A 450,516-nucleotide genomic window follows, 5' to 3' on the forward strand; every position below is an offset into this window, starting at 1 on the left:
TGAAATTAGGGGTTTGTTGATCCGCAAACGCTTTCGCTTTTTCACCCACTTTCTGGACTTTGTCAGACAAGCTCATTTCGCTTAATGACAGACTGTCTACACCGGTTTGAAGCAGAAAACGGCTCAACAAATTTTGTTGGAACTCTTGTTGCTCGCTCCAGCTCGATAGGCGATTTTCTAACTGTGAAAGACTAAGGGTTCTTTCGTCCATTTTACGGCGGGCGACCGTGGTTTCATTGCGCAGTTTCATTACCTGCTGTTCAAGCGCACGCAATTCGTTAGCCAGCGCTACCCGCTCTTTGCTAATTTTGTTTTCTGTGCGATCCAGACGCGCTTTCGCGTCTTTAATATTGGCCAGCATACTATCTTCAGGCGCTGCAACTGCCGGTACACAAACCACAGCTGCACACAAAGCAACACATGCTGCGATGAGAGAGGATTTCAACATTAGATTAAATGGTGTGAGAACGTGAGATAAGCATTTCATTCGCCTTCTCCTTTAGCCAGTGTAAGTGGTAAAGAAACAAAATCAGGTTCATGCTTTTTCTCAAAAATAGCGACGGCAAGCGCTACCGCTTCACTATCGACATTGTCACTAAATTGCCACTGCCACTGCCCATTTTGAACGCGGCCCACTCCCTGATATTGACCATCGGCGTTGGTAAACCACGCATAGCTGCTGCCAACAAAGAACTGCTTAACTAATACATCTTTGTCATCGGGAGCACGCATTACGGTTTCGTTAACCAGAAGCTTGCTATTAAATTGTTGAAGGGATGAAAGTTTTGCAAGGGTAACCTGAAGCTTATTTGACGTGTCGGCGTCAGCCGCTAATTCGGCTTGCTCTTTATCCCACGTCTGGCGAATAATTTCAGGCAGCGACGAGTAAAGGCTGTCTACTTGCCCTATTACTCCAGTCAATGCACGCTCTACCCCACCCTGTTGTGCTTCAAGCTCACTTTGCTCAGAAAGCAGTGCTTCTCGCTGGGCTTCTACGTCGGTGGTTGCAGCCTTACTTTCGCCAATCATACTCTGCAGCTGAGTACGTTCAGCTTTAAGCAGTTGAATACGCTGACGCAATGCAGGCTCTGATTCACGCCACTCGTTTTCTAGCTTTTGCGTCTGGCGCTCAATGTTTATCCACTTTTCAGTGAGTCCATCAATATCGCTGGCTTTTGTTGCTGCCATCACAATACCTGATGAAGGCACTACAAGTGATACCAATACAAAAGAAAACGCTACGCTTCTTTTAACTTTCATTCAAATCCCTTACATCTCTTAGCTGAATTAATGAGATTGCCGGCACGTCGATATCGCTATCGAGGCCGGCATTTTCAATGTCGTGTTACTGCTTGCTAAGTATTAGAACTGGTAAGTAGCAGACAACAAGAAGCTTCTCTCTGGTTCATTAAAGGTATTCGCTCCTGCGCTAGATGCTTGTGTACCTTCGCGCTTAATGCTTTCCATAAACAGGTTCTTGACTGACACGTTGAAGCTTAAGTTTTCGTCAAACGCGTAAATGGCGTTGAAATTTGTGATGGTATAGGCTTCGCGATCATCAGCTTCGATAACGGCGCCCGAATTTACGCTAGCCGTTGGGCTTTCTGTTTTACCGTAATGCTGAGCACTAATTACAAGTTCAAGCGCATCAGTGGCTTGCCAGCTTATTAGCGAGTTTACTGTGTAGTCGGGAACGATTGATAATGGCTGGCCAGTAGATTTATCTTCTGATTCAAGCATCACGGTAAAGTTGGTCGACCACTCAATAGCGCTGGTTATAGGGAACAACAAGTTACCTTCAAGGCCAGAAATAACCGCTTCAGGAACGTTAAACCACTGGAATACCTGAACGTTTGCCTCGCCACCTTCCTCGCCAGGTAACACATACTCTGGCGGTACATTACCGGTACCAATTTTGTCTTTGTAGTCGTTGTGGAAGTAAGTAATACCTGCGTTCAAGCCCTCTTCGTTGGTGTAGTTAACACCAATTTCTTTATTTACTGAGGTTTCGTGCTCTAGGTCAGGATTTCCTAAAATGTGACATCCACCGCCCAGGTTAGAGAAGTCAACCGGGCATCCATTACCGCGGGTGTAGTACACGTAGTTAGGGTTTAATTGATAAAGGTTTGGCGCTTTAAAGGCACGACTAATACCACCTTGAACCACAATGTTAGGCGATGCCTGCCATGACGCGTTCAAGCTCGGGCTAAGGTTTGTACCCGCTTTGCTGTGATCATCAAAACGTAGCCCAGGCGTTAACGTAATTGAATCAGTTAGCATGATATTATCTTCAACATACACACCTACAAGCGTGGCGTCGGTTTCAGATGGACGATTTGCCGGGTCAGTCTCTACGCCCGGAATAGTGCCATCACTAACCACGTTCAGAGAGAGCTGGTTGCTCACTGAATCGTCTAGGGTTTCTTTGCGGTACTCCGCACCAAACGTTGCGGTTTGATTGAACCCACCTAATGTTAACGGCACATTCCACTCGGTCTTTGCCGTAATGTTCTCTAATTTAATGGTGGTCATTTCAAGGCTATTTATGCGTCCTTCGCCGCCACCTGCAGAGCCTTCACCTAAACGGCTGTTAGACGTACTTTCGTATTGGATGTAGCTAAACGAATCACCGAAGTCATAGTCACCATTGTGTGTTACACCAAGCGTACGACGGTGCATCACCAGTGTTTCTTCACCTATCAGGTTTTGGGCGTCAGTATCATCCAGCGCATCGTAATCAATGTCGACAAGATTTCCTTCGTCATCAACTGGAAAACTTACACCTTGAAAGGCATTGTCACCAGCGTAGCGGTTACCTTGGCGACTATAGGCCGCTTCAAAATCCCACCGATGAACATCATCTTGGTCAAATCTAACCAATGTTCGCACATCAATGTTTTCAACGCCTTCTCGGCCAGCGCCAACCGCGTAAGCAGTGCCGCGGCTATTTAGTCCGGAATCATCTAAGTTGATTTGCGGATCGTCAGCGTCTTGTTCGTTATAGTTAACAATAGTGCGGTGAGAGAAACGCTCAGATAAAGGCGCACTTGTTACTAGGTTAAAACGACGATTATCTCCTTCGTATTTATTTGAAGAAAGCTCAGTCTGAGCAGTGATAGAAGTAGAAGCTTCATCTGGAGATTTAGTTATGATATTGATGACACCACCAGATGCACCTGAGCCGTATCGAGCAGCGGCAGGACCACGAATAACTTCAATACTCTCAATCGCTTCTGCTGGTACCCAGTTGCTGTCGCCACGAGTGTTTCTCTCGCCTGAGCGGCCCATTTTTACAGAGTTGCGCGACAACACCGGCTTACCGTCAATTAAAATAAGCGTATTTTCTGGACCCATTCCGCGAATGTCTATTTGACGTTTGTTGCCGTACTGTCCGGAGCTTGAGTTACCTGTAAGGTTGATACCCGGCATGGTTCTTACAATTTCAGCGATATCGTTAGTGACAGGACGACGTTTGAAATCTTCTTCAGTGATGATAGACACGCCTTGGGCTTGCTTCAGCTCTTCAGACGCAGATTGCACCACGGTGGTGTCAAGCGTTTCTATCTCTTCGCTTTGCGCCAGCACACCCGCTGACAACATGGGAAACAGAGTTCCTAACAAAATAATGCGCTTACCATTTACAGGCATTTAATAATCCTTAATAAGTTGAGTGTTGGCCAGCCAGTGGCTCGCCATGTCAAAATGTTGTGTCTTGTTGCGCGCGGCTTATCTTAATGACTGGCGATTACGCCAAGCATGAGCAAACCACTTGAAATTTGAGCTAGGACACTTGGTGTGGTTATTGTTATTCCAAAAAAGAATGCCCAAAAGAGAGGTTATCCTTAGAAACGTGCATTCCCTGTCTGTCATCGAGAGTTTTCATTACACTATTTCTATTCTTTTAGCGAGAAGTGACTAACCATGCTCAAACCTTGCAATATACTAATGACAATGATTATCATTAGCAACTTAATTAATATTTAAAGGCTTTTTAATTTCTTTACATAAAACCGACAAATATGCTCAAAACACTGCTAAATAAAATTTTAGAAAACCTCCCAGCACCGCCCTACTACAAGAATCTGGCTTGGGACGACTAACTTCAGAAATCTTGGCTTGTATAGCTTTAAAGCTTGTTAATAAGAATTAGATAGTTGGATTTGTTTAGTTATAAGAGCAAGCTCATATGGCATTCTTTGTCGTTGAATAAAGGTGGCTTGTAGACTCTGAATCGTGGTAATTTTAGCGCGCATACATAGCGTTATGCGCGCTAAGCTGATTAAATAGCAGAGAGAAAAAAGGATTTCATCGACCTGTAAGTGGTCTCCGACTCTGGGGTTTTATAAAAAATCAAATATTCGGCGTGGGATAGCCCTTCAAAGATTTCTATCTGCGCAACACCTCCGCTATCGCGTATTGCACGACTGACTCGTGCGGTGTCGCTTAAAAACATGTCTCGCGTCCCTGTCACCAGTAGAGTTGGTGGGAATGCTTCAAATGATCCGTAAAGTGGCGATATTGCAGGGTCTGTTAGTGCTCTTTTGCCAGCATATAGTTTGGCGGCTGCTTCAAGTGTCCCATCGTAGGTCACCAACACACCGTCTATACTCTCATTTGTAGAAAGGCTGTCGCTGGTTTTGGTAAGGTCGGCCCAAGGCGTGCCTGCATACACCGCTTTGGGTAGAGGGCTTTTGCTGCTGATGAGAGACTGGACTAGTGAAAGCACTAGACCACCTCCTGCCGATGTCCCTCCCACAAATACCCTTCCCTCCCCTACTTGGTCGAGTAAAGCATTGTAAACTGCAACTACGTCATTCAGTGCAGCGGGAAAAGGAAACGTTGGCGGCATCCTATAGTCAACGCTATATACTACAATACCTAACCTTTCAGCAACGAGCAGCCCTTCTTCGATACTCGGCAAACCGCCAAAAAGCACAAACGCCCCACCATGAATATCAAGATAAACCTTGTCTTTAAATTCAGGAGTAATCGTTCTAGGTGTCAGCTTGCGCACTACCACATCATTTAATTTAATAAGCTCAACATCCACGTTAAGCTCTTTCTTCATTTTTTTTAATCTTTTTCTTTTGCTCGCTATTTCTAGCGTGAACATAGTCTCTCCACGCTTCAATGGTACGAGGCGTACTCGCTATTACTTCTTCTTTGGTGAAGTGGGGAAATGCTGAAATGCTTTCTATCAGCGCCTCACTGGTTGCTTGGGGTAATGGTGGCTTATTATTTTGCATAGGGCTTGTAGTAGCTAATGTAGTAGGAGTAAATAACAACGCAAGTACGTACATCAATAGGTATGTAAATTTCATAATGAATAAACGCCTTACGTAAATGTGTAGCTTTCTATAAGAGTTAAGGTACGTGAACAAAGCTGTAATACCAATCCGCGTAAATGTAAAGCTTAGTCTGATTTGCGGCTTCAATTGTTAGCATTCGCCTAAATATAGATGGGTCTTTGCTAGGTAGTTTGAAAAAATAGCTCTAAGTACAGGTTATATCTAGATTGCATTTTGCTACGCTAGCTTATAATTTACTCACTACCGTTAAAATGATTACGAATTTTTTAAAAGCGAAGGGATACTAAATCGCACGCTTTAGCTAATAATAAGTACATATATTAGGGATGAAGATGAAAAGCTTTTCTATACACAAACTACTGTTCTCACTAGGACTCGCTGTATCTACAGTAACAACCGCTATTGCCAACGATGATAGCCAAACGTCAGTTTGGAAAGTATCAAATGGGGAAGATGCCGTATATGTAGGTGGCACTATCCATATTTTACCTATCTCTGAATTCCCTCTGCCAAGTGAATTTACCGACGTCTATGAGCAAGCAGACACACTAGTATTCGAAGTCAAAATGCCGGACCCCACAGACATTGAAGGCCAACAGAAAATGATGGCAGGGCTCGCGTATGCAGAAGGCAAGTCGCTTAAAGATGATGTGTCAGAAGAAACCTATCAAGCCCTTAATGCTTATTTAGCTAAATTCGGCGCTACTGCCGATCAGTTAGCTCAATTTAAGCCGGGTATGGTTGCATCAATGCTAGTTGCTATGGAAGCACAGCGCTCTCAGATGGCCGGGCAAGGGGTAGATGCCTATTTTATGCAGTTGGCGGCACGTGACGGTAAAACAAGTGAATACTTAGAATCACTCGATTTTCAAATCAATATGCTTGCGAACATGGGCGCGGGTGAAGAAGATCGCCTTATTTCTGAAACGTTAGAAACCTTACCAGAGCTAAAAGACATGCTAAAAAGCACTATTAAAGCATGGAGAAACGGTGACACTGATCAAATTGATGAGTTGGTGGTAGACACATTCAAACGTGAATCTCCTACCTCTTATGATGATGTGTTTACCAAGCGTAATCAAAACTGGCTACCTCAAATCGAAGCTATGTTCGGCGATGAAGACCAAGAGTTTGTTTTAGTTGGTGCAGGACATTTAGTGGGTGATGACAGCGTGATTGCCCTATTGGAAGCTAAAGGTTACAAGATAGAACAAATGTAATTCGCCTTTGGCACAGGGTTAACAAAGCTAAAGCTAGGCAAATGCCTAGCTTTTTTATGCTGATTGAGTAGGGAGTGAGTGTATGCCCTCTGAAACCCTACACCGCAGGGATGCGGTGTCGGAGCCCCCATGGATGGGTTTACGGCGTGTTTCTTCCTCTCCGCACAGTCTAAATAGATGTAAAGGGGGAGCTTGTTCAATCTAGAACTCTCAGCTGCATGGAAGCAGCTGCGAAGCCCCCATGGATGGGTTCACGGCGTGTTCTAGATTGAACAAGCGCCGCCTGATGTTTAGGCATAAAAAAAGCGCACCTAAGTGCGCTTTTTTTTGGCTTGTGTTGCTAAGTCTAGATTAGTCTAGGATCTTAGATACAACACCAGCACCTACTGTACGACCACCTTCACGGATTGCGAAACGAAGACCTTCTTCCATCGCGATCGGAGCAATTAGCTCAACTTTGAATTTAAGGTTGTCACCAGGCATTACCATTTCTACGCCTTCTGGAAGCTCTACAGCACCAGTTACGTCAGTTGTACGGAAGTAGAACTGTGGACGGTAGCCTTTGAAGAATGGAGTATGACGGCCACCTTCATCTTTAGACAGTACGTATACTTCTGCTTCGAAGTTAACGTGTGGAGTGATTGAACCAGGCTTAGCTAGTACTTGACCACGTTCAACTTCATCACGCTTAGTACCACGTAGAAGAACACCAACGTTCTCACCTGCACGGCCTTCGTCAAGAAGCTTACGGAACATCTCAACACCAGTACAAGTAGTCTTAGTAGTGTCTTTGATACCTACGATTTCTACTTCTTCACCAACCTTGATGATACCTTGCTCAACACGACCTGTTACAACAGTACCACGGCCTGAGATTGAGAATACGTCTTCGATTGGAAGGATGAACGGCTTGTCGATTGCACGCTCTGGCTCTGGGATGTATGAATCAAGCGCTTCACCAAGCTCGATGATTTTCTTTTCCCACTCTGCGTCGCCTTCAAGCGCTTTAAGAGCTGAACCTTGGATAACTGGTAGGTCATCACCTGGGAATTCGTATTCGTTAAGAAGTTCACGAACTTCCATTTCTACTAGCTCTAGAAGCTCTTCATCATCAACCATGTCACACTTGTTCATGAATACGATGATGTAAGGGATACCAACCTGACGACCAAGTAGGATGTGCTCACGAGTCTGAGGCATAGGGCCATCAGTCGCAGCTACTACTAGGATACCACCGTCCATCTGAGCAGCACCAGTGATCATGTTTTTAACGTAATCAGCGTGTCCTGGGCAGTCTACGTGTGCGTAGTGACGAGTAGGAGTGTCATACTCTACGTGTGAAGTAGAGATGGTGATACCACGAGCTTTCTCTTCAGGCGCGTTATCGATTTGATCGAAAGCCTGAGCAGAACCACCGTAAGTCTTTGAAAGAACTGTAGTGATAGCTGCAGTAAGGGTAGTTTTACCGTGGTCAACGTGGCCGATTGTACCCACGTTTACGTGGGGTTTCGTACGTTCAAACTTTTCTTTTGCCATTTTTCTCGTTTCCTAAGTTAAAAGTCCGACCCACCAATAGACCGGACCGAACCTTCATTTAGATTAAATTCTAGATTCAATAATAGCCTGCGCCACATTGTTAGGCGCCTCAGAATAATTGAAGAACTCCATTGAGTATGAAGCACGACCTTGTGTTTGTGAACGCAAATCAGTTGCGTAGCCAAACATTTCTGAAAGCGGCACTTTTGCACGTATTATTTTAACACCTGCTACGCCATCTTCCATACCTTCGATCATGCCGCGGCGACGGTTAATGTCACCAACTACATCACCCATCCAGTCTTCTGGAGTAGTCACTTCAACTTTCATTGTGGGTTCAAGCAACACCGGATTTGCTTCTGCGGCGCCTTTTTTGAAACCCATAGAGCCGGCGATCTTAAACGCCATTTCAGAAGAGTCAACATCGTGGTAAGAACCATCAAACAAAGTAACCTTTACATCTAGTACCGGAAACCCTGCAAGAACACCACTTCGCATCTGCTCCTGAATTCCTTTATCGACCGCTGGAATGAACTCTTTTGGTACAACACCACCGACGATTTCGTTCACAAATTCGTAGCCTGAACCTTCTTCCTGAGGCTCAATGCGTAACCATACATGACCAAACTGGCCACGACCGCCTGACTGACGAACGAACTTCCCTTCCACTTCAACAGATTTACGAAGGGTTTCGCGATAAGCAACCTGTGGGTTACCTACGTTACATTCAACTTTAAATTCGCGCTTCATGCGGTCGACAATGATGTCAAGGTGAAGTTCACCCATACCTGAGATAATTGTCTGACCCGTCTCGTCATCAGTTTTAACTTTAAACGATGGATCTTCTGCCGCAAGTTTGCCTAAGGCAATACCCATTTTTTCTTGGTCTGCCTGAGATTTAGGCTCTACTGCTATTGAAATAACAGGGTCTGGGAACTCCATACGCTCTAACGTGATAACGTTATTAGGATCGCAAAGCGTATCACCAGTGGTAACATCTTTAAGGCCGATAGCGGCGGCAATGTCACCTGCGCGTACTTCTTTAAGCTCTTCGCGGTCTTTTGCGTGCATTTGCACGATACGCCCGAAGCGCTCACGTTTACCTTTTACTGGGTTATACACAGTATCGCCCGTGTTAACTACACCTGAGTAACAGCGGAAAAAGGTCAACGTACCCACAAATGGGTCTGTTGCTATTTTAAATGCTAGCGCTGAGAAAGGCTCATCGTCGCTTGAATGACGCTCTGCTTCAGTCTCGTCTTTATCGTCAAGCACACCTGTAATGGCTTTAACTTCAGTTGGAGACGGTAGATAGTGAATTACAGAGTCTAGTACTGCCTGAACACCTTTGTTTTTGAAGGCACTGCCACAAGTGGCAAGAACAATTTCGTTGTTCAGTGTACGCGTACGAAGGCCTAAACGGATTTCTTCTTCAGTCAGCTCTTCGCCTTCTAAATACTTATCCATCAGTTCATCAGACGCTTCTGCAGCCGCTTCGATCATCTCGGTACGGTACTGCTCAGCGGTATCAAGATATTCAGCCGGAATGTCTTCATAGGTAAATGTCATACCCATGTCGTCTTCATTCCAGTTGATGGCTTTCATCTTCACAAGGTCGATGACGCCATGGAAATTCTCTTCAGCGCCCATGTTGATTTGAATCGGAACACAGTTTGCGCCTAAACGCTTGCGGATTTGCCCCACAACGCGCTCAAAATCAGCGCCAGCCCGGTCCATTTTATTAACGAACACTAGGCGTGGCACTTCATATTTGTCAGCCTGTCGCCAGACTGTCTCTGATTGAGGTTCTACCCCAGAAGACCCACAGAAAACAACTACTGCACCGTCTAGTACACGTAATGAACGCTCTACTTCAATAGTAAAGTCTACGTGTCCAGGGGTGTCGATGATGTTAATTCTGTGCTGATCGAACTGTTGCTCCATACCAGACCAGAAACAAGTCGTTGCAGCAGACGTGATAGTAATACCACGCTCCTGCTCTTGCTCCATCCAGTCCATGGTAGCAGCACCATCGTGCACTTCACCGATTTTGTGAGACAGCCCTGTATAAAACAGGACTCGCTCTGTGGTCGTGGTTTTACCCGCGTCCACGTGAGCCACAATACCAATATTGCGATAACGCTCAATCGAGGTCTTACGAGGCATAAATCTCTCTCAGTTAAATAACGTTGATTACCAACGGTAGTGAGCAAACGCTTTGTTTGCTTCGGCCATACGGTGAACGTCTTCACGTTTCTTAACCGCTGAACCTTTATTATCTGCTGCGTCTAGCATTTCAGCCGCTAGGCGTTGTGCCATAGACTTTTCGCCACGTTTACGTGCAGCTTCTACCATCCAACGCATACCTAGCGCGTTACGACGAACTGGACGTACTTCAACTGGAACCTGATAAGTTGAACCACCAACACGACGAGACTTAACCTCTACTGTTGGGCGGATGTTATCAAGCGCTTCCTCGAAGATATCTAGGTGTGCTTTGCCGGTTTTTTCAGCAACAATATCAAGCGCACCGTAAACGATTCTTTCAGCGACTGACTTTTTGCCGTCGAGCATTACGACATTCATGAATTTCGCAAGCAGTTGTGAACCAAATTTTGGCTCTGGTAGGATTTTACGTTGACCTACGACTCTTCTTCTTGGCATTTTCTATTCTCCGTATGAATTCAGGGAAAACCCAAAACTCTTAAACTTCAGTTTGGCCTTACTAACGGAGAACCGTTAAGACTTAGGCTTCTTCGCGCCGTACTTAGAACGGGCTTGTCTACGATCGTTTACACCTGCGCAGTCAAGAGTACCGCGAACTGTGTGATAACGAACACCTGGTAGATCTTTAACACGACCACCACGGATAAGTACTACACTGTGCTCTTGTAGGTTGTGACCTTCACCACCGATGTATGAAGAAACTTCAAAACCGTTAGTTAGACGTACACGACATACTTTACGTAGTGCAGAGTTTGGTTTCTTAGGCGTAGTAGTATATACACGAGTACATACACCACGTCTTTGTGGACAAGCTTGTAGAGCAGCTACGTTGCTTTTTTCAACGGGCTTTCTACGCGGCTTGCGCACTAACTGGTTAACTGTTGCCATTAACTAGCTCCTGATTAAAAACTACGAAAACCCAATCACTGCGATTGGGTCCATATTAATGCGATTAATCTATTAATCGCGCTTGTTTGTGAACATTGTGCTCGTCAATATTCACTGAGCGCTGATACGAAAAACCGCGACCGTTTATCGAGCCATTTGATGGCTATCCAAAATCGGGTCGCGGAATATTAAAGATCATCGCTCTGACTGTCAAGGTGTACAAAGCTTAAGCAGTTAATTTATCTGCAATCTGTACAACTTCACTGCCAAATTGTTAGGAGTACGTTAACGTACTCCTATGATCTTGCCTTATTCGGCAGTATCTTCGTCTGCACCTGCATTAAGCGCTTCGGTTAGTGCCTGTTCTGCTTCAGCAGCAGAAACTGACATTTCTTCGATTTGCTCTTTGCGACGTTGTGCACGGCGTTCGTGGTAAGCGAAACCGGTACCCGCTGGAATAAGTCGACCAACGATTACGTTTTCTTTCAGACCGCGTAGGTCATCTTCTTTACCTTGAACCGCAGCTTCAGTTAGAACACGTGTTGTTTCTTGGAACGATGCCGCCGAGATAAATGACTCAGTAGACAGTGACGCTTTAGTGATACCAAGCAGCTGTGTTTCGTACTGCGCAGGGATCTTGCCGTGTTTTTCAATTTCACGGTTAGCCACTTTAACGTTCGATACTTCAACCTGTTCGCCTTCAAGGAACTGCGTATCGCCTGGGTGAGTGATAATACACTTACGTAGCATCTGACGAATAACTACTTCGATGTGCTTATCGTTAATCTTAACACCCTGTAGACGGTATACTTCCTGAACTTCGTTCACGATGTAGTTTGCTACTGCTGAGATACCACGTAGACGTAGGATATCGTGTGGAGACTCTGGACCATCGGCGATAACTTCACCTTTTTCCACTTTCTCACCTTCGAACACGTTAAGCTGACGCCACTTAGGAATCATCTCTTCGTATGCGTCACCTTCAGCAGGTGTGATTACAAGACGCTTCTTACCTTTGGTCTCTTTACCGAAGCCGATAGTACCTGAGATTTCTGCAAGGATTGCAGGCTCTTTAGGCTTACGTGCTTCAAATAGGTCCGCAACGCGCGGTAGACCACCGGTGATATCACGAGTCTTCGAGCTTTCTTGAGGAATACGTGCTAGCACGTCACCTTCGTTAGCCACTTTGCCTTCTGACGCTTCAATCGTGGTAAAGCTTGGAAGACGAATTTCCTGAAGACCGAACTCATCGCTCTCAAGAATTAGCTTAGGCTCTTTAGCGTTAACTTTCGCAAGGTCTTTAACAACGATACGGGTTAGACCAGTAAGCTCGTCTTGCTGCATTTCGGTGTTAGAGTCATCAATGTCTGCAAAGCTAATCTTAGCTGCACGTTCAGTGATGATTGGGTGACTATGCGGATCCCAGTTAGCAACAACGTCGCCAGCTGCAATAGATGCACCGTCATCCACGCTAAGTACAGCACCGTAAGGTACTTTATAGCGCTCTTTCTCACGGCCTTGCTCGTCGATAACAGTAAGCTCTGTTGAACGCGAAACAATAACCACTTTACCTTCAGAGTTACGTACGAACTTCGCGTTGTGTAGCTTAAGGCTACCCGCTGTCTTAACTTGTACGCTGTTCTCAGCAGATGCTCTTGATGCCGCACCACCGATGTGGAACGTACGCATGGTAAGCTGCGTACCTGGTTCACCGATTGACTGTGCTGCAATAACACCAACCGATTCACCGCTACCCACCATGTGACCACGTGCAAGGTCACGACCGTAACACTTAGCACAAACACCGAAGTCGTTGTCACAAGTGATTACCGAGCGAACCATGATTTGGTCAACTGAGTTAGCTTCAAGCATGTCTACTAACGCTTCGTCTAGAAGAACATTACGCTCAACTAGTACTTCGTCAGTACCAGGCTTAAGTACGTCTTCTGCTACCACACGACCTAGTACACGCTCGCGTAGCGGCTCAACAACGTCACCACCTTCGATTAGTGGTGTCATTTGAACACCTTCGAATGTGCCACAGTCGTCGTTTGTAATTACCAAGTCTTGTGCAACGTCTACTAGACGACGTGTCAGGTAACCCGAGTTAGCTGTCTTAAGTGCGGTATCCGCTAGACCCTTACGAGCACCGTGAGTTGAGATGAAGTACTGTAGTACGTTCAGACCTTCACGGAAGTTCGCCGTAATTGGGGTTTCGATGATTGAGCCATCTGGCTTAGCCATCAAACCACGCATACCTGCAAGCTGACGAATCTGAGCGGCACTACCACGAGCACCCGAGTCGGCCATCATGTAAACAGAGTTAAATGATGATTGCTCTTCTTCTTCGCCATCGCGGTTAATTACGATGTCAGTCTTAAGGTTATCCATCATGGCCTTAGCAACTTTTTCGTTTGCATTTGACCAGATATCGATAACTTTGTTGTAACGCTCACCCGCGGTAACAAGACCGTTTTGGAACTGTTCCTGAATTTCAATAACTTCTGCTTCCGCCGCGTCGATAATTTCTTTCTTAGCAGCAGGGATAACCATATCGTCGATACCAACAGACGCACCCGCGATCATCGCGTAGTGGAAACCGGTATACATGATTTGGTCAGCAGCAATTACTGTGTCTTTCAGACCTAGCGTACGGTAACAAGCATTCAATAGTTTTGAAATTTGCTTCTTGCCCATCGCTTGGTTGATGATTTCAAATGGCAGACCCTTTGGAAGGATCAATGAGAAAATCGCACGACCAACAGTAGTGTCAGTTAGGGTTACTTTCTCAGTTTTGTTGCCATCTTCATCGATGTCATATTCAGTAATACGTACTTTAACGCGAGAGTGAAGCTCAGCATTACCTGTACGGTACGCTTTTTCTGCTTCATTCGGGCTGGTGAATACCATGCCTTCGCCTAAGCCGTTTACTTTGTCACGCGTTAGGTAATAAAGACCTAATACAACGTCCTGTGAAGGTACGATGATTGGCTCACCGTTCGCTGGTGACAGGATGTTGTTCGTTGACATCATAAGTGCACGTGCTTCTAGCTGTGCTTCGATTGTCAACGGTACGTGTACCGCCATTTGGTCACCATCGAAGTCGGCGTTGTACGCCGCACACACTAGCGGGTGAAGCTGAATCGCTTTACCTTCGATTAGTGTAGGTTCGAATGCTTGGATACCCAAACGGTGAAGTGTAGGTGCACGGTTAAGTAGTACCGGGTGTTCGCGGATAACGTCGTCTAGTACGTCCCAAACCTCTGGTGCTTCGCGCTCTACTAGCTTCTTAGCTGCTTTGATTGTTGTCGCAAGACCACGACCTTCAAGCTTACCGTAGATAAACGGCTTGAATAGCTCAAGTGCCATCTTCTTAGGAAGACCACACTGGTGAAGACGTAGCGTAGGACCAACGGTAATTACAGAACGGCCTGAGTAGTCAACACGCTTACCAAGAAGGTTTTGACGGAAACGACCTTGCTTACCTTTGATCATGTCTGCAAGCGACTTAAGTGGACGCTTGTTAGAACCGGTTATCGCACGACCACGACGTCCGTTATCTAGAAGCGCATCTACAGACTCTTGAAGCATACGCTTTTCGTTGCGTACGATAATGTCTGGAGCAGCTAGGTCTAGAAGACGCTTAAGACGGTTGTTACGGTTGATTACACGACGGTATAGGTCGTTAAGGTCAGACGTTGCAAAACGGCCGCCATCTAGTGGTACTAGAGGACGTAAATCTGGTGGAAGTACCGGAAGAACCGTCATGATCATCCACTCTGGTTTGTTGCCAGATTGTTGGAATGACTCAAGCAGTTTAAGACGCTTAGTAATCTTCTTACGCTTGGTTTCAGAGTTGATTGAAGGCAGCTCTTCACGCATAGCCGCAACATCCGCGTCTACATCAAGTACTGTTAAAAGATCGAATACTGCTTCAGCACCCATCTTCGCTTCAAACTCGTCACCGTGCTCTTCAAGTGCATCCAAGTACTCTTCTTCGTTAAGAAGTTGGCTGCGCTCAAGTGTAGTCATACCTGGCTCTGTAACCACGTATGATTCAAAGTAAAGTACACGTTCAATATCACGAAGTGTCATATCAAGCATAAGGCCGATACGAGACGGTAGTGATTTAAGGAACCAAATGTGTGCAACCGGGCTAGCTAGCTCGATGTGACCCATACGCTCACGACGTACTTTAGTCAGTGTAACTTCAACGCCACACTTCTCACAGATTACACCACGGTGCTTGAGGCGCTTGTACTTACCGCAAAGACACTCATAGTCTTTAACCGGACCAAAGATACGCGCACAGAACAGACCGTCACGCTCAGGCTTGAACGTACGGTAGTTAATTGTTTCAGGCTTTTTAACTTCACCGAATGACCATGAACGAATCATGTCAGGTGAAGACAGACCGATTCGAATATTATCGAATTCTTCGGTCTTGTTTTGTTGCTTTAGAAACTTTAATAAGTCTTTCACATTACTCTCCCAGCGGAGTCAGTCTCTAGAACCCGGCGCAAGCGCCGGGCCATCTCATAACATTACGCGGCGATTGCCGTATTACTTTTCTTCAAGCTCGATGTTGATACCCAACGAGCGAATTTCTTTAAGTAGTACGTTGAATGATTCTGGCATGCCAGGTTCCATTCTGTGGTCGCCATCGACGATGTTCTTGTACATCTTGGTACGGCCGTTAACGTCATCTGACTTAACAGTAAGCATTTCCTGAAGGGTATATGCTGCACCGTATGCTTCAAGTGCCCACACTTCCATCTCACCGAAGCGCTGACCACCAAACTGTGCTTTACCACCAAGAGGCTGCTGTGTAACAAGGCTGTAAGAACCAGTAGAACGCGCGTGCATCTTGTCGTCTACTAAGTGGTTCAGTTTCAGCATGTACATGTAACCAACCGTAACTGGACGCTCAAATTCGCGACCGGTACGACCGTCGAACAATGAAATCTGACCGCTTTCTGGAATATCAGCAAGCTTCAGCATTTCTTTAATTTCCGATTCACGAGCACCGTCGAATACAGGCGTTGCAATCGGAACACCCTTACGAAGGTTTTCTGCTAAGCGACGTACTTCGTGGTCTGTGAAGTTATCGATGTCAACTTCTTGGTGATTTTCACCAAGCTCGTACACCTTCTTCAAGAACTCACGCATTTCAGCCAGCTCACGCTGCTCTTTAATCATGCGGTCAATCTTCACACCAAGACCGTGTGCAGCCATACCCAAGTGAGTTTCTAGGATCTGACCGATGTTCATACGAGACGGTACACCTAGTGGGTTAAGAACGATATCTACCGGCGTACCGTTAGCATCGTATGGCATGTCTTCTACAGGCTGGATAGTCGAGATAACACCTTTGTTACCGTGACGTCCGGCCATCTTGTCACCCGGTTGGATGTGACGCTTAACTGCAAGGTAAACCTTAACAATCTTAAGTACGCCAGGCGCTAGGTCATCACCTTGTGTGATCTTACGACGCTTAGTTTCAAACTTCTTATCGAAGTCAGCTTTAATTTCAGCGTGTTGATCAGCGATTTGGTCTAGCTCTAGCTGTGCATCTTCGCTGTTAAGTGCAATTTCAAACCACTTTTCACGCGGTAGGCTGTCAAGCTTAGCTTGGTCAACACCAGCACGTAGAAGCGCAGTTTGCGCACGGGCAAAGATACCGTCAGCAAGAATTTCGAACTCATCAGTAAGGTCTTTCTTAACCTGACGTAACTGCATGTCTTCGATTTCTAGCGCGCGCTTGTCTTTCTCTACACCATCACGGGTAAATACTTGAACGTCAATTACCGTACCGTGAACAGAGTTAGGTACACGTAGCGACGTATCTTTAACGTCAGACGCTTTTTCACCGAAGATTGCACGTAGTAGTTTCTCTTCTGGCGTAAGCTGCGTTTCACCTTTAGGCGTTACTTTACCTACAAGGATGTCACCGCCTTTTACTTCCGCACCAATGTAAACAACACCTGATTCATCAAGCTTGCTTAGTGCAGATTCACCCACGTTCGGGATATCAGAAGAAATCTCTTCTGGCCCAAGCTTAGTATCACGAGCGATACAGCTAAGCTCTTGAATGTGGATTGTAGTGAAACGGTCTTCCTGTGCTACACGCTCAGAAATAAGGATCGAATCCTCAAAGTTGTAACCATTCCACGGCATGAACGCGATACGCATGTTCTGACCAAGTGCAAGGTCACCTAAGTCTGTTGAAGGACCGTCAGCTAGCACGTCACCAGCAACAATCGGGTCACCAACACTACAGGTAGGCTTCTGATTGATACAAGTATTCTGGTTAGAACGCGTGTATTTAGTCAGGTTGTAGATATCGATACCCGCTTCACCTGGAAGCATTTCATCTTCGTCTACTTTAATTACGATACGGCTGGCATCAACATAATCAACCACACCACCGCGCTTAGCAACTACAGTAACACCTGAGTCAACCGCGATAGTTCTTTCCATACCGGTACCAACTAGCGGCTTATCAGCGCGCAATGTAGGTACTGCCTGACGTTGCATGTTCGCCCCCATAAGTGCACGGTTTGCGTCATCGTGCTCTAGGAATGGAATAATGCTCGCAGCAATTGAAACGATTTGCTGTGGTGAAACGTCCATGTATTTGATGTCTTCAGTTGGCATCAAAGTAGTTTCACCGCGGTGACGACATGGAATTAGGTCGTCTACCAACTCGCCATTCTCAGTCAGCGCAATGTTAGCCTGAGCGATTGCGAATTGACCTTCTTCAATTGCAGATAAGTAATCGATTTCGTCTGTTACCACACCGTCAACAATGCGACGGAAAGGTGTTTCAAGGAAACCGAAGTCATTGGTGCGCGCGAAGCTCGCCAATGAGTTGATAAGACCGATGTTCGGGCCTTCCGGCGTTTCGATTGGACATAGACGACCATAGTGAGTCGGGTGTACGTCTCGAACCTCGAAGCCTGCACGTTCACGTGTAAGACCACCCGGGCCTAATGCAGAAATACGACGCTTGTGCGTTACTTCTGATAGCGGGTTGTTTTGGTCCATGAACTGAGAAAGCTGAGATGAACCGAAGAACTCTTTAACCGCAGCCGAGATAGGCTTAGCATTAATTAGGTCCTGTGGCATTACGTTGTCTAGATCGCCTAAGCTTAGGCGCTCTTTAACTGCACGTTCTACACGTACAAGACCAACGCGGAATTGGTTCTCTGCCATTTCACCAACAGAACGGATACGACGGTTACCTAGGTGATCGATATCATCTACTTCATCTTTACCGTCACGAATCATTATTAGCTGCTTCATTACAGAAATAATGTCTTCTTTATCTAGCGTGCCTGAACCAATAAGTTCTTCACGACCTAGACGGCGGTTGAACTTCATGCGGCCAACAGAAGATAGGTCGTAACGTTCGTCAGAGAAGAACAAGTTATCGAACAAGGTTTCAGCTGCGTCTTTTGTTGGTGGCTCACCAGGGCGCATCATACGGTAAATTTCAACGAGCGCTTCTAGGCGGTTAGTTGAAGAGTCGATACGAAGTGTATCTGAAATATATGAACCGTGGTCAAGTTCGTTGATGTAAAGCGTTTCGAACTCTTTGATACCCGCTTGGCTTAGCGCCGCTAGGTTCTCAAGGGTAAGTTCTTCGTTCGCGCTTACAATAACTTCGCCAGTATCTTCATTTACATAAGTAGCAGCGTATACGCGGCCAATTAGGTAATCAGCTGGAACTTCTAGCTCAGTAAGACCTGCTTTCTCTAGTGCACGAGTATGACGTGCTGAGATACGACGACCCGTTTCAACAACAACGTTGCCTTCACCGTCAATGATGTCAAATGCAGCAGTTTCACCACGAAGGCGATCTGGAACCACTTCCATCATCAACTTGTCTTTGTTGATACGTATGCCAACTTTGTCGAAGAAAGTATCAAGGATTTCTTCAGACGTCATTTCAAGTGCGCGCAAGATAATGGTTGCAGGCAATTTACGACGACGGTCTATACGTACAAATAGGTTATCTTTCGGGTCAAACTCGAAGTCTAACCACGAACCACGGTAAGGAATTACACGTGCGTTATAAAGCACTTTACCTGACGAGTGGGTTTTACCTTTGTCGTGATCAAAGAATACACCAGGTGAACGGTGTAGCTGTGACACGATAACACGCTCAGTACCATTGATAACGAACGTACCGTTCTCAGTCATCAATGGGATCTCGCCCATGTACACTTCTTGTTCTTTAATATCTTTTACGGTACCTGGGGCAGCGTCTTTATCGAACAACACTAACCGTAGTTTTACTCTTAACGGAGCAGAGAAAGTTACGCCACGAATTTGACATTCTTTAACGTCGAAAACTGGCTCTCCCAGGCGGTAGCTTACATATTGAAGCTCTGAACTACCTGAGTAGCTTTTAATTGGAAAAACGGAACGAAATGCTGCTTCCAAACCGTATTGAGCTTCCGGATCGGTCTCAATAAACTTTTTGAAAGAATCAAGCTGAATTGAAAGAAGGTATGGAATTTCCAGTACCTGTGGGCGTTTGCCAAAATCCTTACGGATACGTTTCTTTTCGCTATAAGAGTAAACCATGGGTTCCTCAGCCTGCTGATTTATGACCCAACCTGCTGCAAAATGCTTTAAAACGCGTGCTATGGGCTAAAAGCTGCGTTTCAAATGGCGCACTAAGCAACAAACTTCCACAACCCTTTTTCGGGCAGATACACCAGCATACAACAAAATTTAACCAATTATTAGTTAACTTGTTGGATTTTTATGCTTTTTATGGGTATTTCCGAATGGCGCTTTAAGTAGTGTAACCAAGGGTTAGTTTCTACACACTATACAGCGCAAAAAGGCTGGTGGTTCAAAAAACCACCAGCCTTGCCGTCTCAGGCAATAATCTGACTAGGTCAGATTACTTGATTTCTACTTCTGCACCAGCTTCTTCAAGCTCTTTCTTAAGTGCTTCAGCTTCATCTTTGCTTACGCCTTCTTTGATAGCTTTAGGAGCAGACTCAACTACTTCTTTAGCTTCTTTAAGACCTAGGCCAGTCGCGCCGCGAACTGCTTTGATAACTGCAACTTTGTTGCCACCGAATGAAGTCATTACAACGTCGAATTCAGTCTTTTCTTCTGCAGCAGCAGCGTCGCCGCCAGCAGCTGGACCAGCAACAGCAACAGCAGCTGCAGCAGATACGTTGAATTTCTCTTCAGCCGCTTCAATTAGTTCTACCAGTTCCATTACCGGCATTTCAGCGATTGCGTTTAAGATATCTTCTTTAGTTAGAGCCATGTTCTCTAAACTCCTGGGTATAAAATGTTAAAAAAATCAATATGCCAAAAACGCCAATTACTTGGTGTCTTTGACCGCCGCCAATACGCGCACAAACTTGCCAGGAACTTCGTTGATTGTTTGAACGAATTTCCCAACTGGTGCTTTGAAGGTTGCAAGTAGTTTTGCAAGCGCTTCGTCGCGGGTAGGTAGTGCTGCAACTGCGTCCAATTTCTCTGGACCAAGAAGACCGCTACCAATAGATAGTGCTGTAACTTTAAGCTTATCGTTAGTCTTACCGAAGTCTTTGAAAAGACGTGCCGCACCGCCTGGTGCGTCGATAGAGAAACCATAGATAAGCGGGCCAGTTAGGGCGCTGTCTAAGTCTGCAAATTGACTGTCTGCTAGAGCACGCTTTGCAAGAGTGTTACGTACAACCTTTAGGTATACGCCTTGCTCACGAGCTTTAACACGTAGGTCAGTCAGTTCTGCAACTTCCATCCCACGGTATTCAGCAACGGCTACGGATAGAGCGCGAGACGCAACTTCAGAAACTTCTGCTACGATCTCTTTTTTTGCTGCTAAACCTAGTGCCACTGAGTTCACCTCTTTGTATCTGACTTTGTTTGCGGTTACCCGCTTACGCCGTCAGGGTTCACAGATTGATACCAACCCTCATGGTTGATACCGCTCTACGGTGTTTGTTACCCCAGAGAGTCTGAGTCAAACCACCGTCTGCGCAGGTTGTTGTATTAAGCAGTGTGTTGACTGTGAAAGTTCTCTTACCTCTTTCACCACACCGCACCTGCGGTCTAGGACGGGAGCTGCTTATTAGCACTGCTAATTGTCACAGCTCCAACCCATAACCTTTAAGAGATTTCGATGAGCCTAAGCTCAGCGAAATTAAAGACCTACAGAAGCCTTATCAAGAGCAACACCAGCACCCATTGTAGTGCTTAGGCTGATCTTCTTGATATATGTACCTTTAGCAGAAGAAGGCTTAGCTTTCTTCAGTGCTTCAAGTAGCGCTTCAAGGTTTTCTTGAATTTGGTTCGCTTCGAACGCAATCTTACCGATGCTAGCGTGGATGATACCGTTCTTATCGTTACGGTAGCGTACCTGACCAGCTTTAGCGTTCTTAACTGCCGTTGCAACGTCAGGCGTTACAGTGCCAGTTTTTGGGTTAGGCATAAGGCCGCGTGGACCTAAGATTTGACCTAGTTGACCAACAACACGCATCGCGTCTGGGCTAGCAACTACTACGTCAAAGTTCATTTCGCCTTTCTTAACTTGCTCAGCTAAGTCATCCATACCAACGATGTCTGCACCAGCTTCTTTCGCTGCTTCAGCATTTGCACCTTGAGTGAATACTGCAACGCGAACGTCTTTACCAGTACCGTTAGGTAGTACAGTTGCACCACGAACGTTTTGGTCAGATTTCTTCGCATCGATACCAAGGTTAACAGATACGTCTACGCTTTCTGCGAACTTAGCTGTTGCTAGTTCTTTAAGAAGCGCTACTGCTTCGTTGATTTCGTACTCTTTAGTAGAGTCAACTTTGTCGCGGATTACGCGAGCGCGTTTAGTTAATTTAGCCATTCGATTAGTCCTCTACGTTCAAGCCCATTGAGCGAGCAGAACCCGCGATAGTGCGTACCGCTGCATCTAGATCAGCTGCAGTAAGGTCTGGCTCTTTAGTTTTAGCAATCTCTTCCAACTGAGCGCGAGTAACTTTACCCACTTTTTCAGTATTAGGACGGCCAGAACCACTCTTGATGCCCGCTGCTTTCTTAAGCAGGTAAGACGCAGGAGGAGTCTTTGTTTCGAATGTGAAAGAGCGATCTTCGTATACAGTAATTTCTACTGGTACTGGAGCGCCTTTCTCAAGACTTTCAGTTTTCGCGTTGAAAGCCTTACAGAATTCCATGATGTTAACACCGTGCTGACCTAGTGCAGGACCAACCGGTGGACTTGGGTTAGCAGCGCCAGCTGCAACCTGAAGCTTGATAATACCGCTTACTTTTTTAGCCATTTTACATGCTCTCTTGTTTGGGTCTAACGCCTCGCAAATACAGAGATTATTTGCTCAATCGGCTTCCCGTTTCCGTTTAAAAGGGCGCGCATTATATAAGGTGATTAATTACTATGCAAGGGCTAATTAGAATAAAAAACCATCGAAAGGACAGTATTTTTAAGCCTACGCCGTTTAACCAGTTATCACCTACAAAAAAGCCCCGTTGAACGGGGCTTTTTTAAATGTGCTTAGCAGAGAAGGCTTAACCTTTTTCTACTTGACCAAATTCTAGGTCTACCGGTGTAGAACGACCGAAGATAAGTACCGATACTTTTACGCGGCTCTTTTCGTAGTCGACTTCTTCTACCACACCGTTGAAGTCTGCAAATGGACCGTCGGTAACACGAATAACTTCGCCTGGCTCGAACAAGGTCTTTGGTCTTGGCTTATCAACGTTTTCTTCAAGACGATTTAAGATAGCATCAGCTTCTTTTTGCGTGATAGGCATAGGACGGTCAGATGTACCACCGATGAAACCAAGTACGCGAGGAACGCTTTTCACCAAGTGCCATGACTCTTCGGTCATCGCCATTTCTACCAATACATAACCCGGGTAGAACTTACGCTCAGATTTACGCTTCTGACCCGCACGCATCTCAACAACTTCTTCTGTTGGTACTAGTACCTGACCGAAGTAGTCTTCCATGTTGTGCATTTTGATGTATTCAAGCAGGGTCTTCTTTACACGAGACTCATATTGCGAATAGGCTTGTACTACGTACCATCTTTTCTTTACTGCTTCTTCTTCAGACATACGTTTATGCTCCTATTCCAGTAATAAAGCCAACTACACGAACGATGATGCCGTCTAGTCCCCATAAAATTAGTGCCATGATTAACGTCGCTGCAAGCACGATAAGGGTAGTCTGGTTCGCCTCTTGGCGAGTAGGCCACACAACCTTGCGAACTTCTGTGCGAGACTCTTTAGCAAAGCTCAAGAAGGTGCTACCTTTTTCGGTAGTTGCCGCGATAAAACCAGCTATACCAACTACTACAACAATAGCGATAGCACGGTATAGTACCGAGATCTCACCGTACATTGTATTAGCGGTTACTAAACCGGCAAGTAGTGCAAAAACCACTACCCATTTAAACATGTCCAATGCATTGGACTGATTTTCCGTCTTTTCGCTCATGTTACGATCCTAGCACTACAGCGTCGTTGTTTTACGCACTCATTTAATGCGCAATTTAAAAATTCTTAGTTTAAGTAAATTTGGCAGGGGTGGAGGGACTCGAACCCCCAACCATCGGTTTTGGAGACCGCTGTTCTACCAATTCGAACTACACCCCTGTGGTGTCTAAAAGACAAAATTTACTTACACTGCCCTTGTGAGTTGTGCGTCTTTTCTAAGGAAAGTGCGGTATCGCAAGGGAGGGACGCGTATTATACTTAACCACTTTCAAGATACAAGCGGTTTATCCATCCCTTCTGCGATTGAACACTATTTCGCGAGTTTCCTATTCAACACCAATAAATCCGCCGGTTTGGTGAGCCCAAAGCTTCGCATAAATACCATTTTGAGCGATAAGCTCAGCATGTGTGCCCTGCTCTACAATGTTACCTTTATCCAAAACAAGCAACCTGTCCATTTGTGCAATGGTAGATAGGCGATGTGCAATGGCTAGCACGGTTTTACCTTCCATCACTTTATCCAGACAGGCTTGAATGGCCGCTTCAACTTCTGAATCTAGTGCCGATGTCGCCTCGTCCAGTACCAGTACAGGTGCGTCTTTTAGCAATACACGGGCGATAGCGATACGCTGACGCTGCCCTCCTGAAAGCTTCACACCGCGCTCACCTACATGCGCGTCGTAGCCTGTTCTACCGTAACTATCGGTAAGTGTAAGGATAAAATCGTGAGCTTCGGCTTGCTTAGCTGCTCGCACCATATCCTCTTCTGTCGCGTCCGTACGCCCGTATAAAATATTGTCGCGTACAGAGCGATGCATCAACGAGGTATCCTGCGTTACCATACTGATTTTAGCTCGTAGGGTTTCCTGCCCCACTTGGGTAATATCTTGCCCATCAATGATAATTCGGCCACTTTGGGTATCGTAAAAGCGCATTAATAGGTTCACTAAAGTTGATTTACCTGCACCAGAGCGCCCCACTAACCCTACTTTTTCACCAGGCTTGATGTCTAAATCCAAATTTTTAAACACATCAATAGGTTTTTCATCGGCCCCAGCATAAGAAAAGTTCACGTTGTCGAAGTTAATCCCGCCGCCATTTACTTTAAGTGCATTAGCCTTAGGTTTATCTTTTACTGAAATTGGCTGCGCTAGCGTATTCATGCCGTCTTGCACAGTACCTAAGTTCTCAAACAAGCCTGATACTTCCCACATTACCCAGTGCGACATACCGTTTAGTCGCAAACACAGACTAATAGCAATGGCGATATCACCGGGGCTCGCAATGTTTTCCATCCACAAATACACAGACAGCGCGCCAATGGTAAAAATAAGAATGGCATTAGCCATTTCCACACAAAATTCCAATACGGTAACCAAACGCATTTGCGGGTAAACCGTTTTAAGAAAACCATCCATGCTTTCTTTTGCGTAATCAGCTTCACGGCGACTATGCGAAAACAGCTTCACTGTGGTGATATTGGTGTAACTATCCACAATACGCCCTGTCATTAATGAGCGCGCGTCGGCTTGCTTTTGAGAGACTTCTTTTAGTTTTGGTACTAGCACCTTCAAGATACCGATATACACAAAAAACCACACGATAAGCGGCATGGCTAAGCGCCAGTCAGTACTGAAGATAAGCACAACCATGGAGATAAAGTAAACGCTGATGTACACCAGCAAATCGAGCACTTTAGTTACCGTTTCTCGCACAGATAATGCGGTTTGCATTACCTTGGTGGCCACACGTCCGGCAAATTCATCGTGGAAAAAGGTTAAACTTTGCCCAAGTAAGTAGCGGTGTGCCTGCCATCTAATGCGCATGGGGTAATTACCCATCAAGGACTGGCGAGAAAACAGCGAGCGCAACAAAATAAACAAAGGAATGAAAACAAGAACCGTTAAACCCATGCCAATAAGCGTGAATTTTTGGTCCTCTAAAAAGGTTTCTCGGCTTTGCTCTGAGAACCAGTCAACCAACTGGCCTAGAAATCCAAACAGCGCTACTTCTAACATGGCCACAATCGCACTAAGCACCGAAACTGTAAGGATGACGCCCCACATGCCTTTGGTGTAGTACTTACAAAATGCAATGATACCTGTTGGCGGTTGAGTAGGCGGTGTATCGGGGAAAGGCTGGGTCAGCTTTTCAAAAAATGAAAACATGTAGAACTCGTTAATTATTCGGTGACAGAGCACGTTTACGTATGCCCAAAATGCTTAGGTCACAATTCTACACGATAACTGAAAGTGTGTTGAACTTTGCGGTACTTTTTTACCGCAAAGCTCACTTAACATTAGTTAATATTTGGACAAGCTAATTGCTTAATGAAGGGCTTAGTGAATAGCTCATCGAACACCTGTCAAAATATGGCTCATTTTCTGCAGAGCTTTACTCTGCAAAGCCTAATTTAGCGAGTATGCTTTCTACTTTTTCAGCGTGTTCAGCCTGCCACTGTTCTAACGACATAGAACCGTCTTTTTGTGCGCGCTTTTGGGCAATGTCATAGGCTGCTAGCGCCTCATCCTTTGGAATTACTGCAATGCCCTCCTCGTCCGCCACAATGATGTCTCCCGCGTGAACAGTTACACCAGCACATGTGATAGGCTCATTTAACGGCGATATGCACTTTTTCGCTCCAGGCTTGGGTATAACGCCTCTGGCAAACACTGGAAACTTGTTGTCACGGGTTTCAGCAATATCTCGGATAACACCATCAATTACGAAGCCTTTAATCCCTCGAGATTGGGCGATTGCGCAGACGTTACCGCCCGCAACGGCAAAGTTATCGTCAGCTTCAACCACAATGATATCACCGGGGCTTGCACGATATATCGCCGCATGCACCATAAGATGGTCACCCGGCTCACACTTAACGGTGAATGCTGGACCCGCAATACGAGGCATACCGTACCACAATGGTTTAATCCCGTAGTGCATGAACTGCTCTCTTGGCAGGGCGTCTGCGTACTCGCACGGTGATACGCTTTCAAAAGGAGTTTTATGTAAGTCCATTGCCGTTCCTTGAATATTGTGATGAGGTCAATACAGAACACTATAGCGAACTTAGTCTGCCAAGTTGTTACAAGCTGTGTATTTTCACTATAAACACTTTTTCTATCCCTACCATCATGCTAAAACGTTAGAAAAACCGTGCGTGTTGCGCCCCGATATTCTTGTGGATGCAAAGGTCATTCTTTTGGATGTAAAGGGCCTAACAACGCGCTAAAAACTATAAGCGGCAAGTCCAAACATTGCCCAGTCAGAATGAAAAGGAAAACTCTAAATGTTACGTAGCGTTTTAAGCTTAAGCGTGGCACTGGCCTTAACGGCCTGTAGCCCACAAAATTCATCGACAGAACAACAAAACCAAAGCGCTGCCACTGAAGAAGCTCAGCAGCAGCTTTCTTCAGGCGTCATTAAAGAGAATATGGACCTGTCTGTAGACCCCGGTGATGACTTCTTCCGCTACGTAAACGGTAAGTGGTTTGATAATTTTGAAATACCAGCTGATAAGTCTAGTTACGGTTCTTTCGTTATTCTACGTGATGAAGCGCAAGACCACGTAATGGATATTATTAAGTCTTCTGCCGAAGGTGATTTTAAAGCGGGCAGTGACGAACAAAAAGTGGGTGATTTTTACCGTGCCTATATGGATATGGAAACCCGCAACGAACTTGGTACGACGCCGCTAAAGCCTGAGTTAACTAAGATTGAAGCCATTGAAGACTACACTGACCTTGCTGAGTATTTTGCTTATGCTGCTCGCTATGGCTACGGTACGCCATTCAGCCTAACTCAGTACCCAGATCTTAAGTCGCCGAAAGAATATCTGATGTACACGTGGCAAGCCGGCCTTGGACTTCCTGAGCGCGAGTACTATTTTAAAGACGACGAAACATCACAAACCATTCGTGACGCATACGTTAAGCATATTCAAACTATGTTTGAACTTGCGGGTTTCGAAGCACCAAAAGAAAGTGCCGATATGCTTTTCGAGCTTGAGACTAAAATTGCTCAACTGCACATGAAGAAAGAGCAAGCCCGTAACTTTGCCGCAAACTATAACAAGCTTTCGATTGAAGAACTTAAAGCATTGATGCCTAAGTTTAACTGGGATGCTTACCTTGCCGAAGCTGATATTAGCGACATTCCTTCGCTAGGTATTCTGCAAAAAGACTACATGCAAAACATTGATGGCGTCATAGCCGAAACCTCGCTAGAAGACTGGAAAACGTTTCTTAAATGGGGCGTGTTAAATGCTTCAGCTAGTCAATTAAATGCTGAGCTTGATGAAGCAAACTTCAATTTCTACAGCAAGGTGCTTCGCGGTGTAGAAGAACAGCAGCCTCAATGGCGTCGTGCAGTGAGTCTTTCAAACGCTCATGTTGGCGAGCTTATCGGAAAGGTTTATGTAAAACAGCATTTCCCGCCTGAAGCGAAAGACCGCATGATGGAAATGGTTAACAACCTACTGCTGGCTTACAAAGAAAGTATTGAAAACCTAGACTGGATGACAGATGAAACCCGCGCGCAAGCGCTGGACAAACTGTCTAAATTTACCGTGAAAATTGGTTACCCAGATCAGTGGAGAGACTATTCAGCACTGACGGTTAATGCCGGAGACTTATTTGGAAACCTAAAGCGTTCTTCGGACGTGCTGTACGAAGAAATGCTTAAGAAACAAGGCGGCCCAGTGTGGACTCACGAGTGGGGTATGACACCTCAAACCGTTAACGCTTACTACAATCCACCGCTTAACGAAATTGTATTCCCTGCAGCTATCCTACAGCCTCCGTTTTTTGATATGAACGCAGAGGACGCGGTTAACTACGGCGGCATTGGCGCGGTAATTGGTCACGAAATTGGTCATGGCTTTGATGATTCAGGGTCAACCTTCGACGGTGATGGCGTGCTTAGAAACTGGTGGACCGATGAAGATCGCAGCGAGTTTGAAGCACGTACGGCAAACTTGATTGAGCAATACAATCAATTCGAGGTCTTACCTGATTTGCACGTAAACGGTGAATATACCTTAGGTGAAAACATCGGCGACCTTGGCGGCATCAGCATCGCTCTTAAAGCTTACCACCTGTCTCTTGATGGTGAAAAAGCCCCAGCGCTAGATGGCTTTACTGGCGACCAGCGCGTATTCATCGGTTATGGTCAGGTATGGGCCAGCAAATACCGTGAAGAAGCCTTGCGCAGTCAGGTACAGACAGACACCCACTCCCCTACTAAATTCCGTACCAACGGCGCTGTGCGCAACGTACCAGAATTCTACGAAGCGTTTAACGTTACCGAAGAAGATGCGTTGTATTTACCACCAGAAGAACGCGTGAAAATTTGGTAATTTGCGTACTCTAAACACAGTACATAGAAAGTAGCGTACACAAAATTCGATAGCTAAAGCCCCATGTTTACTTCACCAAACTGGGGCTTTTTTTGTCGTGTTGAAGTGTATGACTGAGCAGGCTCAAAAAGGCTAAATATGAATGTGAGAACAACTATTGTCTTTAGCAGCTTAGCGTTGCTTTACTTGGCGACGCTGCCGCTTACCCCCTATATGGCTCAATTCTTACCCAAAGCTCTACCTATTGGGGTACTGGCAGTTTTCGCCTATATAAAACTTAGCGCCATGCCGCGATATATGGTGTTGATGGCGCTACTTTTTAGTTTTGCTGGAGATATTAGTCTGGCCTTGCCCTTTGCAGAAAGTTTTATATCAGGCCTGTCTTGCTTTTTTCTCGCGCACTTATCTTATACCGCGTGTTTTGCCAATCTAAATCGCCACAAACTCAAAGCGCTCTCAAGCGATATTATTTCACACAATGTGAAATGGCTAATTAGCCTTACCATTGTTAGTTTTACGGCAGTGATGGCCGGTCATATTCTGCCTGCATCAGGTTCGTTGTTTTACCCTGTAGTGGCATACATTAGCGTAATCACGCTGATGGGCTTAACCGCGGTGTGGTTAGCTCAAACCAAGCTAATCGTAACCGGTGCGTTACTGTTTGTGGCATCAGATGCCATTCTCGCCCAGTCGGTTTTCAAAACCCCGCTTCCACTGTCTACCTTTTGGGTAATGACAACTTACTATGGAGCACAATATTGCTTAACCATGGGGCTGGTTAATACGTTCTCGGGAAAAGAAAAAAAGCAGGAAGAGAATGGGAGGGCCTAGTGAGACAGCGAAGTTAAAACTTCTATCGCCAAGTCGACTTTTTCAGCTGGCACAAAAATGTGGTCGTGATAATAAGCGGCCACCACGTTGGCGCTAATTCCTGCCTTACCCAACGCGGTGGACATAGCTGCCGTCATGCCTACCGCTTCCAAACTAGAATGCACTTCACAGGTTATACAGCGGTAATAACCCTCAAATTGCAGGTTAGCTTTCTCGGCTGCGGCAACTGGAAGAATAAGCGTAGTGCCCTCGCGTTCCTGAAACATGCCCTTAGCTGCTGAAACCAATGTGCTTGTTAACCCGTCAGCAGGCAAAGTTGTGAAAACGTAATTTTCGCTACTTGCCACAGGATTCAGATTTTTCAGTAACACGCTCAAGTCAGTTTCAGCGACCACACTCAACCTTCCTTTGTATAACGTCAATACTTATTTATTGAAGCTCTTATTAAAGTTTTTATTAAAGCTTTCGGGCTCTAATACGTTTTCCTTTGATCTTTCCTTCTCTAAAGTGCGCCATGGCTTTTTTGACGCTTCGCGTTTTCACTGCGACAAAACTCATGCTGTTTTGCACTTTAATTTTGCCTAAGTCGTCGCCAGGAATGCCCGCATCTTTGGTAAGTGCACCTACCAAGTCACCAGGGCGAAGCTTTTCCTTTTTACCCGCGCTTAGTGAAATACAGGTAAAGTCAGGCTGGGTAATTTTATTTTTATGAAAACGTAAGCTTTGCGCACCTTTAAGCGGAATATCACTTTCTTGCAATACTTCGATCTTTCGTAAAAAGTGTTCTTCTTCCTCGCTTACTAGCGTTATCGCCATACCTTGAGCGCCCGCACGTGCCGTTCTGCCAATGCGGTGAATGTGGGTTTCCGGCTCTTCGCTTACTGTGTAGTTAATAACACAGGCAATATCATCGATGTCTAATCCGCGGGCAGCAACGTCGGTAGCAACAAGCACTTGTAGCGCGTCGCTTGCAAACTGCATAAGCACTGAAGTTCTTTGGTGCTGTTCCATATCTCCCTGAAGCCCTTTAGCGCTGAATCCATCTTCTATAAGCTCTTCAACAACTTCATTTACCTGCGTTTTACGGTTACAGAAAACAATGGCATTTTTAGGCTGATATTCGGTTAATACGGCTTTTAGCGCCTGCGTTCTGGTATGAGGCAACACGTTATAGCCTAACTGAGTAATTGCCGGCTTGCTCTCTTGCGCTTCTACTTTACAGGTTACTGGGTCATGCAAGTACTGCTTCGCCACACGCTCAATTTGCTCGGTGAAAGTTGCGGAAAACAATAGTGTTTGCACTTGCGTTGGCGTCTGTCCGAAGATAATGCGTAGATCATCTTCAAATCCCATGTCCAACATACGGTCGGCTTCATCAAGCACACGCAGCTTTACATTACTCAAATCAATACGGCGCTTTTCCACATGATCCATCACACGACCAGGCGTACCTACAATAATGTGCGGACTGTGCTTTAACGACTGAATTTGCGGCCCCATAGGCTGCCCGCCACATAAGGTGGTTACTTTAATATTACCGATATTTTTAGCCGCACTACGGCACTGCTGCGCTACTTGGTCGGCAAGCTCACGGGTTGGGCAAAGCATAATGGCTTGTGTAGTAAAATCGTTAACTTCAATGTGCTGCAAGGCTGGGATCACGAAGCATAAGGTTTTACCGCTACCTGTTTGCGCCTGACCAATCACATCTTTTCCCTGAAGCGCTTCGGGAAGCGACTGCGCCTGGATTGGAGAAAGTTGGTGAATGCCTTGAGAGTCTAGTGCTTTAACGATAGCAGGGTTTATATCTAAATGCTTAACTGTTTCAACGGTCATTAATTTGGGTTCCAAAAGTTAACTACACCATGTTCTATATGATGAGCTACGCCATATTCTTGGTTCATCATGCCACCTTTCGAAGAAAGTGAGATGATGGAAAAGTGTAAGTAAAATCGTTTGAATGGGTGTAGAAGAGCGTTTGTGCCCTTAAGGAAACGTTCCTCAGGGCACGCGTACAAACTGTATAGAATAAGCTTACGCTTGAAATGCTTTTTCTAATTTCCACTGTAGTGTTTGCCCCGCAAAAAATGGAACCATGTCGGTACCATCAGCTAGGGTTACCTGTTCTGGCACCGTCCAAGACTCTTTCACTAACGTCATTGTAGTTGTATTTCGCGGTAAACCATAAAAGTCTGCACCGTAATGGCTAGCAAAACCTTCAAGCTTGTCTATTGCACCTAGCTGCTCGAACACTTCTGCATAAAGCTCTATTGCAGACCATGCGCTGTAACAGCCTGCACACCCACAAGCATTCTCTTTTTTATGCTTAGCATGAGGTGCAGAATCAGTACCTAAAAAGAACTTCTTATTACCACTTGCCACCATATCGCGTAAGGCTTTTTGATGGGTATTTCGCTTAAGCACCGGCAGGCAATAGTTGTGAGGGCGTACACCACCAACTAGTAAATCGTTGCGATTAAGCAATAAGTGCTGAGGCGTGATAGTTGCGCCCACAAATTCGCTCGCGCCCGCTACGAAGCTAGCAGCATCTGCTGTGGTAATGTGTTCAAACACCACTTTCAGCTTAGGAAATGCTTCAACAATGGGACCTAAATGTGTGTCTATGAACACTTTTTCACGGTCAAAAATATCAATGTGATGCTCGGTAACTTCACCATGAATTAGCAAAAGCAAACCTTGCTCTTGCATGGCTTGGAATACCGGATATAAAGCCTGAATACCTTTTACCGCCGCGTCTGAATTAGTCGTCGCGCCTGCTGGATAAAGCTTACATGCGGTTACGCCTGCTTGCTTTGCATCGATAATATCCTGCGGCGTAGTTTGGTTGGTAAGAAATAAAGTCATTAACGGCTCAAAGTTACTGCCTTCAGGTCGCGCAGCCTCAATTCGCCCTTTATATGCCATCGCCATTTCAGCATTAACTACGGGTGGTACTAGGTTCGGCATAACGATAGCGCGTTGGAAACAACGCGCAGTTGCAGGCACTGTTTCAGCCAGCATTTCGTTGTCGCGAAAATGAAGATGCCAATCGTCTGGCGTAGTAATGTTGAGCGTTTGCATGCCTTGTCTCTCTTAATACTTATTCAAACAGAGGGGAATTGCGCGCAATAATAGCACAATTCCCAATTTGCGCGCAGAACAACTCGCTTGATAGCAGCTATGATTTCACTTGGCCGTGCTCTACCCAAATAAGCTTACTAACATCGTACCCAGCCGCGGTCGCTTTTTCTAATAAACGCATGCGAACTTCGTCTGAAATTGAAGGTGTCCGCGCTAATATCCAAAGGTAATCTTTATCCGGGCCTGTTATCAGTGCATATTGATAACCTTCTTTGTCTAGTTCCATAATGACATAGCTCGCGTAAAACGGGCCAAAGAAGGACACCTTTAAATGTCCTGTGGTTTCGTTCTCTACAAAATACGCTTTGCCTTCGGCTTCATCCCACTTACCTTCTTCTTTTGAATAGCCGCGATTAATCACTTTCACGCCACCATCATCGCGCATACTGTAAGTTGCTGTAACTTCAGTTAACCCTTCTTCGAAGCTATGATCAAAGCGCGCGATCTCGTACCACTCCCCTAAATACCTAGGAAGTTCGAAACCTTTAACTGGCTTTACGTTTTCCGGTACTCCGGTGCAGCCAGCTAACCCAACAAGTAGTGCAATTGCCAATAAAAACCATTTTTTCAACATAAACCCTCTTCTCTTGTGATGAGTTTGTAGCGATGAATATTCACTACGATATTAAAACGCCTACACCAGCAGTTGTGATCTTTATTGCTAATTCACACCATAAATATCCTAAGCGTTAACTGTCGCTAGTTAAAAGACACTCGACTAATCAAGCTTTTATTATTCAACACGTCATACTAGAGTACAGCCCAGTTGATAATAAGAATAAGCGCCAAAGCTTCTATGAGTGCAAAGGCAATTTTGTTCACTCACACCTTTAAAGGGAGAAAACTATATGAATGCACACTTTCCACATGCAAGCCGCCTAATTTATGGATGTATGGGCTTAGGTGGTGGTTGGAATAATGACCCCGTCACTAAAGCCGATGTTACCCAAGCAAGATCAATCATCGACGCTGTACTAGACTTAGATATTAACGTTTTTGACCATGCCGATATTTACACATTCGGTAAAGCAGAAACTGCCTTTGGTGAAGCCCTGAAGCAAGCGCCAGAGCTTAAAGATCAAATGATTATTCAATCTAAATGTGCAATACGCTTTGAGGACGATTTAGGACCAAAGCGCTATGATTTCTCGGCAAATCATATTCACACCTCGGTCGAAGGTATACTTTCTCGTTTAGGTATCGAGCAACTCGATATACTGTTGCTCCACCGCCCCGACCCGCTTATGGAGCTAGAAGAAGTGGCTGGCACCTTACTACTGCTGCAGCAACAGGGAAAGATTAAGCACGTAGGTGTGTCTAATATGCATGGGCACCAAATAAACTACCTTCAATCAGCACTGTCGACACCTATTGTAGCTAACCAACTTGAAATGAGTCTTGGCTTTAGAGACTGGTTAGAAGACGGAATAACCAGCAACAGCGCGGCTAATCGCAATATAGGTTATGCCCCCGGCACGCTTGAATACTGCATGATGAATAATGTTCAGCTTCAGGCTTGGGGAAGCTTGGCTCAAGGAAAATATACAGGGGCGAAAACCGAGACTAGTGCAGATGCAGCTACCGCAGATTTAGTGGCACAGCTTGCAAGCGAATATCAAACAACGCCTGAAGCCATTGTTCTAGCATGGTTAATGCGACACCCTGCCAATATCGCGCCGGTGTTAGGCAGCACTAATATTGAACGAATCAAATCTAGCCAGAAAGCGATGGACGTTCATCTTTCTCGCGAACACTGGTACAAGTTGTTTGAAGTCGCTCGTGGCCAAGAAATGCCATAAGCACTAGTAAGGAAATAGCATGCTAAAAGGCTTTCACCATGTTGCTATTATTTGTAGTGACTATCCCCGTTCAAAAGCGTTTTATACCGAGGTGTTAGGGTTCTCCATCATTGACGAAAATTACAGAGAAGCCAGGGACTCATATAAATGCGACCTTGGCCTGCCTGACGGTAGTCAAATTGAGTTATTTTCGTTTCCAGGGGCACCGCAAAGACCTTCGCGCCCGGAAGCACAAGGGCTTAGACATTTGGCATTTAAAGTAGACAACCTTGATGAAATGATTGATCACTTAACTAACAAGCGTGTGGAATGTGAGCCGGTTAGGACCGACGAATATACCGGTAAGCGCTTTACGTTTTTTCAAGACCCTGACGGGTTACCGCTAGAACTTTACGAATTATAAAAAAATGCCGAACGGCTGAGTGGCTGTTCGGCATTTATCTAACAATAGGTCTGCTAAAATAACCTTATCCTAGTCCAGCATTCTGACTTCTCGTTGCGGGAATGGAATATCAATATTGTGCTGTTGAAGCGCGTTAAAAACGGCTTGATTAAGCGCATAGCGCACTTCGAAATGCCTTGTCGCAGGAGCCCAAACTCGAACTCCAAAATTAATACTGCTGTCACCAAAATTATCGACACCAATAGCAGGTGCTTTTTCTGCACTAACACCGTCAACAGATGCAACCGCATGCCGAATCACTTCAATGACATTATCTACATTACTGGAGTAAGCAACGCCTATCTCGAGTTCTATAAGCATGTTTTCAGCAGAGTTATGCAAGATTTCCCCAACAATTAGCTTATTGGGAATCTGTATGTGCACGTTATCTTCATCAATAAGAATGGTATAAGGCAGCATAACCTGATCAACAACGCCAGCTACGCCACGAACGCGAATAGTATCCCCAACGACAAACGGGCGGGTAATGATTATCGTAAAACCTGCGGCGTAATTTGCCAGCATGCCCTGAATAGCAAGACCGGCACCTAGCCCCACTGCACCAAGTGCCGCTATTAACGGGGTAACGCTTATCCCCACGTTACCAAGCGCGATAATGATGACTATACCAAGTACCACCAGCTTGCATATACCGCCGGTAAATCGGCTAAGCGTGATATCAATCTTCTTGCTCACCATGAGGTTTTCAACTACATGGCCTATTTTATTTGCCACCCACCAGCCAAGTAAGAAAATGATAATGGCACCTACAATTTGGAAACTGTAGGTCACAGCAAATTCAACCAGCGTGTCGTAAAGGGCTTGGGCTTGTTTTAATTCATCCATGGGACGTTATTACAGATTGATAAATGAGGGAATATTGGGAAGCTTAAACAACAACGCTACGAAAAACCAGTGCCGAACATAAGTCCGGCACGTTTAGGTTAACTAACACCGCGAGCGACTAGCCTCGCGGTTATTTTAACTTAGTTAGCGTACTCACTCGCTTCAATTTCTGCTAAACGCTCTTTGGTGGGGTTCTTAACGAAGTTAAATACTAAGCCGATAAACAGCAACGCGGCAAAACCCGTGGCGACCATGAAGCCGTATTTTGCATCACCGCCGTTAGCGTCACTTACAAGCCCCATGATAAAAGGGCCAGCCGCTGCGCCAGCAGCAGTAAAGAACAATATAACTCCTGCCACACTACCGTGTTGATGTTTAGGGAAGCAGCTTATTCCCTTTGAATTGAACGTAGGGTAAATGACCGACATGAAAATACCTGTGAGTGGGAACAAATAAAGCGCGAGCTGCTTTCCACCCCATAACCCCAAGCCGAAGCACAGTACTATAGCGCCTGTAAACAACATCAACACCAACGCCCAGTTGAAGCGAGACATCATCCAAATTCCCAAGAAACGGCCTGCGGCACGCAAAATAAAAAATGCGGTTACCGAATAAATAGCCAAAGTTTGAGAAAACCCCTCACTGTAACAGTCGTAGGTCGCTTTAAGCGTAGTTGCGTCGCATACTAGGTAACTAGGCATCCACACGTAGATAGCACTCTCTGCCGCAACATATAAAAATGCGCCAATTGAAAAGCCTAACGCGTAAGGGTTTTTTACCAGTTTTAAGCTTTGCGCAATGGATACTTTATTTTCACCAGAAGACGTGTCACGAGAATAAGCCGGGTATTTGACCAGCAGCGCACCGACAATAAGAACAGTACAAACGCCGCCCGCAATAACGTAAAGCCATTGCCATGCTACTCCTTGATGGATAAGGTAGGCTACAATTAAAGGGCCTATAATCGCGCCAACACCAAAGAAAGCTTCTGCACCGTTCATCGTTGCAGTATGTTGTTTTGTTGAAGTTGAAATGTCACCAATAAGGGCCAGCGCACCTGTTTTGAAAATACCAACGGCCACCCCTGACAAGCTCATCAAACTAACAATCAACATAAAGTCATTAGCAATAAGGAAGCTGTAACAAGCTAACCCAAACAATGCTAACCCTATAATAATGGTTGGCTTACGACCTAACTTATCGGCTAGAAACCCCAAGAACAAACCAGAAAGGGCGATACCCAGCATAGGCAGAGAATGCATTAAACTTGCTTGCGCATTCGTGACGGAAAACGCCACCTTCACTTCTTTGATAATCTCGCCTACTGAATCTGATGTCATCGCAAACATCATAAACATTAGGTAGGTTAACCACCGGATAATTCTGCTACTACGGTCTTGGTTAGGCATAGTCAGTCTCACAACAGCGGCATGACGAAAATTTATATCCGTATGCACGTATAAAAAAACATGTCAGTTTTGACAAACAATAGATGTTTGAAGCACTGACTTATTTCACATATTTAGTAATCAAAAACGACGATGTAATAAATTTGATAACAAATTTAACATCTCATTTGGAAAAATTAACTTAATCGTTTAAGATGAAAGTTAACAGAATTTAAAAAGCCTGTAAACCTGTTAATTAGAATAGGTTCGCTAGCCCTTCAACCGCGTCATACTATGGAGTTTTCTATGAGCTACGCTGCCGATAGCAGTATGTGTTTAGAGCGCATCTTGGCATCTACCGATTTATCTGGACTTACCAAGAAAGATGCAACGACGTTTACCCAGCGATTAAAAGCGCATTTCCCTCGACTTTTTAAACATTATACCTGCGTCTATGGACATCAGTATGACTGCTATTTTCATTTACAAAAACTCATTGAAATATTAAGAGATGGGTTAAAAAGTCGAAAGCCAGCGCTTAAAAAGCTTGATAATGAAAGGCTAAAAGCTCCCTTGTGGTATCGCGACGAGCGACAGGTAGGCATGGCCTGCTATGTAGATTTAATGGGGCCAACGCTAAAAGACTTACACGATAAAATTCCTTATTTTAAAGCGCTAGGTGTAACCTATGTACATTTAATGCCGCTATATGACGCGCCGCAAGGTGACAGTGACGGCGGCTATGCTGTTTCGGACTACCGCAAGGTAAATCCCTCTTTAGGTACTGTGAAAGATTTGGAAAAGCTTTCGTCGGCCCTGCAAAAGGAAGGAATTAACCTGGTGCTAGATTTTGTGTTTAATCACACCTCTGATGAACATGCGTGGGCAAAAGCGGCATTAAATGGCGACAAGCAATATCAAAATTACTACTACTTATTTGATGACAGAACTATTCCCGATCAATATGAACAAACGTTAAGAGAGATTTTTCCTCAAGTTAGAAGAGGCAGCTTTACTTTTAACGAACAGATTGAAAAATGGGTTTGGACGACCTTCAACAGCTTTCAGTGGGATTTAAACTACAGCAACCCTGAAGTTTTTAATGCCATTACCTCTGAAATGCTATTTCTAGCTAACATTGGTAGCGCAGCGTTACGTTTAGACGCACTTGCGTTTATTTGGAAAGAAGTGGGGACCGACTGCGAAAATCAGGAGAAAGCACACGTACTGATTCAAGCGTTCAACTGCTGTTTGCAAATTGTTGCGCCAGCGGTGGTATTTAAGTCAGAAGCTATTGTTCATCCAGATGAGGTGCTGAAGTATATCGATAAAGATGAATGCCAGCTTTCTTATAACCCGTTATTAATGGCATTACTGTGGAACTCTTTAGCTACACGTAAAACACGCCTGCTCACACACTCTATGAAAAAGAGCTTCGCTATTTCAAACGAGTGTACTTGGGTTAACTACGTACGCTGTCACGACGACATAGGCTGGACGTTCGATGATGCTGTCGCTAATCAATTGGGTATAAACCCCTTCGATCATCGCTATTTCCTCAACCAATTTTACACTGGTCGCTTTGAAGGAAGTTTTGCTAACGGCGTGCCATTTGCAGAAAACCCAAGTAATGGCGATTGCCGTGTATGTGGTTCACTGGCATCGTTATGCGGCTTAGAAGGGGCACTTAAAAACGATGATGCACAAGGTATCGACGAAGCCGTGAAACGCATGCTGTTATTATACGGAATAACCTTCAGTATAGGCGGTATTCCATTGCTTTATTCAAGCGACGAAATTGGAAAGCTAAACGACTACAGCTACCGTCAAGACGAAAGTAAAAAACATGACGACAGATGGGTTAATCGCATCGCAGTCAATGAAGAAGATACCGCATTGGCTCTAGGCCAGACAGCACCTTCTGGTAAAGCGGAAGTCGCGAGCCTTCGCGTATTTAAAGGCTTGCAAAAAATGATCGAAACGAGAAAACAGTATTCGGTTTTTGGCCAAGCTCAAACACATATATTAGATTCTGACAATCAACACTGTTTTGTTTTTATGCGCGAGAATGATGCAGGTGAAAAGCTCCTTGTTATCTGTAATTTCAGTGAACATGAGCAACAGCTTCAGCGTTCTCTATTGGCGACAGTCAACTGTACATCGACCACAGACCTGCTGTCAGGTGAAACTGTGACTATGGAAGCTGCACCTTTATTACTCGCCCCCTATCAGCAGCTATGGCTTTTAGCCAACTAACGCGACCTTTCATACATTGTGACCCACTCGTTGTACCCATCGCGGCGGGTGGGTTACCGCCAATAAAATTAATTAGCTTCGAAGCCAACGACTTACGAAATAACCTTAAATTACACAGGCAGTAAAAGAATTACGGACTATACTTTAGTCGTGGATAAGGGTTATCCAAAATCTTTGTGAGATAATCCCGCAAGGCGGCTATTCAGCTTATTTACAGGCTAGTTAACGCGAAAGTAGCGCTTAACCGATGTGTGTGGTTTGTATCTTGCAGATTTTTAGCTTTTCTCTTTTAAAAGCTAAAACGTCGAGGTAATACAAATTACTTTTTCACACACTGGTTTTCGACTTACGTCATATGGATATGTAAAACATGGTAACGGATAAAGCTATGCAAAGTGTTAAAGCATTGGAATACATGTGCCCCTATTGCGGCGCAATTAATGATTTTCAACTAAACGCATCTCGAGACATGTACCTCGAACAACATGAGTCTTGTGGTTGTTGTAACAAAGTACTCAGTCTTATTCCCGCCGATGGTATTGGTGGCCGAATTAATCTTGTTGTTGACGCTTTAGATAGCGAACACCTTTTCAAGTAAGAAATCATGCTAGGTATCTACGAAAAAGCCGCTTTAAAAAGCGGCTTTTCTAGTTTATCAGTGAAGCCTTTCCCGACTTGCTTAACGGAAAAACTCTCGTTTCAATTCGCTGTCTGTTAAGAAACGGCCACCTAACGCTGACGTCTTCGTGTAGGAATTAGTATCTCGAATTCCTCTCGCTTTTACGCAATAGTGCGTAGCGTTGATACTTACAGCAACATCTTCTGTATTCGTCAAGGTTTGCAGTGCAACTAACACCTGCTGCGTTAAACGCTCTTGTACCTGAGGACGTTGAGCAAAGAAGCCTACAAGACGGTTTATTTTTGAAAGACCTATCACCGTATCTTTAGGTATGTAAGATACTGTGGCTGTGCCATCAATGGTTACAAAGTGATGCTCACAGGTACTTGTTAAGCTAATGTCAGATACTTGAACAGGCTGGTCTATCTGCATTTTGTTTTCAATAGCAGTAATCTTAGGGAACTTGCGGTAATCCAAGCCTCCAAAAATCTCATTGACGTACATTTTGGCAATACGGCTAGGCGTGTCGCACAAGCTGTCATCAGTAAGGTCAAGTCCAAGCGTGTCCATTACGTCACGCATAGCACTTTCAATTCGTTGGCGCTTTTGTTCGTCAGAAAGACCATTAGCCACCATAGGCGTTTCTAAACCCTTGGATTCTAATGCTTCACGTACACGTTGTGCCGGCTCTGATATAGAGGGGTCTAGTGCATCACGCACAATTACCGCTTCTTTTGCTAACATTGCTTTATCCGTTGTTACTGCTTTTTTTGAACTGATACGCCTTTCAACTCGTAAAAGTTCGGTTATACGACAACATGACTTTTATTTAATGTTGTTGCTACCACACGTGCATTTAGCACGGAATAATAAAACTGTTACCTCTTAGAAAAGAAGGACACTATCTTGAACTCACCTGTACTGATAACAGGCGCCAGCCAACGATTGGGCTTAGCGATGGCCGAAAGTTTACTCGAACAAGGTCATCGCGTTGTTGTGACTTATCGAACGCATCGCTCAAGTATTGCAATGCTTGAAGAAAAAGGTGCAACAGTCTTACAGGCGGATTTTAGCACTGAGGCGGCTATTGATCGAGCAATTGATGAGATTAAGGCAATCAGTAAAACCTATCGAGGGATCATTCACAATGCATCAGATTGGGCTCAAGAGAAAGATAATGGTAATAAGCAACACTTAATTGAACGCATGATGATGATTCATGCGGTTGTTCCCTATCGCATTAATTTAGCATTAGAAGAAGCGCTGTGCGGTTGTGAAGAACAAGCTGACATTATTCACATGACTGATTATGTGCAAGATACCGGCAGTGAAAAGCATATGGCTTACGCGGCGAGTAAAGCTGCGTTGCATAATCTCACTTTGTCTTTTGCAAAAAAGCTGGCCCCAAAGGTGAAAGTGAATAGTATTGCACCGGCTCTACTCATGTTTAATGAAGGTGACGATGAAGCTTATAAACAAAAAGCAGTGAAGAAGTCGCTACTCGAAATAGTACCGGGTGCCCAAGAGGCTGTTAAAGCCATGCGTTATCTATTTGACAGCGACTACGTGACAGGCCAAACACTTCACCTTAATGGTGGGCGACATTTAAAGTGAAATTATAGCCTTTAAGCTAGGCTTACGTTTTAGGTGGTTTAAATTAATCGTCACCGCCAATTAATTTCATCGCCATTAGCCTTGGTCTGGTACTGCGGCATGGCTATAATCCACTCCCTATTTTAAAGCGACTTGGATTTCTACTATGAACGGCAACCGTATTATGGCGCCTGAATGGCACGACATTGATGCTGTTATGTTGGCATGGCCACATGCACAAACCGATTGGGCTCCATGGTTGGAAGAAGCAAGAGCAACCTACCTGAATGTGATTGCAGCAGTGAACCGCAATAACGCGGGTGTCATTTTATTATGCGCGCCAAGTGACGTTGCTGATCTTAAGCCCCGTTTACCCGAAAATGCCCGAGTGCTTATTGTTCCTGCATCCTTTAATGATACTTGGATGCGCGACTACAGCTTTATCACGTGTAAAGACAGTGAAGGTAACGGCTCGCCCGTAGAATTTCGTTTCAACGGTTGGGGTAACAAGTTCAACGCTTCAGAAGATAACCTTGTCAATCAGCGTTACCTCGCCGCCATGTGCAATTCTGCGCTGCGCAGCAGCCCTATTGTGGCAGAAGGCGGTGCGTTAGAGATTGATGAAAACGGGCACCTATTAAGTACTGCTCAGTGCCTACTAAACCCTGAACGCAACGGAGATATGTCGCTAAGCGCTTACGAAGATACCTTTAAAGATATGCTGGGCTGCAGTAAGGTCACCATATTGCAGCATGGGCATTTAGAAGGCGATGATACAGATGGCCATATTGACACCCTAGTGCGCTTTACCCCGAATAAAGGCTTAGTAGTTCAGGCGTGTAACAACCGCCCTAATGATAATCACTTCGAAGGTTTGAAGGCGTTATGTGACGAGTGCGCCCTTGAATTGCCTGAACATAAACAATTTCATTTACCGCTGCCTCATATAGTAAACGATGAAGGAGATCGCTTGCCGGCATCGTACGCAAATTACTTGATTTGTAATAACGCGATTTTGTTGCCTGTGTATGGTGAAAAAGAAGATGCTGAAGCCATCGAGACTGTGCAAAAAGCACACCCCAATCATATTGTTGAACCAATTGATTGTAGTGTACTCGTAAGACAATACGGCAGCTTGCATTGTATTTCTATGCAAGTACCCACAGATACGTTAAAAGATTCGATTATCACCACCTTAAAGAAAGGAGTGTCATTACATGCGCCCAGCTAAGCTAAAAGTGGGTCTGGTACAACAGGCCGTTGCCGATAACGATAAAGCAACGAACTGGAATAAAAGTGCCGAGCAAATTGCGAAATTAGCGGCTGAGGGCTGCGAGTGTATTCTGCTACAAGAACTGCACAGTACCCTGTATTTTTGCCAACAAGAAGATACTGACGCCTTTGATTTGGCTGAACCAATACCAGGTCCAGCGACAGACTTTTTTGGTGAGCTAGCCGAAAAACACAATATCGTTTTAGTGACGTCGCTTTTTGAAAAACGCGGCTCAGGTTTGTATCACAACACCGCAGTCGTGTTTGACCGCAGTAAAGAAATTGCGGGCAAATACCGTAAAATGCATATTCCTGACGACCCTGGTTTTTACGAAAAGTTTTACTTTACGCCGGGCGATATGGGCTTCACACCAATTGAGACCAGTGTAGGCAAACTTGGCGTCTTGGTATGTTGGGATCAATGGTACCCAGAAGCAGCTCGCCTGATGGCAATGGCAGGTGCAGACTTGCTGTTCTACCCAACGGCTATCGGCTGGGATTTAACTGACACAGCAGAAGAGCGTAGCCGCCAACACGGTGCATGGGAAACCATTCAGCGTTCTCACGCTGTGGCAAACTCGGTACCGGTTATCGTGGCAAACCGTACTGGCTTTGAAGCGTCACCTGTTGAAGGTGACCCAGGCATTCAGTTTTGGGGACAAAGCTTTGTAGCAGGCCCGCAAGGTGAGATTTTGGCAAAAGCCGAAGCTGATGGTGAAACTACGCTAACAGTAGAGCTTGATATGGAACGTACCGAACAAGTTAAGCGCATTTGGCCTTATTTCCGCGACCGCCGCATAGACGCCTACGACGAACTAACCAAGCGCTGGCGCGACTAACCCAAACAAAGGGGTCAGAGTCAGCTCTCTGACCCCCTCACTGTTTACTTCGGCTTTTATAAGAAAGGCCAAAGTCCAAATGTCCTGCTGACTCTGACCCCATTTTTACACCATTTCTTTTTCACCGCCGTTTTTCGCTGAGCGATAAATAGCGTTTAGTAGCGCAATCGATCTACGCCCTTCAAATCCATCCACAAGCGGCTTGGTGCCGTTATCAAGGGCATTTAATACATCTTCGAAGTTTCTCTGATGCCACACGAAATCGATAGCGGATGGATCAGCCGCTCCAGCTCCCGCTTCATTTTCAGAAAGCCCATACTTGCATCTGATCTCTTCGTCTTCCTCACTTTCATCAGCAAACTCCCAGACTCGAAATTTGTCGTCACTCATAAAAACAGAGCCCTGAGAGCCAGTGATTTGTATCTCTGCCGGATGACCGCTTTTAGACCAGCAAGCTGTTGAACCTTGAATAACGCCTAATGCTCCGTTTTCAAACTCTAGCATCGCAATTCCAACATCCTCCACTTCTATACCATCATGGGCCACCAGCCTGGTTTCTGCTCGCACAGACTTTACATCACCCATTACATAAAGGAGTAAATCAATTGTATGAATTGACTGGTTCATCAACGCGCCACCGCCATCAAGCTTCCAAGTACCACGCCAGGCACCGCTTTCATAATACTCTTGGGTTCGCCACCATTTAATATAGGCATCTGCCATGGCAATGTTGCCGAAGCGCCCTGTTTCTAAAGCTTGCTTAAGTAACTGTGATGATGCATTAAACCGACGAGGGAAAATGCCCGCAAGCATCACTTCGTTTTCAGCACACACCGCAATCATTTCATCGACTCTGTCAGCTGTAACTTCCAGCGGCTTTTCACAAATGATGTGCTTGCCCGCTTTTGCGGCGGCGGATATAGGCTCTAAATGAAAGCCTGATGGCGTGCATATAGTAATGATGTCAATATCAGGAGACGTTATAAACGACGTATAGTCGTCGTAAGGTTTACAGCTATGCTTTTTAGAGAACGCATTCGCTTTATCAATTGAACGTGAATAAATCCCTGTTAGTTCTGCATTGGGAATAGTGTGGATGGCCTTAGCGTGAAAATCCGCAATCATGCCTGCGCCGACAATTCCGAATCGATACATTTTCTTGTTCCTTTTTTGTTCAGTTGAAAAAGTATATGGGAACTCAGCGCACTAAACTAGGCTTAAAAAATGAGGGGGTCAGAGTCAGGACTCTGACCCCCTCACTGTTTACTTCGGCTTTTATAAGAGAGGTCAAAGTCCAAATGCCCCGCTGACTCTGACCCCATTTTTGGTGTGCTATATTTTGAAGATAATGCCGTCACAGAGCATGAAAACATGACGGGTAGTCTTGGGAAGAAGCGTTAGCATTACGTCTTCGTCTATGTCTAATCCGCCGGTGAACTGCCCGAAGGCTGGCATCACAAATACGTTTTCGTTGTTAGTAAAGCACTTGCCTGAGTATCGGCGTCGAGAAATAGTCGTGCGCTTTTTAGGGTGATAGTGACCGATAACTTGCGCTCGCTTTTCGTTTAATTCCGGCTCATGCCTGAATACCATATTATCTAGCACTACTTCAAAACATGGCGTGCCTGGAATGCCTTCAGGTAAATCTGGGTCATGGTTGCCTTCAACCCACATCCACTCTTTCACTTTATCGACAAGCCTGCATAAGTGCTGACGGTCATCATTGGTCATTCGGGACATGCTATGCTTGTCGTGAAAGCTATCCCCTAGGCTGATTACTCGTTTAGGCTGGTAATCATCAATAATGCTTTTTAAGCGTTTAAGTGTGGCGGTGGAGTCTAAGCTAGGTATGGGGTTCGCATAGCTGCGTAAATAGCTGCCTTTTTCTAAGTGAAGATCAGACACAATCAGCCAGTCGCATGCGGGTAAATATGCCACACCACGTGCGTCTAATAACCACAAGTAGTCTGCATATTTCGTAATAGTGATATGGCGCTGACTGACTTTTTCAGTCAGCCACGCGTCGGTTATTGCCAAATTATCCTCTTGCTCTTTTCATTTGTGAGTTTTAGTACCTCGGTAACGCTGCACGTTTATTTAGCGAAATACTATTAAGCTTTCCTATTCAACGGACTTACCGCAAATGTTTGTTAAGTAAAGCATCTGGCGTGAGGTATATCATTAATATAAAAAAGCGAAGTTTGAATATTCTGTTTAACCCCACCCTATTCAATGCTAGTCCCTGAGAGTAGTGCGCGTACTTCATCTAACATAGTTTCAGCTTCGGCGTATAAGTTAGCTTGCTCGATAATGGCCTGTGCGCCAGCGCCTTTTACTTGTTCACTACGCACATCAAGCACTATAGGAATAGCCATGGGCGACGGTTTTTCAAGGTTCACTAATGTCGCTGAATCTACATACCGAATAAGTAAGTTAGCGAGTCGCCGTAAGTCGAGAAGCTCACGCTCAGCATCAGCCCGAGCTACTTTAAGTAATATGTGGTCACGGTCGTGCTCACGCAATGTATCGTAAATAAGGTCGGTAGAAAACGTTACTTGCTTCATGGTTTTTTGACTGGCGTGATAACGCTGTTCGGTCAACCCGCTAACTACCGCTACTTGCCTGAACGAACGCTTTAGCATAGGCGCTTGTAGCATCCAATCTTCTAGCTCGTCGCCTAGAATATCAGGCTGAAACAGCTGTTGTAACTGCCCTTGTGTGATGGCGTTCACTGATGCTACCGATAACCCGTAATCAGTCACACTAAAGCTCAGTGGCTTTATGCCCATTTTTTCCATTCGCCGCGTTAACAACATACCTAAGGTTTGGTTCGCTTTGCGACCGTCGAATGTGTAGTACAAGGTGTAGTGCGCCTGCCTAAATGGAAACTGCTCCACCAACACCTTTTCAGGGCTAGGTAACTGAGAAAACGCCTGCTGAAGCTTGAGCCATTCTTGTACCTGTGCGGGCAGTGCTTTCCATGATTTCTGAGTAGCCAGAATTGCTCGAACGCCTTCCGCCAAATAAGTAGATAGCGGCATTTGCCCACCCGCGTAGCTGGGTATTTTAGGCTCTTTTGCTTTTGCTGGCTTGGCGTGAAGCTGCATGTCGCGGATTGCTTCAAAGCGCAGTACTTCTCCGCCAAAATAAAAGGTATCTCCGGGCGTTAACTGCTGGGCGAAATATTCTTCTACTTCACCGATAATTTTGCCCTGATTCCCTCTTCTAATGCGCTTTACTTTGAGTCGTCCTGCCTCAACAATTGTGCCTATGTTTTGCCTGTGTCTTTGTATAACTCGCCGATTTGCAGGCGCAAAAGTGCCATCGTCATTTCGTGTTAAACGCTGGTATCGTTCATAAGCATTAAGGGCACTGCCTCCGTCTTGGGTAAAGCGCCACAGCTTATCGAAATCGTCTCTATCTAACCCTTGATAAGGCGTGGCGGTAAGTATCTCTTGATACAAGGCATCTGGGCTATCAGCTTTGCTACATAAACAGTTCAAGATGAACTGTGGAATGATATCTAGGGCGCCCGGCAGAGGGCTTTCGCCATCAAGCTCACCTTTTTCTATAGCAGTAATGGCCGCTTGGCATTCCAGCGCTTCAAAACGATTTGCCGGAACAAGCAGCGCTTCGCTAGGTTCATCTAACCTGTGGTTCGCTCGCCCTATACGCTGCAGCAATCGGCTCACACCTTTCGGTGCGCCAACTTGAATAACCTTATCCACGTCACCCCAGTCGATACCTAACTCTAACGCAGAAGTACACACAATGGCTCTTAGCATGCCGCTTGCCATCATGGCTTCGGTTTTGCGCCTTTGCTCTTTGCTCAAACTGCCGTGATAAAGCGCTATGGGAAGCGCAGCTTTATTTGCTTCCCACAACATTTGAAATAGAAGCTCGGACTGGGCTCGTGTATTGACAAAAACCAGCGTGGTCTGTGCATTTTCTATGGCCTCATAGATATCATCAATGGCGTAACGGGCCATAAAACCGCCAAAAGGCATACGCGCTTTAGAATGCAGCATCTCAACTTTTGGCTTCTCCCCCGCTTTTACTTTAATGATATTGGCAAAGCTGTCACTGCCTGCCAGCCACGCGCCCAAAGTTTCAGGAAATGCCACGGTCGCTGACAGGCCTATGCGTTTGCAGCTTGGAGAAAGAACGCTTAATCGCGCTAAGGCAAGAGATAAAAAGTCGCCGCGTTTATTAGCCATTAAGCTGTGGGTTTCATCGATTATCACGCGTTTTAGCTTGCCGAAAAGCTTATCGGCATCGGCGTAGCTCAACATCAGCATAAGGGATTCGGGGGTAGTAAGTAGAATATTAGGCGGCTTTTTACGCTGCCGCTGACGCTTATGAGAGGGTGTATCGCCGGTGCGGGTTTCCGCGGTGATAGGCAACGACATTTCTTCAATAGGCTGTAACAGATTGCGATGAATATCTTGGGTTAACGCTTTAAGTGGTGAAATGTACAGGGTATGCAAACCATTAAACCCACTCTGATTACCCTTGTTTTCAGCTGATTCATTTAACTCACTAAGCTCTACCAAACTTGGCAGAAAACCTGACAAGGTTTTACCCGCCCCTGTCGGTGCTATCAGTAACGTACAGTCATGTTTATCTTTTTCCACCAACATGGTCTGTTGATAATCACGTAGTTGCCAGCCTTTTTGCTTAAACCACTTAGAGAAAGCGCAGGGAAGTAATGTCATTTACAGTATCTGTTATGCCTTTTCCGCTTTATACGCCAATTCTTTAGTTAAGTTTATATACGCCAACACCTTACTATTACCTTTGCAATAATCGTCAAAGCTCAACGCCAAAACTCAGCGCCAAAACTCAGCGCAATATGGCTTTCTTGAAAAAATAAGTACCTCCTGTACTTTTTATTTATTAGTGGATTAAGGTTATTAGCAATAGTTAATATTCGGATACACTTTAATTATCGACACTTCGAAAACGAGTACACTACACTCGTTAAACTACAAAATATGATTACAGGGAACGTAAATGCGAATTCAATCCATAGATGCCATTAGAGGTTTAGCAATCCTTGGCATTTTGTTTTTAAACATTGCATACCATCAAAACTTTCACACCGGCTACGCGTTTTTTGAAGAGCCACTTTTATCAGATGAGATTATCTCGACACTTAGCGCGCTTTTCTTAGATGGCAGATTTCGCACCTTATTTTGCCTGTTGTTTGGAGCAGGTTTAGCTATTCAATTCGACGCTTGCCAAAAGCGTGGGCACAACTTTTTAGACTTTTCTAAATCTCGGCTTAAATGGCTATTTTTATTTGGGTTAATACATGGTGTGTTCGTATTTGGCGGAGACATACTGCTTTATTACAGTTTTTGCGCCTACTTTGTACTAAAACACTTAACGTTAGACCAAGAAGCGCTTCGCACAAAAAGCGTTAAATATTTAGTCGTGGGAAGCATCATTATGCTTGTTTTTGGCATAGTGCTTACGCTTGGATACGACTACGGTGGCGCACTTCCATTTAGGTCTAGCGAAGCTTACGCCGAAGAGGTTACACAATGGCAAAGTAGTTATTTGTTCCAAATTGGGGTTCAAGCTTCTTTTGTTCTTGCTACCGTTATTGCAGCACCTTTTACCATGCTATGGCAGTCGATGGGGCTTATGATGTTTGGTGCCTATCTTTATAGAAGTGGTTTCTTTAGCGTTGGGTTTTCATCTACTGTATTTTTGAAAGTGTCTATAATTGCCATAGCCACATCTGTCGTTACGGTTATACCTCAGTTGATATTTGAGCAAGTAACGTCGGATGTTATTCCCATGTTTACCAGTATCCCAGCAATTTTCTGTGCTTTTGCCTACGCACACCTGTTAATCAAGGTGAAAAATACAACCACTTGGTGGTATCAGTCACTTATTAACTGCGGCAAGGTAGCGTTTACCCTCTACCTAACGCAATCTATTGTTCTAGCTGTGTTGTTTCGTGTGATTATGCCCGCTTACTATCCCGACTTTGCCTATACCGTGACGCTGCTCGATTTGATGTTAATTACCCTTGCGCTCACAGCAATTCAATTGTTGCTGGCGAATTTTATAACTAAGCATTTTGAACAAGGGCCATTTGAAGCGGCATGGAGAACACTGTATCTGCGCAGTTTTTATAAGAAGCAACAAAGCAAGCAAGATGACGGTTTGGTAGAAGAGCAAGAGTTGGCGACAGAGGCAAATAAAACCTTATAGCTAACATCTTTACTAAAAGAAGTTATATAAATCCGATTAAAGCAAAAGGACCAGGTAGAGCCTGGTCCTATAGCATATTGGCGCAACTGTCTAGAACCTGAAAGCACCTTGCAAAGTAGCCGAGCTTAATTGGCTTTTGTCAGTATCATAGCCCAAGCCAAATTTGATAGATGAATGTGGGTTGAACCAATAGTGAGTGCGACCCAAGTGGTCGATTCAGGGGGTTAAATACGTAGTAAAAAGCATTCTCTGATTTGGCAGGACTATGAGTAGTGCACCCATCAACCTGGTTAAAAGCTGACGATACTGGCCTTTATTGCGAGCCCGGTGAGTTCTACATCGACCCAATGAATGAAGTCGCCACCGCGCTTGTCACACACGGCCACGCTGACCATGCACGGGCAGGTCATAACAGTGTGTTCGCAAGCTTAGAAACACTAGCTATTATGCAAACCCGTTACGGTGAAGATATGGCTATTCATCAGCACGCTATAGCAATGGGTGAAAGCATTAATTTTAACGATGTAAAAGCCACGTTCTATCCTGCTGGCCATATTCTGGGCTCTACACAAATTCTTATTGAATATGCAGGCTACCGCGTTGTGGTGTCCGGTGATTATAAGCGCCGTCACGATCCTACTTGCCCGCCCTTTAAAGTTGTCCCCTGCGATGTATTAATAACCGAAGCCACCTTTGGGCTTCCCATCTTTAAGCACCCGCCTATTGAACATGAAATTGAAAAGCTCCTTCACTCATTACGCGTGTTTCCCGAGCGATGCCATCTTGTAGGCGCGTATGCATTGGGTAAATGTCAACGGGTTATACTAGCGCTGCGAGAAGCAGGCTACACCAAACCCATCTACTTACATGGTGCGCAGCTAAAACTGTGTGACCTATACAAGCAATTAGGAATAGACTTAGGTGAGTTGATTCCAGTGTCTGAGGTTGCAGATAAAAAGTCCTTAGCCGGTGAGATAGTCATTGCGCCCCCTTCGGCACTTGCCGATAGGTGGTCGCGAAGCTTGCCTAACGTACGCCCTGTTGTGGCATCTGGATGGATGCAGATTCGCGCTCGCGCTAAGCAAAAAAATGCCGAGCTACCGCTTATTATCTCTGATCATTGCGACTGGCCTGAATTGCTGCAAACCATTGAAGAAGTCAATCCGAAAGAAGTGTGGGTAACCCACGGCAGAGAAGATGCGCTAATGTATCAGGCAGAAAAAATGGGGTTTAAAGCCAGAGCGCTATCGCTAGTCGGTTATGATGAAGAAGAGCAAGGAGGCGATTAGTGGAAGCATTCAGTCACTTACTTGAACAGCTGTATTTCACGGCTGGAAACAAAGCCAAAGCGCAGCTTATAGCTAACTACATAGCCAATACACCAGACCCTGACCGAGGCTGGGCAATTGCTGCTATGGCAGGTACATTGCGGTTCGACTTTTTTAAGCGCAATACGGTAAAAAAGCTCATTACTGAACATACCGACCCTGAGCTTTTTGCCATGAGCTATGATTATGTGGGTGAGGTTAGTGAAACCGTAGCCCATTTATGGCCCTATAGCGAGCCAACAGATTCGCTACCCACGCTAACCGAAGTGGTAGAAACGTTCGCTTCGGTCAGTAAACAGAAAGTTTCTGAGACGCTAGCCCATTACCTAACAATAATGACACCTGTGCAGCGCTGGGCGTTGCTAAAGTTGGGCACTCGGGGGTTACGTATAGGTGTGTCGGCTCGCTCCATAAAACAAATATTGGCCGACTATGGCAATAAAGACATCAAAGAAATAGAAACACTGTGGCATGCGGTTACTCCTCCTTACGTTGATATGCTTAGCTGGCTAGAAGGAAAAGCTGACAAGCCTGATATTGAAAATGCCGTCACATTTCATCCAGTTATGCTTTCTCACCCCATTGAAGATGGCGATATCGACGCTTTCACCAAAGACGCTTGGCAAATTGAGAACAAGTATGATGGCATTCGCGTGCAGCTTGTTGTTAAGTCGAATAAAACTGTTGATGATAAGACTCAGAAAGATAGTAAGGTCGATGGCGATGAACCTGAAAAAGCTCTTTTTTCTCGTACTGGCGATGATATCAGCCACTCATTTCCTGATCTGCTTGAGTCTGTAAGCGGTAATATGGTGCTAGATGGAGAGCTACTGGTTATCCATAATGCAGAACATGGCTTTCATCAATCTGAAGAATCGACTGCCCAAAGTGCGGCTAGTCAACGCACCAGTAGTGATAAAAGCGGTAAACAGGCTTCATCCGCCACAAAGCCAGACGTGGATACCTTTAATGCCCTTCAGCAGCGCCTTAATAAAAAGAAACCGAGTAAAGCGCTACAGTCTTCCTCCCCGGTTGGACTAATCGTTTACGATGCTTTAGTGCTTAATGGTGAAGATCTAACCGATAAAACACTAAAAGCAAGGCGCGATGCCCTTGAAGAATGGTTTAGCAAAACGAATAACAGCCGCTTGTTTCTTTCTGAAACACTTAATGCCACTTCCCCTGAAACTTTGCGCCAGCTTCACGCCCAAGTATGCCAGAATCGTGCGGTAGAAGGGCTGATGATAAAGCGCTTAGATAGTAAATATGTACCTGGCAGGCCTAAGGGCCAGTGGTTTAAATGGAAGCGCGATCCGCTGGTTGTGGATGCGGTAATGATGTATGCACAGCGAGGGCACGGCAAGCGTTCCAGCTTTTACTCTGACTACACGTTCGGCGCTTGGGAAGACAGTCAGCTTCTGCCTATCGGAAAAGCCTATTCCGGGTTCACCGATGAAGAACTCAAAAAACTAGATAACTGGGTAAGACGCAACGCCGTGGGGCGGTTTGGCCCGGTAAGAGAAGTGAAAAAAGAGCTGGTACTTGAAGTGGCTTTTGACGCTGTACACCCTTCGTCAAGGCACAAATCAGGGGTCGCGCTGCGCTTTCCCCGTATCCATCGAATTCGTTGGGACAAGCCCGCTAATGAAGCAGATACCTTAGCGAACGTTAAAGCACTAATAGAAGGCTGAGCCAGCAAAAACACTTTCTTAGTCGTCTAAAATCGCAGAGAATGGGCTGAGATAGAAACAAGGCTTGCACCTTAAGAAAATAAAACAATAGGAAATCGCCATGCCTAAGGCTAGTGAAATTAAAAAGAATAACACTGTGGTATTTGACGGAAAAACTTGCATCGTGCGAGACATTGAACGCTCTGTCCCTCAAGGTCGTGCTGGTGGCAGCATCTATCGCATGCGCATGTACGATGTAGTAACAGGCGCCAAATACGATGAAACCTTTAAAGACTCAGACACCCTAGATATGGCTGACTTAATTCGTCGTCCTGCTATGTTTTCGTATATTGATGGCGAAGAATATGTATTCATGGATAAGGAAGACTACACCCCTTATCACTTGAACAAAGAGAGCATTGAGAACGAAGCTCTGTTTATTAACGAAGAAACCGATGGCATTCAAGTTGTCATTGTTAGCGAAGTACCCGTTGCCTTGGACTTGCCAATGAGCGTAGAGCTAGAAGTAGTTGAGACCGACCCGTCTATCAAAGGTGCGTCTGCTACTTCTCGTACCAAACCAGCAACGCTTTCGACCGGTCTAGTAGTTCAAGTGCCAGAATACATCAGCACGGGTGAATGGATTAAGGTCAATACCGAAGAGCGTAAGTTCCAAAGCAGAGCCGATAAGCACTAGTCAATTTAACGTATTGAATTAGGCTGCCATCGACACTTGAAATATTTGCTCAGCTTAAAAAAACAAAAAAGGGTTCAATCGAACCCTTTTTTATTGCCTGCTTCACAGCTTTGAAAGCGTTTTTTTAGCGTTTCCTACTTAGCGATATTTTCCTGCGTAGGCAGTGCGCTGAATGCACCGTACTGGGTTACTGTGTAAGCACCACATCGAATAGCAAATTCAGTCGCTTCGCTAACATTTTCAAAGTTTTCAGCCCACGCATCGAACTCATCCGCGTTCTTAACTTTGGTCGAAAGGAAATACAGGAACCCACCGATAAACGAATCACCGGCTGCGGTGGTATCTTTTACATCCATTTTTGGCGATGCCAGCGTGCCGCTAAACGACTTGGTAATATAGTGAATTGGCTCGCCACCGTCTGTTACCAATACAACCTTCACACCGCTATCTAGCCACTGCTGTACTTTTGCATCGGCATTTTCTTCGCCATAAAGCTCTGCAAGTTCTTCGCGGCTTGCCTTTAACACAGAAACTTTTTTAGCAGCCTCATCAATACGTGCTGGAGCATTGGCTGTGTCATCCCAAAACGCTGGGCGATAATTAATGTCTAAACACACCATCATGCCGTTTTCCTTCGCCTTGTTTAAAATAAACTCGGTGCCAGGAATAAGTTCAGGGCCTGAAATTGAACCTGAACAGAAGTGAAGCACGGTATTTTTGTCGCAATCAATTGTCGACAAGTCTTGCTCTGAAATATGTTTATGTGCAGCGTTATCGACATAAAAATCAAACGAACGCTCGCCGTCTGCATCCAAGTTCACAAACGCCAGTGCCGTATTGCCTTCCTGCGTGGTCCACACAAAGTCCGTATTTACTTTGTAGTGTTCAAGCATTTCTTTAAGAAAGGCGCCAAAAGTATCGTCACCCACCTTCGATACCATCGCACTTTCGCCACCCAGTTGGGCAACAGCAACCGCCACGTTAGCAGGCGCGCCACCAGCATAAGGCTGGAAAGGCTTCATGGCTGGTATGTTGCCATCTTTGGGCGCTGCACCTTGGCTTAACATATCAATAAGCACTTCACCTAAACACAAGATTTTCATACCAGCCTCACTCAAAAAATGTCAATAAGGGACGTTAACCTAGTGCGCACAATACGTAAGGTTAACGAATCGTTAATTAATTGCGGCATAGTATTGACGAACAAAACCATTAAATCAACCCAATTGATTTACTTTTTTTAAAAGGATTGTAGGATGTGTACCTATTGTATTAAAAAGATTAAAATTTTTATTTGAAAGGTCTGGTAGGATTCATAGCTTCATTCTGGGAGTTTGAAAGGGGACACATTCCTGCATTCCCACGCTTCGCTAGGAAACTTGCCAGCGTCTTCTGAATGGGCAATTATCTATGCGCATTGGTATTATTAAACTCTTTCATTTTTTAACGGTAGATAGTAATTACTTTGAATATTGAATCGGCTTTTCACCTGCCACAACAAAACGCACCAGAATTACTTGATGATCGCTCTGCGAATGAGCGCGCGATCTTAACCTTAATACGGCAACGCATTGCCTTACCTAAAGCTGAAATTGCACAATTGACTGGGCTGTCGGCGCAGTCTGCAACGGTAATTATCAAGAAGTTAGAAACCGATGGATTGGTCAAACGCCTAAAGCCTATAAAAGGCGGTGTAGGGCAGCCTAAGGTACCTTTCGGATTGAATGCTAACGGTGCGTTCAGTATCGGCCTCAAAGTTGGTCGCCGTAGTTTCGACATAACCTTGCTCGACTTAAAAGGCAATGTTAAAGCCACCCTTCACGAAAAGTTCGCCTATCCAACGGTAAGCAACCTACTGAACTTTGCAGAGCGTGCATTCAATGTTTTAATCAAAAACCTAGATGCAGCACAGCAAAAGATGGTTAGAGGCTTAGGCGTAGCTATGCCTTTTGAAATTTGGAGTTGGGCAGAGGAAGCAGGCGCGCCGAAAAAAGAGTTAGAAGAATGGAAAGAGTTTGACCCACAAACCGAACTTGAAAGCTTATTAAACCTACCTGTTTTCATTAAAAATGATGCAGGAGCAGCGTGTAGCGCGGAGATGTCGTTCGGCAATCCAAAGCGTTACGATAGCTTTTTATACATATTTGTTGGTACGTTTTTAGGCGGTGGACTGGTACTTAACAATCAGCTTATCAATGGCAAAACAGGTAATGCCGGCGCTATTGGCTCGTTGCCCTTTTTTAGTCAAAATCAGCAGCGTCAGTTAATAACGCAATCTTCACTTTATCTATTGGAAAGCGAGTTAGAAAAAGCGGGGGAAAACGCTAAGCACATTTATGAGTCACCCTCTTACTGGCAGTGCAATGATTCACTTGTAAAAAATTGGGTGCGCGAGACAGCCAAAGGGCTGGCATTCGCTTCACAGTGCGCGATGAGCCTTTTGGATTTAGATGGCGTAATCATTGACGGCGCCATACCCAGCAACATAAAAGAATTATTAGTTGAAGCAACCCAAAGTGCGCTGAAAGACTTGGATATGCGAGGAATTACTCCCGCGCAAATTAGCCCCGGTCACGTGGGCGTAAAGGCCCAATCGATTGGAAGCGCAAACTTAGCGCTTCAGGCTAATTATTTCTAACTATTCAGATGTGCAGCTAAGGTTTTCATGACAGTAAGTAGCAAAGTGATTCATATTCTAGATGGTGGTATGGGTCGTGAACTTGAAAAGATTGGTGCACCTTTTAGGCAGCCGGAATGGTCCGCACTGGCATTAATGCAGACCCCTGAGCTAGTGCGTGAGGTTCATACCCACTTTCTAAATGCTGGTGCCACTGTCATCACTACAAATGCCTATGCCCTCGTTCCATTTCATATTGGTGAAACCGCGTTTAACGAGCAAGCATTTTCGCTGGCCGAGTCTGCGGCTAAGCTAGCAAAGGAAGCCGTTACTTTTCAGCAGGATAAAAGCAACAAGTTATCAGTCGCGGGCTGTGTGCCACCTGCTTTTGGTTCGTACCGCCCAGACTTATTCGATGCAGAACGAGTGGCAGAGATTTTAACGCCTCTTATCAAAGCGCAAGCGCCTTTTGTGGATGTTTGGCTTATTGAAACGGCTTGCTCTATTGAAGAAGCTGATGCTGTAGTTTCACTAATAAAAACACTGTCTTCTCGTCCCATTTGGCTGTCGTTTTCTTTGCATAATAGAGCGTCGTCAAACGAGCCGGTAACTCTTCGTTCAGGCGAGCCGCTAGAAAAAATCGCGCCTCTACTGGAGCGTGTTGAAAGCGTACTTTTTAATTGTTCACAGCCTGAAGAAATGGAAAATGCACTAACAATTACCCGACAGTTGAATGAAAACATTGCTACTGGTGCATACGCCAATAGCTTTTCAGAAAGGAAGCGTCAGCATGAAGCTAACGCCCTTTTGTCAGAGCTGCGTGACGACATAACGCCACAGCGCTATGCAGATTACGCTCAATCATGGATAGCGGCAGGTGCCAGTATCATTGGAGGCTGTTGCGGCATAGGCCCTGAACATATCAAAGCCATAAGTGATAGCGTAAAATCTTAAAACTGAAATCACGCTAGTGCAGATCAGCGGCGTCAGTGCGCAAAATCCTGTGTTTCGAAGTACACTAGAAAAGGCGATTCGCAGTGGGAAAAAACCTCTTTAATTTGGGCTTTGCTCGGCACACTTTCGCCCAGCATGTTTCCTAGGTTTTCCTGACAATCGTCAACGATAAACAGTGCATCAAAAGATGGGCGTTCGCCAATGAGGTGAATGTATAAATACTTGTCACCGAGGCTGATGCTAGCCCACTTTTCATCAGGCTGATATGTAACGCTATCGTCGTCAGAATGTGGCGGTTTGTATTGTTTTACCAAGCGACGTTTAAACAATAGCTTTTCAAATGTCAGTTCCGATTTACCCAACCACTTAGTGCCACCTCGCTCAAAATGACCTTTATAAAACTGTGCTGGAATGGAAAACCTTTCACCATCAACAAGTTTATTTAAATCAAAATTTTCTGGTAACAGGGTCACCATGTTGCTGTGAGAGGTTGAGCCTGCTTGTAGATACGCAATTAGCGTAGCTTTATGCGGACTTCCTACTGCATAAATAATTTGGTAATCATGTGGCGAATAATAAAGGGGTAAGTGACTCGCATAGAGTTCAGCGCCATCTGTAAATAGCACCATACCGTGAGAACCAACTCTTTTGTGGTTTTTATGACCGGCGTGTATAGAAGAACTAGCATTGGATGCTTTACTAATGCCATCTGCACTTAGTCCTTTTGTGGTTGTCGCCGTTGCTCCCGTGCACACCATATATAAACACAAGACAGTCAAATAAAGACGCTTCATAAATCTTTTACGCTTAATAACAATTTTATTATGGCGATACTGGCACAGGAACCACCTACAATTAAGCTACAATAAATACATGTACAATTCCCAACCGGAAACAATGAGGCGGCAAACCCGTGGATATTGAAGACTTAAGAAAATTTATTGTTGTTGCACAACATGAGAACTTGAATAAAGCGTCTGTGCACTTATCGGTTACCACAGGCGCACTGTCTAAAGTGGTGAAACGCATAGAACAACAGTTAGAAAGCCAACTGTTTGACCGCGTAGGTAAACATATTCGACTCAACCAACGGGGAAACAAATTCCTTATTTATGCCACTCATCTTGTGCACGAAGCCGATCAGGCACTCAGTGAGTTTAGGGGTAATACTGCTTTATACAACATTACCGTTTCTGGCCCATCACTCTTGCTTCAATATTACTTGCCAGCTTTGCTTGCTAAACCTTCCTCTTCACAAGATCGCTTTCACGTCAATATCCACGCTTGCTGGGAAGGGAAAGCGCTGGATAGCGTTTCTAAAGGGGGTAGCGACGTGGCTATCGCCACCTCTTTTGCAATGGAAGAACGAGAGAAAGACCCGTCTCTGCATAGCATATTATTAGGGTCGTCTACCTATGTGGTTGCGGCCGCAAAAAACCACCCTGCGTTAGCTGAAGCAAAGAACGGTATATTAACAAGTCAAAGTTTGTTCGCTTTCGCTTTTGCTTGCCCTGACGTTTCACCTTTTTGTGGAATAAAACGGGGCATAGGCTCTGATGGGTGGAGAGACGACAAAGTCCCCCGCTCTATACACTATCGATGTAATGATTTTGGCACACTGCTGTCTATTGTCAGGCAAGGACTGGCTTTGGCCTACGTACCTGACTTCATAGCGAAAAGTCATGATCTTACTTGCGTCTCCGTATCAGATTATGACTTTTGCCATGAAGAGCATTTTGAGTTGATTTACAAACCGAGTATGGCATCAGGCTGGCTCAATCGGTTTGTCGATTCAGTTAAAAGCATTATTTAGTAACCACATTTTTGGCGCCTTTAAGCAGCGCCTCTTTATCAATTTTATTGGGCACTTCTACGCCGCGCCTTGCTGCTGGTCTCGCTTCAATACTGTTCTTCCAGCGTATTAGGTTGTCTAAGCCTTCAATGCTAACACCAGACCATTCGTAAGTGCGCACCCAGCACCAGTTAGCCATGTCAGCAATACTATAGTCGTCTACCAGATATTCACGATCCTCTAGCCTGCCATTGAGCACGGTGAACAGACGTCTAACTTCGTTTTGGTATCGATCAATAGCAATAGGGATTTTTTCTTCTAGATAACGATGGAACACGTTAGCTTGCCCCATCATAGGGCCTATTCCACCCATCTGAAACATTAGCCACTGGATAACTTGGCTCTTTCCCTTAGCATCGCGGGGTAAGAACATTCCGGTCTTTTCAGCGAGATAAATCATAATGGCGCCGGATTCGAAAACAAGGTGGCCATCGGCTTCTCTGTCAATAATAACCGGTATGCGTCCGTTCGGGTTCATCGCCAAAAACTCTGGTGTTTTCTGCTCGCCCTTCATTAAGTTTACAGCATGAGCTGTATATTCAAGTCCCATTTCTTCAAGCGCTACTGACGCTTTCCAACCATTAGGGGTGGCTGCGGTATATAAATCTATCATTAGGCTTTTGCACTCGCTCTGTTGCTTACGGCCTCATACCAGCGCGCTAAATTAACGTGGTCGTCAGTCATACGAATTTTTACCACTCGGGCGAAATCCATAGCACATAACGCGGTTATGTCGGCGATAGAAAAGGTATCGCCAGCGATATATTCTTTTACACCAAGTCGGCGTTCTAGAATATTGAGATATTTAGACGCGTTGATACCCGCTTCTTTGCCATATTCAGGTACAGGTGTCATACGATCTTTAAAGTAACCTGTGGTATGTTGAAAGCACATGCCAATTTGCATCATGAAGGCTAACTCTACTTGGCGCTGCCACATAGATATCGTTGCTTTTTCAACGGGCGTTGTTCCCATTAAAGGGGGCTCTGGTTGCAATGCTTCAAAGTAAGTACAGATGGCATCGGTTTCTGCAATACAGGTACCGTCATCTAACTCTAGGATGGGTATTTTCCCTAATGGGTTTTTAGCGCGCATTTCTGCACTTAGGTTTTCACCTTTTTGAATATCGACTTGCACGTAATCAACACCAATGCCTTTTTCGGCTAAAAACATGCGTACTCGACGTGGGTTGGGCGCGGTTTTCGTTTCGTAGATTTTCATATTGATTGCCACAAACCTTATGACAGAATGTTAAATATAGGGTTCGTTCTAGATTAGTAACTGCACAATCCGCTTTCAAATCACTCTGCCTATGTATAGAACTATTCAGTACTTTTATGGTTATACCTCTGCATTACCATTTGCAGGGGAAAAGGCTAACGTCTAGTCTTTCACAACTATATTGCGCTACTGTCAGTTTACGACCCTGTAATAACTTTTAGACGCTTTATCTCATTGTCGGTGAAATGTGCAATCTGGTATTCCTGTAGCGCGCTTTCTAACTCGCTAACCGTAATTGACTGCTTCGATAAGTTGTCGCGATATTTTTCATAGTCAGCAATTTTGTTTTTCCAGTTAGCCTGCTTTTCCCAGGTTTTCGCAAAGCGGTCTGCTACCGTACTTCCAAACTCTGCCGCCACTGCGTTATACCGATCATTAATATTGCTATAACTGCGTTTTATCTCGTTGATGCGATGTATATTCAGCGTTGGCTGGAAAACATCGCGTTCGGCTTGATTTCCCGTTTTCAGTGACTCAACAATAAGCGCTTTTCTTTCATCCCTAGACAGCGTGCTTTCCTGAGCAAGTTGTAAACGCGCTAGCGCCGCCTCGTCCACCTGCGCTTCTTGCCTAAATAAATAATGGTATTCGGTGTCGTTGAAGTAGGTGCGTCTTATCCCCTCGCGCTCATCAAGTTTGTAAGACACATCCTGTAAACTATGAGTAGCCAAGTCGACCTCCGTCTCGATGGAAGAAAGCGCCACTTTATAATCTACATATCGGGTAAATAAGTCAGACGCTACCGCTTGGGTAGTTGGCGTAAACACGTTGCTAACGTAGGTGGTATAGGCAAACTTAACGGTTTGCGGGTCGTCTGTTGTACGCGTAAATATAAAGCGGTCGAAAGCGTCTTTGGTTGAATAGTTAAGCTTAAAAGGAGTAAGGCTTTTATTTGCGCTTTCTGCTTCGCTCTTTAGATGGAGGCGCGCATCTGTCTCCTTACGCGTTGTTCCACTCTCGCCCAGCTTTTCACTGGTTTCTTTTTGCCTGCTAACTTCCAAGCGTTCGGTGGAAGGCCCAGCACCATTTTTTTTGGTGTCAGGTGCAAATAGGATATAAACAATAGTACCCAATACTAACAGAGCAACTAACCCTGTGAGTATTGGGTACGCATGGCGTACTTTACCTTTTGTCACTACAAGCCCAATCTCTTAAGACGATTAGCTTGACGTACAAACACATCTACCGGATCGGTTTCAAACCAGTGCGTAATTCCAAAACTCTGGTTTACTTCATCGAGGTGATTCATTTTGTAGTTATCTTTTAGCACCTTGCCCAAGTGCGAGCTACACGTTGAGACTAAGCCATCGTTTGGCTCTTTAAACGCAGTGCCAGTAATAGCTAGGAAAGGGTCGACAATGTCTAAAGCATTGGTATAAGTTCTTCCGCCGCTCCATGAGAAATAATACACGCCATTTTCAGCCAACATCTTACCGTCGTTGCGACAGTAGGCGGTAGGCATGCCTTCAGGGTATTTTTGATTGAACGCTACTGAGCCTGCAGTTGATAGAGAATCAAGTGCAGCGATTGAGTCGGTGGGTTTATCACGGGGATCTGACCCAGACGCAATTTCAATAATGTTGGCAAATGCATTAACAACGACGCCAGCGGCGCCTTCTCCCACTGAGCCCTCAGCGAAAGCATCCCGTAATTCATCTGCGACTTTACTGCCCCAATTAACACCGGCGACAGAGCTTACCGAAGCAACTTTTTCTGGCGCCACGCTTGCGGCGTAACGTGCCGTTGGGCCGCCGTGGCTATGCCCAATTAGATTCACTTTGTCGGCGCCTGATAGGGCGAGTACTTCGTCTATATACTCAAGCAACTGCTCGCCGCGCACTTCTGTGGAATTTGCTGGTGAAACTTCGGCAATGTATACCACAGCGCCGTTGCGGCTGAGTTTATGCGGAACTTTATAAAAGTAATCTACAAAGAGTATGTCTTCAAAGCCGAACAGGCCGTGGACCAATACTATGGGGTTTTCAGTTTTTGCGTATGTTCCTGCGAAGGCTTGTCCTGCCCCTCCAAATAGTGAACTGACAGCGCCTGTTATGGCAAGCAAAGTAACAATGAGAGCATTCCTTGCTCTATTATTTTTGGATATTCTCATCGTGTGTGTGCCTCATAATTATAACGTTGTGGTCTGTGGTCAGACCTTTGTTATAATTATGTAAACACACTGTAAAGATCAACCTTCATGTTGAAACTTTAAGAAGGAGGATAAACATCAAGTTGTGATATTTATCGTCATCTAACTATCAATATCTATTAAATTCAGCAAGATAGTACTCACGCGAGAGTATACTCGCCCATACCATTTTCACTCGAAATACAAACCATAAACACAATTAATAAACCGTTATCAACTTCTGGAATAGGATTGGATAAAGTTTACCGCAAGGCTAGAAGTGGTTAGCCACTCTCTCTTGAAAGGGTCGAGTTTCATACCTATCTGATGTTTCAGTGTGAAGTCTTCACCGACCCATTTTTCTAATTCACTAGGTTTTACAAACTTTTGCCAATCATGGGTTCCCACAGGCAAATACCGCATTACGTATTCAGCCCCCACAATAGCAATTACAAAGCTTTTAAGTGTTCGGTTTAAAGTGGCAAGAATAAGCAACCCGCCCGGTTTTACCAAGCTAGCGCATTCATCAATTAACTGCTGCTGATCTGGCACATGCTCTACCACTTCAGCGTTTATAACAATGTCATATTGCTGTGCTTCTTTAACTAGTTCACTGGACAACATGTGTTTATAAGTTACCGATACACCATTTTTTTCCGCATGGCGTTTTGCCACTTCCACACTTACTGCACTTGCATCAATGCCAGTTACCTTTGCACCAAGCTTGGCCAGAGGCTCGCTAATTAGCCCGCCGCCGCTACCTATATCAACAATAGACAAAGACGAATAATCCGGTGGGAGGTTACCTTTACCGAAATGACTCTCTATTTGCGCTTTAATGATATCCAATCGCGCTCGATTGAACTCAAGGGCTGTCTTATATTTGCCGTTGGGGTCCCACCATGACTCTGCCAGTGAGTCAAAGCGCGAAATTTCTTCTTCAGAAAAGTTAACTTCCCCAGTTTTTTTACTTTTATCGAGCACGATTTTTTACCTTTAAACGTAAGTACACGAGTGCTTTTCTATTGACCCCTACCATTCAGGGTCATAAGGTGAATACATTAGGGTGAGCATTTAAGACGTACACCTTTATATTTCTAAATAGGCACCTAGATAAAAACACATTATAAGAATATACGTTGTGAAAGAGGGTTCTGATTTTGGCAAACGCAAAAAATGTATATGGTCGACCGCTCCAGCTTTGCTGTGGAAATACGGGGTTTACCCGGGAAGGTTTTTGCTATGTACCCGATGCTGATGTGGGCAATCACAGTGTATGCGCTGTGGTTAGCGATGAGTTTCTACAGTTTTCCTTACGACAGGGTAACGATTTGATAACCCCTTGGCCTAGCATGTCTTTTCCCGGTCTACTCGACGGTGACAGGTGGTGCCTGTGCGCTGCTCGTTGGTTAGAAGCTTATGAAGCCGGTGTTGCGCCCAAGGTGCGACTGGAAGCTACCCATGAAAAAGCCCTAGATATTATTCCGCTATCTTTGTTGGAAGAATATGCGGCTGACAAAAACTAGGGGATTGGACAAGATATTTTCCACTGATGAGCTTCAACGTGAGCCTTTCAAACCAAATATTGGTTGATGAAACTAATCATAAAAAAGAGCATGTTTGCCTAAACATGCTCTTTTTATTTATTAATAAAAAGCTTTCTTAGCTTACTGGGGCGTTCGAATAACCATAAGACGCGTCTCAGACATATCCTCTATCGCGTAGCGAATACCCTCTCGACCTAGTCCTGAATCTTTAACGCCGCCATAAGGCATGTTATCCACCCGCCAGCTAGGCACATCACCAATAACAACGCCGCCCACTTCTAGTTCATCCCAAGCTTTATGTGCTTTATAAATATCGCGAGTAAACACACCAGCTTGAAGTCCGTAACGACTGTTATTTACTTCTTTAAGCGCGTCGTCGTAGTTGTCGAAAGGCTCTAGAATAGATAGCGGACCAAACGCCTCTTCGGCACTGGCATCACAGTCTTTGGGCACGTTTTCCATAACCGTAGCTTCAAGCATTGCGCCTTCGCGAGTACCGCCACATAAGATAGATGCGCCCTTTTCTTTGGCCTCTGTAATCCAACCGTGCAAACGTTCAGCTTCGCCGTCAGAAATCATGGGGCCGATGAAAGTATCTTCATTTGAAGGGTCACCAGACACCAATGCTTTTACCTTTTCTACGTAGCGCGACTTAAATTCATCGTATATTTTACTATGTACTAAAAGGCGCTGAACACTGATACAGCTTTGACCAGACTGATAGTAAGCCCCAACAATCACGCGCTCGATAGCGTCTTCAATGTCAGCATCTTCATCAATAACGCAAGCGGCATTACCACCTAACTCTAGCACAACTGGCTTTTTACCGGCTTTTGCTTTAAGTGCCCAACCCACATCCGGAGAGCCCGTGAAGCTTAGCAGTTTTAGTCTTTCGTCTGTGGTAAACAAGTCAGCGCCATCACGGCTACACGGCAGAATTGAAAACGCCCCTTTGGGCAAATCTGTTTCTGCCAATACTTCGCCAATAATAAGTGCCCCAATAGGTGTACGCGAGGCCGGTTTAAGCACAAATGTGCAACCTGCGGCAATGGCAGGAGCCACTTTATGTGCAGCTAAATTTAGCGGAAAATTAAAGGGTGATATAAACGAGCATGGGCCAATGGGGACTTTTTTGGTCATGCCTTGATAACCTTTTGCCCGCGCTGATATTTCTAAGTTTACCGTTTCACCATTGATACGAACCGATTCTTCGGCGGCAATTTTAAAGGTGTCTATTAATCGGGTCACTTCGCCCTTGGCGTCTTTAATAGGTTTACCTGCTTCAATACACAAAGCTTGCGCCAGTTCGTCTGCGCGCTCAGTAAAGCGTTTAACACAGTGCTCTAACACTGCCTGTCTTTCATAAGGCGCCATTGCGGCCATGGCCGGCTGCGCTTTCTCTGCCGCAGCTATTGCTTTATCAATGGTATCAGTACCAGCCATAGCAACTTTAGTCGCTACTTCTCCGGTATATTTATTGGTTACCTCTAGGTCGGTGTTCGCGTATTCGGGTTCACTGGCTAAATAGTATGGGTAGCTTTCCTTCAACATTTTTTAACTCCTTACCTTTTCAATACTGTGTTTAAAGCTTGGCGCTCAGCTCTTTAATGGTGTGGTTTAATGTTTCGTCATTCATGCTGTAATCAACAGGGCAATCGATAATGTGCACACCTTTTGTGTTTAAACACTTATCTACCATGTGAATAAGCACGTCTGTATCGTCCACACGCCAACCTTGAGCACCATAGCTTTGCGCATACTTAACAAAATTTGGGTTGCCATAGTCCAAACCAAATTCGTCAAACTCCATATTTGCTTGCTTCCACTTAATCATTCCGTACGCATCGTCGCGCAAGATGATCACCACCAAGTCTAGGTTGAGCCTTACAGCTGTCTCAATTTCTTGGCTATTCATCATAAAACCACCATCGCCACATACGCTGAGTACTGGCGCCTCCGGTTTTACTAATTTAGCCGCAATGGCAGATGGTAAGCCCGCTCCCATTGAGGCAAGAGCGTTATCTAAAAGCAGGGTGTTGGGATGAAAAGCAGGATAATTACGCGCAAACCAAATTTTGTAAATACCGTTATCTAAGGTGACAATGCCGTTATCTGGCATGACCTTTCGAATATCTCTAACAAATCTTTCGGGTAAAATAGGAAAACGATTGTCATCTTCTGCTTCAGCGCGGTGTTCTACATAGGCTTGATGCACATCTTTGTAGAAGTCGAGTTTCCAACTGTCTTGGGGAGTAATGCCTTCCTTTATTTGCCAGATGCTGTTAGCGATGTCGCCAACGACTTCCAATTGAGGAAAGTAGACGGGGTCAACGGCTGCTGAGTCGAAGTTAACGTGAATAACTTTTTTGTCGTTGTGATGCATGAAAAACGGCGGCTTCTCTACCACATCATGACCCACATTAATGATAAGATCAGCCCGTTCTATCGCTCGGTGCACGAAGTCGCCATCAGATAATGCCGTATTCCCTGCGAAACGCGGATCGCTTTCGTTTAGTACCCCTTTACCCATTTGGGTGGTAACAAATGGAATGCAGGTTTTATCAACAAACTCCCTGAGCATTTTCGCTGTTAGCTTTCTGTTTGCTCCGGCGCCTATAAGCAAGAGCGGAGACTGCGCTTCTTCTATCATCGTAATTGCCGAAGTAATCGCTTTATATTCAGCTATCGGTCTTCGCGTACTGCTTGGCGTTAATATCTGCGCGCTAGTTTGCTCTGCTGCTATATCTTCGGGTAGCTCAATATGTACCGCGCCGGGCCGTTCTTCAGAAGCAAGACGGAACGCTTCTCGAACCGTTGAAGGAATTCTGTCTCCACTAACAACCTGATTGGTAAATTTGGTGATAGGTCGCATCATGTCCACTATGTCGATAACTTGAAAGCGACCTTGTTTGCTGGTTTTGATTGGCTTTTGCCCAGTAATCATTAACATTGGCATGGCGCCTAACTGAGCATAGGCAGCGGGCGTGACTAAATTAGTGGCCCCAGGCCCTAAGGTCGAAAGGCACACGCCCACTTTTCCGGTAAGCCTGCCATATGTAGCAGCCATAAAACCAGCGCCTTGCTCGTGACGAGTCAGCACCAGTTTAATAGAGGACTCGCGCAACGACTCAAGTAAGTCGAGGTTTTCTTCACCTGGGATACCAAAGACGTATTCCACGCCTTCTGCTTCTAACGCTTTAACAAATAAATCGGACGCTTTCATGTGCTGCACGCTCCTTGTAATTTGAGCAGAAAATAAAGTTCTTATGAGATGTGCTACGAAACAATGCTGCGAATGGGTTTACTGTGCGTAATAAAATGCCCGTTGCTAACGGGCATGTTAAAAAATAGTGTATAAGAGAGAAAATGGAAGTCTAATCACTGATTATTATGCGCTTGTATGCGAGCAAAGAACCATCTTCGTTTTGTGACACACTAAATGTATATTCATTGTAGTCACTGCCAAACACTGTATCTTGCCCCAGCAACGTGTCTGGCTCACCCCGGTGACTATAGTCGGGATGATTGGTACAAATATCTTGGCAAAAGCTATCGGAAAAGCCAAATTGAGAAACCAATTGATCAGTGTTGTTGCGACGTATACGAAAATGAATGTGGATAGCTCGGCTGCTATACCAGCCGGGAAAACAGCTTTTTAGGTTTATTCTTCCGCTAGTATCTGTCACCGCAATACCTCTGAACCACTTCGCACTTAGTGCATCCACTTCATTTCCCGTGCAAAATGCCGAATTGAATCCGCTGGCATCAGCACTATCACTGGTATCTCCTGAATAAACGCCGTCTACATCGCAATGCCATACTTCAATTTCATAACCCGATAGGGGATTACACGCTTCATCAATTAACTGAAGACACAACATCATCGGCAAACCTGTTTGCTCATATGATATGTCGTCGAGATAGTCACTTTGAAAATAGCACGGGCCTTCCGTTTGAGAACCTGTGAGAGCCACACTGCATACAGAAGCAGTGTCAAATAAACTATCGTCTGGAAAGTCTGACGTCATAGCTGACGTGCCACCGCTTGCCCAACCGTCAAAATCTTCTTCAGGTTCGGCATTTGAATCGGTGTCGTTATTGGAAGATGAGGAGGTAGATGCTGTGGAACTTGCAGAGGTGGAATTAGAACCTCCACAACCCCACAACCCGATCGCAATAGGAGCCAATGTAAGTCCCACCGCTGCTTTCATAAAGCGGCGTCGTTTGAGCGGCTCTTCCGTTAATTTGTTTGATGTCATCGTACGTTGCCCTTGGTTGTCTTTGCAAAAAAGACATTTAGCTAAAGGACAAGGTTCTCTTATTTACTCAAGCTTTACGTAGCTTTACACAGTAAATAAGCAAAGTGAAAAAAGCGCAGGTATTTGGGTAACTAAACCTAGGTTATTCAGCACTCCATTCGGATAGCGCCTTCTGTGTTACTTTATCTACCTCATGTTTATTTTCGCTTATCCACCAGCGCTCCATGATACGAACATTTTTCTGATTGGCTTTATAGAATATATCCACGATGTCGCCAACAAATGGTATAAAACCTAAGCCAAAGTCGATTGCTGAGTTTTTTACCATTTGAGCTATTAACGCTTTGGGCATACCCAATGATTTTCCCAGCCAAACTATTCGAAGTGAAACGAAGAGCATCAGCGCGTCACCGGCTCCAGGGATAAGGCCCACGATTGAATCCAAGCCTATTTTTATCGGAATAAAAGGGAGCTTTACGGCAGTGTCCAGCAAGTTCGCCAGTTTTTGCGCTTTAAGTAATTCCTTTGGTGCTTTGCCTTCCACGACCTTATCTCCCTTTTAATTTAATCACTGCGCCACCAAGAGTGATTTCCCTATTGGTTTTTCTCGAAACGTTTGCTGTCAGCTTTTCAAACGCTACTTTTCAGCGCCCAGCGCTCTCGCTAAGCCCGCACGTAAACCGTTGTCTGATTCTACCGCCCAGCCATGTAGATTTTCTTTCACTATGTCAAAAAGCACATCTATGTGCTCTTTATCACTGTTAAGTGCCGCGATATATTCATAGCGCTCACCGCCGGCTTCCATAAAGTATTCGCGATTCTCCTCACCAATTTCTTCAATGGTTTCTAAACAGTCGGCTGAAAAACCGGGGCACATAACCTGAATCGATTTAACCCCTTTTTCAGGTAATGATTTCAATGTTTCATCTGTATACGGTGTTAACCACTCTTCACGACCAAAACGAGACTGAAAAGTTGTCATATACTCGTCGTGCGAAAGCCCGAGCTTTTCGGCAAGCAAACGCGATGTTTTATGGCATTCACAGTGATAAGGGTCGCCGTTCATCAAGTAACGCTTCGGAATGCCGTGATAAGACAAGATGAGTTTATCTGCGCGGCCATGCACTTCCCAGTGTGCTTTTACTTTATTGGCAAGTGCAGTAATGAAGTTATCGCGGTCGTGGTAGTGGTTAACGAAACGAAGCTCTGGGAGCCAGCGGCGCGACGTAAAATCTTTTGCAATAGCATCAAAGGTAGAGCCCGTCGTCGACGCACTGTACTGTGGATAGAGCGGAAGCACTACAAGCTTGCGTACGCCTTTTGCCAGCATAGCATCGATAGTGTCGCTTATAGCAGGTTTACCGTAGCGCATAGCAAAGTCGACAATAACATTATCGCCGTATTGTGCTTTACAACGTTCTGCTATCGCTGATGCTTGCGCTTTCGTAATAGCCATTAGCGGTGAACCTTCTTCGGTCCACACAGTAGAGTAGGCCTCTGCCGAACGCTTGGGGCGAAAGTTTAAGATGATGCCATTTAATACAAACCACCAAATCGCTTTAGGTACTTCGACCACGCGAGGGTCTGATAGAAATTCTTTCAAATATGGGCGTAGAGCCTGTTTAGTTGGCGCTTCTGGCGTCCCCAGATTCGTTACAAGAACACCAATTTTATCTGATTGCCCGTGGGTAAAGCCTTTGTTTGATTTGTATTTCATGTATTCATAGTCCGAGAAGTACTGCGATATATCCGTATTATACTGAATTACCTTAGATTATGATCTGCTATAACGCCAAAAAACTACGATTGCACTAATAGATTTTAGGCATTAAAAAAGCGGCATATGTTTAAAAATAATATTTAAAAACACATACCGCTGTTTAACTGCCACCTAATAAATATTGTGGCAATAAAGCTAATTATTTACTTAGGGCTGATAGTAAGTGGCTGCGCCCGGACCTACCGGCATGCCAAGTAAAAATACCCAGATGTAAAATAAGATAGTCCAACCTACTATGAAGACCATAGAGTAAGGCAACATCATGGCAATAAGCGTGCCCATACCTAAGTCTTTTTTGTATCTAGCGGCCATGGCAAGGATAAGTCCAAAGTAGCTCATCATAGGTGCTATAACGTTAGTTACTGAATCACCAATACGATAAGCCGCCTGAATAACTTCTGGCGCGTACCCAATTAACATAAGCATAGGTACGAAAATAGGCGCCGTTACTGCCCACTGCGCAGATGCACTACCTAACGATAAGTTAACCACACCACACATCAATATGAATAGGATAAATACGGCTGGGCCATCTAACCCTGCCGCTTGCAATAGTGCAGCACCTTTAACGGCTAATACTGTGCCTAAGTTCGTCCATTTAAAGAACGCAACAAATTGCGCAGCGAAAAATACTAACGTTATGTAAAGACCCATAGCGCCCATGCTTTTAGACATGGCATCAATAACGTCTTTGTCATTTTTCATCGACTTAGTCACTTTACCGTAAACAAAACCTGGAATGGCAAAAGTAATGAAGATGAAGGCAACAATGCCTTTAAGGAACGGAGAGCCCGCCACTTCACCCGTTTCAGGGTGACGCAAAATACCGTTTTCAGGTACTACTGTTAACGCCAGTATTGCGCAAACCACAACAAAAGATATTCCCGCCCAACGCAGACCTTTCTTTTCTAAGTCTGTAGGCGCATCCATTGATTGCTTACCTAAATCGATTGATGCCTCAGATGGGTCAAACTTTCCCAGTCTTGGCTCTACCACTTTTTCAGTAACTAGCGCCCCCATAGTGGCCACTACAAAAGTACTGATAAACATAAAGTACCAGTTTACTTCTGGCCCAACCATGTAATCAGGGTCAATCATATGCGCTGCCGCTTCTGTTATGCCGGACAATAGTGGGTCGACCGTCCCTAACAATAGGTTTGCACTGTAACCTGCAGAAACACCTGCAAAGGCCGCCGCAAGACCGGCTAGCGGGTGACGTCCTAGGGAGTGGAAAATCATGGCTGCAAGCGGAATGAGTACCACGTAACCGAGCTCAGAGGCAGTGTTTGAAATAATGCCGGCGAAAACAATAGCAAAGGTTACAGCGCGTTTTGAAGCATTCATAACTAATGCGCGCATTGCTGCCGACAAAAGGCCCGAATGTTCAGCTACCGATACACCAAGAAGGGCAACAAGCACGGTGCCAAGTGGCGCAAACCCGGTGAAGTTAGTGACAAGGCCAGTCACTATTCGCTGCAAACCTTCTGCGCTCATTAACGATATGACTTCAATCATGCCGTCTTCTTCACGTCCCTTCGCACCAACAGGGCGAGGGTCGGCAACCGCAATGTCGAAGTAACCTAATATGCCGCTTAGTACCACTATGAAAAGTGAAAGCAGCGCAAATAATGTTACTGGGTGTGGAAGTAGATTTCCTAACCATTCCACCGTAGCGAGAAATCGCGAGAATAACCCACCTTGTCCGCCGTTATTATCGGCAGACGCTGTATTCTTGTTTTCCGTTGTCAAAATCTTCCCTCTGTCGTTTATTTACGCCTACTGCATCAAAGTTATCGCTGGGACGGCGCTAACTTCGTACTTAATGAGTGACGTGTTTTAATAATATTCAGGCGGTATTTTACCCGATTTAGTGAAAATTTGGCAGTGGATAGGGAAAATGAGAGGTAAACTCACTGTACACTTTGCCAAATTGGCCTCGTGAAATAAAAAAATAACTTCTTTGAATCAGCAAGTTACCTTTCGAGTGGATATAAAAAAGCCAGTCTAAAAGACTGGCCTTTATATTTATAAAAACATTTGGTTTTTAGTTGCCGTTAGACTGATTCATATACTTAAAGAAGTCACTATCAGGGGCAATTACCATAACGTCTTGTTTGCTGTTAAAGCTCTCTTTATATGCATCCATACTACGCAAGAAGCTGTAGAAATCTGCATTCTTAGAATAAGCGTCAGCGTAAATTTGAGCTGCAATCGCATCACCTTCACCACGCAATTGACGAGCATTACGCTCAGCATCTGCTAGCATTACTGTTACTTTTGCATCAATGTTAGCTTTAATTACTTCAGCTTGTTCCTGACCTTCTGAACGGTGCTCACGAGCAACAGCAGCACGCTCTGCGCGCATACGTTGGAAGATAGAGTTACTCACTTCAGTAGGTAGGTTGATTTGCTTAACGCGTACGTCAACAATTTCAATGCCTAGCTCGTCTGATGATGTAGACGCCTGTTCCATTGCTTGGTTCATTAATGCTGAACGCTCGCCAGAAACGATTTGCGCGATAGTACGTGTACCAAACTCTGAACGTAGACCATTGTTCACTTTTTGCTTAAGTAATGCTTCGGCTTGAAGCTTATTACCGCCTGTTGATAGGTAGTAACGGGCAAAGTCTTCAATACGCCATTTAACGTAAGAATCAACGATAAGGTCTTTTTTCTCGCTTGTTACAAAGCGGTCTGGTGAACCATCTAACGTTTGAATACGCGCATCAAGCACACGTACTGAATCGATAAACGGAAGTTTAAAATGAAGACCTGGTTCGAACACTTTTGTGTCGCCAGTCGCGTCGTCTCTTTGAACTTTACCAAACTGAATAACAATGGCGCGTTCGCCCTCTTTAACTGCAAACAGAGAACCTGATGCAAGCAAAACAAGAAGAACGAATGCTGCAATAAAAATATTCTTCATTATGCTTATCTCCCTTCTCTGTAGCTATCGCCGCGCAAGCCTGAACTTGGCGAGCTGTTGCGGCTGCGGCCATTAGCATCGGTTACTGGTGCTTGTAAGCCTTCCAGCGTGTTGCGCGTATTTTTGTTACTTGTAGATTGCTGGCGTTCCATAATTTTATCTAGCGGTAGATACATCATGTTATTGCCACCTTTGCTATCAACCATGATTTTGCTGGTATTGCTAAGTACTTCTTCCATGGTTTCAAGGTAAATACGCTCGCGAGTAACCTTAGGGGCGCGTTCGTATTGAGGAAGCAGCTCTTCAAAGCGAGCCACTTCACCTTGTGCCTCTAGCGTAACGCGCTCTTTATAGGCTTGAGCTTCTTCATTCATGCGATTGACTTGACCGCGTGCACGAGGCTCAATTTCTCTAGCATAAGCTTCTGCTTCACGAATGAAACGCTGTTCGTCTTCCTGGGCAGCGATGGCATCATCGAATGCATCTTTAACTTGCTCAGGTGGACGAGCATCACGGAAGTTCATATCAATGATAGAAACACCCATATTATATGGTTCGATGATAGCTTGTAGTTCTTCCCATACACGCTGACGGGTTACTTCACGTCCGTCAGTCAAAACGTCATCCATTGTAGAATGACCAACCACATAACGGATAGCGCTATCAAGAGATTGACTTAAGCTTTGCTCAGGGCTTTCAACGGCAAACGTCCAACGGTATGGATCAACAACGCGAAATTGCATTTCCATTTGAACGCTCACTACGTTTTCATCTTCAGTAAGCATAGAGCCTGATGACGACTGATCGCGTATTGATTGAACATCAACAGGAATAACAGAGTCGATGAACGTAGGCGCCCAGCGAAGACCCGGCTCAACTTGTTGGTGATACTCACCAAAGCGAAGGACTACGCCGCGCTCAGCTTCACGAATGGTATAAAAACCACTAATGAACCAGATCACGACAAGTAAACCTACTAGAATACCAGCACCGATGCCGCCTAGGCTTTTGCCCGAACCACCACCGTTGCCACCTGACTTTCCAAACTTACCAAATAAGTTTTTAAAAACATCGTCCAAATCTGGGGGACCTTGCTCTTTCCCACCGCGATTCTTCCACGGGTCGTTATTATTGCCACCCGGCTCATTCCAAGCCATGCTGATACTCCATAGATTACTGTTATATTTTTGAATTTTGCATGCTCAATACAGTGTTTAGCACTGCTTAATGTCGCACAACATACTCTGATATTCCGTTTTCCAGACGTTTTTCAAGCCTGTTCCAATCGGCAGTGGGCATTCTTACATCAACTACCCAGTCTCCCTGACTGTCGTATTCTTCGCTTGCAATACAGTTTAGCTCGAACAACACGCCACGCAATTGACTTTGTGCGGGTGGAATCTTCAACGTATAGTTCACCATGCTTTTAGCTAAACATTCAGTCAAAGCTTGGCTTAACAATTCCGTCCCTTCACCCGTCTGTGCAGACAACCACACTCTAACGGGAACGCCTTCGTCATTTCTTTCTATACGTGGCTGAACGTCGTCTAGTTTATCAATCTTATTACAGATTAGTAATTGTTGAATGTCACCTGCTTCAATTTCTTCAAGTACGTCGTTCACCTCGTCCATGGTTTCACGATATTTTGCATCGGCAATATCGACAACATGAAGCAGTAAATCAGCTTCTTGTGTTTCTTGAAGCGTTGCTTTAAACGCAGCAACTAGGTCGTGGGGAAGATGACGAATAAAACCAACCGTATCGGCCAAAATTGCGGGGCCAACATCTTTTAACTCGATTTTACGTAACGTAGGATCTAGCGTTGCGAACAACTGGTCAGCAGCGTAAACGTGTGAGTCGGTAATGGTGTTAAATAGCGTCGACTTTCCCGCATTCGTATAGCCAACTAAGGATACCGTTGGAATTTCAGCGCGTTTGCGCGAGCGACGACCTTGCTCACGCTGCTTTTGCACTTTTTCCAAGCGACGAAGAATGGCTTTGATACGACCACGAAGCAATCGACGGTCAGTTTCTAGCTGTGTCTCACCCGGACCGCGAAGACCAATACCACCTTTTTGACGTTCAAGGTGAGTCCATCCTCTGATGAGACGGGTTGAGATATGTCTCAACTGGGCTAGTTCAACCTGAAGCTTACCCTCGTGAGTTCGCGCGCGCTGCGCGAAAATATCGAGAATAAGCCCTGTTCTATCTAACACCCGGCATTTACACACCGCTTCTAAATTACGCTCCTGAGAAGGAGAAAGCGCGTGGTTAAAAATAACAACGTTGGCATCGTGTGCTTTTACCGCTGCTGCTATTTCCTCTGCCTTACCTGATCCGACAAAAAACTTAGCATGAGGCGCACTGCGTGACGTCGTGATGACTTCGACCGCATTTACCCCTGCTGAAGACACAAGTAATTCAAGCTCACTTAAGTCTTCTTTACTGTTCTCGTCGGAAAAATTAACATGAACAAGTACAGCCTGTTCACCGGCTTCATAACGGTCAAACAAGCGCGTTACCTTTTAAATTATTCACCTTTAGTATTTTCAGAATCTCCTGCGCTAGGCATAGTAATAGCGCGTGCTGGAACAACAGTAGAAATCGCGTGCTTATACACCATTTGGCTTACTGTGTTCTTCAGTAAAATAACGAACTGGTCGAATGATTCAACCTGCCCCTGAAGTTTAATACCGTTTACCAGATAAATTGATACTGGAATACGTTCCTTACGCAAAGCGTTCAAGAATGGGTCTTGTAAAGATTGCCCTTTAGCCATTTGATATCCTTAGTTTTTATTATTCATGATAGAAATTTCACTATCACTGCACGTCTAATATATACCACACTCAAACATTTAAAGTGTGACTTTCGCTGTAATTTTAATCAAATTATCGTTAGCAAATGTGTCAAGCCATGTAACCTGCTCCCAGCCCCGTAACCACGTAAGCTGGCGCTTGGCAAGCTGCCTTGTAGCGATAATACCTCTTTCACGCATTTCTGCGTAACTCAATTGGCCGTCTAGGTACTGCCACATTTGTCGATACCCTACTGAACGTATAGAAGGTAGATCTTCATGTAGATCACTGCGTTCATAGAGTTTCGATACTTCTTTTTCGAACCCTTGCTCTAACATCATATCGAACCGGGTCGCGATCCGTTCGTGCAACACTGCCCTGTCTGCGGGCGCTATGGCAAATTGTGCAATGTTATAAGGGCACTTTTCACCCTCTTGTTGTTGCCAATATGTCAACGTCTTGCCGGTACTTCTATACACTTCCAGTGCACGAGTAATACGCTGTGGGTCATTGGGGTGGATTCTCTCACCACTGATTGGGTCTACACCACGTAATTCATCGTGTAATTTAGACCAACCCAAGCGTTGTGCCTGCTGTGTTATATCATCTCGTATCTTTTCATCTGACTTAGGTAGTGGCGAAATTCCATTTATCAAGGCATTAAAGTACATCATTGTACCTCCAGCCAGAATTGGCACCTTGCCTCGCGCTAAAATATCGCCGATAAGCCCATTCGTATCGTTTACAAATTGCGACACCGAATAGCTATCTGCCGGGTCGATAATATCAATTAAGTGGTGCACTACCCCCGCTTGCTCTTCCTGCGTCGGCTTCGCTGTTCCAATATCCATGCCTTTGTATACAAGGGCTGAATCTACACTAATTACTTCACTATCGACCTGAGCTGCTATATCTAACGCCAACCCCGTCTTGCCTGACGCTGTGGGGCCCATAATTGCTATTACAGGTAATGCAGAATTTATGCCATTGGACACGTTATTCTCCCCACACATCTAGCACTAAATTTAAGGGGCGCACTTTAGCAAATTGCTCAATAATTTCCCATTGTTTCGCTTCGCTTTGCTGATCCAACCAGTACCAGAGCATATTTGATACATCGTCGTCGAACACTTGCTCTTTTAAAACGAGCGATGACATCGCACCTTCAAGAGAATCTAATTCACCGCTACCCTTGATGGATAAAAAGGATTCAAACCATTTTAGCCAAGGTAAATGCCTTGTTCCGGCAGGCACCTGCTGCAAGCGGTACTTTCCAGCTACCTTGTTAATTTCAAAATGCGATGCGTTTAATAATTCGACAAGCTTTTCATCCACATTTTCAAGTGAAACGGCGACAGGCATCAATAGCGGCTGCCCATGCTTCGCTTTTAAAAATAGTTCGCTTAACCAGATACTTGCAACTTTAGTTGCAAAAAGAAGGTAAATTTTTTCTGATTTTGGGTAAATTCTACACAAGGGAGAAAGATTAACGTGAGCATGAGCCCGCTGTTCGCCGTTATCACTATCGGCGATGTTACTATTTGGCGTCATTAAGGCGTTATAACTAGATTGATAAGCCGCGCCTGGCCCTCGACTTTGCCCTCTGCCTTGCAAAAGCTTAGCGCCGCCGCCCCCACTAAAGCTTCCCGCTGACGAAGGTTTCGCACTGCCGGGATATTGACCGTTACTCTGCGTAGCATTTTGCGAATACGCCCCCGCAGGATAATGAGAGGTTTCATTAAAAGCGCGTGCGTTATCAGGCGTTTGTTCTTGTAGGGGCCTAATGTAGTCGTGTTCTACCTGTGTAGCCATGAAATCAGAGCCCGAAGCGCGATTTGTATCTATTCCTGTCAGTGGCTGCTCGTCGGTCATGGCGTGTAGTGCATCACTCACCGTTTTACAGATAAAGTCATGCACCAGCCTGCCTTGATGAAACCTAACTTCGTGCTTAGCAGGATGAACATTCACATCAACATCTTTAGGATTAACATCTAAATACACCACAAAGCTCGGTTGCTCAATAACGCCCCAGACGCTTTCATACGCTTGCCGGATAGCATGCATAATAAGCTTGTCGCGCATGCCCCTACCGTTCACAAAACTAAACTGGCAATCATTGCTGCTGCGCAACATAGCTTCGTTGCCAAGCCATGCGTCTATGTGAAGACCTTCATATTCCGTATTTATGTGCACAGCATTTTGAACAAACTTCTGCCCAACTACGGCGCCTATCCGTGTTTGTAAGCTGCCTTCTTTGTCGGCGATAAAGCGCTTAATCACTTTATCGTTGTGCTTTAAAACAAAAGAAACCTTGGGGTAACTTAACGCAATACGCTTAATAACGTCTTCGATATGCTGAAATTCGGTTTTTTCAGTGCGTAAGAACTTACGTCTTGCTGGCGTGTTGTAAAACAGATCTGCCACGTCAATTGTGGTGCCAACAGGGTGGGCCGCTGGCTGAATATTTACCGCCATTTCCCTGCCCTCACAATACGCCTGCCACGCCTCAGCTTGAGACTCAGTGCGCGATGTCAGCGTTAATCGGCTTACCGAGCTAATACTTGCCAGCGCTTCGCCACGAAAACCAAGAGATAGAATTTGTTCTAAGTCATCCAGAGTGGTGATTTTGCTGGTTGCATGGCGACTCAATGCCAACTGCAGTTCACTTTTTACAATGCCTGATCCATTGTCTTTTATTCGAATGCGCTTGTGGCCGCCTTTTTCAATATCGATCTCTATTTTGGTAGCGCCGGCATCGAGGCTGTTTTCCAGCAGCTCTTTCACGACAGATGCAGGTCGCTCAACCACTTCACCAGCGGCAATTTGGTTAGCGAGTTGGGGAGATAAAAGCTGTATAGGCAAAGGGCTACCCTATGATAATAACTGTATGGATTGGTGGCGATACAACATGTAAGTGCAACGAGCGCTGAAAAAGCCGATGAAACAAAACCCGGGTTTATGTTCTCGGAATATTTAGTACCTGCCCAACGCGTACAACATCACTTGAGAGATCATTAGCTGCTTTGATGCTGCTTACTTTCACGTTATAGCGCTGTGCCAATAGTGAAAGCGACTCGCCGCTTCTTACTTTGTGCGTACGGTTGTTCGCCCTTTCTTGTGCCCATAGTGTACCATCAGGGGGAACTTGCTTGAAGTAACGCTTAGTCGCATTAAACATTGCATTCGCTAAGCGTTCGCGATGTTTAGACCAGTTTAGGTTTTTCTCTTCTTGCGGGTTCGATATAAAACCAACTTCAACCAAAATTGAAGGGATATCGGGCGCAGTTAACACGGCAAAGCTTGCAGCTTGTGGCTTTCTTTTATGAAGACTGGTCACTTGCTTTAGTTCTTCTACCACTTTATTGCCTAAGTCATGGCTGGTGGCCATGCTGTGATCCATAGATAAGCCCAGAATAGTTTCCGTAAGGTATCTTTCGCTAGATTTATCATTAATGACTTCAGCGGCACCGCCTAACAGCTCAGAGTGACGCTCTGATTTTTCTAACCAACGGCCTAGTTCGGTGTCAGCTCTGCGCGTTGAGAGTACCCATACCGAGCCGCCTCGCGGTTGTGGCTGACTAAACGCATCGGCGTGGATAGAGATAAGTAAGTCGGCTTTTTTCTCTCTGGCAATTTCAGGGCGACGGTTAGGTGATACATAATAGTCACTGCCGCGTGTCATTATGGCACGCATACCGGGTTCCCGGTTTATCTTGCTTTCAAGCTTTTTGGCTATGCTCAACGTGATATGCTTTTCATATGTTCCTGCGGGCCCAACTGAGCCTGGGTCATGTCCACCGTGCCCAGCATCAATGGCGACAATAATATCTCTATCACGTGCGCTACTTTTATCGTCAATCACCACTGAGCCCGTTGATGTCGATGCCGACAGTGTTGCGGATGTTTTAGGTGCACTGTCGGGCAAATCAACCACAAGCCTGTGCCCAAGAGAGCCGTCGGGCGTTACAGCAAACAACGAGGGCTTTGTATTTCTGTTAAGTTCGACAACTATCCTAGCCGATGACTTATTTTTAGGCGTTGAATAGCGCAGCTTTTTGATTAAATCTCCGCTATTTTCTAAGCCTGAAAGCTTTACTGAATCGCTGGTATTTTTAAGGTCGATAACCAGTCTAAGGGGATTTTTGAGGGTAAAGTAGGTGAACTCTGGCGCGGCTTTCATATCGAAAACGACACGCGTATTGTCCGGCGACGGCCATATTCTTACTCCGTCGATGTTATTTTGTGCGCCGTATGCGAACTGCACCACGAAACACAAGAATAATACCGAAACTATACTGCGCACCATAATTAGCCTTTATGTTATTGTCATGCCGCTCTCGTAAACATCGGAGCCGCTAATTGTTCAATGTTTCTTTCAGTTCAAATGTTCGCTACACGCGTTTACATTGCTGAAGCAATTTAGCACCGTGAGCACTTTTCGCTTCCAAATTGAACTGCCTACCCGCTGGTGTAATATTTATACTAATCACTAAGTCTGGGGATGCCAAGTATTCGCCGCCTTTTTCCGACCATTCAATAAGCGCGATAGCTCCGGAGCCGAAGTAATCTCGAATTCCCATGAACTCTAGTTCTTCCGGATCGGCCAAGCGATACAAATCGAAGTGATAAATATTGACGCTATCCAACTCATAAGGTTCAACCAATGTATAGGTTGGACTTTTAACGCTACCTGAATGACCTAGGGACTGAATAAAATAACGGCTAAATGTTGTTTTCCCTGCCCCTAAGTCGCCGTCAAGATAAATAACAGCATCGGTAGGGAGTTGACTCGAAACCGCTTGCGCTAAATCCTTGGCAAGCTGAGCGGTATCATCTACTTCATTAGCAAAAAAAGAGGTATGCGGGTAAGACATCAACAATATTCCACAGTAGTATAAAGAAACACAGTAGATGCCTGCCCGTTTAAGACAAAACCAACCTATTTAGTGGTTGATAAGCGCACGTACTGCGTCGAACAAATCACTCGCTATCATACCACGTTGACCATACAGTTGGGCAATATCATCACCAGCCTTAGCATGAAGCACTACGCCATATTTTGCTGCAATATCTGTTTCAACGCCTTGCGCAAGCAGTGCGCCTAAAATTCCGCTTAGCACATCACCACTTCCTGCCGTTGCCATGCCGGGGTTACCGTGACGGCAAACCCAGGTTTTCTTTTCATTGTCGATAAGTGTGCCTGCCCCTTTCAGTACACAAACGGCGTGATATCGCAGTGAACACTGTCTTGCATAGTTGAAACGATCGCTCTCTACATCGTCAATAGAAACACCCAGTAAGCGCGCAGCTTCACCCGCGTGAGGCGTTAATATACTGTCTGACAAGGTGTACGCTGTGGACTGTTGGCACAAGAGGTTGAGCGCGTCAGCATCGACAACTACAGGCTTATTCTGATTTTGGCAATGTTTCATTGTGGTTTCGAATGCTTCTTTGGCCCACTCATCTTGACCAAGACCCGGGCCAATTACCACACAGGTTGCCCAAGCTAATGCATCTTCCAAATTGAAGTCGGTCACCATAAGTTCAGGTCTGCCTGCACTTACCTGAACTACCGACGATTCATGGGTATACACTCTCACCATACCCGCGCCACTTCGGAGGGCCGCTTCGCTGGCAAGTCGAATTGCCCCTGCAGTACCTCGGTTTCCGCCAATGCATAACAGTCGCCCGTAAGTGCCTTTGTGGCTGTTGATCTCCCGAGGACCCATTCCCTTGAAGTGATCGATATTCAGCATGGTCGCGCTAGCTTTGGCTAATGCTTGGAAGGCTTTACCTATACCTAAATCAGCGTAAACCAATTTGCCGCATGATTGTTTGCCCGCACCTGTGACAAGCCCAGGCTTTATACCCACAAAGGTCACCGTTATATCAGCCTGAACACAGCGCCCTAGACTTTGACCTGTGTTAGCATCTAGTCCTGAGGGCACATCCACGCTCACCACGGGCGTTGATGACGAGTTAACGGCATCGATAACATCAGCAAATTCATTGCGTATATAACTGTTGATACCTGTACCAAGAAGCGCATCAATAACTACATCTGATTTGTCTAACAACGCCGCGTCAAACCCATTAATGCTGCCGCCAGCATCGAGCCAGCGCTGCTGTGCTTTACCCGCATCGCCGTCGAGAGTACGTTCAGGCTCTACCGCACATAGATGCACTTGCTTACCTGCGAGTTTTGCGTTAATGGCTGCAATGTAGCCATCGCCCGCATTGTTACCTTGGCCCACCAATACTAAATAAACGTCTGAATTAGGCATTAGCTCTAAACATTGCTTAAATACCACGTCACCGGCTCTTTGCATTAAGGTGAACATATCACAGCCAGAGTCGGCGGCGGCTTGCCCTTCATTTTCCCTAACCTGATCGGCCCGAAATAGTTTGTATGATAAACTTGACGTTAATTGAGTATCTAGCATAAGCAAATGTCCGAAATTAGTTCTATCGACCTTGTTGAATTGACCAACAATATCAAGGCTTGGGGTACAGCGCTAGGCTTTCAACAGGTTGGCATCAGCGATATTGATCTACATCAGCACGAGTCACACCTACAGGAATGGTTAGACAATGGCTACCACGGTGATATGGCCTTTATGGAAAGCCATGGGATGAAGCGTGCCCGGCCAGATGAACTGGTTCCAGGTACATTGCGTGTAATCAGTGTTCGCATGAATTACTTACCTCCTGACGCCTCGTTTGCTAAGCATTTAAAAAAGCCAGAAATAGGCTATATCAGTCGCTATGCGCTAGGCCGTGACTATCACAAGGTGTTACGTAAGCGCTTAAAGCAGCTCGGCGAAAAAATAACCGCCTCCCTTACGCATACCCAATACCGTCCGTTCGTGGATTCAGCACCAGTTCTGGAACATGCTATTGCGGAAAAAGCGGGTATTGGGTGGACCGGTAAGCACAGCCTGACACTTAATAAAGAAGCGGGCTCTTGGTTCTTCCTAGGTGAGCTTTTTATTAATTTACCGCTGCCAGTGGATGCCCCTATCGAAGAAGGCTGTGGAAGCTGCACAGCGTGTTTGACTATATGCCCCACGAACGCGATTGTAGCCCCCTATAAAGTGGACGGTCGACGCTGTATATCATACCTCACCATTGAGTCGGATAAGGACATACCCGAAGACTTACGACCAAAAATGGGCAATCGTATTTACGGCTGTGATGATTGTCAGCTTGTCTGTCCTTGGAATCGTTTCGCCGATATCACTAGCGAAGAAGACTTTCATCCTAGGCAGGTATTGCATGGTCAAAGTCTTAACGATTTGTTTGGTTGGTCTGAAGAAACCTTTTTACGCAATACCGAAGGCTCGCCTATCAGGCGTATCGGCTTTGAGAAATGGCAGAGAAATATCGCCGTGGCGTTAGGCAATGCCCCCTATAATGAAGATAGTATTCAACTTTTAGAAGAAAGAAGGGGCTGTGTAAGCGACTTAGTAGATAGGCACATTGATTGGGCTATTGCGCAACAGCAAAGCAAACAACAGGCCTTCAGCGCCGACAGTAGACAGCAAGCTCGACTTATTCGCGTTGTTGAAAAAGGCTTACCCAGAGACGCATAGGATTTGAATGTAAATTCAAGCAATAAACCTAAGGTTAAAGGCTATCCCGCAGATGTTATTTGGGCTGATGCAATTTGGTTGTCCGAGTCAGACTGAACACTATTTTGATTTTGCTCTTGGGCACGGCTTCGATTTTGCACGCGAGCGCTTGGCAACTGTGAAGCAACAAAAGAAACATTGAGTCTTAGGCCGCGCTGTGCAACCTCAGTAGTAATTGTCGGTGAGCCAAATTGCCACCATGGTTCTCTCTCTAACGCTTCTATAACCAAAGATAATTCGGTTTCAGAGCCATCGTACTCTCCGGTTATTTCGCAAAGCCCATTTCCACATTTTACCGTTTCCAACACAAAGCGTTCTTTGTTAGGAGGTAAAGCAAAAAAGGTATTGAGTGACCCCTCTGTTTTCATATAAAACGGGTCAAGAGTCCCAGGTTGAACACTATCAGCTGCCTGTACGCTAGCTTGCTCTTCATCAACAACACTTATTCCAGAGTTAGTTGTTGCGACTTCGTTCTTTACTAACTTAGCGGCAGGCTTAATGACTTTAAGTTCACTGGTTTCCGTGGCGCGAGAGCGCGCTAACACACTGGTTAGTCGCTCTTTCTCTGCATTGGATTCACTGAGTTGGTGTTGATAGCCAGAGAATTTATACCCCGCTACCAATGCAAACGCTATCAGCAACAACACAAGCCACGCTTTCATTCCACTTCCTTTATTGAAGTCGCTTACTTGTGATATTGCTTACTAAGGTCGTGCACCGCGTTAACAAACACGCCGGCGTTTTCAGGTGGTACGTCTAAATGAATTCCGTGGCCTAAATTAAATACGTGACCGCTCCCTTCGCCGTAGCCTTCTAAAATAGACGCCACTTCCTGCTCGATTCTTTGCGGCTGAGCGTAAAGCATAGAAGGATCCATATTGCCTTGAAGCGCAACTTTATCGCCAATACGTGCACGCGCCTCTTTGATATCGATAGTCCAATCTAAACCTACTGCATCACAGCCTGTTGCTGCAATTGATTCTAACCACATACCACCGTTTTTCGTGAACAACGTAACCGGCACTTTACGGCCTTCATTTTCACGCGTTAAACCACTTACAATACGCTCCATGTACTGAAGCGAGAACTCTTTGTAATCACGAGGAGATAACACGCCGCCCCAGGTATCAAATACCATGACTGACTGCGCGCCCGCTGCGATTTGAGCATTGAGGTACTCAGTTACCGAGTCGGCTAGTTTGGCTAACAATGCGTGCAGCGTGGCTGGCTCCGCGAATGCCATTTTTTTAATTTTGGTAAAGGCCTTACTTGAACCACCTTCGATCATATAGGTGGCTAGTGTCCAAGGGCTTCCAGAAAAGCCAATTAGTGGTACTTCACCTTTTAGCTCTCGGCGAATGGTGCGAACAGCATTCATTACATACTGCAGCTCACCTTCTGGATCCGGCAGACCAATTTTATCTACATCCGCTTTACATGTAATTGGATTTTTAAAACGTGGACCTTCACCGGTCTCGAAGTAAAGACCAAGCCCCATTGCATCTGGGATAGTCAAAATATCAGAGAAAAGAATAGCAGCATCAAGAGGAAAGCGGCGTAAAGGCTGCAGCGTTACTTCACAGGCAAGCTCTGCATTTTTGCATAACGACATAAAGTCGCCTGCTACTGCACGGGTCGCTTTATACTCTGGAAGGTAACGTCCTGCTTGTCGCATCATCCATACAGGTGTCATATCAACCGGCTGCTTAAGTAATGCACGTAAGTAACGATCATTCTTCAACGCGGGCTTATCAACACTGGGGAAATTTTGCGACATATAACTCACCTAAATAACTGTATATATTTGAACCGCGGAGTATACCAGCATTCTGAACAAGGTGTGCTAAAACCTGAATTAAAAAGTCGATGTTTTAATGACAAATCGACGTAGTGTCGATAATTAAAGACGAACATTCCTTGCACATTGTTTAAAAAGTAACTTGCACTTAAAGTGAGTGTTTGCTATTACTATAACCGTTAAACAAAAGAAGCCCTCTATGGGACCGTGCTAAACGTATTGAAACCCTGCTTCGGCAGGGTTTTTTATTTGTCTCCGATGAGAGACACTGTTTTCTCGATTAGCTGCCCAGCGATAGACACTTTAGGCGGAATAGTCGGCAGTGCATCCACTTCGAACCACTGTGCGTCATCTATCTCGTTTTCTTGGCAACGAATTTCTCCGCCATCATACTCAGCAATAAAACCTACCATAAGAGAGTGAGGAAACGGCCAAGGCTGGCTGTTGTAGTAACGCAAGTTTTTAACTTTTACACCAACCTCTTCAAATACTTCTCGATGGACGGCTTGCTCTAAACTCTCCCCGCTTTCAACAAAGCCGGCAAGGGTCGAATACATATTAGACTCCTTGTGGCGAACCCCTTTTGCTAATAGTATTTTTTCATTGTTGTGAATAGAAACGATAATACATGGGGACACCCTTGGATAGGTGCGATGCTGACAGCGGTAACACTGCATAGCCATCTCCCAATCTACACGCTCGGTTTTCGCACCGCACTGGCCACAAAACTGGTGTGTCCGCAAAAAGTGAATGTATTGCCAAGCTCTACCAATAACAGAAAAAGCAATGTCGTATTCTGCAAACAAAAGTTGTCTAAGAGATACTTTTTCCCAACCGGGTTCATCTATGTGTTCAGCGCCTAAATCTACAACAAAGACAGGTAATTCTCTGTGTGCTGTTTCGTTTAGCGGCGGGAGTTGATGTATTTCGTTAACATATGACGCTAGGAAAGGAATTTCACTCAGATAAGCAACGGGAATAGACTCAGATGATTCTTGTACTAGAACTTTTCCACGACTAAAAACCACCCACATCGCCTGCTGGGAGGACAACTTACCTTCATCTAACTTTATCATCATCTTGTGTTACTCCTACGCTTCTGTACTTCATAATACACTAGGGCTGATAAAGGTTACTGTACATTCTGACCAAAATTTGTAAATTCAGGACAAATAACTCGTCCACTGCGTGTTAGTCTGCCTTAGCACCATGTTTTTACTGCAAACTTTTTCGTGCAAAATTTGTGTCGCTAGTGCACGGTGTTATACTGAAACTTATTGTCGCTAAACGGGTAGCACATACAATGTTGCAACAGTTGGAAAGCGTAAAATCTAAATGGGGTGGCAAAAGCCAAGTCGTAGACCGTTGGCTGTTAGACAGGCAAGCCCTATTAGTCTCGTACTGTGAACTTGCTGGCATTAACAACCATAGCGAATGCTTGCCCGATGCCGATGATATAGCGAGCTTTTGTAGTGCTTTACTTGATTACCTTTCTGCAGGCCATTTCGAAGTTTTTGATATTTTAGTTGAAAGCGACATCGAAGGTATAAAACTGCGTGATAAACTTTACCCCAGATTGACAAAAACCACTGACGCTGCACTGGAATTCAATGATACGTTTGCGCAAGCAGTGACGCCCGAGCAGGCTGCAGGCTTCGATTCTGCCTTAGCCAAGCTTGGAGAAACATTAGAAGAGCGTTTTGCCTTGGAAGATGAGTTAATTGCTCACGTTCACACAAACAAACGTGATCCAGAAGTGACGCTTTAATATAACAATGAAAGTCGAGTTTACGGTTATCATAAATGAACAAAACCACACTTATCCATAAGGCACGCGCGTATTGTGAACAGCGCGGCGCTAGATTTACACCGCTTAGAGAAAAGGTGTACGAGATTCTTGTATCAAAGCACGGCCCCATGGGTGCTTATGAACTACTCGACTCATTAAAAGAAACGGAATCCAGTGCAAAACCTGCCACCGTGTATCGCGCTTTAGATTTTCTTCTCGATTTTGGTTTCATTCATCGCTTAGAGTCTACCAATGCGTTCGTAGCTTGTTACCATTTCGGATGTAACCACCCCGTTCAGTTCTTAATTTGTGACAGCTGTGGTGATGTTGCTGAAATTCAATCTGAAGGTCTTCAAGATACTCTCGATAATCAGGCCAAACAGCACGGTTTTAAAGTCTCAAAACAAACGATCGAGGCCCATGGATTATGTGCCGACTGCCAACAAACCGAAGAGCACACTGACCAGGAGAGTGTACATGAATGCTGATTTTGTGAACCCTTTTATTGCCGGCCTGCTAAACGTGCTAGAAACGATGGCACAAACAAAGTTGACACCGGGCAAGCCCAAACGCAAACAGAGTGATATCGCGAAAGGTGACGTTTCTGGTTTGATAGGCATGGTAGGTCCAGACGTTCGCGGTTCTATGTCTATCACGTTTGATGAATCACTAGCCCTTACTATTATGGAGCGAATGGTTGGAGAGCGCCCTGAGAAACTCGATGCTGAAGTGGGTGATATGGTTGGTGAAGTTACCAATATGATTTGCGGAAACGCAAAACGAGATCTTGCAGAACGCGGGTTCGAGTTTGGAATGGCGACACCTATCGTTGTATCGGGAAAGCAACACACTATCAGCCATCAGGTTGATGGTGCTAAAATCATTCTCCCCTTTATGTGCGATGAAGGGTTAGCGCATTTGGAAATCTGCTTTGACAAATAATTTCTGGCACTCTGAAAAAATTACACTCGACAGTTACCCCAGAGGATTTCACCTAATAACCGACCAGGTGGAATCTGCACTACCGAATATTCGCCATGTTGAAGTTGGGCTGCTACACCTATGGCTTCAGCATACCAGCGCAAGCTTAACGATAAACGAAAATGCCGACCCTACAGTAAGGCATGATATGGAAGCTTTCTTCAACCATAGTGTAAAAGAAGAACTTTCTTTCTTCAGGCATACTTATGAAGGTAAAGATGATATGCCTGCTCACTTAAAATCGAGTATACTAGGCTGTCAACTTACCATTCCTGTCCAACAAGGCAAACTTGCACTTGGCACGTGGCAGGGTATCATGCTCGGTGAACACCGAGATCATGGTGGAAGACGAACAATTATTGCCACATTACAAGGGATCGCAGCCTAACCCATATTATAAATGGCACAATTTGTGCTAGCGTATTTCGCTAAGCACAACACAAAATTATCTAAAATCGATAATCACTCAACGTTAAACAGGATGTGACTATGAAACAACACTTTAAAATGGCAGCGCTATCTCTAGCTGTACTTTCATCTACCAGTGCATTTGCTCAAGACTCTTCTGAGCCAGAGTACAAAAGCTGGTTTGGTATCTCGGGCATGCACTACAATACTGACGAGTCGCGCCCTCTTTCTCTTACCGAAGGTGAAGTATACGACGACGGTTTAGGTGCAACGTTCGAATACGGTTTCCGTTTCACCCAAAGCTGGGCTGCCCGTGTAGAATTCACGAAATTGTCTGTAGATTTCCGTGACGGCGGCGACGACAGTGGCGAAATGACTGGTGTTGACGCGCTATACTTCATGCCGGATGACGCATGGTTTGTTTTTGGTGGTGTTAAGCGCCAATCAGTTGGTGACTCTACAACACTTGGTAACATTGGTATTGGTAAACACTGGAAAGTGGGTGAAACAGCTCGCTTAATTACAGAAATTGCTACATATCATGATTTTGGTGAAAGCTATAACGACTTCAGTGTAAAAGTCGGTCTTGCGATTCCATTTGGTAAAGCAACTCCTTCTGCACCTAAAGACAGCGACAACGATGGCGTTGTAGATGGCAAAGATCAGTGTCCAATGACTCCAGCTGGCGTTCGCGTTGATGCGACTGGCTGTAGCGTTGATAACGACAACGACGGCGTTCTAAACAGTGTTGACCAGTGTCCTAACACTCCAGCTGGCACTAAAGTAGATGCTAAAGGTTGTGCGCTTAAAGATGCTGACAACGATGGCGTTGTAGACAGCAAAGACATGTGCCCTGATACACCAGCTGGCGTAAAAGTAGACGCTAAAGGTTGTACAGTATTTGACGAAGAGACAGTAGAAATCACACTACGCGTTCTATTCGACAACGAAAGCGCTGTTGTTAAAATGCCTAAAGATCCAGAAATCTCTGAATTTGCTGAGTTCATGAAGCAGTATCCTTCAACAACTGCAGTAGTAGAAGGTCACACTTCTGCACCAGGTTCTGAAGCGTACAACATGGACCTTTCTAAGCGTCGTGCTGCTAACTTCAAAGAAGTAATGGTAGACATGTACGGTATCGACAGCTCTCGCCTAGAGACTATCGGTTACGGCGAAACTCAGCTTCTAGACAATGGTAAGAATGCTGAAGCACACCGTGTTAACCGTCGCATTTCAGTGACAGTTAAAGACACAGTGAAAGTAGCTGAAGAAAAGTAATTCATACTATATGAATTGAAGAAGGCGCCGAAAGGCGCCTTTTTTGTATCAATTGACCCGTCCTAAATAGCGTTTTGCAGAAACGAATGCAGCACGCTATTCAACCACAGCTTGGAAATTAGTTAGACAATTAACTCGACCAAAGATAGGGCGTTAATACTCATCTGCGATGGCAGGGCCTGCGTAGTTATCAAAACGAGAAAACTGGCCTTGGAAGGTAAGTCGACAGGTACCGATCGGACCGTTACGTTGTTTACCAATAATGATCTCAGCAATGCCTTTATATTCACTGTTTTCGTGATAAACCTCATCACGATAGATAAACATGATAAGGTCGGCATCCTGCTCGATTGAACCAGATTCACGAAGGTCAGAGTTAACTGGGCGTTTATCGGCACGTTGTTCTAGCGTACGGTTAAGCTGCGATAGTGCGACTACGGGCACTTCCAGTTCTTTAGCCAGCGCTTTCAATGACCGTGATATTTCGGCAATTTCTAATGTACGGTTATCGCTTAGCGAAGGTACACGCATTAGCTGAAGGTAATCCACCATGATAAGGCTAATCCCGCCGCGCTCCCGTGCAAGCTTACGGGCTCGGCTTCGCACGTCCATTGGTGTTAGACCGGAAGAGTCATCAACAAATAAGCTGTCTTTGTCTTTGAGCATAGCCATGGTGTTGGATATACGTGCCCAGTCCTCATCATCTAGCTGTGCAGTACGGATTTTAGTTTGGTCTACGCGACTTAACGATGCCAACATACGCATCATGATTTGTTCAGACGGCATCTCAAGACTGAAAACCAGTACTGGCTTTTCTTCTGCCATCATGGCGTTTTCAATCAAGTTCATGGCAAAAGTGGTTTTACCCATTGATGGACGCGCCGCAACAATGATAAGGTCCGACGGCTGCATACCGCTGGTCATTTTATCTAGATCGGTAAAGCCCGTTGTAACACCCGTTACTTCTTTATTGGTTTTTACCAACTCTTCAAGACGGTCGATGGTCTTACCTAAGATAGACTCGACATCGCGAGGGCCTTCGTTTTCACCGGTTCTTCGCTCTGCTATTTCGAAAACTTTACTTTCAGCAAGGTCGAGGATATCTGCGCTGTCACGGCCTTCAGGGTTATAGCCTACTTCAGCAATTTCGTGTGCGACACCGATAAGTTCACGGGTAATAGCACGCTCGCTAATAATTTGCGCATAAGAGACAACGTTTGCAGAACTTGGGGTGTTTTTTGCTAGCTCGCCGAGATAAGCAAAACCACCCGCATCTTCCAGTTCATCGTGCTTTTCAAGCTCTTCTGATACGGTAATAAGATCTATCGGCTGACTGCTATTGAGCAATCGTGTGATAGCACGGAAGATTATTTGATGTGAACGATTGTAAAAGTCGTTATCGGTAACGAGTTCCGCGACCTTATCCCAGCTTTCAGGGTCGATAAGCATGCTGCCTAAAACAGACTGCTCGGCCTCAATGCTATGAGGGGGAACCTTCAATTTATCAACATTTTTATCGTTGTTAGACGCAGACGCCACAAGTAAAGCCTATTCCAATGCACAAAAGTCAGTTGGATATTATGCGCTTTTAACGCACATCTCTCAACAAAGGAAGCAGGTCTTTTATCACGATAGCCTAAAAAGGCAGCTTAGGCTAAAGCGTTTTTTCTAGCTTCAAAAAAGTGCCATCTACCAAGGTATAAGTGTTGATATTTTCTTGAAAAATTAGTGTCGACCCTATAGTGGCGCCGTTATCTGAACAAGCCAAACTCACTTGGGTGATTGTGTCATCACTGAAGTCTAGTGAAGACGGAGACGTGCCAAAAATAGCGTAAAAGTCACTACCACTCATCTCTTCGGATGTATACACAGGCGACTCGCAAAAGGTTTGATCAAGTTTCGCCGTATCTTTCTCGTAGGTTACAGAGCGCCCAAGAAACTGCTCTGATTCAGCTGTTGAGTGAGCGGTAATGCCTACGTTGTAAGCTTTAGTAACAACCCAGGTTCCTTCGTAATAAGCGGGCTCTTGAACAGCACAACCTAAGGTTAGCGCACATATCCCAAACGCACCGATAATTAGGCTATGAAATCGCCAAAACCTTTTGACGTGTCCAATAATACTCAATTTACTCTCCGCACATAAAATTTATTAAAATCAGGTAGTTTAACGTAAAAGCCATATGAAAAGTTCACTTGAAGCCAGTTGAGTATAGAGCTTTAAACTTTCCCTATAGTTCTAACTAAGCGTCCAAATATCAACATTTAGCGACTAAACAAAAAAAGCTGCGTTTATACGCAGCTTTTTTATCACTACCACATACTCTGATTAATAAATGTGGTCTAAATTACTTTTTTCAAGCTAAAGTCCCTATCAAGCTTACTATAGCTTATTCATTTTCGATCTATTTCTATACGCCCGTGTACCGTTGAAATATCGACGCTCGCAGCACCGCCATTGTGTATAAAGCGCAACCAGCTTCCAGGCCCATACTTGGGCTTTTGTGCTTTTTCGCCGCTAATATTATTCACAATATTTCCACCTGCATGTGTCTCTATATCAAACTGGGCTGATACATCATCTTGAAAAATAAATTCCATCGCACCACCAACCGAATTAGCTTTAATACTGCCATTCGCATTCAGCCCCAACTTAGCAAAAGTACGACCGTTAACTGTATTTATCTGCAAGCTATCAATATTTTGCAACGATAGATCAATACGTCCATTCACTGTCTCAATTGACAAGTCAGGGCTGCTTGATGCTATATCGAGCTTTCCATTTACCGCCGTAAAACTTACAGGCGTGCTGCCTTCGTGAGTAGCTTCTATATCACCGTTAACCGTGCCTGCTTCTAACCTGCCTTTAACGTTCTTTAATAAAATATCGCCATTCACAGATTCAACCTCTACGCGCTCGCCAATGTTTTCCAGCGTCACATTGCCGTTAACGACCTCTACATCTACCGCTTTTGTTATTCCTTCAGCTTTAACGTCTGCGTTGACTGCGGTGTAATGAAGATCGCTTGCCGATGGCACGTAAATAGTTAGGTCATCACCATCTCGACTCTTCTGATACCAACTCTTTGAGTGGTGCTCCACCTCTACGTGAATAACAACAACATCGCCGCGCTTTTCGAAAATAAATTCTTCGGTTTGATCACCAAGCTCTCCTGTTACCCGAACCTGAGCTTTATCCCACACTCGGATATCAGCCTTTCCATCAATATGTTCAATATCAATTTTAGGAGAGGATGAGGTATCGATGGTTTTATCAACTTTTTCGCCCGCAAAGGCGGCAGTCGCGATGCTTAGTAATGCCGTAGTTAGCACAGCTTTAACCCCGTTAGATGTGCTGAACGTGTGCGTTAACTTATCCGATATTGTGTTTTTCATATTAATATTCATTTTGAAGCCCTTATTAAATTTGCTGCCACTTTGGCGCGTGCACTCGCTCAATTAAGGCAATTTGCTGTTGATATACGTGATGCAGCATTTTTATTAATGCTGAGTTGTCTGGATCGTCTTTTAACGCCGCTTTAATAACATCCGCGGCATCATCTAATTCTTTCAGCTGTTCCTGCCAGTCTTGGGTTAGCGCAGGTGTACTTTCATAACTTGCTAGTAGGCTGCTAACCTGCTGCTGCTGTTGGCTGCTCATTGCGTCAATTAACGCGTATCCACTGCTTCGATTTTCATCGCTTTTGAACGCAAAGGGAGCAGCAAACCACAAGACAGTGACCAAACAAACACTGGCAGCTATAGCCATCCATTGTCTTGAAGTTACCGTAGAACGTGAGCTCTCTTCATTTGAAGCATCGCTCTGTTGAGACGCTATCCCTAGCTCAATTCCACGCCATAGATCCCGTTCTGGATATTTCTCTTTCGATAACCCAGACACATGCTGAGCAAGCTTGTCATCAAAATCACTCATCATCGACTCCCATAAAATCTTTCAATAATTGCTTAGCACGAAAAAATTGCGCTTTGCTTGAGCCCACAGCCATGTTCAACATGTTGGCAATATCTTCGTGGCGGTATCCTTCAAGTGCATGGAGTACAAAAACCATTCTGGCACGCTCTGGTAGGCGAATAATCAATGCTTCTAAATCCACATCGGTGCTATTCTCTTGAGCCGGCATCTCATTAATGCCGCTATTTTCCAAGTTAAACATACGCTGTACCCAGCCTTTCTGCTTGCGCATGTAGGAAATGGTAATGTTTGCCGTTACGCTATGTAGCCACGTAGAAAACTGGCTTTGCCCGTCGAAATTATCGAGCTTTTTCCACAGCTGAATAAAGACTTCCTGAGACGCATCTTCGGCCATTCCTTTTTCACCAGTAAGCCGATAACACAGTGCGTAGACTCGGCCAACATATTCGTCGTAAAGAGCTCTAAACGCTTGTTTGTCGCCCTCTTTCGCCTTACATATAAGCTCGTGTTCGCCTTTGTTACCAAACACCACATTGGCGTGTACAACACGTTGTTGTGTGTGTTCCATTTTTTTCTCTTTGTTATTTGTGATGCTGATTAGCATTAGCACTTGTTAGTGTTATAAGGTTAGTCGTACCCTATAGTAGAAAGGTTTAAATACACAAAAATATTTTTTGGAGTTGCCATGTCTGCCACCTTTACTGTTAACGCTTTGTTTGCTGGAAAACCTCAGCCACTTGGGCCTCGTGGGGCACCAAGTAGCATTGTTAAAACCTCCGTCGAAAAGTTAACGGTACATACGGACAGAACCGATGAAGACGAGCAGGTCAACAAACGCCTTCACGGTGGACCGGAAAAAGTGCTACATCAGTTCAATCCGACCAACTACCTGACGTTAAGAAAGCACTTTCCTGAAGGCGAATTTTCGCTAGGCAGTATTGGCGAAAACATCAGTGTAGAGGGCATGGACGATGCCACCGTTTATATCGGAGATATCTGGAAGTTCGGCGATGTAGAGCTGCAAGTAAGCGCACCGCGTGCCCCTTGCAATAAAATATCTCAACGCTTTGGCATTCCCAACTTAGATAGATTTGTTGGAGAGCGAGGCATTACTGGCTGGTATTACCGGGTGATTAAAACCGGTACCATAAACGTTGGCGACGAAGTAACACTACTGCACCGTGAGGACGATACCGTCAATGTCCACACCTTAATGCAGTGTGCCCATACGAAAGCCGACAAAGCATTGGCTCAAAAGCTAGCTAAGCTAAAACCGCTTGATGATGAGTGGCGCGGAAAATGCCAAAAGATTGCGGATAGAGTTGCGGATAAATAGAATAGTTTGAGTAGATAGCCTTGCCATCTCCGTCTTGAAAAAGAGGTAATTCATTGTAAAAAAACGGAGAAACTTCATTTTCTAGGCGGCGAAGTATGGGAGGCAATTTTGATGGCGTATTTACATAAACCCAAAGTGCACAGCGTTTTGAGTTACAGGAAATGTAATAGCCCACCTCTTCTTTAGCGTACGGCTCGAAAATTTGATTGAGTGCGTTATGCATTGAAGCGTACTGATAATTCTCGGAATTAGAAAGCAGGTACTCCATATTAACCCTGCAGTTGTCTATGCAGCTTTTATAAGGCGCTGAGAGTTGAGCAGGCCGCTCGTTTATCAGATATGTCCAAATTCCGAGATAACTGCAAAGTACAATAGATAAAGTAATAAAAGCACTACTTCTTAATCCAGACACCTTCAATCCTTGAAAATAAAACCAGTTCTTATTTGATTAAAGAATAACCACAATAGTAAACTTGGGCAAGTCTATTAGTAATAATACCTGTATAACAGATAGCTATTAAAAAGACACTTTCTCACCTTCATTCAAAATAATCCATGGCATTGAAGGATTGAGCTGCTTTTTCATTTTCATCAGTCGAAACAGCGCAGAATGTGAGGTTTTGTCGCCCATCATCCATGTGGCGTTTCCAAAGCCCCAAGGCACTACGACTCTACAGCCTAGGTCTTGGGCCGCAATAATGGCATCTTCTGGCGTAGTATGTACCTTGCGATACCATTTAGGTGAGGTTTCGCTGAAATAAGACGCTATGGGTAACAGGCAAACATCAATATCACCAAAGCGAGCTTTAATATCTTTGAAGTGAGGTGAGTACCCTGTATCCCCCGCAAAAAATAAGGTGTTACCTTCATGTTCAAAGACCCAGCCGCCCCATAATGTTGCATTGTCGTCCTCATATAAATACGGCACCCAAATTCGGTTACTGAAGTGATGAGCCGGCACAAAATGTATTGTAGTTTCGCCAATTTGTTTACTCGTATACCACGCCATCTCGTTAATGGTATAGCCTTTGGCAGGAAAATGCGCTGCGAAACCTAAAGGGACAAGGTATTCGGGCTTTGTGCCTAAATTGGCAATATCGGCTTTATTAAAATGATCGTAATGAATATGGGAATAGACCACTGCACCGGTTTGAGCGAGTTTGTCTTCATCTACCTTAGCGGGTTCGTTGCGGCTGAACCCTTCTGCCAGTCGAAAAGCCCAATTAACGGGCCAATCAAACTGCCCAAACACAGGGTCAATAAGTATTTGCTCACCACTTGCGGTGTTTAGTAAAAAACTTGCGTGCCCTAACCATGTGACATTAAAGCCGGTGTGTAAGTTCACTGGCGGGTTGTTGCCAACAAACTGACAATTTTGCATGTCACTTTCACATTCAATATCTGTAGACGCTGGATAGCAATCATCAGTACAGGTGACGGGGTAAGTCTTAAAACGGCCGTAAATATTGCTAAATCTATCCTCGAAGCCCGGTGTATCTGAGTACTTAATTACCGCTTCGTCACTATCAACCTGAGTAACCTTATTCGGCATTGCGCACCCTGTCACAATAATTGAAATTAAAACAGTGGCTGCAACAGTCGCTAAAAACGTCCTCTGCTTTGTTAGCTTATCTAAACAGCTCATCATTTTTAGTATTCCGTCCTTGTAATTCAATTCTTGCAGATAAAGGCTTAAATCTGTCGCTATATCTATATTCCATTAACTCCCTTATAAGAAAGCCGCTTTTGAAAAGCTTGCGCTAGAACACAGCATCACGATAGCCACCATTGTAAGACAAGAAAACAATCGCTTAACAGTAAATTTGTAACAAGATAAAAAGTTGAATAGAGCAAAACCGAGAAGTTGCAAATGATAATTATTATTAATAATATAAACTAAAATTTATTTCTTAAGCCGTTATGTGTAAAACCCGAATACTCATTATTGAAGATGACGCCACGTTAAGTGAACAAATTACTCAGCTACTACAGGCTCGAGGATTTGACACTCGCCATGAAAACGATGGTCATGCCGGATTGCACGCTGCGCTCGAGGAAAACTTTGATCTTGTGTTACTCGACATTCGCCTTCCGTCGTTAAATGGTCTCTCATTGCTGCATCAACTCAGGCAAATTAAACAAACACCTGTAATGATGATTACGGCATCTGGTGCCGAGCAAGAGCGAATTGAAGGCTACCGCAAAGGCGCAGATGACTACTTACCTAAGCCCTTCAATTTTACAGAAATGATGCTTCGCATCGACGCAATACTAAGGCGTAGCAAAGCGATGAATAGTTCGGGTACGCAAAAGTCAGAAATATTAGTTGATGTGCTTTACCTAAATCGCATTCAACAAGTAACTAAGTATCACGCTAAATTGCTCGAATTCACCCCCATACAATTTAAGCTTCTATGGATGCTTGTAGAAAACAAGGGCGAAACCTTGAGCAAAGCATTTCTTTACCACAGTGTGCTCAATAAACCCTTTTCTCGATATGACCGAAGCCTAGATATGCACCTTTCTAGAGTACGCAAAAAGTTAGTTGAAACGGGTATGCCCCCTGAGCGCCTTGCCACGGTTCATGGACAAGGATACCGCTTTTCGTGAAAAATAAATTGCTTTGGCGGCTATGTGCATTCATCGCGGTTGGCACTGTTTTGCTATTTTGGGCCATTGCTTGGCTTACTAATCACACCGAAACTAGCATGAGCTTTCTAGATAAGACTCATCAAGAAACCCTTTACGCCTACGGGAAGGAAGCCGAAAAAATCTATCTGGAAAAGGGAGAAGAAGCGCTAGCCGTTTTCTTAAAAGAGATAAGGACGAAAGAGAACACCTGGCTTGCTGTGCTTAACTCTGAAATGACAACATTCGCTGATACCAAGATGTTAGATGAGTTTGCTGATAGGTTTCAAATTGGGCGGAGCCCTGAATGGAAAATACATTTGTATTTCTCTGAAAACCCTGTAATGGAAGTGCCTTTTGTAGACAACAACACGCACTTTTTGATTCAGCTTCCACAGCGGATGCGCCCAGGCTCGTTATTACTCGCCACCCGTCTATCATTACAAATTGCATTACCTTTAGTCATACTAAGTCTATTGAGTTTTATGCTTTATCGACATGTTATGACACCGCTTAAGCAGCTAGAAAGGGCAACAAAAGACTTTGCTAACGGTAACTTAGAAGCTCGGGCAATGGCTACGATGCCCGAGCGAAATGATGAACTGACTACACTTGCTCAAACCTTCGATAAAATGGCGCAGAGAACAAGCAGTCTCATTTATAACCAAAGAAGTTTGCTTGCAGACCTTTCTCACGAGCTTCGCACGCCTCTTGCCCGCATTGATATGGCGATAGACTTTGTAGAGCAAGACATTAATCGTGAACAAGCCCTTTCACGCCTGCGCTATGAAGCAAGTACGATGAGAGAGCTTGTTGAAGATACCCTAACTTTTGCATGGCTAAATACAGAATCTCCACAATTAAATAGCGATGACTTTGACTTGGTAGAGCTCATTAATGTTATTTGTGAAGATGCCCGCTTTGAATACCCTGATAGAACCTTATGCGTAAGCACGCCGGAATGTGCGAGTATAGAAAAAAGCAGTCAGCTTGCTTTGGGGCAGGCATTAGAGAATATTGTCCGCAATGCTTTGCGCCATACCCCGCAACAAAGCAAAGTAAGCGTGACCTTGGTCAGCGATAACAATAACTACGTTATCACTGTTACAGACGAAGGCACTGGTGTCCCTGAATCAATGCTTGACGCCATATTTGAACCTTTTTTCAGGGTAGACAAGGCGCGTGCAACGAAAAACTATGTTCATGCTGCAAAGCGCTCTGGGTTTGGCCTTGGGCTTGCGTTGGCGAAACGCCAAATTGCCGCTGTAGGCGGTGACATATCTGCGTGCAATCGCGTCAACAAAGGAGATGAGCAAAGCAATAACTCTTATCTAAATGGCGCAACAAAGCAGACAGGACTGATGGTCACCATCACCCTGCCTAAGTTTTCTGATGCGGCTTTCGCAAATTGAGAAGCCTTTTCATACCAAGTAGTGTGCCAGTATAAACTAAGATACAGCAAAGCAAGCTAACCAGTCCTGCTATAGTCTGGCCTGCAAAGCCGAAGTATTCTCCGGTATGTAGAAATCGAGAAGTGCCCCAAGCCTGACTTCCTTTTGGCCAATCTGTTTTGTGTAGAACTTTAGCGATTTCACCAGTACCTGTGTCGAAATACAGAGAATATGCTAGCTCTTGACGGTGCCCGATACTCTTATCAATATAAAATCGTGCAACACCCTTACTTTTACCAATTTCCATCCACATGGAGTACCAATCCTGATAGCCATGCTCATTGGCGTGTTGCTGTGCTTTATTAAATAACATGTGGTAACTGACAACGTCGGCGTCTAGCGTTTCGGGCATTGCCTTCTTTTCGCGTGCAGGAACTTGTTCACCATACATGCCATACAGTGCCTTGTTAGCCCATTCAAAATAAAACAGCGTAGCCGTCGTTCCAATCACAAGTAAAAAAGGCAGTGACCACATACCAAAAACAAAATGCCAATGTCGGCGTCGATGTTGTTTGTTTGTGTATTTTTGTCGCAGCCACATTTGCTGCTTTAAGGACTTTTTCGATATGTGTTTTGGCAACCAAATGATGACACCCGATAACAGCAAAAAAATAAAAATAAGATTGCTATAAGCCGTTATGGTTTTGCCAATTAATTTGTAATCGCCTTCCATTAAGAGGTATCGATGGAGGTCAGTGATGAAATGAAATACTTCTTCAACAACCCCTTCTCCCTCTCTTAATATGTCTCCGGTATAGGGGTGAATAAGATAACTATGCTCGCCCGCCCACGCCGGAATGGCCGCTCCTTCGCTATTTACCCATCGAACGAAGATATGCGCTTCGTCAGGGTGCTTTTCGCGAAGTATTGATACAACTTGGTCAGTCGAGATCACCGGCTTTTCAATATCAATGGTTTGCGCATAAGCCATTTCACTTAGTTCTTTAAACTGGCGCTCGTAAGTTAGCAATACCCCAGTAAAAGCCATGATAAAAACGACAATGCTGGCCAACAAGCCAGCAAATAGGTGGGCCCAAAAGACCCACCTTTTAAACGTGGAAAAGTTCATTTAATAGCGTTACTTAGAAATCGTAAGTCACTGATAAACGGATATCTCGCCCAGCTTCTTGCGGACCAACAACGCTTGGGAATACTTCGCTGTAATCACCCACACTTGAATGGTCGATATAGGCTTCATCAAACAGGTTAGTAACAGCAAGGTTGACGCTAAGATCATTCGTTACTTCCCATTCGCCATAAATATCCACTAGGGTGTAGTCTGCTTTGTTAAGTGAATAAAGCGAATCAGTCCAGCCATTTTCTAGGGCCTGATGAAGGGTATCTATATTGATATCATCAACCATAGTAATGTTGAAGCCAATGCTGATGTCACCCGTAACAGTATAATCTGCACCAAGCACCCAGGTATCGCCGCGGCTATTACCTAAGCCCACAAACTCGTACCCGTTAATATCGATGCTGTTATACGGTACGCTGTACAGATCTTCACGAGGCATCAACTCAACGTCTACGCTTGAAAACCCAAAGTACAGGTCAACAGAATCCCAACGGTACGCAAGGTTAAACTCTACGCCAGATGATTCTAGGTCGCCGATATTATTAAATACCGAGTTACCTTGATAACCGCTAAATAGCACATCATCAATGGTAGATTCATAAGCGCTAAGACGCGCGTTTAGATTATTGGCACTGTATTCAATTGACGCTTCGATATTGGTAACAGTTTCAGGCACAACGTCGCTAGCAACAACAGGAACGTCTTCGCCATCGTATAAGTACTCATCTAGGGTGAAGCCATCACCAATTTGCTTGCCGCGAGCCGCTTCTGCGTAGCCAAGACCAAGGGTCCAAGCTTCGGTAAGCTGATATTCAAGACCCACGTTAAAACTAAGTTCATTGTCGTCTAGTCCAGATGGCTCATCGGTAACGGGTGTGCCGTAATAGTCATCAATAAGAATTTCTTGCTGGAAGTCAAAATTGTCATAACGTACGCCATAACTTAGCAACAACTCTGGCGTAATATTGCTATGAGCCTGAGCATAGATACCTAGTACGCTACCTTCTTCTGCATTTTGAACAGGGCCTGTTCCTGGGCCACTCTCTACTTCGTCTTTGCGATAATCGATACCATAGGTAAATACGTGGTTAGTAACGTCGCTCGTATTTCTAATATCAAACCCATAGGTATCGATATCAGATAAGAAGTCAAAGCGACCGCCACGGAATGACGATGAAGTTTGATATGCTGTAGCTTCTAAAAACACCATCGCACTGTGGTCAAAGCGGTAGTTCGCAACATAGGTATCACGCTCTGCTTCGCTAGGATAAAGCGGGGCACCTTCTAGTACTACCCAGTTAGGTCTTGCCGAAAACTCACCTTCTTCATCGCGCTGCTCTGCGCTTATTGAAAGGTATTGATTATCCGCAATGTAGCCACTGGCTTTAAAAAACATGAGATCTTGATCTGCGACAGTACCTAGTACTTCATTGCCGTCACCGTCTTCAAAGTTATCTCTGTCAACCGTGCTGTAATAACCTAGTAAGCCCCAAGTGTCGCTTAGCTTTCCATAAAGGCTACCACTATATCGGGTACCATCGTTTGAGAAATAACTCGCTTTTACTCGACCACCAAATTGTTCGTCTTCTTTTAATAAATCCTGTGCATCTTTGGTCTTGAAGCGAATTGAACCGCCTATAGCACCTGGGCCGCTGGTTGCTTCACCGGCACCAGCCTGCACATCAATTTGCTTTAAAAGATCAGGGTCTAAAGTAACGCGACCAATGTGGTGAAACAGCGTTGAGGTTTGCTGCGCGCCATCTACGGTTACATTCAAGTACGCGTCTTCTAGCCCGCGAATAAAGATTTTTTGTGCTACACCCACTGAACCGCCAACGCTGACCGACGGCGACTCTCTAAAAATATCCGCTAAGTCATTTGCCTGAAACTGGTCAATATCTTCCGCAGTAATGCTTAAGTTAGTTGCTGCGCCTACCACAGCAACTCGCTCTATAGACTTGGCTTCTTCGTTTTGGTTTTCTAAGGACTGCGCGAATATTACTGGGCTGGATAGTGTGCACACTGCACCAGCTAAGACTAACTTTTTCAAGGGTAACTCCATTTGACAATCAACAACTACAAATAAGAAACATTCTCATTAAGTTTTACCTAAATGGATAGCATTTTTACAATTGTTACACTTCCTCAATTTTTCGCCGTCAAAGACTTCCGCTCATTGTTGTAACGTACTTTCTGGCCTGCACGCAGGCGTTCAGCTCCTCTCACCACAACCGAGCGCTTCGGGTTCACATCGCCAAACACTTCAATTCTATCGCCCATGCCCACTCCTGTTGTCACCTTTACTTGCTCAGCTTCGTTATTTTCATTTAGCTGATAAATAAAAGTACCTGATTTTCTTAGTACCAAAGCGTCGCGGGGTATGGTGACACCATCATGAGTATCGCTGCTAGGCAACGCCACGCGTACTGCACTGCCTATAGGAAAGTCACCGGGGTTGATGGCAATTCGTAACTCCATCATACGCGATGTACTGTTGCCTACCGGGACAATGGCGCGAATAGATTCTTCTACTTGGTTCACGTTATTGTGAACACTTACGCTCATGCCATTAGCAATATAGGGTAATACGTTAAGCGGTGCGCGTACCTGAACTTCAACGCTATAAGGGTTTACCACACGAAGTAGGGTTTGCCCTACTCCTGTGTATTCACCCGGCGACTGCAGCCTTTCAACCACCAAGGCTGTAAAGGGAGCACGAATACTGCTTTGTGCTATCCGATATTCGGTGAATTCTAAATCCAATTTGGCTTGCGCTAACTCCTGCTTAGCATTCTCTAAGTCTGCTTCCACTTCCTCCAACTCACCTCTTGAGGTGTTTTGACTGGCCTGAAGGTTTTTGTACCTTGTAAGACGTTTGGTAAACAGTTCAACCTGCGACTGCCATCTGGCAATATTTGAGGCATTTTGATTGCGGGTAATACTTAAGCGAGTATCGTCGACTTTAACTAAAGGCTCCCCCGCTTTTACCACATCACCTACCTCTGCCATCCAAGTAATGCGACCGTCTACCTCTGAAGCCAGGTTTGCATCAATAACGCTTAGTACCGTTCCAGGAACCCAGGTTAGTTGTGAAATCGCTTGCTCTCTGGCTTCATCTATTTGAACCAGCACCGGCGGTTGTTGATTGCTATCCTGTGCTTTTACGCTCAACGACACACTGCCTGTAAGCAAGGCAAACAAACTAAGGGCGAGAGTAGAAGTCATTGCTTTCATGGTTGTCTTTTCCTTACACATGGTCGTTGTATTTGTTTTGTTTTACGGTGGATGAGGTAGTCGGCGAAGCGCCAGATCTCTCTATGCGCTCGGCCAAGGGTCTGAGTATATTTACAGATGACTTTGAAGCCGTCATACGCAGTAAGGTAGGCAGTAATAGCAAGGTAAATACGGTACTCACCGTCATTCCTCCCACAATAACAGCCGCAAGACCTCGGTAAATAACGCTGCCTGCACCAGGTAGTAACAGCAGCGGCAGCATGCCAAAGATTGAAGTCAGCGTGCTCATAAAGATAGGTCGTAAACGTAGTTTGATGGCTTGTTCTACAGCGTCGTCACGGGTCAGCCCTTTTTGCTCTCCTAGGCGAGTCTGATGCACAAGCAAAATGGCGTTGTTTACTACGAGCCCGAGCAAAATAATGAAGCCAATCATGGTCAGCAAGTCCATGGGCTGAAAGGTAAACATGTTCATGATACGAATAGCGATCACCCCGCCCACCGTGGCTAGCGGAATAGAAAGTACTACCAGTACGCTGTCTTTTAACGACTTAAACAGCCCCGCCATTAATAGCAGTAGTAACACCATGGCAAAAAGAAAGTTGTCAGCCATCGAGGCAATAGCGCCTTTTAAGCTATCCGCGCTCCCTCCATAATTAATAGCGCCATCGATAGGCATCATGGCCATAATGGCGGGCTCAACCTCAGAGGTAATCACTTTCATGGCTTCTTCTAAACTCATACCCTCTGGCGGATTTACGTTTAGCGTAAGGGTTCTTCGACCATCAATGCGCTGAATACGGCTTGGTCCTACCGCTCTTTCAATACCTACCAGTTCGCCTAATTGCACCACCTCTCCTGACGGCGTCATGACTGGCGTGCTATTTAAGTCTTCGGGTGTAAACCAAGGTGCTGAGCGGAAGATAATATTCATGCGTTTGGTGCCATCGAAATACTCCCCCACATACATACCATCACCCATGGCACGTACTAGGTTCCCCATACTGCCCCGATTTAACCCGACTTCCATCATTCGGCTATCATTAGGGTAAAAGCGTAGCTCGGGTTCGGCTTGCTCTAGTGGGGGATTCGAACGCGCATTAGCGTTAGGGAAAACTTCTCTCAATTTGTCTAAACCTGCCTGAGCAGCAATGCCGAGCATGGCCTGATCGGTGCCTTGTAGATGAATGTCGATTGACCGACCGTTTCCAAAGCCACCAAACAAATTGCCTTGTTGTGAAAAGGTTTGAGTATCCGGCAAATCCTTTAAAATTTCATCGCGAACAATGGCTTCTAACTCTTTGACCTTAGACTGATCTTTAGCGCGCACGCCTAAATTTCCGCCATTTGGCCACGTAATAATGTAGTAGTTCTTAAGCGCTGGCTGCTTTTCTCCGTCCATATAGGGCTGCAGTCGCTCAACGATAATTGGCATCACTTCTTCACTAATAAAGTTTTCACTGGCACCTGCAGGCAAACTTAAGAAGGCGTCAACGGCATCGCGTTTTACGGGCGGCAAATAATCCATGGAAGGCATAAGCAAAACACTACCTGTAATAGGCACGCCCATGAGCGTTATGACTAATACAAGGCGGCGAAGCGGCGTGCTTGATAGCGACATAATAGCGTGGGTTATCTTAGCCCATACCCGCTGTAAGCTATCAGCTGGCATGTTGCCATTAAGGTATCTAGCGGCAACGACAGGCAATACCGTTACCGCAACCACTAGCGACATACACACTGCAATGGCAATGGTAAGAGCGAGGTCAGCAAACAATTGCCCTTCAACATCTTCCAAAAACATGACGGGAATAAAAATGGCAACGGTGGTGGCTGTTGACGCCATGAGGGCACCAAAAACTTCCCTCGTTCCCCGATGGGCACAATCCTCCATGTGCGTTTGTGAATTTGGGTTGTTATTGTCGACTACGGTTTCGGCGCTCTTGCGCGTTCTTACAATGTTTTCCAGCACGACAATCGCGGCATCTAGCACCATACCTACCGCAAAGGCGAGTCCTGCTAACGAAATGATATTGAGCGAGCGACCAGTAATCTGAAGCACCACAAAAGTGCTAAGTAGTGAGATAGGAATGGCCAATGCCACAATGAGCGTTGCCCGCAGCTGGCGCATAAAGAGCCAAAGCACGGCAATAGCAAGCAGCACGCCTATAAACAAATTGCTGGTAACTAGCTGCACCGCTCTATAGATAAATACTGAGGCATCGAAGCTTTGCGCCATCACCAACTGTTCAGGGGCCAAGTCCTGCTCGTTTATTTGCGCTACTTTTGCTTTTACGGCTTCTAAGGTAGCAAGAACATTGGCGTTGTTTTGTCTGTCTACGCGAATAGAGATAGCCGGATTGCCGTTTTGCACACTGTAGTTTGCACCGTCAGCGCGGGTGATTTTAATTTCGGCGATGTCATTTAGAGTAATTGGGCTACCATCTCGCCATTCAAGGATCATTTCACCCATTTGCTTAGGCTCGTAACGACCTTCAAAACGCAGGGTATAGCGTCTTCTACCCACATCGACAAAGCCGCCTGAAATATCATTCGCACGACCCAACTCGTTAGCGACTGCCGTTAGGTCAATGCCTAACTGCGCCGCTTTAAACGGGTCGAAAACAATTTGAAACTCCTCGACGCCGCCAACCCCGCTTTCCATACGCGCTCTTGCAACACCCGGGATAGATTCAAGCTGAGGTTTAATGACATCAGTAAAAAAGGTGACATAGGTATTAATTTCGTTTGGATTGCCCGGTAGGCGCTGAAGAAAAAAGTAGGTCAAAGCGGGCGCGTCTCCCCCACTTCCAGCAAGCATAATATTCGGCGATAGTGCATCGCGAGGTAGTGGCGGCACACGGTTCATGCGGCTAATCACTTCAATAAGCGTTTTCTGCATGTCCGTATCTAAACCAAACTCTAGGTTTATCCACGCGTTGCCTTGGTTTGCCCATGCATTCATCGACTCAAGGCCTGGAATTCCCTGCAGCACTTCCTCTTGAGGCTCAATAATTTCCGACTCAATCTCTTGGGGCGACGCAGCGCGCCAAGAGGTCTGGATGTTAATATTGGGGCGTTCGATGTCAGGAAATAGCTGTACCGGTAAATTAAACAGGCTATATAGACCTAAAAATACCAGTAGCGTTATTCCGATACCTACCCCAGTCGCGTTTTTTATTGCTTGCTTAGTGATGTCCATAAGATGGCACTTATGCTTTTTATTGTTTGGTTTACTATAGGTCGCAGGAATGACAGAAAAAGTTTAAAGCCATGACACTAAGAATTTCAGCGATTATTAACATTTTGTTTAAATACCGTTTAAAAAACGTTATTTATCGCAGATGAGTGGACCTCAAAAATACGCCATTTGTCGGCACTGGACATATTTGCTTACACCCACCGTTAATTAGGCGTCGCGACGTGGAGTGAGGGTAGGGATATTTTAAACTTGCCAGCACCTTCTGGGTGGGCAATTATCTATACGGATTGGTATTGTTCTTAAGTATCGAACAAAAATTTAGAGCAAAAAAAAGCCGCTCTAGGAGCGGCTTTCTTAAAATACGTCAGCGATTACGCTTCAGCAATGATGATCACTTTGATTGAAGTGATAACGTCAGAGTGAAGTTGTAAGTCGATGTCATACTCACCAGTCTCACGAAGAGTACCAGTAGGTAGTTTAACTTCTGCTTTTTGTACTTCAACGCCAGCTGCAGTGATTGCATCAGCGATGTCACGAGTACCAACAGAGCCAAATAGTTTACCTTCGTCACCAGCAGGAGCTGCGATTGTAACTTCAGCAAGCTCAGCAACTTTTTCAGCGCGTGCGTTAGCAGCAGCTAGTTGCTCAGCAATTTTCGCTTCAAGTTCAGCACGACGTGCTTCAAACTTTTCAACGTTGTCTTTAGTTGCAGGAACCGCTTTACCCTGTGGGAAAAGGAAGTTACGAGCGTAACCAGACTTAACAGTCACTTGGTCGCCCAGGCCGCCAAGGTTGGCGATTTTATCTAGTAGGATGATATTCATCTTAGCTAACCCTTATATTCGCCAAATTACTTGTGTGAATCAGTGTACGGAAGCAACGCAAGGAAACGTGCGCGCTTGATCGCAGAAGACAGCTGACGCTGATATTTTGCGCTTGTACCAGTAATACGGCTAGGGACAATTTTACCGCTCTCAGTGATGTAGTTCTTAAGAGTAGCGATATCTTTGTAATCAATCTCAGTCACACCTTCTGCAGTGAAACGGCAGAACTTACGACGTCTGAAAAAACGAGCCATGGGTGATCTCCTTAAGCGTTGTCTTCAGTGGTTTCAGTTTTCTTTTCCGCGCGATCTTGGCGAGGAGCAGAATCGTCACGACGCTCACGACGAGGCTCTTCTTTCATCATTGGAGAAGGCTCAGTCACAGCAGTCTTAGTGCGCATAACCATGTTACGTAGGATCACGTCGTTGAAACGGAAAGCATTTTCCAATTCATCAACAGCTTCTGCAGACGCTTCAGCATTGATTAGTACGTAGTGGGCTTTGTGCAGCTTTTCAATTGGGTAAGCCAGTTGACGACGGCCCCAATCTTCTAAACGATGAATCTGACCACCGTCTTGCTTTAGGATAGTAGTATAACGCTCGATCATACCAGGTACTTGTTCACTCTGATCAGGGTGAACCATAAATACGATTTCGTAATGACGCATTATAGCTCCTTACGGTTGTAGCCTCGACAGTACAGCCGACTGTATGGAGACAAGGAACGAATTGGGATGGCTGTAAGGGCGCGCATTATACGCACACAAACATCGTTGCACAAGCATTAATCAACTTTGGCGATTATTTTTGCGCTAACTATTATTGACAGAGCTCGTATTGACAGTGCTTGTATCAATCGCGCTTCGCGGTTATTGCGAAACGCTTTCAAATGGAAGAGAAGAAACACGGGTTAAAGGAAAGCAAAGGGTAAATTCTGTGCCGTTAAAATCAGAAGTCACGCTCAACGAACCTTGGTGCGCCCTTGCAATTTCTGATGCGATAAATAACCCCAACCCTAGCCCGTCGTTTTTTGCACTGCTTTCTTTACGCCAGAAAGGCTGAAAAAGACGCGCCTTAGCATCATCAGATATTGGTGTACCGCTATTTTGCACGCTGAGAATGAAATCGTTTCGGTTGGTGATGACTTTCACATATACCGGATGCGCTTGGTCGCCGTGAACCAGAGCGTTTTTCAATAAGTTAGATAAAAGCTGACACACCCGTTTTTCGTCACAGACCAACTGCTCGGTAATATCGATATGTGTTCTGATAGTACAATTAGGGTAAGCAGAAGCTAGCTCTTCAGCCGTGTAATTCAATTGTTGCGCTAAACTGGTTGCCTCTGCCATTTTCACAGGTAGCCCCTCGCCCATACGGCTATAAGTAAAGTCCATAGCATCTTCAATTAAACGCGTCATCCTCTGCACACTATTCTTCATTCTCGATACAGCTTTGAATACAGGTACTTGAACCGTACTGGCTATTTGACTGTCTTTTATTATGTCGTCAAGAAAGCTGATACCAATTTGAATGGAAGATAAAGGGGTCCGAATATCGTGACCTAAAATAGCAATATACTGCTCTTGAAGGCGGGCAATATTTCTTGCATCGGTTAGCTGAGCCTGTGAACGCTCCATCTGGTCTTTTAATAAAATTTGACTAGATATAAGTTTAGCGAAAGCGCTAATTTGCCCGTGAACAAGCTCGTTACGTAACTCTCTAGGTTCTGGGTCTAGGCCGCAAAGCGTTCCAAAAAAGTCACCATTTGCATCGTAGATAGGGTAGGAGAAATAACTTTCAAAACCATACATAATAGGAATGGGATTATCACAATATTCACTATCAGCAGAAGCATGATTAATCACTATCTGTTTTTTGCTGGCTCTTACGGTTCTACAAAAGGTAGTTTCAATCTCCAAATGATCGCCAGGCGTTAGACCAAATTCTGCATTATCTAATACGGCACACATTGTCCATGCTTCTTCGGTGACTCTCGCAACACAGATGAAACGCAAATCTAAGCTACTGGCCAATATTTGCATTATATGAGGGACTGCTTCGATTGCATCGATAGCCTGAATATCTTGTTGAACAGCTTCACTCACTACCATAACTTTAGAGTTCCTTTTTCGAGAGCGCGCTTACGAACGCTACATTTCTACTGTTCCAGGTGTGTCGGACGCCGAAATAAATTACTAATTTACGGTTTTCGAGGACTTTGAATCCAAGCGTACATGAAGCTGCCAAACTACACTAAAGTATAATCAGCGGCAATGTTACCGATAATGACAAGAATATTTTCGGATAACTGTTTATTTATACAGTATTTTACTGTACAGTTTTTGTGTCTTTAATAAACAGGGGACCTACCATGGCCATTACCACACAGTATGTTGTTACGCACAAAGGGGTAGAAAAATTGGTAACTACCGACAAAAAAGAAGCGGATCAGTACGATAAGATGCTTGATGCAGCAGATAACCTCGCCGACTATATTCATGCTAAGGGCATTAAGCTAGACGATAGCGTGATTGAAGAACTCACAATCATGCTGGCGAAAAACAAAGATAAAGTCGGCAAAATATTCAAAGGCGCTACAGCAGAAAGCGTATTAGAAGATGAAAGCGCAGAAGTAGTAAAGCTGCAGGCCAACGGCTGATAATGTAGCTCAACTCGCCCTCTATGTCGTTATGATGAACAATAAGTGAGAGCAACTGCCGCTTTAAATGCGTAAGTTCTGATAACATGTCTTTGCAAAGTGATGTTATTTGATAACATCACTTTTAAGCGGTGCTATGTTCTTTACTTGCTTTGGGTACCTGAAGTAAGTAGGAAAACAAATAAGAAACAAGGTACCGCCTTTGCTAATGTGAATATAAGACGTAAATACAGGTCGGGCTTAGCGTGAATACCATCAATAAAAACAATAGCACTCATTCCCAGCGCAACGCAGTGTCTGAAAAGCACAACGCATCAATAGAAGAGTGCAACCCAGCAATTGAAGTAAACAATTTACAGTTTTCGTACAGTAAAGAAAGCCCGCCCATCATTGATATAAAAGCATGGCAGGTGCCACAAGGTGAACATGTTTTTCTATCAGGCCCTTCGGGTAGCGGAAAGAGTACTTTGCTTAATTTGTTATGCGGTACTTTGACACCCTCTCAAGGCGGCATAACCTTGTTGTCGCAGCCTTTCTCTTCCTTATCGAATCGTCAGCGAGACAAATTTAGAGCACGCAATATTGGCGTTGTCTTTCAGCAGTTCAACCTTATTCCGTATCTTTCTGTGGCGCAAAATATTAACGCTGCGGTGTACTTCGCAAGTAGTAAAACAACTAAAACGGCGGGAGAAGATAAACTTCTCCATTTACTCGACAAGCTACAGCTACCTTCACAGGTACTACATGCGAAGGCAGATGCTTTGAGTATTGGCCAACAGCAGCGGGTAGCTATAGCCCGAGCGCTCATTAATGACCCACAGTTATTAATTGTCGATGAACCTACTTCGGCGTTAGATAGCGATGCGCGAGATAGCTTTATGTCGCTGTTAAAAGAGGTTGCAGGTAAGAGCACAATGATTTTCGTTAGCCATGATAAAGCCATGGAGAGCTATTTTGACCGTCATTGCAGTATTAGTGAATTGAGCCCAAGCTCGAACCATGCAATATCCTCATTCGGTGGCATTGAGCAAGCACAGGAGCGTGCGTAATGCTAAGTACTATTGCTATTGAAAGTCTAAAGCGCAGAAAAACAACGGCAATACTTACGCTGGTAAGCATTACCATCAGCATTAGTTTGCTTTTATGCGTTGATATAATTCGCAGCCAAGTGAAAACCAGCTTTACGCGTACAGTGTCAGGTGTTGACCTTATTGTCGGCGCACCGAGCGGCCAGCTTAACCTGCTATTGTCGTCGGTGTTTAATATAGGAACACCCACTAAGGGCATTGAATATACGAGTGTTGCATCGCTTAAATCCAACAAACAGGTCTCGTGGCTCATTCCACTTTCTTTAGGTGATACTCACCGAGGCTTTAGAGTGGTAGGTACGACCAACAGCTTTTTTGAACACTTTAAATACGGTGACATGCAGTCACTAAAGCTATCTGATGGAGCGACATTTACACAGCCGCTATCTACGGTAGTTGGTGCTGATATAGCGGAATCATTGGGATATGAAGTGGGTGATGAGATTATTATTTCTCACGGCTTAGGCAGTGTCTCATTCAATAATCACGACGATCACCCTTTTACTATTTCCGGCATTTTAGATAAAACGGGCACCCCGGTGGATAAGGCTGTGTATGTCACCTTGCAGGGACTTGAAGAGGCCCACACAGGGCCTAAGCATTCGCCCACCTCAATGTTAGGCCGTAAATCGAGTAATAAAACCATCGAAGACGAGCACGAGCACGAGCACGAGCACGAGCACGAGCACGGCGAGCATACCGGTGAACATGAGACGTACAACAGCGAAGCCTTTGCCCCAGAGTCAGTATCAGTTGTGATGCTTGGGCTAAAACATCGCGTTACAGCGCTACAGCTGCAGTATCAAATCAACCAAAGTAAAAAAGAGCCGCTTATGGCGATACTACCGGGTATGGCGCTCGCTGAGCTTTGGCAAATTATGGGAAATGTAGAGTCGCTATTGCTTGGTCTTTCCGGTCTTATCGTCATTTGCGCGCTAATTGGGTTAGCGACTATGCTACTTGCAACTATGCGTGAGCGTTATCAAGAAATCGCTGTTTTACGTACCATAGGCGCAGGGCCTTTCACCCTACTGCTACTTATTCAAATTGAAGCTATGCTGCTTACTATATTGAGTGCCGTACTAAGCTTAGGCTTGGTGGCTGGGCTTATGAGCGTATTAAAACCCTGGTTAAGCAGTACATATGGTTTGTTTTTGAGTAGTCCGCTGTTTGGGCAAAGCAGCGTTATTATCATTTTACTTATATTGGGGTGCACCTACTTGGTTTCGCTGTTCCCAGCCGTTGCCGCCTATAAACGCGGCTTACATGCTGGGCTCAATACGAACTAGACGAAGCACACACGGGGGGAGAGGGCTACTCTCCTACCCGCTTGTCTGTACTGAAGCGCAAAATAAGCTCGTGAACTTGATTTACCGTAGCACGTAAATCATGGCTCGCTGCTAGCGATGCCTCAGAGGAGCGCTGAGTTTCAGACGCGCCATCAGCCACTTCAACCAACTGTTGATTAATATGTTCTGCCACCGTACTTTGTTCTTCTACAGCAGAAGACATCTCTACCGTAGCATCAGCAATACCTTTCACCGCGTTATTTATTTCAAATAATGCACCTCGGGTTTCTTCCACAATTATGCTGCCGTGCTCTGCTGAAGCTAGCCCTTCTGTGGATACCCGCACAGCGCGATCAGAACGCTCAGCCAATTCACTGATGATATTATGAATTTTATCGGTTGATTCACGGGTTTTAGAAGCCAATGTACGTACTTCATCGGCAACAACTGCAAACCCCCTTCCCTGCTCACCTGCCCGAGCTGCTTCAATGGCAGCATTAAGCGCAAGTAGGTTAGTTTGCTCGGCAATGGTGGATATAATATTGGCCGCTTCACCTATATCACTGGTTGACTGAGCGAGCTCAGTTACCGTTGTTGAAATTGACTCTACCGCCTCGCGCAAAGCAACAATTGCCTGCATGGCTTGTTCAGCTTTTTGGTTACCTGTTTCTACATTAGCTGCGGCTGTTTTTGCGCTTTTCGCATTTCCTTCAACTCGCTCAGCCACTTCTTGGATAGCCTGACTCATTTGCGTCACGGCAGACGCTATTTGCTGAGTAGCTTGGTTTTGCTGTACAACGGCGGCGCTAGTACTTTCTGCCTGATGGTGGGTTGTATTAGCTATGTTCTCAAGACCTGTTGATGCATCTTTAATTCGGGTTAATGCCGTGCGATTTCTAGCAAGTTCACAGCCTAGCGCGAGTTTAGCTTGGCTTATATGTGGTGGATCTGGGAAGTAGGTTTGTGACACCGTTTCATTTGCGTAGCTTTCAGGGCTAAGCGCAAGTAGTCCGTGCCAATCTTTTTTGGCTTTAGTTTGTTGAGCCAACATTAAAATAATAGCGCCGAGTAGCGCTATGCCAGCAGCAACAGCGCCGTGTGTAAACGCCAAGATCAAAACCATTAGCGTACTGAATATTAATGATGGTGCTAAATGCGAAAACATTTGTATAAGACGAACCGCTGGCGATACTGGCGATTTGCCTTCTCTTATTCTTTCATAAACCTTTGTAGCTCTGGCAATTTCATCATTTAACGCAGGAACTCGAACAGATTCATATCCCACGATTGTTTTACCGTCATAAACGGGAGTCACGAATGCCGAAACCCAGTAGTGATCGCCATTCTTCCTTCTGTTTTTAACTAATCCCAGCCAGCTTTGTCCAGACTCTAACGTACGCCACATTTCCTTAAACACGGGGGCTGGCATATCGGGGTGACGAATTAAGTTATGGTTTTTGCCTATTAATTCTTCGCGGGTAAAGCCACTTGCTTCCACAAACTCACCATTACAATGTTGAATAACGCCACGTGTGTCGGTTGATGAAATAAGGCGGTGGTGAGGGGGGAATTTATACTCTTTTTGGGTAACAGGCTGGTTATTTCTCATTGAATTCTTTCTCCATTTTGCAAAGCGTTCGTCCTTAAAGCAGAGAATCTTTGCTTTCTCATAAGACTAGAACATAAACAGCCGCTGTCTAGCTTAAGCCAAAAATTAGAGAAATTTTACATTTTATCAGTGAGTTAAAAAAGCACTCTATACTTTAGACCAATGGCAATACAACAGACACTTTTGTGCCTCTGCCTTCAGCACTTACAATATCAATCCTGCCATTATGCTCCTCGACAATGGTCATAGAAATTGACATACCCAGCCCGGTGCCCTCGCCTGGTGGTTTAGTTGTGAAGAAAGGTGTAAAAACCTTGCTGAGCGTTTCTTTTGACATGCCTCTACCCTCGTCTTCAACGATAAGACAGGCACTGCCACCCTCCTTCTGTACTTTTAGCGTTATGCCTTTCCCTTCAGGTGTGGCATATATCGCATTGGTTAAAAAGTTGACAAGCACCTGCTGAATTTGTCCTGAGTTGCCGTTAAAGAAAGCATCTTCCTCTGGTACTTCAAAGCGCACTGTATTGCGATAACGATGCAAATTGTTGGTAAGCTTAATCGCTGTATTCATGGCTTCGATAGCGCTAATTTCGGAATGCTTGCCCGAGCCTGGATAAGAAAAGCTTCTTAACGCTTTCACGATTTCGATAATACGCTCTATACCTTCATGAGACTCATCAAACATTTCCGCAATTTCGGTTGCACTGTCTTTAAGCGAAAAACGCTTTTCAAGCGCCATAAAATGCGCTGCAACGTCACCACCAGCTTCTTTACAAAGGTTACCTATTTCCTCAAGCGCACGCTGATAGTCGTTAAAGATATCTTTTGCAACGACAGTATTACTTCGCACATAACCAATAGGGTTGTTAATTTCATGGGCGATACCTGCGGCTAGCTGACCTAGCATGGCCATCTTATCTGCACTGACCAATCTTTCTTCAAGGAAGTCCCGATCCTTTTTCACGTTACTCAGTTCTCGTTGCCTAGTATTTAGTTCACTTTTCTTATTTTGGTATCGAGAGGTGATGTTGAGGTAGTGCTTTGTGGTATCTAAAACGTAAAGCGTTTCTTCTTCCAGGTTATCGTCTTTGGTCAACAATACTAACCACGTATATTCCCCTTTCGACATTTCATGCATAAAGTGAAGTAAGCGAGACTCTTTATCTGTTTCAGGCTGTATTACTGCACTAACACACCAGTGGGAATAGCTTTCTCGTAAATCTAATGGTGTTTCCTGCTTGATAAATTGCGCTAACGTGGGTGACGTAATCCAGCCCTGCCCCTGAACCAGCACGCTGTCATCGTTACCAATAATGAGTTCGCCATCTCTTACGGTAAAAGCTTTGCCGCAAAACGCACCGCTAAACTCTACGGCAGATTCAAGGGCCGAAAATATGTAACTTTCTCCGGATGTTGCTTGAGTAAGTTGGGATGCTGTTCGATTAAGGTAAAGAAGCTCTCGCTCCCTCTGTTTAGAGTCTTTGAGTGCTTTGCGTAATGCCTGATTGGCTAAATAGGCATCTTGCGAATAAGTTTCTAAGAAAGATTCAGCGTTTTTACGTGCAATCTTTTGACGCTTAAGCTGTCGCTCTAGCGAATTAACACGGGCTTCAAGCGCACGAATGCGTTCGTTTTCGGTGGAATACGATGTTTCACTCACCTAAAAGCCCTCCATTGTGCGTGCCCTTTAATAATAAAAGCACGCTAATTCACGTGTGCTTTAGCGTTTGTTAGTTTTATCCGGCTAAGCGATCAAGAAGCATCATTACACGCTCGCTCGCCTGTTCCATTTCTATCAGTTTTGCATCTGCCTCTGCAATATTACCCGCTTGTTTTGCTTTTATTGCTGCAACACCACTACTATGCACTTTTGCATGCGGCGCTTCAATCTCTCTAAAGGCTGTCGTCTGACCGATAGGATTAGTTGAATTTTCATTATACCATTGTCCTAAACGACAACTTACGTGATCGCTAAAGTCAGCTGCTGATTTGTTACTGAAGCCACAGAGCACCTCATAAACCCCTGCTTTCCACACCACGTGATCTAATTTTACAGTTTGAATGAACGTAGCCATTGCGCCTTCGCTAATGGTGGTCTTCATGCTGTCGCAATGTTGAACCATAGTCTCGTAACTGCTATTAAGCTGGTTAATGCCTGTTTCTAACTCTTCATTGTTACCACGCAGTTCATTAACACCTGACACCGCTTTCGATGTTGATTGGATAATACCGTTTACAAGCTCTGATACTTCTGTAGCAGACTTATTTGTCTCAGTTGCCAGTGCTCTTACCTCGTCAGCTACAACACTAAAGCCTCGTCCAGCATCACCTGCACGGGCCGCTTCAATCGCTGCATTTAAGGCAAGTAAATTAGTCTGATCAGAAATGCTGGTGATAGTGGTTACAAACTTATTGATATTGTCAGCTGTAGTAGACAGACCAGAAATACGCTCGCTCATACTTCCCATCTGAACATTCAGGCCGCTCATGTCAGATACAATCTTGCTCAATGTAGAGGCCGATTCACTAAATAAATCATTTATATCAACAATAGACTGACTCTCGGCATTAATGCGTTCGTAAGAATGTAAAACCGTTTCGCGAACGCCCTCAACCTGTGACAGTGAATCTACTAGACATTTAACTACTGTGGCATTGGCAGATGAAACATCTTCGTGCTTAGCAATCTCTAAAGCGGCAGTCAGCTCTGCATTTTCGGCTTCAAGCAAAGACACCCTGTCTAACGTTTCTTGAAGTCGCTTTTCTAGTAGCTGAACTTGCGCTTCTTTTTCTTCGAATTTGCTGCGTGATACAAACATGTTTAGTTACCAATAATTTTTATAGAGTTATTTTGTTCAGACTAACAGAGGTTATATCGTCTTAGCCATTAGTCTGAAGTAGCGTTATTGTTTGATTATCGGCAGAAAATTATAAAACTGAGGGGATAAATTAAACTATTAGCTCTGCTTTTAGTTTGCAGGCAGTAAATGAGGTGGTAGAGGCGCACGACGAGCGCTTTTTTTAGGGCCATACCAGGTTGATAGATAATCTAATATCGTTGGTTCTGCCTCACCCAGTGACCACAGCTTCTGTGTGTTTTGCATCCAGCGGATAGTCTCAAGCCACCTTTCACGGCTCATGGCATTCTGAGTAATAAGAGAAGTCGAGTGACAGGCACTGCAATGGGCTAACACTAAGTTAAATCCTTCTGCTTTTACGAGGCCTGACTGGGGATCCACAGCAGGCTGCACGTGCTCTTTTGGTGAATTTGTCATGCTTTTCGTATTATTCGTCTCAATATCGGCCGCTGCAACGGGTAGATGAAGGACTCCTACTAGGGCAATAAATCGAACCATTATGCTAGCCATATCAATTGCCCCACTTAACATACATAAAATCTCGTACTCATATACCTACACCACACGCACAGCGATACGATGACAGGCATTGTTTAAATACCCTTTTGGATTCCATCCAGGTAACACCATAGGCTGTGATTTTCCATGCTCATCTTGTGCTTTAGCCCATACTTCGTAATAGCCCTGCTGGGGGAAGTTTATCTGCGTGCTGAACTGCTGCCATGCGTGTCTGTTTGCCGGTGCGTTCAGCTGAGCAAGCTGCCAGGTTTGGCCAAAATCAATAGAGGTAAACACCTTGGCAATTTTGCCTTCACCACTCCATGCATGTCCCCGAACGGTTAGCTTTTCTTTAAGAGAGTGGTCGCTGCCAGACTTTGGAAAGGTAATAAGCGACTTAACTGGCATAGCTTCAATAATACACATGTCTTCGTCGGCAACTTTCGCGCCAGGCGCTACAGGTTTACACGGCATCCTATAGGCTTTACCCAGCATTTTTGCACCGTCGTGCACGCGGTCTCGAATTACAATTTTCTTAAGCCACTTACCTGACGTTGATGCAGGCCAGCCACCAAATACAAGCCGCAGCGGGAAGCCGTTCATTAAGGGAAGCGGTTCATCATTCATTGCCCACGCGATTAACGACTCGTCCTCCATCGCTTTGTCGATGGGCACGCCTCGCGAAATAGCCGCTTTGCCCGGTGTTCGGCTTAAATGCTGATCGTCACCGTAATAACCAATGTAAACCGCATCATCTTTAACACCCACGGCCTTTAAAACATCGTTTAGCCTTACCCCCGTCCAGCGTGGGCAGCCTACCGCTCCCGTTGTCCACTGGTTACCGGTAGCGGCCGGTGAGAACTCGGCACGCCCATTTCCGCCACACTCAAGCGTTAGCTGATAGGTGTAATGCTTAAATTGAGCTTTTAGTTCTTCAAGGGTAAAGGTTTTTGACTGTGCTGCAGACTCCCCTTCAATAGTAAGCGTCCAGCTGCTTGCATCTGGCGCTTGCGGGGGAATACCGTTATTTCTTACAAAAAAGCGCGAAGCGGGAGTAACTGCATCATCCAGTAGGTGTGCTGGTGTTTCTGCGTTTAATGGTCTGTCATTGAGTATGGTTAACCCATCTTTACCTTTTATTGAAAAAGGTGTGTCAGCTTGGGCAAATGCAGCGGGAATAAGACCCGCTGGCATAAATTGTCCGTACACCACTTCGGCACCGAGTAGCAAAGACAGTGATTTCAAACCTTTGATAAAGCCTCGTCGGGTTAGCTTATCACTGGTTCTTTGAAAGACCTGCTCATCGGCTTTTACAGGGTCTTTGGCATAAAGTTCGTGAAGACCGTGTTTTTTCACTGAGACCACCTTATTAGTACAATCGACTTATGTTTAAAATGTGCTGCCGTAAAATGATGAAATGCCTTTACATGGTGTATAGAAAACCAAGAATGAGCAGTGCAATCCAAAGGGTTTCAACCACTATCATGACTATTGGAAGCATGCCGACTTCGGCAAGCTTGCCTAAGTTTGATTTCATACCGATTGCCGTAATGGAAACAACTAAAAAGAAACGAGAAACCTGCGTACCTGCTTCAATCAAAAATTCAGGTAACGTTACAAAACTATTGAGCAGCATTAGTGCAATAAAACCGATGAGGAAAAGCGGCATTTTAGGTACTTCACCGCCCTCTGCTTGAGTACTGGCTTTATAGAATCTTTTTATCACAAGCATCATAATCAGTACCACAGGCATGAGCATGGCAACGCGAACCAACTTGGTAAGGGTCGCCATATCACCCGCACTTTCTGACACTGAGTAACCAGCCCCTACTACCTGCGCTACATCGTGAATTGTACCGCCTAGAAAGATTCCAGCTTCGGTATCTGTCATACCTAACTGCCCCGCGATTATGGGATAAAGCACCATGGCGATAGTAGACATAGCCGTTACACCAATAACGGTAAGTAATGTATCTCGCTCGTGGTTTTCGCCCTTTGGCAGTATTGTAGAGATGGCTAGCGCAGCAGACGCACCGCAAATAGCGACGGAGCCGCCGGTTAGTGCACCAAAGCGTTTTTGAAGTCCTAGCGCTTTTGCCAAGCCTACGCCCAAAACAATGGTAGTAAAAATGGCGCCAGCGAGCATGAGCGCTGTTTGCCAACCTAGCACTGCCAGGTCACCTAGGGCTATTCTTAAGCCCAGTAAAACCACACCCGCGCGAAGCAAGGTACTTGCGGTAAAATCGATACCGCAAGCGCATGGCGTATCGTTTTGGTATAAAAACGAAACCGCCATGCCTAACAATAATGCGAATAACATAGCAGGGGCATTGTAGTGCTCACTTAAAAACAAGGCCGCCATGCCCGTGATGGTGGCAATACCCAGCCCAGGCCAAATGTTTTTACATTTTACTGCTATGTCATTCATGGTATTAACGCTCTGAAGCAACCAATGCCACAAGCACTACACGCTTGCGATCGCCAGAGTAGGGACGACGGCCGTGCATCGCACGATAGTTATCGACAATTGCCACGTCCCCGTCTTGCCACTCCAAATCAAACGTGAAGTCTTCAGAAAGCTCAGCAATACGCTCTAGCCCTTCTTTCGGGATAGCGCTGCCGTCACCAAACGTAATGGCTGAAGATGGGTTCTCGCGAACGCCTTTCCAGCCCATGTAAGCTGCAATAAGCTGGTTGTAGAACACTTCAGAACCGTCAGCTAACTCAATGACTGCTGGAAGTACAGGCGTAATAGCTTTTAAGCTACCGTCTTCCATCCACTCCCAGCTGTAACCTAGTTCTTTAAGCTTAGCTTCACCCTCTTCTACGGTTTCAACACTCAATGTACTTTTCCAGCTACGCCCTTGACCTGAATTGATGTCATTTGCTGCAGGCATGGTAGTGGTGTACTTCAGACCTTTTTCTTTAAAGTCCCTTGCCAGTTCGGGGCTTTCCGCTTTCAATGCTTCAAACAGTTTGTCTGAACGACACAACGGCGTAGCACCGCCCTCATCTGCTGCAGTTTTACAAAAGAAGAAAAGCTTACTTGGAGAAATAGGTGTTTGAGCCATTTCGTGATGAAGAAAAATCTCTACATCTTTAGGTGCTTCGTTAGCGGTAAATACTCGTTCGGTGTAGTTAATACGCACCGCGTTGGACAGCGACTCTTGATAAGTAAAGTTAGGATAGCCGAAGCCTGCTGAAAAAACGTCAAAGGTCTCTGCTGAATCTAGAGGAAACCCTCTAAACAGCAGCGCACCAGATTTAGCAAGTTTTGCTTCAAGTTCTGCCTGATTCGCTTTAACAAAAGCAACCGTTTCCTCTACAGTGGAACAGCTTTCATTGTTCACGACTATTTCAGGGAACACGCCGCCGTTGTAGTTGTGCTGAGTAGGTACGCTTGCATACGCTACCGCAGAGCTGTCATTGACGTTTTTCATAGTTTACTCCTAGTCGTAAATGGGGTGGAAACGATTAAAGGCTGCTTCGCAGAAGTGACCCGGATCGTTAAATCGACGATTCATGTTTAATGCAGAAATAGCCTGCATTTCACTTTCACTTAATGAGAAATCGAAAAGCGCCAAGTTCTCTTTCATGCGTTCTACTTTTGACGTTTTCGGAATAATCGCGTTGCCGCGCTGAATGCCCCAACGCAATACAATTTGCGCTGGCGTTTTACCGTGGGCTTTTGCAGCAGCTTTCACTACGTCCTGCTGAAGTACTGATTCAGTCTGGTCAGCCATTTCAAGCTCTAGGTAAGAAAGCGCACCTAAAGGGGAGAACGCGGTAACATATAAGCCATAGTCTTTTGCTAAACGAATTAAACGTTCTTGGGTAAGGTACGGATGAGATTCAATCTGTAGCATAGCTGGCTTAATGCGCGCATAGCTCATTAGGTCGTTAAGCAGGCCCGTGTTGTAGTTACACACACCAATTTGTTTTGCTCTACCACTATCTGCTAGCGCTTCCATGGCTTCCCATGTTTTGTAAAGCGGCACAGGAGCAAGCTCCATCTTTGGTTCAGCTGCATCAGGATCGTAAAACCACTCTGGCGGATACCGTGTTTCGATTGGCACGAACTTTTGCGCGATAGGGAAGTGGATAAGATACAAGTCTAGGTAGTCTAGCTGTAAATCAGATAGCGTTTTTTCAAGCGCTAGCTCTACGTGTTCTGGGGCGTGAAACGTATTCCAAAGTTTCGAGGTTACCCACAACTCTTCTCTGGTACACAGACCTTCATCAATAGCACGCTTTATGCCTTCGCCCACTTCTTTCTCGTTGCCATAGTCAGCTGCGCAGTCTAAATGGCGATAGCCAGCTTTGATTGCTTGGTATGTTGTTTCAGCACAAATGGCAGTATCTACTTTCCAAAAGCCAAAACCTACCTCAGGTATCTTATTCATTGCTTCATTCACCTTAGAATTTGTTGCATTAAGCTAATTAGTTTTACTTTAACAGTATGCTCTTGTATAACTTCAGCTTCAAACTTTAGTCTTGTATAAGACATAAGTTATTACACAGGCACTCTTATGTCAACAAAGTGTTAACAAACTAAATTAAAAGATCGAGTTTTGCTTTTAATGTTGGGATTGGATAACGCTTGTACCCCGGTTTCGGGGGGCGGGTATGTTGAGCGGACGTTTATTTACGTCCGCTTTTTAGGAAGCGGTCAGCAGTGTGGACGATAGAAATGGCCTAGAGCCGACTAGAAATGAAGCAAGTTAGTCAAGTTCAACTTGATAATGATAGTGGTCGGTTCTGCATTTACTCTCGCGATACTCTATTAATTTGCCATCAATAGATTCTGTGACACGAGTGACCAAAAGTAAGGGCGCTCCCTTTTCAATACCTAAGCTTTTCGCATCACTTTTTGACGCTAGAACGGCTTTAATGCTGTCACGGGTTTTAAACACGGTTTGGTTATAATCCGTTTGATAAAAGTGATACAAAGTATGTGGAATATCTTCGCGTTGGTGAATGTCGGGAAACATTTTGAAGGGCAAAAATATCGTTTCTAGCATACAAAATTCGTTTTCGAGTATGCGTCTGCGTTTAAGCTTTATCGTTTTGTCTTTTGCCGTTAAAGCAAGGGCTGCTTGGACCGTTTCATTCGGCTCAACCAGTTCTTTACTGATGAGTTCTGCTTTAGGTAAATCGGCGCCTTTTCCGTCAGCTTGTAACGGGAAAAAGCGAAATAATGCATCTTGAGCGGTATGTTCAGAAACGAATGTGCCCACCCCTTGCCTACGGGTTACTATTTTAGTGTCGGTAAGCAGTGTTAACGCTTTGCGAACGGTTCCCTGACTCACTTTGAACTCGTCTGCAAGTTTAAACTCACTAGGCAGCATCTCACCGGGTTGCCATCGACGCTCCACAATAAGTTGCTTAATGTATTCAGCTACCTGTTGATACAGAGGCTGAAAAGCGAGACTTGGACCGCTGAGTTTGTGATCGAATTGAGATGAAGACATGAACCCTAACCTAAACGCTTAATTATTGTTTTTATATCATACACAAGAGTTATAGCGCATTTTTGACTTAAATCACATACATCGTAGGAATAACATACATGCTCTTGGAAACACTGCTCCCCATGTTCGCCCTTTTAGGTCTTGCGACGCTCTTGCAAACATTAAGCGGGTTTGGCTTTGGGTTAATGGTGGTGTCTAGCTTCACCTTGTTTGGTATTATGCCGCTTACCGCAACTACATTCATGGTAAGCTTTTTAAGCCTTTTTAACTCGGTAAGCCTGGTTGCCAGAAACCGTGACCAGATTAACACGCGTGCATTTAAAATCTTACTTATTAGCGGAATCCCTTTTATGGCAGTTGGCTACGCGCTGCTAGAATACTTATCAATAGGCATGGCAACATGGTTAAACCTATTGCTGGGCTTCGCTATTTTAAGCTGCTGCGGGCTTTTACTGGTTAAAAGAAAACGTGGGCAGCCGTCTGGTAGTGCCTTTGGATTTACTGTTGCGGGCGGTCTTGGCGGAATGTTAGGCGGGCTTTTCTCTACGTTCGGTCCGCCTGTGGTATTTCAGTGTTACAGACAAGCTTGGCCAATCAATGAAATACGCTTTACTTTATTGGCCGTATTTAGCGTAACCGCATTAATACGTCTTGCTATAGTACCTTTTGGTACACTCCCTTCAATAGACGTTATGATTTCTGCACTACTCGCAGTACCAGTAATTATTATATTTACAAAAATCGGCCGCGTAATGGCAGCACGAGTTTCAGCATCTTCAGTGAGGTTATTAGCGTTAACCATGCTTGCGTTAAGTGGCGTTACGCTAATTGTGAAAAGCATAAGCTTTTAAGCCTTCTTCGCTCGTATTTCGATAACGGAGAAAAAGCTTATATCACTACAATAGCAAATCAGAGATGACCACATCCCGATCTAAATCTTTATAATTTGCTAATTGCAGATTGACACCCAAGTTACATTTCATTAACTTATGTCTTATATAAGACATCAAGGGTAATGTAGAAATGAGTAACGCTTTTTGTGTAACTGAACCAGATTGGAACGATATTGAAGCTGCCGACATCACTGAGCAGCCCTTTTTGTCTGACGATAAAACACTTATCGTCCCTACGCAATACGGTGAGTTGAGCTTAAGTATCAGCCAGTTTGGCTTACGCATTCAAAGTGACGTTAACGCCACTGACGACTTTGCTATGCTTACACAGTCGCCCGATAAGCAAACGTTAGTGTATTCAGGTGACAAGTCGCACAGCACACTTGTCGCTGGCAATTATCGTTTAGAAATTTTTGCTTCTCCTCTACATTTTAAGCTGTATAAAGATGATGTGCTGGTTCAACAAAGCGCTACCGACGGCCACTTCGTGCGCCAGCATCGTTTACCGCCCTTTGCTAAAACAGACAGCGGATGGTTAGTGAGCCTAGAGCTTGGTTATGATGAGGCGGTTTACGGTCTTGGCGAGAAATGGGGCAAGCTTGATAAACGCGGTCAACTAATTCGTTCATACAATCACGACGCCCTCGGCGTAAACGCGGAGAAGTCGTACAAAAATACCCCGTATGCGTGGAGCCCTGAAGGCTGGAACCTTTTTGTACATACACCTGCACCTGTCACCCATGGCGTAGGATATGCACTTTGGTCACAGCGAGCGTATGTATGTTTAGTAGAAGATAGTCTACTCGACGTATTTTTGTTCCACCAAGACTCACCGGCCCAAAGCATTAAAACCTACAGTGAATTAACCGGTTTTGCCCCTACGCCACCTACGTGGAGTTTAGGCGTGATTCTTTCTAAAGCGTATTACAAAGATGCGGATGAGCTGCTCGCGGTTGCCCGTGAAGTACGCGAAAAGAATATGCCCTGTGATGTAATTACTCTTGACGGTCGTGCATGGCAAGACACGGATACTCGCTTTGCTTTTGAGTGGGACCCGAAGCGCTACGAAGATCCACAGCCGGTTATTGATGAGCTCAAAGCGTTAGGTTTTAAGATCTGTGTATGGGAATACCCCATGATCTCAGTGAAAAACCCTCTTTATAAAAAAGCTGCAGAAAAAGGTTGGCTGATAAAGGATAAGCGCACTGGCGAAGCGTACCGCTATGAATGGGATTTGAGCCCATTTGGGGAAGTGCTTACGCCACTGCCAGACTCAGGTATCTTAGACTTTACCAATCCAGAAGCTTATGAGTTTTGGAAAACCTCGCACAAACCTTTATTTGACCTTGGTGTAGACATGATCAAGGCCGACTTTGGTGAGCAGCTAGAAGACGATAATATGCTGTCTTACAGTGGTGATTCCGGCAATCGCCTGCACAATGTTTACAGTATGCTTTATAACCGCTGCGTTTATGAGGCAGCTGCGGCTTACTGCAAAACTGGCCCATTCTTATTTAGCCGTTCTGCTTGGACGGGAAGCCAGCGCTATCCATCACAGTGGGGCGGCGACCCGCAAGCCGATTGGCACGGCCTCGCGGCAAGTATTCGTGGCAGTTTGTCTTGGGGTATGTCAGGCGGACCTTTTTTCGCCACAGATATCGGTGGTTTCTACAAAGATACCCGAGATGCAGAGCTCTATGTACGATGGGCGCAAGCATCAGTATTTAGCGCCCACATGCGATTGCATGGTATTGGCCCTCGTGAACCCTGGTCATATGGTGATGAAGCATCAGATGCCGTGTTTGACGCATTAAAGCTGCGCTACAAGCTTATACCTTATCTAAAAGAAACCGCAGAAAAAGCATCTCTTACAGGCCTGCCGGTTCAGCGAGCTATGGCGTTAGCCTTTCCTGACCAGCCGCTTTCTCACGCTTTTGAACAACAGTTTATGTGTGGTGATGAATTGCTGGTTGTGCCTTGTGTCGTGCCTGGCGGCAAAATTAAATACTATTTACCTAAGGGTGAGTGGGTGCGCTTTGGTACCGATGAAGTCGTGCAGGGTGAGCAATACAGGGAAGAAATACTTGCGCTAAATGAAGTGGCGGTGTTCATCCAAAAAGGCAGTCGCATAGTAATGGGACCAGACGTTCAGCATACCGATATGGATATGTCGAATATCTCGCACTGGCCAGCATAGCGCTTAGGAGTTGTTCATGGATATTACCCTTACCCTATTGTCATGTATGGCATTTATGGCGATCGTTGCCGCTATCTCTTACATGAAAACCAAAGGGGAAGTTAACACACAAGATGGTTACTTCCTCGCAGGAAGAGGGCTGACCGGCACCTTTATAGCCGGGTCCATGATCCTTACCAACCTCTCCGCTGAGCAGCTTATTGGCTTAAACGGCTCTGCCTTCGGCTATAACCTTAGCGCGATGGCGTGGGAAGTAACCGCAGGTATCTCTACCATAATTATGGCGCTTATTTTCTTGCCACGTTATTTAGCGGGTGCGTTCTCAACCCTACCTGAGTTTTTGCGAGACCGCTTCGACGACAGCGTGCGTAGAATGACGGTAGTACTATTTATGGTGGGTTACTCGTTAGTAACTATTCCATCGGTACTTTATTCAGGCTCCATTGCAGTTTTGCGACTGTTCGATGTACCGGGTCTTTTTAACGTAAGCTATGAGGTGGGTCTGGTACTTACCATCGTCATAGTCGGTACGATTGGCGCTCTCTATGCCATTTTTGGTGGCTTAAAGGCAGTAGCCGTATCAGATACCATTAACGGCGTAGGCCTTTTAATTGTTGGGTTGTTAGTCCCTATACTTGGTTTAATTGCTTTAGGCGACGGAAGCTTTAGTGACGGCCTTTCGACTATTGCGACAACGGAAACAGAAAAGCTCAATGCCATCGGCGGCGCTGACGATCCTGTCCCTTTCGGTACTATTTTTACAGGTATGATATTAGCTAACCTGTTTTACTGGGGTACAAACCAATACGTTATTCAGCGAACCTTGGGGGCTAAAAACCTGGTTGAAGGTCAAAAAGGCGTGCTGTTCTCTGGCTACTTTAAAGTGCTTGTGCCCTTTATGATGATGCTACCTGGCGTTATTGCTTATCACTTATATCAAGACGAAAATCTTCAAACCATCGACCTCGCCTACCCCCATTTGGTTAAAGACGTACTGCCACAGTATTTGTCAGGTTTCTTTTTAGCAGTATTGCTTGGCGCGGTGTTTAGCTCTTTCAATTCACTGCTTAACAGTGCTGCCACACTATTTTGCTTAGACGTTTATAAGCCCTTCAAAAAAGATAAAGTGAGTGACGAAAAGCTAATCCGCGTGGCTAAAATCACCAGTATTGTTATCGCTGTTTTGTCTTTTATCACTGCGCCACTACTTATGTTTGCCCCTGAAGGCTTGTGGCAAATCATTCGTATATTCACTGGGTTCTACAACATCCCTGTCATCACCATTGTGCTTGTGGGCTTGTTTACTAAGAGAGTGCCAGCCTTAGCCGCTAAAGTAGCTATTATTTTCCACGTGATCGCTTACGGGCTGCTAAAGTTCGTTTGGGAAGTGGATATCAATTTCATTCATATTTATGCCATTTTATTCGCTATAGAACTGACCATTATGTTAACCATAGGTAAGCTCTATCCAATGGCTACACCATGGCACTTTACGCCGAAGGCCGAAGTTAATATGACCCCATGGCGCTACGCTATCCCCTGCGCCATTGTGCTGGTTGGTCTTATTGCTACCTTGTATTTGATGTTCTCCCCAGTGGGCTTTGTAGGCGGAATCAGTAACATCTTTATACCGGCTCTAGTTGGCTTGTGGGCAAGCTGTTTCGCTGCTATTGGCATAAGCCTTAAATGGTGGCGAGTAAAATACGAGCAAGGCCTAAAGCGCCTTGCTTCCCAACCGGCTTAAACCAAACGCTTTGGTTCTGTATAGAAAAAACACAAAAAAATTAACATAACGTTTGCAAACAACTTAACAATTGTTTAACTTAATCACTCTTATATAAGACACTAGATAAAAGATATCTTTTATCTAGTTCTCGAATAAAAATTCGCGTAGCGCTGTACCCTACGTACTAAAAATAAAAACCAAACACCGTCTACGTACAACGGTTGATATATCCGAAAAATGTTGGCCATTGTTAGTTAGAGCGAGATAAGCGAAATACCCTGGAGAACAACATGAATACAAAAAGATCGATCATCAGTAAGGCGGTAACCCTTGCTATGACATCTGGATTGCTGCTTAACGCAAATGCCTACGCGCAAGATGCAGAGACTGAACAAACCGAAGCTGCAAAAGACGATAAGTCATTCGAGCAGATTGTCGTAACCTCACAGAAACGTGTACAAAGTATTAGCGATGTTCCTGTAGCAGTATCAGTATTACGCGGTGACCAGATAGAGTCGGCTTTCGCAAATAATGTTGAGAATCTTCAGGCTCTCGTCCCATCGGTTAGTTTTCGCAAAGGTACCACAACTCGTAACTCTGCATTAACGGTTCGAGGTATTGGCACAATTTCATTTAGTATCGCAGCAGAGCCAAGTGTGGCGACTGTGGTAGATGGCGTTGTATTAGGCCGCTCCGGACAGGCTTTTGCCGATCTATATGACGTTGACCGTATAGAAGTTCTGCGCGGCCCACAAGGTACACTTTTTGGTAAAAACGCGTCAGCCGGCGTGGTAAACATCACCACAAAAGACCCGTCACAGGACTTAACCGGGAGCCTTTCTACTGAATTTTATCAAGACAATGAATATCGTTTAAAAGGCACGGTGAGCGGTGGTATAACAGACGACCTTTCAGCTAGCTTGACCGTGTTTCAAGGTAAATTCGACGGTTATATAGACAACGTTTACAACAACGAAACGGTAAATGGCTATGACCGTGAAGGTGCGCGCGCCGTTGTGCTTTACGAGCCAACTAACGATTTAAAAGTTAAATTTATTAGCGAGTTTTACAGTGCTGATGACGACTGTTGTGCCGATTTAGAAGGCGTATCAAGCGGTCGTAATCCAGACTCAGAAGCAGCACCTAGCAGTGCAACTATTGCTGACGGCATTGATTTAGAACAGCGTCAAATCGACCACGATTTTGAGTCTCGCACCATCGACGACCACTCAGCTTTCTCTGTGCAAGTTGATAAAACTGTCGGCGACTATACTTTCACCTCAATCACAGCCCAGCGCTCATGGGAAAACACTGAATTCCGCGAAGGTGACTTTACCTCAATTGCTGGCGACAGCGACCAGCCAGTTTTCGGCGTACCTTTCCAACTGCACGATGTGGGTGAGCAGGAATGGAGTCAGTTTTCTCAAGAATTCCGTGTTGCTTCAAACCTAGCAGGCCCATTTAACTTCCTAGCGGGTATGTTCTATTGGAACATGGATTCTGAGCGTAACTTTACACGTGATGCTAGCTGCCAAAACAATAATGGTCAGCTTGATCAGGCACTCTCTTTTTATGCAGAAAACAATTTATCAGGAGACGAACTAACCAACGCGCTATCAGACTTAGACGCTTATGCTGATTCGCTTGGCGTATCATGTAATGCAAACGATATCGTCTCTGCCACTGCATTTATGAGCACCGAATTTAATAACTGGGCGGTCTATGGCGATGGTACTTACGATTTAAGCGATGATATGCGCCTGATCTTCGGCCTTCGCTATACCGATGATGAAGTGTCGTATAAGCATCGTCGTATTAGCAACGATGAATATGGACGTCGTGGTGTTGGTGTGCGCCCTGCTACCGAAAATACAGATGCCGAAGGCGTGGTAGATGAAACCAATCTATCCGGCCGTGTTGGTATTCAATACGACCTTGACCAAAATCAAATGGTTTATGCAACTTACTCACAAGGCTACAAAGGACCGGGTTTCAATGTTTACTATAACTTTAACCCAACGAACGACGGCCGACCTATTGGCGCTGAAGAATCTGACGCTTTCGAGGTAGGCTACAAGTACGCGAGTCGCGACCTATTGCTAAACGTTGCCTTGTTTAGCACCGACATTGAAGGTTTCCAAGCGAATAACTTCGACTGTTCAGACGGTGCATGTATTACCCGTCTTACTAATGCCGGGGATGTTACCACGCAAGGTATAGAGCTTGATATGATGTGGAATGCAACCGACAACCTAACTCTTATAGGTGGCGCTGCATATACGAAGGCAGAAATCGACGAGTTTAACTGTCCTGAAGAAGCGACCTGTACTGACCGTTCAGGCCTTGATGTACCTTTCTCTCCTGACTTGAAATACTCGCTAACAGCAGAGTACTTCATGGAAACCGAGCACGGTTTCGATGTTTACTATAACGCATCGTATATTTATACCGATGAACAGTACTCTGACTTACCAGGCAACACGGGTGAATTTAATCCACACTCATTGTTACCTGACTACAGCATGCTTAACGCAAGCGTAAGTTTCTCATTCAAAGACGATGCATTCCGCGTATCTTTGATTGCTAAAAACTTACTTGATGAAAGCTATGCAACAACGTATAGCGGCGATAACTTTCGTTATCAAATCCCTCGCGACGCAGACCGTTACTACGGCGTAGCCTTCAAGGCACAATTCTAAACCTTCAAAGCGTGTGTGTTTAAAGGGGCGTATATACGCCCCTCTTTTTTTGGTTTCGATAACTCAAACACTTAGCCAGTAAATAATATAATTAACTAATGGCTCCCTGTACCTGCATTTACTGTGTACTAATTTATCTCGTCGTGTTCATGCTGATGAGAATGGGCATGCAAATGATCATTTTCATCACGGCATGGCTCCCCCGGTAATTCAAACTCTACGGTTGTATGTGCAAGTGCAAATGGCGCAAGACGTTCATGCACCAGTGTTTTTAATTGGCGTAATTTATCATTGTCGATAGCACAATTAATGACGACATGAGCGGTGAGTACATGTTGTTCACCATCTAAAGACCAAAAGTGCAAATGGTGAACTTCTTCAACATGCTCCATAGACAGCAACGCTTGGCTAATAGCCTTTCGCGTAGATTCATCAGGCACACCTTGTAAGAATAAAGACATAGTCTGCACAAGGTATCTCACTACGTTTATTAAAATAAAGAGGGTAAAACCAATCGATAATATTGGGTCGAGAATTGGCCAATCTACAAAATGAAGAACAATGGCAACGACTAACACTGCCACCCAACCCAGCGCATCTTCAATTAAATGCCAGTTAAGCACTTTCTCATTCATTGAATGGCCACCATGAAGCTTATAGGCCGCGAAACCATTTACCAGAATACCCAATATCGCGAGCCCTATCATGCCTTCCGTTACAGGCATCTCTGGGCTGTATAGACGAGGAATTGCCTCGGACATTACCCAAATTGAACCAAGTACTAAAATGAGACCGTTAATCATGGCTCCCATTAAACTTAGCCTTTTAAAGCCATAGGTATACTTTTCGGTGGAGGCCTTGTGACCTAGTTTACTCAAGTACCAGGCTAATCCAATTGACAGGGAATCGCCTAGGTCATGAACAGCGTCTGCCATTATAACCATACTGTTAGTGAGCCAACCGCCGATAAACTCAATAATGGTAAAGGTAAAGTTCAGCCAAAATGCCCATCCGATACGAGTGGAGTCTTCCTTAGAAGAAGTAGTGTCGACCTGATGATGATTATGCATGGGCTATACTCTTTCTGAGCTATCGAGAAAGCTTATCGTGAAGCACTATTTGTTGCGAGTGAAATACTCAAAACACCTTATTAACAACAGTGCCTTTTCATTTGTAAATGCAGAGTGAATCGTTAAAGCAATCTTTTCAAATAAAACGACCAATACCAGCCAACTAACTGATAATATAATTATTTTTATATTGTTGACGATATATACTCATACTACTAAATGTTAATTTTTTGAGAACAGTATTGATCTTTACGTGTCAGTGGCTTAATGTAATGTAAGCGCTTTCAAACAGCCATTTTTATTTGACCCATTTTGTAAGCGCTTACACAAGCTTTTTACGTGGCATTTGCCACAACATAAAAACCCAATTTCTTTTGATCAGGGCTGAAAACAATGACGAAAAAAGCATCTCAACTTTCGCGGATAGCTGCCGCGATCTCAGTCACAACCCTATTTGGCTGTGGAGGTGGAGCAACAACCTCTACAGATATCGACGTTGTTGACGCAACGGTTCCCGTTACCGACTGGGAGCTTGTTTGGAGCGACGAGTTCGATGGAACCAGTATTAACGATGATAACTGGACCCATGAAGTAAACTGTGACGGTGGCGGTAACAATGAAGCCCAGTGTTACACAGACAGCGAAGACAATTCATTTGTGTCTGACGGTAGCCTGAAAATTGTCGCGCTTCCTGCCGAAGAAGGTGCCCCAAAACCGTATACGTCAGCCCGATTAATTACTCAGTACAAAGCCGATTTCAAATACGGCCGTTTTGAAATGCGCGCTAAGCTACCAGAAGGTCAAGGTAGCTGGCCTGCATTCTGGATGATGCCTACTGATTCAGTATATGGCGGCTGGCCGCGCTCTGGTGAAATCGACATTATGGAAGCGGTAAACCTTAAAGCAGCAGACGCAGAAGGTAACCCTGAAAGCCATATTTACGGCACACTTCACTACGGTCAAGAATGGCCGAACAATGATAGCTCTGGTCAAGCGTATTCTCTTCCTGATGGCGCGAACCCAGCTGATGACTTCCATACCTACGCTATAGAGTGGCAGGAAGGTGAAATTCGCTGGTACATGGACGGCTATTTATATGCCACCCAGCGTCGCTCTGAGGTACGCTATAACGCAAATGGTGATGCAACAGGTCTTTCCCACCGCGGTTGGTACACTGAGTACTTTGACCAAATTACCGGTGAACTTGAAACCCAATGGAATAACGCCCCTTACGATCAAGAGTTTTTCATGATCCTTAACTTCGCTGTGGGCGGAAGCTGGCCTGAAGCCGTTAACGAAACGGGCATAGATGCAGATGCATTCGTAGACGGTCAAACGTTCGAAATTGACTACGTGCGCGTTTATGAGTGTGCCTCAGACCCTGAAACTGGTAAAGGTTGTGAGACTGTGCGCCCTGGTTACGACAGTGTAGATGATGCATTGGTTGAAGGCGCTGCTCCCATCCCGTCGCCTCCTTCTACCGGCATTCCACAAGACTTAACCATTTTTGGGGGTACGCCTAATCCAAACTGGGCAGCTTGGGATTGCTGTGGTGGCTCTACCCCTCAACTTGTTGAAGATACTGAGCTAGGTCAAGTTTATGAATTTACCTTTGGCGCAGAACCTACGGTAGTCGGTTTTATCAGCCGCGATGCGTTTCTTACTGACCCAGAAGGTGAAGCCTCTCCTTTTGATGCCTCTCCCCTTGAAGGCATTGGTAGCTTAAAATTTGATTTAAAACTAGTTTCTGCACCTAATAACGCTGAAGCAAACTGGAACCTGAAAGTTGAAAGTACTGAAGCAACGACAGACGCCTCTTTTTCACTGATGAGCGGCTACGTTGGACCTTCAGATACTGCACCTGCTACACCGCAAGTGGGCGTATGGGAAAGCTATCAATTTCCTATCAGTATGTTTGCTGAAGCAGAACTAGACACCAGCGCCATTGATACCATCATGATTTTCCCTGACTGGGGTGCAGGTGAAGGTGCCGTTTATCAAATTACTAATGTAGAAATTTCACAGGACGGTGCGGTTGCATACCCTGAACTCACTATCTTCGAAGATGGCCAAAACCCTGATTGGCCTATGTGGGACTGCTGTGGTGGCTCTACCCCAACTGAAGAAATGGATGATGAAGAGCACGGCTTAACGGCGGAATTCCGCATCGGCGCAGAACCTACAGTAATGGGCTTTATTACTCGTTCTGCCGCTGGTGGTGGTGATACTCCATTTGATGCAACTGCACTTACAGATGGTGGCCTTCTACAATTCGACATGAGAGTAGTGAGCGCTCCTAACAATCCAGACTCTACATGGCTATTTAAAGTTGAGTCTAACGATGCATCAACTGCGGTAGAACTACCATTAGCGGATAGCGTTGAAGGTCAAGCTCCTGTTGAAGGTGAGTGGCAGACATATACGTTCCCTATTTCTGACCTACAAGCACGCGGCTTAGACGTTAGCGCGATAGACGTCATCATGGTGTTCCCTGCTTGGAGTACTGGTGAAGGCGCCGTGTATCGCTTAGACAACGTAAAAATATACCACCCTGACAGTGGTCAAGAAGCGCCTTCAGCGTCTGGCATTACCTTGTTTGCAGACACTGCGGCAGACCAATGGCGTATTTGGGATTGCTGCGGTGGCTCAACGCCTACCGAGGAAGTTGATGATGCAGAGCACGGAACAGTTGCTGAGTTTCGAATTGGCGCAACGCCAACCGTGATGGGCATTATTGCCGATGACGGTCACTCTTACGATGCGTCAGCACTACTAGCCAATGGTGCAGTGCGATTCGAAATGAAAGTAAGCGCTATGCCTAATGATGCTTCAGCGCCTTGGTTATTCAAGATTGAATCTATCGACGTGTCATCAGCAGTAGAGCTCCCTATTTCAGCTAGCCTTGAGGGTGTAGATCCGGTTGAAGGCGAATGGCAGACCTACACTTTCCCTCTTCAAACGTTGTACGACTTAGGTCTGGATATCAGTGCAATCAACGTCATCATGATGTTTCCAGCATGGGGCTCTGGTGAAGGCGCAGTATACCGCGTCGATAATGTTGAAATTGCAGCGCAATAGCAAAGCATGTGTTGCCTAAGCGGAGCTTGGGCAACATACGAAATTGATAAGAATTAGTAGGGCAATTATGAAAAACACATCTTTTAAAAAGACCCAACTTGCCACATCAATGGCTTTGTTGATGGGCTCTTCTCTTGTGCTACCCACACACGCTCAAGAAGCAGAAACAGCAACGCCAGCAGAAGGCGAAGTAGAAGTTATTCAAGTTAGCGGTATTCGCGGCAGTATGATCCGCTCAATGGACCTAAAGCGCAGTTCGAGCGGTGTAGTAGACGCCATATCAGCTGAAGAGCTAGGTAAATTTCCTGATACGAACCTAGCTGAAGCATTGCAACGCATTACCGGTGTAACCATTAGCCGAAATAACGGCGAAGGTAGCCAAATTACTGTTCGTGGTTTCGGCCCAGAGTTCAACCTAGTCACCCTTAACGGCCGCCAAATGCCGGGTACCGGTTTTACCCGCTCTTTCGACCTTGCCAACCTTTCATCTGAAGGCGTAAGCACGCTAGAGCTTCAAAAAACTGCCCGAGCAGAAAACCCGAGCGGGGGCTTAGGTGCTACGGTAAATATCATTACTATGAAGCCGCTTTCCCAGTCAGGACAAAACGCGACTATTTCAGTAAAAGGTATTTACGATACGTCTAATGAAGCTGGTGACGATGTAACCCCTGAGATCGCAGGTGTTTACACCAATACTTTCGCAGACGACATGTTCGGATTCGGAGTATCTTTTTCGCACCAAGAGCGTGATTTCCAACAGCAAGCGGCTAGCATTCAAGGTTGGGTACTTCAAGAGAATGAAGACCTTCCTCAAAATATAGATCCAAGTAATGTTGTTGATAACCGCACCAATATTACCGATGCAGCGTTCTTCCCGAAAGACATGAACTACAGCATTAACGACATTCAGCGTGAACGTTCTAATGGTCAGGTTACTTTCCAGTTCCGCCCTGTAGATGCGTTTACTGCAACTATAGACTACACTGCGTCTCGCGCAACCACCGGCACTAACACTGTAGGTTGGGGTATATGGAACAACTTTGGTGCAAACATTAATGCTTATGAGCTTGATGAGAACGGTACAGCTGTTTATGCAGACATCAGTGGCGATGACGGCTCGTTTACCGCAAGCCGCAATACCACCCGTGTTGACGCACGTTCACTTGGCGTAAACTTAGACTGGATGGTAAATGACGATTGGCATTTACGTTTGGATTACCATGACTCTTACAACAAAACCGACAATGGTTATGACGAAGGGCTGGGTAGCGCTGGGCAAATCATTCTTGGTTCAAACCAGTTAGAGTCTAAAGTTTATGACTACCGTGAAGATGAAATTCCTCAGGTTTATGTAAACTGGAATAACGGTACTAATGAAATTTTGCCAGGTGAGATTGACTCTAACTTCAGTCAGTTCATTTATTCACCAGGACGTTCTGACATTGAGCAACTGCAGTTAGACGGTACTTGGTATAACTCGGCGTGGGACATCCCGCTAGTTAAAGTTGATTTTGGTGTGGCTCGAACAGAACAATCTCTATCTGGCTTTACCGCGTGGAGTGGATTGCGCGGTGGACCTGGCTTTAGCCCGTCGTTTACTGAAATCTTCCCAGACAGTATGTTCGTTCGCAACGACACTTCAGGCTTTTTAGACGCCTTTGATGGTGGTGGCGCAAGCATGAACCCTGGCTATTACTACACCTTTGACTTCGATGAAGCCATTGCGCGTCAGCTTCAATTCATCACTGCTGATGTTGTGGGTGAAAGCAACGCGTACTCTATCGACCCATATTTCAGCGGTGCTCCTTCAGTAAGTAATGTAGAAGAGACAACAGACTCAATCTATGTACAGACAGAATGGGACTTTGACGTTAGCGATTACTACGTTCAAATTAACGCAGGTCTTCGCTACGAAGAAACAGAAGTACCTAGCACTGCTGAAGTTCGCGTACCGATTCAAGTTAACTGGGTTGCCGCTGGTGAGTGGATCACAGTCTTCCAAGACGGTGTTGAAGAACAGGACTTTACCGGTAAGTACGATGTACTGCTTCCTATGTTCGATGTGAAAGTCGATGTTACTGACGACATTGTTGCCCGCTTCTCTTGGGGTAAATCGATTACTCGTGCACCTATCGGCTTTTTACAAGGAGGACGTTCGTTTAGCGGAAGCCCTAAAATTGGCTCGAGGGTAGTATCTGAAGGCAGTACCGACCTTAAACCTTATGAGTCAACTAACTTAGACTTATCTTTCGAATGGTACTACGACGAAGCAAGCTATGCGTCAGTAGGCCTATTCAGAAAGTCAGTGAAGAACTATATCGATACCCAAGGTAGGCTTGAAACCTTTGACGGCCTTAACGATATTTACCAAGGCCCAAGATGGCAAGAAGCTGTTTCAGCACTTCAGGCAGAAGGCATTCAGGCCACCGACAGTAACATTTACGACTACTTCAGAGAAGCAGGCTACGCTGATGCAGATGGCGTTGTTGAGCCTAACTCAGACGACCCGCTTATTGAGTGGAACGTGGTGAAGCCTCGTAACCTTAACGAATCAAAAACCGTTGAAGGTATCGAGCTTGCTGTTCAACACACATTTGGTGAAACCGGCTTTGGTTTTGGCGCTAATGCGACGCTTGTTGACGGTGACGTAGAGTACGACCCATACAACCTAGAACAGCAAAATCCGCTAGTAGGTATCAGTGATTCAGCTAACTTCCAAGTGTTTTACGAGAAGGAAGGTCTGTCTGTAAAAGTCACTTATGCATGGCGTTCAGACTATGTTGTTGGTATTGGTCAAGCGCAAGGTTCATCTGATAACCCAGCCACCCAGTTCGACACGTTTGGTCAGGTTGATGCCAGCATCAACTACGATGTGAATGAGCACTTAACAGTGTTCCTAGAAGGTGTGAACATAAACGACGAAACCGAGCGAGGTTATGGCCGCTTTGAAGAGCAATTCTTATTCGCTCGCCAGTATGGCCCTCGCTACACGCTTGGCGCTAGATACAGCTTCTAAGTTTAGTAAGCACTTTCGATAAGGGCCTTTTCAAGGCCCTTTTTTAATTCTAACCCGCTAAAATCATCAAACATTTCTGCCATTTTTTGGTAACCTCACTTCATAAGCTCAGGATGAGTAGTAGAAGAAGAAAGCAAGTGAAGTATAAGAAGTGTATTAGCGCGCTAGTGCTATTTTTGATGGGAATTAATTCTACTTTTGCGATTAGCGGTGATAAATATTTCCAAGCATATTCCCAAATTATAAGCAGCAAACCCGACGGTGAAAAAGAGTTAATGGCATTAGTCTCTGACTCTGATGCCCTATCTGAATCGTCATCCCTTGCATCTGTGTACATTGCTTTGCTGCAATCTACGGTTAATCATCCTACGGGATTCGAAGAATACAAACTTGCGCCGAAAGACCAGGTACAAGATGTAAAGCGTTCACATCCGTCTTTATATTTTAGACACAACATTCTGTTAGCTTATAACTTTGCCATTCAAGAAAAGTGGCGTTTGGCCCATAGCAAAATTGACGAAATAATCGCGTTTGCCAATGGTAGTGATACTGAGCTTTACTTTGACGCCATTGCGACTAAATCCATTTTCTTGGCGAGAATGGGACTAATAAGAGCATCTTTGAACTCCAGCGCAAAAATCTTGGGCGAATTGCCCTCATTAACCGAAAAACGTTTCTTTGGAGACGGTGCAATAGAAAACATGGAGCTTGATATAGGGCTCAATATGTCTTACCTAGGGGAGAGCAAACGTGCTTTGGAATTGTGTTCTCGCGCAGAGGCTTTCTTTATTACTAGGCCGTTGGCTAGCCCACACCGATATTACCAAATTGCCCTCGATTGCCAACGAAGAAGCCTTGAGAACTTAAATCAACCCGATAAGGCTTTCGATACGCTTGAAAGGTACATTGAATACGCTACATCCATTGAAGACTGGGATACCTACACCTATGGGCTAGTTTTGAAAGTTGAGTATTTGTATGCTCTGGACAAAGTAAAAGAAGCGCATAAATTAATTGAAAAAACTGAGAGTTTTATATCCACACTACCTGTCTCATACGATACTAATACCTATCAAATCTTTCGATTTAAAGCGCTAGTAGAACAACGCGAGTTAGAAACAGCTAAAGCACTGATGGATAATATTATCGACAGCCTAAGCGCCGATTACAGCTCATCAAACTTGCTCTGGGCGCAGTTTAAATCTATTCAGTCTTCTTTCTTTGAGCAGTCAGGAAACAAAGAAGCGGCTATATCAGCATTGCGCGACAGCAAAGACTTTTATCAGTCCCTTTATTACCAAACGGACGATCGAGAGGAAGTGTTTAGCGACTACTATGAGAGCGCCCTTGCTGAGCGAAAATTACAACTTTTAGAGCAGCAGCACGAATTAGCAGGCGTGGAACTCGCAAACAGCAACAGAACAAATTTAATTCTGAGTGTTGGGGCGCTGGTCTTGGTGGTGCTTTTAGCCCTCGTAACTTATCTATACATTGTTCAAAGAAGGCTGAAAAGAGAACAAGAAACACTAGCGACTGTAGATACCCTCACAGGCGTTCGCAACAGAAGAAGTTTACTCGGCGCAGTACAGTTAGAGATTAGCAAAGCAAAAGCCTATCAAAATAATTTATCTTTAGCGTTGATTGACTTAGATAACTTTAAAGCCATCAACGACAACTACGGCCATGAATGCGGGGACGATTTACTTAAAGCGTTTTGCGAGCATGTATCTAACTCCATTAGAAAAACAGATACTTTTGGACGCTATGGCGGAGAAGAATTCATTTTATGCCTTCCAAAAACCTCCGCTTCCGAAGCTAAAAAAGTTGTAGATTCAATCCTTGATAGCTATCGACAATTGCGTATTTCTAGTGAGATCAGTGAACAAACCTTTTCCGCTGGCATCGCTGAATATCAAAAAGGTATTGAAACGTCGAAACTCATCAAGCAGTGTGACGATGCACTTTATGTAGCTAAAAGATTCGGTAGAAATAGAGTTTGTATTTTTAGTCATGACGACTGACAAAAGCCTAAGAATTAAAAGCTAAACAAGCCGAACAAACCTCAGTGCCAGGGTTAATTAACCCTAACACTTTGGTAAGCGTCTCGCTTTAACTATGACTACTGTTTTTTCTAGGCCATCGTTACTCGGTAACGGGTGTGCCGTCTTTGTTAAACTTAGCGATTGCCGCACCTGACGTTTTCCACTGTTCACGCTCTTCATCTGTAGCTTTTGGCGAGAACCAGCCAACATAGGCGTAGAATATTCCTATCAGAGGTGCCGTCCAACAGGCAAAAGCAAGAGGGATATACAGCAAGTTTTCTAAGCTAGCGCCTGAAATACCAAGGCCAAGCGCCGATATCACAAACGCGCCTCCGGCATTCCAAGGGATAAGTGGTGACATTAGCGTTCCTCCCTCTTCGATACCACGTGACAGATTAAGGGTGGAGTAGCCCATGCCCCGATAAACAGGAGAATACATCCTTCCAGGTAAAGCCACCGATAGATATGGGTCGCCTGCCACTAAGTTAGTAGAAAAGGCGGTGCCAACTGCCGCAACTTGTGTACCGGCAAAGGTTTTTGCTTTGCTTTTGATTGCGTTAATGATGCTTCGTAAGCAGCCCGTTGTCTCTAACGCCCCACCGAAACCAAGGGCAATAAGCACCAATGAGATAGTCCACATCATAGACTGAACACCACCGCGATTGAGCAGACTATCTATTTCAATGATATTTGTATTAATGGAGTAGCCGTTGTTTGCATAGTCGAATACGGCCTGCAGGCTTTGCCCCTGCATAAACATGGCAAATACACCTCCCACTACGGCACCAGCAAATAATGCAGGAAGTGGCGGAATTTTCTTTAGTGCCAGCCCCATTACAATAAGTGCAGGCAAAAGTGCCCAGCAAGATATGGTGAAATTGTCTTCAAGCGCTGTGGTGATACCCGCAATTTTGGCAAATGAAACGCTTTGGGCATCTATGACAAAGAAGCCTACACCCAGATAGATTAAAAATGCTATTACCATGGCGGGGATTGTTGTTGCCATCATATTTTTTATATGTGAAAACACATCTGTACCGGTTACTGCCGGAGCAAGGTTTGTGGTATCTGACAGCGGCGATACCTTGTCACCAAAGAAAGCCCCAGAAACCACGGCTCCCGCGGTCCAGTACATGGGTATATCAAAGCCCTCGCCGATGCCCATTAATGCTAAACCAACGGTGCCTACGCTCCCCCAACTTGTACCTAGCGATACGGAAACGACTGCACAGATAACCATACCGGCAGCCAGAAAGATTTGGGGAGAAAGGGTCTTTAGCCCATAGTAAATAATCGTAGGCACAGTACCACTAGCTATCCAAATGCCTATGATCATCCCAACAACAATAAGAACACTTACTGCCGGTAAGGCGACGTGGATGACTTTAAAAATACCTGCCCGTACTTCTTCCCATGTCAGACCAAGATAAGTTCCTACAAAACTAGTCAATGCTATGCCGATGGCAAGTGGTATATGAGGTTCGAACACGCCGAAGTAGAAGATCTGCATACCCAATATCAAAAGGGTTAAAATAACTGGCGTCAAAGCAAGATAAAGATGGGGTGTAGGCGTTTTTTCCTTTGTCATATTACTACCCTGTAAATAAACATGTGATGTGAACGAGGAGTTGTCACAAATACCCTGCTTGAATCAGTTATCATCCAGCCACTGATTTGCAGATTTAATAAACATAGCTACGGGGTAACGTGGGGAAAAGATCGGTGACGCAAATGAGTGGGGGTTGAGCTGTTTACAAACAAAAACGTCGCCAAGGCTTTGCCCCGGCGACGTTGCTTAAGGTCTAGTGATAGAGCTTTAACTTACTCTTGGCAGCTTATACTCGCTGATTCTGCTGCACTTGGTGTGAATTGAATATCTGCCACACTCAAACTTGCCTTACCTGAACTGCCTAGCTCAAACGGTACGACAAGACCGGTGAAGTCTATGCCTTCGTCAACAAAGCACTGCAGGTCAATGCTCACGTTTGTCCATGTATCAGCAGGCATTGCTTTAAGTTGCTCGCTAATGTCAATCTGCGTTGAACAGCTGCCCGCAGCATCCCCCTCGCCCTCACAGTTCATACCTACGGTAACAGGCCCTTTAATGTCTGAGTGACGGCTAACGTTAAAGCTTAACGCCCCCTGTGTGAGTAACTGTGCGCTTAAGTCTTCACGGAAGAAGCTCTTGCTAGCAAAACGCATAGCCGCAAATTCAGAGCCATCAAAGGTAACTTTTCGTGCATCTTCTTGCACTACCTTGTCCACAGTGCGGTAGGTCAGCGCACCAAGGGTGTGAGTGCTTGCGTTCACAGGTAGCGTTTCATCACCTGAATACAGCCATAGTACCCATGGCGACTGCACGGCACCATTAAGGATTTCCATCGGCTTGTTGCTGTCAGTGCTAACTTTTATTTCAGTATTCAACGTATCGCTTAATACGTTTTCATCGCTGAAAGTAAGACCAAAACCATAAGGTAAGAGCGGCTCGTAAGCCTCATCGCCTTTATTCACTATCTGCTGAGGCTCTGATGGCCAAGAGAAAGATAGTTTTCCTTTGAAGTCTTGTTCGCCAAACAGCACATCAGCTACCGCAGCACCTTCAGAGCCAGGTAACCAAGCGGCGACAAAAGCGTCAGATGCATTAAGCTCGGCATTTACCCACATTGGGCGGCCGCTGATAAACACAGATACCACAGGAATACCTTGAGACTTCAGCTTTTGAAGTAGCGCTAAGTCTTTCTTACTGCCGTACTGATAGATAAGCGTTTCTCTATCGCCGTGGCCTTCTGCGTAAGGCTCTTCCCCGAATACCACAATGGCAACATCTGGCTTAGTTTCAAAATCGCCCTCAACGGAAAGTTCGACCTTACCACCAGCACTTTCGACATGCTCTTTGATGCCGTCGTAAATAGAGCTACCGCCAGGGAAGTCGGCATTAGTATTGTTGGTGCCTTGCCACGTAATACTCCAGCCACCAGACTGCTTACCAATGTTGTCGGCGCCATCACCGGCCACTAATATGTTTTTAGTTGCAGAAAGAGGCAGAGTTTTATCTTTGTTTTTCAGCAGTACAAGTGACTCACGTACCGCTTGTGCTGCTACTTCGCGATGCTCAGCTTTGCCAATTAATGAACGGTTACCTGAAAGTGGTCGATTTGCTGGGCTAGGCTTATCGAAAAGACCCGCTCGTACTTTCACGCGAAGAATGCGGCGCACTGCATCATCGATGCGGGTCATAGATATAGTGCCATCTTTTACTTGAGCGAGGGTGTTGTCGTACAGTACCTTCCAATCGTTAGGTACCATGAAAATATCCAGACCCGCGTTGATAGCTTGCGCGCAGTCTTCGTTATTACAACCTTTTACCTGGCCATGGCCGTTCCAATCGCCTACTACGAAGCCGTCAAAACCCATTTGGTCTTTAAGTACATCATTTAATAGGTACTTATGACCGTGAAGTTTTTCGCCGTTCCAGCTGTTGAACGATGCCATAACAGACTGCGCCCCAGCGGTTAATCCGCCAACATAACCTTGGGCATGAATATCGAATAGCTCTTGCTCGCTAGCTACGTTATCACCTTGGTCGTCTCCGCCTACGGTACCGCCATCACCGACAAAGTGTTTTACCGTGCTGATTACACGCTGATCGCTTAAAAAGTCTTTGTCAGCAGCACCTTGTAGACCTTTAACCACAGATGCGGCATATTCTCTTACAATAGCCGGATCTTCAGAGTAGCTTTCATAGGTTCTACCCCAACGGTCGTCACGTACAACAGCAACTGTTGGCGCAAATACCCAATCAATGCCCGTCGCCATCACTTCTTTCGCTGTGATATGAGCAATTTTCTCTACTAGCTCAGGGTTATTTGCCGCACCTAAACCTATGTTATGAGGAAATAAAGTGGCGCCAATAACATTGTTATGACCGTGAACCGCATCGGTACCCCACATCGTTGGGATTGTCGAACCATCTAGGCTGTCGTCAATGGAAGCTTGATATAGCTTTTCGGCAAGTTCCACCCAATCTTCAGGAGTTGCATGCTTGTCGTTATTCGGAAACGCGCCACCACCATTGAGGTAAGAGCCAAACCCATACTTACGCATGTCTTCAACAGTGATATTGCGAATTTCTGGCTGTATCATCTGCGCAATTTTTTGTTCAAGCGTCATGGTAGATAAAATATCATCTACCTTTTTCTCTACCGCAGGGGCTGACTTTACTTCGATATCTAGCTTAGGCCATATCTCACTGGCTTTATTCGTTTTTTCTACGGCACTGTTAACTGAAGAAGCGTCTTCATCGGATGCACAAGCGCTAACTAAGACACTGACCAATGCACCTGCAACAACCTTCGCGATTAGACTTTTTCGCATTATTAATCCTCGTTACTTTTCAGTGGTTTGAAATTTAGATACGCGACTTCCTACAAGGCCAAAATAAGCGATGTAAAGATAGCACGAAGCGGGTAATAGGAATGAAAGCGTGACCCCAATTGAGTCGGCCAGCATACCTTGGAAGAGTGGAACGATAGCTCCCCCCACAATAGCTAGACATAAAATGCCTGAACCTTGCGGTGTGTCCTTACCTAATTGCTGTAGTGCAAGGCTGAAAATGGTAGGGAACATAATTGAGTTAAATAAACCTACGCCTAATATACTCCACAGCGCAAGGTCACCCGTACTTGAAAGCGATAGCAAAATAAGGCCAATTGCTACACAAGCATTAAAGGCCAATACATAACCACCTGAGATTTTTTGCATAACGACAGCGCCGATAAAGCGCCCTACCATAGCTCCGCCCCAGTAATACGCCAGCAGTTTCGCCGCGCCAGCTTCAGTTAGGCCGCCCACCGCAGGGCTAGCTAAGTAGTTAACTAGCATACTACCTATAGCAACTTCAGCACCTACGTACATAAAGATACCCACCGCACCTAATACAAGGTGTTTGTGATGCCATGCGCCGCCTTTAAATACACCTGCATTTGCGCCTGTGTGGTTAAGCTTAGGTAGCTTCAAGTACATGAATACAAGAGCTAGGAGCAGTAGCGATGCCGCCAGTATAAGATAAGGAACCTGTACATCTGACGGGCTTGGCGTGCCCCCACCGTGCTCGCCTGTGGCACCGTAGATAAGATAAGAGCCGAAGAATGGCGCCACTGTGGTACCAAACGCGTTGAATGCCTGGGTCATGGTAAGTCGTGACGATGCCGTTTTAGGGTCTCCTAGTGCTGTCACGAAAGGGTTAGCAGACACTTGAAGTATGGTTATACCTGACGCCAACACAAAGAGCGCCAACAAGAAAACACCATAAATTTGACTAGACGCAGCAGGGAAAAATAGCAAGCAGCCTACACATGCTATACCTAAGCCAAGCACAATGCCTTTTTGGTAACCAATGCGCGACACAACCATTCCCGCGGGGAGCGATACGATGAAATAAGCGCTAAAGAAACAAAATTGAATTAACATTGCTTGCGTAAAGCTAAGGTTAAAAGCTCCTTTTAGATAGGGAATAAGAATGTCATTCAGACAGGTAATAAATCCCCACATGAAAAACAACGTGGTAAGTGAGATTAGCGCAAAACGGTAGCCACCGTTTGCCCCTTGCTCTTGGGCGGATGAAATATTCGGCTGAACTGGTGTGTCCACAAGTAACCTCTGTTGCTATTTTTCTGATTAATGATAAATTTACATTTGAAAGCGCTTACATGCTTATCCAAACTATTTTGTAAGCGCTTACATTGAGTAGATAATTACATGAAGCGTTATCGAATTCAATGTAAATATGATGTTATTTGCTTAGCGATTAGCAAAGCAAATATGACGAAATTGTTATTGCTAGGACATTTCTACGATGAAAGACATTAACCTTCCATCCAATTCTATGATGCTTTCTAAAGACTTCCTGTTTGGTGTAGCTACATCAAGCTTTCAAATAGAAGGCGACAGAAAAGGAAGGTTGGACTGCATTTGGGACACCTTCTGTGAAAAGAGCGGGACAATTTCAGATGCAACTAACGGTGATGTAGCTTGCGATCACGTAGCGCTTTGGAAGGAAGATGTAGCGCTTATCGATGCCTTGGGTGTCGATGCCTATCGACTATCTATTTCTTGGCCCCGCGTTATGAAACAAGACGGCACCGTTAATGAAGTAGGTATGCAATTTTACGTCAACCTAGTTAACGAAGTCGTAAAACGCGGTATGAAAGTGTTCGTTACGCTTTATCACTGGGATTTACCGCAGCACCTTGAAGACAATGGCGGCTGGCTAAACCGCGACACCGCCTACGCATTTGAAAAATACGCAGAGGCCGTTGCAAAGACATTGGGCGAGAAAGTCTATTCTTACGCCACCTTAAACGAGCCATTTTGCTCTGCTTATTTAGGCTATGAAGCCGGTATTCATGCTCCTGGTAAAACAGGGATGGGCAACGGGCGCAAAGCAGCGCACCACCTGTTGCTTGCACATGGGTTAGCTTTGAAAGTACTTAATAGCCATTGCCCGAACAGTCAAAACGGTATTGTGCTTAACTTTAGTAACTGCCATACCACGACGAATTCTAACGAAGATAAGCACGCAGCTAAACTGGCCGACGACTACCATAACCAGTGGTATTTAAAGCCGATAATAGAAGGTAGATACCCCGATATTATCGACATGCTCGATACTGATAGCAAACCAGAAATACTTGAAGGTGATATGGATATCATTTCTCAACCTATCGACTATTTGGGTATCAATTTCTACACCCGCACCCTGTATCAAAGTGATGGAAACGGTTGGTTTGAAATTGTTCCACCAGCAACAAACGAGCTAACCGCAATGGGCTGGGAAATTACCCCTGACGCATTCACCGAATTGCTCGTTGATCTCAATGAGCGCTACGACTTACCGCCCATTTATATTACAGAAAACGGTGCGGCAATGGATGATGTCCTTAATGACGGTGAAGTTATAGATGATACGCGTACCGCTTATTTTCACACTCACTTAAACGCCGTAAATCAAGCGATGGTAAAGGGTGTGGACATTCGCGGGTATTTTGCATGGAGCCTGATGGACAACTTTGAGTGGGCGCTGGGTTATTCCAAGCGTTTTGGCATTGTATATGTTGACTACGAAACCCAAAAACGCACCTTAAAACAAAGTGCTTTAGCCTATTCAAAACTGGTGAAGAGTCGCATAAATGGGTACATTAGCGGTATTAAATAAGGACAATTACTAGAAACCGTATGGCAACAATTTACCAAGTATCAGAAGCAGCTGGGGTATCGCTGGCGACCGTCTCTCGCGTTATGAATGGAAACGCGAAAGTAAGCGAACGCACGCGTAAAAAAGTGGAAGACGCTATGGCATCGCTGGGCTATCAGCCCAACGCTATTGCGCAATCTCTGGCATCAAACCGTACCAATAGTGTAGGTTTACTTGTTTCCGAACTGCATGGCTCATACTTTGGTGACTTGATGAGCACGGTTGAACACGTGCTAAAGAAAAGTGGTAAGCATGTAATCATAACCGCGGGACACGTCGATGAAGAGCGTGAACACGAAGCTATAGAGTTTTTGAAAAGCCGCCGTTGTGACGCGCTTATCTTGCACGCCGAAGCAGTTTCTGACGACTACTTGAAAAAGCTGGTCGACAGTAAAGTCCCGGTGGTAGTGATTAACCGAAAAGTAGACGAACTTGAGCAAAACTGCTTTGTTGTAGACAACGTAAAAGGTGGCTACTTGGCTACGAAAGCGGCCATTGACGCGGGTCATACGAAGATAGCTTACATTAGCGGACCGCTATTTAAAAAAGATGCGAGCGATCGTCTTACTGGTCACAAAAAAGCTCTTGAAGAAGCAGGACTTACATTTGACAGCAACAGTTTGTTCGAAGGCGACTTCCATGAGTCAACAGGCCAGGAAGGGATGCAGCATCTTCAAACGACCTTTCCAGACTTCACCGCCCTTGTGTGCGCAAACGATGAAATGGCCTCTGGCGCAATGACGGCGGCACGAGAAGCTGGATTTGATATTCCAACTCAGCTTTCCATTGTTGGTTTCGATAACGTGCTATTTTCGCGCTATCTCTATCCAAAGCTAACAACTATTAATAACCCTATTCACGCTATGGGAGAAATGGCCGCTTATTGGGTACTTGAACATGTTTATGACATTAAAAGTCCTATCCCAATTGAGCACTTATTTGTTCCTGAAGTCGTCGATAGGGACACACTAGGCAAATTATAAAATGCATAAAGCCCTGACTCCCTCGCTATACTACACGCTCATTGTTTCCCTTGGTGGATTCATATTTGGTTTTGATGCCAGCGTGATAGCCGGAGCCAATGGCTTTATTGACGCCGAGTTCAACCTAAGTGATTGGCAGCAAGGTTTTGTAGTTAGCTCACCCACGTTGGGCGCACTTATTGCCATGCTCTTTGCAGGCGGCATAAGCGATGCTATCGGAAGACGAAAAGCCCTGATCCTTGTGGCTTTCTTGTATTTGCTTTCATCCATAGGCTCTGCCCTCGCCCCTAGTTTCGAACTGCTAGTACTTGCTCGGTTTATTGGCGGCATAGCATTTTGCTCACTCATCATTGCCCCACTGTATATTTCAGAGATTAGCTCACCAGAAAACCGTGGAAAAATGGTATCGGTGAATCAACTCAATATTGTGTTTGGTTTCGCTCTGTCCTATTTCACTAACTACTACTTGCTACAACTTAGCGGCAGTGGAGCAGTTTGGGTTGCCCATTGGGGTTTAGATACGCATTTATGGCGCTACATGCTTGGTCTTGAAATCATTCCAGCGGCGCTGTGGTTCGGCTTACTCTTTACCATTCCTCGCAGCCCCCGTTGGCTCGTATTAAAGGGTCGTCAGCAAGAGGCAGAGCAGGTAATAAACCGCTTATTCGACCACGCACAAGCAAAAGCGTTGGTTGAAGACATTTCGTCATCGTTGAAAGAAAAATCTTGGTCACTAGGTGAGCGCCTAGGCTTTCTAAAAACAAAAGCCATGCGTTTTCCTTTAATGGTAGGAATCATTATTGCCATTGCGCAGCAAATTACCGGCATCAACGTTATCTTTTTCTACGCCCCCACTATTTTTGAACAAAGTGGTGTGGGTACCAACGCCGCCTTTATGCAGGCAGTATGGATTGGTGTAGTGAATGTCGCCTTTACTGTTGTGGCAATGATGACTATTGATAAGTGGGGTAGAAAGCCACTACTCATTGTGGGTTTGACCGGTGTTGTAATCAGCATGGCTATCTGTACCTATGGTTTCAAACAAGCCACTTACCAAGTTCAACAAACTGCCGTTAGCACTATTCAACAAGACGCCCCCATCGCAGCAAGCAAATTAGAACCTCTAACCAACCAAGTCTATTATTCGGACGTGGAGTTTAAACGGGCGCTTAAAACTGTTTTATCAAGTGAAGAGTTTGATACTTACCAACAGCCATTGCTTACCAGCAGTATCACAATGAACGCGCCCTTAGTGCTATTTGGCATTATCGCGTTTGTAGCCTCTTTCGCTATGTCTTTGGGCCCTGTAATGTGGGCGATGTTAGCCGAAATTTTTCCTAATCAAACTCGTGGTTTGGCTATCTCTTTGGTGGGCGTGATTAACTCCTTAACCAGCTTTCTAGTTCAAATTATCTTTCCATGGGAGCTAGCTAACCTAGGCGCGGCCACCACATTTGCTATTTATGGCTGTTTTGCATTAATCAGCCTCATTTTAGTTGCTAAGCTCTTTCCGGAAACTAAGGGTAGAAGCTTAGAAGACATTACAAGAAACTTTGAACATAAGGCTATGAAATAGCGCACTGTGTTTGCAGTGAAGTTTTAATGTCGGCTTCGCCTAGTTGAAGGTGCGTTTTTACGTTTAGCGCGTCGGGTGTTGTGTGGGATGCAACTAAAATCAATGTGGTAGCAGAAAGACTATTTAGTACCTCACTCACCTTTTGTTGTGTGTAAGAATCTAACCCCTCAAAAGGCTCATCTACAGCAAGAACAGGTGGCTTTGCTAGTATTGCGCGAGCTAATGCCAAACGCTTTCGCTCACCACCAGATAAAGACCTTCCAGCTTTTCCTACCCAATTCGTCAAGGGCAGAATCTCTTCCAGGCCAAGTGCAGACAACAATTCACTCATTTCATTTTGAGAAATATCGTTGCCCGCTGGGTCTAGGTTTAAGGATATACTGCCTGATAACACAATAGGTTCCTGCTCTACATAACGCCAGTTTGTTACCATGCCCTCAGGCATGCCTATGCCGTCAATTTCGCGCAGCCCCGTAGCTGGCAGCAAACCAATAATTGACTGCAACAATGAAGACTTACCGCATCCCGACGGCCCAGAAATACAAACAACACCATTCGCAGGTAGTGAAATATTAACCAAACTTGCATGTCGACCTTTAGCAGAAAACTGAATTAAATTAAGTGAGTGTTTTATTTCTCTATCACGATACTGCCTAATTGGCGTGGCTTTAAGTTGCTTAAGAGCATTGACGCTTTGTTTGTACTGCGCAAATTTACTTACACTTAAAAAGCCTGTACTTGCCCAGTCAGGCGCTGCCAATAGAACCATAGGTATGACTATAGCGATAGGCGCGAATACAAGGGCCGACGCCACGGGTGAAACACCCGACATGACTAAAACAACAAATAAAAACGCTAATCCCTGAAACCACCATGCTGTTCGTTGTGCCTTAGCTTTTTGCGCCAGCTGATAGCGCCATACCTGACTAGCACTCGGTATTTTAGTGTTGTCAGGGTTAGGTAAGGCAAGGTCATTTTCAATCATCGATTTGTCCAGATGCCAAATGGCACTGCAGTTGAAAAAATCTGAAGATTGCTGACGAAATAGTTTGTTTGCTTTATTGGCCTCTTTCGCAAGCGTTAGTGCGGTTACGCCTTGCACGGCCACAAAAGCTAGCCAAGCAACAAATAGCGACAGAATATAAAAAGCGCCGGGGAGGTCGAGGTACACCGCAGCAACGCACAAACCTGAGAAGATGAATACAACGCTTGATAGAGGGGCAACCCATGCAATCCATTTGCTCGCAAGCTCTTCAGTATGTTGTGCTAGTGCTTCTGTGGTATAGGCCTTATCAGTAATCTGACTGTTTTCTAGCTGACAAAAAACGCGCAGCCGTGCTTTTGCAATGCGAGCTAGGAGGTCATTGTGTCCAAACCACATACTGGCATAACCTGACGCAATACGAAGAAGCGCCAAAGCGCGAATGACCACAGCAGGTATTACATAGTTAAACCCCACTGGCGCTATTGCACTAATCGCAATAAACCAAGCAGAAATAACAAGAATACTAATCCCCGCTATGCCGTGCAAAAGAGCCAGTAGTAACGTCAGATAAGCGGGTTTTCCATTATTCAAAACCAAAACTCCTTTTCTGATCATTTGAATTTTTATTCACAGCACTGGTTACTACTTTCACTACACTTGTTACATCACAATCGTGGTTGCCGTGTTCTATACCAGTGTCGCTGTGATCATTATTCGCTTCAGTATTTGCTTGGTTGAGTGACGTTTTTTTCTCAACCGACCAAAACTGATTAAACCAATTACTTGGCAATGCTTTGTGAGAGGCCCATATCAAGGTTTTGCTCTCGCCCAAACGCTTAATCAACTGAGCTAGCCTATGGTGTTGCTCATCGGGTAAATGTGCGGTTGGTTCATCGAGAAGCCAGATACTTTCATCACGTAATAACGCTCTTGCCAGTGACAAACGCTGTGCTTCACCGCCTGAAAGTTGAGGGTAGTCTGTCATCACAGTATCAAGCCCATAGGGCAACAGTGTTAGCCAAGCTTCAAGTTCAACGTCTTGCAATGCGGTCATTAAGATGTCATCGGAGTAAGTATCGTTAAGACATAGGTTCTCCCGCACTGAACCTGGCGTGATGACGGGGTGCTGAGTGATCCACACTACTGGCTGTTCGAATTTGTGGGTCGCTGGCCTTTGGCCGCTAAGCGCTTCTAACAATAAGGTTTTCCCCGCTCCAGATTTCCCACTAAGGAGCACCTTATCGCCTTGTGAGATTATCAAGGAGTTAGCTTTTAGTAAGGCAGGTTGTACGTGCCCTTCTTTAAGTGAAGCAGGCTCGCGCAAGTCGAACACGTTGAAGTTAGAAGCATCTAGTAACCGTGACATTTCCTCAGGATTATCAGCGCATTGAGCATAAGATTGTAGTGAAATCGTATCAGGCACGTGTGAGTACAATGGAGCCAGTTCTTCTTGCGCTGCTTCAGCCTGAGCTTTTTGATGATACACCTGCCCCAGTTTTTTCATTTCACTCAGTAACAAGGGTACGGTAAGTAAAATCCATAAGCCTTGCTGCAAGGTTATAGCCGGGCCAATTTCAAGCTCACCTAATAGCGAAAACCCAATAAACACCGCCACTAACGCCACAGCAAGCGTGGCAAAAAAATCGAGCACACTATTAGATAAAAATGCGACACTGACGACTTTCATTGTGCGTGTATTTAACTGTTCGCTTGCTTCTTTTAGCAGGCCGGTTTGTCTTTGATGCGCTTGAAAATTTGCTAGCATCGGCAATGCCGCTAAACGGTCTGTAAATAAGCTTCCCAACCTTTCAAGAGCGACAAAGTGTTTACGATGCAGTGCAGCTGCGCCCTTACCAACAATAATCATGAAAAGCGGCACAACAGGAAGTGTGATTAGTAAACCAAGACCAATAACCGGATTGACATAAAAAATTACTGTTAATGCTAATAAAGGCACTACAACGGCTATTGTTTGCTGAACACGATATTCCAATGCCCAATCTGTAAAAGCTTGTAGATTCTGTAACCATAGCGTTTGCCAGTAATAAACTGAGTGCTGTCGAACTAAGGCATGTTGGCGAGAAACAAACACCTTACTTAACTTCTGCTCCAGCTTGTGTAGCACCGAGTCTTTCGCTTGGCACGACAAGCGATTCGCTACGCCTTGAAGCACCCAGGTTATTCCCAAGCAAATAGATAAGCCCGCTAGATCACTTTGTAAGGCGGGTGTTTTATTCACCACCCAGTCTTGGGCAATATTAGAAAAGTAATAAAAACCAATAATTAAAGAAAAAAGCGACAAACACTTAACCGCTACCTGTGACATAAGAGAACGACGCAAGCCAAGCGAGTGCGCGCTATCCATTTCCTTACACCACTGAGTAAGTGTTTGCCTGTTGGGAACCTTTTCTTTAATCACTGTTCGTATCTATCTTTCTCGTTATTTGATTTCTTTTTCACCCTCTTCGAAGGGGTGGTGGGCTGGCCGCAAAGCCCCCTTTGACGGGTTCACGGCGTGTTCTTGCGGCCAGCCTACTTCCATTTCTACTCTTGATCTTCCGGTCTATCCATATTTTCTGTAGCTTCTAACCACATGGCGTTGATAATGCCGAAAGAGCACGCCAGTAAAACACCTAATATCCAAGCGAAATACCACATAAATATCTCCTTAATAGATAGTGTGAGGTTGGTCGAGGTCATCATTTTTGATGCGACCACGCATCACGTAAAAACTGTAGGCTGTGTAACTTAAGATAATAGGAACAAAGATACAGGCCACAATAAACATAACGTTGAGCGTTAGGTGACTAGACGTTGCGTCCCATACAGTCAGGCTCGCTTCTGGCATGGTGATGCTCGGCATTAGGAACGGGAACATTGAAAAGCCAGCAGTGAGAATTACGCCAGTAATAAACAGTGCACTTGATACAAACGCCATACCCGGGTTGCCTTTCTTAGAGAAGAACGCGCAGGCAAGACCAGCTACTACACCTAATACAGGGGCTACCACCATGAAAGGATATTTGCTGTAATTGCTCATCCAGCCGCCCGCTTCAATAGCTACCTCTTTCTTAAGCGGGTTCGATGTAGCGATAGTGTCTACCGCAGAGGTAATCACAAAGCCATCTAAACCAAAGGCCACCCAAACACCTGCAATAACAAACAAGGCTACGCCTACCAGGCTCAATACCACTGACACGGCGCGAGCTCTAACTTCAATAAAACCATCGGTTTTCATTTGTAACCAGGTTGCACCGTGGTTAAGTAAAATCGCTACTGACAATAAGCCACTTACTAAGGCAAAAGGCGTTAGCAGACCAAAGAACGAACCTGTATAGGTTGATTTAAGGGTACTATCTAGCTCGAAAGGTACGCCTAATAATAAATTACCGAACGCTACACCAAAGATAAGCGCTGGAATAATACCGCCCGCGAACAAGGCCCAGTCCCAAGCTTTGCGCCACTGTGGGTTAGGCAATTTACTGCGATAATCAAACCCAATTGGACGCATCCATAGAGCAATTAGCGTTAACGCTAAAGCAAGGTAAAAGCCGGAAAATGCCGTAGCATAAATCATTGGCCACGCCGCAAAGATTGCACCACCAGCGGTAATGAACCACACCTGATTACCGTCCCAATGTGGTCCAATAGTGTTTATCATTACACGACGTTCTTTGTCATTTTTCCCGATAAGGGTAAGCAAAGCGCCCACCCCTAAGTCAAAGCCGTCAGTTACGGCGAAACCAATGAGCAGCACGCCAACTAGGCCCCACCAGATAACTCTTAATAGTTCGTAATCAATCATGCTTTTGCTCCTTGGTCGTCAAGGTCGATTAAATCAAGCTCACTTTCATGCTGCTTATCCTCAGGTGGGACTGGACCTTTTCTCGCGAATTTCTTCATTAGGTAAAAGCCAATGATGAACATTGCTGTGTAGAAGACGGTATAGGCAACAATAGTGGTTACCACGTCGCTAATCGCCAAGTTAGACACAGAAGTATGCACTGGCAGCACTTCTGCGATAGACCAAGGCTGACGACCATATTCCGCAACGAACCAGCCTGCTTCACACGCCACCCAAGGAAGTGGTAAACCATAAAGAGCGCCTCTTAGTAGCCAGCGAGGCTTGGTGATTTTATGTTTTGTGCTGTAATAAAATGCGCATAAGAACAGGGCAAGCATAATAAAGCCTGCAGCAACCATGATACGGAAGCTCCAAAATAGCGGCGCTACCGGAGGAATACTGTAGTCAACGGCTTGCTGAATGGCAGTTTCTGAAGGGTTAGAAACATTATCGGTATAAGGTTCTAACAACATGGCGTACCCAAGACTGTCTTTGTTCGCTTCAAAAGCAGCGCGCTGCTCTGCTGTAGCGGTGCCGTTTCTTACTTCATCAAGCACTTCGTATGCTTTGATGCCGTTTAAGATACGCTCTCGGTTTTCTTCTTTTAAATCTTTTATACCTTTTACTTCTTCAGTTAATGAACGTGTAGCAATAATGCCCATTGCCCATGGAATCTGAAGTGCGTACTCGGTTTCTTCTTTTTCATCGTTCGGTATACCGAAAACGGTGAATGGTGCAGGTGCTGGGTGGGTTTCGTACTCAGCTTCTACGGCAGCCAACTTCACTTTTTGTACGTCACCAAGCTCGTAGCCACTTTCATCACCCAGCACAATAACTGATAATGTGGCCGCTAAACCAAAGCTTGCAGCTATAGCGAATGAACGACGCGCAAAAGCGATGTGTTTATGATTAAGCAGGTAATAGCTTGAAATGGCTAATACGAACATAGCGCCAGTCACGTAACCTGCAGATACCGTGTGAACGAACTTAACTTGTGCAACCGGGTTGAAAACAACCTCAGCGAAGCTGGTCATTTCCATACGCATGGCTTCAAAGTTAAATTCAGCGCCTACTGGATACTGCATCCAACCATTAGCGATTAAGATCCATAATGCTGAGAAGTTTGAGCCAATGGCGACCAGCCAGGTTGCCATAAGGTGTTTAACCTTAGACATTTTGTCCCAGCCAAAGAAGAACAAACCTACGAATGTAGATTCTAAGAAGAACGCCATCAGTCCTTCAATAGCCAGTGGTGCTCCAAAAATATCGCCCACATAGTGAGAATAGTATGACCAGTTCATGCCGAACTGGAACTCCATGGTTAAGCCTGTGGCTACCCCAATGGCAAAGTTAATTCCAAACAGCTTTCCCCAAAACTGGGTCATTTGCTTGTATATCTCTTTACCTGTCATTACGTAAACGGATTCCATAATGGCAAGTAAAAAGCTAAGCCCTAACGTTAAGGGTACAAAAATAAAGTGGAACATCGCAGTTAATGCAAATTGCCACCGCGATAGTTCTATTAACGTATCGCTCATGGGTTATCTCCCTTGTCTCTTTTGCGCGATAAGCGCTTGACCTTAAATAAATTTATTGGTTATTCAGTGGTTATCACGTGAACATTCATCACAGCTAGAGCATGGTTTGTGCCATACATCACTTTTCTCGTTAATCTGTACTAACAACTGATAAATGACAGTCTATTCGTACTGTGCAGGACAATTATTCCATGGCGAAAAGTTGCGCACTTTGATCCATCGCAAGGATTCAATACGATCACCGAGCCAATTTTGTCACTTTTAATGACAAAATTGGCACACGTAAAAAGAGGAGAGGGGCGTCGTAGCCTTGTTTAATAGGTTGAGAAGAGAGCTTTTGCTTCAGCTAATACAAAATTAACTTAAATTACTGCGGCAAATAGGTCAGCGTGAACGCGCCGCGCAATTCACCAAGCTCAAACCCAGTGGCCTCATCGTTAGGGTAATGTTTTAAAATGGTGTCCTTTACTGAAGGTGCAACTTGGGCGCCGTGGCACGCCATGCAAACTTGACCTTGTTGAATAGCCATCATGTACCGGAACTCGCCACTATCGCTGTCATACTTGTAGGTATCCATAGGCATAGACGGCTGTTTACCCTCTAGCTTAGCCTTTTCCAATAGAGAGGTGAAAAGGGCTAGCTGCTCGCGCTCCCACTCGTCTGGCGCGTTATTCGGGTTTCTCACTTTTAGCGCAGTACGCCCTACTTCCCACCCATTTTGGCTAAGCCCCTCGGCGATAGGCTCGGCGGCCAACTGACACTCTTCTACACCCGCTTCTAAACCACCAGACTGAATTGCCTGTTTTAGCCTAGATTTAAGCGCTCCACCAAGTGCTTTAGCGTGAACTCTTGCCTGCTTCACTTTTGTTTGTACTTCGCTGTCAGCTAGCTCGTTGGTTTGTGCATTAGCGAAAGGGCAACCGGCGCTTACGGCTACCCCCAACGCAATTAAAAAGGTGCGTTTTTTCATTGTGTAACTCTCCTATTGACGGACGTATTTGCACTCAGGCATTGTGATTCAACTAAAACAATCAACAAGCTCTATGCCAATATGTTAAGTTGGCAAGATAAAAGTAGCATTAACTAATACGCTGACAATGAACATATCAATTGTACAAGCAATGATAGATGCAATAGACAAACCCGCTATTTTCATCAATCAAAACTATATTATTGAGGCGGTCAATGCGCCTTACAGAGACACGTACCCCGTTAATATTAAGTTAGGCTATAGCACCTGCTATCAAGTATCTCATCGCAACAACAAACCCTGTGACCAATGCGGCGAGCAGTGCCCTATGCAAGAAAGTAAAAAGTCGGGCCGAGCAGCTAGTGTGGTGCATATCCATACCACCAGCGAGGGCCAACGCTACTGTGACATTCTGATGCGACCTATCTTCGACGGTCACGGGGATTTAATAGGTTATCTGGAAATTCTAGATAAGCTTGCCTTTGCGTCTAACCGCCCCTCTGCTGGAAAAATGATTGGCGAGTCAGAAGCATTCAAAACGATGCTGAATAAAATTAACCGCGCTGCAAACTCAGATATATCTGTTTTACTGTTTGGTGAAACCGGAACCGGGAAAGAACTGGTGTCTCAGGCTCTACACTCAAGTAGCCATCGGGCTGAAAAACCTTTTGTTGTAATTGAATGCACTGGGTTGTCTGATGCGTTGCTTGAAAGCGAGTTATTCGGCTATGAAAAAGGTGCGTTCACCGGCGCGACCACCAATAAAAAAGGACTGGTAGAGGCTGCAGAGGGTGGCACTCTATTTTTCGACGAAGTAGGCGATATTCCCCTCGCCATGCAGGTTAAACTACTCCGGCTTTTTGAAACCCAGACCTATCGCCCTGTGGGAAGCGTAGTTTCGAAGAAGGCCAACTTCCGTTTGGTGTGTGCATCACATAAAAATTTAAAGCAAATGGTAGAAAAGGGGGAATTCAGGCGTGACCTTTACTATCGAATTGCTGGCTTTCCTATCAATCTTCCGTCCTTACGAGAAAGAAAGTCAGATATTGCGCTAATTGCAACGCACTTTTTGGCCCAGTCCCACGAAAAAAAGCGTTTCCATAAAAAAGCCCTCGAAAAATTAAGCAGCTACGCCTTTCCGGGCAATATTCGCGAGTTACGTAACATCGTGGAGCAAGCCATATTACTTGCCGATGAGACCGTAATATACGAGTCAGACTTACCTGACCTTGACGATGACTTTACAGGCGAAGACCTAAGCCCAGTGGCAAATAGTAATGTTAGATACGTTCGAAAAGTGGATGTTAAGGGGCTGGCAAAGCCTGCGAATGAAATTATGACCCTAGAAGAAGCCGAGCACGCTTATCTTGCTGAGGTTTATGATTCTTTCAAAGGCGATATAAACCAGCTTGCGGACCAGTTGGGCGTGAGCACACGTACCCTTTATCGAAAATTAAATAAAGCCGGTATCAAAGCTGGTATTAACGAACACAATTAATCAGTAGAAATAAACTGTCGTCACAGGCTATGATAAAAGTGCGCAATTTAAAAAGATAAAAAATGTCGATTAAACGCCTGATAGCCTTAACACTTTGCCTTTGTATGCTTTTGCAAAATGCATTAGCACTCGGCCTTGCTTCGCATACTATGCAGCATGCCCGTGGATTGGTGGGCGACGATATTGAACTTATCTGTACTGGCAAAACCATGCGCTATATATCGGTAAGCGCAACAGAGCTTGAAGGTGAGTTTGTATTCATAAGCCCAGAACTACTAAAAGCACCTGTTGAGCACGTAGATTGTACCAACGGCACGTTGGCCGACCTTCCTCAAATGGACAACGTACCTGTAGATGCATTAGTAGTGATATCCCTTGTGCGCTATCGCGCCTTGGCGTCTCGCCTTGCAGCAGCGCCCTACACATCATTTGCGTTTGCCGCCCCGCTTGGCCGCGCTCCACCAATTGCATAACAAAACCTTAAAACACACTTAACGCGCATGGTTTAACCGTGCATATAGTTCGTTTATTTAATGGAATTGTTATGAAGTATTCTTTACTGGCATTCGCTATTTCAGCTGCCTGCACATCTGCACACGTTTATGCAAACACATCGGCGTTCGTTGACAGCGCTTCAACAGAAGTGATTACAGTTATTGGCTCTTCGCTTAAGGATAATACAGTAGAAATTGAGCGAGAAACGGTGACCGCCGCAACTAATATAGACGCTGATTTTGGCGATCAGTTAGCGCAACTGCCTGGCGTATCCGTTTCCCGAAACGGGCCGGTAACAGGTCTTATTCAATATCGAGGTTTGTTTGGCGATAGGGTTGGCCTATCCATTGACGGTGTCGATATAGCGGGTGCGGGGCCTAACTCCATGGACTCGCCATTATCCCACGTACTGCCAGAGCCAGGGCTTACTGCTACTTTGTATCGCGGTATTGTACCGGTGAGTGCTGGGGTGCAAACGCTAGGTGGAAAGTTGCGTATTAACGCGGATGCAGCATCTCTTTTTGGTTTAGAAAGCGGTATTACTGGCAGTGTAAATGCAAGTTTAATTGGCCCGGGTAGCGGACAGCAATACCAAGGCAATGTGCTTTACAAAACGAACCAAGCTTTCATTAGCGGCGCCTTCATGCATCAGCAGCGTGACGAGCGAGAATCAGGCGATAACGCTGTTATACCTAACAGCCACTACCAAAGAAATGGCGGTAAATTCAGACTCGGCTATGAATGGGGAAAACACCAATTCGATGCTAGCTATCAACAACTAAATACGAATGAGAGCGGCACACCAGCGCTCGCCATGGATATAGGTTTTATTGATGCAGCATGGTACCGACTAGGTTATCGCTACAACGCCGGCGAAGCAGAGTACTTTGCTATAAATTGGTTTGGCAACAGTAACCAACATGCCATGGATAACTTTTCCCAGCGCATGGTAATGTCAGCTGATATGGCTAGAGAGAATAATGCAGACGCTATCGCTCAGGGTTTGGATGCCAAGTATGTTATGCCGTTGGATAACGGCGAGCTTGAATTGGGCGCTTATCTACACCACAGCCGCAACAACTCTGTAATTACTAACCCTAATAACGGTATGTTTTTTGTAGATAACTTTACTAATGTACAAAGAGATACCGCGAGTATTTATGCCCAATGGACAATAAACAAAGAAGATTATTCGTCTACGCTTGGTGCGCGATACACCCGCGTTAATATGGAAGCCGGAGAAGCGGGTTCTAACATGGTGATGATGAACCCAGCAGTTGCTACGTTAGTCAGTAATTTTAACGCCGCTGAGCGTGACGAAAACTACAACATGTTAGATATAGCCGCTACCACCCGCTACCATGCGAGCGACTCGCTCGATATCGTGCTTGGTATTTCTCAGAAAAACCGCGCTCCTACCTATTTCGAACGTTATACCTGGCTGCCACTTGGCATCTCGGGCGGCATGGCTGACGGCTTTAACTACATAGGCAACCTCGAGTTAGACAATGAAACTGCGCGTAAATTAGATGTGGGTGTTGATTACACCTATAAAAATTGGACTATCTCTCCACGCCTTTTCTATCAAGACATAGAAGACTACATTACCGGCTCACCTAGTACGAATATGGCGGCGAACATGGTATCTACCATGATGGCTGGTACAGAGCCATTTCAGTGGACGAATACCGACGCTGTTATCAAAGGTGTGGATATGACGGTGCAAGGACAGCTTAGTGAAAACCTAAGTTTGCGAGCAGTAGCAACCATTCAGCATGGCAACCGTGATGACATTGATGATGCTTTGTTCCGCATTGCACCAGAGCAGTTAACAACAACAATTCAGTGGAACACGCAAGTATATGATGCACCGCTTCAACTGCAGCTTACATCTGAATTAGCAGGTGCACAAAACCATATCTCGGCACTGCAAAGTGAAGCACCCACAGCAGGCTATGGTTTGTTTCATATCTCAGGGCTTTTAACGCTTTTTGATAATGCGCAGTCGAATCTTCAGGTTACGGCAACTATTCATAACCTGTTCGACAAACAATATGCCCCGCACACAGCCGGCATCAATCGAGTAACGAATGCCGATGTTGAAGTAGGAGAGCGCGTGCCTGGTGCTGGAAGGGAGTGGTATCTGTCGTTGAACTATCGCTTTTAAGCAGCCAAAAAATAACGGAAAAGGCAAAAAACATGCTGAGCTTAAGAAGCTAACTTCTTAAGCTCTTTTTTCTATAACAAGCTAGCTATAGCCTGCCATAGCAGGCGAAGGGCTAAAAGCGTCACTACAATCTTAAACGCCAGCATAAACTTCTCCGCCGGCACACGCTTTAATACCTTCAAGCCAAAAAACGTGCCGAGCGCACCACTGGCAATCATAATAATGATAAGCCCTGCCCACTGCGCAAAAGAAAACCCTACAAAGGTAAACACGAAGGCTTTAAGGCCGTGCTGGAGTGTCATGCAGCTGGCAAATGTGCCGGTTATCTGCATTTTGCTATATTTATTTCGGTGTACAAATGCAGCCACCAAAGGCCCTGTGGCACCTACAAACATTGAAACCAAGGTGGTCACCAACCCCGCCAACGTTCTACCCGCGGGCCTCATTTCTTGTGCTTTGGGTTTACTCCCCCACACTAAAAATAAAATGAATGCGGCAACTGCAAACTGAATGATAACGAGCGGCAGCTGAACCACAATAAACGACGCTAAGAAAGCGCCAACAACTGCACCTAAAGAAAAATATTTCAGCATACGCCAGTCGATATGCTTTGCCGTCATCAGTGCACGATTTCCGTTGGAACCAAGCTGAACTAGCCCGTGAACTGGGATCAGCGCACTAACCGGCATAGTACCGGCCATTACCGCTAGTAATAGCACCCCGCCACCTATACCCAGTGTTGCTGTCATCATAGACGTAAAAAACGAGGTAACAACAAGTATTACTGACGTTGACATCGACAATGTATCGTTGGCCGTCAACCAGCTTAAAAGTAACTCCAAGAGTCAAACTCCACCTTAATTTATGACACTGTTTGCGTGGCGTTAGTGATCACAACACCATTCAACACCGTTTAAATATCATACAAAGTTACTCGTGTCGCGTTAGGTTATTTATCATGCCTTCTATTAGTTATTTAAACAAAGCACTTCAAATAATATGCGACAAGCACAGCACAAAAGACGCCAAGCTTGTTGCCAGGCAAATTCTCCATAACAGTGGCTTTACTGATGAAGATATCTATAACTGTTTAAAGCAGGGCTCGATTATTCGCATTACTATATTTGAAGCCTAGAGCAGCATTACACCTTTCATCTTATACTTTACACTTACCGCTTGCCCACCCGCTGGCATGAGTCTAATTTGTTCACATAAAAAACACGTTGACTTTCTCTTTGGTGCACAGGATACTCAGGTCATTAAATACTCACTAGCAGCACACTGTTTTTAAACACTATGCCTAAAAACACGAATACACATACTGCTTACTCAGCATCTGCGCTGATTATTATTCTCGCTATTCTAAGGAATGGGCGGGTTAGCTAGTGCGTAAATAGAATTCACTAAACCCGCCGCAAAGGCGGTTTTTTTATTGGCTCGTCTTGCGGTAAAAAGAACGGAACGACAGCCATGAACAACCCAATATCTCACGTGTTACAACAGTTGCATGACGCAGTAAACCGCGGCGATCAAGACGCGTTATCCCAATGTTATGCTAGCGATGCAACAGTGGTCGCTACCCCCATGTCCAATTCAATGCAAAACCAAATCATTGAAGAACATGCTACGCAACGCGACTGCGTTGACGCCCTGCTTAAATTTCAAAAGAAATTTATGCCCGAGCATTTTGTTACCACCGGAGATGAACGGGTTATACAAGCCGGTGACGTAGCGCTAGTCGTGGCTAAGCTTTATCTTGTACCCAAAGCTACACCCAACGCCCTACCCTGCGAGGGCAAGCGCGCCGTCTACGTTTTGCAAAGGGATGCGAGTGGTGAATGGCGCTGTGTCATCGATAACTTCTTCGGTACTGACTTGCTAGATTTTGCGTAATTTGTACCGAACCACTTATCCAAATGCCAGAGATGCCATAGAAGAAAGTTTTGAATAGTCGCTCAGCTATATAAGGTGGCGCACTCAGTGAGATGAGGTGAAGAATGCAGTAAGGGATTTAGTAGTCTGAGCTAGTAAAGGTAAAGCGAGTATAAGTAAAATTAAGGGCGTGAGCTAAGTAGAGGCATCATTTTATTTGGGGCATAAGGCTATGCCCCTATATTTATCTAACAAGGTTTGGATGCTTGTTAGCCTTTTACAAAACACTACGCCTGATTAGTGGTCGTGATCGTCGTGCTCGTGTTCTTCAGCAATACCTAACCAAACCGCACCTGAAGGCTCAAAATCTAGTTCAAGCAAGGTTTCCGTGGTCTCGCTTTCCAAATCAACAGCAAGGATAGCTTGCGCAACAGGGTCAACAACAAACAAGGCTTCTTCATGTTGTGATGCTGCCATGCTAAATGACTGGTCATCCGTTAGGTTTGCCGCGCTGGCACTGGCCACATCAATTTTGTGCGCGAATTCCCAGTGAGTGTCACCATCTTCTTCATGCGCTTCTAGCAGTGTTACAAAACCTTTGTCATCTAAAATAGCAAAGAATTCGCCGCCCATTGAGAAACCGTATGACACAGCATGAGCATCAGTCTCTGGCTGCCAATCAATTACGCTCATTGTACTGGTTACGGGCGACACGTTAGCTAAAACAGCACTACCACCGCCGTGCTGTGAAGCAATACCGATAAACGCGTCTGCGTGTTCGTGTCCATACATTGTGCCAATGCGCAGGTCGCCAAGCGCATCAATGTTGTCGATAAACGTGCTGGTAAATACTTCATCAGCTTCGTTTAATATTAATACACCGTCGCTACAGCCAAATGCCACAGCGATTTCGTTTTGAGCTGCGCCATGTAAATCAGCACACTCGCCATCAAAGCGTTGCTCTTCTTCGTACTCGCCATCATGCCAGTGATATACCGCAACACTGTCTGGCAAGATTGGGTTGGCTGAAAGAGACTCTGCATCATCACGACGTACAGTACTAATCAGCATGTCACCACGAGGCTCGGCGACACCGTGCATGTTTACGGTAAACTCCAAAGTAGGAACGTCTGTAATTTCACTGGCAATTTGAGTGTCAGTTACCACTTTTACCGCTGCAGGCATACTGGTATCGGCGTCACCATCGTAAAACACTGCAAGCTGACCATCGTGGGTTACTACGTGAGTCGGTTGGCTGCCTTCTAGTGTGAAATCAGACAAACTTGGAGCTTCCTCATAGTCATGAAGGTGTTCTACGTGGTCTTCACGCCATAATCCACCATCGAGAAACTCAGTTAATCCGTTTGCTCGGCTGTTAATTACTGCAAAGCGGTAGTCTGCTGAGGCGCTTACACTACTACCATCATGGGTGGTAGAGAAGGTATCGAGTACTGAATCATCATCTAAATCAAACACAGTGAGCGTATTTGAAGCAGCATCAGCGACCACTAATCTGCCTTCACTTTCTATTTCATAGTCTGAGTCGTGGTCGTGATCGTCTTCTGGCACCTCAATAGGATCCAGCTCTACAATGTTTGTTTCTGCATCACCACAGCCTGCAAGCAAAAGCGCACTGGCTATAGCGCTAAGCGTAAGTCTAGTTTTCATGTGTGTATCCCTATCAATAATTCTTTTTCTAAGCTGATTTTAAAAATAACCACGTACACCGAAGGCAAAGTTTCTGCCTGGACGCGGTGCAATATCTTTCAAAAATGAGGTGTGAACGCGCGCTTCTTCGTCTGTGAGGTTTTCACCGCTCAGGTAAACAGATAAGTCGACGTCACCCAATGGAATGTCATAGGTGATTGCTGCATCAACAAGGGTGTAACCGTCAGTTTCAGTCTCGAAGTTTGAGATGTCGTCTTGTTTGGCAAAATGCGTAATGTCTAAGTCGGCGCGGATGTTATCAAGTGTGTAAGCAACATGTGTCCCCACGCGCATAGGCGACGTACGCGGCAGTGCGCCACCATCTTTAAGTCGGGCTTTAACGTAATCGGCGAAGAAATCAAGCTTTAGGTTATCAGTGGTTTGCCATGCAACCTGTAATTCAAAACCATGAAGAATGGCGTCAGCTGAACCAAATAGGTAGACAGGTAATTCATCGCTGTGTTCGTCTTCGCTGTGCTCTTCATCACTGTGCTCTTCTTCACCATGATCGTGGTCATGACCACTTTCAGCGAATAAACCAGTTTCTTCCTGGAAATAATAGTTATCTACTTGGTTATAAAAAGCATTAAATACAAAACCAACATCGCCCTGTGTTTTTCTAAACGTTAGGTCGATATTGTTGGCCGTCTCAAGATCGATAGGCGTTTGAGAAAGCACAAACTCCCCTTCCTCTGACAAATCAAACAAGGCGCCTATTTCATAGGTACGGGTGCCAATATGCGGGCCAAAAGAAAGGAGCTCAGAGGCTGAAGGCGCCCGCTCTGAACGGGAAAGTGAAACGCCTACGTTATAGCTATCATTGATGGTGTAAACCACACCTGCCGACAGTGACATAGGCGTAAACTCTTGGTCTACCGCGAACTGGCGAACAAACTCACTGCCTTCGTGTTCATCATGATCATGCTCGTCTTCTTCGTGCTCTTCATCATGGTCGTGAGCATCTAACTCGGGCAGCAACACACTCGAAGCGTCCAGCGTTACTCTTTCTGCTCGGGCTCCTAATTGAACCAAGAAGTCACCAAAATGACGTTCTTCCATCAACGCTATAGCGAACATCTCCATTTCTGAAGGAGGTGTAAAGGCCTCTTCACCTTGCGCCGAAACGTCCGCGCCTTTGTAGTGAAGACTTACACCGCCACGCCAGCCGGCCATGGGTTTGTGCAATAGCTCAACGCGAAGTTCTTCGGTTTCATTGCTAAACGTAGTACCGACAAAACCACTCTCTACTTCAGCGTGTTCGTAATCGGTATAGCCCGCTCTAAAGTGAACACTTTGCAAAAAGTCATGAGTAAAGTTGTACTCACCTAAAAGTTGATACTTAGTCTGCTCGAGATCAGCGAACACTGATGAGTCATCACCATGGCTATGACCAGGCACGCCGTACTCTCGCTCGAACCTTTCTACCGCTACACCAACATAACCTTGGTCAAATAAGTAACTGGTACCTAACGTAACCCCGTGGGATTCTTCATTACTATTCTCAACTACATGCGCGCCATCCGGATCGTCAATATCAGGCGCCATTGGGGTTTCATAGTCATTTGAGTCGCGATAAAAACCGTCAGCATAGAAGGCTATGTTGTCAACGCCAGTGGTCACGTTAAACGTTCCGAGCTTCTGGTCGTTAACGGTTTGGGTTTCTAGTAAAAATTCACCGCGTGTTTCAGTGGAGGTCGGCACCCGTTGGTCAACTACGTTAACCACACCACCTATTGCACCGCTGCCAAAGAAAAGGGTGGCAGGCCCTCGCAGCACTTCAATTTGGTTAGCGGTTGAGGCTTCACTTGCTACTGCATGGTCTGGACCAACGCGAGAAACGTCGCTCACATCCAACCCGTTTTGCGTGATCAGTACCCTTGGACCGCTGAGGCCTCGAATTATCGGCGTGCTTGCAACGTTGCCATGAAAATTAGATTGTACGCCAGGCAGTTTCTCTAGCGTATCGCCAAGTGTTGCCGCCTGTTGACGTCGTAAGGTTTCACCTGATAACACGCTTACTGGCGTAGCCGATTCCATGACAGATAAGTGCATAGGGGTGGCATGCACATCAATCACTTCAATAGCACTTCGCGCTAGGACAAAGTTAGTGCCACCTGTAGAGTTCGATTGCACTGTTGCCTCTTTATTTAAATGAGCAAAGCCAGATGCAAAAATATGCAGTGTATACTCTCCGTCCTTTACGTCAGAGAAAATGAACTCACCCTGCTCGTTGGTGCTGGTAACCCGCTTTAGCGCCTCAATTTCAACAGTGGCATTGGCGAGAGGCTTTCCTGCTGCATTGGTTACCGTGCCAGAAAGCGTTTGTGCCAGCACTAACGGAGACGCAAAAAGTGACGCAGGCGCTAAAAGCGATAAGCCTAGCGCCAATCGAGACAGTTTCATTATTCTAACCTCTGATTTTGTGTAATGTGATAATGTATCAACTTTATTTTTATGGTATGTTATATTGTAACGTTTAGGCAAGAGATAAAAATGAAAACCATTTCTATTACGTGGAAAAAATCAAAAAAAGCGCTACGCGCCTCTTCAGCTTTTCTTAAAGTGGGTGCTTTTGTTGGATTGAACTTGGCTGGAATGGTTATCAGCGCTGTTCATGCTGCGCCGCATACTCACGGCGAAGGAAAGCTACAAATCCTACAAGCGGGAAGTGAATGGCAGTTTGTGCTTCAGTTACCTGTTGCCGATGTATTGGGGTTTGAGTACACACCGACCACAGCTGACGAAAAGAAACACTATCAGAACATGCAGGAATTGTTTCTGCGCTTCGACGACATTTTTTCCCTTAGCAATACGTGTGAATTGCTCGATACCACCCTTGAGAGCCCTTGGGAAATAGCCGAGGTACATGATGAGCATGATGAGCATGATGAGCATGATGAGCATGATGAGCATGATGAGCATGATGAGCATGATGAGCATGATGAGCATGATGAGCATGACAGTGAACACGAAAGCGACGCCCATCACAACACCCATTCTGATTTTCGCGTAGCGTACCTGCTTAGCTGCCAAGAACCTCTTAAGCGTATTGAAATGACAGGGTTTTCCCATTGGCCAAGCTTGCAGCATGTCAACACTATTTGGGTAACAAACAAAGGGCAAGGCGCTATGGAAATAACCCCAAGTCAGCCAACGTTATCCATTACCAACTAATTATTTTTATACTCTGAGGCGCAAGTTTCATTAATGAAGCATGCGCCATAGCAATATTCGGAAATACTATGAATTCTGTAACTCAAGGAAGCAGCGCAATGCCAAAAGTGCAGCTCATTTCAGACAAAATCGCTATGACCCTTTCATCGCTTTGCGTCATCCATTGTTTATTAACGCCTATTCTATTGATTTCAATACCGGCATTGGCAAGCGTGTCTATTCTCAATGATGAAACCTTCCATCAAATACTACTGTTTTTTGTACTGCCTATTGGCGCCTTTGCGCTGTCAGTAGGCTATTTACACCACCGAAATAAATGGGTGGTATTAGCTGGCGCTACTGGTCTTACATTGCTAAGCAGCCCACTGCTGGTCGAATGGGTAGGTTTAGGGCACGAGGTGCTTGGCGAATATGGTGAAGTAACAATCACGGTAGTCGCTTCATTAATTATTGTCAGTGCGCATATTGCCAATTACCGGCTCAGAGAAACTACTCAGGGCTCGACCTGCGAAGAGCGAGAGACAGCACAATCACACACCTATTAGTTTCATCACTTTATCAAAAACGTTTGTTCTTTTGAGCGACGCTTAAAAATATAGCGATGTAAGGGTCTTTAAGGTTTTAGTCAGAGGTCATTTTGTCTAGTTTCGATCATCGCGACACGGTACTACCCGATGTCACTACTGAGCAATCTACTGCTCAAGTTCCTGCTATTGATAGTGTTGGGATGCAGGGTATTGCAATACCGCTACACGTATTAGGTAAACGCGGAGAGCGTTTAGCCAGTCAGGCAAAGGTGGATGTAACAGTGAGTTTAGATCATCCCAACGCCAAAGGCATTCACATGTCTCGTTTGTACAAGCTGCTACAGCAGTACTTGAGCAATAAGGATCTTCACAAGTCGGCACTAACAAGCTTAATGAACGCGCTTATCGATTCGCAAGATGGGCTCAGTAAAAGCGCACAATTAAATTTGCATTTTGATCTAGCCGTGTCGCGTCCAGCGCTTATTAGTAAAACGTCAGGGTATCAATCCTACCCTGCTTCACTGTGTGTAATGCGTACATCAGAGCATTACAAAGCGCAGCTCAAGCTAAGAGTGCCTTATTCCAGTACGTGCCCATGCTCTGCATCACTTTCACGCAAGGCATTGGCAGAGGCCTTTTTGGAACAATTTGAGAGCAAACAGTTTGAGAGCAAGCAGTTTGCTGGAATGCAATCTGAGGGGCAGCAAGCAACTGTAGAAGAAATGGGCGCTTGGCTTGCTTCTAAAGAAGCCAGCATCGCCACAGCGCATGCCCAGCGCTCTTTTGCCGATATAACCTTGGATTTGGCTAATAACGATATTCCCGACTTCGTAGGCATTATCGACTTAGTAGAAACTGCGCTGGGCACGCCGCTTCAAACCGCGGTTAAGCGAGAAGATGAGCAGGCGTTTGCAAAACGCAATGCCGAAAACCTAATGTTCGTTGAAGATTCGGTAAGACGTCTACATGCCGCGTTCAGTACGTATTACCAAGCAACCTATTTTCGTGTAAAAGTAGAACATCAAGAAAGTCTGCATGCACACGACGCTATCGCTGAAATATCAGGCCCGGTTCACCGATAAAATCATACATGGTTGTGTACGTTGAAATTCGCAAGCAGAGAAAACGATAAAAGGAAAATAACATTGTTATCTGTAAAAAAATTCGCTGATATCAGCAAACTAGCGTGCATTAGCGCTGCGGTATCAGTTATCGCGGCATGCTCGTCAACACCATCTACCACGCTGGCCGGTGAAAAAGCGCATACGCTGTCTAACGCTGTGATATACCAAACCAGTAGCAAAGAGTACCCTGTTCTTTCAAGCTTTGTGTACAACCAAGCCATTGCCGCACTGCCTACGCGTTTTGCTAATGGCGACGTTGTCGTCATGGATGTTGATGAAACCGTGCTAGATAATAGTACCTACCAAAAAGAGCGCGAGAGTGTCGGCTTAGGTTATTCATCAAAAAGCTGGGCTGACTGGGTAAAGCGTGAAGAAGCCACACTGGTTCCCGGCGTCGCTGATTTTATCGACGAGGTTATTAAGCGAAATGGAAAAGTGGCGCTTATTACGAATCGCGATAAAACGCTTGATAAGCACACGTGGAATAATCTTTTAGCACAAGGTTTACCGCTGACCACCAGCAATACCTGCGTAGTTGGCCGTACTGCTGAAGATAAAAAAGCAGTCGGACAAGAAGGTATGGTTAATGACAAAGACTTGCGAAGAATGCAGCTTATTAACGGCAAGATAGCTTGCTCAAATACATCTAACAACACAGCATCAGCTTGGTCGGCAACTCACACTATTATCATGCAAATTGGCGACAATATTGAAGATGTGGGCGGCGTAACCCAAGAATCTGCTAATGTTGAGGCGCTAATGCCTCGAGTTGGTACAGAGATTTTCATTCTGCCAAACCCAATGTACGGTTCTTGGTAGTACATTGAAAAAATAAGATTAACGAATGTCGCTTTCTATATGGAAAGCGCCATTCTTAGATTCCGCTTTTCCATCATTAATACCATTTCCCAATCCTGAATAGGGCTTTATTTCTATTACGTCTAGTAGGTAAGCCGATGTTCCTTGAGGGTCTTCATAGAGCCCTGTAGAAAACTCACCCGAGAAAGTATAAGCCTGCTGAATGTTTATTCCCCTAATACCGCCTTGTTCTTGGGTATTATTCAGCGAAACAAACACAATTTGATTCGGCGGAGGCGGCGGATAGTGAATACATGCGCCAAAATATGGAACAATGAAAAATGCCGTTATTTCACGCTCTGCATTTGCTTCAACAGGTACAATGAACCCGCTAAGCTCAACATACTCTCCGTTAAATGTATCAACCGTATTCACTGAAATCAGCGCTTGTTGATACTCATCGTCGAACGTACGCTGAATAGACTGAAATACCTGTTCGTGAAGAGGTAAATTCTGCTGAGGATTTTGAGTCGATTGGGTCTTGCCCAACAGCGCCTTTTCGGCGTCGGGTAACAAGGCATCCCAAGTTAAAACTTGATACTGTTGGGTTTCCTGCAGTCGCGTGCCGTCTTGATAAATAACAACGTCACTGCTGAAAAATCCGATAAGGCCATTAAGTTTGCCATTAAGCCCTAAACCGACGAACGCACCTAATGCGGCGAATGCAATAAAGAAAGCCAGTAAAGCAAAAGAGGGGCGCTTCATTTGTGCATTCAGCGCCTAACTCGCTAAAATTTTTACTTTGCGCGTATAAGTGACTGGCACATTCTTTTTAAGCGCATACACTTTTAGTACGAGTTCGTGGGTGCCCTCTTCTTTTGCCTGAAAGCTAATAGCTTGTTCACCTTTAGCCGAGACCAGGGCGAATCGCTGCGGCGAAAGTAGCGTTACGCCGTCGCTTGCCATTACATCTACACTCACTTCTTTATAGTTCGAAGGAATGGTAAATCGCAGAGGTACAGCAGACGCTTCGAGCTTTGCCACTTCATGCTTCCTATCGATATTAAGGGAGATAAGTGGCTCTTTCGCTGCCGCTAGGTGCTGCTGCATCATAGGATGCTGAAAACCAAACTGCATATTACCCATTCCCGCGTGCAGTTCGCATGCACTGCTATGAAATACTATTGAGCTCGATAAAAGAGTGGCTGCAACGACCGTCTTTTTCATGTTAGTTACTCCTCGTACAGCGTAAAGCTGTCTAGCACTAATGAATAGGCTGATGTACCCAGTGCACTTTCGTGGTTGTCGATTTTTACCGTACCTTCGAACCAATAAGGATCGTACAAGTTTTCTACTGCGACACCTTCTTTGTATTCAACGTACAAAATTTGATTAGGCGGTGGTGGCGGCATATGTAAGCAAGCACCAAAATACGGTACGACGAAAAAGGCAGTGGCCTTTTGTTCTTCATTTTGCTCTAAAGGTACAATAAATCCGGGGATGCGAATGGCTTTACCATCAAATTCATCTATTACCCGGGTTGACACTAAAGCTTGCTGATATCGCTGGGCTTGTTCATCTTCAAACTGCTTTGAAGCAAAATCATCAATTGAGTCGGCGGCAGATCCATCGGCAATATCGTTTAAAAACTCAGGTCTGTTTAAAAGCGCGCTCAAATCGTCCTCGGGCATAAGGGCTACCCAGTCAATTTCTTCGTAATCGGCGGCTTGGGTTAAGTTTAACGCGCTAACTAACATTAGTAGTGTCGCAATTAAACCAAGTTTAACGCTAGGAAGCGTGACAAAAAATTTCACAAAGATGCCCCATCAAAGAAATAAAAATACGTTATAACATAATATATTTCAATAAAGTAAGTTTTACGTTTATCTACCCACATTGTTGATTGAGACCTTCATAACAAGAAACTTAGCTCAATATTGTCGAAGCTCGAAACGAATGACTATATTTTAGTGAATGGAGTTTTTATAAATAGGCGCATAGTTGAATGACTAGAACTGGACTTTTTGTCACAAGTGTATTGCTCACCCTTCTCGCGTTAAAGCCCGCCTACGCTGCTACAAACCAAATCAACCCTGCACCAAACGATGAAGTTATAGCCAGTATCAAAGCGCTACATCGAGCACCCGAAAAAGAAATGGCTAGATTAAAGTCGCTGCTCGATTCAAATCAGTTCTCTCCAAAACGTCATGAATGGGTATACCTTTATGCCTTAGGTAAAGAAAAACAGGGCGAATATGATGAAGCTTTAGCACTCGCAGAGAAATGCATAAGCGATGTTTACGCTAGTAGGCTAATGCAGCAACGCGCAAAATTGCTCAAAGCCAAAATACTTTCACGCAAAGGCGAAATACAAGAATCGATTAGCTTGCTCAACGCCGTTAAGCAGTGGTCTATGAACCACGGCGTAATACAATTGAATATTGGCGTATTAATGACACTAGGTACTACTTTTGAAAATATTGAAGAACCTAAGCTTGCTCTTGATAACTATCTCTCCGCTTATGAATTAGCTACACAGTTCAAGACACAAGTCCCCCCCTCTCATATTGCTGGTCTGATAGGCACTATTTATTTGCAGCAGTCTAAATTCGAAGAAGCAAAAGCATATTTAAACGAAGCTTATGAATTTGCGGTTAAAAAGAAAAACACTGTTAATCAAAGTCGGGTAGCAGAAAAGCTTGCTCGAACAGAGCTAGGGCTTTCAAACTATAAAGACTCCGCGCGCTTTTTTGAATTAGCCATAGAGATTGCAAGAAAAAACAATAACTCCCTCCTACTAGCCAAAGCCCTACTCGGCAAAGGGGAAATGTTGTTAGTGCAAGGGAATACCTCTGAGGCAGCCAGCGCCGCTCGCCTTTTATTTGAAGAAGCAAGCGACCTAGCCCGTGATTTAGACTCTACTACTATTTACTTTAACTCGCTTATAGCGCTTTCTCGTCTGGCGCTGTCCAGCGGAGACAAAACAGAGGCATTAGAGATGGTTAGGCTTGCAGAAGAGGTAATAGCGAGCGCAGAAGCAGGCGTTGCCCATTTGGAAGCCGCTTATCTTAAACTGTCTATTCTTGAGAGGTTTGGCAACGAGCAAGATACGATAGACGCACTCAAGCACTACATTGAATTAAATAAGAAAATAACCGAATCACTAGATAAGTCGCGTGAGCAAATAATACGAACGCTTTACGAACTAGACGAAATTCAGGCAGAAAATAGCGACTTAAAAGCTATCACTCAATTACAAGAAGAAAAGCTTGCGCTTAACCAGCAACGAAACTTTTTACTGGCTGTAATCACTGGGTTATGTCTAATACTTAGCTTACTACTGTTTTTACTCTACATTAAGCGTGCGCGTTACCAAAAAAGGTTAGAGCGGCTTGCTACTACCGATGCATTAACCCGCTTTTATAACCGGGTCAAAATTCTAGAGTTACTGGAAGGATCTCTCGCCACCTTTGAAGCGGCTAACGAAAAATTTTACGTAGCAATGTTAGACATCGATTTCTTCAAATCTATCAATGATAACTATGGTCACAAAATGGGCGATGATGCATTGCGCCTATTCGCTCGCACTGCGCGACAGCTTTTTACTAAACACGTCGATATGGGCAGGTTAGGAGGTGAAGAGTTTCTGTTTATATTCCATTGCGCTAAAGAAGACCAAATTTACAAACAGCTTGATAGCTTCCGTCAGACGCTAAAAATAGCCTCTGCAAGTCAACTCTGTGCAGACATTAAATTAACATTCTCAGCAGGATTAAAAGTAATTGAGTCCGCGCAAAGCGCTACTGCCATTTTAGAAGATACAGACAGAGCCCTTTATGAAGCCAAAGAAACTGGCAGAGATAAAACCGCTGTAATTAAATGTTTGTAATTTGATACACATTAATGGGAAAAAACTACATAGCCGTATCTCACATGCAAAATACGTTTTTTATAAAAGCGTCAAAGATAACGACAATAACCTTTCAATATCAACAAGTTAAAACACCCCAACCCCATAAAAAAAAGATTGGCACAGATCACGCATACATTAGACTAACGGATAAACGCAGAACTTAATTTGTAGCCAGGACGGCTTTAGCGACGGAGAGGCCAGATTACGTAAATATCAAAGACTGAAGGTGACGACATAGGAAGCATATGGAATGGTTACCAAGGATGAATGGATGAGTCAGTGTTTGAAATTGAAGGATACCTGTAGAGCATTCGTTAAATTGCTGGTCGATGATGAGGTTAGGTAAAAGATAACCTAGATAAACTCGCAGGACGCATGGCTCTTGTTTCATAAGGATTGTAAACAAGCTCTGAGTGCCTACATCGCAAGCACTGACAGTGATGTCTCGTGCAGCAAGGGATTGTTGACCCTATTTGGATTCGTTGAAGTACGTGTGTGTTGCTTCAGCGAAACCATAGTGAGGACACTGGTAATGTCGTCGATATTATTAGTGAGTTGTCACCCGACGACATTCCTCTCCCCTCAAAGGCCCATCCCGGCCTTTACATACCTCTGATTTTGGCCCGCCTTTGGCGGGCATTTTTTTATCCTCAACTGTGATAATATAAACAATACCAGTTCGCATAGATAAAGAGCTACCTGCGTGTTATCGCCATCCGCATCTACTGTTGTTTTTAAAGTTCTCTTCTGTGCATTGCTAGCTACATCTGTCGGTCAAAGCGTCATGCTAACCACGCTTCCCTCGATGGGGCGACAAGCCAACCTTTCAGAGTTTCATATAGCAACAATCATGTCGAGCTCCGCCCTTATTTTCGCCTTTGGCACTAATGTATGGAGCAAAGTAGCAAAGCGTGCAGGGTTCAAACGAATACTAATGGTGGGCCTTACTGGCTATAGCTTAGGTACCTTTGCCTTTGCTAGCGCGTGGATGGCAGGGTTTTCTGGCATTATCAGTGGTACAAACTTATTCCTAGCGCTACTGATAAGTCGCAGTTTGCAATCTACCATTATGTCGGCAACGCCCCCCTCTGCTGTAGGTTACGCTGTCGCTATAAGTTCACCGAAGGCTCGGGTAAGTGCTATTAGTAAAGTGACCTCTGCAAGCAATGTCGGGCAAATTGTCGGTCCAGCTTACGCTGGGTTATTGGTGGGTTTCGGCTTATTAGCTCCGCTGTACAGTATTGTTCTATTAACCTTGTTAGCACTGGCACTGGTGTATTTTAAGCTGCCAGTTTTACCCCCTTTATCTAAGCAACAGGCAGCTGTGCATGCTAGCAAAGACAATCAAGCACCCACCAAAGTGCCGTATGTGTTTGTTGCTGCATGTATTTGCGTGTTTTGCGCTATGGCAATGATGCAGCAGTCGCTAGGCTTCTTTTTTATCGATTTTTATCATTACACGCCCGTTGAAGCTGCTCGACAGGTGGGTTTTGCAATGATGGTCAGCGCCGCAGCCTCTCTCACCGCACAATTTGGTTGGGTACAAAAAGGGCGTTTAAGTAAAGAAACAATGATCACTCTCGCACTTCCTCTATTGGGGTTGGCGTACTTGTTACTGTTCCTTCAACATTCATTGTTTGTGCTTTATATTGCCATGGCTTTGATGGGGCTAGGTATGGGTATGGCCTACCCATCATTAGCAGCAGCGGCAACAACCTATTGCGCGCCTTCTCAACAAGCGACCATTACCGGGTTAATTACAGCCACTACCGCCATGGGCTATGTTATAGGGCCACCACTCGCAGCAGTTGTATATCAAGTTAATATTGCCTTACCTTTCGCTGTAGCGTCAGTGCTAATTGCCGTCACCTCTTGTGTAGTCTATGTAGCGCTGCAAAGAACTAGCCGCCACAGATAAGATTTAAAGACTAGCATCACAGGTGCGCACCTGTAGTTTCATAATTGTTTTTCAAAGGTATTTATTTTTTTACCAATTATTTTTAAAAATGCGGAACCTTTTCGGGATTGGGCTATCTTACTTAATACATGAAGTCGTTGAGTGTGCGTCTTTGTGGTGTGTAAATGTGTTTTCCAAGTTATGTTGTGGTTTTTTAAGGGGCTTCTTAGCCCCTTTTCTTTTGCCTGCTATTTTTCACATAAGTACTTTCAAATAACCCCCACTTCGCTGTGCTTATCTATCAATTGAAGCCAGTATTTTAAATATCTTCCCTTTAATCTAAAAAATAGAATTTAACAAACGTTATCGTTCCACCTAAAGAAATGGTAATGAGAACTATTATCAAATAAAATCCCCTTAGATTTTTAAGGAGAACCTAATGCCTAAACCCCAACCCCGCCAAGCTGTTGTGACACAATCTGTTCGTATAACCCCTACTATGCAGCGCGTCTTTTTAGGTGGTGAAGATCTCCGCACTTTCCCTGCCGTAGGGGCGGGTGCTTATGTAAAGCTTATGTTCGATAAAAACGGAAATCCGCTCAACAAACCTACAGATATCGACCAAGTAGCAATGCGCACTTATACGGTTGCTCACTTTGATGCGGATAAGCCTGAAATGATTTTGGATATGGTTATTCACGCAGATAACGGAAAAACAGGGCCTGCTTCAGCATGGGCTACAAGTACTAAACCTGGTGACGTAATCATAATAGCAGGTCCAGGCTCAAGCAAAGGCTTAAACGATGATTATGACTGGGTATTACTAGCAGGCGATATGACCGCTCTTCCCAGTATAAGAAATCATCTTGCGGCTTTACCCTCTCATGCCAAAGGCTATGCTGTAATTAAAATTCAAGATCAACAAGATGCAGTTGAGCTTGAAAAGCCTGAAGGGGTTAAGGTGGAATGGGTTTATGAACAGTCTCTGCCCCATAGTCTTACACAGCTAGATTGGCTGGGAGGCAATCCTTCAGTTTGGGTTGCGTGTGAATTTTCAGATATGCGAGCTATCCGCACATGGCTTAGGGATGAAAAAGCGTTGGCTCACGACAGTTTGTATATCAGTAGCTATTGGAAGAAAGGTCGAAGTGAAGACCAGCATAAAATAGAAAAGAGACAGGATAGTGAAGCCTTTGCCAAAAACTTAGCCTAATCCCTTACCTGTTGTTCTGTAGTGTTTGCAACTGTTTGTAAATTCTGCATTAAAAATTCCGTTTCATTGATTACGCACCCAGATAATATTCATGATAATCAAAGATCTATGACATGGAATGCCATTTGCTGCTATTTGTATAACTGGCAAGTTTTTTCGTCAGTTTTCTCAACCAATTGTTTGGATAAGGAGAGCACGTTATGAACAATGATCGTATTGAAGGTAATTGGAAAGAAATGAAGGGTAAGGTACAACAGAAATGGGGTAAGCTTACTGATGATGACCTAGATGTAATTGACGGTCGCCGTGAAGAATTAGTAGGTAAGATTCAGCAGGAATACGGCAAAAGCCGCGACGAGGCTGAAAAAGAAGTAGACGCTTACTTCAATTAATAATTTATATTTACCCTAAGGTAATTAAACAAAGGCAATGTTTTTAACAGATATTAGCTTTTGTTATCGCAAATTCTAAAGGGCCACAACATAATGTTGTGGCCTTTTTTGTTTGTTTTTAATGCAGTATTAAAGACTAATGCTGTGGCGGGCTAATAAGATAAGCTTGCCCATCTATTAGCCGTTTCTTATCGGCTCCAAGTGATAAAAATAACTTACTCATCTACCTTCGGCTGTAGATTTTCACGTACTTCTCTAGCATCAAAACTGGTTGCCGAAGTAGGCCGAGTGCCTCTACCCAGCTCTATGCTTAGAATACTCTCGATTTCACTTTTTTGAGAGCCCCCGACAAACACTCCGGTTTCAAATTGGCTAGTGGGGTGATAAGACGTACGGCAAGTTAGTACACCACAGTCAGTGACGCGTGCGTAACGTTGGCTAAAGCCGGTAGTTGGCGTGGTCTGCACCGTTTCTTTGTCTACTAAGGTTTCGCGGTCGGTAACGACAAACCAGTCATAGCCTTCCAGTAGGGTTAGCTCAGCAGCGCGCAACATCGCATAGTCCATGGCTTTCCCTTTATCTGTTCCTTTTGCCTTAAAATGTACGCGGTATTGGGTATCACTTAACTTACTTTCGTTGTAACCAAAACCGCCTTTATCTGCTTGTCTATAATCAGGTTGACTTGCACAGCCCGCCATAATCAATACCGCAAGTACTAACATAATTTTAGTTTTCATCATCTACTCCTTCGGCTTTCTCAGCTAGCCAAGTTGCTTCAATTGCGTTTTTTTCTTGCTCTCGGTTTAATGGCGCGGACGCCATCATCATATCTAACTTATCTTCTAACAGTTTGGCGCTAGTAGTCGTCTGATATTGCCCCGTATTTGCGCCTAACTCATCCAACTTACTGGCCGCAAGTTGCCAGCCGCCTTGCTTGTCTTTACAAACTATCATTACATTTAGTTCATCTTGAGACGTCACTTCAGCCTGTCGGCAAAAGTTGAAGTCAGTGTTTAAAAAAGACAGTTTAGGCGTTACGGTTATGCCAGATTCAAACGAGGTAGTCTCTCCACTCAAATTACTGTCGAGCACAGACGACACATTAGCCCAGTGTGAAGGTTGTGAAGTATCAGCACCTCGTTGATTAAAGAATACCAAACCAGCTAAAACCGCCACGCTTGCAGCTATGGCAGCAATTGAAGAAACTCCTTTCCACTTTGCTTGTCCACCGCTTGCGCCATCAGCTGTATTCATTTTTTGAGGAAACGGCCTCACATTTTCCGCTGTGCTTTGGTTTGCTGAGTCCTCTCCATTTAAACGTTTACTACGCCCCTGTATTGCGCTTTTCTCACTTAAGCGACTTTCATCACTCAAAAGCGCGACGATTTCTTTAGGGAGCGCAACTGCAGTCGCCTTTTCTGCAGCCACTTTTACTACTCTGTCTACTTCTGCAAGTGCGGCAAGACGGTCAGAAACCGTTACGTCATGTGCTATCGCCTCGCGAACCGTATCCATTTCTCCAGCATCAAGCTCTCCATCTAAGAAAGCAGAGAGTTTTTCGTCAGATAAGATCACGATAGCACCTCATTTTGCCCGTTTAGTAATTTTGATATTTTTGTTCTGGCTCTGGCAAGACGGCTCATTATAGTCCCTGCTGGCACCTGTAAAACTTCAGATGCGTCGGCATAACTCATTCCCTGTACTGCCACCAAAGAGAGGGTTTCTCTTTGCTCACAAGGCAGTTCATCCATGGCGCTTGAAACCTGCTTCAATGTCATAGAGTGGGTTACCGTTTCATCCATATCTACATGATCATTTGCTGATTGCGCTTCATATGAAAGGGTATCGCTAGCGTTAGTTCTCACTTTCTTCGCCCTGTATTCGTCTATCCAGCAATTTCGGCACACTCTAAATGCCCATGCCATTAGTGTAACTTGCTCAGGGATGGGTTTACTCAATAATCGTTCTAGCGTGTTCTGAAGCAAATCATCAGCATCATGTATGTTACCCGTCAATGAGTATGCAAACTTTCGTAATGACGGGACGAGTTCGGTCAACTCATCTTTCATTTTCATGTACCTTCGTGAAGATTTCCGTTATCAATACTCTATTAACGAGCCACGAGTATTTTTATTCCGTTGAATAACAATTTATTTCAAGCTTTTGTGAATTTAGGTTATCAGCCCTTCTTCGACACTCAGCGGAATTTTTCTTCTTTCTATTCGTCACTACATAAAATGGCAGCAGTGACTTAGACTCTATTTATGACCATGGCACAATTTATGCCATTCCTTCTCAAGGCACTGAACTGCTCCCATGTATTCAGTAAGGTAGCAAAATGAAGTACACACTCTTTGTCGGGATAGCAGGCTTGTTGGCAGCATCTATCTCCCAAGCGCAACTTACAGGAACATTGAATCAAGTGGTTCCACCGGTTCGCCCAATAATTGATAGAGCGCCCTCGGAATTGAAGAGCATTCGAGAGGAAGCAAGACGAAAGGTGCAAACGTCTATCGATGGCGCCAGAGGCCTATCTTCAATGGCTTCAGGCGTTGTTGGCAAGGTCCCCGCCCCCCAATTTGTTGCTCCTACGGCCACGACTATATTATCTGCGTCGGGTCAGAAAATTATCAAAGAAGTTAGGTTAGAAAATGGTTTTCTTGCCGTTGAAAAGGAGTGGCTTTTTATAGGTGAGGAAGCCGATAAAGCATATTTCAATGGCACGAATATAGAAATACTAGAGGCACAGTTTTTACCTGCACTCTCTCAGTGGCTTTATAAAGTAAAGGTAACAGGGGATGAAGATGAAGTGTCGTATATTCGCAACAGCTTACCCAAAAACCTGCAGTCTCAAATAGGACGTAATCATATTTACTTATCCCAAAACGAAGTGGCTACGAACAAAAGCGAACCAGAGCTTAAACATGAGTCAAAAGTATCACCGCAAAAATTTGAATCTTGTTCGACACCCTTGCGCATCGGGATGGTTGATACCCATGTTGTGTCTACCCACCCAATGCTGTCGCACATTAGCCTAAAACAAGCCTCTTTTATTGTTGGTCAAAGCCAGAAGAATGAGCATGATCAAGATAGCAATATGAGCAGTGAAGGTGATGGAAAAATTATAGGGCAGCCATCTTCCCAAGAAAATACCGTAGCCTTTTCCTCAGATCACGGTACAGCAGTAGCAAGCTTAATAGCGGCGTCGCTACCTGAGTCAAGCCAAGTATTTAACGCTAGTGTATTTTACTCGCGCAATAGTGTTAGCCAAGGTGCAACGCTTATGTCGTTAATTGAAGGCCTTAACTATTTAGCATCACAGCAGGTTGATGCCATAAACATGAGCCTTGCAGGGCCCGACAATCCTATTTTAGCGCGTGTTATACAACAGTTAGATACAAACGGCATACAAGTTATTGCAGCTGTAGGTAACGAAGGGCCAGCCTCTTTACCCTTATATCCTGCAGCCTACCCAGAGACACTTGGCATAACCGCAGTGGATAAATCGCATGCAATATACAGATGGGCCAACCAAGGTGACTATGTAGATTTCGCTGCATTTGGCGTATCGGTTGATGCCGCACACCCTAATGGAAAAAAGGTTAGGCAAACAGGAACCTCAATGGCTTCCCCTCGTGCCACTGCGCTGTACGCCTGCTTTTTCCGCACAGAGCAGCAAAGACACGCCGCCTTATTAAAAATGCAGAAAATAGCTTTAGATGCTGGTAGCCCCGGACGGGACAAGGTATTCGGCTTCGGCGTACTGCCTTAAAATACAGCCCTATTCATATTGGCATTAACGTTCACTAGAAATGAACGTTAATGCCTAACTCGGCAATAGTTTCTTGGTAATTTGCTCCATCGACTGTAGAAGCAAAGTCTCCGTATTGGGTAGACAATTTGATATCCACATGATCATAAACGGCGTAGTCTGCACTCATTTCAACAAGGTGCCTGTCGTCTTCCCTGCCTATACCTCCATCTTGTTCTGAAGCGTAATCGCGCACGTCTAGCTGGTAAGCAACCTTGAACTCAAGCGGCTTACTAAACACCGTAAATGGATAAGTGTAGGCAAGGTCAATGCCCTTCCCTGTATAATCAAACGCATTGTCCTGCGCATCTTCATTTTGGTATTTAAGGGCAATTTGAAAAAAATCTTCCCCTTCAAAAAAGTAAAACAGGTCACTGCGTACGGCAACAGCTTCACTATCACGAATTGGTGTGTCCTCTGGGGTGTTCTCAAACTTCTTGTCGATAAGGTCGCTACTAATACGTAAATAAGTTCTCTGTCCTAAAAGTTTCCCCGCAGACAAACCATATTGTTGATAGGTAAGGAAATCACGCCCATCAAGCGTAGCGCTGGCGTGATAGTAATGCGCACCTAGTTTTGCAAAGTCTAACGTATACTTAGTGCTTGCAGATAAGTTGGTAAGCCCGAGATTAAATTCGCTGAGGGTTTGGTATTTGGTATTTGCCTGACTTATCGAGAGCTCATTTTCCCACTTATCCGTTGGCTTCACTGAAACTTTTAACAGTGCTTTTGACTGTACAGCGCTGTCGTCCACATTAGAATTTGTGTCCAGCTCACTGACACTTACGTTACTATCGTGGCGATAGCCTACATAACCAGAGCCTGAAAACGAGATCGCTTGCTTCTCTTCATCCGCACTTCTTGCATCATTAGTTACTTTTGACTGACTGTCGTTGCTTGCATAGGCTGCACTGCTGGCTATTAATGCGGTAACCGTAGCAAGACCGATGCATTTGCGACTATCCAGGGTAAATAAAATTTTCTTGAGTGAACGTTGAAGTGGTGGGGTTTTCATTATTACTACCTACTACAGAGAAAGTGAAACTCGGTGTTTTCAACTATGAATGGGTTGTACGAGGAAGTTAGGAGGGGAGCTCTCCCTCCTCCTAACCGTTGAGGCCCATACGTTAAAGACCTAATGCACCCGAGATATTTGAAGCAACGTTATCGTTTACTGTGCTTTCCACAGTGTTTGCAACCGATGCCTCTACCGTGCTTTCTACAGTGTTCGCTACAGTGCTTTCGACTGTACTCTCTACCGTATTTCCTACATTGCTTGCTACCGTTGCAGCAATCGCCCCTTCGACGGCGGTAGCGACAGTGCCAGTTACAGTATTGGTCACCGTACCCGTTACTGTGTTGGTCACGGTTCCCTCTACTGCACTTTGAGCGGCTCCCGAAGCCGTGCTTGCTGCAGCATTTTCCACTTCACCTTCTGGCTGTACATTCGGTTCAACAGATCCTAATGCTGACGACAAAGCTGAAGTCGAACCAGACACGTTACCCGTAAGCGTTCCTGTCACCGATGCTGTCATTAAATTCGCCGTGTCTGATGTCGCTGAAACAACGCCTTCAAGAGAAGCCTGCGAGTTAGAAACCAGTGAAGATGTTGCGTTTGTAGACAGCTGTTGAGCGCTATTTGCCAAGAGGTTAGTGTTTGAAGTAGTCGTTTGTGCTACTTCATTTGCCGCTGCTTGATCTGAGCTGCCTTCAGTGCTTTCTTCGGTATTGACTTCAGGAGCTTGATTCAATTCTTGCCCGCTTGATAAGTCAGTGCCTGTGTGGCTTGCCAATAGCTGTCCACTAGCATTAGCAGAACTTTCGGTAGACATTTGGCTTGGAGTAACTGTGTCGCCTTGTGCCGATGTCTGCATACTTGATTGAGCAGCAGATTGTGCGTTTGCACCATTTGTTAGAGAAACTGATGTAGACGTTGAAGCATTAGCTGAAACGTTTGCCGAAAAGGTTGCTTCTTGAGCCAACACCGACGTTGACGCCATACCTAAAGCCAATGCAATTGCAGTATTTAACTTTTTCATCCGATTATCTCCGTTGTTCATAAAGGACACTGAGATAACGATTAGATGGAAGGTTTTATTCCGCTGAGGAGTTATTTTTTCGCAAAGAATAAAAAAGCCCTGTAAAAACAGGGCTTTTCGAACTATTTTTCTGAAGCAGTCATGCTCTTTTCCCACCAGGGAAGTGAAAAATCTATATTATCTGGGTCGTAAGTTTTAGCATATTTCATTTTTACCGAACTCCAAAACGCGGCTTTGAAGACAGGGTCGTAAATGACAAACTCACCTTGTTCTCGATACTGCTCAAACAGTTTTTGGTAGGCACCTACAGGTGTTAAAGGGTTGTCTTGTTGAAAAACCACATCACCACCATAGGCTTCATACAGCGCTTTAGATACTTTCCAGCTTTTTGCCATACCTTCAGCCATTGCAAGACGGTAACGCTCTAGTTCTTCATCTTGATAAGTGCCATCACTATCTAAGTCAACGGTCCATAGCTTAATAACGGAATAAGCAGACTGAATTTCGCTGTCGTTGGGCTCTATAGCGTTTTTATCTGCGAAATCCGAAAGTACAGATTCAGTAATTTTATTACCAAGCGCTCGTTGCGCCAAAATATCGCGAACTTCTTTTTCTGATTTGTCAGTGAGAATTGACTGAAAACGATCAACATCCTCCTGAGAAGGCTGAAGCTCGGTATTAGATATAGATTTGTTGAACAAACGAGCAATAATCTCGTTTGCGGCTTGCGGTGTATTAATCCCAAGCGAAACTACTATGGCTGCAAATAGCACCATAGGAATTACGTTCGAACGCGTCACTTTGTATGCTTCCCTAAGTTCCAATAATTAGCACAAGCACAAGACACATTCATTTATTATTGTAAGAATTTTCCGTTGTCTTGCGAAATGACATCTAACAGGCTTAATACTTTAGAGTAGTTTTGCTTAAAATTCCACTTTCTTACGCATAGATTTTTTCGCGCCCTGTTGTTTTTTTACATCTAAACGACGGGCTTTAGCTGCTCGGCTTACCTTAGTTTTTATACGCGGCTTTTGTTCTACGGTTGCCGCCTTTATCCACGCGACAAGGCGCGCTAATGCATCTTCTCTATTTTGTTCTTGAGTGCGAAAATTTTGTGCTTTAAGTACAAAAATGCCTTCGTTAGTAACGCGACTATCTTTCGCATTCAGTAATTTGGCTTTAAGCTTGTCGGGTAACGTCGACTTATTGATATCAAATCGCAGATGGATTGCGCTACTTACCTTATTGACGTTTTGCCCGCCGCTACCTTGAGCGCGAATAGCCTGAAGTTCGGCTTCGTCCTCATCTATCGAGATAGAGCTAGTTATCTTTAATTCCACATCAGTTCCTATACTCTTAGTCGCATGGCGTATTATTTTTACTGCGTCTTTATCACGCTAATGACTTGCGACTATAACTCATCGCTTACTTGACCGTTAAAAGGTAACCCGATAGGTTAATTTATCCCCTATCTTGGAAACACAGCATGCTGACTATTTTACTTATCGTTATTTGTATCTTTGTAGGTCTTATTTGGTTTACTGCAAAAATGGATAGTAGCATAGAGTCATCGTTTAGGCCTTCGGGAAAGCTTACTCCTGTCGAGGGAGGAATTATTCACTGGCAAAAACAAGGAAATGGGCCATCACTCGTATTAATCCACGGCTTACTGGGCAATAGTAACAACTTTAATGAATTAGCCAAAACCCTCGCGCAGCATTACACGGTTTATTCCGTAGACCGCCCTGGAAGCGGCTTTTCTAGTCGATACAAAACCACATCAGCCAGCTTTGAGCAGCAAAGCAAAATGTTATTAGAATGGATGGAAAAAGAGGGCATTGAAAAAGCGAGTATTGCGGGTCACTCGATGGGCGGGGGTATTGCATTAAGAATGGCTATAGACGCGCCTGAAAAAATCACTTCTGTGTCATTGCTATGCCCGTTAACTACGCCACTTAAAGGTGGTGCAGGCCCACTTTCCGTACTGTATATACCTAATGAATTCGTGCGCAATAGTGTAGCGAAAACCATCGCCAGCCCGTTAAGAGCAAAGTTGGGTAGAAAGCAAGTAGCGCAAATTTTTCACCCAGAACCTGTGCCTGCTTCATTCTCTGTTGAAGGAGGTGGTTTGCTTGCGCTTCACTCTCGCAGTTTTTATGAAGGAAGCCGAGACACTGTCTCTGCACAAGGCAGTTTGCATAGACAACAGTCATCTTATGGCGAAATCCAATGTCCTGTAGGCGTCTTATATGGTGAAAAGGACACTATTTTAAAGCCAAGTGAGCATATCGAAGCTGTCACTTCGGCAATAGACTCGGCTGAACATAAAGTAATTCCTGACGCTGGTCACATGATACCCATTACTCAGGCGCAAATCTGTGCAGATTTTATTGTCGAGATTGACGGTAAAGCGCGACAAGCCGACTAATGAAACACAGCGTCCATTTTTGAAGTGTGAGCATTGTGAGAAAGCTCAACAATAGCCAGCGCGTTTTGTCTGCCAGATTCAGTCTGTTTTAATTTACGCAGCTGGTCAGCCACACGCTCAATACCATCGTATTCCTTACACATCTCAAGAGGGCTCGATTCAAGCGTAATATTGTAGCTACTAAACCAAGCTTTCATTTGTTCACTGTCCCCTTCTGACAATGAGATGAGTAAATGATACATACGAATAAATGCAAGTTGCTTTCGGTACTCCGCTGTGCCGCTTTCAAAACCAAGCAAGGTAGTTTGCGCAAGAGATGAAGGAGAAATACCTAATATTTCAGAAGCTTGCTTTACATTTAACCCAAGTTCTTGATAAGCCCAAGTGAATGCTTTGGTTACTACACTGGTAGGAAATGGTGATCTATTCATAATTTCGCCTCTTTCATCGAACAATTTTGATGGAGATACTTTTAACTCTTTGCAAGCTACTGTGCGAAATACATACCAAGTTAGTAGTGCTTATGAAATTGAGAGAGTTACTTCGATGCTACTTTTGCTAGATGCGATGAAATGCCTTCTGAATCTATGTTAAAACCGTAGTCCTGCATCCACTTAACTGCATTTTCAATAAATTCAACAAACGTAAATTCGACATTGAGCCCGTTGTACACACGTTTGAGTTGACCTTTGGTCGTTGCCTTTGCCGTCGAGTCACCTAATACAACCGCTATGTGGGTCAACCCCAAAGGTTGCATTGCCGCCGTACGCTCGCGCAGCAGCGCTTCTGCATCCGGTATTAATAGTGACTCTCCAGTAACGCAAACAATGTTACACCACACCTTTCCAAATAACCCTTCCGCGCTGGTGCGATATTCCTTACCAAAGCTTTTTACACACTCCTGATTCCAAGGTCCGTAGGCTTGTGTTACGACGGCGTCACCACACCGAGTTACAATAAATTCACCATGAGCGTACCGCATTTAAACCACCTAATTATTCCAGCAAATTATTGAATAGCACATATTCAGATACTGTATGAGATTAGTACCTTTTACTACGCGGTGTTATGTACAACGCGTAGTAAAAGTATGGTTCAAAATTTATTGAATGCGAAAAATATTATAGATGCTATAAATGTGAAGTTTATGCCGCAAGAATTGTGATCAACTCCGCAAATGTAGGGCGACCTTGAATATCCAGCGGCAACCGCAGCTCTCTAGCAATATCGCTCACGCTGATAACACCCCGAACTTCGTGACTGTCTCTGTCCATCACAAGACAGTGATGTTGCCCATAATCTTTAAGCGTTTCTATCACATCACCCACCGATGAATGCGTTAGCTCAGTATAGTCAAAAGACATGAGCGACGTTTTAGGGCGCATAAAATCGTGAACCGTTAATTCTTCGCGTTTGACTTTAAGCTCGCTTAAACGTTGTATGATTTGCTGTTCACCTACATCATGACTGGTAATAATCCCAATGAAACGATTTTCACTGTTCACCACCAGCATCATACGAACATGAGATTGACGCATAATCGACTCTACTTTTGTCGCGGGTGTTCGGGCATCTAGAACATGTGGTAGGTGCTGCTTAAAGTCTGTGAAAACAGCCATGGCAGATGAATTAACGGTAATAGTGTTTTCAACAACCGGCCATGCCAGTGTATCAATAGATTCGGTTTTATATAGATTTAAGGCGTGCATACCTTTCTCCTAATCAAAAGTAAAAAAATAAGTTTTTTAAAGTGATTAAGTGAAAGAAGGCGGTCCTCGAATGATGTTGGCGCGCAGCTTGTTAGAGGCGTTTGCATCAACTGTTTTCTTGGCTGAAAAGCGGTATTTCTCGACGCTGCTGATAATATTAAATGCAGGAAGGCCATCATCAATATCATCATCAGATACTTCATAAGTACCGCTTTCACAGTTGCTAATAAGGGTTGAAAACTCACTGGCGCTATTTCCTTGGCTCGCCATATTTCGAACACTTCTTTCCTCTCCCGAAACAGAGACGGTAATCAGTGATGAAAATAGCGCTGGCAACATAAACGCCAGCAAAACGTATGACACGCGCAAAGGGTACTTCCTCAACCAATAAAACAAGGTAAAGCTAGAAGCTATTTCTCAAACTTCCTATTTAAACTATAAGATTATTTAACGCATTTAGTAGAGGGGTTTAGCGTATTTTATCGACCATTAAACGATGCTTTTTTACAGACTAGACGCTCGAACGGCTTTTTTGGAAAAGCGGTTGAAGTAAAATGAGCATTAAAAAAGCCCCAATTTAGGGGCTTTCTTATTCGTCGGTAGTTAGTGAAGCTTCAGCTTAGGACTGATGGCCTGACTTAATTTTTTAACAAGGAGCTTCAGGGCCCCTTTAATTTTCCCGTGTACCGCAAATTGGTGCATATTATACAAAGAGACGTATACCAGCTTAGCTAAGCGCCCTTCGATAAACATACTGCTGTTAGATAACGAGCCCATCAAGCTTCCCACCGTGCTGTATTTACTTAAGTGAACCAAGGAACCATAGTCCTTGTAAGTAAAATCTTTGGTGTCTTTTTGGGTAAATAGCGACGTAATATTATGTGCAACAATATCTGCCATTTGGTGAGCCGACTGCGCCCGAGGCGGTACCCACTTGCCATTTTCTTGTTGAAAGCCACAGCAATCACCCAACACCCAGATATTTCGCTGCGTTGTACTGCGAAGCTGCTTATCAACAAGGATCTGGTTCGCTCTATTTGTTTCAAAAAGCTCAAGCTTTGTTATGAAGTCTGGCGCTTTAACGCCTGCAGCCCACACCATTAAATCAGCATCAATGCGCCCACCGTCTTTGGTGATCAACCCTCTAGCATCGGCTTCAGCCACCATGGTCTGCTCTTTAATATCTACACCCAGCTTATGCAGCGCTTTTCTTGCAGAGTTCGCTATACGCTCAGGCAGTGCCGGTAAAATTCGATCGCCCGCTTCTACTATAGAAATTTTTAGGCGAGAAGCAGACATCTCTGGCATGCCATAAGCCTTCGACAAATTCGCTACGTGGTGAAGCTGAGCTGCCAGCTCCGTGCCCGTCGCCCCCGCACCAACAATAGCGACTTTAATTTTGGCGTCTTTGTCTTCTTGTTGATTAATTCGGATAAGCTGGTTAAGTAGCGCTCTGTGAAAGCGTTCAGCTTGCTTTAACGAGTCGAGAAAGTAGCAGTGCTCAGCAACACCAGGTGTCCCGAAATCATTGCTCACGCTGCCAACAGCCAGCACTAACTGGTCATATTGAATCTCGCGTTCGGGCAAAACCTGCATCCCTTCTTCGTCGATTAAAGGCGACAAGGTTATGGATTGCGCTTGCGCGTTAAGCGAGCACATTTCACCTAATTGGAAACGATAGTGATGAGCCGCAGCGTGAATTGCGTAGTCCACACCGTCTGAATGTTTATCAATTACACCAGCTGCCACTTCATGTAAGAGCGGCTTCCAGATATGGGTTCGACTGCGGTCGACAAGGGTAATTTCGGCTTGTTTCTTTCTCCCGAGGGTGCGGCTTAAGCGACTGGCTAATTCAAGACCACCAGCACCGCCACCAACAATTACTATTTTTTGCATGGGTATACCTATTAACAATCATTCCACCTATACCGCCTTACCGTTAAAAGCGCTATACATGGCATGACTGAAACCCATGCTGATGGCTACAGACTACGCCTGAAGCTTGCGGGGTACAAGCGGATCACGGCAATAGTCTGTATTTCTGGGACTAATAGTCATCTATTACACATATCTATTTAAGCTTATAAGGCAAACGACGCCGTAATCATGTAGTTCCGAGGGCGCCCAGGAAAATAACGCGGCCCAGTGAAACTGGTAAAATCAGCGCGCTCAGCGTAGTCCGTATCAAATAGGTTATTCACTCGCGCATACAGCGTAATATCGTCACTCACACTGTAACTCACGCGAGCATGAACTAAATCATGCCCTTCGTACTCGTTTAGGTTTTCAGCGTCGGTAAAATAGCGTCCAACATGCTGCCACTCTAATTGAGTTTGTACCGATTTCGACACATCAAAGCTTAATCGAGTGTTAAACTGAAGCTTGGGCGCAGTGTCGATATCATTACCTTTGATATCTTGCTCACCTGAAAGTTGACTATGTTCATAAGTGTGCCTGGCATACGTACCAGCAAAGTCTAAGCGCAGCGACTCGCTAAGCTTTTGGTCAAAGGCTAGCTCTACGCCTCTATGCCAGGTTTCGCCGTTACTCACATTGAAAAAGTCACTGTCGCGGTAGATAACGTTATCTTTTTGCAGGCTGTAAAGGCTTAGCGTATAGCTGCCGTCAAATAGCGTACCTGTAACGCCCACTTCGATATTATCGGCCGATACCGAGTCAAGATCAGTAACAGTCTGCGCACGCTGCAAACGATACAGCTCGGTAGCCTGAGGGGCGCGATACCCTCTTGCAACACCTCCAAACAACTGAGTTTGCTCATTTAATTGATAGCGAATTGAGAGTTTGGGGCTGAAGTTATCAAAATTATTTTCACTATCTGCAGGCCTGGAATATCTACAGCCGCCAAACCCACACTCTGTGCCATCTTCACGTACACGACCTACGTTCATATTGTTGGTGTAGTCGTATTTCATGGACTCAAAACGCCCGCCAGCAGAAATAGCCCAACGCTCAGTTTCCCAGTTAAAAGTAAAGAACGGTGCGAGCAAGGTAGCGTCTACATCATAATCGTAGTGCTTACCTACGGGTATGGTTTCCACCAAGAACGCAGAGCCTTCGGTAATGCTGTCTTGAGATTGGGTGAGCTCACCTTCTGTATACTCAAGGTCTAACCCCATATCTGCACTTAGGCTGTCATTGATAACGTAGTTGAATTGGGACAGTACACCAAACCCTTGTTGCGCATTCGTTTCAAGAGGCTTTCCAGGCAGAAAGTGCATGCGAAAACGCATATCTTGGTTACGTACATAAGGTGTAATTGAAAGGGCGTGACCGCCATTAAAAGTGGTGTCTAGTTTACTCCACAACCTGAAACTTTCTGCCTTTCGAAACGCCTCGGGATTAGGATTGCTTTTGGCTAATTGCGTGTCTTTGTAACTTTCAAATCCTACTATGTATCCAGCCGTTTCCTGATCTAAATGGGTATAGGTAAGTCCACTTGTGATAACCGTGTTATCCCACTCAATCCGGTGGCGAAGCGAGACTTTCTCTTGGTCCACGCCTTCTTCATCTCTGTAACCGGTGTCGCGAGTTACGCTAGCTGCAATACCTACACCGCTACTACCGAAGTCTTTCCCTTCTTTAAGCTTAATGCGATGAAAGCCATAGGAGCCATAATCAGCGCTTAGCAAACCATCGCCTTGCGTGGTATCTGGCGTGATTACGTTAATAACACCGTGAATGGCATTAGACCCGTAAAGCGCTGATGCAGGGCCCTTTATTACGTCAATACGTTCAGCAAGCTCGCCATGGGCCTCAAACAATTCATTAATATTGCAAAAGCCTGCTGCTCGAAGCGGAATACCGTCTTCTGCTGCTAAAATGCCTCCGCATGCTCCTGCACCGGTTAACACGGGTGAACGAAGGGCTGGTAGATATTCTTGCCCGTTACCACGCTGCACGCCTGCCCCCGCTATATAGTTAAGCGACTCTTGAATATGCTGAAATGAAAGCAGTGAAAGCGTTTCTTCTGAGATAGACGATACCGCGTAGCCAGAAGCATTCATACTACCTTGTATACGAGAAGACGTAGTTTCTATTCTTTCTATCTCATTGGTTTCTTGGGCAAGCGCGGCAGACGATAACAGTGCCGTAGTTAGCAATGAAAGTGGAAAGCTTGGGGCAAAGCGCATTATCTATCCTTATGATGACAAATGTTTTTTTAGCAATTAGCGCTAGTGTATCGTTAATTAGTGAATGAATGGGTTAAAAACCGATAAACTATTGCAATGTTCAGATAACTAAGCCAATTATGTGATTAAACCCTTGGCGCAATCTTTGCTGTAATTTTTGCTGTGAGCTTGGCTAAAAGCCTTGTAAAAGCCATGAGTAGTTACCTTACTCACTGGCTACACACGGCCATAAATACTGCACGTTAAGTAGGCAGTGCGTTGTCAAAAAAGTTAAGCAATTAGTTAAACACCGTTGCACTAAAACAAAACCATGTTCGCTGGAGGAATCATTGGACACACTTATTCCGAGTCTTTCACAGCTTATTGAATTCGCTGTAGCCCCTGTATTTTTACTTACCGGTATTGCGGGGTTCCTAAACGTTATGTCGTCTCGGTTGGGGCGAATATCAGATAGGGTTAGAGTTGCAGAAAGACAAATTCATACCTTGTCAGACCCACATATTGTCGACCGCTCTAAAAAAGAAATAAAAGTACTGTGGCGCAGGGTGAAAGTCATTAACTGGGCGATTGGACTTTGTGTCGCTTCGGGGCTAATGGTTTGTACGGTAATTATGGCGCTGTTTTCCGGGTCACTCTGGGTGGTCGATTTGAAAACGCCGATTATAGTGCTATTCATATTGGCAATGATGTTTCTAATCAGTGCGCTTATTGTGTTTCTGGTTGAAGTCAAACTTGCAACTAACACTATAAACTTAGTCAGAACTATCCGGTAGCCTCATTACCTCAACCAGCTAGCGCTTTATTGACATAAACTAGTCCCCCCCCAAAAAAGGCGACTATAGAGTTTTTAACCTCTTTAGTCGCTTTGTTTCATTCTAACGCAAAGCTTTAATTTATTTTAAAAGCACTGTTTAATGTAAGTATTGAGTAAAGAGCACAGTTAAAAACGCTCACTAACGTCTAACTGAGGTAAAATTCGTCCGCTAACGTCTTTAATTTGCTACAAATATAGGCCTACAAGATTTCGGCCAATAGAAAGGATTTAACTGCGCCATGAATACCAAATTACTTCGCTCTCTACAGGTTTTTATTGCGGTGTCAGATAGCGGTAGCATGAGTGTTGCAGCCCGCGAGCTACACATGACTGTTTCTGCAATTAGCCAACAGTTACGAAAACTTGAACATGATATTGGGCTTAGCCTTTTTAACCGAAATACCCGAAGCTTAAGTCTCACTGAAGCCGGACGCATATACTACGACACCAGTAAACAAATGCTGCAAACCGCAGAACTAGCGCAACAGAAAATTGAAAGCCTTCAAGACGACCCTACCGGTAAAATCAACATTATCGCACCTGAAGGTTTTGGCGGTGGCTTACTAAGTGAACCATTAAAGAAGCTGTGTGAAGAATTTCCAAAAATTACAATATCATTAACCGTTACCGACGAACCTAAAGATATTATTGCATCAAGCGCAGACCTTGTACTTTGCTTCGCTCCCGTTTCTGACACGAATTTTAGTAGTTTGAAGCTTGCTACCTGGGAGCGAATTCTATGTGTTTCTACTGGGCACCCGCTAGCTAGCGAAAACTTGTCTTCACCTGAAGAGTTAAGTGATCATGCCTACATTGTGCACAGGCACATTGAAGACTATGTGATGAAACATGAAAGCAAGGGTGAGTTTGAATTAGATTCTCAGCGCATTGATGTAAATTCAATGCAGACATTGATTAAGCTTACCCAAGATAACCTGGGCTACGCCGTATTGCCTGAACCAGAGGTAAGACACTTACTCAAATCAGGTGAGATGAAGCAACTTTTCACAGAATGGGAATTGCCTGACTATACCGTTTATGCGGTTACGCCGAAACGGGATCTTATGCCCGCCAAAATTAGCGCCGCGATTACTTGCTTACAAGATTTATTTGCGCAGATCTAGTTACTGACTAGTGGCAAATTTGCTTAAAAAGTAATTTGGCGTAAGACGAAAAAGGCAGCGTAAAAACGCTGCCTTCTTATTGCACTTAACTTCTTTTTTAGAAGCGAGTGTTCATTTGAACACTTAGAATGTGCGCTGTAGCTGACTGAGTACCAGTGAAGTTCGTAGTGAAGTTAGTACCAGGAAGAACATCACTTAAAATAGTTCTGTCTTTATTAATGTCTGCTTCACGGCCATCGATGAATACATAGGCGAGATCAATCGATGTATCTTCGCTCATAGTGTAAGTCATACCACCAGAGAACCAGTGACGGTCAGTGTCTGGGATACTTAGTGAGCGGTTTTCTACCGATACCACACCGTCGTCATAAGCATAGCCAGCACGAAGGGTAATTTCGTCATTTAAGATGTAAGTTACACCAAGAGACGCACGCCATGAGTCATCGAAGTTTTCTTCTTTAATCAAGAAATCAACACCGTCTTCTAGATTAGCTTCAAGCTTCTCAAACGTGCTCCAGTCGGTAAACGTCAAGCTTGCTTGTACAGACCATTGGTTATCGATTTTTTGATCAACCGCTAACTCAGTAATAGCTGCAAGGTTCAAGTCCAAGCTACCAGGCTGATTCAGGTTAATAGGGAAAATAGGCGTTTCTGAAGAAACATTTCCTTCAAGCTCTAATTTTGTTTCCGCCCGGTATGAAAGCGCGATATTTGTCATATCATTCGGCTGCCAGAAAACGCCAGCGTTCCAACCGAAGCCTATGTCATCACCTTCCATACTAAATAGTGAATTACCAGCGGTCAGCTCTGGCAATGTCACGCCTAGTGCTTCAGCTCTTGGCGCTAGAGTAACTAGAGTGTCTACAAGTGTGTTTGAGACGCCAGAGCCGATTTCAGCTTCTGCATATGTAATGTTCAAACCAAAGCCAACCATAAGTTGCTTGTTCACTTTATAGGAAACAGCAGGGTTAACCGTTACAGTTTTCACTTCTGCAGTGTCAGCGAAGTGAAGCGCACCAAAATCGTCTGAGTAATCTGAGCGAAGACCGTAAGTAGTGAAAACGCCAACACCGGCAGACAGTTCATCGTTAATAGGCGAAACATAGAAGAAACCAGGTACGATAGCAGTATCAGCGATGTTGTCTTCTTGAGCAGCTCCACCACCAACAGTATTATCGCCAAGGTCATAAGTAACCGCGCCATTAATATCTACATTTGGGTCGATAAAGCTTACTGATGCACTAAATTCAGCTTCTTTAAATACACCAATTGCTGCAGGGTTAGTTGCTAAGATAGAGGCATTTTCTGGCTTGGCTGCTTGGCCTGCCATAGCGCGGCCTAGGCCGTTTGCACTGTGTTCATTAACTTGGAAACCAGCTGCTAGCGCAGAAGAAGAGGCTAAGGTAGCAAGCGCTAAGCAAACTGAGGCACGTAAAGAAAACTGTTGCTTCATAAGATACTCATTGTAATAGGGGAAAATTGCAGCAGGCATTCTACGGATATGAGTAGTTTTGTTCAATGCAAGTAAACGTTATTTACGCACTTTTATCGCATTATTTACAATTTTAGCTACAACTTCGACGCATTTATAAGCAACATTGATAAAGTTAAGTTAACTAAAGATCACGATATTGTTAACAGACTTATTCGACGCTATCACTAACAACTATTGCTACCATCTTCATTTTTCGCTCAATTTTATAGCCTTCACCCCGTACTGGTTGTGTTTATAACAATCAGCCCCACCCTATCTTTACAGTCGGTGGGTGATCTCAGCTATGCTTAATGCGTTTCTATATTAGGCAAATCAGCAGGCAAATCATTAGGCACACCACCAGAAACCTTTCACATGTTACAGGAGGATACAATGTCAACATATAAAGCTATCACGCTGGTCAAGCGTCCCGAAGATGGAAAAATTGGCCCTCATCTATTCGAAACAAAAGAGTTTGAAATACCAACGCCAAAAGACGGTCAAATTCTAATAAAGCAAACCCACATGTCTTTAGACCCTGCCATGTTAGGTTGGATGAGTGAAGACAGAGAAAGCTATATTCCTCCTGTAGAGCTTGGCGATGTTATGCGCTCTAGCGGTGTGGGCGAAGTTGTTGAGTCTAATAACCCAGACTTTTCAGTTGGCGACAAGGTTATGGGTATGACTGGCTGGAGTGAATATGTGCTAAGCGATGGCTCAGGCTTTAACAAGCTTCAGCAAGGTGTTACTGAAGAAATGGCACTATGTGTATTTGCGCTGCCAGGTTTAACCGCAACCACAGGCCTTTATAACTTTGGCGAACCTAAGGAAGGCGAGACACTTATTGTCACAGGTGCAGCAGGCTCTGTAGGTTCTATTGTGGGTCAGTTAGCAAAAGCAGACGGACTTCGCGTAATTGGCGTAGTGGGTAGTGACGATAAGGCCGACTGGATTGTCAACGAGCTAGGTTTTGACGGCGCAATTAATTATAAAACTGACGACTTAGAAGAAAAACTGGCAGAGCTTACACCAGATAAAATTGATGTATTTTATGAAAACACGGGCGGTCCTATCCAGCACCATATATTCAACAGAATGAATGCCCATGGTCGTATTGTTGTGTGTGGAATGATTGCCGATTATCAATCAGAAGAGCCGTCACCAGGACCTAATTGGATCCCGTTAATTAAGAAGCGCATTAATATTCGTGGGTTTGCGATGCCAGACCATTGGAATGAAATTCCAAAGCTTTTAGAAAAACTCACACCTTATGTGCAGCAAGGAAAGATAAAGTACCGTGCGCATACCATTGAAGGTTTAGATAACGCCGAAAAAGGCTTAAATATGCTGTTTGAAGGTAAAAACACCGGAAAAATGATACTTAAGCTGTAATTTTTTAAACGAAGCGTACAGTTTAAATTAAGAGCACAGTGTTAACGCTAGCACTGTGCTTCTGTTATCACATACTGTGCTTTACCTTTTTCTTTAGCTTCATAAAGTACTTTGTCGGCTTCATCGATAAGCCAATCAATGGAAGTGTCGCCAACTGAACTGGCGTAAGCAACACCAATTGAACAACTCATAAACGGGTGCTTTGCTCCCTCGGCATGTTTTAATTCAGCCTGCTTCCATTTATCCAATAGTGCTTGTGCGTGCTTTTCAACCTGTTCTTTACTGATATCGCTTAAAACAACAATGAATTCTTCGCCACCGTAGCGGCCCAAGATATCAGTTTCGCGTTTAAAAACTTGCTTCATAATACGCGCTTGTTCTTTTATTGCTTCATCACCCTGCTGATGGCCAAAACTGTCGTTGTATTTTTTGAAGTCATCTAAATCGAGCATTAATACAGCCATCGACACGTCATGGCGTTTACTTAAGGCCAACAACTTTTCACTTTGATCTCGCAGAGCGCGTCGATTAAGTAGATCAGATAACGGGTCGAACTTGCTAAGCTTCAATAAGCGGTCGTTAGTTTCTTTGAGCATACGTACACTGCGATCGAGCCGATAACGAGCGTACACGCATATAAATAATGACCCTGATACAAAAGCTGCTGAAATTGGAACCCTGTCACCGTAAATTGGCGCTAACCACATCAACCCTAAAAACCCCAAAATGTTTATAACATTGGCTGCAGTCGCTAATTTAAATGGGATACCCAACGCAAATACACAAAAGAATGCATAGAGGATGGTGCCTTCGTAAGGAAAAATAAAGTTGTGCTCTTCCCAGCAAACCCATATTAACCAATAGTTGCTGTAGGAAAGCGCTATAAGCAGGCCAGCAAATATGTACGCTCGGTACCGCATGAATTCGCGCCAAAAAGACAGTACAACAACGATAAGTATAATAGGGAATTGAAGAAGTAGACGGTCGAAGGTGTACAGTTCGTACATACTGCTAGGCAATAGCACTAAATCAGCAGCCATAAACACAAGTACCAGAACAGCGCCGATAATCAGCGCTATTCTTAGCCTGCGTTGTTCACTGGGTCTGTGGATTTGCACGCATCACCTTGATAAATAAAGTCCGTAAAACTATTTCAATACAGCCAATGGTGGCAGCCGCCGCTGGCTATACAGATGCAACTCATTGACGCAGAATTGCTTTAACTATTATCAGTGACTTCTTGGCTAAGCGCCAGTTTTAACAAACTTTCTTGCAAGGCTTCAACGGTGACAGGCTTTGTGACTATGTCGTCCATTCCCGCCTGCTTAAATGAGATATGGCGCTCTTTAAATGCTTCTGCTGTAAGGCCAATAACAGGGGTTTTGCTGAGCTCACCGTTCAGTTTTCTGATGCGTTTCGTCGCTTCAATGCCATCCATAACAGGCATGTGAACATCCATGAAGACCACATCAATTCCGCCCTCTTCAACACGCGCAGCGGCTTTTAATCCGTTATCAACGTGTTCAACATCACATTTCAGCTGTTCTAATAGTGCCTGTGCAACCACAGCATTAATTGCATTATCTTCAGCCAGTAGCACCTTTAGCCCGGATGGTAGGCTTGCGCCATGCGCTTGATGTGCAGAAGAAGATTCAATGGATGAATCCGACACAAGTCGAGATTGAACATTCGCAGTAACGGTAAAGCATGAGCCTTCGCCGACTTTACTGACAACTTTTATATCGCCGCCAAGTATCTGAGCAAGTTGTTTAGCAATAGCAAGGCCAAGCCCAGTACCACCATATTTCCGCGTTATAGAAGAATCGGACTGCGTAAACTTATCAAATATATGCTCTAGCCTGTCTGGCTCAATCCCAATGCCAGTATCTTTAACCGCTATAACTAAACGGTTGTCACCCATGGTTGCTGTTGAAGGCTGTTTAAGTTTAGCCGAAATACTCACAGTGCCTTTGTGGGTAAACTTAATGGCGTTGCTTACCAAATTAATAATAATTTGGCGAAGTTTGGTAATATCGCTAGTTACCGCCACAGACTCTAAGTTCTTGCTCTTATAAACCAACCGGGTACTGTTAGCACTAGCGTTTGTGCCTAATAGCGTAATAAGGTCGTTCAGCATTGAATCGAGATCAAACTCTGTCACGTCAATTTCCGACATACCTGACTCAATTTTAGAGAGATCTAATACGTCATTTATAACGGTAGCAAGAATAGATGCTGAGGACTTCAAATCGCTGGCATACTGATGCTGTTTGTCTGAAAGTTGAGTATCTAAAAGCAGTGTGGCTAAGCCTTGAATCCCGTTTAGCGGCGTACGAATTTCATGACTCATTACTGCAAGAAAATCTGTTTTAGCGCGATTTGCCTGCTGGGCTTGCGCTACGTATTGCTCGATTTCACCAGACATGGCTTCAACATCGCGCGCCAAACTTCCTAATTCATCATTTTGCTCTAAGTCTATGTTGACCCTCTTATGGTCAACAGCGATGCGACTTGCCGCTGATTTGATTTTCTCAATGGGAGAGACTACGAACACCTGGGTTACCTTACCCATAAGTAGGCTAACGATAACTACAGCAAACAGCGTTACTAAAAAGGTTAGCCACGCTATCGTGAATAGCGAGGATTGCAAGGGTTCTGCGGGTTGTAGAACCGTAACTTTCCAATTCCAAGGTGTGAATTCAGAACAAGCAAACAACACATCTATGTCGTTTACACTCGACTCACCATAAGCCACGCGCCGGTCAGCTATTGTCGCTCTACTAGCGTTTTCTGCATTCAGTACAACCTCACTTTTAGTAGTACTAAATATAACGGTACCTGTACTTTTATCGCTAATGGCAAAATGCCGATCTGTTGTTTGCTGTAGCGACTTTAGCTCTTCAAACACTTCTTTTTGATAAGCTTCGCGAAAAACGGGAACATTTTCTAGGCCTGATTCAATGAGCAGTTCTCGTCTCTCATCAATGATCTCTAACACGTTTAATGTAAGGGTTTGAGTAAGAAGCTGATATTCCCTTTCGCGAACCGAGTCGTACGCGGTTAAATAAGCCCAATACCCGGTAAGTGCCATGCCAATTAACAAAATTGGAATGTAGATAACTAGCAGTTTTGATTTGATCCGCATACTAACTTCTAATTAGGCCTTATTGATACACATGCTCTTTCGAGAGTTTTAAGTAACTTGATGGAATGGGCAATTGCAATTTAATTGCCGTGGTTACGTTTACTGCTACAGTGTACGTGTCCATTTTGCCAACGGGAATGTCTCTCGCCGATTTACTCTGAAGTATCAGCTTTGCTTTTCTTGCTGCTGATTTTCCAATACTAGCCGGTTCAGATACCACACCAATAAGCGCGCCTTTTTTAACTGATGAAATACTTTCAGCAAATAAGGGGAGTAATCCCGTCTTCTCTTTAACTTTATCCACTAACCCTTCGGCTTCTGCTAAGGGGCCTGATGACAACCAATAGCCGTCCAGTTCTGCACTCTTTTGGTCTAATCTATCAACCATACTATCCGTCATTTCAACGCGTCCTTCATCACCTTCTAGATAAGGCGTACTAACTGCGACTAAGTTTATATTTTCATACTCACTGTCTAACGCTAGCAATTGGTTTACCAGGTTGCTCGATGAGGGGTAAGTAGAATGCACTAAACCTATAGTAAATGGAGTCTCGGGGTTCGATGCTCTAAGCACGCCGTCTAACATATCGAGCTTTACCTTCGCATCGAGTACGTGTGACTCACCCGTCATATTGCGTTTACTCACAGCGCCGATGGCAGGAACAATGCCTTCCTCAACCGGTGCTGAGACCGCCATAAAAAGTTTTGGCGTTTCAATAAATTCTTCAGCAGCATTCAGCGCGCGAGTGGCCAACGTCGCTATGGACACAATGAGATCAGGCTCTGGCTCTCGCGCCAGTTCGCTCAGTATTTCTTTAGCGCGAGTCTCAGATCCTTCAGCGTTGTATGTGGTTACGTTGATATCGTGCTCGGGCATAATTCGAATAAGCTCTTTTTCAAATTCGTCTCGCGATTCAGCAACGATAGGAACTGGGAGCGTTTCAATAATGACAAGGTCCAGCGCTTCTTTCGCATGTGCAGAACTTAGGCCCGCTGCGAGAGACGCAAAAGCAAAGAAAAAGGAAAACCAGACCTTTGGCATGACTGTAAACCTGCAACACTAAATGAAAATACACATATCATTGTATATCATAAAGTTATTCTTGCGCACTGCATAGAAGAAGTTATGACCAGATTTATAAAACTGGTCATAACTTTTTAAGTGCTAGGATGCGATGCCTGCGAACGCTTTAACGCTAAATAAACGCGCTTCTATATCGTAAATGGGCATAGACACAATTATCTCGTCAATATCCGTTGCCTCTATAAATTCAGCCAGCTTGCTTCGCACGGTGTCTTTCGAGCCAACCAAGGCATATCTCAACACACTTGATAGCATGGCCTCATCCGTTGCCGTGCAATATTCATCAAAGTTGTGCATAGGTTTAGCAAATGGCTTGTTAAGGCCACGTCTCATGTTCATAAACTGCTGCTTCACCGACGTGAATAATAATTCTGCCTCTTCATCGGTTTCTGCAATAACCACCATTACTCCCGCCATGGCCTTTGGTGCTGATAATTGGGGCGAAGGTTTAAACATGTTGCGATACACATGGAGGGCATCAAATAGCGCATCGGGTGCGAAGTGGGAAGCAAATGAATATGGCAACCCCATCTTTGCCGCCACCTGGGCACTGTACAAGCTAGAACCAAGTAACCACAAAGGCACATGTGTATTCGCTCCAGGCACTGCAACAATTGGCTGCCCCTCTTTTGGGGTACCAAGGTAATGCTGAAGTTCCTGAATATCTTCTGGATAACTATCTACATCGCTTTGCAAATTACGACGAAGCGCTCTTGCCGTTGCCATATCAGTACCTGGCGCTCTGCCCAGCCCAAGCTCTATACGATTGGGAAATAACTCAGCTAGCGTGCCAAATTGCTCAGCAATAACCAAAGGCGCATGATTAGGTAGCATAATGCCACCAGCTCCAATTTTGATGGTAGAGGTAGCATTAGCAATATGCGTTAACACTACAGAGGTAGCAGAACTGGCTACACCATGCATGCCATGGTGCTCCGCTAACCACACACGCTCATAGCCACTGCGCTCGGCTTCCATAGCCATTAGCTTGGAGTTGTTTAGCGCGTCTTTCACGCTATACCCTTCAGATATAGGCGCTAAATCTAGCAGTGAATAAGGAATAGCCATGGTGCCTCACAATGTTGAAACTCGGTAATGATTTATAAGTATGAACGTGTCGCCCGTTTTACAACGGTTGTATTGATGGTTTAAGACGGTTGGGGAGGGTTTATCGATGAAGTGGTGTCAGTAAATAAGTGAATAGGCTTAATGCGTTGCTACTTTCATTCAGCGAAAACCTCTGAGAAATAAAAAAGCCTGCGAGTTTGTTGATCGCAGGCTTTGTTTTTAAGCACATTAAAGTTGCTTTAACAACGCTTCCCTACTCCACAGTCACCGACTTCGCCAAGTTACGTGGCTGGTCAACGTCCGTACCTTTAATTAACGCTACGTAGTAGCTCAGTAGCTGTAGCGGCAAGGTGTAGATGATAGGGGCGATTGGCTCGTCGCAGTGCGGCACGTCAATAACGCGCATGGTTTCATCCCCAGCAAACGCGGCATCTTTATCTGCAAATACATACATGATACCGCCACGGGCGCGCACTTCTTCAACATTCGATTTCAGTTTTTCAAGCAGTTCGTTGTTTGGTGCAACCACAATTACCGGCATTTCATCATCAATTAGCGCAAGCGGGCCGTGTTTCAATTCACCTGACGCATAGGCTTCGGCGTGAATGTAAGAAATCTCTTTAAGTTTTAGGGCGCCTTCCATAGCGATGGGATATTGATCGCCACGACCTAGGAACAAACTGTGGTTTTTATCTGCAAACTCTTCAGCTAAATCTTCTATGCCGCCAGTGATAGCTAAGGTCTCTTCAAGCTTGGCAGGCAAGCTATGAAGCGCAGATACTATAGCCTTGCTGTCGGCCGCGGTCATACCATTCTCTTTACCTAATGCAAGGGTTAGCATTAGGAAAGCAGCAAGCTGGGTAGTGAAGGCTTTAGTAGACGCTACGCCAATTTCCGCGCCAGCGCGGGTCATAAATGCTAAGTCAGATTCGCGTACTAGCGACGAGCCCTGAACGTTACAAATGGTCAAACTAGACATATAGCCCAGCTCTTTGGCTAAGCGAAGTGCGGCTAGCGTATCGGCTGTCTCACCTGATTGAGAAATCGTAATAAGCAGGCTGTTTGGGTGCACTACCGATTTGCGGTAACGAAACTCTGATGCAATTTCTACGTTGCACGAGACATTGGCGTACTGCTCTAGCCAGTAGCGCGCCGTCATTCCCGCGTGGTAACTAGTCCCACAGGCAATAATTTGAACGTGTTTAACCTTTTTAAATATTTCATCAGCACCTTGGCCAAATACATCCGCGGTAAGACCGTTTTCATCAATACGATCTTTAAGCGCATTGCGCACAACCGTTGGCTGTTCATGAATTTCTTTAAGCATGTAGTGACGGTAACCCGCTTTGTCACCCGCATCGTGCTCTACGTTTGACTCAATCACTTCACGTTCGACAGCGTTACCGTCTTTATCAAAGATTTTAACGTCGCGACGAGTAATTTCTGCCACATCGCCTTCTTCTAAAAAGATAAAACGGCGTGTTACTGGCAGAAGTGCCATTTGATCTGATGCAATAAAGTTTTCGCCAAGCCCTAGGCCTATAACTAGCGGGCTACCCGAGCGCGCAACCACTACGCGGCTTGGGTCCTCTTTATCCATGATGACGGTGCCATAAGCGCCGTGAAAAGTTTTAACCGCACTTTGTACTGCGTGAAGCAGGGCTTTACCCGACTTTAGTTCTTCGTGCACAGTATGAGCAATAGTTTCAGTGTCAGTGTCGCTGGTGAAGGTGTAGCCTTTTTCTTTTAGTTGAGCTTTTAGATTTACGTAGTTTTCAATAATACCGTTGTGAACAACAGCGACGCGCTCGGTTGAAAAGTGAGGGTGAGCATTCGCTTCTGTTACACCACCGTGGGTTGCCCATCGGGTATGTGCGATTCCGGTAGTACCTAACGCTTCGCCTGCTGCTACCGCGTCAGCCAGCTCTTGTACTTTACCTGTTCGACGAATACGGGTGAGCGTACCGTCGTTTTGCAATAGCGCTACACCAGCTGAATCATAGCCGCGATATTCTAGTCTTTTTAATCCTTCTAGAAGAATTTCTACCACGTTACGTTCAGCAACAGCGCCAACAATTCCACACATAATTATTCTCCACTCGGCGCTGCAATAAGCACGGTCACGCCCTGATTTTCAATATTGAGTTTGTCTTGTTCACTAATGCCTTCATCAGTGATCAAAACAGAAATGTTTTTCCAGCTCAGCTCTAGGTTAGGCATTTTATGCGTTAATTTTTTTGAGCTGGCTAACACCGCCACCTTTGTCGCAGCTTCGGCCATGGCACGGGTCACACCAATAAGTTCGTTAAAGGTGGTAGTGCCTCTGTTTACATCAATGCCTGCTGCCCCGATAAGTGCAATGTCAAAACTATAGGCGCTAACTAACTGTTCAGCCATTGCACCTTGGAACGACTGAGACTGGGCATCCCATGTCCCTCCCACCATTAACACCGTAGGCTCTTTTGCACTTTGGGTAAGGTAATTGGCAGTGGATAGCGTATTGGTCATTACCACTAAGTCATCAATATCCGATAGGAAAGGCAAGACTGACGCCGTAGTTGAGCCGCAATCTATGACTATTTTATTGCCCGGTTTCACTAGACCTGCCGCACACTGACCTATGGCTTTAATTATTGGGCTAGCCGTCAGGCTTGAGCAAGCTTCACTAGTGATGGATTGAGAAGAATGAGTATCTAAGGCAATTGATGGCACGGGCACTGCTCCACCAAACTGACGAATAAGCAAACCTTGCTGAGAAAGGGCAGCAAGATCTTTTCTTATCGTGACTTCAGAGGTAGCAAAACGCACGGCCAAATCTTCAACTTGTGACTGACCGTGTTCTTTCACCCACGCCACTATCTTCTGGCGGCGCAGCTCAACTGATTGACTACTTTTCAATATAACCTCAATGGCTTTACGAATTACTTTAGCGTTTGAGTACGCGTTGGGAGTTCGCTGTATAAACATACCAGCGCGTTAGCTCCATAAGTATTTCGTAAATAATACGCTTCTCACAACCCATAACTTTCAAAACGAAAGTTATGGGTTACAAATTGAAAGCATCGTAAGTTAAATTGAAACATTGATCAAGATAGTTTGTTTAATTAAACGACAGCGTTTGCTTCTGCTCACTTGCTTGTATAGCTAATTCAATGATCTTGATAACAGGTACGACTGTGCTTGCATCAGCTGGCGAAAACTTACCGTCTTCAATGGCGTGAGCAAGACGATTGAAAAATGTTAGGTATTCACCCTTGCGTGTTTCCATAGTTTCCTCCAACAGCTCGCCGCTCTCGCTTTCGACCGCTAGCACCCCATGTTCTTTGTCATTGGTTGTTGCCCAGATTGCATCCTCAAAAGACAAGCCTGCTCGTAATTGGTTTTCTTGTGGGTCCAGATAGAACTTTCGAAAGCTACCTTTTGTGCCTTGTAGATCGTAGCGCAAGGTTGCCCCCGCCTGAAAGGCTGAGCTACCTAGCTTTACTACCCTATCACTATAGTGAAGGGTTACATCGAAGGTGTCATCCGACTGCCCATTCTCACGCAAGGCCTGTATGTTTGCCGACACTTCTTGCGGCTCGCCAAAAAGCTGTAGTGCTTGGTCAATTAAATGAGGGCCTAAGTCCCAGAAGATACCGCTGCCTGGGCCTTCGTTTTCACGCCATCTGTCTCGTGGTACAGGGCGAAAACGATCAAAACGGCTTTCCAAGCGTTTAATCTCACCAAGCGCACCGTCGTCGATAAGCTTTTTAATTGTAAGGAAGTCGCCATCAAAACGCCTGTTTTGGTATACACAAAGCTGTTTGTTCTGTGCCTCTGCAAGCGCTACTAGCGCCTCTGCTTCTTCGCTATCTAATGTGAATGGCTTTTCTACCAACACATGGCAACTGTGTTCTAGTGCCAATTTAGCTTGTGAACCATGAAGATGATTAGGCGTTGTAATAACCACCAAGTCTACATCGTGAATTTTTAACGCTTCGTCTAACGAGCTGTACACTTCAGCTTCAGGTAAGAGCGCTTTAACCGCATCAGGTTTTGAAGAAATAACCACATCTACCGAGAATTGCGGAAGGTAATTTAGAAAGGGTAAATGAAAGGTTGTGGCTGAAAACCCAAAGCCAACAATAAGAGTAGATATCATCGAATATCCTTGTTCAATAGTAAACAACAGGTAAGTAAACACACACTATCAGTAATAATAGAGAGATAAAACCATAGATAGTTCAATATTTGAAAGAGTGTTTAAAATAGGTGGACTATTTACGTTTACACTAACTAGGAAAGCGTTGTTTTAGGCGCTTTTATCAGCCATTGGTTCTTATCACCTTTCTGATTGAGCAATAGAGTGATGGGGCTAAAGAAGAAATTGGGCCAGCAACTCACGGTTAATGGTTGCCAGACCTAATAGTTTAATTGCTGCTCACGCAGCCTGTAGCAAGGAACATCTTTTACTTTTTAGTAGGTCGCGGCCAATTTTGAATGTTGCGCTGTTTGCAACGGGCAACGGCTAGTGCGTTTTCGTCTACTGTTGACGTGATCACTGAACCAGCACCTACGGTAGCGCCTTTGCCAATGTTTACTGGCGCGACAAGCGACGAGTTTGAGCCGATAAAAGCATTTTCGCCGATGACGGTCTTGGACTTGTTTACACCATCGTAGTTACAGGTAATTGTGCCTGCGCCAATATTCGCTTTAGCACCAACTTCTGCATCGCCTAGGTAGGTTAAGTGATTCGCTTTGGCACCTTCACCTAAAATAGCCTTCTTCATTTCTACGAAGTTCCCCACTTTGGCATTTTTCTGCATTACTGCGCCAGGGCGCAACCTTGCATAAGGCCCAACTGTACAAGCTTCACCAACACTGGCTTCTTCAATAATAGAATTTGCTTCAATCACCGCGTTATCGGCAATAGTGCAGTTGCGCAGAATACAGTTAGCGCCAATAGTAACGTTATTGCCCAGCGTAACCTTGCCTTCAATAATAGCGTTTACGTCGATAATGACGTCGTTACCGGTTTCTAGCTGACCGCGTAAGTCAAAACGCGCAGGATCCAACAAGGTTACACCGTTGGTCATTAGCTCGTCGGCTTGACGGTGTTGAAGCGCGCGTTCTAAGTTCGCTAGCTGCAAACGGTTGTTAACGCCTTCTACTTCTACAGCCGACTGCGGCTGAGCAGACTGAATGCGCTTGCCTTCGGCCGCAGCCATTGCAATAACATCAGTAAGGTAATATTCGCCCTGAGCATTGTCGTTGCTTAAATCGCCCAACCAGCGCTTAAGATCAGCACCAGACATCATCATCATGCCGGTATTAATTTCTTTAATTTCACGCTGAGCTTCAGTGGCATCTTTGTGCTCAACTATCGCGGTAATGTTGTCATTTTCGCGAATAATGCGGCCCATACCTGTTGGGTCGTCTAAATTCACGGTCAACAAGGCTAAGTCACACCCTTCCTTTACTGCCTTTAGTGCGCTCAATGTTTCTTCACGAATAAGTGGTGCGTCGCCAACAAGAACAAGTACGTCTTCATTGTCTTTAATATGAGGCGCTGCTTGCTGAACGGCGTGACCTGTTCCTAATTGTTCGGCCTGTAAGCACCAGTTTAGGTTATCTTCAACAATTGTTTCCTTTAGCTGATCACCGCCATGACCGTAAACCAAATGAATATTGTCGGCACCCAGTGATTTAACGGTGTTGATAATACGTTGCACCATAGGCACGCCACCCACTTTGTGTAACACCTTTGGCAATGAAGATTTCATACGGGTACCTTTACCCGCTGCTAAAACAACCACTGAGAAAGCCATATAATTCCTTTATTTCGCAAAGAGAATGAAAAATCGGAGCATAGTGTAACTAACAGGCAATAATATGTCAGCGATATCTTCATTTCGAGGTCGGGCCGGACAACCTTGCGTTGCGCTTTCGTTCTTCGTTATTTAGTCTAAGTTAAGACAAATCGCCTAGTAGTTCATAATTGCAACAGGTATACTCGCCATCTAGGTAAGGTTCAGCCAGGCAAGGGAGCATGCGCAGTCTGTGAACACATTTCGTACACTACATAGAAGTATTCTAGTGTTATTTGCGGTAGTGGTTATCGCCATTGTGACACTGGTTCATTTCAGTATTTCAAAAATCGTTGCCGAACAAAGTCGAGCGCAGCAACAGTCATTGTCGCCTGCTATTTCGCTTATCGTTGAGCAACTTCTTAAGCCACTACATATTTCTGAAGCACTCGGCCACTCTACCGAACTGGTAGACTTAATGGATGGTGAAACCATAGACCAAGAAGCCGTTTTCAAAACATTGGATCGTCTTGAAAATGAATTCGGTTTATCTTTTTTCATCGCCAGTGAAGCAGACAGAAAGCAATATAATTCTGATGGCAGCATTATTAACCTTATTGAAGGTGAAGTGAGCTGGTACTTCAAATACCGTGATTATCCCGCCGATGCCGTTGCCGATATTGGTAAATGGGAAGACACGCACTTTTATATTGATATAAAAATTCACGATGAAGATGGCCGCTTCTTAGGCTTTTTTGGTGTAGGAAAAAGCTTACGCAGCTTTATTGAAGTATTTGATACCTACAAACAAGAATACGGCTATGACTTCCTATTTGTAGATGGCGAGGGTGACATTATGCTGTCTTCAGACCCAAGCCTTATTGCCTCTTATTCTGATTTTACTAACTTATCTGAGCTCCCTTGGTATGCCAGTCTCCCCATGACTATTCAAAGCGAGCAAGCCTTAAATAATAAGCTAGTTACAATTGACCAAAAAGACTTTCTTATTGCCGAAGTTAAACTGAATCAATTTGGTTGGACTGTGTTTCTTTTAAGTCCGCTTGAAGACCGTCAGGCAGAAATTTCTCAGGCGTTTATCTTTAGCGTGGTAACACTGCTTGTTGTTGTATTCTCACTGTTCTTGCTTATATACAACCTGCTGTACTATTTCAGAAAAGATATGCAGCCAGACTTAGTGGTACGCCATGGCAACCGTCTCCCTGAGAAAGACAATTTACAGCTTATTTATAAAACCTTATTGACCGAGCACAAGTCACTAAGCGTTATGCTGGTAAGCGTTGATGAACTTTCGGAAATAGTTGACGCCCATGGAGGAAACGCAGGCGACGATATTCTCGATAAAGTGGTGTCTTACCTAGCTGAGAACATCCGCGAGCAAGACGTAGTGGGTAGATGGAGTAGCGCCGAGTTTATTATTCTACTGCCTCATACTGGCCCTCACGTAGCGTTTGATATGGCGCAAAACCTGCGACACGGCATCGCTACACTCCCCCCTCTGCAAGATTTACCCGAAGTAGTAATTACTGCTTCTGTTGGTATTTCATATACTGCGTCACCTCGCGCTATGCACGAGGTGACCGCACATGCTGAAGACGCGCTTTATCAAGCTAAACGCGACGGCAGCAATTTGGTAAGAATGCAGCTGATAGACTAAATAAAGCTGGCTTCAGTTTAAGCAGGTTTAACTTTAAGGCGTTTTCGTTTGAGAACGCCTGTGGTTAGCGCCACACCAAACAAAATCATTAAGCCCCCCGCTATGGTTTGAGCTGACAAATGCTCGTGCAAGAAAAGTACGCCCCAAATAATGCCAAATAGCGGCACTAAGTAGGCGACGGTTATTGCCTTTGCCGGGCCAATATCGGCGATAAGTTTGAAATACAATATATACGCGATACCGGTACCACCGACGGCTAGCGCCACAGCGTTTACCCATGCATTCACGCTTGGCATGGTGTCTGGCAGAGTTGCAAGTGCAAAAGGTGCTAACATAATGCTGGCCATAGCCTGGCTGCCTGTGGCCACAACTAAAGGCTTTACCCCTTGCAGCCATTTTTTCATCATACTCGCTGCAATCCCATAGCCTGTTGTTGCTAAAAGTGCAGTTAAAATAGGAAGAAAGCTAATATCTCCCTCTCCAAGCTTTTGCTGACTAATAACGGTAACGCCGACAAAGCCAACAAAAAGACCAACAACCGCTGACTTTGTTAGTCTATCGCCCAACCACAGCCAAGCAACAATAGCCCCAAACATGGGTGCGGTAGCGTTCAAAATAGCGTTAACGCCTGCCTCTAAGTGCAGACTGCTGTAATTGAACAGTACAAAAGGGACGGCGGTATTTGCCAACCCGACTAGTGCTATGGCAAGCCAGTGATGCTTGATATCTCTAACCGAGCCGCGCAATAACAGCAAAGGAAACAGCACTGCCGTAGCTAGCATGGTACGAATTGCTACCAGAACATAAATTCCAAACTCTGGTGCCGCAACGCGCATAAAAATAAATGAACCGCCCCATATTCCTGCTAACACTAACAGTGAAATAATGTCTCTTATTGCCATTTTTTTATAACCCGTTTTTTTACGACCATTTTCTTATGACCACAGTACCCCCTGGGCTCCCTCTAAATTAAGTAAATACTGCTTACGCGGTAAACCACCTGCGTAGCCCGTTAGGGTTTTATTACTACCAATTATACGATGGCAAGGCACTACAATAGCAATAGGGTTACGACCATTTGCCATACCCACGGCCCTAACGGCTTTTGGGTTGCCGATTGCCTTCGCAATATCTAAATAACTGGCCGTTTCACCGTACTTTACTTGCTGTAAAGCCTGCCATACTTGGTTCTGAAACACGGTGCCTTTAGGAGTAAGCGGTAAATCGAATTCCTGAAGCTGCCCATCGAAGTACGCCTTAAGCTGACGACATGCTTCATCGGTAATTGAGTTAGTGCATGAAGGCGTATGGGCGTAAGCCTCATCACCGAGAGCGGTGTATTGCACAGCTTCATCTGCGCTTAAAAACGCGATGGCCGTTACCCCTTCATCAGTCGCTTCAACTTTGAGCGGGCCTTGCACACTATTTACGAAACCGGTGTATATCATGGTTAAGCCTCTTTTTGCTGGTTGCTTAGCTGCCAAAGCTGAAGGGTTAAATAGCTGCGCCATGGCGCGGCCTTATCTGGCTCAATCGGATACTGCTCTGCCACTTTACGAACAATTAAATCGCCCCCAAGATAAATATCTGGGTTTCTCTCGCCACGCATTTTTAAATAATCCAGTGTCCAAGGGCCCACGCCCTTGATTGCAAGGATATCTTCATGGGCTGGCATGCTATCGCCAACAAACAATTGTGCAAAGCTGCGTAACGCGTTTTTTCGCGCCTGTGGCATACGCAAAAACTCTAAATCATTGCTAACTACAGCTTCAGGTGTGGGAAAGCCGTAGTGCTCCCCCGTATCTAGACCAAAGCCGTTAGGTATAGCAGTACTTGATACCCTTTCGCCTAGCTGATGTACAAGTAGCGTTACCTGTCCAATGGCCGCTTTTACACTGACTTGCTGCCCGACAATAGCCCTGCATCCGCTTTCAAATACGCTCCACGCGCTAGGGAGGCGTAGGCCTGATGTTAACTGCTTTTGTGACAGCCCTGCCTGTATTAGGCTTTGCTCTATTAATAGTGGGTCGGCGTGAAGGTCGAGAACCAGCTTTATGTTTTCTATTACGGTATGAAGAGCGCGTAAATCCGGCATATCAATGTGAACTTTGAAGCCGTTGCGCGCCTGATCATGTTCTGCTTTGAAGACACCAACACTGGACTGACTTGAGAAAAAGCGCTCGTAGCTGTTTTCTGTAACTCGCTCCATACCCTCAATGGCGCGCGCAGCTAAAAAATCACGTACATAAGGCCAGTTATACGGAGGGCGATAAGCAAGAAACAAGGATATCGACTTTTGTTCAGCGCTCTGCTTTTTCCTAAGCTGTGTCGGCGAGGTTCCGCAATATTGTTCTACAGCTCGCTGTAATTGTCTAAGTGACTGATAACCTGCGGTTACTGATACATCCGTCATAGACAAATGGGTTTGTTGAATAAGCTGTTTTGCAAACAAAGCGCGCTGCATATTTTGAAACTGTTTGGGCGATATACCTACCGCATTAACGACCAGCTTATTTAAGTAGCGCTCACTTATACCTAGACGGCAGGCAATATCTGCCACACTCTCTATAGGAATGGCAGATAATAGCGATAGCCCTCGACTTACTGTTGCGCCCACGCCTTTCCAAGCCGCAGAACGAGGCGCGCTATCGGGTCTACATCGATAACAAGGTCGGTAGCCTTGCGCCATAGCCTGAATCGCATGTTCGAAATAAGTCACATTCTCTTCTTTAGGCAAGCGCGCTGGACAAATGGGTCTACAAAAAATTCCCGTGGTTTTTACTGCAACGAAAAAGCGACCGTCAAAACGCGGATCTCTGCTCAGCCTCGCCTTTGAAAACACAGACTCAGCGAACTTTTCGCTATCTGAAGCCTCTTCATTTTGCACAACATCGTTATCTAACATAAGTATGCAGCGCCCGCCCTTAACTCGTTACCTGAGCATAGTGTATCGTGTCTTTAATTTGTAAGTGCGACAAAATCAGCACTCTATAAAATCAGGGTTAGTATGGGTGAGTATAATTAGCGACATTTGATCATTGATGCGGCTAAACGCATAATAACGAGATAATAATAATGAACGCCCTGTGAAGTAACCTTGAAATCACAGGCACAATGAGCTGACTATATGCTGAACTCTTCGCGCTTCTCACTACTGAGCCTGGCTCCACTATGGCTATTTGCAACACTTATGGTCATAACGCAAAGTGTTTCTGCTGATTGGTTAGATGACTACGCAAATCACGTTAAAAAAGAAGCGTTAAAATACAATGTCCCTGGATATGCATTTGTGTTTTACGAACAGGGAAAAGCGCCGCGGGTTTACGTTTACGGAAAAACTCGTAAAAAAGGCGGGAAGAGCGTTACCGAAGATACAGTATTCAGGCTAGCCTCTGTTTCAAAAACCTTCACAGCCCTTCTATCTGCCAAACTTGTGGAGAAAAATCAGCTTAGCTGGGAGACCCCCATCTCTACTTTATTACCCGACATTCCTTTTACAGGAAAAGGAATGGCCGCACTTCAGCTTCAACACATTATAGGGCAATCCAGTGGCTTTATGCCTAACGCCTACGACAACCTGATTGAAGCCGACTATTCGCTAGAACGCGTGTTGAAATCTCTGGGTGAGCTTGAACCTTTATGTGCACCTGGCGAATGTTACACCTATCAAAATGCACTTTTCGGGGCGTTGGAGTACTACTTTAGCAACAACAATACCTCCTACTCACGCCAACTTCAGGCCAACCTTTTCTCGCCATTAGGCATGAAGACGGCCAGCGTTGGTAAAGGCGGATTGCTTGCATCACAGTCATGGGCACAACCTCACATTGCTATTGCTAGAAATAAATGGCGTGAAGGCAAAGTTGAAAGCAACTACTACCGCTTTTCTCCCGCTGCAGGTGTTAATGCCAGTATTTCAGATATGACCATTTATTTGCAGGCGCTGCTTGGCGAATTCCCAACGGTGATTTCTGATGAAATGGTAGATTATGTCACAACAAAACGCGTCAGAACCAAGCGTGAAACCTATCGCAGGGGCTGGCGCGGTATGATAGACGATGCGCATTATGGTTTGGGTTGGCGTATTTATGACTTAAATGGCGGCGTGCAGCTTAACTATCATGGCGGCTGGGTAAAAGGCTATCGCGCCGATGTAGCTTTTATGCCCGAGAAAAAAGTAGGCTATGTGATGTTGATGAACGCAGAGTCAAACATGATTAATTCGACAACAGCAGAGCTTTGGAAGCGCTATTTGAAAAAAGCCGACGCAGCTAAGTAGTAGCGGCATCGGCTCTTTAAACCTGCGAAGCTTAAGTATTAAACAATAGCAGGCTCTCGATTACCTGCTATTCAGTCTTATTGCTTAAGGTAAGTGTAACCCGCTAAGCAGTTTTCGTAGAAATCGGTCCAGCGAACCCCTTCGCGCGGATTCAATTTACCGTCCCATACATGCTTATCTATCATTCGTTTAACATCTGACGCCATTGCACGCGGGTTATACTGCATGACGTTTAGCACATCTTCTACTGACGAGCCTTTTACTACTTCTTCAATGTAGAAGTCTTCCGGGTCGTCGTCATAGCTGTAAATATGCACTTCGTTTAAGCGACCAAACAAGTTGTGCATGTCGCCCATTACGTCTTGATATGCGCCCGTTAAGAACAAACCAATGTAATAAGGTTCGTCCTTCTTAAGTGGGTGCATAGGCAGTACGTCAGTAATTTCACGGCCAATCGTGAATTGATCAATTTTACCGTCGCTATCACAGGTTATATCCACTAACGAGCAATTAACCGTTGGCTCTTCATTCATGCGAATAAGCGGTACTACTGGCAGAAGCTGGTCGATAGCCCAGGTATCGGCAGCCGACTGAAACACAGAAAAATTACACAAATATTGAGACGACAAGCTGTAATCTAACTCTTGTAGCTCTTCAGGTACGTATTCTTCGTTGCGATACCACTTCTGTAGGCGACCCATGATATCCCAGTAAAGGGTTTCTATTTTGCCTAGCTCTTCTAACGTAAGTACGCGCAGCTTAAATGCATCGAGCGCTTGCTCTTTATACTGAGACGCATCGTTGTAAATCTCGTGCATATTTGTTTGTTCGTCAAACGTATCGGCAAGTTCACGCATATTTTTCAAAAAGAAGTGCTCGCCTTCTTTTGCAGACGTATCCAGTTGCGAAGCATTAGATTTAATCTCGCCCACAATTTCTGTAATAACGCAACTGTGATGCGCAGTGATTGCACGCCCGCTTTCACTTACCAAATGCGGATGTGGTACACCTTCAAGGTCGCACATTTCCTTCATGCCATAGACAACGTCAGCAACATATTCTTGCATGCTGTAGTTACGCGAAGACTCATTCGTTGAGTTACTGCCGTCGTAGTCGATACCAAGACCACCGCCTACATCAACATAGTCCAGCTCGAAGCCCATTTTATGAAGGTCGGCATAAATACGCGCGCCTTCGGTAACCGCTTCTTTTACTGCACGTATATCGGTTAGCTGACTGCCAATATGGAAGTGAAGCAGCTTCAAGCAATGGGCCATACCCTGTTCTTCAAGGTAGCGAGCTGCGTTAATGATCTCGGTAATGGTCAAACCGAACTTCGCACGTTCGCCACCAGAGCTTTCCCACTTACCACGACCTTTCACGGTCATTTTAGAGCGCACACCGATAATAGGGTCGATGTTAAGCTCTTTTGAAATTTTCACGAGTAAAAGCAGCTCGGTGTACTTCTCCACTACCACAACTACTCGACGACCAAGCTTTCTACCTAACAATGCAAGACGCATTACTTCGTCGTCTTTATAACCGTTTAGAATGGTCAACGACTCTTCGTTGGTATTCATGGCAAGTACGGTAAGAAGCTCGGCTTTAGAACCGGCCTCCAACCCGTAATTATAAGGCTTGCCTGCATCAACAATCTCTTCAACCACTTCACGCATTTGGTTAACTTTTACCGGATACACACCTTGGTACTGGCCTTGATATTCGGCTTCTTCGATTGAGCTTCTGAAAGCTTTATTCAAACCGGCAACTTGCGAGCGCAATATGTCGTGGAACCGCACAACAACAGGGAACTGTACACCCTCTTTGCGGATATCTTCTATTACCGAATTAAAGTCGATTCGAATGCTAGGATCTTCAGGAACAGGGGTAATATGGACATTGCCATTTTCACCAATTTGAAAATAGCCACCACCCCATTGAGACACGCCATAGACGCGCTCCGCTTCTTCGATGCTCCAATCTGACAATTTATTCACCTATGTGTAAGTGGGCTAGGTTTATACCTAGCAAAGTAAGTGCGAAAATAAGCAGCGTATTATAGACAACACAAGGCTGAACGCGAGTATTGTTGCGATGTAAAATATCTATTGTCGCGACTAATTTTGTTTATCGAACGCTAACTTTTAAGTGTCTATCCATGTTTGAACATAGTCTATAACTATCTTGTCTGCTTTTGCTTCACAATACGCTATAAACTCTGAGATATTTTGAGTACGCTCAAGCTCAAAACCCAGATTAATTTGCGGCGATTTAAAAAACTTCTGCGCAATATGTTCAGCATCAGTCTCATCATCTTCTAACCATGTCTCGCTAAGTTGGCTTCGCCGATCTAACTTTATCGGTGCTTTTATTTGATTGAAGGTATCGGAATTGGGGACTTGCCAACCGCGCATGTCTACAAATAGGTGGAAGGGTCTACCTTTACGGGTTTTCAAGCAGTCAGAAAGTTTAGCGAGATACTGAATGTTTGTAGACATATCCCACTTGCCACGAAGTGTGACCAAAATACAATTTCTGAATGGCTCAATATGAAAAGGGGTCGTAGACATTTATTCGTACATCTCTATGACTATATGAATAATAAACTCAACTGCTATAGCTCCTACATAGTAGAGTTGAAAAGCTTAAACTACAACTAAAGTTGAATACATTGTGATTACGTTTCATACTCAAGAAGTAAAAAGACCTGCATTTACGCAGGTCTTTAAACGTTGTTAATAGAAGATAGACGCCGTATTAATCGTCCCCGAACTCACGAATAATACTGTTGATGGTGTCTTTAGCGTCACCTAGCACCATGCGCGTGTTATCTTTGAAAAACAGCGGGTTGTCTACACCGGCAAAGCCAGCATTCGCAGAGCGCTTAAGTACAAAGACGGTTTTTGCACGATGGGCTTCGATAACTGGCATACCGTAAATAGGGCTACCTTTCATTTCTTTGGCCGCAGGGTTAACAACATCGTTCGCGCCGATAACGATAACCACATCATAGTTTTCCATACGCGGGTTAACGTCATCCATCTCGTAAAGTTGGTCATAAGGCACGTCAGCTTCTGCCAATAACACGTTCATGTGACCCGGCATACGCCCTGCTACCGCGTGAATGGCATAATCAACCGTACAGCCGTTTTCTTCTAATAGAGACTGAAGCTCACGCACCGCGTGCTGCGCTTGCGCAACCGCCATACCGTAGCCAGGCACCACCAGTACTGCTTGCGCGGCCTCTAATACATAAAATGCATCTTGCGCGGCCAATACTTTAATTTCGCCTTCTATTTTTTCACCCGCTTCTACTGGCTTCGCAAAGCCAGACAACAGCACATTCATCAAAGAGCGGTTCATGGCCTTACACATAATATTGGTAAGAATTAAGCCTGAAGCACCCACTAGTAAACCGGTAACAATCAATATTGTGTTACCAGTAGCGAGACCTGCCGCAGACGCCGCGACACCTGAGTAGCTATTTAAAAGTGCGATAACCACCGGCATATCTGCACCACCAATTGAAATGGTCGCCCACAAGCCAAAACTTAGTGATAACGCAATAGCACAGTAAATCCAAAGTGGATTGCTTGGGTCAGTAGTGAAGAAATAACCAATCACCACCATGCCAATTAGGTGCAAGATGCTTAACTCGCGAAGCCCTGTGAAAATAACGGCTTTAGAACTCATTTTCCCGGACAATTTACCCCAGGCTACCACCGAGCCAGAGAACGTAATACCCCCAACTAAAATAGTGAAAAACAAGGTAATAAAGGTAAACGCGCTTTCAGTTTTAAGGGTAATCTGGCTCATTCCGGCTAATGTTGCCCAACCCAGAAGCAATGACGCTGCACCACCAAAGCCGTTAAATAACGACACCATTTCCGGCATTGCCGTCATTTCAACGGTTTTAGCTTTCCACGCACCAAAAGCGCCGCCAATTACAAAACCTAACAGAATATAGTGGTAGCTAATAATTTGCTGATCAAGCAGGGTAACAACCACAGCAACCAGCATACCTATGGCAGAGATGAAGTTACCTTTCTTAGCTGTATCTGGATGGCTAAGTAATTTAAGACCCAAGATAAATAGCGCCGCAGCAACTACATACGCAAGGTTTATTACAGTTACGATATCACTCACTTGCGTACTCCTTATTTATCTTTTTTCTTAAACATGCCAAGCATGCGGTCGGTAACAAGATAACCGCCCACTACGTTTATGCTGGCTAGCGCCACCGCGGCCGTACCAAGAATGGTGGTTAGCAAGTTATTGTCGCTACCCGATGCGACTAATGCGCCTACTAACGTAATACCTGATATAGCGTTAGAGCCTGACATCAAAGGCGTATGTAACGTAGCAGGCACTTTTCGAATTAACTCAAACCCCAAAAAGGCAGCCAGTAGTACAATGAAAAGTAAATAAATGATTTCCATGATTAGGCTCCTTTGTATGCGTTGTTAAGCATGTCGTTGGTTATGTTGCCGTCGTGGGTAATTACACAGCCAGCTAGAATGTCGTCTTCTAGATTCAGCCCAAAAGTTTTGGTTTCATCATCAAAGAACTCATCAATAAGGTTGTAGATGTTATTGGCGTACATGTCGGTAGCCGCTTTAGCTACAAACTGACTCCAGTTACCGTTACCGATTACCTTTACACCGTTAACTTCTACGGTTTCGCCAGCAACCGAACCTTCAACGTTACCACCCGATGTAGCCGCCATATCTACAACCACACTGCCAGGCTTCATTAGTGCTAAGGTATCTTTTGAAATTAATACAGGTGGTTTGCGACCAAATAGTTGAGCAGTAGTTATAACAATGTCAGAGTCAGCAATCGCGTCGCGCTGGGCTTCTTGCTGCTTCGCTTTTTGTTCGTCTGTCAGCTCTTTTGCATAACCGTCTTTCGTTTGGCCTGTTTCACCAATGTCGATTTTAAGGAATTTGCCACCAAGTGACTCTACTTGCTCTGCCACTACCGCACGGGTGTCGTAAGCTAGCACGTTTGCGCCTAAACGTTTCGCCGTTGCTATTGCTTGAAGGCCCGCTACGCCTGCACCAATAATAAATACCTTCGCAGGCTTTATGGTACCTGACGGTGTCATCATCATAGGGAGTATTGATGGCAACTGGTTCGCTGCCTGCATTACCATGACATAACCTGCAAGACTCGCTTGCGAGCTCAATGCATCCATTTTCTGAGCGCGAGAAGAACGAGGGATCATTTCTACAGAAATGGCGGTCAGCCCTTTTTCTGCAATAGATTCAATAAGCGGTTGCTGAAAGAAAGGGTCAAGATGGCCTACCACAATGGCCCCTTTTTTCATCAACGCTAGCTGTGCATCGCTAGGTTTATTCACCGCCACCAGCATATCTGCTGTTGATAATGCATCATTCACATCATCGGTGATAGTTACGCCTACATCTTTGTATTCTTTATCTGAATACCCTGAGTGCACGCCCGCCCCCGCTTCTAGCAGTAAGGTCGCCCCTTTTTTCACCAGACGTTGAGCGCTACTTGGCGTAGCTGCACAGCGCTTCTCTACATTATTGAGCTTATCCGGCGCTTTTGACTCATTTAATATTATGATCTTCACACATACACCTCCTCACTTGTTGGCAATTTGAGAATGACACCAACCTTATGCAGCACAGCCATTTAATTCGCTTATGCTTAGCATTCCTTGGCTAAATTACATTCAACTTTTGTTTTATTCGCACTTTTTTCTTTAGTACTCATCCGTGGGACCGCTCTATTTATAGACGAAAGCAGAGCAAAGCTACGCGAAACACTTATTCTTAACCACTACCTTTTCCTTACGACTAATAACTAATACGAATAAAGAATTGGCATACAGTTAATAAATGGCTTCAATAATTTTTCATTCACAATGTGAATAAAGAAAAATGCGATTATTTTTTGTACAGACGTAAATGTTGAAATTAACTTCAACGAAGTTTTGACAATGTTGGGGCGCTTACAAAATGAAGAAATCGTTGAAGAAAAATAGAACTCGTTTCCTTACCATGAAAGTTTGTTAATTAAGTTTGGTGATCGAAACAGTCCCATAGTGCGTTAAACCGCTAATTACTGAAAAGAGAAATTCTTCCATGTTCGGACTTTTTAATAACAATCCAACGAAAAAAATGCGCAAGCAATACGATGCTTTATTAGAAAAAGCCATGCATGCACAACGAAACGGTGATATCAAAACGTATTCGCTGCTAACGGCTGAGTCTGAAACGCTTTGGAAAGAAATAGAAAAATTAGAAAACCCTGACAACTCAAAAAACAACTAAGCAAATTTGCCCTAGTTTTCTCGCTCTTTGTTTTCTAAGCCCTTACAATGATGCCTTATATGTAAATGCATCAAAACAATAAGGCGTCTTTGATATGCAAATAGGCAGTGCTGTAACGGCATTTAAGCAGCTCACTTCCAGGCTACTACTTCTTGCCACCTGCGCGGTGCTGTCCAATACAGCTTTCGCTATTGAAGCGGGTCAATATTACTATTTCATTTCAGAAAAATGTGTAGCCAAAGGGCCTCAAACGCCAGAAGAGCGCGGTGCCGTAACGCCAGATGTTATGCTATTTGAAGTGGTACCCGCTGGGATCAGCGACTACTACGTAAATATGAATACAAGCGCCCTAGTTCACTATACAGAGGAAGGGCAAGACACTCTTTCTTCGTTAGAGACAGAGCAGGCGTATACTGCTGGCAAAACACCGTCAAAGGACAGCCTTAGAAAAGACGGGAATGCTATTCATCACGACTTTATGTTGCAACGTGAAGCCATAGATTTGAAAACCCTGATCAACACCTTAAACGGTTTTTCGCAGCTGCAATCTGATAAAGGCTACTTTTTTAAGAAGATTGTAGGGCTTTCAAACCCTAACGCTAAGTTCAAAGCCATTACCCGAGTTCGCTTAACCGATATGGGTTACGACAATCGCATGATGCTAACAAGCTACTCCAGCGACTACTTTATGCTTGATGAACAAGGCAAGGCCTCTGACACGCCTTTTATTACGGTAGATCACGGCGCAGCGCTACGCAGTTCACTGCACAACACCAACAGCCCGTACGCCATATTTACCAAAAATTCAGTATGCGGTGAAAAATGGGAGCCGGGCAATTAACAAGGTAATTAGCTAGGACATACTTTAAACGCTTGTTGAATGGAGCGGGCTTGCTTCGGCTTTAGCGGCTTTGGTTTAAAAGGCTTTGGTTTAAAAGGCTTTGGTTTTAAACCGCTCTGGTTTTAAGTACTACGATAGAGCGTTTTAATAAGGTGGTAGCCGAAGCGTGTTTTCACTGGCCCGTGTACTTTAAGCACTTCTTTCTTAAACACCACATCGTCGAAGGCTTTTACCATTTGGCCTCTACGAAATTCGCCTAAGTCGCCGCCCCGCTTGCCCGACGGACATTTAGAATGACGCTTTGCCAAAGTTGCAAAGTCCTTACCCTTTTTAAGCTGCTCTAAAATAGAAAGCGCTTCTTTCTCTGTTTTAACCAAAATGTGAAGTGCGGATGCCGTTGCCATGGAAAGGACCTAATTTTTCTCGAGGGTTTAAGAATAATATCGTGCACACTAAGTATACCCTAGTGAACAACCCGCCTGCCATTAGTCAATGTGATGTGTTGGGTTAAAAAAGCGATGTAAAGGCTACGCTGCTGTTTAAAAACTGCGTATCGTTAACCTTTATCAATCATTGACGAGTCTTTCCTCTTGTTACCAGAATTCGACTTGGCCCAAGCGATAGGAATGCTGAGTTTTGCGCTTGGCATTTTGTGCTTTTATCAGCGGGATGATCAGCACCTGCGTATTATGATGGTTGTGATGAATTTAAATCACGCCCTGCATTTTGCGCTACTCGGTGCCGTTACTGCATGCTTAAGTGCTTTACTTTCAGTGGTAAGAACAGGCATTTCGATTAAAACCCGCTCCCGCAGTGTCGCCTATCTATTCATATTAATATCGCTAGCAGCCGGGCTGTATTTGGCCGAAGTTTGGTACGACTTATTCCCTATTTTGGGCACGTGCATAGGCACTTATGCCTTGTTTTGTTTGTCGGGAATACGCATGCGTTTAGCGTTTCTGTGCGGCGCTATATGTTGGCTAACCAACAATATCATTGTCGGTTCTATTGGCGGCACCTTGCTTGAAGCTACGTTACTGGCAGTTAATAGCTTCACCATTATTCGCTTGTACAGAGGGCAAAAAGTACTCGATCAGACCTGATTGCTAATTTATGCCAGACTATGCTCCCAATCTACACGTCTTGATTGCCCAAAGTGAATGCGTTGCTATACACACTGCATTGGAAGCTTTCAAGCCAACCTCGTCGAGTGAGTCGAAACACGTCAATTAGAACGAGAGCGCAAACAGACTCGTTACTGAGGTATGATAGTCCAGTGACATAGCGATAGATAACAGCGTTATATTTACAATGGAGAAACCAAAAACACGTTTTGCCCAGCTTTCTACTTTGATGTCGGGTCTGTATCCGCGCAGTGCCATTAACAGCCACCAAAGGCTGGTTGCAAAAGCAACCGTTAAAAAGCCAATGCCCGTATAACCGCTTAGTGGAAGCAGCATTACCACTAAAGCAAATAACGCAATATGTAGAACAATATGGCGTTTTGCTTTCGCTATACCTTGCGATACAGGCAGCACGGGAATATCAGCAGCCTTGTAGTCGTTATATCTAAAGATAGCGATGGCATAAGAATGGGGCATTTGCCAAATGCTGAACATTCCCAGCAAAATAGCTGCGGCCATATCAAACTGACCACTTACTGCGCAATAACCGACCACTGGCGGCACCGCACCTGACAAGCTGCCAACAAGTGTGCCGTACACCGAGTTTCGTTTCATATACAGGCTGTAAACGCCCACATAAATAACGTAGCCAAAGGCGGCAAAAAATACGGCGGTAAGGTTAGTGTAAAGCGCTAACAAGCCAAACCCAGCAACGCCTAGCACTGCACCGTGCAACATTGCAGTAAGTAATGGCAACTCGCCTGTCACCGTAACCCGATTTGCGGTGCGCTGCATTTTTCCGTCTATATCTCGGTCAATGCAGTTGTTAATTACGCACCCCGACGCCACCACCAGCGACAAACCGATAAGCGTGGCAAGCAGCAACCAATAATCTATTTCGCCACGGGACGCTAGCAAGAAACCGCCCGTTACTGAAATAGCATTGCCCATTATGATGCCTGGCTTAGTGACTGACAGATAACGTTTATAAGTAGAGGTCATGGGTAAAATCCAAAATTAGAATACGCTCATTTAGGCGCGTATCAATGAATACTGAGAAGCCCAATATTGAGCGCACTTCAGAAAGGCACTATGTGAGGGCTCAACGTACTGACCGAAATTCAGTAAGCACATGAAAAGCCCGACACAATCGTCAGGCTAGACCACATATACACAGTGATTTGCTAATACATCATCATGGCGTTTGATTCGTAGATGATCCAAACGGATAACCCAACCACCATGAAAATAATGAGCGCACTGAATAAGAACGAAAACGTATTGGCTCTGCCTTCTTCGGTAACAAAGTTAAGGTGCAAAAAGTATTTAAGGTGCACCCAAATTTGAACCAAGCCCAAGGTTACTACGCTCCAAATCGTGGTAACTTTAGATAGGTCGCCATTCATCACTAGAGTGAACGGAATAGCGGTGAGCACCACAGATAGAATGAAACCAATAACATAAGACTTTACATCGCCATGGCTAGCATCACTACTATGTTCAGATGAAGCGTGGTTATTCGAATTCGAAGCTAATTTTGCATCGTGTAACGCCATTACATTGCCCCCATTAAATACACTACGGTAAATACACATATCCACACGATATCGAGGAAGTGCCAAAACAGGCTCAAGCAGCTTAGTCGGGTAACGGTTTGCTCGCCAAGACCTCGGCGGGTTACTTCAATAAACATGATGGTCATCCAAATAAGACCAGCTGTAACGTGCAATCCATGCAGCCCTACAAGCGAGAAAAACGCCGTTAGAAACGCACTTTGCTGCGGTCCGTTGCCATGCTCAATAAGGTGATGGAATTCATAGACTTCCATACCGATAAAACACGCTCCCAGCGCCCATGTCACCGCCAGCCAAGCAAGAGCACCTGATTTGTTTTGCCGGTGAGCGCAAATCATGGCAAAGCCAAAGGTAATACTGCTTAAGAGCAATGCAGCTGTTTCCACAGCCACAAAGTTGAGTTCAAAAATATCTTTGCCAGACACGCCCCCTGCCGTGTTCATGAAGAGCACGGCGTAGGTGGCAAAAAAAGATGCAAACAACAAACAGTCGGTCATTAAATACAACCAAAAACCAAACACAGTGTTGTTCTCATGATGTTCTTCATGTGCGTGTGCTTGAGGCATTGGCGCTGCACTTGAAGTTGCAATAGTACTCATTAGCGACCTCCTACTATATTTGCACTTAAGTGCGTAGCTTCAACTCGTTCAACCTCATCTACCTGCACGTAGTAATCAACATCTGCGGTATAGCAACGTTTAATGAACACCCCTATTCCTGCTGCTAAACCGGCAATGGCTAGCCACCATATATGCCAGATAAGCGCGAAGCCCATAACGGTAAAACTCATGCTCATAAACACACCCGCAGAGGTGTTTTTTGGCATATGTATAGGTGTGTATTTCTCTGGGCGTTGATACGACTCGCCCCGTTCCTTCATATCCGTCCATGCATCGATGTCTTTGACGTGCGGTATATTGGCAAAGTTATAGAACTGAGGTGGTGACGCTGTTGACCACTCTAGCGTGTGACCATTCCACGGGTCGCCTGTTGTGTCGTTGAGCTTTTCTCTGTTTTTAAAGCTGACGAACAATTGTAGTAGCTGGAAGAAAATGCCAATCGCAATAACAAACGCACCAAATGCGGCAATGTATAACCAGATATTCCAGTCAGGGTTGTTTGTGTGATTTAAACGGCGTGTCATACCCAAGAAGCCAAGCACATACAGGGGCATGAACGCCAATAGGAAACCAATTTGCCAGCACCAAAAGGCTGCTTTTCCGGTTTTTTCGTCAAGCTTAAAGCCCATCGCTTTCGGGAACCAAAAAGCAAAGCCAGCCAAGTAGCCAAACACTGCACCACCAATAATGGTGTTATGAAAGTGAGCAATAAGGAACAAGCTATTGTGCAGTACGTAGTCTGCGCCAGGTATAGCTAACAGTACGCCTGTCATACCGCCAATGGTGAACGTCACCATAAAACCTAATGTCCATAGCACAGGCACGCTTAGTACTAGACGACCTCGATACATAGTGAAGAGCCAGTTAAATAGTTTCACCCCCGTGGGGATAGCAATAACCATGGTCATGATGCCGAAGAAAGCATTCACATTGGCGCTCGACCCCATGGTAAAGAAGTGATGCAGCCACACAATAAAGCCAAGAATGGCAATAGCGCCCGACGCATAAACCATCGACTTGTAGCCAAACAAACGTTTAGCGGTAAACGTTGAAATAACTTCTGAGAAAATACCAAATGCAGGCAGTACCAAAATATAAACTTCAGGGTGTCCCCACGCCCAAAACAGGTTGATATACATCATAGAGTTACCACCGGCTTCGTTAGTGAAGAAGTGGAAGTCCATATAGCGGTCTAGCGTTAGCATGGCTAACACAGCGGTAAGAATAGGGAACGAGGCGGCAATCAGAATATTCGCCCATGTACAGGTCCAGGTAAAAATAGGCATTTGCATTAACTTCATGCCTGGTGCACGCATTTTAAACACGGTAACTAAGAAGTTTACGGCAGTTAGCAGGGTACCGAGCCCGGATATCTGCAGGGCCCATATGTAATAGTCGACGCCAACCCCGGGACTAAACTCCAACCCGGCTAGCGGCGGATAAGCAACCCACCCTGTTTTTGCGAATTCACCTAACCCTAAAGACACATTCACTAGAATTGCGCCACCTGCGGTTAGCCAAAAACTCAAATTATTTAAAAATGGAAACGCCACATCACGGGCACCAATTTGCAGTGGCAGAATAATGTTCATTAAGCCAATCATAAACGGCATCGCCATGAAGATGATCATGATAACGCCATGGGCTGTGAAGATTTGGTCGTAATGCTCTGGCGGGAGGTACCCGGGCGCACCATTGGTTGCCATTGCAAGCTGAGTACGCATCATAATAGCGTCGGCAAAGCCGCGCAGCAGCATGATCATAGCTAGCACAATGTACATAATGCCCAGACGTTTGTGGTCGACAGACGTGATCCAGTCAAACCACAGGGTTCCCCACTGTTTGTGTTTGGTGATTAGCATGGCTATAACCACACCAAGCAGTGCCACTACGGCAAGTGTCACCATAATAATAGGCTCGTGATAGGGCACGGCCTCTATAGATAATTTACCTAAAAAAGACATGATTATTGTGCATCCTTTTGATGATGACGGTGTTGCATTTGAGGCATTGTGTGATGTTCGCCGGTTGCGGCATTTTCTGGCTTGCTGTAAAAGTCCATAGAGCCGTGATCTTTCATATACTTCATCACGATGTCGTGAAAGAGACCTTCACTCACTTCGCTGTAGTAAGTCACCGGGTTGTTTTCACTTGGCTTGGCAAGCTGCTCATAAGAAGCGGAAGTTAACGGTGTTTGGGCTTGTTTTACGCTTGCAACCCAATCGTTAAAGTCGCCTTCAGTAGGTGTGGCAATAGCGTTGAATTTCATGCCCGTAAAGCCTGCGCCACTGTAGTTTGACGAAATACCCTTGTAGGTACCTGGCTCGTTGGCAATAAGGTGAAGCTTAGTTTCCATTCCCGCCATGGAATAAATCTGGCTTCCCAACTGAGGAATGAAAAACGAATTCATAGTGCTTTCAGAAGTGATTTTAAACGCCACAGGTTTATTAGCCGGAAACACTAATTCATTGACGGTAGCAATGCCTTGCTCAGGGTAGATAAACAGCCATTTCCAGTTAAGCGATACCACTTCAACAGTAAGGTGCTCTCCTTTGCCTTCTAGCGGCGAATAGGGGTCGAGCGCGTGTGTCGAGCGCCATGTGATCACGCTTAACGAAATAACAATTAAGATTGGAATAGACCAAACAATGGCTTCAATCTTCGTTGAGTGTGCCCATTTAGGGGTGTAAATTTCAAAGTCGCGACTTGCGCGATATTTCCACGCAAAGTAAAGCGTAAGCACAATAACGGGAACAACAACAATCAGCATCAGGATAGTACAAAGAATAATAAGGTTCTTTTCATCCATGCCCACCTGCCCTTTAGGGTCAAGTACGCCACCGCTGCAGCCGGCTAACGTAAGCCCAGCACCAGCAACAATCAAAGTAAAAAGGTTACGAATAGACAAAACAAGTTCCTATAACCCACAAGTTAAACGGCGATAACTGCGCAATTCCTAAAGGAACTACGGGTTTACAGCATCGAAAAACGCACCAAAAGTGGCGTTATTACGCTTAAAGCGCAGCACTCATGGTGTCTAAAAAAATCGGAGACGTTTAACTAAAAAGAGGGGGCGCTCGGCTGCCAACCGTTTGAACAAAAGGCTGAGGAAATGTAGGGCAAAGGTAAGGGGTAGGCTGGCGCTGCTTTGTTATTTGCGCCTTTGCTATAGCCGTGGCTTTAACCAATAAACCGACTAATACCAACGCGATAGTGGGAACGATAAATTGTGAAAGCGTGTGATTAGCAAGTGCAATAACGAAAGGCTCGAAAACCAAGCTTTCATTAAATGCACTAACAAACTCTGTAGCGTCGGCCATGGTGCCACTAATAACTAGCGCAACATTCAGCAACAGCACCATATTAGCTAGCCACAGCATAGCGCCTACACCATTGGTGTAGTTTACTGCGGGTCTAATTAATGAATTCAATTCGCTTAAAAAAGCGAAAGAACGTGGTGCCATAGTGGGTAGTATGCCTTATAAAAAATGCACTAGTTGCCTACTTAAAAGATAAAGCAGGCGTGGCAGGTTAAAGGCAATCGTTATTAAGTACAAGTTAGTGTTCGAATTGCTCTCAGGCCATTCCTTTACCACTGAAACGAATAACTTTCCATTTATTTAACATGTGAGGATTACTCTTTCAAATTATGCAGTCTGCTTTACTTACGCTGTACCTTTTGTTTTTAGGCATTTCACGATCCTTTAACGTGAAACTTGCTTCTTCTTGAAAGAAAGCAATGTAAATTTTTCGTTTATAAAAACTTGGCAAAAAAGAGAATGTTGAAAAGTTTATGATGCGGTAAGTTTCAGATAAATACGATAAATCACGAGAATTAGTTAGGGAGCATGGAGATTGAAACAGGTATTAGAATGACCAGCACTGCCGGCCATTCCCTGCTAGTACTTACCCTTGCCAGTTTTCACAGCCAGATATTTTTTTATCAATAACTAAATCGCCCTCAACCTCATATGCAATGTAACCAATTAAGAATGAAAAGACGACAGAGTCTGCGGTAACATCAGTTAAGCCAACGGCGCATTTGTCGCTCTCAATCGCTTTATCGGCAGCTTCTTTTACATTTGGAATACCTAGAGGGAAAATAATCACCGGCTTGCTGTCTTCACCTTTCACTCGAGGGCCTTTCACAAAATCCCCTTTGTTTATATCAATATTTTTTGTTGAAGCGAGAGTAAAGTCAGCAACTCGTTGTGCGCAGCCTGAAGAAAATAATGCGCTTAAAATAACTAAAGAAAAGAATGCTTTTTTCATAATTTAAAACCACGTAATAAAAGGGCGCGCATTATTCCATAAGCTGTGCGACTTCGTGAAGCTATTAATAACCATTTCTTCTTTTTTTCAGATACTTAGAGCAAAAAAAGACCAACAAACAAAAAAGGCGCTGAGTGTTAACCCAGCGCCTCTCTTTTGGCTTCTTTTCTGTCCTACATCACTGTCTACATTTTCATATACTCTTATGTATACGTTATAAGTAATCCATTGATATACAAGGACTAGAGGAGAGCAGCTTTGATTACATCATGCCGCCCATACCGCCCATGCCGCCCATATCAGGCATTGCAGGCGCTGCTTCTTCTTTAGGTAGTTCAGCTACCATTGCTTCGGTAGTGATCATTAGTGAAGCAATTGAAGATGCGAACTGTAGTGCAGAGCGCGTTACTTTAGTTGGGTCAAGGATACCCATCTCTAGCATGTCGCCGTAAGTGTCGTTACCTGCGTTGTAACCGTAGTTACCTTCGCCGTTCTTCACTTCGTTAACTACTACAGATGCTTCTGCACCTGAGTTGATAGAGATTTGACGTAGAGGCGCTTCCATTGCACGTAGTGCAAGCTTAATACCTACTGTTTGGTCGTCGTTGTCGCCAGTAAGCTTAGCAAGCTTAGCTGCTGCGCGAACTAGTGCTACACCACCACCAGGTACTACACCTTCTTCAACCGCTGCGCGAGTTGCATGTAGTGCATCTTCTACGCGGTCTTTCTTCTCTTTCATTTCAACTTCAGTTGCTGCACCAACTTTAATTACTGCAACACCACCAGAAAGCTTAGCTAGACGCTCTTGAAGCTTTTCTTTGTCGTAGTCTGACGAAGACTCTTCAATTTGACCTTTGATTTGAGCACAACGGCCTTCAATCGCTTCTTGGTCGCCGTTACCGTCAACAACAGTGGTGTTGTCTTTGTTGATAACTACGCGCTTAGCAGTACCTAGGTCTTCAAGCTGAACTTTTTCAAGGTCTAGACCAATTTCTTCAGAGATTACTGTACCGCCAGTTAGGATAGCGATGTCTTGAAGCATTGCTTTACGACGGTCACCAAAACCAGGAGCTTTAACCGCTGCAACTTTAACAATACCGCGCATGTTGTTAACTACTAGTGTAGCAAGCGCTTCGCCTTCAACATCTTCAGCGATGATCATAAGCGGCTTACCAGCTTTCGCTACGCCTTCAAGGGTAGGAAGTAGTTCGCGGATGTTAGAAATCTTCTTGTCAACCAATAGGATGAACGGGTTGTCTAGTTCAACAGTACCGTTTTCTTGGTTGTTGATGAAGTATGGAGATAGGTAACCGCGGTCGAACTGCATACCTTCAACAACGTCTAGTTCGTTTTGAAGTGCCTGACCTTCTTCTACTGTGATAACACCTTCTTTACCTACTTTTTCCATTGCTTGAGCAATGATGTCGCCAACTTCTGAATCAGAGTTTGCAGAGATAGTACCTACTTGTGCGATAGATTTGCTGTCTGCACAATCAGTAGAAAGGGCTTTAAGCTCTTCAACTGCTGCCGCAACCGCTTTGTCGATACCGCGTTTAAGATCCATTGGGTTCATACCCGCTGCAACGCTCTTAAGGCCTTCAGTTACGATTGCTTGAGCAAGTACAGTAGCAGTAGTTGTACCGTCACCTGCTTCGTCGTTCGCTTTAGACGCAACTTCTTTTACCATCTGCGCGCCCATGTTCTCGAACTTGTCTTCAAGCTCGATTTCTTTCGCTACAGACACACCATCTTTAGTGATAGTAGGTGCACCGAAAGACTTGTCTAGAACAACGTTACGGCCTTTTGGACCTAGTGTTACTTTAACTGCGTTAGCTAGTGTGTTTACGCCTTTTAGCATTTTGCTGCGAGCGTCATCACCAAAACGTACTTCTTTAGCTGCCATGATTAAATTCCTCTAAAATTCGTTTTAACGTTAGTTGTTATTACTCAACAATCGCTAGAATGTCGCTTTCGCTTAGGATAAGTACTTCTTCACCATCCAGCTTTTCTGTTTTAACGCCGTAACCGTCGTTGAAAATAACGGTGTCGCCTACTTTAACGTCTAGCGCTTTAACTTCGCCGTTCTCAAGAATGCGACCGTTACCTACTGCGATTACTTCGCCGCGTGTAGATTTTTCTGCTGCAGAACCAGTCAGAACGATACCGCCTGCAGATTTGCTTTCTTGCTCTGCGCGCTTAAGGATTACGCGGTCGTGTAAAGGACGAATTGCCATTTTCAAGTCTCCTGAAAATTCCACTATTCAAGTTTATGTGATTACCAATATTCAGACTGTCTGAATATTGTGTGCCTGGGTTGCTCATTGCTGAGCAGTTAAAATCTTATCTGCACGGATAGATGGGGTAGTACCCAGATAACTTCAAGGGTTTTTAAGCAAAAAAATGTAAAAAATTTGGTTTTTTCGCTAAATACTTATTTTTACTAGGCAAGTAAACGCCGTTTATCTTAGTAAACGGCGCACATAACCTGACGGAAAGGATGTTTGGGCTCGCTATTTTAAGCGCTTATCTGGGTCGTTGGTGGTGCGATCCGAGTACTCACCTTCAAACACATCACCATTATCGTTGTGTGAGCGTGAACGCTCATCGAAAGGACTTTGTCCAAACGGAGACTGAGCTTGACCGAAACCTGAAGCTCCCGGCCCCATTCCCGGAGCAACAACGCGCATTTTCATATGCTTACTTACCTGGGCGGCAAAGAAGTGACGTGAGCCCGGCATTGCTAAAAGGAAGCCGAATATATCGGTAATAAAGCCTGGCGTCACAAGTAAAATGCCGGCAACTACTAGCATTAGGCCTTCAACCAACTCTTTACCCGGCACTTCATTCCGCTGCATTTTTTCTTGTGCCGTTTGCAGCGTACTTACGCCTTCACGCTTAACAAAATAAGCACCAATAAAGGCAGAAAGAATGACCAAACCAACGGTATTCCAACCACCAATTACGCTACCTACATTAATTAGCAACGCAATCTCTAAAATAGGTAATAGGGCAAACAGTATAAATAAAACCCGCAAAATGCTTCCTCTTTCATGTATTCATAACCTGTTATAAGGTCTTTGTACGTAATAACAAGAAAAGGTGCCCATCCTTTCGTTTAAATAGCCACGTAAAGCGACCGATAACGACCGAGATATACGTTAGCTATGAAAGAATAGAGCGCTGATTCGGGTCTATTACACATCGACTCATTAGCAAAGTAGCAGGCGCAAACAAGGTAGGATACGTTTATGACAATAAAGCTTGTACTGTGTACCACACCCGATGAAAAGACAGCGCAGTTGATTGCCAGCACCTTGGTTAAAGAAAGGCTTGCAGCTTGCGTGAATATTGTTAAGGGTATTGAGTCTGTTTATGAATGGCAGGGTAAAATAGAGACCGATACGGAATGCCAGTTACTCATTAAAACGAACACACAGCTAGCATTACAAGCTTTTGATAAGGTTAGCGAGTTACATCCGTACGATGTACCTGAATGGCTAGAACTTAACGCCGAGGCTAGCAGCGCTTACGGTCAGTGGTTGCAAACCACGCTACAGCGCTAGTTAAAACGTAATTCCCAATAAAAATAACGACAACGCAAAATAGATATAATGAATCGTAACTTTATGACTTTACCTTCTTTTTCATCCGGCACTACATCAGCTTCGCTGTTCCATCGCTTTACTGCTTATGTTCTCTCAGCGTTTTGTTTAATAACATTATTAAGCGCGTTCGCCTTTGCACAGGTGCCCAATGCTTTTGACGATCCATTTGCAGATGAACCCCAGTTTTTAGATGTAGACCAAGCGTTTGCGTTCGATTTCAATCAAAATGACGATGTGCTTACCTTAAGCTTCGATATTGCGGATGGCTATTATCTGTACCTAAAACAGTTCAAGTTTGTGGCGAAAAAAGCCGAAATTGGCGAGCCTGAGTACCCAACCGGCGTAATGATCGAAGATGAGTTTTTTGGCGAGTCTGAAGTATTTTACAACGGCGTATCTATTAGTCTGCCTATCGAATCAGCACTCAGTGACGGCGTAGTTAAAATTCGCTATCAAGGCTGTGCTGACGCAGGGCTTTGCTACCCACCTACGGTGAAAGTCGTGTATTTAAATGAAGTGGGAAGCAGTGCAGTTGCTGATACAGACACTATCTCAGAATTAAATAACGCAGCGACCTCTTCGCAAAGCGAGCAGTTTGACCTAGCCCAACAGCTTATCGATAAAGATAACCTGGCCCTTACCCTAGCCTTATTTTTTGCATTAGGCGTAGGCTTAGCTTTTACGCCTTGCGTGTTCCCTATGTATCCCATTGTGTCGGGCATTGTGATTGGTCAAGGCAAACCTAAAACTGCCTCGCATTCATTCTGGCTAACCTTCGTTTATGTACAAGGTATGGCGATCACTTACTCACTACTTGGATTGGTGGTTGCAGTAGCCGGCGCTCAGTTTCAGGCAGCGCTGCAACACCCTGTAGTGTTGGGCGTATTTATTGTGCTATTTGTGGCGCTTGCCGTTGCTCTGTTTGGTGGTTTTGAAATTCAGCTGCCAGCAAAGTATCAAGAAAAGCTCACTCACATGAGTAACAATCAAACGCCCGGCAGTTTCGCAGGTGTATTTGTTATGGGTGTATTGTCTGGCCTTATCGCTTCGCCCTGCACGACTGCCCCGCTAACCGGCATATTGCTATTCATCGCTCAAACTGGCGATATGACGCTAGGTTTTGTTTCGCTTTACTTGTTAAGCATAGGTATGGGTGTACCGCTCATTCTGTTCGGCATGACGGGCGGTAAGCTGCTACCTAAGGCGGGTAACTGGATGAATGTGGTTAAGGTTACCTTTGGCTTCATGATGCTTGCCGTGGCCATTGTGTTTATTGAGCGTTTATACAATAGCCCTGCCACTGGCTTCCTATGGGGGTTGTTAGGTTTTGGTCTATTCGGTTATTACTGGACACTTAACCGCGCAAGTAAGAACTCACTAATGAAGCTTGTACGCGCTGTTATCGTTGCAATGGGAATTATGGGAAGTGCTGGGCTTACTTATCAGGCAGGGCTCAATGCCGGGCTTTGGGGCGAACACGCTGAAGGTGTTCACGCCGGGAACCCAGACTTTGTTGTTGCCAGAGACTTAGCAGACTTACGCAATAAAATAGCGGCGGCTAACGCACAAGGTAAAACCGTGATGGTCGATTTGTACGCCGACTGGTGCGTAGCCTGTAAGGAATTTGAGAAGTACACTTTCCCTGACGAACAAGTGGTATCTGCACTCAGCAATACAGTATGGATGCAAATGGACCTTACCGATAATACGCCAGAGCGCCAGGAGATTTTTGACACCTTCACTGTGCTAGGCTTGCCTACTATTTTGTTTTTTGACGAAAACGGCGACGAGCTAACTAAAGCGCGTGTGACTGGGTTTATGAAAGCAGAGGCCTTTGCTAGTCATGTGAACGAGTGGCTTAACAGCGCTAAAACCAACCGCAGTCAGAATGAGCGCGCCAATTGAAGTAATTAGTACTAAGAAAAGTGGAGTTGCCCATAGCGCATTGTTCGTGGCGTTAAGGGCGACTTCAGTAATTCAAGGCATCGAAGCATTCACTTAATATTGCAGCCCCTGTTGGTCCCCCCCCCTAATTAAACCGTGAACTAATGCTCTTATGCTTTCTATCGCCTGCCTCTCAAAAACGCAGCATGCTGGGATCTAACACCAGCATTCCGAGCAAATAAAACAAAAAACTTTGCGCCGAAAACACCTGATTAGACCAGTATTTTGCTGCGAAATCTTTATCTATCACTATAATCATCAGTTAACACAATAAACGAGCAGATAAATTGGCTTTTTTTCGTGCAACTGTCACAAAATTTTGTTGAAATGGCAATAACAGTGACATTTTCCCGAAGATAGCAGCAAACTAGATGAATATTTTTTTATTAAACGGCCCTAACCTGAATATGTTAGGCCAAAGAGAACCCGACAAATACGGCACGCAAACCTTGCAAGACATCGTTGATGATTTGCAAGCGCAGGCTGCGTCGAGCAACGTGAACCTAACGCATTTTCAGTCTAACGCTGAGTTTGAACTGATCGACCGCGTACACGCAGCTATGGGAACTGTTGATGCCATTATAATTAATCCTGCTGCCTTCACGCACACCAGTGTCGCCCTTCGCGATGCATTGTTAAGTGTCAATATTCCGTTTATTGAAGTGCATTTGTCGAACGTTCACGCCCGTGAACCTTTTCGTCATCATTCTTATTTTTCTGATGTTGCAGCTGGCGTCATTGTTGGCCTTGGTGCCATGGGCTATTCGCTCGCGCTGACTGCGGCAATCAATTTACCGAAATCGCCAAAATAGAGCAGAGACAGAACATGGATATTAGAAAGATTAAAAAACTCATCGAACTAGTGGAAGAATCTGGCATTGCCGAGCTAGAGATCACTGAAGGCGAAGAGTCTGTACGCATCCACCGTGGTCCAACAGGTGTTCAAGCGCCAATGAACTATAGCTTTGCAGCACCAGCTGCACCGCAAATGGCCCCTGCGCCTGCAGCGGCTGCTACCACTGCGTCTGAAGCGCCTGCTGCAGAGCCAGCTCAGCCAGACGGTCACGTTGTTAAGTCTCCAATGGTAGGTACGTTCTACCGTGCATCTTCACCAACGGCAAAACCATTTGCAGAAGTTGGTCAGCAAGTAAAAGTTGGCGACACGCTTTGTATCGTTGAAGCGATGAAGATGATGAACCAGATCGAAGCAGACAAAGCTGGTGTGGTTAAGGCAATCTTGGTTGAGAACCAAGACCCTGTAGAATTCGACCAGCCAATGTTCATCATTGAATAAGCGAGTGCTTAACTATGCTAGATAAAGTACTTATTGCTAACCGTGGCGAGATTGCCCTACGTATTTTGAGAGCCTGTAAAGAACTGGGCATCAAAACCGTAGCCGTGCACTCGACTGCGGATAAAAACTTGAAGCACGTGTTGCTGGCTGACGAATCAATTTGTATTGGTAAAGCATCGGCAACCGAAAGCTACCTTAATATACCGCGCATTATTGCTGCGGCCGAGGTCACAAATTCAATCGCCATTCACCCTGGTTACGGTTTCCTAGCAGAAAACGCAGACTTCGCTGAAGCGGTAGAAAAGAGCGGCTTTATTTTCATTGGCCCTAAAGCTGAAACAATCAACCTTATGGGTGATAAGGTTTCTGCTATTAACGCTATGAAAAAAGCTGGTGTTCCTTGTGTACCTGGTTCAGACGGCCCGCTAACCGATGACGCTGAACGCAACAAAGCGATTGCAAAGCGCATTGGTTACCCAATCATTGTTAAAGCCGCTGGCGGCGGTGGTGGTCGTGGTATGCGCGTAGTTCGCAGCGAAAGTGAACTGGTAAAAGCCATTGAGACCACGCAAGCGGAAGCTGGCGCAGCCTTTGGTAACGCAACGGTCTACATGGAAAAATTCCTTGAAAACCCGCGTCACGTAGAAATTCAGGTATTGGCCGATGGACAAGGCAACGCCATCCACCTAGGTGAGCGTGACTGTTCAATGCAGCGTCGTCACCAGAAAGTGGTTGAAGAAGCGCCTGCACCGGGTATTTCTGAGCAAATGCGTGCAAAAATTGGCGATCGCTGCCGTAGAGCCTGTATCGAAATTGGTTATCGCGGCGCAGGTACGTTCGAGTTCCTATATGAAAACGGTGAGTTCTATTTTATTGAAATGAATACCCGTATTCAGGTAGAGCACCCAGTATCTGAAATGATCACGGGCGTTGACCTTATTAAAGAGCAACTTCGCATTGCCGCAGGTCAGCCACTGTCAATTGATCAGTCGCAAATTCAAATTCGTGGCCACGCTATTGAATGCCGAATTAACGCAGAAGATCCACAAACCTTTATTCCTAGCCCAGGTCCTATTGATATGTTCCATGCGCCAGGTGGTTTGGGTATTCGTTGGGAGTCGCATATTTACGCAGGCTACCACGTGCCACCATACTACGATTCAATGATTGGTAAGCTTATTACCTATGGTGAAAGCCGCGACGAAGCGATTGCTCGTATGCGCCATGCTCTTGAAGAAATTGTGGTTGAGGGCATTAAAACGAATATCCCTCTTCAACGCGCCATTATGGCCGATGAAAACTTCTTCGCAGGTGGAACCAACATCCACTACCTAGAGAAGAAGCTAGGTTTAGCCTAATCCCCCCTTTGGGCTACACAGCGTCTTTCGTGTAGCCCAATTTTCTACCTTCGCTATTCGCTATTCGCTATTCGCTATTCGCTATTCGCTATTCGCTATTCGCTATTCGCTATTCGCTATTCGCTATTCGCTATTCGCTATTCAGTACATTCTAATTTTCCGATTACCACAATCAATTTTTAACGATTTTCCTATTTAAAAATTGGCTCTATACTGCATACAAGTTTTAAGACATCTCCCTAAGTTTGAAACTTTTTGTGTGTTTACCCTTATTGGAGTCCCACTCCACTTATTGCCGGCATCCCTGCCGGCTTTTTTTTGTCTTTTTCCCATTACATTGCAATTTATTTGCGCCAATTAATTAGATTTAATGTATAAACTAATTAGTCATGCCGTGTAGGGTTTAATAAGTGCGAAAACCGGTTTTTCTTGTTTTACCACTCATCATTGTTACTGGAACTGACGCTCTTGCAGAGCCAATATCGCCTTCTTTCTCACAGAAGCTAGACATTCAAGTTCGATACGATGAACGTTCTAATCGCCCTAGCAGAGAGCAATATCGACTGCGCTATTACCCATCGGTGGCGCTCACCTCAACGTGGTCAGTAAACAGCTTTGTTGTTACGGGCGATGACTTTTCATCAAGCCACAATACGTTCGGCAGCGATAACACCGATTACCTCTATGCGAGACGACTTTATTTAAGGCACGAGAACGATTACGGCAAAACCGAGTTAGGCATTATACCGACTTACAAAGGGCGTGTTTCTTCCACCGGCTTATCAAAAGATGGTTGGATAACCGGGGTACGTCACGTGAGGCAATTAGAAAACGACACCGCCATTGAAGTAGTAGTTGGCCAACTAGCTAACGCAGAAGCGTCTGAAGCCTTTAATATTGGGGGAGAAGATGAATATTTCGAAGTAGAGTACTCAGCAAAAATGGACCAGCGCCATAGCTACGAGGCCAGTTTTGAAAAAATGCTCGGCGGTACATTTGCCCGTGCAGAATATCGGTTTCGAGTAAACGATGAAGATACTGCGTTTGTTGAATTGGTGCAGCGTATTGATGAAAGTGCCGCAAAAGTTGTAGTAGGCACCAGCGGCGAATTTGCAGCCAGTGCGTTTAACACGTCATACCCTATAGAATACTTCGCATACTACTCCTACATAGACAGCGACTTTGGCGAACGCGCTGAACTAATTGAAGATTTCTTGGGAACAGGTCACGGTGGCTCGCTGGAATTTAGCGGCGTATTATCTGAAAAGCATGATGTCGAGTGGTTTGTCAGAGCGGATGTTGTAGATAGCGTGAGTCGGTTACTGGCCGGCGTAAAGCTTTCCTTTGAGAGTTAAGTGACTGACGTTCGTCAGTTCGTTAAAACAACCGATAGCATAAGAACGGCTAAGACAAATAAAAAAGGCCCATCAAACGATGGGCCAAACAGCAAGAACGCGTACACACTTTAACAGTGCATAATAGATTACGAGCTGGTCTGCCAATACGTTCAGTTATTTCAGATTACGTATTTTTAACCTAGCCTACTTTCATCCAGCTATTGGTTTTACTAAAATTAGGCGAAGTTAGTTAGTCAGGATTATTAGGTCCATGGCTAAAAAGCTATAAGTTTTACCCGCAACAAAAAGGTGTTCTTGTGCCAAGCCGCTACGCTCAGTTCAAAGAAAAACTTCCCATTTCTCGCCTTTCTGATGAAGTGCTTCTTGCATTTCGGGTTTTATTCGATGCTCCACTTGATATTGTAGATTTAGCGCAAGATATTGCAGATTTGGCGATATACCCTGAACGCTTAAAAGAGAGCTACAGAAAAGAGTGGGAGGCCTATGTTCTCAAAGCGCTTGCTTTTGAAATTAGGCAGCACGACGATTTATCCACTGCCGAGTTTATAGAACTCATGATGAGTAAGGTTGAAGCATTGCAGCAAAATGATGAAACCTACCAAAATCTTTTACGTCAGGTTCACCATGCGAAGAGCATTCTGCAATCAGAAAACACGGTTGTCTTCCCAACGCCTTTGCGCCAAGAACTAACCGCGTTTCTTTTACCTATAACCACTATTACTCCGCCAAAGAAGTAACTTGGGCTAATTCACGTTGTCAGACTGGTAACGCCAAACAAATACTTATCAAAATTACTTATTGGCACTTTTATATTTGTACTGCGAAGGACAATAACCCCTATCCACTCCTTCTGGGCGCAAGCTCGCGTGTTTAGTTTTTCTGCCCGACACGCGCTCACGCCAGTTTTTAAAGGTTTTTTGTTTAAGGTTCTTACGCATAAGCTTTATCACGTCTTTTTCCGGCAGCCCGTATAAACGTTCAATTGCTTCAAACGGCGTACGATCTTCCCACGCCATTTCAATAACTCGTGATTCTTGTTCTTCAGTTAATGCCATGTTTTACATCTCAATATGCACGTTATAACTCAACTCAATACTGAGTTTACGCGCATTTTGTTCAGTGCCCATATGCTAAAAAGTTTAATAACAACGTTATTAATTCGCTGACAGACTCGTCGATTCATCATCTTTCTCAAACGCTAGCTTTAACAACTCGGCAGCAGCCTTGGCATCACTTAACGCGCGGTGGTGCTGCTCCATTTCGATATGGAAGTGCTTGGTTAGGTTAGCCAAAGAGTACGAGGGCAACCCTGGATAAGTGCGGCGCATTTCGCGAACTGTGCACATTTTTGGTCGCCTAAAATGCTGCTCTAACCGCGCAAACTCTTGTTTAATGAACCCATAGTCAAAGTTCACGTTATGGGCAACAAACACAGCGTCTTCAGTAAAGCGCGCCACCTGATCTGCAACTTCAGCAAAAAGCGGCGCGTCTGCCACCATGTCATCTGAAATCCCGGTAAGACGTGTTATATTACTAGGAATTCTGCGCTGCGGATTCAACAAGGTTTGAAGTCTGTCTACCTCTTCACCGCCGACTAATTTAACCATGCCTATTTCGGTAATACGGTTATAACTGTTGTTGCCCCCTGTGGTCTCTATATCTACCACAACATAAGGCTGTGCAGGGTCGCGTATCCATTTTACGGTTGTTACCGCAACATCAAAACCAGCTTGCTGCAAACGCTGAATGGAAACCAATTGGTTACGGCGAAGCTGATCGCCCGGCGCTTTAATTTCTTCAAAGCGAAGCGCGCCGTCAAACACCATAATGTCGGGGAAACCATCGCGCAGGCTTTCAAAATCTTTACACATCATGCGAAGTAAAGCATAGATACTGTCGAGAGAACCGTGTTCTATCAGAGCCTCTAAAGGCGTAAGCAAATGGCTTGACCACATAAACAGGCTGTTCACTTTGCCATAGTGCATTGTGGCCATTTTATGAATGTGAAAGCGCAGTTTCTCTTTGCTATCAAGGGCAAGCAGCAGTGCTTCAATACTTTGCTCAAACTTGGCGTAAAAGTTATTTTGCTTAAGCGATAATGGCCTGCGATCGAACTCAGTAACCAGCGTATCTTCTTCGTAAAGTTGCTTCCAAAAAGTAAGACCGAATAAACTTCGCCACAAACGGTTTTCTGTGCGCCAGCCTTCTACGCCTTGCCTTGCATAATGGGCCAATACGCCGCGTTCTACCTGCTGATTTTGGCTTACATCAATATCTAACGACCTGCTTGCATTTCGTAGCATATCGGTAACGGTACTGGTACGCTTTTTATGGTATTTACGGGCATAAAAATCTTCGGCAAACGCTAATAGCGTATCAGATTGAGGATTATCAATAATGCCCTCAAGAGCTTGTTTGACGTCATCTTCTTGTCCGTCTTTATAGCTCTCTCTTAGCCACTTTTCTTTCGCTTTATCGCTTTGCGCTAGTTTTAAAATGTCTAACCCTTTGGCCCTATCGAAAGCCAACACTTTAAGCCCAAGTGCGTAAAGCAGCTGATCGCGATAGAAACTGGCTGACACACCTTCTGTAGCAGGGAAATCACTATCCGCTAAGGCAAGTAACATATCATTGTTATAAAAGGCTAGCTGGCTATAGTGGTTGGCGTAAAACCAAGCTGCTTGCGCATCGCTTTTACTTTCAAAGCGTGCAGTATCGGTTACCGAATCGGAGCGGGTTCTCATTACACCGAGATCGCGCATAGAAAACTGATTCAGACGGCTTTTGGTATTACCGAAATAGATAAACAGTAAATAGCGAAGCGCATTATCAAATAGACACACTAAATAGTTGTTTAGCGAAAAGCTCTCTGGCCAGCCTCTAGCACCGATATGTTCATTAAGTAACGTCACGAGTTTAGGCTTAGTGAGAGACGCGAGCCCCTGCGTACTGCCGTATTCAGCAAGAAGCGCCAACAACGCATCTTTGGTTAGAACGCCGGCGATATCATTAAGCGACGCGTTCGAAAGGTCGCCAAACCACCCGCTATCAATGAGACAATCTATTTGTGCTTGCGGCTCGGTTATTTCGCCGTAGTTAAACTGGGTTCTGTCAATAACCGCATATTTGCGATTTGCAGCGCGCACCACAATACATTTTTTATCATCGTTTAATGCGTTGAAGCGCTCAACAAAATCAGCTGCCTCATCACTCAAAAGCATGCTGTTAGCACCTTCAAAGAACTTAAGGAACTCGTGAAAATGTGTGAGGTAATAACGTGGCGGTAAATCTTTTCGCATGAGGTATCTTTGGCTATGAAAACACCAATAGTGTATATTTATACAGCCAAGTTAATCAAATTAAATCCATATCGAATGTATTTAAAGTCTACTGGCCGGTATTAGACCAAGCCATTTATTAAACACGCACTCGCTGTTTAGACACCCACTGAAAGAACGTTGAAAGCTGCTCGTCATCTAGTAAGCGTTGTAAATTAAAATAGTGCTTGGCCAATGTCATCTCATCATAAAAGCGATGTATGCCGCTATGGCACTGCCTACAAATATAAATACCGTCCTGCAGTTCGGCTTTGCTAAAGTGCTTTTTGAAATAGGTGCGTCGGTGCATTTTTTTCGGGATAAGATGATGATAAGTAAGTCGCGTTTCTCTATTACAACACGGGCAGTTTCCTACTTTATTTGCCACACCATCACCTCTATTCATTCACCTTGCTGCTGTTTATTCGGGCTAATTATTAAGCCTTTCATTTAATAATGGCTATTGCGATTGCCTCAGCACGGTTTTTTCATAAACAATGGGGTATTTTGCCAAAGAAAATCCACTCGTCTTAGCATTACGTAATAAACACTATTCATGATTAATAAGGCAATAAAATATGAGCTTAACCCGTTCCATGGGCTTCTCGTGCCCTTACTGTATGGCGCCTAATGACGTTGAGATAGATGAGGTTAACGATGTGGGTCAAGTCCAAGTACTCGACTGTCAGGTGTGCTGCCAACCCATAGAGTTGACCACTTATCAGCATGGTGACGACATTCAAATTGAGGCAGAACGAGAAAATGACTAAGCAGTTTACACGCAGCGATATAGATGCGCTTGCACAGCGATACCGAGCTAATCTAGTCAATAGCTTGTCTGGCTTTAAGTCGGCTACGTTAGTGGGTACCACAAACGGAAACACCAACAATTTAGCCATTGTAAGCTCTATCGTTCATGTGGGTGCTAACCCGCCACTTGTAGGCATGATAATGCGCCCACATACTGTGGCACGAGACTCCCTTAGTAATATAAAGCAACAGGGCTTTTATACGCTAAATCACGTGTCGACTGATTGGGTAGACAAAGCGCACCAAACGTCTGCTCGCTACGCCCCAGATGAGAGCGAATTTGAAGCAGTGGGTTTAACGCCGCAGTTTAGCGAGACATTTAGTGCACCGTTTGTTAAAGAAAGCGAAATCAAGATGGGCTTAAAAGTAGCGCAACATTTAAAACTGCTTAACGAAACCGAAATGGTTATTGGAGAAATTCAAGAGCTTCATATGCCAGAGAGCATTATTGATGAAGACGGATACGCCGATATAGAAAAAGCAAACACTGCCTGTATTTCTGGATTAGATAGCTATCATAGCACTACGCGTGTTGCACAGTTTGCCTACGCCAAACCCGGAGTCCCTCTAGCTAAAAAATGAACTTGTAGCAGATAGAAGGGTCTGATAATTACTATCGGGTATTATTACTCTGAAGTTTATTTAATCTAGATCAAGTGAAAATAAGACATTTCATTCGATCTTTTTTCAAAAAGAGATAGTATTTAAACATTACACAAAACCTGCCTCTTTGGGCAGGTTTTTGCGTTTAAGACACTGAATAAAAAAGAATCATTATCGTTTCTATCTCTTAAGGAGAATGTTATGAAATCTGTAAACCGCCGTGACTTTTTAAAACTGTCTGGCTCTACAGTTATCGGTCTTACATTAGGTGGTGTAGCGTTACGTGCACAAGCTCAAGAACAATTGAGTGCTGATGACCCAACTGCGAAAGCATTAAACTACACACCGTCTTCAACCGTTGAAGGTGCAAAATGTGCAAACTGCATGTACGTGCAGGGTGCAGATGGTGAACAATATCGCCCTTGTAACATTTTCCCTAATAAGCTGGTTAACGCTGATGGCTGGTGTAGTGCTTGGGTTAAAAAGCCAGGCTAACAACTTTAGTCATTGTAACTTCACTTAGCGCCCGTCAATTGTTAGCCGGGCGTTTTGTTAAGTTATAAACAGTCGTGTAAGTATCAGCACCTACGCTAGCCAAGTCCGCCTATCTATCGTGTGTAGTGACCAACAAAATGAAATGATGACTATTTTTCGCTGAACTAAAAACATTGGGCGTATTCAACCAACAATTTCATTTAGCGAAACACGAGATAGCCACTTATTGTCCAAACAAACCTCTAACTGCCGCAGCCAAGTAGAAAGTGCTCGGAGATGGCTTTTTGAAGACACTTGTGTGCTTAACCATGATTCATTGTCAATTAACCATAGCGGCGAGTTTTTAAGGATTTCAGAAGTTAATGCGATGGGTGGCAACGATAAGGCTAATGCAGCTATCGTTTGATACGGCCTCAGTTCATGAGCCTTGACTAATTCAGCTTTCATACGACTAAGTTCATCGATGGTAAAGATCTGCAAATTGTGCAGTCGCTTGGTAAGTTGTGGACCAACGCCTTGAAGGCGAATGACCTCAATATCGCTTTTTAAGCCTTTCCACTTCGCTGGCACCAAAGGTGTGTCCATAGAGTGAACATTATAATGGACGTCTAGTAACCACCCATCTTGTGCAAGCGGGTAGCGTTGGAGATCAAGTTGAGGTGCGGCTTCACTATTACTTTCGTCATCGGTTAGCTGGCCCATTCTTACTCGGATACTCTCTACACCGAAACTAGACTGCTGACCGGCTATGGTATTCATTACCGTTGCCATTTCAGCATGTATTAACCAAATTAAGCTCTGTACGTCAGTAGAAGTACTCATAAAATGGACTTGAAGTGAATTTCTACTTCGCTGTAGATGTTTGCGCTACTTTGAGCGTCTTGCGGCGCGCGATTACTTGCTGGCGTAATGTTAAGCCTTGTTTTAATCAATTTTGACGTATCGATAACCCCGGCAAAACGATTGGCTACTGACAAATTACTCAGAGTTAAGTTTCTGTTTATTGTTGCATTTCTGCTTGACGCTGAGTTACTCTCTTCCCCCTCTTCCTGTGAGCCATCGTCCTTCATGCTAAAAGTGAGCTTAGCGTTGATCTTACCATGATCGACAGACAGCTTAGGAATGCCGTTTACCAACACATCAGAGAGTAATTGCCGTTGCTTTTGCGCAATCGTTAGCATGACAGCTATTTTTACTTTCTTTGCTCCTTCTTCGGTTAATTTTTTGCCTGAAAAGTCCTGTTTTTCCTCTAGTGAAATTCCTAGGTCTTTAAAAAATGGGGGGGACTCTTCTTTTTGTTGCGTCGGTGCTTGATACGGTGCGCCCTTGTAGACCGCGTGCTCTGTATCGCTATCAAACGGATAACGCTGTTTGAGATTCTCTTCTAATTGGAAAACAAGTTCATCGTCTTGCATACATATTGCAACAAACTCGTCGTCTGAAAGTGACAATAGACTGCTTAGTTCTGATATTTTATCTTGTTGTTCGATTTGCGATGCGAGAACCGCACCAAACGTATCTGAGATGAGCTTTGCCACAAACTCGGCAAAACCCAGCTCATTAAGAGCTGAGTTTGACATGGCGCGTTTCCTTACTGATCTAGCGGTAAATAATCGGTGCGGAAGTTAATTTTCACACCACCAAAAATATTTACTCTTGAGCCTGATCTATCTTGATCAACTTTACTCGTTGTCGTTACTGTCACATTCGAATACTTAGTTGATGCCGATGCTTTGACCCACCGAGATAAAATAGAGCCAGTTTTAGCACGAGCTTGTGCAGAAAACGCTTTGCGGTTGTATTTGTTTTGTGTTTCTCGGCTGAAAGACGAGCCATAGGTTGTAAACGTTAAACGCGTTTCTATGTCACCATTCTCAATGACCAAGCGCAAGATTCCTTGCTTGACCATTTCTTTGAGCATGTCATATTTATTCACCGATATTCGCTTCGCTACCGCATCTAGAATAGCGTCATACGAATTTTGACCATCTACAGCAACTTGATTATTGTCGGCTACTCCCGCTTCTGCCGGGGTTTCAAGTGCTTTATTTAACGCATCAGCTTGTGCTTGATCTAATGTGGCGTTTCCTCCGTTATTTTCAACAGCGGTAACCTTCTCTTGATCGTCCACATCAGCAGGTAACGCACGTGCTAAAAAATCTAAAATCATGTCACCACTAATATCGTCTTTGGTGTCATTGATAAAGGAAGTAAGCGATTTGCTAGTTTGTTGGAGAAGCTCGATATAAGCTTCGGTTTGGCGGATGTTGCTAGAGATTAAGGCGTCAAACACATCGGTTATGAGTTTAGTCGTAAATTCAGGGAATCCAATTTCGCTTAGTCTCGTGGCCTGAGTAACTGCTTCAGAAGTTCCAGACATAATACACCTCCATAGTGATAATCTAGAATGAAGTGACATTTACCGCAGTCATTGTTTATATGTGTTGACCTCTCCACTACACTTCTTCTCGCCAAGCGAATTCAGGCAATGAACAATGTCCGTAATTTGGCTGTCTGAAAAGACGTACCGTTCAAGTCAACAAGCATAAGCTTTACACATTGCTCAAAATTTAACCACATTTTTTTAACTTATTTTTTGAAATTGTGGCCAGAACATAAAATGACTCTCATTACCTGAAATGCTCAAATAATTTGAGTCACTTTAATCATCAAGGCTTACCCGTTTAACATCTTTTAACAGAATTTAAGTTACAAGTAATTACTATTACTTAGCGGTTACTTGAACCCCTTCATCAATACCTTTTAAACTTGGGTTGGCAAAACGGGTTGGTAAAAGGCCGGGCTTAATAAAGAAGCCATGTTTTGCTTCAAAAACTTTGCCTATTTTCAGCACATTTTCATCCTGCCACTTACCTCCGATAAAGCTAATACCTACTGGAAGACCTTTCACTTCACCCGCTGGTACTGTGAGATGTGGATAGCCGGCAACAGCGGCTAAATAGCCTATACCAATGAAACCAGCTGGCGAATGATCGCCATACACACCGTCGATTAAAAATGAAGGGCTGTTTGAAGGCGCAACTAATACATCCACGTCGTGTTTTGCTAGCAATGCGTCAATACCGTTTTTGCCCGCTGTATCTTGAATAAGGCGAAGGGCGCTTTGATATGCTTCGCTATCAATAGGCGCAGCGTCTAGCGACTTTTCAAAAATATCTTGATTGAATAACGCTAGCTCTCGCTCGGTTTGGTTGTTAAAAGCAATAAGCTCAGATAGATTTCTTACAGGGATCTCTGCTGGCGACCCCGACAAATATTCGTTGATGCTGTGATGGAATTCGCTGAGTAAAACATTGTAAGAGTCGGCCCAAAAGGAATCAGGCTGTGAAAAATCACTTATATCCACCAGCGTAGCACCCGATGCTTTTAACTGATTTAGCGCGCTTTCGTAAACTTCCAGTACATGAGGGTTATCACCTTGACGATACCTGACAACGCCAATGCGTTTGCCTTTTAAATCTGTTGCCAACATTTCCGATGAAGGCATGTCAGGTCGATGGGAAGCTGTATTTTCAGTAGCACTATCGCTTGCATCTTCGCCAGCCATTACCGCTATCATCAGCCATGCGTCTTGAACGTTGGTTGTCATGGGTCCGGCCGTATCTTGGCTGAATGAAATGGGTACAATGTGCGTTCTTGAAAGTAAACCAACGGTTGGCTTGAAGCCCACTACACCGTTAATAGATGCTGGGCAGATTATAGAACCATTGGTTTCAGTACCTACGGCAAGTGACGCTAATCGAAGCGACATCGCTGCGCCGGAGCCAGACGACGAACCGCATGCGCTTCTTGATAATATGTGAGGATTTCGAGTTAAGCCACCCACTGCGCTCCAACCGCTTATCGATGATTCAGAACGAAAGTTTGCCCATTCAGACAAATTTGTTTTACCTAAAATAATCGCGCCCGCTGCTTTTAGCTTCGCCACAATGGGGGCGTCTCGTCCGGTGTCGTTATTAATAAGCGCCATAGAGCCTGCCGTTGTGGGCATTTCTGCGCTCTCTATATTGTCTTTTAAAAGTACAGGGATACCGGCTAACGGGCCTAATTCCGCTCCACTGGCAAATTGTTTATCAATTGATTTAGCGTCTGCTAATGCATTGGGGTTTAGTGCTAAAACGCTATTTGTCTTTTTATCTAACTCATTAATTCGAGCTAAATACCCGCTCACTAGCTCTGCCGATGTAATATCGCCTTGAGCAATAGCTTGAGCCTGCAGGTATGCTGGCTGATCTAGCCACTTATTATTATCGCTATCTTCATAGTGCGATTGCGACACACAGGCGGTGCACAGCAAGGTTACAGCCAGTAAATACCACTGTTTCAACATAGAGCTTTCCTTAACGCATTGTTTTTATGAAAACGATGTTATGCCATGACCTTTTTACCATCATGCCTTATCTACGGTTAGGTAAAAAGTGACGGACATAAACGTATTGCTAGTTTGATATACGTTGAATCAGAAATGGTTCACTGTCTACATGATAAAATACGTATTCACAGTTTGGCGGGCGCCTTTGGCAGTTTATGAAGCAGATTATCAAGCTGATATTCATCGAGCAGTAATTGATACCGACCATCTGTAATAAAGCGATGAAGGGCTGAATTAAACTCTGCTCTCAGCTTTGGGTTGGGTATAGCCGCGCAATATATTGAGATAGGAAACAACTCGTGGAATACGGTTTCTTCTTCAACATAGGCGCTATTTTGAGACTTGAAGTAGTTGAAAATGTTTCTATCTAAAACAATCGCGTCCACGTGGTCGGCCATGAGCATATCGACCTGACGGTCTTGCCTTGCCATTTCCATATACATTGGCTCTAGCGCTAATGCTTGCTTGAACTTTTCACCTAATACCGATTGCGCCGTTTGAAACCCAATGACACGCTTACTTTTAAGATCACTGACTTCACTAAAACCAAAGTTATTTTGCGTTTTTGTCACAACAACATTTTGATAAATAATGTATGGATCGGAAAGGATAGAATCATCTACATCGTGCGCAGCGCTTTGTGTCAGGCCTATATCCACAGCGCTATCTTCTAAGAGCCGCGCAGTTCGCCCAAAAGGAACGTAGATGGGCGAAAGCGTATGCCCCATTTCTGCTAATATGGCTCTTACCAGGTCAATTTCAAAACCGCTGTGTTCTTGTGAAATAACATAGGGAGGCTTATTCCAGCCAACCACCACGTCTAATTCACGGGCTTTAGCAGGCAAAGCAATGGCAACAGCACACAAAAAAGGGATAAGAATACGCATAAAACTCCGGTTAACTTTACGATCGAACCGCATTGATAACTACTATAAGCGCATTATTGATTCATACTAGTGGACAAAAGACTAAAGCACTAAAGCCTCACGGACACAGAAAATGGTGCCTATTGTTACCGCTTTTCGCTTGCTTTCATTTTGTTTAACGCCAAGCAAAGGTACAATAACCCGCAAAGGTCCCAACGAACGATAAATATGGCTTGGCTACAACTTCGAATTAATACTTCTTCTGAATACGCGGAATCAATAGGCGACATGCTAACTGCAAATGGCTCGCAGGCGGTTACCTATGTCGACGCGAAAGACACCCCAATGTACGAACCCAAGCCGGGCGAAGTGTTACTGTGGCCAGACACACAAGTAGTGGGTTTGTTTGAAGCAGATGCGGATATGAAAAGTATTCTGCAGCGCCTAGGTAAAGCTAAAGTGCTTGGCCCAGACTTTAAATACAAGCTAGAGCCGCTTGAAGATAAAGACTGGGAACGAGAGTGGATGGATAATTTCCACCCAATGCAGTTTGGCGAGCGCCTGTGGATTTGCCCAAGCTGGCGCGACGTTCCAGACCCTGATGCCGTTAACGTTATGTTGGACCCAGGCCTTGCTTTTGGCACGGGTACGCACCCTACTACTGCACTGTGTCTACGTTGGTTAGACGGCATAGATATGACAGATAAAACTGTGGTCGATTTTGGCTGTGGTTCAGGCATTTTAGCGCTGGCAGCATTGAAACTAGGTGCTAAGCGCGTTATTGGAATTGATATTGACCCACAAGCTCTTCAAGCAACAAAAGAAAACGCGCGTCGCAATGGCGTCGAAGACCGCCTGGATGTATATCTACCAAAAGACCAACCTGAACTAGAAGCCGATGTGGTTATGGCAAATATATTGTCTGGTCCGTTACTGGAACTGCAAAGCGTTATTACTAACTATTGCAAAAAAGACGGCTTGTTAGTGCTTTCCGGCATACTGGCAGAGCAAGTAACTCGAATTGAAGACGCCTATGCTAGCGATATCACGCTTGAGCCCAGCGCCATTGATGGAGAATGGGCGCGAGTGTCGGGCAAAAAACACTAAGCGCGATTATAAAATTGACTAGACGGTTAATTTTACGTCTAGTCAAGTAAGAGTCTTTACGGTAAACCACCGCAATATTGCGACGAAAATTCATACGATAAAAATCGTCAGCATCTAATAATTTGTTAATTTTTTTCACATTACAGCCCTTTCAAATCGGGGGCTGTAAGACTTTCGTACAATATTTAGTCTAAAAATCGGCGTTAGCTTACTAATGTGACAGATTTTTTTCACTGTCAAGACCACGAAGTGAAATTTTGTGTGATTTTTAGCCTTTTCAAGCCTTGCGAAAACACGTACACTTAGCGCCCCGTTTTAGCCGGGTGTATATTTTCTGTGCAGTTTTAGATGGCGAGCTATACATTTTACAATGCGAATTGGACCTTACGAGTTAGAAAACAATTTGATGTTGGCCCCCATGGCTGGCGTAACAGACAGACCGTTTCGCCAACTTTGTAAGCGCTTAGGTGCAGGGCTTGTTGTTTCAGAAATGCTTTCGAGTAATCCGAAGGTTTGGAACACAGCCAAATCACAGGCGCGTATGAATCATGAGGGTGAAGAAGGCATTCGCTCTGTACAGATAGCTGGGGCTGACCCTGAGCTTATGGCTCAAGCGGCACAATTTAATGTAGATAACGGTGCGCAAATCATCGACATCAACATGGGTTGTCCTGCTAAAAAGGTCAATAAGAAGCTAGCAGGTTCTGCGCTGCTTCAATACCCAGACACAGTGGAAGCGATTATTAAAGCAGTAGTTAATGCTGTTGACGTACCCGTGACGCTGAAAATTCGCACCGGCTGGAACCCAGAAAATCGCAATGGGGTAGACATTGCCCGCATTGCAGAGCAAAACGGCATACAGTCGCTTGCTGTTCATGGCAGAACGCGAGCTTGTATGTATAAGGGAGAAGCGGAGTACGACACCATACGTCAAATAAAGGCGGCAATATCAATTCCGGTTATTGCAAATGGTGACATTACTTCTCCAGAGAAAGCACAAGAGGTGCTGAATTACACTGGTGCAGATGGCGTAATGATAGGTCGCGGCGCGCAAGGTAAGCCTTGGATTTTTAAACAGATCCAACATTATCTTGAAACGGGCGAGAACCTACCAGCACCGCCACTGTCAGAGTTATATGAACTCTTGCACGAGCATGTAGCTAATGTGCAGGACTTTTATGGCGACATAGCCGGTGTAAGAATTGCCCGTAAGCACGTGGGCTGGTATCTCGCGGAGCACGATACGGATCGTCAGTTTCGTAAAACGTTTAACGCTATCGATGATGCGAATGAGCAACTCGATGCACTAAATGCATATTTTCAAGCGCTGCAGACACGAGAGACCCGACAGATCTCTCCCGCAGCATAGTGATGACTAACTTAAGAGCAACACAGTATTATGTTCGATCAAAACGTGACTTCACCTTTTACTACTACAGTAACTACGCCTTCACAAACGCAAGCTCAAAAGCCACTGCGTGACTCTGTAAAGCAAGCGGTTAACAAGTACCTTAAGCAATTGGATAACGCAAACATCGATAACCTGTACGAAATGGTACTGGCTGAAGTTGAAGCGCCGCTGCTAGAAGAAGTCATGACTTACACACGCGGCAATCAAACCCGCGCTGCCATCATGATGGGCATCAACCGTGGCACACTTCGCAAGAAGCTTAAGCAATACGGCATGAACTAAGATTCCAAGGGCTTTGCCCACCAAAGAGCACCAATCGGTGCTCTTTTTGTTTCAACACTACAACATTAGAAACTTAAAATTTATGCAAACACCAAAACCAATTAAACGTGCTCTCCTTAGTGTCTCTGATAAAACCGGTATCCTCGATTTCGCGACAGCGCTGCATAACGCTGGCGTAGAACTTCTGTCGACGGGCGGTACCGCGAAACTCCTTGCTGATGCTGGCTTACCTGTGAAAGAAGTGTCTGATCACACTGGTCACCCAGAAATCATGGCAGGTCGTGTTAAAACGCTTCACCCTAAAATTCATGGCGGTATCCTTGGTCGTCGCGGTACCGATGAAGCAGTGATGGAAGAGCACAACATTGCGCCTATCGACCTTGTGGTAGTTAACCTTTACCCATTTGCTGCAACCGTGGCAAACGAAGACTGCACGCTAGAAGATGCGATTGAAAATATCGATATCGGCGGACCGACCATGGTACGTGCTGCTGCGAAAAACCATAAAGATGTGACTATTGTAGTTAATGCGTCTGACTACGCTCGCGTACTTGCTGAAATGAACGACAATAACGGCTCTTTGTCTTACAGCACACGCTTCGATTTAGCCATCAAAGCATTTGAACACACAGCTGAATACGACGGCATGATTGCGAACTATTTTGGTGCGCGTTTAGATAGCACAGGTTGTGAAGCAGACTGCGACCACCAGCATAGTGAATTCCCACGTACCTACAACATGCAGCTTACTAAGAAGCAAGACCTTCGCTATGGCGAAAATAGCCATCAAGAAGCGGCTTTCTATGTTGAAAACAACATTCAGGAAGCCTCTGTTGCTACAGCTACCCAGCTTCAAGGTAAAGAATTATCGTTTAACAACATTGCTGATACCGATGCAGCGCTAGAGTGCGTTAAGGAATTCGAAGAGCCAGCATGTGTAATCGTTAAGCACGCTAACCCGTGCGGTGTTGCTATTGGCGACGATATTCTAAGTGCCTACGACCGTGCGTTTAAAACTGACCCAACGTCTGCATTTGGCGGCATTATTGCGTTTAACCGCGAGCTTGATGCGAAAACAGCACAAGCCATTGTTGACCGTCAATTTGTAGAAGTGATTATTGCACCAACGGTAAGCGATGAAGCGAAAGAAGTCGTAAGTGCGAAGAAAAACGTACGCCTTCTAGCGTGTGGCGATTGGGCTGGCCAGCTAACTGAAGGTTATGACTTTAAACGCGTAAACGGCGGTTTATTAGTACAAGAGCGCGACTTCGGCATGGTTGAAATGGAAGACCTTGAAGTGGTGACTAAACGTAAGCCGAGCGAAGAAGAACTGCGCGACCTTATGTTCTGCTGGAAGGTAGCAAAATACGTGAAGTCTAACGCGATTGTTTACTGCAAAGACGGCATGACAGTGGGCGTGGGCGCAGGCCAAATGAGCCGTGTTTACTCTGCAAAAATTGCAGGTATTAAAGCAGCTGACGAGAACCTTGAAGTGGCTGGCTCTGTTATGGCGTCTGACGCTTTCTTCCCATTCCGCGACGGCATTGACGCTGCAGCTGAAGCTGGCATTAAGGCAGTAATTCAGCCTGGCGGCTCTATGCGCGACCAAGAAGTAATTGACGCCGCTGACGAACACGGAATTGCTATGGTGTTTACGGGCATGCGTCACTTCCGTCACTAATAAATAGTTACGCAAAATCTTTTAGTACAGGCTTAGTGAGGGAAACCAACACCTAAGTTAAACACGCAGTAAAGTGGCACTTTGTTACTTTACTGTGTGTTTGTTATTTTTCCTTAACCCTTTTTAATATGCAAAATCGAGGCGATTGCTTAGTTGTGTTGATACCTCTTTGAAGCGACAAAATTGCGAATTATTCTGCTAAGAAGTAAGTGCAAATAGGGGTTAGCTGATAGGCTTGATCTGACCCATGGTAATTTGTAGTAATAGTGTTACTAATAAATGTTATGTTTTACTAGTCCGCATAGACAATTACCTACCCTCGACAGAAAAAGGAAATAAGAATGAAAAAGTTAGCCCAATTCGTGTTAGCCGCAACACTAGGTGTGACAGCAACCTATGCAAGCGCAGATTCAATTTCTGACGCCGCGATGAGCGATATCCGCACCGATAAAGCCAAAGTGCGCGACGAATACCGCAACCCTCAGCAAACACTACGCTTTTTTGGCTTACAGCCAGACATGACTATGGTAGAAATTTCGCCAGGTGGCGGTTGGTATGCCGACATTCTTTATTCTGTTGTAAAACAAGACGGAAAATACGTTGCAGCCCACTTTTATGTAGACGATGAAACCAGCGGCTACTACAAAAAGTCGGTAGAAGGCTTTAAAGAAAAAATGAAGCCGGGCATGAAGTACGAAGGTGCAGAACTTACCGCATTCGACCCTATGAAAGCGCTAGATATTAGCGAAGCGGGCAGCGCTGATATGGTGCTAACCTTTCGCAACGTACACAACTGGTACATGCGTCACGGTGACGAAGGTATCGACAATGCGTTTGGGGCTTTCTTCAAAGCACTTAAACCAGGTGGCGTACTGGGCGTAGTGGAACATGAACTACCTGAAAGTGCAGATGATGAAGCAATGAAGAAAAGTGGCTACATGAAGCGTTCTTACGTTGTAGCTGCCGCTGAAAAAGCGGGTTTTGTACTTGAAGCAAGTAGCGATGTAAACGCAAACCCAATGGACACAGCAGACCACCCGAAAGGTGTGTGGACGCTACCCCCTCGCTTGGCACTTGATGATCAAGACAGAGAAAAATACATGGCGATTGGCGAGAGCAATCGCATGACGCTAAAATTCACCAAACCAAAATCATAATATTAAACACTCAAAACGGAACAGTTAATGAACGTACTTGTAATTGGCGGCGGTGGCCGCGAGCACGCGCTAGCGTTTAAAGCAGCGCAGTCTTCTGATGTTTCAACAGTATTTGTAGCACCTGGTAATGCGGGTACCGCTACAGAGCCTAAGCTTGAGAACGTAGCTATTGATGTTAACGACATCGCAGGCTTAGTTTCTTTTGCTCAAGGTAACGATGTTGCGCTTACTATTGTAGGCCCAGAAGCGCCGCTAGTTGCAGGTGTGGTAGATGCGTTCACTAACGCGGGTTTAATGATATTTGGTCCTACTCAAGCTGCGGCGCAGCTTGAGGGCTCAAAAGCTTTTACCAAAGATTTTTTAGCTCGCCACAATATTCCTACGGCTGAGTATCAAAACTTCACCGAAATTGACCCGGCTATTGCCTATGTTCGCGAGAAAGGCGCGCCTATCGTAGTAAAAGCTGACGGTCTTGCTGCCGGTAAAGGTGTTATCGTTGCGATGACCCTTGAAGAAGCTGAAGATGCTATTCGGGATATGCTAGCGGGCAATGCCTTTGGCGAAGCTGGCAGCCGCGTAGTTATTGAAGAATTCCTAGACGGCGAAGAAGCGTCGTTCATTGTGATGGTAGACGGTAAGAACGTACTGCCTTTTGCCACCAGCCAAGACCATAAACGTGCGGCTGACGGCGATAAAGGGCCTAACACAGGTGGTATGGGTGCTTATTCTCCTGCTCCGGTTGTTACGCAAGACATCCACGACCGCATTATGCAGGAAGTGATCATGCCGACGGTTGATGGCATGGCCGCTGAAGGTAACGACTATGTTGGCTTTTTATATGCGGGCCTAATGATTATGGCCGACGGTACACCAAAGGTCATTGAGTACAACTGTCGCTTTGGCGACCCAGAAACCCAGCCAATTATGCTGCGCTTAAAATCTGATTTGGTTCCACTTTGCCATGCAGCGTGTAAAGGCGAACTTGCGGGCAAAACCATTGAATTTGACGAGCGCGCATCGGTAGGTGTTGTACTTGCAGCTGGCGGCTACCCAGGCAACTACGACAAGGGTGACGTAATAACCGGTTTTGAAGACGCCGCGAAGCTAGATGGAAAGGTTTTCCACGCAGGTACCGCACTTCAAGACGGTGATGTGGTTACCGCTGGTGGCCGCGTGCTGTGCGCAACCGCGCTAGGTAACAACGTAACCGAAGCCCAGCAAAAAGCCTACGAGCTACTAAAAACCATTCAGTTTAAAGATGTTTATTACCGTACTGACATTGCCCACCGTGCAATTGCCCGTGAAGCTGAAGCTTAATAAGCGACACATATAATACAAATATCAAAGACGCGGCGTAGGCCGCGTTTTTTATAGTGCCTTTTTTGACTCTCACACCTAACGCTTACATAACTATCACTTAATGCGTTAAAAAGACGAAACTTTTTACTTTGACCGTCTATACTTGAACGAAATCAAAGTACAAAAGAATTCATGGTGAATGAAAACCCTTTACATACTGACAATATACCTAGCATGCTTTACCTGTACGGCGAAGAGCAGTGATACCCTCTCTGACTCAATAGGTATCAGTGGCTTTGCTAGAGTTATTGGAGGACAACTAGACACTAGCGAAGCTGAATTCCAAGGCTATTCAAATGATTTCAGTTTTTCTGAACAGTCCTTATTCGCGTTACAAGCGGACCTAAGTATTAGTGAAAAACTTAAATTGTCTGGGCAATTACTCGGGCATTCAAATGACGATAGAGATTCAGGTCTTGAGTGGCTTTATCTAACTTATAACGCGAACTCTAATTGGAGCTTTAAGTTAGGCAAATTAAGAACTCCATTTTTTCGCTACAGCGACGTACTTGACGTGGGCTTCGCTTATCCTTGGATTACGCCTCCCGAACAAGTTTACGGCGGCTTTTTATTTTCAAACTATGAGGGCTTAAGCGCAACGTATCGCATTCACTTCAATAAATTGAATGTAGAAGTTGAAGCTTATTACGGCACTTATGACGGTACTTTTGACCGTGCAGGTGAAGAAACAGCCATTGAAGTAAACGATATTCGGGGGCTTATATTAGGCATATCTAAAGGCGGCTTTCGCGCGCGGGCTTCAGCCATAGTGTCATCTGACTTCTTCGCAGACATCCCCGGCTTTCAAGACTTTGCGACACTCTTAGAGCTTGCCGGGTACACAGAAAACGCCAACGTTTTTCGATTTGATTCAGACGCAGTGGCGTATCAAGCAAGCCTGCAATATGACTCTCTTGATTATTTTGTTTACTCTGAAGTTATTAAAATTGAATCAGATTTAATCAGTGTCCCCGAAGTTAATGCATACTACCTGACTCTTGGGTATCACTTTGATGAGTTTCAAATATTTACTACTATTGCTTCTGCAAATAGCAGTAATGATGTTCCAACAAATCAAATTCCGAAGGGACAATCACCACAACTCACTTCATTGTCTTTTGCCTATGACGCAATAGTCGATAGTCTTCCGCGCTATGACCTTGATTCACTTTCAGTAGGGCTTCGCTGGGACTTTAGACACAATATGTCAGCCAAAGCTGAGGTAACTTGGTTAAGCGGTGAGGAGGGGCAGAACTCATTTTATTCAGAAATTAAGGATCCGAGCTTCGATAGAAATGCGGTACTCACCCAATTTGCACTAGAGTGGGTGTTCTAATGAAAACTCGCACGCTATTGTTTGCCATTCTTTTTGCTATGTTTGCTTCATTCGCAAGGTGCGAAGAAGTCATCATTGTTGCTAACTTGGAAGCGCAAGACGCTCCAACTGAAAAATGGCAAATTCGAGACATCTTTATGGGTAATTCTTCTGACTGGGATATAGAGCCTGTAGGATTGCAACCACCCAATACCGCTAGGACAATATTCAACACTAAGTTTATTGCGCTTACGGAATCCCGTATTCAGGGGTATTGGGCACAAATGCGTTTTAGTGGAAGAAAAACTCCACCAAAAGAGTTTCGTTCTCAAGAAGAAGCGTTGGCATATGTACTAAACAATAAAAACTCAATGACGTATGTTTTATCAACCACCGAAGTGCCCCAAGGCCTTGTTGTTTTGTTTAGAGAACAGTAACCAGCTACGGCTTTGTCTAGCGGTAATTCGATAATTGAATATGTGAGTATCCACAGCCAGTGGATAAAGTTTATCTTATAGCAATACACTGGCTGAAGGGGGCGCGCGAACTCCTTTTTAAGGCTCAAACGCCTTAATTTAGGTCTTCACTACTTCGCTAAAGTCACTTTCCCAAACACAGACGCATCCTTAAACCCCAGGTTTTTATCACCATTCACTGGAGTTATCTCGTGCGAGCCTAAAAAGTGTTCTCTGTCACCGCCATCGGCGTCACAGTAGGCCAACATAAAGCCCAGCGCCATATCTTCTTTTAAGGTTAATGGTGAGTTGTCTTTTCCGTGCTGATAACTATCGTCAAATACACGCACAGCCGCTTCCCAATAAATCTTATGAGGCGCCGATATATCTCGCTGCCATTTGTTTTCAACGTGATTGTTATACAGCTGCGGCACGGCTTCACCCGCTTCATTCGGACCAATATCAACAACTTGGTTGTCTAGCGCTAAGTGATAAGCGAACGCGTTGTAGTTATTAAAGTGATCGCCACCAGAGGCATCCGCATCAATAAAGACTTCTAGGCAATCATCATCCCAATATCGTTCAAGCGGGTTGGCATAGGTATCTGAGAGGTGGTTGTCTTCTATTTCTGCTAAAAGGTACAGCGCCTTTTTATCCCATCGTAGTTTATATCTACCAGAAAAGTCACTGGGCTCGGGCCTGGTGCCCCACATCAGCGAGGTCATGTCGTGCCAATCACCTTCTTTCCATGCAGCATCATTTGCTACGCCATCAATAACGGGGGCATTTGCGGTAAACATAATACTGTCCGGCTTCGCCTGTGCTGCCGGGGCAAGCATAGCGACAAGTAATGTAGAGGTGAATGCTGATACTAGGGGTTTAGTACTTTTCAATTGAATACGCTCTTAGTTTGCCTTCCTGACGTTTAAACTAACATGTTTTGAGCCCTACTGCGTTTCAAAAAACACCACAGCAGCGCCTCACTTTGTGAGAAGCATTACCAATTTATCGCCGTTATTGATATAACAAGGTTAATTCTTGAATCATAAATTTAGCTATGTCATTTCGAAACGCGTGCTATCACATTCTTGCTCCCGCTAGCGAAGCCCACGAATACAAAAAACGTAGCAAGTTGTTTGATATATTGCTTATTGCGCTGATCATCGTAAATGTAGCGGCCATGATGCTAGAAACCGTGCCGGGTATTCCCGCCCTTTGGCAGCGAGAGCTGCATATCATTGAGGTCGTTTCGGTACTTATTTTCACCGTTGAATACATACTTCGCGTTTACAGCAGTGCATCGGCGCCTCCCAGTGTTTCCAAAGCTAGCGGCACTTCCAAAGCTAACGGCACTTCCCAAGAAAAAACGACGGCATGGCAAAAACGTTGGGCTTATATAAAAAGTCCTATGGCACTGGTGGATTTAATGGCGATCCTACCTTTTTACTTAAGCGTTTTCGTGGCGTTTGATTTACGTATATTACGGGTTTTCAGAGTACTTCGAATTTTGAAAATTGGTCGCTATTCCCGTTCAATGCAAACCCTTATCACCGTATTGCGCAACGAGTCGCATAGCCTCATCGCCGCTATTAGCGTACTTCTGCTTTTCACTGTTATCGCCGCAACGTGTATTTACTATATTGAACACACTGCGCAGCCCAACGTTTTCAGCAGTATTCCAGCGTCTTTATGGTGGGCTCTGGTCACGCTAACGACCGTGGGTTATGGCGATGCCGTTCCCGTTACAGCATTAGGCAAGGTATTTGGTGGGCTTATAACCATCATGGGCATATGCTTTTACGCCTTACCAGCGGGTATTTTATCTTCAAGCTACACCACCCAAATGCAGTTAAAACGTGATCGGTTTAAAGATACGGTGCAAAGTGTGTTAGACGATGGAAAGTTGAGTGAGCATGACATCCATCATTTAGACCACGTACGAGCTTTACTTGATTTAGATGAAGAAGAAGCAAAATTAATTGTCCGTTTGTTGCAGCATCATCACGAAGGACGTAAAAGGTGATTACATGTAGGCTCACAAGCAAATTCACGCCCGAAATTCGATAATATGCAGGTAGTCGTCCCCTTGATTCTTGTCGCGCATCAGCTTATAACTAGTACCCGTCATTTCTAAAAAGAATTCCTATGTCTGTTAAACACCCTATTATTGCTATAACAGGTTCTTCTGGCGCGGGTACTACTACCACGACCAATGCTATTCGCCATATTTTCAGGAACTTAAATGTTAATGCTGCAGTAGTTGGCGGTGATAGTTTCCATCGTTTCACTCGCCCAGAAATGGAAGTAGAAATTCGTAAAGCCCAAGAACAAGGCAGGCATATCAGCTATTTTGGCCCTAAAGCCAACGACTTTGAACTGCTGGAAACGCTTTTTAGAGAATATGGCAGTTCGGGGACGGGACAGTTTAGGCAATACCTTCACACCTTTGATGAAGCCGTTCCTTTTAACCAGATGCCGGGGACCTTTACACCGTGGCAAGATTTACCTCAAAACACTGATTTGCTGTTTTATGAAGGTTTACATGGCGGCGTTAAAACTGAAGAAAATGACGTCGCAAAGCACGTAGACTTGCTGGTTGGCATGGTGCCGATAGTAAACCTTGAGTGGATTCAAAAAATTGTGCGCGATACCACTGACCGCGGCCATTCTCGTGAAGCGGTGATGAGCAGTATTGTTCGCGGCCTAGACGATTATTTCCACTATATTACGCCGCAGTTTTCTCGCACCCACGTTAACTTTCAGCGCGTACCGACCGTTGATACCTCGAACCCTTTCAGCGCTAGGGAAATTCCCACCCAAGATGAAAGCTTTGTTGTAGTACGCTTCAGACGAGAAATGAAGAATGTCGACTATCCTTACTTGCTTCAAATGATTGACGGTTCATTTATGTCGCGTATCAATACGCTAGTGGTGCCAGGTGGTAAAATTGCGTTGGCAATGGAACTTATCCTAACTCCGCTGCTTGAAGATATTTTGAATAAAAAGCGAAGAGCCGGCCATCAGATGGATTGGCTTAATACCGACGAGTAGCCTCAGGTTATATACACCACTTCTATAGGCATATATTTAAAACATTAAGTCGTAATGGCTATTCCTCTGCGTCAGTCTAGGTTTATAACTGCTTAGCTTTTTTTGACTAAGCTTTTTAACCCAGTTCTATGACCGTCGGGCATCTATTATGACTACATTTCAAAGCCAGCAGATTTGGATAGATCAGCAAGACCTTTCTAACACGAAAGTTGTTCACTGCGATATAAACGTAAGCGATTTACAGCAAGACGAAGTATTGCTTGAGACCGATAGCTTCGGCTTCTCTGCCAATAACATCACCTATGCGGCGCTGGGTTTTAAAATGGGTTATTGGGGCTTCTTTCCACCACAAAGTGATGACAATGGTGATAACCCAAACGGCTTCGGAATAGTACCTGTTTGGGGCTTTGCCACAGTCAAAGCCTCGAACCACCCTAATATTCGCGAAGGTGAGAAAGTGTTTGGTTACCTTCCTATGGCGAGCCACTGGGTGATAAAGGCTGGTAAAGTCGCATCTCATGGCTTTTCTGACATTCACGAACAACGCAAAAGCATTAGCCCCGTTTACGACCAATACCTACGCTGTGCAGCGGACCCTGGCTACAACAAAGACCGTGAGGCATGGCAGTTAAATTTCAGGCCTCTTTATATGACCTCGTTTGTGCTTGATGACTATGTGGCAGAGAAAGCAAAGGGTGAAACCTTACTGTTATCTAGCGCTTCAAGTAAAACCGCGTTGGGTACAGCACAGTTACTAAAAGATCAAAAATCGTCACGAAACGCCAGCTATCAAGTGGTAGGGTTAACCTCTCAGTCTAATGTGGATATGGTCAAAGCGTCTGACTGCTACGATGCGGTGTATAGCTATGATGACCTTAATGCGCTTACGAGTGATAAAAGCGGCTCACGCTACTGGCTTCTTGATTTCGCGGCTAACGGCACGCTAATTAATAACCTTAGCGAGCTGCTTGGCGATAGTTTAAGCGAGGTAACGTTAATTGGTGCAACAGATTGGAAAGCCGAAGAGAAGCCCAACCCCAAACTGCTTAATGCAGAGGTTTTCTTCGCACCAGCACGCGTAAAACTGCGCCAAGGGGAATGGGGGCATGAGGCCTTTTTAGCGAAATACGCGGCTGCATGGCAGCGCTTCGCCTTAAAAGTTAGCGATCAGTTCTTCGAACAGTCGCACCAGGGCACTAATGCTATAACACAGTTATATCTGGAGACACTTAACGGCACGGCAAATACTAAAGCCCTTAATATCGCTACTTTTGATTAGCGTTACTTTGATTAGCGTTACATAGCAACATGGGGCCGTATCCGCTTTAGACACTATTTGTAACAAACATGCGCTATCTTTTACGCTTTTGTCGCTTTTGTATTTCACATCTTGTGGTTATAGTGAAACAAACGTAAAACAAAAGGTATGAGTATGGGTCAGGAAACCTCTAAAATTCTCGTTGTCGATGATGACATGCGTCTGCGAAGCCTATTAGAGCGCTACTTGCTAGAACAAGGCTATCAAGTTCGCAGTGCGGCCAACGCAGAGCAAATGGATAGACTGCTTGAGCGCGAGAATTTTCACCTTATGGTTTTAGATCTTATGCTACCTGGCGAAGATGGTTTATCTATTTGTCGCCGTCTGCGTCAACAAGAAAACGACATGCCCATTATTATGCTTACTGCAAAGGGCGATGAAGTTGACCGCATTATTGGCCTTGAAATGGGTGCAGATGATTATTTGCCTAAGCCATTTAACCCGCGCGAGCTTTTAGCCCGCGCTAAAGCAGTATTGCGCAGGCGCAGCAGCGAAGCGCCGGGCGCGCCGTCTAAAGACGTGCAAATTGTGGAGTTCGGCAATTACAAACTTAATCTCGCCACCCGGGAGATGACAGCAGGCGATACGCCGCTCACTCTGACAAGCGGCGAGTTTGCAGTATTAAAGTCTTTGGTTACTCACCCCCGCGAGCCATTGTCACGAGACAAGCTGATGAACTTAGCGCGAGGCCGAGACTACAGCGCCCTAGAACGCAGTATTGATGTTCAAGTTTCTCGCCTTCGGAGAATGCTCGAGGACGACCCAGCCAATCCGCGCTACATTCAAACTGTGTGGGGATTGGGCTACGTATTCGTGCCTGATGGCGAACAAGTTTAGCACCTATGATGGATACGGCGGATGCTACCGCCTTAGCCAGTTCGCTAGTAAGGTATGTATTCATGACGGCTAACTACGCGTTCACATACTGTCATTACAGACACTGGCTCATTTCTCACAGCGACGTCATGTTATGCGTTTAATTCCCAAAAGTGCATTTGGTCAAACCGTCATGCTTATTGGCGTGTTGTTGCTCATAAACCAAATTGTGTCCTACATCTCGGTCACCTATTACTTTATTCATCCTAGCTACCAGCAAATTAATAGCTTATTGGCCACACAAGTAAAGTCGGTACTGGCTAACGATTTACTGGTGACTAATCAAGAAACAAGGGACAGCTACTTTCAGCAAACGCAGGTTCAAGTATTTGATGAAAGCGTAGCGAGAGAGAACGGTCTAGAAAGCGCGGTTTATTACAGCTATATATCAACGCAGGTTAGTGAACAGCTAAGACAGCTTGCCGATGTACGCATTAGCACAACCTCACAAGCTAGCGACGAGAACGCGCCTTACATTGTATGGATATCGCTTAATCGCTACCCAGACACTTGGATTTCTATTCCCATTTCGGGGTTAAACGAAGCGAATATCTCCCCACTGACTATGTATTTAATGGTAATTGGGATATTGAGCGTAGCGGGTGGCTGGCTGTTTGTAAGGCGTATGACGCGGCCCTTATCAGCCTTACAAAAAGCAGCAATTGCCGTGGGTAAAGGTGAGCATCCTGCGCCGCTTCGCGAACAAGGCAGCACGGAAATGATCCAGGTTACTCGCGCTTTTAACCGTATGAATCAGGGCATAAAGCAGCTAGAGAACGACCGTAATATCATGACCGCAGGTATTTCTCACGACTTGCGCACGCCGCTTACTCGTATTCGCCTTGCATCAGAAATGCTGCCAGAAGATCAGGATTGGATAAAAGACGGCATTGTGAACGACATAGAGGACATGAACGCTATCATCGACCAGTTCATCGACTATGCACGTTACGACACCGAAGAAGTGACTCAAGAAACAGATTTAAACGCGATTATTGCAGAGCTGGTGCAAGCAAGGCACTTGGATGATAAACATCATATTGAATTAAAGCTTAACGCCATCCCGCCATTATCGCTGCGGCGTATTGCAATGAAGCGAGTCATCGATAACCTCATCGAAAATGCCTTCAAATACGGCTCTGATGAAATTGCCATTAGCAGTTTCTATAACCGTCACGAAAAGCGTGTGTACTGCAAAGTGCGTGATTTTGGCCCAGGCATACCTGAAGAAGAATTAAACAGTGTTTTCATGCCGTTTGCGCAAGGTGATAAAGCACGTAATTCGTCTGGCTCTGGTCTAGGGCTTGCCATTATACGAAGAATAGTAGAGGCTCACGACGGTGAAGTGTCGCTTAGAAACCACCCGCAGCAGGGACTGGTTGCCGAGTTTTACCTGCCATACCTATCTGAACTGCCAGAAAAGAAATAGCCCTGCGTTACACCGTTAATTTGTAGCGCTATGCATACCGGCTAGAAATATTTGTTCGCGCAAAGCCAGCTTTCTCTGCTTTCTTAGGCTTCTCAGCCTTCCCAGAGCGCTCAGCCTACGGGGTCTTTGTGGTGCTTTATCTTTCTGCTGTAACCATAAGAAGCTAGCCACAATACACAGCCCCCTAATGGAATCACCCAAAATGCCGTTGTAAGTGGTACAAAGTTAGCCCAAAGCCCGGTAGAAAAAGAAGCGACCTGCACCCCGGTAGAATTGCCGATAATCGCAATGCCAGAAAGCACAGGGCCGTTGTCGCTGTCGATATTCATTGCCGCAGACAGTGCAAGCGGGAATAGCCCACCTAGTCCTAAACCTAGCAATAAATTCCCCGCGCCTATGCCATAGAAAGTTGGCATCAGCTTAAGCGCAAAGACACCAGCAAGGGAAGCGGTAGCCATAAGCACTATCATGCGATGGAGTGACACAAAGCGAAGCAGAAATGGAAAGGTCAGGCGACTTATAACCATACCTGCGGTAAAGCATGCGAGTAGATTACGCGACTGTTCACCGCTAAAGCCTAAGCCGTTTTGCGCATAGCTCACAAACCAGTTAGCGTTACCAAACTCTACCGCGCCATAGCCAAATGTGAGTAAGGCTAGAAATATAAAAACGGGCTGTTTGATGATGGAACCAAATGCCAAGGTTTTCTTAGGCTGTTTTGGCTGACCTTTGAGAACTTTTGCCTGCGACCGCGCAGCGATATAGGTATAGCACGATAGAATGATCATCACGCCAGCCACCACTTGAATAGGCAATCGCCAGTTTTGTTCAATAAGATATAACAGTGTTACAAAAAACGACGCAGCAAACGTACCTAAGCTGAACATGAAGTCCATTAAGCCCATCATAGTAAAGCGCTTTTCAGCGTACATCCGCGCGATTAGTGTGTGTCCTATGGTAAAGATCGTTGAGCTTACCACCCCAATCAAAACAGCTAACACCAGAAACCATTGCCAAGATGACAGTACTGAGACTAAAAGCAGAAGCCCTGTATTCATACTAAACAGGGTCGCTAGTAGCGGCATGTACTCGAAGCGACTGGCGTATTTACCGCCAATTACCGCGCCCAACATCATGCCTACCGAAAACAGCGAGAACAAAGCACCACTAACGACCTCAGACATATTCAGGTCGGCGGCGATATCAGGTAGAAGTATCCCCCATAAAAGAAATAACTTACCAATTAAGAAAAAACCGGCAAAAATAACAATGGTCGCGGGAAGTCGGCTCATTTAGGCTCCACAGTTGATATCAGTTGGGAAACAGCGGATGTAGTTGTAAGGGCACAATCTAGGTAGCGCCCTTAACTTAGAAAGTGTGCCCCTGGGAAAACTGCCTAGTAAGACAGATCAGGGCCCTTTCTTATCTCATGAGCACAACTTACATTATCGCATGATCACAACTTCAACAGACTGCTGATAGTCGCAGTTAAATGCAAGCGAAAGCGTTTTCCCTTTTTCATCCCATGCAACTGGCACGCTATGGCCATCAATCAAAACACGCGAAGGTTTTTGACTAAAGCCGTGCACCACGTAGGTGATGTTGCGCTGCTTCGGCATACCAATATAGCTGCCGTCACTGCCAAGAGAAAGGGTTAACTCAGCGTTATCATCAACTGACGAGCGTAGCTGTAAACTAGTGTACAAACCTTTTTCAACAGACGCTGGATTTTTACCATCATCTTCGTAATAGGTGTAAGAAGATGAAGCGACAGAGCTGTCGTGCCAGTAATGTATCTCTAGCTGGCGAGCATTAAACTGCTCGGTACGATCAAGCCCTTTTGACATAGGCATAAAAGCGCCTGCTTTAACCCATACAGGGAAGTTTTCTTGGGTTAACGGGTAATCTACCGTTTGTCCGCCTTGGTATTTGGTGTTTGAGAAAAAGTCGAACCAAACGCCTTTTGGAAGAGCTGTCGACCATTGGGTCTGGTCAGGGCTAGTCACGGGTGACACCAACAGCGCGTCGCCCCATAAATAGCTGTCAGCGTTCTCAAACCAGTCGCTTTCACCGTACTCCATGGCCAAGGGGCGCATTAGCGGCGTGCCGTTCAGTGCATTTTCAAACGCCAATGAATAATTGTACGGCAGCATGTCGTAACGAAGCTGAATGAACTTGCGCGCAATAGACTTCACCGGGTCGGCATGGAAAACAGGCTCTGGGGCAATATTATCCTGTGCATGAGGCCTAAATACCGGTGAAAAGGTACCGAACTGAAGCCATCTTGTATAAAGCTCAGCATCAAAGGTTTCGCCTCCGGCAAACCCACCTAAATCAGAATGAGTATACGCCATACCAAAAACACTCATTTGAAGTGCTAATTCTACCTGTGGCTTAAGCCCGCCCCAACTTCGGCTTACGTCTCCGGTCCAAGGCACCATACCGTAGCGTTGGCTGCCCAAGAAGCCTGAACGCATGAGCACGAACGGGCGCGTGTTAGGTTGAAGCTCTGTTAAGTTGTTATATACGGTTTTGGCCCACTGGTGGCCATAACCATTATGAACTTCTGCGCCGCTTACTTTTTTCGACTGCCACATGTGCTGTATATCATCAGGGTGTACTTCAGGCTCGCCCAAGTCGCCCCACCAGCCGGCTACACCTTGCGCAGCAAGCTTTTCATAATACTGCCAAAACCAATCTTGACCCGCTTCACTGAATACATCAACTAGGCCGGTATTGCCAAAATAGAAATCGAAGGTATACGGCGTGCCATTATCATTTTGTGCAAGAGCATTATTGGCAACGGCGCTTTCCCATTGCTTTGACGTCGTAAGAATAAACGGTTCTGTTATAAGTACGGTTTTCACGTTTTGAGCGCGTAGCTCGCTAATCATTTTCTCAGGCTCAGGGAAAGTAGCAGTGTCCCAGCTTAAGTTCCCCATGTGCCCTTTTATGTCTTTACCAAACCAATAAAGGTCTAGTACCACAGCATCAACAGGAATATCTTGCGTGTTAAAGGCATGGACAACATCCATGACCTGCTGCTGCGACTTATAGCCAAAGCGAGAAGCAAAATTACCTAATAGCCAACGCGGTGGAAGCGGCTGTTTGCCCGTTACTGCTACAGTAGACGTGACCGTATCTTCTAGGTTTTCACCCAACACCATGATGTAGCTAGCACGCCCACCTTGCGCCTTAAATAGCAACTCGTCGCTGTTCGTTTTGCCAATATCTAGCTCGCCAGAAGCGGTGTTATCAAACAATATGCTATAATTTTTTGACGACATCACCGCCGACAAGCCAAAGTACATCTGATTTGAAGAGGTGGTGTAACCATAGTGTGCTTTGTTATATAGCGGCATGCTATGACCACGACGGTCCATACCCAATACCCGCTGGCCGCCACCATAGAGTTTTTCGTTTTTTTCTAACGCAAACGACAGGCTGACGCCGTTACTGGAAATACTTAGTCCGCCTTGCTCTTTCGCTACAATTTTGCCGTTTACGGAATAGCTGATAGCGTGCGTCGACTTATCAACATGCGCTGCAATATTGTTGAGTTTTAGGATTAGGGTTGTCGCAGTTTCAACTAGCTCCACATCATTAACGGTGTTTTTTGTTGCATCAGTCAACGCGTACTCGGGAAGCGCCATAGACGGTAGATTTGCGTAAGGCGTGCCATTATCATCAGTAAGATACGTTACTTGAAAGCTACTATCGTGCAACGCGCTTATCGTGAAGTCATTGGTATCCGTATCAATATTTAGCGTTGCTTTTTCAAGTGTCGCTGTTTGAACTTCGGCTACCGTATTTACCGAAAAAAATGCCAAACTAGCACATGCAAGTGCTATACGCTGTTTCCTGTCTATCATGCTCAAAACCTTATTTATGCTTCCTAGCGAAGCGCACTTAATTGACGAAGCTCGCTTAATTAAAGCCTACTTGTGTACTGTGAATGATAGCTAGTGCATTGCTCGACTTAAATAAACATACGTATTCATAATGTTAAATTTGTTAACAACAATAAAAAAGCCCGCAACACGGTGCGGGCAAAACATCAATCACGTTGAGTGTGATGAACGTTGGGAAGGGGCGAACCGAGTATTAGTTACCCGGCCCGGCTTTAACGATAGCGTCGCTAACGTCATATTTTTCAAAGTTCTGTTTAAAGTCGCTAACTAAGTTAGCGGCGTATTCGTTGTACTTCTCTTTGTCAGCCCACGTGTTTTGAGGCACAAGCAAATTGCTGTCTACACCGTCTATTGCCACTGGCACATCTAGGTTTAACGCGTCAATGTGCTGAGTTTCAACATCAGCCAAATTGCCCGATACAATCGCATCGATGATGGCGCGCGTAGTAGGGATATCGAAACGGCTACCTGTGCCGTAAGGACCGCCTGTCCAACCGGTATTAACTAAGTAAACCTTTGCACCAAACGCTTTAACACGCTTAATCAGAAGCTCTGCATACACGCCTGCTGGACGCGGGAAGAAAGGCGCACCAAAACAGGTTGAGAAGGTTGACTCGATATCGCTAGTAGAACCAATTTCAGTAGAGCCTACTTTCGCTGTGTAACCGCTTAGGAAGTGATACGCCGCAGCTTCTTCACTTAACACTGAAACAGGAGGCAATACGCCGCTCACGTCACAGGTCAAAAATACGACTGAGCGAGGTTCGCCGCCTCGGTTTTCAGCAACGCGCTTTTCAATGTGCGAAAGCGGATAGGCCGCACGTGAGTTTTGGGTTAACGATGTGTCGGTATAATCTGGCGTGCGCGTTTCATCAAGCACTACGTTTTCTAGGATGGTACCAAACTTGATAGCATTCCAAATTACTGGCTCGTTCTTTTGAGAAAGATCGATACACTTAGCGTAACAACCGCCTTCGATATTAAATACGCTACCTGGTGCCCAGCCGTGCTCGTCATCACCAATCAAGAAACGCTTAGGGTCAGCTGAGAGCGTAGTTTTACCAGTACCTGAAAGGCCAAAGAACAAGGTCACATCGCCTTCTTCACCCACATTGGCTGAGCAGTGCATAGGTAGTACATCTTTTGCTGGAAGCAGGAAGTTTTGCACTGAGAACATGGCTTTTTTCATCTCGCCCGCGTAACGCATGCCCGCAAGCAATACGCGTTTTTTCGCGAAGTTGATGATAACTGTGCCGTCACTGTTTGTGCCGTCACGCTCTGGCTCACAGGTGAAACCAGGTACGTTTAAGATTTGCCAAGGCTGGTCACCTTTCACATTCCACTGCTGTGGAATAATAAATAGATTACGAGCAAACACGTGCTGCCAAGCAGTTTGCGTTCTTACCTCAAGAGATAAAGCATGCTCGGGGTCTGAGCCTACTTGAAGGTGTGAAAGAAAGTGTTCTTGGGTAGAAAGATAAGCTTCTACTCTATCCCACAGTGCATCGAATTTGTCGGCGTCAAAAGGCTTATTAACTTTGCCCCAATCGATGTCGTTTTCGGTAGTTGGCTCTTTCACAATAAACCGGTCGTTTGGAGAACGACCGGTACGTTTGCCGGTTTCAACGACAAGCGCGCCGTTTTTGTCTAATACACCTTCTCCGCGCAATACGGCGCGTTCGATGAGCTCTGCATTTGGCAGGTCGATAAGTGGCGTTACTTTCAGTTCCGTTTGAATTGAGGCTGCTGCGGTCATGGCTGTTACCCTATATGTAATTTTTCAAAAGCACTTTCAAAAAAGTATCACCTCTTTGAGTGTAATGTAAACAAGGCCTTTAGAGCATTTATAAAACGCATACTCACTATTTAGAACATACTAATTTCATAAATATTGTAAATTAATTACAAGGAAAGCCTTTACCTTGGATATAAATGCAAAAATAGGGATAAGAAAACCTATATTGATCGATGAATTTCAAAATAAAAAATTAAATTTTTTTTGAAACAGCGAGTGAAAACTTTCACTGAAACAGAAATAAAAGGAAAGTGGGACTGTGGAGAAAAGTTAAACACTTACTGCTGGGTATTTTTTGACCACAAGTGAAGTGTTGAGCGAATGAATTGAGATATACTGCGAGGTGTTCTGAAATAAAAAAGCACCTTCGAAAGAAGGTGCTTTGATACAGAAGTAAACAAGTAGTTACTGATTAGAAGAAGGAGCGTCGAAGTTGCCGCTGTGAATAGCTTCAACGTCTATACTGTCAAAGCGGTATTCTGCATGGCAGTACTGACAGTTCATTTTGATCGCGCCTTCTTCAGCAATAATCGCGTGAAGTTCAGACTTCTCTACATGACGAAGCGCTTCTGCGCTGCGCTCTTTTGAGCAAGAACACGCAAACGATACGTCCTTAGCTGGGTACATTTCCACATCTTCTTGGTGATAAAGACGGTATAAAATGTCCTCAACTGGCAAAGAGAACATCTCTTCTTTGGTCAGTGTTTCGGTAATTTTTGAGATGTGAGCAAATTCATTGGCCTGCGACACGTCAGTTGCGCTTGCATCGGTAGGTAGTACTTGCAATAACACGCCCGACGCTTTCGCGTTTTTAGGGTCGCTCATGTCAGTCATTAGGTGCACGCTGGTTGCAAGCTGCTCTGACTGAGCAAAGTAGCCTTCAATACATTCAGCTAGAGAAGGCTTATCTAATGCAACTACGCCCTGATAACGTTCACCTTCATCTGGTGTAATCGTAATAACCAACACGGCCTGCGACAATAGCTCAGAAAAGGTATCTGGCAGCGTTTCCAGTGTTTCATCCCAGCGCGCCACACCGCGAAGCGTTTGCTCATGTGTGGCATTTAATACCGCGTAACTTACTGGCCCTTTACTTTGAATTTGCAGTGAAATTTCACCTTTAAACTTAAGGGTTGCCGTTAAAAGTGATGTCGCCGCAGCCATTTCACTTAGCAAAGTTTGAATTTGCACTGGGTATTCATAGCTGTGCACTATGTTTTTTAAACTTTCATCTAGGCGAACTAATTCGCCTCGAACGTTAGCTTGGGTGAATAGGAAGCGGTGTAATTTATCGAAATCGCTCATAAATGATCCTGTTGAGCAGCACACTATTGCTGCTTAAATTTAATAATCTGTCGTCGCTGCTTTTTATCAGGTCTATGATCTGGTTTAGGACTGTGAAACGCGCTCATTTTTCGTGCAGCTTGGTTTTCTTCACGTTTTGTTACACTTTCAGCCGTTTCTTCGAAAAGCGCCTGCGCTAAAGGTGCACTTAAACGCTTATCACTTAAGCCTAGCACCTTTATTTCACGAATATCCCATCCTGCGGGAACTTTAATCATGGCACCAAGCTCTACATGCTTACCAGGTTTGGCTCGTTGCCCGTTGTACTGGACCTTCCCCGACTGCACCATATCTCTAGCGATGGCGCGAGTCTTAAAGAACCTTGCAGCCCATAGCCACTTGTCCAGCCTAACATTTTGTGGTGTATTGTTACTTTCCGATTGGCTCATGTAATAATTTCGTAATGGTGCGGCTTTAGTGTTTGACCCTCACCTTTACTAGGCTATTATGGGTTTGCTAAAGCGCGGTTAACCAAAAATTCACTATATTATAATAAAGCAGTACCATTAGTGGCAGCATGACATTCAATAAACCCAATCCACAATCTCTGGTTGTTTATCTAAGCCAGCATCAAAAACAGCTACATACCATAGTAGTGGTTCTGCTTAGCCTGTATTTAATTGCATTTGCTGCCAAACTCGTGTGGCGAATTATACCTGAACCTCAACTATCTGCGACACCCACAGTAAGCCGAGCTCCGGTTATTTCATCGTCATCAGGCAAAAGTGGGGTCAACATAGCGAAAATACAACAGCTGAATTTATTTGGTAATGCGGCAGCTAAACCTGCTGAACCCGTTGCCGAAGTAACCGACGCCCCGGAAACGCGTTTGAATCTAACTTTAACGGGTGTAGTAGCAAGTTCGGAACAAGAAGCTGGTACTGCGATTATTGAAAATCGTGGAAGCCAAGCGGTGTATGGTTTAGGCGACAAAATCGAAGGCACCAATGCCACGTTGCAAAAGGTGTATAACGACCGCGTCATTATTAAAAACGGGGTAAGAAACGAAACCCTGATGCTAGACGGCATTGACTACGACGAAGCTAATCGTCGCCGTGAAATGCAGGCAAGAAATCGCCCTGAGCCAGAAGATGAATTAGAAGAAGATACCGTCGAGCTTAGCGATGAAGCATTAGAGGCAACTGCGGCACTTCGTGAACGGCCTGCTAGCTTTACAGATTTTATTTCGATATCGCCGAAAACTGAGGAAGGCCAACTTATAGGTTATCAAGTTAGTCCTGGGAAAGAGCCTGAGTTATTCAAATCGGCCGGGCTTCAGGCTGGCGATGTCATTACCCAAATTAACGGGCTAGACCTTACCGACTTGCAACAATCGCAAGAGGCTTTGTCTGAGCTACGCAATGCACAAAATATAGAATTAACGATTATTCGAGATGGCAGTTTAACCACGCTCTACTTAGATTTACCCGAGGCGTAACAACAACTAAAACGGTAACGGCTCGTTTTTTACTGGTAAGCGTTTTTGTAGAGGTCAGCACAGAAACTGTGCAAGCAATTCAGCCATCGACATGTTAGGAAATGAAGGAAGTTAGAATGAAAAGGCGCACTAGCCATAAACTATTATCTCGCTTGGGCACAGCTATGTGTACGGCGCTTCTGTGTTTCTCGGTGACTGCCGCTGAATACATGCCTAATTTCAAAGATACTGACATCAATGAATTCATTAATATTGTTGGCAAAAATCTTGAACGCACCATTATTGTCGACCCAAACGTGCGCGGCAAAATTAGCGTACGCAGTTACGACATGCTTAATGAAGATCAGTACTATCAATTTTTCCTAAATGTACTCCAAGTTTACGACTTTGCTGTTGTTGAAATGCCAAGCGGCATTTTAAAAGTTGTACGCTCTAAAGACGCAAAAACCTCTAATATTCCAGTAGTGGAAGGCGCGCAACAAGACGGCGATGAGTTTATTACCCGCGTAGTGCCTGTTTATAACGTACCAGTACGTGAGCTGGCTCCTATTTTACGTCAGCTAAATGACCAAGCAGGTGGCGGTAACGTAGTAAGCCACGATCCATCAAACGTTATGATGCTGACAGGGCGCGCTGCGGTAGTAAATCGTCTTGTGGAAATCATTGAACGCGTAGACCGCGCGGGTGACGAAGAAGTAGAAATTGTTAAGCTTCGCTACGCGTCAGCCTCTGAGATGGTACGTATTATTGAAAGTATCAACAAATCACAAGGCAAAGCGAATACTGGAGCTAAATCTGAACCTCGCGTTGTAGCAGACGATAGAACGAACTCTGTGATCGTAAGTGGCGACGTTAAAGCACGTCAGCGTCTTATTAACCTTATTCAGCGCATGGACCAAGAACTTGAGTCCAATGGCAACACTCGCGTATTGTTCCTAAACTACGCAAAAGCAGAAGATTTAGTTAAGGTACTTCAAGGCGTATCGGCCAGTATTCAAGCAGAAGAGCAAGGCAGCGGCACCACGTCACGCCGAGCGAGTTCAAACCGCGAAATCAGCATTGACGCACATGAAGACTCTAACGCTATCGTAATCACCGCAGAGCCGGATATGATGCGCTCGCTTGAGGAAGTGGTGCGACAGCTAGATATTCGCCGTGCGCAGGTACAAGTTGAAGCTATTATCGTAGAAGTGTTTGAAGGCGATGGCACAACGCTAGGTGTACAATGGGTTTCAGAACAAGGTGGCGGCACGCAATTTAGCAACGGTGTAGTTCCTGTAGGTTCATTAGCCGTAGCCCTTAAGCAAGCAGAAGATGATACAGACACCGAAGCCTATGTTACCGACGACGGTGAAGTGGTAACTGTGACTACCACCGATGAAGGCGACTATACTTCACTAGCCAGCCTTTTAGGTGGTGCTAATGGATTGATTGCCGGTGTTATCGAAAATGGCTGGGGCGCTGTTGTCCAAGCGGTAAGCACTGACACCAATTCTAATATTCTTGCCACACCTCACCTTACCACTATGGACAATGAAGAAGCCTTTTTCATTGTAGGTCAGGAAGTACCGATTATTACCGGTACTACAACGGGCGCGAACAACTCTAACCCGTTCCAAACGGTCGACCGTCAAGAAGTGGGTATCAAACTTAAAGTGACACCGCAGATCAACGAAGGCGACGCTGTTCAGCTACTTATTGAACAAGAAGTGTCGAGTGTAAGCGGCGCTACCTCGGTAGATATCTCGATTAACAAGCGTGAAATTAAAACCACAGTAATCGTTGATGATGGCGGCACTATCGTACTAGGTGGATTGATTGATGAAGACGTACAGGAAAGTGTGTCTAAAGTGCCACTTTTAGGCGACATCCCTATTCTTGGTCACCTTTTCAAAACTACGTCGACCAGCAAGCGTAAGCGTAATCTAATGGTATTTTTGAAACCTACGATTGTTCGTGATGGCGCTACTATGAACTCAATCAGTCATCGTAAATACAACTATATTCGAGCGCTACAGCTTAAGCGTCAGCAAGAGGGTGTGTCTTTAATGCCATCGGCTGAAACGCCGAGCATGCCTGAGTGGAACGATGCACTAGCCCTACCACCTTCATTTGAAGAGTATCTTTCAGAGAAAGAGAAGCAGAAAGAAGGTAACGAGTAGTATGGCGGATGAACAACTTACTCAAGCACTAGAGGCGCAAGAAGAAGCCCTAGAAGCCATGGGTGAAGAGGCCGGTTTACCTGAAGAAGAGGCTGGCCCCAAGCAGTTATCGTTTAGTTTTGCAAAGCGCAACCAGGTGCTGCTTGAAACCAACGAAACGCCAGCTGTTCTGTATTTTACAGAAAATACGCCATTTGACGTATTTGCCGAAGTTAGGCGGTTTTATGGGGAACCGTTTGTACCTAAAACTATCCCTGCTGACGAGTTTGAAAACCTATTAACGAGTGCGTTTCAGCGCGATAGTTCTGCAGCTAAACAGCTAATGGAAGACCTTGGCAATGAAAGCGACTTGTTCGCCCTTGCCGAAGACTTGCCTGACACTGAAGATCTATTAGACAGTGAAGATGATGCGCCTATCATCAAGCTTATCAACGCTATGTTAGGCGAAGCGATAAAAGAAGGTGCGTCGGATATTCACATAGAAACCTTTGAGAATCAGCTTGTTGTTCGCTTTCGCGTAGACGGTGTATTGCGGGAAATTTTGCGTCCTAATCGCAAACTTTCATCCATGTTGGTTTCGCGTATCAAGGTAATGGCGAAATTAGACATTGCTGAGAAACGCGTACCTCAAGATGGTCGTATTACGCTTCGCATTGCCGGTCGCGCTGTGGATGTTCGTGTTTCTACCATGCCATCGAGTCATGGCGAGCGTGTGGTGCTACGTCTACTTGATAAGAACAATGCGCGCTTAAATCTAGAAGATTTAGGTATGACGCTTCAAAACCGAAACCATTTTTCGTCCCTTATCAGAAAGCCTCACGGCATTATTTTGGTTACCGGCCCAACAGGTTCTGGTAAAAGTACCACGCTGTACGCCGGGTTAACTGAAATAAACTCGCGAGACAGAAACATATTAACGGTTGAAGATCCTATCGAGTTTGATCTGCCAGGTATCGGACAAACACAGGTTAACCCCCGTGTAGACATGACTTTTGCTAGAGGCCTTCGCGCTATTTTGCGTCAAGATCCTGATGTAGTCATGGTGGGTGAGATTCGCGATATCGAAACCGCACAAATTGCCGTTCAAGCCAGTTTAACTGGTCACTTGGTACTGTCTACACTACATACCAATACTGCAGCAGGTGCCATTACTCGTCTAGAAGACATGGGTATTGAGCCATTTTTGCTGTCGTCGAGCTTATTGGCCGTATTGTCACAGCGACTGGTACGTACCCTGTGCTCAGATTGTAAAAAGCCCCATACGCCAGACGCTTCTGAGCTTGAAGTACTAGGGCAGAGCGCAACGAGCGACACCACTATCTATAAGCCGCACGGCTGCGCAGCGTGTAATCAAACTGGTTACCGTGGCCGTACCGGCATTCACGAGCTGTTATTAGTTGATGAAAAAGTGCGTGAAATGATGCACGAAGGTGTGGGCGAACAAGCTATTGAACGTTATATCAGAACCTCGACCCCAAGCATCCGTGAAGACGGCTGCAGCAAGGTGCTAGCTGGAGAAACTTCTCTTGAAGAAGTGCTTCGAGTAACGAGGGAAGACTAAATGGCGGCATTCGCTTATAAAGCGGTTAATGCCCGCGGTAAAAATACAAATGGGGTGCTTGAAGGCGATAACGCACGTCAGGTACGCCAACAGCTGCGTGAAAAAGGTTTAATTCCGTTAGAAGTAGAGCAAGTTGCAGAGCGGTCTCAAAGCGAAGGCAAAGGGCTTTCTTTTTCACTGTTTAAACCACGTATTTCAGCATCGGATTTAGCGCTTCTTACACGCCAAATGGCAACACTTGTAGAATCAGCACTTCCTGTTGAAGAAGCACTACTTGCCGTCGCCGAACAGTGTGAAAAACCCCGCCAGAAGAACATGATGATGGCGGTACGCAGTAAAGTGGTAGAAGGTCACGGTCTTGCAGACGCGCTTGCACAATTTCCTAGTGTGTTTGACGAACTATACCGCGCAATGGTTGCAGCTGGTGAAAAATCCGGTCACCTTGATACCGTGCTTAACCGACTGGCCGATTACACAGAGCGCAGGCAGCAAACCCGCAGCCAAATTACTCAGGCGATGATTTACCCATCGTTAATGCTGTTCTTTGCAATGGGTATCGTATTACTGCTGTTAACCGTAGTGGTGCCAAAAATTGTTGGCCAGTTTGACCATATGGGGCAAGACCTGCCGGGCATAACACAGTTTCTTATTTCCGTAAGTACATGGCTTCAGAACTACGGTTTATTTATGCTAATTGGCATAGGCGTACTTATCGTTATTATTCAGCGAGTGCTACAGCAAAAACACATGAAGCTGCGCTATCACAGAGCACTTTTAACCCTGCCTTTAATAGGCAAAGTTTCTAGAGGCTTAAATACCGCCCGATTTGCTCGTACCTTAAGTATATTGAGTGCCAGCGCAGTGCCGCTACTCGAAGCTATGCGGATTTCAGGCGATGTACTGGAAAACCAGCATATTAAAAATCAAGTAGCCGATGCGGCAGTCAACGTTAAAGAAGGCTCCAGCTTGCGCGCCGCGCTAGATAACACGAAAATGTTTCCACCAATGATGATGCACATGATTGCATCAGGTGAAAAGTCTGGCGAGCTACAGCAAATGCTGGCTCGCGCAGCAGATAATCAAGATAGGGAATTCGAAGCGCTTATTGGTGTCTCACTTAAGGTATTTGAACCCTTACTTATTGTATCGATGGCAGGCATTGTCCTGTTTATCGTTATGGCAATATTGCAACCAATTTTAGCATTGAACAACATGGTGAATATTTAATGAAAACACTTAATCGCAGTTCTGGTTTCAGTTTGATTGAAGTCATGGTCGTACTTCTAATCATCGGTATTATGGCCTCGATGGTTGCACCACAAATTTTGGGTAATCAAGAGGAAGCACAGCTTAAAAAGGCCGCGGTAGACATTCAGCAAATGGAAAGTGCGCTGGAAATGTACAAGTTGCGTAACAACCGCTTCCCAACCACTGAGCAAGGTCTTGATGCGCTAGTGACAGCGCCGACTATCGACCCAATCCCGCGCAACTACCCAGAAGGCGGCTTTATTAAGCGCCTACCTGAAGACCCATGGGGCAACCCGTATGCGCTAATTAGCCCAGGAGAGCTTGGTGTAGTAGATATCTTCTCTAATGGGCCAGACGGTGAACCGGGTACTGATGATGACATCGGTAACTGGAACATCAACGAATACTTAAACTAACCTATATGCGCTACCGCGGCAGTACATCGGCTTATAAAGCAGGCTTTACCTTATTAGAAGTCATGCTGGTACTGCTGCTTATGGGCTTGGCGGCGGGTTACGTTATGTTTAACGCCTTCGGCGCAAGTAAGTCAGACCTATTAAAAACCCAAGCCCAACGCCTGCAGGTGATCATTGATATGGCCAGCGACTTCGCGGTGTTAAATCAACAACAGCTGGGCGTGCGGTTTGAAGCTGACAAAAACGAATACTACTTCGTTTACCTAGACGACGATGATGAGTGGCAGCGTATTGAAGGGGAAAAAACCTACGAGCCCTACACGTTACCCGAACCTTTTACCTTCACCTTAAATTTAGACGACCTTCCGTGGGACGTTGAAGATAGACTCTTTGACAGAGAATTGTTCGACGAAAACCTAAGTGTTTCTGACGAAGGCGTAGAAATAGGTAACGAAGAAGAGAAAAAGCTGCCTCCGCCTCAAGTGCTGATTATGTCTAGCGGCGAAATTACACCTTTTACCCTATCGTTTAATTATGAGGGCGATGACGGCGACGACCCTGTCTATTACAGCTTACAAAACCAAGACTTACCGCCTTTAGTGCTTGAAGGTCCCCTGGAGCGTCCATTATGAACGCGACCACTATGAAAGCACCTTGTATGAGAACAAACTGGGTAAATTCGCCTAGCAAGAGCATGTCGTGTAACACCCCCCATAACCAACGTGGTTTAACCCTACTTGAAGTTATGGTGGCACTGCTTATTTTCGCACTAACAGGCACCGCCGTGCTTAAAGCCGCTGGCGAGCACTTATCTAGCGTTGGCCAAATAGAGTCTGTCACTTTTGCCAATTGGGTAGCAAGCAATCGCCTTAACCAGCTTCAGCTTGATACCACCTGGCCACCAAAAAATAATTTAAAAGGCACCATGGAGATGGCTGACCGCACTTGGTACTGGCAACAAACTGTTGCGAAGACCAACGATAACGACTTGCGTGCAGTTACCGTTTCGGTAGGCGAAGACGAAAACTACGAAAGTTCAGTGACATCGGTTACCACGTTTGTGGCTAAGCCAACGGCGGGGAACTAGTATGCAGCGCGGATTTACGCTTATAGAAATACTGATTGCCATGGCCATATTTACCCTTATCGGGCTGGCGTCAACGAGCTTGCTTACCACAGTTATCGACAGCAATGATATTTCTGAAGAGCGCTTTGCTAAGCTCCAATTGCTACAGAGGGCCATGATCACTATTGAACGTGATCTTCAACAGGCAGTACCTCGCGCTTCTCGTGTAAACGGAGAAAAGCAAGATGTAGTAATGGCAGGTGGAGAAACCGACGACAGCGATGATGATGGCATTGGTTTTGTGCGGGGCGGATGGCACAATCCTCAGTTAATGCTACCAAGAAGTACCCTACAGTTTGTTGCCTATAGACTTCAAGAGAACAGGCTTGAGCGTCTTTACAGTAATTACGTGGATAATGTTATTGGCTACGAGCCCAAAGTACGAGTGCTGCTAGAAGACGTAGAAAGTTTAAAAATTGAGTTTCTCGCCACCTCGAACAGCAGTTCGTTAGATGATGACGAGGATATCTCGTGGAGTGAAAGCTACAAAGGCGCGGCGCTACCGCGGGCAGTGGCGATAGAATTTGTAAGTAAAGACTTTGGCAAAATTCGAAGGGAATTCACCTTAACCACGGGTGAATCGTCATAATGCCAAGCACAGGAAGACGCCTTTTAAAAAACCATACGCGCGCTACGGTTGCGACATGTAAGCGCCAACCGTCTAGCCCACCAGCTAACCAAAAGGGTGTGGCGTTAATGATTGTGCTTATGATTGTGGCACTAGTGGCCGTGCTAGCTACAGAAATGGGCACGCGATTACAGCTACAAGTGCAGCGCACCATGAATTTAAAAGATAATAATCAGGCTTATTGGTACGCCATGGGCGCCGAAGCTTTTGCACGCAAGTCAATTCAGTCGCTGATAGAGGAAAGCCCAGATACTATTTCTATTGACCAACCTTGGGCACAAGAATTTAGCTATCCATTAGAAAACGGTGGCTTAACGGCTAATTTGGAAGACCTTCAAGCTTGCTTTAATCTTAACGCAATAGCGTCGGGTAGTGCCTCGAATAACGCAAATAGTGCGTCAAGCAATACCACCGAAGCTATGGAAGCCTTTCATACCATGCTGCTATCGCTAAACGTTGACGGGCTAGACAACTTTACCGCCGATACACTGCGCGACAGCTTAGCAGACTGGGTTGATGAAGATGACAGCATGCGCCCTTATGGCGCAGAAGACAGCGAGTATGAGTCAAGAGAGTTTCCATATCTTGCAGCCAACGGACCACTGGCATCGAAAAGTGAATTGCGTATTATTAACGGCGTATCACCAGCGTGGCTAGACGATTTAATGCCTTTGGTTTGCGTGATCCCAGATTACAGTGAATTGAAAATAAACGTTAATACGTTAGATGAGGAAGATGCACCACTACTAGCAGGCCTAACGGGGCTTGATATTCAGCAAGCGACGAGTTTACTCAGCAGCCGTCCGCAAAACGGCTGGGACGAAATCAATGATTTTTTAAGCGAGCCCTCTGTTCAAGCGCTTAATTTAACAAGCTCTCGACAAGATTGGTTTACGGTTAAAACTGAATATTTTATGTTGCATACAAAAACACAATACAACAAAGCAACCTTTAAGCTTTCCACCGTGTTTCATGCAAGCGCCGACAGTGGCGTTAGCATTGTGAATCGCGAGTTTGGGGGAACCTATTAATGGAACAATTATTGGTGCGTTTAGGCGCCAACTATACAGACCCGATAAGCTGGCTCGTTTATTCAAAATCTGAAGACGAGATCATTGCTTCTGGCGAACTACCTAGTGCAGAAGACTTATCTACGCTCACTGAGCGCGCTGGTCAGCGAAGCGTTATCGCTCTAGCACCAAGCAGTGAGATTCTGCTTAAATGGGTAGAGCTACCGCCTAAAGCTGGGCGTAAAATTATCTCTGCAATTCCATTTATGCTGGAAGACGAATTGGCTACCGACATTAGCCAGCAGTTCTTTGCTATTGGCCCTAAGCGCGGCGACAACCAAGCTGTCGCTGTGGTTAGCCATGAAAAAATGGAGCAGTGGCAAGCTTGGCTAAGCGAAGCAGAGTTATTCTGCGACACTATTATTCCTGATGTACTCGCTGTTCCAGTAACCGAAAACGGCTGGTCGGTACTGACCTTAGGTGAGCAGCTACTGGTTCGCCAAGACGAGTTTAAAGGGGTTCAAGGTGAACAAACTTGGTTGCTTCCTACATTAGTGCATTTTACTGCGCAGCAAGAAGCGCCCGTGACCATTACGAACTACGCTGGTATCGATTTAGGCAGTTTACCGAATATTGAAGAAGCGCAGGCCCCACTTGAGTTGCCCATGCAAGTATTGGCTAAAGAAGCCATGCAAAGCAGCTTTAACTTGTGCCAGGGCGATTACAAGATTAAACGTAAGCGCGCCGGTGTGCTAAGTCAGTGGCGTGTAGCCGCTGTACTCGCTGTACTTGCACTGTGTACCAGCTTAGTAGATAAAGGCGTTACTCTTTATCAGCTAAAGTCGCAAAACCAAGCACTTAGCAGTGAAATAAATAGCGCGGTTAAAGCCGGTTTCCCAAATATTGGTACCTATCGCAACGTGCGTTTAAAGCTACAAAGCGAGCTTGCCAAGTTAGAGCAGGGTGGTGGGGATGCTTCCATGCTTATTATGTTAGATCAGCTTGCACCGGCTTTTTCAGCCACCGAAGTTAAGCCGCAAACATTGCGCTTTGATGCTACCCGCACGGAAATTCGTATTCAGGCGCAGGGCAAAAACTTCGAAGCCTTGGAACAGTTTAAACGCAGCGCTGAAAACGCGGGCTTTGTGGTTGAACAGGGGGCGATTAATAATCGTGATAATGGCGTTGTGGGTACAGTTTCAGTAAGGAGTACGTTGTGAACGCGCTTTTAGAAAAATACAAAGCTCTCACTGAACGGGAACAAAAATTAGTGCTAATTTCTGCAGTGATGGTAGTGATAGCACTGTTTTATTTTGCAGTTTGGTCGCCACTTAATGCTGCGCTAGACAAACAAAAGCAATTACTTGATAACCAGCAATCGCTTTTAGTTTGGGTAAAAGACAGCGGTGCACGCGCTCAGCAGTTACGTCGTAGCACGGGCAACAAAAGGGCGTTTTCGGGGTCGTTACCGCAAGCGGTGAACCGAACCACTGCCCAACATGATATTGCTATTTCCCGTATGCAGCCTCAAGGTGATGAACTGCAGGTGTGGGTAGACCAAGCGCCATTTAATGCGGTTCTAGAATGGCTTAAAGCCATGGAAAACATGGGCGTAGTTATTCTACAAGCCGATATAGCTGAAGCAGATGCGCCGGGCTATATCAAAATTCGCCGACTACAGTTAGGTAAAGCATGAAGTCGAAAGTTAGTTGGATCATAGGCGGAATTCTTGCCTTCCTATTGTTTGCTATTGCTTATATGCCCGCAGTGCAGGTTATTGGTCGTGTAACACTGCCGAATAATGTCTCGGTAAGCGGAGTAAGTGGCACTTTATTTTCTGGTAAAGCACAGACCCTAGTGGTTAACGGCTTGCCTGTTAATAACCTGAAGTGGGAACTTAGCCCACTTCATTTGTTATTGGGTAAAGTTAAGCTAGATCTTAAAGCCGGTAATATTCGAGATAAAAACGACATCGCGTTTGAAGGGCCTGTTACTACAGGGCTTTTCAGCCAAGATACAATCAATACCGAAAACTTTACGCTGTATCTGCCTGTAGATAGAGTACTTGCACAAGTTCGCCTACCCTTACCGGTAAATGCAGGCGGACGCTTTAAAGTCTCGTTAAATGATCTAACCTTTGGTCCAGCGTGTGAGTCGCTAGATGGTACAGGAGACTGGTTAAACGCGACGGTTGCGGGAACTCAAGGACCCATTGATTTCGGTACTTACTCAGCTAATCTTCGTTGCGAAGGGAAAGACATTGGCATCATGGTAAGCGAGCCTAACTTGTTAAGCCTATCTATGGACGCGGTTATACCTACCAACATGAAAAATATCCGCGTTAGCGGTAAATTTAAACCCGACGATAGCTTGCCCAACGAAGTACACCAAGCGGCTCGCTTGTTTGGTGCGCCTAATAGCAGTGGGTATATCCCAATAAAGCTTTAACGTACTAAACCCAATTAATATCACAGAATGCGCCCTGGTTTCTATACCAGGGCCACTAGGAAACACACTCAACAAAGGATTGTACAATGAACAAACCTCTTTTAGCTGGCGCTGGCGTGACTTTAGTTGCGCTTGGTATTGCCCCTTATTTTATCGGTTCTAGCGTTGAAGATAATGTTAACGCTGCAGTAAACGGATTTAACGAACAGGCTGTATATTCAGCCGAAGTCCTTTCGTACGACAAAGGCTGGTTCTCAACAAAAGCGGAAATCAAACTTGCTATAGACTTTCAAGCGCTTTTCAATGCGCAAAATGTCGATGCCGCAGAAATGCCTTTAGACGAAAACCCTAACATTACCGCTACTTTGGTTGCGCATCACGGTCCTGTGTACTTTGGTGACGGCGTTGGATTAGGGCGCGTTCATTATACAGTGTCAATTGATGGCGATGAATTGAGAGAATACGTTCAATGGGATGCGCAACAGTCTATCTATCACAATGAAGGCGTGGTTGGTCTATTTGGCGGTCTAAGCTATGAAGATGTAATTCCCGCCCTTAGCGCAACTAATGAGGAAGAAGGCTTTACCCTGCTGTTTTCCGGTTATACGGGTGAAGCTAAGCCTGATGGAGGGCAAACCTTATATACGTCCTCGGGCGAGTCGCTAAGTATTAACGCCGATGAGTTTTCAATGAAAATGGCTAATTTATCTATGGATGTAGCCTATGACGGCAGCATGATGGAAGCTTTCAAGGGCGAATTGTTTGAAACTAAAATTGAAGCGCTTATCGAAACCATGGAAGTATCCGGCCTTGAAGCGGGCGCTACGGTGCAGCTAGAGAATATTGCACTGATTACAGACACCAACATTGATAAAGACAACAACACCGTCAATGTGTACGTAGAATACGCCATTGATAAGGTCGTGGGGCCAGAACTTGAAGCCTTTGATATGGTGTTAGGCGTTGCCCTAAACAACTTAGACGTAGACTTCATCGAGGCTTATCAAGACTTTAGCAACACATCTTTAATGATCCCTTCTGAAGAAGTACCCGCTAAAATGATGGAGTTTGTCGAAGCTAACTTACTTCCACAGCTGAAAGCCGAACCCGAACTTAACATTACGACGCTGAAAGCGACGTTACCTGAAGGCTCGTTTAGTGCCCATGCGAATACTAAGCTAGTAGGCATTGATGCGCTACCGGGTACCATGGAAGATGTGGCTTATTGGGTAACACACCTCATGGCTGATGCACAAATAGTTGCTGATAAGGCCTTTGCGCAAAGCGTAGCGTCTGGTTATATGATGGGCCAATTGATGGCAACACCACAAGCGCAAAACATGTCAGCAGAAGAACTCGAAGCCGCAGTAGAGCAGCAAACACCAATGATGTTAAGCACCTTTGCTCAGCAAGGCTTGATAAAAGAAACCGAGAAGGGTTACGAAACAAAACTGGAGCTTAAAGACGGCAAAGCCAGCGTTAACGGCACGCCTATTCCACTGCCTTTTGCGCCTCAGTAACAAGTAGAACAGTACTTTGAATACCCGAAAAGCAAAGTACGGTTAAGAGTACGGTGAAAAGTACGGTTAAAATCGCGGTTAATAGTACGAGCGCTATTTGCGCTGAGCGTTGACTGACTTACTCTGAATTAAACATGCCCAAATTAAAAATGCAGAGCCTAAACGCTCTGCATTTTTTTAAGTAACCTCATTCTACTCAGCTTTAAACATCCAAAACCCGTAAAAGCCAAGCTCCTTGTTACAGGCTACCATAGCTACGTATTTGACTTGAAACTGCGGCTAGTTTTCGTCAAGCAACTCGATATTCATCAATTCCTGAGCAGCGTAGACACGTCCTTCGGCTACAACTGTAATAGCCTCGGTAAGCGCATCTAAGCCCGATTCGCTGCGCTTCATAATATGAGACAGCACAATGCGCTTTGCTTTAGACTGCTCGGCAATATCGATGATTTGTGTTGGTGTCATATGCAGATTCTTCGCAACGCGCCCCGCGTTATCGTCAATGGCGTTATGCAGTACTAAAAGGTCAGCGTTTTTAGCAAAGCGCGCTAGATTTCCTTCTTTATCGTTAGTATCGCCAGAAAATACCGCTTCACACCCGTTAGCCTTAACCTTCCACGCAAGAGTGGGTATAGGACCGTGATTTACCGACAACGCTTCAACTTTAATATCGCTATTCACCGCGATTTCAAAGGGTTTCTCTAATGTAGCGTTTGCAACGCTTTTCGCCGATATTGTGTAATCGTCTTGACCTTCGATAGTGTAAGAAGATAAATATTTAAACGCGCCTTCCTCGCCAATTAACGATGACACATAGGCGTTAGTAGAGGGCATAGTTTGGTTGCCGTCTGGTCCCATTACCCATAGATTTTTCTCGCGATTAGTGAAATAACCCCCTTTTACGAAGCTGGGTAAATCCGCTGAATGATCGGTGTGTAAGTGGGAAAGTAGAATCACATCAAGGGTTTCAAATGACGCTCCAGCGGCGCCGAACTGAACACTGCTGCCGCTGCCAGCATCTACTAGCACGCGAGCTTTGTTATTTACCCAGACCAAATACGCGCTAGAGGTTCTTCCATCATCCAACTCAGGCCCACCCGACCCTAGTACCTGCACGGAGACATTACCGCAAGCCATAGAGGTGTCGCCTTCACTCTCGCTTTTTGCACTATTTGTTTGTTGAGACGATGAATGAGGTGATATATCCGATTGCAATGATGTATGAAGTAGCGCATCAGACGATGCCAATGCTGCAGAAGAAAATGCCAGCGCAGCAGTAGCGGCTAGTATGTTCAGCGAGCCCTTGCACGCCTTACCGCTTTGCTTCGCGCGCTTAATGGATCTCTTGTTGTACTTAATGTCAGCACTTAATCCTATACCGCTTATCTGTCTTTGTAAGACCTTCATCGCCATCATCCTATATCGATTCATAAGAATTTATACATTTATATCAAAGGAAAAGACCGAACATGGGTGAAAAATCATTCAATGAAAGCTCTGTGATAGCGAAGAAAGGTTGAAAGTAGGGCCGTAGACATACAAAAATGGGGCACGTATGACGTACCCCATTTTTTAACTCATTATATTAATTAGCTAATGGCTTTACTTAACTAATGATCACTCCGCAGTGTTCTCCGCTACCATAATGGTTTTGATATTTACGAATTCACGCATACCATAACCACCGTGCTCACGGCCATAACCACTGTCTTTTACACCGCCAAAGGGTAGGTTCGGCTGCGCTAATGAATACCCGTTGATATTTACCATGCCGGTGTCAAATTCGTCTTTCGCTAGGGCAACAGCTTTATCAGTATCAGTACTAAAGATACCGCCACCTAGGCCATAGCGCGAATCGTTCGCAACTTCCATCGCCTGCTTATCATCGCGGGCTCGAATTAATGACGCAACAGGGCCAAACAGTTCATCATCATACGCCGGCATACCAGATGATACATCTTCAAGCACCGTTACTGGGTAAAAGTAGCCATTAGAGTCTGGAATTTCACCACCAAGAGTGAGTTTCGCCCCAGCTTCTACCGATTTTTTTACTTGTTCGTGAAGTTCATCACGCAAGTCTTCTCTGGCCATAGGGCCAAGATCAGTGTTTTCATCCGTTGGGTCACCCACTTTAAGCTTCTTACACTGTGCTACGAACTTGTCTCTAAACTCGTCATAAACGCTATCCACGATAACGAAGCGTTTAGCCGCTACACACGTTTCACCGTTATTGATAACACGGCCTTGAATACACATTTCTACCGCATGGTCGATATCGGCATCTTCAAGTACTAAGAAAGCATCGTTACTACCAAGTTCCATCACGGTTTTCTTCGATAAACTCGCGGCCTCTTTCGCAACTTGTTTACCGACTTCATCACTACCGGTGAAGGTAACGCCGCGTACGTATTTATGCTTAATTAGGTCGCTTGCCGTACCGCCATCAATTAATAACGACTGATATACGTTTTTCGGGAAACCAGCATCTTCGTACATCTGCTGAATGGCTTGTGCCATACCAAACACGTTTTTAGCGTGTTTAAGCACTGTCGTATTACCTGCCATGATGTTCGATACGCTGTAGCGTATAACCTGATAAAGAGGGAAATTCCAAGGCTGTATACCCAGAATAACGCCAATAGGCTGGTAAGTAATGATCGCACGACCACCTTCAAAAATACGGTGCTCGTCTTCTAAAAATGATGCGCCATGCTCCGCGGTATATCGACAAATTTGAGCACACAGCTGCACTTCTTGCTTACCCTGCGCCGTCACTTTTCCCATTTCGCGGGTCATTAGGCTGGCAAGGTCGTCAATGCGCTCTTCCATTAAATTGGCAAGGTTATTAAATAAATCGGCTCGAGTTTCAAATGACGTACGGCGCCAGTTCAAATATGCTTCTTGAGAACGCGTTACCGCTTGTTCGGCGTCTTCAGCTGACATCAAATGATAATGATCGATCTTTTCACCTGTAGCAGGGTTGTAGGTATTAATTGTCTCACTCATTGTCACTCTCCTTAATCCGTTTGTTAAAGTGAAGGTGCAACTAGAAAGCCAAATTGCAAAAAACTTTTTTTCGCAACATATTCAGCAACATAGAGCAAGGCCACAGCAAGGATGAAGTCTGAGAATAAAACTGGAATTAGAAAAGATTACTTATCGCAGTAAAGATTTCAGAGCGAGCACTTCAGGCAAAGAAGGGCGGCCCTCAAGGGGATTACTTTTGTTCGAGGGCCGATATGCTGCGTTTGGTAATGGCTAATTTAGTGAAAGGAAACTTAACCTGACTAGTCGGTATATAAGTCTGGAAAATGAAACTTCGCCATAGCAAGGGTCAACGCAACTTCATAAACACTTTGTCTAGAGGCATGATTTAGAGTCAGTAACCCTATAGCGCCGCCTTTTTGCTTAATATTTACCGTATCGAAAAGCTTATCCATGACCGGACCAAGCTCTTCGCCTCGCTGCAGCGCTTGATACACGCTAACAGGCAGCGGCAAACTCGCACTTCGTGTTACCGACCAGTGACCTTCATGGTAAATCGCCACATACGCAAAGGTTGCAGGGCCATCTTCAAATACATCTACACCACCTTCAATTGCCACATACCATGCATCTGTTAAACCGCCTTGATGATGAGCCAGCATGGCCTTCACGCGATTAATAGCACCTAGGCGCGTTTCATCCTCGTTCATTGGCTGTTCGGGCACTCCGCTTGGCACAGCCATGCCCTGGGCGTCAAAGTCGTGCTCTAGTGTGTCAGAGAGTGTATTGAGCGCAGCATTTATTTTTACCGGATTCAGCGACCCTACAAAAATTGTGTCAGATACCATTTGCATTTGTCCTTTAAAAACGTTCTTTTGCAACATCACCCACTGGGCTGCGTTTAATATCTTCTAGCATTAAACGGTAATCACGTACTGCTGGAAATTCGCTAATATTGCGATTTGGCAAAGTACTATCAGGGTTATCTACAGCAAGTAAATGCTTGATGCCGTACGTCTGTGCCGCTTTCAAAATAGGCAGTGAGTCATCTACAAATAAGGTACGGCTATTATCAAATTGCACTCTCTTTTGTAGCCGCTCCCACAAAAGCTGAGACTCTTTGGTAACGCCAAATTCATGGGTAGAAATAAGGTTGTCGATATGCGCATCAAGTTGGGTATGCTCTATTTTAAGCGCCAGACTGTTTGGATGCGCATTGGTTACTAACACTACCTGCCTACCTGAGTCATGAAGTGCATCAAGGAAGGGAATGGTATCGTCGCGAAGGGCTAGCAAGTGCGCCAACTCTCGTTTCAGCGGCATAAACTCATTTTCTAGGTCCAGTGCTAGAGTTTCAGCCCAGTAGTCTAAACAGTACCACTGAATTTGCCCAAATACTGACTCATAACGCGCGCTCATTTCCTTTTGACTCTCGGCCTCAGAAATACCTTTTATTTGAGCTAACCGTTTTGGTAAATGGTGCAGCCAGAACTGGTTGTCGTAATGAAGGTCTAACAAAGTACCGTCCATATCTAGCAGTACAGTTTCTATTTCATTCCAGGGCAGAAAGGGCAAGCGATTTTCCTTATAATGAAGTAAGCTAAGAAATTGTATACAAGTATGATAACAAAGTTGTAGCGAGAGACATGCCAAAAATCGATCCGAACAAACCGTTACCACACATTCATTCTCGTGAAATCGTTGCGCAAAGCAAACTCTTTAGGGTAGAACGCTTAGACCTTGAGTTTTCGAACGGTGCTACCCGTGAATTCGAGCGGATGGCGGGCGGAAACCGGGGTGCTGTAATGATAGTGCCCATGCTTGATGAAAATACCATGGTGTTAATTCGTGAATATGCTGCCGGTACACATTCGTATCAACTAGGTTTTCCTAAAGGCTTAATAGACCCAGGTGAAACGGCTATTGAAGCCGCTAATCGCGAACTACAAGAAGAGGCGGGCTTTGCAGCGAACGATCTTATAGAGCTCCATAAGGTCAGCATGGCCCCTACGTTTTTCAATGCAAATATGACCATCGTTTTGGCCCGCGACTTGTATCCTAAACAGCTTGAAGGCGATGAACCCGAGCCTCTTGAGGTGATTCACTGGCCTTTAGATGAAGCAGATGCTTTACTTGCACGAGAAGACTTTGTTGAAGCACGCTGCATAGCCGCGCTGTTTTTAGCTCAAAAGTGGTTTAAGGAACAATAAACAATGCCCGATGACGCCCATGCCGACCTACTAGAACTTGCGAAAGAAATTGCCGTTGAAGCTGGTGAAGCCGTATTAGAAGTGTACGATAAAGGTGAGTTTGACGCTTATCAAAAAGAAGACGAATCTCCCGTTACCAGCGCTGATTATTTGGCAAACGACATTATCAACAAGCGCTTACAAGCCGCGACACCTGATATCCCAATTCTCTCAGAAGAAAATAAACACGCAAGTTTAGAAGAGCGAAAGCATTGGCCTCGATACTGGTTAATCGACCCCATCGACGGCACCCAAGAATTTATCGCCAGAAGCGGAGACTTTGCGGTCAACATTGCCCTAATAGAGAACAATGAGCCAACTATCGGGGTTATTTTCTGGCCTCCAGGTCAATCATTGTATTATGCGCAAAAAGGCAAAGGGGCGTTTAAGTCATCACCTGATGGCGATCACCCAATAAGCGTTCGCAAACTAGACGACCCTAAAAATAGCGTGGTGATGATTGCAATTAGCCGTCGACAGTCAAGAGAGAAAGTACTCAGCAGAATGTGCGCGAAGCGCGTATACCAAACTCTTCCACTGGGCAGTTGCTCACTGAAAGCGTGTTTTATTGCCGAAGGCAAAGCTGATGTATTCATGCGCATTGGTATCACAGGCGAGTGGGACACAGGCGCATCTCAATGCATTGTTTCCGAAGCTGGCGGGAGTATAGCAGCGGCCAACTTCGAGCCGCTTACGTATAATCAGCGTCATTCGCTGGAAAACCCAGATTTTGTGGTAATGGGCGATCAAAGGGTGCCATGGCAAGACGTAGTCCAGTATGATGATTTCGTAAACCCACATCAGCACTAGCGCGTATTATTTACTTAGCGCAGTGCAATAAACCTACGTATAATAGCGTAGTAATGTTGCTGGGCCACATTACTCTGGTATTGGTTGAATCAAGCCAGATGGAACCAAAAAGTAAAAGGAGTAACCTATGATGACTACACGTATTCGCACGTTATCTGCAGCATTGCTCGCATGTGGGCTAGCATTCCCTGCCGCAGCCGACTGGTCAATAGACGGCGACACAAGTGCACTACATTTCTTATCAACTAAGAATGCACAAGTCACTGAAGTACATAAGTTTGATAGCTTTGACGGTACCCTGTCTGATAGCGGCAAGCTCTCCGTGGCGGTAGACTTATCGTCAGTTAATACAGCCATTGATATTCGCAATCAGCGAATGCGAGAGATGCTTTTTAATGTGAGCAAATATGCACAAGCTAAGTTTGAAGCCGATTTACCTGAGTCGATGATGAGCCTGAAAGCGGGTCAAGTTGTTAACGGGAAAGTAGATGGCATTTTGATGTTACATGGAAAAGCCGTTCCTACATCATTTGCGGTTAAGGCGAGTAAAGTAGACGACGATACGCTAACTGTATCTACTACTGCTCCTACACTTATTAAAGCAGAATCTTTCGGCCTTGCCGAAGGCGTAGCTGCGCTACAAAAAATTGCAGGGCTAAAGAGTATCACTACGACAGTCCCAGTGACGTTTTCTGTTACCTTTACGCAATAGAATACTGCTATTGCTAGCGTCTATCGATAAGAGTTAGGCAGTGGTAATAAATCAAAGCATAAAAAACCGCACAAAACGTGCGGTTTTTTGGTTTTAAGGGCCTGTTTCTAAGACTGATGCAATCTGTTAGGAAGTCTGTAACGCATAGGTAATGGCTTTTGACTTAACGCTTGCTCTGGCATACCTTGCCACACGTTCTCGGGAAGGGCAGGTACTTCTGCCTTATATTGAGAGACAGTGAAATATCCCATCGCAACACGTAAACGCTTCAGTGCTTTACATTCATTTACTTCCTGATCAATGACAAACACGCCCCATTTTCGCATCGCTATGCCTAGTTTATCACTGCTTGTTAAGCGGATAACCGGTGCTGCCAACACCATGCCAATTAATACAGGTAGCAGCCACATAAACAGCGACGGTGTGAAATAAAAGGTAGTTACGCCCCACGCAACCGCTAAGCAACTCATAATTTGCGTGTGTTTGATTGCAACGGTCCAGGGTACTTTGCGACCTTCACGCTCTTGTGCTTCCCATTTAACTGAGTGACCGATAAAAACACTGATCACAAAATAGCTGTGGTAGAACATCATCAGCGGCGCAATTAGCACAGCCATGGCTAATTCAATTGCCGCGCCTTTTAGTAAAGACCACGCCCCACCAAACTCTTCACGACGTTTCGTTAAAGCCAAGGAAATACCTAAAAGCTTAGGTAAGAATAGTAAGGCGGCGGTACCCCACATGGTTACCATCATCATGTCTTGGCGTGCTACCTGCCAACTGGGGAAAAGCTGATACTCAGATACGAAGAACTCTGGCACTGACGTGGCGCGAATTAATGCATCTGCGGTACCTAGTGCCAACATACAAAACAGAATTAGTGAAGAAATGTACGCAAACGCACCAAATAAGAAGTGCAGACGGTTCGCCATTTTAAGACCTTTCACCTTCAAAAGCCCTAAATGCTGTATGTTGCCCTGCACCCAGCGGCGGTCTCGAATGGCGTAGTCAACAATGTTACTTGGCACTTCTTCATAGCTACCCGTAGTGTCGGTAAGCAAATAAGCCTGCCAACCTGCACGGCGCAGTAGCGCTGCTTCGACAAAGTCGTGGCTTAGTATTTCGCCACCAAAAGGTGCACGACCTTCAAGAGTGGGAAGTCCACAATGCTGCATGAAAGGGGCAATACGAATAATGGCATTGTGCCCCCAGTAGTTTGCACTGTCTGTTTGCCAAAACGATAAGCCTGTCGCCAACATTGGGCTGTAAAGATGAGCGGCAAACTGCACGAAACGACCAAAGAAGGTGTTCTGACGTACTGGCATAGGAATAGTCTGCACTAAGGCCGTATCAGGGTTTTGCTCAATACGGCGGGCTAGGTCCTGCATACGCTCTCCGGTCATTACGCTGTCGGCATCTAATACAATCATCGACTCGTAATTTGCACCCCAGCGTTCACAAAACTCTTTAAGGTTACCCACTTTTCTGTGCAGGTTTTGCTCGCGACGGCGGTAAAACACTTGGCTAGAGAAGGCTCCCAAACGCTTTTTCAATCGAGTAAAAGCGCGTAGCTCAGCATCCGCTTTTTCCATGTCACGGGTGTCGCTGAGCATATAGAAATCGAAATTCGAACTGTTTTCGCTTTCCATTAACTCGCGAATACAGGCTTCGAACCCCACCATAATACGGCGGGTATCTTCGTTATAAACCGGCATGACTACGGCGTGTTTTTGCTTTAACGGCGACGAAGCATCGGGCTTTACTTGGTTTCTGCGTAAACTCAGCGGATCTATATTGAAAAGCTGTAAAAAGAAACCAATGATACCCGTCCAAAACGCCATGCACAGCCAAGCGAATAGGGTCAAACCCAAGCCTAACTGCGCAATTTCTAGATTCGTAAGGCCGTTCGGTAAAAATATCTCGTATAAGCTCCAACCGGCCAATGCCGTGCTTGGAATCACTAGCATTGCCATGATAAACAAACGCATATGCTCTCCTTTTAAGATGAATTGTGAAGCACGTGCAGTGCTGTCACGTTTAAGCTGAGGCACGGCTTTAGCCTCGTTCGATACTGATGTTTGAGGACGATTACTTTGGCTGGTAGACATAATTCCAAACCTCACTAACACGCTTTCCGTCTTTTTCAATGTAAGCGCGCATATCTACCGTTTGCTTTTCTTTCGGCTTAACAAAAAAGGAAGCGCGCCACTCTTGGCCGTCGGCTACAGGATAAAGGCGCTGTTGGGAAATCGTTCCGTTGGTGCCCTGCACAACCAGCTTCATAGTTTCATTGTCAAAAGAAATGGCAGAAGGAGCACTGAAGTCCACATTGAACTGGCGGGTAGTGTTCAAGCTATCATCTTTAAATTCATCGCCTGGTAACACGGCCTTTCCCTGACGGGTACGCACAACAGACGCTAATTCGCTTACAAAAGGGTTTTGCTCTACCGTCTTAAGGTCGTAAGAGAAGTACAGGGACTCACCGGATTTGAATGGTTTTTCAGGTGTCCAAAAAGCCACGATATTGTCATGAATTTCAGACTTAGTTGGAATTTCTACTACTTCTAAACGGCCTTTCTCAAAGCCGGCTTCTGGGGTAACCCATAGCCCAGGACGTATATGATAGTTGGCCTCAGCATCAAGGTAGTTACCCCACTCACCGTCGCGCTGAAGCATGCCAAAGCCTTTGGGATTTGTATCGCTAAGTGACGTTACTTGAAGGCGTGCTGGGTTAGTCAGTGGACGCCAAATCTCTTCACCCGCATGAGTTACCATTAGCACACCGTCACTATCGTGCACTTCTGGGCGATAATCGTCATGACGCTTTTCTGTGTTCTCGCCATACAAAAACATGCTGGTAAATGGTGCAATACCTAGCTTATTCACGTCGTCGCGAGCAAATAACCAGCTTTCTACCTTTACGCTGGTATCGATATCAGGCTGAATAACGAATTTATACGCACCTGCAACAGAAGGACTTTCTAGGCGAGCATAAATAGTAATTGGTTTGCCTTCACCGGGCTCGATAACCCAAAACTCTGTGAAGTGAGGGAACTCTTCACCTTTCGCTAACGCGGTATCAATTGCCAAACCCCGTGCTGAAATACCATAAACTTGATTTTTACCTACCAAACGAAAATATGAAGCACCGAGGAATACAGCAAATTCATCTTTGTACTCGTTGTTCTTGATAGGATAGTGAACGCGAAATCCAGCGAACCCTGACTTTTCATCCGTTAACCCAGCTAACCCCGACGCAGACCCGTCGTAGTTAAACATATCGCTGTTAAACGCTAAGCGCTCAGGCTTGTTGCTTTCGCCAATAGTGTGAATGGTGACGGGGTACTCATATAAAAAACCCGGATGAAAAAACTGAAGTTCGTAGTCGTTCTCGCCGTGCCAAAGACTTTGCTCAGGCTTAAAGCGAATAGAACGATAAGTGGTGTAATCAATCTCTTTTAACTTGCTGTTTAATCCGTGATCGTCTTGTTCATAGCTTTCTGTTGCTGATTTGCGAGCAGCATCAATTATAGATTGAAGAACGGGTGATGCTTTTTGAGGCTGATTGTTGTCATTAACCTCGACAGCGCCTGCTTGATGAAATGCAAATAGGGCAATAACGCTGGTCATCGCCAAAAGAATGCGCGACAGCTTTCGATGCTGAATCGCATTAGTTTGTAAATCTTTTCCGAAAATTGAAACTGGCTTAGCCATTTGTCCTCTCCTTATGAAAACAATGGTTATCCAGATGGTCGTCAATCTCTTAGCTTTATCGCTTAGCTATACATAGCGAGCAACAGATTATCTGCTGCTTTAAAACGATGATGAGAAAAAGTATTCATTGAAACCATTCAAGAAAGGCGCTCTATTCCTTTCCTTATTCACTGGCATCGCGAAAAAAACCGAATTCCGTGCCTGTTGGCAAAAGTGAATGCTGGATAACACACAGGTACTTCAGCAAAAGCTGTTCCAACACTAAAAAGACGGGCTAATTTATTATATTTACATTTATTTACAGTCACTTAAAAGCATCGACATTGAAGTTAGTGGCCAATTTCCTTGTTGTAAATTTGTCCGATGAGTTAGACAAAAGGTTATCTGTTGTTTTTTAGAGACAGTTCCCCATGCCAATATGTTTATTTTTTAAACTTCACCTAGGCATTGCCAGCTTAGGCATTCATATAACGCTTCTTCTTATTTTTTAATTTCTCTATATTTATCAGACAAATGAATGCCTCCCATTTGAATTTCAGCTGAGTTTTTTTCGCAGTTGGCAGGCGCTTTGCACTCCACCATGTTGATAAATACATCGGACACGATTTCTGAAAAGAAATAATTGAGATGACATGAAGACGTTTTTGGTTTTGTGTTCATCAATCAAGTGGCCCACTGCAGAGCGATGTATAAAAGCAGAGCGATTTAGAAAGACAGCGTGTTTGCAGAAGAGCAGCGCGCTTTAGGAGCGCTGACTTGTGACACGCTTCGCAAACACATTGGATGTTTGCGTTGCAGAAACTGGGCTACTGAGCATACTAAGGAGTTATCACATGCGTAAATCAATCACACTTATTGCAGCTACACTTACTGCGGCAACACTTCCTCTTACAGCAATGGCCGACAAGCCAGACTGGCGTTACGTAGAAGGTGGTTACACCAAAATGGACTTTGACGACAACGAGTCTTTCGAACCAGACGGCCTAACCATTAATGGTAAGTACCTGTTAAATAGCAACTGGTACTTAAACGGCGAGTACAGCTTTTTTGAAGAAGGTAACTTCGACTTCGATATGCTAACCCTAGGTGCAGGTTACCGCTTACCTGTAAACGCCACAACAGATGCCTATTTTGGCGCTAACCTAGAGCGTGTTGATGGTGACATAGATGATGAGACAGGCTACAGCATTAATGCAGGTCTTCGCTCGATGATTACAGAGCAGGTAGAGCTTGCTGGTGAAGTTGGCTATTACGATGTAGATGATGGTGAAGCGACATTCAAAGTAGGCGCTAACTACTACATCACGCCACAGTGGGCAGTTGGTGCAAACTACAAAATCATTGATGATTTAGACATTATGCAGGTAACTGCACGCTACGCTTTTTAAGCCTTCCTCTCCTCAGGTAGGTAGCCGGGTTGCTCGACCCGGCTTTTTTATGTCTGCATTTCAAGAAGACGGCTATTCTTCCGCTTCGTTTTCTATTCAGCTGTGTCGCTGGGCTCAATATCTTCTTTTCTTTTTATATCTACACTTTCGTGAAGCTCTGAGTATACGAGTACTGCCTCGCCAGATTTTAACCTGTCTAGCACCTGCTGAACTTTTACTTCTAGCTCAACTTCCTCAGCGCCATAGTCGGTGCCTTCGCGTAATACAAAAGACTCAGCCAAGCTATAAAGCGTATCGGATTCTAACGCGTCGATGGGAATTATCATTCACACTCCTGGGAAAAACGTTTTATAAAACTTAAACGACACCAATATCACCTCAGTATTAGCGACTAACATAACCACAGGTTGAGTTTACCGGTAAGGCTTCGCTAACGAAGCGTTTTACGCGCTCGTGCAGCCAAACCTTCGGGTTTAATACAGAGCCTTGCATGAAGCCGACATGACCGCCTCGTTCGCTCAATTCTACGGTGACGTTACGCGCAAGCTCCTCTTCTTTTGGCACAATTAAGTGGTTCATGAAGGGGTCATCGATGCTATGCAATACTAACGTTGGGCAGTGGATGGCACTTAAAAAGTGATACGCGCTGCACTTTTCATAATAGTCTTGCGCATCTGCAAAACCGTGCAGGGGAGCCGTGATCTTCTCGTCAAATTGAGTAAAGCTAGTAATGCCTTCTACATCACTTTTTGTAAGCTGAATAAGCTTGCGATAGTCAATGTATTCCATCTTCTTACGCAAAGTATCTTTCATGCTAGTAAGTAAATACTTTTGATATACCCGCGAAAATCCCTGATTAATTGACTTTGCGCACTCAGATAGTTTAAGTGGAGAAGAGATGGCAACAGCCGCCTTCAGCCACTTTTGTGCAGGGTTTTCACCTAAGAGTTTCAACAACATATTACCGCCAAGCGAAAAGCCAATAGCCACCTTGGGAATACGTGGAAATTTATCGTGCAGCCACTCTAAGAAAAAACTAGGGTCTTCTGTTTCGCCACTGTGATAAGCGCGCGCTTTTAGGTTTGGTACACCGCTACAGCCGCGATAATGCATCATTACCACCTGCCAACCATTCACAGACAGTTGGGCCATCATATCGTTAGCATAATGCGACTTGATGCTGCCTTCCAATCCGTGAAACATCACCACTATCCCTGATGTCTCTTGTGGTTTGGGACCCCATGCTACGTCAACAAAATCGTCATCCGGTAAGGTTAAACGCTCCATGTTATAAGAAAGGGGTAAGCGCTTTTGAATAAAACGCGGCCATATGGTTTGCACATGTCGGTTCTTTGCCCAGCCTGGCACTTTAAAGCTACTTTTTATTATCTTTCCATGCGATAGCGCTGATTTGCTCATTGTATTTTCTTATTGTGTTTTTACGATAATTGATTAACCACAAGGCTCACTAACTGGCGCGCCTCGTTGTTGTCGCGTAACTCGTATGCATTAATGAACGCAGCGATAGACGCGTTAAATATATTCGTTGGCGAGGCTTGCTGACCCAAGTGCGTTACCGCCTGCTTATTAAAAGATGCAACGATGTCTTGCTGCTGTTGCCTTTCAAGCTCTAATTCTTGCGCTTTGAGTGCATCGTAGGCTGTTTGCTCACCACCTTTCTCAGGGCTTGCTGCTTTGCGCTTCTCGCGATGCTGCTTTAACTTTTCGTCAGTGCTCGCTGATGCCGCTATAACCGATTTAAGCTGAGGCAAATTTATAATGACATTATTCTCTAAACACCAGCAGATCAGCAAGAGAACGTTTACATTCACCTTGTGGTTATCTTGAAGCAGAAGCGCGAGCGGTGCCATATCACCTTTCGTATAGCGAGATACGCTGTACTCCCAAAACACACTGCTTTTTATATTAGGCGCTGACACTGTCATACTCTTCTCGTTTTTGCTCTATCTGCTCTTGGGCATCTAGCCATGCCATTTCTTCCTCTTCAAGCTGTTGCTTAAGCTGAGTTTGTTTGTCGAGCAAGCCCATGAGTTCTGCTTTTTTGTCGTCGCTGTAAAGCGAGGTATCGGCGAGTAATGCTTCCACCTCTGCCAAGGCGGTACTGCATTTCTCCATGGCTTTTTCGTGTTTTTCGATGGCTTTTTTAAGTGGCGCTACGCTTTGTCTGAACTCGGCTTCGCGGCGCTTTTCTTCTTTACGATCTAACTTGCGTTCTGGCTTACTGTGCGCTCCGGCCTCTTGCTGCGCGTCGTTTTTAGCGTCGCTGTTGGCCTTGGCTTTTTCTGCCGCCTGCTGTTTTAGAATCCAGTCGCGATAGTCATCCAAATCGCCTTTAAATGGCTCAACTTCACCGCTGTCTACCAAATAGAAATCTTCACAAACCGAGGAAAGTAAGAAGCGGTCGTGAGATACCAGTACCATAGCGCCTTCAAAACCTTGAAGAGCAATATTAAGCGCGTGGCGCATTTCTAAGTCTAGATGGTTGGTAGGCTCATCCAGCAGCAATAAGTTAGGTTTTTGGTAGACAATTAGTGCCAACACCAAGCGCGCCTTTTCGCCACCTGACATAGGTGCCACGGGTGCCAATGCTTCATCGCCGTTAAATCCAAAACCGCCCAGGTAATCGCGAAGCTGCTGTTCAGTAGCTTTTTCATCAATACGCTGCAAATGTAAAAGGGGTGTGGCATTCGCGTCTAGTGTTTCTAACTGGTGCTGGGCAAAATAGCCAATCTTCAGACCTTTTGCGGTATTAAAAATACCTTGCTTGGGCGCATGAACACCCGCTAACAGCTTGATTAACGTTGACTTACCTTGCCCGTTTCTACCTAGAAGACCTATTCTGCTGCCAGGTACTAAATTCAGTTTTACCTGTTGAAGCACTATATGGTCATCGTACCCCAGCTGTATTTTTTCCATTTGAACCAGAGGGTTAGGAAGTGCAGTAGGCGGAGCAAAGGAAAAGCTAAACGGGCTAGCCATATGGGCTGGCATTAACGTTTCCATTTTCTCTAGCTGCTTAATACGGCTTTGCGCTTGCTTCGCTTTACTAGCCTTGGCTTTAAACCGCGTAATAAACGAGTTTAGATGGGCTACCTTTTGCTGCTGCTTTTCATACTCAATGTTTTGTAAGCGTATACGCTCAGCACGCTGGGTTTCGTAAGATGAATAATTACCTGTGTAAGTAACAAGCTTCTGTTGCTCAACACTAATAATTTGCGCGACGGTATTGTCTATAAACGCTTTATCATGAGAAATAAGTAAAAGCGTGCCCGCATAACGTTGTAACCACTTCTCTAGCCAAATTACGGCATCTAAATCTAAGTGGTTAGTGGGCTCATCAAGCAGCAATAAGTCTGAAGGGCAAAGCAGCGCTTGAGCCAGGTTTAGGCGCATACGCCAGCCACCAGAAAAGTCACTGACTGGCGCGCTTAACTGCGCATTAGTAAACCCTAGGCCGGAAAGTATAGTCGCTGCACGTGATTCCACATCGTAAGCCCCAGCCTGCTCTAGTTGCCCATGAATTTGGCCAATCTTTACGCCGTCTCCGCTTTTTTCAGCGGCGTCTAGCTTAGCCTGTAAATCACGTAAATGTTTGTCACCGTCTATCACGTAATCTATCGCAGTTCGATCAGTCGCTGGCGTTTCCTGAGCCACGCTTACAATTCGCCAATCGCTGGGGACGCTGCAGTCGCCAGCATCAACACTCAACTCACTTCGCAGTAGCGCGAACAGCGTGGACTTTCCGCAGCCATTGCTGCCTATTAGCGCCACTTTGTGACCTGGAAAAACCTGTGCCGACGCCTCTTCCAGCAGCATTTTGCGGCCTCGAAGTAGCGATACATTTGAAAGCTTAATCATGACTAACCTGTGATAGAACAATCTAGGGCGCGTATAGTATCAAAAACTTAAGGTAAAAGCTGATCAACACATACCATTTCAAGGTATAATACTGGCGAAATTCCCCAAAGGTGTATGTATGTCAAAACGTGTAAAACGTCGCTTTGTAGCAGGGGCTACGTGCCCAAAATGCCAAGAGCTAGATACTATTTCGTTATATTTTGAAAATAACGTGGAAAAGCTGGAATGCGTCGCATGTGGGTACAACGAAGCGCAAACCGACGAAAAGGTGAGTGCCGCTACGCGCTCTAACGAAAACGTGATTGGTATCTTTAAACCTCACTAGCATTCCTACCCACATCTCAGTAAATCTTACCCTTAAGCCTGTGTAACACCTAATCATACTGTACTCAGGCTTTTTAAAACCTTCTCTGGGTATCGCGCCACTAGCGGCTAACGCCCTTACCGAGGAAAAACGCTCTCCAAGGCATGTTTTTTGTATTCCTTTCCTTAAGGAGTGAAATATGAAACACGCTAAAAAACGATTTTGCTATGTAGTAGCAGGGCTATTGCTCATGCTCATCGCGTTTAGGTTGTACCTTCCCTATGCCGCAGCCACATACATTAACAACACGCTAAGCCAATCGGACCAATACGATGGTCGAGTAGGCGATGTCGATTTAATGCTATGGCGTGGTGCTTACAGCTTAGAATATGTGTTGCTGTATAAAGCGAATGGACAAATAGATAAGCCACTGTTTAAGGCTGATTATGTGGAGTTTACACTTTCGTGGTCACAGCTTTTTAAAGGTGCAGCCGTTGGCAGAGTGGTGGTAAATTCTCCAGAAATTAACTTTGTAGACGGAAACACGGAAAAAAAGAGTCAGTCGGGTAAGAACGAAAACTGGCTGTCTATTGCCGACCAATTGTTTCCTCTACGTATAGACAAACTCACCATTAACGAAGGGAAAATTGCTTTTCACAACCCTGATACCTCTCCGGCTATTGATATTGCGCTGCACGACATTCATCTTGAAGTGAATAATTTGGTAAACAGCGACGACTTATCAGACACGCGCGTAGCCACAGCTACTGCGAATGGCCAGACGGCAGAGCAAGGGACTATTTCATTAAACGCCAAGCTTAATCCTGCAACCAAAGCCCCTACTTTTGATTTAGACATTCAAGCTGACAATGTGGGTTTGGTGAATTTTAAAAACCTGCTTGATACCTATGCGCCTTTCGACCTAGAAGCCGGAACGCTTACGCTTGCTGCCGAGGTCGCGTCTAATGAAGGGCAGGTAAAAGGCTATATAAAACCTATTTTGCATAACGTTGAAGTATTTTCTTGGAAAGGCGACATTGAACGTGACGGAGACGGTTTTGTTGAAGGCAGTATTGAAGCAATTTCCGCGTTTATCACTGAACTGTTTGAAAATCAGAGCCAAGACCAAATTGCCACGCGTATTCCCATTAAGGGCGACTTATCTAGCCCAGAAACACAGACTTGGGAGGCGTTTACGGCGATATTGAAAAACGCATTTATTAAAGCATTTCAAGGCGATGTGGAGGAAAGTGTAGAGCTCGACAGATTGGAGTTAGACCGACTAGAGAACCCTGAGGGGTCTAATTAAAAACGCTGAATTTTTCTTACGCTGCTAAGGGCTGATTTAACCGCTAAGGGCTTATATAACGCTGAAGGCTTATACAACGCTGAAGGCTCTTCACGAGCCCTTAGCGGTTTAGATAGTATTATATAGTACAGCTATCACCACAATCGTTGGCACCGTCGCGCATGCCTTCAATTTCTTGGCTTTCCTGCTTGTCTTTTTCAGCCTGCTTTTCGGCTACTGACTGCTCAACTGAGTCAAAATCGATGCTGTCAAACGCATCCATATCAAAATCACTCATAACTACTCTCTTATTTGTTGAAGATAAGGCTCGGTATTACTTGGGCCTGTGCAATTGCGCGCAAGTGTAATTCAATTAGATTATCAGGATAAATGCAGTCTTAGCCTAACTCATAACAAGATAAACTAGTGTTTAACCCGAAGCCTCATAAACGGTTGATTTTACTAATTTGTCGACTGCCTTTGAGGCGCTTCTTTCAAACAAAAAAAGCGCCTATACCACTCAAGAATGGCTAAAATTAATAGTGCGGAGGCGGGGTTTCTTCTGATTGCTTAGCAATATTAGACGGTTCTATGCTTTTAACACGGTCTATTACGTGACTTACTTTAAACGCTAAATCATCGAGTTGCTTTTGTTGTGAAGCCAACGCTTCATTAAGTGCCTCGATAGTGTGTTCTTGAAAGGCTACTTTCATCTGTAACTCTTCAATATAGCTATTGGCGCTATCTATTTGCTGTTGTAACTGCTCAGCGCTTTTGTCTGTCATGTAATTTCTCTATCTCTCTCGTTGCCATTCTTCGGCAAGACCACTGCTACTTATAGACAATATATTATCATTGGGAAGGAAGCCGACGCCATAAACAACTGCGGTTGGCGGTGAAATAGACTCTCTCGATGCGACTTGAATGGACTGGATTTGTTCGCCGTTGTTCAAATTCCAAAGATAAACCTTCCTGGCAGGAGAGCCTGTTAGTAAATACTGGCCATCTTTTGAAAACTCGACGTCGGTGAAGATTTTTTGTCTTGATGCAAATTTCAGTGAAGTCACGGGCTGCCCGGTTTGTACATTCCACACTTGCGACTTACTTTGACTGTCGGCAGTAAAAGCAAACCGGCCTTCATCGTCTAACGCAACTTTGGTTACTCGGGTGGGGTGCGTGAAGGTGTGGATAATCTGCCCAGTGTCTGTACTCCACAAGTAGGCAATGTAGTCATTGCCACCAGTAAGGGCAAACTTGCCATTAGGTGAGATATCAATGGAATTAACTTTTTCCTGATGCCCAAAAAACTCAAGACGACGAGAGGTGCGCGGCTCAAAATACATCACCTTACCATTTGAGCGAGCGACGAGTATGCCATTACCATTATTGGTGACTACCACATCGCGAATAGAGGACTCATCTATTCGCCAAAACCCTTCTGGTTCGCCAGTTTCTAAACTCCACAGAGCAAACGCTTCACGGTCGGCCGTGACCACATAGCGCTTATCTGCACTGATGTGCACTGACATCACTAGGTTGTTACCTTCCCCTTGATGACTCCAATGATAGAGGGGCTCGCTCTGCCCAATTCGCCATACATTGACACCATTATTCACGCCAGACACTACCGCTAAGGTGCCGTCGGTGGATATATCTGCCGCGTAAGCGCCCTCTTCTACATGACGCCACTGCTGTATTGGCGTAGTATCAGGGACAGAACATCCCATGGAATTGCCAATAAGTAAGGTGAGTAACACTATTCTATGGAACATTTGAGGCCTAAACATAATCAAATGGGTTTCGCTTTGTAAACGCTAGGTTTAACATAGCATGGATCACGCATCTTTAACTATCGTGCAAACTGCCTTAGATGCAGCAGTATAGACATAGACGCATGATGATAATAATTAATGGAGACGTTTTTATGCAGAAGTCGCTCGTTGCCTTATCTACTATCGCTGCGCTAGGCCTTTTCGCTTGCCAGCCAAACACATCTGATGAGGCCGCTTCTACAAGCGCTGATAGTGCAAAAACAACTGCTGTTGCAGCAGAAGAAATGACAGATACACAAAAGCAAGCTTACGCCATGGGCGCGAGTATGGGTCTGTTCGTTAGCAACCGTGCCGAACAACAAGAGCAGCTTGGTTTAACCCTAGACCAAGATGCGCTACAACAAGGCTTTAAAGACGGCCTGAACGACACCCTTAAGTTTACACCAGAGCAAATTCAGCAAATCGCTCAAGAAGGCGAAGAAGTATTGCGTGCTAAACAGCAAGAAATGGCTGAACAAGCGGCTGAGAAAAACATTGAAGCAGGTCTTGCTTACCTAGAAGAAAATGGTAAGAAAGAAGGCGTGACCACAACAGAGTCTGGTCTTCAATACGAAGTACTTGAAGAAGGCGAAGGCGCAAGCCCAGAAGCAACAGACATGGTAAAAGTTCACTACCGTGGCACCTTGCTTGATGGTACAGAGTTCGACTCTTCTTATAAGCGTGGCGAACCAGCTGAATTTCCACTTAATCGCGTAATCGCGGGTTGGACTGAAGGCGTACAGCTAATGAAAGAAGGCGCGAAATACCGCTTCCACATTCCATCAGAGCTTGCTTATGGCGCACGTTCAACAGGCGCCATCACGCCTAACTCAACGCTAATTTTTGATGTTGAGCTTCTAGAAGTGGTTAAACCTGAAGCCGAAGCGTCAGCTGAATAAGCTAGAGTTTCAGAAAAGAGAAAGCCGACGCTATGCGTCGGCTTTTTTGTTTTAGTGAGTCAGCGTGATCCTTGCTTACCTTTTCCCTACGAGCTAGTGGATTTTCACCACGCGCGTACCCAAATAGTAATGTGGGTTATTCAATATGCTTGGTGCCTCGAATTACACTTTTAAGCTTAGCTCAAAGTTGAAATATTTCACGGCCCAAACAAAGTTTTTTAGGAACAATTAAACCTTAAAAATGCGGGCTTAAAACTAAAGGTTTTAACGGTTAGGTGCGCGTCGTCTTTCCGTATGGACTTTAAACGTCGCAAAATGATTAAGCAGTGAGTGCCCTACTTTATACATGGCACACGCTAAGATAAGGTATATCACGGTTCGTACACTATTTAAGCGAACAACTATATCAAGTAAGGCATACAACAATAACAGCGCGCCGCTTAAAAACAGCATAAAACCTATGATAGTACCGCTGGTTTGAAGCGGATCGCTTCCCGACCTTCGGCGGTTCAACACAGGCATTCTGTTACGCATTCATTTCCCCTAATGGCTAGTATAGTATTGATACTACGACACTGACAGAAAGGTTTATGTTCAATAAATATTCAATCTGCCTGTTTTGTCACTTTTTACCTTATCGAAAGATTGCGTTTTGCCTTATTACCCACATAAAGTAGGGGTAATTAGCTGGATTATTTATAGGACATTGTGAAAACACCGCTTATCACTCGAAAAGGCTATTTAAAGCTTAAACAAGAACTGGATTTCTTGTGGCGTGAAGAACGGCCAGAAATCACTCGCAAGGTAACTTGGGCGGCCAGCCTGGGCGATAGGAGTGAGAATGCTGACTACCAGTACAACAAAAAGAAGCTTCGCGAAATTGACCGTCGAGTTCGTTACTTACGCAAATGCTTAGAGAACCTAAAAGTTGTTGATTATGATCCACAGCAAGAAGGAAAAGTCTTCTTTGGTGCATGGGTTGAAATTGAAAACGAATCCGGCGCTGTTATGGAGCTTCGCTTAGTTGGCTATGATGAAATATTTGGCCGTAAGGACTACATCTCTATTGATTCACCCATGGCCCGTGCTCTACTCGGCAAAGAAGAGGACGATGAGTTTATTGTCAAAACTGAGGCGGGTACTAAAGAGTGGTGGATAAACCGTATTTGGTACGACGCAACAGATAAACTTTAAATAAAGAGATGGTCTTCTTAACTACCCAGTTGTAACACAATGATCAGACGACTTTCCCTACACCGCGGTGATATACTCACCGCTCTTATTTTCACTACGAACGCTGTGTATGTAAGCCTGTCACACACCGTTTATTCGCCATTGCCTAACGCGAACTTTTAGTATCTTAGAGCGACTTATGATTACCAATAAAATTGCAGAAGAGCTTAGCGTTCAACCCTCGCAAGTAACTGCCGCAGTAAAACTTCTCGATGAAGGGGCCACCGTTCCTTTCATTGCCCGATACCGCAAAGAAGTAACCCAAGGCCTTGATGATACGCAGCTGCGTAATCTAGAGCAGCGCTTGACCTACTTACGTGAACTAGAAGAGCGCCGCGACGTTATTCTTAAATCTATTGAAGAGCAGGGCAAACTCACTGACGAACTTAAAAGCAGCATTGCCGGTGCTGACAGCAAAACAACCCTTGAAGACTTGTACTTACCGTATAAGCCTCGCAGGCGTACTAAAGGACAAATTGCTATCGAGGCAGGTTTAGCGCCGCTAGCCGATGCATTATTTGGCAACCCTGATACAGACGCTGAAAGCAAAGCGCAAGAGTTTGTAAATGCAGACAACGGCGTTGCTGATACTAAGGCCGCGCTAGAAGGTGCTCGCTATATCCTTATGGAAAGGTTTGCTGAAGATGCTGCTTTGTTAGCGAAAGTGCGCCATTACCTTACTGAAAATGCTCATGTAAAAAGTACGGTTGTACCAGGTAAAGAACAAGAAGCGGCCAAGTATAAAGACTATTTTGAACACAGCGAGAAATACAAAAAGGTACCGTCGCACCGCGCATTGGCCATGTTCCGAGGTCGCAATGAAGGCATGCTTCATATTCAGCTAGATGCCGACCCACAATCAGAAGAAAAGGGACCATCTCATTGCGAGCACATTATCGCAAGCCACTACGATATCATGCACCGCGGTCGTGGCGCTGATGATTTCTTAGCTCAGGTAGTGCAGTGGACGTGGAAAATCAAAATTGGTTTACACATGGAAACTGAGCTATTCAGCGCCCTTCGAGAGCGTGCTGAAGAAGAAGCCATTGAAGTATTTGCTAAAAACTTAAACGACTTGTTGATGGCTGCACCTGCAGGTGCAAAAACCACTATGGGTCTAGATCCAGGTTTAAGAACTGGCGTTAAGGTAGCGGTAGTAGACAGTACAGGTAAGGTGGTAGCGACCAACACTATATTCCCACACGCTCCGCAAAACCAGTGGGATAAGTCTATTCGCACACTAACAACCTTGTGCAAACAATACAAAGTAGACTTAATCAGCATTGGCAACGGCACAGGTTCCCGTGAAACCGACAAACTTGTCGGTGAAATGCTTAAGAGCAACAGCGAACTTACAGCACAGAAAATTATGGTAAGTGAAGCTGGCGCTTCTGTGTATTCAGCGTCTGAGCTTGCCTCGAAAGAGCTGCCTGATCTGGATGTTTCAATTCGTGGTGCCGTGTCTATCGCACGCCGCCTGCAAGACCCACTCGCAGAGCTCGTCAAAATTGAGCCTAAAGCTATTGGTGTAGGCCAATATCAGCACGACGTAAGTCAAAGCCAGCTGGGTAAGTCTCTTGACCGTGTTATCGAAGATTGTGTAAATGCGGTAGGCGTTGACCTAAACACGGCATCGCCTGCGCTATTGAGCTATGTATCAGGCTTAAACAAAACCTTAGCGCACAACATTGTGAATTTCAGAGACTCCAATGGTGCTTTTCCAGACCGTAAAGCACTGTTAAAAGTTGAGCGTTTGGGTCCTAAAGCTTTTGAGCAAGCGGCGGGTTTCTTGCGTATTGTGAACGGCACCAACCCACTTGATGCCTCTGCGGTTCACCCCGAAGCATACCCTGTAGTCGATAAAATTGTTGATACGACTGCGGTTGCGGTTAACGACATCATCGGCAATACCGAGTTACTGAAAAGTCTATCGCCAGATACCTTTACCAGCGATGCATTCGGTTTACCTACTGTTAAAGACATCCTTAAAGAGCTAGACAAGCCAGGTCGTGACCCTCGCCCTGAATTTAAAACAGCGGCGTTTAAAGAAGGCGTTGAAACTATCAACGACCTGAAGCCAAGTATGATCCTAGAAGGCGTAGTGAGCAACGTAGCTAACTTTGGCGCGTTTGTTGATGTGGGAGTACATCAGGATGGACTGGTACATATTTCAGCACTGACTAACAAGTTTATCTCAGACCCTCGTGAGGTTGTTAAAGCAGGCGATATCGTTAAAGTAAAAGTGCTTGAAGTCGACGTACCGCGCAAGCGTATTTCCTTTACCATGCGCTTAGACGATACACCGAGTCAGAATAATAATACCGCTGGCGATAGCTCTTCAGGTAAGGGCGTTTCAGGCAAGGGGGCTTCAGGTAGAGGTGCGAATAACCAAGGGGCTGGGCGTGCCAATAGCAAAGCAAATCCGCGCTCAAATAAAGGAGGCGGCAATCGCAACAGCCAGCCTCAAAACAGCGCCATGGGCAACGCCTTTGCTGACGCGTTTGCTAAAGCGAAAAAGTAGATAGTAGCGATTCACAACAATTTAATGTTGCTTATAAAGGGCCTGTCACTGACAGGCCCTTTTTTATCACGCTTTCATATAGCCTGTCGTTTTTTTCTACATTATTTTGTGGCACATTAGTTTGTAGCGCATAGAAATTCTATATGCCTAAATACTCTTTAGCCAAGAGCGCCAAAATAGAGAATACCGAAACAATAAAAAGGTGTGGGTCACACCGAAACCGAAGTTCGTATATTGATATCGTTTAGCGAGGCCGTTGACACGCGGTCAGTGCCTTAACGTTTAACGAAGGTAATGTTGCTCATTTGACCTCAGCCTTTTTTTACAGGCAGTACTTTCGGACGACCATAATGAGTTAACGGCCGACGACCTTTGGCGTACGCGCGTTTCATCTCGCTGTACAGCAAAGATCACCTGCCCTAATCAGAGGATGATGTTATGAACTTACCGGTTTCAAAAAGCATGTTAAATGTCAGTGCAGACTACCCCGACCTTCGGGATCGCTACTACCAACCCAACCTCACCCCGCTTAAACCTTTTATCGACCCGCCGGGTAACTTGGGTATATTAGACCAAGGCAAAGACGGCGCTTGTACAGGTTTTGCGTTGGCCGCCACCATAAATTTTATCTATCGCCAACAAGGCCGAAAACATACCGTTAGCCCATGGATGCTTTATGCCATGGCAAAGCGTCACGATGAATGGTTGGGTGAAGCTTATGATGGCTCTAGCTGCCGCGGCGCTATTAAAGGCTGGTATAACAGCGGAGTTTGCAGCGACTCACTGACGCAAAATATCAATCACAGCAACGAATTTGAAATGACCCTTGCCATAGCTGATAACGCCAGTAATCATAGGCTCGGCGCATACTATCGGCTTGAACGGGAAATTAGCGATTTTCATGCTGCACTTAATGAAGTGGGTGTAATCTTTGTTTCTGCGAGAATTCATGAAGGCTGGAAAGACGCCGCGGGCGACGCGATAAACTTAAGACCTGAACCCATGGGAGGTCATGCGTTCGCCATTGTTGGCTACAATGATGAAGGCTTTTGGATTCAGAACTCGTGGGGTACGGATTGGAAAAAATCAGGGCTAGCGCTTTGGCGATACGATGACTGGGCGTTGAATGTCATGGATGCCTGGGTGGTACAACTCGCTCTTCCTATTTCAGGTACGGGTACCTACCATCAAGCTACTCGCTCTATCGCACAAGGGCTGTTCTCTCGCTCTACGCCACGAGTAAGTATTCAAGATCACTTCGTTCATTTTGATGACGGGCACTTTGATACAAGAAGTAAATATTGGAGCAATAAAAACCACGTCGATGCCATTATTGAAAAGCTTTTCGACAGTAATCATGAACATGTAATGCTGTACGCGCACGGAGGCTTGAATAGCATTAAAGCCTCGGCTAGACGCATTGCCGCCATGAAAGACACCTTTCTTAAAAATGATGTGTACCCCATTCACTTCATGTATGACACAGGCATGCTTGAAGAGCTAAAAGATATTTTAGGCTTTAAGAATGAAGAAATTAGCACAAAAGTTGGGGCTTTTACCGACTACACTGACCGCATTTTAGAATGGGCGACACGTAAAGTGGGCGGCGCACTGTGGCGTGAAATGAAATCAGACGCTTGCACGCCTTTTACCCGCACCACGTCCGATGGCACCTACTTTTTAGCAAAGTTAGCCGACTATTTGAAAAACAACCCAAGGATACAGCTGCACGTTGTGGGTCATTCGGCAGGCTCTATTTTTCATGCACACAGCCTATCAAGGTTATTCAAAGTTGATGAAAATTTAAAAGTAAAAAGCCTGCATTTAATGGCCCCAGCCATTAGCTATTCTCTATTCGACGAAAAGCTTTCGGAGTTTATAGAGGGAGAACATATCCAGTCGACCACGATTTATAACTTATCTGAAGCGTTGGAAAAAGATGATCACGTGGCGCGTATTTACCAAAAATCATTACTTTATTTAGTATCAAATGCTTTTGAACCCAAACCAGAGATGCCCTTGTTAGGTATGGCCGTATTTAATCAGCCACTGTCTAACGTAACGTTTAAATACAGCGAAGGAAAAGAAGGTGATGCTACGGCAGCTACATCCCATGGTGGATTCGATAGCGACGTAGATACCATGAATTCAGTGCTATCAGATATCACTGGTGGTGCACCTAAATATCCGTTTACGAAGGCGATATTGGATTATTAGGGCTTGCTGATTTGAAGAAACTTTTGCATAAATAAAAGTGCCGTACTTGCGATTTAGCTCGCAGTTTTTTGGGCTAGATCGTGATTTATTCTGTAAGCTAAATTGTTGGTGTAATGTGAAGCAGCCAGCGCTAACTTGACGCTATTATGCTTGAAGCCGGCTATTATGCTTGAAGAGATATACCTTCTCTAGATGGGGTGTAAGCTTGTAAATAAGCGTTTTGAATACGGCCTATTCTTGTCTGCATGGCGTCAGGCACATTTGCCTCTAAGCCTTTCGAAGATATAGCGTTTGCGGGGTTAGACGCACTATCCAACACTTCGTTTGCCGCCGCTCCTATTCTTGGGCCAGTGTTAATTTCGGACTCAGTGATAGTTTCAATACCTGAAACTGTATCGACACTATCGGTTGGAGTCTGCTCTGTAATAGATTCCGCTGTTGGTGGGTTATCAGCTTGCGCTTTAGCAATCTCACTTCGCGCCTCTGTCGCTTTTTGAGATGCCTCAGCGGCCACTTTTAAGTCTTGCGAAGAAGGCTCAGCTGGCGCGAGCGCTGCGGCGCGCACCTGTTCCATTTTTTGCAGTGTTTCTTCTGGCGTTTTTTCTTCTGAGACGTCAATAGACACCTCGCCATCGGTAACATAGCGCTTGTTATCAGGGCCTGTAGTGTATTCATATCTCGGTGCACCAGCGTATTGGCCACCTGTTGCCGCATGCGCCTGCTCGTGAACTCTTACTTCCTGATCACGGGCTTTTAGTTGTTCAATTTCCGCGGACTCTTGCTTCTCTTGTTGCTCTTGCTGCCGGTCTTTCGCGTCTTGCTTGCCTGAACTCTCGTCCTGCGCATTGTCTTTTTCTTGCCCAAAAACGTTTTGGAAAGCGGCTTGAAGCTCGGTTTGTATTTGAGGGCGTTCGTAGGTGACAGGGGCAGGCGGCTGACCCGGGCTTTTAGCCTTATCAGTTTCAGAACCTAAACCTTTTTGAGAAGCGCCTTGCTGGGAGTCTGACGCTTGGGGAATAGTTTCCCGCTGCACGTTATCTCTACGGGCAGATTCTGTATTTACATTCGCCGTGGGATAAGCAATAGCGTTAAGGATTGGCGTTACTATATTCACCGTACCAGCTCCACTTAAGCCAATACGTCAATGATAGTGCCAAGCATCTCGTCGGCCACTCCTAAAACTTTGGCGGAAGCTTGGGCATTACGCTCGTTTACATTAAGCGCAATTAAATCGTCGGTTAAACGCGTAGTGCTAGAAGCGGAGTTAGAAGAAGTATTGTTTGTTTCGCTGCTAGCCACAATAGGTTGAGCGGGTGCAACAGCATCTTCAGCCGTTCGCTGAGCAATATTTGCCGCTGCCTGCGATACACCATCGCTTGCACTTTGTAACCCATGCTGAGCCGCTGCAAATGCAGAGCCTGCACTTAAACCATCAATATTTGTCATACACTACCCCTAACCTCTCATGTGCAATTATTGACCAATTTCACGCAAATGGAAAGACATGTATCACACGCTGCCATTAACTTATTGTAAGCAGGCGACTTTTAATTAGCTTTAACGACAGGGAAAGCTTCAAACCACTGATTAATAGCAGTTTGAAGCCCGATTAAAAAGTTAGATCAAGACGCTTTTTGTTGGTAAATTCCCGCAGCAAAACGGAATAGAATATCGGCAGTTTGCTGAGGATGAGAAATAAACGGTGCGTGGGAGGCGTGTGGCAGTACGACGGTATCAGCTTGCGGATGAAGCTCGCAAATTCGATCTATTCCGCTTGTAGGCACCAAACTATCTAATCTGCCATATAATCGTAATGTAGGTGTAGTTATTCGACCTACATCGTGTCGCATATCTTCGGTAGACAATATACGCAAACCTTTTTTAAGCGCTTCCTCAGCAGGTTCAGGGAACTGGGTGACCTGCTCTCTTATTGCCTTAATATCTTGCTTTGCCGTTTCACTACCCATAGCCTGAATTGCCAAAAAGCGCTCGAGTGTCTTTTGGTAATTTTTCTCCAGCTGTGTTTCAAACATAGTAAGTAAATCAGCTGCAATACCTGGCCAGCAAGGTCCGGCTATAAAACGAGGTGTTGAGGCAATAGTAACCAGTCCATTGAGCTTTTCTGGTGCTAATAACGCGAGCTTCTGAGCTACCAATCCGCCTAGTGACCATCCAACCAACACGCACTGGTCTGGCAGTTTGTCTACAATAGCTTGGGCAAGGGACTCAACGTTGTAAGGTGAAGGCACGATTTCCGCATTTTCTCCAAACCCAGGAAGGTCGATGGTGGTAACGCGAAAGTTATCACTAAGGTAAGGGATAAAGGAAGTGAACGCGCCGCTGTTCATACCCCAACCGTGAAGAAACACTACATCTACGCCTGTACCCTGAGTACGGGTGACAAGCTCGCCATTTGTATGCAAAATTTCCATTTACACCTCCTTAGGCAGAAACGTGTTTTTGAGAAAACACGAAATGATGAAAATAGGTCGACGTTCGACAATTCAAGGAAGTTGATGGAATCAACACTATGAACCTTTCATGCTTGCTATGTTATCAGGCAAGTCCTACGCCAGTATGTCACTGGTGTGAAGATGACATGTTTTTTTTCGAAGCTCCGTTACACGGGAGTAACTTACTTCAATACGGCCCTGTGGCAGGGCACGTCAAGCATAGCCACTATGACGCACTATCCGTGCTCGGGCTCCACACATGGCCCATGTCATCGCTGGTTCACCAGTTAAAGTTTACGCATTCGCTGACGGCAGGGAAAGTATTAAGTAACTGGTTTGTCCATAAAAAGCGACAGTGCACTTTATCAGTGCCAGATGTACTGCTTCCGGTTCCAATTAGTGCATGGAGGCTTGCAAAGCGTCACTACAACCAAGCTACGCTTTTGTGTGAAAGCTTAAGCCGCGAACTAGGTATACCCATTAACCAAGCGTGGGCTAGCCGCAAAGGTTTTAGTGTGCAGCACCACTTATCCAAAATGGCCAGAGCAGAGAACGCAAACCGAGTATTTACTTTATCCAAGCAGTGTATTGATGGTGAATTAGCGACAGCGCAAAGTGATAAAGATGGTAGCGATTTCACCGTGGCGATAGTGGATGACGTGCTTACCACGGGCGTGACCGTAAACACACTAAGTAAAAGACTTAAGCGCCGCTACCCAAAGATACAGATTCAAGTGTGGGCTGCGGTTTTTACGCCGCCACCTAAAAGCAGCTTATTGCTAAAGGCGTGAGAGCTCAAAATGAGTATAAAAAGATGAGCTGTTGAGGCGCGGTGAGCACCGCGCCATTCAAACTAACTTAGCGAATAAAATGCGACTGGTAAATGGCATTAGCTAGCATTTTGTTCGTACCATACCAGTAGCCTCTAAATTGCGTGTTGTCGGTAAAACCAATGACCACACCACGCCCCATTTTCTGCGTCGTCACCGCAGTTGATTCAGCCATTAGCGCAACCATTCTTTTATCACTAAACCCTGCCATAAGCGGCTCGTCAGTGTAGCGCGCTGGCGTGACAAACGGCGAACCACTTGCCTCCACGATCATATTGTTCGTTTTAAACATAGGTAGCGTGTCATCGCTATAGCCATAAAAAAGTGGATGCGTATTATCAATATCTGCTTCAAATACAGCGCCCGCCACCAACTTTCTGGCATAGAGGGATGAGCCGTCTTCGTAGCTTAAATCGCTTTCATCGAAAGCGTTATCAATGGTTTCTCTGCTGACAATATCCGCATCTAGCCACTTGTGTTCGGCGAAGTAACGCAGTGCAGATTTTTGGCCTACGATCACGCCACCGGCTTTCACCCAGGCTTCAATTTTTGATCTATCACTTTCTGTAAAGCGATAGCGACCGCTTGGAAACAAAATATGAGTGTATGAGATGCTAGGGTCATTAAGCGCACCTAATAGATGTTGTTGCTCTACAATGCTTGCTGATAAGCCGACTTTTGTATCGAAGTAGTGCCACATTTCCCCCACTTCGTATTCACTCGTCCCTTCACCCCCTACAATTAATACCTGCGGTAAGCCAACTGGCGCCATACTCCGGCTACCTAAATCATTACCTGTCGGCGTTAACCCACTACGCAAGCTAAACACAGGTACCTGAAGTTGTTGCTGCGCTTTGCTCAAAATGGCTACTAAGTTGTCGGGCTGCCCCAAACCTTTAGGCACCACGATACTACCGGGCTGAAGGTCAACATTTTTGCCATCGTATTTAATAGCGGAAAACGCTTTTTCACTGCTTCGCACTTTCACACCGGCTTCCAGTAAAGTTTGAAGCATGGCGGGCGCGTAATAATGCTGCCATGAAAACGCATAGGCATAAGCGTTTTCCTGAATATTATTAGGTGTTGCTTGTGTTAGAGCAGAGTTGTCACTTAGCGTAAGGCTTCGCACATCGCCCTTGTCTAAAGGCGTGTAGTCCAAGTTAAACGCCAACGCTAAATTCCACGTTGAAACATCATAGAAGGTGTTATTTTCAAATGATGTTTGCGTAGAAAAGATTGACTTTACTAGGCGATATTGAGGTTGGTTAGTAGGGATAAATATTGCCTTTCCAGCCTTGTAGCTAATCTTGTTCGCGTCGAAGTTCTCAGTAAGCACTTCATATTCTATGTGATGCTGCTCTAGTAATGCGATAAACGCGTTAAAACGAGCGGTATCATTCGATGCACTTACCACAAATCCAGCCTGTGCATCTTGCTTAGCTAAAGACTGCGTACTCTTCACAAAGCCCGATTGGTAATCAAGTATTGCAGCCTTATTTGCCAATGCGCCCCTAAAGGTACTCAGAGACGTGGTAATTTGGTTCGCTATGGTGTCTTTGAAAGCAAGCTTGCCGTTTATAGAGTCTTGAAGGTGTCCTCGTGAACTGGCCTGTTCAAACAGAATACCCACACTACCGTGTAAATCCGGGTAGGTAGACCCTTTACCAGCGTAGAAATCATCGAATGCTTCTTCGGTGAAATACAGCTCGCCCTGTTCGTCGAATGCAGCCGCGTGATAATGCGCAAGCGCTTCAGTTAAGGTGACGTTCTCGTCTGGCGTTAAGGGGTTTTTGCGCGAACGTACGCCGGGCTGAAAGAAATAGGTGCTGTCTGTGCCCATTTCATGAAAATCGGTCAGAATATGTGGCCGCCATTTATGAAACTGTTTAATACGCGCCTGTGACTCTGGGTGCGCCAGCAATAACCAGTCGCGATTTAAATCGAACCAATAGTGATTTGTTCTGCCTGATGGCCACCCCTCGTCATGTTCACGGTGGCGGCTGTCAGAAACTAACTGCTTGCCTTTGTGCATATTTGCCCACTGAGCAAAACGAGAGAGTCCATCGGGGTTGAAAGATGGATCAAACAGCACAATATTGTTGTTCAACAAGGCATCAATTTCTTCACCTTCAGCGGCGGCTAAGTAATAAGCCAGCGCTAGCGAAGCATTGGTACCGGAAGGCTCGTTACCGTGAATACTGTAGCCCATGTAAAAAATCAAAGGAGCGCCGCCACCTACTTTTTTGCCACTTTCCATGGCATCAATGTGCTGCTGCCTCATGGCTTCAATGTTGTTTCTGTTTGACGGCGCAGTGATAGTCATGAGTAAAAGCGGGCGATTTTCGTGGGTACGGCCAGTTTCCTCGATGGTAATGCGGTCAGATTTCTCGGCAAGCAGCTGCATATAATTTACGACTTGGTCGTGACGTACGTGCCACTCACCAATGTTGGCACCAAGTACAGATTCAGGCGTAGGAATATCTGGGTTGTAAGATACAGTATCAGGTAAGTATGCGGTAACCGGCTGTCCGCCGGTATCAGGGGTAACAGTAACCACTGATGATAAGGCAGGCTGTGCCAAGGCTTGCTGGCTGGTCGTCGCCCCAAGGGCGATAGTGCCAAGCGCCAACAATAAAGCGAGTGATAATGGGTTCTTTTTGGCGGAGTTTTTTAGTTTCGCTAACATAGCGCTTCCCGTCTTGTTGTTATGGTTGAGAGTAATAGCGATGTACGTCGCTCTCAACAAATTCGATTCACTGGAATAATTTATTTAATTAATACCTGACTGTTTTACTCAGGTAAATTTGATACAATAATCTAAATTTTCAAAATATGTAGGACTTGCTGATGATAACTATATCAGAAGAAGCCCAGGCTCACTTCGTAAAACTGCTGAGTAAACAAGAGTCTGGCACGAATATTCGTGTATTCGTCGTAAACCCAGGCACCTCGTCAGCTGAGTGTGGCGTGTCCTATTGTCCGCCGGACGCTGTCGAAGAAACAGACACTCGCCTTACGTTTAACGGCTTCGATGCCGTGGTAGACGAAGAAAGTGCACCTTACCTCGATGAGGCGGAAATTGACTACGTTACCGATCAAATGGGCTCGCAATTAACGCTTAAAGCGCCTAATGCTAAAGCGCGTAAAGTGGCCGACGATGCCCCTTTAGTCGAGCGAATCAACTACATGATTGAATCAGAAATTAACCCGCAGCTAGCCAGCCACGGGGGTAATGTTGTACTTACCGAGTTAACTGATGATGGCTACGCTATTCTTCAATTCGGCGGTGGCTGTAATGGCTGCTCAATGGTAGACGTGACGCTCAAAGAAGGTATAGAGAAGCAAATGATTGAACAGTTCGCTGGCGAGCTTAAAGGCGTGCGCGATGCAACTGAACACCAAGCCGGTGAGCACTCTTACTACTAAGCGCAATATTGCGCTTATTTAGGTGCACAGTACAATGCTGCCCTTATGCTGATGCAAGATCCACTCAAGAGCTGGCAACGATTCAAAATAGGCTTATCTATTTTCGTTGTCGGCGTCTTGATGTTGTTTACTCTCAGCGAATTTCATGTCGCGCTTCGTTACCTAAGCCTTTTGGTGCTATTTCTTGGTTTTGCTATTGCCATGTTGGGCTACTGGGGCATTTTTATTCAGCGTTTCTCGTTTATGAAAAATAAGAAACCGCCGCCTAAGTTCTAACAATTGAGCTTATCGCTTTAATTTAAGCCGCTTTCCCGCGTTAAAGTATTCACAACGCGCCAACGTCTCTCCCTACACTTAGCTAGTTATATCGCTGTTATATTTCTGTTCATAATGTTTTCCCTTCTTCCAGCCACTAGTCGCGACTACATTTTATCGGTAGATTGAAGGTAGTACTAAGTACCTAAAAAAGGTGAACTGTGGAAAATACTATTAAAAAGCTAGGCTTGCTCGGCGGCATGAGCTGGGAATCAACGGTCAGTTATTACCAAGCTATAAACCGAGGCGTCAACGCACAACTTGGAGGCCTCCACAATGCCCCCATGATTATAAGCAGCGTTGACTTTGCTCACATAGAGCAGCTTCAACATAAGGGCGAATGGGATAAAACCGCCGACATACTTATCCGCGAGGCAAAGCATTTAGAAGTTGCAGGTGCAAAAGCCGTATTAATTTGTACCAATACCATGCACAAAGTCGCGGCTGACATAGAGCAAAATATTAGTATCCCTCTTATTCACATTGCCGATGCCACGGGTCGTGTGCTGCAGAAAAATTCAGTTAAGAAAGTTGGGCTGCTAGGCACCCGCTTCACCATGGAGCAAACCTTTTATACATCCCGTCTTGAAGAGGCTTTTGGTATTGAAGTTGTTATTCCAAATGCGCAACAACGAGATACAGTCCATAACATTATTTATGAACAATTATGCAAGGGCGTGATTTGTGTTGATTCTCGTGAAGCGTATATTGAAGTAATAAACGCGCTTGCGGCCGAGGGTGCTGAAGGCATTATTTTAGGCTGCACCGAAATTGCGTTATTAGTGCAGCAACAACATACCAAGGTTAGGTTATACGACACTACCGCTATCCATGCTAAAGCCGCGGTAGACTTCGCTTTGGGCCAATAAATACATTAAAGCAGAGTACAAGTAACCTAACTTGATAAAAGGGGTTACCCCTACTACTTCAGAGGACACAACTATGTTTAGCCACGTTATGTTAGGTGCAAATGATCTTGAAGCGTCAAAGAAATTCTACGATGCTATTTTAGGAGTACTGGGATACGAACCCGGCGTTTTTGATGAGCACGGACGCGTGTTTTATTACACGCCCAAAGGTATTTTAGCGCTAACCAAACCAATTAATGGCGAGGCAGCCTCACATGGCAATGGCACTACACTTGGCCTTGCGGCACGCACACCCGAGGTTGTAGATGAGTGGCATAAGGTAGGAAGCGAAAATGGGGGCGTACCATGTGAAGACCCACCAGGCATTCGGGGAAATAGCGAACGCCAATTATACCTTGCTTACCTGAGAGACCCGTCAGGTAACAAACTCTGTGCCACGCACATTATAAAAAAATAGCTGAAGTTCTACCTGCTTAAATGACTACGCTCTTTTTGCAGGCTATTAGCTTTTAGCTGTCGATTTGGCCCAAAGCGCTTTTAGTAATAGCGCTTTGGGTATGCCTATTTAAGTCTACATATAAGCCCTAGCCAAGCGAAAAAGCATAGGCGTTACTGTCTGGCCGCTCCATGCCTCAAACGGGTTTCGCTTTTTCTCTTCCTTGTACTTTGACTATACATTGCTGTTAAATGAATTAATCTTGAACCAGTATAAGCTCAGCTAACAGAGGCAATATGACGCCTGAAGAAACCGGCAAGGCCTACGACACCATTACTCACCTTTGGACTCGCCCTGAATTTAATCAGAAAAATGGCATGACGGCCTATCAAAAAGCCCTGTCATTTTTGCCGAACATCCCATCACAAGATCCCGATACAGTGCCAAGCGAAGCGCCTAACAAAAGAGAAGCGCCTAACAAAGGAGAAGCGCTAAATAAAGGAGACGAGAGCAATCAAGTCAAACCAAAAAAACGAGGTTACGCGCTAGACATAGGTTGTGGATGCACAAACCGCTTTGTTCCCATTATCGAAAGCGCAGGGTTAACTTACGAAGGTATTGATGTATCCGAAGAAATGCTCGCCATTGCGACAACTCAATTACCCGCCCATACCTTCTATTGTGCCGACGTGTGTACATTCACTATGCCCAAGCACTATTCGTTTATAAGCGCTTGGGATAGCTTTTGGCATATTCCTCTAACGCAGCAAGAGCCTTTGCTTAAGAAGCTAGTGAACCACTTAGCCGATGACGGCGTGTTACTTTTTAGCTGCGGGGGCACAACAGAAAGTGGAGAGCACACAAATGAAGTGATGGGCCCAGAAGTCTACTACGCCTCGCTAGGGCTACATAGATACTTGGAAATATTGATCGAAGCGGGCGGATTTGTTCGCCACGTTGAGTTTGATCAGCACCCTGAGCTACACACTATTATCATTGTGCAAAAAAAGCCGCGCAAAAAACTCAGTAGCAAAAATAAAACGGGATAATGCACTAAGAAGACTTAGAAACGCAGCGTGCTAGGCGCGCTCTCCCTAAATAAGGTCAACGATACGCTCCAAAAACGCTAACTTTGCGATGTAGCTAGTTCACCGCGTTTATCTAAACGATAAAAACTCCACGCCAGTGTCACGCCGCGAGCGAGTAAAAAGCCGAGTAGGGCGTACCACAGGCTAACATTACCTTGGTCTTGCGTGAGATACCAAACAGGGAAATATACACCTAAAGCACTTATTATCATGGTATTTCTCATGGCGCTGGCTCGAGTGAGACCAACAAACACGCCGTCGTACAAAAAACACCAATGCGCTAATAAAGGAAGTAATACCATTAGGCCAAGATAAGGTAGCGCAGCATCTACAATGTCACTATGCTCCGTAAGTAACGTAATAATAGCCTCACCGCCAGCGAAAAATATCAAGCTATAAATAAGAGCAAAAATACTCGACCAGACTAACCCTTGGTAGGTGCGTCGTTTCACTTCGCTGCTGTCAGACGCCCCTTTGGCTTCACCGACCAGCGCTTCCACGCCATACGCAATACCATCAAGCCCCAATGCAATTAGAACAAAAAACTGCATGAGTATAGCATTGACGGCCGCCGACGTTTCACCGTAACGGGCCCCTTGAATAGTGAGGAACGCTAGGCAGCCTTGCAGTGCCAGGTTTCGTAATAGCATGTCACCGTTAAGCTTCATCAGTACTTTCCGAGCAGCACGGTTGAACCACGATGTACTTACGGCTACACCGCCAACGCACTTAAGCGCCACGGCGAACGCCATTATAGCCATGGTGTATTCAGCGATAACACTGGCCAGCGCTACGCCAGCCACGGACAAACCAAGACCGAACACAAACGCCACATCGAGTGCCGCATTTAATAAATTTCCCACTATTTGAATAGCCATGACGCTGCGCGTTTTTTGCTGCCCGACAAGCCATCCAACCAATGCCAAGTTCAGCATAGCCGCTGGCGCACCCCATACCCGCGTCGAGAAATAGTGTTGAAGGTGAAGGGCGACGTCACTGTTTGGCTGAGTCAGAGCTAAGCCTATAGACAAAATGGGAGATTGAAGAGCAAGTACCGATGCCCCCAATACCAAGGCAACAGCCACCGTTTGCCACAACACTTTTGCTGACTCTAACGTGTTATTCGGCGAACCTTTAGCTTGTGCACTTAAGCCCGTTGAAGACATGCGAAGAAATCCGCACACCCAGTATATTTGCGTTAGAATTAGTGCGCCTACCGATGCTCCCGCAAGCATTGCAGGTAAAGACATATGCCCCAAAACTGCGGTATCAACCAAGCCCAATAGGGGCGTGGTAATATTTGCTAAGATCATGGGAAGCGCTAACGCCAACAGACGGGAATGGTCGTCAAAAAAAGAGCGCTGAGTTACTTGGGAACGGGGCATAAATGATCTCAGTAGGGGTTAATTTCGCTATATACTATCAACCTAGGCAACAGCATAAGTAAAAACTTACCTGCGTGACCAAATATAATATTGGCCAATTTGCGTAATTTTGAAGTTTACCATGCTATTGAATTTGTTCAGGCACTCAGTGGATGATGATATGAAAACCAACAATGTAATTCAAAATAGAATGATGATTCGCTCGCGTTTGAAGATCTTTTCTTTAACGTTGTTGGGGCTCTTCAATATGTTGCTGGCCTCGCCTAGCTTCGCTTCAGATTCTAGTACGAGTGCCACGCCTAACGCGGCCATTTTGCTTTACCACCATGTGTCGTCTTCAACACCGGCCAGCACTAGTATTTCTCCTGAAGCCTTTAGATCGCACATGGAATACTTGGACAAACACCACACTGTTGTTTCGCTAAAGGACGTTGTTGAAGCAATACAACACAATAAAACACTGCCCGAAAAAGCAGTGGCTATAACGTTTGACGATGGTTACGCGAATATCTTACACAATGCTCATCCTATTCTGGCTGACCTTGGCTTTCCATACACAGTGTTTATCAATCCCGATGAAATTGGCGTAGGCCCGAAGCAGCTAACGTGGGAGCAAGTAATTGCCATGCACAACAACGGCGTTACTTTTGCCAACCATACGCTAGATCACCTTCATATGCTAAACGGTGAGCAAGCGATGGGTGAGCGCGCATGGCTGAAAAAAGTGTGGGAAAACGTAGAAAGTGCTGAAAAGAAAATAGAAGATAAGCTGGATATTAACCTTAAATATTTAGCGTACCCGTTTGGCGAGTACAACACCGCGCTTGCTAATAAGCTCAAAACTGAAGGTTATGTTGGATTTGGACAGCACTCTGGGGCTGTAGGCCCATCTAGCGACATGCAAGCCCTTCCACGGTTTCCAGCGGCAGGTCCTTACGCAAATTTGGCAACGCTCAAGACCAAGCTTAATAGCCTTGCTATGCCAGTAACGCACAGTTCACATGAAAACCCTCGTATGACAACGCGAAAGCTATCATCGCCGATAAGCTTAACCATAGACAGTGATGATGTGCGCCTTACCCAAGTAAATTGCTTTTTCGCCGGCGACCCTATAAAGACAAATGTTGAAGGTAATGTGCTTAGGTTTAGTCTTTCGGAAACACTTCCCGTGGGACGTTCACGGGTGAACTGTACAGCACCATCCAATACTCAAGCTGGACGGTATTATTGGTACTCAACGCCTTTCTTTGTAGCAGATAAAAGTGGCAATTATCCTGACTAAGTAAATTAAAAATTTTGACTTGGAATTAGCCTGATGTGGGGCTCGCGCGAGTTCGCGTCAATGAACTCGCGCTTACATAAGGAAACGTTTACCTAAACTGGACGAGCAAAGCGGATAAAGCCTTTATTAATAGACTCTTCCACAAAGTCATGGTGTTGATAAAAACGGATAGCCGACACGTTCGATACTTCAACATCGAGCACAAGCTTACGTTTCTTGAGTTTTTCCGCTCGCACCTGCATAGCATCCATCAGCATAGAGCCCACCCCGGTTCGTCGGGCGCTTTCTTCAACGGAAAGGTGTCCAATCATTAGTTCAGTATTGGTGGGGGGCGTAAGGTTTACCGCTACTGTTTGGTTACGCATGAGTACTGTCATAGCTTCATCAAGCGTAAAGTATGACGTAATGCTGTCTAGGGTTGCTCTATCAAATGCGGCACCCAGTTTGCTATGCCAAGCAGTTACCACACCTAGCACTTCGTCACCACTGCATGCCACCCAATGATTGTTGAAGCCATACTGACCGCCGCCTAGTTCCCAAGCATGAGCAAGGTAGCCATCGGCTGTTTTATTCTTATTATGTCCAAAAATAGACGTTAATAATGACTGCGCCGCGTTCAATATGAGCGGCGTAGTTTGCGCGGCATCAGATGCCACACCTTGCCTAATTTCTATTTCCATACTACTGCTTCGAGGTAATTATCGGCATATCTGCCAATATTTGCTGAGAATCACTTATCGATAGCTTTCCTGGCTCTCTTTTTGGTTTGAATCTTCCTATCACCCTAGCATCAGGGTCGACAAGTACAACAGATGCACTGTGATCAACTAAATAGTTGGGGTTATCGGTACTTTCAGCAATAGCATACATCATCCCTAAATTACGTACGAACGGGAATAGCGCTTTGTGCTCTCCGGTAACGGCGATGAACTCCTCATTAAAATAGCTCACATACTCTGAAAGTCTTTCTATTGAATCGCGATTCGGATCAACGGATACAAATACAACTCGAATTGGTTCGACAGTATTTAATGCCTTTAGTTCAGGGTATATTTCGTTTAACTCGGCCATGGTCGTGGGGCAAATATCTGGGCAAAATGTATAGCCCACAAATACTAAGCTCCATTGGCCTTTGAGCGAGGAATTATCGAATACGTCACCTTCATGTGACGTTAGTGTGAAAGGTGATAATGCTCTTGGCTCAGGGTAGGTTTGAAAGTATTCAGGCTGACTTTCAACACTTGGAGGCGCGATATAAAGCGCCCCGACAATGCCCGCACACAACGCTAAAAATGCTACAAGGCCGACAATAGTTCGTTGGTTCATAAACTCAATGGAATGTAGTGATCTAAGAGTAATACTACAAACAATACCATGAGATGAATAATAGAGAACCTAAAAGTTTTCATTGCTGTTTGAGGCTGTGCATCAAATTTTAGCTTTAAAGCATAATATAAAAATCCAATGTTAAGCATGCTTGAGCCAATTAAATAAATGAGGTCACTCATACCTGTAAGGTAGGGAAGCAGGCACACAAGTCCTAGCAACACTGTATATAACAATACTGAAGTTTTCGTAAATGAAACACCATGTGTGACTGGCAGCATAGGCACCTTCGCTTTGGCATAGTCTTTTTCTCTATGGATGGCGAGGGCCCAAAAGTGGGGAGGGGTCCAAGTAAAAATAATCAGTACCAAAAGTAATGCATGGGCATGTATTTCCCCGGTAACCGCAGTCCAACCTAAAAGTGGTGGAGCTGCCCCAGCTAAACCGCCAATCACGATATTTTGCGGTGTCGCTCGCTTTAAGTACATAGTGTAGATAAACGCGTAGCCCACTAAACTTGCTAGGGTTAACCACGCGGTTAACATATTTACAAATAAGGCCAACACCACGAACCCTACCACACCTAAGATACCGGCAAACCACAGCGCGTTGTTTATACTGACTTTGCCTTTCGCGACAGGCCGATTAAACGTACGTGCCATGACGCTGTCTATTTTATGGTCGACAACGTGATTAATAACGGCAGCAGACGCAGACAACATACCAATACCCAATAAGCCGCAGATGAGCACAGTTGCGTTTACCCAAGTAGGCGTAGCTAAGCACATTCCCACTAACGCGGTTAACAGCAACAACATGACGACATTAGGCTTAGTCATTTCATAGTAATCTCGCCACGTGACTACATTGTGCTTGCGTGAAGTACGCGCATGTAAAGAGACCGATTTAGCCATGGAAACCTCCTGGAGCTTTAGGGAGAATATGAGAAGACGTTGACGCGTTAAATGGGCCCTGCAAAGGCGCTTCATGTATGCTAAATGCACCTGCCCCCTGCAGTGGTTTCGAGCCTGAGAATGAGTCTGTTCTTCGTTTTTCTGTACCAAAGACGTTATCGTTTTCTAGTGCCAGAAATACGGTAAAAATGAGGTTGAGTAGGGAAAGAAGTAACACGGCTGCTACTGCATTATGCATTACAGCGACAGCCAATGGCAGCATAAAGATAATGTTGCTAAGCCCTAATGCCACCTGCGTACACAAGGCTACCAACATAAACGCGCTCACATATTTTTGTTTACTTGAGGTATGGCGGCTTACCAACACACTGATACCCAGTGCTAGCAAGTATAAAAACGTAATGACCGCACCGAACCTATGCACTATGTGCATAGTGACTCGCTCGCCGTAATCGTGAGCACCGAATTCATAGTTGTCTGCATCAGGCACACTGAATGCGCCTGCCAAATCAATTCGTTCCTGCCAACCGCTTTCACAAACCGGCATTTCCGTACAAGCTAAGGCCGCATAATTTGCCGAAGTCCACCCTCCCAGAGCAATCTGCGTAACAAGTACGCCGAGTCCAACAAAGGCGAAAAGTTTGAGGTTTCGCTGAAAGGCTCTAGCTTGAGGTAAGTCGACAATGCCCTGAACATGCATAGCTGACGCTATGGGCGCTTGTTTAGTTTTCGGTGCACCGCCTGCGGTATTGCGCAAGCGAAGATAGAGAATAAATAGGCAGGATATTACGGAGAAGCCTCCTAACAAATGCCCCATTACAACAACGGGAAGCAGGTTGAGCGTCACTGTCCACATACCAAGTGCAGCCTGGAAGATAATAAGCCCCAGCAGTAACAGTGGTAATTTAACGGGCGTGCCTTTGTCGCGCTGCCGAACAGCAATAATGGCAATAGCCAGTACACATAGCCCTAAGGTTCCTGCAAAGTAGCGGTGGATCATCTCATTCCACGCCTTAAATGCTTCTACCGGACGCTCTGGGTATGCGGCGTTTGCCTGTGCTACCTTTTCTTCACTTAAGGGGACGGTTAAGTTTCCGTAACACCCAGGCCAATCCGGGCAGCCTAATCCGGCATCGGTCAAACGGGTATAGGCACCTAAAATGATAACAACAGCAGCTAAAAATATACTGAATAGGGTTAACTTTTTCATAGCGTTTATCCTATGCGTGATAGCTTTAATAGCTTTCTCATGTCCGCCAGCATGTTACGGCTTTCCATCACCGCGTCTTTTCTATCGTCTTTAATTTCGTAAAAGAGCATGGCGTTATTTTGAGTATCGACGATATAAACACTGCTAGAGGCGAGGGCGGTTGGCGTGGTAACCGGCAAGGTTTCTACAAAGGGGTAGTCCGCTAAGGCTGCTATCGCTACTTGATCACTTGAATCGCTTGTAACGACCACGGCTTGGGCGCGATCAGACTCTTTACCTAAAGCAAGCCATACTTGGTTAATGCTAAATAGTGCGTTTTCACACACTGCATCGCACTCATTCGGCATGACGTAAAGTAAACGCCACTTAGGCTCTGCATCTTTCAAAAGTGCACTCATGTCGATTGTTGGCGCAAGCAGCTGACCTTTATTAGTAGCGCCTTTGGTAAACCAATCGTTGTCAAGTGCAAGCTTCGCCATGACAACAGGCAAAACAAACACAGCTACCATGATAATTAACGTTTTTTTCGAAGCAGCATTACTCATAACTACGTCCTTTCTTATTAATTGCAAAACCACCTATGGCCGCAGCGGCAATGGCTAAACCAAACCACTGAACGGCATAACCCAGGTGCTTTTCGGGAGACATTACAACGGCCTGATGTTCGCGAATAAACGCTGGGTCAGGCGTAGTAAGCTGGAGAATAAAAGGTAAAAAATTTCGCTCTAAGGCGTCGTTTAATTCGGGAAATTCGATGTGCTGAACAAGCGCAGGGCTTTGCGCCAAGGCCATGTTGGTTTCTTTAACTAAAGGGTTATTACCCGGAACACTGATGACACCGGTAAAATCGCGAATTTCGCTCGTTAAACTTATATCCGGCAAAGTGCGAGTTAAATCTGGTGAGGGCACCCAGCCAAAGTTCACTAAAAGCCAACCGGCATTGGTATATACCGGCGCTATCACGTCAAACCCTACCCGTTGATTGTAAATCTGGTTATCTAAAAGCAATACGTGATTTGCATCTAAGGAACCACTGAAAGAAACGGTGATATCTCTCGGATCTGTGTGGTTCAGCGCCTCTTCTAAACTCAAGGTTCCATTACTTTGCTTTTGCGCTATGCTAGCTAAACGTTGTTGCTTTTGAACCATGCGATCAAGTTGCCAGTAACCTAACCCGCACATAATCGCCACACTAAAGCCTGTGAGTAACCAAGGAATAACGTGGCGAGTGCGAAAAAGCATGATTATCTCGCACCCTGCAAAATGAGAATAAAAACTGAGGTGAGTATGTTGATAAAAATAGTCCTTGTTGCGTTGGTACTGTACATGATTGTTAATCTGTTCATGGCGATGCGCATCATGATAAAAAACGACACATCTAAGGGGCCAATGAGTAAGTATATTGGTCGACGAGTGCTCACTTCTGCCGTCATTGTTATTATTATTCTTATTGCTATTGGTACCGGTTTAATTACCCCAAACCCAAGGCCTTATTGAGTTTGGGGTGTTGTTTCTAAAGCACGTAAACGAAGAGATAGAGCATGACCCACACTACATCTACAAAGTGCCAATACCAGCTTCCCGCCTGAAAAGCGAAGTGGTTTTCTGGTGTGAAGTGCCCCTTCAACACTCTAAAAAATAATACAATAAGAATGATGGTACCGAGGGTCACATGCATACCGTGAAACCCTGTAAGCATAAAGAAGGTGTTGCCATAAATGCCTGACTGAAGCGTAAGCCCCAAGTCGCGATAAGCATGAATGTACTCTTCCACCTGTAAAAACAGGAACCCACACCCGAGTAAAATGGTAATGCCTAGCATTAGGGTCAACTGCTTGCGTTTGTTTTGCTCTAGACCCACATGAGCGAAGTGCAGTGTGATTGATGAGATAAGCAAGATAACCGTGTTGATTGTGGGTAAACCCGCAGCACTCATTTCTTGTGTGGTAGTGCCGCCTGGCGTTGATACCAGCGGCCAGATTGCCTCAAAAGTCGGCCATAAGACTTCATTGGTCATAGCGTTATTCGATGCGCCACCAAGCCATGGAACCGAGATAAACCGTGCGTAGTAAAGCGCACCGAAAAACGCGGCGAAAAACATTACTTCAGAGAAAATAAACCAGCTCATGCCTTGTCGATATGAACGCCCCAGCTGGTCGCTGTAAAGCCCAGCCATAGACTCATCAATTTGGTTTTTAAACCAGCCCACTAGCATAATCAGCAATACGGCTATTCCCGCTAAAAGGATATGACCGCCATAGCCGGTTTCGCCTTTGGTCGCCTGCACCACATAGTTGCCTGCACCTACAGCGATAAGAAATAGAGCGACGGCCCCTACAATGGGCCATGGGCTTTGCGCTGGTACATAGTATTTTTGATATTCGTGATTCTGTACTTCGGTTTGCATTTTCTTCTCCTTACCCCTTCTGCTTATTCGCCAGTTGATGGTGTCGAAGCCATAAAGGGATTCGGTGTTGTCGTTAGGTCACTGGCTCGCGCTGTGACGTCATAGAGTGTGTACTGCAAGGTAAAAAAGGTTATATCTTCAGGAAGCTGCGGGTCTACGTAGAACTGCATAGGCATATAGGCCTCACTCCCCGCATCAAGTGGCTGCTGATTGAAGCAGAAGCATTCCGTTTTATTCAGATAGAGCGCTGCTGTGCCAGGGGATACAGAGGGAATGGCTTGGGCGACGATATTACTTGATGCAGGATTTCTCACATAAAACGATACCGTGTTTAGCTCGCCGGGGTGCACTTTCACACGCTTGGTTTCAGCGCGAAACTCCCACGGCATACCGGTATTTGTGCGAGTAATAAATTCTACGGTCACTTCTCGCGATTCATCAATCTCAACTGATTGGTAAACGGCTGCCGTGTTCTCGGTTTTGCCATTAATTCCCGCTACGTCACAGAATACGTCATACAAGGGAACCAAAGCGAAGCCAAAGCCAAACATGCCTATGACAATAGCAACAAGCTTGATAACCATTTTGTTATTTGCACTTTGCTGTGACATCACGCAACCTCCGAGTAACTCCAAAAGTGAAGCTTGGTAAACGCTTTTTTAGCCGCTTATCTCCCTCACCACCTGCAATGTGTGAATACCATCCTTACCGCTGCATTTTAGCGCTTTACAAGAATGGTCAATTCACAAATCCCACCTATCGTTACTTGACGACAGGCGGAGTTTCAAACGTATGGTAAGGCGCAGGTGATGGAATTTCCCATTCCAACCCTTCAGCGCCGTCCCAAACTTGCGCCGATACTGCTTCACCTTGCTTTTTGCACGCCTTAATAAGCAGGGCAAGAAAGATGAGCTGAGATAAACCGAAGGCAAAACCACCCAAGCTTATCCATTTATTAAAATCAGCGAACTGCAATGCATAGTCAGGAATACGGCGTGGCATACCTGCCAAACCCACAAAGTGCATAGGGAAGAACAAGACATTTACCGATACTAAAGAACACCAGAAATGCCATTTAGCCAAAGTAGTGTCGTACATTTTGCCTGTCCATTTAGGCAGCCAGTAATACACGGCCGCCATAATTGAAAAGACCGCCCCTGTTACCAGAACATAGTGAAAGTGAGCCACAACAAAGTAGGTATCGTGGTACTGGAAGTCCACAGGTGTTATCGCCAGCATTAGTCCAGATAGTCCACCAATGGTAAACAGCACGATAAAAGCAATAGCGAACATCATTGGCATTTCAAAGCTTAGTGAACCACGCCACATGGTCGCTACCCAGTTAAACACTTTTACCCCAGTTGGTACCGAGATAAGCATGGTGGCAAACATGAAGAACATTTCCATGTACACCGGCATGCCCGTGGTAAACATATGGTGAGCCCAAACTACAAAAGAAAGCAGTGCGATAGACGCCGTGGCGTAAACCATAGAGGCATAGCCAAACAGTTGTTTTCTAGAAAAGGTAGGGACAATTTGAGAAATAATGCCGAAAGCGGGCAAGATCATAATGTAGACTTCAGGATGCCCGAAGAACCAGAAAATATGCTGGAACATCACCGGGTCGCCACCACCTGCAGCATCAAAGAAGCTGGTTCCGAAAAACTTGTCTGTCAATACCATGGTCACCGCGCCAGCAAGCACTGGCATTACCGCAATCAGCAAGAACGCTGTAATAAGCCACGTCCATACAAATAGCGGCATTTTCATCCAAGTCATGCCTGGCGCACGCATATTAAAGATGGTCACTATCACGTTAATCGCACCCATAATGGATGAGATACCCATAATGTGAACAGAGAACACAAACAATGCTGTCGAATCGCCACTGTAGGTTGTTGAGAGCGGCGCATAAAAAGTCCAACCGAAGGCAGGGCCGCCACCTTCCATAAATAGCGAGCTAAGCAGAATTAAAAAAGCGCCAGGTAAAATCCAAAAGCTCCAGTTATTCATGCGCGGCAATGCCATATCTGGGGCGCCGATCATCATGGGGATGAGCCAGTTTGCGAGCCCTGTAAAGGCAGGCATTACAGCACCAAACACCATGATAAGCCCGTGCACAGTGGTCATTTGATTGAAGAAATTTGGTTCTACAATTTGTAGGCCGGGCTGAAACAATTCAGCGCGAATAACCATGGCCATTGCGCCGCCAACCAAAAACATGATGAAGGCAAACCACAGATACAGTGTGCCTATGTCTTTGTGGTTAGTGGTAAACAGCCAGCGCGTTATTCCTTTAGGAATATGGTCGTGATGTTCATGGTCATCATGTAGATGATCGCCATTTACTTGACCACTGTGAGGCGCAGAGGTATCTGGCGAAATAACTTCAGTTGCTTTGCTCATTTGTCTGCTCCTAGTTTCCGTTTGCCACTGCATTGACGTCTTTGGCCTGCACCATATCGCCCGTGTTATTGCCCCACGCATTGCGCTCGTAAGTGACTACCGCAGCAATTTCTTTAAGGCTCAGCATTTTGCTAAACGCTTGCATGGCTGTACCCGCCTTACCATGAAGTACAATGTCGATGTGACCTTGCTGATCCTCTAACGCCATCTTGCTGCCTTTAAGTGCTGGGAATACACCTGGTAAACCCTCACCATTTGGCATGTGGCACGCTGCACACGTAGCGTTGTAAACGCGCTCGCCTTCTTTCATCAATTCATCCATAGACATATTCATAGAAAGTAGACGCTGCTCTTCTTCTTTTGCTTTGCGAACAATTTCTTCTTGTTCACCCATCCATTTATCAAATTCAGCTGGCTCTTTAGCAATCACCACAACCGGCATATAGCCGTGGTCTTTTCCACAAAGCTCTGCGCACTGTCCGCGATAAATACCAGGCTCATTCACTTTGGCCCAAGACTCGTTAATAAAGCCCGGGTTGGCATCTTTTTTCACAGCAAAATCCGGGACCCACCACGAATGGATAACGTCGTCAGAGGTAATAAGAAAACGTACTTTTTTCCCAGTTGGAATAACTAACGGACGGTCAACTTCAAGCAGATAATTGTCGGTTTTTTGAAATTTGTTCTCTATTTGCTCACGCTGAGTAGCAAGCAGTGAGTAAAATTCTACGTCGCTGTCCATGTACTTGTAGTGCCACTTCCACTGTGAGCCTGTTACTAGCACAGTCATGTCAGGCTCAGACGTGTCTTCCATCGCAATAAGCGTGTTTGCCGCAGGCACAGCCATAAAGATGAGAATAAGAAAAGGTACAACGGTCCACGCTATTTCAACCTTCACGTTCTCATGAAAGTTAGCGGGCTTGGCGCCACGAGACTTTCTATGCAGATACATTGAGGCGAACATCACGCCAAAAACTACAACCGCGATACCTACACAAATGAAGAACATCAACATATGCAGATCATAGACCTGCCCACTGATGTCGGTAGCACCGCGTCTCAAATTAAGCGAAGAGGCTTCTTCACTAACTTCTTGTGCAAGAAGCAAAGGGGAGAAAAGCAAAAATGGTATTATTGAACACCACTTTGCAAAAACGGTCGTTAGTTGTTTCACTCAGCACCTCCGTAATAGCAAGACCAAAAACGCTGATTATTTTGCGCGCTGCCCTACCAAATGGTTTGCGAACGATTGACCCATCACCTCAACTTGTAAAACAAATTTAGAGTCATTGTTATTATTTTGTTAATCTCTGTATAAGAATTGCGCAATAATGCCGTGTCGTCTAGTCTTTTCTATTAAAAATTTAATGAAGAGGCTAATTTTTAACCATTTCTTGTGGCAGGCTTACGTTACAATTTTGTTGGAGAGGATATTGGGCGTGCTCGCGGCGCTTAAAAAATCAAACGCGCATTTTGAACGGGGTGTTGATGAGGATGAAGCTTCATTTGGTCATAAAATCAACAATTAACACATCGCTCGTCCTATTTTTCAAACAAACTTTCAAATAATAAATGTGTATTAGCCAATTCATTCTCGGGCCAAATAGCGCATATCTTTCGCACAATGGTGATGCCAGATTTCGTAGTTTTGAGACATACTAACAAACGCTAACCTAAGAAAATTAACTAAAATATGGTACTAAAAGGCATAAAAAAAGCGGCTAATACGCCGCTTTTGATTGAAGATGCTAAAACCTTACATCCAGTCGGCGTTTCTAATAACACCTACGGCAATACCTTCAATAGCAAAAGGCTCGCTGGCAAGGTCTACCTTAATTGGCGAAAACTCTTCGTTTTCAGCATGAAGTAAAACTTCACGACCGCGTTTCTCTAAACGCTTCACCGTAACGTCTTCATCCACCCGCGCGACCACTACCTGACCGTTGTGGACATCAGTTGTGCGATGCACAGCAAGAAGATCGCCATCCAAGATACCGATGTCCTTCATGCTCATGCCGTTTACACGAAGTAAAAAGTCTGCCTGAGGCTGAAACAAAGCAGGGTCGACCTTGTAGTGGGATTCTACATGCTCTTGCGCCAAAATTGGCTCACCAGCCGCCACGCGCCCTATTAGAGGCAAGCCTTCTTCTTCTGGTGCAGTATCCTCGAGGGGGATATTTAACTTAATACCACGCGAGGTACCAGGCAAAATTTCAATTACGCCCTTACGCGCCAATGCCTTCAAATGTTCTTCTGCTGCGTTGGCAGAACGAAAACCAAGTTGACGAGCTATTTCCGCGCGCGTAGGCGGCATTCCCGTTTCTTGCATGGTTGTTTTAATAAGTTCTAAAACTTCAGTTTGTCGAGCTGTGAGTGGGCGCATAAAAGACCTGTCTGTTCATACAGTTCCTGTAAGTATATACACCTAAAAGCAAATAACAAGCGCAAAGTCTTGAAACTATGGAGCAAGCTGCATGGGGCTAGCACCTAGTATATAAAAACTAGGGGGCTTAAGGCTGTCAAATACGTGAAACCTCGCGCAGCCTTAAGTTTTCATTACTCTAAAATAACTTGATTTCGGCCATTCTTTTTCGCCGTATATAGCAGTTTATCAGCTTTGGAAAGTAACACACTAAAGTCAAGATTCAAGCTATCCTCAGCAAAGACAGCACCAATACTTATTGTCACGAATATCGTGTCTTTCTTGTATTTAACTTCTGTTTTTTCAACAGCCTCTCGAAGTTTGTTAAATCGCCTTTCTTCGTCTCTTTTGTTGTCTGAAATTGCTACTATCGCAAACTCTTCTCCACCAAGACGTGAAACAATATCGGGCTCCACATAATATTCTTCGATGAGGTGGGCTACTGAAATTAGAGCTTGGTCTCCTGCATCATGTCCATAAGTATCGTTAACCTTTTTAAAGTGGTCTATATCGATTACCGCTACGCTCACTCTATTGCTTTGTGCAGAGAGCTGATGGCATTTATCAACAAAAGCTCGTCGATTGTACAGCCCAGTTAGCGAGTCAGTCATGGCCAGCTTACGCAACTTCTCTTCAGCTATCGCGCGTGATTCTTCCAGTTCAACCGCATAGAAAAGACCGGCTAATGCATCTAATAGAGGTTGCAAAAACTCAGCATCATCGAAGGTGTAGGGCTCGAATTTATTGGCTAAACCAATCATGCCCACCACTCTATCTTTGATCTTAATCGGTAGCCCTAAAAATCGACTAATGCGGGGGTGCCCTTGGGGCACCCCTTTTGAGTTTGGATGACTTCCTGAGGCATTACTAATCGTTACCTCACCGGTTAAAATTGTGGTACCGAAAAGGTTATCGAAACTACTGAAATACAAGTTTCGCTTTTTGTACTCGTTGTATTGCGTAAAGCTGCTGCTGTCCCAGACTATTTCAGAAATAGCATGAATAAACAGCTTCGATGCATCGCCTTCACCTTTCATTTGCCCAATGAAAGCGAACTGACTATCCGAGATATCAATAAGCTCGGGTAATACCGTTTGGCAGGCCATGGTTAAATCGTTGTTCTGAAGATAAGAGGCACGGGTTTTATTTATAAATTGAAGTAGTTGGGTTTTCTTTTTCTCATGAAGCTCACTTTCCATTCTCTGCGTAATGTCGCGATGAATACCAGCAACGCGAATAGCCTTACCCGTAACGTCAGATTCGACGGTTTTTCCATAGGTTTCAACCCAAACCCACGCGCCGTTAGTATGTTTCATGCGAAACGTGGTATTGAAAACCTTACTTTTACCAATGATGTGCTCGTTTAATTGTTTTTCTACTTTTACATAGTCCGCAGGGTGAATTAACTGCCTGAAAAAGCGAGAGCTGGTATCATAGTACTCATATTCCATACCGACGATATCACACCAACGCTTGTTTACTTGGTTTACGTCAGCGGCCAAATTCCAATCCCATGTGCCCAATTCAGAGGCTTCCAATAACAGCCGCATGCGCTGGTTTGTTTTGTTGAGCTTGTCTTCCACATATTTTTGGTCGCTGGTGTCAAATAAGAACGCCTGAACTGAAGACAACATACCGTCTTCACGGAAACTCGCCGTAGAGATCATACTTACCCAAATGGTACGTGTGGGCGTGGCTATTTGAAGACGACAAGTATGCGTTTCCACGCCCTCCATATGCGCCTGCATGGCAAACGTAAAGTCGCCCTCAGCGTCCTGCGTTAAAACATCGCCAAGCTCAACTGCACCGCTCAGTAAATCTTGGGACGATATGCCCAAAACGCGCTCACTATTATTTGAGATATGAACCAGTTTGAGCGACGTAGTATTTCGCCACGTAGCCAGAACAATAGGGGACTTTTCTATTAGCCCATGCTCACGCTTGAGTGCTTCATGCTCTTTAGAAAGAGAAATATGCTGGCTAACAAGCGCACCAATTCTATTCAGCACTTCAAGATATTTGGCATCAATTTCTCGAGGAACAGTATCGATAAGACAGACAGCACCAATAATCTCATCATTAATTTCAATGGGAGTTCCTGCATAAAAGCAGATGTGCGGCTCGCCCGTGACTAATGGATTATCTTTAAACTTGGGGTCCTCGTGGGCATTGTTAACAACAACTTGTTTGCGCTCTTCTACAACACGACTGCAAAAGGCATGCTCACGGCTCACTTTAGAAAGTGTAGTTCCATATCGCGCTTTGAATGTTTCTTCAAATTCACCAACAATTCCTATTAGCGCGATGGGCACCTTATATGCCCCTGCTAACACAACCATAAGGTCGTCAAGATCTAACGGCACCTCATCACTGAGCAAAAAGTCATCAATCGTCTTTAACCGGTTTTGTTCATCCACTACTACATGCTCACATTCATTAACCCTTATAAAAGTAGTAATTATCAAAGCTTATAGCAATTTAAATACTTCTAATGTTGCATTGCTAAAAGGGTCAGTGAGCCTTACCCTAAACAAAGTTACGAAGATATAAAAATACAGGCGCTTTTGAACTTCATGAACTTACCGCTAGGTAGGGAGTCTGTAAAACAAGCAAATCAATAACAATGGCTCGTCGCGAGATTGTGACGCGATTGTGTTACACTTCACCCGTTTTTATTTCATAGGATTACATAATTCATGTCGTGGATGCGAAAAGCCCTTCTGTCGGTATTTCATTATCCTGTTAAGTTACTGGTTAAAGCTCACAGTATTCCAGTTAACGTTGAAACCGAATTAGGAATAGATAAGAGCAAGCCTATTGTTTATCTACTTCCCACTAACTCAGTGACCGACCAGCTTGCGCTGAGAATGTCGACTAAATACCTGGGCCTTCCTAGCCCAACTGACACGCTTACACTGGCAGGTCGAGAGTACTCATCGACTCTATTTTTACGTAAAACTCAGCCTCTTTTTCGCTCATCAGCCAAAGATACGGGCATTGAAGACGTTTTCACTGACCTTTTCCATTTGCACCGAGACCACGAAAACCTCGATCTACAGGTAGTTCCTGTTTATGTAACCTGGGGTCGTGCACCAGGGCGCGGTAACCCAGGGTTGAGCGACTTAATTGCTGATAACGCTGCACCGAGCTGGCTACGTAAACTTTTCATCGTGCTGTTTTTAGGCCGTGATAACTTTATTAACTATTCTAAAGCTGTCTCGGCGCGCGCCATGTCAAATCAGCATGGTAGTGACCAAAGCATCGCACACAAACTTGTACGCGTAGCAAGTACTCACTTTCAACGTAAACGTCAAAGTATGACAGGCCCTACGCTGCTAGAGCGACAAGAACTCAACAACAGTGTATTGGGTTCAGATGCAGTACGTCGTGCAATCGCCGAAGAGTCAAAAAGCAAAAAGGTCACCCACGAAAAGGCTAAAGAGCGGGCTCAAAGCTATATCACCGAGATTGCTGCAGATTATCGTGAAGGGCTTATCCGTTTCGGTGACAGATTGCTGACACGCATTTGGAACAAGATTTACAACGGCATTAGCGTAGGTCATGCAGAGCGTATACGTGAGCTGGCCGCTAACGGTCACGAAATTATCTATGTGCCTTGCCACCGCAGTCACATGGATTATCTGTTATTAACTTACGTGATTTATCACGAAGGTATGGTAACGCCTCACATTGCAGCGGGTATCAACCTTAACTTCTGGCCTGTTGGAAAAATGTTTCGCAGAGGAGGTGCATTCTTCCTACGTCGTAGTTTTGCAGGCAACAAGCTCTATACCGCGGTATTTAGAGAGTATTTAGAGCTGCTGTTTAACAAAGGTTACTCTGTAAAATACTACCCTGAAGGTGGACGCAGCCGTACTGGTCGCCTAATTCCACCGAAAACCGGTATGCTGGCCATGACAATTCAAGCCATGCTTAAAGGCGTTAACCGCCCAGTTAGTATTGTTCCTGTCTACATTGGCTATGAAAATGTGATGGAAGTGAAGAGCTATTTGAACGAGCTTAAAGGCTCAAAGAAGAAAAAAGAGTCTAACCTTCAGGTTTTCTCAGCCATTCGTAAGCTTAAGAATTACGGGCATGGATATGTGAACTTTGGTGAGCCTATCGCTCTTAATCAGTTCCTTGAAAGCCATGTGCCGAACTGGCGCGACTGTCGCGATGCCGAGCCAGAGAAAAAGCCTGCTTGGTTAACACCTGCCGTTAATGAGTTGGCTAACAACGTCATGACGCGCATTAACCGCGCTGCGGCACTTAACGGCATGGCATTAGCTTCGCTATGTTTACTGTCTTCTAAAAGGCAGACCATGAGTGAGATGGAGCTTAAACAAGCCATGGATGACTTCATGAACTTGTTCAAAACAGTGCCCTTTAGTGATGACGCCACTATTCCAGATTCATCAGCACAAGAATTGCTTCGGGATACATTAAAATTAGGTCGTTTTGATGTTAAAGAAGACGATTACGGACGTTTGATCAGCCCTCAGCCTAAATCTGCTGTATACCTAACCTATTATCGCAACAATATTTTGCATTTGTTCGCCATACCCGGCCTTATCATGGCGTCTATCTTCGCTAAGAAGGGCGCAACCAAGAACAGTATTTTCCAACTCATTGCAGCACTTTATCCTTTGCTGCAAAAAGAACTGTTTTTGCATCTAACACAAGATGAAGCACTTGCGCATACTGATGCGCTGATCACCGCGATGTTAGACAACGGGCTGTTGCGCCAAAAAGACGGTGAGCTTCTCCCCCCAGATGCACACTGCAAACAGTTCCATTCTGCTTGGTTATTAAGCCGCTGTATGCAAGAAACATTGCAGCGCTATGCCGTAGTACTGACTATTCTCGATAAAGAAAAAGTAATTAGCCGCAGTGCATTAGAGCGAGAAAGTAAACAAGTTGCTGAGCGCTTATCAGCCCTTTATGGCTTAAGCTCTCCTGAGTTTTACGATAAGAACGTATTATCTAGCTTTATCGGCGCATTAAAAGATAATCATTGGTTAGATTCAGAAAAAGACGGCAGCTTAAAATACTCGGAAGAGTGTGAAGCCTTGCGGGCTGACGTGATGGCGCTGATATGGCCTGAGATGATTCAGCATTTGGAAAATGTTGCGCTTAATTCGGCAAATTAGCGTTGTAAGCAACAAAGACTATCGCTTTGTTAAAGGCGTAAAAAAACCCATGCATCCGCATGGGTTTTTTATTGGCCGTATTCCTAACTTATACCTATATTTCAATAGGCACTCAGCCAGGCCTCCATAGAGGCTGATATAGTAAAGTTGAAATAGTGCCGCTTTGTATCGCTCCTCGGTAAACCTGCGCTTAACGTGAAGCAATACAAAGCGAAAAAAGGTTTAAAACGAACTAAGTTTCGCTTTTGAATGTATAGCTATCGAAGGCTGCTGTGCATAGCGGACAAAACGTTATGCTGGTTGCGACAGAAAAAAGCGATACGCAGGGTTATCCGTTACTTCTTCAACCTTATAGCCTAACTCGGCAACATGCTGGTTAAAGTCATCTCGGCTTTCTGGCGCAATATCAAAACCAGCCAATACCAAGCCTTCCGCAGCCCCGTGGTTACGATAGTGGAATAAAGTAATGTTCCACTGCTCACCTAACGTGTTTAAGAAGTTCAGTAGTGCACCTGGGCGCTCCGGGAACTCAAAGCTGAACACTTGCTCGTTGAGTATAGTTGGCGGGCGACCGCCTACCATATGCCGAACATGAAGCTTAGCTAACTCGTTATCCGTTAGGTTAACGCAGTCATATCCTTTACTTTCAAGGTCACTTTGAAGGGTCGCAAATTCTTGTTGACCGCCTTTTAGCTTAACCCCAACAAAAATATGCGCTTCGCTCTCACTTGCGTAACGATAGTTAAATTCAGTAATCGCTTTTGCCCCAACGCATTCACAAAACTGTTTAAACGCGCCTTTAGTTTCAGGAATTTTAACGGCAAAAACGGCTTCTTTCTGCTCGCCTAATTCACAGCGTTCCGACACGTAGCGCAAGGTATGAAAGTTAATATTTGCGCCACATAAAATACCGCCTAACTTTTTACCTTTAAGGTCGTGTTGCTTGGCATATTTACGAATTGCCGCTACAGATAGTGCACCAGCAGGCTCGGCTATAACGCGGGTATCATCGAAGATATCTTTTATAGCCCCGCATATTTCATCATTGCTAACCGTAATGGTTTCATCGACTAAACGGTTACACAGGCGAAAAGTTTCTTGCCCCATCACTTTCACAGCCACGCCATCGGCGAAAATACCTACGCTTTCCAGCTCTGTAGGCTCGCCTTGCGCTTTTGCTTTAATAAAACAGGCCGACTCTTCTGACTCAACCGCTACAATTTTTATACTGGGTTTGAGTTGCTTTAAGTACACCGCAATTCCCGCGGCTAGGCCACCACCGCCAACAGCAATAAACAAAATATCCAGGTTTGGGTTTTGCTCTAACAGTTCTCGTGCAACCGTACCTTGCCCAGCTATTACATCGGGGTTGTCGAAGGGAGGCACAAAAGTATAGCCGTGGGTATCACACAACGCTTTGGCATGGTTGCTTGCCTGGTCGAAGCTCGTGCCATGCAAGACTACATTTACGTTATCACCACCGAAACGACGTACAGCGTCCACTTTAATATCAGGGGTGGTTTCTGGCATCACGATAGTCGCTTGAATGCCCTTCATTTTTGCACTGTATGCTAAGCCCTGTGCGTGATTACCCGCTGATGCGCCAATAACGCCAGCTTGCAGCTGTGCTTCACTTAATGAGCAGATGCGGTTGTAGGCACCGCGCAGTTTAAAGCTTTTCACTGGCTGCTGATCTTCTCGTTTCAAAAAGATCTCATTGCCAAGCTCAGCTGAAAGCAAAGACATATAAGAAAGTTCACTAGCCACCGCCACATCGTAAACGGGAGCGAGTAATATCTTTTTTAAATACTCGTGGTCGCTAACGTGCTCGTTTTCCATTACAAGTCTTCCAACTTACTGACATCGCGCACTGCACCTTTGTCGGCACTGGTTGCTAGCGCGGCAAAGGTCTTAAGTGATGTAGACACTTCGCGTACGCGATCTTTTGGTTTCCAGGGCTTATCGCTTGCTTCCATTTTTGCACGGCGCTCGGCAAGTGCTTCATCTGAAATAACGATGTTGATGCTTCTGTTAGGGATATCTATTTCAATCTTGTCCCCGTCTTCAACTAAGCCAATACCGCCACCGCTGGCTGCCTCTGGTGAACAGTGTCCAATAGACAAGCCGCTTGTACCACCACTGAAACGCCCGTCGGTTACTAGCGCGCAGTGCTTACCCAGCCCCTTCGATTTCAAATACGACGTTGGATATAGCATTTCCTGCATGCCTGGACCACCGCGAGGGCCTTCATAGCGAATAAACACGACGTCACCGGCTTTTACTTCGTCACCTAAAATACCTGCCACCGCATCATCTTGGCTTTCGTAAATACGGGCAGTGCCGTTGAATTTTAGAATAGACTCATCCACACCCGCTGTTTTTACAATGCAGCCATCTTCGGCCAAATTGCCGTATAACACCGCTAAGCCACCTTCTTGGCTAAACGCATTGTCGATAGAGCGAATACAACCATTTTCACGGTCGGTATCGGCCTCATCCCAGCGACAATCTTGGCTAAAGGCTTTAGTAGTGCGAATACCCGCAGGACCTGCACGGAAAAAAGTTATCGCATCTTCGTTTTCAGGGTTAGTGATGTCCCACTCGCTGATAACCTCAGTAAGCTGCTTGCCTAAGACGTGATTAACATCGGTATTTAGTAAGCCCGCTTTATTTAGCTCGTTCAAAATACCCAGTACGCCACCGGCACGGTGAACGTCTTCCATATGATATTTTGGCGTAGACGGCGCTACTTTACATAAGTGAGGCACTTTGCGAGACAAGCGATCGATATCATCCATAGTGAAAGGCACTTCACCTTCCATCGCTGCCGCTAGCAAGTGCAAAATGGTATTGGTTGAACCACCCATGGCAATGTCTAGGCTCATGGCGTTTTCAAACGCTTTAAAGTTAGCAATGTTACGTGGCAATACACTTTCATCATCATCGCCATAATAACGCTTACAAAGCTCAACAATTTGCTTACCTGCTTGCTTAAATAAGCCTTCACGGTCGGCGTGAGTGGCCAGCATAGAGCCATTGCCCGGTAGTGATAAACCTAACGCTTCAGTTAAGCAGTTCATTGAGTTTGCAGTGAACATACCTGAACACGACCCACAAGTAGGGCAGGCAGAGCGCTCAATTTCGTCAGTGTCGGCATCGCTCACTTTATCATCAGCAGCCGCTACCATGGCGTCAACTAAATCAAGTTTAATCAGCTGGTCTGAAAGCTTGGTTTTACCCGCTTCCATTGGGCCGCCAGATACGAATATAACGGGCACGTTCAAACGCATAGACGCCATTAACATTCCCGGGGTGATCTTGTCGCAGTTAGAAATACATACAATGGCATCCGCGCAGTGTGCGTTCACCATGTACTCCACTGCATCAGCAATGATTTCACGAGACGGCAAGCTATATAGCATGCCGCTGTGTCCCATGGCGATACCGTCATCTACCGCTATCGTATTGAATTCTTTGGCGACACCACCGGCTTCTTCCACGCTGCGCGCTACTAGCTGACCAAGATCTTTGAGGTGAACGTGCCCAGGTACAAACTGCGTAAATGAATTAGCAATAGCAATAATAGGCTTACCGAAATCAGAATCTTTCATTCCGGTTGCACGCCATAGCGCACGAGCACCGGCCATATTTCTACCTTGTGTGGTAGTTGCAGAACGTAACTTGGGCATAAATCCTTCCCGTTAATTTTAGGTGCTAGGGTTTAATGCTAGACCTTTATGTGAAACTTAAAAACAGTGGTAAACCAGTAATGCTTTGGCTTGTTTTCCAATACGCGCTGTTTTACTCAAAATTGCATGTCATACTGATGATGTATTAAATCATCTTAGGTCGTTCAAGCGAAGGGCGACAAAGCCTTACTGCTTACAGATCAGTAGCGCTTTGTTTTATATGATATCTTTGACTTACAATGCCGTATTCCTTTGGCATTATAAAAATGAAATGTTGTTCGTTAGGGGCTATGGCTTTACCCCTAAACGCAATGCGCGCTAAACCGCGAATTGGTATTGGGCAAACAAATAGCATGAAACACACGGTTTGATCAAGTTTTTGCGGTAGAAATAGCGAGTTCTTAAGAGTAGTAAAAGGGTAATAAGCATGTTCGATTGGTTTCACTGGTTAAACCTGGCAGGCGTTGCCGTGTGTGCAATTTCAGGCACCCTTATGGCTTATCAAAAACGCATGGATGGATTTGGCGTGGTAGTGCTTGCCAGTGCTACAGCCATTGGCGGCGGTACCTTGCGAGATGTGATGCTAGATGTGCCCGTGTTTTGGATTGCCGATACCGATTACTTGTACACCACGCTAATTGCCGCCTTTATTCCCATTGTTTGGCTGCGAATTAGCCCACGCTTCCCTTTTCACTACCTGTTAATCGCCGATGCTTTTGGGCTAGCACTTTTTAATGTAGTAGGCATAGAGAAAGCCTTAGCCAACGACACAGGCATGGCAGTAGCGGTAGCAATGGGCACCATTACTGGCGTATTTGGGGGGTTATTACGAGACGTAATCTGTCGCGAAGTACCGCTGGTACTTAACGGCGAGCTTTATGCGATGACCTGTATTGCTGGCGGTATTGTATATGGCATCGCACTTGAATTTAACCTTGCTACCCAATGGTGCGGTATTGCAGCCCTTGCAACCACGGTATTGTTTAGGCTAGGCGCCATGCGCTGGCATTGGCAGCTACCTGTATTTTACAACGATCAACATTAGTATTTAACTTCGTTGCCTGGCTAGGCAATCAATGCCCTAGTTTGATGAGTATTGGCGATAAATCCCGTCGTTAGTACAGTTACATCTTCATCCCACTCGCTCTAGAGTTTATGCCCAGTGCGTTGGCTATTTGGCCGCGCCTAAGTTTTGAAATTTTAATTAGGCAAAAAATGAGCGCGTAAGAAGAGAGGGTATTCACAATATGGGAATGGCTGTTGTTAAAACCTTTGCAGGGCAGGGAGTGTCAGCACCAGAGGTAAGTGTTGAAATTCACTTGGCTAATGGCCTACCTGCCTTTCAACTGGTCGGTATGGCGGAAACCAGTGTGAAAGAAGCCCGTGAGCGGGTACGCAGCGCGCTAATTAACAGTGGTTTCGAGTTTCCTGCCAAACGTATAACGGTTAATTTAGCGCCAGCTGATATCCCAAAGTTTGGCGGCCGGTTCGACCTTCCTATTGCCGTTGGCATTTTAGCAGCATCGGGTTACATTTCAGATATTAGCCTGCTTAATATTGCCTTTGTGGGCGAGTTAGCGCTAAACGGTGAGATTAAACCGGTTAACGGGCTTATTCCTGTAGTGATGACGGCAGCAAACGAAGATATAGCCCTCGTATATCCAGGAGATAACGACGTTGAAGCAGCCTTGGTTTCCCACGCCACACGTTTTCCCGCATTTGATCTTCTATCTGTCTATGAACATCTTACCGGTAACAAAAAGCTCGCCAAAGGCCAGCCTTTCACTTCTCATTCATCACGTAACTCCCCAACGGGTTGGGACGATATTATCGGCCAAGAGCAGGCTAAACGAGCTCTAATTGTTGCAGCTAGCGGGGCTCACAACTTATTGATGGTAGGCCCGCCAGGCACAGGTAAAAGCTTGCTTGCCAGTCGAATGTTGTCGCTATTACCGGATATGAGTGAAGAAGAAGCATTGGAAGTCGCGGCTATTCACTCAGTGAAAGGCGAAAAGCTAAATGCTGAACGTTTTCTAACCCGCCACTTACGCTCGCCCCATCACACAAGTTCTGCGATAGCGCTTACTGGTGGCGGTTCTAATCCAGTGCCAGGAGAAATTTCGCTGGCCCACAACGGTATTTTGTTTTTAGACGAACTCCCCGAGTTTGGTAGAAAAGCGCTGGATGTATTGCGGGAACCGCTTGAAACCGGTGACGTGCATTTATCCCGTGCATCAGGAAGTGCAACCTATCCCGCAAATTTTCAACTCGTAGCGGCCATGAACCCCAGCCCTACTGGGGATATCGACGACAACCGTCTAACACCTCAGCAGCAGCTGAACTACTTAAACCGTTTGTCAGGCCCGCTGCTAGATAGAATAGATATACAAGTCGAGGTGCCTAGACTTCCAGACTACGACTTGCCAGAGCGGGGTAATAGACCTAATGACTCATTGCATGACATGCGGGAAAGGGTTATCGCTGCACGGCAAAGACAGGAGTCTCGACAAGGCAAACCCAATGGTGCGCTGCACGCAGGTGAGCTTGCCGATATATGTTTGCTAGATGACGCAGATCTCCTCTTTTTACAAGCAGCCGCGAAACAACTTAATTTATCTATGCGCGTATTTCACCGCACGCTGAAAGTGGCTAGAACCATTGCCGACCTTGAAGAAGAAAATGCCGTATCCAGGGCTCATATCGCAGAAGCGCTGGGCTATCGTGCGCTCGATAACCTTATAAAGCAGCTCAGTACTAACTGAGCGCAACTAATAAAATAATTTACCCTCGAGAATGCAAATTTAGCTGCATGAAGGCGTTGATAAGCGGTTCGTTTTGCTTATCTTGTAAACAACATAGGCCAAGGGCATAAGGCTCGATATCTTCAACCTGAATTTGGGTTACCGCATTAGCCATACTGGAGTGGTCGAGCACTACCTTTGGCACAAAGCCTACACCACACTCTAGCGCTACCATGCTTACAATTGCTTCGTTACCGCCTACATAGGCATAAACATTCGGCCGAATACCGTGCTCGGCAAACCAGTGATAGGCAGTGCGTCGCGTTGGCCCTGTTTCAGGCATTATCACCTGATGCTTGGTCCAATCCAGCTGGTTTAGCTGAGTCAGTCGCCATTCCTTTGGCGCAATAAGAACCAAAGGTACGTTATCAAGAGCAGTGAAATGCAAATCTGTCGGCATGTCAGGGGTATAGATAGCAATAGATAAATCACACTGCTTACTTTTAACTTTTTCTATGGCAAGAGCAGGGTCACCGGTTATTAGGCGTATATCGACCCCAGGGTGTTGCTGCCTAAACTGCCTTAGCATAGCGGGTAAATGGCTTTGACTGGCAGTTACCGAGCAAAATACACTTAGTTCCCCCTGAAGTGCATCGCTATCTTCTTTTAAATCAATTTTTAATTGCTGCCAATCAGCTAACGCTTGTTTTGAGAAGGACAGTAACTTGTGCCCGCTATGGGTGAGCGCGACTTTACGGTTATCCCGTTTGAACAAGGTGCAGCCCAACTCGTCTTCAAGACGCTGAATTACACGGCTTAACGTAGATGGCGATACATACATGGCCTCAGCGGTGACGCCGAAGTGAAGACTGGTAGCCAGGTGGTTAAAGAGCTGTAGACTGCGAAAATCCATATATATTTCACTTTATGCAATATTATCTTGCAAATATATCATTTTCCAAAACAAAAGAAATCTTTTAGTCTCACTACCAAGTCGTCATAGACGAGGTCTGTCAACGCCAAGGTCGGTGTTTGATATTGACAAAAATGAATGTTGTTCGGAAATTTTTATGGCTAATTATTTCAACACCCTGTCACTTCGCCAGCAGTTAGACCAGCTTGGCCGCTGCCGTTTTATGGCACGCGATGAATTCGCTGACGGTTGTCAGTTCTTAAAAGGCAAGAAAATTGTCATTGTAGGCTGCGGCGCGCAGGGCCTTAACCAAGGCCTGAATATGCGTGACTCTGGGTTAGATGTTTCTTATGCGCTGCGTCAGGCAGCGATCGATGAGCAACGCGACTCTTACAAACGCGCTTCAAGCAATGGATTTACTGTTGGTACATATCAGCAGCTTATTCCAGAAGCTGATGTAGTTTACAACCTAACACCTGATAAGCAGCACGCAAGTGTAGTAGAGGCAGTTATGCCGCTTATGAAAAAAGGTGCAACGCTAGGTTACTCGCACGGCTTCAACATTGTTGAAGAAGGCCAGCAAATTCGTAGCGACATCACAGTTATTATGTGTGCGCCGAAAAGCCCAGGCTCAGAAGTACGCGAAGAATATAAGCGTGGCTTTGGTGTACCAACACTAATAGCTGTGCATCCAGAAAATGACCCTGAAGGTAAAGGTTGGGATCAAGCCAAAGCACTGGCAAGTGCAACTGGCGGTGACCGCGCAGGTGTACTTGAGTCTTCATTTGTGGCTGAAGTTAAATCTGACCTTATGGGTGAGCAAACCATTTTATGTGGTATGCAACAAGTTGCAGCAGTACTTGCGTTCGAGAAAATGGTTGATGATGGTATTGACCCAGGTTATGCAGGTGCGCTTATTCAGTACGGTCTAGAAGCCATTACTGAAGCACTTAAGATTGGCGGTGTAACTAACATGATGGACCGTCTATCAAACCCTGCAAAAGTGAAAGCGTTTGAGCTTTCTGAGCAGTTAACTGATTTACTTCGTCCGCTATTTGAAAAGCACCAAGACGACATCATCAGCGGTGAATTCTCTCGCACCATGATGGAAGATTGGGCCAATGGTGATGCGAACCTACTTAAGTGGCGTGAAGAGACCGGTGAAACCGCGTTTGAAAACGCACCTGCTTACGAAGGTGAAATCAGCGAACAAGAATTCTTTGACCACGGCATCTTGCTAGTTGCCATGATCAAGTGTGGTGTTGAAGTTGCGTTTGACGTAATGGTTGAAGCTGGGATTCTGCCTGAGTCTGCGTACTACGAATCACTGCATGAAACACCGCTAATTTCTAACACAATCGCACGTAAGCGTTTGTATGAAATGAATGTGGTAATTTCAGACACAGCAGAATACGGAAACTATTTGTTTGCTAACGCAGCAATTCCAATTTTGCGTGAGAAATTTATGCCTGCTATTGATACCAGCGTTATCGGTAAGGGTTTGACTGCTGCTTCTAATCAAGTAGAGAACAAACGCCTTGTTGAGATTAACGAAGCCATCCGCTCACACGGTGTGGAATCAGTAGGTAAGACCTTGCGTGGCTACATGACTGACATGAAAGCCATCATAGGATAGGACAGTTTCTGTCGTTAGGTGCTTAACTAAGCCCTCTTGCCCGACCATTTTGGTCGGGCTTTTTTATACCTGTAACTCAGTGAGTCACATATCCTTTTAAAGCGTACTGCTTAGCTAACTCAAAGCAGTGACAACAACCACTTGTCTCTTTAAGAAACAGCCACTTCCCGAACACGCTCAGCGTAGCGAACTGATGCATACGCCAGCGAAAAAAAGATAAGAAAGCCCCAACCAATGGGCATCAAGTTTCCATTCAAAAAACTATCAACGATAAGGGCAACGGGCACAGAGAATAAGCTTGAAAAGCAGCCAATAATTGCGGCACCTAAACCAGCCATATCGCCAAGAGGCTGCATTGCCATAGCGTTTAAATTGCCAAACAGAATACCTACAAAGAAAAAGCCAACGAACATAACGGCCACGGTCGGAATTAATGGCGGCAGACCATCGTAGGCAAACAGCAACGCTAAATAGACCACCGCAAACCCATTTACCCCTTTTAGCGCAAAGCGACACAGCTTGCGCATGCCGAAACGCATCACCATTTTACCGTTGAAGTAAGAAGCAAGCCCGATGGAAAAGGCAAGGGTAGCGAAGATATACGGGAACCACTCTCCAACATTGTAAAACACGGTAAATATGGTTTGTGACGCGCTTAAATACGCCAAAAACGCCCCGAAGATACAACCCATGGCAAAGGTATAACCCATAATTTCTGGATGGGTCAGAATAAACTTTGATGATTTAAAAAAGTGTGCCCGCGAGAATTTTCTGCGCTTTGCACGAGGCAAGGTTTCGCCTTGACGAGAAAAGAACCAAATCCCCGCCATAGTAGCCACTATGAGAAACATAGTGAAAATGTGAAACCATGACGTCAATTCCATCACAGTTTGGCCAATAATTGGAGCCAACATAGGCACTAAGATAAACACCATCATGATAAACGACATAACTTTTGCCATCGCATCACCTACGTAGAGGTCACGTATAATTGCCATAGTAGCTATACGAGGGCCAGACACCCCAAACGCTTGAATAACACGCCCCACCAGCATGGTTTCAAGATTAGTGGCAAGCATACATACAAAGGTACCCAACGCAAAAATACATAAACCCACTAAAATGGTAAGACGACGACCACGGCTGTCTGAAAAGGGGCCAAAGAACATTTGGCCAAATGCCATCCCTAAAAAGAATACGGTGACAATCAGATGAGTCTGATGCGCCTCTTGCACATTAAGTGATTCACCAATTTGAATAAGTGCGGGCAACATAGCGTCTATACTAAGTGCCACCAGCGATGTCATGGTCGCCATCAAAGCAACAAATTCAACAAGGCCAAGAGCGGGCTTTTGCACAACTGCAGTATCATCAGATACGCCATTAGATGTCTGGGGCATAAAGTCTCGAATATGAAATAAAGTGAGGGAATTAAAAAAGGCGCGGAAATTCTCGCGCCATCGTAAGTATACCTGAATTTTGGTCAAAAAGCCGTCAAACCAGGCTATCTTATCGTAAATACTGCCCTCTTTAACGAGTGTTACTCCTCTGACAGACTAGCTGCTACCGCCTCGCCGTTTTTAGTCGGTTTCAAGTATCGATTTAAAAAGCCGTCCATTTCTTTAAAGAATAGGTGACGGTTGCGCTGAATAGAAAGGTTATGGTCTCCATTTTCAAGCTCTACGTATTTAAAAACTTTGTCGTAGTCTTCTAGCTCGTCAGCCATGTAACGGCTGTGAAGAGGTGGAACAATACGGTCTTCTTCGCCATGCACAAGTAGAATAGGCGTCTTGATCCCTTTTGCATTGTAATAAGGCGAGCGAGCTTCTAAATCATCGTAGTCGTCACCAATTTGATTTTTAACAAACTCATTATTGAGAAAGCGACGAGAGTGAATGATAACGTGTTTAAGCGAACTCACTCCCGCAAAACTTACGGCGCATTGGAATAGTGCGGGGGTTTTAACCGTTGCCATTAACGCGGCATAGCCACCGTAACTTGCTCCCACTATGCACATATTATCTTGCTCTGCGTATCCCTTTTCTACCATCCAACCTGCGGCGTCAGTGATGTCATCTTGCATAGCTAGGCCCCATCCTTTCATTTGGCTTTGCGCAAAACTATACCCATAACCTCTTGAGCCTCTAAAGTTTGGCCTCAACACCGCGTAGCCTTTAGAGGTGAAGTATGCAGTCCAGTAGTCGAAACCGCTAAAATCACGAGCCCCTGGCCCGCCGTGAGGATGAATAATGGTTGGGAAGGGTCCTTCCCCCTTAGGGAGCGTCAAATATGCTTCAATCTTGATACCATCTCTGGCTTCATACTCAATAAGTTTATGCTCGGATAGTTTCGTCGAGTCTATTTGGCTGTATTGCTCAAATAGCATGTTCAGCGTGCCTTCCTTGCGATTACCCAATAAATACACACCAGGCAATACATCAGACTCAGAATAAACAATATATGTTTGCTCATCGTCACTGAAACTAACTAACGTGTTGTTATAATCTGGAAGCCCTTGGTCGATACCGTTTTGAAGTGCAACATAGCGTTCATCCCAATAAAAACGACCATCGTGACGCACACCGATAGCATCTCGCGTTACTGGTGAGTAAATAAGACTACCGTTTACGTCGTACCCTTCATCAGCATAAACTTCAGTTCGCTCATTGGTTTTAAGGTTTAGGGTGTAAAGTGCGCGGTAGTCACCTTTGTAGCCTTTGTAATAAAGAATATTTGGGTCTTTCGCAAACCCCACAGGGTATTCCCCTTTCTCTGTCATGGCGTTATAGGCAAACAAGGTTCGCCAGCCATCCTCTTCTTTTAGAAAGACCTCGCGCTCACCGCTATCATAATTAAGTGAAACACCAATACGGACGTTGCTTTGTTGATCGGTAAGCCAATCTCTAATGCGTTTTTTACCGCGCATAATGCGACTTACCCCTCCAGTGTTGACATTGACTTTATACACTGAAGGTAAACCTAGCACCTCGGCATCTATTGCTATAAGCACATGATCTGGGTCATCAGGTAGCCAATCGATAACCTCATCTTGAAATTGGGGAATGTGGTTAGGATTACCGGCCCGACGCTTAATTCGTTCCCATTCAACCATATTAAACGCGCCGCCCTCGCCATCGAACTTAATACTTAACAAGCGGGTGTCATGCACTTTTGTGGTACCACGGCGAGTTTCATAGCGCGCACTCACCACGACACGTTCATTGTTCACCCATTTGTACCAATTAATCTTTACACGCTCATTGTCAGAGCGAAGTAGGTAATGCTTTTCACCCTTTACCAAGTCGAAGGTGGCGAGCATGGCAAACGCCTCTCCTTGTTCAACATTTTGAACAAAAGCGATTTTTGTTCCATCGGGTGACAACGATGGCGTCCAATAGGTTGGCAGCTTACTAAAAGCATCGTAGGAATTTTTTTGAGTAGCCGGCTCAGCGCTCAATGTAGTCGAAATAGCTAACAATAGTAGGGCAATAAGCGTAGCTGGTGAGAAAGCCTTTTGATAAGACATAACATTCCCTTGTAATTTTTTATTATGGGCGGAACTTAGCTAATGAGTAAACCTCAAAACCATGTTAATTCGAGTATACAAATTTGTGACACAATGTACAAAAAACCAACCCATACGGGGTATTATAGATAATATTGACGCAATAATTTGATCTCTCGTCGTACTTTGCGAATACAAAATACAGATATGGTACTATTAACCACAGACATAATATGGATTTTACCCTAAACCAGTAAGCTTCTAAGCCCAGCGTTACCTTAAGGATTTAGCCTTTTCATGCCTTCAACTTGGAGCGGGCTTGCCACTTTGCAAGGCCTATTTTCCCGACAATTAGTGCGCAAAACATCCAAAGCATGCTCTTTATTAGCTAAGGCTTTGTTGTGCGTGCAGCTGTGCTTGCTGTGCACGACATCTTTGGCTCAAGAGTCAATTACCTACGATGTTCAAGGTGTTGAAGACGGGAAGCTACGTAACAACATCCGACTGCATTTAAGCGGACTTGATGTGGAAAAAGCACTTTTAACTGACCCTTATTGGCAAGACGAAGTGGCAGAAGCGGTGGCGACGGCGGTACAACCCTATGGCTTTTACAACAGTGAAACCAAGGTACGCATACAAGAAGGGGACAAGGTCACAGTAACGGTTGCGTTGAATGCCCCTCTTACCATCAACAAAGTTACCCGAGAAATCATTGGTGCTGGTCGTGAAGATAAGGCATTTAGAGAGCGTTTTAACTCACTTAAACTCAAAGAAGGTGATGTGTTAAATCAGACCATCTATGAGTCGTTTAAATCTTCCATGTTTAACTACGCTCTCTCAAACGGTTATTTTGATTATTTCTGGCAAGCAACACGTTTAGATCTAGTACGTGACGAAAAACAAGCAAACGTGCTGCTAATTGCGCAAAGCGGGCCTCAATATAAGTTTGGGGAACTCAAATTCGTAGGTGATGATAAAGCTAAAGCGATTATTGAGCGCCTAAAACCTTTTAAAACCGGTGATGCCTATTCATCATCAGTGTTAGGCGACTTTAACAGACGTTTAAATCAGTCGGGCTATTTCAACCGAGTGATAGCAAGGCCGGTAGTGAGCGACGCAGAAGGTTTACTGGTTCCTGTTGAAGTCTCGCTTCAACACAGGCCTACCGATGCATTTAACGTCTCTGTTGGTGCGGCTACCGATACAGGACCGCGAGTACGTTTGGGTTGGGAACGTCCTTGGGTAAATGACAAAGGCCATTCAGTTTCATCAGATATTTTTATTTCAGAGCCTGAGCAATCGGTTACCGCTGACTATCGCATCCCGATGAAAAATATCACCCGTGACTATGCCAGTATCGAAGCGGGCTACCAGTTTATTGAGTACGCCAACACCTCTTTTGAAAGCGAAACCCTTTCTTTGTCTGCACATAGGTACACGCAACAAGATGGATCGCCATGGCAACATGATTATTCAGTAACCTACCTTAGAGAGACTTACGATCAGGGTGATCTTGATACCAATACCACCTCGTTAGTTTTACCGGGCTATTCTCTAACCTATCGCGATAAAGACGATGAATTAAACATTGGCAACGGCACCTATATTCAAGTGCTGGCTCAATATGGCAAAGAGGGTTTTGGCTCAGATATTGACTATGCTAAAACTGCCGTTGAAGGCATGTTAATTCGTACATTCGCTAATAAGCATAGAATAACTTTACGCGGAGAAATTGGAGCAATTAAAACAAACTCTTTCGATGATGTGCCTGCTTCACTTCGCTTTTACGCTGGAGGCGACCAAAGCGTTAGAGGGTTTAAATTTCGTGATTTGTCGCCGAAAGCAGATGTTATTAACCCAGAGACTGGCGAGTTTGACATTGAATCTATTGGCGGAAAGTACTTAGTCACATCAAGCATAGAATACGCTTACTCAATTGCAGACAACTGGCGAATAGCCGCTTTCGTAGACGCGGGTAAAGCAGCTAACGATATAAGCGATTCACTCGCTTATGGTATCGGCCCCGGGGTTCACTGGCTGTCACCTATTGGCCCTGTAAGATTATACTTAGCCAGAGGGCTATCAAAACAAGGAAATGATTGGCGCATTCACATCATTTTAGGGCCTGAGCTATGAGAAAACGTACTCTTTCGGCCATTCTGCTCTCACCTATACTGCTATTGGTTGCCATTTACGCGCTACTTATTAGCCCATTGGGCGGCCCAATGGTAAAACTTATAGCGAATAGCTTTGTTACAAACCTTTCCATTGATGATATCGAGGGAAGTTTCGCCGATACCCTCGAAATACGCGATTTAAACTGGGAGAACGCGCAGTGGCGTGTGTCATCGGAGTATGCCTATATTGATATAACGTGGCGTTGTTTTTTTGAACCAAAAGTCTGCGTGAATGAACTCGCGATTGAGAATGCCACATTAACGCAACTCGCTGCTGCTCCTGAGACTGATGAAGAAACAGACGCTAGCGATGAATTTTCTTTGCCTATCCCTATTGAGGTAGGGTATCTAGCGCTTGCGAATATTAACGTTACGCTTCTTAGCACAACCGTTGAGGTTGAGGAGCTAGAGCTTACGGATTTCAGCGGTGACCAGACGCTGGCTCTTGACAGTTTAGCCACGAAGGGGGTTCGTATAGCCCTGTTAGAACAAAATACAAACTCACCGGCAGCAAATACGGCTTCTCAAGCTCAGCCTTCCACGTCAAAACAGACACCTAAACAAAGTGCTGAAAAAACAGCAGGACAAGCGACACCAGATGAAGAAAGCGCCTTGCCTAAGTCATACTCGCTCAGCTACGAGGTGCCTGAATTACCAACAATCACCGCTCCAATTCCCATATCGTTTGGTACTTTATTGGTTGAAGGTTTACACGTTACCCAAGGCGATAGCACACAACAAATAGCATTGATATCGCTGCTCGACGCACAGTTCATAGAAAGTGATATTGCCATTGAAGAAATGGTTGTCGCGCATGAACAAGGGGAAGTAAAAGCAAAAGCGAGCGCCACCCTTAGTGGGAACTTCCCGCTAAGCATTGCAGCTAGAGCAAAGACAGTCCTTGATGATGCTCCCCTTACCGTAAACTTAAACGCGTCGGGAGCACTTGATGACTTGGCCCTTACCCTCAACACAAAGGGGGCTGTAAACGCAGACGTTAATTTGGCGGCAAACGTTATTAATACCGAACTCCCCATTAAATTTACTGCAAAGTGGCAAGAACAACCCATTCCAACAATGGAAAACGCCACGTTAAAAGCAGGTACGCTGTCACTTGAAGGCACTATGGGCGATTACCTGCTAAAAGGCGCCGGTGCAGCAACCTTGCCAGACATAGGCAATGTGCCTGTATCACTGGATGTTGTGCTTAAAAAGAACAATATCTATGTCAACCAGGCGAATATTGAGGCGCTAGAAGGTAGCTTAGTCAATACAGGTACCCTTTACCTAAACGAGAGTATTGCTTGGGAGGGAAAAACCACGCTTTCAAACGTGTCTGCACAGCGTTTCAGCGCTTACGCACCTGAGAACTTAAGCGGCCAGATAGAGAGCATTTTACAGTACTCAGAGCGTGGCGGGCTGCATATGAGCTTTAAAGATATGCAGGTATCTGGCGTGCTACAAGGTGAACCACTAGAAATAAAAGGCAACGCCGTGTATGCCGGCCCCAGTGACTTATTCGTTACTAACGTAAACATCGTGCAAGAAGGGGAAAATGAAAAGAACGTTATTCGAGCTATTGCACAAGTCTTAAACAAGCGTCATTTAAACGCCGATATTACTATTAACGCCAACACAATAAATAATCTTTACCCAGAAGTATCCGGTGCGATAAATGGTAAAATATCTGCCTCTGGTCCGTGGCAAAATCCACTTGCTAACGGCACATTAGAGTTATCCAGCATCACTATATCTCCAAATTTAAATGCGTCTGCGGCGCAGCAAGGACCGTTGAGCGGCGAGATAACACTAGATGGCACTTATAAAGACCACAAAGCTCGGCTAGACCTTTCTGTGCCCGATAATCAAGTCGCCTTCAGCCTTAAAGGCGCATGGTCAAACAATCATTGGGTAGGTGAAATAAGCGATACCCAGCTAGAGCTTGCTAATATGCAATGGGTGTTATCAAGCCCGTTCACGCTTGATATAGGCACTGCACCTGTTACGGCCAAAATAGGCCAACACTGCTGGACATCGCGACGCGAAGGAGAGCTATGTATCTCGAACGTGAATTATCAAGACAGTAAAGCAAGCTGGGATATTAAGGCAACGTCACTGCCTGTGGGGCTGTGGGCAAATGAACTAGTGCCGACCATGGTTTCAGCGCCCTCTGAAGCGACGTTGAGTATTCAAACAATAGGCAGCTATTCACAACAAGATCCTATTGACGCCACTTTTACCGCGTCAATGAGTGCAGCCCCGTGGCAATTAGGTGAAACCAGACCATTAACGCTTACCATTAACTCATTTGAAACTAGCGGTAAAATAAAACAAGGGCTGCTGGAGTCTACTTCACTGATCTCTAGTCAAGATATCGGTGATGCAACACTTACGTTAAACACCCGACCGTTTGAAGAGGAAATACCTTTGGAAGGTAAGTTGGTAATGGAGGGACTTGATGTAGCGCCACTGAAACCTCTTTCTCCCGCTATTCGCACCTTAACAGGGGTGCTTAACGGTAATATTACTCTTAGCGGATATGTCAATGACCCATCCCTAAATGGCGAGCTTACCGTTTCTAACGGCGCAATAGATATTCAAGATACGCCTGTCACCTTAGCTGACTGGAACCAAAAAGTAGTGCTTAGCGACCAAACTGCAGCACTTGATGGCAGTTTTATACTCGGTGGAGGTAAAGGCACGCTAAAAGGTGAACTCGACTGGTCATCAGAGCCTAGCGCTAACTTTAAGTTAAAGGGCAACAGCTTTGAAATAAGACAACCAAACATTCGCCTTAAGGTATCGCCTAATATTGATGTTGCCGCAACTAAAGAGAAGGTCGATGTTACGGGCGATATTAATATTCCGTGGGCCCGAATTGAGGTAGAGTCTCTGCCTGAAAGTGCAGTTTCACCATCAAAGGACGTGCACTTGCGCGGAGAACCAGACAAAGAAGAGCCACTGGATATTGTTCATGCTTCTGTGCTGGTTAATATTGATAAAAACAAAACAGAAGAAGTAAAGCTTGAAGCCTTTGGCCTTACGGCTAGCTTGTTCGGCGGTATACGCGTGAACACTCAGCCAGCGTTAGTTGGCTATGGAGACCTGCAAATAATAAACGGTCGCTACAGCGCCTATGGCCAACAATTAATAATTCAAACCGGCGAAGTACAGTTCAATGGCCCAATCGACCAGCCTTTGTTACTGGTAGAGGCTATAAGAGACCCGGCTAAAACCGACGATGATGTTATAGCGGGTATTCGTATTGACGGGGCCGCTGACGCACCGAGCATCAACCTTTTCTCTGAACCCTCTATGGACCAGCAGGGCGTATTATCTTACTTATTAACAGGGTCTGGACCAGATTCAGGCAGTTCAGCAGATCCTAACTACGCAGCTCTGCTATTGGGTTTTGGGCTGTCGAACACAGAAACCCTTACTGGCCAGTTAGGCAGTGCTTTAGGCATTGATGACTTTAGCCTAAGTACCAATGAAAACTTGCTTTCTGTTACCGGCCAAATCAATGACAGGCTTTCGGTGGAATACAATGTGGACGTAGGCATAAAAGATAACGATGCCAATAGCACCTTGAGACGTCGACAGCTACCACCTGACTTGGCGCTTAAATATCAGTTACTACCGAGCCTGTATTTAGAGGCAATCCAAACCACACTGGAAGACCAATCAGAGTTTGCCTTAGACCTCTATTATGAGTTCTTTTTAGGTGATAACAGAACTCGCAAAAGCGATAGCGCTGATGACGACAGTAATGATACCGATGAGGCCGATAATAATTCAGAATCATTACAGAGAAGCAACGCTGATACCTCAAGTGCTAGCAAGGACAGCTAAACGCTCTGTGTTGATGCTTTGATTAGTTAGGCTCTATTTTTTAGCGCTGCTGCGCCATACTTTCTAGCGTTTTAAGCTGCCGTTCAAAGCGCTTTTGTCTTTTGTGTGCCCATACATACCAAATCAACATTCCGATAGTCATTAAGACCATTACAATGGACATCTTAATGATCTTTTCAGGTGTAAGATCGCCGAAGAAATAACGCTCTAGAATAAAGGCAATGCCAAAAACTACGGCTACCCAGGTTGAGTGTTTGGTAATGAATGCGATTTTTACATTATTTTTAATTTGCTTAGTGAGTTGAGTAAGGTGATTTGCTGTCTGGCTATCTTTGTAGAAAGCCGCCACTCGTCTTAGCCACAATTGATATATAAGTAAAGGCAGAGAGGTGACCAACATAAAAAGAAACATCATTTGTGCTATAAGCGTCATATTTCCCCAATATTTGTTCAGAATGTAAATGGCGGGAATTACCATTAAGGAATCGAATACCATATACCAACGCTGCTTTGTTCGTTCGCTGCGCAAACTGGACTTTACTTCCTCAACATCGATAGTCGTAACTGGCTGAGTTTGCCATAGCGCAGATAGGGCCTCGTTTTGTTCGTTACCTGCTGATATTGGCGGCGTCTTTTGATTTTCTTTATCTGAATTATGCATGCGGTTGCTCCTGCATGATACTTTGCTTGGCGCGTTTTAATATCACACCAACATGGTTTTTTGTCAGGCCACATACGTCTGCTATTTCGTCGTAACTTAAGCCTTCAAGAGAAAGGGTAAGCACCTGCCTTGGCTGCAGTGGCAAGGATCGTACAGCGCGCAATAGGCGTTCTAAAGACTGATGTTGGCTAGACACTTCTTCTGGGGATTTTGTATTACTCGCATACCCGTCAGAGCCCGTATCATCGTGGTCGTATTGATGGGTATCAATACGCTTCACTTGACTTGCTACGTGAGTCACAGCGCGGTTGTGGGCTATTTTCAAGATATAGGTTTTTACGCTGCTATCGCCTTTAAAGCGAGACAGTCCTTGCCAAACTGCAATAGCAATTTCTTGCAATAACTCTTGCTGCATCGCCTCGTTTGCCTCATAGCTGTTAGCTACACGGCCAAGTAGTGCTCCGTATTGCGCAAAAACATCTTCAAAACCCTGCCCCAAGGTTACATCCCTAATAGCAAAAACTGTTGTTATTTTATTGTGTTACTTCTATCAGTCTGCCCGCACCAATTTTTATTACAAACTTTTTTCGATGAAGCTGTAATTTTTTTGAACAGCTCCCGACTACATAACAAAGGCAGAAAATAGAACACGAAGTAACGGGCGGTGAGCGCACCTCTCCTAGAAATCTTTAACTTTAAATTTTGAAAATTAAATGAGGAAAACACTATGTCTACGTTAAGTTTAGTTTTGTTAATTGGCAGCATCACATCGCTTGTGCTTTTGGCAAGTTACTTAGACGCAAAATTTCAGTGGCGATTGAACGACTGGATGAACGGCGAGTGCAGTAATCCATTTGTAAAAGCCGTTACTGACAAACAGCAGCAGCGCTTAGAAGAAAAAGATGCGCAAATTGAAACCTTGATGGCGCGCATTGAAACCCTTGAAACCATCGTCACTGAGCCTGCTTACGAGCTAAACAAGAAAATCAATGTACTTAAGTAAACGTGCTTATCAGGGATTGTCGAATTAATGCATAGTAAAGTTCAACAAACACTAACTAGATACGGGTGGGCGACGCATAAAGCGGGGAACTTTTCCCATTGCAATGGCGTTACCCACCAGCACAATTACTACGCCAAGTACTGATAACACGCTCCAAGTGTAACCTTCAAAAAATGTAGAAATAACCAGTGCTACCATGGGGTAAACCAGCACTACGTAAGCTGCCTTGTCTGCGCCCATCTGCTTTAACAGTTTCATATATGCGCCAAAGGCGAACACAGAGCCAAATATTGCCAAGTACACGAGTGATAAATAAAACTCAATGTGGGTAGGTATCTTTAATTCTCCAGGCATAGCCAGCGAGGTAACAAAAAGCAGCGCCATGGCGTAGCTCATGGCATAGAAATTCATTTGAATAACAGGCGTACCCGAAGTCAGAATACGCTCGGAAATAACGTTCCCCGTTGACGCACAGAAAAAGCTGACAAACGCGATGGCAAGACCTGTGGCAAGCGCTGCGTCCATGGATACTTTTGAAAACTCAGGCACGAAAAGACACACAATTCCCAGCAAGCCAAAGGTGGCCCCAACCACGACTTCTTTTCTTATGGGCTCTTTTAGCCACCAGCGACGAAGTACAACGTTGATATAAATAATGCAGGAACTCATAAGCGCCAATAGCGCGCTAATAATATGCGCCTGTGCAATATACAGCAGCGTGTAATTCAAACTGTATAAAAAGAGACCTACTGCCGCCATTTTCACATGAACATGCAGGGGAAGTTTTAGCGGTAAACGTTTAATAACACAGTATGCCCCTAAACAAGCCGACGCTAAAAAGTAACGAAGCGCTATAGCAAACGTCTCTGATGTGTGCCCGATTTGATAGGTGATTGCTATCCAAGTCGAACCCCAAATCAGGCAGCACAGAGCAAATAAGGTCGCGTTATTCATCGCCGCGCTTTAACCCAAAAAATCTGTTAAATGGGCAAGGGCTTTATCAAGCAGTTTTTGCCTTGCACTATTACCAATCCAAGCATTATGTGGTGTTACCAGTAAATTAGGTAACGGTTCTTTTAGTAATATATGATCGACAGGCGGTGGCTCTACGCTAAGTACGTCTAAGCCTGCACCACCAATTTCGTTGTGTTTAAGCGCATGGTAAAGTGCCTCTTCATCAACCAGCCCGCCACGCGCGGTATTGATAAGAAAAGCCGTAGGCCGCATCAATGAAAGTGTATCTGCGTTAATAAGCTTTTCGGTGTCTTCAGTAAGTGGGCAATGAAGGCTTATCACATCGGCATCGGGCAACAGGGACGCAAGGCTAGGGCGAGGGTCGTCTTGTTTACCGGGGCGAGCAGCAATACTCACTTTCATCCCCATAGCTTTGAACAATGCTTCTACACGCTTACCAAGTTCGCCGTGACCCACAATCACAGCATGTTTACCTGCAAGTTCAATCACTGGGTGATTAAGTAAGCAAAAATGAGAAGAAGCGGACCATGCCTGATTATCCATATCACGCTGATATGCCACAAAGTTCGTAGCCAAGTTCAGCGCTAAGGTTAACGCGTGCTGCGCCACACTATCAGTGCCGTAGCCCTCTACATTTTGAACAGTAACACCCGCTTGTTTACAGTAATCATGGTCGATATTGTTCGTACCAGTAGCCGTTACACCAATATAACCAAGCTGTTCTGCCTGCTTTAGATCTTCAGCTTTTAGCACAACTTTATTTACTAACACCGCATCGGCTGCTCGAATACGCTCGGCAACTTCTTCAGCACGAGTCTGCTGATAAAGTGTGACGTCGGCATAAAGACTATCGAGTACAGAAGTATCAAGGCTGGGTAAATCCATTGTTTCAGCGTCTAGGAAGACAACTCGTTTTTTTTGACCGTTGCGCGACGATTGCGTTTGGTTACCTTCAGTTTTATTGTTTAAAGCATCGTGTTTTGTCATTGTCGATAGGCCTACATTACTTCCACAATAGATTCTAGCGCCGCTTTCACGTTTACAGGAATCGGAATAGCTTTATCGGTCTTCCTATCTACAAATACATGCACAAATTGACCATGGGCCACTCGTCGCTTGTTATCACCGGCATACACAGACAACCCATAGGTCACTGAACTTCGACCTACTTTTATTACCCGTAGCCCCACAAAAATGTCTTCTGGGTATGCCGCCGGAGCGACGTATTGGCACTGACTGCTTACCACATACGCAACGGTTTGCCCGTTATGTATATCTAAATTGCCTTTCTCAATCAAAAAGCGGTTTACCGCGGTATCAAAGAAACCGTAATACACAACATTGTTGATATGACCATATGCATCATTGTCTTGCCAGCGGGTGGCAATAGTGACGTTATAAGGGTAGTCGGCAAGTGTCGGTGTAATATCAGTCATGAACAATCCTTGGCATATACATTTGGGTAAGTGTTGTTCCCCAAACAGTGAACAAATATAGCGCCTAAGCGCTATATTGTATTTCAATGATAGTGCTATGAATAAAGCACCATATCGTCACGGTGAACGGCAACATCGCTTGTCTCATAACCTAACACACTGGCGATTTCTTTCGACTTTTTCCCTTTTATTAGGATTAAGTCTTTTGCGTTATACAAGCAAAGACCTTTAGCGATAATTTCTCCGTCGCACATCACTTCAACGGCATCCCCTTGTTCAAATGAACCGGTCACGTTCAAAATACCAGTGGGTAATAGCGACGCACCTTTGCCTACCAGCGCCTCTTTCGCACCGCTATCTATCTCGACTTTGCCAGCGGTTTTGAGCGTGTGAGTAAGCCAAAGCCTTCTGGCGCTGGCCGGTGTGCTGCTAGCTGTAAACAAAGTCCCTGGCACCTTGCCTTCAAGTAAAGCATCGAAGGTTTCGCCTTTTCGCCCATTAACAATAAGGGTTTGAATACCGCTACTGGTGCACTTATCCGCCGCTTCAATTTTTGTGCGCATACCACCTGTGCCTACCGCAGTACCTGCGCCCCCCGCTAGTCCGTAAATAGTACGGTCTATTTTATCTACCTGTGGTATGAGTGTTGCGTTTGTATCTTTTCTGGGGTCAGCGGTAAACAAGCCGTCGATATCAGAGCAAATAATCAAGGTATCAGCTTGGGCAACTAATGCCGTATAGGCCCCCAAATTATCGTTGTCACCTACTTTAAGTTCATTAACGGCGACTGTGTCGTTTTCATTCACAATAGGTAATGCATTGTGATTTAAAATTTCACGTAACGTGTTTTTGATATTTACGTAGCGGGTTCTATCGCGCAGATCATCCGCCGTTAACAATACTTGTGCACAGGGAAAGTCGAAAAAGCGCTGCCAGTTGGCCATCATTAAATTTTGACCAATCGCAGCCATGGCCTGCTTCTCTGCAATAGACGCGTTGTGGCGAACTTTAACTTGGCTACGACCTGCCGCCACACTGCCAGATGAAACCAAAATCACTTCTTTGCCAGCCTCTCGGCTTGCGGTAATGAATCGAGCAAGAGATAAAAGGTAGCGTCCGCTACACCCATTGCCTTCAGGTGCAATAAGGGCACTGCCAACTTTTATAACAGCACGTTGCCAATTAAAACAGTTCATAGGGGGAAGAAAAAAGATAACAAGAGCTTAAGAATACGACAGTTAAAGCGTATAACAAAACGTTCTGTTACAGTTTTTTTGCGTTAAAACATGGTTAGTTTACGGTCAAAAAATTGGATTGTGAGTGCCATGCTTATATACTAGCGAGTGTTATCTTATAACAATTCTAACTTACAAGTTGCAAGGAACCTGCATGAGCACCGCAAAACGACACTTTTTCTGGCTAGCGCCAGTGTTGTCTATGCTGATTTCTCTTCCTAGTACCGCCGCTATAAAACAAACAAAAGGCGACTTTGAAGATAAATTCCGTCAGCTAGATGAAGTACTTCCTACTCCCAATGTTTATCGCAACGCCGCTGGTGAGCCTGGTCATCAATACTGGCAACAGCAAGTAGATTACGATATCGACGTAAAGCTACTTGAAGACGAGCGCCGTATCGAAGCAAGCGAAGAAATTACGTATTACAACAACTCGCCCGATACGCTTAAGTACCTTTGGGTTCAGCTAGATCAAAACAAGTTTCGTGACGACTCAATGTCTGCGCTTACTACCACTTTCGGTGGCATCGGTAACCGTGGACCAGGCACGCAAGCCGCAAGTGGCAATACGCCCGCAAAATTAAGCATGGGTGCACTGCGCCGTCAGCAGTTTGTTGACGACAACGAGCTGGGCTACACCATTTCTCGCGTTGAAGACAAAGCGGGCAATGATTTACGCCACACCATTGTCGGTACCTTAATGCGAGTTGACTTAGCAAAGCCGTTAAAGCCGGGTAGCAAAGTTACATTCGATATCGATTTTGCATTCAATATTGTAGAAGAAGATGCCGTTTCAGCACGTGCGGGTTACGAGCACTTCCCAGATGATGAGCGTGAAGGTGGTAACGACATCTTCTTGCTAGCACAGTGGTTCCCACGCCTAGCGGCATACACCGACTACGAAGCATGGACTAATAAAGAATTTATTGGCCGTGGTGAGTTCACGCTAGAGTTCGGTAACTACGAAGTAGATATCACGGTTCCAGCTGACCACATCGTATCGTCAACAGGTGTGCTTCAAAACCCGAAAGACGTGCTAACTAAAACACAACGGGATCGACTGAAAAAAGCAGAAAAAGCTGACCGTATCGTATTCATCGTTTCACCTGAAGAAGCGATTGAAAACGAAAAAGAAGGCACCTCTAAGCTTAAGACTTGGACCTTTAAAGCGGATAACGTACGTGATTTTGCTTGGGCTTCGTCGCGTAAGTTTGCATGGGATGCACGTGGCTACCAGCAAGGTGGTGACACTCAGCCGCTTGTAATGGCAATGTCCTTCTACCCGAAAGAAGGTGGTGAGCTGTGGCAGAAGTATTCAACAGAGTCAATCATCCACACTATGGATGTTTACAGCCGTTTTAGCTTCGATTACCCCTACCCAGTAGCCCAATCAGTAAATGGTCCAGTTGGCGGCATGGAATACCCCATGATCACCTTTAACGGCCCGCGTACAGAACTTCGTGATGACGGTTCACGCACCTACTCGCTAGCTGAGAAACGCTTCCTAATTGGCGTAGTTATTCACGAAGTTGGCCATATCTACTTCCCTATGACAGTAAACTCTGATGAGCGTCAGTGGACGTGGATGGATGAAGGTCTTAATAGCTTCCTAGATGGCGTTGCTGGTCGCGAATGGGACCCAACAATTCCATGGGGTGTAGAGCCACGCGATATCACAGGCTACATGAAGTCTCAGACGCAGGTTCCAATTATGACGCAGTCTGACTCGGTACTTCGCCTTGGTCCAAATGCTTACACCAAGCCTGCTGTAGCGCTCAACATTCTGCGTGAAACTATCCTTGGCCGCGAGCTGTTTGACTTCGCATTTAAAGAATACGCGCAGCGCTGGATGTTTAAGCGTCCTACACCATCAGATTTCTTCCGCACCATGGAAGAAGCCTCGGGTGTTGATTTAGACTGGTTCTGGAGGGGTTGGTTTTACACCACAGATCACGTAGATATTAGCTTAGACAGCGTATACAAGCTGCGTTTAGACACTGAAGACCCAGATATCGACTTTGCTCGCGAGCGCGAAGCGGAAATGGAAAAGCCTAAGTCACTTACCGATATTCGCAATAAAGAAGAAGGTAGAAAGCTGTGGGTAGATCGTTTTGAAGATATCAGTGACTTTTACGACGAAAACGACCGCTATACTGTAACCAACAAAGAGCGCAACAAATACAAGAAGTTCCTTGATAAGCTTGAACCTTGGGAGCGTAAAGCCTTTGAACGTGCTGTAAAAGAAGACAAAAACTACTATGTGCTAGATTTTAGCAACAAAGGTGGTTTGGTAATGCCGATTATTCTTGAGCTAGCCTTTGAAGACGGTACGAAAGAAGAAATGCGCATTCCAGCAGAAATCTGGCGTCGTACACCTAAAGCCGTTAGCAAGCTTATTGTTACCGACAAAGACAAAGAGTTGGTAAGCGTGACGGTTGACCCGCATTGGGAAACAGCGGACGTAGATGTGGAAAACAACCACTACCCACGTCGTATCATTCCTTCGCGTATTGAAGCGTATAAGAATAAGCCGCGTAACACTTACGAGTACCGCGACCTTATGCACGATTCAAAGACCGAGCTAAAAACTGACGACGAGGATAAAGATGACGAATAAGTTGTCTTTAGCCCGCCTGCTGCAGAGCTCTCATGCTCTGCTTGCAAGCGTTGGTGGGTTAGCTATTGCGGCTGCGCTACTAGTTAGCGCAATGTCGTTCAGCACGACTGCTCAAGCGCATCAAATAAAAGCCGCGATTACAACGGTACTGTTCAACCCTAGAACAGAAAATATTGAAGTGATGCACCGCTTTAATTTGCATGATGCTGAGCACGCGGTTAAAGCTTTGTTCGACAAGCATGCAGATATTATGGATGACGTTAAAACGCAGCAGCAGTTTGCCGATTACGTTGCTAAGCATTTTGCTATCTTAAACGCGGCAGGCGAATCGTTAGAACTTGCTGATGTGGGCTTCGAAGTTGAAGGTAAGCACTTTTGGGTTTATCAAGAAACCGCTGAGCCGCCTGTGCTAGAAGGCGTTAAAATTCGCCACGATGCATTACGCGACTTGTGGCCGAAGCAAGTGAATACGCTAAATGTAGAAGGCAAGGGCAATATTAAAACCCTCACCTTTGCTGATAGCGTAAATCTGCTGGAAGTGAGCTTTAAAAGTCAAAATAGCGACCATCACTAAATATTTAGCTGAGTAACTTGTGAAAAGCCCACCAGCTTTCATCGTTGATCGACGGTGAATGCTAGTGGGCTTTTTTAATGACTAACTTTTTAGTTCCCTAATTCGAATACCCCTGACTCAAATGCCCTTTGATTCGAACTGAGTAGGCAAATACCTATATCGACTGCGCAAAAATCCGCTCTTTACTCTCCGTATAAGAAGTTTTACTCCATGATGTCGATGTGAGACCGAAGTCTTATAGTCATAGCTTAAGGCATGCTCTACCTTATCAATAGATAAATACGTTACTGACACCTAATTAATGAGGTATATCATGACCGATAGCGCTTCAGCACCGTTGCCTTCACAGGTCAAGAAAACCCAATCAAGAAGCGAGCGCCGCGCTAGAAAAATGCGTACTGCTAACGCAGCAGAGCGCGCTGAACAAAAGGTAAATGCAGAACTAACCCCAGATGCTAATTTAGCAAAGGGTAAAAACAGCAATGCGTTCGCTGATAAGAAAAATATCATGTGGGTGCTGTTGAGCGGCGCCATGGCACTGACATTTATCGTAATGTTATTTCTGCCCGATACAGGCATGGGCGGGGGCCTAATATCAACTTATTCTGCAATGCTATGGTGCGGATTCTTTGGTGCTGCGCTTTGGCGTTACAGAACAGCAAGCGGATGGGCTGGGTTTGCTTATGGCAGTGTCATTGGTCTAGTGCTTCAATTTATTTCTCAAATCATCTAAATATATAGCACTGTGTAATCCGCACACTTATGCAGTGCTCAATCTTATTTTTACATCTCTTCCTGATTCTATAATCTCAACACTACTATCAAGCAATTCATTTAGTTATTTGGTGATTTATGGCTCTTATACCCGATCCAGCCACTCTACTTAAATGTATAAAGGGTCAGAGTACTTTTTAAGCTATGCTTTAGACCATAAAAATTAATATTCCTTTCCGTCTTAAATAAAACAGAGTGAACCTATGGCAGAGAAGCCAACTAAATCTTCCGAGTCGCCAACCCGTTCAAGTAAGTCAGTACCCTCGTCTCGTTTATCGCGTATAGGTCGTTTAGGCACGTTAGCAGGTAGGATTGCAGGTAATGTGGTTTCTCAGGGCGCAGGCCAGCTGCTAAAAGGTGAGAAGCCGGTCCTATCTTCGCTGCTTTTAACACCAAAGAATATTTCCAATATTGCCGATCAGCTTGCCAGTATGCGTGGCGCTGCAATGAAACTAGGGCAACTCATTTCCATGGATGCAGGAGACTTTTTACCCGAAGAACTCGCCGCCATTTTAGGACGTTTACGAGACGATGCTGACCCCATGCCCAAGGGCCAGCTAATAGACACATTAAATCAGTCTTGGGGCGACAAATGGCAAGATGACTTACTTTACTTTTCCTTTGCCCCTGTTGCTGCAGCCTCCATAGGCCAAGTTCACAAAGTTATTACTATGGACGGTAAAATGTTAGCGGTAAAAGTACAGTACCCTGGCGTGAAAAAGAGTATTGATAGCGATGTGGATAACGTAGCTACACTTATAAAGCTTACGGGCTTGGTGCCAAAATCATTAGATATAGGCCCGCTGTTGCAGGAAGCCAAAGCGCAGCTTCACCAAGAAGCGGATTACGAACGAGAAGCCGATATGCTCAATCGTTATCGCAGCTTTGTTGAAGCCGCTGATATCCGATGTGAAGAACAAAGCGCGTTTATTATTCCAAAAACCTATGCACCACTTACCACAAGCACGGTATTAGCCATGGACTATATCGATGCGAAAGATTTGGATGTGCTAATTGATGAGCCTCAGGAAGTCCGAGACGCCGTAATGACTGCGTTAATGACGTTGTTTTTTAATGAAGTTTTCCACTTTAAGCTGCTGCAAAGCGACCCTAACTTAGCCAACTATCAGTTTAAACCTGATACCAAGGAAATCGTGCTGCTAGATTTTGGCGCTACTCGCGAAGTGCCTGAAAATATATCTCAGCAATACCAAACTTTACTTAAGAGCGCCGCAGACAATGATAAAGCACTGATGCAACAAGCTGCATACAATATCGGGCTTATTGATGACAGTCATTCTAAAATGCAAGTTGATGCAGTCATAGCTATAGGCATGGAAGCCTGTGAAGCCATTCGCTTTGAGGGGGCTTATGACTTTGGAAAAAGTGATTTAGTCGCAAGACTTCACGAAAAAGGAATGTCGCTTACAATGGAACATAACTTTTGGCACACTCCGCCGGTCGATGCGCTCTTTATACATAGAAAGCTCGGAGGTTTATTTTTGTTAGCGAAGCGGTTGCAAGCCAAAGTGGATATGCGCAAGGTCGCGGGCAACTGGCTTTGCTCTTAACAAGGTTTAGTCCCATCTTACGATAAATCCTACCGCGCTTTATGCTGCTTGTTTGAATAATGCTTGTTTAAGATTGGGATTATCGGAAAAGGACGAAGACTTTGCTTAATGCCTTCGCCCAGTTTTTACACTTCTAATAGCACTGAGCCGGCAGTATTGGGTAGATTGCGTTGCGTTTAGTAGGGCAGTTCCATACTAAAAGGTAAGGCCATCTGCTCTTTGCTTTTCGGCGGGTTACCTATCATCTCGTCGTACGGTGTATCGTGCTTCATTACAGCCTGCTGAACGCGACAATGAGCGAACGCTTCACGAATGTGCCCGGCACTAAAAAAACGCATTGGCTTGTCTTTATTGTCGTAAAGCATACCGCTTTGTTTATCGATAGTCAGATAAACCAAATAGACGTTCATTTCATAAGATTGAACTTCTAAGTAATCGATAACCGTCGGCGACTCTTCAATGTCCCGAAAATAAAATTTATGCATTTTACTACCTCATGAAATCAGCGTGCGCATTACGCTCGCCCTGCTTGATTTTATGTACGTTGATTTTCAGGGCGAGATAATGACAGTTATACGCTATGCGAGGTTTTCAGGTTCATTCACAAGATGAAGTGGAGGGCGGTGATTTTTATGTCGCACTGCGTTGGCTAAAACCAACAACGAAACAATAGAAAAAACGGTGTACACAAGAGCAGCGACCCCCATTCCATTTGCTATCCATAACAGTGGGAAAACCAGCAACCGAGGCCCTTCTACAGCAAGTGCAACTTTTGCTCTCGACAAGATAAAGCCATTTTGTATGCCCATAACAACCACGGTTATTACAGTAATTAGTTGATGATGCGGTGGCAGACTATGCATATTCAAAAACAGGTAAAGCATTATCCCTAGTGCAATAACGTATTGAATAGCAGTGTACCGTGTAACGGCTCGGTGTAACTTTGGATGATATGATTTGAATTTACTCACGCTTACTATCCTACAAGGGCACATTTAGGTAACACTGGGACTTAAGGAGTCAAAATGTTAGTTAATTACTGTAAATAGCAGTGCTCTAGCATTTGCTTTTCAATGATTAATCAACACATTAGTACACAAAGCCCCAAATGTTAAACAATTGTTTTAAAAATTACTTTCACGTTTACATTGTATGGCGAACTGGAAGATCAAAAAAATGGGGAGTTCCCACTAATTTTTGGATGAAAACTAATCGGAAACTGTCTTTTAAACGTTAAAATCTGTTCAGAATAAGGAATTTGAATTTTGAGGGAACATTTCTCTTGATTGATTTTCTAATTTTGGGTGTTATCTCTGGTAGTATTACCGAAAGGATATTTTTGTAGCGGAGTCATTATGAGCGAATCGTCAGAAAAGAAATCGTTAGGCCCACATTTTATTATTGTCGGCATCCTTCTTATCGTTATTCTGGCTGTAGTTTTTTGGCCAAGTGACGAAGAGCCTGAGCCAGTCATTACGCCTGAACCTGAAGTGACCGAGCCGGAAGTCACAGCACCGGAAGAGCCAGAGATTTTTGAACCTACTCAACCAGCACCCACCGTTGAGCTTGAAGAAAAAGACGACGTTGAGCCACTTCCAGAGCCCGTTGAGCCTGATCCAGAGCCATTAGATACTAGCGATCCAGCAGTCAAAGCGTCATTAATTGAAAGTTCTTCTGCAAATGAAGAAACCGTAAACCGTATGCTGGTTAACGAAGGTCTTATTCAACGGTTTGTTGTCTCTGTAGCTAATCTCGCGAATGATGAGATGGCGCCAAACCATCAACTACTTACGCCGCCAGAACAAAACTTCCGGGTTTATTCTCAAGCGGGAAAACAGTGGATTGATGCTGCAAGTTATAAACGATATACGCCCTATGTAGATATGCTGGAGTCGTTCGATAATGAAGCGCTGCTTAATATCTACGGTATTTATAAAGACGATATCCAAGCGAAGTTTGCAGAAATTGGTAGTCCAGATCAAGACTTTAACAGCGTATTGCTAAACGCCATCGACCAGTTACTTGATACACCAGAAGTACCTGTTCCTGTTGAGGTATATACAGATTCGGTAGCATATAAGTATGCAGACGATCGTTTAGAAAGCCTTAGTGAGCCGCAAAAGCAGCTACTGCGTACCGGACCAGACAATATGCGTCGTATTAAAGCGAAACTACGCGAATTGAAAGTTTTGGTAGAAGAGCGTGGATCTAACTAGGTTTCAACATCAGCTTAAGGGCACGTCTTCAAAAGCGCGCCCTTTGCCCCCCGTTGACCAATGGAATCCAGATTTTTGTGGTGATATTAATCTGACGATAGCCCTTGATGGCCGATGGTTTTACGAGGGCAGCCCTATAGGGCGGGCAAGCCTGGTCGAGCTTTTTGCCTCTGTTCTGAAGCGAGAAGGCGATAAGTACTTTTTAGTGACACCTGTCGAAAAGGTAGGGATCACTGTTGAGGACACGCCCTTTCTCATTACCCAGTGGCATATAGAAAAGAATAAATGCGGCAAGGCGAGTGAAGTTGAGCAAGAAGGTGAATCTGCTAGCTGCAGCACCTATGTGTTTACTACGCAAACCGGCGACGTTATTTCCTTAGAGCGCGAAGATCAGCTAGAACTTCGAGTTCCACCAAAAGCTATTCAGGACCCCCAGGCAACACCCATTCCTTACATTCGCGTTCGTAGAAATCTATGGGCAAGGCTACATCAAAACACTTATTACCAGCTGCTAGAACAAGCCGAAGAGTCATCGGATGGTTCGAATACGCAATTTAGTATTCAATCTAGCGGTACGACCTTCATATTGGGCGAAATACTTCAAACGCCCTAATTCGCGTTTTCTATTCTCACGTTACTGATGGATAAGCAACTTGTGGTTACGCTACTAGTGTTGACAACTATTTTGCGTCTGTAACTTGCACTTACTATTAAAATATTTGTCACCATCAACATGTCATTAATAGCACTTTATTTTGCGTTATTTCTTTGTGTGCATTACATTCGATGTAGTCTATAAAACAATCAAAAGAAGACCTACATCATGAAAAAGCCTTTGCTCACCCTTGCGATTACCAGCGCACTAATCTCATCACCTTTTTCTGCGGTTGCCGATACCCTTATACATGCGGGAAAAGTGTTTACTGGCACCTCAAAATCACTTCAAGAAAAAATGACCATTGTTATTGAAGGCAACAAAATAGCAGAGATAAAGAAAGGGTTTGCTAAGCCACAAAAAGGCGACACCGTTATCGATTTAAGCGCTTCAACGGTTATGCCCGGTCTAATGGATATGCATGTTCATTTATCGTCGCAACACGGCGGTCCGCAAACCTACTTAGAACGTTTTTCACTTAATGAAGCCGATTACGCATTGCGTGCAGCAAACTATGCAGAAATAACCTTAGATGCAGGCTTTACCACAGTGCGTAACCTTGGTGATGGCTATAACGAAACCGTGGCTTTAAGAAATGCTATTGCGAAAGGCTATGCTACCGGCCCACGTATTTACACGGTAGCTAAATCTATTGCGACTACAGGCGGACATGCTGACCCAAGCAATGGTATGTCTCACTTGCTTCGACCAGATGTAGGCCCTAAGCAGGGTGTAGTTAATGGCGAAGTGGAAGCCCGCGAAGCAGTACGGGCCCGTTATCAAGATGGTGCTGACCTAATCAAAATTACTGCAACTGGTGGCGTACTAAGCGTAGCCAAAAGTGGCCAAAACCCTCAGTTTATGACCGACGAATTAGAAGCGATTGTCGATACCGCGAAAGATTACGGCATGACGGTAGCTGTGCATGCCCATGGTAAAGAAGGCATGAAACGCGCGATAGAAGCTGGTGTTGATTCTATTGAGCACGGTACCTATATGGACGATGAAATTCGCAAACTAATGAAGAAACACGGCACCTATTATGTACCTACTATATTGGCTGGGAAGTTTGTAGCAGATAAAGCCAAGATTGATGGCTTTTTCCCTGAGCTAGTTCGCCCGAAAGCAGCAGCCATCGGCCCCTTAATTCAAAATACCTTTGAACAAGCGCACAAAGCGGGCGTAAAAATTGCTTTTGGTACAGACAGTGGTGTATCGGCCCATGGCGATAATGCACAGGAATTTTCTTTAATGGTTGAAGCAGGCATGAAACCCGCTGACGCACTTCTTAGTGCTACCGTTAATAGCGCAGATTTACTGGGTATAAGCGACATTTTAGGTACGTTAGAACAAGGTAAGTTAGCAGATATTGTTGCTGTTCAAGGCGACCCGCTTGACGATATATCACTTATGGAAAGCGTGTCTTTTGTGATGAAAGACGGGGTAGTTTACAAGCAGTAAAACAATAAAAGTGGTAGAGGTTACATGGCACTAGGTAAAAAGGTTAAGCACAAAACCAAAAAGCTTATTGACTCTAAACATATGTTAAAGGGCATTACCTTAGCGTCATTTTTAGAATCGACCATTGTTCCTATACCGCTTGAAGCTGTTATGGTGCCGTTAATGCAAGCTAGACGAGAGTCGCTATGGAAAATTGCATTAATGGCTACCGTGGGCTGTGTGATTGGCGCTGTTTTCGGCTATGCCCTTGGCTATTACCTTTTCGACCTTGTTGGCCAGTGGGTGATTGATACCTTCTTTAGTCAAGATCAGTTCGACAGCGTTAAACAACAAATGCAAAATCAAGGCTTCTGGTTTGTGATGACGCTAGGCATTGCGCCTATTCCTTTTCAAGTGGCCATGTTAGCTGCTGGCGCCACCCAATACTCACTCCCGCTATTCCTTTTAGCCACGGTTATTGCCCGCGCTATTCGCTATTTTGGCCTTGCAGTAGTGGTGTATTACGCAGGTGACAAAGCAGAGCAACTTATAAAACGCTACAAGATGAAAGCCGTGTTTGCTATCACGCTGGTGGTAGTTTTATTGTGGTGGCTGTCTAATATGCTCTCCTAATTGAAAAGCCTTTCGATTTGAGGGCGCTAAAGCTATCAAAATAGCATCAACCAAATCGTGTGAGCTCCCCCTAAATCCCCATTTCAAATTACGCTAATAGATTTTTTGAACTTTACATTTGATAATGATTCTTATTTGCACTAATGTTATAAAAAACAGGAGGTGCTTATATGAATGTTCAACGTTTATGCCCAGTTTATAGAAAGTGGCTACAGCTAAACCCTTCAAGCGCACGAGAGCATCGCTTAGCAATGCAGGCACAAACGCAGAAAGCCCATCAACAGGGTAAGTTGGATTATGCCAGAGAGTTAGGTTATCAAGCCTTTGAAGCGGCTAAAGCTATTCTCAACGCGCTGCAGCCCACATCCTCTCAAAAAGTGAGCGCTGTGCAAGAAGATGTACTCGCGTTTGGCACTATGGGCATGTACTTATCTTCTTTACTTGCTCAAGAGCACAAAAAACAAGAATCTCACGCAATTTTGCAGGAGTGCCAACAGCAGCTAATTGCCATATTGCCTTTGCATGCCACTAACCCGTCTGTATGTAGGCTTATATCCGCCATTCAGCACACGCTAGAGCAAACCTACGAACCTCAAATTAGCAGACAGCTTGCTTCTGCAGCTCTGCATTAAATCAAACAGTTGAAGGAGCAAATGATGATGTCGAAACAAATCCCAAATGAAGACGGCTTTGTCTCTTTAAGTGTGAGAGCATCTGTACTTCAAAAAATGCTTAAAGGTGAAGTTCTACATATGACAGATGTCCACTGCAATTGTGCTCACAGCAAACGCACGCTTCAAAACCTGCTGCTAAAAGCCGTTGCAGACAGTTCAGAACGTTAATCTGAAACGCTAGCTCACAAGCGCAAAATACAGACGGGAGCAAAACGGAACATAACTTGATACAGAATAAGTAACGAAATCGTTTTTATTTTGCAATTAAGCTATGAGAGGACACCGTGGAACCTTCGTCTAAATGGAAAGAGATAACCGCTAGAGCGGGGTATAGCGCCAAGACAGTCATGTACGTTATGCTTGGTGTCTTCATTCTTACATCTGTATTTACTGCGCTTAACCGTGAAAAAGCCTCTCAGTCCAATGTCTTTCTTACACTTAAAGAGCAACCACTCGGGCAGATCTTATTAGGCATTCTAGTTCTTGGCTTAGCATGCTATGCCTGTTGGCGTTGGCTTCAGATTTTTATTACCGACAAATCTGACGACGACAGTTGGTTCATTCACATCATAAATAAGCTGTTCTTCTTTATATCAGGCTCGTTCTATTTTGTTGCTGCTTACGCGGGAGGTAAAACCTTATTAGAAATACAAAGTAGCTCATCATCGCAAGGGAGCGGAAAGAAAGTGAGTGAATTTCTAATGCAATACGAGTGGGGACTGTGGCTTGTAGCCGCGATCGGCCTTTGCATCATTATATTTGCCGTTGTGCAGTTCAAACATGCTTACACTGCTGACTTTCTAAAGAAATTTTCACTACACGCTTTAAATCAGCGCATTAGAAAGAGTGTGAAAGTAACGGGTCGCCTAGGGTATACCGCAAGAGGGGTCGTTTATTCCTTAGTAGGTGGCTTTTTTATCCTTGCCGCCATATTAAGTAACCCATCCCAAGCGGGTGGATTACAAAAAGCACTAGAAACCTTAATGAAGCAGCCCTTCGGCCCTTATCTCATTGCCGCAGTAGGCGCAGGCTTTGTTATGTTCGGCCTTTATTGTGCGCTAGAAGCAAAGTACAGAAAGGTAGAGTAGGAAATTTAAATGGAAGGCGCTAAGAGCCTAAATTTGAATGATAAAAGGGCGCTTAAGCGCGCCCTTTTTTAATAACATATTGGTAAGGCAAGGTCTCTGTTTGAGACGCAACCAGCGTATGGTCCATAAAACGGCAAAAGCTAGGAATATCTCTTGCCGTTGAGGGATCGTCAGCCGTGACCGATAAGGTTTCCCCATCGGCCAGCTTACGAATATTTAAACGCACCATCATCACCGGCTCAGGGCAACGTAAACCTAGCGCGTCTAAATGCTGACTTGCCGCGCTGAAGGCGCCATCAAAATCAGATGCCATAGCTTTCACGGTAGGCGTTAATGGCACTGATTTCATTTTCAAAACCGCCTTTCTCAGTCAGATAAGCCACAACATCGGCTAGCGATACGATAGAAATCACCTGAGTGCCAAAATCACGTTCTACTTCTTGAATAGCTGACAGTTCACCATTACCGCGCTCTTGTCTGTCTAATGCGATCAATACGCCAGACAAACTTGCCTGCTGCTGTTCAATTAATGTCATTGATTCACGAATAGCGGTACCCGCGGTGATCACGTCATCTACCAGCATAACCTTGCCTTCTAGTGGGCTGCCAACTAAATTGCCGCCTTCACCGTGGGTCTTTGCTTCTTTACGGTTGAAGCAATAAGGTACGTCAAGGTTGTGGCTATCGGCCAGTGCTACGGCGGTAGTCGTCGCAATAGGAATGCCTTTATACGCTGGACCAAACAGTACATCGAACTCGACACCTGCATCCATTAGCGCATCAGCGTAAAAACGCCCTAGCTTGGCCAAATCGCCGCCGCGATTAAATAAGCCTGCATTAAAAAAGTAAGGGCTAACGCGGCCAGACTTTAAAGTAAATTCGCCAAATTTTAGTACGCCACGTTCAATGGCAAACTCGATAAAATCACGCTGAAACGCTTTCATGATGACCTCTTAATTACTAACTAATACGTAGGCGTTAAATACGCTTAATTGCCTCGCTTACGCAAGCGCCGCTTTTTGAATATCGAATAATTCGCGTAAGCCGTGCTTACCAATTTTCAATAATTCATCAAGCTCTTCAAACGAGAAGGGTTCACCCTCAGCAGTACCTTGAACCTCAATCAGCTTACCGGTTTCGGTCATCACTATGTTCATATCTGTTTCTGCCTCAGAGTCTTCAGTGTACTCAAGGTCAGCGATTGGTGTACCTTCATAAATGCCCACCGAAAGTGCAGCAATCATGTGCTTAAGCGGGTTAGTTTTGATAATGCCTTTTGCACGCATATAGGTAAGCGCATCAACAAGAGCAACACATGCACCAGTAATAGAGGCCGTGCGCGTACCGCCATCGGCTTGAATAACGTCGCAGTCTAACGTAATGGTGTTTTCACCAAGAAGTTTTAAATCAATCGCCGCGCGAAGTGAGCGCGCAATTAGACGTTGAATCTCTAGCGTACGACCACCTTGCTTACCACGGGCCGCTTCACGACCGCTACGCGTATGGGTTGCACGTGGAAGCATGCTGTACTCTGCGGTAACCCAACCTTTACCTTGGCCTTTCATAAAGCGTGGTACACCTTCTTCCACCGTCGCATTACACAACACCTTAGTGTTGCCAAACTCTACTAAAACAGAGCCTTCTGCATGGCAAGTGTACTGGCGAGTAATAGTAACAGGGCGAATTTGACTGGCGGTTCTGCCGCTTGGACGCATAGTGTTCTCCACAACGTAAATGCTTAAAAAAGGTAGCGCTTTACAGGTTTTTCGTGCGATATGGGAATAGAAAGCTCAATTCGCGGTCAAACCCTGTAAATTCGATGTAGCTACGAAATTGCGCCTAAGTATAACGCATTACCCGTGACCGATAAAAACGAACTTTACATGTTTGCTTATTGAATTACCTAAATGTGCGCTAATATACAAAATACAAGAAAACCTGCTGTAGAAATTCACGTATACAACACGACGTTCGGGTTGTTTTTGCAGGCTTTCAGTTAAATTTAAAGGACATTTATGATTTACAGCATGACAGCGTTTGCGCGCGTAGAAACCAAAAAAGAGTGGGGCTCAGCCGTATGGGAAATACGCTCGGTTAACCAACGCTTTTTAGAAACCTATTTTCGCTTACCGGAACAGTTCCGCTCGTTAGAGCCGGTTTTGCGCGAGCGTTTTCGTAAAAAGCTAGCCCGAGGTAAGGTGGAATGTGCGCTACGCTTTACCGCGAACGATGCTGCTGTAACCAAGCTAAGCTTAAACGAAGAGTTGGCTAAGCAAGTGCTTCACGCCGCTGATTGGGTGCAGTCACATGGTCAGTCTACCGGCGTTAACCCGCTTGATGTTTTGCGCTGGCCTGGCGTGATTGCTGCTGAAGAGACTGATATGGATACCATTCACGGCGACGTAATGGCGGCGTTCGATCAAGCGTTAAACGACTTTATCAGTGCTCGCGCTACAGAAGGCGAAGCCCTTAAAGGTATGATCACGCAGCGCCTAGATGCCATTGAAGTTGAAGCGGAGAAAGTAGCCGCGCGTATGCCTGAAATCATGGTGTGGCAGCGAGAAAAAGTGCAAACCCGCTTTGAAGAAGCAAAGGTAGAGCTTGATGCAGGCCGTTTTGAACAAGAGATGATCATGCTTGCGCAAAAAGTGGATGTTGCCGAAGAACTAGATCGCCTAAACGCCCACGTCAAAGAAACCCGCAATATCCTTAAAAAGGGTGGGGCAGTGGGTCGCCGTTTAGATTTCATGATGCAGGAGTTTAACCGCGAGTCGAACACGTTAGGTTCAAAATCTATCAGCACCGACATCACACAATCGGCGGTTGAACTTAAAGTACTGATTGAGCAGATGCGCGAGCAGATCCAGAATATAGAATAATATCCGTTGGAGTCCAACAACCTCCGTTAGAGCCCAGTCATACTGGGCTTTTTATTTTTTATGAAGCTCCATGACTCAATGCGTGTCAAAAATAATGTTATATATCGCGGTGAACTGATCTAACAGAAAGTTGAAAACCGCCAGGCGCTAAAATTTTATTTAGTACCGAGACGCGAGGATCGGTATTCCCTTTCTCGATATCGCGCAATGTTTTATCAGATACCTTAATAAATTTCGCGTACTGTGTTTGGGTCATGCCATAAAGTTGGGTACGAACCTGCTTTACTAGATCGCCTATGCTAATAACATTGGTCGCAAGATCATTTTCAAGCTGAGTCAAAATTTCTTTTCGTTGTTCGCCAGTCAACCTAACCATCATAGACTCCCATTGCTACTAACTTAGTTTTAATGTTACTAAAACCAATCGCCGGAAAATTTAATATCTCATCTGGGCAATGTAATCTTTTCAATCTCTCAGGCAAGTCGATTAATTTTTCTGCCAGTTGCCGTAGATATAAAATCATTTCATTAGGCTCACAAAAATCTGAAAGCTGCTCTGCAATGATTAAAAAGTTAACGTGCCCACCTACTTCGCAATTTCGCCCCCACTTGAATAAACGGGTTATGCCTTCTTCATCGGCTTTCATAGGAGCAAAATCATAGATGGGTGCAAAACAAATATCGCCGTCAAATTTTAAAAATGAAATGTTGCGGCCGTGATTGTCTGAGTTGCCGAAGACAATGTTTAAAAAATCTCTCACAACATATTGCTTAGCAAATTCGTTTTTCGTCATTTGAGTTGCAGAATTTATTCTTCGCCACACCGTCTCCATCACATAAAAATGATCTTGATAGCTGCCAGGTTCGGCATTAATGATTGAATAAATACTTTCCAATCCAATACGATTAGCTACACCACTTTCTATGAGGACGTCAAAGCGAGGTAGCCATAAACTAGCTTGGCCACTGTGTTTATCTTCTAATATTTTTAGCTTTTCAACATCAATGGTTGAAACATTGGTACCTTGCAGGATCTCCGAAAGTGCCTTATAAAAAACGCCCTCAGCTTTTAAGATATTGTTATCTCGAGCTGAGCGTCTATTTCTCGCAAACTTGGTTAAATAAGGTGTGGCGGTCAACGGCTTTCCTGCAAAGTCCCCATCAATGAAAACATTGCCGTTTTCAAGCATGAGTAGCAGTTTTGGTGCAACACCACCAGCTCCTGTCGCCCCTCCTACTGCGGCGCCTTGTTCATTAGCATACTCTAAAAAGTCATATTGCAATGAAATCACGTTCTCAATTGGAAAACGGCGAGAGTCGTTATTAGCTTCTTTCGGTACGGCTTCTTTTATTCTTAAGTTACCAACGGGCGACATACAAGCATTAGTCAGCAGTGCGTAATTTTGCTGAAACTCGTCTGAGCGACTGACATTAAGATAACTGAGCCACCAGTCTCGAGACTTACCCACCGGCAAAATATCATCTAATAGAGCTGGCCAATGAGGGTAGTCTTTAGGAACAATGCTAATAGGTGCATTGACGGAGCATGCCCAGCAATCTTTAACCTCATAGCTTGCGACCTTAGCAATATATTCATGGTCATAATACAGCGAACAACTTGCATTGCTCCGCTCATCAGAGAAACACAAAGTAGCAGCATCCCACCATTGACCTTGATTAAATAATTGCAGTGTGACTGTTCGCATCATTTATCCAGTAGTTTATTACCGTTAAATATTAAATATTAGCAACATTTCGGTAGAAATCTACCGTTTAATTGCAAAGTAGCAATCATTTACAGTAACAAACTACCGCTAACTACAAACCGGATTATTTTTTCCAGTACTTTGTTTGCGTTTTTCCCAATTTAGATAGCACTAAACCCAGATTTCTAGCTGGGTAGGGTTCTGATGCAGTGTGTTTGGTAACTCTTTTATTAGGAGCTGCTTGGCTCACCGTTAACGCACTATTTGTCGTTAACAACTAACGCTTCTTATAACTCAACTCAAATACTGTGTTAAGAAGGCCTCGTGGGAGGGGAGTTTAGCTACATGATTGTCCACCTGCTGCTTTAATCCTGCCATAAACTGCTTTAAAGACTTCTCACTCATCTCATCGGCAACGCGGTGATATTGCTTGGGCGTCATGCCTTGGCCCATCAATACCTGAGTCCAAGAATCGACGCGGAAGATATCTCCGTCATCTAAAAACACTCGGCCAGACTCGGCAAACAAAGCTAATTTGTGTTTGAGTGACGGCGGAATATCCATGCGCTGACACTGCTGCCAAAAAGGGCTGTCCTCACGCTGTGTCACCTTGTAATGCATAACAATAAAATCGAGTATGGTCGACATTTCGCTATCAAACTTGTTGTTGTATTCATCGATTGCGCTTTGGGTGATACCATCAAAAGGGAATAAACGCATTAAGCGTATAAGGCCAGTCATGATTAAATGAATGCTGGTCGACTCCAGTGGCTCAATAAAGCCACTGGATAGCCCCAACGCTACGCAGTTTTTATTCCAACCGCGCCTGCGTTTTCCAGGCGTAAAACGGATGACTCTGGGTTCATTAATTGGCGCACCTGTTACCTGCGATTTAAGTGTATCTATTGCTTCACTATCGCTCATAAAGCGGCTACAAAATACTAATCCGTTGCCCATTCGCTCTTGAAGTGGAATCTGCCAACGCCAGCCCGCTTGATGTGCTACGCTTTTAGTGTACGGCACAGGTGGCACAGTAAGCTCCGTTTGCATGGCTACTGCTCTACCGCAAAATAAATAGTGCTGCCAATCGTCGTATCCAGTATGAAGCGCTTGTTCAATAAGCAGGCCTTTAAAGCCTGTACAGTCTATAAAGAAGTCACCGTTTACCACTTCACCGCTTGCTAATTGTAGAGACTGGATATTGCCTGATTGCGGGCAAACAACGACCTTTTCTATGTCTCCTTCCTTGTGCGTTACCCCAGCTTCGCAGGCTAACGTTTTTAAAAATCGACCGTAGGCGACGGCATCAAAGTGATAAGCAAAGTTAAGCGGCATAGCTTCTGATGTAGCAAATTTATTCTGCTTAGCGGCAATAAGTTCAGGGCAATAATCACCAAATTCACCGCCGAAACCATATTCTTTAGCCCGTAGCCAAAAGTGGTGAAACTCGCCTGCCCAGCACTCTCTTCCGGTAATACCAAACGAGTGGATATAGCTGTGACCCTGTTCACGCCAATTTTCAAACTCTATACCTAGTTTGAACGTGGCTTGGGTAGCGCGCATAAAGGCTTTTTCGTCTATACCTAGCAACTTATGAAAGGTTCTAATCGGCGGAATAGTGGCTTCGCCAACGCCCACAATACCAATATCTTTTGATTCGACTAGCGTAACCTTTATCGACTTACCCAAAAGCCGGGTCAACGCCGTGGCCGCCATCCATCCTGCAGTACCGCCACCTGCAATAACAACGTTCTTAACGGGCGTTTGATTGTTACTGCTATCTAAACCCGATACGGCCATATGAGGTGTCCTTTTTATCTGAAGAGGAATTGTTATTTAAATTTGTAGCGCGATCACTTTCACTTAAAGCGTAAGCGTTGCCATAGTTCTGACATTGAGTATGCGAGTGAAGATGTTTCTGCTCATTGTAATAGCGCTTTGCGATATCTTTGAGCAGCGCATTATTAGTCGGCAGCCCCTGCAAATAGGTTTTTTTAGTCTGTTGCAACGTTTCACTAAGATGCAGTGCTTTACGCTTATCTTTTTCGTTTAAACGTAGTGGTGACCCTAACGTAGTAAAGCCCATCCCGTACAACACGTATTGGTAACTGGCAGAGGGAAAAATCTCTTCGTTCTCAATAAGATCTAAGCGTGAAGGGCTTTGAAACTTCCACAGTTTAAGCAGCTCAGCAAGTGAGTCAGGAATTGAAGCATCACTTCTTTGTGCTACCCAATAAGGCTCTTCTCTATCACTAAGAACATAATGTAGCTTCAAAAAGTCGATGACTCGCTGCCAGCGGTATTCAAAGCGTGTGTTGTAGCGTTTACTGACTATTTCCATGTGATCTTTATTATGCGGAAAGGCTTCACATAGCATACGTAATCCAAGCTCAACCATGGCAATAGCTGATGCTTCTAGCGGCTCTACAAAACCCGAAGACATACCTAAACTTAAACAGTTCTTTACCCAGAACTTTGACCTGTAGCCAGGCTCGAAAGATAGCGTGCGAAAAGCAAGTTCATGCTTGTCTGCACCAGGGTAACGTTCACAAACATAGTCAATAAGGACCCGCTTTGCCTGTTCTTCATTTGTGAATTGGGAAGAATAAACCAGACCGGTACCTCGCCGATGCTGTAATGCAATATCCCACGTCCAACCACAAGTTTGTGCAGTAGCTACTGTGGTACTTTTTATTTCGCTATCATTGTCTGTGTAAGGCACTTGCAAGGCTATAGCTCTATCGTTAAGCATAGCGTGCTTAACCGGTACCCACGGAACTTTGAAATGCTTATCAATAAGCAAACCGCTGCTTCCCGAACAATCGATAAACAAATCGCCGAACACCTCTTGCCCACATTCTGTGACTACTTTTTCAATGTAGCCATTTGGATGTGAAGTGACCGAGGCAATATGGCCTATAACGTGTTCAACGCTCAGCTTGTTTACACAGTGCTTTTTCAATAAATCAGCAAGCTTTGTGGCGTCAAAGTGGTAACCGTAATTAAGCACATGAGCATAGTCAGGCGTAGCAATTTGTTTGGGCGCCTTGCCTGCTGCACACATTGCCGATTGTAGCGAAAAGGCATCTTCGTATGGCATGTCGGGCGCAAGAGCTTGCCAATAAGCATGAATATCAAGTTCGTTGTAGCCCGTTGGAATAGTGAATGGGTGGTGATAGCGGTGTCCGCCTTTACGCCAATTCACAAAACTAGAGCCTTGCTTAAAAGCACCTTGGCATAGGGTTAAAAACTCAGATTCATTAATGCCAATATCCAGAAGAGTATCGCGAAGTGACGGCCATGAACCTTCACCAACGCCGATAGATGACACAGTAGGAGATTCAATAAGGGTAACCGAGTGTTTTGAACTAAGCTTCGCTGCAAGAACGCCAGCAGCAAGCCACCCTGCAGTACCACCTCCAACAATGACGACCCGATGTAGACCGCATTGGTTTTGTGAATTACTCATAAAACGATAACCACGCTATCTTGAAAAGCTCAGTTTCTGTCACGTGCCGAAGCTGTTTGTATACTATTCAAACAGCACTATGACAAAAAAGCCCGCTAAAGCGCAACCCTAAGCGCTATAGCGGGCAAACACACCCCAATTTTTAGAATGTATATCTAGCACTTAGCGCATACCTTGCACCAAACTCATCCAAGTTCCACAGCATTGCGCTGGTGCGTCCATGCCGGCGAATATTTTCTTCAGTAATGTTGATCCCTTCGAAGGCCACTGTTAAATCTTCGGTGACATCGTAGGAGATACTCAAATCAATTTGTGAATAGGCTTCGGTATAGCCCGGCTCATTGATGTATTGAGACGTAGTGTCTAAGAACTTATCACGCCAGTTGTATGCAATACGAGCTTGCAGCGCGTCTTTCTCGTACATAAATACTAGGTTTGCAGTGTCGCTTAATCCCACTAGCGCGAACTGAGTAATAGAGGGTGCCGCTTCATTGTCAAACCCGATATCACCTTTAACAGACGTGTAGTTCGCTAACACACCAAAACCACTGTCGCCAAAGAAGTGTTGCGCAGCTACTTCAAAGCCATAGATATTTGCGGCTTTGTTGTTCACTGGCTTTGAGTTTATAAAAGTGATGAGAGGGTCGTCGCTGTTCGGTAGAATATCGAACTGCTGCTCAAATTGTTCATCGGTTAATGAGTCATATTCAATACCGTTTTCTATAGCAGCAACCATATTAAACAGAGACGTATCGTTTACCGGTATTCCACGGGCTTCTAACTCTGCACGCGCGGCTTCTGCGCGAGGGCCATTTGTCACATCTCTTAGGCCAAATACGTTCTCTTCAACTTGTTCATTACCTATAAAATTTTTCACCCGCTTGTCGTAAAAGCCCACCGACACATAGCTTGTTTCATCAAAATAGTATTCAACGGATAGGTCTAAATTATCAGACTCAAGCGGTATCAAAGATGGGTTACCAGAACTCGCCGTTGCAGTAATACTATCGGTAAGCAAGGTAGGTCCACTTTGTGGCGACACTGACGCAGCAGCACTTAGATTGTTATAGGTAGGGCGCGCGATTGTTTTGCTGTAAGAGAATCGAGCGATGACATTTTCAATCACTTCAATATCGAAGTCTAACGCAGGAAGCACATGGTCATAGCTGGCTTCCACTTCAACGTCTTCCATTTCACTACCGAAGCGTACATTGAAATCATTATTTCCTTCCCATGCTATACCGCTGGGCAAACTAATATTTGCAATTGAAGTAACATCGGTATTTTCGTAGCGAACACCAGTAAGCAGGTTATACTCCATTCCGTTTAACTCGCCCGACAAATCTAGCTCGAAGTAGACGGCGGTAATATCTTCTTCAATAGTTCTGTTGGTAGCAAACGGGTTGTTAGCAACTAAGTCAAATCCATACTGCTGCGCTGCAAATGCACCAATCTCAGCTACACTCCCAGTAAAACCTTGAGAAAACATACCATCGGTATTGAAGTCATCAAATTCGCTTGCTAAATCAAGAGGGGTTAGCGAGCCCGAAGGTAATTCACCAGGGTTTTCTATACCCCAATTACCCATGGTGTGGCGCGTTAGCGATTGAAGCGACGTACTTTCCATAGAGCGCGACTCTATACCGAAGTTAATGCTTCCAGTATCCATTACGTAAGACCCATCAAGACGGGCTTGGGTAATTTCAGTATCTTGCGATGAAAAGTTCATATCTAAAATTGACGTGCCTACATCATCTTGGTCTAACTCGCCGTTACCGTTCAAGTTATCCCGCGCTGCATCGTCAAAATCGACAAACATAACAGGGAAATCACCGCTAAAGTCGACGCCTTGCCCTTTAACCACATTTGCACCTAGACCTAAGTTTGTCCACGTTCCATAAGGGGCATCTGGGCGGCCTTCAGCTGACGAGTTATGAAGGTCAAAAACCAGAGTAAAGTCATCATTAACGAAGTACTCAAGGTTTAGGCCAATCGATTTATTTTCGTTTACTTGGTTAAGTTCTTGTAGCGCTAAGCCTAAATCACGAGGAAGCAAATCCCGGCGCTCTTGTGAAATTAATATTGGTGTTTTAACCGCTTCATCATCGAAAGTTAGCTCAGCGAAATACCTATCGTCCATCCAAATAGACTGTTCAGCACGCGCTTCATAAAGATCTTGTTTCGAATAAGTATAATCAAGCGTAGCCGTCATTTTTTCTGAGGGTGCAAATTGGAACGTTAGCTGTGCATTGGTTCTCTCACGCTCTCGGTCTGCCATGTAATAACGAAGGTCAGAAGGAATAGCAAACAGTTGTCCCATAGCTGGCGCATTATTTAATACAACAGGGTCACCGCTGTCTGGGTTCGCTGGGTCTGGAGATTGAGGAACCGTGCCATCAAATGGATTTACTCTCCATTGATTAACAAATGCACCTTGTGCTGCACTGTCGCGCTGCTGGAAAGAGCCCGTAAATGTGACGCCAAATGTATTATCGTCGTTTAGATAGTTAATAAACCCTGACAGTTCTGGCGTAACATCATCGCCAACGCGATTCGTTGTATCGTGCAAGGCTTTAGCACCAACACTAGCAATTATACCGTTGTCTGCTGCATCGAACGGGCGCGCAGTTCGAATGTTAACCGTTGCACCTATACCTCCCGTTGCAATACTAGCTCTGCCGGTTTTATACACTTCCACAGCCCGTACACTTTCAGAAGCAAGGTCAGAAAAATCGAACGCACGGGAATTTGGCGTGCCGCCGCCTCCAGGTAAAGCAGAGCCTGGCATGGTCCTACCATTTAAGGTGACCATGTTAAAATCAGGTCCAAAACCACGGGCAGTGACTTGGCTACCTTCACCATTATTTCTGCTAATAGAAATACCTGTTATGCGCTGAAGGGATTCAGCTAAGTTAGTATCTGGAAACTTGCCGATGTCTTCCGCTGAGATGGCATCTACAACGCCCGACGAATCACGTTTTATTCCCATCGACTCTTGTACACTGCTTCTGATACCGGATACCTGAATGACTTCGATATCTTTTTCTGCTTCTTGTGCGGCGACCGGTGACATAACGCCACTGCTTAATGCGGTTCCCAGTATTAACGACAAGCTTGTTGCGATTTTACTTTTGTGTGGTGTTTTGTGTGTCACGATCGCTCTCTCTTTCATCTGTTATATAAGTGTGTTTGAACCTTAGCGCTTCTAGAAAGGGCTTTCTCAATAAGTGAATGAAAAACCCTCAGCAAGAAAGCGCTTTCCGAACATTAATTCAACAAAAGAATTAGATCAACACATTTTTTACAATAATTTCACAGCGAGTGTATTTCTTTAAACTGACAAGCAATAACGCCAAAACAAAAAAACAATAATATTCATTAACATAAGAAAACAAATCACCTTTATCTCACTATTTTTTATACATGTCAGATAATTGACCACCCCTAACTCTGTTAACTAAAAAATGACATTTTATTGAGAAAGCGCTTTCTAATTGTTTTTTATTTGTGCTATAACTCACCTCTATTAAAAATTCATCTTACTGCCATCCTGCGCAATATGGTCCTTGCACAGGAAGAAAAGAGGTTATCTATTATGCACAGTATTTCTCTACCCGCAGACAGTCCTTTGTTAAAGCAATCATTTCTTTATGGAACCGCTACATCAAGCTTCCAAATTGAAGGTGATGTAGAAAATCGCTTAGAGTGTATATGGGATAGATTTTGTGAGCGTCCTTCTGCCATTGCTGATCATTCAAATGGCGACGTGGCCTGTGACCACATTGCGCGTTGGAGAGAAGATTTCGAGATTCTGTTAGACCTTAATGTAGATGCTTACCGCTTCTCTATTTCTTGGCCTCGCGTTATGACGCAAAACGGTGAGTTAAACCCTAGAGGCGTAGCCTTCTACAAAACATTAATTGATGCCCTAAACGAGAAAGGCATTAAGCCATTCGTAACACTTTATCATTGGGATCTGCCGCAATATTTAGAAGACAAAGGCGGATGGCTATACAGACAGACGGCTTATGAGTTCCAAAACTATGTAGATAAAATTTCCCGAGCTCTGGGTGAAAGTGTTTTTTCTTACGCCACCTTCAATGAACCATTCTGTAGCGCTTATCTCGGGTATGAAATTGGCGTACATGCACCGGGCAGGACGGGAATGAAGAATGGGCGCACTGCAGCTCACCACATTTTACTGGCTCATGGTTTAGGTATTAAAACACTTCGACAAAACGTTCCAAACAGTGAAGCCGGTATAGTATTGAATTTCACGCCATGCTACCCCGCCACACAAAAATCAGAAGACTTATTAGCCACCCGCAAAGCTGATGAATATATTAATCAGTGGTATATGCAGCCAGTAATGGAGGGTAGCTATCCGGAAGTCTTATTTGAACTAGACGAAGCAGACAGACCACCGATAAAAGCAGGGGATTTGGATATTATTTGCCAGCCTATCGACTTCTTAGGCGTTAACTTCTACACGCGTTTACACTATTCAGCGCCGAAGGAAAAAAACGCATTATTTTTCGAACATCCTCACCAAGGACCGCTAACCGATATTGGGTGGGAAATCTATCCAAAAGCACTTTATGATTTGCTTACGTCATTGAATGAACGGTACACGCTGCCACCTATTTTCATTACTGAGAACGGCGCTGCTATGGCAGATAGATTAATAGATGGCGAAATTAACGATGTGGACCGTGTTAAATATTACCAAGAGCATTTAAATATGGTCCATAAGGCAGTTGCCGATGGAGTGAAAGTAAGTGGTTACTTCGCATGGAGCCTTATGGATAATTTTGAATGGGCAGAAGGTTATGAAAAACGATTTGGCCTAGTTCACGTTGATTTCGAGACCCAGAAGCGCACACCAAAACTTAGCGCAAAGGTTTACAAAACTTTGCTAGCAAGTCGAACATAGTAATATTGGAAAAGACGATGGACCATAAACTGACGATAAAAGAAAAAATAGGTTATGGCATGGGAGATGCTGCTGCTAACTTAGTATGGCGAGGCGCGCTCGCCTACCTTGCAGTATTCTATACCGATACCTTTGGTATTACTGCGGCCGCCGCTGCCATGTTGTTCCTCGTGGTTCGTCTTTCAGACGGTGTTACCGATATCATTATGGGGATGATTGCTGACAGGACGCAAACCCAAATGGGGAAGTTTCGGCCATGGATACTAGGCTCTACGCCATTTCTCGGCCTTTTTATGATCCTTTGTTTTACTACGCCAGAACTTTCTTACTCTGGTAAGCTTGTTTATGCCTACCTTACCTACATCGGACTTACACTGGCGTATACGGTCAATAATGTGCCGTACTCAGCGCTAATGGGAGTAATGACCACCGACGATAGGGAACGAACAAGTCTATCTGGGTTTCGTTTTGCTGGCGCGTTTTTAGGTGGTTTAGTAGTTATGGGCTGCTTACCCATACTAGTAGATTGGTTAGGAAAAGGTAACGATGCAACTGGCTATCAGTATACGATGTGGCTATTTGCTGCCTTGTTGGTTGCGTTGATGTGCATTACTGTATTCACAACAAAAGAGCGTGTGACCATACAAAAATCACCTCAATGCTCTCGCCCTTTATCATCTGAACTTTCTGAACTAGCTAAACAGCTGCCGTTAATTTTGATTCCACTTTCAGCGATAACAGCCTTTTTCTATTTCCGCGATATATTAACTGGCGTAATTTTTATTGCTGTTATGGTGTTCACCTCTATCGCAGTTAAACAGCTAATTCGTCGACCAGAATCAATGAACACCCGCTCACAGCAGGATATTATCGACTTACTCTCAAACAAACCCTGGTTGATACTGTTGGGAATGGGTTTTTTAACCATGATGTTTAACGGTATCAAGTACGGCGTTATTGCGTATTACTTTAAGTATTATATGGGAAATGAGCTACTCACAGGGTACTTCTTTATTGCTCTTCTGGTGGTATCTATTTTTGGTGCGCTTGCTACGGCAAAGCTATCTTCAATAATCGGCCGAAAGAAGCTTTTTATAGTCGCGCTATTAGCGAGTAGCTTACTCACCTGTGGCATTTACTTTGTGCCCCAAGGTAATGTGAGTGGAATATTTATCCTTGGCTGCAGTGCCGAATTTTTTGCAGCTATTTTACCCACCTTATTTTTCTCTATGCTAGGCGACTCCGCGGACTATAGTGAGTATAAAACCGGACGTAGAGCGACAGGTTTGGTTTATTCAGCGGGCTCTTTTGTCCAAAAGACCGGGGGCGGCTTTGCAGGTGCTTTAGTATTATTAGTGCTAGGTAGCTACGGTTACAACGGGCTTGATGTAAATACTATCGAGCAATCTCTTCCTGGTATGAAGTCATTGATGAGTTGGATACCTGCATTATTCGGCTTCGCTGGCGCAGCACTTATCTGTTTGTATCCTTTAGATGACGAAAAACAGCGAGAAGTCACTAAAGCTTTACTTACTCGTCGTAGCGAACAACCGCCGATAACGGCATAATACAAAAACGTTAAGTGATTGTTTTAATAAACGAGGTTTTTACACGTGCCTACCATTTACCAAGTTGCCGAGCGCGCAGGTGTTTCTTTATCTACCGTATCCCGCGTTTTAAACGGAAAAGCCTCGGTAAATAAGCTGTTGCGAGAGCGGGTGGAAAAAGCGGTAGAAGAATTAAACTACCGTCCAAATTCCGTCGCTCGCTCATTGGCTAATAGCCGAACAGACAGCATTGGCGTGCTTGTACCTGAACTAAACGCTCCTTTTTTCGGCGACTTGATGCAGGCAGTAGAATCAACGTTACGCGCTGCAGATAAGCACGTCATCATTACTGTAGGGCGAAACTGCTTAGAAACTGAAAAAGATGCGGTAGAATTCTTAATAAGCCGTAACTGCGATGCACTCATCATGCACGCCGAAGCACTGTCAGATGAATACTTATTAGAACTTAACCAGTCCAAACTTCCTATTGCTTTAGTAAACAGACAAGTCGAGGGGCTTTCTGAAGCGTGCACTACGCTGGATAATGAGAAAGGGGGATATCTTGCCACCCGCCACCTACTCGAATTAGGCCATAAAAACATTGCGTATATATCAGGTCCAATAGAAAAGCGAGATGCCAAACTGCGTTTGGAAGGGCACAATCGGGCGCTGTCTGAAGCAGGGCTCTTGGTTAACTCCGAACTCGTTTTTGAAGGCAATTATACTGAAGAAGACGGAAAGCTTGGATTGTTGGAACTTATGGCTCGCGACTTACCGTTTACCGCATTAGTATGTGCTAACGATTGGATGGCATCAGGGGCAATAAGTTGCGCCCGGGATTTGGGCATGAGTCTTCCCCACGATCTATCAATTGTTGGTTTCGATGACGTAGTTTTCGCACATCATGTTTTCCCACGACTAACGACGGTAAGTAACCCTGTTGCTAACATGGCCGAGATGTCAGCAAAATACATTTTAAACAAAGTTTATGGGCAAGCTAATGACGTTAAACTGAGCTTCGAGCCCACACTTATACTGCGTGAATCTACTATGAAGTATGATGGCTAAGATAATTTGTGAACCTTAGCAGCTGCAGTATTACAGAGGAAAATCTATTTATATATTGTAAGTGAAACCCATCTGAACTGTAGCCCATATGGTTTGGGAAAATAGCGTATAGAGCGTGTTCCATGTGGAACATGGCAAAACGTTAGCATCGTTTATAAATATCGCACGCCTTTGAACTATGTAACCCCCCTTATAATTTAAAGCACATTTACACCTTCTAATTTAACGAGCTAAATCCCAAGCTTCACTTGTTTTTAAATTAAATGACAAATAAGTCGCATAGGCGTCAGGCTATCGAAAAATAGAAGTTTACTTCAGATGTAGCCACGTTAAATTATCAGCATACCGCGGAGAGTTTTTGGGGAAAAATTATGAAGTATCTATTGTTAGCTTTTTTATTGCTTTGTTTAGGGGTAGGAACAAAGGTCAGTGCCAATACTGCCGAGGCCACTGTAAATCGAACCCTTGATGCACTGCATCACAATGCGTCCGTTGCTAACTTTGAAGCGTATTTCAGCTTGTATCATAAAAACGCCATTTTCATAGGTACTGACGCGTCGGAAGTTTGGGATAAAGAAACATTTAAAGCCTATGCAAAACCCCATTTCAATAAAGGTACTGGATGGACATATCACCCTAGAGATAGACACATCTATTTTTCGCCAGACCAAAATACAGCTTGGTTCGACGAGTTGCTGGATAATAAAAGTTTAGGCGAAACAAGAGGGACTGGCGTTCTGATAAAAATTGGGGAGGATTGGAAATTAGCACAATACCATCTAGCTATACCCATTCCAAATTCAATAGCTGACAGCGTTGCAGAGCAAATTAAAACAATGGACAACGAAAAAGCCCCGCATTAAAACGGGGCTTTTGGATCTTTACCTCACTTACTGGTCATTAGGTATTAGACTGGGTAAGCGGCTGTATTTCCATCTCAACGCGACGGTTCATAGAACGGTTTGCCGCACTGTTGTTAGGCACTTTTGGCGAGTATTCACCCATACCTACTGTCGTAATACGTGTTGGATTAACTGAATAGTTAATCAGTAAGTTTTTAACCGCACCTGCACGACGCTCAGATAAAGACTGGTTGTACTGTTCTGACCCCGTATCGTCAGTGTGACCTTTAATCATCAATACGGTTTTCTCGTAGTTGTTTACGACTTTCGCAACATCTTGAAGCACTGGGTTAAAGTTAGGGCTAATGCTTGAGCTATCTGTTGCAAAAGTAATATCCCCTGGCATGATTAATCGCAGATTATCACCCTCACGTACCACCTGAACACCAGTATCAGAAAGCTCACTTCGAAGTTCTTCTTCCTGTTTGTCCATGTAATTACCTATTGCACCACCTGCGATAGCGCCTACCGCAGCGCCCCAGGCATAGCGACTTTTATCGTTGTCGCCAGTAGCTTTACCAAGTAATGCGCCAACTACCGCGCCAATAGCAGCACCTTTTTGCGTATTGTTAGGGTCATTTGCACAACCAGCCACCGTTAGTGATGCAGCAATCAAACTTACAGCAAGAGTCTTTTTCATAACTTCCTCTTTTTTCAATTGAAAGCTCAGCTTTGAGAAGCGTCAGATGTCCTTTGCCACTCTCAATGAGCTTTATATAAAAACGTTGTTAATTACTTAACTTTATACTTAAGGTTTGCAATTAACGTTCCACTCATTATTTACGATATAGCTAGCAGGGTATTGATACTACTATTTATATTTTATCTAAAAAAATTATTGCTGTTAGATCAGCGATAAACGTCGAATATTTCGTATCATGATTTACTAATCTCGCTAAATTCTAAACGAAACATGCTGAACCTTAGCTAAACGGGTGCGTTTATTTTTACAGAAGAAGAGAAAAGAAGTTGGGTAACACAGTGTAAACTCTACACTGTGTTGCCAATAAGTAACGTTTCAGCCAATCGAAACTGAGCGCTCAAAGAACGCATTTACATCTATTTTGTAGTCTGAAGCGATAACAGACTTAGTGATGCTTACGGTTTTATCTATAGATAGGTCAATATCTTTCGGTGTTAAATAATGACTATTACGGACGGAATAGAAAACCTTTACTAATGGCGAAAGAGGTGAACCTTTCTGTTCCAGTACCATAGCTAGCCGTTCATTAGACAGTAATACTAGGCTACCTACGGGATAAACACCTAGGCATTTTATAAATTGCTGTACAAGCGACTTATCAAGTCGGGTGGGGGCATCATTCATTAGGATAGAGAATGCTCTTTGGCTAGACATACCTGCTTTGTAAACCCTATCCGCAGTCAACGCATCGTACATATCTGCAATAGCCAACATGCGTCCTGCTTTACTTATATCATTGCCTTTCGTTCCAGCAGGGTAGCCTAGGCCGTCTAAACGTTCATGGTGTTCACTAATTGCCTGAATAAGCGGTTGCGCTATGTCTGTCTCTTTTAGATAGTCTACGCCGTGTTTTACATGCCCCTTCATAATATCCATTTCGCTATCTGTTAAGCGACCTGGTTTATGAAGTATTTCATCTGGAATTTTTATTTTGCCTAAATCATGCAAAAAACCCGCGTATGAAAGGTCTTGAACCTCTTCTTCTGACATACCTAAAAACTTGCCAAAGTTCGCCAAAAGAACAGCAACGTTAAGGGAGTGCTCTAGCAAGTAGTCGTCTTTCTCTCGAATTTTAGTTAAGCAAAGCAGCGCATCAGGATTTCTATCAACTGACTCCACCAGCTTGCTCGAAAATGCTTTTGGAATACTTGCATCAAAAGGCGTTTCCTTTTGAACACTAGCAAGCAAAAGCTTTTGAATCGCTTTGCCTTGTTCGTGAAGTTTAGATGCCCTGGTTAACTCATTTTCAAGGGAGACTTTTTTGGCTTTTTCAGCCTTATTCGAATTATTCGGCTTACTATTGTCCGTAGAAGAAGTTGAATTATTACTAGGATCAAATGCTTTCTCAGTATCGATAGCTAACGTTTTTACGCCTTGCTTCTTCAGTACATTAACGACATCGTTTGATATAACGCGCCCTTGGCTTTTAACCGTTAAAGTACCTTTTTGCTCTAATATCTGATGAACAAACATACCCGGTATTAGCTGATCTATCGTAATCTTTTTAATCATTCTAAATGTACAACACTATTTTCCAAATGCTATTACGTTGCTACAGAGCATTTACTAAACTTTCTATGGAACTAATACTCTAGCTCTAACAGTATAGTGTGTAAATCTGGCTTCCATGCGAATTTACTCATATTGACTCGGTAATTTTTAACAACTACACCTTCCGCTGTTAAACGCTGTCGTTGCTCCTCTGCTTTTTCCGAGCCAGCAGGAAAAGCAATTTTTCCGTCACTACGTAATACTCTATGCCAGTTACAGTCTATGTTTATCTCTCTTAAACATTTCCCCATCATTCTTGCTCTGCCAGGTAACCCACATAAATCAGCGAGTTGTCCGTAATTAATTACATGTCCTGATGGTACGTAAGAAAGCGTTTTCTCTACTCTAGATTGTACGGCTTCACCTGCCATGTTGTATATTATCCTATCTGGTAAGTTGCGCTGTTAAATAGGTGATTGCGATAAATGAACGCAGTTAACATTGTAAAAAAAGTTAGAGAAATAAGGTAATGCGCCTCTATTGTGAAAAATGTGGATACCCCGAAGCAACGTGTATCTGCGCCCATATTAACACGGTGGATACGTCGTTAAATATCATCATTATCCAGCATGAAAAAGAAGCGTATCATGCGAAAAATACAGCAAGACTAGTTTCTTTGTGTATTCCAACAAGTCGTATTGTTCTTACAAATGATGCGCAAGCTATGGGTAGCTTGCCCAACGAGTGCTCTCTAGAACATACAGCACTCATATATCCCAGTGATACCAGTATGCCAATAGAAAGTACTGCACAAGAAAGATTAAATAAACTGTCTACCTTGTTGTTAATAGACGGGAGCTGGAAACAGGCATTCGGCATAGTTAAGCAAAACCCATGGCTTGCTACTTTGCCTTCATTTCACTTTTCATCGGCGCCAGCGTCTAATTATGCAATTCGTCACACAAAATTAGAGCACGCGCTCTCTACACTCGAAGCGACAGCCTATGCGATAAGCTGTTTAGACAAAACCGACGTATCTGCACTTCACAAAGCTCAATACGCCTTACAGAAGCATTGGCAAGGGCCAAAGTCCCATAGAAGGCAAATCTAACGCTGAGAGGGTCACAGGACTATCTAAGTGTTCATAGGTACAAAGCCTTTGTGCCCTTTAATTAAACTTATCCAATGGCGAATAGCAGGGTATGCCGACAAGTCGAAGCCGCCTTCATGAGCTACATGGGTATAAGCAAACAGTGATATATCAGCTAAGCTAATGGTATCGCCTATCAAATAGGGTGTGTTGTTAAGTTGATGTTCCATTACCTCAAGCGCTCGGTATCCACCCGCTTGCTTAGACTCATATTCCGCTTTTCTGTCATCAGGCAACCCTAAATAGATATTGATGTAGCGGGCAACGGCAATGTACGGTTCGTGGCTGTACTGTTCGAAGAACTGCCACTGCAACAGTTGCGCAAAGTGGTAGGGTGAAGAGGGAACGAGAGGCGTATTAGAAGCAAGGTAATGCATGATAGCGTTAGACTCTGATAACACCCTTCCGTCATCGAGTTCAAGTATGGGAATTTTACCGTTAGGCGTTTTTTCAAGAAATGACGGCGCTCTGGTCTCTCCCTTCATTATATCAACATTAACCCATTCACAGGTTTTGCCTAACAAAGAAAGCAGCAATTCAAGTTTGTAGCAGTTTCCAGAACGTTTATCGCCGTATATTCGCACAGTAGTAATCTCGTTGACTAAACTATTCTTACCTTACCAATGCATTGCTCAAGCGACAAATACTAAAATTTCGAGTAAAACTAAAGGAGCTTTTATTCACGATATTTGTAGATTAGCTATTGTTGGTGATACGTTTATCAAATAGCCTCTTAGTGATATCTCGGTAATTGAATTAACCATTCTATTAAAAACAATAACAGCCACGAAAATGGGATTAAGGCGAGACATGCGGCCACTCTTACTTTATCTCTTGGCTCAATCATGCGAGATCCCATTTTAAGCACGCGCTCTTTTTCACTTTCTAGCTGCTCTATCGAAACTGCGGTTTCAGACTCTTGTTGCTTTGCGTAACGTTTTATTCCGTCTTCTATACTTTCTTCAAGGTGCAAAACAGCCTCTTCCTGCTCTTTTTCTAGCATGTTTTTGAGTTTTATTACTGGCCAAAATAAATAGAACCCGACTACACCAGTGAAAAAAGTAACCATCAGAACATCAATGGACGGAATATCTTTTTTTAACCAGAAAATGGGGAAAATAGTGAGTGCACCCATCGCGAAAATGCCATTTGTTGTACCAAGTTTTAAAATTGTCATTATTGATTTTAGATGATCAATATTAGTACCAGCATGAGGTAGAACTTTGTTTGTAAGGTACTTAATGTTGGACGATATTTGAAACAAGAATAATATTGCTAAGAGCCAAAAGGGAACGGCCGTCGCGGTCAAAAAGAGAACGTGAATTTCTTGCTTTACCGTAATTAGTCCTTCAAACATGCAATACACGATCGTTATCATTATAGAAATAATGATGGCATTGAAAATATGGTGTTTAAACTCAACAGCGAGCTCATTACGGTGCGATGAAAACTGACTAAGCTGGTTAGTTTTTACGAGCAGAGAAATTAATGTACTTGCGACATTCTGATGCATAAGACGCAGAGCGAACCAGAAATAGCCGGTCAAAAGAGACATGGCAATTGCAGAATTGAAGTCTCTCTGGGCTCTTACTTCTCCAATGTCAGGCCATTCTAATGCACCGGTAAAGTAATGCACGGAAAGAAGGATCAGTGTAGCCAATAAGGGTAAGAAACCAATAGAGGCTCCCTTATGCATGTTAGAGTAAGGATTGAGCTTCATTTATACAATTCGTTGAGTGCGGCAGCATTGCTGTTTAAACCGCATGCTACGTTTTAATTCAATAACTTTAAAACGCATTAACGATAAGCTTTGTATGTCGTGATAGCAATAGAAATAAACGTAAGAGAATGTGAACGTTTACTTTTCGTTCGACAATAAAAAACCCGCCAGTTGGCGGGTTTTTTCAAAGCTGTGCTTTTTACTTGCGTAACTTCTGAATAAGGCGAAGTTGTGCAATTGCTTCTGCAAGCTCGTGAGCTGCTTCCGCATAGTTAAAGTCAGCGCCTGGGTTGGCGATGTGCTCTTCTGCACGTCGTTTGGCTTCTTGTGCTGCCTGCTCGTCAAGATCTTCAGCTCGAACCGCGGTATCAGCCAGTACGGTAATGTTGTTAGGCTGTACTTCTAGTACACCACCAGCAACATAAATTACTTCTTCTTCACCGTGCTGTTTAACCAAACGCACCATACCAGGTTTAATAGCAGAGATAAGTGGCGCGTGACCTGGGTTAATACCCAATTCACCTTCGCTACCTGTCACCTGAATCGATTCAACGCGTCCTGAGAAAATCGCTTTCTCCGCGCTTACTACGTCCAAATGTACTGTCATTGCCATGTGAACCTCCTGATTAGGTACGTTAGCATGATGCTAGGCTAGCTAATGCTAGCCCCGCTATTATGCTTTCTTGGCTTTCTCTAGCGCTTCTTCGATAGAACCAACCATGTAGAAGGCCTGCTCTGGAAGGTGATCATACTCACCGTCTAGAATACCTTTAAAACCACTGATTGTGTCTTTTAGAGAAACATACTTACCAGGTGCACCAGTAAATACTTCTGCTACGAAGAACGGCTGAGATAGGAAACGCTGAATCTTACGAGCACGTGATACTACTTGCTTGTCTTCTTCAGATAGTTCGTCCATACCTAGGATCGCGATGATGTCTTTCAGCTCTTTATAACGCTGAAGAACAGTCTGTACGCCACGTGCTACGTCGTAGTGCTCTTGACCGATTACTAGTGGGTCTAGCTGACGAGACGTTGAATCTAGTGGGTCTACCGCAGGGTAGATACCAAGAGAGGCGATATCACGAGAAAGTACTACCGTTGCATCCAAGTGAGCAAAGGTTGTCGCTGGAGATGGGTCAGTCAAGTCATCCGCAGGTACGTATACCGCTTGGATTGACGTGATTGAGCCAGTCTTCGTTGACGTAATACGTTCCTGAAGTACACCCATTTCCTCTGCAAGAGTAGGCTGGTAACCTACCGCAGATGGCATACGACCTAGAAGTGCTGATACTTCAGTACCTGCTAGTGTATAACGATAGATGTTGTCTACGAAGAATAGAACGTCACGACCTTCGTCACGGAACTTCTCAGCCATAGTTAGACCGGTAAGTGCAACACGTAGACGGTTACCCGGTGGCTCGTTCATCTGACCGTATACAAGCGATACTTTATCAAGTACGTTTGAATCGTTCATTTCGTGATAGAAATCGTTACCCTCACGAGTACGCTCACCAACACCTGCGAATACTGAGAAACCGCTGTGCTCGATTGCGATGTTACGGATAAGTTCCATCATGTTTACGGTTTTACCTACACCCGCACCACCGAATAGACCAACTTTACCACCCTTAGCGAATGGACAAACCAAGTCGATTACTTTGATACCAGTTTCTAGTAGTTCTACCGAGCTAGACTGATCTTCGTAGCTAGGCGCTTCACGGTGAATAGACATGCGCTCTTCTTCACCAATTGGGCCTGCTTCGTCGATTGGGTTACCCAATACATCCATGATACGACCTAGTGTCTTAGTACCAACTGGAACCATGATTGGGTTACCGGTATTTTCTACTGTAAGACCACGTTTTAGTCCGTCAGTAGTACCTAGTGCGATGCCACGAACAACACCGCCACCTAATTGCTGTTGCACTTCCAGGGTTAGACCTGACAAGTCACCTTCGGTAACTCGTAGTGCGTCATAAACTCTTGGTACCGCATCTTGTGGAAACTCAATGTCCACAACGGCGCCAATGATTTGGACGACCTTACCTTGACTCATAATTTGTCCTCGTTATCTCTTTTAAACCTTTGCCTACACCGCTGCGGCACCGCTAACAATCTCACTGATTTCTTGTGTGATTGCAGCCTGACGCGCTTTGTTATATACCAGTTGTAACTCATCAATAAGGTTACCGGCGTTGTCGGTTGCTGCCTTCATGGCAACCATTCGCGCAGCTTGTTCTGAAGCCGCGTTTTCTACAACACCCTGATACACCTGAGACTCAATGTAACGAACCATTAGTGCTTCCAAAATTTCTTTTGGATCTGGCTCGTAGATGTAGTCCCAACGATGTTGATATTCTTCGTCTTCTGACTTTGGCAAAGGCAATAACTGATTGATCACAGGTTTCTGTGTCATGGTGTTAACGAAGTCATTGAATACCAAGAATACTCGGTCAATTTGTCCTTCGTCGTACGCTTTAAGCATAACGCGTACAACACCCACTACATCGCTCACAGACGGCTTGTCACCTAAACCAGATTCAGCAGCAAGCAACTTGCCACCAAAGCGGTTGAAGAAACTGCACGCTTTAGAACCTAATGCAGCGAAATCCACTTCTACACCCTGTTCACGCCATTTTTTGACATCTTGGGTGACGAGCTTAAATTCATTGGTGTTCAAGCCACCACATAAGCCTCGGTCAGTGGAAATCACAATGTAACCGACGCGCTTGACTTCACGCTCTTCCAAATATGGATGGCGATATTCAAGGTTACCGTTTGCAATGTGACCAATCACTTTAAGCATATTTTGTGCATATGGACGGCCAGAAGCCATACGTTCCTGCGCCTTTTTCATTTTAGACGCAGCAACCATTTCCATCGCACTGGTAATCTTCTGAGTATTTTTGATACTCCCAATCTTACCTTTTATTTCTTTACCGCTGGCCATGACTATCTCTCCGATTACTCAACGAATTGCGCTGGTGGTTAAACACCAGCACCATTGATTACCAAGTTTGTGTCGCTTTAAAGTTTGTTAAAGCGTCGTTCAACTTAGAGGCAATCTCGTCGTTGTAGTTACCTGATTCGTTGATAGTCTTCATAAGGTCAGCGTGTTCGCTGTTCATGTAAGAGTGAAGAGCGGCTTCAAAATCTAGGATTTTGTTAAGCTCGATACCCTTAAGGAAACCTTTTTCTACCGCGAACAGAGATACACCCATGTTAGCAATTGATAGTGGAGCGTACTGCTTCTGCTTCATTAGCTCAGTTACGCGCTCACCGTGCTCAAGTTGCTCACGAGTTGCATCATCAAGGTCAGAAGCAAACTGCGAGAACGCCGCAAGTTCACGATACTGAGCAAGGGCTAGACGGATACCGCCGCCCAATTTCTTGATGATTTTAGTCTGTGCAGCACCACCAACACGAGATACCGAGATACCAGCGTTAACCGCTGGACGGATACCTGCGTTAAACAAGTCAGTTTCTAAGAAGATCTGACCATCGGTAATTGAGATTACGTTAGTTGGTACGAATGCAGATACGTCACCAGCTTGCGTTTCGATAATAGGAAGCGCAGTCAATGAACCTGTCTTACCTTTCACTTCGCCGTTAGTGTAACGCTCAACGTATTGCTCGTTTACACGTGCAGCACGTTCTAGTAGACGTGAGTGAAGGTAGAATACGTCACCTGGGTATGCTTCACGGCCTGGTGGACGCTTAAGTAGTAGTGAGATTTGACGGTAAGCAACAGCTTGCTTAGACAAATCATCATATACGATTAGCGCATCTTCACCGCGGTCACGGAAGTATTCACCCATAGTACAACCAGAGTAAGGCGCTAGGTATTGAAGCGCTGCAGACTCAGAAGCAGATGCTGCAACCACGATAGTGTGGTCAAGGGCACCGTGCTCTTCTAGTTTACGTACCACGTTAGCGATAGTAGACGCTTTCTGACCAACCGCTACGTACACACATTTAATGCCTGTACCTTTTTGGTTGATGATAGCGTCAACAGCCATTGCTGTTTTACCACACTGACGGTCACCGATGATAAGCTCACGCTGACCACGACCTACTGGGATCATGGCATCAACTGACTTATAACCAGTTTGTACAGGCTGGTCTACTGATTGACGTTCAATTACGCCAGGTGCAATTTTTTCAACTGGCTCGAAACCAGCAGCATCAATTGCGCCTTTACCATCGATAGGCTCACCTAGTGTGTTTACAACACGACCTAGTAGTGCGTTACCTACTGGTACTTCAAGAATACGGCCAGTAGATTGTACTTTATCGCCTTCTTTAAGGTCCGCATAAGGACCCATAACAACTGCACCTACAGAGTCTCGCTCAAGGTTTAGTGCAATTGCGTAACGGCTTCCAGGAAGCTCAATCATTTCACCCTGCATTACATCTGCAAGGCCATGAATGCGGATAATACCGTCAGTTACTGCGACGATAGTACCTTCATTACGTGCTTCACTGCTTACATTGAACTGTTCAATTCTTTTCTTGATCAGTTCAGCAATTTCAGTGGAATTAAGTTGCATGCTCTTATCCCCGTTATGCTTGCAACGCGTCTGCTAGACGGTTCAATTTCGACTTTACGGAACCATCAATTACTGTATCACCGGCATTTATTACCATTCCAGCGATCAGGGCAGGGTCCACGTTACAATTAAGCTTCACTTTACGTGCCAAACGTTTTTCCAAAGATGCTACCAATTCATTTGTTTGGGCATCAGTCAGCGTAGATGCTGAGGTTACGTCCACTTCTACTTCTTTGTCGTAATCCGCTTTAAACGCATCAAACAAAGTAGAAATTTCAGGCAACGCGGCTAAACGTTTATTCTCAGCCAAAACCTTTACTAGGTTTTGACCGTGTTCGTCGAGTTGCTCACCACACACATTATTAAAAATGTCGGCTAGCGTATCAGCGGCGATAGCACCAGTTAGTAACTGGTGCATATCTTCATTTACTGCTACTTCACCTGCGAAGGTGAGCATTTCTTGCCATTTTGCAACGGCATTTTTCTCGACAGCAAAATCGAAAGCAGCTTTAGCATAAGGACGAGCAACAGTAGTCAATTCAGACATGGCTCATCTCCCAATTAAAGCTCAGCGACAAGTTTTTCAACAATGTCGTTTTGTGCGTTAGCATCGATTTCACGTTGTAAGATTTGCTGTGCGCCAGCTACTGCAAGTGCAGAAACCTGCTTGCGCAAATCTTCTTTGGCACGATTGCGTTCAGCTTCAATCTCGGCATAACCAGAAGCGATAATTTTTTCGCGTTCCGCATGACCTTTTTGCGTTTCATCGTCAACCAATTGGTTGGCACGCTTTTTAGCCTGCTCGATAATTTCAGCTGCTTGCGCTTTCGCATCTTTCAATTGCTCAGTAGCTTTCGCTTGAGCAAGCTCTAGGTCTTTCTCTGCACGTTCAGAAGCTTCAAGCCCATCGGCAATTTTCTTCTGACGTTCTTCAATCGCTGCCATCAGTGGAGGCCATACATATTTCATGCAGAACACCACGAACACAGCGAAGGCGATTAATTGACCTATAAAAGTGGCGTTAAAATTCACAATCGCCCCTCCTCTTAAAGTTCGCTAAAAAAGTGTTTAGTAAAATTAGGCACCAACAGCGAACAATAGGTATAGAGCGATACCAACACCGATCATCGCGATGGCGTCGATAAGACCCGCTACGATGAACATCTTAACTTGTAGTTGAGGTGCTAGTTCAGGTTGACGAGCGGCAGATTCTAGGAATTTACCACCTAGTAGACCGAAACCAATAGCGGTACCTAGGGCACCAAGACCAATCAGTAGTGCAACAGCGATGTATAACATTTACGTCTCCGATTTAAGTTAAATTTAAAGTTAATGTTTAAAAGTCAAACTCTGTAAAAACGGTGCCGATTAAAAACCAAAACCGACACCCGTTAATGCTTAGTGGTCTTCACACGCCAGGCTTAAGTACACGATGGTAAGCATCATGAAAATAAACGCTTGAAGCGGAAGTACCAGAATATGGAACACAGCCCACATGAAGTGTAGTGGAAGCTGGAAGTAGCCAATTGTAGCAATCAAAATGAAGATTAGCTCACTGGCATACAAGTTACCGAACAAACGCAGTGCTAGTGAAAGCGGACGCGCAAGCAAAGTAACGGTTTCAAGAATAAAGTTCACCGGAATAAAGATAGGGTGACCGAAAGGCTGCATAGTCAGTTCTTTAGCAAAACCGCCTATGCCTTTCATCTTGATTGAATAGAAAAGAATAAGGATAAACACGCCTGAAGCCAGTGCGAACGTTAAGTTAAGGTCAGTGGTTGGAACTGCCTTGTTGTAAACGTCGTGTGGATCCATGCCAAAAGCCGCCTGGCCGATAAGACCAGATACCCATGGAATGAGATCAACTGGCACCAAGTCCATAAGGTTCATTAGCAATACCCATACAAAGATAGTTAGCGCTAATGGCGCAATAAGTGCGCTCTTACCGTGGAAAGTGCTTTTAACGTTGTCGTCAACAAACTCAACAACAAGCTCAACAAACGCCTGCATTTTGCCAGGTACGCCGGTTGTCGCTTTTGAAGCAACGCTTCTAAAAATGATTAAGAAAAGAAGACCAAGACCAATAGACCATGCCAGTGTATCAACATGCCATGCCCAAAAACCGGCGTCAGAACACGCTTTGTTAAAAGCAATTCCGTTGTCAGTTGAGCACATGGTGGCATTGGTCAAGTGGTGCTTGATGTATTCTGAGGTAGTGTATTCAGATGCCATTGTTTAACCCAAGTTGTAAAGTGTAAAAATTTGGTGACTGGTTCTACTGTCTCAATCGGTCGATTACGTTGTTTTAGTTATCGCAACGCCTCGCGTTGTCTTTATTGTTTCGTACCGTAATGAAACATGGCTAGCCCGTGGCTAGCGGTTGTAATCACAAATGCCATGAAAATCTCTAATGGCGCGGCGTTTAAACCTTTAAAAGCAATTACAAATAAAATGATTGTCAGTGCCAGCTTCAATTTTGAGCCTTGGCTAAAACTCCGTGCAACAAGGTCGTTTTTACTCGCACCCGCATATCGAAACGCGAAAGCCATAAAAACACTATTGGGCAGGATACTGATTAGAGCGCCTGCTGCTGCCGACATGGCGGAATGACTTCCTCCTGCAGCACCTGCGATGACCGTAACGAATAGGGCCGTGACAGCCTGAAAAAGTAGCCCTTTTTTTGCGAGGTCTATCCCGCGCTTCGCTAACTTGTTCGTCACTTTTACTCGCAGCTTGTTCACGTCTTACAAAAAGCGTCAGAAGTATACTGTTTTACCGACAATTTTCAACAGTACAACGCTTTTTGAAAGTTATTCTGAAAATTTTCTATTGCTATAACCGGAAAGGAGAGTGTCCGCTGCTAGTGTCGGACAGCATGTCAATTGCGGGTAGGCAAGGGAACCACTTCGGCCGTTATTAATATAAACTATTGAATTTTAGAGATAATTCCATCTAATTGTTCAAGGTCACTAAAACTTATCGTTAGCTTACCTTTGCCTTTAGCGTTATGGTCGATGACCACAGGCGTGCCTAAATTTTCTGAAAGCCGAGTCATAAGATTTTGAACATCAGGATCAACTTTCTTCTCAGGCTTTGGCTTCGCGGGCTCTAATAGCTTTTTAACGAGCTTTTCAGTATCGCGAACGGTAAGACCTTTACCCGAAACCACTTGCGCTGTTTCTGACTGAGTTTCGCCTTCTAAAGCTAAAAGGGCGCGGGCATGTCCCATCTCAATATCACCGTGCTCGACTAACAGTTTTACATCATCGTTTAGATTGTTCAGACGAAGTAGGTTAGTTACGGTTGTACGAGATTTACCCACCGCTTCTGCCACTTCTTGATGAGTTAACGCAAATTCGCTCATTAAACGGTCTAGCGCCTGAGCCTCTTCCATTGCATTAAGATCTTCACGCTGAATATTTTCGATAAGAGCAATAGCAACGGCAGCTTCATCAGGTACGTTTTTGACTAAACACGGCACCTCGTCTAGTTGTGCTAATTGTGAAGCGCGCCAACGACGCTCACCGGCAATAATTTCATAACGGTGTTCATCCACTTTTCTCACAACAATCGGCTGAATAATGCCCTGTGCCCGAATAGATGAGGCTAATTCTTCTAATGCCTCAGGTGACATGTCTTTACGAGGCTGATATTTGCCTGGCACTAAGTATTCAATAGGGAGCTTGCTTAACTCACCGTTGGTTGAATTTACCTCGGCGGCATCTTGTTCTTTTTGAGCAGATGATTGGCTGGTTGCGAGTAGCGCATCTAAACCGCGGCCAAGGCCTCTTTTACGTGCTGACATAGTGTCCTCTATGGCATGTGCTGATGGTATTCAGCTTATTGTGTTTAACTAGCTTTTGCCTGTTTAGGCGATGTCTTGTCCCTACGGCGCAGTATTTCACCGGCCAATGCTAGGTAGGCTTTAGCACCTGTCGATGACTTATCATAGTACATCGCTGGCGTACCGAAGCTCGGCGCTTCAGCTAGGCGAACATTGCGCGGAATAACCGTACGATAAACTTGTTCACCAAAGTGGCGCTTCAATTGTTCTGAAACGTCGTTAGCAAGGCGGTTGCGCGGGTCGTACATAGTACGCAATACGCCTTCAATCTTCAATTCAGGATTCACCACTGACGCTAATTTTTGAATGGTATCCATAAGGGCCGTAAGACCTTCAAGTGCATAGTATTCGCACTGCATGGGCACCATTACCGAATCAGCTGCAGCTAGGGCGTTCACGGTTAATTGGTTAAGTGAAGGCGGGCAGTCGATAAAGACAAAATCGTAGTAGTCCATAACTGGCTTTAGCGCATTGCGAAGCCTTACTTCACGAGCAAACATTTCCATCAGCTTAATTTCTGCTGCGGTCACGTCACCGTTCGCAGCGATGAGGTCGTATTTGCCGCTTGTCGCTTTAACGATGACATCGTTAATGGGTTTCTCTTCAACTAACAACTCGAATGCCGTAGATTCAACGTCGTATTTATCAACGCCGCTACCCATGGTGGCATTGCCTTGTGGATCGAGATCAATCAGCAATACCTTGCGTTTGGTTGCTGCCATTGACGCTGCCACGTTAACTGCGGTGGTTGTCTTCCCAACACCACCTTTTTGATTCGCGATCGCGATTACCTTAGCCACGTTAGATCCTGTTTTCGTCTTTTTCTATTTTTCGGCTATTTCTTTTTTAGCCAAACCAGATGTCGTTCGCCTACTAAATTTGGCACAGTGAGGTTTTCCGTCTTACTCACATGGAAGTGATCACTCACTTCTTCTATTTCATCTTTTGGAAACTGACCTTTAAGCGCCAAAAATTGTCCTTCAGAATCTACCAGATGCTGACACCAGTGCAACATATCTTTTAGCGAAGCGAAAGCTCGACTTAGCACAATATCGTAAGGTCTATCGCCATTGTGCTCTTCTACGCGGCTTTGCACAGGAGTCACATTAGTTAAACCAAGCGTATGCACACATTGGGTCATAAACCGTACGCGTTTGCCTAATGAATCAAGTAGCGTAAAAGATTTATCTGGAAACGCGATGGCTAACGGCATACCTGGAAGGCCAGGGCCTGTACCAACATCAATGATATTGTCACCCTCAAGAAAGGGGACAATCGCTAACGAGTCCAGAATATGTTTTACCATCATTTGCTTTGGATCCCGAACGGAAGTGAGGTTATACGCCTTATTCCATTTATCCATGAGCAGCACATAGTCAATTAACTGCTGCTGTTGCTTATCACTTAAATCTAGTGAAAGGGCATCAAGTCCAGAAACCAAAATGGTATGCAATTCTTGCTGTATCGTCATTGAAAAATCTGTCTGTTCGCGTTGAAGTCTTAAGCTTAACTTAGTCTTTGACATAAACATTAGCGGCGAACCGCAATCTGTTTTATGTATTTGTTACACTTCCATCGCCGCTAATCATTACGACTTATTCACGTACGAATCAAATGTACGTTAAGTAAAAGCCGCACGACGCTAGTGAAGAGGAACAATAGAACTGTATGGTAAGCACCTAGTTTTTCTAGCTTTCGCATAGCTAAGGCAATTATGACTAGCATAATACGCGAATAAACAGGAAAAACTAAGCGCTGCGAGTAGCCTGATGAATTAAGCGCGTGTTTTACGCACTAATTTTCTCTTGCTTGCGTAACATGCCGTGTTTTTTAAGATAAACCAGCAGTAAAGAAATGGCCGCCGGGGTAATGCCCGAAATGCGCGACGCTTTACCAATAGTTTCCGGTCTGGCTTCGGTTAATTTGGCAACCACCTCATTCGACAGGCCAGAAATCTTGCTGAAATCCATATCAACCGGCAACAATGTATTTTCGTGTCGCTGCGTTTTCGCAATTTCATCCATTTGACGGGCAATGTAGCCAGCGTACTTAATTTGAATTTCTACTTGCTCTGCAGCAATCGGATCTTCAAGACCTGGGCCAACACTCTCAATTTCCATTAACTGACTGTACGTCATTTCTGGTCGGCGTATCAGTTCTTCAAGAGAATGTTCTCGACTCACCGGATTTTTCAGCATGGTATTGAGTTCAGGTGTAGCTGCATGATCAGGGTGGATCCACTGTCCGCGAAGGCGCTGTAGTTCACTTTCTACCGCTTCCATCTTGTCGTTAAATTTCGCCCAGCGCGCATCATCAACAAGACCAATCTCTCGGCCCATCGCGGTTAAGCGGCTATCGGCATTGTCTTCACGAAGCAGAAGTCTGTATTCAGCACGGCTAGTGAACATGCGGTACGGCTCTTTCGTACCCATGGTGGCTAAGTCGTCGATAAGTACGCCCATGTATGCTTGGTCTCGGCGTAAAATCAACGGGTCTTTTTCTTGAACTTGTAGCGCTGCGTTCGCGCCCGCTACTAAGCCTTGCGCACCCGCTTCTTCATAGCCAGTGGTACCGTTAATTTGCCCTGCAAAGAACAAACCTCGGATGAACTTAGTTTCCAATGTTTGCTTCAGATCACGTGGGTCAAAGAAATCATATTCAATCGCATAACCCGGGCGAACAATGTGCGCGTTCTCAAAACCTTTGATCGAGCGAACAAGATTCATTTGCACATCAAACGGCAAACTGGTTGAAATACCGTTTGGATAAACTTCAATGCTGTTTAAGCCCTCTGGCTCGACAAAAATTTGATGCGAAGTCTTGTCGGCAAAGCGTGTGATCTTATCCTCAATGCTTGGGCAGTAACGCGGACCAATACCCTCGATAACCCCTGTAAACATGGGTGAGCGATCTAATCCACCGCGGATGATATCGTGAGTTTTTTCATTAGTATGCGTGATGTAACACGGGATTTGCGTAGGGTGCATACTTCTATCACCCATAAACGAGAATACCGGCGTTGGATTGTCACCAGGCTGAGGTTGCATCACAGAAAAATCTAACGAGCGTGCATCAAGTCTTGCTGGCGTCCCTGTTTTTAAACGCTCAACGCGAAATGGAAGCGCACGAAGTCTTTCTGCAAGAGCAATAGACGGAGGATCGCCCGCACGACCGCCGCGATAGTTCTCAAGACCAATGTGAATGGTACCGCCAAGGAAGGTGCCTACTGTCAGCACGACTGACTTAGCTTTAAATTTCAGGCCCATTTGCGTAACAACGCCACACACCTGATCGTTTTCAACAATGAGATCGTCAACGCTTTGTTGAAACAAAGTTAGGTTTTCTTGATTTTCTACAATGTCACGAATGGCGTTTTTATAAAGCGTTCTGTCAGCTTGTGCACGAGTAGCACGTACCGCTGGGCCTTTTGAAGAGTTCAGTGTTCTAAATTGAATTCCACCTTTGTCGATGGCCAGAGCCATAGCACCGCCTAACGCATCGATCTCTTTTACAAGATGCCCTTTCCCGATCCCGCCGATTGCTGGGTTACAGGACATCTGACCGATCGTTTCGATATTGTGAGTTAGCAAAAGCGTATTTGCTCCCATGCGAGCAGCTGCAAGTGCCGCCTCTGTACCTGCATGTCCACCACCTACAACGATGACATCAAATGCTTCAGCATAAAACATGGTTAAACCTCACTATTAACTTACGATAAGCCGATTAAAAACTAATTTTTTCACGCAGAGACTGCTGAAAAAAGGGCGCGTATTTTATCTGACTTATTGGATAAAGAAAATGATTAAATTTTCCTCAAAACCAGTTTTTGAAAAGGTGTGATCGAATTATAAGATCTTAAGATCTCTTTTAGATCTGTTTATTTTTACTTTTATTAGGATCATGAAGATCTGTGGGTAACCGATCAAAGCACATTAAGATCATCAAGTTACGCGATCAATAACATTGGGAAACCCCGATCAATAACCCTACCTCAAACTTGTGTATAAATGGCCTTTTTATCCACACCCCGAATCCTTTGAAAAGTTATTCTTTTTTCGATCAAAGCTTATGCACAGTGGTTTGTAGGATCCTATCCACAGGGGTGATCAAGATGTGATCCAACTGGGGATAAAATGTTTGTTATTTATGTATTGCGATCAAAAGATCGTGTAATTACGTGCGTTATAGCGCGATCACATTGTGGAGGAGATCTTTTCCAAAAGCTGTGATTAGATCGTCCGATCACATTGATGTGTCTTTTTAAAAAAGTGCGTAACTTTATTAACAACGAAATTATTTTCTTCAAAATTAGCTATTTCTGACAATAAAAATATCAGCACTGTCCAAAATACAGTCACATTTTAAACCATAATGTGAAGCAGTAAGGTGATTTAATCGTATGAATTAACGGGATCGATGTGTGTATCTACGTATTGGAACAGTATTATGTGGTTAAACCAGAGATCAACAGATTGATTGATCCACTATCGATTAACACAGACTGTGAAGAGAATAAGCGTTTCTAAAAGATAAAACGAAGAATGGGCAATGGATTAAAAGGGCGTAAACCAGGTGCTGTTAGCGCACCTGGTTAGGTTGATAGCGTGGCTGTGCAACAGAGCCTTGCATATCCTCTTGTTCGATAGTTAGGCCTTCACGGCGGCTTGGGCCTTGGAATCGCACTTTGTACGTGTCGTACTCTTTAATCGATTCGAAACAATAACGGCCAAGGGCATTTTCAAGTTCGGCCAAGTTGTGATTAGTGATTAAGATACAGTTTTTCTTGTTCACTAAGCGCTGCCGTAGCAAGTTCCCAAACCAGCTCTGTGCGTTTTTCTTAAGTGCAGACTCGTTGACACAGACCTCATCTAAAATAAGCAAATCTACGTCTAAAAGCTCTTGGTTAATTTCTCTGAAACGCTGACTAGCATTATCGGTAGCAGAGAAATCAAAAGAAAAGTTGCGCATTTCGAGCAGAGTTGAAAGCTGACGGTATAGCACAGAGATCTCATATTGCTCGATAAGTTGATGGGCAATAGCGCCTGCAATATGAGACTTACCGCGACCATAATCGCCGTAGAAAATCATCATATGAGAGCCACTTTGGCGCCACGCTGGATCATCATGAGCTGCAATAAACGACTGTGCGATAGAAACCGCTTCTATGACATCGTCACTGTCTTCCACTAAGTTGGCAAACGTCCACTTTGGATTTAAGTCAGAACGGCCATGGATAGCTTCTACACGCGCTTTCTTACTGCGCTGCTGTAGTTGTGACACTTCCTCGTTAGCTTTCGCTTCATACTGCTTGCGCAGCGTTTTGTAGTCGATGTACTCACCATTGGGATCGACATCTTTTTTAAGCGCTTTGGCAAGATTAGCAATTTTGTCAGTTATACGATCCATAATGAATTAACTCTTCTTTGTTGCGGCATACTTTTCCACCAGCTTTCTAGCATTATCATCTGCTTCTATGCCGGCTGCAACTTTCACTTGCTGCGTTCCTACCACTTTTGTTGGAGCATAGCCTGAAGCCAAGCGCTTTCGCTTGATATTGTTGGCAAATTTTTGCGTCCATTGAAATTCGCTAAATACAGAACTTGGTCTTCCCAACCAGTAGGCGATGAATTCACCCACCTCATTGTCATCAAATGTCTTATCAATGATACCGAGTAGCGAGGCCATCTCTTCAAACAGCGCTTTATTAGGTGTCCAATTGGCTGTCATTGCACTATGCCGAGCATGCAGTTGATCGAAGTCTGACTGGGGCTCGCTTAGAAGTGGAAGAAGCAGGGTTTTTCCATTAATCGTGTGTTCAAGATCAAGTTCGATGGGCAGGGCGACCAACCCCACTTGTTCAAGCTGCTTCACCAAGCTATTGATCTGTCGGCCACGCTGATAGGGTTCTTCTTTGTCGTCGCCGTTTAGTAAATTTAATAGCTGCTTGTAATCAATAGGCGCAGACGATGTGGTTGATGAATTTGCACCTATTCGAAGCCCTAGTAAATAAAGCACCCGGCAATCGTTAGAAAGAGGAGATTGCAACGCCGCTAGTTCAGCTTGGGTAAGATTGCTGTTCATAGTGCAATGTCCACATTGATGGTGTTGTTAAGCATTGGCCAGCTTTTCTTCAAACCATTCTACTGCAGGATCTTCAGGAATAGGATGTTCAAGCACATCAATGTAAAGGGCATCAGTGATTAATGTACCACCTGCGTTTTTTATCTGCTTCTCCATTTCTTTCGCACCGAAACAAAAGGTGTCGTAGCTTGTGTCGCCCAGTCCAATAACGTAGGCGTTCACTAAGCTTAAATCAGCATTTTCTAGCTGTTTTGCAAACGGTTGGATATTGTCAGGTAGTTCGCCTGCTCCATGGGTAGACGTGCACACGATCCACGTTGACTCTGTTTTTATCTCGTCCAGATTAGGTTCAGCGTGAATAGTGTGGGTGTGCCCGCTCGCATCAAGCTTTTCCGCAATGGCATCTGCCACGTATTCTGCGGCGCCTAACATGGTGCCAACGATGATTTCAAAATGCTTGCTCATTATTGGGTTGCTTCTCTATTTTCGATTATCGTCTTAACGTAAGTAAGTCTTATCCGTTAGGTTATTCACCTTCTTACTTATCACTTTGTTTATTACGCTACTTGCCGATACAGAATGATGAAAAAATCTTGCCAAGGAGATCGTCGGATGTGAACTCACCGGTTATCTCACATAGCGCTTGATGAGCCAAACGTAACTCTTCAGCCAATAATTCACCGGCCATGGCGTCATGTAGCTGCTGTTCACCAGTGCTTACATAGCTGTAGGCTTGATCAAGTGCATCTATGTGTCGTCTTCGCGCAATAAACTGACCTTCGGTGGTCGTATCAAAGCCCATTGTTTTTGCCAGATGTGCTTTTAGCGTATCGACACCGCTACCTTCTTTGGCTGATAAGTTGATAACCGAGATATCGCCTTGTTCGGTAGCAACCTTACTTTGTCCGATATCTAAGGTACTTAAGTCCGCTTTATTGCGAACTACGGTAACGGGAATGCCTTGTGGCAAGCGCGCCATAAATTCTGGCCAAATCTCGTAAGGGTCGATAACTGACGTTGCGGTAGAGTCTACAACAAACAAAACATGGTCAGCTTCGTTAATAGCTTGCCACGCACGTTCAATGCCTATTTGCTCTACTTTATCTGGGCTTTCACGAAGACCTGCAGTATCGATAATATGCACCGGCATACCATCAATGTGAATGTGCTCTTTTAATACATCGCGTGTAGTACCGGCGATATCAGTAACAATAGCGCTATCACGTCCTGCTAGGGCGTTTAATAAGCTCGATTTACCCGCATTAGGGCGCCCCGCAATCACTACCTGCATACCTTCGCGCAGCAAGGTTCCTTGTTTAGCCTGCTCGCGCACTTTAGTAAGACTCTGCATGATGGCGCTCAAATCACCCGATACTTTTCCATCAGACAAAAAGTCGATTTCTTCTTCAGGAAAATCAATGGCGGCCTCTACGTACATACGAAGGTGTACGATTTGGTCGGATAGCGTTTGAATTTGTGTGGAAAACTCACCCTGCAGTGAACGCAGCGCACTTTTGGCTGCCTGTTTAGAGCTTGCATCAATCAAGTCGGCAATCGCCTCTGCTTGCGCAAGGTCTAATTTATCATTTAAAAAGGCTTGTTCACTGAATTCACCGGGGTTGGCAAGCCGGGCATGGCCCGTTGCAAGCACGGCATCAATCAGCATGTCCATCACTACCTGGCCTCCATGGCCCTGTAACTCAAGCACATCCTCTCCGGTAAAAGAGTTTGGCCCTTTAAAAAACAGTGCTATGCCCTGGTCTATTACGCTGTTGTTAGCATCAACAAACGGCGTGTAGGTCGCAAGACGTGGTGTTAGTGCGCTTGGTACTAGCGCCTCTGCGATGGCTTTAGCCCTAGGACCTGAAACACGCACAATACCTACCCCGCCACGGCCGGGCGCTGTCGCTTGTGCAGTAATAGTGTCGGTAGAAAGGGTGAGTGATTCCATAATTAGTCGCGGAAGTTCTTAAATTGGAAAGGTTGGCCTAAGTTCGACTCTTTAACCAGCGAAATTACTTGCTGTAAATCATCGCGCTTCTTCCCAGTTACGCGAAGCTCTTCACCTTGAATAGCGGTTTGCACTTTGATTTTGGCATCTTTAACCAGCTTTACAATTTTCTTTGCCGTGGGCTGCTCAATACCTTCCTTAAACGCAATGGTTTGGCGATAGGTTTTACCGTGAGCGTCATAAGGCTTCACATCCATTGATGAGGTATCTACATTGCGCTTAGACATCGCCGTTCTAAACATACTTTCCATTTGCTGAAGTTGGAATTCAGCCTCGGCTTTCATAACCACGGTTTTATCTTTGTATTCAAAGCTGGCATCGATGCCGCGAAAGTCAAAACGCGTTGATAGTTCGCGGCTGGCGTTCTCGGTGGCGTTACGAACTTCTTCCATGTTGATTTCTGAAACAATATCAAATGATGGCACAGGTTAATCCTCTATCTTTTAAGACAAAACAGCCCGCATAGGCGGGCTGTATAATTAATTGATCAGCGTGTTATTTACTGCTGATGCCCCGCTTCTCCATGGAAGCATAAATCATTTTGGCTTGAACCAAGGTAATCACGTTACTGACTAGCCAGTATAGTACCAGACCTGCAGGGAACCACAGGAAGAACACACTCATTGCTACCGGCATCCACTGCATGATTTTTTGCTGCATTGGATCAGTAATGGTGGTTGGCTGAAGTTTTTGCAATAGGTACATACTCGCGCCTGTTAGAATAGGCAGTACAAAGTATGGGTCTTTTGTAGAAAGGTCAGTAATCCAGAGCACAAAGTCTGCATGGCGTAGTTCAACACTTTCCATCAGTACCCAATAAAGGGCTAGGAAGATAGGCATTTGTAGAAGAAGGGGTAAACAGCCGCCCATCGGGTTTACTTTTTCTTTGCGGTATAGCTCCATCATGGCTTGCGACATTTTCTGTCTGTCATCGCCAAAGCGGTCTTTAAGCTGTTGCATCTTAGGTGCTAGGTTGCGCATGCGCGCCATTGATTCATATTGCTTCTTGGTTAGCCAGTACATTGCGCCTTTCACTACAATAGTGATAAGGATAATTGCCACACCCCAGTTATTAACTAAGCTATGTAGGAACGTAAGAAGGGCAAACAGCGGTTGTGAAATCCAAAATAAAATGCCGTAATCAACAGTCAGGTCTAAACCGCGAGCAATCTTGGCAAGCTTATCTTGGTCTTTCGGGCCCATGTATAGGGTAGACGCAATAGTTTTAGTTTCACCTGAGGCAACGCTTTCAGAAGGTGATAATACACCAATGACTGCGTACTGATTTTTCAAGTTACGTGAATAAAGCGTATTGGTTTGTTCTTGTGAAGGTACCCATGCTGACACAAAATAATGCTCAAGCATGCCTACCCAACCCGCTTTTGTGGTTTCACGAAGGTTGTCATCTTCAATCTCGTCAAACGAGTATTTCTGATAGCGGTCATCTTCCGTTGAATAAGCGGCACCACGGTACGTTGGCATAAACATGTTGCCGTCGTCTTCAAATTCCATCACTTGCTTAAGCTGCGCGTACGGCTGAACCGTTGCTGCGCTGCCGGTACCATTTTCAACGCTATAGCTTACGTTTACGTCGTAATGACCTTTAGTGAAAGTGAAGGTTTTGGTGATAGCCAAGCCCTGATTGTTTTTCCAAGTAAGAGGAATAACAAGGGTGTCGCCCGTCATTTCATAGAATTCACTTTGCGCGTTGTAAACAGGGCGGCCACTACTGCTTGCATCTGGACCTTGTGCGCCAATAAGACCGCTTTGGGCAACATATAGACCATTGCCAGAACGAAGCAGGCTGTAAGGTATGTCTGAACCTTGCTCAACTGGAAACTTAAGTAAGTCTGCTGATACTACATCACCACCTAACAAATCGATGCGTAAATCAAGCGTATCGGTTTTTACTTCAATAATACGGTTTGTGTTTTGCGCCGCAGCAATAGGCTGTGCAGCGGGCACGCTATCACTGCTAGGTACATCTTCACTACCATTGTCATCAAATGAAGGCACACCTTGTGATGTTTCTTGCGTTTGTTGTTGCTCAACAGGCACAACTGGCTGCGGCCCATAATCTTTTTGCCATGATTGCCAAAGCAAAAAGCTAACTAGCGCAAGGCCAATTATCAGAAAACTACGTTGCGATTCCATAGAGGTCTCTTTATTTTGAGTGTTTATCTTGTTGTTTTTCCGGCACTGGATCATATCCGCCGGCATGCAAAGGGTGGCATTTTAATATGCGTTTAATAGATAACCAACCGCCTTTTACTAATCCGTGTGTTTTTAATGCATCTATAGCATACCAAGAACAAGAAGGATGAAAACGACATCGTTGCCCTAATACAGGGGAAATGAACCATTGATAAAATTTTATCAAGGCCAAAGGCACAGCAATTAAGAGTTGCCGCAACGCTTGTTTAATTTTTTCCATAGCTTGTCCAATGTAGCGAAAACTTCTTGGTTGCTAAGGTTGTCAGCGCCTGACTTGCCAATAACGATAATATCAACATTGGGTAAGTTGTGCTGCTTATGCCGAAAACTTTCTCTGACTAATCGTTTTAATCGATTTCTATCGTGCGCTTTACGAATACGTTTTTTAGCGAGCGTAATACCCAAACGAGGATTAGAGAGTGTATTTTTTCTAGCTAGAACAGTAAAAGAGGGGGATACAGCAGGGGTTGCGTCATCAAACACATAGGTAAAGTGGGTGGGAGTTAACAGACGTAACTCCCTTGAAAAATTATTCTCACCCACTTTTGGCGTCTTTCTAATTAAGCAGAAAGACGAGCGCGGCCTTTTGCACGGCGAGCTGCTAGTACTTTACGACCATTTTTAGTCGCCATACGAGCACGAAAACCGTGAGAACGCTTGCGCTTTAGATTGCTCGGTTGAAATGTTCTTTTCATGACCAAAGTCTCACTTATATTTAGTTAAACATAGGCGTTTTTGGTAACACATTATACTGTTGCCAGAACAATGTGGTGTTTTCACCAGAAAAGCCCATCGAAAAAGGACGCTGAATTCTAGAGATCTCGGGGCCTGCTGTCAATGGATATTCTTGCTTTTCGGACGAATAAGTGAACAATTTATGCTGTTTTTTGAACGATAACATTGTTTTTTACACAATTTAGTTGTGAATAACGCATAAATTTGACTCAGGTTATCCACAGCGGATTGTGAAAAACAAGACATTAGATGTAAATTGCAAGGTGATCTAACGGTTTTCTTAGTGAAATTTAGAATGATTTTTTCTTCTTATAGTTACATTTGATCTAAAGGTTAATGTCTTTAAATTCAATAGTTTAATATTTTGATCGAAAAGATCGATCGGGATCACCATTTACATTGTGTTGATAACGTAAGATAATCCACAGCGATTAAAACGAAAACTTAAATTTCTCGCTGCTACTCTACACCTCCAACGCTATTTTCTTCTAATGGCGCGCTTCAGTGCCTGCTATTCTATGCTTGGCTTTCAAAAGAGGGTGGTTTTTAGCGAGTTACGGGAGCTAACAACGTACCATGTCCTTGTGGAACCAATGCCTTGAAAGACTGCGTCAAGAACTACCTACGCAGCAATTTAGTATGTGGATACGACCGCTTGTTTGTGAAGAGCAGGGCGGTGTTGTAGCACTATACGCTCCTAATCGTTTTGTGCTTGATTGGGTAAGAGACAAGTACCTGAATAATATTACTGCTCTCCTAAGGGAATTTGCTGGAGCCGATGCACCTCAGTTGCGTTTAGAGGTAATGAGTCGCAATAGCGTAAACCGTTCTCTGCCGGCTACGGGTAATGCTGCTGGTTCAGTGCATAGTTCAAACGGTGATAGCTACACCAATAGTTCTACTACTGTAAATTCTCCGAATCACGGACATAATTCAAATTACAGCGCGCCACAATTTACTAACCGCAACGACGAGAGCCAGGTTCAGCATTCATCGTATCAGCGTCAGCCCACCATACCTCAAAACGGTAATGTGGCTAGCGGTAGCGATCACTTTAATTATAAAGATCAAAATAAGGATCTTGGTGCTTATTCACAGCAAGCTGATCAGAATAATACTGCTGCAAGAAATGTAGATCCTAATGGTCAGAATCATTACGGAAATCATGCGCCACGATCGTCAACGCCGCCAAAGGTGATCCCGATCCCTGAGGCGATGAAACATAAAAGCAATATTAATCCGACTTATCAGTTTGATAATTTCGTCGAGGGTAAATCTAACCAACTGGCACGTGCGGCGGCGACTCAGGTTGCCAACAACCCCGGTGGTTCTTATAACCCATTGTTTATATATGGTGGAACAGGTTTAGGTAAAACTCACTTATTGCATGCGGTAGGCAATGGTATTGTGGCAAACAATGGCGATGCCAAAATTGTTTACATGCATTCTGAGCGCTTTGTACAAGATATGGTTAAGGCGCTTCAAAACAACGCTATAGAAGATTTTAAACGTTTCTATCGAAGCGTCGATGCGCTACTTATCGATGATATTCAATTTTTTGCAAACAAAGAGCGGTCGCAGGAAGAGTTTTTCCATACATTTAACGCGCTTTTAGAAGGTAATCAGCAAATTATCTTAACCTCAGATAGATATCCAAAAGAGATTGATGGGGTAGAGGATAGATTGAAGTCGCGATTCGGCTGGGGTTTAACAATTGCTATTGAGCCACCTGAGCTTGAAACCCGGGTTGCAATTTTGATGCGTAAAGCGGCTGAAAACCGCATACATTTACCTAATGAAGTTGCATTCTTTATCGCTAAGCGTTTACGCTCGAATGTACGTGAGCTGGAGGGCGCATTGAACCGAGTTATTGCAAATGCGAACTTTACGGGCCGCCCTATTACCATTGATTTCGTACGTGAAGCCCTACGCGATTTATTAGCGCTTCAAGAAAAATTGGTGACCGTTGATAATATTCAGAAAACTGTCGCTGATTATTATAAGATAAAAGTAGCTGATATTTTGTCTAAACGCCGTAGTCGTAGCGTAGCACGTCCTCGCCAAGTAGCGATGGCGCTGGCTAAAGAGCTAACTAATCACAGCTTGCCTGAATTAGGTAATGCGTTTGGTGGGCGAGACCATACTACCGTTTTGCATGCGTGCAGAAAAATAGAGCAGCTAAGAGAAGAAAGTCATGATATAAAAGAGGACTATAAGAACCTCATTAGGACTTTGTCTTCCTAACAACACGACTTTAGAGGCGAGATAGCACTGCGATGAAATTTTCTATAAGCCGCGAACAATTTTTACAACCCCTACAATTAGTGTCAGGTGCTGTTGAGCGTCGACACACGTTGCCAATTCTTTCTAACGTTCTTATTAAAGTTAGTGAGGACGCACTTTGGCTTACCGGTACAGACTTAGAGGTTGAACTAATTTCTAGTGTAAAGCTAGAGGGCGAATTCACCGAAGGTGAAATTACTGTTCCAGCTAAAAAGCTGTTTGATATTATCCGCGGTATTTCTGAAGGAACAGACATTCATTTTTCCTTAGACGGAAGCAAAGCGCTTATTCGTGCGGGTCGAGGTCGCTACACTCTTTCTACGTTATCTGCTAACGACTATCCTAATCTTGAAGATTGGGAAGGTGAGGTCGAATTTGAATTAACGTGCAGTGACTTAAAACGTCTTATCGACGCAACCAGTTTTTCTATGGCGCAACAAGATGTGCGCTACTATTTAAACGGTATGTCTCTAGAAACTGAAGAGAACATCATTCGAACCGTTGCAACTGACGGACACCGTTTAGCCCTTTGCCGTTTGAATTATGAAACTGCGTTACCGGCTCGCCAAGTAATTATTCCTCGTAAAGGTGTATTAGAAATTTCTCGTCTTATTAGCGAAGATGACAAATCGCTTAAAGTACAAATTGGCGCCAATCACCTACGCATATTCTCAAACGATTTTATTTTCACTTCAAAATTAGTAGATGGTAGGTTCCCAGACTATCGCCGTGTTTTGCCTCAAAATGGTGATAAGGAAATTATTGCGAGTAAGGCTGTGCTAAAAGAAGCATTTTCGCGAGCTGCAATATTATCCAATGAAAAGTTCAGAGGTGTACGATTAAACCTCTCTTCCGGTGAACTCAAAATAACCGCAAATAACCCAGAGCAAGAAGAAGCGGAAGAAATCGTTGATGTTCAATATCAGGGCGATGATTTAGAAATAGGTTTCAATGTTGCCTATCTTATAGATGTACTGAACGCGTTAGGGTCTGATGGCGTAAAAGTAAGTCTGTCTGATTCCAATGCGAGTGCGCTCATTGAAGATGATGCTGATGATGCCGCGTTATATGTAATTATGCCAATGCGACTATAGTTTACTCTATAAAAGTATTTGCCCATTTTTCTTGTAACGGCTGTATTTTGCTATCTACATATTCAATCCAAGAAGCGATAAGTTTAGTTATTTATCGCTTCTTTTTTATCTTTAGTGTGGCCTCATGAAACTGGACCGTGTCCAGATTACTCAGTTTCGTAATCTTACTTCCGTAACGCTTTCTCCTTCACCATCCTTAACAATAATTAAAGGTGCAAATGGCAGTGGAAAGTCATCACTAATTGAAGCGCTTTATTATCTAGGTTTTGGTCGTTCTTTTAGAACGAATAAACACAACTCAGTTATTCAAAATGGGCAAGACAACTTTAGTGTTTTTGCTTCCTGTAAAACTGAAGCAGAAGAAAAATTGAAGATCGGCTTTCAAAGAAGTAGAAACGAAACATTTACCTGTAGTATTGATGGCGAACATTCAAATAAATTGTCTGACTTAGTCAGCTTAGTTCCTATTCAACTTTTTACGCCTCAAAGTACAGATCTCATAATTGGCTCGCCATCTGAACGTCGGCGTTTTTGTGATTGGGGGTTGTTTCACGTGGAACATCAATTTCAATCTCTTGCTAATCAGTATGGTAAGTTTTTAAAACACAGAAATGCTTTATTAAAGCAGCAAGCTAACTTGTCGGCACCACAAAACCAATATTGGGAAACTCAGTTTTCCGAACTGGGAGAGAAGTTAACGTCTACTCGCCAAAGCTATGTCGATAGACTTACACCTATTTTTAAACAGTATGCAGAAGAATTTCTTCCAAACTTTGATGTGGAATTAAGTTACTATAAAGGGTGGGAAAAAGATGTCGCTTTATCAGAAAGCTTAGTTAAAAAACGCGAGTATGATGGTAAAATAGGACATACCTCTTCTGGGCCTCACAAAGCAGATTTAAAGCTTAAAGTGAATGGTGTTAATGCCCAAGAGCTTTTATCGAGAGGACAGCTTAGAATGGCTGTGGCTGCATTACAAATGTCACAGACAAAGCTTTTCAATTCGGCAACCCAACGGAAAAGTATATTTCTACTTGACGATGTAGGTGCTGAGTTAGACGCAGATAAAAGAGAACAATTTATTGATGGGTTGCTCGAAATGGATACGCAGGTTTTCGTTACTGCAATTGAGTCCTCGCAACTCGCATTTATACAAAAATACAACGAAAAGAAAATGTTTCACGTGGAACATGGAAGCGTGAAAGAGGAGTAAAAGCTAGTATGTCAGAAGAGAACAACTACGACTCGTCCAGTATTAAAGTACTTAAAGGATTAGATGCAGTAAGAAAGCGTCCGGGTATGTATATCGGTGATACTGATGATGGTACCGGATTGCACCACATGGTATTTGAGGTGGTCGATAACTCTATCGATGAAGCACTGGCGGGACACTGTTCTGAAATAACTGTGCAAATCCATAGTGACGGATCAGTTTCTGTGTCTGACGATGGACGTGGTATCCCTACAGAATTACACCCTGAAGAGGGTGTGTCTGCAGCTGAAGTTATTATGACGGTGCTTCACGCAGGCGGTAAATTCGATGACAACTCATATAAAGTTTCCGGCGGTCTTCACGGCGTTGGTGTATCGGTAGTAAATGCACTTTCTAGTCGATTGAAGCTGCGCATTCGTCGCGCTGGTAAAGCTCATGAGCAAGAATACCAACATGGTGTTCCACAAGCTCCTCTTGCAGTCACTGGCGATACAGACAAAACAGGAACAATGATTCGTTTCTGGCCAAGCTCTGATACATTTACAGATACACTGTACCACTACGATATTCTTGCTAAGCGCCTTAGAGAGCTTTCATTCCTGAATTCTGGTGTATCAATTCGTTTGAAAGACGAACGCGACGGTAAAGAAGACCACTTCATGTACGAAGGTGGTATTCAAGCCTTTGTTGAATATTTGAATGAAAAGAAAACGCCTGTACATCAAAAAGTGTTTCACTTCGCCAGCGAGCAGGAAGATGGCATTGCTGTAGAAGTTGCAATGCAGTGGAACGACAGCTTCCAAGAAAATGTTTTCTGTTTTACCAACAACATTCCACAGCGTGATGGTGGTACTCACTTAGCAGGCTTCCGTGGAGCGTTGACGCGTACGCTGAACAACTATATGGAAAAGGAAGGCCTGAATAAAAAGGCTAAAACCAACGCCAGTGGTGATGATGCTCGTGAAGGTCTTACAGCTGTAATTTCAGTAAAAGTACCTGACCCCAAATTTAGCTCACAGACAAAAGATAAGCTTGTATCTTCTGAAGTTCGTCCTGCGGTTGAATCTGCGATGAATGAAAAGCTTGCCGATTTCCTATTAGAAAACCCAGCTGAAAGTAAGATTATTGCAGGTAAAATCATCGATGCTGCGCGAGCGCGTGAAGCTGCTCGTAAAGCACGTGAAATGACACGCCGTAAGGGCGCACTAGATTTGGCTGGTCTGCCAGGTAAGCTTGCTGATTGCCAAGAAAAAGATCCTGCACTGAGCGAACTATACATAGTGGAGGGTGACTCAGCGGGCGGTTCAGCCAAGCAGGGTCGCAACCGTAAAAACCAAGCTATTTTACCGCTTAAAGGTAAAATCCTTAACGTTGAGAAAGCACGTTTCGACAAGATGCTTTCTTCACAAGAAGTTGCAACGCTTATCACAGCATTAGGCTGTGGTATTGGCCGTGACGAATATGACCCAGAAAAGCTACGCTATCACAGCATCATTATCATGACCGATGCTGATGTGGATGGCTCTCACATTCGTACGCTTCTACTAACGTTCTTCTATCGTCAAATGCCTGAAATCATCGAACGTGGTTATGTTTATATTGCTCAACCTCCGCTTTATAAGGTAAAGAAAGGTAAGCAAGAACAATATCTAAAAGACGATGATGCTTTGACTAATTATCTTACAGGTATCGCTATTGATGGGGCATCATTGCACACTAGTGATGACGATCCAGGCATCAGCGGTGTAGGGCTAGAAAACCTAGTTAAGCAATATCAGTCAGTAGAAAAAATGATTGCCCGTATGAAGCGCAAAATGCCTTCAGCGATTCTTTACCGTATGCTGTACACGCCTACGCTTAACCTTGAAGATCTGAAAGATGAATCAGCTCTAGAGCACGTAGCGAAACACTTCGTAGAGCAGCTTACAGAGCGCGAAAACGATGGTGCAACGTACCGTTATGAAATTCGTACTGACGCAGAGTTAAGCGAATACTACATTACGATTATCATGCGTATGCACGGTATCGATTATGAGTACATTATCGACCATGAATTCATTGAGTCGTCTGAGTACCAGCGTCTGAAAGAACTTAACTTAGCTATCAATGATATGATGGGTGTAGACGCTTACATTAAGCGTGGTGAGCGTAAGCAGCCAGTAGAGTCTTTCAAAGACGCTTTAGAGTGGTTAATGAATGAAGCGAAACGTGGACAATACATTCAGCGCTATAAAGGGCTAGGCGAGATGAACCCGGAGCAGCTTTGGGAAACGACCATGGACCCTGAAAGCCGTCGTATGCTTCAAGTTACTATTGAAGACGCTATTGGTTGTGACCAGTTATTTACAACGTTAATGGGCGACCAAGTAGAGCCGCGTAGAGAATTTATCGAAGCGAATGCGCTGAAGGTAGAAAACCTAGACGTGTAGTAGATAAAACCTGCTGAAAAGAAAGCGACCACATGGTCGCTTTTTTTATGTCTAGAGTACGAGAAAATGAGTGATAAAAGACAGTAACGTTACAGTGTGTTTACCGTAATGACGTAATGAATTAAATAATTAATGATATATGTAAAAAAAATGCCGCTTCAATGCGGCATTCTTTTTAAACTTTGGTCACTACTAATGCGACTTCTCCTGCACTAGCAGGGTTTACTGTAAAGCGATAAGTGCCAGTAGTAGAGGGGGTGAATTGTAAGTTCTCTGAGCCTTGCTCACAGACTAAATAGGCGGTAGAGCCTAGCATCACAGGCTGGCCTTTATATTTGCCTCCACAGCTCTGTGAGGGCGTCCATTTTGCATCAGATAGTCTGAAATCGTAAGGTTGTCCGTCGGCAATCAGTTCAACATCTACTGCCCAACCTGAATCTGACCTTTTGAACTTATAGCTTGCATCGGCTTCCCACCAATTAAACACGCCTCTTAAAAACATGTTTTCAAATTGAATACGTGGCACTTCCGGTGCTATTTCTGGGATCTTAAAGCTTCCACTGCTTGAGCATGCTGACAGGGCTATGCACATAGAAGCAATAGTTAGTAACTTTTTCACAGTTTCTCCCTCTATAAAAAAGCCCAACGTAAGGGTTGGGCTTTCATTTATTGCAGCATTAGACTGCATTAATGTTAACTAGCCTTATGACTTCGCAAGGATTGAAATATCTGCGGTAGTAAGGAAAAGTTGCCTTAAAAGCGACAGTAAAGCAAGTCGGTTATTCTTAACTGCTTCGTCATCTGCCATAACCATTACGTTATCAAAGAAGTTATCGATTACATTACGCAGCGTAGCAAGTGCCGACAGAATGCGTGTGTAATCATGCGAAGGTAGCGCGCTATCAACTTCTTTTTGTGCGGCTTTTAAGTCAGCGTAAAGCGCTTTTTCAGCGTCTTCCACTAGTAACGATTCATCTATATTCGCCGAGTTAGTCACATCTACTTTTTGCTTAGCAAGAATATTGGCTACGCGTTTATTAGCGGCGGCTAACGCCTCAGCCTCTTCTAATGCCTTGAATTTATCTACCGCATGGACACGAGCTAGATAATCAGAAGGCTTCGTAGGGCGACGGGCTGCTACGGCCTGAATAACGTCAATGACGATAGCTTGATCTTGTAGGAGGGCATTGAAGCGACCTAATACAAAATCAACAACCTGCGTTTGTGTTTCAGCATTTGTTAATTTATCGCCATATACCTCAATTGCTTTGCTCACAAGTGTTTCAAGGTCTAAAGGCAAAGATAGCTCGGTAACAATACGTAAAACTCCAATAGCTGCACGACGAAGCGCGAATGGGTCTTTATCACCTTTTGGCAGCTGGCCAATACCGAATATACCAACCAGTGTATCAAGTTTGTCAGCAAGGGCTACTGACGCGCTTACGCCAGAACTAGGAAGTGCGTCACCAGCAAAACGTGGCATGTACTGCTCATATAAAGCTTCCGCTACAGGTGCATCTTCACCGTCGTTTAGCGCATAGTATTTACCCATAACGCCCTGAACGTCTGGAAACTCCATAACCATGTTCGACATTAAGTCGGTTTTAGCTAGAAGACCAGCTCGTGCTGCTTGTGTTTCATTCGCATCTATTTGCGAAGCGATAAACGCAGATAGGGCAGAGATACGTTCAGACTTTTCTTTAAGCGTTCCAAGCTGCTTTTGGAATAACACGGTTTCTAAGCTTTCAAGGCGGCTTTCCAACGTTGTCTTTTTATCGCTATTAAAGAAGAACTCTGCATCGGCAAGGCGAGGGCGGATAACCTTCTCATTACCTGAGATAACCTGAGATGCGTCATGGCTTTCAATATTCGTTACAAACAAGAAAGTATTAGAAAGTGCGCCATCACTATCAAGCAGCGGCACATACTTCTGGTCGTCCTTCATTGTGTAGATAAGCGCTTCTTTCGGGACTTCTAAGAAACCCTTATCGAATCCTGCTTGCAAAACAACAGGCCACTCTACCAAGGAAGCAATTTCCTCAAGCAGTTCTTCATCGTAATCTGGCTTAAGCGATAGGTTTTTAGCTGCGTCTTCTAATTGCTGACGCACTTTATCTTTACGCGCCTCAAAGTCTGCCAGCACATATTGTTGCTCTAGTGCAGAGGCGTAGTTGTCAGCATGATCAAGCTCAAAGCGACCTTCGCCGTGGAATCGATGACCTTGAACAACGCGGCCGCTTGTTAGGCCTAATACTGAAACGTTAACCACTTCGCTTCCATAAAGCACACAAAGGGTGTGCACAGGGCGAATAAACTGAGTGTTGTAGTTACCCCAGCGCATAGGCTTTGGAATAGGTAATTTGCTTACTGCTTGATTAATCAAACCTTCTAACAACTCAGCAATAGTTTGACCAGGCACATGTGCTTTATGAAGAAGCCATTCACCTTTATCTGTAACCAAGCGCTCCGCGTCAGAAACGTCGATACCGTTACCGCGTGCCCAACCTTGTGCTGCCTTGGTTGGGTTGCCATCAGCGTCAAATGCCGCAGATACTGCTGGGCCGCGCTTCTCTACCACTTTGTCGGCCTGACCTTCAGCAAGACCTGAAACGTAAACCGCTAAGCGGCGAGGGGCTGCAAACCAGCTAACTGAGTCAAAACTTAAGTCAGCTTGGCTAAGTGCTGCTTCAAATTGTGTGGCGAAGGCTTCGCCCAAAGACTTAAGTGCTTTTGGTGGTAACTCTTCAGTACCTAATTCAACTAAACAATTTTCTGTACGCACGCTTATGCCTCCTTGTTACATAGTGGGAAGCCTAATGCTTCACGTGCTTGGTAATAGCTCTCTGCACACGCTTTGGCAAGCGTACGAACGCGAAGAATATAGCGCTGGCGTTCTGTTACTGAAATAGCATGACGTGCATCAAGTAAGTTAAATGCGTGAGACGCCTTCATTACCTGCTCATAAGCGGGTAGCGGAAGGTTATTCTCAATTAGCTTTTTACTTTCGGCTTCACACTCGTCGAAAGTTCTAAACAGGGCTTCTACGTTGGCGTGTTCGAAGTTATACGTAGATTGTTCTACTTCGTTTTGATGGAATACATCACCATAGGTGACTTTACCCATTGGGCCGTCAGTCCATACTAGGTCATAGATACTATCTACACCTTGAACGTACATAGCTAGTCGCTCTAGGCCGTAAGTGATTTCACCAGTAACAGGCTTACATTCAAGTCCGCCTACCTGTTGGAAGTAGGTGAACTGCGTCACTTCCATACCGTTAAGCCATACTTCCCAACCTAGTCCCCACGCACCAAGCGTTGGTGATTCCCAGTTGTCTTCTACAAAGCGAATGTCATGAACCAGCGGATCAAAGCCTAACTCTTTCAAAGAGCCCAAGTACAACTCCTGAATATTGTCAGGTGAAGGCTTAAGCATTACTTGGAACTGATAGTAATGCTGTAAGCGATTTGGGTTCTCACCGTAACGACCATCGGTGGGTCTACGGCATGGTTGAACATAGGCGCTACTCATTGGCTCTGGACCTAAAGAACGTAGGAATGTCATAGGGTGAAAAGTACCTGCACCCACTTCCATATCCAGAGGCTGAATAATAACGCAGCCCTGACGCGCCCAATAATCTTGAAGCGCAAGGATCAACCCTTGAAAGGTTTTAATATCGTATTTCTGCATACATCCGCTGCTTATTAGTTAACTGACTTAAAATTGAGGTGGGATAGTATACAATTTGTGAGGCATAGTATGTAGGTGTAAAGGGTGAAAAAACGTCACGAATACAGGCAATATGTCACTTCACAACAAGGATTTAATCTTAAGCCATGACCAATCAATTAAAAACAGCACAAAATACGCCACTACACCGATGCGGTTGGGTGAGCAATGACCCTATTTATCTGGCTTATCATGACAACGAATGGGGTGTACCTGAGCTAAATAGCCGAGCGCTGTTTGCTAAATTATGCCTAGATGGTCAGCAAGCAGGCTTGTCTTGGTTAACTATCCTTAAAAAGCAGCAGAATTTTGAGCGGGCATTTCACCAGTTTGATCCTGAGAAAATCGCGACGATGGGCGCCGCTGATGTCGAAAGGCTAATGCACGACAGCGGTATAATCAGAAACAAGCTTAAAATAGAGTCTGTTATTAAAAATGCTAAAGGGTATCTGGCCATAGAAGAAACACAGCCATTTAGCGAGTTTATTTGGCAATTTACAGGCGGACGTACTGTGATAAATGCTTGGGATAACTTTAAGCAGGCCCCCACCTCTACGGACGCATCGAAAGCGATGTCAAAAGCATTAAAAAAGCACGGGTTTAATTTTGTAGGCGAAACAATTTGCTACGCTTTTATGCAGGCAGTGGGAATGGTAAATGATCACGAAGTAGGGTGTCACTGTTATCAGCGTACCTGTGACTTAGCGATAAAGTAGTAGGGAAAGCGACATAAAACGCGGATATAGAAAGCAATCGATAGAAAAAGGACCGAGCACCCAATGATGATCGGTCTTTTTTAAATACTGCCTAACGCTTCTTCTTTACGCCTTATCGCTACATTCTATTGAGCGCTTATCAAGGTTTCACAGTAGGCTTTAAGCGGTGGTAATTCATCCAATACCTTAGACTCGTATTCAGACTCAATTTGCTCTCGTGCGATATCCTGTTTTCTTCGCTCATTTTTGGGAAGTTGTTGTCTTGCCTCTAAAATCGCAAAGCCACTGACCTCGGTGAAAAGTGCATGAACTTGCGGATACTGCGCTTTAAAGTCAGGTGGTGAATTAATAGGAAGGGCGTTAAGCAAATTAACAATGCGAATAACACCTTCTGATAAATCACATTGCTGTTGCTCCATTGCTTTAGCAATCACTATGATGCTATCAGTGATAGTAGCAATACGAGATTGTCTTGCGGCTTCCTGTCGCGCTTTCTGCTGCTTTAGCATAAACAGCAGCTTACCTGCGTAAAAGCCAAGCCCAACAATGATTAGTAGCGCAATGCCTGAAAGTACTGCCCAAAGCATAACGTTTTCCTGTTTCTATTAATGCTTAAAGTCGTCGATGTTAATAGCGTCTAAATCGTTAAACGGATCCATATCGTCGTCTTCATCATCTTCTTCCACTATACCTAGTAGGTCACAAAGGATGCGGTGGCGTGCCATTTTTTCGTCTACGTACGCCTGTTGCTCGCGGGTAAGCGGCTTGTCATCATCAAGCTTATCAAGTAAATCTGTTAAACGTTGGTCTGCTTCTAGAGCGGCCAACTCTTGGGCTGGAGTTGCGAACTTCTTCTTTTGAGCAGGGGTTGGCGTTACTGTTTTTACAAGCTGAACAGGCTTCTTACTGCCGTGACGAGGATCTTTATTCTCAGCACTCTTTTTGCCAGTTACTTTTTTCTGTTCAACATTGTGGCGGCTACCTGCAGGCTTACCCTTGTGCTTTTTAGGGCGAGGTGAGTCTGATTTACGGTTTTCGCTAGGTTTAAAGTCTGGGTCTTTACGAACGCCGATTTGACCGACTTTACGAGATTTCTTTGAACGTGCCATAATTTCCAAATAACAAAGAGAGTGAAAAAACAACGCTATTATAGCGCGAATTAGTGCCTACGTATTGATCTTTGGGTGTGCGGTTAAAAATCAATATGCCATAAAGGTAGTGATAGATAATCTATTTCAGCGCTTCTTCATTAGCACAATGTCATTTGCTGGGAATTTAACGTCATAGCCGTCTCTTTGTGCTAGGTAATGAAAAGTTTTTTCGCTGAAGAAGCTTACATGTGTGATGTCGTTTTTATAATGCCAATTTGCAAAGCGGGCTTTATCGAGCACGCGTTTTGTCATGATGGCAAGAACACCGCCAGGGGCAACAAGTTTGTTGAACAGTGCCCATTCCACGTGTGGGGAGTGAAAGTGCTCGATAGCTTCAGTACAGGTTACAATGTCGTAGCTTCTCTCTAGTACCTTTAAGGTCGGGGCATAGAAGGGGTCGTATGTACACATATTCACTCCTTCTTCTGACAGCATGCTTGCTAGAACAGGTGCTGGACCGCAGCCAAAGTCTAGTCCAGAAAGCTCTCCTGCGTTAGTTGCTTTTATAAAAGGTGAAAGCGGGGTTAAAACCTTTCCTAAAAACTTTCGATATCCTTCATCTTCGAAGCTGTTTTCGTGAAGATCATATTCCTGTTTTTCTACTTCTTTTGACGGCAGAAACGCAGGAGAAACATAAACAAGTTCGCATTGACTACACTGGAGGTATTCCCGCTTTTTATCAGTGTGGTAGTGAGATGATGTATTAGCGCTTTGGCATAAAGGACAAGACATAAAAGGCGGATATTAATAAAGGGGCTAAAAAAGAAAAAGGTGATGGTTTTCACCATCACCTTACATTGTATGAGTGTCAGATGACACCTCTCCCGTTATACACATCTATGTGTAGCTGGCTTCCCTAGCTGTGCTCCCCTTATTTTTATTTTTAGCAGAGCTGTATTGTTGTTTTTGGCCCTCGTGGCTCTTTATCCCGTCTTCCATGCTGCATTTTTATTATTATTCTTGTTGTTTAGTTTGTAGATTTTCAAAGGCACCTACAAACTACGCCGTTAGATTACACGAATAATTTTAAAATACAACTTTTATGGTAACAAAATTTTAACAACAGTGTGTAAAAACGGTACGGCTTAGTGTAAGCCTGCGATATAGTTAGATAAAATTTCGATATCTTCGTCGGTTAATTTCATCGCAATATCACGCATCATGCCATTCATATCGTTGTGACGTTGGCCAGAACGGAAAGCCTTTAGCTGAGATGCAGTGTAGGTAGCGTGCTGTCCACTGATGTCAGGGAAGCCTGCTAATGCCATACCGTTACCTTTAGGTCCGTGGCATGCGATACATGCTGTTACGCCACGCGACTCGTCACCACCTTGATAAAGTGCGCGTCCAGCTTCTACATATTGCTCAGGCGTTTCGCCCGCTTTAGGCTCTTGGCTTGAGAAATAAGCTGCTAGGTCTTTCATGTCTTGCTCTGATAGTGGAGCAGCCATGCCGTTCATCACAGCATTGTTACGACCTTCCTCGCCACCCGTTTGAGAAGCAAGTTTAAATTCGGTTAATTGCTTAACAATGTACTTCTCATGCTGGCCAGCAAGTTTCGGGTTCATGTCAATCATGCTGTTACCATCAGGACCATGACAGGCTGCACATACTGCAGATTTCGCTTTACCTGCCTCGGCGTCGCCTTCTGCCATAGCAGTTGCGCTCAAACCCAAAGACATACACACCAACAAACACAGTTTTTTCATAATAAATCTCTTAAATGGATCCAACGGCTCGCGTGATATACGTGATATCATGCGTATTTTACACATTTAACGCGTCAGAAAAACCTATTCCATGATAAAACTATGGTTTTTAGCTGGTTTATTCATTAAAAAACTGTAAACCAAAGGTTGAGACGCATGTGGAGGTAAGTCTAGATGTCGTATTACACCAAAGCAAAATTCTTTACGAGTGCACCTGACATTCGTCATTTAAAGAATGACAGCGGTATTGAAGTTGCGTTTGCGGGTCGCTCGAACGCGGGAAAGTCGAGTGCGCTTAACACATTAACCCGTCAAAGAAACTTGGCGAGAACCAGTAAAACACCAGGTCGTACTCAATTAATCAATGTATTTGAATTAGAGGAAGACTTGCGCCTTGTCGATTTGCCGGGTTACGGATTTGCTAAAGTCCCGGTGGCGATGAAAAAAAAGTGGCAAGCGTCATTAGGTGAATACCTTCAAAAGCGTAAGTCGCTAAAAGGTTTGGTGGTACTAATGGATATTCGCCATCCTTTTAAAGATTTAGACCAAGACCTCATTCACTGGGCTGTGGCGTCGGATATCCCTGTACTCGCGCTTCTTACAAAAGCCGATAAACTGAAAAGCGGAAAGCGCAAAGCACAACTTTTAATGGCCCGTGAAGCTGCTATGGCATTTATGGGTGATGTAACGGTACAAACCTTTTCGTCATTAAATAAACATGGTTTACCAGAGCTAGAGCGTATTTTGGATTCATGGTTCGGGTTGGACAAATCAGCTGATGAAGACACTTCCGATAGTGAAGTCCAATAACATTAACGGTGAATTTCACTTGTGCTGACTTGGTGTATTTAGTGGGAAAGCTCGATGCGCTAGAAAAAAGAACGCCCCGCATAGAGCGAGGCGTAAACTGAGAGAAAACACATAAAAACCGTAGATATAGAGTAGTAGTAATCAAAGAAGTTCAGGAAAAATAGAAAGAAAAATCACTTAAAGTGTTATGTATTTGATATTTAACAGTTATTTATTTTCTGCAGATATAAAAAAACCCCGACAAAACTGTCGGGGTTAAAGCAAAGGTTTGAAAACAGCTTTCTCACCTCTGTACCCTACATGCGTAATATTACAACAAAGCACAGAAAAGGCAAGGGTGTTATGTAATTAAATTACCAAATTTAATGTAAATAACTCCCAACTGGGTATTGAAACTGTAATCTAATTACCAAACTAATGTGCTTCATCCCAATTTTCGCCCACACCAGCTTCAACAACTAGCGGCACATTAAGTGTGGCTGCGCTTTCCATAAGTGCTGTAATAGTAGAAACATAGGTATCTACTTTGTCTTCTTTAATTTCGAAAACCAGTTCATCGTGCACTTGCATCATCATGGTTACATCGTCGGATGCATTTTTTCTGATCCAGTCGTCAACTTTAATCATTGCCATTTTAATAATGTCTGCCGCCGTACCTTGCATTGGCGCATTGATTGCTGCGCGTTCTGCACCTTTTCGGCGTGCGCCATTACTTGCTTTAATATCAGGCAGGTATAGCCTACGACCAAATACAGTTTCTACATAACCCTTTTCCTTTGCACTCTCACGAGTAGAGTCCATATATTCAAGCACACCAGGGTAGCGCTCAAAGTAAAGGTCCATGTATTTTTGGGCTTCGTTACGTGGAATATTAAGTTGCTTAGACAGTCCAAACGCACTCATACCGTAAATTAAGCCGAAGTTAATCGCTTTTGCGCTGCGTCGCTGCTCGGTCGTTACCTCATCAAGCGGTACGCCGAATACTTCAGACGCCGTTGCTTTATGAATATCTTTGCCATGAGCAAAGGCATCGAGTAGGCCTTTATCACCAGAAAGGTGGGCCATAATACGCAGCTCAATTTGAGAGTAGTCAGCTGCTACGAACTTATTTCCTTCCCTTGGAACAAAAGCCTGACGTACGCGACGACCTTCTTCATTGCGAATAGGAATATTTTGTAAATTAGGATCGGTTGAAGAAAGACGCCCTGTTGCCGTTACCGCTTGATGATAAGACGTATGCACCCGACCTGTTCGATGATTGATCATCTTAGGAAGTTTATCGGTGTAGGTATTCTTTAGCTTAGTTAAGCCGCGGTATTCCATGATCTTTTTAGGCAGCGGATACTCAAGCGCAAGTTCTTGAAGTACATCCTCAGAAGTAGAGGGCGCGCCTTTTGGCGTTTTCTTAATAATAGGCAACGACATCTTTTCAAATAAGACATGCTGAAGCTGTTTTGTTGAGCCTAAGTTAAACGGCTCGCCCGCTTCCTCATGAACCTCACTCTCTAGTTCGGCAATACGACTAGCAAGATCTTGGCTTTGTTGACTAAGTCTCTGGCTGTCAATCAGCACGCCTTCTTGTTCCATGCGAGAAAGTACGCACGCAAGGGGAACTTCAACGTCTATCAACAAGTTTTTAAGTTCTGGAATACCTTTTAACTTAGTCCAAATAGCGTTATGTAAGCGAAGCGTTATATCAGCATCTTCTGCTGCATAAGGGCCAGCTTCTTCTAGGTCAATTTGGTTAAAGGTAAGCTGTTTTGCGCCTTTGCCAGCAATTTCTTCAAAGTGAATGGTTTTATGACCAAGATAAGCTAGAGCTAGCGAGTCCATATCGTGGCGCTGAGCGGTGCTGTTTAGTACATAGCTTTCAAGCATGCTGTCAAAGCCAATGCCATTTAAGGTTATGTCATAGTTCGCTAGTACATTTTTATCGTACTTAATATGCTGGCCTACTTTGATAACCTTGTCTGATTCCAAAATAGGTTTTAATGCGTTTAATACGAACTCTCGTGATAGCTGTGCCGGCGCATCGGGGTAATCATGGGCTACAGGTACGTAAGCTGCTTCACCTTCTTCTATACAAAATGAAACGCCAACTAATTCGGCATCCATGTAGTTAAGGCTAGTAGTTTCGGTATCAAAGGCAATTAGCTCAGCTTTTTCAAGCTTAGCGACCCAAGCGTTAAAGCGCGCTTCATCAAGTACGGTTTCGTATTTCGATTTGTCGATATCTACCGATGTACTTTGCTCACTTTCTTGTGCACTGCTGCTATCTTCACTGCTAGTCGTGTCGCTATTTGAGGTATCACCGCCCGCCACAAGCGCACTTACTTCTGTATGCCAGCGTTTGAATTCATACTCAGCAAATAGATCGCGAAGTTGTTCATTATCGGGTTGGCAAGGCATCAAGGCTTCAACATCATAGTCTAAGTCAAGATCGATGCTAATAGTGGCCAAGGTGTAAGAAAGGCGTGCTTGCTCCTCGTACTCCTGCATTTTAGCCGCCATTGACTTGCTACCTCTAAACGATAGATCGGCGATTTTATCCAAATTCTTATATATATCGTCGATACCGCCAATACCATTAAGTAAGGCTTGAGCACTTTTATCGCCAACACCAGGTACGCCGGGTATGTTATCTACCTTGTCGCCTTTTAGTGCAAGAAAGTCGATCACAAGTTCAGGAGGTATGCCAAACTTAGTATTTACGCCTTCAACGTCCATTACTTGATTGGTCATTGTATTGATCAAGGTGACATGTTCATTAACCAATTGCGCCATGTCTTTGTCGCCAGTGCTGATAAGGGTATCAATTCCTTTCTCTGTCGCATGTTTGGCTAATGTACCTATAACGTCATCTGCTTCTACGCCGGACTCTACGATAACCGGTAAGCCCATCGCCTTAATGATGGTATGTAATGGTTCGATCTGACTTCTTAGCTCATCCGGCATAGGCGGACGATTCGCCTTATACTCTTTATAAATGTCGTCTCGAAACGTTTTTCCTTTGGCATCAAAAATTACTGCCATGTGGGTAGGGTTGTATTGCTTGATCAAGCTTTTAAGCATGTTCACAACACCATAAATGGCACCGGTATCTTGGCCTTTTGAGTTCGTTAAAGGGGGTAAACCGTGAAAGGCACGAAAGAGATATGACGATCCATCGACAAGAATAAATGGAGGCTTTTTAGAATCTGGCATAGCGGGCGATTTTCCAATATACAATATGAGCGCAAGGATGCCACAGGCTAGGGCAGATCGCCATATCATGAAGGAAGATTAAACGTGACAGCCGATCACATTTCGCCTGTGGATAACTTTGTGATCTAAAGTTTCAGGCACAGTGATCCGGATGATCTTTGTCAAGTTAAAGATCACCATCTAAATCAAGAAAAATAAGGGAATGAGACTAAGGTGTGAAAACAGCGTACCTGCTACTAATCATTCCATTTTGTGTGGATAACTTGGTGTACGTTTATTTTTGGTTTAACCAAGTTGGTCAAGTAATGTAGCATAACCGTTAACATTGTATACACGTATTTATAAGAACTTTTTTTGTACACTTGTGTGTTTAATAGCCAAATTTTGAATAAGTAGATGGCATAACGTCTAGGAGGACAATATGAAACAAGTAGCCGTTATTTTAAGTGGTAGTGGTGTGTTCGACGGGGCAGAATTACATGAAGCGGTATTAACGCTTCTAGCCATTGAGCAAGAAGGGGCGTCTTACCAATGTTTCGCGCCCGATGTAGAGCAACTTCACGTGGTCAATCACTTAACCGGTGAAGTGGCGGAAGGGGAAACCAGAAACGTATTGGTAGAGTCAGCTCGGATAGCCAGAGGCAATATAAAGCCTGTCACTGATTGTGACGTTAATGCATTTGATACACTCATACTGCCCGGCGGCTTTGGTGCGGCGAAAAACCTTTGCACCTTTGCTGTAGACGGTGATAAATGTACCTTTAACGAAGAGGTTCTTGAGGTCTGTAAGGCATTTGCACAAGCTAAAAAACCTGCAGCTTATGCCTGTATTGCACCCGCATTAGCCGCCAAAGTGTATAGTAACAAGACCAAGCTGACCATTGGCGACGATGAAGCTACGGCTTGCGGCTTGAATGCCTTAGGTGCCACTCATGTAGAGTGCCCAGTAGATGAGGTTGTCGTGGATAATGATGCGAAGCTGGTAACTACACCTGCCTATATGCTGGCGCAAAGCGTTAGTGAGGCGAATGCGAGCATTAGCAAAATGGTCAAGACTGTACTTGCCATGAAATAGAAAGCTTGGGGCTGGCTTTTCTGAACCGTAAAGTTAAGCGCCATTCTATATAATTAGCTTAATAATGTGGGGAGACAAAGGTTTCCCCTTACTGATTATAGTCCTATAATCAAAACCCTATACGAAACACATTGAGTTTTACCTTTTTTGTTTGAGGTAACGACGTTTGTTTTTTTGAAGTCAGTTCAAAAAATCATTAAAACTAGGGCGCTTAAGCCCTTATGCGCGCTAAAAAAATAAAGGCATAATAAACAATGCACTACCGTGCCATCATACGAATACTCGGGTTACTAATAGCGCTTTTTAGCGTAACCATGATCCCACCAGCTATTGTGTCGTTGATTTATCAAGATGGCAGCGGTCTTCCTTTCACTCTCGCTTTTATATTCTGTGTCATTGGCGGCATGGCCTTGTGGTATCCCAATCGTCAGCAAAAAAATGATTTAAGAGCGCGAGAAGGGTTTTTAATAGTCGCGCTGTTTTGGTCAGTACTGGCAAGCGTGGGTGCAATTCCACTTATCTTGCTTGAACAACCTAGCATGACAGTAACCGATGCTTTTTTTGAATCGTTCTCTGGCCTGACGACCACAGGTGCTACGGTTATCGAAGGGATAGATTTTCTCCCTCATTCAGTACAATTTTACCGGCAGCAACTTCAGTGGCTAGGCGGTATGGGTATCATCGTACTTGCCGTTGCCATATTACCTATTCTTGGTGTTGGGGGCATGCAGCTGTATCGAGCAGAGACACCCGGCCCGGTTAAAGATAATAAGATGACGCCGCGTATTGCCGATACGGCAAAGCATCTATGGTATATCTACCTAACTATAACCATTGCGTGCGCGGGAGCATATTGGCTTTCAGGTATGAATGTATTCGATGCTATATGCCATGCATTCTCAACCGTAGCCATTGGTGGGTTTTCTAACCATGATGCGAGCTTAGGGTACTTCAACAGCCCAATGGTAAACGTGGTTTGTACGGTCTTTTTACTTATTGCTGCGCTGAATTTCTCGCTGCACTACGCCGCGGTAAGTTCACGCTCAGTGAGAGGCTACTTTAAAGATCCTGAATTCAAAGCCTTCTTTATTATTCAAGCGTCGCTAATTGGTATTTGCTTTCTAGTACTCACTCTATCAGGCTACTATAGCTCAGCAGAGCAAGCTCTAGATCAGGCTATGATTCAGGCAGTGTCCATTAGCACCACGGCCGGATTCGCCACTACTGACTTTTCTGTATGGCCTACGTTCTTACCCATAATGCTTATTTTTTCTAGCTTCATAGGCGGTTGCGCCAGCTCCACAGGTGGTGGCTTGAAGGTAGTACGTGTGTGCTTATTGTTTTTACAAGGCAAGCGTGAAGTAGACAGACTTATCCACCCTAAAGCCGTGTACAGTGTTAAGTTTGGCGACCGTGCTATGCCCGACAGAGTGGTAGAAGCTGTATGGGGTTTTTTCTCGGCTTACGCCGTAGTATTTGTGGTAATAATGATAGGCCTAATTGCTACAGGTTTAGATAACCTCAGTGCTTTTACTGCAACGGCGGCCATGCTAAATAACTTAGGCCCGGGCCTAGGCAGTGTGGCAGCAAACTATGCCGATGTAACTGATGCAGGCAAATGGATCCTAGTAACGGGTATGGTGTTTGGTCGACTAGAAGTCTTTTCATTACTGGTACTGTTCTCGCCTACGTTCTGGCGAAGCTAATATCTAGAATTGAAGGCTTTGCAAATTCTCACGGTTTAAAACCAGCCAAAAAAGGGCGATACTCATCGCCCTTTGCCTTATAAATCTTTAAACGCAATACCTTTGCGAAGCTTCAAAAGAGCGGGGTTTAGCGCTAGCCAAAGAAGAATGCACTGGGCTGGAACAGCTTTTCTACATCATTGATATATTTCTTATCTACCAAGAACAAAATGACGTGATCGTTCGCTTCTATCTTAGTATCACTATGGGCAATAATTACCTGTTCGTCGCGAACGATAGCACCGATAGTCGTACCAGGAGGTAGCTTGATGTCGCCAATTTGTCTGCCAACCACTTTAGATGTGTTTTCATCACCATGAGCAATAGCTTCAATAGCCTCTGCCGCGCCACGACGTAAAGAATAAACGTTAACAATGTCTCCACGGCGTACATGCGTAAGTAGTGCCGAAATAGTGGCTTGTTGTGGTGAAAACGCAATGTCTATCTCGCCACCCTGAACGAGATCTACATAAGCACTTCGCTGAATAAGTACCATGGCTTTTTGCGCGCCCATGCGCTTTGCCAGCATGGCCGACATAATATTCGCTTCATCGTCGTTAGTTACCGCAATGAAGGCATCGACCTGTTCGATATTCTCTTCACTGAGTAATTCAGGATCAGATGCATCACCACTGAAGACAATGGTTTTATCTAAGTTGGCAGATAAATACTTTGCCCGCTCTGGGCTGTATTCAATAAGCTTAACGTTATGATTGTGTTCAAGCTTCTTCGCTAACCCTGCGCCAATTAAACCACCGCCGGCTATCATAATTCGCTTGTAGCTAGACTCGAGCTTTTGAAGCTCACTCATTACTGCACGAATGTGCTTGGTGGCGGCAATAAAGAATACTTCGTCATCTGCTTCTATAACGGTCGTGCCCAGTGGACGAATAGGGCGGCCGCGACGGTAAATGGCTGCAACCCGGGTTTCCACATTAGGCATGTGATCTTTTAGCGCAGATAATGCGTGGCCTACTAATAAGCCGCCGTAATAGGCTTTAACGGCTACTAGGCTTGCTTTGCCTTCTGCGAACTCCACAACCTGAAGGGCACCGGGATAATCGATAAGGCGTTTAATTGCCTTGGTTACCAGTTGCTCTGGGGCAATAATGTGGTCTACCGGTATGTCTTGCTGCTTATATAGCTGCTCTTGATAAATAATGTATTGTTCTGAGCGTACGCGGGCAATTTTTGTGGGCGTTTTGAAAAGGCTATAGGCAACCTGACAGGCAAGCATGTTGCTTTCATCACTATTGGTTACGGCTATCAGCATATCAGCATCTTCCGCACCGGCTTTGCGCAATACATCAGGGTGTGAACCCACACCTGTAACAACCTGCAAATCAAGGCGGTCTTGCAGCGCGCGCAGAATAGTGGGGTCAGAGTCAATAACGGTAATTTCGTTATTTTCACCTACTAGGTTTTCAGCAAGAGTTCCGCCTACTTGTCCGGCCCCTAAAATGATGATCTTCATCGTTATTATTTTGCCTTCATATCTGTGCAGGTCATCACTATGTAACCTGCACAACTATTAAACTTAGTCTGACGACTTTACCAGCCTCGCATAATAGAAACCATCCATTTGTTCTTCCCCCGGCGTTATCTGACGTCCAGGTTTGTCTATGGTTTCTGTTTTCACTACAGGCGATAACTTGGCGTTTGGCGTGTCGGCTAGAAACTGCTGTATTTGCGCCATGTTCTCTTTTGGTAATATAGAACAGGTTGCATAAAGCAAGGTGCCGCCTGGTTTTAATAGGCCCCACAGCGTATCCAATATGCGGCGTTGTAGTTGCGCTAAATTGTCGATGTCATTGGATTTTCGAAGCCAGCGAATATCTGGGTGACGTCGTATAACGCCAGTAGCAGAGCAGGGGGCATCCAGTAATATTCTATCGAAGGGCTTTCCGTCCCACCAAGTTTCTGGATTAGCGGCATCACCCTGCTTAATATCCACAACGTGTTTAAGGCGCGTCATGTTTTCTTCTACGCGTTTTAGGCGTGTAGCGTCGGCATCAAGTGCCAACACGTACTCAGTATCCGGTGCGCACTCAACAATGTGCCCTGTTTTTCCACCTGGTGCGGCGCAACAATCTAAAATACGCTCATTAGCTTGCGGCTGTAGATAGTGGGCGGCTAATTGAGCTGCACCGTCTTGCACCGCAAAGTGCCCTTTATCAAAGCCAGGCAGGGACGTAATGTCTTCACGTTTAGCCAGAATTACTGCATCTGCGTGATTGTCGCTAAGGGTATATTCTACGCCAACACTATCTAGCGCCTCGGTGAATGCTGCCAATGTTGTTTGCAGCTTATTTACACGGAGCCAGATGGGAGCCATAGCGTTAGTTTCGCTACGCACTTGGTCGGCATCGGCGCCATAGGCGGTCTCTATTGCCTTAAACAGCCACTTAGGTAAACCGCTGTTTATAATGGCATCATCAACGTTTTTGTCGGCAAGGTTCTCTCGCTGAAAATTGCGTAATACCGCATTTACCAAGCCTTTAAGCGCTGCTGCATTTAAATAAGACGCTGCAGCAACAGTTTCACCTACTGCAGCATGGTTACTAACTCGTGAAAAGTTAAGCTGGTACAAGCCAAGAAGTATAAGGTGCTCGATAACCTTTTTATTTCCCTTTAAGGGTCTATCTAGCAAAGAGCGTAGCCAGTGTTGCAAAAGGGGAAGGCGACGCATTACCCCTAACGACATTTCTTGAATCCATGCGTTATCTTTGGCGTTGTGTCTGCGCTGAACGCGTTCTAGGCATTCACGCGATGACTTGCCTTGCTCTAAAATTTGATAAATGACCCACGCACAATCTGCGCGCAGGTTTTTTTGCTTGGGAAGGGGTAATGGTTTCACGTTTAGTCCGCTTGTGTCAGACAACGACCCACTTCAAACCACGTTTGGCGAGCATTGATGACGTCTGACGCTGGTAGCGCCTTTTTACCTGGAATTTGAAGTGATGTGATGCAAAGTGCATCGCGCCCTGTTGCTATGGTTATGCCTTCTTTATTAGCACTGATTATAGTACCTGGCTTAACCTCTTTATCTAGTGTTACAACGGTAGCTGACCACACCTTCACATTCTGATCTTCTACCTTCATCCACGCTACCGGCCAAGGGTTGAAGGCGCGAATATTTCGTTCTATTTGCTCGGCATTGTCTGCCCAATTGATAAGCGCTTCTTCTTTAGAAAGCTTTTTCGCATAGGTAGCCAAAGAATCATCTTGTTTGGTGGGCGTATAGTTTTCAAAGTTATCGACGACTTCAACTAACGCTTGTGGCCCTAGTTCTGCAAGCTTGTCATACAAAGTGGCGCTGGTGTCTTCAGGTGTAATAGGTAATGTGGCGATGTGCAGCATATCACCAGTATCTAAACCTTCATCCATTTGCATTATGGTTACGCCTGTTTCAGCGTCACCCGCCCATATAGCGCGCTGTATTGGAGCTGCGCCACGCCACATTGGCAAAATAGAACCGTGTACATTAATACAACCTAGTCTAGGTGCATTAAGCACAGCAGTAGGCAATAATAGGCCATAAGCAACCACCACCATTAAATCGGCATTTAGCAAGGCTAACTCTTCTTGTGCGTCTGGCGCTTTTAACGACTGAGGCTGATACACAGGAATGGCATTTTCTTCAGCGAGCACTTTAACTGGACTGGCTGTGAGTTTCTTACCTCGTCCGGCAGGCCTATCAGGCTGAGTGTAGACAGCAATAACCTCGTGCTCACTCTCTAGCAACGCCAATAGGTGTTTAGCTGCAAAATCCGGAGTACCGGCAAAAATCACTTTTAATGGAGTTGTCACGTTATTCCCTAGGCTTTTGCGGCAAGACGCGCTTCTTTCTCAAGCTTTTTACGAATACGTTGGCGCTTAAGCGGCGATAGATAATCGATAAAAAGCTTCCCTTTTAAATGGTCGAGCTCGTGCTGAATACAAATCGCTAACAAACCTTCTGCATCCAACTCAAAGCTTTCGCCATTTTGATCCAGCGCTTTTACTGTAATTGCTTCGGCGCGCTCAACTTTGGCGTAATTACCCGGCACTGATAAACAGCCTTCTTCGCTAATCGTGGAGCCATCTTTACGAATGATTTCAGGGTTAATAAATACGCGAGGCTCGTTTTGATCTTCCGATACGTCCATTACAACAACTTGAACGTGGCGATTAACTTGCGTCGCTGCAAGGCCAATACCGTTCTCGTCTTTCATGGTTTCGAACATGTCCGATACCAATTGTTTAATTTCGTCGTTAACCTCTTCTACGGGTTTAGCTACCGTGCGAAGACGTTCATCAGGAAAACTTAATACGTCTAAAATTGCCATTTCTCGCTTACTTCACCTTTTCGCTGTATAAATTCATATACGATCTAATTGCCAGCACGCTTTACAGTGCTTATTAAGTTACTATTCTAACGTATATCGGGTGGTTTCGTGCAGTTTTTTGCCTAAACCCTATAAGAATACGTACTTCTGCCGATATAGTGCTATTGTCTGAAAAATCAACAATAAATGGCAGTGAATAATTTGCAGGTGGTCAATTTGAAAAAGCGATTAACATACGCGCGTCGTGCAGCAATATTTATTCTTGGAGTGCTTTTGTCTTTGCCTGCGTTCGCGCTTCAATTAAAAGACACTGCGCCTGAAACCTATACGGTGAAGCGTGGCGACACCCTATGGGAAATTGCGAGTATTTTTCTAAACGAGCCTTGGCTATGGCCAGAGCTATGGCGAACGAATACGCAAATAGATAACCCTCATCTTATCTATCCCGGTGATGTCATCGTTGTAGGTTACATTGATGGTAAGCCTGTCTTAAGCGTAAAACGCGACAAGCTAGCCTACAACCTGTCTCCGTCCACCGATAAGCGAATAAAGCCAAAACCTGTTGACGTCCTGTCTTGGACTACTATATCTCCTTTTGTTAGACAGCATATGTTGCTAGACGAAGACGACTATTCAGCCTTACCTCGACTCCTAGGTAACCAAGACGGAAATGTAAGGTTTGCTTCAGATGACTTTGTGCTTAGCCAGCAACAATTCAGTACTGACGATCAGTACAGAGTGATTAGAAAACACGCTACTATCAAAAACCTAGATGGAGAAACGCTGGGCATTCAGGTCACTCATATATCCAATGCTTCGTTGGTAGAGAAAGACCAGGCAGACGACACCATGCTGCTGTTTATTGATGACGCCAATCAAGAAGCAAAACGTGGTGACAAATTGATGGCCGGTGGCTTTACTCATCCAGAAGGTTTCGAGCTTACGCCTGCTACTTCACAACGAGGAGCGGTCGTAGGTGATTTGCATGATCACGACTTACTTGGCAAATATGACGTTGTCATTGTTGACCTTGGTGCAATGGATGTAGCACCAGGCACAGTATTGGGGCTGTATGCTCAAGGTCCAGCCATTATTGATGAAGATAGCCCGCGTTACGTTGATGAACCCGGTGCTAAAAACGGTGGTGAGTGGTTTATTGATACGGTAGCACAGCCCGCACTCAAAGTAGGTGAGGTGATTGTTTTTAAAACATTCGATTCGGCAAGCTATGGATTAATAACACGAGCGAATAAAGGAATTAAGCGCGGCTTTATTGTTGCTAAGCCTTAGACGCTATAGGTTTCATTGTCGCTTTTAAAGGAGCGACAATGAAACAGCATACTTCTCAATCAAACAGCGAGCTATTTGCATGGATAGCACTAGCATCGGCTCAGGGCATCTCCCCTAAAATCTGGCTACAGTCCCTTGAGCACTATCAACTATCTCCTGCTGATTTAGTCGGTAATGCGTCATCACTTCCCGACGATGTGAAGCAGCTCGTAAATCAAATATCAAAGCCCCTTATTGATGCAGCCTTCTCATGGGAACAAGCAACTGATAATAGACACATTATTTCTTATTCGTCTTCATACTACCCCCAATCGTTAAAGCAATTGGACAGTCCACCCCTAGTGCTATTTGCAACGGGGGATAGTACTTTGTTGTCGAGCCCGCAAATTGCCATTGTGGGTAGCAGAAGGGCTAGCATTCAGGGTAAGCGTATCGCCAGTGAATTTGCAGTAGGGTTGTCTAGTAATGGGGTTGCAGTAACAAGCGGCCTTGCTATGGGCATTGATAGTGCAGCGCATCAAGGCGCTTTGTGTGGTAACGCAGGGACAATCGCAGTAATGGGGACGGGGCCTGAAAAGGTCTACCCCGCGAAAAATCACAAGCTCTACGAAGAAATAAATAATGACAAAGGCGTTACCGTCACAGAGTTCTTTCCGGGGCAGGGGCCTAAGCCTTGGCACTTTCCTAGAAGAAACCGAATTATCGCAGCATTATCACTTGGAACCTTGGTGGTAGAGGCAAAAATTAAGAGTGGCACCTTGATAACTGCGAATTTGGCCGCAGATATGGGGCGAGAAGTATTCGCTGTGCCTGGTAGTATCTTTCACGCGTACTCGGAAGGCTGCCATTGGTTAATCCAACAGGGCGCCAAATTAGTAATTAATATTAACGATATTCTTGATGAAATTGGTCTTCAGCCTGAACAACTGGGCTTGGATGTTAACGAGCAAAACGAAAAAAGTGCAGCGAATAGCTTGGCAACCGATAAATTATTAGCTAGTGTGGATTATGACATCACCGCTATTGATGTTATAGCCCAGCGCAATGCCTTATCAGTATCGCAAGCAATGGCATCATTATTAGAATATGAGTTGCGTGGTTTAGTAGCCGCTGTCCCTGGTGGTTACGTTAAATTGAGGGGAAAATAATATGTTCGATATCCTCATGTATCTGTTTGAAAACTTCATTCACAGTGAAACGGAAATTCGTGTTGATCAAGACGAGTTAACGGAAGAGCTTGTGCGCGCAGGTTTCCATCACGATGAGATTTATAAAGCCCTCGCATGGTTAGAAAAGCTAGCGGCTCTGCAGGAAACGGATATAAAACCGTATTTTTGTAAAGGGATTAGCACCAGCTTAAGCCGCATTTACACCCACGAAGAACAGATGCGTTTAGATGTGGAATGTCGCGGTTTTCTTATGTTCTTAGAACAGGTTAATGTACTAGATGCGTCTACGCGTGAGATGGTGATAGACCGGGTTATGGAAATCGATTCCAATGAATTCTGTTTAGAAGACCTGAAGTGGGTTGTGCTAATGGTACTATTCAACGTACCTGGCAAAGAGAAAGCCTACGCGCAAATGGAAGATCTTTTGTTCGAAGAGCCAGATGGCGTGCTGCATTAATGCAGTCGTAGTCACTGATATTTGAATCTTTATTTAAAAAATGCGCTGTGAAATCGCAGCGCGTTAAGGCCTTAACGTCTAATACATGTCTAAAATAGACCACTCACTTTTTTCAGCGCACGAGCATGCTCTAGATGACAACTTCGGAGACTGCCCCGAGTGCGGCAAGCCCCTTCATATAAAGAACAGTAAATCAGGCCCTTTCATTGGGTGTACGGGCTACCCTGAATGTAATTTCAGTAAGCCGCTTCACGATAAACAAACCACTATTCTTAAAACCTTAGATGGTATAGCTTGTCCCGAATGTGATTCTGACCTTGCTATAAAAAAAGGGCGGTTTGGTATGTTTATTGGCTGTACAAATTTTCCTACGTGCCATCACATAGAGCCTATTAAGGAAAAAGAAGACACCTTGGTAGATTGCCCAAAATGTAAGAAAGGGCACCTGATCTCGCGTACTAACAAATACGGTAAACAGTTTTTTGCGTGCAACCATTATCCACAATGTCGATATGTGCTAAATTTCACGCCGGTAAATGAAAGCTGCCCAGACTGCGGTTGGGGAGTATTGATAGATAAAAAGGGACAGTTACAGTGCCCTCAGCCTACTTGTGGCTTTAAAAAGTAACTATACAAAGAACTACACGAAGAACTATACGTAGAGATCAAAACCATGTCTGATACCCAAAATGGGAACGTGAATACGTTTACACCCGTTGAGGCTAATTCGTCTGAAGTAGACCCTGTTGTTGCCGCTTTTGAAGCGGGAAGTTTAATCGTTTATCCAACCGAAGCGGTAATGGGCATTGGATGTGACCCAGACAATGAAGCAGCGGTAAATGCGCTGTTAGAGATAAAACAACGACCGGTAGAAAAGGGCGTTATTTTAATAGCTGCCAATTACAGTCAGCTATTGCCGTATGTCAACGACAACGCCATACGACCACACCGACGCACCGATATTTTCTCTAGCTGGCCTGGCCCTAATACATGGCTATTACCTAAGTCGACATCGGCGCCTGTTTGGTTAACCGGCAAGCATAATAAAATAGCTGTGCGCGTAACTAATCATCCAGTAGTAGTTGAGCTGTGCAATAAGTTAGGGAAGCCACTTGTTTCTACAAGTGCTAACCTAACAGGTCAACCGCCAGCCATCACCACTGAAGAAGCAAAAGCCGTATTCGCTGATTCCGTTTTCTACGTTGACGGTGCAGTAGGTGGTGCAACTAAACCCAGTACCATTCGCGATGGTGACACAGCAGAGGTAATAAGAGCATGACGTCAGCAGAATTAGTGGACGGTAAAAATGCCGCTGAAGTAATAGAACAAGTAAAAAGCTATCTACTAGGACTTCAGGACACAATTTGCCAAACCCTCGAGCTCGCCGACGGGAAAGGTCAGTTTGTCGAGGATAGTTGGCAGCGTGAAGAAGGCGGCGGTGGTCGCTCTCGAGTCTTAAAAAACGGTGCGGTGATTGAGCAAGGCGGCGTTAATTTTTCACACGTGTTTGGCAGCCAAATGCCTGCATCAGCAACGGCAAATCGTCCTGAGCTTGCGGGAAGAAATTTTCAAGCAATGGGCGTGTCACTTGTTATTCACCCACATAACCCGTATGTCCCAACGTCACACGCTAATGTTCGCTTTTTCATTGCGGAAAAAGAAGGTGAAGCACCTATCTGGTGGTTTGGTGGTGGTTTTGACTTAACGCCGTTTTATCCGTTCAAAGATGACGTTGTGCACTGGCATGATACCGCGAAGAAATTATGTAAGCCGTTTGGCGATGATGTTTATCCTAAGTATAAAAAGTGGTGCGACGACTACTTTTACTTAAAGCATCGCAATGAAACTCGCGGAGTGGGCGGTTTATTCTTTGACGACCTGAATGAATGGGGCTTTGAACAGTCATTTGCGTTTATGCAGGCTGTTGGTAATGGCTTCATCGATGCTTACGTTCCTATTGTTGAACGTCGTAAGCAAACCGATTTCGGCGAAAGAGAGCGTGATTTCCAACTTTATCGCCGAGGTCGCTACGTCGAATTCAATTTAGTATTCGACCGGGGTACCCTGTTTGGATTACAAACCGGAGGGCGCACAGAGTCTATTTTAATGTCGATGCCGCCGTTAGCCCGCTGGGAGTATTGCTATACACCCGCACCGGGTAGCGCTGAAGCTAAGTTAACTGACTGGTTAAAGCCTACTGACTGGTGATCAATTAGTTAACTAAGGCTGCGCTTAAATTCTAAAGCGTACCGTCTATAACAGCACTCATCTTCAATGACTAAAAAACGCCGCATTAACATCAATGCGGCGTTTTTTTGATCTGCATCAAGTCCGAATATCATCTTTGTTTCAGTGAGTTATCAAGCTTGCGCTGGATCAATGTTTCTCTTAACCAAGGGCGTAAAGTAGCGCCATCTTAGTTAAACACAAAAGAGACACATCATGCGCAAACACTTTTTATCTGCATCTGCACTTTGTCTTACACTTGCTGCACTTTCACCTCTAGCTAACGCTCATCAACAGGGCGACTGGATTGTTCGTGGCGGTCTTACTACCGTTGCTCCTGACGAATCGACTTCTAACATCGTAGCGGGTGGAACTGATCTTGGCGTGGCCCTTAATATCGATAACGATACTCAGTTAGGTTTAAATGTAGCGTACTTTATTACTGACAATATTAATATTGAGCTGCTTGCCGCAACGCCCTTTAAGCACGACGTTAATTTTTCTGTTGCTGATCCCTTAGGGACGGGGAATCAGCTTGGTGAAGTCACACATCTTCCACCTACGCTTACCGCAAACTACTATTTTAATGATGCCAGCTCTGCATTTCAGCCGTACATTGGTGCAGGTATCAACTATACCTTTATCTTTGATGAAGAGTTTACAGGTGCGAATGAAACAGCTGGCTTAAGCGACCTATCCCTTGATAATTCATTTGGTGTATCAGCTCAGGTCGGTATGGACTATCAAATAGATACCAAGTGGCATGTAAACGCTTCGGTTCGCTTTATTGATATTGATACCGAAGCCACCTTTAAAGTGGGTGATGCTGCTGGAAAGGTAAGTGATATTGAAATAGACCCTTGGGTGTATACCTTATCGGTGGGTTACACATTCTAATTATTAGTTTCACGCCTTACTAACTATGAGGCTTTCACAATTGCACTACTTTATGCGCCATAAAGAGCGTAGACAGTAACAGGGGAGTTGCGCGTTAAAAGGTTAATCCTTTCAACGCGCTTTTTTATTTTGTATTCACCATGTGATTGGCGAGTTGATCAAGTGCGTCTATCAACTTTTGAGCTAAAGCGATATCTTCTACCGTTTTAAACATGGCTTTTCGCATACAATACATCCACTGTGCTTTTAACTCTGGTGTTACTGTGTAGGGAAGGTGGCGTGCACGCAAACGGGGGTGTCCAAATTGCTGCTGATAATCATCAGGACCACCCAGCCATAAACTCAAATATAAAAAGAATACATGACGAATTCTGTCTAATGGCTGAGGGTGAATAGCAAGTAGTTCATTTGCTAATGGGTCGGTCTCCATAATGTCGTAAAACGTATTTGCTAATTCCCGTACTTTCTCCTCTCCACCTATACGTTCATATGGTGTACTCTGCGAAGCACGACTATCGCTTTTCTTCTTTATATTAAATAAGTCTCGTATTCCCATGAAAAAATTCGCTGTATTCGGAAATCCTATTGCACAGAGTTTATCACCAACTATTCATCAAATGTTTGCTGATCAAGTTGGAGAAAAGATTTCTTATGAAAAGATACTTGCGCCAGTAGACGGTTTTGTAGATGCCGCCAACGCGTTTTTAGCTCAGGAAGGCGCTGTAGGTTGTAACGTCACCATGCCTTTTAAGCTTGATGCATTCAACTTAGCAAAGGTAGATGACCAAGCAGCTAAAGATGCACAAGCTGTTAATACCCTAATGAATAGTGACACTGGTGAACTATTAGGGTTCAACACAGACGGTGTTGGGTTAGTAAACGATTTACTAAATAGCGGCGTGGAGATTAAAGATAAGCGCGTGTTGCTTATCGGTGCCGGCGGTGCAGCCCGTGGTGTTATTTCTCCGTTATTAAAAGCGGGTGCTGCTTCACTAATTATTGCGAACAGAACGAAAGCAAAAGCTGAGGAAGTCGCAAGAGCCGCGTCTAACGCTAAAGTGCAGGTCGTGTCCCTAGAAGATATCGCAACGATAGCACCTCATATTATTATCAATTCAACAGCTGCTAGTCTAAGCAACGAGTTGCCGTGTAGTTTAACTGATGGTGTTTTACAACACTGTGAAGTGGTGTACGACATGGTATATAAAAACTCGCCCACGCGGTTTATGAGAGATGCGGCCGAGCTTGGTGTCAAAACGCAAATAGATGGGTTAGGGATGCTGGTTGAGCAAGCGGCAGAAGCTTTCTATATATGGACACAAAAGCGCCCCGATACCTCGGACATTGTGAAACAGGTTAGAGATATTGTTGAGCAAAGTGAGAAGCGAAACTAGTTCGCTTCTTCTAGGTACTCATCTTTTAATACCACATAGTTCACGGCAGACTGTTTTAGAAATGCCATTTCAGCGTCGTTGAGTGGCCTTTTCTTTTGCATGGGGTTTCCTACATAAAGAAATCCGCTCTCTAATCTTTTGTTTGGCGGTACTAATGTACCTGCGCCGATAAACACATCGTCTTCAACAACAACACCATCCATTACAATAGCGCCCATACCGACCAGAATACGATTACCTAATTGGCAGCCATGCAGCATACATTTGTGCCCTACAGTAACGTCGTCACCAATAATAAGTGGAAACCCGTTGGGGTTTTCCTCTGATTTACGGGTAACGTGTAAAACACTGCCATCTTGAATATTAGAACGGGCGCCAATACGAATCTTGTTCACGTCACCGCGCGCAGCAACCAATGGCCAAATACTAGCATCATCTTCTAATACTACATCACCGACAATTCTTGCCGAGTCGTCAATATAGACATTCTTTCCTAAAGTAGGTGAGACACCCTTGAAACTATCAATTGGTTTATGCATTAGAGCAACTCTTGTTTATTACCGTTTTACTGTGATGATTCTTCTATTCCTACACGTGCTTTTATTACTTTATTCTTTTTAGTATCTTCACGTATTGCTTTGCTTCTCTGCAGCATTTCTGGTGTAACATATCCACGTTTATGGTCAAGGTGTATGCACACAGCGGAATAACGTATGCGTTTAGCTTTTAGGCCATAGTTAACTAACCGATCGCCAAATTCACAATCTTGACCACCATATTGCATAGTTTCCTCAAAACCGTTTACGGCCAGAATGTGCTCTTTGTAACATGAAGCGCTATGTCCATTCCAAGTCGGGCGAGCTGGGCTTATCTTATTTAAAAACTCTGCCCAGGCTCCTCTTGCAGTGAGCTTCATCGTTTTATGCGTCTTTTTTAAACCTTTACTAACTAACCAATCCACATTGAATGCTCGCTGACTTACGATATCCTCACGTGTGATTGCTTTACTTACACTCATGGGTAATTTGAAATACCCACCAGAAAGATAGGTATTTTTCTCTGATAGTCTTAGATGTTGCTCTACAAAGTCGTTTCGAGGAATGCAGTCGCCATCTGTGAAAATTAAGTATTCGCCCTCAGAGGCTACAATAGCTTTATTAAGGATACGGCACTTTTGGAAACCATCGTCTTCTTGCCAAACGTGTTTGATAGGTATATCTGTGTCTTGCTTCAGACGTTGGATAAGTGCTTTAGTGTCTTCACGAGAGCCGTCGTCCGCAATAACAATTTCGAAGTTATCTGCGGTTTGTTCGAAGAAACCCCATAGTACTTTCTCTAACCACGCGGGTGAATTATAAGTTGTAAAAATGACGCTCGTTTTCATAATGCGTGATAGACCTCTATATAATGTAGTTAAGCAATATTGATATTACGTATCCAACTCCCCGCTAACAGATGCTTATATACTGACAAAATTGAAAGCAAGTATCGGCAGGTTATTTCCCGTAGTTTATCTAAGTGTGGGGAGTAATGACACTGCCGCTGTTAATCATTATGAATCATATGACTGATTAAAAAGGATTGTGGCATGCGCATGAAATTATTCTTTTTTACTAACTTAAAGCTAATGTGAGGAACCGAACAGATATATATATAACGGTTCGATAAATACATTCTTATAGCTAAATAGATACCAGTGTTTTAGATTTAGAGCTTCAGATTGTTCAAATAAAGCTCATGTTGTGGGTAATTTGAGCGTTCAAAGCTAATATGACACTTTTTTTAAAATAAGTGTTGACGTGAGCGCTCATTTCCCTAAAATGCGCATCCGCTTCGGGGGAAAAGCAAAACAGCAAGCCTCCTGAAGTAAGTCTCTACTACCTTTATAGGCTAGTAAAGACGGGAGTTTAGAAGAAACGCTTCAGAAAATAAATTTTCAAAAAGTGTTGACAACGAAAACTTCCAGCGTATAATGCGCACCTCACTCGAACAGGGTGAGTC

399 protein-coding genes and 1 tRNA gene (1 of these 400 running past the window's edge) are annotated in these 450,516 nt (G+C 44.8%); 157 read left to right on the plus strand and 243 right to left on the minus strand.

What is annotated here, in order from left to right; all coding sequences use genetic code 11:
- The 5 genes from ACXAGK_RS12680 to ACXAGK_RS12700 form a co-directional block, all read right to left on the minus strand.
- Positions 1–487 carry the start of a MotA/TolQ/ExbB proton channel family protein gene (locus ACXAGK_RS12680; RefSeq protein ID WP_474856510.1) on the minus strand. Its footprint begins 890 nt before the window's first position, so 487 of the gene's 1,377 nt are visible here — the first part of the coding sequence; it begins with the start codon at positions 485–487; its stop codon lies beyond the left edge, outside the window.
- Complete coding sequence (locus ACXAGK_RS12685) at positions 484–1,260, minus strand: DUF3450 family protein (RefSeq protein ID WP_474856511.1); 777 nt, start codon at positions 1,258–1,260, stop codon at positions 484–486. Before ACXAGK_RS12685 ends, ACXAGK_RS12680 begins: the two co-directional genes overlap by 4 nt.
- Positions 1,261–1,362: 102 nt before the next feature.
- On the minus strand, positions 1,363–3,648 hold the full coding sequence (locus ACXAGK_RS12690) for a FepA family TonB-dependent siderophore receptor (protein ID WP_474856512.1): 2,286 nt from the start codon (positions 3,646–3,648) through the stop codon (positions 1,363–1,365).
- A 631-nt stretch (positions 3,649–4,279) separates the two neighbouring features.
- Positions 4,280–5,068: an alpha/beta hydrolase gene (locus ACXAGK_RS12695; protein ID WP_474856513.1), complete on the minus strand. Its 789-nt coding sequence runs from the start codon at positions 5,066–5,068 to the stop codon at positions 4,280–4,282.
- The gene (locus ACXAGK_RS12700) at positions 5,052–5,321 is read right to left on the minus strand and encodes a hypothetical protein (RefSeq protein WP_474856514.1); all 270 of its coding nucleotides are present in this window, start codon (positions 5,319–5,321) and stop codon (positions 5,052–5,054) included. The genes ACXAGK_RS12695 and ACXAGK_RS12700 overlap by 17 nt, the downstream gene beginning before the upstream one ends.
- Positions 5,322–5,641: 320 nt before the next feature.
- Here ACXAGK_RS12700 and ACXAGK_RS12705 point away from each other — a divergent pair, with 320 nt between their 5' ends.
- Positions 5,642–6,529: a TraB/GumN family protein gene (locus ACXAGK_RS12705; protein ID WP_474856515.1), complete on the plus strand. Its 888-nt coding sequence runs from the start codon at positions 5,642–5,644 to the stop codon at positions 6,527–6,529.
- 351 nt (positions 6,530–6,880) lie between these two features.
- On the opposite strand, the gene tuf is transcribed toward ACXAGK_RS12705, so the two are convergent.
- From tuf to ACXAGK_RS12780, 15 genes are all read right to left on the minus strand, one after another.
- Positions 6,881–8,065: an elongation factor Tu gene (gene tuf / locus ACXAGK_RS12710; RefSeq protein ID WP_012519826.1), complete on the minus strand. Its 1,185-nt coding sequence runs from the start codon at positions 8,063–8,065 to the stop codon at positions 6,881–6,883.
- Positions 8,066–8,128: 63 nt separating this feature from the next.
- Positions 8,129–10,231: an elongation factor G gene (gene fusA / locus ACXAGK_RS12715; RefSeq protein WP_474804199.1), complete on the minus strand. Its 2,103-nt coding sequence runs from the start codon at positions 10,229–10,231 to the stop codon at positions 8,129–8,131.
- Between the two features lie 27 nt (positions 10,232–10,258).
- Complete coding sequence (gene rpsG, locus ACXAGK_RS12720) at positions 10,259–10,729, minus strand: 30S ribosomal protein S7 (protein ID WP_014980519.1); 471 nt, start codon at positions 10,727–10,729, stop codon at positions 10,259–10,261.
- 75 nt (positions 10,730–10,804) lie between these two features.
- On the minus strand, positions 10,805–11,179 hold the full coding sequence (gene rpsL, locus ACXAGK_RS12725) for a 30S ribosomal protein S12 (protein WP_025257518.1): 375 nt from the start codon (positions 11,177–11,179) through the stop codon (positions 10,805–10,807).
- Positions 11,180–11,488: 309 nt separating this feature from the next.
- Complete coding sequence (gene rpoC / locus ACXAGK_RS12730) at positions 11,489–15,661, minus strand: DNA-directed RNA polymerase subunit beta' (RefSeq protein ID WP_179984806.1); 4,173 nt, start codon at positions 15,659–15,661, stop codon at positions 11,489–11,491.
- Between the two features lie 81 nt (positions 15,662–15,742).
- Positions 15,743–19,771, minus strand: coding sequence for a DNA-directed RNA polymerase subunit beta (gene rpoB / locus ACXAGK_RS12735; protein ID WP_474856516.1), 4,029 nt, complete (start codon positions 19,769–19,771; stop codon positions 15,743–15,745).
- Between the two features lie 325 nt (positions 19,772–20,096).
- Positions 20,097–20,474: a 50S ribosomal protein L7/L12 gene (rplL, locus tag ACXAGK_RS12740; RefSeq protein ID WP_015068303.1), complete on the minus strand. Its 378-nt coding sequence runs from the start codon at positions 20,472–20,474 to the stop codon at positions 20,097–20,099.
- A gap of 57 nt (positions 20,475–20,531) precedes the next feature.
- Positions 20,532–21,050, minus strand: coding sequence for a 50S ribosomal protein L10 (gene rplJ / locus ACXAGK_RS12745; RefSeq protein ID WP_014951041.1), 519 nt, complete (start codon positions 21,048–21,050; stop codon positions 20,532–20,534).
- 306 nt (positions 21,051–21,356) lie between these two features.
- Entirely contained in the window at positions 21,357–22,052 is a 696-nt protein-coding gene (gene rplA, locus ACXAGK_RS12750) for a 50S ribosomal protein L1 (protein WP_014980521.1), read from the minus strand.
- 4 nt (positions 22,053–22,056) lie between these two features.
- Complete coding sequence (gene rplK, locus ACXAGK_RS12755) at positions 22,057–22,485, minus strand: 50S ribosomal protein L11 (protein ID WP_014951043.1); 429 nt, start codon at positions 22,483–22,485, stop codon at positions 22,057–22,059.
- A gap of 244 nt (positions 22,486–22,729) precedes the next feature.
- A complete protein-coding gene (gene nusG, locus ACXAGK_RS12760; RefSeq protein WP_179984807.1) occupies positions 22,730–23,281 on the minus strand; it encodes a transcription termination/antitermination protein NusG in 552 nt (183 codons plus the stop codon).
- Positions 23,282–23,285: 4 nt separating this feature from the next.
- Positions 23,286–23,663: a preprotein translocase subunit SecE gene (secE, locus tag ACXAGK_RS12765; protein ID WP_014951045.1), complete on the minus strand. Its 378-nt coding sequence runs from the start codon at positions 23,661–23,663 to the stop codon at positions 23,286–23,288.
- Positions 23,664–23,744: 81 nt separating this feature from the next.
- Positions 23,745–23,821: transfer RNA gene (locus ACXAGK_RS12770), tRNA-Trp, on the minus strand.
- Positions 23,822–23,988: 167 nt separating this feature from the next.
- Complete coding sequence (locus tag ACXAGK_RS12775; protein ID WP_474856517.1) at positions 23,989–25,830, minus strand: ABC transporter ATP-binding protein; 1,842 nt, start codon at positions 25,828–25,830, stop codon at positions 23,989–23,991.
- Positions 25,831–26,056: 226 nt separating this feature from the next.
- The gene (locus ACXAGK_RS12780; RefSeq protein ID WP_474856518.1) at positions 26,057–26,680 is read right to left on the minus strand and encodes an RraA family protein; all 624 of its coding nucleotides are present in this window, start codon (positions 26,678–26,680) and stop codon (positions 26,057–26,059) included.
- A 271-nt stretch (positions 26,681–26,951) separates the two neighbouring features.
- Here ACXAGK_RS12780 and ACXAGK_RS12785 point away from each other — a divergent pair, with 271 nt between their 5' ends.
- Both ACXAGK_RS12785 and ACXAGK_RS12790 read left to right on the plus strand, forming a co-directional pair.
- A complete protein-coding gene (locus ACXAGK_RS12785; RefSeq protein ID WP_474856519.1) occupies positions 26,952–29,018 on the plus strand; it encodes a M13 family metallopeptidase in 2,067 nt (688 codons plus the stop codon).
- Positions 29,019–29,156: 138 nt separating this feature from the next.
- On the plus strand, positions 29,157–29,849 hold the full coding sequence (locus tag ACXAGK_RS12790; protein ID WP_474856520.1) for a lysoplasmalogenase: 693 nt from the start codon (positions 29,157–29,159) through the stop codon (positions 29,847–29,849).
- Here the strand turns inward: ACXAGK_RS12790 and ACXAGK_RS12795 are convergent.
- From ACXAGK_RS12795 to ACXAGK_RS12810, 4 genes are all read right to left on the minus strand, one after another.
- Complete coding sequence (locus ACXAGK_RS12795) at positions 29,846–30,244, minus strand: ACT domain-containing protein (RefSeq protein ID WP_474856521.1); 399 nt, start codon at positions 30,242–30,244, stop codon at positions 29,846–29,848. The two genes, ACXAGK_RS12790 and ACXAGK_RS12795, sit on opposite strands and share 4 nt — an antisense overlap.
- 61 nt (positions 30,245–30,305) lie before the next feature.
- A complete protein-coding gene (gene dbpA, locus ACXAGK_RS12800) occupies positions 30,306–31,685 on the minus strand; it encodes an ATP-dependent RNA helicase DbpA (protein ID WP_474856522.1) in 1,380 nt (459 codons plus the stop codon).
- A gap of 198 nt (positions 31,686–31,883) precedes the next feature.
- Positions 31,884–32,930 (minus strand): dihydroorotase, encoded by a 1,047-nt coding sequence (pyrC, locus tag ACXAGK_RS12805; protein WP_474804174.1) that lies wholly within the window; start codon positions 32,928–32,930, stop codon positions 31,884–31,886.
- A gap of 97 nt (positions 32,931–33,027) precedes the next feature.
- A complete protein-coding gene (locus ACXAGK_RS12810; protein WP_474804171.1) occupies positions 33,028–33,564 on the minus strand; it encodes a lipocalin family protein in 537 nt (178 codons plus the stop codon).
- A gap of 274 nt (positions 33,565–33,838) precedes the next feature.
- On the opposite strand from ACXAGK_RS12810, the gene ACXAGK_RS12815 reads away from it, so the two are divergent.
- Both ACXAGK_RS12815 and gloA2 read left to right on the plus strand, forming a co-directional pair.
- A complete protein-coding gene (locus tag ACXAGK_RS12815; RefSeq protein WP_474856523.1) occupies positions 33,839–34,789 on the plus strand; it encodes an aldo/keto reductase in 951 nt (316 codons plus the stop codon).
- A 19-nt stretch (positions 34,790–34,808) separates the two neighbouring features.
- Complete coding sequence (gene gloA2 / locus ACXAGK_RS12820) at positions 34,809–35,192, plus strand: SMU1112c/YaeR family gloxylase I-like metalloprotein (protein ID WP_474804165.1); 384 nt, start codon at positions 34,809–34,811, stop codon at positions 35,190–35,192.
- 69 nt (positions 35,193–35,261) lie between these two features.
- On the opposite strand, the gene ACXAGK_RS12825 is transcribed toward gloA2, so the two are convergent.
- Positions 35,262–36,077 (minus strand): mechanosensitive ion channel family protein, encoded by an 816-nt coding sequence (locus ACXAGK_RS12825; RefSeq protein WP_474856524.1) that lies wholly within the window; start codon positions 36,075–36,077, stop codon positions 35,262–35,264.
- A 140-nt stretch (positions 36,078–36,217) separates the two neighbouring features.
- Positions 36,218–37,435 (minus strand): MFS transporter, encoded by a 1,218-nt coding sequence (locus ACXAGK_RS12830; RefSeq protein ID WP_474856780.1) that lies wholly within the window; start codon positions 37,433–37,435, stop codon positions 36,218–36,220.
- 336 nt (positions 37,436–37,771) lie between these two features.
- Between ACXAGK_RS12830 and ACXAGK_RS12835 the strand changes: the two genes are divergently transcribed.
- Complete coding sequence (locus ACXAGK_RS12835; RefSeq protein ID WP_474856525.1) at positions 37,772–39,721, plus strand: alpha-amylase family glycosyl hydrolase; 1,950 nt, start codon at positions 37,772–37,774, stop codon at positions 39,719–39,721.
- Between the two features lie 370 nt (positions 39,722–40,091).
- Positions 40,092–40,319: a hypothetical protein gene (locus ACXAGK_RS12840; protein ID WP_474856526.1), complete on the plus strand. Its 228-nt coding sequence runs from the start codon at positions 40,092–40,094 to the stop codon at positions 40,317–40,319.
- A gap of 81 nt (positions 40,320–40,400) precedes the next feature.
- Here ACXAGK_RS12840 and folE read toward each other — a convergent pair whose 3' ends face one another.
- Positions 40,401–41,084 carry a GTP cyclohydrolase I FolE gene (gene folE / locus ACXAGK_RS12845; protein WP_474856527.1) on the minus strand — a complete coding sequence of 228 codons (684 nt, stop codon included), beginning with the start codon at positions 41,082–41,084 and terminating at the stop codon, positions 40,401–40,403.
- 162 nt (positions 41,085–41,246) lie between these two features.
- On the opposite strand from folE, the gene folM reads away from it, so the two are divergent.
- The 3 genes from folM to ACXAGK_RS12860 all read left to right on the plus strand — a co-directional run bounded on the left by folM (position 41,247) and on the right by ACXAGK_RS12860 (position 44,044).
- Positions 41,247–41,954: a dihydromonapterin reductase gene (gene folM, locus ACXAGK_RS12850; RefSeq protein ID WP_474856528.1), complete on the plus strand. Its 708-nt coding sequence runs from the start codon at positions 41,247–41,249 to the stop codon at positions 41,952–41,954.
- Positions 41,955–42,099: 145 nt separating this feature from the next.
- A complete protein-coding gene (locus tag ACXAGK_RS12855; protein WP_474856529.1) occupies positions 42,100–43,164 on the plus strand; it encodes an agmatine deiminase family protein in 1,065 nt (354 codons plus the stop codon).
- On the plus strand, positions 43,151–44,044 hold the full coding sequence (locus ACXAGK_RS12860) for a carbon-nitrogen hydrolase (protein WP_474856530.1): 894 nt from the start codon (positions 43,151–43,153) through the stop codon (positions 44,042–44,044). Before ACXAGK_RS12855 ends, ACXAGK_RS12860 begins: the two co-directional genes overlap by 14 nt.
- A gap of 105 nt (positions 44,045–44,149) precedes the next feature.
- Here the strand turns inward: ACXAGK_RS12860 and ACXAGK_RS12865 are convergent, their stop codons facing one another.
- From ACXAGK_RS12865 to ACXAGK_RS12875, 3 genes are all read right to left on the minus strand, one after another.
- A complete protein-coding gene (locus ACXAGK_RS12865; RefSeq protein WP_474856531.1) occupies positions 44,150–45,199 on the minus strand; it encodes a Gfo/Idh/MocA family protein in 1,050 nt (349 codons plus the stop codon).
- A gap of 177 nt (positions 45,200–45,376) precedes the next feature.
- Entirely contained in the window at positions 45,377–46,081 is a 705-nt protein-coding gene (gene pdeM / locus ACXAGK_RS12870; protein WP_474856532.1) for a ligase-associated DNA damage response endonuclease PdeM, read from the minus strand.
- 188 nt (positions 46,082–46,269) lie between these two features.
- Complete coding sequence (locus tag ACXAGK_RS12875; protein ID WP_474856533.1) at positions 46,270–48,759, minus strand: ligase-associated DNA damage response DEXH box helicase; 2,490 nt, start codon at positions 48,757–48,759, stop codon at positions 46,270–46,272.
- Between the two features lie 298 nt (positions 48,760–49,057).
- Between ACXAGK_RS12875 and ACXAGK_RS12880 the strand changes: the two genes are divergently transcribed.
- The 4 genes from ACXAGK_RS12880 (at position 49,058) to efpL (ending at position 53,964) form a co-directional block, all read left to right on the plus strand.
- Positions 49,058–50,269, plus strand: a complete 1,212-nt coding sequence (locus tag ACXAGK_RS12880; RefSeq protein ID WP_474856534.1) for a DUF418 domain-containing protein — start codon at positions 49,058–49,060, stop codon at positions 50,267–50,269.
- Between the two features lie 272 nt (positions 50,270–50,541).
- A complete protein-coding gene (locus tag ACXAGK_RS12885) occupies positions 50,542–51,558 on the plus strand; it encodes a ligase-associated DNA damage response exonuclease (protein ID WP_474856535.1) in 1,017 nt (338 codons plus the stop codon).
- A complete protein-coding gene (locus ACXAGK_RS12890) occupies positions 51,558–53,288 on the plus strand; it encodes a cisplatin damage response ATP-dependent DNA ligase (RefSeq protein WP_474856536.1) in 1,731 nt (576 codons plus the stop codon). Before ACXAGK_RS12885 ends, ACXAGK_RS12890 begins: the two co-directional genes overlap by 1 nt.
- 100 nt (positions 53,289–53,388) lie before the next feature.
- Positions 53,389–53,964, plus strand: coding sequence for an elongation factor P-like protein EfpL (efpL, locus tag ACXAGK_RS12895; protein WP_025257482.1), 576 nt, complete (start codon positions 53,389–53,391; stop codon positions 53,962–53,964).
- 134 nt (positions 53,965–54,098) lie between these two features.
- On the opposite strand, the gene ACXAGK_RS12900 is transcribed toward efpL, so the two are convergent.
- Positions 54,099–55,067 (minus strand): carbohydrate kinase family protein, encoded by a 969-nt coding sequence (locus tag ACXAGK_RS12900; protein WP_474856537.1) that lies wholly within the window; start codon positions 55,065–55,067, stop codon positions 54,099–54,101.
- 362 nt (positions 55,068–55,429) lie between these two features.
- On the opposite strand from ACXAGK_RS12900, the gene ACXAGK_RS12905 reads away from it, so the two are divergent.
- Positions 55,430–56,602: an ROK family transcriptional regulator gene (locus ACXAGK_RS12905; RefSeq protein WP_474804119.1), complete on the plus strand. Its 1,173-nt coding sequence runs from the start codon at positions 55,430–55,432 to the stop codon at positions 56,600–56,602.
- Between the two features lie 27 nt (positions 56,603–56,629).
- Positions 56,630–57,535, plus strand: coding sequence for a homocysteine S-methyltransferase family protein (locus ACXAGK_RS12910; RefSeq protein WP_474856538.1), 906 nt, complete (start codon positions 56,630–56,632; stop codon positions 57,533–57,535).
- A gap of 32 nt (positions 57,536–57,567) precedes the next feature.
- On the opposite strand, the gene ACXAGK_RS12915 is transcribed toward ACXAGK_RS12910, so the two are convergent.
- Entirely contained in the window at positions 57,568–58,329 is a 762-nt protein-coding gene (locus ACXAGK_RS12915; RefSeq protein WP_474856539.1) for a hypothetical protein, read from the minus strand.
- A 119-nt stretch (positions 58,330–58,448) separates the two neighbouring features.
- On the opposite strand from ACXAGK_RS12915, the gene ACXAGK_RS12920 reads away from it, so the two are divergent.
- Positions 58,449–59,348: a LysR family transcriptional regulator gene (locus tag ACXAGK_RS12920; RefSeq protein ID WP_474856540.1), complete on the plus strand. Its 900-nt coding sequence runs from the start codon at positions 58,449–58,451 to the stop codon at positions 59,346–59,348.
- Here the strand turns inward: ACXAGK_RS12920 and ACXAGK_RS12925 are convergent.
- From ACXAGK_RS12925 to ubiG, 5 genes are all read right to left on the minus strand, one after another.
- Positions 59,341–60,000 (minus strand): glutathione S-transferase family protein, encoded by a 660-nt coding sequence (locus tag ACXAGK_RS12925; protein WP_474856541.1) that lies wholly within the window; start codon positions 59,998–60,000, stop codon positions 59,341–59,343. The two genes, ACXAGK_RS12920 and ACXAGK_RS12925, sit on opposite strands and share 8 nt — an antisense overlap.
- Positions 60,000–60,608, minus strand: a complete 609-nt coding sequence (locus tag ACXAGK_RS12930) for a glutathione S-transferase family protein (RefSeq protein WP_474856542.1) — start codon at positions 60,606–60,608, stop codon at positions 60,000–60,002. Before ACXAGK_RS12930 ends, ACXAGK_RS12925 begins: the two co-directional genes overlap by 1 nt.
- Before the next feature lie 197 nt (positions 60,609–60,805).
- Positions 60,806–61,804, minus strand: coding sequence for a lipase secretion chaperone (locus ACXAGK_RS12935; RefSeq protein ID WP_474856543.1), 999 nt, complete (start codon positions 61,802–61,804; stop codon positions 60,806–60,808).
- Positions 61,804–62,778 (minus strand): esterase/lipase family protein, encoded by a 975-nt coding sequence (locus ACXAGK_RS12940; protein WP_474856544.1) that lies wholly within the window; start codon positions 62,776–62,778, stop codon positions 61,804–61,806. The genes ACXAGK_RS12935 and ACXAGK_RS12940 overlap by 1 nt, the downstream gene beginning before the upstream one ends.
- A gap of 252 nt (positions 62,779–63,030) precedes the next feature.
- A complete protein-coding gene (gene ubiG / locus ACXAGK_RS12945) occupies positions 63,031–63,780 on the minus strand; it encodes a bifunctional 2-polyprenyl-6-hydroxyphenol methylase/3-demethylubiquinol 3-O-methyltransferase UbiG (RefSeq protein WP_474856545.1) in 750 nt (249 codons plus the stop codon).
- Between the two features lie 176 nt (positions 63,781–63,956).
- Here ubiG and ACXAGK_RS12950 point away from each other — a divergent pair, with 176 nt between their 5' ends.
- Positions 63,957–64,322: a DUF2237 family protein gene (locus ACXAGK_RS12950; RefSeq protein ID WP_269918491.1), complete on the plus strand. Its 366-nt coding sequence runs from the start codon at positions 63,957–63,959 to the stop codon at positions 64,320–64,322.
- Between the two features lie 141 nt (positions 64,323–64,463).
- Here ACXAGK_RS12950 and ACXAGK_RS12955 read toward each other — a convergent pair whose 3' ends face one another.
- The 15 genes from ACXAGK_RS12955 to ACXAGK_RS13025 form a co-directional block, all read right to left on the minus strand.
- Complete coding sequence (locus ACXAGK_RS12955; RefSeq protein ID WP_474856546.1) at positions 64,464–65,894, minus strand: aldehyde dehydrogenase family protein; 1,431 nt, start codon at positions 65,892–65,894, stop codon at positions 64,464–64,466.
- 31 nt (positions 65,895–65,925) lie between these two features.
- Positions 65,926–67,566, minus strand: a complete 1,641-nt coding sequence (locus tag ACXAGK_RS12960; RefSeq protein ID WP_474856547.1) for an acetolactate synthase large subunit — start codon at positions 67,564–67,566, stop codon at positions 65,926–65,928.
- 151 nt (positions 67,567–67,717) lie between these two features.
- Complete coding sequence (locus ACXAGK_RS12965) at positions 67,718–68,602, minus strand: dioxygenase family protein (protein WP_474856548.1); 885 nt, start codon at positions 68,600–68,602, stop codon at positions 67,718–67,720.
- 142 nt (positions 68,603–68,744) lie between these two features.
- Positions 68,745–69,146, minus strand: a complete 402-nt coding sequence (locus tag ACXAGK_RS12970; protein WP_474804088.1) for a DUF4112 domain-containing protein — start codon at positions 69,144–69,146, stop codon at positions 68,745–68,747.
- 93 nt (positions 69,147–69,239) lie between these two features.
- Positions 69,240–70,319 (minus strand): ferrochelatase, encoded by a 1,080-nt coding sequence (gene hemH / locus ACXAGK_RS12975; protein WP_474856549.1) that lies wholly within the window; start codon positions 70,317–70,319, stop codon positions 69,240–69,242.
- A gap of 210 nt (positions 70,320–70,529) precedes the next feature.
- Positions 70,530–72,131, minus strand: coding sequence for an AbgT family transporter (locus ACXAGK_RS12980; RefSeq protein WP_474856550.1), 1,602 nt, complete (start codon positions 72,129–72,131; stop codon positions 70,530–70,532).
- 295 nt (positions 72,132–72,426) lie between these two features.
- A complete protein-coding gene (gene hflC / locus ACXAGK_RS12985) occupies positions 72,427–73,308 on the minus strand; it encodes a protease modulator HflC (protein WP_474804081.1) in 882 nt (293 codons plus the stop codon).
- 5 nt (positions 73,309–73,313) lie between these two features.
- Positions 73,314–74,465: an FtsH protease activity modulator HflK gene (gene hflK, locus ACXAGK_RS12990; RefSeq protein ID WP_474856551.1), complete on the minus strand. Its 1,152-nt coding sequence runs from the start codon at positions 74,463–74,465 to the stop codon at positions 73,314–73,316.
- Between the two features lie 67 nt (positions 74,466–74,532).
- Positions 74,533–75,822, minus strand: coding sequence for a ribosome rescue GTPase HflX (hflX, locus tag ACXAGK_RS12995; protein WP_474804077.1), 1,290 nt, complete (start codon positions 75,820–75,822; stop codon positions 74,533–74,535).
- Positions 75,823–75,839: 17 nt separating this feature from the next.
- Entirely contained in the window at positions 75,840–76,088 is a 249-nt protein-coding gene (gene hfq / locus ACXAGK_RS13000) for an RNA chaperone Hfq (protein ID WP_014951092.1), read from the minus strand.
- Positions 76,089–76,166: 78 nt separating this feature from the next.
- Positions 76,167–77,060, minus strand: coding sequence for a tRNA (adenosine(37)-N6)-dimethylallyltransferase MiaA (gene miaA / locus ACXAGK_RS13005; RefSeq protein WP_232091301.1), 894 nt, complete (start codon positions 77,058–77,060; stop codon positions 76,167–76,169).
- 43 nt (positions 77,061–77,103) lie between these two features.
- Complete coding sequence (gene mutL, locus ACXAGK_RS13010; protein WP_474856552.1) at positions 77,104–78,969, minus strand: DNA mismatch repair endonuclease MutL; 1,866 nt, start codon at positions 78,967–78,969, stop codon at positions 77,104–77,106.
- A gap of 94 nt (positions 78,970–79,063) precedes the next feature.
- Complete coding sequence (locus ACXAGK_RS13015; protein WP_474856553.1) at positions 79,064–80,413, minus strand: N-acetylmuramoyl-L-alanine amidase; 1,350 nt, start codon at positions 80,411–80,413, stop codon at positions 79,064–79,066.
- A gap of 85 nt (positions 80,414–80,498) precedes the next feature.
- The gene (tsaE, locus tag ACXAGK_RS13020) at positions 80,499–80,981 is read right to left on the minus strand and encodes a tRNA (adenosine(37)-N6)-threonylcarbamoyltransferase complex ATPase subunit type 1 TsaE (RefSeq protein ID WP_179984847.1); all 483 of its coding nucleotides are present in this window, start codon (positions 80,979–80,981) and stop codon (positions 80,499–80,501) included.
- A gap of 69 nt (positions 80,982–81,050) precedes the next feature.
- Complete coding sequence (locus ACXAGK_RS13025) at positions 81,051–82,550, minus strand: NAD(P)H-hydrate dehydratase (RefSeq protein WP_474856554.1); 1,500 nt, start codon at positions 82,548–82,550, stop codon at positions 81,051–81,053.
- Positions 82,551–82,556: 6 nt separating this feature from the next.
- Here ACXAGK_RS13025 and queG point away from each other — a divergent pair, with 6 nt between their 5' ends.
- Positions 82,557–83,699: a tRNA epoxyqueuosine(34) reductase QueG gene (gene queG, locus ACXAGK_RS13030; RefSeq protein ID WP_474856555.1), complete on the plus strand. Its 1,143-nt coding sequence runs from the start codon at positions 82,557–82,559 to the stop codon at positions 83,697–83,699.
- A gap of 41 nt (positions 83,700–83,740) precedes the next feature.
- Here queG and ACXAGK_RS13035 read toward each other — a convergent pair whose 3' ends face one another.
- The 3 genes from ACXAGK_RS13035 to nudC all read right to left on the minus strand — a co-directional run bounded on the left by ACXAGK_RS13035 (position 83,741) and on the right by nudC (position 86,615).
- Positions 83,741–84,400 carry a hypothetical protein gene (locus ACXAGK_RS13035; protein WP_474856556.1) on the minus strand — a complete coding sequence of 220 codons (660 nt, stop codon included), beginning with the start codon at positions 84,398–84,400 and terminating at the stop codon, positions 83,741–83,743.
- A gap of 23 nt (positions 84,401–84,423) precedes the next feature.
- Entirely contained in the window at positions 84,424–85,515 is a 1,092-nt protein-coding gene (gene hemE, locus ACXAGK_RS13040) for a uroporphyrinogen decarboxylase (protein ID WP_179984851.1), read from the minus strand.
- A gap of 266 nt (positions 85,516–85,781) precedes the next feature.
- Entirely contained in the window at positions 85,782–86,615 is an 834-nt protein-coding gene (nudC, locus tag ACXAGK_RS13045; protein WP_474829384.1) for an NAD(+) diphosphatase, read from the minus strand.
- 224 nt (positions 86,616–86,839) lie between these two features.
- On the opposite strand from nudC, the gene rsd reads away from it, so the two are divergent.
- From rsd to ACXAGK_RS13070, 5 genes are all read left to right on the plus strand, one after another.
- Positions 86,840–87,304, plus strand: a complete 465-nt coding sequence (gene rsd, locus ACXAGK_RS13050) for a sigma D regulator (RefSeq protein ID WP_474856557.1) — start codon at positions 86,840–86,842, stop codon at positions 87,302–87,304.
- A 35-nt stretch (positions 87,305–87,339) separates the two neighbouring features.
- The gene (locus ACXAGK_RS13055) at positions 87,340–87,813 is read left to right on the plus strand and encodes a transcriptional repressor (RefSeq protein WP_474804052.1); all 474 of its coding nucleotides are present in this window, start codon (positions 87,340–87,342) and stop codon (positions 87,811–87,813) included.
- Positions 87,803–88,267, plus strand: a complete 465-nt coding sequence (locus ACXAGK_RS13060; protein WP_118491578.1) for a chemotaxis protein CheX — start codon at positions 87,803–87,805, stop codon at positions 88,265–88,267. The genes ACXAGK_RS13055 and ACXAGK_RS13060 overlap by 11 nt, the downstream gene beginning before the upstream one ends.
- The gene (locus ACXAGK_RS13065) at positions 88,257–88,694 is read left to right on the plus strand and encodes a secondary thiamine-phosphate synthase enzyme YjbQ (RefSeq protein ID WP_269918476.1); all 438 of its coding nucleotides are present in this window, start codon (positions 88,257–88,259) and stop codon (positions 88,692–88,694) included. The genes ACXAGK_RS13060 and ACXAGK_RS13065 overlap by 11 nt, the downstream gene beginning before the upstream one ends.
- Before the next feature lie 101 nt (positions 88,695–88,795).
- Entirely contained in the window at positions 88,796–89,992 is a 1,197-nt protein-coding gene (locus ACXAGK_RS13070) for an OmpA family protein (RefSeq protein WP_474856558.1), read from the plus strand.
- A 153-nt stretch (positions 89,993–90,145) separates the two neighbouring features.
- On the opposite strand, the gene dnaB is transcribed toward ACXAGK_RS13070, so the two are convergent.
- The 5 genes from dnaB to ACXAGK_RS13095 form a co-directional block, all read right to left on the minus strand.
- The gene (gene dnaB, locus ACXAGK_RS13075; protein ID WP_179984856.1) at positions 90,146–91,531 is read right to left on the minus strand and encodes a replicative DNA helicase; all 1,386 of its coding nucleotides are present in this window, start codon (positions 91,529–91,531) and stop codon (positions 90,146–90,148) included.
- 115 nt (positions 91,532–91,646) lie between these two features.
- Positions 91,647–92,117: a hypothetical protein gene (locus tag ACXAGK_RS13080; RefSeq protein WP_474804042.1), complete on the minus strand. Its 471-nt coding sequence runs from the start codon at positions 92,115–92,117 to the stop codon at positions 91,647–91,649.
- 266 nt (positions 92,118–92,383) lie between these two features.
- Positions 92,384–93,397 carry a DUF4097 family beta strand repeat-containing protein gene (locus tag ACXAGK_RS13085; RefSeq protein WP_474856559.1) on the minus strand — a complete coding sequence of 338 codons (1,014 nt, stop codon included), beginning with the start codon at positions 93,395–93,397 and terminating at the stop codon, positions 92,384–92,386.
- A 13-nt stretch (positions 93,398–93,410) separates the two neighbouring features.
- Complete coding sequence (locus tag ACXAGK_RS13090) at positions 93,411–93,923, minus strand: hypothetical protein (protein ID WP_474856560.1); 513 nt, start codon at positions 93,921–93,923, stop codon at positions 93,411–93,413.
- Positions 93,916–94,491, minus strand: a complete 576-nt coding sequence (locus tag ACXAGK_RS13095; RefSeq protein ID WP_474856561.1) for an RNA polymerase sigma factor — start codon at positions 94,489–94,491, stop codon at positions 93,916–93,918. The genes ACXAGK_RS13090 and ACXAGK_RS13095 overlap by 8 nt, the downstream gene beginning before the upstream one ends.
- A gap of 117 nt (positions 94,492–94,608) precedes the next feature.
- Between ACXAGK_RS13095 and ACXAGK_RS13100 the strand changes: the two genes are divergently transcribed.
- Complete coding sequence (locus ACXAGK_RS13100; RefSeq protein ID WP_474856562.1) at positions 94,609–95,259, plus strand: MOSC domain-containing protein; 651 nt, start codon at positions 94,609–94,611, stop codon at positions 95,257–95,259.
- Between the two features lie 517 nt (positions 95,260–95,776).
- On the opposite strand, the gene ACXAGK_RS13105 is transcribed toward ACXAGK_RS13100, so the two are convergent.
- Positions 95,777–96,907 carry an MBL fold metallo-hydrolase gene (locus tag ACXAGK_RS13105; protein ID WP_474856563.1) on the minus strand — a complete coding sequence of 377 codons (1,131 nt, stop codon included), beginning with the start codon at positions 96,905–96,907 and terminating at the stop codon, positions 95,777–95,779.
- Positions 96,908–97,179: 272 nt separating this feature from the next.
- Between ACXAGK_RS13105 and ACXAGK_RS13110 the strand changes: the two genes are divergently transcribed.
- Both ACXAGK_RS13110 and ACXAGK_RS13115 read left to right on the plus strand, forming a co-directional pair.
- Positions 97,180–97,869, plus strand: coding sequence for a response regulator transcription factor (locus ACXAGK_RS13110; protein ID WP_269918471.1), 690 nt, complete (start codon positions 97,180–97,182; stop codon positions 97,867–97,869).
- Positions 97,866–99,299, plus strand: a complete 1,434-nt coding sequence (locus tag ACXAGK_RS13115) for a sensor histidine kinase (protein ID WP_474856564.1) — start codon at positions 97,866–97,868, stop codon at positions 99,297–99,299. Before ACXAGK_RS13110 ends, ACXAGK_RS13115 begins: the two co-directional genes overlap by 4 nt.
- Here the strand turns inward: ACXAGK_RS13115 and ACXAGK_RS13120 are convergent.
- From ACXAGK_RS13120 to ACXAGK_RS13155, 8 genes are all read right to left on the minus strand, one after another.
- Entirely contained in the window at positions 99,268–100,407 is a 1,140-nt protein-coding gene (locus ACXAGK_RS13120) for a PepSY-associated TM helix domain-containing protein (RefSeq protein ID WP_474856565.1), read from the minus strand. The two genes, ACXAGK_RS13115 and ACXAGK_RS13120, sit on opposite strands and share 32 nt — an antisense overlap.
- A gap of 13 nt (positions 100,408–100,420) precedes the next feature.
- A complete protein-coding gene (locus tag ACXAGK_RS13125) occupies positions 100,421–102,466 on the minus strand; it encodes a TonB-dependent receptor (protein WP_474856566.1) in 2,046 nt (681 codons plus the stop codon).
- A gap of 95 nt (positions 102,467–102,561) precedes the next feature.
- Positions 102,562–103,650: an efflux RND transporter periplasmic adaptor subunit gene (locus ACXAGK_RS13130; RefSeq protein WP_474856567.1), complete on the minus strand. Its 1,089-nt coding sequence runs from the start codon at positions 103,648–103,650 to the stop codon at positions 102,562–102,564.
- A gap of 13 nt (positions 103,651–103,663) precedes the next feature.
- Positions 103,664–106,849, minus strand: a complete 3,186-nt coding sequence (locus ACXAGK_RS13135; RefSeq protein WP_474856568.1) for an efflux RND transporter permease subunit — start codon at positions 106,847–106,849, stop codon at positions 103,664–103,666.
- A gap of 371 nt (positions 106,850–107,220) precedes the next feature.
- Positions 107,221–107,673 carry a 50S ribosomal protein L9 gene (gene rplI / locus ACXAGK_RS13140; RefSeq protein ID WP_012519953.1) on the minus strand — a complete coding sequence of 151 codons (453 nt, stop codon included), beginning with the start codon at positions 107,671–107,673 and terminating at the stop codon, positions 107,221–107,223.
- A 26-nt stretch (positions 107,674–107,699) separates the two neighbouring features.
- Positions 107,700–107,927: a 30S ribosomal protein S18 gene (gene rpsR, locus ACXAGK_RS13145; RefSeq protein ID WP_012519954.1), complete on the minus strand. Its 228-nt coding sequence runs from the start codon at positions 107,925–107,927 to the stop codon at positions 107,700–107,702.
- Between the two features lie 11 nt (positions 107,928–107,938).
- On the minus strand, positions 107,939–108,340 hold the full coding sequence (gene rpsF, locus ACXAGK_RS13150) for a 30S ribosomal protein S6 (protein WP_014951120.1): 402 nt from the start codon (positions 108,338–108,340) through the stop codon (positions 107,939–107,941).
- Between the two features lie 201 nt (positions 108,341–108,541).
- The gene (locus tag ACXAGK_RS13155; RefSeq protein ID WP_474856781.1) at positions 108,542–109,777 is read right to left on the minus strand and encodes a GAF domain-containing sensor histidine kinase; all 1,236 of its coding nucleotides are present in this window, start codon (positions 109,775–109,777) and stop codon (positions 108,542–108,544) included.
- A 266-nt stretch (positions 109,778–110,043) separates the two neighbouring features.
- Between ACXAGK_RS13155 and ACXAGK_RS13160 the strand changes: the two genes are divergently transcribed.
- From ACXAGK_RS13160 to ACXAGK_RS13170, 3 genes are all read left to right on the plus strand, one after another.
- Positions 110,044–110,331 carry a YebG family protein gene (locus tag ACXAGK_RS13160; RefSeq protein WP_474804007.1) on the plus strand — a complete coding sequence of 96 codons (288 nt, stop codon included), beginning with the start codon at positions 110,044–110,046 and terminating at the stop codon, positions 110,329–110,331.
- Positions 110,332–110,576: 245 nt separating this feature from the next.
- Positions 110,577–111,380 (plus strand): ATP-binding cassette domain-containing protein, encoded by an 804-nt coding sequence (locus ACXAGK_RS13165; protein WP_474856569.1) that lies wholly within the window; start codon positions 110,577–110,579, stop codon positions 111,378–111,380.
- The gene (locus ACXAGK_RS13170) at positions 111,380–112,708 is read left to right on the plus strand and encodes an ABC transporter permease (RefSeq protein ID WP_474856570.1); all 1,329 of its coding nucleotides are present in this window, start codon (positions 111,380–111,382) and stop codon (positions 112,706–112,708) included. Before ACXAGK_RS13165 ends, ACXAGK_RS13170 begins: the two co-directional genes overlap by 1 nt.
- Positions 112,709–112,733: 25 nt before the next feature.
- On the opposite strand, the gene ACXAGK_RS13175 is transcribed toward ACXAGK_RS13170, so the two are convergent.
- The 9 genes from ACXAGK_RS13175 to ACXAGK_RS13215 form a co-directional block, all read right to left on the minus strand.
- A complete protein-coding gene (locus tag ACXAGK_RS13175) occupies positions 112,734–114,317 on the minus strand; it encodes a methyl-accepting chemotaxis protein (RefSeq protein ID WP_474856571.1) in 1,584 nt (527 codons plus the stop codon).
- A 154-nt stretch (positions 114,318–114,471) separates the two neighbouring features.
- Positions 114,472–115,977, minus strand: a complete 1,506-nt coding sequence (locus tag ACXAGK_RS13180) for a sensor histidine kinase (RefSeq protein ID WP_474856572.1) — start codon at positions 115,975–115,977, stop codon at positions 114,472–114,474.
- A 76-nt stretch (positions 115,978–116,053) separates the two neighbouring features.
- Entirely contained in the window at positions 116,054–117,136 is a 1,083-nt protein-coding gene (locus tag ACXAGK_RS13185) for a methyl-accepting chemotaxis protein (protein WP_474856573.1), read from the minus strand.
- Between the two features lie 150 nt (positions 117,137–117,286).
- Positions 117,287–117,685, minus strand: a complete 399-nt coding sequence (locus ACXAGK_RS13190; RefSeq protein WP_474856574.1) for a hypothetical protein — start codon at positions 117,683–117,685, stop codon at positions 117,287–117,289.
- Between the two features lie 45 nt (positions 117,686–117,730).
- The gene (locus ACXAGK_RS13195) at positions 117,731–119,038 is read right to left on the minus strand and encodes a sulfite oxidase (RefSeq protein WP_474856575.1); all 1,308 of its coding nucleotides are present in this window, start codon (positions 119,036–119,038) and stop codon (positions 117,731–117,733) included.
- A 58-nt stretch (positions 119,039–119,096) separates the two neighbouring features.
- Positions 119,097–120,101: a YeiH family protein gene (locus ACXAGK_RS13200; protein ID WP_474856576.1), complete on the minus strand. Its 1,005-nt coding sequence runs from the start codon at positions 120,099–120,101 to the stop codon at positions 119,097–119,099.
- A gap of 4 nt (positions 120,102–120,105) precedes the next feature.
- On the minus strand, positions 120,106–121,113 hold the full coding sequence (locus tag ACXAGK_RS13205) for a TauD/TfdA family dioxygenase (protein ID WP_205676496.1): 1,008 nt from the start codon (positions 121,111–121,113) through the stop codon (positions 120,106–120,108).
- A gap of 9 nt (positions 121,114–121,122) precedes the next feature.
- Positions 121,123–122,076 carry an aldo/keto reductase gene (locus ACXAGK_RS13210; RefSeq protein WP_474856577.1) on the minus strand — a complete coding sequence of 318 codons (954 nt, stop codon included), beginning with the start codon at positions 122,074–122,076 and terminating at the stop codon, positions 121,123–121,125.
- 318 nt (positions 122,077–122,394) lie between these two features.
- Positions 122,395–123,144: a GntR family transcriptional regulator gene (locus tag ACXAGK_RS13215; protein WP_474856578.1), complete on the minus strand. Its 750-nt coding sequence runs from the start codon at positions 123,142–123,144 to the stop codon at positions 122,395–122,397.
- A 98-nt stretch (positions 123,145–123,242) separates the two neighbouring features.
- On the opposite strand from ACXAGK_RS13215, the gene ACXAGK_RS13220 reads away from it, so the two are divergent.
- The 4 genes from ACXAGK_RS13220 to ACXAGK_RS13235 all read left to right on the plus strand — a co-directional run bounded on the left by ACXAGK_RS13220 (position 123,243) and on the right by ACXAGK_RS13235 (position 130,659).
- Complete coding sequence (locus tag ACXAGK_RS13220) at positions 123,243–123,995, plus strand: TSUP family transporter (RefSeq protein ID WP_474856579.1); 753 nt, start codon at positions 123,243–123,245, stop codon at positions 123,993–123,995.
- A 172-nt stretch (positions 123,996–124,167) separates the two neighbouring features.
- Positions 124,168–126,234 (plus strand): glycoside hydrolase family 31 protein, encoded by a 2,067-nt coding sequence (locus ACXAGK_RS13225; protein WP_474856580.1) that lies wholly within the window; start codon positions 124,168–124,170, stop codon positions 126,232–126,234.
- Between the two features lie 16 nt (positions 126,235–126,250).
- Positions 126,251–127,978: a solute:sodium symporter family transporter gene (locus ACXAGK_RS13230; protein WP_474856581.1), complete on the plus strand. Its 1,728-nt coding sequence runs from the start codon at positions 126,251–126,253 to the stop codon at positions 127,976–127,978.
- 272 nt (positions 127,979–128,250) lie between these two features.
- Positions 128,251–130,659, plus strand: coding sequence for a TonB-dependent receptor (locus ACXAGK_RS13235; protein ID WP_474856582.1), 2,409 nt, complete (start codon positions 128,251–128,253; stop codon positions 130,657–130,659).
- Positions 130,660–130,787: 128 nt separating this feature from the next.
- On the opposite strand, the gene ACXAGK_RS13240 is transcribed toward ACXAGK_RS13235, so the two are convergent.
- A complete protein-coding gene (locus tag ACXAGK_RS13240; RefSeq protein WP_474856583.1) occupies positions 130,788–131,729 on the minus strand; it encodes a cation diffusion facilitator family transporter in 942 nt (313 codons plus the stop codon).
- Positions 131,730–132,122: 393 nt separating this feature from the next.
- Here ACXAGK_RS13240 and ACXAGK_RS13245 point away from each other — a divergent pair, with 393 nt between their 5' ends.
- From ACXAGK_RS13245 to ACXAGK_RS13255, 3 genes are all read left to right on the plus strand, one after another.
- A complete protein-coding gene (locus tag ACXAGK_RS13245; RefSeq protein ID WP_474856584.1) occupies positions 132,123–134,807 on the plus strand; it encodes a family 16 glycosylhydrolase in 2,685 nt (894 codons plus the stop codon).
- A gap of 67 nt (positions 134,808–134,874) precedes the next feature.
- The gene (locus tag ACXAGK_RS13250) at positions 134,875–137,823 is read left to right on the plus strand and encodes a TonB-dependent receptor (protein ID WP_474856585.1); all 2,949 of its coding nucleotides are present in this window, start codon (positions 134,875–134,877) and stop codon (positions 137,821–137,823) included.
- A gap of 137 nt (positions 137,824–137,960) precedes the next feature.
- Entirely contained in the window at positions 137,961–139,844 is a 1,884-nt protein-coding gene (locus tag ACXAGK_RS13255; RefSeq protein ID WP_474856586.1) for a GGDEF domain-containing protein, read from the plus strand.
- Between the two features lie 121 nt (positions 139,845–139,965).
- Here the strand turns inward: ACXAGK_RS13255 and nhaC are convergent, their stop codons facing one another.
- The 3 genes from nhaC to ACXAGK_RS13270 all read right to left on the minus strand — a co-directional run bounded on the left by nhaC (position 139,966) and on the right by ACXAGK_RS13270 (position 145,514).
- Positions 139,966–141,453 carry a Na+/H+ antiporter NhaC gene (nhaC, locus tag ACXAGK_RS13260; RefSeq protein WP_474856587.1) on the minus strand — a complete coding sequence of 496 codons (1,488 nt, stop codon included), beginning with the start codon at positions 141,451–141,453 and terminating at the stop codon, positions 139,966–139,968.
- A gap of 233 nt (positions 141,454–141,686) precedes the next feature.
- Positions 141,687–144,239 (minus strand): glycoside hydrolase family 3 protein, encoded by a 2,553-nt coding sequence (locus tag ACXAGK_RS13265; protein ID WP_474856588.1) that lies wholly within the window; start codon positions 144,237–144,239, stop codon positions 141,687–141,689.
- 12 nt (positions 144,240–144,251) lie between these two features.
- Positions 144,252–145,514: a sugar MFS transporter gene (locus ACXAGK_RS13270; protein ID WP_474856589.1), complete on the minus strand. Its 1,263-nt coding sequence runs from the start codon at positions 145,512–145,514 to the stop codon at positions 144,252–144,254.
- Positions 145,515–145,719: 205 nt separating this feature from the next.
- On the opposite strand from ACXAGK_RS13270, the gene ACXAGK_RS13275 reads away from it, so the two are divergent.
- Genes ACXAGK_RS13275 through ACXAGK_RS13285 form a run of 3 tightly spaced genes read left to right on the plus strand, consistent with a single transcriptional unit; the run spans position 145,720 to position 149,676 of the window.
- Positions 145,720–147,078 carry a GH1 family beta-glucosidase gene (locus ACXAGK_RS13275; protein ID WP_474856590.1) on the plus strand — a complete coding sequence of 453 codons (1,359 nt, stop codon included), beginning with the start codon at positions 145,720–145,722 and terminating at the stop codon, positions 147,076–147,078.
- A gap of 20 nt (positions 147,079–147,098) precedes the next feature.
- The gene (locus ACXAGK_RS13280; RefSeq protein ID WP_474856591.1) at positions 147,099–148,100 is read left to right on the plus strand and encodes a LacI family DNA-binding transcriptional regulator; all 1,002 of its coding nucleotides are present in this window, start codon (positions 147,099–147,101) and stop codon (positions 148,098–148,100) included.
- Position 148,101: 1 nt separating this feature from the next.
- Positions 148,102–149,676, plus strand: a complete 1,575-nt coding sequence (locus ACXAGK_RS13285; protein WP_474856592.1) for a sugar porter family MFS transporter — start codon at positions 148,102–148,104, stop codon at positions 149,674–149,676.
- On the opposite strand, the gene ACXAGK_RS13290 is transcribed toward ACXAGK_RS13285, so the two are convergent.
- From ACXAGK_RS13290 to ACXAGK_RS13315, 6 genes are all read right to left on the minus strand, one after another.
- Positions 149,666–151,252 carry an ATP-binding cassette domain-containing protein gene (locus ACXAGK_RS13290; RefSeq protein WP_474856593.1) on the minus strand — a complete coding sequence of 529 codons (1,587 nt, stop codon included), beginning with the start codon at positions 151,250–151,252 and terminating at the stop codon, positions 149,666–149,668. The two genes, ACXAGK_RS13285 and ACXAGK_RS13290, sit on opposite strands and share 11 nt — an antisense overlap.
- On the minus strand, positions 151,245–153,026 hold the full coding sequence (locus tag ACXAGK_RS13295; protein WP_474856594.1) for an ABC transporter ATP-binding protein/permease: 1,782 nt from the start codon (positions 153,024–153,026) through the stop codon (positions 151,245–151,247). The genes ACXAGK_RS13290 and ACXAGK_RS13295 overlap by 8 nt, the downstream gene beginning before the upstream one ends.
- Positions 153,027–153,205: 179 nt before the next feature.
- Positions 153,206–153,319 carry a cytochrome bd-I oxidase subunit CydX gene (cydX, locus tag ACXAGK_RS13300; protein WP_012519975.1) on the minus strand — a complete coding sequence of 38 codons (114 nt, stop codon included), beginning with the start codon at positions 153,317–153,319 and terminating at the stop codon, positions 153,206–153,208.
- Between the two features lie 10 nt (positions 153,320–153,329).
- Complete coding sequence (gene cydB, locus ACXAGK_RS13305) at positions 153,330–154,466, minus strand: cytochrome d ubiquinol oxidase subunit II (protein ID WP_474856595.1); 1,137 nt, start codon at positions 154,464–154,466, stop codon at positions 153,330–153,332.
- Entirely contained in the window at positions 154,463–156,043 is a 1,581-nt protein-coding gene (locus ACXAGK_RS13310; protein ID WP_474856596.1) for a cytochrome ubiquinol oxidase subunit I, read from the minus strand. The genes cydB and ACXAGK_RS13310 overlap by 4 nt, the downstream gene beginning before the upstream one ends.
- A gap of 367 nt (positions 156,044–156,410) precedes the next feature.
- Entirely contained in the window at positions 156,411–157,013 is a 603-nt protein-coding gene (locus ACXAGK_RS13315) for a Tll0287-like domain-containing protein (protein ID WP_474856597.1), read from the minus strand.
- A gap of 151 nt (positions 157,014–157,164) precedes the next feature.
- Here ACXAGK_RS13315 and ACXAGK_RS13320 point away from each other — a divergent pair, with 151 nt between their 5' ends.
- The 3 genes from ACXAGK_RS13320 to ACXAGK_RS13330 all read left to right on the plus strand — a co-directional run bounded on the left by ACXAGK_RS13320 (position 157,165) and on the right by ACXAGK_RS13330 (position 161,173).
- Positions 157,165–158,511, plus strand: coding sequence for a sigma-54 interaction domain-containing protein (locus tag ACXAGK_RS13320; RefSeq protein ID WP_474856782.1), 1,347 nt, complete (start codon positions 157,165–157,167; stop codon positions 158,509–158,511).
- A gap of 62 nt (positions 158,512–158,573) precedes the next feature.
- Entirely contained in the window at positions 158,574–158,984 is a 411-nt protein-coding gene (locus ACXAGK_RS13325; protein ID WP_474856598.1) for a hypothetical protein, read from the plus strand.
- Positions 158,985–159,055: 71 nt separating this feature from the next.
- Positions 159,056–161,173: a TonB-dependent receptor gene (locus tag ACXAGK_RS13330; protein ID WP_474856599.1), complete on the plus strand. Its 2,118-nt coding sequence runs from the start codon at positions 159,056–159,058 to the stop codon at positions 161,171–161,173.
- Positions 161,174–161,244: 71 nt separating this feature from the next.
- On the opposite strand, the gene ACXAGK_RS13335 is transcribed toward ACXAGK_RS13330, so the two are convergent.
- The gene (locus ACXAGK_RS13335; protein ID WP_474856600.1) at positions 161,245–162,015 is read right to left on the minus strand and encodes a sulfite exporter TauE/SafE family protein; all 771 of its coding nucleotides are present in this window, start codon (positions 162,013–162,015) and stop codon (positions 161,245–161,247) included.
- Between the two features lie 116 nt (positions 162,016–162,131).
- Between ACXAGK_RS13335 and ACXAGK_RS13340 the strand changes: the two genes are divergently transcribed.
- Together ACXAGK_RS13340 and ACXAGK_RS13345 are read left to right on the plus strand one after the other, a co-directional pair.
- Positions 162,132–162,308 (plus strand): hypothetical protein, encoded by a 177-nt coding sequence (locus ACXAGK_RS13340; protein ID WP_269918435.1) that lies wholly within the window; start codon positions 162,132–162,134, stop codon positions 162,306–162,308.
- A 335-nt stretch (positions 162,309–162,643) separates the two neighbouring features.
- Positions 162,644–163,066, plus strand: coding sequence for a YybH family protein (locus ACXAGK_RS13345; protein WP_474856601.1), 423 nt, complete (start codon positions 162,644–162,646; stop codon positions 163,064–163,066).
- Positions 163,067–163,342: 276 nt separating this feature from the next.
- On the opposite strand, the gene ACXAGK_RS13350 is transcribed toward ACXAGK_RS13345, so the two are convergent.
- Positions 163,343–164,713: a 5-methyltetrahydrofolate--homocysteine methyltransferase gene (locus ACXAGK_RS13350; protein WP_474856602.1), complete on the minus strand. Its 1,371-nt coding sequence runs from the start codon at positions 164,711–164,713 to the stop codon at positions 163,343–163,345.
- Between the two features lie 39 nt (positions 164,714–164,752).
- Positions 164,753–167,158, minus strand: a complete 2,406-nt coding sequence (locus ACXAGK_RS13355; protein ID WP_474856783.1) for a TonB-dependent receptor — start codon at positions 167,156–167,158, stop codon at positions 164,753–164,755.
- 87 nt (positions 167,159–167,245) lie between these two features.
- Here ACXAGK_RS13355 and ACXAGK_RS13360 point away from each other — a divergent pair, with 87 nt between their 5' ends.
- The 4 genes from ACXAGK_RS13360 (at position 167,246) to ACXAGK_RS13375 (ending at position 170,396) form a co-directional block, all read left to right on the plus strand.
- Positions 167,246–167,926, plus strand: a complete 681-nt coding sequence (locus ACXAGK_RS13360; protein ID WP_474856603.1) for a ZrgA family zinc uptake protein — start codon at positions 167,246–167,248, stop codon at positions 167,924–167,926.
- A gap of 68 nt (positions 167,927–167,994) precedes the next feature.
- Positions 167,995–168,471, plus strand: a complete 477-nt coding sequence (locus ACXAGK_RS13365; RefSeq protein ID WP_474856604.1) for a MerC domain-containing protein — start codon at positions 167,995–167,997, stop codon at positions 168,469–168,471.
- 92 nt (positions 168,472–168,563) lie between these two features.
- Positions 168,564–169,535 carry a GTP cyclohydrolase FolE2 gene (folE2, locus tag ACXAGK_RS13370; RefSeq protein ID WP_474856605.1) on the plus strand — a complete coding sequence of 324 codons (972 nt, stop codon included), beginning with the start codon at positions 168,564–168,566 and terminating at the stop codon, positions 169,533–169,535.
- 63 nt (positions 169,536–169,598) lie between these two features.
- Positions 169,599–170,396 carry a 5'-nucleotidase, lipoprotein e(P4) family gene (locus ACXAGK_RS13375; RefSeq protein ID WP_474856606.1) on the plus strand — a complete coding sequence of 266 codons (798 nt, stop codon included), beginning with the start codon at positions 169,599–169,601 and terminating at the stop codon, positions 170,394–170,396.
- A gap of 18 nt (positions 170,397–170,414) precedes the next feature.
- Here ACXAGK_RS13375 and ACXAGK_RS13380 read toward each other — a convergent pair whose 3' ends face one another.
- Genes ACXAGK_RS13380 through ACXAGK_RS13390 form a run of 3 tightly spaced genes read right to left on the minus strand, consistent with a single transcriptional unit; the run spans position 170,415 to position 172,189 of the window.
- Complete coding sequence (locus ACXAGK_RS13380; RefSeq protein ID WP_474856607.1) at positions 170,415–171,140, minus strand: DUF3299 domain-containing protein; 726 nt, start codon at positions 171,138–171,140, stop codon at positions 170,415–170,417.
- 15 nt (positions 171,141–171,155) lie between these two features.
- Complete coding sequence (locus ACXAGK_RS13385) at positions 171,156–171,602, minus strand: hypothetical protein (protein WP_179984904.1); 447 nt, start codon at positions 171,600–171,602, stop codon at positions 171,156–171,158.
- Positions 171,603–171,607: 5 nt separating this feature from the next.
- Positions 171,608–172,189: a DUF3299 domain-containing protein gene (locus tag ACXAGK_RS13390; RefSeq protein WP_474856608.1), complete on the minus strand. Its 582-nt coding sequence runs from the start codon at positions 172,187–172,189 to the stop codon at positions 171,608–171,610.
- Between the two features lie 191 nt (positions 172,190–172,380).
- Between ACXAGK_RS13390 and ACXAGK_RS13395 the strand changes: the two genes are divergently transcribed.
- The 4 genes from ACXAGK_RS13395 (at position 172,381) to ACXAGK_RS13410 (ending at position 177,790) form a co-directional block, all read left to right on the plus strand.
- The gene (locus ACXAGK_RS13395; RefSeq protein ID WP_474856609.1) at positions 172,381–174,264 is read left to right on the plus strand and encodes a tetratricopeptide repeat-containing diguanylate cyclase; all 1,884 of its coding nucleotides are present in this window, start codon (positions 172,381–172,383) and stop codon (positions 174,262–174,264) included.
- Between the two features lie 778 nt (positions 174,265–175,042).
- Positions 175,043–176,206, plus strand: a complete 1,164-nt coding sequence (locus ACXAGK_RS13400) for an MFS transporter (protein WP_474856784.1) — start codon at positions 175,043–175,045, stop codon at positions 176,204–176,206.
- Between the two features lie 418 nt (positions 176,207–176,624).
- Positions 176,625–177,398 carry a siderophore-interacting protein gene (locus ACXAGK_RS13405; protein ID WP_474856610.1) on the plus strand — a complete coding sequence of 258 codons (774 nt, stop codon included), beginning with the start codon at positions 176,625–176,627 and terminating at the stop codon, positions 177,396–177,398.
- 200 nt (positions 177,399–177,598) lie between these two features.
- Positions 177,599–177,790, plus strand: a complete 192-nt coding sequence (locus ACXAGK_RS13410) for a CsbD family protein (RefSeq protein WP_012519989.1) — start codon at positions 177,599–177,601, stop codon at positions 177,788–177,790.
- A gap of 215 nt (positions 177,791–178,005) precedes the next feature.
- Here ACXAGK_RS13410 and ACXAGK_RS13415 read toward each other — a convergent pair whose 3' ends face one another.
- The 3 genes from ACXAGK_RS13415 to ACXAGK_RS13425 are packed head-to-tail and all read right to left on the minus strand — an operon-like array spanning position 178,006 to position 179,859.
- Positions 178,006–178,527, minus strand: coding sequence for a CC0125/CC1285 family lipoprotein (locus ACXAGK_RS13415; RefSeq protein ID WP_474856611.1), 522 nt, complete (start codon positions 178,525–178,527; stop codon positions 178,006–178,008).
- A complete protein-coding gene (locus ACXAGK_RS13420) occupies positions 178,517–179,365 on the minus strand; it encodes an anti-sigma factor family protein (protein WP_474856612.1) in 849 nt (282 codons plus the stop codon). The genes ACXAGK_RS13415 and ACXAGK_RS13420 overlap by 11 nt, the downstream gene beginning before the upstream one ends.
- A complete protein-coding gene (locus tag ACXAGK_RS13425; RefSeq protein WP_474803878.1) occupies positions 179,362–179,859 on the minus strand; it encodes an RNA polymerase sigma factor in 498 nt (165 codons plus the stop codon). Before ACXAGK_RS13425 ends, ACXAGK_RS13420 begins: the two co-directional genes overlap by 4 nt.
- A gap of 269 nt (positions 179,860–180,128) precedes the next feature.
- Between ACXAGK_RS13425 and ACXAGK_RS13430 the strand changes: the two genes are divergently transcribed.
- On the plus strand, positions 180,129–181,562 hold the full coding sequence (locus tag ACXAGK_RS13430) for a S8 family serine peptidase (RefSeq protein ID WP_474856613.1): 1,434 nt from the start codon (positions 180,129–180,131) through the stop codon (positions 181,560–181,562).
- Between the two features lie 34 nt (positions 181,563–181,596).
- Here the strand turns inward: ACXAGK_RS13430 and ACXAGK_RS13435 are convergent, their stop codons facing one another.
- The 4 genes from ACXAGK_RS13435 to arfB all read right to left on the minus strand — a co-directional run bounded on the left by ACXAGK_RS13435 (position 181,597) and on the right by arfB (position 184,983).
- On the minus strand, positions 181,597–182,616 hold the full coding sequence (locus tag ACXAGK_RS13435; RefSeq protein WP_474856614.1) for an outer membrane beta-barrel protein: 1,020 nt from the start codon (positions 182,614–182,616) through the stop codon (positions 181,597–181,599).
- Positions 182,617–182,728: 112 nt separating this feature from the next.
- Positions 182,729–183,640: a hypothetical protein gene (locus ACXAGK_RS13440; protein WP_474856615.1), complete on the minus strand. Its 912-nt coding sequence runs from the start codon at positions 183,638–183,640 to the stop codon at positions 182,729–182,731.
- 122 nt (positions 183,641–183,762) lie between these two features.
- Positions 183,763–184,440, minus strand: coding sequence for a SurA N-terminal domain-containing protein (locus ACXAGK_RS13445; RefSeq protein WP_474856616.1), 678 nt, complete (start codon positions 184,438–184,440; stop codon positions 183,763–183,765).
- 126 nt (positions 184,441–184,566) lie between these two features.
- Positions 184,567–184,983 (minus strand): alternative ribosome rescue aminoacyl-tRNA hydrolase ArfB, encoded by a 417-nt coding sequence (gene arfB / locus ACXAGK_RS13450; protein ID WP_474856617.1) that lies wholly within the window; start codon positions 184,981–184,983, stop codon positions 184,567–184,569.
- 146 nt (positions 184,984–185,129) lie between these two features.
- On the opposite strand from arfB, the gene ACXAGK_RS13455 reads away from it, so the two are divergent.
- Positions 185,130–186,071, plus strand: coding sequence for an alpha/beta fold hydrolase (locus ACXAGK_RS13455; protein ID WP_474856618.1), 942 nt, complete (start codon positions 185,130–185,132; stop codon positions 186,069–186,071).
- Here ACXAGK_RS13455 and ACXAGK_RS13460 read toward each other — a convergent pair.
- The 6 genes from ACXAGK_RS13460 to ACXAGK_RS13485 form a co-directional block, all read right to left on the minus strand.
- Positions 186,068–186,502, minus strand: coding sequence for a hypothetical protein (locus ACXAGK_RS13460; protein ID WP_474856619.1), 435 nt, complete (start codon positions 186,500–186,502; stop codon positions 186,068–186,070). The two genes, ACXAGK_RS13455 and ACXAGK_RS13460, sit on opposite strands and share 4 nt — an antisense overlap.
- A 107-nt stretch (positions 186,503–186,609) precedes the next feature.
- Positions 186,610–187,053: a hypothetical protein gene (locus ACXAGK_RS13465; protein ID WP_474856620.1), complete on the minus strand. Its 444-nt coding sequence runs from the start codon at positions 187,051–187,053 to the stop codon at positions 186,610–186,612.
- 163 nt (positions 187,054–187,216) lie between these two features.
- Positions 187,217–187,780 (minus strand): CBS domain-containing protein, encoded by a 564-nt coding sequence (locus ACXAGK_RS13470; protein ID WP_474856621.1) that lies wholly within the window; start codon positions 187,778–187,780, stop codon positions 187,217–187,219.
- A 45-nt stretch (positions 187,781–187,825) separates the two neighbouring features.
- Positions 187,826–188,143, minus strand: a complete 318-nt coding sequence (locus ACXAGK_RS13475) for a hypothetical protein (protein WP_474856622.1) — start codon at positions 188,141–188,143, stop codon at positions 187,826–187,828.
- Between the two features lie 240 nt (positions 188,144–188,383).
- The gene (locus tag ACXAGK_RS13480) at positions 188,384–189,676 is read right to left on the minus strand and encodes an NAD(P)/FAD-dependent oxidoreductase (RefSeq protein WP_474856623.1); all 1,293 of its coding nucleotides are present in this window, start codon (positions 189,674–189,676) and stop codon (positions 188,384–188,386) included.
- A 185-nt stretch (positions 189,677–189,861) separates the two neighbouring features.
- On the minus strand, positions 189,862–191,931 hold the full coding sequence (locus ACXAGK_RS13485; RefSeq protein WP_474856624.1) for a TonB-dependent receptor: 2,070 nt from the start codon (positions 191,929–191,931) through the stop codon (positions 189,862–189,864).
- 329 nt (positions 191,932–192,260) lie between these two features.
- Between ACXAGK_RS13485 and ACXAGK_RS13490 the strand changes: the two genes are divergently transcribed.
- Both ACXAGK_RS13490 and ACXAGK_RS13495 read left to right on the plus strand, forming a co-directional pair.
- Positions 192,261–192,704: a DUF2721 domain-containing protein gene (locus ACXAGK_RS13490; protein ID WP_118491429.1), complete on the plus strand. Its 444-nt coding sequence runs from the start codon at positions 192,261–192,263 to the stop codon at positions 192,702–192,704.
- Between the two features lie 280 nt (positions 192,705–192,984).
- On the plus strand, positions 192,985–193,869 hold the full coding sequence (locus tag ACXAGK_RS13495) for a LysR family transcriptional regulator (RefSeq protein WP_474856625.1): 885 nt from the start codon (positions 192,985–192,987) through the stop codon (positions 193,867–193,869).
- 97 nt (positions 193,870–193,966) lie between these two features.
- On the opposite strand, the gene ACXAGK_RS13500 is transcribed toward ACXAGK_RS13495, so the two are convergent.
- Positions 193,967–195,322, minus strand: coding sequence for an OmpP1/FadL family transporter (locus ACXAGK_RS13500; RefSeq protein WP_474856626.1), 1,356 nt, complete (start codon positions 195,320–195,322; stop codon positions 193,967–193,969).
- Positions 195,323–195,736: 414 nt separating this feature from the next.
- Between ACXAGK_RS13500 and ACXAGK_RS13505 the strand changes: the two genes are divergently transcribed.
- Positions 195,737–196,735, plus strand: a complete 999-nt coding sequence (locus ACXAGK_RS13505) for an NADP-dependent oxidoreductase (protein ID WP_474856627.1) — start codon at positions 195,737–195,739, stop codon at positions 196,733–196,735.
- A 47-nt stretch (positions 196,736–196,782) separates the two neighbouring features.
- Here ACXAGK_RS13505 and ACXAGK_RS13510 read toward each other — a convergent pair whose 3' ends face one another.
- The 8 genes from ACXAGK_RS13510 to glmU form a co-directional block, all read right to left on the minus strand.
- Positions 196,783–197,853: a GGDEF domain-containing protein gene (locus ACXAGK_RS13510; protein WP_474856628.1), complete on the minus strand. Its 1,071-nt coding sequence runs from the start codon at positions 197,851–197,853 to the stop codon at positions 196,783–196,785.
- A 101-nt stretch (positions 197,854–197,954) separates the two neighbouring features.
- Positions 197,955–199,880: an ATP-binding protein gene (locus ACXAGK_RS13515; protein WP_474856629.1), complete on the minus strand. Its 1,926-nt coding sequence runs from the start codon at positions 199,878–199,880 to the stop codon at positions 197,955–197,957.
- A 19-nt stretch (positions 199,881–199,899) separates the two neighbouring features.
- Positions 199,900–200,922, minus strand: coding sequence for an ABC transporter substrate-binding protein (locus tag ACXAGK_RS13520; RefSeq protein ID WP_474856630.1), 1,023 nt, complete (start codon positions 200,920–200,922; stop codon positions 199,900–199,902).
- Between the two features lie 123 nt (positions 200,923–201,045).
- Complete coding sequence (locus ACXAGK_RS13525) at positions 201,046–202,032, minus strand: LLM class flavin-dependent oxidoreductase (protein WP_474856631.1); 987 nt, start codon at positions 202,030–202,032, stop codon at positions 201,046–201,048.
- A gap of 253 nt (positions 202,033–202,285) precedes the next feature.
- Entirely contained in the window at positions 202,286–204,118 is a 1,833-nt protein-coding gene (gene glmS, locus ACXAGK_RS13530; RefSeq protein ID WP_474856632.1) for a glutamine--fructose-6-phosphate transaminase (isomerizing), read from the minus strand.
- A gap of 2 nt (positions 204,119–204,120) precedes the next feature.
- Positions 204,121–204,930: a DeoR/GlpR family DNA-binding transcription regulator gene (locus tag ACXAGK_RS13535; RefSeq protein ID WP_474856785.1), complete on the minus strand. Its 810-nt coding sequence runs from the start codon at positions 204,928–204,930 to the stop codon at positions 204,121–204,123.
- A 202-nt stretch (positions 204,931–205,132) separates the two neighbouring features.
- A complete protein-coding gene (locus ACXAGK_RS13540) occupies positions 205,133–206,173 on the minus strand; it encodes a Gfo/Idh/MocA family oxidoreductase (RefSeq protein ID WP_474856633.1) in 1,041 nt (346 codons plus the stop codon).
- Between the two features lie 307 nt (positions 206,174–206,480).
- Positions 206,481–207,839, minus strand: coding sequence for a bifunctional UDP-N-acetylglucosamine diphosphorylase/glucosamine-1-phosphate N-acetyltransferase GlmU (glmU, locus tag ACXAGK_RS13545; protein ID WP_474856634.1), 1,359 nt, complete (start codon positions 207,837–207,839; stop codon positions 206,481–206,483).
- A 232-nt stretch (positions 207,840–208,071) separates the two neighbouring features.
- Between glmU and ACXAGK_RS13550 the strand changes: the two genes are divergently transcribed.
- A complete protein-coding gene (locus ACXAGK_RS13550; protein ID WP_474856635.1) occupies positions 208,072–209,493 on the plus strand; it encodes a sensor domain-containing diguanylate cyclase in 1,422 nt (473 codons plus the stop codon).
- Positions 209,494–209,510: 17 nt separating this feature from the next.
- On the opposite strand, the gene ACXAGK_RS13555 is transcribed toward ACXAGK_RS13550, so the two are convergent.
- Genes ACXAGK_RS13555 through ACXAGK_RS13565 form a run of 3 tightly spaced genes read right to left on the minus strand, consistent with a single transcriptional unit; the run spans position 209,511 to position 212,398 of the window.
- Positions 209,511–210,395, minus strand: coding sequence for a DMT family transporter (locus ACXAGK_RS13555; protein ID WP_474856636.1), 885 nt, complete (start codon positions 210,393–210,395; stop codon positions 209,511–209,513).
- A gap of 33 nt (positions 210,396–210,428) precedes the next feature.
- The gene (locus ACXAGK_RS13560) at positions 210,429–210,941 is read right to left on the minus strand and encodes a methylated-DNA--[protein]-cysteine S-methyltransferase (protein WP_474856637.1); all 513 of its coding nucleotides are present in this window, start codon (positions 210,939–210,941) and stop codon (positions 210,429–210,431) included.
- A gap of 2 nt (positions 210,942–210,943) precedes the next feature.
- The gene (locus tag ACXAGK_RS13565; RefSeq protein ID WP_474856638.1) at positions 210,944–212,398 is read right to left on the minus strand and encodes a DNA-3-methyladenine glycosylase 2 family protein; all 1,455 of its coding nucleotides are present in this window, start codon (positions 212,396–212,398) and stop codon (positions 210,944–210,946) included.
- A gap of 222 nt (positions 212,399–212,620) precedes the next feature.
- Between ACXAGK_RS13565 and ACXAGK_RS13570 the strand changes: the two genes are divergently transcribed.
- Positions 212,621–213,772 carry a serine hydrolase domain-containing protein gene (locus ACXAGK_RS13570; RefSeq protein ID WP_474856639.1) on the plus strand — a complete coding sequence of 384 codons (1,152 nt, stop codon included), beginning with the start codon at positions 212,621–212,623 and terminating at the stop codon, positions 213,770–213,772.
- Positions 213,773–213,849: 77 nt separating this feature from the next.
- Here the strand turns inward: ACXAGK_RS13570 and speA are convergent, their stop codons facing one another.
- The 5 genes from speA to ACXAGK_RS13595 form a co-directional block, all read right to left on the minus strand.
- Positions 213,850–215,760 carry a biosynthetic arginine decarboxylase gene (gene speA / locus ACXAGK_RS13575; RefSeq protein ID WP_474856640.1) on the minus strand — a complete coding sequence of 637 codons (1,911 nt, stop codon included), beginning with the start codon at positions 215,758–215,760 and terminating at the stop codon, positions 213,850–213,852.
- Between the two features lie 156 nt (positions 215,761–215,916).
- Positions 215,917–216,342: an arginine decarboxylase gene (locus ACXAGK_RS13580; RefSeq protein ID WP_474856641.1), complete on the minus strand. Its 426-nt coding sequence runs from the start codon at positions 216,340–216,342 to the stop codon at positions 215,917–215,919.
- Between the two features lie 187 nt (positions 216,343–216,529).
- Positions 216,530–217,918: an NAD(P)(+) transhydrogenase (Re/Si-specific) subunit beta gene (locus tag ACXAGK_RS13585; protein ID WP_474856642.1), complete on the minus strand. Its 1,389-nt coding sequence runs from the start codon at positions 217,916–217,918 to the stop codon at positions 216,530–216,532.
- A gap of 11 nt (positions 217,919–217,929) precedes the next feature.
- Positions 217,930–218,211, minus strand: coding sequence for an NAD(P) transhydrogenase subunit alpha part 2 (locus tag ACXAGK_RS13590; protein ID WP_014951245.1), 282 nt, complete (start codon positions 218,209–218,211; stop codon positions 217,930–217,932).
- A gap of 2 nt (positions 218,212–218,213) precedes the next feature.
- Positions 218,214–219,371 carry an NAD(P) transhydrogenase subunit alpha gene (locus ACXAGK_RS13595; RefSeq protein ID WP_474856643.1) on the minus strand — a complete coding sequence of 386 codons (1,158 nt, stop codon included), beginning with the start codon at positions 219,369–219,371 and terminating at the stop codon, positions 218,214–218,216.
- Positions 219,372–219,885: 514 nt separating this feature from the next.
- Here ACXAGK_RS13595 and ACXAGK_RS13600 point away from each other — a divergent pair.
- The gene (locus tag ACXAGK_RS13600) at positions 219,886–220,074 is read left to right on the plus strand and encodes a DUF6435 family protein (protein WP_474856644.1); all 189 of its coding nucleotides are present in this window, start codon (positions 219,886–219,888) and stop codon (positions 220,072–220,074) included.
- 94 nt (positions 220,075–220,168) lie between these two features.
- On the plus strand, positions 220,169–220,915 hold the full coding sequence (locus ACXAGK_RS13605; protein WP_474856645.1) for a hypothetical protein: 747 nt from the start codon (positions 220,169–220,171) through the stop codon (positions 220,913–220,915).
- Positions 220,916–221,037: 122 nt separating this feature from the next.
- Here ACXAGK_RS13605 and ppiC read toward each other — a convergent pair whose 3' ends face one another.
- Positions 221,038–221,319 (minus strand): peptidylprolyl isomerase PpiC, encoded by a 282-nt coding sequence (gene ppiC / locus ACXAGK_RS13610; RefSeq protein ID WP_474856646.1) that lies wholly within the window; start codon positions 221,317–221,319, stop codon positions 221,038–221,040.
- A gap of 186 nt (positions 221,320–221,505) precedes the next feature.
- Between ppiC and ACXAGK_RS13615 the strand changes: the two genes are divergently transcribed.
- Positions 221,506–222,018: a YgjV family protein gene (locus ACXAGK_RS13615; RefSeq protein ID WP_474856647.1), complete on the plus strand. Its 513-nt coding sequence runs from the start codon at positions 221,506–221,508 to the stop codon at positions 222,016–222,018.
- Positions 222,019–222,144: 126 nt separating this feature from the next.
- Here ACXAGK_RS13615 and cyoE (ACXAGK_RS13620) read toward each other — a convergent pair whose 3' ends face one another.
- The 10 genes from cyoE (ACXAGK_RS13620) to ACXAGK_RS13665 form a co-directional block, all read right to left on the minus strand.
- Entirely contained in the window at positions 222,145–223,041 is an 897-nt protein-coding gene (gene cyoE, locus ACXAGK_RS13620; RefSeq protein ID WP_474856648.1) for a heme o synthase, read from the minus strand.
- Positions 223,042–223,223: 182 nt separating this feature from the next.
- Positions 223,224–223,595, minus strand: a complete 372-nt coding sequence (gene cyoD / locus ACXAGK_RS13625) for a cytochrome o ubiquinol oxidase subunit IV (RefSeq protein ID WP_474856649.1) — start codon at positions 223,593–223,595, stop codon at positions 223,224–223,226.
- Positions 223,595–224,212, minus strand: a complete 618-nt coding sequence (gene cyoC / locus ACXAGK_RS13630) for a cytochrome o ubiquinol oxidase subunit III (RefSeq protein WP_474856650.1) — start codon at positions 224,210–224,212, stop codon at positions 223,595–223,597. The genes cyoD and cyoC overlap by 1 nt, the downstream gene beginning before the upstream one ends.
- Positions 224,212–226,197 (minus strand): cytochrome o ubiquinol oxidase subunit I, encoded by a 1,986-nt coding sequence (cyoB, locus tag ACXAGK_RS13635; RefSeq protein WP_474856651.1) that lies wholly within the window; start codon positions 226,195–226,197, stop codon positions 224,212–224,214. The genes cyoC and cyoB overlap by 1 nt, the downstream gene beginning before the upstream one ends.
- A gap of 2 nt (positions 226,198–226,199) precedes the next feature.
- Positions 226,200–227,141 (minus strand): ubiquinol oxidase subunit II, encoded by a 942-nt coding sequence (gene cyoA, locus ACXAGK_RS13640; RefSeq protein WP_474856652.1) that lies wholly within the window; start codon positions 227,139–227,141, stop codon positions 226,200–226,202.
- 148 nt (positions 227,142–227,289) lie between these two features.
- Positions 227,290–227,697, minus strand: coding sequence for a hypothetical protein (locus ACXAGK_RS13645; protein ID WP_474856653.1), 408 nt, complete (start codon positions 227,695–227,697; stop codon positions 227,290–227,292).
- A gap of 442 nt (positions 227,698–228,139) precedes the next feature.
- Positions 228,140–228,505 carry a hypothetical protein gene (locus ACXAGK_RS13650; RefSeq protein ID WP_252119389.1) on the minus strand — a complete coding sequence of 122 codons (366 nt, stop codon included), beginning with the start codon at positions 228,503–228,505 and terminating at the stop codon, positions 228,140–228,142.
- Between the two features lie 262 nt (positions 228,506–228,767).
- Positions 228,768–230,408, minus strand: a complete 1,641-nt coding sequence (gene groL, locus ACXAGK_RS13655; RefSeq protein ID WP_474856654.1) for a chaperonin GroEL — start codon at positions 230,406–230,408, stop codon at positions 228,768–228,770.
- 40 nt (positions 230,409–230,448) lie between these two features.
- Positions 230,449–230,739 (minus strand): co-chaperone GroES, encoded by a 291-nt coding sequence (locus ACXAGK_RS13660; protein WP_012520088.1) that lies wholly within the window; start codon positions 230,737–230,739, stop codon positions 230,449–230,451.
- Positions 230,740–231,015: 276 nt separating this feature from the next.
- The gene (locus ACXAGK_RS13665) at positions 231,016–231,540 is read right to left on the minus strand and encodes an FxsA family protein (protein ID WP_474856655.1); all 525 of its coding nucleotides are present in this window, start codon (positions 231,538–231,540) and stop codon (positions 231,016–231,018) included.
- A gap of 213 nt (positions 231,541–231,753) precedes the next feature.
- Here ACXAGK_RS13665 and cutA point away from each other — a divergent pair, with 213 nt between their 5' ends.
- The 7 genes from cutA (at position 231,754) to ACXAGK_RS13700 (ending at position 238,801) form a co-directional block, all read left to right on the plus strand.
- Positions 231,754–232,068, plus strand: a complete 315-nt coding sequence (gene cutA, locus ACXAGK_RS13670) for a divalent-cation tolerance protein CutA (protein ID WP_474856656.1) — start codon at positions 231,754–231,756, stop codon at positions 232,066–232,068.
- Positions 232,069–232,131: 63 nt separating this feature from the next.
- A complete protein-coding gene (locus ACXAGK_RS13675) occupies positions 232,132–234,015 on the plus strand; it encodes a protein-disulfide reductase DsbD (protein WP_474856657.1) in 1,884 nt (627 codons plus the stop codon).
- Between the two features lie 410 nt (positions 234,016–234,425).
- A complete protein-coding gene (aroQ, locus tag ACXAGK_RS13680; RefSeq protein ID WP_474856658.1) occupies positions 234,426–234,866 on the plus strand; it encodes a type II 3-dehydroquinate dehydratase in 441 nt (146 codons plus the stop codon).
- A gap of 14 nt (positions 234,867–234,880) precedes the next feature.
- Entirely contained in the window at positions 234,881–235,348 is a 468-nt protein-coding gene (gene accB, locus ACXAGK_RS13685; protein ID WP_015068439.1) for an acetyl-CoA carboxylase biotin carboxyl carrier protein, read from the plus strand.
- Between the two features lie 14 nt (positions 235,349–235,362).
- Positions 235,363–236,706 carry an acetyl-CoA carboxylase biotin carboxylase subunit gene (accC, locus tag ACXAGK_RS13690; RefSeq protein ID WP_118491308.1) on the plus strand — a complete coding sequence of 448 codons (1,344 nt, stop codon included), beginning with the start codon at positions 235,363–235,365 and terminating at the stop codon, positions 236,704–236,706.
- A gap of 410 nt (positions 236,707–237,116) precedes the next feature.
- Entirely contained in the window at positions 237,117–238,061 is a 945-nt protein-coding gene (locus ACXAGK_RS13695; RefSeq protein WP_474856659.1) for a hypothetical protein, read from the plus strand.
- 299 nt (positions 238,062–238,360) lie between these two features.
- Positions 238,361–238,801 (plus strand): hypothetical protein, encoded by a 441-nt coding sequence (locus ACXAGK_RS13700; RefSeq protein WP_474803736.1) that lies wholly within the window; start codon positions 238,361–238,363, stop codon positions 238,799–238,801.
- 54 nt (positions 238,802–238,855) lie between these two features.
- Here the strand turns inward: ACXAGK_RS13700 and ACXAGK_RS13705 are convergent, their stop codons facing one another.
- From ACXAGK_RS13705 to ACXAGK_RS13715, 3 genes are all read right to left on the minus strand, one after another.
- The gene (locus tag ACXAGK_RS13705) at positions 238,856–239,119 is read right to left on the minus strand and encodes a TIGR03643 family protein (protein ID WP_179984972.1); all 264 of its coding nucleotides are present in this window, start codon (positions 239,117–239,119) and stop codon (positions 238,856–238,858) included.
- 99 nt (positions 239,120–239,218) lie between these two features.
- On the minus strand, positions 239,219–241,363 hold the full coding sequence (locus ACXAGK_RS13710) for an exonuclease domain-containing protein (RefSeq protein WP_474856660.1): 2,145 nt from the start codon (positions 241,361–241,363) through the stop codon (positions 239,219–239,221).
- A 118-nt stretch (positions 241,364–241,481) separates the two neighbouring features.
- Positions 241,482–241,769 carry a hypothetical protein gene (locus ACXAGK_RS13715; protein WP_269917953.1) on the minus strand — a complete coding sequence of 96 codons (288 nt, stop codon included), beginning with the start codon at positions 241,767–241,769 and terminating at the stop codon, positions 241,482–241,484.
- A gap of 190 nt (positions 241,770–241,959) precedes the next feature.
- On the opposite strand from ACXAGK_RS13715, the gene ACXAGK_RS13720 reads away from it, so the two are divergent.
- The 3 genes from ACXAGK_RS13720 (at position 241,960) to ACXAGK_RS13730 (ending at position 243,289) form a co-directional block, all read left to right on the plus strand.
- Positions 241,960–242,151 (plus strand): zinc ribbon domain-containing protein, encoded by a 192-nt coding sequence (locus ACXAGK_RS13720; RefSeq protein WP_105932532.1) that lies wholly within the window; start codon positions 241,960–241,962, stop codon positions 242,149–242,151.
- Entirely contained in the window at positions 242,144–242,773 is a 630-nt protein-coding gene (locus ACXAGK_RS13725; RefSeq protein ID WP_474856661.1) for a flavin reductase family protein, read from the plus strand. The genes ACXAGK_RS13720 and ACXAGK_RS13725 overlap by 8 nt, the downstream gene beginning before the upstream one ends.
- Before the next feature lie 222 nt (positions 242,774–242,995).
- The gene (locus ACXAGK_RS13730; RefSeq protein ID WP_118491294.1) at positions 242,996–243,289 is read left to right on the plus strand and encodes a high-potential iron-sulfur protein; all 294 of its coding nucleotides are present in this window, start codon (positions 242,996–242,998) and stop codon (positions 243,287–243,289) included.
- Between the two features lie 183 nt (positions 243,290–243,472).
- On the opposite strand, the gene ACXAGK_RS13735 is transcribed toward ACXAGK_RS13730, so the two are convergent.
- From ACXAGK_RS13735 to ACXAGK_RS13755, 5 genes are all read right to left on the minus strand, one after another.
- Positions 243,473–244,111: a hypothetical protein gene (locus ACXAGK_RS13735; protein WP_474856662.1), complete on the minus strand. Its 639-nt coding sequence runs from the start codon at positions 244,109–244,111 to the stop codon at positions 243,473–243,475.
- Positions 244,108–244,869 (minus strand): hypothetical protein, encoded by a 762-nt coding sequence (locus tag ACXAGK_RS13740; RefSeq protein ID WP_474856663.1) that lies wholly within the window; start codon positions 244,867–244,869, stop codon positions 244,108–244,110. Before ACXAGK_RS13740 ends, ACXAGK_RS13735 begins: the two co-directional genes overlap by 4 nt.
- A gap of 11 nt (positions 244,870–244,880) precedes the next feature.
- Complete coding sequence (locus ACXAGK_RS13745; RefSeq protein WP_474856664.1) at positions 244,881–245,669, minus strand: hypothetical protein; 789 nt, start codon at positions 245,667–245,669, stop codon at positions 244,881–244,883.
- Between the two features lie 345 nt (positions 245,670–246,014).
- Positions 246,015–247,640 carry an amidase gene (locus tag ACXAGK_RS13750; RefSeq protein WP_474856665.1) on the minus strand — a complete coding sequence of 542 codons (1,626 nt, stop codon included), beginning with the start codon at positions 247,638–247,640 and terminating at the stop codon, positions 246,015–246,017.
- Between the two features lie 167 nt (positions 247,641–247,807).
- On the minus strand, positions 247,808–248,569 hold the full coding sequence (locus tag ACXAGK_RS13755) for a substrate-binding periplasmic protein (RefSeq protein WP_474856666.1): 762 nt from the start codon (positions 248,567–248,569) through the stop codon (positions 247,808–247,810).
- 207 nt (positions 248,570–248,776) lie between these two features.
- Between ACXAGK_RS13755 and prmA the strand changes: the two genes are divergently transcribed.
- The 8 genes from prmA (at position 248,777) to ACXAGK_RS13795 (ending at position 257,297) form a co-directional block, all read left to right on the plus strand.
- Positions 248,777–249,655: a 50S ribosomal protein L11 methyltransferase gene (prmA, locus tag ACXAGK_RS13760; RefSeq protein ID WP_474856667.1), complete on the plus strand. Its 879-nt coding sequence runs from the start codon at positions 248,777–248,779 to the stop codon at positions 249,653–249,655.
- Positions 249,656–250,025: 370 nt separating this feature from the next.
- Complete coding sequence (gene dusB / locus ACXAGK_RS13765) at positions 250,026–251,024, plus strand: tRNA dihydrouridine synthase DusB (RefSeq protein WP_474803715.1); 999 nt, start codon at positions 250,026–250,028, stop codon at positions 251,022–251,024.
- A 30-nt stretch (positions 251,025–251,054) separates the two neighbouring features.
- Complete coding sequence (fis, locus tag ACXAGK_RS13770) at positions 251,055–251,348, plus strand: DNA-binding transcriptional regulator Fis (protein ID WP_012520109.1); 294 nt, start codon at positions 251,055–251,057, stop codon at positions 251,346–251,348.
- 82 nt (positions 251,349–251,430) lie between these two features.
- A complete protein-coding gene (gene purH / locus ACXAGK_RS13775; RefSeq protein WP_474856668.1) occupies positions 251,431–253,029 on the plus strand; it encodes a bifunctional phosphoribosylaminoimidazolecarboxamide formyltransferase/IMP cyclohydrolase in 1,599 nt (532 codons plus the stop codon).
- 341 nt (positions 253,030–253,370) lie between these two features.
- Complete coding sequence (locus ACXAGK_RS13780; protein WP_474856669.1) at positions 253,371–254,186, plus strand: class I SAM-dependent methyltransferase; 816 nt, start codon at positions 253,371–253,373, stop codon at positions 254,184–254,186.
- Positions 254,187–254,213: 27 nt separating this feature from the next.
- Positions 254,214–255,503: a phosphoribosylamine--glycine ligase gene (purD, locus tag ACXAGK_RS13785; protein ID WP_474856670.1), complete on the plus strand. Its 1,290-nt coding sequence runs from the start codon at positions 254,214–254,216 to the stop codon at positions 255,501–255,503.
- A 181-nt stretch (positions 255,504–255,684) separates the two neighbouring features.
- Positions 255,685–256,881 carry a hypothetical protein gene (locus tag ACXAGK_RS13790; protein WP_474856671.1) on the plus strand — a complete coding sequence of 399 codons (1,197 nt, stop codon included), beginning with the start codon at positions 255,685–255,687 and terminating at the stop codon, positions 256,879–256,881.
- The gene (locus ACXAGK_RS13795; RefSeq protein WP_474856672.1) at positions 256,881–257,297 is read left to right on the plus strand and encodes a hypothetical protein; all 417 of its coding nucleotides are present in this window, start codon (positions 256,881–256,883) and stop codon (positions 257,295–257,297) included. Before ACXAGK_RS13790 ends, ACXAGK_RS13795 begins: the two co-directional genes overlap by 1 nt.
- Positions 257,298–257,446: 149 nt before the next feature.
- Here the strand turns inward: ACXAGK_RS13795 and ACXAGK_RS13800 are convergent, their stop codons facing one another.
- A complete protein-coding gene (locus ACXAGK_RS13800; RefSeq protein WP_474856673.1) occupies positions 257,447–258,208 on the minus strand; it encodes a sugar-binding protein in 762 nt (253 codons plus the stop codon).
- A 164-nt stretch (positions 258,209–258,372) separates the two neighbouring features.
- On the opposite strand from ACXAGK_RS13800, the gene ACXAGK_RS13805 reads away from it, so the two are divergent.
- The 5 genes from ACXAGK_RS13805 to envZ all read left to right on the plus strand — a co-directional run bounded on the left by ACXAGK_RS13805 (position 258,373) and on the right by envZ (position 263,989).
- Positions 258,373–259,338, plus strand: a complete 966-nt coding sequence (locus tag ACXAGK_RS13805) for an ion transporter (protein ID WP_474856674.1) — start codon at positions 258,373–258,375, stop codon at positions 259,336–259,338.
- 122 nt (positions 259,339–259,460) lie between these two features.
- Positions 259,461–260,366, plus strand: a complete 906-nt coding sequence (locus ACXAGK_RS13810) for a phosphoribulokinase (RefSeq protein ID WP_474803640.1) — start codon at positions 259,461–259,463, stop codon at positions 260,364–260,366.
- 148 nt (positions 260,367–260,514) lie between these two features.
- On the plus strand, positions 260,515–261,645 hold the full coding sequence (locus tag ACXAGK_RS13815; RefSeq protein WP_474856675.1) for a DUF2855 family protein: 1,131 nt from the start codon (positions 260,515–260,517) through the stop codon (positions 261,643–261,645).
- 153 nt (positions 261,646–261,798) lie between these two features.
- Positions 261,799–262,521, plus strand: a complete 723-nt coding sequence (ompR, locus tag ACXAGK_RS13820; RefSeq protein ID WP_118491268.1) for an osmolarity response regulator transcription factor OmpR — start codon at positions 261,799–261,801, stop codon at positions 262,519–262,521.
- Between the two features lie 133 nt (positions 262,522–262,654).
- The gene (gene envZ, locus ACXAGK_RS13825) at positions 262,655–263,989 is read left to right on the plus strand and encodes a two-component system sensor histidine kinase EnvZ (RefSeq protein ID WP_474856676.1); all 1,335 of its coding nucleotides are present in this window, start codon (positions 262,655–262,657) and stop codon (positions 263,987–263,989) included.
- A 110-nt stretch (positions 263,990–264,099) separates the two neighbouring features.
- On the opposite strand, the gene ACXAGK_RS13830 is transcribed toward envZ, so the two are convergent.
- The 5 genes from ACXAGK_RS13830 to hslR all read right to left on the minus strand — a co-directional run bounded on the left by ACXAGK_RS13830 (position 264,100) and on the right by hslR (position 271,428).
- The gene (locus ACXAGK_RS13830) at positions 264,100–265,281 is read right to left on the minus strand and encodes an MFS transporter (protein ID WP_474856677.1); all 1,182 of its coding nucleotides are present in this window, start codon (positions 265,279–265,281) and stop codon (positions 264,100–264,102) included.
- Positions 265,282–265,434: 153 nt separating this feature from the next.
- Positions 265,435–267,861 carry a TIM-barrel domain-containing protein gene (locus ACXAGK_RS13835; protein WP_474856678.1) on the minus strand — a complete coding sequence of 809 codons (2,427 nt, stop codon included), beginning with the start codon at positions 267,859–267,861 and terminating at the stop codon, positions 265,435–265,437.
- Between the two features lie 232 nt (positions 267,862–268,093).
- Complete coding sequence (locus tag ACXAGK_RS13840) at positions 268,094–269,656, minus strand: phosphoenolpyruvate carboxykinase (protein ID WP_474856679.1); 1,563 nt, start codon at positions 269,654–269,656, stop codon at positions 268,094–268,096.
- Between the two features lie 444 nt (positions 269,657–270,100).
- On the minus strand, positions 270,101–271,000 hold the full coding sequence (gene hslO, locus ACXAGK_RS13845; protein WP_474856680.1) for an Hsp33 family molecular chaperone HslO: 900 nt from the start codon (positions 270,998–271,000) through the stop codon (positions 270,101–270,103).
- A gap of 23 nt (positions 271,001–271,023) precedes the next feature.
- Positions 271,024–271,428: a ribosome-associated heat shock protein Hsp15 gene (gene hslR / locus ACXAGK_RS13850; RefSeq protein ID WP_179984995.1), complete on the minus strand. Its 405-nt coding sequence runs from the start codon at positions 271,426–271,428 to the stop codon at positions 271,024–271,026.
- Between the two features lie 128 nt (positions 271,429–271,556).
- On the opposite strand from hslR, the gene gspC reads away from it, so the two are divergent.
- From gspC to ACXAGK_RS13915, 13 genes are all read left to right on the plus strand, one after another.
- On the plus strand, positions 271,557–272,477 hold the full coding sequence (gspC, locus tag ACXAGK_RS13855) for a type II secretion system protein GspC (protein WP_474856681.1): 921 nt from the start codon (positions 271,557–271,559) through the stop codon (positions 272,475–272,477).
- 116 nt (positions 272,478–272,593) lie between these two features.
- On the plus strand, positions 272,594–274,639 hold the full coding sequence (gspD, locus tag ACXAGK_RS13860) for a type II secretion system secretin GspD (protein ID WP_179984997.1): 2,046 nt from the start codon (positions 272,594–272,596) through the stop codon (positions 274,637–274,639).
- 1 nt (position 274,640) lies between these two features.
- Entirely contained in the window at positions 274,641–276,200 is a 1,560-nt protein-coding gene (gspE, locus tag ACXAGK_RS13865) for a type II secretion system ATPase GspE (RefSeq protein ID WP_474829101.1), read from the plus strand.
- The gene (gspF, locus tag ACXAGK_RS13870; protein WP_474829099.1) at positions 276,201–277,427 is read left to right on the plus strand and encodes a type II secretion system inner membrane protein GspF; all 1,227 of its coding nucleotides are present in this window, start codon (positions 276,201–276,203) and stop codon (positions 277,425–277,427) included.
- A complete protein-coding gene (gene gspG, locus ACXAGK_RS13875; protein WP_012520130.1) occupies positions 277,427–277,864 on the plus strand; it encodes a type II secretion system major pseudopilin GspG in 438 nt (145 codons plus the stop codon). The genes gspF and gspG overlap by 1 nt, the downstream gene beginning before the upstream one ends.
- A 5-nt stretch (positions 277,865–277,869) precedes the next feature.
- Positions 277,870–278,496: a type II secretion system minor pseudopilin GspH gene (gene gspH, locus ACXAGK_RS13880; protein WP_269917930.1), complete on the plus strand. Its 627-nt coding sequence runs from the start codon at positions 277,870–277,872 to the stop codon at positions 278,494–278,496.
- Positions 278,497–278,522: 26 nt separating this feature from the next.
- Positions 278,523–278,951, plus strand: a complete 429-nt coding sequence (gene gspI, locus ACXAGK_RS13885; protein WP_474856682.1) for a type II secretion system minor pseudopilin GspI — start codon at positions 278,523–278,525, stop codon at positions 278,949–278,951.
- A gap of 1 nt (position 278,952) precedes the next feature.
- A complete protein-coding gene (gspJ, locus tag ACXAGK_RS13890) occupies positions 278,953–279,579 on the plus strand; it encodes a type II secretion system minor pseudopilin GspJ (protein ID WP_474856683.1) in 627 nt (208 codons plus the stop codon).
- Positions 279,579–280,649 (plus strand): type II secretion system minor pseudopilin GspK, encoded by a 1,071-nt coding sequence (gene gspK, locus ACXAGK_RS13895; protein WP_474856684.1) that lies wholly within the window; start codon positions 279,579–279,581, stop codon positions 280,647–280,649. The genes gspJ and gspK overlap by 1 nt, the downstream gene beginning before the upstream one ends.
- Positions 280,649–281,848, plus strand: coding sequence for a type II secretion system protein GspL (gene gspL, locus ACXAGK_RS13900; RefSeq protein ID WP_474856685.1), 1,200 nt, complete (start codon positions 280,649–280,651; stop codon positions 281,846–281,848). The genes gspK and gspL overlap by 1 nt, the downstream gene beginning before the upstream one ends.
- A complete protein-coding gene (gene gspM, locus ACXAGK_RS13905; protein WP_179985004.1) occupies positions 281,845–282,324 on the plus strand; it encodes a type II secretion system protein GspM in 480 nt (159 codons plus the stop codon). Before gspL ends, gspM begins: the two co-directional genes overlap by 4 nt.
- Entirely contained in the window at positions 282,321–283,076 is a 756-nt protein-coding gene (locus ACXAGK_RS13910) for a type II secretion system protein N (protein WP_474856686.1), read from the plus strand. The genes gspM and ACXAGK_RS13910 overlap by 4 nt, the downstream gene beginning before the upstream one ends.
- 86 nt (positions 283,077–283,162) lie before the next feature.
- On the plus strand, positions 283,163–284,596 hold the full coding sequence (locus ACXAGK_RS13915) for a YdgA family protein (protein WP_474856687.1): 1,434 nt from the start codon (positions 283,163–283,165) through the stop codon (positions 284,594–284,596).
- A 279-nt stretch (positions 284,597–284,875) separates the two neighbouring features.
- Here ACXAGK_RS13915 and ACXAGK_RS13920 read toward each other — a convergent pair whose 3' ends face one another.
- The 4 genes from ACXAGK_RS13920 to yrfG form a co-directional block, all read right to left on the minus strand.
- Positions 284,876–286,003 (minus strand): MBL fold metallo-hydrolase, encoded by a 1,128-nt coding sequence (locus tag ACXAGK_RS13920; RefSeq protein WP_474856688.1) that lies wholly within the window; start codon positions 286,001–286,003, stop codon positions 284,876–284,878.
- 210 nt (positions 286,004–286,213) lie between these two features.
- Entirely contained in the window at positions 286,214–287,602 is a 1,389-nt protein-coding gene (locus ACXAGK_RS13925) for an NAD-dependent succinate-semialdehyde dehydrogenase (protein WP_474856689.1), read from the minus strand.
- A gap of 281 nt (positions 287,603–287,883) precedes the next feature.
- Positions 287,884–288,435 carry an inosine/xanthosine triphosphatase gene (gene yjjX / locus ACXAGK_RS13930; protein WP_474856690.1) on the minus strand — a complete coding sequence of 184 codons (552 nt, stop codon included), beginning with the start codon at positions 288,433–288,435 and terminating at the stop codon, positions 287,884–287,886.
- A gap of 7 nt (positions 288,436–288,442) precedes the next feature.
- Entirely contained in the window at positions 288,443–289,156 is a 714-nt protein-coding gene (yrfG, locus tag ACXAGK_RS13935) for a GMP/IMP nucleotidase (RefSeq protein WP_474803576.1), read from the minus strand.
- A gap of 71 nt (positions 289,157–289,227) precedes the next feature.
- Here yrfG and nudE point away from each other — a divergent pair, with 71 nt between their 5' ends.
- The 3 genes from nudE to ACXAGK_RS13950 all read left to right on the plus strand — a co-directional run bounded on the left by nudE (position 289,228) and on the right by ACXAGK_RS13950 (position 291,352).
- The gene (gene nudE / locus ACXAGK_RS13940; protein ID WP_179985011.1) at positions 289,228–289,791 is read left to right on the plus strand and encodes an ADP compounds hydrolase NudE; all 564 of its coding nucleotides are present in this window, start codon (positions 289,228–289,230) and stop codon (positions 289,789–289,791) included.
- 3 nt (positions 289,792–289,794) lie between these two features.
- Positions 289,795–290,640, plus strand: a complete 846-nt coding sequence (gene cysQ / locus ACXAGK_RS13945; protein ID WP_474856691.1) for a 3'(2'),5'-bisphosphate nucleotidase CysQ — start codon at positions 289,795–289,797, stop codon at positions 290,638–290,640.
- A gap of 127 nt (positions 290,641–290,767) precedes the next feature.
- On the plus strand, positions 290,768–291,352 hold the full coding sequence (locus tag ACXAGK_RS13950; RefSeq protein ID WP_474856692.1) for a YceI family protein: 585 nt from the start codon (positions 290,768–290,770) through the stop codon (positions 291,350–291,352).
- Positions 291,353–291,459: 107 nt separating this feature from the next.
- Here the strand turns inward: ACXAGK_RS13950 and mdoH are convergent, their stop codons facing one another.
- Together mdoH and ACXAGK_RS13960 are read right to left on the minus strand one after the other, a co-directional pair.
- Positions 291,460–293,460, minus strand: a complete 2,001-nt coding sequence (mdoH, locus tag ACXAGK_RS13955) for a glucans biosynthesis glucosyltransferase MdoH (protein ID WP_474856693.1) — start codon at positions 293,458–293,460, stop codon at positions 291,460–291,462.
- Positions 293,441–295,066: a glucan biosynthesis protein G gene (locus ACXAGK_RS13960; protein ID WP_474856694.1), complete on the minus strand. Its 1,626-nt coding sequence runs from the start codon at positions 295,064–295,066 to the stop codon at positions 293,441–293,443. Before ACXAGK_RS13960 ends, mdoH begins: the two co-directional genes overlap by 20 nt.
- An 833-nt stretch (positions 295,067–295,899) precedes the next feature.
- Between ACXAGK_RS13960 and ACXAGK_RS13965 the strand changes: the two genes are divergently transcribed.
- On the plus strand, positions 295,900–296,454 hold the full coding sequence (locus ACXAGK_RS13965) for an outer membrane beta-barrel protein (RefSeq protein WP_474856695.1): 555 nt from the start codon (positions 295,900–295,902) through the stop codon (positions 296,452–296,454).
- A 92-nt stretch (positions 296,455–296,546) separates the two neighbouring features.
- Here ACXAGK_RS13965 and ACXAGK_RS13970 read toward each other — a convergent pair whose 3' ends face one another.
- The 4 genes from ACXAGK_RS13970 to ACXAGK_RS13985 are packed head-to-tail and all read right to left on the minus strand — an operon-like array spanning position 296,547 to position 300,333.
- Entirely contained in the window at positions 296,547–296,780 is a 234-nt protein-coding gene (locus tag ACXAGK_RS13970; protein ID WP_474856696.1) for a YheU family protein, read from the minus strand.
- A gap of 58 nt (positions 296,781–296,838) precedes the next feature.
- Entirely contained in the window at positions 296,839–297,873 is a 1,035-nt protein-coding gene (locus ACXAGK_RS13975) for a hydrolase (RefSeq protein WP_118491212.1), read from the minus strand.
- Positions 297,874–297,893: 20 nt separating this feature from the next.
- Positions 297,894–298,400 (minus strand): TIGR02444 family protein, encoded by a 507-nt coding sequence (locus ACXAGK_RS13980; RefSeq protein ID WP_474856697.1) that lies wholly within the window; start codon positions 298,398–298,400, stop codon positions 297,894–297,896.
- Positions 298,381–300,333 (minus strand): ATP-binding cassette domain-containing protein, encoded by a 1,953-nt coding sequence (locus ACXAGK_RS13985; RefSeq protein ID WP_474856698.1) that lies wholly within the window; start codon positions 300,331–300,333, stop codon positions 298,381–298,383. Before ACXAGK_RS13985 ends, ACXAGK_RS13980 begins: the two co-directional genes overlap by 20 nt.
- 118 nt (positions 300,334–300,451) lie before the next feature.
- On the opposite strand from ACXAGK_RS13985, the gene ACXAGK_RS13990 reads away from it, so the two are divergent.
- Both ACXAGK_RS13990 and ACXAGK_RS13995 read left to right on the plus strand, forming a co-directional pair.
- On the plus strand, positions 300,452–300,658 hold the full coding sequence (locus ACXAGK_RS13990; protein ID WP_012520152.1) for a YheV family putative zinc ribbon protein: 207 nt from the start codon (positions 300,452–300,454) through the stop codon (positions 300,656–300,658).
- A gap of 178 nt (positions 300,659–300,836) precedes the next feature.
- Entirely contained in the window at positions 300,837–301,946 is a 1,110-nt protein-coding gene (locus tag ACXAGK_RS13995; RefSeq protein ID WP_474856699.1) for a DUF748 domain-containing protein, read from the plus strand.
- Positions 301,947–302,064: 118 nt separating this feature from the next.
- Here ACXAGK_RS13995 and ACXAGK_RS14000 read toward each other — a convergent pair whose 3' ends face one another.
- From ACXAGK_RS14000 to ACXAGK_RS14010, 3 genes are all read right to left on the minus strand, one after another.
- The gene (locus ACXAGK_RS14000) at positions 302,065–302,223 is read right to left on the minus strand and encodes a hypothetical protein (RefSeq protein WP_012520154.1); all 159 of its coding nucleotides are present in this window, start codon (positions 302,221–302,223) and stop codon (positions 302,065–302,067) included.
- 238 nt (positions 302,224–302,461) lie between these two features.
- A complete protein-coding gene (locus ACXAGK_RS14005; protein ID WP_012520155.1) occupies positions 302,462–302,710 on the minus strand; it encodes a SlyX family protein in 249 nt (82 codons plus the stop codon).
- 9 nt (positions 302,711–302,719) lie between these two features.
- Positions 302,720–303,652: a WD40 repeat domain-containing protein gene (locus tag ACXAGK_RS14010; RefSeq protein ID WP_474856786.1), complete on the minus strand. Its 933-nt coding sequence runs from the start codon at positions 303,650–303,652 to the stop codon at positions 302,720–302,722.
- A gap of 197 nt (positions 303,653–303,849) precedes the next feature.
- On the opposite strand from ACXAGK_RS14010, the gene fkpA reads away from it, so the two are divergent.
- Complete coding sequence (gene fkpA / locus ACXAGK_RS14015; protein ID WP_474856700.1) at positions 303,850–304,635, plus strand: FKBP-type peptidyl-prolyl cis-trans isomerase; 786 nt, start codon at positions 303,850–303,852, stop codon at positions 304,633–304,635.
- 264 nt (positions 304,636–304,899) lie between these two features.
- Here the strand turns inward: fkpA and ACXAGK_RS14020 are convergent, their stop codons facing one another.
- Entirely contained in the window at positions 304,900–305,169 is a 270-nt protein-coding gene (locus ACXAGK_RS14020; protein WP_179985024.1) for a hypothetical protein, read from the minus strand.
- A gap of 174 nt (positions 305,170–305,343) precedes the next feature.
- On the opposite strand from ACXAGK_RS14020, the gene greB reads away from it, so the two are divergent.
- From greB to ACXAGK_RS14035, 3 genes are all read left to right on the plus strand, one after another.
- Positions 305,344–305,829, plus strand: a complete 486-nt coding sequence (greB, locus tag ACXAGK_RS14025; protein WP_179985025.1) for a transcription elongation factor GreB — start codon at positions 305,344–305,346, stop codon at positions 305,827–305,829.
- A gap of 178 nt (positions 305,830–306,007) precedes the next feature.
- Positions 306,008–308,389, plus strand: coding sequence for a Tex family protein (locus ACXAGK_RS14030; protein ID WP_474856701.1), 2,382 nt, complete (start codon positions 306,008–306,010; stop codon positions 308,387–308,389).
- 438 nt (positions 308,390–308,827) lie between these two features.
- Positions 308,828–310,606, plus strand: coding sequence for a C1 family peptidase (locus ACXAGK_RS14035; protein WP_474856702.1), 1,779 nt, complete (start codon positions 308,828–308,830; stop codon positions 310,604–310,606).
- A gap of 163 nt (positions 310,607–310,769) precedes the next feature.
- On the opposite strand, the gene ACXAGK_RS14040 is transcribed toward ACXAGK_RS14035, so the two are convergent.
- The 3 genes from ACXAGK_RS14040 to bioH all read right to left on the minus strand — a co-directional run bounded on the left by ACXAGK_RS14040 (position 310,770) and on the right by bioH (position 313,038).
- Positions 310,770–311,720, minus strand: coding sequence for a putative metalloprotease CJM1_0395 family protein (locus ACXAGK_RS14040; protein ID WP_474856703.1), 951 nt, complete (start codon positions 311,718–311,720; stop codon positions 310,770–310,772).
- A 14-nt stretch (positions 311,721–311,734) separates the two neighbouring features.
- Positions 311,735–312,052, minus strand: coding sequence for a hypothetical protein (locus ACXAGK_RS14045; protein ID WP_474856704.1), 318 nt, complete (start codon positions 312,050–312,052; stop codon positions 311,735–311,737).
- A 176-nt stretch (positions 312,053–312,228) separates the two neighbouring features.
- Entirely contained in the window at positions 312,229–313,038 is an 810-nt protein-coding gene (bioH, locus tag ACXAGK_RS14050; protein ID WP_179985030.1) for a pimeloyl-ACP methyl ester esterase BioH, read from the minus strand.
- A 98-nt stretch (positions 313,039–313,136) separates the two neighbouring features.
- Between bioH and ACXAGK_RS14055 the strand changes: the two genes are divergently transcribed.
- Complete coding sequence (locus tag ACXAGK_RS14055) at positions 313,137–313,850, plus strand: ComF family protein (RefSeq protein ID WP_474856705.1); 714 nt, start codon at positions 313,137–313,139, stop codon at positions 313,848–313,850.
- Positions 313,851–313,917: 67 nt separating this feature from the next.
- Here ACXAGK_RS14055 and ACXAGK_RS14060 read toward each other — a convergent pair whose 3' ends face one another.
- On the minus strand, positions 313,918–316,575 hold the full coding sequence (locus ACXAGK_RS14060) for a M14 family zinc carboxypeptidase (protein ID WP_474856706.1): 2,658 nt from the start codon (positions 316,573–316,575) through the stop codon (positions 313,918–313,920).
- Between the two features lie 161 nt (positions 316,576–316,736).
- Here ACXAGK_RS14060 and nfuA point away from each other — a divergent pair, with 161 nt between their 5' ends.
- From nfuA to ACXAGK_RS14085, 5 genes are all read left to right on the plus strand, one after another.
- Positions 316,737–317,315: a Fe-S biogenesis protein NfuA gene (gene nfuA / locus ACXAGK_RS14065; RefSeq protein WP_118491185.1), complete on the plus strand. Its 579-nt coding sequence runs from the start codon at positions 316,737–316,739 to the stop codon at positions 317,313–317,315.
- 51 nt (positions 317,316–317,366) lie between these two features.
- Positions 317,367–317,591, plus strand: coding sequence for a hypothetical protein (locus ACXAGK_RS14070; protein WP_474856707.1), 225 nt, complete (start codon positions 317,367–317,369; stop codon positions 317,589–317,591).
- Positions 317,592–317,803: 212 nt separating this feature from the next.
- The gene (locus ACXAGK_RS14075) at positions 317,804–318,499 is read left to right on the plus strand and encodes an aspartate/glutamate racemase family protein (RefSeq protein ID WP_474856787.1); all 696 of its coding nucleotides are present in this window, start codon (positions 317,804–317,806) and stop codon (positions 318,497–318,499) included.
- Between the two features lie 73 nt (positions 318,500–318,572).
- On the plus strand, positions 318,573–318,956 hold the full coding sequence (locus ACXAGK_RS14080; RefSeq protein WP_474856708.1) for a VOC family protein: 384 nt from the start codon (positions 318,573–318,575) through the stop codon (positions 318,954–318,956).
- Positions 318,957–319,231: 275 nt separating this feature from the next.
- The gene (locus ACXAGK_RS14085; RefSeq protein WP_474856709.1) at positions 319,232–319,984 is read left to right on the plus strand and encodes a class I SAM-dependent methyltransferase; all 753 of its coding nucleotides are present in this window, start codon (positions 319,232–319,234) and stop codon (positions 319,982–319,984) included.
- A gap of 77 nt (positions 319,985–320,061) precedes the next feature.
- Here ACXAGK_RS14085 and ACXAGK_RS14090 read toward each other — a convergent pair whose 3' ends face one another.
- A complete protein-coding gene (locus ACXAGK_RS14090) occupies positions 320,062–321,408 on the minus strand; it encodes an MATE family efflux transporter (RefSeq protein ID WP_474856710.1) in 1,347 nt (448 codons plus the stop codon).
- A 121-nt stretch (positions 321,409–321,529) separates the two neighbouring features.
- Between ACXAGK_RS14090 and ACXAGK_RS14095 the strand changes: the two genes are divergently transcribed.
- Positions 321,530–322,690, plus strand: coding sequence for a polysaccharide deacetylase family protein (locus tag ACXAGK_RS14095; RefSeq protein ID WP_474856711.1), 1,161 nt, complete (start codon positions 321,530–321,532; stop codon positions 322,688–322,690).
- Between the two features lie 92 nt (positions 322,691–322,782).
- On the opposite strand, the gene ACXAGK_RS14100 is transcribed toward ACXAGK_RS14095, so the two are convergent.
- Genes ACXAGK_RS14100 through ACXAGK_RS14125 form a run of 6 tightly spaced genes read right to left on the minus strand, consistent with a single transcriptional unit; the run spans position 322,783 to position 327,382 of the window.
- Positions 322,783–323,370 (minus strand): GNAT family N-acetyltransferase, encoded by a 588-nt coding sequence (locus ACXAGK_RS14100; protein ID WP_474803502.1) that lies wholly within the window; start codon positions 323,368–323,370, stop codon positions 322,783–322,785.
- A 1-nt stretch (position 323,371) separates the two neighbouring features.
- On the minus strand, positions 323,372–324,016 hold the full coding sequence (locus tag ACXAGK_RS14105; RefSeq protein ID WP_474856712.1) for an SCO family protein: 645 nt from the start codon (positions 324,014–324,016) through the stop codon (positions 323,372–323,374).
- A complete protein-coding gene (cyoE, locus tag ACXAGK_RS14110; RefSeq protein WP_474803497.1) occupies positions 324,013–324,930 on the minus strand; it encodes a heme o synthase in 918 nt (305 codons plus the stop codon). The genes ACXAGK_RS14105 and cyoE (ACXAGK_RS14110) overlap by 4 nt, the downstream gene beginning before the upstream one ends.
- On the minus strand, positions 324,923–326,140 hold the full coding sequence (locus tag ACXAGK_RS14115) for a COX15/CtaA family protein (protein ID WP_474856713.1): 1,218 nt from the start codon (positions 326,138–326,140) through the stop codon (positions 324,923–324,925). Before ACXAGK_RS14115 ends, cyoE (ACXAGK_RS14110) begins: the two co-directional genes overlap by 8 nt.
- 5 nt (positions 326,141–326,145) lie before the next feature.
- Complete coding sequence (locus ACXAGK_RS14120; RefSeq protein WP_179985043.1) at positions 326,146–326,685, minus strand: hypothetical protein; 540 nt, start codon at positions 326,683–326,685, stop codon at positions 326,146–326,148.
- Positions 326,678–327,382 carry an SURF1 family protein gene (locus ACXAGK_RS14125; protein WP_474856714.1) on the minus strand — a complete coding sequence of 235 codons (705 nt, stop codon included), beginning with the start codon at positions 327,380–327,382 and terminating at the stop codon, positions 326,678–326,680. The genes ACXAGK_RS14120 and ACXAGK_RS14125 overlap by 8 nt, the downstream gene beginning before the upstream one ends.
- 45 nt (positions 327,383–327,427) lie before the next feature.
- Between ACXAGK_RS14125 and ACXAGK_RS14130 the strand changes: the two genes are divergently transcribed.
- Entirely contained in the window at positions 327,428–327,637 is a 210-nt protein-coding gene (locus ACXAGK_RS14130; protein WP_474809186.1) for a DUF2909 domain-containing protein, read from the plus strand.
- A gap of 16 nt (positions 327,638–327,653) precedes the next feature.
- On the opposite strand, the gene ACXAGK_RS14135 is transcribed toward ACXAGK_RS14130, so the two are convergent.
- The 6 genes from ACXAGK_RS14135 to ACXAGK_RS14160 form a co-directional block, all read right to left on the minus strand.
- Entirely contained in the window at positions 327,654–328,547 is an 894-nt protein-coding gene (locus ACXAGK_RS14135) for a cytochrome c oxidase subunit 3 (RefSeq protein WP_474803488.1), read from the minus strand.
- Positions 328,548–328,570: 23 nt separating this feature from the next.
- Positions 328,571–329,158: a cytochrome c oxidase assembly protein gene (locus tag ACXAGK_RS14140; RefSeq protein ID WP_179985293.1), complete on the minus strand. Its 588-nt coding sequence runs from the start codon at positions 329,156–329,158 to the stop codon at positions 328,571–328,573.
- Positions 329,159–329,309: 151 nt separating this feature from the next.
- Positions 329,310–330,953 carry a cytochrome c oxidase subunit I gene (ctaD, locus tag ACXAGK_RS14145; RefSeq protein ID WP_474856715.1) on the minus strand — a complete coding sequence of 548 codons (1,644 nt, stop codon included), beginning with the start codon at positions 330,951–330,953 and terminating at the stop codon, positions 329,310–329,312.
- A 10-nt stretch (positions 330,954–330,963) separates the two neighbouring features.
- Complete coding sequence (gene coxB / locus ACXAGK_RS14150; RefSeq protein ID WP_474803483.1) at positions 330,964–332,127, minus strand: cytochrome c oxidase subunit II; 1,164 nt, start codon at positions 332,125–332,127, stop codon at positions 330,964–330,966.
- A 582-nt stretch (positions 332,128–332,709) separates the two neighbouring features.
- A complete protein-coding gene (lexA, locus tag ACXAGK_RS14155) occupies positions 332,710–333,336 on the minus strand; it encodes a transcriptional repressor LexA (RefSeq protein ID WP_474803480.1) in 627 nt (208 codons plus the stop codon).
- A gap of 173 nt (positions 333,337–333,509) precedes the next feature.
- On the minus strand, positions 333,510–335,792 hold the full coding sequence (locus tag ACXAGK_RS14160) for a sensor domain-containing diguanylate cyclase (RefSeq protein WP_474856716.1): 2,283 nt from the start codon (positions 335,790–335,792) through the stop codon (positions 333,510–333,512).
- A 279-nt stretch (positions 335,793–336,071) separates the two neighbouring features.
- On the opposite strand from ACXAGK_RS14160, the gene plsB reads away from it, so the two are divergent.
- Positions 336,072–338,525 carry a glycerol-3-phosphate 1-O-acyltransferase PlsB gene (gene plsB / locus ACXAGK_RS14165; protein ID WP_474803475.1) on the plus strand — a complete coding sequence of 818 codons (2,454 nt, stop codon included), beginning with the start codon at positions 336,072–336,074 and terminating at the stop codon, positions 338,523–338,525.
- 291 nt (positions 338,526–338,816) lie between these two features.
- Here plsB and ilvA read toward each other — a convergent pair whose 3' ends face one another.
- Positions 338,817–340,364 carry a threonine ammonia-lyase, biosynthetic gene (gene ilvA / locus ACXAGK_RS14170; protein WP_118491149.1) on the minus strand — a complete coding sequence of 516 codons (1,548 nt, stop codon included), beginning with the start codon at positions 340,362–340,364 and terminating at the stop codon, positions 338,817–338,819.
- A complete protein-coding gene (ilvD, locus tag ACXAGK_RS14175) occupies positions 340,364–342,214 on the minus strand; it encodes a dihydroxy-acid dehydratase (RefSeq protein ID WP_474856717.1) in 1,851 nt (616 codons plus the stop codon). The genes ilvA and ilvD overlap by 1 nt, the downstream gene beginning before the upstream one ends.
- Positions 342,215–342,641: 427 nt before the next feature.
- On the opposite strand from ilvD, the gene ACXAGK_RS14180 reads away from it, so the two are divergent.
- The gene (locus ACXAGK_RS14180) at positions 342,642–343,259 is read left to right on the plus strand and encodes a trimeric intracellular cation channel family protein (RefSeq protein WP_474803467.1); all 618 of its coding nucleotides are present in this window, start codon (positions 342,642–342,644) and stop codon (positions 343,257–343,259) included.
- Positions 343,260–343,461: 202 nt separating this feature from the next.
- Entirely contained in the window at positions 343,462–344,976 is a 1,515-nt protein-coding gene (locus tag ACXAGK_RS14185; RefSeq protein ID WP_474856718.1) for a YifB family Mg chelatase-like AAA ATPase, read from the plus strand.
- A 19-nt stretch (positions 344,977–344,995) separates the two neighbouring features.
- Here ACXAGK_RS14185 and ilvY read toward each other — a convergent pair whose 3' ends face one another.
- On the minus strand, positions 344,996–345,868 hold the full coding sequence (gene ilvY, locus ACXAGK_RS14190) for an HTH-type transcriptional activator IlvY (RefSeq protein ID WP_474856719.1): 873 nt from the start codon (positions 345,866–345,868) through the stop codon (positions 344,996–344,998).
- Between the two features lie 157 nt (positions 345,869–346,025).
- Between ilvY and ilvC the strand changes: the two genes are divergently transcribed.
- Entirely contained in the window at positions 346,026–347,504 is a 1,479-nt protein-coding gene (ilvC, locus tag ACXAGK_RS14195; protein ID WP_025257222.1) for a ketol-acid reductoisomerase, read from the plus strand.
- 149 nt (positions 347,505–347,653) lie between these two features.
- On the opposite strand, the gene ACXAGK_RS14200 is transcribed toward ilvC, so the two are convergent.
- Together ACXAGK_RS14200 and ACXAGK_RS14205 are read right to left on the minus strand one after the other, a co-directional pair.
- The gene (locus tag ACXAGK_RS14200; RefSeq protein ID WP_474856720.1) at positions 347,654–348,904 is read right to left on the minus strand and encodes a multidrug effflux MFS transporter; all 1,251 of its coding nucleotides are present in this window, start codon (positions 348,902–348,904) and stop codon (positions 347,654–347,656) included.
- Positions 348,905–349,044: 140 nt separating this feature from the next.
- Entirely contained in the window at positions 349,045–351,030 is a 1,986-nt protein-coding gene (locus ACXAGK_RS14205) for an alpha/beta hydrolase family protein (protein ID WP_474856721.1), read from the minus strand.
- 276 nt (positions 351,031–351,306) lie between these two features.
- Between ACXAGK_RS14205 and ACXAGK_RS14210 the strand changes: the two genes are divergently transcribed.
- Positions 351,307–353,145, plus strand: coding sequence for an autotransporter assembly complex protein TamA (locus ACXAGK_RS14210; protein WP_474856722.1), 1,839 nt, complete (start codon positions 351,307–351,309; stop codon positions 353,143–353,145).
- A complete protein-coding gene (locus tag ACXAGK_RS14215) occupies positions 353,142–357,038 on the plus strand; it encodes a translocation/assembly module TamB domain-containing protein (RefSeq protein ID WP_474856723.1) in 3,897 nt (1,298 codons plus the stop codon). Before ACXAGK_RS14210 ends, ACXAGK_RS14215 begins: the two co-directional genes overlap by 4 nt.
- 40 nt (positions 357,039–357,078) lie before the next feature.
- Here ACXAGK_RS14215 and ACXAGK_RS14220 read toward each other — a convergent pair whose 3' ends face one another.
- Positions 357,079–357,699, minus strand: a complete 621-nt coding sequence (locus tag ACXAGK_RS14220; protein ID WP_474856724.1) for a hypothetical protein — start codon at positions 357,697–357,699, stop codon at positions 357,079–357,081.
- Complete coding sequence (locus ACXAGK_RS14225) at positions 357,692–358,198, minus strand: RNA polymerase sigma factor (protein WP_474856725.1); 507 nt, start codon at positions 358,196–358,198, stop codon at positions 357,692–357,694. The genes ACXAGK_RS14220 and ACXAGK_RS14225 overlap by 8 nt, the downstream gene beginning before the upstream one ends.
- A 228-nt stretch (positions 358,199–358,426) precedes the next feature.
- Between ACXAGK_RS14225 and ACXAGK_RS14230 the strand changes: the two genes are divergently transcribed.
- Positions 358,427–358,702, plus strand: a complete 276-nt coding sequence (locus ACXAGK_RS14230) for a hypothetical protein (RefSeq protein WP_474856726.1) — start codon at positions 358,427–358,429, stop codon at positions 358,700–358,702.
- A gap of 51 nt (positions 358,703–358,753) precedes the next feature.
- Here ACXAGK_RS14230 and ACXAGK_RS14235 read toward each other — a convergent pair whose 3' ends face one another.
- From ACXAGK_RS14235 to proB, 4 genes are all read right to left on the minus strand, one after another.
- The gene (locus tag ACXAGK_RS14235) at positions 358,754–359,656 is read right to left on the minus strand and encodes a DMT family transporter (protein WP_474856727.1); all 903 of its coding nucleotides are present in this window, start codon (positions 359,654–359,656) and stop codon (positions 358,754–358,756) included.
- Positions 359,657–359,665: 9 nt separating this feature from the next.
- Positions 359,666–360,664, minus strand: a complete 999-nt coding sequence (locus tag ACXAGK_RS14240; RefSeq protein ID WP_474856728.1) for a D-2-hydroxyacid dehydrogenase — start codon at positions 360,662–360,664, stop codon at positions 359,666–359,668.
- Between the two features lie 11 nt (positions 360,665–360,675).
- On the minus strand, positions 360,676–361,113 hold the full coding sequence (locus tag ACXAGK_RS14245; RefSeq protein ID WP_474803430.1) for an acyl-CoA thioesterase: 438 nt from the start codon (positions 361,111–361,113) through the stop codon (positions 360,676–360,678).
- A 95-nt stretch (positions 361,114–361,208) separates the two neighbouring features.
- Positions 361,209–362,309, minus strand: a complete 1,101-nt coding sequence (proB, locus tag ACXAGK_RS14250) for a glutamate 5-kinase (RefSeq protein ID WP_474856729.1) — start codon at positions 362,307–362,309, stop codon at positions 361,209–361,211.
- Positions 362,310–362,502: 193 nt separating this feature from the next.
- Between proB and ACXAGK_RS14255 the strand changes: the two genes are divergently transcribed.
- The 4 genes from ACXAGK_RS14255 (at position 362,503) to ACXAGK_RS14270 (ending at position 367,884) form a co-directional block, all read left to right on the plus strand.
- Complete coding sequence (locus ACXAGK_RS14255) at positions 362,503–364,965, plus strand: M1 family aminopeptidase (RefSeq protein WP_474856730.1); 2,463 nt, start codon at positions 362,503–362,505, stop codon at positions 364,963–364,965.
- Positions 364,955–365,539: a DUF6702 family protein gene (locus tag ACXAGK_RS14260; protein ID WP_474856731.1), complete on the plus strand. Its 585-nt coding sequence runs from the start codon at positions 364,955–364,957 to the stop codon at positions 365,537–365,539. The genes ACXAGK_RS14255 and ACXAGK_RS14260 overlap by 11 nt, the downstream gene beginning before the upstream one ends.
- A gap of 313 nt (positions 365,540–365,852) precedes the next feature.
- Complete coding sequence (locus ACXAGK_RS14265) at positions 365,853–366,272, plus strand: hypothetical protein (protein ID WP_474856732.1); 420 nt, start codon at positions 365,853–365,855, stop codon at positions 366,270–366,272.
- 244 nt (positions 366,273–366,516) lie between these two features.
- Positions 366,517–367,884, plus strand: coding sequence for an ABC1 kinase family protein (locus ACXAGK_RS14270; protein WP_474856733.1), 1,368 nt, complete (start codon positions 366,517–366,519; stop codon positions 367,882–367,884).
- 176 nt (positions 367,885–368,060) lie between these two features.
- On the opposite strand, the gene ACXAGK_RS14275 is transcribed toward ACXAGK_RS14270, so the two are convergent.
- Positions 368,061–368,369, minus strand: a complete 309-nt coding sequence (locus tag ACXAGK_RS14275; RefSeq protein WP_269917869.1) for a DUF6482 family protein — start codon at positions 368,367–368,369, stop codon at positions 368,061–368,063.
- Positions 368,370–368,462: 93 nt separating this feature from the next.
- Positions 368,463–368,855 carry a hypothetical protein gene (locus tag ACXAGK_RS14280; RefSeq protein ID WP_474856734.1) on the minus strand — a complete coding sequence of 131 codons (393 nt, stop codon included), beginning with the start codon at positions 368,853–368,855 and terminating at the stop codon, positions 368,463–368,465.
- Between the two features lie 384 nt (positions 368,856–369,239).
- Between ACXAGK_RS14280 and ACXAGK_RS14285 the strand changes: the two genes are divergently transcribed.
- The 7 genes from ACXAGK_RS14285 (at position 369,240) to ACXAGK_RS14315 (ending at position 374,590) form a co-directional block, all read left to right on the plus strand.
- Positions 369,240–370,100 carry a DUF3014 domain-containing protein gene (locus ACXAGK_RS14285; protein ID WP_474803415.1) on the plus strand — a complete coding sequence of 287 codons (861 nt, stop codon included), beginning with the start codon at positions 369,240–369,242 and terminating at the stop codon, positions 370,098–370,100.
- The gene (locus ACXAGK_RS14290; protein ID WP_474856735.1) at positions 370,087–370,713 is read left to right on the plus strand and encodes a DUF1285 domain-containing protein; all 627 of its coding nucleotides are present in this window, start codon (positions 370,087–370,089) and stop codon (positions 370,711–370,713) included. The genes ACXAGK_RS14285 and ACXAGK_RS14290 overlap by 14 nt, the downstream gene beginning before the upstream one ends.
- Positions 370,714–370,923: 210 nt before the next feature.
- Positions 370,924–372,216, plus strand: coding sequence for an amidohydrolase family protein (locus ACXAGK_RS14295; RefSeq protein ID WP_474856736.1), 1,293 nt, complete (start codon positions 370,924–370,926; stop codon positions 372,214–372,216).
- 24 nt (positions 372,217–372,240) lie between these two features.
- Positions 372,241–372,828, plus strand: coding sequence for a YqaA family protein (locus tag ACXAGK_RS14300; protein ID WP_474856737.1), 588 nt, complete (start codon positions 372,241–372,243; stop codon positions 372,826–372,828).
- Positions 372,829–372,998: 170 nt separating this feature from the next.
- Positions 372,999–373,460 (plus strand): hypothetical protein, encoded by a 462-nt coding sequence (locus ACXAGK_RS14305; protein WP_474856738.1) that lies wholly within the window; start codon positions 372,999–373,001, stop codon positions 373,458–373,460.
- Positions 373,461–373,487: 27 nt separating this feature from the next.
- Complete coding sequence (locus ACXAGK_RS14310; RefSeq protein WP_461852146.1) at positions 373,488–373,670, plus strand: hypothetical protein; 183 nt, start codon at positions 373,488–373,490, stop codon at positions 373,668–373,670.
- Between the two features lie 116 nt (positions 373,671–373,786).
- Positions 373,787–374,590: a DUF1206 domain-containing protein gene (locus ACXAGK_RS14315; protein WP_474856739.1), complete on the plus strand. Its 804-nt coding sequence runs from the start codon at positions 373,787–373,789 to the stop codon at positions 374,588–374,590.
- 52 nt (positions 374,591–374,642) lie between these two features.
- On the opposite strand, the gene tusA is transcribed toward ACXAGK_RS14315, so the two are convergent.
- From tusA to rph, 3 genes are read right to left on the minus strand one after another with little or no spacing between them, the layout of a single operon-like run.
- Complete coding sequence (tusA, locus tag ACXAGK_RS14320; protein WP_474830559.1) at positions 374,643–374,903, minus strand: sulfurtransferase TusA; 261 nt, start codon at positions 374,901–374,903, stop codon at positions 374,643–374,645.
- Positions 374,893–375,534 (minus strand): orotate phosphoribosyltransferase, encoded by a 642-nt coding sequence (gene pyrE / locus ACXAGK_RS14325; RefSeq protein WP_474856740.1) that lies wholly within the window; start codon positions 375,532–375,534, stop codon positions 374,893–374,895. The genes tusA and pyrE overlap by 11 nt, the downstream gene beginning before the upstream one ends.
- 57 nt (positions 375,535–375,591) lie before the next feature.
- Positions 375,592–376,305 carry a ribonuclease PH gene (gene rph / locus ACXAGK_RS14330; protein WP_025257195.1) on the minus strand — a complete coding sequence of 238 codons (714 nt, stop codon included), beginning with the start codon at positions 376,303–376,305 and terminating at the stop codon, positions 375,592–375,594.
- Between the two features lie 300 nt (positions 376,306–376,605).
- Here rph and ACXAGK_RS14335 point away from each other — a divergent pair, with 300 nt between their 5' ends.
- Entirely contained in the window at positions 376,606–377,469 is an 864-nt protein-coding gene (locus ACXAGK_RS14335; protein ID WP_269917860.1) for a YicC/YloC family endoribonuclease, read from the plus strand.
- Between the two features lie 97 nt (positions 377,470–377,566).
- On the opposite strand, the gene ACXAGK_RS14340 is transcribed toward ACXAGK_RS14335, so the two are convergent.
- From ACXAGK_RS14340 to ACXAGK_RS14360, 5 genes are all read right to left on the minus strand, one after another.
- Positions 377,567–377,845, minus strand: a complete 279-nt coding sequence (locus ACXAGK_RS14340) for a helix-turn-helix domain-containing protein (RefSeq protein ID WP_025257178.1) — start codon at positions 377,843–377,845, stop codon at positions 377,567–377,569.
- Positions 377,838–379,175 carry a HipA domain-containing protein gene (locus ACXAGK_RS14345; protein ID WP_474856741.1) on the minus strand — a complete coding sequence of 446 codons (1,338 nt, stop codon included), beginning with the start codon at positions 379,173–379,175 and terminating at the stop codon, positions 377,838–377,840. The genes ACXAGK_RS14340 and ACXAGK_RS14345 overlap by 8 nt, the downstream gene beginning before the upstream one ends.
- Positions 379,176–379,469: 294 nt before the next feature.
- The gene (locus ACXAGK_RS14350; protein WP_474856742.1) at positions 379,470–380,975 is read right to left on the minus strand and encodes a tryptophan halogenase family protein; all 1,506 of its coding nucleotides are present in this window, start codon (positions 380,973–380,975) and stop codon (positions 379,470–379,472) included.
- Positions 380,953–382,644 (minus strand): tryptophan halogenase family protein, encoded by a 1,692-nt coding sequence (locus tag ACXAGK_RS14355; protein ID WP_474856743.1) that lies wholly within the window; start codon positions 382,642–382,644, stop codon positions 380,953–380,955. The genes ACXAGK_RS14350 and ACXAGK_RS14355 overlap by 23 nt, the downstream gene beginning before the upstream one ends.
- Positions 382,645–382,786: 142 nt before the next feature.
- Positions 382,787–385,717: a TonB-dependent receptor gene (locus tag ACXAGK_RS14360; protein ID WP_474856788.1), complete on the minus strand. Its 2,931-nt coding sequence runs from the start codon at positions 385,715–385,717 to the stop codon at positions 382,787–382,789.
- A 522-nt stretch (positions 385,718–386,239) separates the two neighbouring features.
- On the opposite strand from ACXAGK_RS14360, the gene ACXAGK_RS14365 reads away from it, so the two are divergent.
- The 4 genes from ACXAGK_RS14365 (at position 386,240) to ACXAGK_RS14380 (ending at position 391,055) form a co-directional block, all read left to right on the plus strand.
- Positions 386,240–387,577, plus strand: a complete 1,338-nt coding sequence (locus ACXAGK_RS14365) for a GH1 family beta-glucosidase (RefSeq protein ID WP_474856744.1) — start codon at positions 386,240–386,242, stop codon at positions 387,575–387,577.
- 17 nt (positions 387,578–387,594) lie between these two features.
- The gene (locus ACXAGK_RS14370; protein WP_474856745.1) at positions 387,595–389,145 is read left to right on the plus strand and encodes an MFS transporter; all 1,551 of its coding nucleotides are present in this window, start codon (positions 387,595–387,597) and stop codon (positions 389,143–389,145) included.
- 45 nt (positions 389,146–389,190) lie between these two features.
- The gene (locus ACXAGK_RS14375) at positions 389,191–390,192 is read left to right on the plus strand and encodes a LacI family DNA-binding transcriptional regulator (protein ID WP_474856746.1); all 1,002 of its coding nucleotides are present in this window, start codon (positions 389,191–389,193) and stop codon (positions 390,190–390,192) included.
- 371 nt (positions 390,193–390,563) lie between these two features.
- Entirely contained in the window at positions 390,564–391,055 is a 492-nt protein-coding gene (locus ACXAGK_RS14380; RefSeq protein WP_474856747.1) for a nuclear transport factor 2 family protein, read from the plus strand.
- A gap of 37 nt (positions 391,056–391,092) precedes the next feature.
- Here the strand turns inward: ACXAGK_RS14380 and ACXAGK_RS14385 are convergent, their stop codons facing one another.
- From ACXAGK_RS14385 to ACXAGK_RS14395, 3 genes are all read right to left on the minus strand, one after another.
- Entirely contained in the window at positions 391,093–391,734 is a 642-nt protein-coding gene (locus ACXAGK_RS14385; RefSeq protein WP_179985088.1) for a YiaD family glycine zipper/OmpA-like lipoprotein, read from the minus strand.
- 378 nt (positions 391,735–392,112) lie between these two features.
- Positions 392,113–393,309 (minus strand): HD-GYP domain-containing protein, encoded by a 1,197-nt coding sequence (locus ACXAGK_RS14390; RefSeq protein WP_474856748.1) that lies wholly within the window; start codon positions 393,307–393,309, stop codon positions 392,113–392,115.
- A 71-nt stretch (positions 393,310–393,380) separates the two neighbouring features.
- Complete coding sequence (locus tag ACXAGK_RS14395; protein ID WP_474856749.1) at positions 393,381–393,719, minus strand: MGMT family protein; 339 nt, start codon at positions 393,717–393,719, stop codon at positions 393,381–393,383.
- Between the two features lie 98 nt (positions 393,720–393,817).
- Here ACXAGK_RS14395 and ACXAGK_RS14400 point away from each other — a divergent pair, with 98 nt between their 5' ends.
- Positions 393,818–394,399, plus strand: coding sequence for a tRNA-uridine aminocarboxypropyltransferase (locus ACXAGK_RS14400; protein WP_474856750.1), 582 nt, complete (start codon positions 393,818–393,820; stop codon positions 394,397–394,399).
- A 23-nt stretch (positions 394,400–394,422) separates the two neighbouring features.
- Here the strand turns inward: ACXAGK_RS14400 and ACXAGK_RS14405 are convergent, their stop codons facing one another.
- The 24 genes from ACXAGK_RS14405 to rpmH all read right to left on the minus strand — a co-directional run bounded on the left by ACXAGK_RS14405 (position 394,423) and on the right by rpmH (position 415,556).
- Positions 394,423–395,022 (minus strand): glutathione S-transferase family protein, encoded by a 600-nt coding sequence (locus tag ACXAGK_RS14405; RefSeq protein ID WP_474856751.1) that lies wholly within the window; start codon positions 395,020–395,022, stop codon positions 394,423–394,425.
- 149 nt (positions 395,023–395,171) lie between these two features.
- Positions 395,172–396,158: a hypothetical protein gene (locus tag ACXAGK_RS14410; RefSeq protein WP_474856752.1), complete on the minus strand. Its 987-nt coding sequence runs from the start codon at positions 396,156–396,158 to the stop codon at positions 395,172–395,174.
- Between the two features lie 199 nt (positions 396,159–396,357).
- The gene (locus ACXAGK_RS14415; RefSeq protein ID WP_012520215.1) at positions 396,358–396,771 is read right to left on the minus strand and encodes a F0F1 ATP synthase subunit epsilon; all 414 of its coding nucleotides are present in this window, start codon (positions 396,769–396,771) and stop codon (positions 396,358–396,360) included.
- Positions 396,772–396,831: 60 nt separating this feature from the next.
- Entirely contained in the window at positions 396,832–398,217 is a 1,386-nt protein-coding gene (atpD, locus tag ACXAGK_RS14420) for a F0F1 ATP synthase subunit beta (RefSeq protein WP_012520216.1), read from the minus strand.
- A gap of 33 nt (positions 398,218–398,250) precedes the next feature.
- Positions 398,251–399,111, minus strand: coding sequence for a F0F1 ATP synthase subunit gamma (gene atpG, locus ACXAGK_RS14425; RefSeq protein ID WP_012520217.1), 861 nt, complete (start codon positions 399,109–399,111; stop codon positions 398,251–398,253).
- A 58-nt stretch (positions 399,112–399,169) separates the two neighbouring features.
- Positions 399,170–400,711: a F0F1 ATP synthase subunit alpha gene (gene atpA / locus ACXAGK_RS14430; protein ID WP_269917847.1), complete on the minus strand. Its 1,542-nt coding sequence runs from the start codon at positions 400,709–400,711 to the stop codon at positions 399,170–399,172.
- A 13-nt stretch (positions 400,712–400,724) separates the two neighbouring features.
- Positions 400,725–401,258, minus strand: coding sequence for a F0F1 ATP synthase subunit delta (atpH, locus tag ACXAGK_RS14435; RefSeq protein WP_025257159.1), 534 nt, complete (start codon positions 401,256–401,258; stop codon positions 400,725–400,727).
- Between the two features lie 14 nt (positions 401,259–401,272).
- The gene (gene atpF / locus ACXAGK_RS14440) at positions 401,273–401,743 is read right to left on the minus strand and encodes a F0F1 ATP synthase subunit B (protein WP_269917846.1); all 471 of its coding nucleotides are present in this window, start codon (positions 401,741–401,743) and stop codon (positions 401,273–401,275) included.
- A 45-nt stretch (positions 401,744–401,788) separates the two neighbouring features.
- Positions 401,789–402,010, minus strand: coding sequence for a F0F1 ATP synthase subunit C (gene atpE, locus ACXAGK_RS14445; protein ID WP_012520222.1), 222 nt, complete (start codon positions 402,008–402,010; stop codon positions 401,789–401,791).
- 99 nt (positions 402,011–402,109) lie between these two features.
- Complete coding sequence (gene atpB / locus ACXAGK_RS14450) at positions 402,110–402,943, minus strand: F0F1 ATP synthase subunit A (protein ID WP_012520223.1); 834 nt, start codon at positions 402,941–402,943, stop codon at positions 402,110–402,112.
- A 101-nt stretch (positions 402,944–403,044) separates the two neighbouring features.
- A complete protein-coding gene (locus ACXAGK_RS14455) occupies positions 403,045–403,431 on the minus strand; it encodes an ATP synthase subunit I (protein WP_474803345.1) in 387 nt (128 codons plus the stop codon).
- Between the two features lie 206 nt (positions 403,432–403,637).
- Positions 403,638–404,516, minus strand: a complete 879-nt coding sequence (locus ACXAGK_RS14460; RefSeq protein WP_118491049.1) for a ParB/RepB/Spo0J family partition protein — start codon at positions 404,514–404,516, stop codon at positions 403,638–403,640.
- 44 nt (positions 404,517–404,560) lie between these two features.
- Positions 404,561–405,355, minus strand: a complete 795-nt coding sequence (locus ACXAGK_RS14465) for a ParA family protein (RefSeq protein ID WP_474803341.1) — start codon at positions 405,353–405,355, stop codon at positions 404,561–404,563.
- A gap of 35 nt (positions 405,356–405,390) precedes the next feature.
- A complete protein-coding gene (gene rsmG, locus ACXAGK_RS14470; protein WP_474803338.1) occupies positions 405,391–406,026 on the minus strand; it encodes a 16S rRNA (guanine(527)-N(7))-methyltransferase RsmG in 636 nt (211 codons plus the stop codon).
- A 316-nt stretch (positions 406,027–406,342) separates the two neighbouring features.
- Positions 406,343–408,244, minus strand: coding sequence for a tRNA uridine-5-carboxymethylaminomethyl(34) synthesis enzyme MnmG (mnmG, locus tag ACXAGK_RS14475; protein ID WP_474803335.1), 1,902 nt, complete (start codon positions 408,242–408,244; stop codon positions 406,343–406,345).
- An 889-nt stretch (positions 408,245–409,133) separates the two neighbouring features.
- Positions 409,134–409,961 (minus strand): ATP-binding protein, encoded by an 828-nt coding sequence (locus tag ACXAGK_RS14480; RefSeq protein WP_071960318.1) that lies wholly within the window; start codon positions 409,959–409,961, stop codon positions 409,134–409,136.
- A gap of 6 nt (positions 409,962–409,967) precedes the next feature.
- A complete protein-coding gene (locus ACXAGK_RS14485; RefSeq protein ID WP_474856753.1) occupies positions 409,968–410,636 on the minus strand; it encodes a DnaT-like ssDNA-binding domain-containing protein in 669 nt (222 codons plus the stop codon).
- 27 nt (positions 410,637–410,663) lie between these two features.
- Positions 410,664–411,101: an FMN-binding protein MioC gene (gene mioC / locus ACXAGK_RS14490; protein WP_474856754.1), complete on the minus strand. Its 438-nt coding sequence runs from the start codon at positions 411,099–411,101 to the stop codon at positions 410,664–410,666.
- A gap of 97 nt (positions 411,102–411,198) precedes the next feature.
- Complete coding sequence (gene mnmE / locus ACXAGK_RS14495) at positions 411,199–412,587, minus strand: tRNA uridine-5-carboxymethylaminomethyl(34) synthesis GTPase MnmE (RefSeq protein WP_474856755.1); 1,389 nt, start codon at positions 412,585–412,587, stop codon at positions 411,199–411,201.
- A gap of 2 nt (positions 412,588–412,589) precedes the next feature.
- A complete protein-coding gene (locus ACXAGK_RS14500) occupies positions 412,590–413,072 on the minus strand; it encodes a YajQ family cyclic di-GMP-binding protein (protein ID WP_334014123.1) in 483 nt (160 codons plus the stop codon).
- A gap of 70 nt (positions 413,073–413,142) precedes the next feature.
- On the minus strand, positions 413,143–414,801 hold the full coding sequence (gene yidC, locus ACXAGK_RS14505; protein ID WP_474856756.1) for a membrane protein insertase YidC: 1,659 nt from the start codon (positions 414,799–414,801) through the stop codon (positions 413,143–413,145).
- Between the two features lie 10 nt (positions 414,802–414,811).
- On the minus strand, positions 414,812–415,060 hold the full coding sequence (yidD, locus tag ACXAGK_RS14510; protein WP_474856789.1) for a membrane protein insertion efficiency factor YidD: 249 nt from the start codon (positions 415,058–415,060) through the stop codon (positions 414,812–414,814).
- Positions 415,045–415,404 (minus strand): ribonuclease P protein component, encoded by a 360-nt coding sequence (rnpA, locus tag ACXAGK_RS14515; RefSeq protein WP_334059820.1) that lies wholly within the window; start codon positions 415,402–415,404, stop codon positions 415,045–415,047. Before rnpA ends, yidD begins: the two co-directional genes overlap by 16 nt.
- Before the next feature lie 17 nt (positions 415,405–415,421).
- A complete protein-coding gene (gene rpmH / locus ACXAGK_RS14520; RefSeq protein WP_014290886.1) occupies positions 415,422–415,556 on the minus strand; it encodes a 50S ribosomal protein L34 in 135 nt (44 codons plus the stop codon).
- A gap of 616 nt (positions 415,557–416,172) precedes the next feature.
- Between rpmH and dnaA the strand changes: the two genes are divergently transcribed.
- The 4 genes from dnaA (at position 416,173) to gyrB (ending at position 422,615) form a co-directional block, all read left to right on the plus strand.
- Positions 416,173–417,840, plus strand: coding sequence for a chromosomal replication initiator protein DnaA (gene dnaA, locus ACXAGK_RS14525; RefSeq protein WP_474856757.1), 1,668 nt, complete (start codon positions 416,173–416,175; stop codon positions 417,838–417,840).
- A 32-nt stretch (positions 417,841–417,872) separates the two neighbouring features.
- Positions 417,873–418,973 carry a DNA polymerase III subunit beta gene (gene dnaN, locus ACXAGK_RS14530; protein ID WP_474856758.1) on the plus strand — a complete coding sequence of 367 codons (1,101 nt, stop codon included), beginning with the start codon at positions 417,873–417,875 and terminating at the stop codon, positions 418,971–418,973.
- A gap of 124 nt (positions 418,974–419,097) precedes the next feature.
- On the plus strand, positions 419,098–420,186 hold the full coding sequence (recF, locus tag ACXAGK_RS14535; RefSeq protein WP_474856759.1) for a DNA replication/repair protein RecF: 1,089 nt from the start codon (positions 419,098–419,100) through the stop codon (positions 420,184–420,186).
- Positions 420,187–420,194: 8 nt separating this feature from the next.
- On the plus strand, positions 420,195–422,615 hold the full coding sequence (gene gyrB / locus ACXAGK_RS14540; protein ID WP_474803310.1) for a DNA topoisomerase (ATP-hydrolyzing) subunit B: 2,421 nt from the start codon (positions 420,195–420,197) through the stop codon (positions 422,613–422,615).
- Between the two features lie 175 nt (positions 422,616–422,790).
- On the opposite strand, the gene ACXAGK_RS14545 is transcribed toward gyrB, so the two are convergent.
- The 3 genes from ACXAGK_RS14545 to glyQ form a co-directional block, all read right to left on the minus strand.
- The gene (locus ACXAGK_RS14545) at positions 422,791–423,234 is read right to left on the minus strand and encodes a hypothetical protein (protein ID WP_474856760.1); all 444 of its coding nucleotides are present in this window, start codon (positions 423,232–423,234) and stop codon (positions 422,791–422,793) included.
- An 84-nt stretch (positions 423,235–423,318) separates the two neighbouring features.
- Positions 423,319–425,397, minus strand: a complete 2,079-nt coding sequence (glyS, locus tag ACXAGK_RS14550) for a glycine--tRNA ligase subunit beta (RefSeq protein WP_474856761.1) — start codon at positions 425,395–425,397, stop codon at positions 423,319–423,321.
- 2 nt (positions 425,398–425,399) lie between these two features.
- Positions 425,400–426,305 (minus strand): glycine--tRNA ligase subunit alpha, encoded by a 906-nt coding sequence (gene glyQ, locus ACXAGK_RS14555; RefSeq protein ID WP_014947716.1) that lies wholly within the window; start codon positions 426,303–426,305, stop codon positions 425,400–425,402.
- A 146-nt stretch (positions 426,306–426,451) separates the two neighbouring features.
- Here glyQ and ACXAGK_RS14560 point away from each other — a divergent pair, with 146 nt between their 5' ends.
- Positions 426,452–427,060, plus strand: coding sequence for a DNA-3-methyladenine glycosylase I (locus ACXAGK_RS14560; protein WP_474856762.1), 609 nt, complete (start codon positions 426,452–426,454; stop codon positions 427,058–427,060).
- Positions 427,061–427,185: 125 nt separating this feature from the next.
- Here ACXAGK_RS14560 and ACXAGK_RS14565 read toward each other — a convergent pair whose 3' ends face one another.
- The 4 genes from ACXAGK_RS14565 to ACXAGK_RS14580 form a co-directional block, all read right to left on the minus strand.
- Complete coding sequence (locus ACXAGK_RS14565; RefSeq protein ID WP_474856763.1) at positions 427,186–427,647, minus strand: DUF2489 domain-containing protein; 462 nt, start codon at positions 427,645–427,647, stop codon at positions 427,186–427,188.
- 18 nt (positions 427,648–427,665) lie between these two features.
- Entirely contained in the window at positions 427,666–428,169 is a 504-nt protein-coding gene (yihI, locus tag ACXAGK_RS14570; protein WP_474856764.1) for a Der GTPase-activating protein YihI, read from the minus strand.
- A 126-nt stretch (positions 428,170–428,295) separates the two neighbouring features.
- Positions 428,296–428,943, minus strand: coding sequence for a class I SAM-dependent methyltransferase (locus ACXAGK_RS14575; protein WP_474856765.1), 648 nt, complete (start codon positions 428,941–428,943; stop codon positions 428,296–428,298).
- A gap of 353 nt (positions 428,944–429,296) precedes the next feature.
- The gene (locus ACXAGK_RS14580; protein WP_179981871.1) at positions 429,297–429,920 is read right to left on the minus strand and encodes a c-type cytochrome; all 624 of its coding nucleotides are present in this window, start codon (positions 429,918–429,920) and stop codon (positions 429,297–429,299) included.
- Between the two features lie 174 nt (positions 429,921–430,094).
- On the opposite strand from ACXAGK_RS14580, the gene yihA reads away from it, so the two are divergent.
- Positions 430,095–430,730 (plus strand): ribosome biogenesis GTP-binding protein YihA/YsxC, encoded by a 636-nt coding sequence (gene yihA, locus ACXAGK_RS14585; RefSeq protein WP_474856766.1) that lies wholly within the window; start codon positions 430,095–430,097, stop codon positions 430,728–430,730.
- A gap of 414 nt (positions 430,731–431,144) precedes the next feature.
- Here yihA and polA read toward each other — a convergent pair whose 3' ends face one another.
- Positions 431,145–433,934, minus strand: coding sequence for a DNA polymerase I (polA, locus tag ACXAGK_RS14590; protein ID WP_474856767.1), 2,790 nt, complete (start codon positions 433,932–433,934; stop codon positions 431,145–431,147).
- A gap of 421 nt (positions 433,935–434,355) precedes the next feature.
- Between polA and elbB the strand changes: the two genes are divergently transcribed.
- Both elbB and ACXAGK_RS14600 read left to right on the plus strand, forming a co-directional pair.
- Positions 434,356–435,009, plus strand: a complete 654-nt coding sequence (elbB, locus tag ACXAGK_RS14595; protein WP_179981874.1) for an isoprenoid biosynthesis glyoxalase ElbB — start codon at positions 434,356–434,358, stop codon at positions 435,007–435,009.
- A gap of 254 nt (positions 435,010–435,263) precedes the next feature.
- Entirely contained in the window at positions 435,264–436,715 is a 1,452-nt protein-coding gene (locus tag ACXAGK_RS14600; protein WP_474856768.1) for a TrkH family potassium uptake protein, read from the plus strand.
- 133 nt (positions 436,716–436,848) lie between these two features.
- Here ACXAGK_RS14600 and trkA read toward each other — a convergent pair whose 3' ends face one another.
- From trkA to def, 4 genes are all read right to left on the minus strand, one after another.
- The gene (trkA, locus tag ACXAGK_RS14605) at positions 436,849–438,228 is read right to left on the minus strand and encodes a Trk system potassium transporter TrkA (protein WP_136782368.1); all 1,380 of its coding nucleotides are present in this window, start codon (positions 438,226–438,228) and stop codon (positions 436,849–436,851) included.
- A 63-nt stretch (positions 438,229–438,291) separates the two neighbouring features.
- A complete protein-coding gene (rsmB, locus tag ACXAGK_RS14610; RefSeq protein ID WP_474856769.1) occupies positions 438,292–439,611 on the minus strand; it encodes a 16S rRNA (cytosine(967)-C(5))-methyltransferase RsmB in 1,320 nt (439 codons plus the stop codon).
- 2 nt (positions 439,612–439,613) lie between these two features.
- Entirely contained in the window at positions 439,614–440,564 is a 951-nt protein-coding gene (fmt, locus tag ACXAGK_RS14615; protein ID WP_474856770.1) for a methionyl-tRNA formyltransferase, read from the minus strand.
- A gap of 8 nt (positions 440,565–440,572) precedes the next feature.
- Positions 440,573–441,082 (minus strand): peptide deformylase, encoded by a 510-nt coding sequence (gene def, locus ACXAGK_RS14620; protein WP_014977863.1) that lies wholly within the window; start codon positions 441,080–441,082, stop codon positions 440,573–440,575.
- Between the two features lie 216 nt (positions 441,083–441,298).
- On the opposite strand from def, the gene ACXAGK_RS14625 reads away from it, so the two are divergent.
- From ACXAGK_RS14625 to ACXAGK_RS14655, 7 genes are all read left to right on the plus strand, one after another.
- Positions 441,299–442,372, plus strand: coding sequence for a LysM peptidoglycan-binding domain-containing protein (locus tag ACXAGK_RS14625; RefSeq protein WP_474856771.1), 1,074 nt, complete (start codon positions 441,299–441,301; stop codon positions 442,370–442,372).
- A 38-nt stretch (positions 442,373–442,410) separates the two neighbouring features.
- Positions 442,411–443,520, plus strand: coding sequence for a DNA-processing protein DprA (dprA, locus tag ACXAGK_RS14630; RefSeq protein WP_474856772.1), 1,110 nt, complete (start codon positions 442,411–442,413; stop codon positions 443,518–443,520).
- Between the two features lies 1 nt (position 443,521).
- Positions 443,522–443,998 (plus strand): DUF494 family protein, encoded by a 477-nt coding sequence (locus tag ACXAGK_RS14635; RefSeq protein WP_014947732.1) that lies wholly within the window; start codon positions 443,522–443,524, stop codon positions 443,996–443,998.
- Positions 443,999–444,083: 85 nt separating this feature from the next.
- Positions 444,084–444,626 carry a DNA topoisomerase family protein gene (locus tag ACXAGK_RS14640; RefSeq protein WP_474856773.1) on the plus strand — a complete coding sequence of 181 codons (543 nt, stop codon included), beginning with the start codon at positions 444,084–444,086 and terminating at the stop codon, positions 444,624–444,626.
- Between the two features lie 45 nt (positions 444,627–444,671).
- Positions 444,672–445,277, plus strand: a complete 606-nt coding sequence (gene tsaC, locus ACXAGK_RS14645) for an L-threonylcarbamoyladenylate synthase type 1 TsaC (protein ID WP_474856774.1) — start codon at positions 444,672–444,674, stop codon at positions 445,275–445,277.
- A complete protein-coding gene (gene hemF / locus ACXAGK_RS14650; RefSeq protein WP_474856775.1) occupies positions 445,274–446,206 on the plus strand; it encodes an oxygen-dependent coproporphyrinogen oxidase in 933 nt (310 codons plus the stop codon). Before tsaC ends, hemF begins: the two co-directional genes overlap by 4 nt.
- Before the next feature lie 234 nt (positions 446,207–446,440).
- Positions 446,441–447,121 (plus strand): OmpW family outer membrane protein, encoded by a 681-nt coding sequence (locus tag ACXAGK_RS14655; RefSeq protein WP_474803260.1) that lies wholly within the window; start codon positions 446,441–446,443, stop codon positions 447,119–447,121.
- Positions 447,122–447,245: 124 nt separating this feature from the next.
- Here the strand turns inward: ACXAGK_RS14655 and ACXAGK_RS14660 are convergent, their stop codons facing one another.
- A complete protein-coding gene (locus tag ACXAGK_RS14660; RefSeq protein WP_474856776.1) occupies positions 447,246–447,677 on the minus strand; it encodes a group II truncated hemoglobin in 432 nt (143 codons plus the stop codon).
- Between ACXAGK_RS14660 and aroE the strand changes: the two genes are divergently transcribed.
- Positions 447,676–448,515 carry a shikimate dehydrogenase gene (aroE, locus tag ACXAGK_RS14665; protein ID WP_474856777.1) on the plus strand — a complete coding sequence of 280 codons (840 nt, stop codon included), beginning with the start codon at positions 447,676–447,678 and terminating at the stop codon, positions 448,513–448,515. The genes ACXAGK_RS14660 and aroE overlap by 2 nt on opposite strands.
- On the opposite strand, the gene ACXAGK_RS14670 is transcribed toward aroE, so the two are convergent.
- Both ACXAGK_RS14670 and ACXAGK_RS14675 read right to left on the minus strand, forming a co-directional pair.
- Positions 448,512–449,054, minus strand: coding sequence for a gamma carbonic anhydrase family protein (locus ACXAGK_RS14670; RefSeq protein ID WP_474856778.1), 543 nt, complete (start codon positions 449,052–449,054; stop codon positions 448,512–448,514). The genes aroE and ACXAGK_RS14670 overlap by 4 nt on opposite strands.
- A 26-nt stretch (positions 449,055–449,080) precedes the next feature.
- On the minus strand, positions 449,081–449,899 hold the full coding sequence (locus ACXAGK_RS14675; protein ID WP_474803248.1) for a glycosyltransferase family 2 protein: 819 nt from the start codon (positions 449,897–449,899) through the stop codon (positions 449,081–449,083).
- Positions 449,900–450,516: the final 617 nt, after the last annotated feature.

Source organism: Alteromonas sp. ABM1_013 (assembly GCF_056160505.1).

What these genes read in the sequence shown, in the direction of transcription:
- gspL (WP_474856685.1), top strand. Translation starts at nt 280,649, where the DNA reads ATGGAACAATTATTGGTGCGTTTAGGCGCCAACTATACAGACCCGATA.
- ACXAGK_RS12705 (WP_474856515.1), top strand. Translation starts at nt 5,642, where the DNA reads ATGAAAAGCTTTTCTATACACAAACTACTGTTCTCACTAGGACTCGCT.
- ACXAGK_RS14060 (WP_474856706.1), bottom strand. Translation starts at nt 316,575, where the DNA reads ATGTTAGCGAAACTAAAAAACTCCGCCAAAAAGAACCCATTATCACTC.
- efpL (WP_025257482.1), top strand. Translation starts at nt 53,389, where the DNA reads ATGCCTAAGGCTAGTGAAATTAAAAAGAATAACACTGTGGTATTTGAC.
- cydB (WP_474856595.1), bottom strand. Translation starts at nt 154,466, where the DNA reads ATGATTGATTACGAACTATTAAGAGTTATCTGGTGGGGCCTAGTTGGC.
- glyQ (WP_014947716.1), bottom strand. Translation starts at nt 426,305, where the DNA reads ATGCAGAAATACGATATTAAAACCTTTCAAGGGTTGATCCTTGCGCTT.
- ACXAGK_RS13540 (WP_474856633.1), bottom strand. Translation starts at nt 206,173, where the DNA reads ATGATATCTACTCTTATTGTTGGCTTTGGGTTTTCAGCCACAACCTTT.
- ACXAGK_RS14020 (WP_179985024.1), bottom strand. Translation starts at nt 305,169, where the DNA reads ATGCGTAACAGAATGCCTGTGTTGAACCGCCGAAGGTCGGGAAGCGAT.
- gspH (WP_269917930.1), top strand. Translation starts at nt 277,870, where the DNA reads ATGCGCTACCGCGGCAGTACATCGGCTTATAAAGCAGGCTTTACCTTA.
- ACXAGK_RS12695 (WP_474856513.1), bottom strand. Translation starts at nt 5,068, where the DNA reads ATGAAGAAAGAGCTTAACGTGGATGTTGAGCTTATTAAATTAAATGAT.
- ilvY (WP_474856719.1), bottom strand. Translation starts at nt 345,868, where the DNA reads ATGGATTTTCGCAGTCTACAGCTCTTTAACCACCTGGCTACCAGTCTT.
- ACXAGK_RS14360 (WP_474856788.1), bottom strand. Translation starts at nt 385,717, where the DNA reads ATGTCACCGGTCGCCGCACAAGAAGCAGAAAAAGATATCGAAGTCATT.
- ACXAGK_RS13965 (WP_474856695.1), top strand. Translation starts at nt 295,900, where the DNA reads ATGCGTAAATCAATCACACTTATTGCAGCTACACTTACTGCGGCAACA.
- ACXAGK_RS12685 (WP_474856511.1), bottom strand. Translation starts at nt 1,260, where the DNA reads ATGAAAGTTAAAAGAAGCGTAGCGTTTTCTTTTGTATTGGTATCACTT.
- proB (WP_474856729.1), bottom strand. Translation starts at nt 362,309, where the DNA reads ATGAACTGTTTTAATTGGCAACGTGCTGTTATAAAAGTTGGCAGTGCC.
- pyrC (WP_474804174.1), bottom strand. Translation starts at nt 32,930, where the DNA reads ATGCAAACGCTCAACATTACTACGCCAGACGATTGGCATCTTCATTTT.
- ACXAGK_RS14580 (WP_179981871.1), bottom strand. Translation starts at nt 429,920, where the DNA reads ATGAAAAAACTGTGTTTGTTGGTGTGTATGTCTTTGGGTTTGAGCGCA.
- ACXAGK_RS13805 (WP_474856674.1), top strand. Translation starts at nt 258,373, where the DNA reads ATGTCATTTCGAAACGCGTGCTATCACATTCTTGCTCCCGCTAGCGAA.
- ACXAGK_RS14635 (WP_014947732.1), top strand. Translation starts at nt 443,522, where the DNA reads ATGTTCGATATCCTCATGTATCTGTTTGAAAACTTCATTCACAGTGAA.
- ACXAGK_RS13210 (WP_474856577.1), bottom strand. Translation starts at nt 122,076, where the DNA reads ATGAATAAGATACCTGAGGTAGGTTTTGGCTTTTGGAAAGTAGATACT.
- fis (WP_012520109.1), top strand. Translation starts at nt 251,055, where the DNA reads ATGTTCGATCAAAACGTGACTTCACCTTTTACTACTACAGTAACTACG.
- prmA (WP_474856667.1), top strand. Translation starts at nt 248,777, where the DNA reads ATGGCTTGGCTACAACTTCGAATTAATACTTCTTCTGAATACGCGGAA.
- ilvA (WP_118491149.1), bottom strand. Translation starts at nt 340,364, where the DNA reads ATGGAAAACGAGCACGTTAGCGACCACGAGTATTTAAAAAAGATATTA.
- ACXAGK_RS13605 (WP_474856645.1), top strand. Translation starts at nt 220,169, where the DNA reads ATGCAAATAGGCAGTGCTGTAACGGCATTTAAGCAGCTCACTTCCAGG.
- ACXAGK_RS13185 (WP_474856573.1), bottom strand. Translation starts at nt 117,136, where the DNA reads ATGTTTGTATCACGCAGCAAATTCGAAGAAAAAGAAGCGCAAGTTCAG.
- nudE (WP_179985011.1), top strand. Translation starts at nt 289,228, where the DNA reads ATGCCAAAAATCGATCCGAACAAACCGTTACCACACATTCATTCTCGT.
- ACXAGK_RS12785 (WP_474856519.1), top strand. Translation starts at nt 26,952, where the DNA reads ATGTTACGTAGCGTTTTAAGCTTAAGCGTGGCACTGGCCTTAACGGCC.
- ACXAGK_RS13720 (WP_105932532.1), top strand. Translation starts at nt 241,960, where the DNA reads ATGAGCTTAACCCGTTCCATGGGCTTCTCGTGCCCTTACTGTATGGCG.
- dnaN (WP_474856758.1), top strand. Translation starts at nt 417,873, where the DNA reads ATGAAATTTTCTATAAGCCGCGAACAATTTTTACAACCCCTACAATTA.
- yihI (WP_474856764.1), bottom strand. Translation starts at nt 428,169, where the DNA reads ATGGCACGTTCAAAGAAATCTCGTAAAGTCGGTCAAATCGGCGTTCGT.
- ACXAGK_RS14180 (WP_474803467.1), top strand. Translation starts at nt 342,642, where the DNA reads ATGTTCGATTGGTTTCACTGGTTAAACCTGGCAGGCGTTGCCGTGTGT.
- ACXAGK_RS12900 (WP_474856537.1), bottom strand. Translation starts at nt 55,067, where the DNA reads ATGAAAATCTTGTGTTTAGGTGAAGTGCTTATTGATATGTTAAGCCAA.
- ACXAGK_RS14010 (WP_474856786.1), bottom strand. Translation starts at nt 303,652, where the DNA reads ATGGGATGTTCTGTCCCTGATACTACGCCAATACAGCAGTGGCGTCAT.
- cyoE (WP_474856648.1), bottom strand. Translation starts at nt 223,041, where the DNA reads ATGACCTCTACTTATAAACGTTATCTGTCAGTCACTAAGCCAGGCATC.
- yihA (WP_474856766.1), top strand. Translation starts at nt 430,095, where the DNA reads ATGTCGTATTACACCAAAGCAAAATTCTTTACGAGTGCACCTGACATT.
- ACXAGK_RS14205 (WP_474856721.1), bottom strand. Translation starts at nt 351,030, where the DNA reads ATGTCTTATCAAAAGGCTTTCTCACCAGCTACGCTTATTGCCCTACTA.
- mioC (WP_474856754.1), bottom strand. Translation starts at nt 411,101, where the DNA reads ATGAGCAAGCATTTTGAAATCATCGTTGGCACCATGTTAGGCGCCGCA.
- ACXAGK_RS14660 (WP_474856776.1), bottom strand. Translation starts at nt 447,677, where the DNA reads ATGGGAATACGAGACTTATTTAATATAAAGAAGAAAAGCGATAGTCGT.
- ACXAGK_RS12880 (WP_474856534.1), top strand. Translation starts at nt 49,058, where the DNA reads ATGCGAATTCAATCCATAGATGCCATTAGAGGTTTAGCAATCCTTGGC.
- ACXAGK_RS12910 (WP_474856538.1), top strand. Translation starts at nt 56,630, where the DNA reads ATGACAGTAAGTAGCAAAGTGATTCATATTCTAGATGGTGGTATGGGT.
- ACXAGK_RS13470 (WP_474856621.1), bottom strand. Translation starts at nt 187,780, where the DNA reads ATGCACGCCTTAAATCTATATAAAACCGAATCTATTGATACACTGGCA.
- hfq (WP_014951092.1), bottom strand. Translation starts at nt 76,088, where the DNA reads ATGGCTAAAGGGCAATCTTTACAAGACCCATTCTTGAACGCTTTGCGT.
- ACXAGK_RS14130 (WP_474809186.1), top strand. Translation starts at nt 327,428, where the DNA reads ATGTTGATAAAAATAGTCCTTGTTGCGTTGGTACTGTACATGATTGTT.
- ACXAGK_RS13250 (WP_474856585.1), top strand. Translation starts at nt 134,875, where the DNA reads ATGAAAAACACATCTTTTAAAAAGACCCAACTTGCCACATCAATGGCT.
- ACXAGK_RS12830 (WP_474856780.1), bottom strand. Translation starts at nt 37,435, where the DNA reads ATGTTTATGATGTTTGCGATGACATCAGATTCAGTAGGCGAGATTATC.
- ACXAGK_RS13675 (WP_474856657.1), top strand. Translation starts at nt 232,132, where the DNA reads ATGACTTTACCTTCTTTTTCATCCGGCACTACATCAGCTTCGCTGTTC.
- ACXAGK_RS13220 (WP_474856579.1), top strand. Translation starts at nt 123,243, where the DNA reads ATGCTCTTGGAAACACTGCTCCCCATGTTCGCCCTTTTAGGTCTTGCG.
- ACXAGK_RS13750 (WP_474856665.1), bottom strand. Translation starts at nt 247,640, where the DNA reads ATGTTGAAACAGTGGTATTTACTGGCTGTAACCTTGCTGTGCACCGCC.
- ACXAGK_RS14640 (WP_474856773.1), top strand. Translation starts at nt 444,084, where the DNA reads ATGTCTAAAATAGACCACTCACTTTTTTCAGCGCACGAGCATGCTCTA.
- ACXAGK_RS12835 (WP_474856525.1), top strand. Translation starts at nt 37,772, where the DNA reads ATGAGCTACGCTGCCGATAGCAGTATGTGTTTAGAGCGCATCTTGGCA.
- ACXAGK_RS13405 (WP_474856610.1), top strand. Translation starts at nt 176,625, where the DNA reads ATGCCTAAACCCCAACCCCGCCAAGCTGTTGTGACACAATCTGTTCGT.
- ctaD (WP_474856715.1), bottom strand. Translation starts at nt 330,953, where the DNA reads ATGAGCAAAGCAACTGAAGTTATTTCGCCAGATACCTCTGCGCCTCAC.
- ACXAGK_RS14675 (WP_474803248.1), bottom strand. Translation starts at nt 449,899, where the DNA reads ATGAAAACGAGCGTCATTTTTACAACTTATAATTCACCCGCGTGGTTA.
- ACXAGK_RS14055 (WP_474856705.1), top strand. Translation starts at nt 313,137, where the DNA reads ATGAACCTTTCATGCTTGCTATGTTATCAGGCAAGTCCTACGCCAGTA.
- ACXAGK_RS12930 (WP_474856542.1), bottom strand. Translation starts at nt 60,608, where the DNA reads ATGAAAATCTACGAAACGAAAACCGCGCCCAACCCACGTCGAGTACGC.
- lexA (WP_474803480.1), bottom strand. Translation starts at nt 333,336, where the DNA reads ATGCGCCCACTCACAGCTCGACAAACTGAAGTTTTAGAACTTATTAAA.
- gspC (WP_474856681.1), top strand. Translation starts at nt 271,557, where the DNA reads ATGACATTCAATAAACCCAATCCACAATCTCTGGTTGTTTATCTAAGC.
- ACXAGK_RS13015 (WP_474856553.1), bottom strand. Translation starts at nt 80,413, where the DNA reads ATGGTGCGCAGTATAGTTTCGGTATTATTCTTGTGTTTCGTGGTGCAG.
- rsmG (WP_474803338.1), bottom strand. Translation starts at nt 406,026, where the DNA reads ATGACGATACAGCAAGAATTGCATACCATTTTGGTTTCTGGACTTGAT.
- ompR (WP_118491268.1), top strand. Translation starts at nt 261,799, where the DNA reads ATGGGTCAGGAAACCTCTAAAATTCTCGTTGTCGATGATGACATGCGT.
- ACXAGK_RS14385 (WP_179985088.1), bottom strand. Translation starts at nt 391,734, where the DNA reads ATGAAAAAGACTCTTGCTGTAAGTTTGATTGCTGCATCACTAACGGTG.
- ACXAGK_RS13840 (WP_474856679.1), bottom strand. Translation starts at nt 269,656, where the DNA reads ATGACCGCAGCAGCCTCAATTCAAACGGAACTGAAAGTAACGCCACTT.
- ACXAGK_RS13505 (WP_474856627.1), top strand. Translation starts at nt 195,737, where the DNA reads ATGTCAACATATAAAGCTATCACGCTGGTCAAGCGTCCCGAAGATGGA.
- mnmG (WP_474803335.1), bottom strand. Translation starts at nt 408,244, where the DNA reads ATGTTTTATGCTGAAGCATTTGATGTCATCGTTGTAGGTGGTGGACAT.
- ACXAGK_RS14275 (WP_269917869.1), bottom strand. Translation starts at nt 368,369, where the DNA reads ATGCATAAATTTTATTTTCGGGACATTGAAGAGTCGCCGACGGTTATC.
- ACXAGK_RS13055 (WP_474804052.1), top strand. Translation starts at nt 87,340, where the DNA reads ATGAACAAAACCACACTTATCCATAAGGCACGCGCGTATTGTGAACAG.
- ACXAGK_RS14235 (WP_474856727.1), bottom strand. Translation starts at nt 359,656, where the DNA reads ATGAATAACGCGACCTTATTTGCTCTGTGCTGCCTGATTTGGGGTTCG.
- ACXAGK_RS14035 (WP_474856702.1), top strand. Translation starts at nt 308,828, where the DNA reads ATGAACTTACCGGTTTCAAAAAGCATGTTAAATGTCAGTGCAGACTAC.
- ACXAGK_RS14045 (WP_474856704.1), bottom strand. Translation starts at nt 312,052, where the DNA reads ATGACAAATATTGATGGTTTAAGTGCAGGCTCTGCATTTGCAGCGGCT.
- ACXAGK_RS14365 (WP_474856744.1), top strand. Translation starts at nt 386,240, where the DNA reads ATGCACAGTATTTCTCTACCCGCAGACAGTCCTTTGTTAAAGCAATCA.
- dprA (WP_474856772.1), top strand. Translation starts at nt 442,411, where the DNA reads ATGAAACAGCATACTTCTCAATCAAACAGCGAGCTATTTGCATGGATA.
- ACXAGK_RS13660 (WP_012520088.1), bottom strand. Translation starts at nt 230,739, where the DNA reads ATGGCAATTCGTCCTTTACACGACCGCGTAATCCTTAAGCGCGCAGAG.
- dnaA (WP_474856757.1), top strand. Translation starts at nt 416,173, where the DNA reads ATGTCCTTGTGGAACCAATGCCTTGAAAGACTGCGTCAAGAACTACCT.
- ACXAGK_RS13780 (WP_474856669.1), top strand. Translation starts at nt 253,371, where the DNA reads ATGAAAAAGTTAGCCCAATTCGTGTTAGCCGCAACACTAGGTGTGACA.
- ACXAGK_RS14310 (WP_461852146.1), top strand. Translation starts at nt 373,488, where the DNA reads ATGTCGAAACAAATCCCAAATGAAGACGGCTTTGTCTCTTTAAGTGTG.
- ACXAGK_RS13735 (WP_474856662.1), bottom strand. Translation starts at nt 244,111, where the DNA reads ATGAGTACTTCTACTGACGTACAGAGCTTAATTTGGTTAATACATGCT.
- ACXAGK_RS13740 (WP_474856663.1), bottom strand. Translation starts at nt 244,869, where the DNA reads ATGTCAAACTCAGCTCTTAATGAGCTGGGTTTTGCCGAGTTTGTGGCA.
- gspK (WP_474856684.1), top strand. Translation starts at nt 279,579, where the DNA reads ATGCCAAGCACAGGAAGACGCCTTTTAAAAAACCATACGCGCGCTACG.
- ACXAGK_RS13025 (WP_474856554.1), bottom strand. Translation starts at nt 82,550, where the DNA reads ATGCTAGATACTCAATTAACGTCAAGTTTATCATACAAACTATTTCGG.
- rplK (WP_014951043.1), bottom strand. Translation starts at nt 22,485, where the DNA reads ATGGCTAAAAAAGTAAGCGGTATTATCAAGCTTCAGGTTGCAGCTGGC.
- ACXAGK_RS12780 (WP_474856518.1), bottom strand. Translation starts at nt 26,680, where the DNA reads ATGGACTTACATAAAACTCCTTTTGAAAGCGTATCACCGTGCGAGTAC.
- purD (WP_474856670.1), top strand. Translation starts at nt 254,214, where the DNA reads ATGAACGTACTTGTAATTGGCGGCGGTGGCCGCGAGCACGCGCTAGCG.
- hemH (WP_474856549.1), bottom strand. Translation starts at nt 70,319, where the DNA reads ATGAAATACAAATCAAACAAAGGCTTTACCCACGGGCAATCAGATAAA.
- ACXAGK_RS13560 (WP_474856637.1), bottom strand. Translation starts at nt 210,941, where the DNA reads ATGATATACACCGGTTTCGTAAATAGTGTGCAAGGCCCGCTCAAAGTT.
- ACXAGK_RS13650 (WP_252119389.1), bottom strand. Translation starts at nt 228,505, where the DNA reads ATGAAAAAAGCATTCTTTTCTTTAGTTATTTTAAGCGCATTATTTTCT.
- ACXAGK_RS14215 (WP_474856723.1), top strand. Translation starts at nt 353,142, where the DNA reads ATGAGAAAACGTACTCTTTCGGCCATTCTGCTCTCACCTATACTGCTA.
- ACXAGK_RS13340 (WP_269918435.1), top strand. Translation starts at nt 162,132, where the DNA reads ATGCCTTCTATTAGTTATTTAAACAAAGCACTTCAAATAATATGCGAC.
- ACXAGK_RS13380 (WP_474856607.1), bottom strand. Translation starts at nt 171,140, where the DNA reads ATGAAGCGCCCCTCTTTTGCTTTACTGGCTTTCTTTATTGCATTCGCC.
- ACXAGK_RS13365 (WP_474856604.1), top strand. Translation starts at nt 167,995, where the DNA reads ATGAATTCTGTAACTCAAGGAAGCAGCGCAATGCCAAAAGTGCAGCTC.
- atpB (WP_012520223.1), bottom strand. Translation starts at nt 402,943, where the DNA reads ATGGCATCTGAATACACTACCTCAGAATACATCAAGCACCACTTGACC.
- ACXAGK_RS13725 (WP_474856661.1), top strand. Translation starts at nt 242,144, where the DNA reads ATGACTAAGCAGTTTACACGCAGCGATATAGATGCGCTTGCACAGCGA.
- ACXAGK_RS13430 (WP_474856613.1), top strand. Translation starts at nt 180,129, where the DNA reads ATGAAGTACACACTCTTTGTCGGGATAGCAGGCTTGTTGGCAGCATCT.
- ACXAGK_RS13500 (WP_474856626.1), bottom strand. Translation starts at nt 195,322, where the DNA reads ATGAAGCAACAGTTTTCTTTACGTGCCTCAGTTTGCTTAGCGCTTGCT.
- ACXAGK_RS14095 (WP_474856711.1), top strand. Translation starts at nt 321,530, where the DNA reads ATGCTATTGAATTTGTTCAGGCACTCAGTGGATGATGATATGAAAACC.
- ACXAGK_RS13980 (WP_474856697.1), bottom strand. Translation starts at nt 298,400, where the DNA reads ATGACAGTGTCAGCGCCTAATATAAAAAGCAGTGTGTTTTGGGAGTAC.
- ACXAGK_RS14415 (WP_012520215.1), bottom strand. Translation starts at nt 396,771, where the DNA reads ATGGCAATGACAGTACATTTGGACGTAGTAAGCGCGGAGAAAGCGATT.
- gloA2 (WP_474804165.1), top strand. Translation starts at nt 34,809, where the DNA reads ATGCTAAAAGGCTTTCACCATGTTGCTATTATTTGTAGTGACTATCCC.
- ACXAGK_RS13995 (WP_474856699.1), top strand. Translation starts at nt 300,837, where the DNA reads ATGAAACACGCTAAAAAACGATTTTGCTATGTAGTAGCAGGGCTATTG.
- ACXAGK_RS13350 (WP_474856602.1), bottom strand. Translation starts at nt 164,713, where the DNA reads ATGAAAACTAGACTTACGCTTAGCGCTATAGCCAGTGCGCTTTTGCTT.
- recF (WP_474856759.1), top strand. Translation starts at nt 419,098, where the DNA reads ATGAAACTGGACCGTGTCCAGATTACTCAGTTTCGTAATCTTACTTCC.
- yjjX (WP_474856690.1), bottom strand. Translation starts at nt 288,435, where the DNA reads ATGCAAATGGTATCTGACACAATTTTTGTAGGGTCGCTGAATCCGGTA.
- cydX (WP_012519975.1), bottom strand. Translation starts at nt 153,319, where the DNA reads ATGTGGTATTTCGCTTGGATATTAGGTGTTTTACTGGCGTGCTCTTTC.
- nhaC (WP_474856587.1), bottom strand. Translation starts at nt 141,453, where the DNA reads ATGACAAAGGAAAAAACGCCTACACCCCATCTTTATCTTGCTTTGACG.
- ACXAGK_RS13320 (WP_474856782.1), top strand. Translation starts at nt 157,165, where the DNA reads ATGATAGATGCAATAGACAAACCCGCTATTTTCATCAATCAAAACTAT.
- rph (WP_025257195.1), bottom strand. Translation starts at nt 376,305, where the DNA reads ATGCGTCCAAGCGGCAGAACCGCCAGTCAAATTCGCCCTGTTACTATT.
- ACXAGK_RS14185 (WP_474856718.1), top strand. Translation starts at nt 343,462, where the DNA reads ATGGGAATGGCTGTTGTTAAAACCTTTGCAGGGCAGGGAGTGTCAGCA.
- rpsF (WP_014951120.1), bottom strand. Translation starts at nt 108,340, where the DNA reads ATGCGTCATTACGAAATCGTATTTATGGTTCACCCTGATCAGAGTGAA.
- ACXAGK_RS14285 (WP_474803415.1), top strand. Translation starts at nt 369,240, where the DNA reads ATGAGCGAATCGTCAGAAAAGAAATCGTTAGGCCCACATTTTATTATT.
- ACXAGK_RS13460 (WP_474856619.1), bottom strand. Translation starts at nt 186,502, where the DNA reads ATGAATAGATCACCATTTCCTACCAGTGTAGTAACCAAAGCATTCACT.
- ACXAGK_RS14600 (WP_474856768.1), top strand. Translation starts at nt 435,264, where the DNA reads ATGCACTACCGTGCCATCATACGAATACTCGGGTTACTAATAGCGCTT.
- ACXAGK_RS14080 (WP_474856708.1), top strand. Translation starts at nt 318,573, where the DNA reads ATGTTTAGCCACGTTATGTTAGGTGCAAATGATCTTGAAGCGTCAAAG.
- ACXAGK_RS13410 (WP_012519989.1), top strand. Translation starts at nt 177,599, where the DNA reads ATGAACAATGATCGTATTGAAGGTAATTGGAAAGAAATGAAGGGTAAG.
- ACXAGK_RS13580 (WP_474856641.1), bottom strand. Translation starts at nt 216,342, where the DNA reads ATGTCTACGACCCCTTTTCATATTGAGCCATTCAGAAATTGTATTTTG.
- glmU (WP_474856634.1), bottom strand. Translation starts at nt 207,839, where the DNA reads ATGGCTTTCTCAGTGGTTGTTTTAGCAGCGGGTAAAGGTACCCGTATG.
- ACXAGK_RS14270 (WP_474856733.1), top strand. Translation starts at nt 366,517, where the DNA reads ATGGCAGAGAAGCCAACTAAATCTTCCGAGTCGCCAACCCGTTCAAGT.
- ACXAGK_RS13495 (WP_474856625.1), top strand. Translation starts at nt 192,985, where the DNA reads ATGAATACCAAATTACTTCGCTCTCTACAGGTTTTTATTGCGGTGTCA.
- ACXAGK_RS14460 (WP_118491049.1), bottom strand. Translation starts at nt 404,516, where the DNA reads ATGTCAGCACGTAAAAGAGGCCTTGGCCGCGGTTTAGATGCGCTACTC.
- ACXAGK_RS13200 (WP_474856576.1), bottom strand. Translation starts at nt 120,101, where the DNA reads ATGAATGACATAGCAGTAAAATGTAAAAACATTTGGCCTGGGCTGGGT.
- purH (WP_474856668.1), top strand. Translation starts at nt 251,431, where the DNA reads ATGCAAACACCAAAACCAATTAAACGTGCTCTCCTTAGTGTCTCTGAT.
- ACXAGK_RS13455 (WP_474856618.1), top strand. Translation starts at nt 185,130, where the DNA reads ATGCTGACTATTTTACTTATCGTTATTTGTATCTTTGTAGGTCTTATT.
- aroQ (WP_474856658.1), top strand. Translation starts at nt 234,426, where the DNA reads ATGAATATTTTTTTATTAAACGGCCCTAACCTGAATATGTTAGGCCAA.
- ACXAGK_RS14230 (WP_474856726.1), top strand. Translation starts at nt 358,427, where the DNA reads ATGTCTACGTTAAGTTTAGTTTTGTTAATTGGCAGCATCACATCGCTT.
- ACXAGK_RS14120 (WP_179985043.1), bottom strand. Translation starts at nt 326,685, where the DNA reads ATGAGTAATGCTGCTTCGAAAAAAACGTTAATTATCATGGTAGCTGTG.
- ACXAGK_RS13570 (WP_474856639.1), top strand. Translation starts at nt 212,621, where the DNA reads ATGCTGAACTCTTCGCGCTTCTCACTACTGAGCCTGGCTCCACTATGG.
- cutA (WP_474856656.1), top strand. Translation starts at nt 231,754, where the DNA reads ATGACAATAAAGCTTGTACTGTGTACCACACCCGATGAAAAGACAGCG.
- ACXAGK_RS12855 (WP_474856529.1), top strand. Translation starts at nt 42,100, where the DNA reads ATGAACGGCAACCGTATTATGGCGCCTGAATGGCACGACATTGATGCT.
- ACXAGK_RS14260 (WP_474856731.1), top strand. Translation starts at nt 364,955, where the DNA reads ATGACGAATAAGTTGTCTTTAGCCCGCCTGCTGCAGAGCTCTCATGCT.
- ACXAGK_RS13990 (WP_012520152.1), top strand. Translation starts at nt 300,452, where the DNA reads ATGTCAAAACGTGTAAAACGTCGCTTTGTAGCAGGGGCTACGTGCCCA.
- ACXAGK_RS13710 (WP_474856660.1), bottom strand. Translation starts at nt 241,363, where the DNA reads ATGCGAAAAGATTTACCGCCACGTTATTACCTCACACATTTTCACGAG.
- tuf (WP_012519826.1), bottom strand. Translation starts at nt 8,065, where the DNA reads ATGGCAAAAGAAAAGTTTGAACGTACGAAACCCCACGTAAACGTGGGT.
- ACXAGK_RS14485 (WP_474856753.1), bottom strand. Translation starts at nt 410,636, where the DNA reads ATGAACAGCAATCTTACCCAAGCTGAACTAGCGGCGTTGCAATCTCCT.
- ACXAGK_RS13225 (WP_474856580.1), top strand. Translation starts at nt 124,168, where the DNA reads ATGAGTAACGCTTTTTGTGTAACTGAACCAGATTGGAACGATATTGAA.
- ACXAGK_RS14070 (WP_474856707.1), top strand. Translation starts at nt 317,367, where the DNA reads ATGCAAGATCCACTCAAGAGCTGGCAACGATTCAAAATAGGCTTATCT.
- ACXAGK_RS14410 (WP_474856752.1), bottom strand. Translation starts at nt 396,158, where the DNA reads ATGAAGCTCAATCCTTACTCTAACATGCATAAGGGAGCCTCTATTGGT.
- polA (WP_474856767.1), bottom strand. Translation starts at nt 433,934, where the DNA reads ATGCCAGATTCTAAAAAGCCTCCATTTATTCTTGTCGATGGATCGTCA.
- ACXAGK_RS13925 (WP_474856689.1), bottom strand. Translation starts at nt 287,602, where the DNA reads ATGAGTGAGACAATTAATACCTACAACCCTGCTACAGGTGAAAAGATC.
- ACXAGK_RS13705 (WP_179984972.1), bottom strand. Translation starts at nt 239,119, where the DNA reads ATGGCATTAACTGAAGAACAAGAATCACGAGTTATTGAAATGGCGTGG.
- elbB (WP_179981874.1), top strand. Translation starts at nt 434,356, where the DNA reads ATGAAACAAGTAGCCGTTATTTTAAGTGGTAGTGGTGTGTTCGACGGG.
- glmS (WP_474856632.1), bottom strand. Translation starts at nt 204,118, where the DNA reads ATGTGTGGAATTGTTGGCGCTGTTGCTGAACGTAACGTGGTAGAAATT.
- ACXAGK_RS14350 (WP_474856742.1), bottom strand. Translation starts at nt 380,975, where the DNA reads ATGGCCGTATCGGGTTTAGATAGCAGTAACAATCAAACGCCCGTTAAG.
- atpD (WP_012520216.1), bottom strand. Translation starts at nt 398,217, where the DNA reads ATGAGTCAAGGTAAGGTCGTCCAAATCATTGGCGCCGTTGTGGACATT.
- ACXAGK_RS13755 (WP_474856666.1), bottom strand. Translation starts at nt 248,569, where the DNA reads ATGCGTATTCTTATCCCTTTTTTGTGTGCTGTTGCCATTGCTTTGCCT.
- fkpA (WP_474856700.1), top strand. Translation starts at nt 303,850, where the DNA reads ATGCAGAAGTCGCTCGTTGCCTTATCTACTATCGCTGCGCTAGGCCTT.
- rpoB (WP_474856516.1), bottom strand. Translation starts at nt 19,771, where the DNA reads ATGGTTTACTCTTATAGCGAAAAGAAACGTATCCGTAAGGATTTTGGC.
- rpsL (WP_025257518.1), bottom strand. Translation starts at nt 11,179, where the DNA reads ATGGCAACAGTTAACCAGTTAGTGCGCAAGCCGCGTAGAAAGCCCGTT.
- ACXAGK_RS12790 (WP_474856520.1), top strand. Translation starts at nt 29,157, where the DNA reads ATGAATGTGAGAACAACTATTGTCTTTAGCAGCTTAGCGTTGCTTTAC.
- accC (WP_118491308.1), top strand. Translation starts at nt 235,363, where the DNA reads ATGCTAGATAAAGTACTTATTGCTAACCGTGGCGAGATTGCCCTACGT.
- ACXAGK_RS13280 (WP_474856591.1), top strand. Translation starts at nt 147,099, where the DNA reads ATGGCAACAATTTACCAAGTATCAGAAGCAGCTGGGGTATCGCTGGCG.
- envZ (WP_474856676.1), top strand. Translation starts at nt 262,655, where the DNA reads ATGCGTTTAATTCCCAAAAGTGCATTTGGTCAAACCGTCATGCTTATT.
- ACXAGK_RS13525 (WP_474856631.1), bottom strand. Translation starts at nt 202,032, where the DNA reads ATGGCTATTCCTTATTCACTGCTAGATTTAGCGCCTATATCTGAAGGG.
- ACXAGK_RS13135 (WP_474856568.1), bottom strand. Translation starts at nt 106,849, where the DNA reads ATGGACATCACTAAGCAAGCAATAAAAAACGCGACTGGGGTAGGTATC.
- hslO (WP_474856680.1), bottom strand. Translation starts at nt 271,000, where the DNA reads ATGAGCGATTTCGATAAATTACACCGCTTCCTATTCACCCAAGCTAAC.
- ACXAGK_RS12840 (WP_474856526.1), top strand. Translation starts at nt 40,092, where the DNA reads ATGGTAACGGATAAAGCTATGCAAAGTGTTAAAGCATTGGAATACATG.
- ACXAGK_RS14210 (WP_474856722.1), top strand. Translation starts at nt 351,307, where the DNA reads ATGCCTTCAACTTGGAGCGGGCTTGCCACTTTGCAAGGCCTATTTTCC.
- ACXAGK_RS13130 (WP_474856567.1), bottom strand. Translation starts at nt 103,650, where the DNA reads ATGAAAGCAATGACTTCTACTCTCGCCCTTAGTTTGTTTGCCTTGCTT.
- ACXAGK_RS14295 (WP_474856736.1), top strand. Translation starts at nt 370,924, where the DNA reads ATGAAAAAGCCTTTGCTCACCCTTGCGATTACCAGCGCACTAATCTCA.
- ACXAGK_RS13745 (WP_474856664.1), bottom strand. Translation starts at nt 245,669, where the DNA reads ATGTCTGGAACTTCTGAAGCAGTTACTCAGGCCACGAGACTAAGCGAA.
- ACXAGK_RS14395 (WP_474856749.1), bottom strand. Translation starts at nt 393,719, where the DNA reads ATGGCAGGTGAAGCCGTACAATCTAGAGTAGAGAAAACGCTTTCTTAC.
- ACXAGK_RS13425 (WP_474803878.1), bottom strand. Translation starts at nt 179,859, where the DNA reads ATGAAAGATGAGTTGACCGAACTCGTCCCGTCATTACGAAAGTTTGCA.
- ACXAGK_RS13970 (WP_474856696.1), bottom strand. Translation starts at nt 296,780, where the DNA reads ATGATAATTCCCATCGACGCGTTAGAATCCGATACGCTTTATAGCTTG.
- dusB (WP_474803715.1), top strand. Translation starts at nt 250,026, where the DNA reads ATGCGAATTGGACCTTACGAGTTAGAAAACAATTTGATGTTGGCCCCC.
- ilvD (WP_474856717.1), bottom strand. Translation starts at nt 342,214, where the DNA reads ATGCCCAAGTTACGTTCTGCAACTACCACACAAGGTAGAAATATGGCC.
- ACXAGK_RS13205 (WP_205676496.1), bottom strand. Translation starts at nt 121,113, where the DNA reads ATGAAAAACGTCAATGACAGCTCTGCGGTAGCGTATGCAAGCGTACCT.
- ACXAGK_RS12810 (WP_474804171.1), bottom strand. Translation starts at nt 33,564, where the DNA reads ATGTTGAAAAAATGGTTTTTATTGGCAATTGCACTACTTGTTGGGTTA.
- rpsR (WP_012519954.1), bottom strand. Translation starts at nt 107,927, where the DNA reads ATGGCTCGTTTTTTCAGACGTCGTAAGTTCTGCCGTTTCACTGCAGAA.
- ACXAGK_RS14340 (WP_025257178.1), bottom strand. Translation starts at nt 377,845, where the DNA reads ATGGTTAGGTTGACTGGCGAACAACGAAAAGAAATTTTGACTCAGCTT.
- ACXAGK_RS12875 (WP_474856533.1), bottom strand. Translation starts at nt 48,759, where the DNA reads ATGACATTACTTCCCTGCGCTTTCTCTAAGTGGTTTAAGCAAAAAGGC.
- ACXAGK_RS13215 (WP_474856578.1), bottom strand. Translation starts at nt 123,144, where the DNA reads ATGTCTTCATCTCAATTCGATCACAAACTCAGCGGTCCAAGTCTCGCT.
- queG (WP_474856555.1), top strand. Translation starts at nt 82,557, where the DNA reads ATGTCCGAAATTAGTTCTATCGACCTTGTTGAATTGACCAACAATATC.
- ACXAGK_RS13120 (WP_474856565.1), bottom strand. Translation starts at nt 100,407, where the DNA reads ATGAACTTTTCCACGTTTAAAAGGTGGGTCTTTTGGGCCCACCTATTT.
- ACXAGK_RS13440 (WP_474856615.1), bottom strand. Translation starts at nt 183,640, where the DNA reads ATGAAAAAGTTAAATACTGCAATTGCATTGGCTTTAGGTATGGCGTCA.
- ACXAGK_RS12865 (WP_474856531.1), bottom strand. Translation starts at nt 45,199, where the DNA reads ATGTATCGATTCGGAATTGTCGGCGCAGGCATGATTGCGGATTTTCAC.
- ACXAGK_RS14300 (WP_474856737.1), top strand. Translation starts at nt 372,241, where the DNA reads ATGGCACTAGGTAAAAAGGTTAAGCACAAAACCAAAAAGCTTATTGAC.
- ACXAGK_RS13645 (WP_474856653.1), bottom strand. Translation starts at nt 227,697, where the DNA reads ATGGCACCACGTTCTTTCGCTTTTTTAAGCGAATTGAATTCATTAATT.
- ACXAGK_RS13795 (WP_474856672.1), top strand. Translation starts at nt 256,881, where the DNA reads ATGAAAACTCGCACGCTATTGTTTGCCATTCTTTTTGCTATGTTTGCT.
- ACXAGK_RS14390 (WP_474856748.1), bottom strand. Translation starts at nt 393,309, where the DNA reads ATGATTAAAAAGATTACGATAGATCAGCTAATACCGGGTATGTTTGTT.
- rplL (WP_015068303.1), bottom strand. Translation starts at nt 20,474, where the DNA reads ATGGCTCTAACTAAAGAAGATATCTTAAACGCAATCGCTGAAATGCCG.
- groL (WP_474856654.1), bottom strand. Translation starts at nt 230,408, where the DNA reads ATGGCAGCTAAAGAAGTACGTTTTGGTGATGACGCTCGCAGCAAAATG.
- fusA (WP_474804199.1), bottom strand. Translation starts at nt 10,231, where the DNA reads ATGCCTCGTAAGACCTCGATTGAGCGTTATCGCAATATTGGTATTGTG.
- ACXAGK_RS14380 (WP_474856747.1), top strand. Translation starts at nt 390,564, where the DNA reads ATGAAGTATCTATTGTTAGCTTTTTTATTGCTTTGTTTAGGGGTAGGA.
- ACXAGK_RS13485 (WP_474856624.1), bottom strand. Translation starts at nt 191,931, where the DNA reads ATGCGCTTTGCCCCAAGCTTTCCACTTTCATTGCTAACTACGGCACTG.
- miaA (WP_232091301.1), bottom strand. Translation starts at nt 77,060, where the DNA reads ATGGGCCCCACAGCGTCAGGCAAGACGGGGTTGGCGTTAGATATAGCA.
- hflC (WP_474804081.1), bottom strand. Translation starts at nt 73,308, where the DNA reads ATGAAGAATATTTTTATTGCAGCATTCGTTCTTCTTGTTTTGCTTGCA.
- ACXAGK_RS12965 (WP_474856548.1), bottom strand. Translation starts at nt 68,602, where the DNA reads ATGACATCAAACAAATTAACGGAAGAGCCGCTCAAACGACGCCGCTTT.
- ACXAGK_RS13435 (WP_474856614.1), bottom strand. Translation starts at nt 182,616, where the DNA reads ATGAAAACCCCACCACTTCAACGTTCACTCAAGAAAATTTTATTTACC.
- ACXAGK_RS12925 (WP_474856541.1), bottom strand. Translation starts at nt 60,000, where the DNA reads ATGATAGATTTATATACCGCAGCCACCCCTAATGGTTGGAAAGCGTCA.
- nusG (WP_179984807.1), bottom strand. Translation starts at nt 23,281, where the DNA reads ATGTCTGAAGAAGAAGCAGTAAAGAAAAGATGGTACGTAGTACAAGCC.
- ACXAGK_RS14355 (WP_474856743.1), bottom strand. Translation starts at nt 382,644, where the DNA reads ATGAGTAATTCACAAAACCAATGCGGTCTACATCGGGTCGTCATTGTT.
- ACXAGK_RS13360 (WP_474856603.1), top strand. Translation starts at nt 167,246, where the DNA reads ATGAAAACCATTTCTATTACGTGGAAAAAATCAAAAAAAGCGCTACGC.
- ACXAGK_RS14105 (WP_474856712.1), bottom strand. Translation starts at nt 324,016, where the DNA reads ATGAACCAACGAACTATTGTCGGCCTTGTAGCATTTTTAGCGTTGTGT.
- folE (WP_474856527.1), bottom strand. Translation starts at nt 41,084, where the DNA reads ATGTTAGCAAAAGAAGCGGTAATTGTGCGTGATGCACTAGACCCCTCT.
- ACXAGK_RS13830 (WP_474856677.1), bottom strand. Translation starts at nt 265,281, where the DNA reads ATGAGCCGACTTCCCGCGACCATTGTTATTTTTGCCGGTTTTTTCTTA.
- ACXAGK_RS13915 (WP_474856687.1), top strand. Translation starts at nt 283,163, where the DNA reads ATGAACAAACCTCTTTTAGCTGGCGCTGGCGTGACTTTAGTTGCGCTT.
- ACXAGK_RS13815 (WP_474856675.1), top strand. Translation starts at nt 260,515, where the DNA reads ATGACTACATTTCAAAGCCAGCAGATTTGGATAGATCAGCAAGACCTT.
- ACXAGK_RS13070 (WP_474856558.1), top strand. Translation starts at nt 88,796, where the DNA reads ATGAAACAACACTTTAAAATGGCAGCGCTATCTCTAGCTGTACTTTCA.
- cyoE (WP_474803497.1), bottom strand. Translation starts at nt 324,930, where the DNA reads ATGGCTAAATCGGTCTCTTTACATGCGCGTACTTCACGCAAGCACAAT.
- ACXAGK_RS13565 (WP_474856638.1), bottom strand. Translation starts at nt 212,398, where the DNA reads ATGTTAGATAACGATGTTGTGCAAAATGAAGAGGCTTCAGATAGCGAA.
- plsB (WP_474803475.1), top strand. Translation starts at nt 336,072, where the DNA reads ATGTCGTGGATGCGAAAAGCCCTTCTGTCGGTATTTCATTATCCTGTT.
- hemF (WP_474856775.1), top strand. Translation starts at nt 445,274, where the DNA reads ATGACGTCAGCAGAATTAGTGGACGGTAAAAATGCCGCTGAAGTAATA.
- ACXAGK_RS13810 (WP_474803640.1), top strand. Translation starts at nt 259,461, where the DNA reads ATGTCTGTTAAACACCCTATTATTGCTATAACAGGTTCTTCTGGCGCG.
- ACXAGK_RS13230 (WP_474856581.1), top strand. Translation starts at nt 126,251, where the DNA reads ATGGATATTACCCTTACCCTATTGTCATGTATGGCATTTATGGCGATC.
- ACXAGK_RS14005 (WP_012520155.1), bottom strand. Translation starts at nt 302,710, where the DNA reads ATGACAGACAAAAGCGCTGAGCAGTTACAACAGCAAATAGATAGCGCC.
- ACXAGK_RS13090 (WP_474856560.1), bottom strand. Translation starts at nt 93,923, where the DNA reads ATGAGTGATTTTGATGACAAGCTTGCTCAGCATGTGTCTGGGTTATCG.
- gspI (WP_474856682.1), top strand. Translation starts at nt 278,523, where the DNA reads ATGAGAACAAACTGGGTAAATTCGCCTAGCAAGAGCATGTCGTGTAAC.
- ACXAGK_RS13275 (WP_474856590.1), top strand. Translation starts at nt 145,720, where the DNA reads ATGAAAGACATTAACCTTCCATCCAATTCTATGATGCTTTCTAAAGAC.
- ACXAGK_RS13325 (WP_474856598.1), top strand. Translation starts at nt 158,574, where the DNA reads ATGTCGATTAAACGCCTGATAGCCTTAACACTTTGCCTTTGTATGCTT.
- ACXAGK_RS12940 (WP_474856544.1), bottom strand. Translation starts at nt 62,778, where the DNA reads ATGAGAATATCCAAAAATAATAGAGCAAGGAATGCTCTCATTGTTACT.
- ACXAGK_RS12860 (WP_474856530.1), top strand. Translation starts at nt 43,151, where the DNA reads ATGCGCCCAGCTAAGCTAAAAGTGGGTCTGGTACAACAGGCCGTTGCC.
- atpH (WP_025257159.1), bottom strand. Translation starts at nt 401,258, where the DNA reads ATGTCTGAATTGACTACTGTTGCTCGTCCTTATGCTAAAGCTGCTTTC.
- dbpA (WP_474856522.1), bottom strand. Translation starts at nt 31,685, where the DNA reads ATGACCGTTGAAACAGTTAAGCATTTAGATATAAACCCTGCTATCGTT.
- ACXAGK_RS13960 (WP_474856694.1), bottom strand. Translation starts at nt 295,066, where the DNA reads ATGGCTAAGCCAGTTTCAATTTTCGGAAAAGATTTACAAACTAATGCG.
- ACXAGK_RS13285 (WP_474856592.1), top strand. Translation starts at nt 148,102, where the DNA reads ATGCATAAAGCCCTGACTCCCTCGCTATACTACACGCTCATTGTTTCC.
- nudC (WP_474829384.1), bottom strand. Translation starts at nt 86,615, where the DNA reads ATGATGATAAAGTTAGATGAAGGTAAGTTGTCCTCCCAGCAGGCGATG.
- ACXAGK_RS13100 (WP_474856562.1), top strand. Translation starts at nt 94,609, where the DNA reads ATGTCTGCCACCTTTACTGTTAACGCTTTGTTTGCTGGAAAACCTCAG.
- ACXAGK_RS13730 (WP_118491294.1), top strand. Translation starts at nt 242,996, where the DNA reads ATGAAATCTGTAAACCGCCGTGACTTTTTAAAACTGTCTGGCTCTACA.
- ACXAGK_RS12915 (WP_474856539.1), bottom strand. Translation starts at nt 58,329, where the DNA reads ATGAAGCGTCTTTATTTGACTGTCTTGTGTTTATATATGGTGTGCACG.
- ACXAGK_RS14370 (WP_474856745.1), top strand. Translation starts at nt 387,595, where the DNA reads ATGGACCATAAACTGACGATAAAAGAAAAAATAGGTTATGGCATGGGA.
- ACXAGK_RS14000 (WP_012520154.1), bottom strand. Translation starts at nt 302,223, where the DNA reads ATGAGTGATTTTGATATGGATGCGTTTGACAGCATCGATTTTGACTCA.
- ACXAGK_RS12825 (WP_474856524.1), bottom strand. Translation starts at nt 36,077, where the DNA reads ATGGATGAATTAAAACAAGCCCAAGCCCTTTACGACACGCTGGTTGAA.
- ACXAGK_RS13295 (WP_474856594.1), bottom strand. Translation starts at nt 153,026, where the DNA reads ATGGATAGCGCGCACTCGCTTGGCTTGCGTCGTTCTCTTATGTCACAG.
- tsaC (WP_474856774.1), top strand. Translation starts at nt 444,672, where the DNA reads ATGTCTGATACCCAAAATGGGAACGTGAATACGTTTACACCCGTTGAG.
- ACXAGK_RS12815 (WP_474856523.1), top strand. Translation starts at nt 33,839, where the DNA reads ATGAATGCACACTTTCCACATGCAAGCCGCCTAATTTATGGATGTATG.
- ACXAGK_RS14670 (WP_474856778.1), bottom strand. Translation starts at nt 449,054, where the DNA reads ATGCATAAACCAATTGATAGTTTCAAGGGTGTCTCACCTACTTTAGGA.
- ACXAGK_RS13395 (WP_474856609.1), top strand. Translation starts at nt 172,381, where the DNA reads ATGACTAGAACTGGACTTTTTGTCACAAGTGTATTGCTCACCCTTCTC.
- ACXAGK_RS13265 (WP_474856588.1), bottom strand. Translation starts at nt 144,239, where the DNA reads ATGCGAAAAAGTCTAATCGCGAAGGTTGTTGCAGGTGCATTGGTCAGT.
- gyrB (WP_474803310.1), top strand. Translation starts at nt 420,195, where the DNA reads ATGTCAGAAGAGAACAACTACGACTCGTCCAGTATTAAAGTACTTAAA.
- def (WP_014977863.1), bottom strand. Translation starts at nt 441,082, where the DNA reads ATGGCAATTTTAGACGTATTAAGTTTTCCTGATGAACGTCTTCGCACG.
- ACXAGK_RS14135 (WP_474803488.1), bottom strand. Translation starts at nt 328,547, where the DNA reads ATGCAAACCGAAGTACAGAATCACGAATATCAAAAATACTATGTACCA.
- ACXAGK_RS14265 (WP_474856732.1), top strand. Translation starts at nt 365,853, where the DNA reads ATGACCGATAGCGCTTCAGCACCGTTGCCTTCACAGGTCAAGAAAACC.
- ACXAGK_RS13330 (WP_474856599.1), top strand. Translation starts at nt 159,056, where the DNA reads ATGAAGTATTCTTTACTGGCATTCGCTATTTCAGCTGCCTGCACATCT.
- ACXAGK_RS13835 (WP_474856678.1), bottom strand. Translation starts at nt 267,861, where the DNA reads ATGATAGACAGGAAACAGCGTATAGCACTTGCATGTGCTAGTTTGGCA.
- trkA (WP_136782368.1), bottom strand. Translation starts at nt 438,228, where the DNA reads ATGAAGATCATCATTTTAGGGGCCGGACAAGTAGGCGGAACTCTTGCT.
- ilvC (WP_025257222.1), top strand. Translation starts at nt 346,026, where the DNA reads ATGGCTAATTATTTCAACACCCTGTCACTTCGCCAGCAGTTAGACCAG.
- ACXAGK_RS13240 (WP_474856583.1), bottom strand. Translation starts at nt 131,729, where the DNA reads ATGCATAATCATCATCAGGTCGACACTACTTCTTCTAAGGAAGACTCC.
- mnmE (WP_474856755.1), bottom strand. Translation starts at nt 412,587, where the DNA reads ATGGAATCACTCACCCTTTCTACCGACACTATTACTGCACAAGCGACA.
- ACXAGK_RS13985 (WP_474856698.1), bottom strand. Translation starts at nt 300,333, where the DNA reads ATGATTAAGCTTTCAAATGTATCGCTACTTCGAGGCCGCAAAATGCTG.
- ACXAGK_RS14480 (WP_071960318.1), bottom strand. Translation starts at nt 409,961, where the DNA reads ATGGATCGTATAACTGACAAAATTGCTAATCTTGCCAAAGCGCTTAAA.
- aroE (WP_474856777.1), top strand. Translation starts at nt 447,676, where the DNA reads ATGAAAAAATTCGCTGTATTCGGAAATCCTATTGCACAGAGTTTATCA.
- cyoC (WP_474856650.1), bottom strand. Translation starts at nt 224,212, where the DNA reads ATGAGTACTATTGCAACTTCAAGTGCAGCGCCAATGCCTCAAGCACAC.
- nfuA (WP_118491185.1), top strand. Translation starts at nt 316,737, where the DNA reads ATGATAACTATATCAGAAGAAGCCCAGGCTCACTTCGTAAAACTGCTG.
- ACXAGK_RS13310 (WP_474856596.1), bottom strand. Translation starts at nt 156,043, where the DNA reads ATGAGCGATACGTTAATAGAACTATCGCGGTGGCAATTTGCATTAACT.
- ACXAGK_RS13790 (WP_474856671.1), top strand. Translation starts at nt 255,685, where the DNA reads ATGAAAACCCTTTACATACTGACAATATACCTAGCATGCTTTACCTGT.
- ACXAGK_RS13555 (WP_474856636.1), bottom strand. Translation starts at nt 210,395, where the DNA reads ATGGCAATAAGAGACATTATTTCACTGTTAGTGTTAGCAGGAATATGG.
- gspG (WP_012520130.1), top strand. Translation starts at nt 277,427, where the DNA reads ATGAAAACACTTAATCGCAGTTCTGGTTTCAGTTTGATTGAAGTCATG.
- ACXAGK_RS13060 (WP_118491578.1), top strand. Translation starts at nt 87,803, where the DNA reads ATGAATGCTGATTTTGTGAACCCTTTTATTGCCGGCCTGCTAAACGTG.
- ACXAGK_RS13035 (WP_474856556.1), bottom strand. Translation starts at nt 84,400, where the DNA reads ATGAAAGCGTGGCTTGTGTTGTTGCTGATAGCGTTTGCATTGGTAGCG.
- mdoH (WP_474856693.1), bottom strand. Translation starts at nt 293,460, where the DNA reads ATGTCTACCAGCCAAAGTAATCGTCCTCAAACATCAGTATCGAACGAG.
- ACXAGK_RS14335 (WP_269917860.1), top strand. Translation starts at nt 376,606, where the DNA reads ATGATTTACAGCATGACAGCGTTTGCGCGCGTAGAAACCAAAAAAGAG.
- ACXAGK_RS13975 (WP_118491212.1), bottom strand. Translation starts at nt 297,873, where the DNA reads ATGAGCAAATCAGCGCTATCGCATGGAAAGATAATAAAAAGTAGCTTT.
- atpG (WP_012520217.1), bottom strand. Translation starts at nt 399,111, where the DNA reads ATGGCCAGCGGTAAAGAAATAAAAGGTAAGATTGGGAGTATCAAAAAT.
- ACXAGK_RS12960 (WP_474856547.1), bottom strand. Translation starts at nt 67,566, where the DNA reads ATGAAAGCGTCCGATTTATTTGTTAAAGCGTTAGAAGCAGAAGGCGTG.
- ACXAGK_RS14305 (WP_474856738.1), top strand. Translation starts at nt 372,999, where the DNA reads ATGAATGTTCAACGTTTATGCCCAGTTTATAGAAAGTGGCTACAGCTA.
- atpE (WP_012520222.1), bottom strand. Translation starts at nt 402,010, where the DNA reads ATGTTATACATCGCTGTTGCACTACTGATTGGTCTTGGTGCCCTAGGT.
- secE (WP_014951045.1), bottom strand. Translation starts at nt 23,663, where the DNA reads ATGAGCGAAAAGACGGAAAATCAGTCCAATGCATTGGACATGTTTAAA.
- ACXAGK_RS13085 (WP_474856559.1), bottom strand. Translation starts at nt 93,397, where the DNA reads ATGAATATTAATATGAAAAACACAATATCGGATAAGTTAACGCACACG.
- ACXAGK_RS14115 (WP_474856713.1), bottom strand. Translation starts at nt 326,140, where the DNA reads ATGAAAAAGTTAACCCTATTCAGTATATTTTTAGCTGCTGTTGTTATC.
- ACXAGK_RS14240 (WP_474856728.1), bottom strand. Translation starts at nt 360,664, where the DNA reads ATGACAAAACACGATGCTTTAAACAATAAAACTGAAGGTAACCAAACG.
- ACXAGK_RS13920 (WP_474856688.1), bottom strand. Translation starts at nt 286,003, where the DNA reads ATGAAGGTCTTACAAAGACAGATAAGCGGTATAGGATTAAGTGCTGAC.
- ACXAGK_RS14125 (WP_474856714.1), bottom strand. Translation starts at nt 327,382, where the DNA reads ATGCTTTTTCGCACTCGCCACGTTATTCCTTGGTTACTCACAGGCTTT.
- rpmH (WP_014290886.1), bottom strand. Translation starts at nt 415,556, where the DNA reads ATGAAAAGAACATTTCAACCGAGCAATCTAAAGCGCAAGCGTTCTCAC.
- bioH (WP_179985030.1), bottom strand. Translation starts at nt 313,038, where the DNA reads ATGGAAATTTTGCATACAAATGGCGAGCTTGTCACCCGTACTCAGGGT.
- ACXAGK_RS14085 (WP_474856709.1), top strand. Translation starts at nt 319,232, where the DNA reads ATGACGCCTGAAGAAACCGGCAAGGCCTACGACACCATTACTCACCTT.
- ACXAGK_RS13515 (WP_474856629.1), bottom strand. Translation starts at nt 199,880, where the DNA reads ATGCGGATCAAATCAAAACTGCTAGTTATCTACATTCCAATTTTGTTA.
- ACXAGK_RS12690 (WP_474856512.1), bottom strand. Translation starts at nt 3,648, where the DNA reads ATGCCTGTAAATGGTAAGCGCATTATTTTGTTAGGAACTCTGTTTCCC.
- gspJ (WP_474856683.1), top strand. Translation starts at nt 278,953, where the DNA reads ATGCAGCGCGGATTTACGCTTATAGAAATACTGATTGCCATGGCCATA.
- cyoD (WP_474856649.1), bottom strand. Translation starts at nt 223,595, where the DNA reads ATGGCGTTACACGATGCAAAATTAGCTTCGAATTCGAATAACCACGCT.
- rplA (WP_014980521.1), bottom strand. Translation starts at nt 22,052, where the DNA reads ATGGCTAAATTAACTAAACGCGCTCGCGTAATCCGCGACAAAGTTGAC.
- ACXAGK_RS13345 (WP_474856601.1), top strand. Translation starts at nt 162,644, where the DNA reads ATGAACAACCCAATATCTCACGTGTTACAACAGTTGCATGACGCAGTA.
- rsd (WP_474856557.1), top strand. Translation starts at nt 86,840, where the DNA reads ATGTTGCAACAGTTGGAAAGCGTAAAATCTAAATGGGGTGGCAAAAGC.
- accB (WP_015068439.1), top strand. Translation starts at nt 234,881, where the DNA reads ATGGATATTAGAAAGATTAAAAAACTCATCGAACTAGTGGAAGAATCT.
- ACXAGK_RS14655 (WP_474803260.1), top strand. Translation starts at nt 446,441, where the DNA reads ATGCGCAAACACTTTTTATCTGCATCTGCACTTTGTCTTACACTTGCT.
- ACXAGK_RS13480 (WP_474856623.1), bottom strand. Translation starts at nt 189,676, where the DNA reads ATGCAAAAAATAGTAATTGTTGGTGGCGGTGCTGGTGGTCTTGAATTA.
- cysQ (WP_474856691.1), top strand. Translation starts at nt 289,795, where the DNA reads ATGCCCGATGACGCCCATGCCGACCTACTAGAACTTGCGAAAGAAATT.
- ACXAGK_RS13950 (WP_474856692.1), top strand. Translation starts at nt 290,768, where the DNA reads ATGATGACTACACGTATTCGCACGTTATCTGCAGCATTGCTCGCATGT.
- ACXAGK_RS14255 (WP_474856730.1), top strand. Translation starts at nt 362,503, where the DNA reads ATGAGCACCGCAAAACGACACTTTTTCTGGCTAGCGCCAGTGTTGTCT.
- atpA (WP_269917847.1), bottom strand. Translation starts at nt 400,711, where the DNA reads ATGCAACTTAATTCCACTGAAATTGCTGAACTGATCAAGAAAAGAATT.
- gspE (WP_474829101.1), top strand. Translation starts at nt 274,641, where the DNA reads ATGGCGGATGAACAACTTACTCAAGCACTAGAGGCGCAAGAAGAAGCC.
- ACXAGK_RS14100 (WP_474803502.1), bottom strand. Translation starts at nt 323,370, where the DNA reads ATGGAAATAGAAATTAGGCAAGGTGTGGCATCTGATGCCGCGCAAACT.
- ACXAGK_RS14560 (WP_474856762.1), top strand. Translation starts at nt 426,452, where the DNA reads ATGACCAATCAATTAAAAACAGCACAAAATACGCCACTACACCGATGC.
- ACXAGK_RS14200 (WP_474856720.1), bottom strand. Translation starts at nt 348,904, where the DNA reads ATGCCCCAGACATCTAATGGCGTATCTGATGATACTGCAGTTGTGCAA.
- ACXAGK_RS13315 (WP_474856597.1), bottom strand. Translation starts at nt 157,013, where the DNA reads ATGAAAAAACGCACCTTTTTAATTGCGTTGGGGGTAGCCGTAAGCGCC.
- ACXAGK_RS13590 (WP_014951245.1), bottom strand. Translation starts at nt 218,211, where the DNA reads ATGGAAATCATTTATTTACTTTTCATTGTACTACTGGCTGCCTTTTTG.
- hflK (WP_474856551.1), bottom strand. Translation starts at nt 74,465, where the DNA reads ATGGCTTGGAATGAGCCGGGTGGCAATAATAACGACCCGTGGAAGAAT.
- ACXAGK_RS14400 (WP_474856750.1), top strand. Translation starts at nt 393,818, where the DNA reads ATGCGCCTCTATTGTGAAAAATGTGGATACCCCGAAGCAACGTGTATC.
- ACXAGK_RS14140 (WP_179985293.1), bottom strand. Translation starts at nt 329,158, where the DNA reads ATGTCACAGCAAAGTGCAAATAACAAAATGGTTATCAAGCTTGTTGCT.
- ACXAGK_RS14090 (WP_474856710.1), bottom strand. Translation starts at nt 321,408, where the DNA reads ATGCCCCGTTCCCAAGTAACTCAGCGCTCTTTTTTTGACGACCATTCC.
- cyoB (WP_474856651.1), bottom strand. Translation starts at nt 226,197, where the DNA reads ATGTCTTTTTTAGGTAAATTATCTATAGAGGCCGTGCCCTATCACGAG.
- ACXAGK_RS13465 (WP_474856620.1), bottom strand. Translation starts at nt 187,053, where the DNA reads ATGCGGTACGCTCATGGTGAATTTATTGTAACTCGGTGTGGTGACGCC.
- ppiC (WP_474856646.1), bottom strand. Translation starts at nt 221,319, where the DNA reads ATGGCAACGGCATCCGCACTTCACATTTTGGTTAAAACAGAGAAAGAA.
- ACXAGK_RS13095 (WP_474856561.1), bottom strand. Translation starts at nt 94,491, where the DNA reads ATGGAACACACACAACAACGTGTTGTACACGCCAATGTGGTGTTTGGT.
- rpsG (WP_014980519.1), bottom strand. Translation starts at nt 10,729, where the DNA reads ATGCCAAGAAGAAGAGTCGTAGGTCAACGTAAAATCCTACCAGAGCCA.
- pyrE (WP_474856740.1), bottom strand. Translation starts at nt 375,534, where the DNA reads ATGAAAGCGTTTCAGCGTGATTTTATCGAGTTTGCCATTGAACGTGGC.
- ACXAGK_RS14345 (WP_474856741.1), bottom strand. Translation starts at nt 379,175, where the DNA reads ATGCGAACAGTCACACTGCAATTATTTAATCAAGGTCAATGGTGGGAT.
- ACXAGK_RS13385 (WP_179984904.1), bottom strand. Translation starts at nt 171,602, where the DNA reads ATGAAAAAGACGGTCGTTGCAGCCACTCTTTTATCGAGCTCAATAGTA.
- ACXAGK_RS14220 (WP_474856724.1), bottom strand. Translation starts at nt 357,699, where the DNA reads ATGCATAATTCAGATAAAGAAAATCAAAAGACGCCGCCAATATCAGCA.
- ACXAGK_RS13190 (WP_474856574.1), bottom strand. Translation starts at nt 117,685, where the DNA reads ATGGCTAGCATAATGGTTCGATTTATTGCCCTAGTAGGAGTCCTTCAT.
- ACXAGK_RS13110 (WP_269918471.1), top strand. Translation starts at nt 97,180, where the DNA reads ATGTGTAAAACCCGAATACTCATTATTGAAGATGACGCCACGTTAAGT.
- gspD (WP_179984997.1), top strand. Translation starts at nt 272,594, where the DNA reads ATGAAAAGGCGCACTAGCCATAAACTATTATCTCGCTTGGGCACAGCT.
- ACXAGK_RS13235 (WP_474856582.1), top strand. Translation starts at nt 128,251, where the DNA reads ATGAATACAAAAAGATCGATCATCAGTAAGGCGGTAACCCTTGCTATG.
- ACXAGK_RS13245 (WP_474856584.1), top strand. Translation starts at nt 132,123, where the DNA reads ATGACGAAAAAAGCATCTCAACTTTCGCGGATAGCTGCCGCGATCTCA.
- ACXAGK_RS13170 (WP_474856570.1), top strand. Translation starts at nt 111,380, where the DNA reads ATGCTAAGTACTATTGCTATTGAAAGTCTAAAGCGCAGAAAAACAACG.
- tsaE (WP_179984847.1), bottom strand. Translation starts at nt 80,981, where the DNA reads ATGTCTTACCCGCATACCTCTTTTTTTGCTAATGAAGTAGATGATACC.
- ACXAGK_RS14575 (WP_474856765.1), bottom strand. Translation starts at nt 428,943, where the DNA reads ATGTCTTGTCCTTTATGCCAAAGCGCTAATACATCATCTCACTACCAC.
- ACXAGK_RS13175 (WP_474856571.1), bottom strand. Translation starts at nt 114,317, where the DNA reads ATGAGAAATAACCAGCCTGTTACCCAAAAAGAGTATAAATTCCCCCCT.
- hemE (WP_179984851.1), bottom strand. Translation starts at nt 85,515, where the DNA reads ATGTCGCAAAATTTCCCCAGTGTTGATAAGCCCGCGTTGAAGAATGAT.
- ACXAGK_RS14245 (WP_474803430.1), bottom strand. Translation starts at nt 361,113, where the DNA reads ATGACTGATATTACACCGACACTTGCCGACTACCCTTATAACGTCACT.
- ACXAGK_RS13105 (WP_474856563.1), bottom strand. Translation starts at nt 96,907, where the DNA reads ATGATGAGCTGTTTAGATAAGCTAACAAAGCAGAGGACGTTTTTAGCG.
- rplI (WP_012519953.1), bottom strand. Translation starts at nt 107,673, where the DNA reads ATGAATATCATCCTACTAGATAAAATCGCCAACCTTGGCGGCCTGGGC.
- ACXAGK_RS12700 (WP_474856514.1), bottom strand. Translation starts at nt 5,321, where the DNA reads ATGAAATTTACATACCTATTGATGTACGTACTTGCGTTGTTATTTACT.
- tusA (WP_474830559.1), bottom strand. Translation starts at nt 374,903, where the DNA reads ATGGCATCTGATTTTGATGGCGCCTTCAGCGCGGCAAGTCAGCATTTA.
- gspF (WP_474829099.1), top strand. Translation starts at nt 276,201, where the DNA reads ATGGCGGCATTCGCTTATAAAGCGGTTAATGCCCGCGGTAAAAATACA.
- ACXAGK_RS12955 (WP_474856546.1), bottom strand. Translation starts at nt 65,894, where the DNA reads ATGTTGAAGGAAAGCTACCCATACTATTTAGCCAGTGAACCCGAATAC.
- hslR (WP_179984995.1), bottom strand. Translation starts at nt 271,428, where the DNA reads ATGAGCCAATCGGAAAGTAACAATACACCACAAAATGTTAGGCTGGAC.
- yidC (WP_474856756.1), bottom strand. Translation starts at nt 414,801, where the DNA reads ATGGAATCGCAACGTAGTTTTCTGATAATTGGCCTTGCGCTAGTTAGC.
- ACXAGK_RS13520 (WP_474856630.1), bottom strand. Translation starts at nt 200,922, where the DNA reads ATGCCAAAGGTCTGGTTTTCCTTTTTCTTTGCTTTTGCGTCTCTCGCA.
- ACXAGK_RS14030 (WP_474856701.1), top strand. Translation starts at nt 306,008, where the DNA reads ATGATTACCAATAAAATTGCAGAAGAGCTTAGCGTTCAACCCTCGCAA.
- ACXAGK_RS13415 (WP_474856611.1), bottom strand. Translation starts at nt 178,527, where the DNA reads ATGAAAACTAAAATTATGTTAGTACTTGCGGTATTGATTATGGCGGGC.
- ACXAGK_RS13600 (WP_474856644.1), top strand. Translation starts at nt 219,886, where the DNA reads ATGTTCGGACTTTTTAATAACAATCCAACGAAAAAAATGCGCAAGCAA.
- ACXAGK_RS14565 (WP_474856763.1), bottom strand. Translation starts at nt 427,647, where the DNA reads ATGCTTTGGGCAGTACTTTCAGGCATTGCGCTACTAATCATTGTTGGG.
- ACXAGK_RS12775 (WP_474856517.1), bottom strand. Translation starts at nt 25,830, where the DNA reads ATGTTTTCATTTTTTGAAAAGCTGACCCAGCCTTTCCCCGATACACCG.
- ACXAGK_RS13160 (WP_474804007.1), top strand. Translation starts at nt 110,044, where the DNA reads ATGGCCATTACCACACAGTATGTTGTTACGCACAAAGGGGTAGAAAAA.
- ACXAGK_RS13910 (WP_474856686.1), top strand. Translation starts at nt 282,321, where the DNA reads ATGAAGTCGAAAGTTAGTTGGATCATAGGCGGAATTCTTGCCTTCCTA.